Below are 461,373 nucleotides of genomic sequence, written 5' to 3' on the forward strand. Positions count from 1 at the left end.
GGCTCGTTGATCTCAGCCTGTCCTTCCGTGAAAAATTGATCAGTGCCAGAAGCAGGTCCACGAAATCCATTGTATCCAGAGCCATGGAATATATCCGCAGCAACTATTCGGATGAGGAACTTTCACTGGACAATATCTGTGAGGTTCTGGGCGTGTCAAATTCCTATTTTTCTACGATTTTTAAAAAAGAGACCGGCAATTCCTTTATCGGCTGTCTGACGGATTACCGGATGGACCGGGCGTCACGCCTGCTGATCGAGACAAATGAGAAAAGTTATATCATAGCGAAGAGTGTGGGGTACACAGATCCCAACTATTTTAGTTATGTATTTAAGAGGCGGTTTGGAGTGTCACCTTCAAAGTACAGAACGGAGCATACAGAAAGTGAAAAATAAGTTTTTCGGACGTTTGAAAAGCGTGAAGCCCAGGGGCATACAGTCAACGATCATGTTTGCCATCTCCGTTATATCTATTTCCATCATGCTGATCCTGGGGATCGTGATGTACATCAGGTTTTCCGTTTTATCCCGGCAGGAGATCATACAAAGCACGCAGAAACTGATGGAACAGGCAGGAGAGAATCTGGAAGATTACCTGGGCAGTATGCGGCAGATTTCAGACGCGGTCTATTATAACGTTATAAAAGAAAATGATCTGTCCAATCAGGATATGGATATCCAGAGAGGGATGAATCTTTTGTATGAGGCGAACAGAGACAGCCTGCGCAGCATTGCCATTTACAATAATTACGGCAGCCTGATGGCAGCGGAACCCCTTGCGTCCCAGAAAGAGGACCCGGATGTGACCAGGCAGGACTGGTTCAAACGTGCTATGGGGGAAATGGAAAATATGCATTTTTCCACACCCCATATCCAGAACCTGTTTGATGACGGCACCTTCCGGTATTACTGGGTGATTTCTCTGAGCCGCGTGGTTGAGCTGACCAATAAGGGGGATTCCCAGTTAGGCGTCCTGCTTGTGGATATGGATTATTCCAATATCTCCCGGATGATGAAACAGATCAATACCCTGAACAACGGACAATATTATTATCTGTGCGACAGCAACGGGGAAATTATCTATCACATGCGGCAGATACAGATCAGCGATGGAATCGGCAGTGAGAACAGTAAAACAGCCGCAAAATACAAGGACGGTGTCTACGACGAGACCTTTGAGGGGGAACACCGCAAGGTGATCGTCAACACCATAAGCTACACCGGATGGAAGCTGGTCGGAGTGATCCCTTATTCCACATTTACACACGGAATGGTCAATATCCGGTATTTTATCATGGTGCTCATGCTCTTGATGGCAATGATGCTTGTGATCATCAACCGCGTTGTGTCTGTCAGGATTTCCAGCCCTATTTTGAAACTGAATAACTCGGTCATGGAATATGAGGCGGGGGAAAAGCCGGAGATTTATACGGGAGGCTCCCTGGAAATCCGGCATCTGGGGGATTCCATACAGCGGTCCTATGAGCAGATTGACACCCTTATGCGTAAAATTGTGCTGGAACAGAATGAAAGAAGAAAAAGTGAGCTGGATGCTCTGCAGAGCCAGATCAATCCCCACTTTTTATACAATGCCCTGGAATCGATTACGTGGATGGTGGAGGGGGAGCGGAACGATGATGCTGTATTTATGATCTCACAGCTTGCAAGGCTCTTTCGGATCAGCCTTTCCAAGGGCCGCACGGTGATCAGTGTAAAAGATGAACTGCAGCATGCCCAGAGCTATATGAATATTCAGAAGGTCCGGTATAAAAACGCGTTTTCCGTTACATTTGACGTGGATCCTTCCATATATTCCTATTGTACGGTGAAGCTGATCCTACAGCCGATTCTGGAAAATGCCATTGCCTATGGCGTCAGCAGCATGGATGACTGCGGAGAGATCAGGGTGACCGGAACCATGAGAGGGGAAAATATTGTTTTCTCGGTGGCAGACAACGGAATCGGAATGTCAGAGGAAGAGGTGAGCCTTATCCTTACGGACAGCAAACGGGTACATAAACACGGGTCCGGTGTTGGCCTTGTGAATGTGAACAACCGCATTCAGATTCTCTTTGGAAAAGAATACGGCCTTACCGTTGAAAGTGAACCGGATGAGGGGACCACCGTCTCCATCTGTATGCCGGCGGTTCCTTATACGGAGGAAAACAGCAGGATTCTGGAGAAGGGCTATATCTTCAGCCGGGAAGAAATGATTGACAGGAAAACACAGGGTAAATAGAGATGAAAAACAGCAAAAGATTGTTTATTCTGATAGAAGCGGTTCTGGCCGCAATGGTGATTGTACTGGCCTTTGTCATGCTTCAGGAGAAAAACGGCAGGGATCTTGACAAGGTCTCCGTGATCATCCAAAATTCTGATGACAACCAGTGGTCCGCATTCAAATACGGGCTCAGAATGGCAGCGGAGGACCGGAAAATAGAAATGTTTGTCGTCAGCACGGGGGGCACACTGACTGCAGAGGAGGAAAAGAGCCTGATCGAACGCGAGATTGAGAACGGGGCAGATGCAGTTATAGTACAGCCCGCTCCGGATGCTGACACGGAAAACATGTTAAGAGATGTGGAAAAGAAAGTTCCTGTCATGCTGGCAGGGTGTACAGCGTCAAAGGAAAAAGAGGACTCCGCCCTGCCGGTCACAGAGCCGGACCACTATGCCATGGGCACGGCCCTGGCGGAGGAACTGCTGAAAGATTACAGCGGAAATATAGAAGGTAAGACAGTGGGAATCCTCTCAGAGACCGCTGATTCGGAAGCGGCAGCCAACCGGGAGAAAGGATTTCTCGATGGATTGAAAGACACAGGCGCTGTGATAAGCTGGTCTGTATATGATTCCTTTTCGGAGACAGACGAAAATGCGCTGGAGTTCCGTTCGAGGGTGGATTTTGTCATTGCGCTGGACGACAACAGTCTGAGGACAGCCGGTAAATATTCTGCAGCCAAGAATCTGCACGGAGCTCTGGTGTATGGAATCGGCAATTCCACGGAGGCGGTCTATTATCTGGACACAGGCTTTGCGGAATGCCTGGTGGTGCCCGATGAATTTAATGTGGGATATCAAAGTCTTACCGAGACGGCAGAAAGTCTGGATGATTATTTTCACACAATGCAGAACAGAACTGTTTCCTATACGGTGATCCGCAGGGATACACTGTTTTCAAAAGAGAATCAGGAAGTTCTTTTTACAATGAGCCAGTAGAGTACGCTTTAAGCGGCCGGAAGAAATCAGGGGTATAGTATGAGAGGAAAAAACATATTGGCAGCAGGATTGATCTTCTGCATGAGTACACAGCTCTTATGTGCCTGCCAAAAGCAGCAGCCGGCTGTGTCTGACAAGGTTCACGCGGGGGTGATCTGCTATAATCAGAGTGATACCTTCCTGGATGAGCTGATCACTTGTTTTAAAGAAAAGCTCAGTGACTATGGAAGTGAGGAGTTTAAGACCACTGTGACACTTAGGGACGCCGCCGGTTCACAGAGGACCCAGAATGACCAGGTGAAGGAACTGATTGACGCGGGCTGTAATGTCCTCTGTGTAAACCTGGTGGATCGGGCGGACCCATCGGAGATCATTGACCTTGCCAGGGATAATAATGTGCCTATCATATTTTTTAACAGGGAACCCGTTGCTGAGGATCTGATGCAGTGGGACGGTCTTTATTATGTGGGCGCAGAGGCAAAGCAGTCCGGAGTCATGCAGGGGGAACTGGCAGTAGACGTAATACAGGCAGACAGCCGCATAGACCGCAACAAGGACGGCAGGATCCAGTATGTAGTGCTGGAAGGAGAACCCGGCCATCAGGATGCCATCATCCGCACGGAAAACGCGGTGGATACCTTGAAAAACAACGGCATTGAACTGGAGAAACTGAGCTATGGAATCGCGAACTGGAATCGTGCCCAGGCACAGAACAGGATGTTATTGCTGATCAGTCAGTACCAGAATAAGATAGAGCTTGTTTTAGCCAACAATGACGATATGGCGCTGGGCGCCATTGATGCCTACAAGAAGTTGAATTATTCAGAATCTGCCCTTCCGGTATTTTTGGGGATCGACGGCACGGATGTGGGACTCCAGGCAGTCCTGGACGGGGAAATGTCCGGAACGGTATATAACGATAAAGAAGGACAGGCAGAGGCTATGGCAGAGCTGGCAGTTGCCCTTGTGTCAGGTAAGGGGATGGAAGATATTAAGTTCGAGAAGGATAAGTATATCTATCTGCCTTATTCTAAGGTTACGATGGATAACGTGGAGGATTATCTGCCGGAACCCGCAAATTACAGATAAACGTAGGCTGCGGTCTTTCTGCATGGAGATACGCACAGGAAGGAAGTGAACAGGCGAACTCTGACCGGGGAATGCATTTGGCATTCTCCGGTTTTTATTAAATTAAAAAAATACAAATCTGTCATCAAATGCAAAACTTTACAAAAATCATGTCAAACTTGTCATTCACTCATCTGTAATCGATTCCCTTTTTTCGATAGAATAAATACATACAAACAACAGCCGTCCGGCTCATCAAAAGCTTCTTAACGGCTGAATTTCCGTATCAGTTCAAGATATTTGAACGACTACAAATTTATAGAAAACAGGGAGGATTACATATGTTACAGGTAAATCATTTATACAAGAGCTACAAGACAGGGAACACCACTTACGAGGTGTTAAAGGACGTTTCATTTTCCATAGAGGAAGGCGAATTCGTGGCAGTTATGGGGCCGTCCGGTTCCGGGAAAACAACCCTTTTAAACTGCATTTCCTGCTTCATCCCTCACGACAAAGGAGAAATCCTGCTGGACGGGGTCAATATTTCCAATATGAAAGAGGAGCAGATCGCCAAGATAAGAAACGAAAAGCTGGGATTTGTTTTTCAGGATTTTATGCTTCTGGACGGGCTGAATGTTTTTGAAAATGTATGTGTCCCGAAAGTCATCCATCAGGAACCGTACAGGCAGATGGAGACAAAAGCGGAGAAGCTTCTGAAAATGTTTGAGATCTCCGATATCGCCGGCAAATTTCCGGCAGAGATATCCGGCGGCCAGAAGCAGCGTGCCGCAGTGGCAAGAGCGCTGATGAACAATCCACTTCTGATCCTTGCGGATGAGCCTACCGGCAATCTGGACAGCCGTTCCAGCGAAGCCGTGATCGGAGCTTTTCTGGAGGCGCAGAAGGAATTGAATGCAACCACATTTATGGTGACACATGACAGTTTCTCTGCCAGTTACTGTGACCGGGTGATCGTGATGAAGGACGGAACCGTTTATACAGAATTGACCAATAATGGAAATCACAGGGAATTCATGGAAGAGCTTTTAGATGTTTTGAGAAAAATGAACGGTGGTGAATAGAATGAAGCTGAGCGGATTATTTGCAAAATTACGGAAAAACAACAAAAAGGAATATATGCAGTTCCAGTTCTGCATGTCCCTGTCCATTCTTTTGATCACATCGTATCTTGTTATGTATGGGAGTGACCTGGTGCAGAAAACACTGCCGAATGGGGGTGACTCCAGAAAAATAGCGGATATGATCTTCTTCCTTGCAGCAGCAGGCTGCATTATGTTCAGTATCTACGCGGCAAGTCTGTTTTTGAGATATAAGAGCAGAGAGACAGGGATTTTCCTTGCACTTGGTGCCGGAAAAAGTAAACTTGGCAGGGCTTTATTTACAGAGATCGGCAAGATGATGGTCAGATGCTCCGTTGTGGGAATTCTGCTTGGCATTGGTCTTGCAAGTGTTATCGGTGTTATTTTTGAGCATATTGCAAGCAGCGGGAATGATAACCATTTTTCCCTCTCATTTTTGGGAATTGCAGGAGGAATTGTCTACTGCATGCTCCTGATTATCTGTGTGGCTGTGATGTGTGTGCGTTTTATGAAGAGAAGCAACGTTATGGATATCATCAATGAGCAGCGCAAACAGGAGCCGCTGCGAAAGGGCATCACATTATCTTACCTGATATCCGGTATCGTGATGATTCTTGTGGGGGTTTTTATAGGATATTTTGTGCCTATCCTCTCCGTTAACATCAGCGGACACTGGATGGGGGCCTGGACCAATTTGTTTTATATTCTGGCCGCTGTTGGGCTTTACCGGATTTTAGTCTACTCCATCGCCTCACACAGGAAAGGAAAGAATGCGCAGAAATATTATGATAACATGATATCCTACGGCATGTTAAAATTCCAGGGAGGTTCCATTGTCAGAAATATGCTGGTGATCGCATTACTGCTTATGGGAGTACAGTTTGGCGTCTTTTATCTGCCGCTTCAGGGGGGCGACAATTACGGAGAATATGAAGACGATATCTCTTACCGCTATCCCATGGATGCAGATGAACTGTCAGAGGAAGAAGTATTTGCCATGGCTGATAAGTATCAGGTATCTGTGCAGGATTACCGGGAGGAGGAATTTATTCAGGTTCTGGGGGACGGTGTAAACCGTGAGGACATGGATGAAAATAATAATATGATTGAGGAATACAACGAAAAATATTTTTATTACGAATGCATCAGCGCAGCGCAGTTTGAAGCCATGACAGGAAAAGAGACCGAGATCGCAGAGGGGCATTACAGGGTAATCCAGTCAAAATCGGGCTATGAAAATATTTTTAACAGATTTGACGATACAACCAGGCTTTATCTGCAGAATGAAGAAGATTTCATTTCTATGGAATATGACGGACTGGAGATATACCGCTCTCTTGTGATAGGAGCAGGGTATGGTGAGGATTCCAGGTATATCCTGAATGATGCGGACTATGAAAAGCTGAAGGCAGATATCAGCCAAGACAAGATTATCCGCCAGGTACTGTTTCAGGTGGAAGACAGCAAAGAGACCTACGCATTCAGCAAAGATCTCTATGAACAGTTCTGCAGCAGGGCCCCCGAAAGCATGAATCATATTGGGGCATACAATGCATATCAGGCAAAAGTGCAGGGAGAGGAATATGGATACGATCTTCCGGGTATTTATGACGGCAAAAGGCCTGCTTTAGAGGCAGACTGGCTCTACAAGCCCTCCATTGTGCCGATGGAAAAGGAAAACAGTATTATGAGACGTGCCATCTTTTTACTGCTGTTTGTATACATCGCTGTGATATGCCTGGCTGCTGAAAGTATTATCTTATACACAAGAAGCCAGAACGTAGCCATGAAAAACAGCCAGATATTCAAAGATCTGGAAAAGCTGGGTGGAAATAAGAAATACCTGCGCAGGCTTCTGAAAAGCCAGTTGGCAAAAACCTTTGTACTGCCTACGATCATGGGATGTCTTCTGATGTTTTTATATGAGCTGCTCCTTCTGTGGCAGAATGACGGCATTCTTACAACGGGTGAAATAAAAGTTGCCGGATTGATGCTGGCGGTCATTGCCCTGATAGGACTCTATCAGTTTGCTTTGTACAAGATTTCCATGAAGAACGCAGCAGGTGTTCTGGAGATTTAAAAGTACGGTTCACGTTTTGCTGTACCGCGAGGTGTTTTCGGGCCAAAAGTGGTTATGCCATTGCACAAGCGTATCCTATCCCCTATAATATAAGAAAGACGGAGACGAAGAGGGGGAAGGATATGCTGAAAATAGCAGTCTGTGACGATGAGGCATCCGCAGTTGCCCTGTCGGAGAAATATACCAGGCAGTGCCTGAAGACCTGCGGGGCCGTGGCAGAGATAACGACCTATACAAGCAGCAGGAATCTGCTGTATGACATTTCCGAGGATGGATTTCATTATGATCTGATCCTTCTGGATATCGAGATGCCGGATACGGACGGCATGGAACTGGCGGCAGAAATAAAGCCTTTTCTGCCGGATGTGAAGATCATTTTCATCACTTCCCATCTGGAATATGCCATTGATGCATATGAACTCGCCATATTCCGCTATGTTCCGAAAAATGATATGGAAAAACGCCTGACAGCAGCCATCACGGACGCTGTCAGGCTGCTTTTGCTTGAAGAGGGAGATTCCTATACCATAAAAAACGGCAGTTCTCTGGAAAAGGTAATGTATCGTGACATTTATTACATTATGAAAGATGGAAAAAATTCTGTGTTTCACACTTCCAGGGGAATCTCAAAAGTCCGGAAAAGTCTGCAGCAGGTATATGAGGAACTGCAGGCAGAAGAATTTATTTTCACGGACAGGGGTTGTATCGCAAATATCATCCACATTATGCAGCTACAGAAGCAGTCACTGGTTTTAAAAAACGGGGAGGAGCTGCCTGTCAGCCGTTCCCATATGCAGGGGGTAAAAGAACAGATCACAGCGTATTGGGGGGCACATATATGATGGGATGGATGGTGTTGGTTTCCGGCTTTTTTACAGACAGTATCTGCATTTTGCTGTACTTCTTTCTCATCCGTACCTGGGACGGCGGCAGGAAAGAAAAAAGCCATACAGCGGTATTGGGGACAGCGTTTTTCCTGGCAGCCTTGTCAGGTCTTCTTTTTATACTGAAAGTGCCGGAATTTCCGATATTGACTGTGCAGGTTATTCTGGCGGCATCTGCCGGAGCATGGATTTATGGAATCAGGAGAAAAAGGGCTCTGTTTCTGGCTGTAGAATATGCAATGGCACTCAGCCTGTGGAAGTTTATCCTATGCGGAGCTATTGGTGTTATACTGCGCATGGATACCCTGCCGGGCAGAGGGACAGGGGGAAATCTGGCTGCGGACTGGATCGTTTGTGTGCTCACAGGTGTGTTATCCTTTTTTCTTTATAAAAAAAGGGAGGAGGAGAAGTCTGTCCGGCAGATACTGTCCAGGACCGCAGTTGCGGGACTGATACTGACAGTGACGCTCACGGAGCAGAATATTCTTCCCATAGGAGAAGAGGAAATGCTGGCTCCTCTTATATTTGCCATGGTCCTTCTCATGGGAATGCTGGTGTATTATACGCAGAGGCAGTACGAGAGGGAAAAGGAGCTGGCAGAATTAAAATCTACCCAGAAGGAGCTTTTAGAGAGGGATTACAGGCGGCTCAATGAAATCTATGCGGGTAATGCAAGGCTTTTTCATGATTTTCACAACCATATGACAATTCTGGGACAGCTTCTCAGGGAGGGAAAAACAGAGGAGGCATCCGCTTATCTGGAGGACATACAGGGGCCTGTCAAGAGGATTGCCAAAACAGTATGGACCGGGGATGAAACCATGGATTACCTGATCAACAGCAAATTGATGGCGGCAAAGGAAAAGCAGATCCATATGGAGATCAATATAGAATTTCCTAGACAGACGGGCATACGCAGCGCTGATTTGTGTGCGGTTCTCGGGAATCTTCTGGACAATGCACTGGAAGCGGCAGGGCAGGCAGAGGATGACAGCAGACGCAGCATTTGGCTGACCATACGGCGCATCAATCATATGCTGGTCATAAAGGTTCAAAATACCTGTGAAAAACAGCCTGTGCGGGAAAATGGGGAATGGATGACCACAAAAGAGGACAAATCCCTTCATGGATGGGGATTGAAGAGCGCTGCCGCCGCAGTGGAAAAATATAACGGCACCCTGCTGAACCGTTGGGAGAACTCTGTGTTTACAGCTACGGCGGTCATGTATTACCGGGAACAGGAGGAAATGTAAAGTTTCCATTTGCGGACAAAATGCCTCCATTTACGCCCAAATCCGTACAGCGGATTCCTCTGTGCTATGATAAGACCATAGAAAAAAGCAAAGAGGAGGAATCAAATATGCGTCATTATTACTTTCGTTTATTCTTTGGAATCATCTGGCTGTTGGCAGCATTGGTAAGCTTTCTCTCGGCAAATATCTGGTTTGGTATCCTGTATATAGTGTTGGGAGCTTGTTTTCTTCTTTCGGCATATCATTTGGGAAAGGACAGGGAGGACAAATGAAAGCAGAATTTTCCGTAAAAGGCCTTACCGCCTGGTATGTGAAAGAGAAGCCGGTTCTGCAGAATCTGACCTTTCAGTTACAGGAACATGAGGCAGTGGGGATGATCGGGTTGAACGGTGCGGGTAAGACCACCTTGCTCAATTGTCTCTGCGGCCTTCATGACCGGTTTCAGGCAGAACACATCCAATGGGAGGGCGAAGATATCTCTTTGAGAAATCCTGCATTTATGTCACGCAGATATGCTGTTTTTGACGGGGAGGCGCCTTTCGGATATTTTACATTTCGGGAATATCTGGCCTATGTATTCGGCACATACAAGAGGCAGGTTCCTGATATAGAAACGCTGGTGCAGGGGTTTTCCTTTGAGAAATATGAAGATGTACTGATAAAAGAGCTGTCTACCGGTAATAAAAAGAAAGTGTATCTCATCACAGCATTTGCGCTGCGCCCGGAGCTTCTCTTCCTGGATGAACCGGTTAACGGGCTGGATTTTCAGAGTACGGAATTTTTGTATACGCAGATCAAAGAATATAAGGAGCACGGGACGGTTTTCTTTTCTTCCCACGTGCTGGAAAGTGTGTCTCTTACAGCGGACAGGATTCTGCTTCTGAAGAACGGAAGCATGGAGGAGCTTAAGGACAGGGAATGGAAAGAAAACGGGGATATAAGAGAGGTGCTTCGTCATGTATGAGACTTTTGCAGTGTTCTTAAAAAAGCTGCTGGGTAAGCGCTGGGAACGCGCTGGCAGGTCTTTTTTATACTGTGGGATCGGAGTTACCGCCACTTATGCCGTCTGGGGCAGCATAGTCATCAGGGAAGAGATTTTTTATCTGATCCTGCTGGTGTTCTCGGCTGGTGTTATGTGGAAAGCCCTGTCTTCAGAGGAGAATCGTGTGGATCTGCGCGGTGTTCTGATGCTTCCGGTTCCCGGCAGTAAGGCAGTGCGGGCCTTTGCTGCGGCCCTTGCCGTCTATACCGTGGTGACGAAAACAGCGTTTCTGCTGACCGTTCTTCTGGCAGTGTCCGGCTTTGAGCCGTGGAAACTTGTAAACGGCCTTATCTGCGCGTTTCAGGTCTGCTTCTGTACGGCGGCGGGATACTGGCTGCTTTGTAAAAAAAGATTTCCGGCAGCAGCAGTGCTGGCAGCGGGAGAAGGATTCCTTGTTTTGGGAGCGGGAAAATACAGCCGGATGTTTCTGGTGCTTGCCTCTATGGGCGTACTGGCGGTGCTGCTTGGAAGAGCTGACCCCTGCTTACTCTGCCGGTCCCGTACAGGAGCTGCAAAACGGGTGGGAAGCCTGACAGGAGACGGAAAAAAGGGAAATGTACTACGGTACCTGTTCCGGTATATGGCCTCACACGGCAATTATATGGTGAACACGCTGGCTCTGTGCGGACTTGGCCTGATGTTCTCCTTTTTTATTCCTAAAATGGGCGGCATAAGCATGATGCCCATGGGATTTGCCCTGTTGTCCCTGAACACGCCGGTGTCGATTCTGTTGTCCTCAGACCGCAGGCTCTGCCGGGGGATTCGCATGCTGCCCGGACAGATTGGGCGGTTTGCTGTTCCTTATGGCATATTTATAGCATGTAATTTACTGGTGCCGGAATCTGTATTTTTCCTTTCCTGTGCAGTACAGTTCCCGGAAGTGGGGATGGGAGAGGCCTTTACCGCTCTGCTTTTTATCCTGCACAGCGCCCTGCTTCTCACAGCGCTGGAGTGGAAATTTCCACTGACAAAATGGAAAATTGAAAGTGACCTGTACCATCATCCCAGGAAATACTGCGTGCCCGTGATCATGCTCCTGTGTGCAGTCCTGGTCAGCACATGGCCTGTGATGAGTTATGTGATGCTTGGTCTTCTTGCCGGGGAGGCGGGCTGGCTGGCAGTGAAAGTGAGAGGTGAGAGAATATGAAGGAGACACATAAATGTCCGAAGTGTGCATCACACAACATTGTACGCATACCGGATAACTTCCGGTATGCCAGCGGAAATAATATCTATACCACAACAATGACACTCTTGGGAAAAATACCGGTGATCCGCTACGTCTGCTGCGACTGCGGATACGTGGAGAACTGGGTAGAACAGCCATGGGAGCTGGAGAAATTAAGAAAAACCTTCGGTGGGAAATGAGAGGAAGAGTTACTGTTCACTGCGTGCCCGGCAGCACGCTTCGCGATGCACAGATATGGAGCATTTTGCTCCATATCGCGCCGGCTGCCTCGGGATTTTCATGCCTTCGGCCTGAAAACACCTCGCGGGACAGTGGCATGTGAACAATAACGGGAGGAGCTTCTGTCCGGTCCTTTTCCTATCTTTGCCCTTGCATATCGCTGTTAAAAGAGATATAATAAGACAAAAGTGCGTGCACGAGTACATTTTGGGCAGGAGGATTATTATGCCAGTAACATTACAGCAGATAGCGGAAGCGGCCGGGGTGTCCAGAGGGACGGTGGACCGGGCGCTGAAGGACAGAGGAAGAGTCCGGCCGGAAGTGGCGGAGAAGATAAAGAATATAGCAAAGGAAATGGGGTATCAGCCCAGTCTTGCGGGCAGGGCCCTTGTTATGGCAAAGCGGAATCTGAAAATCGGGATCATCATGCAGTCAGCCCAGACCCCTTTCATGGTACAGGTCTATGAGGGGATGAAAGCTGCCAAACAAGAGGTGGAAAGTCTGGGCGGTACTGTGGAGATCTTTCGTGTGGACGGCGTGGATGCAGGCCGTGTCATGGAAATCATGCAGGAAATGAAGGAGCAGGAGTATTCGGGCATTGCCCTGTCTCCGTCCGAAGATACCATGCTCAAGAAGATGATCAATCAGTTTTCCGAGGAGTATGGCATTCCTATTATCACCTTTAACTCGGATATTGAGGATACGAAAAGGATATGCTTTGTGGGGCAGAATACCATCCAGAGCGGAAGGACTGCCGCCGGGTTAATGGGAGAGATCACAGGCGGCAAAGGGGAGGTGGCTGTGATCTCCGGCCATATTTCCAACCCTGCGCTGAACAACAGGATCAGGGGCTTTCAGTCCGAGATATTGGAGAGCTTTCCTGGCATCCAGCTTGTGGGAACAAAATATTCCTATGATGACGAGTGGGTGGCAGCCAAAATCGTGGAGGAGCTGCTGGAGCAGTACCCGGATCTGAAGGGAATCTACGTGACAGGAACCGCAGTAAAGGGCGTCTGCGAAGCATTGGTAAAACAGGAAAAGGAACGGGAGATCAAAGTAATAGGCAACGATTTTCTGGATGAGAATAAAAAATGGGTAGAACGGGGAGCCATCAATTTTCTCATCGGCCAGGATTCCTATATGCAGGGATATGAACCGGTGATGATGCTGTTCCACTTACTTTTTGATGATGAAAAACCGGAATCTGTTTACCGGTATGCAGAGATTGTGATAAAAAACAGATATAATTTGTAGCAGTATGACCGCTTTTCAGGCGGTCATACTGTGGTTAACACAGAAAAATGACATATCCGCCGGAAAAAAGTATCTGAGGCACTTCAGCCGATTATTCCAAATGAAAAGAAAAAATATACGTGCACGCATCTTACATTACTAATATATACTCAAGATTTAATCATTATAATCCATAAATAATATAAAAATTACCATAAATATAGCTTGGAAAAGAATAAATAATAATGCTCCATTACTAAGCTAAAGTAAAAATAAACAAAATTCCAGTCTGTCATCCAGGATAAAACTGGAAATAATAAACAACATGCACAAAAACATTGTTTGTTTTTTATCAATTAGCAAAAGTTAATAAAAATAGACTGTGAATCTTGTACAAAAAAACCATAGCATTCACGTGAACGCTATGGCATGATTGCATCATCAAGAAAGAACAAAAACAAAAAAACAAATAACTGGGAAACAATGAAAAAGAGAAATGGAGGATATGTATTATGTTAAGAGTAGGAGTTATCGGATGCGGCGGAATGGGTAAGGATCACATCAAAAGACTGACAAACAAGATTCAGGGAGCTGAGGTAGTCGCAGTATCAGACGTATTTGAGGAGAGTGCAAAACAGGCGGCAGCCATCTGCGGAGCAAAGGTATACACAGATGCAAACGAACTGATCAACGACCCTGATGTGGACGCAGTGTTCATTGTATCTCCGGGATTTGCACATGTAGAATCTCTTCTGGCAGCCATCAAGGCAGGAAAGAGAATTTTCTGTGAGAAACCGCTCTGCACAACTGCTGAGGACTGCCTGAAGGTAGTTGAGGCTGAGGTGGAATCAGGAAAACATCTGATTCAGCTTGGATTTATGAGAAGATACGACAAAGGCTATATGCAGGTGAAGGAAGCCCTCACATCCGGTGAATACGGCGAGCCCCTGATTCTTCACTGCACACACAGAAATCCGGAAGTCGGAACCAACTACACAACTCCAATGGCTGTTCATGATACAGCAATCCATGAGATTGACGTGCTTCACTGGTTAGTGGATGATGAGTATGAATCCGCACAGGTTATTATGCCGAAAGTGACAAAATATTCTCACTCTGAATTAAAAGACCCGCAGATCATGCTGCTCCGCACTAAAAAGGGTGTATGCATCGACGTTGAAGTATTTGTAAACTGCAAATTCGGATATGACATTAACTGTGAAGTAGTTTGTGAAGACGGCGCGATCAAGATGCCTTCACCGATTTACCCAAGCATCCGCAAAAATGCAGCCGTTGCCACAACCATCGACACAGACTGCTTCGTAAGATTCAAAGACGCTTATGATACAGAGGTTCAGGACTGGGTTGATGCTGCAGCTGAGGGCGTGATCAACGGACCGACCGCATGGGACGGATACCTGGCAGCTATCACAGCAGACGCACTTGTGAAAGCACAGGAGACAGGCGCAGTAGAACAGATCAACGCTGCAGTTGAGAAACCGGAGTTTTATAAATAAGCCGAAGTACGGCAATAAACCAAAATACAATAGAAATGAAGCCGGATGCACCAGACAAAGCATCCGGCACAAATAAGACAAAAACCGAAAGGATGGTATATATTATGAAACTTGGATTTAATGAGGCAACAGCACTGGAATGTAAAGGACAGTCCCTTCTGGCTGATATGGAAATGTGTGAAAAATACGGATTTGATTATATTGAGATTCGTTTTGACTGCGTAAAAGATTATCTGCAGGAGCATACCCTGGAGGAATTGGCTGACTGGTTCAAAAACCATCATCTGAAACCATGGGCATACAACACCCTGATCTATTTCAACCAGAGAGACGAAGCAGGTAAAAAAGAAATCGACGATGAAGTGGATTTCATCCTGAAAGTTTCCAAAGCGATTGGTATGAAAATGCTGATCACAGTTCCGAATTTTGACGTAAAAGACAAAAGTGTCAGTGAAATCAAGGAAGAAGCTGTGGAAAGACTCCGCTATTTATCAGACAAAGTAGGCGCTGATATGAAAATATCCCTGGAGTTCTGCGGTGCACCAAACTGTTCCATCAATCAGTTCGGCACAGCATATGATGTGGTAAAAGCAGTAGACCGTGACAATGTAGGTATCACAGTTGACACCTTCCATTTCCATGAAATGTGCTCTAAACTGGAAGATTTAAAAGCAGCAGACGGCAAGAAAATCTTTGCTTACCACTTAAATGACTGCGAAGACCTGCCCCTTGGCTCCTGCGGCGATGACAAACGTCTGTGGCCGGAAGAAGGTGTGGTAGACCATGCAGGAATCGCTGCAGCTTTAAAAGAGATCGGATTCGACGGCGTGTGCACGATCGAAGAGTTCCGTCCGGAATATTACGCTATGTCCCATGAGGAGAACGTGAAAAAAGCTGCTGAAGTGACCAAGGCATTTGTAGAAAAATATTTCTAAACGATATATGTGCCCTTTGCAGGGCATAAGGAGATGGGATAAGCAAAAATGACAGGCTGTGCAAACTCCAAACGCTGAATGTGAAGACAGAAAAGCGCAGGGCTTGTCACAGAATGAGAGGAAGGAGCAGGGCGGATGGGTAAGCTCCGCCCTGTAAAAGGTGATAGTATGGCAAAGGGAGGAATTCCCGAACTGCTGAATTTTAAGCAGAAGGGTAAAGATATGAATGAATTCATCAAAGTCCCAATGTCGGAAAAGCTGGCGTACTGTTTTGGTGACCCGGCGCTGACTTTGATGTATACGATGACAACAACACTGCTGATATATTTCTACACGAACGTGGTAGGCATATCTGCAGGCGCAGTGGGTATGATCATGCTGCTCTCCAGGGTATTTGACGGATTTTCCGATGTGCTCATGGGAACTATTATTGACAGGACCCATTCCAAATACGGAAAGGCCAGAATCTGGATTCTCCGACTGGCGATCCCGTATGCATTGGCAGCCATTTTGCTGTTTACCATGCCTCCCATGGGGGATATGGGGAAGATTATTTATGCATTTGTAACTTATAACATTATGAACACAGTGGTATATACCGCAATCAGCCAGCCTTTCCATGCACTTGGTTCACTTATGAGCCGTGACAGGAGAGAGAGGGACGTGATCTGCAACATCCGTATGGTGCTTTCTATTACGGCAAGTATGATCATCACAGCATTTACCCTGCCTCTGATCAATAAAGTGGCAAAACTGATTGACAACCAGCAGATGGCCTGGATTCTTGTGACTGCGGCATATGCCATTGTATCCGTATTCGTTTTGATCAATACATACTGCACCTGTACGGAACGTGTGCAGGCATCCGGCGGCAAAAAGGAAAAAGAAAACACTCCGTTCTGGACTGCTTTCAAAGTTACGGTTACCAACAGATATTTCCTTATCGCCCTTGGCCTGATGGTGTTCTATACTGCTTATCAGATCATCATCGGTACAGATCTGACCTATTATTGTCAGTACGTGTTAAATGATGTGGATCTGGTTATGCCGCTTTCCGCAGCAGAGAAGATTTCCACTATCATCGGTATCGCAATGCTTCCGAAACTGCTTCCGAAATACGGCAAGAGAAACCTGATCTGTGCCGGATGTATCCTGGGTATTGCAGGACAGCTTCTCTTCCTGCTGAACATCACAAGTGTTCCGTTAGGTGTCGCAACCTGTATTATGAGAGGATTTGGTATCGCACCGTTCTACGGCGTACAGTATTCCCTGCCAAGTGATGCCATTGAGTATGGCCACTGGAAGACAGGTGTCCGCGTAGAAGGCCTTATGTTCTCCTCCATGAGTATGGGACAGAAAGCAGGTTCAGGCTTTACATCCGCTATCATGGGCGCAATTCTTTCCATGGCAGCATTTGACGGACTGAAAGCAACAGCAGCGGAGCAGACAGCATCTGCGATCTCCGCCATCAAGACCTTTTATCTGTATGTGCCCATCGCCATCTGGGTGATCATGTTTATCATAGCAGCATGTTATAAGCTGGACAAAATGTATGATAAGATGATGCGCGAGCTGATTTCCAGAGAAGGAAAGAACGAGCTGGAAGAGATTCCGGTGGCAGCGCACTCTGAGAATAAGATCAATGTGGCCATTGGCCGTGTCTATGGCAGCAGCGGAAGAAAGATTGCGGAGGAAATCGCAAAAGAACTGAACTGCCGTGTCTATGACCGTCAGATCATCTGTCTGCTGGCAGAGAAGATGGGAATGGAAACTTCCAATCTGGAGGAAGTGCAGAAATATCTGGATAATTATAACTATGGGGACAAAGAGCCCACATTCTCTCCGTATGCCTACCCACAGGCAGGTGTAGCGGATGATATGAACGCTGTCAAAATGTTTGAAGAACAGAGCCGGATCATCAAAGGCCTTGCCAGAAGCGCGCCCGGCGTATTCCTGGGAAGATGTGCAAACTTTATCCTTGGCGGACAGGAACACACCTATTCCTTCTTCATCTATGCAGATGATGAATACAGGGAAAAAGAAGGCAGGGAATATTACGGCGGCATTTCTCTGGAAGAACTGAAGGAGAAGGATGAGATGCGGAACAGCTATTATGAGAAATTCACCGGCATGCGGCGTGATGACCCGAAACATTACGATATGGTTGTCAATGTATCAAAGACCGGTGTACAGGGCACAGTTTCCATGATTCTTGATTACATTAGGAACAAAGAAGAGAGCAGTAAGGGAGGAAATTGATAATGTTGGATAAAAGCAAAGTAAGACTGGGTATCGCTCCCATTGCATGGACCAATGATGACATGCCTGATCTGGGCAAAGAAAATACATTTGAGCAGTGCGTCAGTGAGATGGCTCTGGCCGGATTTACAGGCTCCGAGGTGGGCGGTAAATATCCCGCAGATACAGAGGTACTGAAAAGAGCCCTTAATTTAAGAGGAATCCAAATCTGCAACCAGTGGTTCTCCTCCTTCCTCATTTCCAGACCATATGAGGAGACAGAGAAGGAATTCATCAAAGCCACGGATTTTCTGAAGGAAATGGGCGCAAAAGTGATCGGCGTATCCGAGCAGAGCTACAGCATCCAGGGAAAGATGGAGCAGCCTGTCTGGGAAGGCAAATATGTCATGGATGACCGGGAGTGGAAATTGCTTGCGGAAGGCCTGAATAAGCTGGGAAAAATAGCGAAGGACAAGGGCATGACACTTACTTTCCATCATCACATGGGAACTGTTGTGCAGACAGAGGAGGAGATTGACCGTTTCATGGAAATGGTTGACCCTGAGCTGGTATTCCTTCTTTTTGACAGCGGACATCTGTCCTTTGCAGGCATTGATCCAGAAAATGTGCTGAAGAAATATGTAAACAGAGTAAGACATGTACATCTGAAAGACATCCGCAGAGAGATGGTGGAAAAATCCAGAAACGAGAGATGGAGCTTCTTAAAAGGTGTCCGTGAAGGCGTGTTCACCGTACCCGGAGACGGAGATGTGGACTTTGCACCGATCTTCAAAATTCTTGAGGAGGCCGGATACGAAGGCTGGGTTGTTGTGGAAGCTGAGCAGGACCCCGCAAAGGCCAATCCTCTGGAATATGCAAAGAAGGCAAGAGCTTATATTGCGGAAAAAACAGGTTTATGATCAAAACAGTCTGCACCTCCCGGTATTCTTACCGGGAGGTATCAGAGAATAAAGATTAGGAGGAAATCAATATGAAGATCGCATTTGACGTGGACGTACTGGCAAAACAGATGGACATCAACCGTATGGTCCATCAGGTTGCAGATTGGGGATATAAATATATTGAACAGTCACCCCATCCGAGAATCAATCCGTTTTACAAACATCCGCTTTTTTCCAAAGAGTGCGAACAGGAATACAGGCAGGCTCTGAAGGAGACAGGCGTGGAGATCTCATCTTTCATCGTTGTATACCGCTGGTCAGGCCCCACGGAAGAGCAGAGACAGTTCGCGGTTGCCAACTGGAAACGTATGATTGAGATTGCAGTGGACATGGGTGTCCAGGTTATCAACACAGAGCTGTCCGGTGACCCGAACCAGCAGGAAATCTGCAATGGCATGTGGTTCAGATCCATGGAGGAACTGCTTCCTATTATAGAGAAGGAAGGCATCCGTGTGGAAATCCAGTCCCATCCCTATGATTTCTGCGAGCTGAACAATGAGACCTGTGACCTGGTAAAATCCTTCCGTTCCAAAAATCTGGGATATGTATATTCTTCCCCTCACGGCTTCTTCTATGACGAGGGCAAAGGGGATGTGCGTTCCATGCTGAGATATGCGGGAGATGAACTGACCCATGTACTGTTTGCAGATACCTTTAATCAGACACTGGACTGCCGTTACATCGCCAATCCGCCGTGGCTGAACGGCCGGGGAAAAGCAGATGTGACCATTCATCAGCACCTGGCAATGGGGGAAGGAGATGTGGATTTTGACGGCATCTTTGAAACTCTGCGTGATATGGATTTTGCAAATAAACAACTGAAAGAAAATGCCCCGAAAGTGGGCGGTGACAATATCGCCTGCGTCTCCATGTTCGGTTTTCCTGAGAAAATGGATAAACAGGCACCGGAGGCAAGAGAGAGGATCGAGAGAGAACTTCTGGGAAAATAATATATAATTAACGACTGACAGCAAACCGGCTTTTTCATATGGCAGTATACCATGTGGAAGGGCCGGTTTTTCATTGGGCAGTGCCGGTAAAATGGTTCTATATGCTGTCCTTCAAAATGTGAAAATAATGTGAATTCTAAAGCGTGTGCTTGACAATATGATGTATAAGTGTTATATTACAACTAGAACAAAGGAAAAGAAAATTTATTGATATTGTTCACATGTCATTGTCCCGCGAGGTGCTTTCAGGCCGAAGGCATGAAAATCCCGAGGCAGCCGGCGCGATATGGAGCAGAATGCTCCATATCTGTGCATCGCCAAGCGTGTTGCTGGGCACGCAGTGAACAGTAACAATTTATTTCCTGGTTCATAACAACAGGGATTCTCTGAAGAAGTAAAAAAATAATTTGTCATAGAAAGAAAGGAGAAATGACTTATGTTGATGCCCAGTATTTTTGGAGAAAATTTATTTGATGACTGGATGGATTTCCCGTTCGGAAGGGGCCTTTTTGGAAAGAACAATTCTCTTTTTGAAAATGGCGGCAATTATGGCATGAGCACAGATGTGCGGGAAACAGAAAATGGCTATGAGGTGGACATGGAACTTCCCGGATTCAGGAAAGAGGATATAAATGCCCAGTTAAAGAATGGTTACCTGACCATCCGGGCCGCGAGAACTTCAGACAAGGAAGAGAAAGATGAAAATGGCAGATATATCCGTCGTGAGCGGTATTCAGGAAGCATGAGCAGAAGCTTCTATGTGGGTGAGGATGTGACAGAGCAGGATATTCATGCAAAATTCGAGGATGGAATTTTGAAACTGGCTATTCCGAAAAAGGATGCCAAAGCTGTGGAACAGCAGGAATATATTGCTATTGAAGGCTGAAACTATTTGAATCCGCTGCGCCGAAAAGTGCGCAGCGGATTTTATGTTCCGTCCTGACAGTTATACGTTCCATCTGGAATCATGCGTGTCTTCGGAGAAATCTACGTTCCTATGGCTTTGTCGGGTGATAATATGATAGACAGAGTTTCGCATCATATTTTTTTGATTTTGTGGAATTTAATGATAGAAATATTCAGACAGGCGGATGGTTCGCATCCGCCTTGTATGATTTGAAAATAACAGAGCCCTAAAGGGCAGAAAATTGCTTGGAGAGACGGTGAGTATAAGATTATAATCCGTATTCCCGATACAGAGATTCCAGCAGATGTACGTCAGAAGCAGCTTTTACGATCTGATCGTTCTTTCCATCATCTGCCAGAAGGAGAATTAACCGGCTGTAACGGCTCTGTTCTTTGCTCTTTCCTTCAGCAAGGCCCTCAGCAAGGCCTTTGGCAAGGCTTTCAGCAGCAGCTTCTTTCTCGGCACTTTTGATCAGCTCATCTAACAACATATACTTTACCCCCATTTCCCGATTCTTTTTCAATTCTTTGATCTTATTATGGATTTTATGAACAGTTTCACTTTGAGTCTTCGCTGCACATTGATCTGTGCTGTTCTCTACATACTCCAGAAATGCAGCCAATTCTTCTGAGATATCTTCAGGATTGTTCCCTTTTGTGCTGAAAAAGATTTTCTGTGTCTCGTCTCCAAGTGCCATATCTGTTTCCAGACAGCGGTTTTCAAAGGTATACCTGTACAGACCCTTGCCAAAAGGGTCAAACGTGCAGATGAAAATAATGTAATTGGGCTTCAGATCGTTGTAAGTTTCCCCGGGTTTCAGGGAGGTTACATCCAATTCACTCTGATAGTATCTTGACCTTTTCGGTAAATTGTTCTCATTTTTATTCTGCATTTCCAGGTTATACCCCACCTTTATCTTGTCGCTGGCATAGATATCCAGCCGGACGCTTTTGAAATCAGAGGTGAGCAGAATACTGTGTTCCGCATGTACGGTTATATTGTTAATCGGATATCCTAAAAACAATTCTAATATCAGCCGGCATGTCTCCGGATCTTCCAGTGCAGCAGAAAACAAAAATGCATCCTGTAAATTTAACTGTTCAAATTTCTTCCTTGCCATATGGTATCCTCCCGGAAAATATGACACGAAAGCAATCTGTCTGTGTGTATATTATAACGGATATAAAGCAAATTTACAATTACTTAAAGCGTTAAAATTATATAATTTTGCAAAATATAAATATATAAAATATAAAATTAAAATAAAAATAACGGTTCAGCAGGTCTGCGCCTTTTCTGTTCGGCCCATCCGTTCCCGATATTTTTAAAATGATTTGTTTTTTTCTGTCTTTCAATCGTTATATACTATAGATACCATACAGCAGAAAGGAAAATCCCATGTCCGAAAAGAAAATTCTGAAGAACATCCGAAGCGGCCGGCAGGATTCCTTGGAAATCCTCATAAAAGAATATTACCGGGATATCTATGCGTACTGTTACTGCCGCGTGGAGGACAGACAGACGGCTCAGGACTTGACCCAGGATGTCTTTCTGCGGTTTCTGCAGAATCTGGACAGCTATGAGCATACCGGGAAGCTGAAAAATTATCTCTATGTGACAGCCGGCAATCTGATAAAAGACCATTATAAAAAAAGAAAGGAAGTCCTTTTGGAGGAGGAAGATATGCAGCAGACTGCAGGCGGTTTTTCTTCCGGAACTGAGAATATCAGTGACAGGCTTACGCTGCAGGAAATCATCCGCGGACTTCCGGAACCGGAGAAAGAGCTGATACTTCTTCGCTATTATCAGAATCTGCGGCTGTCTGAGATCGCCGGGATTGTCTCTATGCCTGTATCCACAGTCCGTTACAGGCTGAAGCTGGCAGAAAAATATATTAAAACCAGGTGGGAGGAGTGATGACGTGAAGGACAGAAAACTGAGTAAGAAAATCAGGGAGATACCCATACCGGACTATGAGGAGGATGCCTTTTTGCGGACGCTCTCGGCTGCCAAAGAAGCAGACCTTCACCCGGAGAGGAAGCGCGTGACAAAAGCGGAATTTTTTGCAGGACAGGTTCACTTTATCAGTAAAAGAGTCTGGGCACTGAAACTGCTTCTCACAGGGCTTCTGCTTCTGGGAATCCTGGAGACAGAACTGCGGTTTGACAGCAGTGCCTGGCCGCTCATATCCGTGACAGCCCCCATATTATGTCTGGTAAATGTCAATGAACTGTGCCATATCTGCAGGCCCGGCATGCGGGAAATCCTGCAGACAGCCAGATATTCTTTGAGGGAACAGCTCCTGGTGCGCCTGCTGCTCTTCGGCGGTCTGGACGGGGCAGTGTGCCTGGCAGGCGCCTTTCTCGCAAGCGGTGTAACAGCGGGACTTTTTTGGCAGGCCATTTTATATTTTGCGGCGCCTTTCAGTGTTATGTGCGCAGGATGCATGGCAGTGCTGGGACGGTGCAGGGATGAAAATGCGCTTTGGTACTGCACGGCATGGGGAGGCTTCCTGGTTGTTGTAATAAATATGCTGCGGTCAACTTCCATTCCGGTCTATGAGACAGACCGGGTTTTTGCCTGGGGTATCACAGCAGCTCTGGGTATGGCGGTCACAATACGGGAAATCAACAGGCTTTTGAAATATATGGGAGGAAATTATCATGAAATTAACTATGGAACGGCTGACAAAACAATTTAAAAATAAAATCGCAGTGGACAGGGTGAATATGGAGCTGGAGGAAGGCATATACGGCTTTCTGGGAGCCAACGGTGCGGGTAAGACAACACTTATGCAGATGCTGTGCGGCATTGTGACACCTACATCCGGGGAAGTCAGGCTGGATGGGCGCAATAATATAGAGATGGGGGAGGACTACCGGGATTTACTGGGGTACCTTCCCCAGGAATTTGGTTATTCCCCCAGTTTTACGGCCCGGGATTTTATGCTCTATATTGCAGCAGTGAAGGGACTTTTGCCGTCCTATGCAAAGAAAAGGACAAAAGAACTTCTGGAGCTGACCCATCTTTCCGGGGATGCAGACAGGAAAATCCGTACATTTTCCGGCGGTATGAAGCAGAGACTTGGTGTTGCGCAGGCCCTTCTCAATGATCCCAGGATACTGATTCTGGATGAGCCCACCGCGGGACTGGACCCTAAGGAAAGGGCATATTTCAGGAATATGATCTCCGGTCTTTCAAAGGACCGGATCGTTATTCTGTCTACGCATATCGTTTCGGACGTGGAATATATAGCGGATAAGATCCTGATTATGAAAAAAGGCAGATTTATCATGAACGGTACCGTGACGGAACTGACGGAGACCATCAGCGGAGAGGTATGGGAGTGCGAGACCACGGAGAGGGAACTGGAAAATCTGGACCGCAGTATCTGTGTGGTAAATTCTCATCACCAGGGGAAACAGATCCGCCTGCGCGCTGTCAGTCCGACAAAGCCAATGGAAGCAGCAGTGAGGGCAGAACCGAATCTGGAGGATCTGTACCTGAGTGTATTTTACGATGAGGTGGATGAGAGGAGGAGATGGTAGATGAAGCGTCTGGTGAGATATGAATGGAAAAAAATATGGGGAAGCAGACTGAACCAGCTTACCGTACTGGGCTGCTGCCTGTTCCTGCTGTTTTGCGTCTATTCTGTTATTGTGCAGACCTATGCAGTAGATGAAAAGGGAAACAGTGTTTCCGGAATGGAGGCAGTGAAGACAATGAAAGAGCTGCCCACTGTGCAGGTTACCCAGGAAAATGTGGAGCAGTTTATGCAGAAGTATCTGGACTGCACGGAGGATCCCCAGACGAATTCCCGTAAGGAGGAGACCGATTTTCTAAATGAGGAGGTGTACGGGACACTTTACAGAAGAAACCGGGATTTTTTTTCTCTTCTGATGACAAATTATCAGGGCAGCAGCAGAGAATTGAACATGAAAGAAGTATTTCAGAGGAACATGGGAAAAGACTTCTACAAGAGCCGGAGTGAGCAGCTTGCCATAGAACTGGATGGCTTTGTAAAGACGGGCATGATAAAGGAAAACCAGAAAGATTACTGGCTGGAAAAGGATGCGGAGGTCAAAGATTTAAAGCTAGGTAACTTTCAATTCTGGAAAAGCATGATAAATTCCGCCGGCTGGATCATACTGATCATGCCGCTTATCTGTGTTGGAATCGCCCCGCTTTTTGCAGGGGAATACCAGACCGGCGCAGATTCCCTGCTGCTTACCATGCGCTATGGGAAGAGCAGGCTGGTAAGGGCAAAAATACTCTCCGCAGTTCTCTATGCAACGGCAGTATACTGGGGAATCGTACTGGCTTATGCAGGCATTTACCTGATGATATTCGGCCCTCAGGGAGGAAACTTGCCCATACAGGCGTATGACACTGCAAATCCAATCAGCTATTCCCTGACCATGTGGCAGGCTGTACTGCTGGTTGTGCTGCTGGGCTATGGGGCCGTGCTGTGCATGACTGCTGTTACTCTGCTGCTCTCTGCTGTTTTTAAGAACAGCTATGGTGTCATTATCACTGATTTTCTGCTGGTCCTGATACCAAGCTTTCTCTATGAAAGCGCAGGGGGATACCTCTGGAAGCATGTTCTGGCACTGCTGCCGTCTAAAATAACAGAATTTCGTTTTACAGATTATCTGGCATATAACGTACCCGGAAGGGTGATCGGTCTGCCGGCCATGCTGTTTGTGGTGGATGTGCTCTGTATTGCAGGATTTATCCTTGCATCGGGATATGCCTTTAAGCATCATCAGGTGAATAAATAGAAAAACCCCGGATTTTTTATGTGTATTTATAGAAAATTTAAAATTACATTCTATCCTGAATATAAGAAAAAGCCTGAAAACAAACAGATATCTGCAGGCGATTTTTCAATAGAAAGGATGGAAGCACATGAAAGAATATATTTTGAGAACAGAGAATCTGAGTAAATCATTCAAGGGGCACAAGGCGGTGAACAAAGTTTCCCTTGCCATAGAGGAGGGATGCATCTACGGCCTTCTCGGTCCAAACGGCGCAGGAAAATCCACGATGCTGAAAATGATCACAGGAATGCTGAGACCAACAGGAGGAAAAATTTATTTTGGAGATCATGAGTGGTGCAGAAAAGATTTAAACCAGATCGGCGCATTGATCGAAAATCCTCCTATTTATGAAAATCTCACAGCAGAGGAAAACCTGAGGGTACATACTCTGCAGCTGGGACTTCCGGACGAGAGGATCCGTCAGGTCCTGGATACGGTGGATTTGAAAAATACGGGAAAAAAGAAAGCCGGACAGTTTTCTTATGGAATGAAACAGCGTCTGGGGATTGCCGCAGCGCTCCTTGGAAAGCCCAGGCTTCTGATCCTGGATGAACCCACCAACGGACTGGACCCCATCGGAATCCAGGAACTCAGAAACCTGATCCGGTGGTTCCCCGAGCAGGGGATAACGGTGATCCTCTCCAGCCATATCCTGAGTGAAGTGCAGCAGACTGCAGACCGCATCGGTATCATAGCAGGCGGCGTGCTGGGATATGAGGGGGATGTCGCCCGGGAAGAAGATCTGGAAGAGCTGTTTATGGATGTGGTGAGAAGGAACGGGAGGGATTAAGATGAAGCGGATGATTCAGGCAGAATTACTGAAAATGCGGCACTCCACAATGGGAAAAATGACCTGGCTGGTGCCGGTGGCTGCGGTAGTGCTGGGATACCTCATAAGCCAGGTGGGGCTTTATGCGCAGCAGTTTACTTATAACATATGGTATGGGACATTTTATCCTTGTCTGGTGCCTCTTATATGTGCCATGAACATGCGCTGTGAAATCAGGCTCCACTACCAGACCATGCTGGCCTCCCCGGTATTCGGTGCCGGGCAGTGGGCAGCGAAATGTGCGGCAGTGGCCCTGCGGCTGCTGTTTTCCCAGGTGATTTTCTGGGCACTGATGAGCTTGCTGGGAATAGTTTTTATTTCCTCTGTTCCGGCTGTCGCAGGCGGAGCGGGGATGCTGGTTGTGTGGGCGGTAAGTTTATGGCAGATTCCCCTTTATCTGATGTTGTCCGCTAAGCTGGGGATGATTCCCACTGTCATGCTGGGGCTTCTGGCTGCTTTTTTCAGCTTTTCCGTGGTGGAAAAAGGTTCCTTCTTCCTTTTTCCCTTCTCCATTGCAGACCGGCTGATGTGCCCGATACTGCAAATCCGTCCGAACGGGCTTCTGTTGGAACAGGGGGACACTCTTTTGAGTGCGTCTGTGTTCATTCCGGGGATGGGTATGGTAATCATTTTGCTGGCAGCAGCCGCATTTGGGAGCATAAAATGGTGGATGAGACGGGAGGCAGTGTGAAATGACAGAATTTTACAGGTTTATAAAAAGTAAGGGATACAGAATGCGGCACTCGCTCTTTTTCCCTGTCCATATTCTGATTCCGTTGGCGGGAATCTTTTTATATCTGGCATATATGGGGCTTCGGCAGGCAGGCGTGTGGGAGCATTTGACAACGTATGTGACACTTCTGGCAATGGCCTACCCTGCTATAGCCGGAATCGTAACGGCAATGCTCACGGACCGGGAGGCAAAAGCGGGAAAAATGCAGAACCTGCTGGCAGTACCCGGCCGCACAAAAGCCCTGGCGGCGGAACTGATGCTTTTATATCTGCCGGGTCTTCTTGCTGTGGGGATTGCGATGTTTGGTTTTGGAGCTGCACTTGTTTTAAAAGGGGAAAAAGGAGTGGGGTTAGGAGTTCTTTTCCTTTTGGTTTTGGTACTCTGGGCATCCAATCTGCCGGTCTATGTCATGCATCTGTTCTTAGGCCTTCGGTTTGGTGAAGGGGTGACGATTGGTGTAGGCGTAGCAGAATCTGTCATCTCCGCAGTGATGCTCACCGGCCTTGGAGACGGTATCTGGTATGTGTGGTGGCCTTCTTACGGAATGCGGTTTTCCACCCTGCTGATTGCCCTGAGACAAGGGGCTGACCGGAGATTATGGGGCCAGATGCGCCTTGGGGGAATTTGCTATCTGACGGTATCTGTGTTATTCTTGGTCATATCATTTGTCTGGTTTCAGAGATTTGAAGGACGCAGGGAGGAGGCGTAAATATGGCATCCATTTTGGCTGTGGATGATGATATTCTGCTGCTTCAATTGATTCGGAAGATACTGGAGAGGGACGGACACCGTGTTACGGCTGTGAACGACCCTCTTGAGGTCAGAAAGCTTTCATTATCAGATTATTCTTTAATACTTCTGGACGTTATGATGCCCGGCATAGACGGCTTTTCGCTGTGCAGGGAAATCCGGGATCTGGCAGACTGCCCTATTGTTTTTCTGACTGCCAAAAGCGGGGAGGCGGATGTTCTTCTGGGGCTGGGCCTGGGCGGGGATGACTATCTGAAAAAACCTTTCGGGGCAGAGGAGATCCGCGCCAGGGTGAACGCGCACCTGAGAAGAGAGCAGAGAGAAAAAAAGAATGCTGTGGAAGTGTCCGGGTTCCGTTTTTATCTGGGAGCGAAACAGATGGAAAAGGATGGGCAGGTGCTGCCCCTTACAAAAGGGGAATATGCGATCTGCGAATACCTGGCACTGCATCACGGACAGACCTTGTCGAAGGAACAGATATATGAGGGTGTGTTTGGATACGACGCGGAGGGCGACAGCTCAGTGATCGCCATGCATGTGAAAAATATCAGGCAGAAGGCAGAAGATTTCGGAAAGATACCCATACAGACCGTATGGGGGATTGGATACACATGGAAAGAGAAAGAAGTTTAAAAGGGCTTTTTATCAAATATCTCATAAGCTGGCTGGCAGGCTCTGTTCTTCTGGCTGTCATTGGGTTTGTAATGATGTCACTGGCTATGCAGAGAGGTCTTATTTACCCGGCAAATCATGGGGATACGGAGTATGAGCAGGAGAAGGAAAATCTGAAAAACGCGGAGAAGATCCGGGCAGAGGATATTCCGCCGCTTATGGCGTATGCCCTTTTTACGGAAAATGGACAGTGGAAAGAGGGGACCATACCACAAAAAGATGCTGAGAAAGCCTGGGAGGTAAGTCACAGGGGATACACAGGATTGGGCCGTGATTTTTATCGTGTGGTAGAGCGTGACGGCGAAGTCCTGGTGCTGCGCTATACTATGAAGGCCCAGTTTACGAATCCGAAACTGCGGAAATATCTGCCCGCAGCGGAGGAGATGATATATGGGATCATATTATTGGAAATTCTGGCGTATCTGATGTTCATGGCAGTGCGTTTCGGAAAAATGCTAGAGAATAAGATGAACGGAATCCAATACGCTATAGAAAAAATAGAGCAGGAAGATCTGGAATTTCAGGTACCAGACTGCGGAGTCCGGGAGATCGACCGTATTGGAGAGGCTCTGGACCGAATGAAAGATGCCCTGAAAAAGTCACTGAAAAGCCAGTGGAAAATGGAGAAGGCAAGACAGGAGCGGATATCAGCCCTTGCCCATGACTTGAAAACCCCCATCACGATCGTGAGAGGATATAACGAACTGCTTCTGGAGGGGAATCTCCAGGGGGATGACCGCACCTGTGTGGAGGCCATTGAGGTCAGCGTCCGCCAGATGCAGGATTATGTGGAGCAGCTTTTGGATATGACCAGGGGCGGAGATATGGAGATGCCCGTAAAAACGGCCGTCCGGGCCGATACCTTCCTGGAAGATATCAGGAAAAAGGCACAGGGTCTGACATCAGAAAAACAGGCAGTTCTTATATGGGAGGCGGCAGTGCCGGAGGGAACCATTCGGGCAGACAGGCAGCGGCTTGAACGGGCACTGTTGAATATTCTCGCTAACAGCGCTGAATATGCCGGATGCGGAGGCAGGGTTTTCCTGCGCGCAGAGGTCTGTGAGGAGACGCTGCGTATTACAGTGGAGGACAGCGGGCCGGGTTTTACAAAAGAAGCGCTGCAGAAAGGGAAAGAAGAATTCTATACCGGCAGCAGCGCCAGAAGCGGGGGAAAGCATTCGGGGCTGGGGCTGTTCATTGCAGACAGAATTATAGGAGAGCATGGGGGAAGACTGGAGCTGGGAAATTCGGAAGCCCTTGGGGGAGGGCGTGTGTGTGTTTGGCTGCCGCTTTGACGATTGAATGATCGTAAAGGCGGCAGTCTTTTTCTATGGAAATAAAGGATGGTCTGCCGGTCAGCTTGGGATGGATAAGTGAAAATATTAATATCCCGCAGTATAAACTTAGTTTTTAAAATAGAATAAAAATTTTGTAAAAGTGACCAACTTTTCTCTTCCCATACGTTATTATTATTAAGAGTGATCATTCTGAAGCAAAAACAGAAGGGAGGACATGGGGTGGAAAACAAAAGAGAAAAGCAGTCAGACGCTGAACTTCTGGAATACATATTTATGAAATACAGAAACGGCATGTATGCCGTGGCCTTCTCTATCCTGCACGACCAATACCAGGCGGAGGACGCTGTGGGGGATGCCTGTGAAAAGTTCATACCATATTTGGGAAAATGCAGGGAAATGGAGGAACGGAAGATAAAGACCCTGCTGACAAGGTTTGTAAAAAATGCAGCCATAGACATATACAGGAAGAACAGACGGGAACAGGGCAATATATCTGTGGAGGAGCAGGAGTGGCTGACAGATGCGTACAGGCCCATAGAATCCTATATGAAAAGCCTGCAGTACAGGGAGCTGATACGGGAGATCAGGAAAATCCTGCCCGCACAGTATTGGGAAGTGGTGTGTATGAGGTATTTTGAAGGAATGCCCGTTCATGAAATAGCGCTGCGCCTGAATCTGAGTGAGGAAAACGTCTATTCCAGGCTGCGCCGCGCGAAGGAAAAGGTGAGAAAGGCATTGGGAGGTGAAATGGATGAAGGATGACCGGAAGAAAAAAACAGACCGGGATGACAGCGTGGAATCCGTATTATATCTGCTGGGACAGGCATGGGAGATGGAGCATATGGAAGAAAACAGTGGGGAGCACAAATTTTCCGATACATTTGAAACACGACAGAGGGAATTGCTGGACAGAGTAAACAAAGGAAACTACACAGCAGGAAAGAACGGGAGGAGAAAACATATGGGTAAGAAAAAGCTGATCCTATTAGCTGCGGCAGTCGTAATGCTGGCAGGACTGGCTCTCACAGCCAGCGCATCTGATTTTTTCGGACTGAAAAGTATTCTGGTGGATGATGAGATACATCCTGTGGCGGAAAAAGAATATGTCTATGAAAATGCAGAGGGCGAAGAACAGACAGGCAAAGAAAAAGAAGCTGTAAATATGGCAGCCCATGCCCTTGCCGGGAGCAATGAATATAAAGCAGCGCAGGAGTGGAGCAGCTATTTCCTGGAAAACATGAATTCAGAAGAAGAATTACAGGCCATAGCGGAGGTCAGCAAAAACGGACTGCCGCAGGAACTGGAAAAATACAGTGCATACAATGCACTCAGTCAAAGAACAGCCGATAAGATTGATGAGATAACCGGAAAATATAATCTGAAGCTGTTAAGCGAGCCGGAGACGATAGAAGGATATGACGAGATTATAAGTAAAGTTGGCATCAATGATTTTTTGCTGGATAAGGAACATTTCATCTGGGATTATGCAAGAACATTTCCGGAAGGAAACTTTAACGGAGACATTATAGTAAAATTGGAAGAGGACCAGCCAGACTATCGGTATGTAGGGGGCATGTCTGTAAACAGAAACGGAGTATTTGGAGATCTTGTTCTGAATATGGGGGAATTGTCCGATTATGAGGAATGGGAGTATACCAACAGCAATGGGGATGATGTGGAGCTTATGATCAACAATATAACAAAACACAGTTATATTTTTTATAACGGAACACAAAATTTTGTGCTGGTCAATATGTCGGATGTCCGGGAGGAAAATGTTGATATGGACACAGAAGGAAATTATATCAACACCCTTACAAACGAACCCGCCGAAGGACCTGTATCCTTGTCAAAAGAACAGCTTCAAAGTCTGGCGGATATGATCAATTTTTCAGTATTCTAGTCTAACATATCAGGCAGTTTCAAGAGCCCTTCCGGTCATACCCGGGAGGGCTTAATTTCCGCTTATCCGGTAAAAAATAGACAGGTACACTTTCGTATGGTATAGTGTTATTATATGATCTTACACGGAAATCCGATTTACTTAATGGAGGGAATATGAAAAAGAAATATCTGTTGATCAGTGCAGCGGTCTGTCTGCTGGGACCGGTACTTTTAAAAGTAAATCCATACTTTCCCCACGTACCGGAATATATGATGGTTCTTCTGACAGGACTCATGCTCGGGGCAGCGGTATTGTTTTTCCTGAAAAGCGGCGGCGGGATACTTTCAAAAATTTTAGTGACAGTTTACACTGTGCTGTTTGCCGTCGTTACGATTCAGGGTGTGTACTGCAATCCGTACTGGAACACTTATATGAACACAGAGATGGAATACGTGGATATCCTGGGACAGACACTCAGTTACAGGGAAGCCGAAAAAGATATAGACTATCTTATGCATTATCTGAAAAAAGACCATCCCATGTTCATAGACGGGGTCCCGGAAGATGTGCAGCAGGCCTGTGAAAAGGCAGTGCAGGAACTGAAAGATGAGGAAACGATCACGGGAATCATGCTGTACCGGAAAGTACAGAATATCGTTTCCGTATTGGGTGACGCGCATACTTCAGGCGGCGTAACACAGAAAATGAGGCACTACCTGAAGGATATGCATCAAAAAGAGAAAGATGGATATCAGATAACTGCGGTAAACGGCATTGGGCTGAAGGAATTATTCAGAGAAAAAGAAGACTTGTACTGTTATGAAACAGAAAGCAGGGCATTAAGCCGTATGGCCACAGACCTTATCACGTTGGAAGGTCTGGAATTTCTGGATATAGATCCGGACCAAGTGCGTTATACCTTCCGGAATGATACAGGCGAAGAGAAGGAAGCGGTATACGGAACGGCAGATTTTATTCCATACGAGGAATACGAGGCGGCTGATGTTTCAGATCAGGGCGCAGATGAAAAACCTTTTGTCTCCTATCGTATTGATGTCCCCGGAAGTCTTGCCATCCTCACCTTAAATGAATGTAAGAACAGCGAGGAATACAGAACATGCCTTCAGGAAATGTTTACGGAGGTAAAAGCTGAAAATATCCGAAATGTGGCGGTGGACTTAAGGGAAAACGGCGGCGGAAATTCCATGGTGGCAAATGAGTTCATCCGCTATCTCGATGTTGACACATATAAGACTGGAACGCATAGCTGGAGACGGGGGCCGTTTACCGTCGGCGGAGGAGACGGTGTCTGCCAAAATGACATACATAGCGACCTGGTATTTGACGGAGAGGTATTTGTACTTACATCTGCGGATACGTTCAGCTCTGCCATGCTGTTTTCAGAATTTATAAAAGACAATCATCTGGGCAGGATCATAGGCCAGCCGCCCGGAAATGCTCCCTCCGGTTATGGGGAGATCGCCATTTTCCAGCTGCCGAATTCAAAACTCTATGTCCAGATCTCAACAAAGAAGTTCATGAGAGCGGATGAGAAGACAGAAGATAAACTGGTGACCCCGGATATTCTGTGCGATGCTGACAAGGCATTGGAAACTCTCTATGGGGAAATAGGAGTTCCTTTCGGATGATGACACACAGTTGTCATGTTTCCTGTTGTAGAATACAGGTATCTTAACAGCAGAAAGGAAAAGAAAGATGATAGAGTCAAGATGCGGATTACTGTGTAAGGAATGCAGGTTTTATTTGAAACAGGAGTGCAGCGGATGCACTGCCATCGAAAATCCGTTTTGGGGTGCCTGTCCCGTCAAGGGATGTGCAGAGGGGAAAAAACTGGAGCACTGCGGCGCATGCGGGGAATTTTCCTGCGAACTGCTGAAGAGTTTTTCCTATGCAGAGGAGGAAGGAGACAACGGGCAGCGTATCGAACAGTGCAGAATATGGAGTAAAACATGAAAAATATAAGGAGTTATGAAGATTTTACGGAGGTTCTGCTGGAAGCCGGTTTTTCTATGGGCGGCGGCAGTTCAGAGGGGATTTATTCCATCATAAACTGGGAGTGGGACAAGGAACCGCCCTATGAGACGCCGGTCAGATGGCACACAGGAGACCGGGAGACAGATCCATGGGAGTGGCGCATGCGGGTCCTGGATGAGAGAGATGACATAGCCTATGCAAAGTGTTTTTTCAAAAAAAGCGGATATATCACGAGACAATGGTATCCCTGTTTTTTCGCCTGCCGCAGAGGAGGCATGGATTTTATGGATATGTATCTGGAGGGCAGGATCAGCAATGAGGCAAAACGCATTTATTCCTGCATAGAAGAACAAGGTGTGATGCCGCTGCATGAACTGAAGAAGTCAGCCGGGTTTGGAAAAGAAGACAAATCACGGTTTGACCGGGCGCTGGTGGAGCTTCAGATGAATTTCTTCCTGACGATCTGTGGGAAAAGACATAAGCTCAGCGCGGAAGGAAAGCCTTACGGCTGGGATTCCACTGCTTTTTGCAGAACGGAGGACTTCTGGGACAGCGAGGTCTTAAAACTGGCGACATCCGTTGATGTTAAAGAAGCGGAGGAGAGAATCAGGGAACAGGTTCTGAAACTGAACCCTCTTGCTGTGGATAAAAACATACATAAATTTATTTACGGCAGGGCAGGGAGAGTGCGCTAAGAAAGAGGCGAAAGGAGATATATAAAAGGACGGGCAGGCATATCCGCATATGCTGCCCGCCTTTTATTTTCCCCGGTCATTGACGTCAGGGTGATAATTATATAGCATTTTCCCCATAGCAGTGATAAAATGAAACTATATTAAAATTACGAATATTGGGAAAGAATCATTGAGGATTGGTAATGCTGGAAGATTGTAAATATAGAGAACTCCTGGAGGAGAACAGAAAGTTAAGGGAAAGTGTCATCCATCTCAGAGAATATGACCCGGTCACAAATCTGTACAACAGGGAAGCTTTCTGTGCGTCAGCCGAAAGGACTATACGGCAGACTCCTCAGACACGTTTTGAGATCATCTGTATAGACATTGAGCGGTTTAAACTGATAAATGAATTATACGGCAGAGAGCAGGGCGACCTGCTTTTAAAGTACGTGGCAGAACAGTTAAAATGCCTGGTCCGTGAGGAAACACATATTGCGGGGAATCTGAGGGATGATGTCTTTGCACTCTGTATTCCCGCATACGAGGAAGAGGTCACGGTGGAGCGGATACTTCGGATCTTCAGCGATAAGCCCCTGAACTCCCAGGCGGTTCCCGCGGTTGGCGTCTATCGGATGGACGCAGAGGAGCCGGCAGCGGGGAGTATGTGCGACAGGGCCCTGATGGCTTTGAATTCTATCAAAGGAAATGACCACCATGTGGCTGTGTACCGGGAGGGAATGCGGGAAAATCTGCTGAGAGAGCAGGAGATCACAAACAGCATGGCAGCCGGGATACAAAACAAGGAATTTAAAATCTATATGCAGCCAAAATGCAATATGGAGACCGGAAAAGTGGTGGGAGCAGAAGTTCTGGTGCGCTGGCAGCACCCGGAAAAAGGTCTGCTGCGGCCAGGTGAGTTTGTACCATTGTTTGAGAAAAACCATTTCATAGAAAAGCTGGACCTGTATGTCTGGGAGGAGACAGCAGCCTGGGTCCGCCGGTGGCTTGACCGGGGCAGAGCGTGTGTGCCGGTATCGGTCAATCTGTCGCGCATGGACATTTTTAATATGGATGTGTGTTCCGTGCTGACAGACTTGATGGAGCGGTATCAGATTCCCACAGGTTTGATCGAACTGGAAATCACGGAGAGCGTATACGCAGGTCAGCCGGAGCGGATCATAAAGGAGACGGAGCGGCTGAAAAAAAGCGGATTCACGATTTTAATGGACGATTTCGGAAATGGCTATTCTTCCCTGAATATGCTGAGCAGCACCAATATCGACATTTTGAAAATGGACATGCGTTTTATGGAAGGGGAGGGGCTGAAAAGTCTGGGAATCCTGGATGCCATCTTACATATGAGCAAGTGGCTGAATCTTCCGGTGATCGCCGAGGGCGTCAACAGGGAACAGCATGTGAAAACACTGCGCAGTGTGGGCTGTGTCTACGGACAGGGCTTTTACTATTACCGTCCCATGAACACGGAAGAATTTGAACATCTGCTTCTGACACCGGGCAAAGTGGATTTTGCCGACGGAGGCAGAAAGAAGGTGGGAAGCGGTCATTTTCTGGATTTGACTGACTTGTTCCACAAGGACACCCTGACAGACCGGCTTCTTGGCAATATCACAGGTGCTGTGGCTCAGTACAGCTATGACGGGACCAGGCTCTGCGTCCTGAGGGCCAACGGGGAGTATTACCGGCTGATGGATGAATACTGGATGAATAAGAGCGGCCATGTGGATGTGATGCGGGACATTCTGCCTGAGGACAGGGAGAAAATGACAGATGCGCTTTCCAGGGCAAAAGAGAGCAAAGAGAAGGAAGGCGCTGAGGTATTTGTGAGAAAGAGAAGAGGAAATACGGTTCTATGGCTCCGAATCCGCTTTTTCTGCCTGACTTCCCAATACGGAAACGATATCTTTTATGCGGCTCTCTCCGATGAGACAGTCCGTATGAACAGCATTGAGAGCCTCCGCATCAGTGAGGAACGTTTCCGTCTGGCTATGGAGGCCACCAACACGGTGATCTTTGAACTGGATACGGAGACGCGGACTGCATATTATTCGGAATATGCGCAGAAAGCCTTCGGCCTGGACGCCACGGTTGCCAATGCCCCGGAGGGATTTATTGAACAGGGCACCGTGTGTGAGGGATATGAGGAGACTTTTCGCGAAATATACCGCGCCATTTACCGGGGGGAGGACAAGGCATCCTGTGTAGTCAGGGCAAAAATGGGGGATGGAAGTACGGTACTCAACCGCATTACACTCACTGCGATCAGGGATAAGGAAGGCAGTACGGTGAAGGCGGTGGGTATGGTGGAAAACGTATCCTGCAGTGAGGTGGAAGATGAAGAAAAATAATACGGCACCCGGCTCTTTTAAGAGAATATACAGGGTAGATTTACAGGTTTTCCTTATGACTGCCATCATTGTGGTCATCTCATGCGGGCTTACCTTTGGAGTGAGCTACCGTCTCTCCTATAACGGCATGATACGGGCACTCAGTGTCAGGGCCAACAGTATCTATGAGTATGCGGACGGCAGACTGGATGTAGAGACATTTAAGAGGCTGAACAGCAGGGCTGACGGTACGTCTTATCTTTATCAGGAAGCCAAAAAGACGCTGGAAAATGTGAGAACAGCTACAGGTGTCAGATATCTCTATACAGCAAAGGAAAAAGAGGACGGTACCTTTATCTATCTGGTGGACGGGCTGCCGGTCACGAATCAAGATTTCCGCTGCATAGGGGATATGATTGAAAAAGAATGTATTCCGGATATGAAAAAGGCCATGGCGGGTCAGGTTGTACTTCCAAAAGATATTAACCATACAAGATGGGGAAATGTCTTCATCGCCTATTTTCCCATGCATGAAAAAGATGAAGTAGTAGGTGTGCTGGGAATAGAATTCGATGCCTCCGGACAGTATCATACCTTCAGTAATATGAAACTGGCGGCACCTGCCATCATCTGCATTTTCTGCATCATCGCGGCCATTATCGCTGTGGTTCTGTTCCGCAGAATTTCCAATCCTGCCTATAAGGACATGGCCAATACGGACCTGCTCACAGGCCTGAAAAACAGAAATGCCTTTGAGGTGGATATGCATAACCTGGAGACCATGAAGGTAAAAAGCGGTTTTGCCTTTGTCTCTGTGGATCTGGATGGATTAAAACATATAAATGATACCTTTGGCCATACAGCAGGGGATACATATATCCAGGCAGGCTGCAGGATACTCAAATCCTGTCTTCCGAAACAGGCCACGCTGTACCGGACAGGAGGAGATGAATTTACAGTCATTCTCCACCAAGTCCCCCGTGACCGCATTTTGGAAATAATAGAAAAATCCTGCAGGAGAAGACGCGTGGACGGCCTGCCCGCGGACGCAGAGATTCAGATGTCTGCAGGATATGCCTGTTATGACGATAAGACAGATACCTCCCTGGAAGACACTTATAAAAGGGCGGACGCGCAGATGTATGTACAGAAAAAGGAAAAGCACGGGGAGACGGAGCGGCAGATATGACAAAGATATTGATCGTGGAGGATGACCGGGAACTGCAGGAGGGGCTGGTATTTGCCCTGGAAGGAGAAGGGTACAGCACCAGGGCTGTCTCAGGAAAAGAGGAGGCAGTGCGCGCCGCGGCTTTGGACAATTATTCTCTTATGATTTTAGACTGTAATCTTCCTGACGGCACAGGGTATGAGGTGTGCAGGGAAGTGAGAAAATTTTCCGGCATGTCCATTCTTATGCTGACAGCCCGGGATACCGAACTGGATGAGGTGAAAGCCCTGCAGATGGGAGCGGATGATTATATGTCAAAGCCCTTTTCCCTGGCAGTTTTGAAAGCCAGAATGGGGAATCTGCTGAGAAGGGGAAAAGTGCAGGATATTTTGTGTTCCAATGGGATAACCCTTGACAGGATATCCTGCAGGGCATACCGGCAGGATAAGGAGATCCCATGCAGCTCAGTAGAATTCCGACTGCTGCAGTATTTTATGGAAAACAGGGGACAGGTTTTGTCAAAAGAACAGATTCTGGAGCGGCTGTGGGATAATCAGGGAAAATTCGTGGATGACAATACAGTGTCCGTGAATATCCGCAGACTCCGCATGAAAATTGAGGAGGACCCTTCCAGCCCTCGTTTGATCAGGACAGTGCACGGTCTGGGATATATTTGGAGGGAGGACTAATGACGGGAATACTAGCGGTATTTTGTGCGGTTATGGGAGGCCTTGCAGTCCTTTACAGAAAAAAGTACAAAAATCTGTATCAGACCATAGATACCATGCTGGAGGAGGTGCTGAGTGAAAGAAAAATCACACAGTCTGCCCTCCGGGAAGGGGAAAAGTCTGCGCTGGCAGGCAAGATGCTGCGGCTGCAGGAAAAACTGGATTTGGAAATCAGCCATGCCCAAATGGAGAAGGAGCAGGTGAAAAGTCTGATTTCCAATATGTCCCACCAATTGAAAACACCCCTTGCCAATGTGGTTATGTACGAAGAAATCCTGGAAGCAGGGGTTGAGGAGGCAGAAACACAAAGAGAATTTCAAAGGCGGCTGAAGGAGCAGACAAGGAAACTGGACTGGATTCTTCAGTCCCTTTTTAAAATGGTGAAGCTGGAACAGGGAGTGCTCTCTTTTGAGGCGGAGAATCTGGGCATCAAGGATACTATCCGAAATGCGGTCTCCGGCGTATACGAGAAGGCTGAGAAAAAGGGGATGGAGATTTGTACGGAATCCTTTGAGGACAGATACCTCTATCACAACCGCCCCTGGACAGCGGAGGCCATTGAGAATATCCTGGAAAATGCAGTGAAATATTCGCCTGAGAACAGTAAGATAAGAATTACCCTGGAAGGATTTGAAATGTATACAAGGATAGGGATACAGGACCAGGGGATGGGAATACCGAAAAAGGAGCAGAGCAGGATCTTCCACCGTTTTTACAGGGGTAAGAATGCGGAAAACTTTGAAGGATCCGGTATTGGGCTGTATCTGACACGCCTGATCCTGGAGATGGAGAAGGGATATATCACTGTGGAATCAGCGCCGGGAAAGGGAAGCACGTTTTTCCTTTACTTACAGAACTGTAAGAACTGAATGTCTTTTTGTAGCATTTCCGTAAGAGGCGGGAGTTATGATAATGCCAATAAGACATAACAGGGAGGACAGGGACAATGAAGATATTGGAACTAAAGCATGTATCCAAAGTTTACGGCGCAGGGGAAAATGCAGTGGAGGCACTGAGAGATGTGAGCCTGACAGTGGAAGCGGGAGAGTTTACTGCCCTTGTGGGAACTTCAGGGTCGGGGAAAACCACGCTTCTGAACATGATAGGAGGCCTTGATGTTCCTACAGAAGGGGAGGTCATTATCAGAAACCACAACATTGCCAGTCTGAAACGCAGAGAGCTGACTATTTTCAGACGGCGCAATCTGGGATTTGTTTTCCAGAACTACAGCCTGATGCCCGTACTTAATGTATATGACAATGTGGCGCTTCCGGTGAGCTTTGATAAGGGGAAGCATATAGATCATGACTATATCAAAAGACTGCTTCAGGATCTGGGGCTGTGGGATAAGCGGAGAAAATACCCGGAAGAACTCTCCGGGGGCCAGCAGCAGAGAACAGCAATAGCAAGGGCGCTGGCAAACAAACCGGCTGTGATTCTGGCGGATGAACCCACAGGCAACCTGGATTCCAGAACAACAGCAGACGTCATGGGAGTCCTGCGGGAGAGCAGCCGGAAATATAACCAGACCATATTGTTGGTCACGCACAACGAAATTCTGGCCCAGTCCTGCCAGCGCCTCATACATATGGAGGACGGACAGATTGTGGGGGAAGAATTTGAGGAAACGCCGGCAGGGAGATGGGATGGTGAGACCGTATGAGGAATATTATCAGGCTGTCCCTGCATTATATCCGTCATTATAAAAAGCAGGCTGTGACTATTTTATTCAGCATCATACTGTCCATGGCGCTTGTTACTGGCATCAGCTCTTTATTGTACAGCAAAGAGCAGAGCAGCCTGGAAAAGGCCGGGGAACAGTATGGGAGCTGGCATTTCCTTCTGCCCATGACCCCGGAAGCAGAACCGCTTGTCAAAAATCCCCGCGGCAGGGGATATGAGGTGGAGAAAAGCGGCATGGCAGTGGTCAAAGATATGATATCTGACCCTTATGCCATCCGATTTGTTTATGCGGACACAGGGTATCTGGAACTCCGAAATCGGACCGTGGAGGAGGGGAATTATCCGGAATCTTCTGATGAGATTGCCATGAGCCGGTATGCGCTCAATAATATAAGGGCAGAAGTGCATATAGGGGAATCAATCCATTTGGGAGGAAGAGAATATACACTGAGCGGCATTTTAACAGAGCAGTGGGCATCAGAACAGGATGGAAACGCCATAGAGGCTTTCGTGTGCAGAGATTTTCCGTCTGAATCACCAGAGGAATATTTGTATTTGGAATTTGATGAAAACAGGGATGTGGTCTCACAGATGAAAGCATGTATGAAAGCGTATCATCTGAAAGAGGCACAGATTAAAAACAACAGTGAGGTGGTCCGATATCTGACGAATGGTGATATCAGGGTGATACCACACATTATCAGAACAGGTCTTCTGCTCCCGGAAGGGAAATTCACTTATATTCTGGCGAATTTATATCAGGAGTTTCATTTGGAGATTCACGGGACTATCTTCCTTCTGGGTATATTCAGTATTTTCATTATCTACAGTATTTTTAATGTGTCTGTGACAAAGCGGATCTCCCAGTACGGCATATTAAGGACACTGGGAATTGGAGACGGGGGTATTGCAGGCCTTGTGGTCACAGAGCTTTGGAGTTTATTTTTCATTGGGTATCCTCTGGGATGTCTGCTGGGAAATGGAGCGGCGTGGTTTCTATACGGAAAATACGGGCGGCTGTTCACAGAAGCGGATGCCGCTGTGGGCGGCTTTGTGATCCACTGGAAGGCTATTGCGGATATTGCGGTTTATGTGCTGGTTTTGATGGTGTTTTCTGCTTTTTTGATACTACGGCGGATCAGGAAACTGACCATTATCCAGATGATGAAAAAAGAGAGCAGGAAAAGAAAAAAGCGTTCTGTGATATACAGTCTGCACACATCCGGCCTTACAGGAGTTCTGACTAAGAAATTTATGTTTTCCAGAAAAGGGGCGTTTGCCGGGATACTGGTCTCGCTTTCCCTTGGAGGAATCATCTTCCTTGGGACAACATATGTTGTGCGGAATACGAAAATAAACAATGAGCTGACTATGAAATCAGATGACGGCCTGGCATCGGATTATCGGATTTATGAGGAATCGTCCAGACTTGATGATGTGATTCCTGAATCTGCGGCCGCTTTAATAAAAGAAATAGGCGGGCTGTCAAATGTCTTTCCGGTCAGCTACATGCTGGGGGAAATTCCGCTTGAGGAAGACCGGCTTAAATGGAAAACTATTTATGCGGAACTGGACTATGAAGATGAGAGTCACAGACCTGACCCTGTTGTCATAGAGCGTTATAACGGGGAGGCAGTGCAGGAGGCAGACGGCAGTTACAAAATAAAAACCAATGTTTACGGCTATGACGATGGGATGCTCTCAGGGCTGAACGAGTACATATTGGACGGCGTCATTTCGCCAAAAGAGATGAAAGAGAAAAATACCGTGGCTGTGCAGATGCTCATGGACGGACAGGGAAACTACAATGGGATGGATCTCCATGTGGGCGGCACAGTCCGGGTGAAGGTGCCTGTCTCCCAGGATGTTCCGGATGAAGTGCTGAGATTTCAGGAGGGCGGGGAATGGTATCAGGAGAAAGAATTTACGATTTCTGCGCTGGTCAGCCGTTCCATGGGAAAAAACCAATATTTCATCGGAGACAGTGATGGGGCAAATCTGGGGATCATCATGAGTAATGAGCAGATGCAGCAAAATTTTGGAGTACAGGGTTATACCAGTATCAGTGCGGATAAGAAAGAAGGGGCAGACGGGGAAGCGGTGAAAAAAGAGATTCTCCGATGTACATCCGGCATACCCAGATGTCTTCTGCAGGATTATACCACGGCAATTGACAGACAGAATCGATTCCTGGAGCAGAAAATGGTTTTCTTTTACGGCATTGCAGTCATACTTCTGCTTATCAGCCTGTTTCACATCATGAACAGTATCAGCTATCTGGTTATATCACGAAGACGTGAATTTGGAATCCTGAGAGCCATGGGGATAACGGACAGCGGATTTATGAAAATGATGGTCAGGGAAGGGGTTCGCTACGGCATCTATGCCAATCTTTTTATGCTTCTTATGTATGTGGCTGTGAGAAAAATACTGCTGTATTTTATGGTCCATATCAATCTGTTTCTCAGTCCTCACGAAGAGGTTCCGTTTTCTGTTCTGGCAGTTGTCCTGGCAGTCAATTTACTGGTGAGCCTGACAGCAGTGATCCTGCCGGCGAGAACCATCGTGCTTGGAAATGTGATTGAGGAAATCGGAGAACAGTAAAAACCTATCAACCGTGAGGGAGGAACGGGAGCTGCTGCAAAGACAGAGAAATAATCTGTCGGAGCAGCAGCTCCGTTCTTATTTTGACGGTTTTGACCATAATATGCGTAGGTATCTATTGCATGCTTATACAAAGGATGGTACAATTTAATCAGTACCCAATATGAACAGGGATATTTTAGAATCAGCCTTCTGATTGCAGAAAATCGAATCATGCCATGCAGAATGGAAGGCACGTGACGGGATTGGTTAAGACAGCGGTAAAATTATCGCTGCAGGAGGGGATTATGTCAGCAAATATACGTAATATGAAACTAAAGTCCAGGATGTCGTTGTCCTATGTGATGATAATAGGAATCTGTATGATCGCCAGTATCGCCGCGTTATTTATGCTGAATAAAATCGGTGACAACCTGTCCTCCTTTTATACGAACAATTATACGGTCACAGTCAATGTGTGGCGTGCTAAAAGGGAAATGCAGGCCGCGCGCGCAGATATTCTGCACGCCATATTAGAACCGGATGCCGATGAGACGAGGGAGTCCTTGGAAGAGGCGAAGGACAGCCTTGCAAATATGCGCGCAGCGTTCCCTGTGATACGTGAATCCTTTAAGGGAGATATTGCATTGGTTGACCAGGTGGATTCCCTTTTGCAGCGGGCAATTGTATACCGGGACCAGGTGTTTGAGCTGATAGAGGCCGGGAAACAGGATGATGCCTATCAGGTCATGAAATCTGATTATATCCCGCTTTTGGACCAGATGGCAGATGCCCTGCAGAAAATAGCAGATACCGCGGGACAGAACGCGCAGCTTATGGTGGAAGAAGGAAAAGAGGCACAGAAATCTGCGGCGCTTGTTATTCTTGCAATTATGGCATTGAGTATTGTGTCTGCAATATGGTTAGGTGTTTATATTTCTAACGGTATCCGCAGACCGGTAAATGAGATTCAGGATGCAGCGCAGAAGCTGGCAAAGGGCGAGCTGGACAATGCGTCGGTAGCCTATACATCGAAAGATGAATTGGGTAAGATGTCAGACAGCATTCGCGATCTGATCGACTATCAGAAGACGATCATTGAAGACATCAGCCGTATACTAGGTTCCATGGCAGAGGGAGACTTCAGGGTCAAATCAGGTGTAAAAGAATATTACCGGGGCCAGTATTACCGTGTCCTGACATCCATGAGAGGACTTCGCGACAAACTCAGCAGCATCCTTCTGCAGATCAGCCAGTCAGCACAACTGGTTGCGGACGGCAGTGAACAGATCTCTTCAAGGGCCCAGGCACTTGCATTGGGAGCGTCAGAGCAGGCAAGTTCGGTGGAAGAACTGGCAACGGCTGTAAATAACATATCGAAACATGTAAAAGCTACAGAGGAAAACGCAGTGGATGCACGTGCGCAGACGAATCAGGCCGGCACACGGGTCACCATGAGCAACCGGCAGATGCAGGAAATGATCGAGGCAATGAAGGGAATCAGCGAAAAGTCCAATCAGATCGGTGAGATCATAAAGACCATAGAGGATATTGCGTTTCAGACGAATATCTTGGCTTTGAATGCTTCTGTAGAAGCTGCAAGAGCAGGGGAAGCCGGAGTGGGATTTGGTGTGGTCGCAAAAGAGATACGCAGTCTGGCTGACAGAACATCTGTATCCTCTAAAAATACGTCTGCATTGATTCAGGAAACGATGGAGGCTGTTGAAAAAGGGGATAAAGCTGCCCACGCAACGGCAGATTCCCTGTCCGATGTAGCAGAAATGACAAAGCAGGTGGTCATGGCCGTGGATAAGATAGCCTCCGCGTCCGAATATCAAAGTGATTCCATCTCACAGATCACAGCCGAGGTGGACCAGATATCTGATGTGGTCCAGAACAATTCCGCAACATCAGAGGAACTGGCGGCCGCCAGTGAAGAATTATCCACGCAGGCGCAGGTACTGGAAAGTCTCATCAGCCAGTTTCAATTACACGAATAGGCACTGCAGACAGGTAAATATTATTTGGGATCATGAGAATCCGGGATTTCTTTTTCATGGATTTTGTGATATTCTATGTACATAGAATATACGGCGGAGGAATTTTATGAGTATCATATTGAAAAAGGAACTGGATCCAATCTATGAAACCCTTGCTTTGCTCAGCGTTGAGAATCCTGATAAATGGAGGGAAGAAGTCATCCGGGAACTTGGAAGCTGTGGGCTGGGGGGAGAGATTTTTTATCAGAAGCATTTCACGGTCATTGAAAAATATATCAGGACTTTTCTGAAATATAAAGTGAAGACACCGCAGGAAGAATTTTTTTACAAAGACAAATCCAATGACATGTTTTTCTGGATCACTGCGCTTGCTGTGGAAAACCGTGAATATGTGGATCACCCCGAAACGGCTAATCCTGTAAAGCTGCGCAGAAAAATGGCGTATTATCTTGTGGACACAGAGAAAAACCAGGAAATAAAAACAGAGGACGACCTGCCTGACATTTCAGAGGACGAGGCGCTTCTGGACTTTATGGATACTCTGAGCATCAAGAGCGAAGAGATGTGGTATGTGCTGAGCTGGCTGAGAAAACCTGTCTATCGGCTGCAGCAGCTCAGTGATATGCTGAAATGCAACCTTCCGGCTTTTGAAAAAGCCAGGGAATCCGTTAAAAAACCTCTGGAAAAGCTTATGCAGAAAAAAGTTGACCCGGAAGAGAACGGATATTCAAAAATCGCGGAATCCTGCGGAAAAGACCATCTTGTCTATATGTCTCTGGGGATACCACTGGCACAGATTATTATGGAAGGACGCGGTTATCAGGGAGTCCTCCTGGGATATCTGAACGCAGGAAAGCGCTCCGGAAATGACGCCAGGGAGATTGTCATCCGCCAGGCAAAGTCACTCAGCGATAAGAGCAAGCTGGATATCCTGTGTGACCTGAAGAAGTCAAAAAAATTCAACCTGGAGCTGGCTGAGAGCCTTGGCCTGTCTCCGTCAACGGTTTCACACCATATGAATTCCCTGCTGATATGTGATTTTGTCACAGTGGAAAAGCGGGATGGGAAAGTATATTATTGCTTACAGGAGGAGTCCATACGGGAATTCTTAAAAAATGTGGAGGAGATGCTTTTATAGTATCTCCTCCACTTTTTCTATTCCTTCCCGGGAACCATGTTACAGGCCGGTCTGCATTTCATAAAAGGCGTGTGTCTGCAGGCTGCCGGCGTCATGGATGCCGGTTAAGGACGGGAAAAGATAACAGGGGAGGAGTAAGACGTTTTATTTTCTGTATTTGATAAAAGTGAAATGTATTTGACAAATATAAAATTGTATGATATTTTATGTGTATGAAATATATTTCAAATACATGAAATGATATTACTGTAAGATGTAATATCCGAAAGGAACCATATGAAACTGTATAAAACGAAGGACCGTCTGCTCCTGGGCGGAACTATTTTGTTTGGAGGACTGTCCTCGCTGCTGGTGGCGTTTGCCTCTATTTTGATGCAGCAGGTAATAGACGTGGCTGTTGCCGGGGATGTGAAGGGATTTTACAGGGTACTGGCTGTGATGCTGGTTTACCTGGCGGCATTAGGGGGCATCAGTCTGCTGGAAGCTATCATGGGGAAAATTCTTATCAGGAATGTTACCAGGCATCTGCGGGACAGGATTTTTAAAGGTGTGATGAAGCAGAAACCGGTGCGGTTTTCATCAAGAAATACGGCTGATTACCTGTCTGCCCTTGTGAATGATGTAAAGCTGGTAGAGGAAAACTATCTGCTTCCGATGCTGCTCTGTTTCCAGATGATCGTGCTTTTTCTGGCTACGCTGGGAATCCTGTTTTATCTGAGTCCGCTGGTGACTGTTATTCTGCTGGGATTTCTGGTACTTTTGTTTGCAGTGCCTGCGCTTATGGGGAGAAAGCTCCAGGAGCGGCAGGATGCCTATTCAGAGCAGCTTTCTGTGTTCACAGCGGCAGCAAAGGATTTTCTTAACGGTTATGAAGTGATACGGGGATATTCTGCTTTTCGTTGTATTTTTGGCAGATACCTGAAGGTGAATAAAGAAACCGCAGAGAAAAAGTTTGCGTCAGACAGACTGATGGCAGTAAACGAGAGTTTTTCAGATATCCTCTCTTCTCTTATCACAATTGTGATCGTATTTGTGGCGGCCTGGCAGATGATGCGGGGAACAGTGACGATGGGGACACTTCTGGCTTTGATACAGCTAAGCGGAACCTTTGTCATACCGGTGGTAATGATTCTGCAGAATTTCCCTAAAATTCAGGGGATTCGGCCGGTCATGGAACATTTGGGGGAATGGATGGAGTATGAGGAAGAAGAGGCCGGGGAGACGATTGACAGACTGGAAAATTCCGGTATACCGGGGCAGAAGCGTGGAATATGCTGTTCGGATCTTACATTTGCCTATACGGAAAAGCAGCCTGTGCTGGAGCATGAAAACATGCTGTTTGAGGCAGGTAAGAAATATGCTGTCACAGGCCGGAGCGGATGTGGGAAATCCACGCTGATCAAACTCCTAACCGGATATTCCGGAGATTTTGAAGGGCAGATATACATAGACGGAATTTCTGTCAAAGAGATGACGCAGCAGGAGATTAACAGACGTATAGCAGTCATCCATCAGAATGTATTTCTGTTTGACACGGATATCAAGGATAATATCTGTCTGGGAGAGGATTACACGGAGGAGGAGATACAGGCAGCGCTGAAAGAAAGCGGAATATGGGATTATCTCTCAGGCCTGGAAAACGGGATTTATACAAAAGTAGGGGAAGACGGCCACCTTCTGTCCGGCGGCCAGAGACAGCGGATCGCAGTGGCCCGGGCACTGATCAGAAAAACACCGGTTCTCATATTGGATGAAGGAACATCTGCGATTGATCGGGAAACCGCGTTTGAAATCGAAAAAAATCTGCTGGAAAAAAAGAATCTTACGGTTATCACCATAACGCACCATATGGATGAACGTCTGGCCGGTCAGTACGATGCCGTTGTAAGACTGGGGGCTGCATAGGCGGAAGAAAAATGGCGTATGCAGGTATCTTGATTGTTAAAGCAAACTGCTGTATTCTGTATTTGAGCTATTATCCCTGCGGCCGGTCCGGAGTGTGTTGGGCAAGAGGCAGCAGGACAAAGGAAGAAACGGAGAGAAGTGCATGAAGATAAACAGAATCGCCTGCATCCATACAGATTTCCCTACAAAATTCGGCATTCCCCGCCAGAGCGGCCTGGTGAAAGAGCTTGCCGGAACCATTATATTTGAGCCAAAGTACAGAAATCCCGACGCATTCCGGGGATTGGAGGAATTTTCTCATATCTGGCTTATTTGGGAGTTTTCCGAATCAGCCAGGGATACCTGGTCGCCTATGGTGCGTCCGCCGAGACTGGGAGGCAATACGAGAAAAGGCGTGTTTGCCACGCGCTCCCCCTTCCGCCCGAACCCCATAGGCCTGTCTTGTGTCCGTCTGGAAGAGATTGAAATACATCCGGAATATGGTCCCGTACTCCATGTGACAGGGGCGGATTTAATGGACAAGACCCCCATTCTGGATATCAAGCCGTATATTCCCCACGCTGACAGCCACCCGGAAGCGCAAGGCGGATTTGCCTCCAGGCACAAGGAGGACAGGCTGGAGGTGGAGTTTCCGGAGGAGCTGGAGGAAAAGGTGCCGGAAAGCAAGAGAACAGCCCTGAGAGGCGTTCTGGCAAATGACCCGAGACCTGCATATCAAAATGACCCAAAGCGCGTCTACGGATTCGGGTTTGCGGGTCTGGAGGTCCGATTTACCGTCAGGGACGGGTGTCTCACTGTCTGTGAGGTGGTGCCGGAGATATGACACTTCTGGGCATTGACAAGGTTCTGCATCTGTACGAATATGAAGATCTGCCACAGGAGCTTGTATATCAAAAAAACGATGATGAGCTGTCCAGCGGCACTCTTATTCCCGCACCGGTCATCTATGGGCAGCGGCAGATCGCTCTTCCCATTCCCAATCTGATTCAGGGAAAGCTGTGGGCAGACAGGCCGGGGGAACGTTTGAGCGTGGGAATCGGAAAATACGGTACAAAGAAAGACGGCGGCATATACATGTGTGTACTTTTGGATATGTATGACCAGAAGCCGGTCGCCTGTTCCTACGGTGTGTATTACGGTCCGCAGCTTGTACAGAAGGCCCTGGAAATCTATTTTTTCCTTCTGGAGCAGGAAGGACTCGGAAGGCGTAAAAGGAATCCCATTCTCCACAGCAGCCGTAATCCTGTATTCAGAAACAGGACTTACTGCGGCATACTGGGCCGTTTCCCGGTCAGGCCGTCCATGACATCGCCGGGAGAGAGAGGCGGTATTGCCAATATCAGCACTTATTTTTCATGTCTGAAACGGAGGCTGGGTGGCTGCATTTTTGAGGACTGGCAGGATGCGGTAGACTGGCTGGAGAATGACAGGGAGAGACATTCCCAGCCTTTTTGAACATCTGCCGCGCCTGCATATTTATAAAATACGGATTTTATATTTTTCCAGCCAGTAATTCACCTGCAGCATGTAGGCCAGCATCTGCGGGCCTGCCATGAGCTGGCCATAGAAAGGTTTTCCGTAGTCTGAGGGACTTTCCAGAAAAGCATGAACCTTTTTCGTGTCCAGAATCTGCCGGACGGGGGCATTGGGGTCAGCCAGAACTTCTTTTAAGCGGTCACCCAGGAGCTTTTCGTAAGCCGGGTCATAGGTTTTTGGATACGGGCTCTTTTTTCGCCAGAGAATCTCTCTGGGGAGATGACCTTCCCCGGCGTGGCGGAGCAGGCCTTTGACGATACCGTCCGGGCATTTCATGCTCCAGGGGACATTGAAGACATATTCCACGATCCGATGGTCTGCAAACGGAACCCTGGCTTCCAGGCCGGAGTACATGCTGGTGCGGTCCATACGGTCCAGAAGAGTCACCATGAACCACCGCAGGTTCAGATAGGAGATTTCCCGGCGGCGTTTTTCATGGGCATCCTCACCGGGCAGAACAGGGGTTTCCCGGATGGTCTTTTCATAGGCTGCATGGGCGTATTCCTCCATGCCGAGAGAATCGGCAAAGTCATCGGAAAGCAGGATTTTTCTTGGCTCCATGCTCGTGGACCAGGGGAAATGATCACCTTCAAACGCTTCCTTTTTATGGAACCACGGATATCCTCCGAAAATCTCATCCGCGCATTCCCCTGTAAGGGTCACTTTGTTGTGCTCTACTACCTGGGAACAGAAATAGAGCATGGAGGATTCCACATCCGCCATACAGGGCAGATCTCTGGCATCTACAGCCTTGAACAGACAATCCACCTGCGCCTTATTGTCACATTCCAGAAAACGGTGGTTTGTACCTGCATACTCTGCCATTTTTTCCACCCAGGGGCGGTCCTGGCTGGGCTGGAAGGCGTTGGATTTGAAGTATTTATTGTTGTCTTTGAAATCAAAGGAAAAGGTATTCAGGACTTTCCCCTGTTTTTTCAGTTCCCTGGCGCAGATGGATGTGACCAGGCTGCTGTCCACTCCGCCGGAGAGGAAGGTACTTATGGGAATATCGGAGAGCATCTGCTTTTTCACGGCATCCTCCACAAGCCAGGCTGTCTTTTCCACTGTCTTTTCAAAAGAATCCGTATGGGGGCGGCTTTCCAGTTTCCAGTACGCATGTTCAGAGACGCCGTCTTTGCCCAGGGTCAGGCAGTGCCCGGGAAGAATCTCCTGAATCCCTTTGAAGACGCCCTTTCCATAGCTTTTGGCAGGCCCCAGAGCGAATACCTCGCACAGTCCGTCCCGGTCCAGTTCGGGTGTTACGCCCGGATAAGCGAACAGCCCTTTGAGCTCTGAGGAGAATACAAGTGTTGTGTCAGCCCAGGTATAGAAGAGGGGTTTGACTCCCAGACGGTCCCGGATAAGGCGAAGTTGTTTTTTACCGGAATCCCAGAGGGCTATGGCAAAAATTCCGTTTAGTTTCTTGATATATTCCTCCCCGTGCAGCATAAAACCATGGAGGATCACTTCTGTATCGCTGGTGGTCTGAAAGACAACACCTTCCTTTTCCAGCTCTTTTTTCAGTTCAGGCATGTTATAGATCTCACCATTGTAGACAATGGCGTATGTCCCGGAGGCGTTTTTTTGTACCATGGGCTGATGGCCTGTGACAAGGTCGATGATCTCCAGTCTTACGTGGGACAGGCCGCAGCCGCTGTCCAGGTAAGTTCCCTGGTCATCAGGCCCCCGGCGTTTCTGCGTTTGGTTCATTTTGTCCAGAATGTGATTCCATTTCCCTTTCTCCTCAGAAAAATTTCTTTTCGGATTACAAAATCCTGCAATTCCACACATGATAATTCCCCTTTCTGCTATTGGCCCGGCAGGACATTTACCCCACGGCCGGTTACTATTCACAGCCGTGCAGAAAAAGCCCCGCCGGATAAATGATCAGGCTGCGATTTGCGGCAGCAGCGGTTATTTACTGTATAACCGGCTGATATTGTTTTCCGTTTAAAGCTGCCTCAATAGAAGGTATGAGAAGTTCTGTGCGGGCAATCATGGAGTTGGGCTTTTTTTCCGGGTTATCCTGGCCAAAGGGAACAAAATAGATATTCTTGGCATTCAAAAGCAAGCCGATATTTTTCATATTCATTCCCAGCGCGTCATTGGTGGAGATGGATATGAGCAGCGGTTTATCGTTTCTGAGATGTGCCTTGGCTGCCATGAGGGCAGGTGTATCTGTGATGCCGTTGGCAAGTTTGGCTATGGTATTGCCTGTGCAGGGCAGGATAACAAGAATATCCAGCAGGCTCTTAGGACCGATCGGCTCTGCCTGGGGGATGGTGAGCATGGGCTCTTTGCCTGTGATACTGCGGGCTTTTGCCACAAAGTCCTCCGCATTGCCGAAACGGCTGTCAATACTTTTGGCGGCATCGGAAAATATGGTCTGTATTTCGGCGCCTTCGTCCGCCAGCTTCTGTAATTCATCAAACACTTTTTTATATGTGCAGAAGGAGCCGGTAAAGGCCACTCCCACTTTCCTTCCTTTTAACGACATAATTCTTCTCCTTTTATTTATGACGACATATCATTAAATTCCTTTAATATACGAAAAACAGCTTCCGCTATGGCATGGGCGGAGGAACGAGGGGCATATCTCCCCGGAAGTCCCGGGCAGAGATATGCGGATATCCCCAGGTCCCTGGCCGCGGCAAAATCCACGCCGCCGGGAGCAGAAGCGATATCAATAATAAGAGCCTGTTTTCGGAGGCTCTTTAAAAGTGACCTGTCTAGAATCGGCGCGGGAATCGTGTTGAAGATAAAATCAAAACTGTCCGCGTGTTCTTTCAGTGCTTCCGGGGCGATGACCTTTCCTGTCAGGGTTTCGGCTTCTGCCCGTATACCGGGTCTTCTGGCACATACAGTTACATGACAGAACATGCCTGTAAGATACGAGACCAGGGTTTTTCCGCAGGTTCCGTATCCCAATACGAGACAGCGGCTCCCGTGTAGATTGCGGCTGCTTTTCTGAATGGCTTCCGCAATGGCACCCTCAGCGGTTGCGATACTGTTTTTTACTGTGAGAATCTCATCCTTCATCAGATCAGAGACAAAGATTCCTTTTGAAAAAACTTTTTCCTGAAAGTCTCTGGGTATGCATCCTGCAAAAAAGGACTGGCCCTCCCGGAGCATATCCGGCAGAAGGGACAGGGGAATCTCTTTGCTTTTATTTATGGGAATCGGCGCAAGGACAGTCTCCGCGTTAGAAACTGCTTCCGAAAGAGAGGAGGCAGCATAACAGGAAGAGTCCGGAATATCTGCGCAGAGTGCATATTTACAAACCCTGCAGCCGCATTCCAGGAGATACTCTGCCAGGTAGACCTGGCGCATATCTCCCCCGATCACTGCAAAATCAAATTTTAAGTGACTCATTGCCTGGCTCCTGAATGTCTGAACTCTTATTTACTATATGTAAGAGGAAAAAAAGATGTGCCCCGGTATGGGGGGCGGACAGAGGGGAACGCCGTTTATGACGGATTCCGTTCCCCTCTGGCGGAAGTGTGGAACAGCTTTTTATAAGCTCTGGAAAAGGAAGAATAGTTTTTAAATCCGCACTGGTAACAGGCATCTGTGACGGACATACCGTTTTGGATCAGTGCCCTGGCCCGCAGCAGACGTTTGGTAGAGATATAGCTGGCTACACTGTATCCTGTCTCCTGTTTGAACAGGTGCATGAGATAATAACGGCTCATATAGAACCTGGACGCCAGCAGGTCGATGGAAATGTCCTCAGCCAGATGTTCTCCGATATAATCCAGCACAGGAAGGATTTTGGAATTACAGCGGCTGTTTTCTATATACGTGCCTGTGTAGGCATCCATGGAGAAGCGGTTTAAAAGGATCAGAAATTCCAGAAAAAGGGCCTTCTGGTACAGGGCGGCTGCAAAGGCATCCCCGCCGAAGGATTTCTCCAGCTCCTGCAGAACCTGATACAGCCGGCTCTGGCTGAACAGCTCTACGCGCAGTACATTGGAGCGGCTGGTCTGGGCCTGCACAAAGCACCGGTTCAGGGAATCTGCCCCGTCCCGGCAGGCATCCATAAATGCAGGCGAGATATAGAGGATCATGCGCTCATAGACAGATTTGCTGTTGATGACCGGTTTGTGGATCTCACCGGCATTTACAAGGACAATGTCATAGGGCTTCAGGTCAAAAGACTTACCTTCAATATGATATGTGACATCACCGCGTATGAAAATCAGTATTTTATAAAAGTCATGATAGTGGTAGGAAAAGCTGTGTTCCTCCTCATCGGTAATGTGAAAAAGGCGGAAATCGTCTTTCAGATAACCGGTTTTGCTGTAAGAATCCAATTTGGGTCCCTCCTGTGGGCTGATTTTTTTGGTTCAGCATATTTTGCAATGTTTTTAACACGATGCTTATATTATAACATAAAAGTGTCTGATAAACTAGATACAGACTCTAAGACTGATGCTTAAAATTGTTTTGAGCCGCAGAGGTATCTGGGACGGCACTGTGGGCTGTGACATAAAATAGGGTATGGCGCGTCAGATTCTGCAGACGCATCGCAGCAGGAAAGGAAAGAGAGCAGTGAAATTTGAAAAATATCATGGAATAGGAAATGATTATCTGGTATATGACTGTCAGAAAAATACGGAGGAGCTGGATGCTGATAAAATCCGTAAAATCTGTGACAGGAATTTCGGGGTTGGTTCAGACGGTATTCTGGCAGGCCCTTATATAGAAGATGGAGAATTTGCCGTCCGTGTGTTCAATCCGGACGGCAGTGAGGCAAAAAGAGCAGGAAACGGTATCCGTATCTTTGCAAAATATCTGAAGGATGCCGGATATACTTTGAGTGAACGGCTGACGATCCGGACAAAAGGCGGGAAAGTGCAGGTGCGTTTTCTCAATGCGGACGGCACGCGGATTCAGGCGGATATGGGAAAGCTGTCCTTTTCCAGCAAAGACGCGGGACTTGCGGGGGAGGCCAGGGAAGCGCTCAGAGAGAAGATGGTATTCGGGCAGAAGGAATATGACTGTTCCTGTGCATCCATGGGCAATACCCACTGTGTGATCCCCATGGCGGAGATATCCAGGGAGAAGGTCTGCACAATAGGTGCTTTTTCTGAGCGCTCTGCATACTTTGGTGACCGGGTGAATACACAGATCATGAAGGTTTTGGATAAAAATAACATTCAGATAGAGATATTTGAACGGGGTGTGGGATATACGCTGGCTTCCGGCACCAGCAGCTGCGCAGCGGCAGGGGTGGCCTACAAGCTGGGGATGATCGATTCGGATGTGATGGTACACATGCCCGGCGGCAAGCTCTGGATCCAGATCGATGAGGACTGGCATGTGATGATGACCGGCAGTGTACAGAGTGTGTGCCGGGTTGAAATGACCGAGGATTTCCTTCGGTTTGAGCCGTAGGTCCTCAGGTTGAGTAAAAACCCGTTAATGCGTCCAAACGGTGCTTTTCACTGCGCGGTACCTGCGTTAAAATGAATCTGTGTAAAGAGGAACGGATTCATTGGCAGCAAAGGGAGAGGAAGATGCAGATGGATGAGAGGACCTTCCGTGTGACTGTGAGTTCACAGCAATATCATACCTGGCAGGGAGTTCTGGAATATGAGAATCGGACATATTCTTTTCTCAGCGAGCTGGACCTGGTAAGGATGATGGATGATTTTTTGAGAGACAACAAAGAAAAAACAGATACTGAGGAATAAAAAGAGCAGAAAGGCTTCCGCGCAGCATACAGGCTGAGCGGGAGCCTTTCTGTCTGTTCTGCTGCCGCTGCCTGTAAAACTGCCGGTTTTTCCGCTTTGTTGGGCAGTTTTTTGGGGCTGAGTTTACAACAAACCTGGCATTTGATACAAAAACAATGAGGCAAAGTTGCTAAAAATGATTGAAAATGCAAAAAAACGAATCGATTATGAGTAAAATAACCGGATATATGATGGTATAATTGATGAAAACCAAGGGGCAAAAGCCGAGGTGATTAGGCCGATTGACAACAGGGATTGGAGAAAAATCCTGGACAAGGGGGAATTTCTTATAAGAAAAGTCTGAGAGAGTCCGTGATAACGGAAGTTGTACGTTTTTTTTCAACAGGTTCTTAAAAATTTGACGAAGCCTAAGGGGCTATGATAAGCTAAAGTATAAAGTTATGAGTTTATTATGGAAACGAGGGCTTACAGATGAAGAAGAGAGAAAAAGAATATGTGGAATTCCGATATTATGAGATTCCGCAGCGTGTGCCTCTGATCGCACTCATGGGCGAACGCTGGGTAACAAGGTATGGAAGTGATCCTATGCATTTCCATAACTATATGGAGATAGGCTACTGCTGTTATGGCGAGGGTGTTATGCACCTGGGAAAAGAGGACGTCAGGTACGGGGAAGGCACTGTCACAGTGATACCCAAGAATTTTCCCCACCACACAACGGGAAGGGACGACGTCTTTGACAGCTGGGAATACCTTTTTATAGATACGGAGCGCTTCTTAAAGAATGTATATGCAGATAAACCTGTGTATGCCAACACGGTGCTTGAACGGCTTCACAGCCGCATGTTTCTGACCAGCAGGGAAGAAGCACCGGAAATCGATGCGCTTGTACGTGTCATTCTGAATGAGATGCGGAACAAAGAGGAGTTTTATCTGGAGAGCGTGCAGGGATGCCTGCTCACACTGCTCCTCAAAATAGCCAGAATGAATCCGGCAGACAGCGTGCCGGAGGCTAAGGTCATAGATGACGGAAGCCTGAACAGTATTCTGGCAGTTCTGAATTACATAGAAAAGCATTATCAGGAAGAGATCAAGGTAGGACAGCTGGCACAGATATGCCATATGAGCGAGACACATTTCAGGAGAGTGTTTACGGAATACATGAATACCTCTCCGGCAGAATATGTGAATCTTGTGCGGATCGAAAGGGCCTGTGAATTTCTGGCCAAGTCAGATGAACGTCTGGAAGACATTGCCGTTAAGGTTGGTTTCCAGGCATCCGCCACATTCATCCGTAACTTCAAGAAGATTGTGGGAACTGCTCCACACCAGTGGAGAAGTGCGGCAAGGGGAAAAGAAGACAACCCCTCCAACTATAATGTATCGGTTTTAAAGGGCTGGTAAGGCCCCGAATGCGGGTAAATATCAGAAAAAAATAGGGAATGTACAAATTAGACAAATAAATTATTGACATATGCGGCGAAGTGATGTAATATACATATATGCTGGACCGTGAAAAAACGGAAATGTGGTCATATTACACAAACAATTTGTCGAATAATAGGACCGTATGTACATTCATGTGTTTGATGCTAATAATTAAAGGGAGGCATTTATTATGAGAAAAAAAATTGTTGCAGCTATGCTGGCTTCTATGATGGTTGTTTCACTTGCAGCCTGCGGAGGCGGAGATGACGGAAGCGGAAGTACCGGCGGAGATACCAAAAAGGAAGAGACTACCGGAACAGACGAGAAAAAAGATGACGCGGCAGATGACGCCGTAGCAGCTACAGATGATGAGAATACCCTGACCGTATGGTGCTGGGACCCGAACTTCAACATCTATGCAATCAATAAAGCAGCTGAGATTTACGCAAAAGATCATGAAGGATTTAACGTTAAAGTTACTGAGATCCAGTCAGATGATATCGAGACAAAACTGACAACTGCTATGTCAGCAGGTGATTTAAGTACATTACCTGACATCTTCCTGATGCAGGACAACTCCTTCCAGAAATATGCTACAAACTACCCGGATATCTTCGTTGACTTAACGGACAAGGGTATTGACTATACACAGTTCTCCGAAGCTAAAGTAGCTTACTCTACATTAGACGGCAAGAATTACGGTGTTCCGTTTGACAACGGTGCTGCTATCAGCTGCTACAGAACAGATATGCTGGAGCAGGCAGGATATACTGTAGATGACTTTACAGATATCACATGGGATGACTTTATGGAAAAAGCTAAAGTTGTCAAAGAAAAAACAGGACAGCCTCTGCTGACACAGCAGGCAGGTTCTACTGATATTATCATGATGATGATCCAGTCTGTAGGAGCTTCCTGCTTCACAGAAGACGGAAAAGCAAACATCGTTGATAATGAAGCTGTTAAGAAAGCTGTTGAGATTTATTCTCAGATGGTAAAAGACGGCACATTACTTGAAGTAACTGACTGGGATCAGTATGTTGCATCCATCAACAACGGTACCGTTGCAGGCGTTATCAACGGATGCTGGATCATGGCTACTGTTACAGCACAGGAAGATCAGTCCGGTAAATGGGCAGTTACAAACATGCCTAAGATGGAAGGCGTTGGCGAAGCAAGCAACTACTCCAACAACGGTGGTTCTTCATGGGCAGTTACATCTAACTGTAAGAAACCGGACGTTGCTGTAGATTTCCTGAAATCCACATTCGGCGGAAGCACAGAACTGTATGATGATCTGATCGCTAAGGGCGCTCTGGCAACATGGGCACCGGCTGGTGATTCTGATGTTTACAATCAGGAAGTTCCGTTCTTCTCAAATGACAAAGTATATGCTAAGATCGTAGATTTTGCTACAAAGACACCTTCTAACGTTACAGGACCGTTCTACTATGACGCTCGTGATGCTATCGGTGTTGCACTTTCCCAGATCACACAGCAGGGTATTGACATCGGAACCGCACTTCAGGAAGCTCAGGATACTGTAGACTTCACAATGGGCGGCTGATAAATAACAGACCCCTGAATTGATTCTTTATTTCTAAGAAATGAAAGGTCTGCTGCTGCTCATCAAAAGCAGCGGCAGACCTTTTTGAATCGGGTACAGAGGCGGAAAGCGCACTGTATCTGTTCACAATTAAAAATGAAAAGGAGGGTGCATATTTATGAGTGGTCCTAATAAAAAAGGGATGTCTCTGGAAAAGAAACATAATGTGACAGGCTGGGTCTTCCTGATTCCGGCAACAGCCCTGATCTGCTGGATGAGTTTTTATCCCATGATCAAAGCGTTCATTATGTCAATGCAGACAGGTATTGGTATTAATTTAACCTTCGGAGGTGCTGCGAACTATCTCCGTATTCTGAAAGACCCTACATTCAAACAGTGTTTGTTCAACACATTCTTCTACCTGATCATTCAGGTACCGGTCATGCTGGTATTGGCGCTGGCACTGGCTTCTATGCTGAACAACAAGCATCTGCGGTTCAAAGGACTGTTCCGTACAGCGATTTTCCTTCCCTGTGCAACATCCCTTGTATCCTATGCTATGATTTTCCGTTCCATGTTTGCAAATGATGGTTTCATCAACACAGTCTTAAGAGGCTTTGGCATGAACCCTATTATGTGGTTTGCAAATGCATGGACCGCAAGAGCAGTTATCATTATCGCCCTGATCTGGAGATGGACAGGATACAACATGGTATTCTATCTGTCAGGCCTGCAGAATATTGAATATTCCGTTTACGAGGCTGCCAAGATTGACGGTGCTTCACCGGTACAGTCTTTCTTCAAAATCACAGTACCGCTTTTGAAACCAACGATTCTTCTGACAACTATCATGTCCACAAATGGTACACTGCAGTTGTTCGATGAGTCCCTGAACCTGACAAACGGCGGACCGGGTAAATCAACAATGACTCTGTCCCACTACATATACAATACGTCCTTTGTACAGAGCCCGAATTTCGGCTATGCGGCTGCAATGTCCATCATTGTACTGATCATGGTTGCGATTCTGGCAGTTATTCAGATGAAAGTAGGTGATGAACGATGAATAAAGGCCAAAAAATATTCCAGTATGTATTCCTGACGATCGTTTCCCTGTTATCTGTATTTCCGCTGTACTACATGTTCTGCGGAGCAACAAATAAAAGTACAGACGTAGTTGCCGGCAAGCTGATTCCCGGAGGTTATGTTGCAGAAAACTTCAAAGCCCTTCTGGCAAATCAGGATCTGGCAAGAGCTATGTGGAACTCCTTCAGAAATGCTGTTATCCTTACAGCTCTGGCTCTGCTGGTATGTTCCATCGCAGGCTACGGCTTTGAGATTTACCATGACAAAGGCAAGGATGTGGTTATGACACTCCTTCTGACAGCTATGATGATTCCTTTCGCAGCGATCATGATTCCTTTGTTCAAGATGTTCTCCACTTTGAAAATGGTTAACAGCATGGCAGCCTTCATGCTGCCCACCATATCGACACCGTTTTTGATCATGTTGTTCAGGCAGAGCGCGCGTTCGTTCCCACATGATATCATCGAGGCAGCACGTCTTGATGGTTTGAGTGAGACAGGAATTTTCTTCCGCATGTTCTTCCCGACCATGCGCTCCACTTATGCGGCAGCCATGACCATCACTTTCATGAACGCATGGAACAACTATCTGTGGCCAAAGGTAATCTTACAGACAGACAGCTCCATCACCATGCCTATGCTGGTAGCCAACCTGTTAGGTGGTTATACGGTTGATTATGGTATGCTGATGCTCGGTGTACTTATCTGTACCTTGCCTACCGCAATTGTATTCTTCTGTCTGCAGAAGAGCTTTGCCGAAGGTATCACAGGTGCTGTTAAATAAAAAAGAGACAGTATTCGGTCTTGTGCCGGGCTGTTGAAAATAAGTAATTTACAGGCGGATATTTTGTTTTCATGAGATATCCGCCTTATTTTTTAATCATACGGCAGATAAAAAATAAAGGATTGTCCGCCGGATAACCAACAGGAGGTAAAAAATGAAAGCATTTCAGTACGAGAAAGTAAAAGACCCTGCCTGGTTCCAGGAAAACAGGGCAGCGGCCCATTCGGACCACAGATATTATGGTTCCATGGAAGAGATGGAGCAGAAGCAGGAGAATTTCAGGTACAGCCTGAATGGTCTGTGGAAATTCCACTATGCAAATAATTACCACAGCACAATTCCGGGGTTTGAGTCCATGGATTACTGCTGCAGGTCCTGGGATGACATCCATGTGCCGGCCCACATCCAGATGGAGGGATATGACCGTCCTCAGTATGTCAATGTGCAGTACCCCTGGGAGGGCTGGGAAGAGCTGGAGCCAGGTCAGATCCCTACACGGTTTAATCCTGTGGCAAGTTACGTGAAATATTTTGAAGTACCTGAGAACATGAAAGGAAAGCGTGTGTTTATTTCCTTCCAGGGTGCCGAGAGCGGCATTGCAGTTTGGCTGAACGGCAGTTATGTGGGATACAGTGAGGACACATTTACACCGTCCGAGTTTGAACTGACACCATACCTGCAGGAGGGAGAGAATAAACTGGCAGCCCAGGTCTTCAAATTCACAAGCAGCAGCTGGTGTGAGGACCAGGATTTCTTCCGCTTTTCAGGTATTTACAGAGACGTCTATCTCTATGCGGTGCCTGAGGTACATGTGGAGGACATGAGGATCCGTACTCTGCTGGATGACACCTTTACAAAGGCAGATCTGGAGATCGTGCTCAAGGCCACAGCAAAGGGCAACGTAAAGATTGCTCTGTCAAAGGATGGAAATGTGCTGATGACAGAGGAAAGTGCTCTGGGCAGTGACACAAGGCTGGTAATGAAAGTGGATAACCCCGCGCTTTGGAGTGCGGAGTCACCGGTGCTTTATGACCTGCTTTTCCAGGTGTTTGACAATGCAGGTACTCTGACGGAAGTGATTCCTTACAGGGTAGGCTTCCGCAGATTCGAGATGAAAGACAATATTATGATGCTGAACGGCAGAAGAATCGTGTTCAAGGGCGTGAACCGTCATGAATTCAGCTCTGTAAGCGGCCGTCATGTGTCGAGAGAAGAGCTGGTGAAAGATATTGTCACCATGAAGAGAAACAACATCAATGCCATCCGTACCTGCCATTATCCGGACGGTTCAGATATCTATGATCTGTGTGATGAGTACGGGCTCTATATGATCGCAGAGAACAATCTGGAATCACACGGCTCCTGGGATTCCCAGGCGGAGAAGAAGGAACCGGATCTGAACAAGGTAGTGCCTTGTGACCATCCGGAATGGCTGGGCATGATGCTGGACCGCGTAAATTCCATGTATCAGAGGGACAAAAACCATACGGCTATCCTGATCTGGTCCTGCGGAAATGAATCCTTCGGCGGCAAAGACATCTATGAGATGTCAGAGTTCTACCGCAAAGAGGACCCTACAAGGCTGGTGCACTATGAGGGGGTATTCTGGGACCGCAGATATAACGGATCCAGTGATATGGAAAGCCAGATGTATCCTTCTGTGGAGAGCATCAAGGCATTTCTGGAGAAAGGCAGGAGCAAACCGTTTATCTGTTGTGAATACACGCATGCCATGGGAAATTCCTGTGGTGCCATGCACAAATACACAGATCTGACAGATACAGAGCCATTGTATCAGGGCGGATTTATCTGGGATTATATTGATCAGTCCATTTATAAAAAAGACCGTTACGGAAAAGAATTTCTTGCATACGGCGGAGATTTTGATGACCGCCCCTGCGATTACAATTTCAGCGGCAACGGTATTGCATACGGCGGAGACCGCATGCCATCCCCGAAGATGCAGGAAGTAAAGTTCAATTACCAGAACATTACGGCTGTTGTGGAGAAGGATAAGGTGCGGGTGGTCAATAAAAATCTGTTTGTAAATACAGACAGCTTTGACTGTGTTGTTCTGGTGGAAAAGGACGGACATCTGCTGAGAGAGGCAGGTCTGGAAACACATGTGGCACCTCTTTCTGAGGAAGTCTACGAGCTGCCGGTCAGTGTCCAGACTCTGCCGGGAGAGTATGCCGTCACGGTATCCTTCCGTCTGAGAGAGGATACGCTCTGGGCCAAGAGAGGGCATGAGGTTGCCTTCGGACAGGGTGTGTATGAGGTTCCGGCACCTGCTGCGCTGCACAGGGGAAAGATGGAGATCGTAAAGAGCATGCACAATATCGGCATTCACGGAGATGGATTCCGTATTCTCTTTTCCTATCTGAACGGCGGCCTCGTGTCCTATGTGTACGGCGGTGTGGAGATGATCAAGGCAATACCGAAACCGAACTTCTGGAGGGCACCTACAGACAATGACTGCGGCAATCTGATGCCCATGCGCTACGGGCAGTGGAAGCTGGCCAGCATGTATCTGAACCACAAAGACCCCCAGGGCGGATACCGCATTCCGAAGCTGGAAGTCCTGGAAGACAGTGCTGTGATCACATACACATATTATATGCCGTCCATTCCTTCCGCAGAGTGCAGCCTTGCTTACAGGGTATACGGTGATGGGACCGTGGAGACCACATTGTCTTATGACCCGGTAAAGGAACTGGGCGATATGCCGGAGTTCGGCGTGATGTTCAAGTTCGACGCGGATTATGACAATGTGGCATGGTACGGCATGGGGCCGGAGGAGACCTATGTGGACCGCTGCCTCGGTGCAAAGCTGGGAATCTACAAAAATAAAGTGGCTGACAACATGGCAGAGTACCTGGTTCCGCAGGAATGCGGCAATAAGGTGGGCGTACGCTGGGCCAGCGTCACAGACAGAAAGGGCAGGGGAATGCTCTTTACAGGAGATAAGATGGAATTCTCCGCACTTCCCTATACGCCGCATGAGATTGAAAACGCTATGCATCCCTTTGAGCTTCCGGAAGTACACTACACGGTTGTCAGGGTATCTGCAAAACAGATGGGTGTTGCGGGAGATGACAGCTGGGGTTCCAAAACCCATCCGGAATATCTTCTGAACACGGACGGCAGAATGGAATTTACATTCAGCTTTAAAGGGGTATAAGAATACAGAATAGTTTAAGAACAGGGCCGGCCTGCCACAGACCGGCCCATTGGAGGACAGATATGGGCAAAGACGTAAATTTCGGTAAAATGATTCACGGCGGGGACTACAATCCGGAACAGTGGCTGGATTCCCCGGATATCCTGGAAAAAGACATCGAGTATTTTAAGAAAGCAAAAATCAATGAAGTTTCCCTGGGGATTTTCTCCTGGGCAGTTCTGGAACCCCGTGAAGGGGAGTACCATTTCGGCTGGATGGAAGATATCATAAACCGTCTCTGGGAAAACGGTATCTCCACAATCCTGGCTACTCCTTCCGGTGCCCGCCCAAAATGGATGGCAGACAAATATCCCGAGGTCCTGCGGGTGGACGCGGACAGGCACAGAAACCTGTTTGGCGGCAGACATAACCACTGCTATACCTCCCCTGTATACAGAGATAAAGTACGCCGGATGAATATGGCTTTGTCCGAAAAATTCGGAAAGCATCCCGGTGTCATTGGCTGGCATCTGTCCAACGAGTACGGCGGAGAATGCCACTGTCCCCTCTGCCAGGAAGCGTTCCGCAGTTGGCTGAAGGAAAAATACGGGACTATTGAGGCGCTGAACAAAGCCTGGGCGACAACCTTCTGGAGCCATATATACAATGATTTTTCACAGGTGGAAAGCCCGTCCCCGAGAGGGGAATCCGGACTTCACGGGTTAAACCTGGACTGGAAACGTTTTGTTACGGACCGGACCGTGGATTTTGTACGCCACGAGGCACAGGCTGTGAAAGACGGCGGCTCAGACCTTCCGGTCATGATCAATATGATGTATAACTACGAAGGCCTGAATTACCACAAATTCAAGGATGTGGTGGATATCGTCACATGGGACAATTACCCCACATGGCATAAGGGGCCGGAATCCCACACTGCCATGGATACGGGAATGCAGCATGATATTATGAGGAGCATTCTGAAAAAGCCGTTCCTCCTCATGGAATCATGTCCTTCAGCCACTAACTGGCAGAGTGTGAGCAAGCTGAAAAAGCCGGGGATGCTGCGGGCAGCGTCTCTGCAGGCAGTGGCACACGGCTCAGACAGCGTGCAGTATTTCCAGCTCCGCCAGAGCCGTGGTTCCAGCGAGAAATTCCACGGCGCTGTCATTGACCACTACGGCGGGGATGACACCAGAGTGTTCGGTGAAGTCACAGAAGTGGGAGAAGCGCTGGAAGCTCTTGGCGAAATGGCGGGCAGCCGTACTATAGCCCGGGCGGCAGTCATCTATGACTGGGAAAACCGCTGGGCCATGGAGGACGCGGCAGGTCCGAGAAATAAAAACCTGTATTATAAAGAGGCAGTGGAGAAATCCTACTATGCATTCCGTAAGCTCGGGCTGGATGTGGATGTCATTGACATGGAACAGGATCTGGAAGGTTATAAGATAGCGGCGGCTCCCATGCTTTATATGTTCCGGGCCGGGTTTGAGGAGAAGGCAAGGAAGTTTGTGGAAGCAGGCGGTAAGCTGATCCTTACATACTGGTCAGGGATTGTGGATGACACGGACCTCTGTTTCCTGGGCGGAACACCTCACGGACTTATGGACGTGTGCGGTCTGCGCAGTACGGAGATTGACGGACTCTATGACGGAGAGACCAACAGCGGTGTTCCGGTGGAAGGAAATACCCTGTGCATGACAAAGAGCTACACCTGTGAGCACCTCTGTGACCTGGTGAAAACAGACGGCGCGGAGGTTCTTATGACCTTTGGCAGTGATTTTTACGCGGGAATGCCGGCACTTACCTGCAATGCTTACGGTGAGGGGAAAGCTTACTATGTGTGTGCGGATTTTGAGCAGGGCTTCTATGATGAATTATACAGGAAGCTGGTAAAAGAATGCGGTATCAAACGCTACATTCATCATATTCCCGCCGGAATCGAAGTGACATCCAGGGAGACAGAGGATGCGCTCTACCTGATCGTACAGAACTTCAACCGGGAAAGCACAGAGGTGCGCCTGCCCAAAGGGCCGTTTTCAGTCTGGTATGGGGAATATGACGGTACGGTGAAGGGCTTTGACATGGTGGTTCTCAAAAAAAGAAAATAGACAGGAACCGTATGAGCTGAGATACTGAATAACAGTTAAGAGGATATAAATGCAGACAAAGAAGTCTTACGGACTCTTTGCCTGCATTTTTCATGGAGAAAAGGGGATGGACAGATTTTTGCAGGGGCTGCATCCGACAGTGGTTGTTAAGGAATTTCCAGGTATACATTGACTTTTCTTTCTGAGGGGGTATAATTTTTAAGGTATATTGACAACGTTGAAAAGACAGAAGGAGGAGCTATGAAGTATTTGAGACAATTCTGTATTATTTTACTTTTTTCATTTCTGGGAGAAGGGCTTCATATTATCCTGCCGCTTCCCGTGCCTGCCAGTGTCTATGGTCTTGTTCTGATGCTGGCCGCGCTTCAGACAGGGATTCTGAAGACGCGTCAGGTGAGGGAAACGGCGGGTTTTTTGATTGAGATCATGCCTGTGATGTTCATACCCGCTGCCGCGGGGCTGCTGAATTCATGGGGCGTGCTGAAACCTGTCTTCGTTCCGGTTGCAGTTATAACTGCGGTCACCACGGTTTTCGTCATGGCAGTGACAGGACTTGTGACCCAGGGGATTATACGGAAGGGGAAAAAGAAAAATGAAAGCATTTCTGAGTGATTCTGTTTTCTGGGGAGCTGTTTTAAGCCTGCTTGGGTATGAAGCGGGGCTGCTTCTCAAGAGAAAATTTAAAATGGCAGTCTTTAACCCACTGCTTATAGGTGTTATCTGTGTGATGGGTGTGCTGGCAGTGGGGCATATTGATTATGACAGTTATTATGAAGGCGGCAGGTATATCAGCTACCTTCTGACACCGGCAACGGTATGCCTTGCAGTGCCTTTGTATGAACAGATGGGGCTGTTGAAGAAAAATCTGAAGGCTGTGGCAGCAGGGCTGATTTCCGGCGTGCTTGCCAGCCTTGTCAGTGTATTTCTTCTGGCAAAGCTTTTCGGCCTGAACCATGCCCAGTATGTGACGCTGCTTCCAAAGTCCATTACAACAGCGATCGGTATGGGAGTGTCTGAGGAATTGGGCGGAATTGTCACAATTACCGTGGCAGTTATCATTATTACCGGGATATTGGGCAACATGATAGGAGAAGTGATATTTAAGATTTTCCGTATTCAGGAGCCTGTGGCAAAAGGACTGTCCCTGGGGGCCGCGTCCCATGCCATCGGAACGGCAAAAGCTATGGAGCTTGGTCCGGTGGAGGGCGCCATGAGCAGTCTGGCAATCGCGGTAGCAGGTCTGTTGACTGTGATCGGTGCCTCAGTGTTTGCAGGGTTTATGTAGCGGAAGGGAGCGGTTGAGATGGAAAAAGGAATCATTACCATAGGAAGACAGTACGGAAGCCAGGGGAGGGCAGTGGGGAAGATGCTTGCGCAGCGCCTGGGCTGTGCCTTTTATGACAAAGAAGAGCTTGCCAGGATCGCCAGGGGAAGAGATTATGAGGAAGTAAGGGAATTTTATGAGGAACAGCCTGTAGACAGCCTTTTGTATGCCATTGCCATGAACAATGAGGAGGGAGAAGTGGGAAGGATACCCTTTGCCCGTATCCGGGAATTGTGCGGCAATGGTCCCTGTGTACTCATTGGCCGGTGCGGAAATGAGATCTTCCGGGAAAAACAGGATGCCGTAAGTATTTTTATACACGGGGATATGGAAAAGAGGGTTCAATATGTGACGGAGACAGAGGGGATTTCCGCACACGGTGCCAAAAAGAAAATAGACAGGGTGGATGAGGAGCGGGCATCTTTCCACAGGTATTATACCCACAGAGAATGGGGAAGGGCGGATGCCTATGAGCTGTGTCTTGACAGCAGTGTTCTGGGGGCGGATAAGTGTGCAGAGGTGATATTTGATTATCTTAAGATCAGGGGGCTGTTTTAAGGCCTTTGGGGTTGATATTTCCGTCCATTATGATTATCATTATAAGCAGTAAGGTGCTTCAGAAGTTTAAGGATTTCCGGGTTGTGCAGGATGCGTTTTACGGCCTGCGCCCGGCGGAGGATTTGTATGGCATTTTTTGAAAAACCATTGACCAGGAAAGAGATTTTTTCCATTCCGAACATCATGGGGTATTTCCGGATTCTTTTGATCCCGGTCTATGTCCTTTTGTATTATCATGCGGAGTCGGTGAGGGAGTATTATATTGCCGCTGTGCTGGTGGGGATTTCCGGGATCACGGATATGCTGGACGGCAAAGTGGCGAGGCATTTTCATATGATCACAGAGCTGGGGAAAGCCCTGGACCCGGTGGCGGATAAGCTGACTTTGGGTGCTATGATCCTATGTCTGGCTTTCCGGTATGAAAATATGCGCTGGCTGGTGGGGCTGTTTATATTGAAAGAGGGCTTCATGGGAATCATGGGGCTTTTGCTGTCACATTACCGGGGCAGAAAGCTGGATGGGGCAAAATGGTATGGGAAGGTCTGTACTGCGTTTTCTTATGTGGTGATGTTTGTGCTGTTTTTCTTCCTGCGGCTGCCCTTATCCCTGGTAAATGCCCTGATTGTGTGCTGCGGCGTGCTCATGGCTGTGACCTGGGTGCTGTATGTGCCGGTGTTTGTGAAGATGTGGAAAGAAAAAGGACAGGCTTATTGAAAATATTTAAACTTTTTGATAAAATATTTATATGTAAATTTTATATGCAAAAAGTCTGGATAAAGGGATAGGTCGGAATATGAAAGTAAGTATAAAAGATATCAGTGAGCGCACAGGATTCTCGCCTGCTACGGTTTCCAATGCACTGAACCACAAAAAAGGGGTCAATGCAGATACGGCAGCCGAGATTTTCCGTGTGGCGAAAGAGATGGGTTATATCAGTGAATCGCGTATCGGGAAAATCAAATTCGTTATCTTCAAGAGAAATGGTTTGATCATAGACGATACGCCTTTTTTTTCACTTCTGATTGACGGAATCGAGAAAGAGTGCCGGGCATCGGGGATGGAGATGGTGCTGTGCCGCCTGAATTATGAGGACGAGGACTACGAGGAACAGGTGAACTGGCTGATACATGACAATTCTTCCGCGGTGATCATGCTGGGAACAGAGCTGATGGAGGAGGATGTGGCTCTCTATAAGAATGCGTCCTGCCCCTTTCTCATGCTGGACTACTGGAGCTGGGACATGAGCTTTAACGGCGTTCTGATCAACAACGCGGATTCTGCCCGTATGGCAACAGAATATCTGCTGCGAAAGGGGCATAGAAGGATTGGTTATCTGAGAGGGGAATTCAGGATCAAAGCATTCCGCTCCAGAGCCGTCGGGTATGCGACTGCCCTCAATAAAGCGGGGCTGGTTCCGGAGAAGAGATATACTGTTACGCTGTCCACCACTATCAATGGCGCTTATGAGGATATGAAGGCATATCTGAAGACCGGGCCTGAGCTTCCCACAGCCTATTTCGCGGATAATGATATGGTGGCTCTGGGGGCGATCCGGGCGCTGCAGGAAAAGGGGTATCAGGTGCCGGAAGATATCTCTGTGGTGGGATTTGATGATCTGCCGTTCTGTGAGATCGCCAATCCTCCGCTTACGACTCTGCGGGTTCCGAAGCAGGAGATGGGGCGTGTGGCGGTCAGAAGGATTCTGGAAGTGATAAACGGTACCGATAAGATCAAGACCAAGACCCAGGTATGCACAATCTTTGTGGAGCGCGACAGTGTCAGGGATCTGAAGGACAGAAACGGCGGTGACGGCGATGAAGGTTAAATCAAAAGAGGTGGCAGAGGCCCTGGGTGTGTCCACCGCCACGGTATCCCTTGCCATCAACGGCAAACCGGGGGTAAATGAGGAGACAAGGAAGCGGATACTGGAATATATCAGCGGCCAGCAGGGAAAAGATGTGACGAAAGGAACCTTTGTGAAACTGATCATCTTTGAAAATTCTCCCCGTGTACTGTCAGGGGGGATGGGGTCGTTCTTCAGGATCACCTATGTGGAGAGCGTGGAGCGCCTTCAGAGGGACAAGCTGGAGGTCAGGCTTGTGTATGCTTACGGCTATGAGGAACTGAAGGAGGCGCTGCTGAAAAGCAATACGGACGGGACCAGGGGCATACTGCTGCGGGCGGATGAATTCGGTGAGAAGGATTATGAACTGATCTCCCTGTGCAGGGTTCCCCTTGTCATGAGTGACTGCGGATCCGGGGAGGCCGGCTGGAATATGGTGAACTTTAACAACCGTCAGGCTGTCTTTCAGGGGATGGAATATCTGAAAGCCCATGGCTGCAGAAGGATCGTATATTTTCAGAACGCGGAGGCCATCTATAATTTCAGGGCAAGAAGAGAGGCTTTTTTGGAGTATCTCAACAGAAATCCTGAGATTTCAGGCAGCTTTTGGGAGACAGGGAACGAGAGGGAGGAGATAGAGCGGAGGGCAGAGGAATACTTTACCCGCTGTGATGTGCTGCCGGACGCGGTGTTTCTGGAAAACTTTCTGGTTTCCGTGGGGACGGCCCAGTCCCTTATGAAGCTGGGCATATCCGTGCCGGATCAGATATCTCTTCTGGGAATTGACGCCATTCCCGACACGGTACTGCTGCCCTATAAACTGACCCACTTTGAAGTACCTCATAAAAAGAGGAGTGTACTTATGGCAGAGCTCCTTTTGGAACTTATGAACCGCCCGGATGACGGCTTTGGGCGGATGGTGCTGGTGAATGAAAAAATGGCGGAGGGCAACAGTGTAAAGGGGTAGGCGGGAAGGCAGAAGTATCTTGATTTTCGGTTTGTTTTTGAAACAGCAGATTGTGACCTTCTCAGTGATCCAGATTTCATCATTCCGGATTTCCAGGGAATATCCGTCTGTCACGTCTTTGGGAAACCGGCTCATAACAGCATCAAAATCCGGAGCCGGTTCCCAGATCCAGGATTTTCATTTCGGCATTCCGTCAACGCCTGCGACCAGACTGTGGATTACCGTATCCTTAATGCATTTTACGCTGAATCCCCTGTTTGATACAGGAATGATACTGGATTATATTTTATCATTTTTGATAAAAAACTAAAGTCATTTTGTCATTTACCTTTTCGGTTTTCCCAGTGCTTTTGAATCCCATTTTTTCATACAAATAGCAATTTCCTTTTTCCGATAAAATTGTATCTAATTCCCAATTATCATTGCCGTGTATGCGTTCCGCTTCGATAATTGCCGCCTGCGCAATTCCCATATTTCTATATTTTTTCAAAATAAATATAGGCGAGATACGTTTCGCACTTCCTTTTTCCTTTTTGTCCACGACACGTAATGCCCCGACGATATTTTTATCAACTTCTATTATGTAATAATAGGTAAAGCATTGCCGGAGGCGAGATAAAATTTTTTCAAGTGGTTCAGTTGCAGGACTGGTATCAGTGTCCTGATATTTTTCGTATAAGTCAGAAAACGCTTCAATCTGCATTTTCCAAATAAGTTCTGCGTCTTCGCAAGTTGCCCTTTTTAAAATAAGTTCCATAAATATTACCCCACTAAAGTCTAATTTGCCTCATTATACAATATCCCAGGTCAGAAGTATAGCAGTGCAGTTTTCTTTTTTGTTAAGGTTCGGTATGAAAATAAAATAATTTTAGTTTTATATAAAATATATCCTGAATTTATTTGCATAAAAATTTATATAAAACTTTATCTAAACACTAAAATGCAGGTGAGGATATAGATTTAAATAACAACTTTATGTGCAATATATATAAAAAAAGAATGTAAATATTATGAAAATGAGCAAAAAGCAAAAACACACTTGAAAAATATATAAACAAATGCTAAAATAAATTTAAATCAAGAGCAAGAAAATTTAAATAAACGACGTCGATATTTAAATGAAAGCAAAAACGATTTAAACAATGTGTTTAAAATTTCAGGGAGGATTCAAAATGAAAATTAAAAAAGTAATGGCATTGACAATGGCATCAGCAATGGTGATCTCTATGGCACTTTCAGGATGCGGAAGCGACGGCGGTTCCGAGACAAAAGAAAGCAGTACCCAAGGGGAAGGCGCCAAGAGCGGAGCTACGGAAGTTACCTTCTGGACACTGAACACAAGGCAGAATGCAGTGGATCCCATTGTGGAGGAGTTCAACAAACAAAATGAAGATGTCCATGTAACCGTTTCCTATTATGATACAGACGGAATCAAGGATGCCTGCAAAGTTGCCGCTTCTTCTAAAACCCTTCCGAATATGTGGTTCAACTGGGGCGGAAGCCTGGGAGGCTTCTATGCAGAGAACGGCCTTACATATGACCTGACAGATTATGCAAAAGAAAACAAATGGGATGAGAAATTTACACAGACATCCATGGACCTTTGTACATTGGATGGAAAACTTTCCGGATATCCTACAAGCTACAATGTTCTGGGTGTTTATTACAGAAAAGATATCTTTGAGGAGAACGGCATAGCAGTACCCACTACTTTCGAGGAGTTTGAGGCAGCCTGTGCAAAATTAAAGGAAAACGGCATCACTCCCATATCCACAGCGGGTCTCAACGGCTGGCACACCATGCGTTTTGTGGAACTGCTCATTGAACACTATGCAGGTTCTGAACTCCATGACAAGATGAACACATTTGATGAGAGCTATGACAACGACGCAGTGGTACAGGCTCTTGCAAAATACCAGGAGTTCTGTGAGAAAGGCTATTTCCCGGACGGATTCCTGACCCAGGACCCAAATGACACCCTGATCGGTATGGCAAACGGACAGTGCGCAATGGATATCCAGGGACAGTGGCAGGATGGCAAGATCATTCAGGAAGGTCTTGATATGGACCAGTACGGTGTCTTTGCATTCCCAAGCGGTGAGACAAACAGAATGTCAGCATTTGCTGAGATGACACAGTTCAATGTGGACAATACAGAGGAAGAGCTGGATGCCTGCATGCGTTTTACAGATTACTATTATAATGAAGAAAACACAGTAAAATATGCGGAGTATTACAACCTTCCGCTGCCGGTAGTAGGCGCAGAAATGCCGGAAGGACAGCCGAACGTACCTGTACTGTTAGAGACATCTGAGAAAAACGGCATCTTCACCATCACAGACCAGGCATTCCCCACAGAGGTTGCGGATGTACTGTTCAATGCGCAGGATGCCATTGCCAATGGTCAGATGACACCGGAAGACGGAGCGAAGAGCATTCAGGAGGCAATTGAGGCTTACAATAACAAATAACAGAGAAAAGACATGTAATATAAGAACGCGGAGGGGTGAAGGCCACTCCTCCGTTTTTTGAAAACCACTGCACTGACCAAACAGATTGGAGTGAAACCATGAAAAAAAAGAAAAATTATACCAGGACGGACAAAGCCGCGTATTTCTTCCTGCTCCCGGCGGCGGTCATCTATTTATCCGTGATCGTGGCACCTGTGTGCTACTCCTTCTTTATCAGCCTGTTCAAATGGAACGGTATCGGCGAGAAACAGTTTGTTGGCTTATCTAATTACATAAATCTTTTTAAAGGCGATAAAATCTTTCATACGGCAATTATCAACAACCTGATCTGGATTGTTTTGACTATATTTGTGACCATGACCATTGCACTGCTCTTTGCAGTGATACTGAGCAAGCAGTTTAGAGGACGTACCTTCTTCAGAGGCTTTTTCTATTTCCCATGTGTCATCGCACCCATTGCGGTGGCTATTATCTGGAGATGGATCTACAACCCCAACATTGGATTTATCAATGAATTTTTCAAAGCACTGGGGATCAATTTTACCCAGGGATGGATATCGGACCCTAATGTCAGTCTCTATGCCGTATTCGCGGCAGCTCTGTGGCAGGCGATCGGACAGCCCATGATCCTGTTTCTGGCAGGTCTGCAGGCTATCTCACCGGATGTTCTGGAGGCGGCTACCATTGACGGTGCCAACGGAATTGAGCAGTTTTTCCTGATCAAAGTACCGCTCCTTAAGGATACCTTTGTCATTGTTATCGCAACACTGATCGTTGCAGCCATGAAGGTTTACGATGTGGTGCAGGGGCTTACCGGCGGCGGTCCAAACAATGCCACCCAGATGCTTTCCACCTATATGTATTCACAGGTGTTCCAGTACAACAACGTGGGATACGGAACAGCAGTTGCCTGTATTATGGTACTTATGATGATGATCGTTATCATTCCTTATGTATCCTTTACAGCAAAAGAAGATTAGCGGGGAGGGATTATCGTGGAAGGAAAAACAAAGAAAATCACAAAAAAAGCAGTATTATATCTTGTTCTGATCATCCTAGCGCTTATCTGGGTGGTACCCATGTTCACACTGGTGGCAACTGCGATCAAGAGTAAATCTGATTTCTACAGCGGCGCGGGATTGTTCAGTATGCCGGCACACGTTGCCTGGGACAACTTTGTCAATGCCATTACAAAAGGCCGGCTGTTCACTTATATGAAAAACGACCTGATTGTATCCTGTTTAAAAGTGCCTCTGGGAATTTTCATTGAGGCACTGGCAGCTTTTGCCCTGACCAGACTGGAAATCAGGCATAAAACGGGAACTTTTATCTTCTTTCTCATTGGAATGATGCTTCCCATGCAGACAGCCCTGGTACCGATCAATGTGATCTACAGCAAACTGGGCCTGCTGAACTCTTATTTTGGACTGTTCTATGTATATGTGGGTTTCGGTATCTCCTTTGGTATTCTGATCCTGCGGGGCTTTTTCAACGGTGTCCCCAGGGAGCTTGACGAGGCGGCATACATTGACGGATGCAACAAATGGCAGTTGTTTTATAAAATTATCTTCCCGGTGGCAAAGCCTGCTGTGGCAACACTGATCATCACAGACTTTTTGTCCACATGGAATGAGTATCTGCTGGCAAGCGTTATTATCAATGATAATATGAAGAAAACCGTTCCGGTAGGTATCATGACCTTCGTGGGCGAGCATGGAACAGATTACGGCTATCTGTGCGCGGGTGTGCTGATCTCCGTTATTCCGGTGCTGATCGTGTATCTGATTTTCCAGAGACATTTCGTGGAAGGTATGGCCGGTGCTGTAAAAGCCTGACCGTTTAAAGAAAAAGACTTGGAGGTAGAGTATGGAGACAATGAAATATAAAAAGCAGGTGGAGAAATGGGATGTCTTTGAGGTGGAGTTCCAGGGTCCTGCAACGGGAAATCCATTCACGGACTATGAAGTGACAGGAACCTTTGAGAGCAAAAATGAGTGCACAGAAGCCGACGGCTTTTACGACGGGGAAGGCATCTATAAATTGCGGTTTATGCCCTCTTTTGAGGAGGAATATACCTTCAGGATCCACGCGGGATTCTTAGACTCTGACCTGGAGGGAAGTTTTACAGCGACAGCTCCCGGACAGGACAATCACGGTCCTGTGAGAGTGGCGAATACATACCATTTTGCGTACGAGGACGGCACACCCTATTACTCTGTGGGAACGACCTGCTATGTGTGGGACCTGCAGTCCGACGAACTGATTGAGAAGACACTTAAAACATTAAAGGCGAGCGCTTTTAATAAGATACGTTTCTGCGTTTTCCCGAAACATTATGACTATAACCTGGGGGAACCGCGCTCCTATCCTTACCAGGGAACACCTATGGATTCCAGTGTGCTCACAAAGGAGAACTTCCAGGAATACACAGGAAGAAGTGAGGGGAATAATTGGGATTTTACCAGATTCAACACGGAACATTTCAGACATTTTGAGAAATGCATTGAGGCTCTCAGAGACTTAGGTATTGAGGCGGATTTGATTGTCATGCATCCTTATGACCGCTGGGGATTTTCCTGTATGAAGCCTGAGGAGGATGACCTTTACTGGAAGTATGTGATCGCCCGGTTCGCAGCCTACAGAAATATCTGGTGGTCTCTGGCAAATGAATTTGACCTGTTTGAGGAAAAAAATGTGGAAGACTGGGAGCGTTACGCAAAAATCATCTGTGAAAAAGACCCATACAAACATCTGCGCTCCATCCACAACTGCAGGAATTTCTACGACCATAACCGCCCATGGATCACGCACTGCAGCATCCAGAGGCAGGATTTGTACAAATCTTCAGAGCTGGTGAATGAATGGCGGGAGAAGTACAAAAAACCTGTTGTACTGGATGAGATCGCCTATGAGGGAAATATCCAGCACGGCTGGGGCAATATAAGCGGAGAGGAGATGCTGCGCAGATTCTGGGAGGCCGCTGTGCGGGGCGGGTATCCGGGACACGGAGAGACATATATGCATCCCCAGGATATCCTCTGGTGGTCGCACGGCGGGGAGCTTCACGGGGAGAGCCACAAGCGTTTCGGATTTCTTCTGGATATCATGAAGGAGACGCCGGGCATTGGACTTATGCCCTATGAAAAATGCGGCTGGGATGAAGTGTGTGCCGTACCTGAGGAGAGTACATCCCAGATCAAGGCTGTAAAAGAGTATTATCTGTTTTATTACAGCTTCATGCGCCCATCCTTCCGGGATTTTTACTTTGACGATGAGACTGCGTTTGAAGTCCGCGTGCTGGATACCTGGAATATGACTGTGGAGAACAGGGGCATCCATAAAGGGAAATTCAGAGTTGAGCTGCCGGGAAAACAGTACATGGCAGTGCAGATAAAAAAAGCATAAGATTGCGTTGGAGGTGAGACGGTGAAAGTAAATATAAGGACCATATCAGAATATACAGGATTTTCTCCGGCTACCGTATCCAATGCTTTGAACCATAAAAAAGGTGTGAATAAGGACACCGCGTCAGAAATTCTCCGTGCAGCCAAGGAACTGGGCTATATCGGGGAGATGGGGATCACGAAGATCAAGCTTGTCATCTATAAGGACAAGGGCCTGATCGTGGATGACAATCCCTTCTTTTCCCTGGTAGTGGACGGATTTGAAAAGGAATGCAGGGAGGCCGGCTATGAGATGGCGCTCTGTTATCTGGACCGGCAGACAGAGGATTATAAAAGACAGGTGGAAAACCTGTGCCTGGACCGGGCTTCCGCCATTGTGCTTCTGGGCACAGAGCTTACAGACGAGGAGGCAGCGGTGTTCAGGGGCATGAAGGTACCTTTTCTGGTGCTGGATTACTGGAATCACGATATGTCGTTTGACGGGGTGTTTATCAACAACGCGGACGCGGCCAGAATGGCCGGGGAGTATCTGATCCAGAAAGGCCATACCAGAATCGGATATCTGCGGGGCAGTTACCGGATCAAGGCGTTCGGCTCCAGGGCTTCCGGATTTCAGATCGCTCTCAATAAGCACAATCTGAGGCTGGAGAACAGGTACACGGTGACCATCGGCGTTACTATGGAGGCCGCCCACCAGGACATGCTGCGGTATCTGGAAGGAAAACCGGAGCTGCCCACCGCCTTTTTTGCGGATAATGACAATCTGGCTCTGGGAGCCATGAAAGCACTGCAGGAATCCGGCTACCGGGTGCCGCAGGATGTGTCGATCATCGGATTTGATGACCTCCCCTTCTGTGAGATCGCAGTGCCCAGGCTGACAAGCCTCAGGGTGCCCAAGCAGGAGATGGGAAGGCTGGCAGTGCGCCGCATTGTGGAAATGATGCAGGAGAGGAGCACAGCCAAGACAAAGATTCAGATCTGTACGGAATTTATTGAGCGGGACAGTGTCCTTGAACTTAAAAATTAGAAAGCAGGGTGTGTGAGTTTGAATAAGATAAAATTAGGGTTCGCCCCAACACGAAGGAGCATTTTCAGTGCTCCGGATGCTATTAAATATGCGGATTTGACAAGGGAAAGACTGGGTGAACTGGACGTTTCCTTTGTGGATATTAAGGATATCAATGAGGAAGGACTTCTGTACAACGAGGCAGACAGAATAAAGATCGCGGAAAAATTCAAGGCGGAGAAGGTGGACGGCCTCTTCTTCCCCCACGGCAATTTCGGCACAGAGTATGAAGTCGCAAGGCTGGCCAAGGAACTGAATGTTCCGGTGCTTTTATGGGGACCCAGGGATGAGCGCCCGGATGAGAACGGCGTCCGTCTCCGTGACAGCCAGTGCGGGCTTTTTGCCACAGGCAAGGTTCTGAGAAGGTTTCAGGTACCGTTTACCTACATGACAAACTGCAGGCTTACAGACCCGGAGTTTGAGCGGGGAATCCGGGATTTCCTGGCTGTGTGCAATGTGGTGAAGGTGTTCAGAAATACAAGAATCCTGCAGATCGGGCCGCGCCCGTTTGACTTCTGGAGTACCATGTGTAACGAGGGAGAACTGCTGGAAAGATTCAATATCCAGCTTTCACCCATACCGATTCCGGAACTGACAAAAGAGATGAAAAAGGTAAAGGAAGAGGGCACCGAGGTGGCAAAGATCATGGCATACTGCCATGACAATATGTGTGTCAAAATCAGGGAAAACGAGCTGGAAAACGTGGCTGCTCTGAAAGCTGCCATGAAGAATCTGGCAGAAAAATACGGCTGTAATGCCATTGCCATCCAGTGCTGGAATGCCCTTCAGGGAGAGATTGGAATTATGCCCTGCGCGGCCAATTCCCTGCTGAATGAGGAGGGAATCCCGGTCGTCTGTGAGACGGATATACACGGCGCCGTTACAGCACTTCTTATGGAAGCAGCAGGCATGGATGAGGCCAGGACCTTCTTTGCAGACTGGACGGTGCGTCATCCTGACAATGAAAACGGTGAGCTTTTGCAGCACTGCGGCCCCTGGCCTGTCTCTGTGGCAAAGGAAAAGCCGTCCATCGGTTATCCCCTGGCCTTTGACCATCCCGGAGCTGTGGAGGCTGAGGCAAAACACGGGGATATGACCCTGTGCCGTTTTGACGGAGACAACGGGGAATACTCCCTGCTTCTGGGGCACGCGAAAGGTGTGGAAGGACCGTATACCAAGGGAACCTATGTCTGGGTCGAGGTGGAGAATCTTAAGCGCCTGGAGGCAAAGCTGGTGGAAGGGCCATACATCCATCACTGTGTGGGTATCCACAAGGATGTGGTGCCCGTGCTCTACGAGGCCTGCAAGTATATAGGTGTAAAACCGGATCTGTATGATCCGGTCGAGGAACAGGTTAAGGCATATTTGAGAGGTGAATGGGATGGATGATCTGAAAGCGAAAGTGTTTGATCTGCGCAGGGATACGGTTGATATTATTGTTGCCGGAAAGGGAGGCCATATCGGCGGTGATATGAGTGTTATGGAAATCCTGGCCGCTCTGTATTTCCGTGTTATGAATGTTTCTCCGAAACGGGCAGATGACCCGGACAGAGACCGGTTTGTCCTCAGCAAGGGACATTCCATGGAGGCTTATTATGCGGTGCTGTGCGCAAAGGGATTCCTTGATCTGGAAGAGGTAAAAGAAAAGTTTTCAAAGTTCGGTTCCTCTTACATCGGACATCCAAACAATAAACTGCCGGGAATCGAGATGAATTCCGGATCCCTCGGACACGGCCTTCCCGTATGCGTGGGAATGGCTTTGGCAGGAAAGATGAACAAAAAGGAATACCGGGTATATACGGTTATGGGAGACGGTGAGCTGGCAGAAGGTTCTGTCTGGGAGGGAGCCATGGCTGCCAACCAGTATCATTTGGATAACCTCTGTGCAGTGGTGGACAGAAACAGGCTGCAGATTTCCGGCTGTACGGAAGATGTGATGGGACATGATGATCTGGCAGAGAGATTTTCCTCCTTCGGATGGCATGTGATCAGTGTGCGGGGAAACGATTTGGATGAACTTCTGCAGGCATTTTCAGAGGCGTCACAGACGAAGGGAAAACCAAGTGTCATCATAGCAAATACCACAAAAGGGTATGGTTCCCCTGTTATGGAAAATAAGGCAAACTGGCATCACAAGGTGCCCACACAGGAGGAATATAATCAGATTATCAGTGATTTCGCCGCAGGGAAGGAGGCTGCTCTTCATGAATAAGATAGCAAATAAGCAGGTGATCTGCCAGGTACTGATGGAGAAAGCAAAGACAGATAAAGACGTTGTGGTGCTGTGCAGTGACTCCCGCGGTTCCGCATCCATGACACCTTTTGCAGAGAATTACCCGGAACAGTTTGTGGAGGTGGGCATTGCGGAACAGAATCTGGTGAGTATTTCCGCGGGCCTTGCAAAATGTGGTAAGAAAGCCTACGCAGTATCCCCTGCCTGCTTTTTATCTACCAGAAGCTACGAGCAGGCAAAGGTGGATGTGGCCTATTCCAATACCAATGTGAAGCTGATTGGCATCAGCGGCGGCATCAGCTACGGTGCCCTGGGCATGAGCCACCACTCTGCCCAGGATATCGCTGCCATGTCAGCGGTTCCGAACATGAGGGTTTACATACCAAGTGATAAAAATCAGACGAAGTGCCTGACAGAAGCGCTGCTCGGAGATGAAAAACCTGCCTATATCCGTGTGGGGAGAAACGCGGTGGAGGATGTCTATGAAGAAGGAAATTGTCCTTTTGAAATGGATAAAGCCACTGTGGTGAAAGAGGGAAATGACGTGGCGATCGTAGCGTGCGGAGAGATGGTAAAGCCTTCTCTTGACGCAGCGAAGCTGCTGGAAAAGGAAGGCATCAGTGCAGCAGTCTTGGATATGTACTGTGTAAAGCCTTTTGACAAAGAGACTCTGCTCCGGATGGTATCCGGTGTGAAGGCTGTGATCACAGCGGAGGAGCACGCTCCCTTCGGCGGACTTGGCAGTATGGTAAGCCAGGCAGTGGGAAGCGAATGCCCGAAAAAGGTTGTGAACCTGTCCCTGCCGGATGCGCCGGTCATCACAGGAACCTCAAAGGAGGTATTTGATTACTACGGATTAAACGCAGAAGGAATCGCGGCAAAAGCCAGGGAGTTAGTCTGATATGGAGAGATACATACTGGGAATTGACCAGAGCACGCAGGGGACAAAAGCACTGCTTTTTGACAGACAGGGAGCCCTGATTGCCCGTGCGGACCTTTCCCACAGGCAGATCATAGACAACAACGGTTGGGTGGAGCATGACCCGGAGGAGATTTACAGGAACACCATTCAGACGGTTAAGAATGTGGTGGAAAAGGCCGGTATCGATAAGAACCTGATAGCAGGCGCGGGCATCAGCAACCAGAGGGAGACTGCCCTTGCCTGGAAAAAGGACGGCAGACCGGTATATAACGCCGTGGTATGGCAGTGTGCCAGGGGAGAGGAGATCTGCAGCAGGATCACAGACAGTGCCGGTATGATAAGAGAACGGACAGGGCTTAAGCTCTCTCCCTACTTTTCAGCGGCAAAGATTGCCTGGATACTGGAAAATGTGGAGGGCGCCCGGGAAAGAGCCGAAAAAGGTGATCTGTGTTATGGAACCATGGACAGTTTCCTGGTATACCGGCTCACAGGCGGCAGATCCTTTCTTACGGATTATTCCAACGCATCCAGAACCCAGCTCTTCAATATCAAGACACTTGCCTGGGATGAGGAAATCTGCAGGGTCTTTAAAATCCCGGCGGAAAATTTGCCCCGGGTTTCGGACTCCAATGGTTACTATGGGGAGACGGATTTTGAAGGATTTCTGGATAAACCGGTTTCCATACACGGAGTGCTGGGAGATTCCCACGGCGCTCTCTTCGGGCAGGGATGCCTGGAGGAGGGAATGGTGAAAGCCACTTACGGCACCGGCTCCTCTGTGATGATGAATGTGGGAAAAACACCGGTGTTTGGCAGCCACGGTTTAGTCTCTTCCCTGGCCTGGGGGATGGACGGGCAGGTAAATTATGTGCTGGAAGGCAATATCAATTATACGGGTGCAGTGATAAGCTGGATGCAGAGGGACCTTCAGATGGTTGCGTCCGCAGCGGAGACAGAGCGGCTTGCAAGGGAGGCGGCGCCGGAGGACAGGACATATTTTGTACCCGCATTTACCGGCCTTGGTGCCCCCTACTGGGACAGTTCAGCCACCGGGATTCTCTGTGGGATCACCAGGACCACAGGAAAAGCGGAAATGGTGCGCGCAGGACTTGACTGCATTGCGTACCAGATCACGGACATTTTAAAAGCCATGGAGGAGGATGCCGGGATACCGATCCGGGAACTGCGGGTAGACGGCGGTCCCACAAAAAACGCCTATCTCATGCAGTTCCAAAGCGATATGGCCGGCATACCGGTACAGGTGCCAGAAGCTGAGGAACTGTCCGGGATCGGGGCCGCGTATGCTGCAGGTATTGGCCTTGGCATCTACAAAAAGGAAGAACTTTTTGCGAAAATGAAGAGGACTTCTTTTGAACCGCAGATGGAAAAAAGCCTTGTGGATAAGAAATATTCCGGGTGGAAAAAGGCTGTGGAAATGGTACTCGGAAAGTGAATTGTGAAGAGGAAAGACAAGGCGTACTTCGTTTAAGCGAATGTCGTTAGGAAACTGACAAAACAAACAAATAACGGCAGACAGCTAAATGGGCAAAGGGACACCGTTTCATAACCGTGTCCCTTTGCCCATTTAGCTGTCTGCCGTCCGGAAGAAACCATTGCCTGCTGTCTGGTATTTTTCCGGAACCCGAATATTAGCTACGTTATGAAACCTATATATCTCTGCCATATGCTTCTTCATACAAACCAAATTATAACGGTAACAATCTGCTATACCATCTGCAAAAGTGACAGCATTACCTTCCCTTAACTGCTGAAAGGCCAGAATGACTTTCTTATTGAGATGTGTGAGTGTATGTTTCTTGGACGGATAATAGGCGAAATGGTGCCCCCATTCAAGAAGATGATTGGTTTCAGATAATATAACATATAGAGGTTCTAACGTGGTATGTTTCATTATGAATTCTAAAATATCCGTTAAATAAATAGAGCCGGGAGAAGTAAATCTGTTTGCTAACTCGTCCAGTTCTGCTTTAGTAAAATGCGGAGCTGCAGCTAATGATGCCGGGTGAATAATCAATACCATAAGTTGTAAGGCATGAAGGTAACGTAATGCCTTTTCAACATACCCGGAATTAAGAGCCAGCTGATGAAGTTTAGTATCATCCGGTTCTATAACTATAGTGCCTTTACCATTTAACGTTTTTACGAAACCTCTCTGTTCCAGTTCTGCCAATGCCCTTCTGACTGTCGATAAAGAGACATCATACTGGCCAGCCAGCTGCTTTTCATATGGAAGATACATTCCGACAGAGTATTCTCCAAGGCCGATTTTCAGATTTATGTCATCAACAATTTTTGAGTAATAATAATCCTGACCACGCATGGGATTCCACGAAAACTTCAAACCCGTTTGCACAGGACATTCTGGCGTTGTATCTAATAGGTAATTTAACGTTTTTTCAATAGAATCCGTAAGTTCTTGATACATATGGGATAACCGGTTGTACTTTGTGAGCGGATCATTGCCCTTTAGTGTATCTATAATAACACTGGTTACAGATGCAGTCCTCTGTAAAAAGTACTGAGAGAAATAAGGACAATTTTCTGCAAAAAATGCAAGTTTATTATAAAGGCCAAATGTAGAATAGAGTTCGCTGAATAGGGAATTACCACCTATTTTTAGTATATCATATACTAATTTGGAAGGAGCATCCCATCCACCTGAGGAATATCCCAAACGTAATACTTTCATAGCCTGTTTATAGTGGGGCATTATCTCCACATCACACCCTTGCAAAGAAAAAACCATAAGTGAAGGCAGTATTAGAGCAAAAGTCTGATATACCTGTAAGATACCTTCCCTTTGTTTTAAAATCTCGAAAACAGTATTTGATGAATTACAAGTATCTTTTTTTGAAACAACAATTGGTGCAAGTCGAGGCTGAATATCAACCAGTCCTTCTGCCCGTAATGCGTCAAAGACACGGTTGATCGTATATCTGCTTACATGAAATTGCTCGCAGTACATCCTTGAGGACGGCAGGGAATTTCCGGGCGGTATTTGGCCCTCTAAAATACACTGCCTGATTTCATTATAAACAAATGTAAATTTTGTTTCTTGTGGTTTCATAACTTGCCTCCTATCTATCTGGATTATACCATGACAAACCAATTTTGTCAGTATCAAAAGGCATAAACCTATTTGTACACCTGACCAAAATGGGTGTTGCTAATAGGTAAGCAAAATAGTTATAATAAAAACGTATTATTATTAAGAAAGAGATTTGGAACCATGGAAAAGCAAAAAATCTTAATTGCAGACGATTCAGAAATGAATCGCGCGCTTTTGGCAGAGATCCTGAAAGAGCAATATGATGTAGCTGAGGCTGAAAATGGTGCAGAAGCAATTTCTCTTCTTTCAAAGCAAAGAGCAGATTTTTCCCTTCTGCTGCTGGATATTATGATGCCGGAAATGGATGGCCTTGAAGTGTTAGCCTGCATCAACAAATATCACTGGAACGACACCCTGGCTGTTATTATGATTTCTGCTGACGATTCCCCTGCAAATATAAAGCGGGCTTATGATTTGGGGGCTTTTGACTATATCAGCCGTCCTTTTGATCTGACCATAGTCCAGCGCCGAATTTCTAATACGATGTTTCTCTATGCGCGGCAGCAGCGTCTTGAGAAAATTATCGCAGAACAGTTACAGGAACAGGAAAAAAATAATGAGTTGATGATCTCAATCCTGTCTCACATTGTGGAATTCCGCAATGGAGAGAGCGGATTACATATATTGCGTGTAAATACTATTACAAAATATTTGCTGAAGCAGTTGGTTCAGCGTACAGATCAATACTTTTTGTCCAAAGCAGATATTTCATTAATAAGCACTGCTTCGGCGCTGCATGATATTGGAAAGATATCAATTCCGGATACAATATTGAACAAACCAGGACGTCTTACGGCAGAGGAGTTTGAAATAATAAAAACTCACGCAATGGTCGGCGCTGATATGCTGTCAGACCTGCCCATTGAACAACAGGAAGCCCCGCTTGTCAAAGTAGCCTCTGAGATTTGCCGATGGCACCACGAAAGGTATGATGGCAATGGTTATCCGGATGGATTAAAGGGAGAAGAAATACCAATAGCTGCCCAGGTTGTTGCTCTGGCTGATGTATACGATGCTTTGACCAGTGAGCGCTGCTATAAGAAAGCTTATTCACATGAAGAATCTTTGAAAATGATTTTGGAAGGACAATGTGGTGCATTTAATCCTGCCCTTTTACTGTGTCTGGAAGAAATTGCTGATCTGCTTGAAAGTGAGTTCAGTTTTTTTGACAAGAATAAGGACAGCACGGCATCATCTGAAAGAGAGGAATAGCATCAATGGGAAACAGTAAAAAGAGGAATTCTGCAACGCGTTTTCTGATATGCAGTTTCATTGGTCTTTTGATCTTTAGTATTATTATTTTCAGTCTGCTTGGAATCTATATGAGCCGGAAAAGTAAAAAGACTGTTTATGAAATTGGAAATATTTACATGTCCGGAATGAATGAACAAATGTCCAGGCACTTTGAAACTGTGATTAAATTGCGTTTTGATCAGGTCAGCGGCGTTGTTTCTGTTGTCTCAACAGATAACAAAGATAGGAAGAATTTATATGAGGAACTCATTTACAGGGCGCAGGTCAGGGGGTTTGACTATTTGGCGCTTTGTTCTGCGGAGGGGGATTTTCAGACACTTTATGGACAATCCATACAGCCACTTAATCCGGAACCTTTTACAGAAGCATTGTTAAAGGGGGAGCAGCGAGTCGCTGTAGGTGTTGATTCTGCCGGAAATGAAGTGGTATTGTTTGGCGTTGACGCTGCTTATCCGATGCACAATGGCCATAAGAGCACTGGTCTGATTGCTGCCATTCCTCTGGAATATATTACCGATTTTCTTTCCTTGGAGGATGACGGGCAGCTGATGTATTATCATATTATCAGGCCGGACGGCAGTTTTGTAATACAGAACCCCAACACGGAGTTGTGGTATTTCTTTGAACAGCTGCAAAAGCAGCTTGATGCTGCACCCAATGAGTTATCTGTAGAAAATGCAATTAAAGAATTTGGTGCTGCACTAAAAAATCATGAAGAATATGCTACAACATTTGAAGTAAATGGTGAAGAACGACAAATATACGGTATATCGTTACCCTATTCTGAGTGGTATTTAGTATCGGTAATGCCTTATAGTATACTGGATGATGCCATAAACAATCTGAGCGGCCAGCGTATGTTCATGACATTATTGTCCTGTGCCTCTGTTTTGATTATTTTAACGTTGATTTTTCTTCGGTATTTCTCCATAACCCGTTCTCAGGTGCATGAATTAGAGAAAGCACGGCAGGCGGCTCTTGAAGCGAACAGAGCTAAAAGCGAATTTTTGGCAAATATGAGCCATGATATCCGTACACCCATGAATGCAATCGTAGGCATGACCACGATTGCCACAGCTCACATAGATGACCGGAAACAGGTACAGAACTGCCTCAGAAAAATTACATTATCGAGTAAACATCTGTTAGGGCTGATCAATGATGTTTTGGATATGTCTAAAATTGAAAGCGGAAAATTAACTTTAACAACAGAACAAATTTCATTAAAAGAAGTTGTTGAAGGAATTGTTAACATTATGCAGCCGCAGGTTAAGACTAAAAATCAAACCTTTGACATACATGTTGAGAATATTCTAACAGAGAATGTGTGGTGCGATGGTGTCCGTTTGAATCAGATTTTGTTAAATCTCTTATCAAATGCAACAAAGTATACTCCGGAAGGCGGTTCAATACAATTATCCCTTTCTGAAGAAAAATCTCCGAAAGCAGAAAACTATATCCGAATTCATATCAAGGTCAGGGATAACGGAATCGGTATGTCGCCGGATTTTCTCAAAAAAATATATGAATCCTATAGCCGTGCAGATGAAACCAGAATACATAAAACGGAAGGGGCCGGTTTGGGAATGGCCATAACGAAGTACATTGTGGATGCAATGAAGGGAACCATTGATATAAAAAGTGAACCGGATCAAGGTACCGAATTTCATCTCACGTTTGATTTTGAAAAAGCGGATGCAGTAGAAATGGATATGGATATGGATATGGCTCTTCCCCCCTGGAATATGCTGGTGGTTGATGATGATGAATTATTATGTAAGACAGTTATGGACACACTGGAAGACATGGGAATAAAAGCTGAATGGACATTAAGCGGAGAAAAAGCAGTAGAGCTGGTAATCCAACACCACCGAAGAAGAGACGATTATCAAATCATTCTATTAGATTGGAAACTACCCGGTATAAATGGGGTTCAGGCTGCAAAAGAAATCCGGCGTAATCTGGGAGATGAAGTACCGATCCTGCTGATTTCTGCATACGACTGGAGTGAATTTGAGGCTGAGGCCCGTGAAGCAGGTATTAGTGGTTTTATTTCAAAACCACTATTTAAATCTACGCTGTATCATGCTTTACGTCAGTATATGGAAATGGAAACAGAACATGGCTCAAAATGGGACCAAAATACGGATCTGTCCGGATGCCGTATCCTGCTTGCCGAGGATAATGAGCTTAACTGGGAGGTTGCAAGTGAATTATTGTCTGACTTGGGTGCAGAACTGGATTGGGCAGAAGATGGTCAGATATGTCTGGACAAGTTTCAAAAATCACCGGCGGGGTATTACGATGCCATTCTTATGGATATAAGGATGCCGCATATGACAGGGTATGAGGCTGCTAAGGCAATTCGCCGAATAAGTCACCCGGATGCCTTATCTATCCCAATCATTGCTATGAGTGCAGATGCCTTTTCTGATGACATACAGCATTGTATGGAGTCCGGTATGAATGCCCATATAGCAAAGCCTATCGATATTATAGAATTGACCCGTTTATTAAAGAGATATTTAATATAAAGAATTGGAATGGCAGCACAAATGGATTACGAATATTGGACTGAGACTGCAGAGGAAGGAGAGCAGGAAAATTATTCGGCGGGGAGGGAACAATATAGTCACTGAATAGTTAATAATATTTTGTTTGCCAAATGATGCAATATCCTCTATACTGAATAATATATCTTGTTAATTTTTCCGGGCAGATATGTATCGGAGAAACCGTCTTTTACATATGAAGGAAAGCGAGGAGGAACTATGCAGGCGCATGACGAACAGGAAGACAGCCGGGAGCTCGAAGAAGAAAAAAGGCTGGAGACTATAATACCTGCAATGCTGGAGACTTGCAGACAGTTAAAAGCAGCCAGAGAGCTGGTCAAAGAAAGCCTTATAGAGGAGTTTCATGTGAAGGAAGAATTCGCGGATGTGATTTTGAAGGATTACCGTGTATCAGAAGAGGAGAGCACGGAGAAATGAATACATGTAAAAAACCAATGCTGGAAAAGGCCTGGGTGGTCTGCGGGCTTGCCGTTCTGTGCAATGCACTCTGGGGAAGCGCGTTTCCAAGTATAAAAATCGGATACAAACTGTTTGAGATACCGGGGGACAGCCCGGCGTCGCAGATTTTATTTGCCGGTATGCGTTTTGCCCTGGCGGGGCTGCTGGCTATGGTATTCGGCAGCATTCTTCAGAGAAAGGTGCTGGTGCCAAAGAGAAGGTCATGGGGTAAGATCGTGAAGCTCTCCATGTTTCAGACAATCCTGCAGTATGTGTTTTTCTATCTGGGGCTGGCCCATACCACGGGGGTGAAAGGCTCTATTATAACGGCATCCAATACATTTTTAAGCATACTGGTTGCCAGCCTGATCTTTCACCAGGAGAAACTGACAGGGAAGAAGATTGCGGCCTGTATCGTGGGATTTGCCGGAGTCGTGCTGGTGAATCTAAACGGCAGCGGCATGGGGGCAGGGCTTAAAATAAACGGCGAAGGATTCCTGCTGGTATCTGTCACTGCCTATGCCTTTGCGTCCAGTCTGCTGAAAATATATTCACGGGATGAGGACCCTGTGGTTTTAAGCGGATATCAGTTTATGATCGGCGGTCTGGTCATGATGGTATGCGGTTTTGGCCTTGGAGGGCGCATTCATACGGTTTCCATGCAGGGAGTGGTTATGCTGGTGTATCTGGCACTGATCTCTTCTGTGGCATTTTCCGTGTGGGGGATTTTGCTGAAGCACCATCCGGTGTCCAGAATCGCTATTTTCGGATTTACCAATCCCGTGTTTGGGGTTATCCTCTCCTCGGTCTTTCTGCACGAGCAGAATCAGGCGGAAGGGTGGAAGATCGTCACGGCGCTGCTGCTGGTATGCGCAGGTATTTTCCTGCTGAATTACCAGAAGGCGGAGAAGCTGGAAGTAAAAGCATCGGCCAATTGACCGGGAGATACAGGCACATCTGTATGCAGCAGGATTTGCTGTGTACAGATGTGCCTGTTGTAACTGCTGAGGAATCAGGTCATGTCCCGGGATTCTTTTCGGTACTGGCGGGCGCTTTTATTGTAATATTTCCGGAATGCTGCGGAGAAATGTTCCACGGAGGAATAGCCCAGTTCTTCCGCGATGGAGGAAATGCTGCGGTCTGAATAGGTGAGCAGGATAGAGGCAGCCGACATGCGGGCGTCTCCTTTTTTCTGCAGAAATGTTTTGCCGTAGATGTCCTGCATAAGCCGTTCTGTCTGCCGGCATCCAAGTCCCAGCCGTTCGGCAAGCTGTTCCAGTGTGAGAACCGGATAGTCGTACAGAAAGGATTCCTCTATGATAAAATCCTGGGCTTCCGCCGGTGTTGCGGGCTTAAAGTGGTGGAGGGCTTTTTTTCCGCCCTGGTAGTTGCGTATCATCTGTACGATCAACTGCCGCAGCAGTGTTTCCACGTAGACGGTATACCCGGTTTTCTGCTCCTTTAATTCACGGAAAAGCAGCTCCAGTGTGTTTTTTATCTGACAGTTATCCTGGCCGATCCAGAAGGTTTTCTCTGTAAACAGGCGGTCCAGGTCATCTGTTTTTTTCTCTCCGGATGAAGTGCGGCGCAGCCTCAGGTAAATACAGTAATCCACCATGGGATCTCCCTGTACGGAAATCTGGGCATGGGCCACGTGGGGGCCGGCCATGTACAGGGTGTTGGGGGTGATCTCGTATGTCTTTTCCCCTACTGTTATGTATCCGCGGCCGGATGCCACATAGTGGATCTCATAGCTGTTGTCCCCGTGGCTGTGGCTGGGAATGATGCGGTGCAGGTGCTCGTAAGCGATGTTAAGCGTGCGGAACCGGGTGCTGCCTATGGTGAAGTTGATATCCAGATTATTGTATTGGATAAACATATTTTTCTCTCCTGTATGAAAGCTTCTGACAATTTAGCTGACGGAATCGTTACAGGTCCTCTATAAAATGGACGGGATACTGTTCCCAGTATTTTTTATAAACACGGTCATTTTGTCCGTCAAAATTAAGCTGATACATGCGGAAGGTAACAGGGATATTTTTTGGCTGCCACTGTTCCTCGTAGGAATACTGATATATCATTCCCAGTTTTTTCATGACCTCCCCGCTCCTGGGATTTTTTATGTCATGGGTTGCGGTGATGAAAGGCATGCCGGAATTCCTCAGTTCTTCCACTACCGCCCGGCCGGCTTCTGTTATGATGCCCTTATGCCAGAAGTCTTTTCGCAGGCCATAGCCGAAATCATGGCTTTCGCTGCTGCTTACCTGGACATAACCGATGGGAATGTGATCAGTCTTTAAGCAGACTGCATACCGGTACCCAAAGGGTTCCTGATATGTGTCCAGGTACTGCTTCTGTATATAGGCATTGGCCTCCTCCATGGTTTTCAGCGGGAACATGGGAAGAAAGGTATTTACCTCCTCATCACTTAGGATTTGATAAAGTGCCCGGGCATCATCCTGGGTGAATCTTCGGAGAATCAGCCGCTGAGTTTCAATTGTGGGAGTATTCATCCAAATGTCCTCCTTTAATAACTGTTACGCAATTATATCACGCATGGAGGAAAAATGATATAGATATTGAATATATCAGAAATTCAGATTATTATATATAATAAAAAAACTACTGAGACAGGCAAAGGAGGATTATGAGAACGAAACATAGAAAGGCAGACCTGGTATTACGGTTTTTCCAGGGCTCCAAAAAGTATTTTCTGGTGGCAGTGCTGGCCTCGCTGGTCACGACCGGATTAAATTCCCTGACACCACAGATTTTCCGGTTTACCGTGGACTCTGTGCTGGGCGGGGATAAATATAAATATTTGTCCAAGCATCTGTGGATCATGGCGCTGATGCTGGTGGGAGTGGCACTTTTCTCCGGAGCGGCACTTTTTTTGAGCCGTGCGTATACCGCGAAGGCGGGAGAAAATTTTGCGAAGAACATGAGAGACGCGCTGTTTTCCCATGTACAGAGACTTCCGATGGAATGGCATGACAGACACCAGACAGGAGATATCATACAGCGCTGCACCTCAGATGTGGAGGTGATCCGTAACTTTGTGGTAACACAGCTTTTGGAAGTGTTCCGTACGGTTTTCCTGGTGACAGTTTCCTTTGGGATGATGTTTTCCATGAATGTGAAGCTGTCCCTGGTAGTTCTGTGCTTTGTGCCTGTGGTTGCACTGTACTCCACCATTTTTTACCGCCTGATCGCCGGCCGTTTTACAACAGCAGACGAGGCGGAAGGGGAGCTCTCCACAGTGGTGCAGGAGAATGCCACGGGAGTCCGGGTGGTAAGGGCTTTCGGAAGAGAAAAGTTCGAGATGGAACGCTTTTATGAGAAGAATAATGCATTTGCAGATCTGTGGATCAAGCTGGGAACACTGTCCGGGCTTTACTGGGGAATCGGTGACCTGATCACCGGCCTGCAGGTGGTTGCCGTGATCGTGCTGGGGGCTGCGGAGGCTGTGCATGGCAATATCTCCGTAGGTGAATTTATTGCATTCGCTTCCTACAATACGACACTTGTCTGGCCTATCCGCGGGCTGGGCCGTATCCTCTCTGATATGAGCAAGGCAGGGGTTTCCTTTGAGCGTGTGGACTATATCATACGGGCAGAGGAAGAGGAGTATCAGGATAGAAAAGCCTATGAAAACCAGCATGAAGACCAGAGATTTGATATTGTATTTTCCCACGTAAATTATGGTTACAAGGATGGAAAAGAAGTGCTGTCGGATGTGACATTCTCTGTTCCACAGGGCAGTACACTGGGTATCCTGGGTGGAACCGGAAGCGGAAAATCCACGATCATGCAGTTGTTAAACCGGCTGTATGAGCTGGAGGAAGGGCAGGGAAATATCACTCTGGGCGGTAAAAATATCAGGGAAATCCCCTTGGAATGGATAAGAAAGAATGTGGGAATGGTACTTCAGGAGCCGTTCCTTTATTCCAGGACGATCAAAGAAAATATAGCGGCTTCTGTGCCGGAGGCCTCCTTTGAGGAGATCAGGCAGGCAGCCAGGATTGCCTGTATTGATGACGCCATTATGAATTTTCCGGACGGATACGATACGCTGGTCGGTGAGCGGGGCGTAACCCTGTCTGGAGGCCAGCGGCAGAGGATCGCTATAGCCAGAATGCTCCTGCAGAAGGCGCCTGTCATGATATTTGATGACTCTCTTTCCGCAGTTGACTCCCAGACAGACTCCAGGATCAGGAAGGCGCTTCTGGATAACAGGAGAGATGCCACGGTGATCCTCATCTCCCACAGGGTGACGACATTGATGAGCGCTGACAGGATCATGGTGCTTAATCAGGGAAAAATTGAGGAGATGGGAACGCATCAGGAGCTGATCGGACAGCAGGGGATTTACAGAAAGATTTATGACATTCAGATGAGCCAGGATGACAGAATGCAGATGGAGGTGTAAAATGGCGGCATACGAAGAACAGGATTATAACAAACCCTTCAGCTTTAAAACATGGGCTAAAATGCTGCCCTTTTTTAAGCCTTATACGAAATTTTTTGCCATTACCATTGGCCTGAACCTGATTCTTGCAGGGATAGATGTGCTGGTTCCTCTGTTTCAAAGTTATGCGATTGACCATTTTATCGCGCTGAACACGTTAAAGGGACTGCATATCTTTGCTTTGGTCTATACAGCCATGATCGTGACCCAGACGGTATCCGTGTATATCTCTGTCCACGCGGCCACCACCATTGAGATGAATGTGGGGAAGGACTTGAAAAAGGCGCAGTTTGAGCATCTGCAGACATTGTCCTTTTCCTATTATAATACAACTCCGGTGGGATATATCCATGCCAGGGTCATGAGTGATACCCTGAAGATTGCGGGCATGATCGCCTGGGGACTGGTGGATATGTTCTGGGCGTTTATCTATGTGATCAGTGTGTTTGTGATCATGTTTATGCTCAACTGGAAACTGGCGCTGATCATTATGCTGATCGTGCCCTGCATTGCGGTTCTGACTGTTTATTTCCAGAATAAGATCCTTCACTGGAACAGGCGGGTGCGGAAGGTCAATTCCCAGATCACCAGCGCGTACAACGAAGGGATCACAGGGGTAAGGACTTCCAAAAGTATGGTGATCGAGGAGGATAACCAGAAAAATTTCCGCAGCATTACCAGGAATATGCACCAGGCGGCGACCAAATCTGCCATGTTAAACGCGGTGTATATTCCTACCATATTATTCTTCAGTTCTGTTGCCGCGGCTATTGTGCTGGCAAGAGGAGGATATATGGTGCAGAGCCAGGTGATGCAGCTTGGAACCCTTTCCGTATTTATATCCTATGCGGTGGTTATTTTTGAGCCTATCCAGCAGCTCGCCCGTCTTCTGGCAGATCTGATATCCTGTCAGGCCAGTATTGAGCGTGTGATGGATCTGTTAGAACAGCAGCCCAACGTGACGGATACGCCTGAGGTAGAGGAAAAATACGGGGATATGTTCCACGCAAAGAAAGAGAACTGGGAGAGAATAGAAGGGGATATTGTCTTTGAAGATGTATCTTTCCGGTATCCGGACGGAAAAGAATATGTGCTGGAACATTTTAATCTGCATGTGCCTGCAGGCATGAATGTAGCGATCGTGGGGGAAACAGGGGCAGGAAAATCCACGCTGGTAAATCTGCTTGGCAGGTTTTTTGAACCCACAAAAGGGCGTATCCTCATTGACGGGAAGGATTACCGGGAGCGGTCTCAGCTCTGGCTCCACAGCCAGATCGGCTATGTGCTGCAGAACCCCCATCTGTTTTCCGGCACGCTCTACGACAATATCCGGTACGGGCGCCTGGAGGCCACAGACGAGGAGGTCAGGGAGGCAGCCAGGAAGGTTTCGGCTGATATTGTGGCAGGAAAACTGGAAAAAGGATACGAGAGCGATGTGGGGGAGAGCGGAGGCAGACTGTCCACAGGCGAGAAACAGCTTATATCGTTTGCCCGGGCAATCCTGGCAAACCCAAGTATATTTGTACTGGATGAGGCCACATCCTCCATTGACACTCAGACGGAACAGTTGATACAGGAGGCCACAGACCAGCTTCTGAAGGGCCACACTTCCTTTGTCATTGCCCACAGGCTTTCCACCATCCGCCAGGCGGATCTGATCCTGGTGGTGAAGGACGGTAAGATCATTGAGGAGGGCAGCCACAGAGAACTGCTGAGGCAGAAAGGGTATTATTATGACCTGTACTCCAGGCAGTTTGAGGAGGAATCAGCCATGCAGATTTTGGCTGGGGAAAAAGGAATTTGATAGAAATCCCGCCGGCTTGTATAGTAAAAGCCGGCGGGTATTTTATTTCCGCAGATGAGTCTTTTATGCTTATTTGCTGAACAGAACCGTCTGGTTACGGCCGTTTTGTTTTGCCTGATACAGCGCTCGGTCTGCCTCGGAGATGGCAGTTTCCAAAAGGCCCGGTTCCCATGATTCGTGAAAAGAGACGCCCACACTTACTGTAACGGAAGTTCCGGCTTTGATGGGACCGGGAATTTGAACAGAGGCGACCGATTTACGAATCTGTTCTGTTATTTCCATTATAACGTCAGAGGAAAGCCCGGTTATCACAAGAACAAACTCTTCACCACCGTATCTGACAGCATGGAAATTATCATCTTCTGCGCAGGAGGATAAGACAGAGGCAACTGCCTGCAGGCACAAATCTCCCTGCTGATGGCCGTAACGGTCATTATACTGTTTAAAAAAGTCAATGTCCAGCAGTAAAACAGCCAGGGAGCCCATGTGGATACCATATTTCTCCAGGGGTGATCTCACGGATTCCTCCAGATAGCGCCGGTTGCCGAGGCCGGTCAGAGTGTCCGTCATGGACAGCAGGTCCAGTTTTTCATTGGCAGCTTCCAACTGCCGGTTTTTCTGGTCAATGATGATCTTGTCATAAATGCCGGTCAAACGTGCGTGGTACATACGATAAGCATAGACAATGGATAACACACAGATAAAAATGCTGTTTACCAATGTGCTGAATACATTTTCCTGCCCGTAAGGAGTCCCGAGCACCAGGCAGTTGGTCAGGATGCATGTGAAAATAAGCAGGATGCTTAAAATAAAAGGCGGCACTATAAGAAAAGCAGCCATCATAGGAAGAAAGGAGCAATATACAATAATGCTCACATCCCCCAGTGCATCCAGATAGGAAATGCATCCAATCCACAGAGAAAGCAGTACGCCGAAAGATATACAGAGTCTGGAATGCAGCCGCCAGTTATCTTTGGCGCGTCTGTGGAGAGACAGAAGCACAAGCAGTCCTGCACACAGTACCGTATAGGCTATGACATAGCGAAGCCTGCGAAAGCTGTAAAAAATACTGCCGGGACGAAAAGTAAAGACTAGAATCATAAAGATCTGCGTAATCAGCATGACCCAGGCAATTACCCGCTCGGATTTATAATTTAGAGAAACCATTCCCAGTTCCAACTGGTCCCGGTATTTTTCTTCATAAGGAAAGTAAATGAGAGAATGTAACTTGTCTTTTAACATATTTAATCCTTTATGCAGACGTATGATGATGGATACTTCCATATTATATAATAAATTGTAATGAAAAGCAAAATAAAAAAATATCTGCAGCCGGCATATATGCCTGTCCTGCCATTATGAAAGTCATTGCCAACAGAGATTGAGGTGATGACTTTTTTTGGTGGATTTCAATTATATTATAATATGGAGGAGTTTCGCAGCCGTATACTTTTTATTTCACCGCAAAAGTGATTTGTTAACAATGAGTGGTAAAAAGTGGTCTGAATCCGTAAATCACAGCCACGGAAGACTCAGAAGGTCAAGGAGGTCAAAATGCCCAGAAAAGGTGAAAACATCAGGAAAAGAAAAGACGGCCGTTGGGAAGCGCGTTATATGAAAGGGCGTGATATAGACGGTAAAATCAGGTATGGATATCTGTATGGCAAGTCGTATAAAGAGGTTAAAGATAAGAAAATAAAAATCATATCAGAGTTCCCGCCCTTTTTTTCATACGGCGGCCAGCCATCCGCACTGCCGGAAGATGACAGAATCCGTACAGTCAGTATACATTGGAAGAACCATATCCGTTATACCGTAAAAGAAAGCACGTATTCCAATTACGGAGAAATACTGAATAATCATATACTGCCTGTATTAGGGGATATGCAGATCAGGAAATTTACAAACCGCACCCTGTTAAATTTTGTCCAGCAGGAACTGGAAAGAGGGATGTCCTATGGAAGTATACATGTGATTATGGGAGTGCTGAAAAATATACTGCGTTATGGGCAGGAACAGGGGTGCCTTCCTGCCGAGCTCCTGAAATTTCCCCGGATTCCCGCCGGTGGTAAAGAAATACGAATCATGAGTAAAGAGGATTTCAGGAAACTGGATGCCTGCCTGAGTGAAGGTACGGATCCGTTTACTTTCGGTATCCTTTTATGTATGTATACAGGCATACGTGTGGGTGAGCTCTGTGGGCTGAAATGGGAGGACATAGACTTTGAAGACTGCAAAATATACATCCGCCGGACAGTTACACGTGTAAAGAATCTGGATATGACCATAGAAGAGGGAAAAAGGGAGTGTCCGCGGACACGGCTTAACATCGGCACGCCGAAAACTTCAACCTCCATACGGGAGATCCCTCTTCCCGACCGCCTGCAGTCTATGGGAAAAGCGTTGAAGAAGAACGGAAGTTTCTTTCTTCTGACAGGAACGGAGAACTGTGCGGAGCCGCGCACAGTGCAGCGAAGATATGCAGCTCTTTTGAAAAAATGTCAGATACCACACATAAAAATACATTCCCTTCGCCATCAGTTCTCCTGCCGCTGGATAGAACAGGGCTTTGATACGAAATCCCTGTCAGAGATTTTGGGACATACTTCCGTAAAGACAACGCTGGATCTTTATGTTCATATACAGGCTGATATAAAGAGGGAATATATGAACCGGCTTACAACACCCTGAGATAAAAGAATAATGGTTGATTGTCAGGAGCATTTTTCGACAAAATTCTGCAAGATAAAACATCTGCATGACAAAATAAAGGATTCTGACTTTACAGATTACATGCTAAAATACATAAAAATACAACAAGGGAAAGGAGAAAAGTATGTACAAACAACAAGATAAATCTGCAGATGTCATATATTATAATGGTAAAATCTACACCATGGATCAGAATATGACAATTGTTCAGTCATTTGCTGTAAAGGGACAATATCTCATAGATACCGGAACCTTTGATGAAATGAAGCAGTATGGAAATTCTGATACAAAATATGTGAATCTGGACAGAGCCTGTGTGATACCGGGACTGATAGAGGGGCATACCCATCTGCTGAAATTCGGTGAAGTATCTATGCAGATTGATTGTTTTTGGAAGCAAAAAGAAGAAATTTTTCAGCAGCTCCGCGAAAAAGCAGATACGCTGTGTCCGGGGGAATGGATTCAAAGTGATTTCGGTTGGAACAACGAGGTATGGGAGGACAAAAGTTATCCCACAAAGGAAGAGCTTGACGCAGTGGTACCGGACAATCCGGTATCGCTGGGAAGATGTGACGGACATATGCTCTGGCTGAACTCAAAAGCTTTGGAACTGGCAGGAATCACAAAGGATACACCAAATCCCCAGGGCGGGGAAATCCTGAAAAGAGAGGATGGGGAACTGTTGGGATGTGTCAGCGATAACGCATGTAAATTGGTAGTTGATAAAATCCCGCCGCTCACAGAGAAGCAAATGGAGGAGGCACTGCTCTGTGCCCAGAATGAGTCCTTTAAGCTGGGATTTACTTCGGTTATGGCCATGAATGTGATATCCAGCCATATCCGCTGTATGAAAAAGCTTTTTGAAGAGGACAGGCTGCAGCTGCGGATCAGCGGAGCTCTGGGGGCACTGCCGGGTGAAGCGGATGATCTGTCGTGGAAGAGTTATTACAAGACAGGCCCGGAGATTGGACTGTATGAGAAACATCTTTCAATCCGTGCGGTGAAATATTTTGCAGACGGTTCTTTTGGGTCACAGAGTGCTGCATTGTATGAAGATTACACGGACAGGCCCGGATACAGGGGAAAATTAAATCATTCAGATGAAGAGTTATATGCCCTGGTCAAGGAAGCATACAGCCATGGGTTCCAGGTCATCACTCATGCCATTGGGGACAGAGCAAACAGGCAGGTCATAGATACTTATGAGAAAGTGCTGGGTGAAAATTCCGGTGCGGACCACAGATTCAGGATTGAACATTTCCAGTTGGTGACAGAGGAGGATGTGGACCGAATCAGAAAACTGGGTATTCTTCCGGGGATGCAGGCTATCCATGCCCCGAGAAGCGCTCCCATGGCAGAACGCCGTATCGGAAAAGAGAGGGCAGCACGTTCATATGCCAGCGGAATGCCATGGAAAAAAGGAGTGAAGGTCATAGGCGGATCTGACTCGCCGTCCTCCCCGGCCAATCCTTTCTGGGGAATTTATGCAGCGGTGACAAGGAAAGACCAGGATGGAAATCCGGAGGGCGGATGGTTTCCCGAAAACTGTATCTCCAGGGAGGCAGCCCTTAGGACTTATACCGACTGGGCCGCTTTTGGACAGTTCGAGGAGAATATAAAAGGCACCATTGAAAAAGGAAAGCTGGCTGACTTTGTAATATTGGACAGGGATATTATGGAGTGTCCTGTGGATGAAATAAAGGACATTTGTGTTTTAAAAACAGTTTTGGGTGGTAAATGTGTTTATGAACACATTTAAATAACAGTTTATATGGAAAACGGAGGAGGAAAAAATGGTAACAGGACCTTTATTGATTGTTATATTTATCGTCTCACTGGCATTTTTGCTGGTGACCATCATTAAGTTTAAATTGAATGCATTCGTATCATTGATCATCACATCATTTCTTACCGCTTTGCTTGTCAGAATGCCTTTTGGAGATATTACGTCCGCAGTGGCAGATGGATTTTCCGGAACCATAGGCGGTATAGGAATTGTAACCGGTATGGGTGTCATGCTGGGAATGCTGCTTTTTGAATCAGGGGGAATCAATGCCATTGCAGACAAAATGATTCATCTGTTCGGGGAAAAGAACTCTCCGGCGGGACTTGGAATCGCTGCATATTTTGCGGGGATACCTGTATTTGGGGATGTGGTCACGGTTTTGTTTTCCACTATGGTCAGAGCTTTGTCCAGGAAGACAAATATCAGCCGTCTGTCATTTGTCTCCTGCTATGCGGTTGCAGCTTCCATAACCGCGGCGTGTGTAATTCCCACAGCTGGGCCTCTTGCAGTCTGTGAAAATATGGAGTTGAATATCGGGGTCTTCTTTGTGTATTCCACTCTGGCTGGCCTTGTTGGATTTTTGACCGGTGGTATTTTATGGGGAAAATATCTGGACCGTAAGGAAAAGAAAAGCGGATATGTGAGGGTTCTGGATGAATTTGAACTGGAAGAACAAAAAACTATGGAAAAAGAAGAGAGCAGCGATAAGAAAATCTCTTTCGGAGCAGCGATGCTGATACTTCTGATACCAATTCTGATGATCGTGATTGGCAGCTTTGCATCGGTACTTCTCCCGGAAAACAATGGGGCAGTTCCGTATCTGGCCTTTATCGGAAATAAGAATCTGGCTATGGCAGTGGGCGTATTATGTGCCATGTTGATCGCAAAACCTTATATCAAAGGAAGTATGAGTGAGATCATGGGGCGCGGCCTGGATCAGGTGGGTATGATTCTGCTGATTACAGGTGCAGGCGGAGCGTTCGGTAAGGTAATTCAGCTGACCGGTATCGGAGATTATATGGCTCAGGTATTTGGAAATCTCCACATTCCTGTGCTTATACTGGGATTTGCGCTGGCACAGATCATCCGCTTGGCTCAGGGGTCGACCACAGTGGCCATCACAACTACTTCGGCAATCCTTTATTCAACAGTTATTGCAGCAGGTACTTCGCCTATACTGGCAGCAGTTGCCATCTGTGCAGGGGGAGTGGGTCTGTCTCTTCCGAATGATTCCGGGTTCTGGTCAATCAGCAAATTCAACAGAATCAGTATACCGGAGACCTTCCGCTGCTGGACCGTGGGCGGATTTTTGGGCGGACTTGGTATACTGGGAGCGGTACTTATATTGTCTTTATTCCAGAATGTACTTCCCGGATTGCTTTAAAAAAGAAGCCAGATTCAGAGGAAACTGCTGTATCTGCAGAAACAGCAGAAAAAGAAATGAAAATCACAACATAGATAATCGCCTCCCCGGCCTTTTCCGTGTAGACTAAAGGCAAACGATACGGGGAGGTGATAAAATGGACAAAGCAGGAAAACAGCAGATATGGGGGAGCCTGGGGCTTTTGACCGCCACATTGCTGTGGGGATTTTCTTTTGTGGTGGTAAAGGATTCCACGGAATCCATTCCCGTTCTCTATCTGCTGGCGCTGCGCTATTTGATCGCCTCTGTGGGGATGGCAGTTTTTTTACTTTGCAGGAGATCTTTACCGGCGGGGATACCTTTACCTGTTATAAAACAGGGTATGGTATTGGGAGTCCTGTTGTTTGTCAGCCAGTTTTTTCAGACATTGGGATGCAAGTATACGACAGCAGGCAAAAATGCATTCATCACAACCGTATACGTGATTCTTGTACCATTTTTATATTGGTGGATAGAAAAAAGGCGCCCGGACAGAAAATGTGTTGCCGCTGCTTTCATAGCAATTTTGGGCATTGGCCTTTTATCCATACGAGGGGATCTGACGGTTCAAACCGGAGACTTTCTGACCGTCATATGTGGCGCAGGTCTTGCTTTGCATATTATATTTGTAGATAAATATACAAGGAAAACCGACCCTGTGGTACTGACGGCCCTGCAGTTTTTCTTTGCAAACCTCATTTCCTGGCTCTGCATCCTAGCAGGGCAGATACCGTTTCCGATGCAGGTATTTGAACCGGGGATGGCCGGGAAAATGTTGTATCTGGGAATCTTCAGTACTATGGCAGGGTTTCTTTTGCAGATTGTATGCCAGAAACGGATAAATCCGAATGTGGCATCCGTTCTTCTGACGACAGAAGCAGTGTTCGGAATGCTGTTTTCCGTATTACTTCTGCATGAGAGGTTTACGGCGCGTATGTTTGCAGGGTGCGTATGTATGCTTGCGGCTGTGCTCATTTCGGAATTAAAAGCACAATAATGGATTGAATATTTATTTTAAAGGTGTCTGCCGGAATTTCCGGCAGGCATCTTTTTACGTGATGGATAACCGAGCCGCAGTTCGATTCGTTCCTTCGGTATTTCTGCTCCTTCTTGCAGGCAAAACAACAATGACAGGATAAGAAATGTAGTGAACAAGAATAATAATCGTTTTACAGCGCATTTTCCGGTATTCTGATATCAAGAAAAAAACAACACAACCAAAAAAGGAGAATGCACTATGTTAAACAAATTAAGAGAAAAGCTTAACGAAGGAAAAGCAACCGTCAACACCAGAATCTGGAGCACATGGCCCACGATCGTGGAGGCTGCAGCCTCAACCGGAAACTTTGATTACTTTGAATTCCTGGCAGAGTATGCACCGTTCTCTTTCAATGATCTTGAGAATTTTGTCAGGACATGTGAACTGTACAACACAGGCTCCATGATCAAAGTGGATTTCCAGAACCGGTTCTATGTGGCACAGAAAGCGGCGGCCTGTGGTTTCCAGGCAATCCTGTTCACAGACCACGAGACACCGGAGCAGGTGAAAGAGACCATTGAAAAATTACTGCCGAAGACACCGGAGGACAACGGCAAATTCGGTTATCCCAATGCAAGATGGATCAACTACCATCCGGAATTAAAACAGATGGACTATGCGGCCATGAACCGCAGCCTTGTAAAAGCTTTTATGATCGAAAAGAAAGAGGCAATGGACAACATTGAAGAGATCTGCTCCATTCCCGGTGTGGATATGGTTCAGTTCGGACCTTCCGATTACTGCATGAGCAGAGGATGGAACTGTGCGGACCACAAAGAGGAGGTGCAGGCAGAGCACGAGAGAATGATCAGGACCGCTTTAAAACACGGAGTGCAGCCAAGAGTGGAGATCGCCACCCTTGAAGACGCAGAATATTACAGAAATATGGGAGTAAAACATTTCTGCATCCTGGATCAGATGGACATCCTCATGGCAGCCTGGACCGGTACCTGTAAGGATGTAAAAGATATGGCAGACGCCATCAAATAAGCAGTCTTAGGAAGGGAGAGATACAGATGAAGATTGTAGTATTAGACGGCTACACATTGAATCCCGGAGATCTGGACTGGAAAGGGATGGAAGCTTTTGGGCAGGTCACAGTCTATGACAGGACATCCCTGACGGATGTACAGGAGATCATTGACAGAATCGGTGATGCAGAGGTGGTCTACACAAATAAAACCCCGCTTCCGAGAGAGGTATTCGATGCATGCAGCAGCATCAGATTCGTAGGTGTACTGGCTACCGGGTACAACGTGGTGGATGTTGCCGCTGCAAAAGAAAAGGGAATCCCCGTTTCCAATATTCCAACATACGGCACTGCGGCTGTGGGACAGTTTGCCATTGCCATGCTGCTGGAAATCTGTCATCATGTGGCGCACCACAGTGACGCAGTCCACGAGGGGCGCTGGGAGAACAATGCGGACTGGTGTTTCTGGGATTATCCCCTGATCGAGCTTGCAGGCAAAACCATGGGAGTGATTGGTTTTGGCCGTATAGGGCAGGCCACAGGGCGCATTGCGAAAGCTCTTGGTATGCAGGTGATCGCCAATGATGAATATCCCAACAAATCCGGGGAAGAGATCGCAGAGTACGTCACAGTGGAAGAACTGTATGCACGTGCGGACGTGATCGCCCTGCACTGCCCGCTCTTTCCAAGTACAGAGGGAATGATCAACAGAGAAAGTATTGCAAAGATGAAAGACGGTGTAATTATCTTAAATAATTCCAGAGGACCGTTAATTGTGGAACAGGACCTGGCGGATGCTCTGAATACAGGAAAGGTTTATGCCGCAGGCCTGGATGTGGTGTCCACAGAACCCATAAAAGGCAATAACCCGCTGCTGAAGGCAAAGAACTGTATCATAACCCCGCACATTTCCTGGGCCCCGAAAGAGAGCAGAAGCAGGCTTATGAATATTGCCGTGGACAATTTGAAAGCCTTTACAGACGGCAGCCCTGTAAACGTAGTGAACCCATAACTTTAGAATCCATGAATGTGAAAAAGGAGAAATAAAAATGTCAATGTTAGATAAGATCATCATCATGCTGACCCATAATGATAAAACCGTGCCAAACGCAATTGAAATTTTTGAGGAAAACAAAGATCTTCCCATCCAGTATTGGGGATTCAAGGACGTTGGAATGGAACCTGAAAAAATGAAAGTGCTCTGCACAAAGATGAGAGAAGCCGGCAAGACTTCTTTTCTGGAAGTGGTGTCATACAGTGAAGAAGAATGTATGAGAGGTGCAAAACTGGCAGTGGAATGCGGCTTTGACTATCTCTTAGGCACTTTATACTATGACAGTGTAGCTGAGTATGTAAAAAAACAGGGATTAAAATACTGCCCGTTTGCAGGAAAGGTATCAAAGAGCCCCAGCATTTTGGAGGGAACTGTGGAGGAGATGCTTGCGCAGGAGGCAGCATTTGCGGAAAAGGGTGTATTCGGAACAGACCTGTTAGGATACCGCTATGTGGACGGAGATCCCACAGAACTCTCCGCAGAGTATATCCGCAAAGCAAAAACACCCGTCGTCCTGGCCGGAAGTATCGGCTCAGAGGAGAGGATGGAACTTGTAAAGGAGATGAATCCCTGGTGTTTTACCATGGGAAGCGCACTGTTTACAAAGAATTTTGTAAAGGAAGGGTCATTCAGGGATAATCTGGTGTATGTTGTTGGATTTTTAAAATATTTAGGAATAGAGGACGCTGTCGCTTAATGGCAAAGCAGGCGTAAGAACAAACGGTTCGCGGTAAATGACTGCGGACCGTTTAGTTTATAAAGAAATAAGCAGTTCCATAGTCTGTACTGCATTTTCTTTCCTCCATTACAGTGAAAAAAATTTCTGGCTCGTTCCGGTACGCGCCGGATCAACAGCAGGATTAGGATAAAGTGATGAAAACAGATGAAAAATCAAAAAGATAGTATACAGAATGACAAGAAAAGAAACCCCGTGTGCAAGATATATTATAGGATTTGACACATGTTTCCTGTATTCTATTATTACATTGAAGTGCTTGAAACAGTGACAGGGAAGGAGTGGATAAAATGCCCGGGGGATGAAAAAAACATGCAGATGAATCAGAAGATATATGGTAACTGTTTCTAACCGTCCAGACAGGTCTGCGCAATTCCTGCGCTGACCGTATGAGAAGACAGCGGTATCAGGCATCGGACTATCGCAAAGCGGTTTTCGGCAGTTGGAAAGGTTCTGTAAGCCGGTATTCGGAAGAGGACGGGACCATTACAAATAAAAAAGAAAGAAGGAAATCAGATTATGAAGATGAGAAAAGTAATAGTATTTGCAGCAGTAACAGCATTGGCGGCAGGCATGATGTCCGGCTGCGGCGGCAGCGGCCAAAACAAGACAAGCGGAAGTGAAGTGAAAGCAGCGGGAGCGGAACAACAGAGCGGAAAAAAGATAACGCTTAAATTCGCGCACTCTATTCCCAGTGACAGCGTCATATCCAAGGACATCGAGACATTTGCAGAGAAAGTGAATGAGCGGTGTGACGGAAGACTGGAGATTCAGGTCTTTGCGGATTCTGTTATGGGTGATGACGACGCGGTCATTGAACAGATTGGAAGAGGAAGCTACATGATGAATTATGTGGACCCTGCCCTGCTGAAGGATTACTGTCCGGATTATGCCATCATGTTTGCCCCTTACCTGTATGATGACGTGTCTGAAATTAAGGAACTGGCATTTTCGGAATTCGGTGAAGATCTGGCACAGAAGTGTGCAGATGCAGGCATCACAGTCCTTGACAACATGAGCGGTTACTACGGAACCCGACAGACCATTGCAACGCATTCGGTTGCTGACCTGAGTGAGATGAAGGGTGTGAAATTCCGTGTGCCGAGTACCCCGCTTCAGATCGAGATGGTAAAGGCCATGGGCGCAAGCCCTACAACCGTTGCTTTTTCAGAGGTTTACACAGCCCTGCAGCAGGGAGTCTGTGATGCCATGGAAAATCCGCTTTCCCTGATCTACGCTGCGAAATTCCAGGAGGTTGCCAAACACGTGACCATGACATCTCATATTATAGCACCGGATGGAATCATCATATCCACAGATGTGTACAAGAGCCTGGATGAGGATCTGCAGACGATTCTGAAAGAGGAAGCCGTCAGCTTTGCCGAGTACACCACAGAGCACGTGCTTGCGGACGAAGAGGCGATCAAGGAAAAAATGGAGGCAGAGGGCGTAGAATTCCACGAAGCTGACACAGAAGCCTTTAAGGAAGCCTGCCAGGTTGTATATACGAAATTCCCGGAATGGTCGGAAGGTTTGTATGACAGAGCGAAAAAAGCGTTAGGCCATGAATAGACAGACGGCCTGTCCTGAAAAGGGGGTTAGGAGAAAAAATGCTGAAAAAAATATGTGTAAATATAGAAGAGATTATTGCTGGTATCGCTCTCTGTATCATGTCTGTGGCAACAGTTTTTAATGTATTCTGCAGACTGGTCCTGAGCAAGAGCTATCCCTGGGCAGAGGAAATATCGTATTTCTGCTTTGCCTGGCTGATCTTTGTGGGAGCCAGTGCAGTGTACAAACGGTATCAGCACAGTTCCATTGATATCCTGGTAAGGGTTTTTCCTGAAAAATTAAAAGTGGTGGTAACTATGTTTTCCATGATAGTGCAGATTGTGTGTATCGGAGCAGCGGCATATTTAAGCCTGGTATATTCCGTAAATGCGTGGACAAGAAAGACACCGATCATGAATATCCCTTATACTTTTGAAGCTCTGGCCATGACGGTAGGCTTTGGCCTGATGTTCATCCATGCTATTTTCTTCTGCATCAATGTGGTGAGATACCAGGATTATTTCCACACAAGACCTATATATCAGGGAATCTTTACTGTGGAAACCGTGGAGGATATGGTTCTTGAGGAGAGGGAACAGACAGAAGAAAGGGGTGAAGAAAGATGAATCTATGGCCGATTTTACTGGTTTTTGTACTGTTTTTCCTGAATATACCGGTTGCATTTTCCATGATCATTTCAGCGCTTGTGTATTTTGTATTTATGTGTGAGGGAGTGCCCATGGATGTCATGACCCAGTCACTGCTGTCCACATCGGAATCCTTTACCATGCTGGCAGTACCGTTCTTCATCACAGCCGGATGTATCATGGGATACGGAGGAATCTCCAGCAGTCTGATGGATTTCTGTGAAGTGCTGACAGGGCATTTTACAGGCGGTCTGGGGCATACGAATGTGCTGCTCAGCACATTCATGGGCGGAATCTCAGGTTCCTCCTGCGCGGATTGTGCCTTTGAGAGCAAGATGCTGGTGCCGGAAATGGAGAAGAGAGGATATACAAAAGGTTATGCGGCGGCGATCACAGCGGCATCCTCCTGTATCACACCCATCATACCGCCGGGAATCTGCCTGATCATCTATGCGACGGCGGCAAGTGTATCTATCGGGGACATGTTCCTCGCAGGTTACATACCGGGAATATTGATCGCCATTTCCCTTATGATCACCAATTATATCGTATCGAAAAAAAGAGGGTTTATTGCATCCAGGAGCCACAGGCCAACCTGGAAGGAAATATGGCCTCAGCTTAAAAAATCCGTCTGGGCACTGATTCTGCCCTTTGGAATCATTATGGGTCTGAGGATGGGGATTTTCACACCCACGGAATGCGGTGCGGTGACCATTGTCTACTCCATCATCATCGGTAAATTCGTATATAAAGAGCTGAAGAGAGAACATATCAAACATATTATTGTTGACTCCGTGTCAAGCACAGCTAACGTTCTGCTGATCTTATCGGCAGCAGGCCTGTTCTCACAGTATATGGTCTGGGAGCAGATTCCGCAGAACATGGCTTCCGCGCTTCTGAACCTGACAAGCAACAAATATGTATTCATCATGCTGGTCCTTTTGTTCCTCTTTATCCTGGGCATGTTCCTGGATGCAGCGGCTGCCCTGATCATACTGCCGCCTCTTCTAGTCCCTGCCGCCATAGCGCTGGGAATCAGCCCTATCCATCTCGGTATCGTTATGTGCCTCATGGATACCATCGGCGGCATTACACCGCCTTTCGGGGTAATGCTCTTTACCTGCATGTCGGTTACGAAAGTGAAGCTGGTTGACTACATAAAAGAAGGATGGCCTTTGATCGTGACGGTATTTCTGATCTGTATTCTGGTTGCGCTGGTGCCGGGGATCAGTACATTCCTTCTTTGATGGAATCCTGTAATAGGTCCAATCATATGCAGGACAGGATTCAGCCAAAATGACAAGATAAGAAATGATAAATGCAAGATTGCTCATCGACTCTGCAGGCGATTGCAGGTATGATGAAAACAGTGATCAAACAGCAGAAAGGAAGTAAAATCTATGAAAAAAATACTGATTTCAGAATGGGTTCCGGAAGAATGCCTTGCCCCATATAAAGAAGACTATGATTTCACCTGTCCGTCCAGAGAAAAACACGCGTTTTCTTATGATGAGGTATACGAAATGATCGAGGATTATGATGCTTATTTCATACTGGACAACGAGGGTGACAAAAAGGTGATCGACAGGGCAAAGAACCTGAAAGTCATCGCCAATTTCGGCGTGGGCTACAACAACATAGACTGGAAATATGCCACAGAGGTGGGGCTGCCTGTTGTAAATACTCCCACAACAGTGACGGAGGCCACAGCGGAACATGCAGTGGCTCTACTGATCGCCACCATGCGCGGTGTGGCAAGATATGACAGGGAGGTGCGCCGCGGTGTGTGGAACTCACCGAATTTCTCAGATATCGACTGTGAAGTCTACGGCAGAACGCTGGGAATCATGGGCTTCGGGCGTATCGGAAAGATGGTCTGCAAAAAAGCCCAGGGACTTGGGATGAAAGTCATCTACTTTGACAAATACAGAGCTTCACAGGAAGTGGAAAAAGAATATAACGTAACGTACATGAGCTTCGATGATGTGGTAAAGAACAGTGACTGCATTACCCTGCATATGCCGTATATTCCGGAGAACCATCATATCTTCAATGCGGAAGTATTCCGGGCCATGAAGGACAGCGCCTATCTTATCAACGCCGCGAGAGGCCCTATTGTTGATGAAAAAGCACTGGCAAAGGCATTGAAGGACGGCACGATCAAGGGCGCGGGCCTGGATGTGTTCGAGGATGAGCCGAATGTGGAACCGGAGCTTCTGGAGCTTGACAACGTGACACTGACCCCGCATATCGCCAGTTGTACCCTGAAGGCACGCATGGGCATGTGCCGGGAGGCACTGGGCGGAATCATCGGAGTGCTGGAGGGGAAGAAACCCTATAATGTGGTGAACCCGGAAGTTTTGAAATAGAGGAGGTGGGATAATGAAATTGCTGCTTGGTCTGGACATTGGAACCACTGCAATGAAGATCGCCCTGTTTGACAGGACAGGTGCACTGCTGGCTGTCTCCACCCAGGAATACGATTTACTGACTCCTGCCCCTAATTATGTGGAGGAAAAACCGGAAGTATATTGGGATGCCTTCTGCACAGGTCTGAAGGATATAAAAAGCCGTTACACCATAGCAAAGGACGCGCAGATTTCCCTTGCCATGTCCGCCCAGGGGGAGACCATCTTCTTTCTGGACAAGGACGGCAGGCCCCTAAGAAATGCCATTGTATGGATGGACAACCGCGCAGTCAGGGAGGCAGAGATGCTTAAGGAGGCCTTCGGAAATGCCAAGTGCTATCAGAAAACAGGCCAGGTCAGTTTTGAGGCCTGCTGGCCCGCATCGAAAATCCTCTGGGTACGTGAGCATGAGCCGGAAGTTTTTCAGAACACAGACAAGTTTCTCCTGATCGAGGATTACTTTATCTACAGGCTGACAGGAAAATATGCCACAGAGCCATCTCTTGTCTGCTCCTCCACCTACTGGGATATTATTGAAAGAAGTTACTGGCAGGAGATGCTGGATTTTCTGGGAATCAAGGAATCACAGCTTGCCCCTGTCAGGGAATCCGGGGAGATAGTGGGAAAAATCCTGCCCGAGGTAGCAGCAGAGCTGGGCCTCGGAACGGATCTTACGGTCTGCACCGGCGCGCTTGACCAGGCGGCAGGCGCCATCGGTGCAGGAAATATCAGGGAGGGCATGTTCTCCGAGACTGTGGGTGCGGCACTTGCCGTATGTGTTCCGGTCAACAAACCCGTATTTGATCCTGCATGTAAAATGCCCCTGTTCTGTTTCCCTGTAAACGGAATGTATATGATCCACACATTCACTAACGGAGGCATGACCCTGCGCTGGTTCCGGGATAAATTCTGTGAGGTGGAAATGCTGGCTGAGAAAAGAGGAGGTCAGGATGCCTACGATATGATCAGTAAGCAGGTGGAAAAGATACCGGCCGGTTCTGACGGCCTGGTCATGCTTCCTCATCTGTCGGGGTCCCTGGCCCCGGATGTAAATTCCAAGGCGAAAGGTGTCTGGTTCGGGTTTACCCTCCAGCATACCATGCCGCATTTTATGAGATCTATTATGGAATCTTTGGGCTATATCTTGCGGCGGAATATAGAAGCACTGAACGACATGGGAATCCGGGTAAAAGAGATTCGTTCCCTGGGCGGCGGTTCCAAGAGCCGGGTATGGTGTCAGATCAAGGCAGATATCAATCAGGTGACACTGGAGACCGTCAAATCCGTGGAGGCCGCATCTCTGGGAGCCGCCATACTGGCAGGGACTGCCACGGGCATCTTTGAGAGTGTGGAAAGCGCAGTGGACAGTATGGTGGAAGTCAAAGAACGCATCACACCCTCTGCCCACAACCGGGAGGCCTATGAGAAAGGGTACGCTATGTACCGCAAACTCTTCTCTGACCTGACCGAATGCTTTGAAAAAATGTAATACGAATATGTAAGATAAGGATGCAAACTTATGAGCGAAAAAAATATCCGGTCTGCCATGAACACCATGACGCACGGCGTATATGTCATTGGTACCCATGCAGACGGAAAATATAATCTGATGACAGCAGCCTGGCTGTCCCAGGTATCGGGAAGGCCGCCCATGCTGATGGCGGCAGTCTCAAAGAGCCACTACACCGCAGAGCTTCTGAAGGACAGCAGTAGATTTTCCGTGAGCGTTCTGACAAAGGATCAGAGAGAGACTGCCCTGAAATGCGGCAGTGTCAGCGGAAGAAAAAAGGACAAGCTGGCGGAAGTGGATGTGGAATTTACAGAGGAGGGGCTGCCCTTTATCAAAGGTGCTGCCGCCTGCATCATATGTGAGGTGACGAGTGTGACGGAAAGCTCTGACCACTGTATTTTTATTGCGGAAGCGGTCAGTGGACAGGTATTTTCCGGAGAGGCACTTTTATACAGAGAAAAGGATTTCTTTTAGGAGGGGGAAAGATATGAAAGTTATGAGAGAGAAAGAGGCGCGGATTTCCCTGGACGGACCGGAAGTCTGCAGAGAATATCTGGAAACAGGTAAGATCACATTTGGTTCCTCCACCCTTCTGCCCGGACAGACCGGGGGCATCGATCCCGGCCATCCGTTGTCCCATGAAGTGTTTTTTGTGAGCCGTGGACATGTGATTATGAGAAATCCCCATACGGGAGGACACTATGAGCTTTTTGAGGGGGATATCATCCTGGTAGAGGAGGGGGAACCCCACGAACTGACAAATATAGGAATGGAGCCGGCAGTCATTACATGGAGCTGTGCTCCCAGCCATTTCAAATAGGAGGAATTAGAGATGAACCAGCCAAAAGTAGGAGTTGTAGGCGTCACCTGCAGATTTGAGAGCGGGGGACAAAGAGCAGAGGAATTGATAAACGGAGTGAAAAACGCACTGAGCAGCCAGGGGTTAGAAGTGGTATGCGCAGATAAGGTGGCATGGGATGCGGCGGATGCGGTGGACGTATGCAGACAGTTTAAAAAAGAGGATTTGGATGCGCTGGTTATTGTGGAAGTGACATGGATCATGGACTCCATGCAGTATATCTTCATGAACGAGCTGCAGATTCCCACAATTTTCTGGGCAGTGCCTTACACAGAGACATTTTCTATCGGATGTGTACAGCATTTCGGTTCCATCCTGAAAGGTCAGGGCATCGAATACGAGTACGTTTACGGACTGCCGGAAGATGAGGCACCTGCAGGCAGAGTAAAAGCAGCGGCCCAGGCATCCCAGGTCATCAGGGCGGTAAAGGGAATGCGCCTTGCCCTTGTGGGCCCCCGTCAGACATGGCGTGTGGCAGGTCCCCAGGATATGTCCGCAGAGGAGTGGGAATTTTCTAAAAAATTTGGTGTGACCCTGATCCATATTGAAATGAGCGAGATTACGGAAGGGGCAGATAAGATCAGCGATGAGGAAGCTGAAAAGACACTTAACTGCCTGTCAAAGCGCACCGGAAAGGTGCTGGCGGATAAGGAGACCATGCTGTATATGGCAAAGGTATATCTCTCTACAAAAAAAGTCATTGAGCGGTATTCCCTGGACGCCATGGCAGCGGAGTGTTATCCCATGTACAGCGGACTGATGAACCTGACATCCTCCTGGCTGGCAGACGAGGGGATGATCGTGGACACAGAGGGAGATATCGGCCACACCATGGTGATGTATATGCTGAATCTGGCGGCAAAGGGCGGCGCCTGTGCCCTCGGCGAGGTGGGCAGCATGGATGATGTGAACGATATCCTGGCCCTGGCTCATGAGGGGAGCACAGCCCATTCCCTGGCAGAGAGCATCGACAAGGTACAGATTTCACCAAGCGGCGAGAAAGGCACATTCGTGGGCGTGCCGCTGAAGGGCATGGAAAGTGTGACCGTTTCCAGCATTGTGGGAAACAGGGGACAGTATAAGCTTCTGGTGGAAAAGGCCGATGTGGAGGCAGCCACCCATGAGGAATGGGTAGAGGGGGGAGAGAAACTCCTTGTTAAACTCCACGTGTCCGGAAAAGCCAGCCAGGTGGTAAATACACTGATGGAAAAGGGAATGGACCATCATCTTCTGGTGAAAGAAGGGGATTATACAGATGTGATGAGCCTGGTGTGTAAGTTTATGGGGATTGAGAAGGTTACGTTTTGCTAACTGATCAATCAGGTCTGATCAATTATTTCTGGTCGGAACGGTTGGGTCAAAAAACTGCCGTTCCGGCTCTTTTGATTAAAAAAGATGGGGTAAACTTTCTATAAATTTTTAAAAAATATTATTGCAATGGAGTGGTGTATCTGCTATACTGTTTCACATATTCTGATATGGATTTTTCTATTTTTCAATTTCATTAAATCGGCAATTTCTGCCGGAATTCACAATGTAGTAACAACTGAATAAGAAAAAGCGCGGGAGCGGCAAGTTGTGGAACGGATATCTTTCTGTTATAATGTATACAGGTTCCTGAGGCTTTCGCTGCTTTGGAAAGACGAGGCAATATGAACAGAAACAGAAACAGAAGGAGAAGCATAAGCAGGGCACTCAGAAAAAAACAAGTAAACAGAAATTACAAGGATAGCCTGTTCCGCATGATCTTCGGGAACAGAAAGGCTGCACTGAAGCTTTATAATGCCATCAATCATTCCAATTATCAAAATCCGGAGGATTTGGAGATCACTACGATCGAAGGGGCCATTTATATGGGCGTAAAGAATGACCTGTCCTTTTTGATCGACAGTGTGATGAATCTGTATGAAGCCCAATCTACCAGAAATCCCAATATGCCTCTGCGGGGATTGATCTATTTCGCAAGAGTATATCAGGGATATGTGGAAAAGAGAGAGCTTGATCTGTATTCCGGCAGCCGTATCAAAATCCCATTGCCGCGGTATATTGTATTTTATAATGGATCGGAGGAAGAACCGGACCGCCGGGAGTACCGTCTGAGTGACGCATTTGAGAAGAAGCAGGACAGTTATTGCCTGGAATGTGTGGCCACGGTTCTGAATATTAATGCAGGACATAACAGACAGTTGATGGAAGACTGCAGCTTGCTGTGGCAGTATGCTTCTTTTGTATCCAAGGTGCGGCGGTATCTGGAGATGTACCCCGAAGATTTGGAGGGTGCAGTGGACAGGGCGGTGGAAGAATGTATTGCGGAAGGTATTCTTGCGGATTTTCTGAAGAAAGAGCGTGGAGAGGTGAAAGACGTGATACTGACAGAGTATAATGCGGAACGCCATATTAAAAATGAGAAGAAGCTCAGTTATGAGGAAGGGGTCGAAAAAGGAATAGAAAAAGGTCTGGAACGGGGGATAAGGGCATTTATAACTGAAAAGGAGGAGGAAGAAGCAGGGAAAACAATTATTATAGAAAAATTGCAGAAGCATTTTATGCTGGACAGAGAGAAAGCAGAATATTATTATGAGAAATTTTCTAAAAAGATGTAAAAGAGTGCTTTAAAGCAGACAGTGTAATTCGTTTTGTGTTTTAACAAAAAGAGGGCTCCTTTTTGGTGAGGATTAAGATATGACAATTCTTATCAAAAAGGAGTATTTTTTATGCCGGAAAAGGTCCGAATTCAGGGCCGTCACAATCAGAACGGATAGGTAAATCTTAAAAAGCAATATAAGACATATACCGGGCAAGATATTAAATTGAATAAGAACAAGGCCAATCGTATAATCGATTTATAATATAAAAGAAATAAAAAGCAAAAAAATAAATGGAGGAAAGCAATATGAAGAGTTATAAAGTATCAGCAGCAGAGCTTAAGAATTTTACAAAAACCGTGTTTGAAAAAACAGGTTTGCAGGAAAGTGACGCGCAGGCTATAGCGGAATTGCTGGTCCATGCAGATGTGCGCGGCGTGAGCAGCCATGGAGTTATCCGCATGAAGCCTTATATCGAAAAGATAAACGGCGGCGGAGCTTCCCTAAAAAGTACATATCCTGTGGTGCAGGAGACAGCCAATACAGCAGTTATTGACGCGGAAGGCGGTCTCGGTGCAGTTGCAGGGGAAAAGGCGGTGAAGATTGCCAGGGAAAAGGCGAAGAACAGCCTGATCTCTATTGTGTCCGTAAAGAACAGCAACCATTTCGGCATGGCAGGCCACTGGGCTATGAAGCTGGCCGGGGAGGACTGTATCGGTTTTGCCTGCTCCAACACGGACCCCTCCATGGCACCTCCCGGAGTGACGATTCCGTTTATCGGCAATAATCCGTTCTCTTTTGCCTTTGCAGCAGGTGAAAAATACCCGGAAGTCTGTGTGGACATGGCGACCAGCGCGGCGGCATTTGGAAAAGCCAAGGCTTATGCCCTGGCAGGAAAACCGATTCCGGAGGGATGGCTTCTTGACAAGCAGGGCAACCCCACCACAGAATTGTCCGAATACGGAATGCTGGTTCCCATGGCAGAGCACAAGGGGTTCGGTGTGGCCTTTATTGTGGAATTGTTTGCCACACTGCTCTCAGGCGGTGTATTGTCACCTAATGTAAATGACCAGGATCTTCCGGCCACACCGGAGCTGTCCAGCCAGAGCTTTGGCTGTATCAATATTCGGGCTTTCAGGGAGCTTTCACAGTTCCATAAGGATGCTCAGGAGTACATTGAGGATATCAAGGCCCTTCCTGTAAAAGAGGGCGTGGGCAGCGCAAAATATCCCGGGGAGATTGAATACACCAACAAACAGAGGAGTCTGGAACATGGAATCATTCTCCCGGAGGCTTTGGCAGAGCAGCTTGCTGAGACAGGCAGGTCACTTGGAATCCAGATGGCTGAGATGGCATTTCTCACAGCGGAAGAAGCATAATTCTGGATTCGCAGAGGGAATATCTCTGCGAGGAATAAATAGAAAATGGAGAAAAGTTTATGAAAAGCCTGTATGTGTCCGATCTGGATGGGACGTTGTTCAATAAAAAGAAAAGGATCTCCGATAGATCAGCGGATATCATCAACCGCTGCATAGAAAAGGGAATGCTGTTTTCAGTGGCTACAGCGCGTATGCCTTACGGCTGTGATTACCGGTTGAAGGACCTGCATATGAATGTACCGGGAATTGTGACAAACGGGGTATTTTTATATGATTTTCAGTCCGAAGAAATCATTTCCGCGGAAGCTGTTCCTGTAAGTGCAGCGCAGAAAGTGATACGTGCGTTCAAAGACTGCGGGATGTCCTGCTTTTTGTACACGTATGACAGCCGGGGAATCAGCATTTATTATGATGGAAAGAGGATGGAGGAGCAGACCCAGTATTACAGTGACAGGGCGCTTCAGAAATGTGCAGAGGTCACCTTTACAAAGAAAGCAGAGGAAATGGTCCAGAAGGGAGATCCTGTATATCTGACCTGTACCGGGACGGAAGAAGAGCTGAAACCGGTGTGCAGGAAACTGGATGAGATAGAGGAGATCAAGTATTCCTTTTATCTGAATATCTATAACGGGATGTACTGCCTGGAGGTGTTCAGTGCACATGCAAGCAAGAAAAACGCTCTTAAGAAGCTGATGAAAATCACCGGGAGCGAGGAGCTGGTGGTGTTCGGGGATAACTTCAATGATCTGTCCATGATAGAGATTGCGGATAGGAGCTATGCGCCCATGAATGCGCTGCCTGAAATAAAGAAAGCGGTGGACCGGGTGCTGCCTGACTGTGATCATGACGGTGTAGCGGCGTTTCTGGCTGAGGAGTGGGGACTTAACGTCTAGTTGCTTGGCTATCAGAAAAAAAATTGGAGAGGGACTGGCAGCAGTTCCTCTCAATTATTATTAGCCTGTGTATGTTGTTCTTTGTATTCCGCAGGATTCATCCCCATGTATCTCTTGAATGTCTTATAGAAATAACTGTAGTTATTGAACCCCACCTTCTCTGCGGCCTTGTTGATGGTCATATCTCCGGTGAGATAGTGGGCTGCCTGGGCTATGCGTTTTTCCACAATATAATTGGTGAGCGTATAATTCGTCACCTTCTTAAAAATCCTGCAGATGTAATATTCACTGTAACTCACTTCCTGGGCCAGTACACCCAGAGACAGATCCTCACTCAAATGGTTGTTGATATAGTCCACCAGTTTGGCTATCATGGACACATGCCGGGAATCCGTATTATCAAAATGGATGCCGTCATAGCAGTCGCTGAACAGGTAGGAGGCCAGCTGATGGATCAGCGCCTTTTCAAAGATATCCTTGCCATGGGCAGGCTTCTGGTCCCGGTATTGTTCCAGAATCCGCAGATATTTGTCAAAGCATTTTCCTTCCACATGGAAAATTGGATAATTCCTGCTGTACTTGCTGAAGATATCCAGAAGGTTTGACTGGGCAGTATTGAAAGACAGGAGCAGATTGGGGTCAATGCTGATGCTGAAACGCTCGTAATAAGTATTCTTGTTATAGATCAGGGTGTGCGGATCAAACATGTTGATGAGGGCAATATCCCCCCGCCTGATCAGATATTCTTTGCCGTTGATTTTGAAAATACCTGCATTCCCCAGATAGACAACAATTTCATAAAAGTCATGATAATGCAGGTTGGAACGCATCTCATTTTTGGGTGTCCGAAACAGACAGTCATAGTCTCCCTTGTAAATGGAAGAGCGGGATAAGAATTTGGCTTCCATGGGTTTTCCTCCTTTATATTTTAAGTTTACTGCCGGATATTCCTAAAGTCAATGAAATGACAAGATAAGAAATGTTCTCGGCAAGATTATAAATAGAATATCAAACGGAACTGAACTACTATAGGGTTAAGCAAAAAAAGAAAGGACGGATCAATGATGAAATCGTTTTGTGTCAGCCTGAAAAGTATCAGGGATATCACAGAGCTTGTGAATATAGCTTCGGATTGTGAGGGGCATATTGAACTGATTCAAGGAGGGCACAGGATAAATGCAAAATCCATACTTGGCATTTTCAGCTTGAATCTGCAGGAACCAGTAGAGATCAACATGGAAAAGGAAAATGAAGAAATAGAGTGCAGGCTGAGAGAAAGGAGAATACAGTTATGACATTGGAAGAACAGAAGGAACGGATGATCACAGGAAAGCTGTATAATGATTTGACGGAGGAGCTGGTGAACGCAAGAAAAGAAACCGTCCGCCTTACAGACCGGTACAACCGCACTTATGGGGAAGAGCCGCAGGTGCGGGAGCAGGTTCTGAAACAGATATTAGGTTCTATGGGGGAGAATGTATTTTTTGAACCATCCTTCCGCTGTGAATTTGGATTTAACATCCATATCGGAAATGATTTTTATGCGAATTTTGACTGTGTCATGCTGGATGGAGGCGGAATAGAGATTGGTGACCATGTACTGTTTGGGCCGCGGGTGGGTATCTATACGACAAGACATGCGTTTGATGCAAAAGAAAGAGCAGCAGGGGCGTGTTTTGCCAGACCTGTGAAGATTGGAAACAATGTCTGGATCGGGGCAGGGGTACATATCGACTGTGGTGTTGCGATCGGGGACAATTCCATCATCGGGGCAGGGAGTGTCATCACCAGGGATATTCCCGCGAATGTGGTGGCTGCGGGAGTCCCCTGCAGGGTGATACGGCAAATATCCGGGGAGGAAAAGACGGATTATTTTGATATATTGAGAACGGAATACCGCGATACCAAAAGTGATATAGATTGAGAAAAAGTTTTGCATATTATAGTATAACAGAATACGAAAAAATTAGAGATGCAGTTTAACTGTACTCTGGACCGGTCGTGTAGAAGATTTGGTGCAGGGGGCAGATAAACTGTATTTTTTGTAAATTCTGCAATGGTTTGATCAGTGCTTCCGTGATCAATGCCATTCCTGACACAATATCCGATGATTTTTTTTACGGCGATGAAGATCATTGTTATCCATACACTGTTTCACACTGCGCCTCCTTGCCATACTGTTAGAGGAATTAAGATTTTTTCAGAATCACATCAGAATCTGTTAAGATTTAGGATTTACAATAAATACCGTAAAGAGAAACAAAAACATCAGGCAGGAAAATGAGGTAGAGAGAATGCAGGAAGCAATGATTAAAATATGCGGCGTCCGAAAGGTTTACAGAATAGGGACGGAAAAAGTCATTGCTCTGGACCGGATAGACGCAGATATCCAAAAGGGTGAGATATGCTGTATCTTCGGCACATCCGGTTCAGGCAAGAGTACACTTTTGAACCAGCTTGCAGGCATGGAAAAACCCACAGAGGGAAAAATTGTGATCGACAGCGTGGATATTACAAAACTGCGGGAGGAAAAGATGGCAGCCTTCAGGCAGAAACACATCGGATTTATTTTCCAGTCCTACAATCTGCTGCCATATATGACTGCTCTGGAAAATACAGCGCTGCCTCTCATGTTCCAGGGGTATGGGAAAAAGGAGAGAGAAGCCAGGGCCGCCCGGCTTTTAAAAATGGTGGGCCTTGGGGAGCGCCTCAGCCACTATCCCTCACAGATGTCCGGCGGACAGCAGCAGCGCGTGGGAATTGCAAGGGCTTTTGCCGCAAACCCGGATGTGATCTTTGCGGATGAGCCAACCGGGAACCTGGACACCAAGACAACGGCGCAGATTATGGAAATGGTCCTGGCATTTGCCAGGGAGAACCGGCAGACCATTGTACTCGTAACCCATGACCCTGAGATGGCATCCTATGCGGACCGGATACTGACTCTGATAGATGGAAATATAGTAAAGGATGAGAGAAAGGATAAAAAATGAAGGCAAAATTAATTAGAAAAAGGTTATTTGCAGGAATCATCTGCCTGGGCCTTACCGGCAATCTGTTTTTATACAATGTTTCGGCAGCAGAGGCCGGACAGGACAGCAGCACGGCAAAAAGCGCATTGGAAAATCAGTCCGGCAGCAGTGGAAAGGAGGAGAACGGACAGGAGCAGATATCTGCAGCAGGTGTCCGGAATACAGCCTCTCAGGATGAAAACCGGGAACCGCCTGCTCCGGATGACTCCGACCAGCCGGATAAGCCCAGTCAAGCAGACAAACCGGGCCAATCGGACAATTCCGGTCAGCCGGAGAACTCAGGTCAATCGGACAATCCCGGTCAGCCGGATAAAGACCAGCAGGGGCAGGAGCCGGCAGCAGTATCCATTTCCAGAGAAGAGATGAGCAAAGGCTTGGAATCCGGGCAGGAGTTTCAGGTCAGCCTTATTCTGAAAAATACATCCCCCAACACAGATCTTAAGAATGTAAAACTGCAGATCGAGACACCCGAGGGCTTAGCAATGGCAGCGGAACAGAAGACCGGCACCATCAAGGTGGGCAGTCTGGCTGCAGATGAAACGAAAAAGGTTGCTGTAAAGTTATCCGCCGGAAAACTTTCTGGAGATGTCCCCACACTGGTAATGAAGGCGGAAGTCTCCTATGAGTACCAGGCAGAGGGCCAGACGCGGACTGGAAGTGACCGGGAAGATATACTTCTCCCTGTTGCAGCAGACAATGGGAAAAACTTCGTAGATAATTCCGGTGAGACTAACAGTGCCGAGGCGTCAAACAGCGGGGGAGACAGCCAGGATAACAGCGGCGGGGGAGACAGCGGTTACGAGGGCGGCGACGCAGGCACCGGTGACGGAGCAGGAGGCGGTGCGTCAGAGAGCGGAAAGAAGAAGCTGGACCCCATGACCCCCAATATTATTGTCAGCCAGTACGAATATGACAGAAACATCACCGCCGGCCAGGAATTTGAGCTGAAAATGGTCCTCTACAACACAAGCAAACAAAATACAATAGAAAACATAGTCATGTCCGCAGAAGCAGGAGAGGCACTTTCCATAGAAGATTCCTCCAATACCACATACATAGAGCGAATGAAACCACAGGAGTCCGTCACAAAGGTGGTCAGATTGAAAGCACTTCCCCAGGAACAGGCGGATAAAGCCAAGCTGGAGCTGAATTTCAAGTATGAGTACCTGAAACAGGAGGAGAGGACCCAGGTGACCTCCACGGAAAAACTGTCTGTCCGCTATGCCCAGCCGGACCGTTTCAGCCTCGGAGATATCCAGAAGGAAAAGGAGATCAGCGCAAATGAGGAGACTGCCATCTCCATCCCCTATGTAAACAAAGGGAAAACCACAGTCAGCAACGTGGAGGCCAGGCTGAAGACAGAGATGGCCAGCGAAGAAACTTATAAATTTCTGGGAAATGTGGAGGCCGGCACCAGCGGGACCATTGATTTTTTCGTGACACCGCCAAAAGAAGGAAAGCATAAGGCAAAAATTCTGGTGACCTATGAGGACGTATCCGGCAATGAGAAGACAGTGGAAAAGGAGGTGGAACTGACAGCCGCCCAGGGAAATCCGGATGAGTTCTCAGAAGGGTCCATGGACGGAGTGATGCCGGGCAGTGAGGAGATGGAAAGCGGCAGTGCGGGAACATCGGCTGTGAAAGCAGTGATACCGGCTGCGGGTGTACTTTCCCTTGCAGGTGTGTATATATGGCGCCGCAGACGCAGGAAAAAATCACTGTCAGAAGAAGAGGAGAATTTATAATGTCATTTTTTGATATCATGCAGATGTGTATCCGGAATCTGTACCGCAGAAAAGGCAGGACTGCCCTCACCGTCTCCGGCGTGATCATTGGCTGCTGTGCCATTGTGATCATGGTGTCCCTTGGAATCGGCATGAAACAGGCACAGGACCAGATGCTGGCGCAGATGGGAAATCTGACCAGGATCACGGTCACTCCGTCTCCTGCAAAGGATGCCCACAAAACCCTGCTGGATAAAAAGGCTGTAAAGCAGATGGGGCAGCTTCCCGATGTGACCTCAGCCATCGTAAAAAATACGCTTGATCTGGGAGAACTGCAGCTCACTGCCGGCGAGAAGAACAGATTCCAGAACGCTTCCGCCACCATCATAGGAATCCCGGAAAAGGATCTGGAAAAGATGGGCTATACCCTGACAGACGGCAAATATCCGAAGAACAGGGCATTTGAAGTCCTGGCAGGACAGCACTTTGCCTATCAGTTTACAGACAGCAGACGCCCGGAAGGAAAAAATGTGGTGGATTACTGGGACAATGAGGATGCGAAGCCTTTTTTCAAGGCAATGGGAACCGAACTTTCTGTGGCGGAAAAAAAGCAGAAAAAAACCTCCGAGCCGGGAGAAAACCAGACAGCCTCTTCCGTCGCGGAGTGGAAGGAAATCCAGAAGCTTAAAATCGTAGGACAGCTGAAAGAAAATTACGATGCAGGGGAGGAGACAGGTTCCGGACTCATCATGCGCCTGAGCGATATGGAAAAACTTCAGAAACAGATCCAGAAGATAAGCGGTCAGAAAAAGGCAAAGGAGTACTCCCAGGTTGTAGTCAATGTTAAGGATATCAAAAGCGTGGAACAGGTGGAAAATATGGTCCGGCAGATGGGATTTCAGACGTATTCCATGGAATCCATCCGAAAACCTATGGAGAAGGACGCCAGACAGAAGCAGATGATGCTGGGAGGCCTGGGGGCCATATCCCTTCTTGTGGCGGCCATAGGAATCGCCAACACCATGATCATGTCCATTACGGAGAGAACCAGGGAAATCGGGATCATGAAAGCTGTGGGCTGTTTTCTTGGGGATATCAGGAAAGAGTTCCTGCTGGAAGCAGCAGCCATTGGTTTTTTGGGCGGAAGCATTGGTATCCTGCTCAGCTATCTGGTGTCCTGGCTGATGAACCATATATCCTCCCTGGCCCCGGGCGGAGGGGATATGGATATGATGGCAGCGGGCGGCATGGACATGATGGGCGGCGGAAGTACCGTCATGTCGGTGATACCGCTGTGGCTTGCGGGCTTTGCCCTTCTGTTCTCTGTTTTCATGGGCGTGGCAGCAGGCTATTACCCGGCGAACAAAGCTGTGAAAATTTCGGCACTGGAGGCCATGAAATCATAAAACCAGCGGGTATACTTATCATTTCGGCCGTACTGTGGTATAGTTTGAATTATAAAGAACTGTTGTTGATAAGATAGGACGGAGGTACCATGAATAAGGCAAATATATTGATCATTGAGGATGACGCGGATATCCGTGAGGGTATCAGAATCCTGCTGGAAAGTGAAAATTATACGGTACAGGAGGCGGAGAACGGACATGCGGGACTGAAGCTTTTGACTCCTGATACGGACCTGGTGATTCTGGATGTGATGATGCCCGGTATATCAGGACTTAAGACGTGTGAAGAGATAAGGAAAATTTCCTATGTGCCCATTATGTTTCTTACGGCAAAGGCCCAGGAATCTGACAAGCTCATAGGGCTTATGGCAGGCGGTGATGATTATCTTGGGAAGCCCTTTTCCTACTCCGAACTGCTTGGCAGGGTGAAAGCACTGCTGAGGCGTTACCGAATATACAGCGGAAAGGCAGAGACAGAGAAGGAGGAGGAGTACCTTACCGTCAGTGATATCCGGATCAGTAAAAAATTCAATGATGTGCAGGTGGGCGAAAGACAGGTGGATCTGTCAGACCTGGAATACAAAATACTGCTGCTGATGATGGAACATCCCGCAAAGGTATTTTCTGCCCAGAATCTGTATGAGAGCATATGGAAGGAGCCGTATTTCTATTCCTCCAACAGTACGGTCATGGTCCATATCAGGAAACTGAGAGTTAAGATAGAAGAAAATCCACAGGAACCGCAGCATATAAAAACCGTGTGGGGGAAGGGGTATACCTTTGTGTAAAAGACGATACAGTTTAAAAATGAAAGCCACCCTGGTGATGCTGGCAGCCATGGGGATTTCCGTTATCTTTTATTATGCTGTAAATTATTTCATAGGCAGTGCCCTGGATTCTTATTTTGCCTCCTCCTCCTATATTGAGCGGCAGACAGATAAGACCGCGGAGGAATTTCAGGATTATGTAACAAAGAACCAGATTTCTTCTTCGGACACAGAGGCGCTGAATGCGTGGGGGAGTGACAATCCGCTGATATATTATGTGATCTTAAAGGGCGGAAAGGTCATTTATCCATCGGAATATAAAGAGGATGAAATGATGATTCCGGATGATGCCGCTGAGGATAGCAGTCCCCCCGCAGCAGAGGAGGAGAGTTACTATGAGAGTGATTCCCAGTTATATGATATACAGTTTGCAGACGGGGCAGGAAGACTGTATGTGGTGGGCTTTTTCGATTATGAGATTTACGCGGCGGCCAATTATATAGAGCTCGGTGTGTCGGTGCTGCTGTTTCTCTTTATCTTCTTATTTTTCCTGCAGAGAAAGATCCGATATGTCCATCAGCTTGAGGAAGAGGTGAAAATTTTAGAGGGCGGCGGAATGGATAAGCAGATCACCGTAAAGGGTGGGGACGAGCTGTCAGAGCTGGCCTTCGGCCTGGAGCAGATGCGGCTCAGCCTGAATGAAAATATCAGGGAAAAAGAGGAGATCATGGAGGTGAACAACCGCCTGGTCACAGGTATGGCCCATGACCTGCGCACACCGCTCACCGCCCTCCTTCTGTACACAGAACTGCTGTCCCAGGGAAAATACAAAGATGAGAAGGAGATGGAGCAGTATCTGAAAAAGACAGCACACAAGGCAAATCAGATAAAACAGATGTCAGATGACCTGTTTGAACGGTTCTACATTACAAAAAATGAAGACATTATGCTGGAGGTACCGGAAAAGCTGTGCTATATTTTTGAGAACAGACTCTCTGACCTTGTTATGTTTCTGCACAGCCAGGGATTCCGGGTGGATTGCGATACTGACTGGCCGGAAGTAAAACTTTCTGTCCTGCCTGAATACATGGACAGAATCCTGGATAATATTGCGTCCAATCTGCTCAAATACGCGGATAAGACAGAGCCTGTCACCATTGTGTTTTCCATGCAGGACCAGCCGGAAAAACAGATCACAATGATCATAAGAAATAAAATTGATCAAAACCCTGAGGATGTCAGCAGCACATGTGTGGGAGTTGCCAATATAGAGCAGATGATGCACAAAATGAAAGGAACCTGCAAGGTGGAAAATGACGGGCAGTTCTATGAAATAAGTCTGGTATTTCCCGCATATGAATAGTTGCCGGCAGCCTTTAGGATGGCAAAAGAAATCCGGAAAGACTGAATGTGGGCATACGACAGAAAAAGAAAAAATGCTGAGCGGAGAATTCTATGACACACGCGACCAACAACTGCGTGCCATGAGCAGCCGGGCAGGGGAAAAGCGGTTTGATTGCGCATGTTGCCGGGATATGTTATATTCTAGGGAGAGACAGCCGTGGAAGAAATCATTATTTAGAAAAGGAGCTTACTATGGATTTTGAAACTTTACAGTTAAAGCGTGAAAGCTGCAGGGTTTACAGTGATAAACCCGTCTCTCGTGAAACCCTGACACATCTGGTGGATGTGGCCCGCCTGTCGCCCAGCGGGTGCAATGCCCAGCCGTGGCATTTTATTGTTGTGGATGAGCCGGAGGCACATGACAAACTGGCAGAGGCATTTGATGACAACGGCCTGACCGGGTGTCCCTGGGGAGACCGTGTGCCGGCTTACATCATGATCGTGGAGGAGGAAGCACACCTTATGCCGGGGGTGGGAGAACGCTACGGTTCCCAGCATTTTGCGCAGATGGATATCGGCATGGCGGCCATGGCGCTGTGTTATGAGGCTGCATCCATGGGACTGGGAACGTGTATGATCGGTACGATGAACCAGGAAAAACTGCATCAGTATTTTGGGATACCCGCCGGGCGGGTGATACGGCTGATCATAACTGTGGGCTATCCTGCCAAAGAAGGGGAACCGCGGCGGAAGAAACGCAAGAGCCTGGATGAGATTTTAAGTTATAATCACTGGTAATGGCAAAGTGCCTTTTGTCGGAAATGGAAAGTAACTGCTGTCAGACATAGACACGATTTTCCCGGCAGGGGTAAAGCACTGGCACGGCGCTGCGAAGGACTGCTGGTTTGCCCATCTGGCAGTGGAAGTACCGGGAGTGGAAATCACAAATGAATGATGCGAGCCGGTGTATGACGTTGGGTATGGGAATCTGTAGGAGAATGTGCCCAGTCGAAAATGGAATTGTGATTTTTTCCGTTATCGGATATAATTGAAAAAAAGATTTCGGAGGAATCATATGGAACCTAAGGTAATATTGGTAGATTATCTGGATAATCCTTTGGGTGAGATGAAGAAAGGGGCAGCACATGCATCCCCGCATCTGCACCGCGCTTTTTCTGTGTTTTTGTACCATGACGGAAAAATACTTCTGCAGAAAAGAGCAGAGAATAAGTATCACTGCGGCGGTCTGTGGACAAACACCTGCTGTTCCCACCCGAGGCCCGGAGAAATAACACTGGATGCTGCCCGCAGAAGATTAGACGAAGAGATGAAGATCCATGTCAAAAGATTAGAAGAGATATATTCTTTTGTGTACTATTATAAGTTTGACAATGGTATCTGTGAGTTTGAATTTGACCATGTGATCATGGGGGAATATTACGGAAGCTATAAACTGGATCCGAAAGAAGCAGAAGCAGCAGTGTGGATGGAAAAAACAGAGTTACTGGAGGATATGCAGGCAAACCCACAGAAATATACACCGTGGTTTTTGACCTGTGCCGTGGAAGTTTTGAAGAGAATATGATTTGGAGAGTGCTGTCGCCGGCACTCTCTTTTTTTTAATTCGGTTCTTTGGAGACGGGAGAGAGTCCATGCTCCATAAAATACTGGTACAGCATATCTGCCTGGTGGGGGATAGTTACGTTTTTCAGCCGTACGATCCCGATCGTCGTGCACATTGCTTCATAAAACGGAATACAGATAAGATTCGGAAAGATTCTCCGGTTCATCATGATCTTGGGCAGTATTGTAATGCCGATACCCTCGTCCACCATATTGAGCAGATGCAGATGTCTGGATGTCATATTTGTGATGTTAGGAGAAAAGTCTGCTTTTGCAAACTGATCCATACACAACTGATAAATATCTGATTCACATCCAAGGATAACAAAAGGATAATCATGGAGTTTCCTCAGGGAAAGCGGCCCTTTTCCCAGGGTCTCAGCATGCTTTTTGGAACAGACAAGTGTGAATCGGTCCTCATGGATGGGGGCAAAGTCAAATTGGTCTGTGTTCAGGTAGTTGAGCCTCAGTATGGAGAGGTTTATTTTTTTGGCTAGAAGCAGGTGTAAGAGCTCCTGCTGGCTTGCTTCTGTAATATTGATTTGGATATTATGCATATTTTCCTGAAAAACGGCCAATTGCTTGGCAATGTGGTAGTCCTGCAGCAGAGGGAGGGTACCGAAGTAAATATTCTCGGTCACAATGTCTTTGGACAGACCGGACAAGTGCGCCACCATGTCTGAATAAGTATTCACAAAGATTCTGGCATAAGTCAAAAACATCTCACCTCCCGGGGTCAGAGAGACCTTATTGTTGGAACGAAGAAATAAAGGCAGGCCAAGTTCTGTTTCCAGGGACTTGATTTGTTTAGAGAGAGAGGATTGGGAAATATACATTTCATCGGCAGCAGCGGAGAATCCTCCGAATTCGCATATAGCCAGAAAAAATTTAACCTGTAAAATTGTCATGATTACCCTCCCGTACTGGCAGACAGCTTTTCAATATTAGAATACCACACTTTTAACAATATATAAAACTAGTTGGTATTACCATAATTCACTAAGTATAACATAGCAAAATTCGGGAAAATTGCAATTCTGATTTGGAATGACCAGGTTCCTAAAGTGAATTGTGCACAAAAAAACAGAGTGATACAATAAGCGCGTAGTAAAGGATGTGTAAAACCAACGTCGACATTGGCATCATTTTAACAAGTGCATGAAACAGGTAAAGGAGGAACTGAAGTGGCTAAAGTGTATAAAGATTTAAGAAGCTTTTTGGCAACCCTGGAGAAGGAAGGACAGTTGGTCCGCATAAAAGATGAAGTTATGCCTGAACCGGATATTGCATCTGCAGGACGCGCAGCTGCAAATATCAAAAACGGACCGGCAGTATTGTTTGAGAAAGTCAAAGGATATAAAGGAAGGGTTGTCACGAATGTACATGGTTCGTGGGCTAATCACGCGTTAATGATGGGTCTGCCCAAGGATACGCCTACCAAGGAACAGTTTTTTGAGCTGGACCGCAGATGGGACAAATATCCGGTACAGCCAAATATACTTAAAAGGGAGGAAGCGCCCTGCAAGGAGAATGTGATTGATAAAAATATTAACCTTTTTGATGTCCTTCCTCTTTATAGGATCAATGACCAGGATGCGGGCTTTTTCATCTCTAAAGGGGCTGTGGTTACAGCAGACCCGGAAGAACCCGGCAATTTTGATAAGATGAATATGGGCATATACCGGATTCAGGTTAAAGACAAAGACCGTATCGGAATCCAGGCTCTGGCTTTCCACGATATCGCTGTTCAGTTGGAAAAGGCTGAGAGAAAGAATGAGAAGCTTCCGATTGCCATCACGATCGGCAACAGCCCACTCGTTTCGTTTATGGCCTCCACACCGATCGGATACAAACAGAATGAATATGAGTTTGTGGGCGCTCTCCAGGATGGAGTCCCGACAGATATCGTAAAATCAGATCTGTATGAGCACCTTTATGTGCCAGCAGGCTCAGAGGTAGTTCTGGAAGGGTATATTGAGCCGAGAGTACGTGAGCCGGAAGGCCCGTTTGGTGAATTCCCGGGTTCCTATTCAGGATGCAGGAACCAGTGCGTAGCCAAAATTGAAAGAATCACACACAGAACAAATCCTATTTTTGAAAATCTGTATCTGGGTATTCCGTGGACGGAGATTGATTACCTGATGGCACTGAACACATCAGTTCCGCTGTTTAAACAGGTGAAAGAGAGTATCCCGGAGCTGGTTGCCCTGAACGCCATGTACTCACATGGCATGGGTGTCATTATTTCCACTAAATGCCGTTATGGCGGATATGGCAAGGGCGTTGCATTCCGCCTGCTGTCCACACCTCATGGCATGCCGTATTCAAAAATCATAATCGTGGTGGATGAATTTGTGGATCCGTTTAATCTGGAACAGGTAATGTGGGCGCTGACCACCAGGGTAAAACCGGATAAGGATGTGGCAATCATACCGAACTGTCCTGGTATGCCGCTGGATCCGTCTTCTGTTCCGGCCGGTATGCATACAAAGATGATCATAGATGCCACCACGCCGGTTGCTCCGGAGCCGAATCCGAGAGAGGTAGAACTTCTTGATCCGCCGGTTAAGACAGAGGAATATTCCAAGATTATCCGCGAATTATTTAAAAATTAAGGTAGAAATAAGGAGGTAATAAGATGATTTGTCCGCGTTGTGATAGTAATAAAGTAAGAAAAATGGTTGATTCTCCGGTGGGAAAGGTATGGGAGGTTTATCTCTGTGAGGAATGCTTTTATTCCTGGCGTTCTACAGAAACGATCAATATCCACGAAAAATTTAAGCTGGATAAAGAAAAAATACCGACCATGCAGGTAATTCCGCCCGTTCCGCCTCTGGACAAATAGTCCGAAGGAAAATCGTCAGTCTTCATATGTGCCGGACGTAACTGTTATAGTCCGGCACATTTTTTCTGGTCACAGGGCATTATGTGGCCGTTTATAAAGAAGAGGGTAAAAGAATGAAAACAAAAAAAATTGGTTTTATCGCGGGTATACTGGTAGCTCTGATCATCCATTTCCTGCCGCTGCAGGGTATCGAGTCTGCAGGACAGACATGTCTGGCACTGACCCTTATGACAGTTGTCTGGTGGGCAACCCAGGTCGCACAGTCCGGTTATGTGGGCGGCATCTATCTGATACTTTTGATCGTACTCGGCGTGGCAGAGCCGGAGCTTGTTTTTAAATCCTGGACAGGTTCTACCATGTATCTGATCATCGGAGCATACCTGATCGCTTCCGCAGTCAAAGATTCCGGTTTGGGGGAGCGCATTGCGTATGCTTTTATCATTAAATTTGTACGTTCCTACAGAGGGATTCTCATATCTATTTTTGTGCTGACCTTTATTATGAGTATTCTGATTCCCCATCCATGGCCGAGGGCTTTTCTGATCATGTCTGTAATGGCAGTTGTGGTGAAGAGTGCCAAGATGCCAAAAGAGGATGCCGTTAAAGTGGGGTTTACCGTATTTGCGGCATCTGTGCCGGTTTCCCTTATTTTTCTCACCGGTGACAGTATTATCAATCCCCTGGCAGTTGCCAACTCAGGTGTGGACTTAGACTGGCTGGGCTGGTTTAAAGTTATGGGGCTGCCGGCGATCGTAGCTTCTGTTTTGACACTGCTTCTCATCCTTGTTCTGTTTAAGCCATCCAAAGAGCTGGAAATCAATCTGGACGAGGTGAAAGAAAAACAAAATTCTTTAGGTCCTTTATCCACCCTGGAAAAGAGAACTGCTGTCTGGCTGGTAATCGCCATTGTACTGTGGGCGACGGATTCCATTCACGGTATCAATATCGGCTGGGTAACCTTGGGTGTTGCCATGTTCATGAGTATGCCGGTCATTGGCGAAGTCCTGACCGCAAAATCCTGGGGTGAAGTACCTGTGCATGTGCTGATCTTCCTGACATCAGCCATGACGATCGGGACTGTGGGAGGCGCCACAGGGATGAACGAATGGCTGGCAAAGACAATTCTGCCATCCACAATACCAAATAATCCACTGGTGTTGGCAGCGTTTATCGCGCTGATTGCTATGATCATACATATGTTTATGGGTTCTGTTATCGCGGTTATGGGCGTAGCCATCCCGGCACTCATGGCGTTTACCTCTCCTATGGGAATTAACCCGCTGGTAACGACCTTGATCGTGTATACGGCGGTGGCGATACATTATATCCTTCCGTTCCATCATTTGAATATGCTGGTAGGACAGGGGGAAGAGAACGGTATGTATACCCAGAAAGAGACGATCCGTCTTGGCATTCCGCTGACGGTAGTGGTATTCATTGTGACTGTCCTGGTGGAGATCCCGTGGTGGAAACTTCTCGGCATGTTATAATTCAATCATTCATAAAAGGTGGTAAAAACATGAGGATAATCGTAGGAGTGACCGGTGCTTCCGGAGTAGAGATGAGTTATTATCTGGTAAAGGCTCTGAAGAATATAGAAGGATGCCAGGTGCATCTTATTTTAACAGAAGGTGCAAAGAAGACCTGGAAACTGGAGAGTGATATCCCTCTGATCGACCTGGTTCTGCTTGCGGATGTTGTCCATGAGGATGAAAATCTGGCAGCAGTGATTTCCAGCGGATCTTATGTGACAGAGGGCATGATCGTCATGCCGTGCAGTATGAAGACGCTGGCCGGAATTACGGCGGGATACGCGGAGAATCTTCTGGTGAGAGCTGCGGATGTGTGTCTGAAAGAAGGCAGGAAAGTGGTATTGGTACCGCGCGAAATGCCGCTTGGAAAAGTACATCTGAGAAATATGAAAGAGGCAGCAGAATTGGGATGTGTGATCATTCCGCCGGTTCTTACCTTCTATAACGGGCCAAAGAATATTGAGGAACAGATAAACCATATTGTTGGCAAAATACTGATGCAGTTTGGGATTACGCATGAGAAGTTTGTGCCGTGGACAGGAGCAGAGGAATGAATTTGGAAGAATATCATATAACAAAGGCAAGCGGCAGCAAATACCAGATTGAGCTGCTGGCCGTTTTCTGTGGTCCTGATCTCAGTGTCACCATCTGCGGAGGAACAGGATACCATGTGGGTGCCATCGCCCTGGGGTGTGCCAGACCGATAAAAGAGGGAAGAGAGAGGTCAGCTACGGTCAGTGTTATCTGTGCGTATGAGCATAAAGATGATGAGGCGGCCAGGCAGTCTGCAAAATATCTGGCAACAACCCTGAAATGCAGGGTGTCTGTGGCAGCCGGCATACACGTGGACAATGCATCAGAAGATGAACTGGATCTATTAATGAAAAACAGTGAAGACGCATGCCGCGAACTGGTCAGGGCCGTTATGGATATCAGCGTGTGATGATAACTGCAAAAATACCAAAGAATAAATAATACAGGATACACTCCTCCCCGGATGACAGATGATCCAGAAACTGCCATCCGGGGAGGGGTGTTTTATTGTATGCCATACAATTTTTCTGTATTCGCCATTGGGGAGTACGGAAGGCCGGACCCCCACATCTCAATACACCTGAAGTTCGTTTATATATTTATCAATATTCTTCAGCTTCTCCTCATTGGAGTAACCGATCTTTTTGTTGATATCAGCACAAAGCGTTTCCATAAGAAATTCCACGCCCACGTATGAATTGAAGAAGGTACTGCTGTTTAAGCCGACGGTGAAGACAATATCCGCGTATTGTGCCAGCAGCGCGCTCCGCTTGTCTGTGATGACTACGATACCGGCGCCTGCGTCCTCGGCCATCTGTACTGCCATCTTATCCAGCTTGGAATATCTGGGAAAGCTGTAGACGATCACACAGTCTTCCTTTCCGATATCACTTAAATGGTCAATGACATTGGCATTGGAATCATTGGTAGGGTACACATCCGGCAGCATATGTTTTAAAAGGAAATAAGTATAGGCGCCCACACCGGAGTTGGCCCTGGAAGCTATGACAAATTTTTTCCGGCTTTTGATGATCAGGTCAGCGGCCTTGTCAAAGGTTTCCCTGGAGTTATTTTTCAGAACAGAGGAAATATTAGCCTCTGTGTTCACCAGAAATTCTTCCATAAAGTTGGCTTCGCCCCGCTCCATACTCATTTTCAGACGTTCGTACGGAACGGTAATATTGCTGGACATGCTGTAGACATTGTCCTTATAGCTGTTCCGCAGATTCCGCTGAAAGTCCATGAAGCCGGTAAATCCCAGTGCTCTGGAGAAGCGGATCACAGAGGATTCGCTGACGCTTAACTTCATGGCGATATCCGTGGAGGTCATAAAAAAAGCCTCCTCCACATTGTCTATGATAAATTCTGCAATGACCTTTCCGGTCTTGGTAAGTTTGGTACTTTTGAGTAATTCCTTTATTTCATTCATGCAATTCCCCCAATAATATCCCTTTATCCAGGGATTTTTCGCAAATGATCATATTTTTCCGAAATTTTAAAGCTTCCTATGTATATGTTAAAATTGTAACATATATCTTAAAATTTTGAATGGACAATTTAACCAAAAAACCAGTCTCTTTTTCTGTAAATCTGTCTTATTGCACAAATGCTTGATGTGTGATAAAGTAAAACCATCAAAGAAATGAAGAAAAAAAGTCTTTTAAAATATAAAATGAAAAATAATATTCATAACTCTATCAGCAGGACGATGACTGGTTTCATATATTACATCATAGTATTTCATAAGTGTATCTCATTGGAATTTCATAACCGGAGGGTTTTGAAATAAATAAACCACCCACGTGGATCCGCGGCCTGGGTGCTTCCAAATTAAGCGGAACAAAAATATCAGGAGGATATAATTATGAGAGTAGGATGCGTGAAGGAAATCAAAAACAATGAGTATCGTGTAGGTTTAACACCGGACAATGTTGTCTCTTATGTCAATGCCGGCCATGAAGTTTATATTGAAAAAGACGCAGGCATCGGCTCAGGATTTACCACAGACGAGTATGTAAAAGCAGGAGCTGTGATTCTTGATTCTGCGAAAGAAGTCTGGGACAGATCTGAGATGATGGTGAAGGTAAAAGAACCGCTGAAAGAAGAGTACCAGTATTTCCACGAGGGACTGATTCTTTACACATACCTGCATCTCGCTGCTGACCGTCCTCTTACAGATGCGCTGCTGGCATCAAAGGTAAAGGGCGTTGCTTATGAGACTCTGATCGAGAGAAATGGCAGTCTGCCGCTGCTGGCACCTATGAGCCAGATCGCAGGACGCCTCAGTATCCAGGAAGGAGCAAAATATCTGGAGAAACCGTTCGGAGGTTCCGGTGTTCTGCTCTCCGGTGTACCGGGTACACCAAAAGCCAATGTTGTCATTCTGGGAGGCGGCAATGTTGGTACCAATGCCTGCAAGATCGCTGTGGGAATGGGCGCGAACGTGACGATCACGGATATCAGTCTGAACCGTCTTGCATATCTGGATGATATCTTCGGTTCCAGAATCCAGACCCTGTACAGCACAGATGCTGCCATAGCCAATGCAGTGGCAAACGCGGATCTGGTCATCGGCTCAGTCTTGATTCCGGGTAAGGCAGCCCCCAAGATCATGAAGAGAGAGTATCTGAAAAATATGAGACCCGGAAGTGTGATCGTGGATGTGGCAGTGGACCAGGGCGGATGCTGTGAGACAACAAAAGTGACCTATCACGATGACCCGACCTTCGTTGTAGATGGTGTTGTGCACTATTGTGTGGGAAATATGCCGGGTGCGGTACCCAGAACATCCACCATCGCCCTTACAAACGCTACCCTGAAATATGGTCTTGAGATTGCCGGAAAAGGTCTTGAGACAGCATGCAAAGAAAATAATGTTGTGTATTCTGCTATTAATACGTATAATGGATTCAGTACATGTAAAAATGTATCGTTAAGTTTCAATATGGAAAATACAGATGTTACAACCTTGTTCTGATACTATCACTTATATGTAACTGTTCAGTACCTTCACAGTTACGAGCAAAAATCCATGTAAAATCGCCTTTGGCGATGGGATTTTTGCCTGGCTGCTGAACTTTTTCTTACGGTCAGCGCAGTAAATGCGCAGACCTGCTGAATAGTTACACTTATACTACATAAAGTATTTTACAGCGCGGCAATAGGTTAAAGACAGATGTCGGTTTCGTACCTTTGCCGCGCTCTTTTTCTCATTGGATTCGATTGGAGGTAGATCTATGGATAGTATTTTGCATTTGCTGGAAAAAGTACAGGCAGTCGTTTGGGGACCGCCTACTATGGTTTTATTGATCGGGACAGGTTTATATTTTACGCTGAGACTGAAATGTCTGCAGGTTGTACATCTTCCGAGAGCACTGCGGTATATTTTTGAAAAAGAGGAGGGCGAAGGAGATGTCTCCGCGTTTGGATCCCTCTGCACGGCCCTGGCGGCCACCATTGGAACCGGCAGTATTGTGGGTGTTGCCACAGCACTGCGGGTGGGCGGCCCGGGCGCACTTTTCTGGATGTGGGTTTCTGCCTTTGTGGGTATGGCTACAAAATACGCGGAAGGCCTTCTGGCAGTAAAATACCGCACGGTGGACGAGAACGGTCAGATCGCCGGAGGTCCCATGTACTATATCCAGAACGGCATGGGAAAAAAGTGGATCTGGCTTGCAAAGCTCTTTGCCTTTTTCGGTATCATCACAGCACTGCTGGGCTGCGGGACTTTTCCGCAGGTAAACGCGATCACAGAGTCAGCAAGTGAGGCGTTCCATCTTCCTGTGGCCATCATTGGCATTGTGGTTACCATAGCGGTGGCAGCAGTTGTCCTGGGAGGACTGAAATCCATCTCCAAGGTGGCGGAACTGGTTGTCCCGGTCATGGCGGCAGCTTATGTGATCGGTTCCTTTGCAGTGCTTTTTGTCAATGCATCAGCCATTCCGAAAGCATTTGCCCTTATCTTTGAATCGGCATTTACGCCTCATGCCATGCTGGGCGGCGCCGGCGGAACCATTATGATCTCTGTGATGACTGCCATGCGCACGGGATTTGCCAGGGGTATTTACACAAATGAAGCAGGCCTTGGAAGTTCACCCATCGTTGTGGCTGCAGCAAAGACAAAATCCTGTGTGCGCCAGGGGCTTATTTCCATGACAAGCGTATTTTTCACCACGATCATCATCTGTACCATGACAGGTATTGTGGTGATCACCTCAGGCCTTCTGGAAACCACAGAGCTGGACGGCGGTCTGCTTTCAAATGCGGCCTTCAATGCCAGCCTTCCCGGGGATATCGGCATGTACATGGTGACCATCGGCCTTATTTTCTTCTCCTTTACCACCATTATCGGCTGGTGTTATTATGGGGAGCGCTGTCTGGTATATCTGTTCAACAGCGTAAAATACATACTGCCTTATAAGATGGTTTATATTGCCTGCATAGCAGTGGCTCCGTTTTTATCCCTGAAACCTATCTGGCTTCTGGCGGATATTACCAATGCCTGCATGGCATTTCCGAATCTCATCGGACTTCTGGGACTGAGTTCTGTGGTGATCGCGGAGACGAAAGCTTTTTTCCAGAAAGAAAAAGAGAAAGATAAAGAGAAGGAACGTGGGATTGCCCCCACATAATCGGATTATACCGCACCTGCGTATTTGGGTGCGGTATAATTTTGCCGTTAAGCCGGCGGAGCGGTTAATGTTTTCTTTTGGCAGGAACCCCTACAACGGTGGTTCCGTCCGGCACGTCGCGGATCACCACAGCACCGGCCCCCACAATGGATTCCCTGCCAACGGTTATGTGATCCAGAATGGTGCTTCCGATACCGATGAAGGAACGTCTGCCTATTTTCGCGTGGCCTCCCATGGAGACCTGAGGGCAGATATTGACATAGTCTTCAGCCAGACAGTCGTGTTCGATCACTGCGTGGGTGTTTACAATGCAGCCGATTCCCACATAGGCATTGATATTGACGACGGCACCTGCCAGTATGGTGCAGCCATTGGCCACATGGGCAAGGGGGCTGATGACAGCCGTGGGGTGTATCAGGGTTGCCAGGGGAACCCCTGCAGCCAGCACCTGTGCAATTTTCTTTTCCCGCAGGTAATTGCTGCCGCTTGCCACAATGACCTCGTCATAACCATGTATCAGTTCGCTGACCTTTTCCTTTGCCTCCTCATAAATTGTGTGACCGGGAATCTGGCGGTGTCCTTTCTCTTTGATATCGAGAAAGTCAATCCTGCTGTATCTCTTCATTGCCAGAGCACAGTCCAGGGCTACCGTCCCCTGATCTCCGGCTCCCCATATTAAAAGGCGCTTCGTATTTTTTGTAAATCCAGATGTTTCCATCTCCCTACCTCCTCATTCCCTCATTTCTATCTTATGCCTGTACCAGAAAACGTTTACAGTCTGTCTGCGGATGACTCGCGGGCAGTACGGTAAGCAGCCTGTTCTGTTCAAGAATAATTCTTATTTATATGATACACTTAAAACAACAGGGAAGCAAGTGGAAGAATAGTCAGACAATCATATGGAATTGTGATAAAAATATAACAAAGGGAGGCATCAGAAGCGCGGAAGAAAAGCAGAGTATGCCGCTACTTATGGCTGGCTGAGGTATTTGCTTTTTTCTTTATGACGCCGGCGGAGAAGGATGCAGACATTTTATAGAATGCTTTCCGCGGCATGAATCTTCCCATAAACCTTATAAGCTTTGCCCCGGCATCCGGAATGGATACCACCTTTCCCTTTCTGAAATCCTTCATGGCATCCGCCACAATATCATCCGGCTGGCGGAAACCAAACAATCCCTTTTTGTTCTTATCCATATGCATCCCCGCGTTCTCGTGAAAATGAGAGTCAATAAAACCGGGGCAGACAGCCTGCACATGAACCCCTGTTCCAACCAGCTCTGTGTGCAGCCCCTCTGTGAAATTCAAAATGTACAGCTTTGTGGAGGAGTAGAGGACATTGTGAGGCATCACGGCAAAAGCGCCGTCGGAGGAAATATTGATGATAATACCGTCATGGCGCTGCAGCATACCTTTCAGGACGCAGTGTGTCAGTTGTGTGACACACAAAATCTGCAGGTACAGCATTTTTTCGATATCCTCTTGGGGTGTATCGGCAAAGAACGGTTTTAAACCGAAACCGGCATTGTTTACAAGAACATGGATGTCCCTGTCTCTGATAAAGGAGAGCAGTTGGCTGATGCCGTTTGGGTCTGACAATTCCACGATCAGCACCTCAGCTTTTATGTGGTACCGCTTTTGCAGTGTTTCCGCGTTTTTTTGTATGATTTCCCTGCGGCGGCCGGTGAGGATCAGATCATATCCGGCGGAGGCAAAGTATTTTGCATAGCTGAGTCCCAGTCCGCTTGTGGCACCTGTGATAAGCGCTGTATTTTTCATATTAACCATCCTTTCAGTGAACAAAGTTCACTCAAATCCTGTAATAAAATCCCTCTTAAGAGGGACTTATCACTTTGTCAGTTTGCTCATGTATTCTTTGATTCTTGCCGCTTTTTCTTCCGGGGTAAGGCTTTCGTCGTTTATGATCGGAATCTGTCCGTATAGGATAAACTGGGAGAAAGATTTTGTGTCGGAGACGGAGATTGTTCCGTTTGCGTTCAGGCTGTCAAAAAACTCTGCGGCAAAGGGCAGCATATAGTCACAGATAGAGTAACTGAGCAGTGTGTGGAAGGTCCGGTTCTCCTCCTTGTGGAAAAAGGCATCGTATTTTTCTCTGCTGCCGGAAGTCAAAAAAAGAGCGGCGGCCCGGTCAAAAGCGGAGGACATATCCCCGCTGTGTTCTTTCAGGGCACGTACAATGGGAGCGCAGTAATCAGAGACGTACTGTCTGACTGCCTGTTCAAATAATACCTGTTTGGATTCAAAATAGCGGTAGCAGAGACCGGGAACAACACCCACCGCTGATGCGATATCCCGCATGGTGGTCTGCTCATATCCCTTTTCCGCAAATACACGCATGGCAGTGTCCATGATTTCCTGCCTGCGCTCCTCCGGGGGTTTGGAAACCCTGATCTTATCTTTTGCCATATGATCATCTCACTTTCTGAAAACAGTATAGCACGATGAGTGAATAAATGTCAATGAACAATAGTCAATAATACCGGATTAAAGGGATTCCGCCGGAATTTCTGCATTAACCGTTTCGGCAGCAGGCATAAATTTTGACAGGATCACACCGGAAAGTATCAGACCTGCGCCCAGATAATCTGTCCAGTCCAATATCTCATGTAGAATAAGAAAGGAAAGAACCGCGGAAAATACTGGCTCCAGGGAAAAAATCAGTCCGATTCTCTCAGCCGTGGTATATTTCTGGGCCACAGACTGCGCGAGAAAACCATAAGCACTGCACATCAGTCCAAGACAGAGTATGGCTGCCCACTGTGCGGGGGAAGCCGGGAGGGACGGCGTTTCAAACAACATCATACAGACGGAGGCACACGCGGCAATAACACCAAACTGGATGGTGCTGAGAAGGAAGGTGTCTGCAGTTTTAGAGGTTTTTTCAAGCAGAAGGATATAAACAGCATAAAAAAACGCACCTGCCAGGCTGTAGATGGCCCCGCCATTCAGGGAAAGCCCATTTTTGGCGGTCAGAAGATACAGGCCGGCTCCGGCAAGAAGAATACTGGACAGTACCAGCCTGCGGGGGAGTTTTCTCCATATGATACTCTCCAGAATGGGAATAAAAATAACGGTAGTGCTGGCTAAAAACCCTGCGGTGGATGCAGTGGTACGGCTGACACCATAAACCATCCCGGAAAATGTGAGAAACAAAAGAATTCCCATCAGAATCCCTTTTCCTATATCGGAAGGCTTGGCTGAGCGGTACTTTTTGGAAAAAACCAGTGTCATAAAAAGAAACGCGATTCCGAAACGCAGTGCGATCAGGTTAAAAGGGGCAATGCTTCCAAGCCCTATTTTCATCAGCAGATAAGAGGACCCCCAGACGAAAGAGACGCTGACCATCAGCATTTCAGCCTTTTTGCTGTTCATAAGTCATCCCGCCTTTCCTGCACATACAATTCAGCGACGGAGTATAGGGCGGCTTCTCCAGCAATGAAAACCCTGTCCCCGGAAAAACGGCAGTATAAAATACCGCTTCTTTCAGAAGCCTGCAGGGCGCGGAAATCCTGCCTTTTCAGCTTTTCTGTCCACATAGGGATGACATGGCAGTGACCGGAGCCGCAGACCAGATCACGTACGAGCCATGCTTCGGCCGGCATAAATCCCACGGCCGCTGCCATCTCCTCTGTGACCGGTATTCGGTGCAGGGGATAGGAGGGCATGTCCAGTTCATATCGTCCGTCCTTTTTTCTGACGGTAAGTTCTCCGCTTTTGGTCAGAAAGGATATCCAGCGCAGTTCATACGCATCCCCTTTTGTGACCGTAAATGCCGTTTCAGACAGATTGTTTTCCCTGGCAATATTCTGCATCAGCTCATCCGGTATCCACTGTTCCGGAAGACAGACAGCGGCAGGGTTTCCTTTGAATACAGTATCAGTAAAAGCGTCTGCAATGTAACATTTCATTTTCTTCCATCTCCTTGTCTTTGGTTTTATATTAGTATATACTGGTTTTTAAAATAAGGAAAATAAATAGATATTATATAAATATGCAGAAAGGTTATTTGAAAATGCAGCGTTATATTGCACTACAAAAAATAGTTGAACTTGGAAGTTTTACAAAGGCGGCCAACCTGCTGGGATACACACAGCCTGCCATGAGCCAGATGATCTCATCCCTGGAAAAGGAGCTGTCCATTAAACTTCTGTATCGCTCCCGCTATGGCGTCCATCTGACGCTGGAGGGGGAGAAGCTGTATCCGTTCATCCAGAGAACCGTGGCTCAGTATCAGTCCATGCTGGAGATGGTAAAGGAAATAAGGGGGCTGGAATCCGGGGTGATCAAGATCGGTACTTTTTCCAGTGTATCAGCACACTGGCTGCCAAAGCTGATCAAAAAGTTTCAGATACAGTACCCCAATGTACAATTCGTACTTCATCAGGGGGACTATACTACGATACCGGAGTGGGTGCGGATTGGGGAGGTGGATTTCGGATTTGTGAACCCGGACGCGGTCAAGGGGATCAGGACCAGGCTCATAAAGGAGGATAAACTGATGGCTGTGCTCCCCACCGGCCATCCCCTCTGTGAACAGGAGTATGTCACCATGCAGGATCTGGCAAAGGAACCGTTTCTTCTTCTGGAAGAAGGGGCTTTCAGCGAGACTCTGACTGCGTTTCATGCCGAACAGATAGAACCGGACATAAAACTCCGTGTCCATGATGACTACTCCATTTTATCCATGATTGAGGAGGGCCTGGGGGTCAGCATCATACCGGAGCTGATCCTGTGCAAATCCAGCCACCAGGTGGCAGTGCGGCCCATACAGCCGGTTGTGAAGAGAAAAATCGGGATTATCACACAGGATAAAAACACGATTCCCATTGCAAGCAATGTGTTCATTAAGTTCTTACTGGAAAATGTGGATATCCTGCCTTAGAGCGTGTTCGTTTTGGCAGCGGGGACGGCTGTTCATATGAACAGCCGCACCATACAATTAAATAAAAAGCAAAAGACGAAGCCTAAAACCGTGGGAATGAGAAATGCCAAAAACGTCCATTTCAAACTGTGTGTTTCCTTTTTGATGGTGAGAAGTGTGGTGGCGCAGGGCCAGTGCATGAGTGTGAACAAAAGCATGGAAACAGCAGTAAAACAGGTCCAGCCGTTTTGTACAAGCAAAGTGTGCAGGGTTGCAAGACTGCCGGAATCGGTCAGTGTCCCCTGTGCCGTGTAAGCCATGATCATGATGGGTACCACGATCTCATTGGCCGGCAGTCCAAGGATGAAAGCCAGCAGAATGATACCGTCCAGTCCCATAAGCCGTCCCACAGGTTCCAGGAATCCGGCAAAATGCAGCAGCAGGGAAGTATCCCCCACAGTTACATTTGCCAGTATCCAGATAATGAGTCCTGCAGGGGCCGCCGCGATCAGTGCCCGCCAGAGTACGTGAAGGGTGCGGTCCATAACAGAGCGCACCAGCACACGGAAGAACTGGGGCCGCCGGTAAGGCGGAAGTTCCAGCGTAAAAGAGGAGGGAACCCCCTTTAGTACTGTCTTAGACAAAAGCCAGGATGAGAAAAACGTCATGAAAATACCCAGCAGTATGGTGGCCGCCAGTAAAAGCGCAAGGGACAGGGAAGTAAAAAGCCCGGTGCCGGCGGCAAAGAACATGGTGAGAACAGCTAAAATAGTGGGAAATCTTCCGTTGCAGGGAACCAGGCTGTTGGTCAGTATGGCGATCAGGCGCTCCCTGGGGGAGTCTATGATACGGCATCCGGTGACACCCGCTGCGTTGCATCCAAAGCCCATGCACATGGTTGGTCAAGATCAGGATTTTTTGATATCTGCGGAGCATAACTTTTTTCTGTATGCGGTAGAATAAGTAAAAACAGAGAAAGGAAGCAGGAAAATGAAAAGAAATACACAGAAAATTCTGGGAGAATATGAAGAACATTTGCTGTATCAGGAACGCAGCCAGAAGACTGTTGAGAAATACATCCGTGATCTGCGCGCCTTTTTTACGTTTCTGGATGGGAAGAAAATGGACAAAGAAGCAGTTCTGAGATGGAAGGAAAAGCTGAGAGAAACTCATGCGCCTGTCAGTATTAATTCTATGCTGGCCGCTGTGAACAGCTATCTGGAATTTGCAGGTATGCCGCAGATGAAGGTAAAGCCGCTGAAAGTACAGAGGGAGATCTTTTCCAGACCGGAAAAAGAACTGACCCGTGAGGAGTATGTGCGTCTTGTAAAAGCAGCAGATCAGAAGGGAAACAGAAGGCTCTCCCTTTTGCTGCAGGCTATCTGTGCGACGGGGATTCGTGTATCGGAGCTTCAGTACATTACGAAAGAAGCCCTGAGTACGGGACAGGCATTCGTAGCGTGTAAAGGAAAAAGCCGTACCGTTTTTCTGCACCGGGATTTATGCCGCGCGCTTCGGAGTTACTGCAAAGAGACCGGTATTGAGAGCGGTCCCGTTTTCCGCACAAAAAGCGGCAGACCTCTGGACAGGAACAATATATGGAGAGATATGAAATCTCTGTGCCAAAGTGCCGGGGTGGAGCCGAAAAAGGTGTTTCCCCATAATCTGCGCCATCTGTTTGCAAAGGCTTATTATATGCTGGAGAAGGATTTGGTAAAACTGGCGGATTTATTAGGGCACGCAAATATTTCCACGACACGTATCTATACAATGGAAAGCGGAAGAGAACATTTAAGACAGCTTGAAATGATGAAGCTTGTTATCACTACATGAATTGACTGCATAATGGTGATTATGCCATCATGCACCTGGAATCCTCAATGAAAGTTACATAGTGATATTCTAACATACCTGGTTAAGAAAAACAAATATTTGATCCGCCGGCTTATTTTCTGCCGGTTTTAGACGCCTGATGTATAAGAGAACATGGAAAAAAGACCGGAGCCGTTATTTTCCGCACACCGGTCTGCTTTTCATGTGTTTCTAAAACAATATGGCTGCATTTCTCAATGATAGAAAGAACATTACAGTTTTTGGGCATATGATATAGAATGCTTTGAACTGTAATTTTACGGCATAATCACCATTATGTACTCAACCCATAAATGAACAGATCACATAGGATAACCGACAGTACATAGGAGGATTGAGAAATGAGAGGCGGAGATTTTTTTATTCATGTGGAGACCATCAGAGAGAATACGCCGAAAGGATGGATCATGAACCCCAATTATAGTGAAATACTCAGGTTTCATGATTTTGGGGACATGCTGCTGAAAATAAACACAGTTTTATCCTATCTGGAAAACAGCCGGGCAGGAGCTGCCGAACTGCCGGAGTTTCATTCCCTGCAGGATTCCGGATTTGGGAAAAAGGCAGCGTGCTTTTATCTTCTGCAGATATTCTGCACACAGCATAACAGCTGGCAGGGGCAGCTCAGGGGTGCGGACGGAAGGCAGAGGTATTTTAGAAGTGCGCTGGAAGCTCTGTGCATGATGGAGGAGGGAATCCGGGAGACAGCCAAGAGTTCTGAAAAGACGAATTAGTCATGGCAGTATCGCAAACTTGTAATGGAAAATCAAACAGGATAGCTTACAATGGAAATATCAGCAGAAGCGGAATAGGCAGCAGCTATGCATAGTTTGAAAGGAGATTGACAATGCGGTTTACAGACGGATTATGGGAGTCGAGAAACGGATATAAGCTTCACAGGGCCCATTCCCTGTGGGAGTGGAGGGCAGAGAAGGATCAGGTGCATTTCATGGTGCCCTGTACGGAGATACGGTCACTCAGGGATACGATAGTCGGACCGGTCCTTCATTTTACCATCACTGCCCCGAAAGCGGACATACTGGCTGTCAAGGTCTATCATTTTACAGGCAAAAAGGAGTGCGGGCCATACTTTGACCTGGATGTTTCCAATCGGGAGATGGAAGTATGCGAGAAGGAGCAGGAGATCACTGTAACTAACGGCAGAATGAAAGCAGTGGTAAGGAAAACTGGAGATTTTGGGATCGCTTTTTATTTCGACGGACGTTTCCTTACAAGATGCGGGGAAAAGGGAACGGCTTATGTCACAGACGCGGAATATGAGGCAGATAAGCTGTGTGACTATAATGGAAGAAACGGCAGAAGCAGCCAAAACGAAAACTATATTCGGGAAATGCTGAGTCTGGATGTGGGAGAATATATCTACGGCCTGGGAGAGCGCTTTACTTCCTGTATCAGGAACGGGCAGTCTGTTGACTGCTGGAACCGTGACGGGGGTTCCAACGGAAATCAGGCTTATAAGAATATTCCCTTTTATCTGTCCAGCAAAAGCTACGGTGTATTTGTAAATACCCCTGCCAGAGTGGGCTTTGAGGTGGCCAATGTGAGTGTGCGCCACGTGGAGATCGCAGTGCAGGAGGAGGAACTGGAGTATATGGTGATCGGGGGCAGCGAACCGAAAGAGGTTCTGTCAAATTACACGGCCCTCACGGGAAGGACACCGATTCCCCCTGCCTGGACCTACGGCCTGTGGCTCTCCACAAGCTGGATGCCGGATTCAGACGCGCAGATCACACTGGATACCATTGACAAGATGAAAGAATATGACATTCCACTGTCCGTGTTTCATTTTGACGCGCGCTGGATGGATGATTTTAAATGCTGTGATTTTGTCTGGTCAAAACGGTTCGGGGATGCCAAAAAGCTGCTGGATGCCATCCATGAAAGAGGCGTGAAGGTCTGTGTGTGGATCAACCCATATATAAGCCAGGAGTCTTATCTGTTCCGGGAGGGTAAAGACAAGGGTTACTTTTTGAAGACAAAGGATGGGGATGTGTGGCAGTCCGATAACTGGATGTCAGGGATCGCAATTGTGGATTTTACAAATCCTGAAGCGGTACGCTGGTATCAAAGCAAACTGGGAGCCCTGCTGGATATGGGAGTGGATGCACTGAAGACGGATTTCGGAGAGCGGATTCCAACGAATGTGGTCTATTTTGACGGTTCAGATCCTGCGAAAATGCATAATTATTATCCCTATCTCTATAATCAGGCGGTTTATGAGCTGATTCAGGAGAAGAAGGGGGAGGGATGCGTATTTTCCAGATCTGCTACGGCCGGAACCCAGAAATTCCCCTTTAACTGGGGCGGGGATAATGAAGCTTCCTATATTTCCATGGCGGAAAGTCTGAGGGGCGGTCTGTCACTCTGCCAGTCAGGGTACGGGTATTGGGCCCACGATATCAGCGGATTCTGCAGGACAGCAACACCGGACCTGTATAAACGATGGGTGCAGTTCGGAATGCTGTCCACGCACAGCAGGCTTCACGGGGAGCAGAGCTACCGGGCACCCTGGTATTTTGACGAGGAGTCCTGCAGGGTACTGAAGGCGTTTACGAACCTGAAATGCAGGCTGATGCCTTATCTGTACAGCGGAAGTGTGCAGGTATTGGAGGAGGGAGTTCCCCTGATGAGGGCCATGATGCTGGAGTTCCCACAGTGTCCCACTTCTCTGCATCTGGAGCGCCAGTATATGCTTGGAAGTGACCTTTTGGCTGCCCCTATTTTCAATGAAGAGGGCCAGGCGGAGTTTTTCCTGCCGGGAAATGGGTGCTGGACCAATTATCTGGACGGCGAAATCCTGGAGGGCGGCAAGTGGTACAGACGGAATTATGATTATTTCCATATGCCGCTGTTTGTCCGTCCGGGAACCATTCTCCCGGTGGGCGCAGAGGAGGATACTCCGGTCTATGATTACGCGGATGGGGTGACGTTTCAATTGTATGAAATACCCGAAGCGTTTGAAAAGGACTGCAGGGTCTATAATACCTCAGGGGAGCCGGTCCTTAAGCTGAATGTGAAACGCATGGGAGAAAATATAACATTGGAGCTGCAGGGGCAGGCAGAACATGTCTTTGTACAGCTCATGCATGTCAATGACATCAGATGTGACGGGGAAGTACGGAGAGAGAAATGTGAAAATGGTATCCGCTTCGAGATGCGGGAAGGTATCCTGGAATTTGCATTGCAATCATAACCGCAATCGTTTATAATGAAAACAGTTATATAAGCTCATAATATGGTTGAGCGTTTCTACCAACTGCCGTAAATAGTTGATTATAATTCTTTGGATTATAGTCATCTGTTTACGGCTTTTTTATTCATGCAGCAGAAAGTCCGCCGGGCGTACTTTTGGTGCTTTATTTCAGGAGGTATTTATGGAAAGAAAAAAACGAATTTTAAAGGATTACAAACGGGAAAGCCACTTTGATTATTTCAACAGTTTATCTTACCCGTACGTGGGAGTAACAGTCAATGTTGAGATAACAGATTTATTAAAAAAGGTTAAGGCAGAGAAACTGCCCTTTTTTCTCACGTTCTGCTACTGCGTGTCAAAGGCGGCAAACGGTGTCCCTGAATTCAGGCAGCGTATTGTAAATAACAGTATTGTAGAATATGAATCCTGCAGAACGTCACACACAGTGGCATTGGAGGATGGAACATACTGCTACTGTACTCTGGAAAGCAGTATGCCGTTTCCTGATTATCTGGACTACGCTGTACGGGCGCAGGAAGCGGCAAAAAGCGAGAGGAGTATTGAGGAGGACAGGGAGGAGAGCAATGACAAAATATTTATCTCAACGCTTCCCTGGCTGACCTACACCTCGTTTATTCAGCCTGTCCCCATTCCTGCGGACAGCAATCCGAGGATCACCTGGGGAAAGTATTACAAACAGGAGGAAAAAGTCCTGATGCCAGTATCCGTGCTGTGTAACCATGCTCTGGTTGACGGAAAACATATGGCTGATTTTTATGAGGCTCTTGACAGGGAAATCTGCGCAGTCTGCGGGCCGGTATCACTTCTCTGAGCTGTTTCTGGCCTCTGGGTCTGTTTCCGGTTTCTGAGTCTATTTTCGGAAAGTCAGTACCAGGTTGCAGGATTCCAGAGGGATATAGTGCTTGGAAGCTACCAGGGTGAGGCCGGAGTCATCGTACAGATTTTCCTGTATCATCAGAAATGTATTTTTTTCGGACAGCCTGTATTTCTGGGCCGTGAAGTTGCCTGTGTCTGATCCTCTCAGATTCAGAGTGGAGGAGACAGCATGGCTGTATACATCCTTGTTCAGAAATTGTGTCAGGCTGTCCGTGTCTGTAAAGTCAATATTGAACCTGGTAACTGTCTCGATAGGGATAAAGCTGAGGGAGTAGGCAAATGTGCTTCCCGGCTGGTCTTTATACCACCGGTCAATAATGGCGACTACAGGGGTTTTCCTGCCGATGATATTGCTGATAAAATCCGTGGGAGGTTCCAGGCGGTATTCTGTCTCCGTCTCTGTTATGGTCTGGCCGCATTGGAACACAGGATTGCATAGATTGGTGAAGTCTTTTACAGGCGCCTTCTTTGTTTCCTGTACAAAATTACCCTTTCCCTGTACGTTGTGGATCAGTCCGTCTTCTCTGAGCAGAGCCAGTGCCTGGCGGAGTGTCATACGGCTCACCCCCATCTTTTTAGACAGGTCCGGCTCGCTGGGGAGCTGTGATCCCCTGGGATATTCTCCGCTCAGAATCTGGGCATAGAGCTGATCATAGACCTTTACATGCTTCAATTTTCTTGATTTTTCTTCGGACATTCCTGTTTTGGGAACCTTGTTGTCTAGTGGTTCATTCATATCATTCTCCTCCGTCGGCAATATGGTAATATCAAAATAAGATATGACAATTATACAACTTTACATTATATTAGTCAATTTGAAAACATGTACTGATTATTCAGTCAGATCTGGGTATACTGCTATGTGCTCTGCATCCTGCACTGGCTCTACACTAGGTCTGTAAAGAGTAACATGTCTAATATTTGACGGATAAATGTAAGCACCTTAACAGATGAAGTTGTAATATATGCACAAAATTAGCGGATAAATATTGTATATATTATGCATAGTAATTTGATTGACAGAAAATTATACAAGTGGTAATATACATGTATAGAAAAAATATACAGGTACAAACAAGGAGGAAATACATATGAATTACGCAGAAGAGGGTGTGCAGTATCATCTGAATATAAGGAAAGGGGATGTGGGAAGATATGTGCTTCTTCCGGGAGACCCTAAGAGATGCAGTAAGATCGCGGCATACTTTGACAACCCTGTACTGGTGGCAGACAGCAGAGAATATGTGACATATACGGGATATCTGGACGGAGAAAAAGTCAGCGTCACATCAACGGGAATCGGCGGGCCGTCAGCGTCCATCGCCATGGAAGAACTTGTAAAGAGCGGGGCAGATACCTTCATCCGTGTGGGCACATGCGGCGGTATGGATGTAAATGTAAAGGGCGGAGACATTGTGGTTGCCACAGGCGCCATCCGCATGGAAGGTACCAGCAAAGAATATGCCCCCATTGAATACCCGGCGGTCGCTGATTTCGGCGTGGCCAACGCGCTGGTAAAAGCAGCCCAAAACTGCGGATATGAGTATCACGCAGGAGTTGTGGAGTGCAAGGATGCATTTTACGGACAGCATGAGCCGGAGACAAAGCCGGTCAGCTACGAATTGATGAACAAATGGGAGGCATGGCTGAGACTTGGCTGCAAGGCTTCAGAGATGGAGTCGGCCGCACTGTTTGTGGTTGCCAACTACCTGAGAGTGCGCTGCGGTTCCAATTTCCTGGTAGTAGCCAATCAGGAACGTGAGAAACAGGGGCTTTCCAATCCGGTGGTCCATGATACGGATGCTGCTATCAAGGTGGCTGTGGAAGCGCTGAGAATATTGATCCGGGAAGATAAATAACGCAGAAGGCTGGAATCCCACACAAGAGAGGGGAGAGGCTGAAACACGGCGGAGGAGGTTTTTAAGTGGAGCAGTATGTAATTGAAATGGAACATATCACCAAGGAATTCGGCAGTTTCAAGGCAAATGACGACATTACGCTGAAACTGAAAAAAGGTGAGATTCACGCGCTGCTGGGCGAAAACGGTGCAGGAAAGTCCACCCTGATGAGTGTACTGTTCGGGCTGTACCAGCCGGAGCAGGGAACGATCAGGATGAACGGAAAGCCTGTGACAATCAATAACCCGAACGATGCCAATGCGCTGGGAATCGGAATGGTACATCAGCATTTTAAACTGGTACATAATTTTACGGTGCTGGAGAGCATCGTGCTCGGACATGAATCGGTAAAACACCGTTTTCTGAAAATGGATGAGGCCAGAAAAAAGGTGGTGGAGCTGAGCGAACGCTATAAGTTTAAAATTGACCCTGACGCTTTGATCAGCGATATCACGGTGGGAATGCAGCAGAGAGTGGAAATCTTAAAAATGCTCTACTGCGATAATGATGTCCTCATCTTTGACGAACCCACCGCTGTGCTGACACCCCAGGAGATCGATGAGCTTATGAAAGTCATGAAACAGTTGGTATCCGAAGGAAAATCCATTCTGTTCATCACACACAAGCTGGCTGAGATAAAGGCGGTGGCAGACCGCTGTACCGTACTTAGAAAAGGACGCTGTATCGGAACCATTGATGTGGCAGGTGCCAGCAAGGAGGAGATGTCCGAAATGATGGTAGGCCGCAAAGTGGACTTTGTCGTGGAGAAGAAAGAAATGAAGCCTCTGGGAACAGCGCTCTCGGTTCGTGATATGACGATCCGCTCCAAACGTACAGGCAAAAATGTGGTGGACCATGTATCCTTTGAGGTGAAGAAGGGAGAGATCGTCTGCATTGCAGGAATTGACGGCAATGGCCAGTCAGAGCTTGTCTACGGGATCACCGGGCTTATGGGGATCGACGAGGGTCAGGTGTTTCTGAATGGTAAGGATATCACAAAAGAAAGTATCCGCAGAAAATGTCTGGACGGTGTGGCCCATATTCCTGAGGACAGGCACAAGCATGGAATGGTTCTGGATTACACACTGAAGGAGAATCTGATCCTCCAGAATTATTACACCCCGCAGTTTGATAAGCATGGATTTTTAAGATTTGATGAAATCGACAAATATGCGGAGAAGCTCATAGAGCGTTATGATATCAGAAGTGCCCACGGCGCGGAGTCCATTGCCAGAGGCATGTCAGGCGGCAATCAGCAGAAGGCAGTGATCGCCAGGGAGCTGGACAGAAACCCGGAGATCGTGATCGCGGTCCAGCCGGTCCGCGGCCTTGATGTGGGGGCCATAGAATATATACACAGACAGATCATAGCACAGAGAGATGCCGGGAAAGCAGTTCTTTTAGTATCCTTTGAGCTGGATGAGGTCATGAATGTCAGTGACAGGATACTTGTCATGTATGAAGGGAAGATTGTTGCGGATGTGAAGCCGGAAGATGTGACGATCCAGGAACTGGGGCTTTATATGGCCGGAACAGGAAAGGGGGATGCAGCATGTTAAAACAAAAGAATAAGAAGGGAAATGAGGGAGTGGAAAGTTTTCTCTCCTCCGTGCTGGCGGTGGCAGCGGGGCTGCTGTTCGGACTGTTTATCCTTCTGATCACCAACTCCAATGAAATGTTTTCCGGTTTCCTCACGATTTTACAGGGCGGATTTGTGGACGGCATGAGCGGGATATCCCAGACTCTTTATCTGGCAACCCCCATTGTGATGACAGGACTTTCTGTTGGGTTTGCCTGGAAGACAGGGCTGTTTAACATAGGCGCATCCGGGCAGTTTACCGTGGGAGCCTATGTGGCGGTTCTCATTGGCGTGAAGTGCACCGGACTTCCGGGCAGTATCCACTGGCTGATCGCAATCTTAGGCGCAGCCGCGGCCGGTGCGTTGTGGGGCCTGGTGCCGGGATTTTTAAAGGCTGTGGCAAATGTAAATGAAGTGATCTCCTCTATCATGATGAATTATATCGGCCTTTATCTGACAAACCTGCTGATCACAAAGACGGTCTACGACCAGACTGGCAACCAGAGTGTTTCGGTTGCGAAGACCGCTTATCTGCCAAAGGCAGGTCTGGACAAGCTTTTTCCGGAGGCCAATCTGAATATCGGAATCCTCATCGCAGTCCTGTTCGTGGTGGGAATGTACATATTGATCAATAAGACGGCGTTCGGGTATGAGCTGAAAGCCTGCGGCAAGAACCCGGATGCCAGCCGTTATGCAGGCATCAATGCCAGAAAGAATATCATACTGTCCATGGTTATTGCGGGCGCACTTTCAGGTGTTGGCGGAGCACTTTTATACCTGTCTGATTTCGGAAAGCATATGCAGGTGCTGGATGTGATCGCGTCTCAGGGATTTTCAGGAATATCCGTTGCACTTTTGGGATTGTCCAATCCTTTCGGCATTCTGTTAGCCAGCCTCTTTATTGCACATATCACCATAGGCGGCTATAATCTTCAGCTTTTGAGCTTTACCCCTGAACTGATAGATATCATCATTTCCGCTATTATATACTTTGGGGCATTTTCCCTGCTGTTTAAGACATTTATCCGCAGATGGACGAAGAAATCGAAAAGGGAGGAGACAGCATCATGAACATTATCTATTTTTTGATACAGCAGACCATGTTTTTTTCCATTCCCCTTTTGATCGTGGCATTGGGCGGAATGTTCTCTGAGCGAAGCGGCGTGATCAATATCGCTCTGGAAGGTATTATGGTTATGGGTGCGTTTATCAGCATTGGGTTTATCAATGTATTTCAGGACCGTTTGAGCGGGCAGGGGCTGTTTCTGCTGGCATTTTTAGTGGCTGCGGTAGCAGGCGCTTTATTCTCTCTGCTCCATGCGTTTGCCTCCGTCAATCTGAAAGCAGACCAGACGATCAGCGGTACGGCACTGAATATGTTTGCACCGGCCTTTGCTCTTTTTATGGCGAGAATGGTACAGGGAAAATCCCAGGTTCCTTTTACGGATACCTTCCATATTGAAAAGGTGCCGGTTCTGGGAGATATTCCGGTTATTGGGCCTATGTTCTTCCAGAACTGCTATCTATCCACTTACATTGGAATACTGATCTTTATTGCAGCCTCCGTTCTGATCAGCAGGACCAGGTTCGGTCTTCGGCTGCGTGCCTGCGGCGAGCATCCCCAGGCAGCGGACTCTGTGGGAATCAATGTGTATAAGATCAGATATGCGGGGGTTTTGATCTCCGGTGTCCTTGCAGGTGTGGGCGGACTGATCTTCGTGATACCGACTTCCACCAATTTTAATGCAAGCGTGGCAGGATACGGTTTCCTGGCACTGGCAGTGCTGATTTTTGGTCAGTGGAGGACTAAGGGGATTCTGGGTGCGGCGTTTTTCTTCGGTATTTTGAAGACACTTGCCAGCGCGTACTCAGGGATTCCGGTCATCAAGGACCTGCCCATACCCAATGAGATCTATAAAATGCTGCCGTATGTGGTCACACTGATCGTACTTGCCTTTTCTTCCGGCAAATCAAAAGCTCCGAAGGCGGAAGGCATTCCATATGACAAAGGAAGCAGATAGGAGGGTATAAGAGAATGATGAAAAAAGTGATAAGTCTGTTTCTGGCGGCAGCGCTTTGTGCATCCCTGACAGGATGCGGGCTGGGCGCAAAGCAGGCGGCAAAGGTCAGCAGCGGAAAAGGCGCGGAGCTGGCCCTGAGTACAGACGTGGGAAGCATTGATGACCGTTCTTTCAACCAGGGATCATGGGAAGGACTTGCAAAATATTCGGAGGAATTCGGCATTACCCATAAGTATTATCAGCCCACTGAGAAATCAGATGAGGCATTTACCACCTCCATCAATCTGGCGGCAAAAGGCGGCGCCAAGGTGGTGGTGTGTCCGGGGTATCTGTATGAGATTCCCATCCACACCATGCAGCAGAAGCACCCGGAGGTGAAGTTCATAATTTTGGACGGGACGCCTCATTCCGCAGATTCTGCAGAACCGGATATCGGGGAGAATACAGCGTCCATCTATTTTGCGGAGGAGCAGGCGGGTTTTCTGGCAGGTTATGCGGCGGTCTATGAAGGCTGCACAAAACTGGGATTTATGGGCGGGATTGCAGTTCCGGCGGTTATCCGTTATGGCTATGGATTTATTCAGGGCGCGGACTACGCGGCAAAAGAAAAAGGCATGGCTCCGGGCAGTATTGATATGAAGTACACCTATGTGGGAAATTTTGAGGCATCCCCGGAGAACATGGCTAAAGCGGCATCCTGGTACAATGAGGGTACAGAGGTGATCTTCTCCTGCGGCGGCCCTGTGGGCAACTCCGTCATGAAAGCAGCGGAAAACGCAGGGAAAAAGGTGATTGGCGTGGACGTGGACCAGAGCGCAGAGTCGGAGACTGTCATGACCTCTGCCATGAAAAATCTGAGCAAAGCAGTCTATGACTATCTGACGGATTTTTATAACGGGGAATTTAAAGGCGGAGAGAGCATTACGCTGGATGCCTCAGAGGATGGCGTGCAGCTTCCTATGGAAACTTCCAGATTTACGGTATTTACACAGGAGCAGTATGACGCCATATACGAAAAGATAGCGGATAATGAGATCACCATTTTAAAGGATGAGGGAATCGCCGACGCGTCAGAAATAGAAGCTGAATATGTGAATGTGAAACTGATTTAAGAGCAGAATAAAGGAGACAGATTATGGAGAAATTCAAACGTATCTTTGTGGTTGTGCTGGATTCCCTGGGTGTAGGGGCTATGCTGGATGCGGTGCAGTTCGGAGACGCAGGTGCCAATACCCTGGGCCATATAGCGGATTACAGATACAGGAAAGGGCAGCCTCTTCGGATTCCCATCCTGGAGAAAATGGGGATAGGGAATATCCTTCCCCTTAACGGGGTTGACAGTACGCCGTCTCCTCTTGCCTATTATTCGGCCATGAGAGAGGCCGGCAGCGGAAAGGATACCATGACCGGACACTGGGAGATGATGGGGCTTCGCACTACCAAACCCTTCCAGACTTTTACAGAGCATGGTTTTCCGGAAGAACTGATTCGTGAGCTGGAAAAGCGCACCGGAAGAAAAATCATCGGAAATAAAAGCGCCAGCGGCACGGAGATCCTGGAGGAGCTGGGGGAGGAAGAAGTGAATGAGGGTCACCTCATTGTCTATACCTCCGCGGATTCCGTCCTGCAGATCTGCGGAAATGAGGAGACCATGGGTCTTGAGAACCTGTACCACTACTGCGAGATCGCCAGGGAGCTGACCATGCGGGAGGAATGGATGGTGGGCAGAGTGATCGCCCGCCCCTATGTAGGCAGAAAAAAAGGAGAGTTCAAACGCACGGCAAATCGTCACGATTATGCGGTGAAGCCTTTTCAGAAAACGGTTCTGGATGCGCTGAAAGAGGCATCCTGTGATGTGATCTCTATCGGGAAGATCAAGGATATCTTCGACGGAGAGGGGATTACCCGGGCATACAAATCAAAAAGCTCCCTTCACGGGATGGAACAGACCATAGAGGCGGCGGGGAAAGAATTTCACGGACTCTGCTTTGTGAATCTGGTGGATTTTGACGCCCTGTGGGGACACAGAAGGGACGCGGAGGGATATGCCCGTGAGCTGGAACAGTTTGACGAAAAGCTGAGCGTACTGCTTGGCAGTCTGGAAAAAGAAGACCTGCTGATCCTGACAGCGGACCACGGCAATGACCCCACATATACCGGGACGGACCACACACGGGAGAAGGTTCCGTTTCTGGCGTATTCACCTGCATTTCAGTGCGGGGGAGAGCTGGAGGAGAGCAGTGACTTTGCAAGGATCGGGGCCACCATAGCAGATAATTTTCATGTAGCAATGCCGGATGGTACTATAGGGATTTCCTGTCTGGACAAACTGACAGTATCGGAATAGAATAGAAGAATATCATGACAGTGAAAAATTATGAGGAGGATATCAGAATGGAACAGAAAGAAATATTAAGTAAAGTTGACCATACACTGCTGGCGCAGACAGCTACCTGGGAGGAAATAAAGGTTATATGCGATGACGCGGTGGCTTATCAGACGGCATCTGTCTGCATACCGCCGTCTTATGTGAAACAGGCAGCAGAGTACCTGGGAGACAAAATGCCGGTATGCACAGTTATCGGCTTTCCCAATGGGTACAATACCACTGCAGTGAAAGTTTTTGAGACTGCGGACGCTGTGAAGAACGGAGCAGAGGAAATTGACATGGTCATTAACCTGGGATGGGTGAAAGAGGGCCGATATGATCTGGTTAAGGAAGAGATCCAGGCGGTTAAGAAAGCCTGCGGCGGAAAACTTCTGAAGGTCATCATTGAGACATGCCTGCTCACAGAGGAGGAGAAGATCCGCATGTGCAGAACAGTCACAGAGTCAGACGCGGAGTACATCAAGACTTCCACGGGCTTTTCCACCCATGGGGCAACAATTGACGATGTGAAGCTTATGAGAGAACACACGGGAAGCGACAAGAAAGTAAAAGCAGCAGGAGGAATCTCCTCCTTTGCCGACGGGGAAACGTTTGTAAAACTGGGGGCGGACCGCCTTGGCACCAGCCGTCTGGTAAAGGCTGCAAAGGCACAGCAGTGACAACGGGAAATAGACTGAAACGGGGTGAGATTATGATTCCAGTAAAAGAACTGATCAAACAGGCGGTTAAGGCAATGGAGAACGCATACACGCCGTATTCCAATTTTAAAGTGGGGGCAGCACTCCATACACCGGAGGGGAAAATATATAAGGGCTGCAATATTGAAAATGCATCTTATACCCCCACCAACTGCGCGGAGAGAACGGCATTTTTCAAAGCGGTCAGCGAAGGCGAGCGCGAGTTTGATGCCATCTGTATTGTGGGCGGGAAAAATGGTGTCCTTACAGAGTACGCGGCTCCCTGCGGTGTATGCCGGCAGGTGATGATGGAATTCTGTGATCCGGAGAGTTTCCAGATAATCCTGGCCACAGATACGGAACATTATGATATCTATACATTAAAGGAGCTGCTGCCTTTGGGATTCGGACCGGCGAATCTGGCGTGACAAAGCAGGATTCGATCAGTGTGGTGTGGCAGCATATCTTGTCAGTGACAACTGTCTGAAGGCTTCTGTTGAATAAGAGCTGATTTTTTATGAAAGGGGTTGTGTATTATCGGTTAGCCGGTAGTACGCAGCCCCTTTTAGAATCTTTCGGGAAGAAATCCTGTTTTTGAGGTTCAGCAGATATCATACCGTACAAGCAGAGCATCATAAATTATCTATGAAGAACCTATGCATAGTTTTCTATGTAAAATGTGAGAAGGGATAGGATATGGATGAGAAAACCACAGGTATTGTTGCGGAAGTAAGATTTTCCGACGGACCCGCACTGAAGGAGCTGTTGCTGGAAATACTGACTGAGAAAATAGGAGCTGCCGACAGTTGATACCTGCCGCCGGAAGATTTGCTCTGAAGGGGGAATAGCTTGAGAAATCATATGCTGCCTGAAAACAGAAAGTATTTTGCGGCTCTCTATATGCGCCTTTCAAAAGATGATGAAGGAAAGGGCGAGAGTGCCAGTATCACTACGCAGAGAAAAATGCTCAGGGCTTACGCAGCCGAGAATCATTATCCTGTCTATGATGAGTATGTGGATGACGGCATTTCGGGCACCACCTTTGAACGCCCCGATTTCCGGCGTATGATACGGGATATAGAAAGCGGCAGGGTCAATATGGTGATCACCAAGGATTTGTCGCGTCTGGGGCGCGATTATATTCAGACAGGACAGTATACAGAAATTTATTTTCCGACGAAAAAGGTGCGGTATATTGCCATCAATGACGGATACGATTCCGACAGCCCCTGTACGGATATCGCTCCGTTTAAAAACATTATCAATGAGATGTACGCCAGGGACATCAGCAAAAAAATACGTTCATCCTTTACCACTCACATGCAGGAGGGGGCTTTTGTAGGTGCATTCGCTCCTTACGGCTATATGCGGGACCCTGCGGACAAACATCATTTGGTCATAGACAGGGAAGCGGCAAAGATTGTAAGGGAAATATTTCTTAAGGCTTCGGAGGGTATCCTGCCTATTGACATTGCGCGGGAACTGAACCGGCGGATGGTGCCTACCCCTCTGGAATACCGCCGGAACCAGAGGGTGGCAGAAGAGACGGAAGAGTTTGAAAAGCGGAGAGGATGGACATCATCGACCATCACGAAAATGCTGCGCAATGTGGTATATCTGGGGCATATGGCTCAGGGAAAAACTACAAAAATATCTTTTAAAAGCCGGACTTCCGTTAAAAATCCAAAAGAAGACTGGTACGTAGTAAAACACACACATGAGCCGTTGGTCAGCCGGGAGGTATTTTCCATGGCGGGACGCAGAAGCAGACAGCGCACCTGCGCCGGGAAAGGGGAGTTTACGAATATATTTTCCGGGATTGCCAAATGCGCAGACTGCGGCAGGAATATGTCCATTGTGGGAACAAGAAAAAGAGACGCCTCCGGGAATCTCGCCTGCGGTGCATATAAACTCTATGGGACAAAAGGGTGTACCAATCATTTTATGGATTATGATACGCTCTGCCGTATCGTATTAACCGCTATCCAAAAGTCTGTCCGGATATCCGAACAGGAGGAGCGTGAAATTCTGGAGCATGCCCGGAAGTACCTGGAAAAACAAAATATCCAGACAGACAGGATACAAGAGCTTTCCGCCCTAAAAAAGCGCCTGCATGAGCTGGACAGACTGATCGAAAAACTCTATGAGGACCATGTGGAGGGACTGCTCAGTGAGGAGCGGATGAAGAAACTGCTGAGGAGATATGAGAGCGAGAACCGTGAGGTTTCTTTTAAGATGGAGGTTTTGAGGAGAGATACAGGCACAGAAAAAAAGGAAGATGCCATGGAACAGCTGAGAAAGATGCTGCACGGCTTTACGGAGCCGGAGGAATTATCCAGGGAGCTGCTTTTTCATTTTATCGACCATATTGAGATCGGGCAGGGAAGTTTCCGGGAAACGGAACAGGGGCGTATAAAGGAACAGACTGTGAGGATTTATTTCAGGTTTGGCAGGGACATATCCTGATATCAACCATCCACATGGTGAGCGCCTGCTTACCGCAGGCACAGCACTTCTGGAAACAGTGGTCCAGATTAAAGGCTACACGGGGAAGATACCCATAGTCCTCAAGCAGAGTAAAAAGCGGGAAGAAAATAGCCATGGGAGGGAGCATCACGCTTACCACCCAGGCTGCGACCCGATATACTCCGTAGATCAAAACCTGACAGAGGATTTCAGGAACTCCCAGCATGAGAAGGCCGTGGTAAAAACGCGGTTCCAGCCAGAACAGCCCTTGATTCAGCAGGTCAGAGGGGACATTTGCCCCCACAATGGTGATCCAGAAAATGCAGAGCAGGAACAGGAGCATAATGGGAAACCCCGTGCATCTGCTGGTGAAAATCCGGTCCAGTTTCCTGTCCCTTCTGGCATAATCCGGATTTTCCAAAGTGACACAGGCCCTGCAGATCGCCGCGGCCTGCTGGACATAGGTGCCGCAGTATTCCGCGGAAGCGCAGCACATCTCCGCGTTTCCGCGGTAAATGTCGGGAACCGGGGAAACGGCCTCTGTGTTGGAAAGGGCATCTTCAATCCCCCCGAATATGCGTTCCAGGCCTTTCCGGCTCCTGGCCGTTATGCCGATAACAGGAATCTTCAGTTCTTTTTGGAGCCGCAGAAAGTCTATGCGGATATGCTTTTTTCTGGCCTCGTCCATGAGATTTACACACAGGAGCACATGGGGGGTGACAGCACAAATCTGGAGAACCAGATTGAGATTTCTTTCCAGACAGGTGGCATCGCAGACAGCCACCACCACATCAGGATGGCTCTGCAGGATATAATCACGGGAAATCTCCTCCTCGCTGGAGCGGCAGGAGAGGGAATAACAGCCCGGCAAATCTACAAAACGGTATTCGCGTCCCCGATAGATCCTGTTTCCTGCGGCGCATTCCACTGTCTTACCGCACCAGTTCCCTGTATGCTGATGCATACCGGTCAGCGCGTTGAATACAGTGCTTTTGCCTACGTTGGGATTGCCGATCAATGCTATATTACGGAGGGGAACCTCCTTTTTCTTTTCTTTCTTCAGAACTATTCACCTCTTAATTCATAGGGCAGAAGAATATCAAAGCACACTTCTGTCCCGGATTTTTTTAACAAGAATCAGAGAAGCCTCTTCTTTTCTGAGAGCCAGGACAGCGCCCCGGATGAGAAAAGCTTTGGGGCTTCCAAAGGCACTCACTCCAACACAGGTAACTTTCGTGTTTTCAATCAGACCTAAATCCATAAGGCGTTTGATGGTCTGCTGCTGCGCCGGACTGACATTGTCCGTCAGAATGGATTTGACAATCCCTGTCTCATCCGGAGACAGGGTAAAAAGCGGAGTAAGGGACATTTTTTCCTCCATTACCGACCGGAAAATCCCGGACGGGAGAATCTATTGTATAGTATGCAGAGGGGAGAAAGAAGTTCAAAAGGGAGGAGAATCTTTGCCGGTGCTGTCTGCTGCCTGGGACTGTTTCCTGTAGTTCATGGGAGTCATCCCGGTGATCTCCCTGAAAATCTTGGAAAAATAAGCAAAATTACCATAGCCAACCTGAAGCGCCACCCGGTTGATGGGCATACGGCTTTCCGCCAGAAGGCTGCACGCAGCCGTTATACGTTTTTTCGTTACATACTGCATAAGGGACAGGCCCGTTTCTTTTTTGAACAGCCGGGACAGATGATCAGGGCTGACAAACACAATATCAGACAGATCATTTCTCTGGATATCCTCTGCATAGTGGGTATCTAAAAAGTTCTGTATGATTTCCACAGCGCTTTTGGAATTGTCAGTGATAGTGGCATAACAGAGGGCGCGGTCAATCAGGTAACTGCAGTAAGCGTACATATGGTCAATGCTCCGGACTGCGTTTTGATAGAGGCGGTCACTTTCGGCATCACCGAAAAGCCGGTGGGCCTGGATCTCTTTCTGTTTTAAAAAGCTGTACACCATCTGGGCAAAATCCTGACGGATTTCCTGCATATTTTCCGGTGTGAGAAGCGAGGCTTTGGACTGCAGAAAGGTATACAGGCTTTTTTTCAGGGCTTCCTTGTCCGCGGACTGCAGCAGAGTCTCCCAGAGCCTGATCTCGGACTGGGTGCAGGTGGTGCCGCGGGGGAGAGTTTGATCTTTGTACAAAATTCTGCCTCTCCGGTTCATGGTGCTGTCCAGCAGCTTTTCAAGTTCCGACACTTCCCGGTAAATATCTCTATAGGACACGGCATTGCCCATACTGATACTGAGTTCCATATGCATGAATTTTCCCGCGGTATCCTGCAGAACATCCAGACGCTCTTCCAGGGGGGAGAGGTCTGTCTCCGGTCCGCTTACGATGCTGACCACAGCCAGCCAGCGGCCGGGAGTCAGGGAAATGACGCACCGGGGTAGCAGGTGCTCCTGTTCCAATATTTCATAACCTACATTTTTGACAGCATACTCCCACATGGGGTCATCAATCTGGCTTCGTCTGTCATCCTGAAAGGCTTCGATCAGAACAGGAATGAAAAGCTGGGTTTCCCCGTATCCCAGTTTCCGGGGCAGGGAATAGACCTCAGCCAGAAAACCACGGGCAGTTTTGTTCCAGAAATATTCCGCCGTATTTTTTTCCTCATCCAGCCAATACTGGCTGTATTTCTTTGCCGTGTTCATCTGGCGGGACAGCTTTAACCTCTGTACAGCTTTTTCCACCGCGCTTTGCAGCGGTTCCGCGGAGACGGGCTTCAGCAGATATTCCACCACATTTAAGTCTATGGCACGCCGGGCATACTCAAAACGGGCATAGCTTGTCAGAAGAATACAGGGGATGCCGCTTTCCGAGTTCTGCAGTGTCTCCATGAAATCAAGCCCGCTGCTTCCGGGCATTTCAATGTCGCATATAATGACGTGCACAGGAACCTGGGCGATCATTTTCTGGGCTGAGGCAGTGTTTTCGGCGGTATAAACTTTCTGGAACCCAAGCGCGTTCCAGTCCAGGATTTCCTTTAGATCCTGGAGCATCAGGACATCATCATCAACCAGCAGTAAATTCATTTTGCTCCTCCTTACAGGGGAGGTGCAGTTCTGTCACTGCGCCTCCCAGCGGACTGTTGTATAATTTCATCACAGCATTTTCATGGTAAAACAACTTAAGACGTTTGGAAGCATTGGCGATTCCGATATGGGAGCCGCCGCTTCTTGCCAGGTCCTTTCCCTGAGCCCATACATCCAGACATGTTTGGGGATATCCGGGACCGTTGTCCGTGATAAAGATGGTCAGCATTTCCTTCTGCCCGGATGTTTCCGTGCATTCGATCAAAGCGGAGATGCTCAGTTCCATTTTGGTATCCGCCGTGATTCCGTGCTTGACGGAATTCTCCACAAAAGTCTGGAGAAGAAGAGGCGGTACTGCCTGCAGCAAGGCCTCCTCCTCAGCGAAAATCTCGTATTGGAAATGGTCCGGGTAGCGGATCTCCATAATGGACAGATAGTCACGCAGATGATTCAGTTCCTGTCCAAGCTCCACACAGGAAACATCACTCTGGAAAATGTACCGCAGATAACTGGCTGTGATCTCGCTTAGCCGGGCTACGTCCTGACAGTTTCCGTGGCTGGCCATGGAATGGATCAGATTCAGGCTGTTCAGGAAAAAATGCGGTTTGATCTGCATCTGCATGTAGTCCATCTGTATTTTCTGCCGTTCCAGCTCCTGCTCATAGGCACGGATACGCAGACGGTTGATTTCTTTTGTGAGGTTGTTGAACTGCCTGCTGGCTGCGGACAATTCCTCCAGTTCCGAACTCATCTCTATGAGTACCGGCTTATCCGGATCATAGGATTTCAGCCTTTCCGTAAACAGGCGGAGAGGGCGCAGTATCTTTTTCTGGGTGTAGGACATGGCCAGTATGACAGCGCTTAACAGGATAACGATGATCACCAGAACCCCGGTCTGGAACAGCACAGCCTTCTCGAACTGCCCATAATCCTTGATGAACAGCTTCAATTGAAAACCGGTGTCCGATACAGAGGAATCCACCACCAGCCACCGCTGGCCTTTATGCCAGAAAGGTCCGCGGCCTGCAAGGGCTTTATCCGGTGAGAGCCCTTCACGGGAAAGATTCCCGGCACCGGCGGCAAGTTTTCCGTTTTCTGTGAAGAGTACAGGGAAGCTGACACTTTTGGGATAGATGCCCACCAGAGGTTTGATGAGGGCCTCCGCCGGAATACAGCTTCCGTTCCACACATCCTGGTACTGATAAAGACGGATGGCATAATAGGTATCCCCCACCGGAAGCAGGGTCCACTGGTCCGACACGCTGCTGGGGTGATAGCCGGAGTCGAGAAGTTGGATCACGGCGTCCTGCAGCCCTTCTCTCTGGGGATAGGCAATGTAGCGGGAGTGTACGGCAGTTAAAAATTCCCTGCTTTTGGGAAAATAATAGAAAAGTGAGTAGTCATTTCCGGAATTTCCCGATATATAAATAAGGCTGTCGATCAGCGTCTGCCGCGCCTGTATCCTGGTAAGGGAATCTTCGCTTTGAGCCTGCGAAAGGGCTGTGCCCTGCCCCTGGGTCACCAGAGTCTGTTTTAAATGCTGGTTCAATATGAAAAAATTATTCTCCACCTGTTCCATACGGTTCTGGACCATAACACTGGCGTTCTGGGCCGTTTGTTTTCGTACCATATGGATGGCCCACACACTGACACTGAGTTCCAGAGCTGTGGCAGCCACCACCATACAGAGCAGAAGTTTGTGCCGTCCGAAGGCGGAATGTGTTTTTTTCCTGTGTTCCTTTTTCATATCTGTCCTTTCCCGGATTTTAGTCTGTGATTTTATCAGGATTTATAGTAATGTTTAATTATACACGTTTGAAAATGCAAATTCAATTACGAAAACGATGGGGAAGTATAAGAAAAACGACGTATTTCGGGGCTTTGCAAAGGAGCACGTTTTTGTGATAACAGGATGTCGGTATTGTGATTGAAAGTGGTTTGGGCCGGAAGTAAAATGAAACCACAAAACAGGCAGAGACCTGGAAATACGAAAAGGAGAATGAAGATGAAAACGAAATGGATTGCAGGACTCATGACTTCCGTGCTGGCAGTTTCCATGCTGGCCGGATGCGGCAGCTCTGCGGATACGGGAGAGAAAAGCAAAACAGAATCCGCCGGCAGCAAACAGGATGGCGGGGAGGAGCCTTACACAGTGACTATGATGTTCATCGGAAACACACAGGACGATGAACAGAAGGTGGAGGAGGCTATCAATAAGCTGACCATGAAGGACCTGAACATGAAGCTGGATATTATGCTGGTTCCCTGGGCCAATGCCAATGAGCAGCAGCGCCTTATGCTGTCAGGAGGGGAAAAGCTGGACCTGATGGTAGGACAGGCGTATCAGGCAGCCAATTTTGTCTCCACCCAGGCCGTCTACGACTTAAGTGAGATGATAGACAAATACGGCACCAATATTAAGGAAAATATGGGTGACAACGCAAAAGTGGCAAATATCAACGGATTCGTGTACGGCATTCCAAATGTCTGTGACTGGTACCGCCAGGCGTCCATTATGGTGAGAAAAGACTGGCTGGAGGAGGCCGGTTTTCAGGAAGCGGATATTAAGAGTGTGGATGACCTGGAAGGGGTATATGAGGTGGTTGCCAAGAATCATCCGGAGGCAGCCATGCTGGCTATGAGCAAGGGACAGAAATTCGACTCCGACTGGTATCAGTGTGACCCGCTGGGAGACGGGTACGGGGTACTGCTCAACTACGGCGAAAAACCGGTGGTGGAAAACTGGTATGCAAGTGATGCATATAAAGCGTTCCTGGACCGTCAGTACCGCTGGGCACAGAAGGGATGGATCGGAAAGGACGCTGCCACCACCACAGATTCCATTGAGGTGCAGATGAGCAATGGCAAGGCCTTCAGTCTGGTTTCCACCTATCAGCCGGCAATAGCCAATGAGGCCTCTGTTGCCTATAAGACAGAGATGGCGGTGATTCCGCTGTACGATGCCTTTACCACCAGCAGCTTTACGGCAGGTTTTTACTGGGCAGTGGCACGCAACTCCGAGCAGCCGGAAAAAGCGTTCCAAATGCTGGATTATATCTATGGAAATCCGGAAGCGGCAAACCTTCTGAACTGGGGTATCGAGGGAGAACACTACAAGCTCACAGAGGACAGACATGTCACCTTCCCGGATGGAATGGACAAATCCAGTGATCCCTACAACGCTTATTTCGGATTTATGCTTCCGAACCAGTACATTTCCGATGTATGGGAAGGACTTCCTCTGGATGTGGGAGAGCAGGTCATGAAACTGAATGAGGAGGCAAGAAAATCCTGTGCTTATGGGTTTACCTACGACGGCACCGCCCTTGCCAATGAACTTGCTGCCCTGGACAATGTAAAAGGCCAGTATATTGATGCTCTGAACACAGGTTCCGTGAATCCGGACGAGGTACTTCCGCAGTTTTTGGCTGACCTGAAAGCAGCCGGTCTTGATAAGGTCATGGAATCCAAACAGCAGCAGCTTGATGACTGGCTGGCTAAACAGTAATCGTATCAGAAAACATATCACAGGCGCCGCTTGGTAATGGCGGTGCCTCTTTTTTACCACAGGAGGAGTTTTTTATGTCAAATACTGCTGTTTACGGACGTCCGGCGGGGCAGAGCCGTTTCAGAAAATGGAAACGCTGGGTACCTCTTTATCTGATGATGCTGCCGGGACTTTTGTATCTGTTTATTAACAATTACATACCCATGGCGGGCCTGGTGGCTGCATTTAAGAATGTGAATTTCGCGGACGGAATCTGGCACAGTGACTGGGCAGATCCGCTGCTTAAAAATTTTGAATATCTGTTTGTGACAAAGGATGCCTGGGTCATCACCAGGAACACCATATTGTACAATCTGGCATTTATCATCATCAACACAGCAGCCGGAATATTGATCGCGATCCTTATCTGTGATATTGCCTCGCGCAGGTTAAAGCGCCTGTATCAAAGTTCTATTTTGCTGCCATTTTTAATGTCCTATGTGATCGTTTCTTACATTGTGTTTGCCATTTTGTCCAATGAGAACGGTCTTCTGAACAAAAGTCTGCTGCCAGCGCTGGGCATGGAACCTGTGCAGTGGTATGCTTCGGCTAAGTATTGGCCGTTCATTCTGGTCCTGGTGAATTTCTGGAAGGGCATGGGATATAACTGTCTGATCTATATTGCGTCTATTAACGGTATAGACCCGTCCCTCTATGAGGCAGCCAAACTGGACGGTGCCGGACGCTGGCAGCAGATCAGAAATGTTACGCTCCCGGGGATCAAGAGCAGTGTCATCACCCTGACCATGCTGAATATCGGGCGTATCTTCTATTCGGATTTCAGCCTGTTTTATCAGGTGCCCCAGAATTCGGGCCTGATATATTCCACGACCAATACACTGGATACCTATGTTTACCGTGCTTTGCTGAATTCGGGAAATATTCCTATGGCTGCTGCCGCCGGATTTTACCAGTCGCTGATCGGCTTTGTGGTTGTACTGGCTGCCAATCTGTTCGTGCGGAAGATCAGCAAAGAAGACGCGCTGTTTTAAAGGAGGAGTGAAAGGATGCATATCAGCAGACATGACAGGGTTTATCAGACCCTTGCAAATATATTTCTCATTATTCTTGTAGTTGTTATCATTTTACCGTTTCTCCTGTTATTTATATCATCCATAACAGAGGAAGGCACACTGGTCAGGGACGGATACACCCTGTTTCCGAAGGAATTAAGCCTGGCAGCATACAAATATATCTTTGTCAACAGCAATAAAATTTTCAGGGCTTATGCCATTACCATCGGCGTTACCATAGTGGGAACCGCACTGCATTTGATCTTGTCTTCCATGCTGGCATATCCCCTGTCCCTGAAAAAACTGCCGGGGAGAAACTTTTTTTCCTTCTTTGTCTTTTTTACCATGTTGTTTAACGGCGGTCTGGTGCCCACTTACATGATGTATTCAGGTACCTTTCATATAAAAAATACTATTTTCGCCATGATCGTTCCGGGATTCTTGATGAGTGCCGTAAATGTACTGCTGATCCGGACATATTTTTCCAACAATATCCCCGAGGCTCTCTATGAAGCCGCGGAGGTGGATGGGGCAGGTCATTTTACGGTGTTTACAAAAATCGTGCTCCCTCTGGGAAAACCGATCCTGGTGACTGTGGGGCTGTTCGCAGGCCTTGGATACTGGAATGACTGGACAAATGGTCTTTACTATATATCAGACCCGGATCTGTGGGGCATCCAGAATCTGTTAAACAAAATGATCAGTGATATCCAATTTCTGCAGAGCGGCAATTCCACAGTCACAACAGCCATGTCCATGGGGCCTCTGCCAAGTACCAGCGTCAGAATGGCCATTGCTTTTATTGCCATGGTGCCGATCCTCATCCTATATCCGTTCCTGCAGAAATATTTTGCCAAGGGAATCGCTATGGGCGCTGTGAAGGGTTAGAAAAAATACCATTATATTGAACTTACGAATAAAGGAGAAAAACAGATGGAGAAACCATGTCTTATTCCAAAGCCTCAGGTTTACCTGCAGAGGGCCGGATATTTTGTAAAAAAGGCGGCAGTGTCTAAGGAGCGTATGCCCAGTGGACTGGAAGCGCCGCTGGCTGTGATCTGGCCGGAAGTAACAGGTACTGAGGATACGATACAGTTTACGGAAAAAAAGGAACTGCAGAAAGAGCAGTATGTCCTGGAAATCACGGAGGAGGGGATTGAGATATCCTGGGGTTCCCCAGCAGGGGCATTTTATGCTGTGATGACGCTGCACCAGCTTGTACTTTTTTCTGAAGGGAAAATAGCCTGCTGCCGTATAGAAGACTTCCCCGGCCTCAGGGACAGGGCCGTGATGATAGACATTTCCCGGGGGAAAGTACCGAAAGTGGAGAGTCTGAAAGCAATGATCGACCTGCTGGCCGGTCTTAAGATAAACCAGTTTCAGCTCTATGTGGAGGGCTTTTCTTTTGCTTATCCATCCTTTTCGGAGGTGTGGGAAAAGAGGGCAAAGGATTACCTGACACCGGCAGAGATCAGGGAACTGGATGCCTACTGCGCAGAGCGGTTTATAGAACTGGTTCCCAATCAGAACTGCCTGGGGCATATGAATGCCTGGCTGGAGACAGAGGCCTTCGGACATCTGGCGGAAAATCCGGGTGGGCTTCAGATAAAGGGAACCACGCTTCCCCCTGCAACAATGGACCCCACAAACCCGGAATCTCTGAAGCTGATCGAACAGATGCTGGATGATCTGCTGCCATGTTTTCATTCCCGAATGTTTCATGCGGATTTGGATGAGACCTTTGACCTGGGGTATGGAAAAAATAAAGACAAAGCCGAAAAAGAGGGTGTTGTAAGCATTTATCTGGACTATGTAAAAAAGCTCAGTGAAAAGGTTAAGGCCCGTGGCCATAACATGATGATGTGGGGAGATGTCCTGAGCAAAGAGGAGGATGCCGCAGCGCAGCTTCCGAAAGACATAATCGTTCTCGACTGGGGATATGAGAAGGAACACCCGGTACGCAGACGGGCGGAAAGGCTGCAGAGGGCAGGCGTTGAATTTTATCTCTGCCCGGGTACAAACAGCTGGTGCAGTTTTACGGGAATCACGGATAACATGATGCAATGTACGGAGAACGCGGTGTCTGCTGCCTATGATTTTCATGCCAGAGGGCTGATGGTCACAGACTGGGGTGATTTCGGGCATCTCCAGTATTCCCTGTTTTCCCTGCCGGGCATTCTGTATGGAGCTGCAGGGGCCTGGAACAGAGAACTTGTGACGGAGGAGGAATTGGCAGAGGCTCTTAACCGGTATGTGTTCAGGGATGAGACGGGCATTTTCGGGCGGCTGTGTCTGGAGGCCGGAAGATACAGCCGAAAAGAAGAGTTTTTATTCCCATGCAGAACGCTGGCGTTTATGACACTGCAGACTGGATGTGTGAGCAGAGACCGATTTGAAGCGTCTATTAAAAATATGGTGGATTCCATGCGCTTTTTCGTGGAACCGTGTGTATATCTTCCCTGTGAGGAGGCATATGCAGGGCGCAGCGGGATGGAGGAAGAGGCAATTCTGGAGTATCTGGATGAGCTGGCTGTACAGGCTCGGAAAGCAGACCCTGCCTGTCCGGATGGTACTCTTCTGAAAGAGGAGATGATAAACGGGCTTGCCATGGTGCGGGCTGCCACCAGAACCAGAGCGCTGTGTTACGGGCTGGAGGACGGCAGCGGACTGGAAAAAGAGATTGAGGACCTCTGCGAAAGACACAGGAATCTGTGGCAGAGGCGGAATAAGATAAAGGGACAGGAGGACAGTCTGCTGGGATTTACCACACTTCTGGAACAGCTCAGGGAGAGAAAACAGGAAGAAGAGGAGTAGCGGGAAAATGAAACAGGAAGAATTAAAAAAACTGCTGGACACCATGTCACTGCAGGAGAAGATCGATCAGATGCTTCAGCTTACCGGAGACTTTTATCAGGACGCAGACAGCGTTCTCACAGGTCCGGCAGTACAGCTTGGGGTGACCGGGGAGGATGTCCATATGGCAGGCTCCATACTGGGAACCTGCAGGGCGGAAAAACTGATCAAAATACAGAAGCGCTATATGGAGAATCATCCGCACCACATTCCGCTGCTCTTTATGATGGACATTATACACGGCATGAAGACCATATTTCCCATTCCGCTGGGACAGGGAGCTTCCTTTGAACCGGAGCTTTCCAAAAGATGTGTGGCAGCAGCGGCGAAGGAGGCGGCTGTATCAGGCCTTCATGTGACCTTTGCACCTATGGTGGATCTGGTCCGGGATGCCAGATGGGGGCGTGTTATGGAGTCCACAGGGGAGGATACCTGGCTGAACAGTCTTTTTGCAAGAGCCATGGTGGAAGGCTTTCAGGGGGATGACTTAAAGGAGCCTTATAAAGTAGCTGCCTGTGTTAAACATTTTGCGGCCTACGGGGCACCTCAGGCGGGGAGGGAATATCACACGGTGGAGCTGTCTGAAAACACGCTCCGGGAGTATTATCTTCCCGCTTACCAGGCCGGAATTGATGCCAAAGCTGCCATGGTCATGACCTCTTTCAACACAGTGAACGGCATTCCGGCCAGCACCAACAGATGGCTCATGCGTGATATCCTGAGGGAGGAGATGGGATTTGACGGCGTGCTGATCTCAGACTTTTCCGCCATTTTGGAAACCATTGCCCACGGCTGTTCCGAAGACAGCCGGGAGGCAGCGGTAAAGGCTCTTGAGGCCGGGGTGGACATTGATATGATGACAAATGTATACACTGCCAATCTGAGGAAGCTCACTGAGGAGGGTGTTGTACAGGAAGCCTGGATCGACCAATGCGTCATGCGGATCTTGGAACTGAAAAATAAACTGGGGTTATTTGAAAATCCATACAAAGACGCTGATACAGAGAAGGAAAAAGAAATTTTCCTGTGTCCGGAACACAGGGCACTGGCAAGAGAAGCGGCTGTGAAATCTTTTGTCCTTTTGGAAAATGACGGCGTTCTGCCTCTGGATATGGGCAGAAGAACGGCATTTATCGGTCCCTATACGGACAGTAAACAGATAAAGAGCAGCTGGTCTTTTACAGGAGATGACAAGGACTGCGTAAGTATCAAAGAGGCAGCGGGGAAGGTCTTTGATGGCAGCCATACGGTATATTTAAAAGGCGCTCCTGTACTTGGGTCTGACAGTAAAGAGAGTGAAGCCAGGCTGACCGGATTTACGGGGGATGAATGCGGGATCATGACGCGTGAGGAAGAGGAAAAGATGCGAAAAGAGGCTGTGGAGGCGGCAAAAGAGGCAGATCTTGTCATTATGCCACTGGGAGAGCATTATCTGCAGAGCGGTGAGGCAGCCAGCCGTGCCCAGATCACAGTGCCGGAGGTGCAGATGGAGCTTTTCAGGGCAGTACACAGGGTGAATAAAAATATTGTGGTGGTGCTGTTCTGCGGCCGCCCCCTGGATATAAGGGAAATCAGCCAAAAGGCCAGAGCCGTGCTGGTGGTGTGGCGCCCCGGGACGGAGGGAGGCAGCGCTGTAGTGGACGTGCTGACGGGAAAAGAAAATCCCTCCGGCAGACTGCCCATGAGTTTTCCATACTGTGTGGGCCAGGTTCCTGTCCACTACAATGAGTTTTCCACAGGAAGACCGGACCAGATAGGAATACAGGAGCGTTTCCGCTCCAAATACCTTGATATTCCAAACGAACCACTCTATCCTTTCGGCTATGGTCTTGGCTATACACGGTTTTCTCTGTCTCAGGTAAAGCTTGATAAAGCAGAGATGAGAGAAGGGGATACCATCCATGCCGGAGTAATGCTTAAAAATATCGGAGAACGGAAGGGAACAGAGACTGTACAGTTCTACATCCGGGATATGGCGGCCAGCGTGGTCCGGCCTGTAAAAGAGCTGAAAGGGTTTGAAAAAGTTACCCTGGAACCGGGAGAGGAGCGGGAAATTATCTTTGCGGTAGAAGAGCCTATGCTCAGGTTTCATACGGAACAGAATGGATTTGCCAGCGAAGCGGGGGAATTTCTGGTATTTGCGGGAACGGACAGCAGGACAGAGAACCGGGCTGGGTTCAGGCTTGTAAAATAGAAAATTACAATGTATGAAAAGAGCTGCGCTTAGATATCTGCGCAGCTTTTTTCTATTAACTTGTTACCGGCTGGCAGAAAGCAGCATAAGGAGGGAGGAATTTTGAAGTACCTTCTGCGGCTCAGGGAGCAGGGTGTAGTCTGTCATCCGGGAATAGGATGCGTCTGTTCAGCGGATTTTAAGTAATGAAAATGCTGTAACAATGCAGCATTACGTGCTGCTAAAAGCTGCTAAATGAATAATCCAGGTTAAATTAAGGGTATGCCATGTCCCATATATGGTTTAGGGTTATTGAGGCATAAAAAAACATGCTCTGTTATTTTTTTTACCGCAGCATCGTAAATTTCATTGCCAAATTGAGCTGTAGCATGCAAAGGATTTCGTGTGCTCATGATTCCATACTGTAATTCATTTGCTGCAGCTTTTAGATTTACTGTCTCAGGATGAGAGGCTAAGAGATGAGAAGTTTCCCATCCCCCTGCATGGTCACCTGGAGAAGTATATTCGTCTTTAAGTAAAAGATAATCTGCGGCAGCCAACCCTGCTATACGCTTCCATTCTTTATCGTAAGCCCATTGATTGTATAAGATAATTGCACTGCGTGCAGACTCTATTAATGGATAATGACCAATAACAAAGACTACCAGATCAAAACCATAAGACGCAGCTTCTGATATAATATGAATCAAATGATGCTGATAATGTTCAATCTGTGCGATTCCACTGTAGGGAAAGCGGTCTGCATCAAATTGGTTTTTGTTTAATGACAGTCTTTCACAAATACCAGCCTGATATTTGGGGTCTGTTTCAAGTAAAGAATTTACCCTGCTCTCTCCATAATAAACAGTTGGAAAAACAACACCACCTTGATCAGCACACCTCAAAGCTAATTCTTCGGCCTGCAGTCCGTCAGCGCCTATTGGATTATGTAAGCCATGCCATTCTAAGGTACCAAGCGGAATATATGCCACCGGACATTTATCTCTTTGCTCTATGATTTGCTCAGGCCTGAGCATATGAAATCTTTTTTCCATAAATTATCTCCTTTATTATTTATGTAGATCATCCTTTGATGCCACCCGCGATCATACCCTCCATAAACAATTTTTGGCAGGCAAAAAAGATGATCATAACAGGTATGACAGATAAAACTGCTCCGGCAAACAACAGGTTATAATTATTTCCATATGGTGACAGATAGGTTTGAAGTCCTACTGTCAAAGTGAAATTTTCGTTTTTGGACATTACAATAAGGGGCCAGAGAAAGTCGTTCCATGCATTTGTGGCCTGCAAAATAGTCATGGAGGCAAAGGCAGGTTTCATTAATGGGACCATTACTGTTAAAAATATTCTTATTTCTCCGCACCCGTCAATCCGTGCTGCATCCATAAATTCCGGAGACAGTGATTGGGCATATTGCATAAAAAAATAAATTGTAAATGCTGAGACTGCAAAAGGAAGGACAACTCCTAAATGTGTATTTAACAGGTTAAAGCTTTTTATTTCGTTGTATAACGGGATCATAAGTGTCTCTACGGGAATCATCATCGTACTGAGGATAAGAACTACTAATAATTGTTTTCCCTTAAATTTGTACATGGAAACACCATATCCCACCATGGAGGAAAAACCGATAGAGAGCACTGTGAATAAAATAGTTATGATACCACTATTTTTAAACCAACTGAAAAACATGCCATTGTTATCAGTAAAGAGTAATTTGTAGTTGCCTATGTCCAGCATATCTGATGTTATTTTTAGAGCAATACCGTTTTTAAAAACAAGGCTCATATCATTCACACAAGAAGTAATGATCAAATATATAAAAGGAATCAGAGATATGGCAGCTATGATACAGAGCATAAAAGTTACAAATATCTGATATAACTGTTTTTTCTTTTTATCTATCATCTCTTTTCCTCCTTCCTGCCTATACCCAAGGTTTTAATATAAATAAAGTTTAATACCATCAGGCAGATAAACAAAACTACAGACATTGCGGAAGCATAACCCATATCAAAATGTCCAAAGGCAGTCCTGTATATATAAAGTACAATAGTCAATCCGATGTCCCCGGGAGTTTTGCTGTTTGGCCATAAAACATAACTCTCTCCAAACATTCTTAATCCACCGTATGTAAGTATGGTTATTACAAAAATGAGAATGGGTTTTACACCGGGCAGTGTGACGTGGCGAAAACGCTGCCAGGCAGAGGCACCATCCACGTGGGCGGCATCATATAATTCAGGTGATATCGTTTGCAAAGCGGATAAAAAATATAAAACATTGGTTCCCAGATATCGCCAGGTGGAAGTAAATACAAGAGCAACAATACCGGTTATTTTAGTATCATATAGCCATTCTTTGGGGCTCATTCCGATAAACTGCATAAGTGTATTCAACGGGGTGTCAGAATTGCTTGCAAAAAACAGACGAAAAAAAATGCCTGCCACTATAATGGATGTCAATGCCGGGATATAGATTGCGGAACGGAAGATATTTTTAAGAGGAGTAAATTTATGATTTAAAAGTACGGCCAATAATAAAGCCAGTACAATATTTACGATAATGATACCAACCGTAAACCCCAGGCTATTAAAAATGGCAGCACTAATATGAGTATCAGAGGCAAGCCTTTTGTAGTTATCCAACCCGGAAAAATTATATGTATTAATACCCTCCAGTTTGAAAAAACTTGTATATATCATATTGATCATGGGATACAGCATAAAAACTAAAAAAGAGCAAATGAATGGTGCACAAAAAATATAAGGTGCGGTTTTCTGAGTTATTATTTTTTTTCGTTTCATATAAATAACCCTCCCGGTCAAAAAGATTGGGCTGCCGCAGGACAATTTCGGCAGCCCATGATTATTAGTTACTGAGCATTTTTTATCTCATCCGCAGCACTGTTTAATGCTTCCTCAGGAGTTGCACTTTTCTCACCTAATACTCTAAACAGGATGTCACTGGAAATAAGTGAGTTGGCCAGAGAATATTTAGGAGATGCAGTGATATTGGATGTATGGAATTTATCTTTCATGCTGATGACAACGTCAAAGATATCTTTGCCAAAATAGTCAGTATATTTATTGGTCTCTTTCATTACATCAGTATCCCAAATATCCCATCTGAGAGGATCAAATCCAAGAACATTCCATATTTTCGCGGCACCTTCTTTACTTATTTTAGCTTCAGCCAAAAAGCGTTTTGCCAAATCTGGTACTTTGCACTGTGTTGTGATACTTGTCGCGGTTCCGCCAAAAACCGGATATTGGCTGTTTTCATCCCATACAGGCGGTGCTGCCACTTGGATTTTTCCTTTTAATTCCGGCATATAGTCTGTGAAGCGTCCCATATACCACAGGCATTCCAGCATAGATGCGGCTCCTTCCTGGGCCATGAAACCATAATATTCTTCAGTATGGAAACCACCGCCAGGAGTAGTTACAGCGGTACCATCTTCAAGCATACTCAGCATAAAATCAAGTACCTCTGCATTCTCTTTACTATTTATAATACAGGTACCGTCTTTGTCAAAATAATCTCCACCTTTTTCGCCAGTCATGATATAGTAACTCCAGGAGTCATTTACTTCAAAGGTTATAATTGGCTTTCCAGTAGCAGCAAGGACTTTTTTTCCTGCCTCGTGCAGGTCATCCCATGTAATAATATCTTCAGCTTTTACTCCTGCCTGATCCAAAATCTCCGTATTATAGAACATGATAGGGGCACCTACATGATACTCAATACCGTAATAATTTCCGTCATAATTATAAATATCCAATACTGGTTCAAGAAAATTTTCCTTTTCAGGTTCAATAATATCGTTCAGTGGTACAAAAACTTCGGAATCACCCTGAACAAAATCACTGAATCTTGCAACATTAACATCAACCAGATCGGGAGCTCCATCTCCGGACTGCAAAGTGATCAGCAGTTTACTGTGCATATCTTCAGTTGGATAAGTTTCAGTCTGTAATTCAACTAATTCATCCGGATGATTTTGGTTCCATGTTTTTACCGCATCCTGCATAAATTCCGTATGCTGTTCCACATAAGTCCAAAATGTAAGTGTAGTTACATTATCGGTGGAATCCTTGGTATCCTTAGTCTGCTTATCATCCTTATTTTGTTCGCTTTCTGTTGATGAGGCATCTTTGGATTCTGAACCGCAGCCAGATAGTGCAGAAAAGGCTAATGTGCCGCAAAGCAACAAAGAAATAACCTGCTTTTTCATAAATCTTCTCCTTCTTGTGTGTTTTCTTGAATTTAATGACGTCATTAATCTTTTTGATAGATATATCATACACAAGCAGCTATTGATTTACCATTAACAAATTTATCCTCTATTCTCATTATTTTGTTCAACTATTTTAATATATTCAGAAGGTGTATACCCATAGGTTTCTTTGAATAGTAAATAAAAATAGTTGTAGTTATGTATGCCGACGTCCAGGGCGATTTCCTGAAGTGATGTATTACCTTGCAGGATTTTTTCCTTGGCATGTTCCATCCGTATCTGGTTTATAAAGTTTATAATATTTACACCCTGGGTTTTTTTAAATATGCGGCTCAGATAAGAGGGGCTGACCGCAAATTTTTCTGCAATACTTTGCAGGCTGATTTTATGCTGATAGTTTTCTATTATATAATCAGATATTTTTTTACATAAGGAGCTCTGTTTTAATACCTGGCGTTTTTCCTTTGCCAGACGTTGGAGGGAAAACAGGGTTTCTATAAGGGAATTTTCCATATCCTCAAGTGTGTTAAATTTATCAAATACATCATAAGGATTCGTTTCTGCGAAAACTAATGCATTGTCAAGTTGATATTCGTTCACTTTTTTAATGATATAACTAATGAACTCAACATAAAATACCTGCAATTGATGCTTCATTATTCCTGAGCTTTTGATGTCGGTAAATAGTCTGGAAATATAGTCATTGATATCGTTCTGACCCAGAAAAATTAATTCTGTCAATTGCTGTTTTTGTTTTGGGCTGAAACGTAATATATTCTTCTCAGTGATTGATGTATTTTGAGAAAGAAAATTTTTATTTCCTTTAAAATATTCCTGAAGCAATAAGTTCTTTATATAGTCACTTTTTGGTTTGATCATTTTGTGACCGGAAAGAAAATCTGATATTACAAAGGATAAGTCCAGATTGCAAAACCTTTTAAGTACAGTGCGTATTTGTTTTGCAAGGTCAACAACTTCATCTGTAGAATTGCCCTTTGCCTGAAATACCAAAAGAATAATACCTTTATCTAAGGATACCAGAAAGAAGTTGTGATAATATTTTATGGTTTCATCTATTAACATTCGTATAGTCGTGTCGTCTATTGATACTTTTGAGGAATCTTCAAAATAAAGGTCAATACCACATATAGCAAGAATTAATTCGCCTTTCACCCAGCCAAGGGCAGTTTTTTGAATCAGTTTTTCTAAGTAATCTGTATCTGGCATTTCTTTACTGACAAGTTCGTAGATTAAGTGCTCACGTTCTTTCGAGATGGAAAATCCATCTTTGTCCTTATTTTCTGTATTTATTTGCCATATGGTTTTTTTGATAATATCATTGATACTATTTTCGGTTATCTGGTATTTTAATAGATAATCAACTGCACCGTTTTTCAGACTGCTGCGTACGTATTCAAAATCATCGTATGCGCTTAATACTATGATTTTTGTCTCTTTAAATCCATTGCTTATATAATTGATCAAGTCTATGCCGTTAGATCTTGGCATACTGATATCAGTGAGTATAATATCAGGTTTATACGTATTGAAAGCATCTATTGCCTGTTTGCCATCAGATGCTTCGGCAACCATTTCACAATTTAATGTTTCCCATTGTATCATTTTCTTTAATTGTACTAATACTATGGGGTCATCATCTACTAACATAATTTTATACATGGTGTTCCTCCCTGGATTCGGATATAGGATTTTTTGTGATAACAGGCAGATTAATTAAGATAGTTGTATAACTTCCTTTTTCACTTAAAACTTTTAAACCATATTGGTCACCCATCATAAGTTTTATCCTGTTGTTTACATTGCTGACACCTAATCCGCTGAATCTTGAATTCTTTTCCACAGTATTATTTTTGGAGTCCAGCGCTAATTCTTCTATTCTCATGCCAACACCGTTGTCTGTTATAGAGAATATCAGTTGGTCATTTTTGCATTTGCCTGCTATAGTGATGAGCCCTCTTCTGCAAGAAGGTTCAATACCGTGGATAATGGCATTTTCTACGATTGGCTGGAGGATAAAGCGCGGCATTTGAAAATCCAAAATCTGTGGGGATATTTGGAATTCCACATCAAATTTTCCCATTAAACGATAGTCCTGGATAATTATATAGTTTTTGATCAAAGAGATTTCTTCTTGTACTGTGTGGAGACTGTCGTCATTTTTCATGCTGTCTCTGAGCAATTCAATAATTGCGTTTATAATAGTTTCTATGGATGTTTCCTTTTTTAACTTGGCTATAAAAGAGACAGTGTTCAAAGTGTTTGCTAAAAAATGAGGGTTGATCTGAGCTTGTAAAGCCTGGATTTCCAACTTCCTCTTTTGACGCTCATTCATTTTTATATTATCCAACAATTGAGTTATTTCTTCGGCCATTTTGTTAAATTGCCTTGTTAGGATCGTAAGTTCATCATTTCCATCCTCCACTAATTTTAATGAAAAGTCTCCTTTTTCAAATGATTTAATTCCTGTTATCATTTTGTTGATTGGCGAGATTATGGTAATGGAGAATGCTAAGGTAAAAATGATACCAAATATGATTCCTATAAACCCTACCAAAAGAAAATTTTTCAATATAATCTTTAGATCAGATTGAAGATAGGTGAGTGGAATAAGTGCGGCCATTTTCCATTCCGCTTGCTCTATAGGAAAATTATATATCATTGTATTTAATTCGGAGAAGTGGTAATTATTACCAGTAATGTTGTGGGAATCCTGAATTTCTTTAAGTACATTATTATTTGGATATATTTCTCCGACGGGAGTATTAAGATCGGCAGATGAAATAACAATGTCATTATTGTCTATGATGAATACCTGCATGTTCATGGTACTGGAAATTTTTTCGTATATATTTCGGATTTTATCTTCTTCTATAGCCATTATCATATATCCGATAATCTTACCGTCAGATTTCTTTTTGATGGCTTTACCTAAAAGTATATAATTTCTATCATTATTTACACCGGAAGCAATTCTTTTTTCGTAATTATGATTAATGGCTTTCCAGACACATGCACCGTTGTACGAGTGGCATATGTCTAAAAATTCATTAAAATAATCAGATTTTAAATTTACAGTGAACGTGTTATTTCCATAGACATTGAGTTTTGCTCCTGTTAATGTGTAAAGTGTTATTTCGGATACAATATTGTCAAAGACATATTTTTTGCTCATTTTATCGGTAACGGCTATTTTTACTTTGTTTTTCATTCGCTCATTATAATCATTGTAATTGATAAGTACATCTTGGATTTCTTCAAGATAACTTATTTCTATGCTGTCATTTCTTACTTTTTCTATTTTTTCATTTATACTTGTACTTATTTGTGTTAATGCTTCACTGATTGAAAGATTGACTTTATCCTGAATAATCTCACTGCTTTTATTATAGAGCAGAATCCCATATAGTGTTATGGGGAGCAAAGTTACAAAAATAAACATAACAAATAGCCTTTTAAAAATATTAACAGTTCGTAATTTTAAGATGTAAAACTTGAAAAAATTTTTCCAGTGTTTCATTGGTCTATTAGCTCTCCCCTCAGTGCTTTCTCTACAGGTATTAAGTTGCTGACATAAGGACGTTTGCCAGAAAGAACGTCATCATAAAACGCCTGCTTCCAGTCAATATATTCAACATGGTCTTTCAATTCTTCAATGGAAGCTAAAAGAGCGTTCCGTTTTTTAGTAAACATTTCTTTCCTTTGATGAATCGTAGACTCGCCCTGCATACATAAATCCAGATATTCTTTCATTTCCTGAATGTTCATATCACATTTTTTCAGACAAATCAGGTCTTTGCTCCATTTCAAATCTCGTTTATCAAAAATCCTGCGGTTGTTTTTATCTCGTTTTACATTAGGAACTAATCCTTTATTACAGTAATATTTTAAGGTCTGATAAGTCATATTGGCTTCTTTACAGACCTGCATCATAGTATACATTTTCCAATCCCCCGTTTCATACATAAATAAAAATAGAAATTTACAAAAATCTCTTGACCGATAGTTATAATCGGTTGATACAATCATAGTGTACAGCAATGGGTAACAAAAAACAATGGTGCAATTTTATGAAAGTGTGTGGTCTGCCTGCAAAGTCAAAAGAATTAAAATCAAAAGTGGAGATTGCATAAGGAAAAAGGAGGACATAATAGTGAATGTGAAATCATCTATGTAGGAAACAAAGGGATTCGGGGATGTACAGCCTGCCGGGCATGTGCCGAGAAGGGTAAATGTGTGTTTGATGATTGTGTCAACGAGATTGCGCCTAAGTTTGAGGCCTGTGATGGACTTATTATTGGCAGTCCGGTATATTATGCGTCCGCCAATGGCACGCTGGTGTCATCTCTGGACCGGTTATTCTTCAGCACGCCCTTTGATAAGACAATGAAAGTGGGAGTAAGTGTTGTGGCGGCCAGAAGGGTTGCAGGGAATGCGGACACTGGCAAATAATATGTCATTTCTTATAGAATCCATTGCACTTGGGAAAGAGCGGCTGGGGATGCCGGAAAAGGAAGCTATGCAGCATACAAACTTTATCCGTTAAAAAGGATTATTATCTGAACCGGATGTTTATAGAAATACGGTTTATGATATGACTGAACCCGATTGACAATCGGCTTTAGCAGTGTGATATAGGCGGGAATTTGGCTGCGGGCAATCCATACAATATGATACGTGTACTATAATTAAGGGAGTTGTGCTTATATGATAGTAATATCTGTGCAGCTCTTTTTCTGCGCCGATGGAGTATTTGACCGCTGATATTATTTATTGCCAGGATAGCGATTTCCGTCGTCAAAAGGCGGCAGGTTGTTTCATAGGAACGCCCCGCAAACCTACATGAAATCAGCCGACACCCCGGGATTTGTCAATTTTTTTACCTTTAATATTCCTGATCCCAATAATAACAAAAGGGATGCCAAACACTATTCAAATTAATAGCTCATTTCGTTTCATTACTTCATGCTGTTGCTCATAACTCTGATTGTTCGCTCGGGCACCATTTTACCCTTTGCAGGACGGTTTTTTATATAGCAGAATTTTTGGTGAATGAAATAATGTAGATTTTATAATGTTAACTTAAATTAAAATATAAGTTGACAATTTGGGGCTGATTGATTATACTTCTTTATGTAAAGAAAAGCACAGCCACAAAACAAGCGGTAAAACCGTAAAAAATGTTTGAGAAAAGCTTTTCTATAAAATCAGGAAAGATTTATGCCGTCGAACAACAGGCGGAAAAGTCGAAATAAGTTTTGCAACCTCGGAGGAAAAGTATATGGAAACAGCAATGCCCAGTAAAAACAAGAAAATGAGTACCAGACAGATGACGATCATTGCACTGATGACAGCGGTAACCTGCATTTTAGGCCCCCTGGCCATACCGCTGCCGTTCAGCCCGGTGCCGATCAGCTTTACCAATCTGGCCATCTATTTCAGCATTTTTGTGCTTGGCACTTATTCAGCAACCGTCAGCTATCTGGTGTACCTGCTCATTGGAATGGTAGGACTTCCGGTGTTTTCCGGATTTGCCGGAGGATTTGGCAAAATGGCAGGCCCGACGGGCGGATACCTGGTGGGATTTATTTTCATGGCGCTGATTGCCGGATTTTTTGTGGACAGATTTCAGGGAAAAAGAGTGCTGCAGGCAGCAGGAATGGTTCTGGGAACCGTGGTGGCTTACCTGTTCGGGACTGCATGGCTCTGCGTTCAGGCCAATCTGTCCTTTGGCGCGGGCCTGGCAGCCGGGGTGATTCCCTATGTGCCCGGTGATCTGATCAAGATTGCGGCTGCGCTGGCTGTGGGACCGGTACTTCGGAAGGCTGTGAGAAGAGCAGCGTAAAATAACAGATACAGAGAAAAGACAGTGTGATGCGGACACTGTCTTTTTTTTGCAGTTCGGAAAGGAATCCGTGGCTCCCTATATAACAAAAAGATCCGGGCGCTGCCGTCCCTTCCCGGGGAAAGGTGCATGATGCGCAGGATAATCTTAAATAACTGTAAAAAACACTTAAAATATATAAGGGGAATATTCTGAAAATGAGTTATAATAAACAATAATATTATGGGCGGAGGGAGAAAATGTATAAGGTATTGATAGTCGAGGACATGGATCTGACAAGAGAAGATTTGATCAGTCTGATTGATTGGGAACGATACGGTTTTGAACTGCTTCCCGACGCAAGGAACGGAAAGATAGGATTGGAATACGCAAAACGGTATCGCCCGGATATTGTTATCACAGATATCAAAATGCCGGTCATGACAGGCCTTGACCTGGTGGCGCAGATGAAGAAGGAAAATATAGAGGCGGAGGTTATACTGCTTACAGCCTATGAAGAATTTGAGCTTGCGAAGCGGGCGCTCCAGATGGGCGTCAGAACCTTCATACTGAAATACGAAATTGATGAAGAGGTACTGCTGCGTGAACTGAACGGCTGTATTGAGGCACTGAAAACAAAAGAAAATGTACATAAGGTCAGAATGAAACAATATCTGGAGGCGATTCTGGCAGGTGAAAATGAGATATGTAAAAGTGATGAGACCATACTGGAATGGATAGGAAAAAGTGTTCTGATTTTGCTGGAGCAGATTGGAAAACCCCTGATGCATCCGGATGAAGAGGGCATACGGGAGCTGATCGAAACAGAGATTCCCGGCTCCAAGATCAGGGTGATGAAGAATTCAGGAGGAGGCATCCTGATCTTTTACCGGGTCCGTTCCTGCATTTCCAAAATGCATCTGGACAGTGAAATCAGGGAGTTTATCACAAAGGTACAGGGTCTTTTTTCTTCACAGATGGGGCTTTCCATGACAGCATCCATAGGCGGCATGATAAGAAAAAATAAGGATATCCTGCCGGCGAAGGAGGAAGCGGAAAGGATTATGAAAGGCCGCGTTTTTCACAGGGGCGTCTGCATTCTGGACAGGGCAGCAAAGGATGAAAAGGAGGAATTTTCGGCTGAGATAAAGGATGCGCTGAGGTGTGTCGAAGAAAATATAGAAAAAGATTCCTACGAAAATATGCCAGGCTTTTTGGAAAATGTCCTGTGCCGCAGTGTGGTAAAGACAGAAAATCTATACATATGGCGCAAAGTATCCGAGAAGCTGCTCTATTTTCTGATGCACCGGTGCGCAGCTCTGGAACAGCCGGAAATAGAAGAGCGTCTGGATAGATTTAAAAGGGACTTTCAGAAGATGGATATCTACAGCTTTATGAAGGAGTATGAGGGTATCATGGAAATGCTGGAAAGCAGTTCAGACAGCAGATATTCCGGAAAAGTCCGCTATATCAAAGCGTTCATGGAACAGAATTACAGCCGTGACATCAGCCTGAATGACGTGGCAGGGGATCTGGGCATGAATGCCATATATCTGTCCCAGCTTTTTAAGAAAGAGACGGGTTCCACATTTTCCGCCTATCTGACAAAGGTGAGAATGAATCAGGCAATACGGCTGCTGAGAACAGGAGAATATAAGATATATGAGGTCAGTGAAATGGTGGGCTACCAGACCGTCCAGTATTTCAGCAAGGTATTTAAAAAGGAAACCGGTAAAAATCCCAAGGATTATTAGGGGGAATCTATTGTACAAAGGGGAAGATCATATGCTTTATCAAAAGAAATCAAAAATATATAAAAGACTGCTGCTCATGGTATTGAGCGCTATCATGATATGCGTTGTTCTCTGCAGCGGTGCCGTATATCTGTATCTGAAGCCGCTGATAGAAAACTCCCTGGTTGAGAAGAACAGGACCATGATCTTAAAGATGGCAGAACAGGTCTCAAACTCACTGGAAGAGATCAGCATGTATGCAAGAAATATTACCTTTGACGAGACTGTGCAGGCGTCTTTTTACCAAAAGTCACAGCGCCGGGAGGGCAGTTACGGATACTATTCGGTCATTCAGACACTGGAGAAAAAGCTGAAGGAATACCAGCTTCTCAGGGACAATATCATTCTGGATATTTTTGCCGTAGACAGTGACGGCGTTGTGATGGAGACCATAAACCAGTACGAACAGCTTATGTCTGAGGCTCCCTATGAACAGATGCAGCGGGATGATATAAGCGGGGAATTTCTGGTGCCGCATATGGTGAATTATTACAGATCTTACGGCGAAAAGAATACCATTGCCTATGTAAACGACATTTTTGATAAGACAAAGATCGGGGTGAAAAGAGGAAAGCTGTTTATTCTGGCAGATACGGAAAGGATCATTTCTCCCCTTGTTTTTGATGAAAATGAGATAGGGATGGAGCTTCACAACCAAAGCGGCAGAGTGATCTACAGCAATGTGGATTCCGGCATGGAGGGAGTCCTTTCGGAGAAGGATTACTATAAAGACAGCATAGGCAGCCATGGGTGGTATATCTGTTATCAGGTGGCAAAAGGGGATATCTCCGGTACTATGCGGCAGATGAATAATATTGTGATCATTATCATAGTGATCTGTCTTCTTGTGATGCTTAGCCTGGTGGCAGGTCTGGTACAGAGGATCATTACGCCTCTTGATACTCTTGTGCGGGGAATGCAGAGTGTGGCCGGCGGAAGCCGTGAAGAGCGCATTGAGATCCACACAGGGGACGAATGTGAGCAGGCGGCCAATGTCTTCAATTCTATGGTCAAAAGCATTAACGACCACACGGAAAAACTCCTTCTGAGTGAAAAAAAGCAATATGATTCTCAGCTTAAAATGCTGTCTTATCAGTTAAATCCACATTTTATCTATAACACCTTAAATGCGGTTATCTGCCTTGCCAGAAAACAGGATTACCAGGAGATCATCCGCCTGACCAGAGCTTTTATTCTGCTTCTTCGCTCCCTTCTGCGCACGGATCTGCAGGCAATGGCAGCGGTTTCGGAGGAGAAGGAGTATATCTGCCGCTATGTTGAGGTTCTGCAGATCTGCTATAAAAATATTCCGGATATTCAATGGGAGATTGACGAATCACTGCTGCAGGAACAGATTCCGCGGATGATTCTCTATCCTCTGGTGGAAAACAGCGTGTTCCACGGCATCATCCCGAGCAATACGGCGTCACTGCTTAAAATTGTGATAACCGGTAAAGATAACTGGATAAAAGTGACCGTGGAGGATGATGGGGTAGGATGTACGGCAGAGGAGAGGGAACGCATCAGACAGCGCCTGGAAGAGGAGCGTACCGGGGGACATATCGGCATGTTTAATGTGAACGGCAGGCTGAAGCTGATCTATAAGGAGGTTCATCCTCTGAAAATGGAGAGGCGACCCGGCGGAGGAACCGTTATCTCCTTTGCTTTCAAAAAATCGAGAGACTAAAGCGTGTTTGGAAATTCATTCTGACATTCCAATTTTCAAACACACTCCAGAGCCTGTTTGAAAGGCAGTTATATAAAATTTATAAAAAACATATAAAAAATGACAAAAAATAGATGATAAGCGGGGGAAATGCCGAAGACGACAAAAAAACAGGTGAAAAAAGTATGAAAAATCCAAGAATCCCCATATTTTTATGTGACAAATATACAGCTATACTGAAGATGTAAAAAAGATGCGTGAAAAATAAAGGAGGAAAAGGAAATGAAGAAAAAGATTATCACGATTTTCATGGCGTCCATGCTGGCAGTCACATCACTTGCAGGCTGTGCATCTTCAGAAAGTGAAAAAGGCGGGGAGGACAAAGCAAAAGAGGAAGGCAAAAGTGAAGAAGGGGACCGGGAGATTACCATCTGGTGCTGGGACACAAGCGACAATGGGAAAAATATGAACGCCGGATTTACAGAGGCCACCGGAATCAAGGTCAATATGGTTGCTGTGGAGAGTAAGGACATGACACAGAAGCTGCAGACCACACTGGCCAGCGGCGGGGAAATGCCGGATGTGGCGTGGCTGGAAGCCACTTACAGAGGCAAACTGTTGTCCCTGGATATCTGGGAAGACATAACAAAAGACCCTTATAATTTTGACACCAGCCAGGTCCTGGATTATCTGCTTCCCCTGGAAACTGCTGAGAGCGGACAGTATGTTGGTCCGGAGTGTCCGTCTGTGGCCGGCATGGCATACAAACGGGAACTGGCAAAGGAGTATCTGGGAACCGATGACCCTGCAGAACTGGAAACCATGCTCTCCGACTGGGATTCCTTTATCGAAAAAGGAAAAGAAGTGAAGGAAAAATCAGGAGGCAAAGTATTCATGCTTTCCAGCATCGGTGCAGCGGGACAGATGCTTATGGGACAGTCCACAGAGCCTTTTGTAGACGGGGATAAGATCAATCTGGAAACATCCATGAAACCGATCTTTGAAAAACTCATCGAGATGAAGCAGGCCGGAATCGTGGATGTACTGGATTTCAGTTCCGCGGAGGAAGGGGCTTCCTATGCGGGCGACAGTGACATTTTCTATCCCTGCGCCAACTGGTCCGTTGAATTTACCATCAAACCCAATGACAAAGACGGTAAGGGGCGCTGGGGCTTCATGCTTCCTCCGGGAGGTCCGTTCCCGTGGGGCGGAACCGTTATGGGTGTGCCAAAAGCTGCAAAGAATAAGGAGGCAGCGGCAGAGTATGTGAAATTCATGTTTGGCTCCGAGAAGGGCGCGACTCTTCAGAGAGACTGCAAGGGTAATTTCTCTCCTTTCAAACCGGTATACGAACAGGATGATTTCTACAGCAGAGAGGATGAATACTTTGCCGGTCAGGATGTGCTCCAGGCAATTGCACAGGAAGTAATGCCAAACATCAAGGGAGTAAGGGAACCCAGCAAGTACGACCAGGATATTAATGACGCCTATAACCTTGCCCTGAAAACTATCAATGCCTCCGTGGACGGAAGTATAACAGCAGACGAACTGATCGCGTCCATGACAGACGAACTGCTCACAAAGCAGCCGGATTTGGAAAAGTAATACGACAGATTAGGACAGACGAGGGAAAGGGCCTGAAAAGCAGGTCCTTTTCTCATAAAGGGGGAAAAATACATGACGAAAAAAAGTGCACCGTATGCCATGATCCTGCCGTATTTTCTGCTTTATATTGCCTTTGGCCTTTTTCCTATTCTGTTTTCACTTGGTGTCAGTTTTACAAGCTGGGACGGAATCGGAGAAATGACCTTTGTGGGTCTGAAGAATTATGTGCGGGTGTTTACACAGGATAAATATTTTTACAAGTCGCTTTGGAATACGCTGATCCTGCTGGGAATCAGCACGCCAATCCAGATCACGCTGGGACTTCTGACGGCAACCTTTCTAAAAGATTTTTTCAAGAAGACACAAAACGGGCTGCAGCTTATTAATTTTCTGCCATACATAACCACGCCTGTTGCAGTGGGTATTATCTTTCAGTTGATGTTTGACTGGAAAAGCGGAGTGGTCAACGCATTTTTAAACCTGTTCGGCGCAGAGTCTGTTTACTGGCTGGGACATGCATGGACAGCTCGGGCAGTGGTGATCTTTATGCTGATCTGGAAGAATTACGGATATAAGATGATCATGTTTCTGTCAGGACTCTCCACCATTCCGGATGAATTATACGAGGCAGCTAAGATTGACGGTGCCTCCTGGTGGGCCAGATTTACGAAGATTACCATACCGCTTTTGAAGCCTATATTTGTGTTCGTGATCATCACCAGTGTGATCAACGGATTCAAGCTGTTTGACGAGCCGCAGCTTCTGTTTAACTCCGCAGGACAGCCCACAGGAGGGCCGGATCGTTCCGTGATGACAGTTGTGATGAAATTCTATGACAGCTCCTTTAAGAACTTTGAATTCGGATACGGTTCTGCTCTGGCATATTGTCTGTTTTTGGTGATCGCGGCTGCGTCACTTGTGCTTTTCCGTGTTGTCAATGGAAAGAAAAAGGAGGATTGAGAGTATGAAAAAAACAGTCTGGATAGGGAAAATACCATTATATCTGTTTATGCTGGTCCTGTCAGTCTGTGCCCTGCTTCCTTTCTATATGATGATCGTCATGGGCACACACTACAGCGAGGATTTATATACAGGTGTCAAATTATTCTTCGGAAAATATTTCGTGGAGAATTTTCATGCAGTCATGCGTCAGAACTTTCTGCTCTATTATGCAAACAGCCTGATCGTGGCATGCTGCAATACCATCGGCGGTCTGCTGGTCAGCGCTCTGGCCGGCTATGCATTTGCAAAATATGATTTCAGGGGCAAGAAGCCGCTTTTTGCCATGATCGTGGCAACCCTGGCGATTCCCCAGCAGCTCGGCCTTGTGGGCTTTGTTATGGAGATGAGATGGATTGGGATGAACAACACCCTGTTTCCGCTGATCGTATCCGGTATGGCCAATGCCTTCGGTGTATTCTGGATGCGCCAGTTTATAGAAAGTTCAGTGCCGGATGAGATCATCGAGAGCGGCAGGGTGGACGGATGCAGGGAATTCGGCATCTTTTTCCGGCTGATCATGCCTATTATCCGGCCGGCCCTTATCACGATCTTCCTTCTGTTCTTCTTATGGTCCTGGAACAACTACATGACACCTCTTGTTATGATCAGTGATCAGAAATATTATACCATTCCTCTGTCCATTGCCCTTATCAGCAGTGAGTACAGAACCGATTATGCAGCCAGGATCCTGGCACTGTCCATGGGCACCATTCCTATTCTGATCCTGTTTTCCTTCGGGTCAAAATATCTGATACGCGGACTGGTGGCAGGCAGCGTAAAGGGGTGATGAAATTTATGAAAAGAGAAAGAATACTGGCAGAAAACTGGTATCTGGAGGAACAGGGAAGCGCGGAACAAATGGAGATTCCCGCCATGCCCATGCAGGTTCATGATATTTTATACCATCATGGAAGGATAGGGGATTCCTACCGGTGGGGAAAGACAACAGACTGCAGATGGGTCAACGATAAGACATGGATATACCGGACGGAATTTGAACTTTTATCCTGGGGGGCTGACCGCGGAGAATACCTTTTATTTCTGGAAGGGCTGGATACTTTTGCCGAGATCAGGGTAAACGGGGAATCGGCGGGAAGACATAATGACTGCTATCTGCCGTGCAGACTGGATATCTCTTCTCTTGTACAGCCGGGAAAAAATACACTGGAAATTATCTTCAGTCCAGTGAAGGAAGCCCTGAAAAAGGCGGAGGAAAAATACAGCAGTGTCTTGGCAGAGAAAATGGTGGATTCCTGCCGGTTTCTTAGAAAAACCTTTCATGACTTTACAACCTATTTGGGAAATGATCCGGATTTTTATAAGGTGGGGGTGTTTGGAAAGGTCATTCTGTTTGAAATACCGGACAGACTGCAGATAGATGGGATGGATGTGGAATATTCTCTGAATGAAACCCTTGATACTGCAAAAGTACAGATCCATCCCATGCTGTCCGGGGAAAAGAAGGCCGGCTCGGATGAACGTATGCAGGTGAAGATCCTGTATGGCAGGGAGATGATATGGGAGCAGGAAAAGAGTGCCGGATGCTGTTTTGAAGCTGTGCTGGAAAATGTGCATCTGTGGTGGCCCGCAGGTTACGGCAGGCAGAATCTGTATCAGGTTCGGGCGGAACTCATAAGAGACGGGCAGGTCCTGGATACGTGTCAAAAATCCATTGGCTTCAGGAAGGTCACGGTACAGGGAATGCTGGATTTCCGGATCAACGACAGAACGGTGAAGTTATGGGGCGCTAATCTGACACCGGATCAGGGATACACGCTCTGTGAGGATACAGACAGGATCAGACGGCTTTTAACGCTTGCAAAGGATGCCCATGTAAATACACTCCGCATCTGGGGGGAAGGGGTGCCTTTTGGGGAATTTCTCTACGACTTTGCAGATGAGAACGGCATTCTTTTGTGGCAGGAATTTTTCTGCGGACACACCCAGTACCCGGATGTGGATGAGGTGAAGGAAAAGATACTGCAGGAAGCAGAATATATGATAAGGAGCAGAAAGCATCATCCCTCCATTCTGCTCTGGTGCGGAGGGAATGAGTGCTATCTGAGCCGGGATTTCGCCGCACCGTCAAGGCCTTACCTGGCGGCAGATTTCTTTGAATATGATTTGAAAAGGCTGTGCCTCAGGCTGGACCCGGACCGGTATTATCATGTAAATTCACCGTTTTTTGGAAGCTATTCTAATGAACCGGGGAAGGGAGATACGCACAGTTATACCAATTCCTGGTATGTGCCGGGAAGTGACTATCCTCTCTTTGCCAGTGAAAATCTGAGGGTTTCCTTTCCTGGTGTGAAGACACTGAAACGGTATCTGAAGACGGATACGCTTCCAAAGCCGGAAAGGCAGAGACACGGCAGCCTGCCGTGGCCAGAAGCCTATGAGAAGATCACGTCAGCGGAGTCCTGGAAGAAGATTCCCGCCATTGAGGAATTCTATGACCCGGAATGCGCGGAGGAAATGGTTTATCAGTATGGGGCAGCAGCAGGACAGTACATCAAAGATACGGCAGAGCGGTACAGAAGAGGAAAAAAGGCGGACAATGCGGCAGGGGAAAGAAACTGCAGAGGGCATTTTATATGGAAATGGAATACCACGTTTCCACACATTTACAGCTCCATGCTGGATTTTTATCTGGAACAGAAAATGCCGTATTATTATTTGAAACGGGCATATGAACCGCTCTGTGTACAGGTGGAGGTATCGGATCATCTGTATGTATGGCTTGTCAATGATACGGGCATGCCGGTGGAGGGGCGTATTCGGGCGGAACTTTTTGATCTGCAGGGGAACTGTTTTGTGAAGAGAGAGGAATTTCCGGTGAAATGTGATGCAGGGGAAAGTGTCCTGGCAGGGAGGCTTAATTCCTTTGGCCAGTTCACACGGGACAAGATCATCAGAGCTGTTTTCTGTGACCATAAGGGGCAGACAGCAGCGGAAAATCACGCATTTGCAGATATAGAAAGACATCTTGTTTTTCCGCAGTCCGGGATAGAAATGTGGAAAGAAAAAGATGAAATCTGCCTCAGAGCCAGGCAGTTTGCTCGTTGTGTGGAACTTTGCGGAGAGGAAGACGGAGACGCTTATTGGTGGGATTTCCGGGATAATTATTTTGACCTTTTCCCAGGTGAGATCAAGAGAGTGGGATATGGGAACAGACACAGAAGCGGAACGATCAAAGCCAGAGCGGTATATGATAAAGCAGTTGCAGAACTGAATATCTGAATTTAGGATCAGATGCTGAAATTTTGGCCGGATACTGAAATAAGCATGGGTACCGGCAGATAGAAACAGGGAACAGTGAGGAGGAAAATAGTATGAAATACAGAAGATTCGGAAAAACAGAACTTAAGGTATCAGAAATCGGATTCGGAGCATGGGCGATCGGAGGCTCCGGCTGGGGAGAGGGATGCGATGACGCTCTTTCCATGGAGGCTCTCGCCTGTGCATGGGAGGAAGGTGTGAATTTATACGACACCTGTGATTCCTATGGGAATGGGCACAGTGAGGAACTGATAGGCAGATTTTTGACGGGAAAACGTGACAAAGCAGTGATCGTGACAAAAGGGGGCACCAACTTCCGCGTACCGGAAAGGAGTAAAAATTTCACCAGAGAATACCTGAAAATGAGCCTTGACGAGAGCCCGAAAAGACTGCAGACAGACTATGTGGATGTCTATCTTCTCCATGTGCCGGATGCGGGATGGCAGGACAGGGAGCAGGTGCTGGATACCATGAAAGAGCTGAAACGTTCCGGAAAGGCCAGGTTCTGCGGACTTGCCATGTGGGGAGCAGCGGATACGCTCCATGCCTTTGAGGCAGATAAAGATGGCGTCATTGAGGCCCTCGAATGTCCCTTTAATATTCTCAATAAATCCAATCTGGAAGTAGTAAGAATCGCCGAAGAAAGGGATATTCCCGTCCTCACCAGTCAGCCTCTGGCAAGCGGCATTCTCACCGGAAAATACCCGGCAGATACAAAATTCTCACAGGGAGATAACCGAGCGGGTTTCTGGACAGAAAAACGCTTTGCCGCAGTGGAAAAAGATATGGAGATCATCCGCTCCTGTGTTAAAGAACCGGTACAAAACATGGCACAGCTTGCCCTTGCCTACAACCTGAATTATCCCGGGATCACCTGTGTCATACCCGGCGCCAAAAACGCGTCCCAGGTCAGAAAAAATGTGTCTGCCAGCGGAATCGTTCTTGACGGCAGTGTTATGGAAAAACTAAAAGGAACAGAAGGATTTGTATTCTGACCGGATACGGAGTGTTCTATGAAAACAAATGTAGAGCTGAAAGACGGATGGAGTCTGAAAAAAGCTGGGGAAGATAGGGAGTGGTTACCCGTGAGAAATATGCCTGCCCAGGTACAGGATATTTTATATGACCATGGTCTTTTGTCGGAAGAATTCAGGCTGGGATGGTGTGAAAAAGCACTTTTTATCGGGGAATCAGACTGGATATACCGATGCTGTTTTGCCGGTGAGAAAGGCAGAAAATGCAGGCTGTTTTTCGGGGGACTGGACACCGTGGCGGACATCTGGCTGAATGGCAGAAAATTGGGCAGAAGTGAGGATTTTTATCTCCCCGCAGAGTTTGAAGTCTCAGATCTTCTGGAAGAGAACAATACCCTTTATCTGCATTTTATAAGTCCCATCTCTTATATGGGAGAACAGGAATGGAAGGAAAAGTGGAACGGATCTGTTCTGCGCTGCAAAACAGTCAGAAAACCGATACATGATTTTCCGCCGGAAAAAATGGAAAAGGGAAGCAGCTACCAGGGGGCAGTGCCCTATTTCACACCCGTAGGCGTATATGCACCGGTATCTCTTGTATATTATGAGGAAGAAGAGATCAAGGAGGATTTCATACAGGCCAGAGTGGAGGAGGATGGGCGTGGTGTGCTCTCCATAGAAATGAGGGGCACCGGGAGACCGGATCATCTGACGGTACACTGGAACTTCCCTTCGGAGGACGGAAACGGAACACCGGGCAGGGGCCAAATGCAGAGTTTCAGGCCTGAGGTCAACGGGTACGGCTGGAGCATCCGGGAAGAGATAGAGGTGGAGGACCCGCCTCTGTGGTGGCCGAGGGGATTCGGGAGACAGAACCTGGCGGATATATGTATAGAACTGTGGAAGAACGGGAAGGTCTGTGACCGCCTTTTGAAAAGGGCCGGGTTTCGCAGCGTGGAGATGGATGTGCCTTTTGCATACCGGATCAATGGGAAAAAGGTGAGGCTGTTTGGCGGAAGTCTGGACCCTCTGCAGGGTTACACGCATTGTTATCAGCCGGAGCGGGAACAGCGTCTCTTTGAGATGGTGGAGAATGCCAATATGAACACGCTTCGCATCTGGGGCGAAGGCATTCCACTGCCGGATGCATTTTATGAGGAATGTGACAGACGCGGCATCCTTGTCTGGCAGGAGTTTTTTCTCGGACATGGAGCCTATCCCGACAGTCAGAAGATTAGGGAACTCTGCAAAAAAGAAGCGGAGTTCCTTGTAAGGAGGCTCAGACATCATCCCTCCCTGCTTCTGTGGTGCGGGGGAAATGAAACCTTAATGGGAGCGGAATTTCAGGGATGCTGTCCCTATGGAAAAGAGATTTTCCTGGAAGATTTCCCGGAGATCGCACAGCGCCTTGACAAAGACAGATATTATCATCCCAATTCACCCTATGGCGGAGAGTGGGCCAATGATCCCAGGGCAGGCGATCTGCATACCTATGATTGTGTGTGGGAATATCCTTATAAATCCTATCCGAATTTTATCAGCGAGCATATCAGAACCGCGCCTCCAGTGAAACACAGTCTGGAAAAAATGATCCATGGGGACATTTGGCCGAAGGGATTTACAGGACAGGTTTTGGACGGCAGCAGCAATAGTATGCCGGATACCTGGCTGGAGCGGAGCCATATTTCAGCCCAGGGGCAGCGAAAAACGGGTGACTATTGGGAATTTTACGATGCAGAGAATGCGGAGGATCTTCTATACCGCTTTGGTGCGGCTTACGGAAAGGAAATCAGGCGGTACGGCGAGCAGGTGAGAATCGGCAGCAGAGAACCTGAGGTGTATTCCGGCCGTTCCAAGGGATATTTTGCCTGCAAACTGGTGGACACGTGGCCGAAGGTCTACTGTGCGGCCATAGACTTTTTTCAGGAGGGATATATTCCTTATTACTCGCTAAAGCGTGTGTTTTCACCGGTTCTTTTGTGCTTCCAGAAGGAGGAAAGCATCCGTCTGTGGTGCGTCAATGATTCCGGGGAAGAGGCAGCAGGATCAGTACGATATGGGCTTTTTCATATTGTGAGCGGGCAGATACAGAAGGTAAAGGAGAAGAAAATCTCTGTGCCGCAGGGGGATGCAGTGCTTCTTGATGATTTGGCTGACTTTCGGTTTTTCTCGAAGGACTGTGCTCTGTTCGCGGTTCTCTGTGATGAAAAGGGAAACGAGGTTTCGGTATGTATTGATTATGTGGATATAGAAAGACATCTGAAATTTCCAAATGCCGGTTTGAAACTGGAAATGCGCGGAGATGAACTGGTGATCACTGCGGACAGATTTGCGCGCTGTGTGCAGATAACCGGGGAGCAGGACGGCGATCCATTCGGCTGGCTGTTTTCAGACAATTATTTCGATATGCTGCCGGGGCAGAGGAAGACGGTAAAGATACTGGGAAATAAAGAATATGGAACCATTTGTGTGAAGGCGCAGTATGGGGGCTGTGAAAAGATAAGATATAACAGAGAGGATAAAACGGATGGAACGAATTTTACTGCAGAAAGGCTGGAAACTGCTGGGACCGGACAACAGGGAACTGGACATAGAAAAAATGCCGTGCCAGGTCCATGATATTTTGTTGGACCATCAGCAGATTCCAAATCCCAATATTACCGGGATCAACGAGAACCGGTGGATTGGAGAGGCGGAATGGTGTTACAGAACCGAGTTTGAGGTAGAGGATGATTCAGGAGAATGGAATCTCTGTTTTCAGGGACTTGATACATTTGTGGAGATCTATCTGAACGGCGAACTGGCAGGGGAAAATAAAAGTGCATATATGCCTCTGGTGCTGCATGGCATTGCCGGCATGCAGAAAAGAAATCTGCTTGAATTGAAAGTGAAGCCGCCGCGGCAGGAGCTTCAAAAGATAACCCTTCCAAAGAAATACAAAGACAGGGTACCGGAGTTTTGTAAAGCCAGGGTATTCCGCTCCGGATACCATGAATTTTCGGGACCGAAACCGGATCTGATCCGGATGGGAGTCTACGGAAATATTTATTTGGAGAGAGTGGGCTATGACGGCATACAGGAAGCGGTTATGGATGTCAGCGTAAACGCAGGTCTGGATGAGGGAAAGGTTAGGATTGACTTTACTTATTTCCACCCGGAGGCTGAAAGGGTGCTGGAGTACAGGATAACAGATATGCAGGGAAGCGTCATCTGTGAGGGAACAGAGACAGAACATACAGCTTATCTGGAAATCCCTGTATCGAATCCCAGATTATGGCAGCCCAGGTCCCACGGAGCGGCGGAGCTTTATGATGTGGAGGTGTCAGAAAAAAGAGGAGATACAGTCCTGGATGTCTATAAAAGGCAGTTCGGCTTCCGAAGAATGGAAAGGAAGGGGGATATGGATTTTTCCGTAAACGGCAGACCCCTGAAACTGTGGGGGGCAAATCTTGCGCATGCAGATACTCTTACCGGCTGTTACGGCAGAGTGAAGGAAAAGCTGTATGGACTGCTGGATCTGGCTGAAATGGGGAATTTTAACTGTCTTCGCATCTGGGGAGAGAGTGAAATCCTGGATGATGATTTTTATAGTGCGTGCGACAGAAGAGGGATATTGCTGTGGCAGGATTTTTATCTGGGATTTCATATGTACAGTGAGGAAGAGGAGATGCTTTCCATGTGCAGACAGGAGGCAGAGACTCTGGTGAAGAGACTGAAGCATCATCCCTCCATTCTGCTCTGGTGCGGAGGAAATGAGATGTATTGGTCCCGGGATATGCAGTATAAGGGAGAATACTGTTTCGGTGAAAAAATATTCTGTGAAGTGTTTCCAAATGTCTGCCGGAAATTGGACCTCGGAAGATATTATCACAGAACCTCTCCCTTTGGAGGTGATTTCTCCAATGACCCGAAGGGCGGAGATACGCATGGATACACCCATCTGTGGTTTGTTCCGGGAAGAGACTATCCTGTATTCTTAAGTGAAAACTGCAGAGTATCGGCGCCTGAACTGAAGACCATGAAAAAGATGATGAAGCCTGAGGAGCTGTGGCCAGCAGGATATCAGAATGTAAGTACTAAAAGAAAACCGCTGGCCTGGCCGGACACCTGGAACCTTCATAATACAAATGACGGAGCAGTCAAATTAGGGCCTGTGGAACATTACTATGACGCGGAAAATGCAGAGGAGCTTATTTACCGGATCGGCATGGCTCACAGTGAGTATATCAGAAGAGAAGTGGAGCGGTTCCGAAGAGGTAGATCGGAAGCGGATGCAGATAAGACACGCAAGACAAAAGGACATCTTCTGTGGAAATTTAATAACAACAGCAATATCATTTCGTATGGGGTCGTGGACTATTTCAATGAGCCTATGCGGGCCTACTATGCGCTGAAAAGAGCGTATGAGCCGTTTCAGATTTCTTTTTCCATAGGAAATCATATTACTTTGTGGGCCGTCAACGATACGCCTGAGAAAAAGGAAGGAATCGTGAGAGCACAGCTTTTCAGTCCCGGAAAGAATCAGGTGGAGGATGAACTGGAAATACCGTTTTCCTGCTGTCCGGATGAATCCGTTTTAATCGGTGATCTGGATGCTTTCGGACAGTTTAAAAAGGATTGTGTTCTTGCGGCATTTGCGGAAGATGATAGGGGCAATGTCATGGCGGAATCCATGGATCTTGTGGAGATGGAAAGACGGATCACCTTCCCGGGAAGCGGAAAATTATCCTGTATCTCAGAGGCGGGGATACTTGTACTGAAAACGGATACCTTTGCAAGATGCGTGGAACTGCGGGGAGGAGAGGACGGAGAAGAATTCGGCTGGATTTTTGAGGATAATTACTTTGACCTGCTTCCCGGAGTGGAGAAGAGGATTGCGGTCTATGGAAAACATGAGAGAGGGGCAGTACAGATCAAGCCATATTATTGGAAGAAAGGGATTACCGTACAGTATTTAAAGAAGTGACATGAGAGGCATAAAGCTGATGTTCGTTTCCGGAGGAGATGGGCATCAGCTTTTTGATGTGCACTTTTGGCAGGAGGATGCCCGCAGGCGACTGTGCTCCGGCGCGTAAGTCCGGCTTAGAACGTGGTTGAAAATAAGGATTTATGTGGAAAACCAGGATTATAAATATATTTTGATATATAAATAATATCTTATCTCTGATATAATAAAAAACAGATAACAAGAGGTATTGGTAAATTTTGAAGGCCCCTCTGTAGCAGACTGTGCTGATTCAAATGTCAGTATCCGGGGCGCATAAATGTTTCAGTGTGATATCTGTGTCCGGACACCGGAAAAATTTACCTCAAAACAAAAAAGCGGAGGAAGAGTATGGCACATTCAAAGAGTCAAAATGCCTGTCTTGTATGCGGCAAAGAGTTAATTTATCATGAAGAAAGCGTGGAAATGGAGTGCATATACTGCCATAAAAAATTTATGAGCAATGCGGCCTGTGCGGACGGCCACTATGTATGTGATACCTGCCATTCTAAAAAAGGGATTGAAGCCGTAAAAGAGATCTGTCTGCATAGTAAATCAAAGAATCCGTATGAAATTGCGGTTCAGATGATGGAAACCCCATTTATCCATATGCATGGTCCGGAAAATCATGTGCTGGTGGGAGCTGCTCTGCTGGCAGCTTATAAAAATGCAGGCGGTGACATCGAATTGGATACGGTAATAGAAGAGATGAAAAAACGCGGCAGTCAGGTGCCGGGAGGTACATGCGGCTTTTGGGGATGCTGCGGTGCAGCAGTCAGCACCGGAATCTTTGTCAGTCTCGTCACAGGTGCCACACCTTTAAGCGGAAAAAGCTGGGGTCTTTCCAATCAGATGACATCCAGGGCGCTGGCACAAATCGGAGCCATTGACGGCCCCAGATGCTGCAAGAGGAATGCTTTCCTTGCCATGAAAGAGGCCGTGCGGTTTGCAGAGGAGCATTTACCAAACGCAGAAGGCAAAACGATTCAGATGGAACTGCCGGATGAGATCATATGCACGTTTACAAGTAAAAACCATCAGTGTATCGGGAAAAGATGCCCGTTTAATGCGGTAAACCATAAAAAGAAAACAGAATGATTACGGCTGCAGCCAGATAAAGGGGCTTTCATCGGGTACAGTGGATAGATTCCAAAATGAGGTGAAACATATGATTATATACACAGCAAGACACGGACAGACAGAATGGAATGCTCTCCATAAAGTCTGCGGCAGAACAGATGTGGATTTAACCCCGGAAGGATATAAGCAGGCTGAAGCATTGGCCGAAAATGTATCCGGGTGCCGCATCCATATGATCTATTCCTCACCCCTGCGCCGCGCGGCGGAAACCAGCAGAATAATTTCAGAGCGAATGGGAATCCCCTATTTCACAGACAACAGACTGATGGAACAGGACTATGGCATTTATGAGGGCGTGGATAGAAAAAATGAGGATTTTCTGAGGAATAAGAAAAATTTTGCGTTCCGTTATCCCAGCGGGGAATCCATGATGCAGACTGCCGTTCGTGTGTATGGGCTGTTGGATGAGATCAGAGAAAAAGAGGCAGGTAAAAATGTTTTACTGGTCAGCCATGGCGGAGTCTGCCGGGTCATCAGATCTTATTTTGTGGATATGACAAACGAGGAGTATTTCAATTATACGCAGAAAAACGGAGCTCTGGAGGTATACGAATACAGATGAAAGACAGTTTGAACAGGGTATTGGGCATGCATGTCAAAGTGATCATAGACAGGCCTCTGGGCAGCTATCATCCGGAACACAAAGACCTGTATTATCCCATTAATTATGGATATATCGAAGGAATCCTGGCTGCTGACCAGGAGGAACAGGACGTCTATTTTATGGGCATCCATGAACCTGTCGAATGCGCGGAGGGTGTTATCATCGCTGTGATCCACCGGAAAAACGATGTGGAGGATAAGTGGGTGGCAGCTCCTGAGAATATGAAATTCAGCATTGATGAGATAGAAAAGGCAGTGCATTTTCAGGAACAATACTTTGATCATGAGATTCTGATGCAGGATACGCATGAATAAAAGGGTATCAAACACAAACAACGAAAGAAGGGATAAGATGGGAGAACTATCAAAGCTTCTGAATATCGGCCCGGTGGTAGAAGAACAACTCAATCAGGTCGGAATCACTACTTATGACCAGTTAAAAGAAATAGGAAGCAGGCAGGCATGGTTAAAGATCAAAGCCATCGATGATTCTGCCTGCATCCACCGTCTGTATGGCCTGGAAGGGGCAGTACAGGGAGTGAAAAAGAGCCAGCTTTCACCGGAAGTAAAAGCCGAATTGAAAGAATTCTATCATCACTGTAAATAACCGATAAACAAATCCTGCCGCCCGTAAAATCCACATGCCGGTTCAGGAAAGAAATACAGCCGCACAGTATACGGAAGAATCATACTGTGCGGCTGTTTTATGTCCTTATGCTTTAGAGGGTGCATGAGACAATTGTTTACTTACTTAAGCCGTTAATCATTTCAGAAAGTTCCTGATCATCGCAGCTAAAAGGAAGGGTGAGTGTATTTCCCGGTTCCTGATAGAGAGAGACAGTTTCCAGTGCGTGGGGATTACCTGCCCAGGCACGCCTTGCGACACCACACATGACATCATAGTTCACTGCACGGCAGATGATCTCATCCACCTCAGGAGAACCGTCCAGGAGCAGGCCGTAGCCGCAGCTCTGAGAATTGCCGATGCCGGTTCCGCCGCCGTTGTGCATGGTCATCATGGTCATTCCCATGGCAGCGTCACCGCCGTAGACAAGTGCGGACATGTCTGCGGTTATGTTGCTGCCGTCATGGATGTTGGAGGTTTCTCTTGAGGGTGCATCCACACCTCCGGTATCCATGTGATCCCGGCCCATCATGATAGGCCCGGTTTTGCCTTCCCGTACCAGACGGTTGAAGGCAAGCGCGATCTTTTTCCTTGTCTCGCCGTCCTGATAAAGGATTCGGGCCTGAGTACCGATGACCAGATTGTTTTCACCTGCGTGTTTGATCCACAGATAGTTGTCATAGTCCTGGAACCGGCGGTCTTTGTCAATACAGTCCATTGCGGTCTGGTCTGTAAGTGCAAGATCTTCCGGTTTTCCGCTTAATACAACCCAGCGGAAGGGTCCGTAACCATAATCGAAGAGGGTCGGCCCCATGAATTCTTCCACAAAGGATTTGTAGATGAATCCATCCAGATCATTTACTCCGTTCCGGCACACTTCCCTGATTCCGATGTCATACATTGTAGTAGTCAGACTGTTTCCGTAGTCGAAGAAATAGGTACCTCTGGAACGCAGGATTTCGATCAGTTCGTGATGCCGGAACAGTGTTTTCTTTACTTTTTCTTCAAATAAAGGTTTGTTTTCGGCAAGCATTTTTGTCCGCTCTTCAAAGGTAAGACCCTGTGGACAGTACCCGCCGTCAAATGCCACATGGCAGGATGTCTGGTCTGTGAGCAGGTCGATTTTCTGGTCTGTTTCCACCGCGTATTCCAGCAGATCTACGATATTTCCATGGAAGGCAATGGAGACCGGTTCCTTTTTTTCCTGATATTCTTTTGCAAGTGCAAAGGCTTCTTCGGGGGTACGTGCCATGGATTTTATCCATCCCAGGCGCATACGCAGCTCTATTTTAGAGACGTCCACCTCTGCGATGATGCCCACGCCCTGGCAAAGCTCAATGGCTTTACCCTGCGCCCCGCTCATGCCTCCAAGGCCTGCTGAAACCAGCAGGTTTCCGCGGAGGACTTCCTCATTGCTTTTGTGAAGGATCTGCCTGGCTGCTGCCAGGAAGGTAGAATACGTACCGTGCACAATTCCCTGGGAGCCGATATAAAACCAGCCTCCGGCGGTAAACTGACCATAATTGGTGACTCCAAGGGCAGCGCAGCGATTCCACTGTTCCAGATTATTATATTTACCTACCATGAGACCATTGGCAAGAATGACCCTGGGGCAGGAGCGGGCTGATTTGAAAAGTCCTACGGGATGACCGGAGCTGACTACAAGAGTCTGTTCTTCTGTGATTTGTTCCAGGTATTTTTTTATGAGCCTGTACTGCATCCAGTTCTGGCATACCTGTCCGGTTTCTCCGTATGTGACCAGTTCGTAGGGATAAAGTGCCACATCAAAATTCAGGTTATTGTCGATCATGACCTGAATGGCCTTTCCGGCCAGGCATTTCCCTTTGTATTCGTCCACGGGTTTTCCGTAGATAGCTCCGTGGGGACGGAAACGGTAGCCGTAGATCCGGCCGTGTTCCATAAGTTCCTGGTAAAATTCAGGAATGATCTCCCGGTGGTATTCGGGGGGAATATAACGCAGAGCGTTTTTGAGGGCAAGCTTTACGTCTGCCTCACTCAGTGCAACCTCCCGCTTCGGTGCCCGGCGTACTGCCGGGTCGAAGGTACCGGGGGAGGGGAGAGGCCCCTCCCATGCATATAAAATAGTGTCCATATTGTATATCCTTCCCTGCCTTTACAGACTGCGTGCCAGCTCGTAGGCATCCCAGACTGCATACATAATATTGCGTACTCTCCGTGCGTCACCCAGCAGATAAATCTCATTTTCTTCCAGGCTTAACTGCTCGTAAAGTGAATTGTTGGAGGTATATCCGATGGCACAGACAAATGTGTCAGCGTCTAATTTGTGCTCTTCACCGTCTTTTGTGTAGGTCACCGTGTTTCCTTCGATGCATTTGACGCCTGCGCCTGCAATCTGCTGTACATGGTGGAAGTGCAGCAGATCCTTCAGCATGATCTTATTCATATGGGGAACCGGTGCCCCTGCAGATAAAATCTCAGGCAGGGCTTCCAGTATCGTCACCTGTTTCCCGTTTTCAGCCAGGTCAAGGGCCAGTTCGCATCCTACAAGACCGCCGCCGATGATGACGGTATGGCTGCCCGGTTTGATCTCGCCGGAGAAGATGCGCTCTGCAGGGTACATATCGTGATTTCCCGGCAGACGGAGGGTCCGCGGCGTGGAACCGGTGGCAACGATCACGGCGTCATGGGGATAGGATTTCAGGGTTTCTGCCGTAACAGCAGTATTGTAATGAATCTCCACACCCATTTCCTCCAGGGTTCTCTGATACCAGTCAATCAGCTTTAAGTCATCGTGCTTGAATGAAGGTGCACCTGCCAGATGAAGGGAGCCGCCCGGCCGGTTGCTTTTTTCCAGGATGACAGGGGAATGTCCTCTGAGTTTCAGTACTCTTGCTGCCTCCATACCTGCCACGCCGGCGCCGATGATGAGAATCTTTTTCTGTACACATGCGGGCTTCAGATCATAGTATGTCTCTCTTCCGCAGGAAGGGTTCACTGCGCAGGAAACAGGTTTGGCGGTGATAAGCCGGTTCATACAGCCCTCATGGCATCCGAGACAGGGGCGGACAAACTCGAATCTGCCGCTTCGGATTTTATTTACCGTGTCAGGGTCAGCCAGAAGACTTCTGCCCAGGGCGATCAGGTCGGTTTTGCCATCCCGCAGGGCTTCGGAAGCCAGGTCCGGATTTTCCATGCGTCCGGCAATGAGGATGGGGACATCCATTTCTTTTTTCAGAATTTCGCCGAAGGGAAGGTTCATTCCCTTTTCAAAATACATAGGCGGATGGGACCAGTACCAGGAATCATAGGCTCCGGCATCCACATCCAGTGCATCGTAGCCTGCTTTGACCAGAATCTTGGCAGCTTCGATACCTTCCGGGATATCACGGCCGAGTTCTTCAAATTCTTCGCCGGGAAGGCCACCCTGGCGCACGCCTTTTATGTAGGATTTTAAACAGTAGCGAAGGATGACCGGGAATTTCTCACCGCATTTTTTCTTGATATTCTGCACTACTTCACAGGCAAACCGGAGACGGTTCTCCAGGCATCCGCCGTATTCATCCGTCCGTTTGTTAAAGAACGGAATGGCAAACTGATCCAGAAGATATCCCTCATGGACGGCATGGATTTCAATACCGTCAAAGCCTGCCTGCTGGCAGATTTTTGCCGTATCGCCGCATCGTTCTACGATGGTATGGATCTCATCCACGGTCAGTTCCCTGCACATAAGGTTCTCATCCCAGTAACTGCTGATCGGGGAGGGGGCGATGGGGGGCTGTCCGCAGAGCAGGTGAGGTTTCAGCACACGGCCGAAGCCGGCAGTGAGCTGAGTGAAAATTTTGGAGCCGTAAGCGTGGACACGCTCACACATTTCCGCTGTGTTCATGATAAATGTGGAAGGGTTGTCCGTGGGGCACGGCATGGTTCCGTCCACTGCTTTTTCAATATCGTTTTCCGCGTAAATGGTACCTGTGATGATGAGGCCCACACCGCCTTTGGCCCTTGCCACATAGTATTCAATTCCGCGTTCGTTAAATGTATTCTCAGCGGTTACCATACCGCCGGTGCCCATGGCTGCCATCACATATCTGTTTTTCAGGGTACAGCCTGCCAATTGGTAAGGCTCAAATAAGATTTTATGGTTTTCTTTCATGATTTTCACACTCCGAATATAGATTTACCGGTTTGTCACACCAGTATTTTTGCCATCAGCGCTACCATTGGAATCAGAATGATGGTGCGGATGAAGAAAATTTTAACAAGGTCTCCGAAGCCTACGGGAATATCAGATTCCAGCATGGCGTTGGCACTCTCCGTAAAGAATATGATCTGTGATGTGGACAGCACAACAACGAAAAACGCACTGGCCGCAGCCACAGCTTTGCCTTTGATCAGGGTTGCCGGTATGGACAACGCAAAGATTCCCACAATGGAGGAAGCAGCAATCTGCTGTGCATCCGGAAGTCCTAAGAGACTTAAGATCGGTGCCATGGGAATGGCAATCCATTTGGCAATAGGTGTATAGTTAAAAATCAGAAGGCAGATAACGGAAAGGGATACAATAAAAGCATTTACCTTGATACCAAACATAAAAGAAGATTTCAGCTGTTCTAAAAATACAGTGAATTTTGTTCCCGATGCTTTTTCCAGGGCATCCTGGTACGCGGTGGGAAATGTCTGGCCACTGTAGTGTTCCGGTTTTCTCTGGGCCTCTGTCTGTACGGTTCCGTCAATATAGGTATCCGGTTTTCTGGACAGCGGAGGAATACGGATCATAATTGCCGCCAGTACAAATACACAGATAAAAGCCGCCAGTACAACCTCGCTGTAGAGATTTTCTATTCCTGCAATGGATGACAGGAAGGCAAAACCGCCCAGACTGGCAATACTGAAGTTGGTGGTGATGGAGCTGGCTTCTCTGGCTGTATATACTTTCTTCTGATACAGGTCATTGGTGATCATAACGCCTGCCGCGGGAGCTGCCACAAAGGAAGAAATAGCATCCACAGCCGATTTGCCGGGTACCTTATAGACACGGCGCATGATCGGCTCGAGCAGTTTTCCCAGAAATTCCAGAAAACCGAATTCTGTGATAAAGGCAACCAGGGTTCCGGCTACCATGATGGCAAAGAACGAATCAGCGGCAATGCTCAGAGAGGTCTCTCCGATCTCCGGGTCTATAATGGGAGCAGGCCCAATCTGGAAGATAGCCATGACACTGAAAATAGCTGCAGTGACATAGGTAAAGTAGGAGAAAAGATTATCTTTCTGATAAGTGCTTTTCAGGATGCCGGGTACATTTTTTCCGTATTTTACATAGATGCTGGCTGCCAGTACAACAAGGCAGGAAATCATAACAAAAATATACTGGACTTTTGGACCAAGTGCAGTCTGAATGATGTCCATGATATGTACCATGGGCACTTTTTTGTTGCCATTGTAAGGAATGGTAACAAAGAAAAGAAAAACACCGATAATACTGCAGATAAAGAAACGTACTTTAATGCTTGAGCTGTATTCTTTTTTATTTTCCATATTTAACTCCTATATTCTTTAAAAGACGATGGGGCCGCAGGCGTTTTCCACTGCCTGGAGCAGGCTGTCATCAGCAAGCAGTTCTTCACAGGTATTGATTTCAGGGTAGAGCTCACGGTCTTTGTCATAGAATGGGATTCTGCTGCGGACCATGTCATAGGCTGCTTTTGTTCCTTTTCCAAGCGCACCCTTTTTACCGGCATCTGACTGGCTTCTTAAATCAATTGCCTGGCAGGCACAGAGAATTTCCATAGCCAGTACACGACGTACATTTTCGGCAATATCCCGGGCTGTTCTTGCGGAGATGGTGCCCATGGATACATGGTCTTCCTGGTTGGCGGAAGAAGGAATGCTGTCCACGCAGGCCGGATGAGCCAGTATTTTATTCTCAGATACCAGGGCAGCAGCACAATACTGCACGATCATATAACCGGAATTCAGTCCGCCGCCCTCTACCAGGAATGCGGGAAGTCCGTAGTTGAGGGCCGGATTTACAAGACGCTCAATACGGCGTTCTGCCACATCTGCAAGTTCAGCGACAGCGATACCGAGGAAATCAAAGGTGAGAGCCATGGGCTGTCCGTGGAAGTTTCCGCCGGAAATGACCTCCTGGGTCTCCGGGAAGATGATCGGGTTGTCTGTTACCGAGTTCATTTCCACTTCTATCTGGTCAATAATGTAATTCAGGGCATTTTTAGATGCACCGTGAATCTGGGGCAGACAGCGCAGGGTGTATGGGTCCTGTACGCGAAGCTCGCCCTGCTCTGTCGTCATCTGACTGCCTTCCAGCAGTTCATTTAAAATGCGGGCGGTGTCGATCTGGCCTTTGTGCGGGCGGGTGAGATGGACCTGTGGTTTCAGTGCTGTTGTGATACCGTTCAGTGCTTCAAAGGAGAGGGCTGCCGCGATATCTCCGTATTTGATCAGGCGGATGGCATCATATACTGTGAGGGCTCCCACAGCGGTCATGACCTGTGTTCCGTTGATCAGCGCAATGCCTTCTTTTTCATGAAGGTTGATGACCGGGATTCCTGCTTTTTCCATGGCCTCTCTGCCCGGATAAATGTGTCCCTCATATTCAGCAAGCCCCATGCCCATCATGGGAAGCACCATGTGGGAGAGCGGAGCCAGATCGCCGCTGGCACCCAGAGAGCCTTTCTGCGGAATGACGGGGTGCAGATGTTTGTTCAGCATGGCAACCAGGGTTTCCACTGTCTCGAGACGTGCACCGGAGAAGCCTTTTGCCAGATTGTTCAGACGGAGCAGAATGATGCCGCGGACTACTTCTGCCGGGAATGCCTCTCCGGCTCCCACTGCATGGGTCATGATCACGTTTTTCTGAAGCTGTACACAGTCCTCTTTGGAAATGACAACATCGCTGAATTTGCCGAATCCTGTGGTAACACCATAAACGACTTCTTCGCGTTCTACAAAATCATCAATGATTTTTCTGGATGCACGGATGCGTTCCACTGCCTCCTTGTCCAGTTCCACGAAAGCGTCAAAACGGCAGACTGCCACCAATTCGTCCAGCGTCAGTGTTTCCCCTGTTATTACTACTGTTTGCATAAAAAATCCTCCTCTTTTTTATATGTGGTTTTTCTATAAACTTCACACGCTTTTCTTTTATTATAGACAACAGATGTCAGTTTATCGTCACTTTCTGACTTGACATGTCATGCAAATTAAAGTTTTAACAGGAAAAAGTGAAAAAGGAGGAGATGTTCAGGATGACGATTCAATGAATTCTTTACGGAATGCGAAAATTCAGATATAATGTAAGGCAGATATTTCAGATATGTTCCAGTGACATAAACTATATATCAGCAAAGGGGAAAACAGGAAAAATGAAAATTACGGTTCATTTTCTGGGAAAACCGGAGATCATCAGGGACGGGGTCCGGGTGGTGATCCCGCAGAAAAAGATTCAGGCATTGCTATTATATCTTCTTTTTAATGAGAGCTGTTCCAGGGATGAGCTGGCAGCCCTGTTCTGGGAGGAGCAAAGTGAGGAGGGAGCCAGGCGAAATCTGCGGAACAGCCTGTATAAGCTGCGGACACTGTTGGGGGATGGTGTTCTTGTGACCATGGGGAAAGAGTATATCAAGCTGGACCCGGAGATAGAGATTGTCAGGGATACCGATGTATTTCTCATGGACAATGGTGAAAAATATCTGCTGCAGATGGAGAACTGCTGCTTTTTAGATAAGTTTCATCTGAAAAATTGTGTCGGGTTTGAAAAGTGGGTGAGCAGTATTCAGAATGTGTATGAGAAGCTGTTTGTGGACCGTTTTCTTCCTGCCATGAAAAAATGCATGGAGAGAGAGGATTACACTGCGGCGGAGGGATATGCAAGGAAAATACTGCTCCTGGACCCTTATCAGGAGAGGGCCTGCTGTGCGCTGATGCAGATTTATGCGGCGCGCAGGGATTATAACAAGGCGGTACTGGTCTATACCGGGTTTGCGGAGAATCTGAAGAAGGATGTGGGAGTGGAGCCGGAGCCACGTACAAAGGACCAGTATGAAAAAATCCTGCTCATGCGCAAACGGCGCAGGGAGGAAGGGGACGGCTCTCTCTACGGCGGCCATCTGCAGGCTGTGGCAGAGCTCTCCAAGGAGTATCTCAGATACAGCCGCAGGGAGGAGGCGGATATCTGCATTCTCTGCGGAAGTGTTGGCATGGGGAAATCCATGGTCTTAAAAACGTTTATTGAGAGTATGGAGAACGCAAGGGTGATCTCCGTGGAGTTCCAGGTTTCAGACCAGCAGGTCAGATATCTGGCTTTGGAGAAAGTGATGGAGCAGATCTGTGACAGATGCCGTATTGCTCTTCCCCAGGAGAATATGGAATTCTTCGGGGGAAACAGTGATATCTGTTACAGGAACCGGATGGAGATCATGATGAAGGCGGTCAGGAGAAAGGACGGCAATTATATTCTGCTGCTGAGGAACATGGAATCCGTGGATGAACAGAGTCTCAATCTGCTTATCTCCTGTTTTTTTGAGCGTTACAGAAGAGACTTCTTTATATTAATGGAATACTGCCCGAATTTTCAGGCACAGCCGCAGCTTCTGGCACGCCTGGAATCTGTGTCACGGGTGAGGGTGGTGAGACTCCGCCATCTGACGGAGGAGGAAAGCAGAGCATATCTGGTGGATGCCCTGGGAGAAAAGTTTCCGGAAAAACTCTCCTCCCACAGCATCTATGAATATACAGGCGGAAACCTGAGGTTTCTGAAGGATGTGGCGGAAAATATCCGTGTAGGGGCAGAAGAGAATTTTCAGTTTCTGCCGGAGACGGAGAGGACACTGGAGAGGCTGTTTTCCGGATTCAGGCAGGAGGAATACGAGTATCTGGAGTATTTGTCTGTGATGGAGCACGGTACCGATGTACAGCAGCTTAGCAGTATGCTGGAAGAAAACTCCGTGAAGGTGATGAAGATCCTGGATTTTCTCATGCGAAGAAGGCTCCTTTCCGAGACCGGCGCGGGAAAGCACAGGATGCTGAAAATACGGGAAAAAATGGTGCGGGACATGATATATGAACGCACCTCCCAGTTTAAGCGGCTGGAACTTCACAAGCTGGCGATCCGGTATTATGAAAAGATATACCAGAAGAACAGAGGGGTATATTTTTATCTGTCCGAACTGCGGTATCATTACAGTTTTACAGACTGCGAGTATGAGAAGCTGTATTATGATATTATGAATCTGCAGTATGTGCTGGACTATTACGATGAATTTTTCCCTACGGTGGTCAATGATGAAGATACGAGAAAGAGTTTAAGGCTGGACAGGGAACGCATTTATCAGGATATGGACGAGTATACCCAGCGCCTGGAAGCCATGGAGGATGAGGTGGATTTCAGGGATTATGAGGAGCTGCATATGGTCCTTGATTTCCTGGCAGGGCGTTCGCTCACACGTGACGGCAAGCGTAAGCAGGGGATCGTGTATATCCAGGAGATGATAAGGCGCGCCAGGGAGCTGGAACGGACGGATATGCTTCTCAAGGGATACGTGGAATTGATCTGCTTTGGCCTGAAGGAGGGCAGTGTCAAGTGGATGGAAAAGTATCTGAAGGAGGCAAAATCCACAGAGAACCTGAAGGCTTATGCCAGGGAGAGAGGGGTACTGCTGAGGCTGGAGGGATACTGCAATATCCTGAAAGAAGAGTATGACAAGGCAGAAAATCTGCTGCTCTCCTCCATCCAGTTATTTGAAAGCCCGAAGATGAAACGGGCCAATTATTTTAATGTGGCAGGCGCCTATGACTATCTGGCGCTGATCTACAGGCGGCGCGGGGAGTATGAGAAGGCCGGTAAGATCATGGAGAAAGCCATCTGTCTCTGCCAGGAAAAACGCGTGACAAAGAGCCTGGATCTGTTTTATGAGGATTACGGATATATTTTATATCTGCAGGGGAACTATGGGGAGGCAGAGCGGTATTTTCAGAAGAGCGCCAGAATCTACGATGAGTTCGGTACCTATTGGCTTCGTTCGGTGGGGGAATGCTGCATGTCCGTCATCGCCCTGTCCAGAAAAGAGGAGGACAAGGCGCTGGAACATTTCCGTATGGCTGAAATCTTTTCACAGAAAGATATGACAGCGGAGGAACTGAAAATGCTGGAGGATACCAGGGCAAGGCTGAAGGCGGCAAGAGTTTTGAGGTGAGACAGTAACGGTTCGGTGGTCTGAATGGTTACTCGTGATTTATTGGGCAATGGTATACCGGGTATTTTTGCCTCTGCCCTGTTGGGATAAAAGTTTGTACTGCAGCATTCGTTTGATAAGACGGTTGGAGGTGGCCTGGCTGACAGTCAGCAGGTCCTCCACATCCCGACGGGTGACAGCACCCTGCGTTTTTGCCAGGCTTAAGACCTGTTCCATCATTTTGGATTCCGGAGTCTGTTCTGTACTTATCCTCGAATCTGCATTGAGATTGGGGAGTATGATTTTAAATGCATTACTGCTTGTCTTGATCTGTGGTGTCTTCCCTGTTCCCCAGTAGGCACTCATGATTTTTTGTATACCGGTACCGTAGGCTTCAATAAGTTGGAGACGGTAGAATATGTTGGCCAGTTTCGGGTTGCGGCATACAGAGAGGCCAAGCATAATATCATCCAGAGAAATTCCGTCCGGCAGGCCGCCGATGGAGACAAATTCCAGCCGGTCGGGATATATGCTGATTAGAGTGGCCGCACTGTAAGAGTATTCGCGGTGGACTAAGGCGTTGAGTAGTGCTTCACGTACAGCAGATTCCGGATAATCGCGGTTGTCAATACGTCTCAGTTTGTCAAATTCCGCATGGGTTTGATTTCTCAGGTCAATATAATCATACACATCAGTGAGCTGCTTGAGCAGGGAGCCGGAAAACTCTCGGCGGTCTTTAAAAACGCTCTGGTCATCTGTTTCAAAAACAGCAGCCTTGATCGTATGGGTGCACTGGTCTGAGAGAAGCTGGCCAAGATTAGTATAGAGATTATCGTGATTCAGGATACCAAGTGTTTTTTTCTGTGTGGTTTCAAAAGCAATCTCTCTTTGAGAAAATTCTGAAGCCGCGGCATAGAAAGTCAGCTCCTGTTCCAGAGAACGTATGGATTCAAAACTGTCTCCATCGGTGTCTTTTATCATACGACGAATCGCAGTGTCTGTTGCCGGTACAGAGGAGGTGCCCTGCCTTACATAGACGCCCTCCGGGCGCAGTCCTTTTTTGGACAGGTAATAAGGACGTTCTGTACCACGTTGTATATGGATCGCTGTTATATTTTTGCCATCATAATTTAGTGTTTCATAATGAAGAAACATGGTAATATCAGGTTTAATGCTGTCACGCACCATATTTGCAATCTGCTGTATTGTCTCATCGGGATTGTGAATTCCAGTGATATTACCGCTGTCATCCACTCCTATATATAAAATACCGCCGTTGCTGTTTGCAAAGGCAATGATTTCTTTTTTTATATCGTCCACAACAATTCGTTTCAGTTCTGTTGTTTCATTTTCCTGAAATATCATAAAAATACCCTCCTTTTCTTATTTTACGTTTTACGCTGTTGTTCGGATTTCTGTTTTCTTTGTAACGCATGTACGTGGATTGCATTACATTCTAACATCCGGCTGTCTTCTAAACTGCGATATTCTAATTACATTCTACTCATTCTTGTCATACTTGTCAAGGTAATGAGAATAATAAATATTTGCGGAAAGAATGTTTTTTTAAGATTAATGCAATAGGGAAAAATGTTCTTTTACTAATAACCGGAAAATGATTCGTAAGTTTGCAAATGCTGATTTTTATATGGTATAATAAAACAGACTGTGCTATAATCAAAACAGAATTCCTCTGCCTGTGCGGAGGTTATATATAAATCAAAACAGAAAACCGGCACAACTTTTATTTAAGGATAATTTTATGTTCGATGCAGTTATGGTGCATGAGGAAATCTGCCGTGATTTTCTGGAATTAGCTGTAGGCTTTCCAATCGAGAAGGTGGAGATCAGCAAAGAGAAAAGCATGATCTACCATCCGGAATACCGGGGCATACGGCTTGACATTATCGCCCGGGATGAAAACAGGACCCACTATAATGTGGAAATGCAGGTGGCAAAAAAATCCCATCTGGGAAAAAGAGCCCGATATTATCACAGCCAAATGGATATGGAACTGCTGCTGACCGGAGAAGACTACAGGGAACTTCCTGCGGCCTATGTGATTTTTATCTGCGATTTTGATCCATTCGGGCAGAAAAAGTACCGCTATACTTTCCAAAACATCTGCACGGAGACAGGCTTATCCATTGCAGACGGAAGCACTACTATTTTTTTGAGCACATGCGGAAACAATACGGCAGAGGTGCCTGAAAAACTTGTTAAATTTCTTGAATTTGTCAGAGCCGGCGAGGCAGACAGTACCCGGGACTACCAGGACAGCTTTATCAGAAAGATCCAGAAGTCCATGGAGGATATCAGAAGCAGCCGGGAAATGGAGGAGAAGTTTATGCTGCTGGAAGAGTTATTGAAGGATGAACGTGCAGAAGGCAGAGTGGAGGGCAGAGCAGAAGGCAAAGCGCTGGGCAAAGCGGAATCTATCCTGCTTTTGCTGCAGGATTCAGGTATGATACCGGATGAACTCAGAAGCAAAATCCTGGAGGAACAGGATACGGATATCCTTTCAAAATATCTGAAGCTGGCGGCACGCGCGGAGTCAGTTGCAGAGTTTATAAAAGAAATGGATAAAATCTAAACGGCGTTTCAAAATTATCATATAAGGATGCTGCGGCCATTTGCCTGCAGCATCCCTGTCTTACAATTCTATGCCATATCCGGCATATGACAAACCCTATCATCAATTATATTTGTAACCATCCGGCCGTCAGAAGCATTCGCGGCATTTGCCTATGAAAAAACGCTTTGCCACGGGGCAGATATCTGCTTCCGTTATTCTTATGTACGGTCAGTGCACAAAATGCGCAGGACCCGACCGGACAGTTACGTATATTTTTATATGACGGGCAGAGGAATTCTGATAGCCAGTTTCCCCGAATTATGATAGTATAAAACTACACGATTGCCCCACAGCAGAATGCCGGGCATGATCGGTTGTGCCAGAAAATAGTATAAGAAAACAGTACAGGCATCACATAAGAAAAGGAGAATGCATATGATGAAAAATTACGTTACAGGACTGCAGCATATTGGAATTCCCACAAATGATATAAAGAAAAGTCTTGAGTTTTATGAAAAACTGGGATTTGAAAATATTTATCAGGTAAAAAACGGGGCAGAGACTGTGGCCTTCCTGAGATATGAAAATTTAACACTGGAAATATATGAAAATGGTGCTGCGTCGGAGCGTGACGGCAGTGTGGATCATTTTGCGCTTGACACAAAACATGTGGAAGAGCTGTATGAGAAAATGAAACAGGAGGGATATACCATGCTGACCCCGGGAATCAACAGTCTTCCTTTTTGGGAAAAAGGAATCAAATTTTTTATCATTGAAGGGCCGAACAGAGAAAGAATCGAGTTCTGTGAGATTCTGTAGGAGGAGATGGGTATGAAAAGAGCAGTATTTGGTATTGTGGGCGCCGGATGGAGGGCTGAATTTTTCCTGAGGGCGGCAAAAGAGCTTCCGGAATTTTTTCATGTGAGCATTGTGGTGGAGCGGAATCCGGAAAAAGCAAAACGGCTGGAGCGTCAATGGGGCGTTAAGGTTCTGCCTGACCTGGATGCGCTTGCCAAGTGCAGGGAAGAGGTGGAATTTGTGGTCATGTGCCTCTCCCCGGATGTGATGCCGGCGATGCTTAATAAGGCTTCTGATCTGGGCTTTTATGTGCTCAGCGAGACATTTGCGCTGAACTGCGCAGATGCCATTGAGGAGTATTATCACGGGATCAAGGACCCATCCAGAGTGCAGTTCGCAGAGCAGTATTGGCTGCGGCCCGCCCATATGGCGAGGATGGCTGTCATTGAGTCGGGAAGGATCGGCCGTGTGACACAGGCACAGATTTCCGTGGGCCATGGATATCACGGTGTCAGCCTGCTCAGAAAATATCTGGATGTGGGATTTGAAAACTGTGAGATTCGGGCATGGGAATTTGCCAATCCCATTGTGGAAGGCCCGGGACGCGCCGGATATCCCGAGAAAGAGCAGATCATACAGGACAGACGGCAGTTTGCAGTGCTTGATTTTGGCGGCAAATGGGGTGTATTTGATTTTACGGAAGAACAGTATTTTTCGAAAATCCGGGGCAGCAGAGTGCTGATCCGAGGTGACAGAGGGGAAATAGAAAACAATACCATCCGCTGTCTGAAAGATTACAAAACACCGGTGGAATACAATATGACAAGAAGCGGTTCCGGTATAGACGAGGGCCTTGGCGCCCCGGTCATAGAGGGAATCCAGGCAGCCGGAGAATGGCTGTACCTTAATCCATTCGGAAGGCCGAGACTCAGTGACGAGGAAATTGCCGTAGCAGATACTGTCTGGAAAATGCATCAGTATGTATGCGGTGGTGAGAGCTTCTATTCCCTGGAGGAAGCCTGTCAGGACCAGTATCTTGACTGTATGATAAAAAGCGCAGTCAAGTCAGGGGAGAGCGTAAAGACCCGGAGCCATAGCTGGACAAAATAAGGAAAAGACAGGTTCAGCAGCCGGGAGAACGGAACAGTTCCCCATTTTGTATATAAAAGGAGCAGCAGCAATGGAAAAGAAAGAACAGCAGCACAAGCGCCGTGTCCGCTATAAAGGCACCCATCCAAGAAATTATAAAGAAAAATATAAAGAACTGCAGCCGGAGAAATACGCGGATACCATCCAAAAGGTCATTGAAAAAGGCAGTACACCTGCCGGAATGCACATTTCCATTATGGTAAAGGAAATCCTGGATTTTCTGCAGATACAGCCGGGGCAGACAGGTCTGGATGCAACCCTCGGGTACGGCGGACACACGTCGGAAATGCTGAAATGCCTGCAGGCAGAAGGCCATATTTATGCCCTGGATGTGGACCCCATTGAGATGGAAAAGACGAGAGAGCGGCTGCAGAAAAAAGGATACGGCCCTGAGATACTTACCATCATACAGAAAAATTTCGCTGATATTGACCAGGTGGCAGAACAGGCCGGAAAGTTTGATTTTGTTCTGGCGGACCTGGGCGTATCCTCCATGCAGATAGACAATCCTGACAGAGGATTTTCCTACAAAACGGACGGACCTCTGGATCTGAGGCTGAATCCCCAAAAGGGTGTCTCCGCTGCGCAGCGCCTTAAGGAAGTGACCCAGGAAGAACTGGAGGGAATGCTGGTAGAAAATTCAGACGAGCCTTTTGCAGAGGAGATCGCCAGGGCTGTTATGCAGGAATTAAAAAAAGGAAATGAGGTGTCCACCACCACACAGCTTCGCAGAATCATCGAGAAAGCACTCTGCCGTGTACCGGAAAAGGAGCGGGAGGAGGCTGTGAAAAAATCCTGCCAGAGAACCTTCCAGGCACTCAGGATTGATGTGAACAGCGAGTTTGAGGTGCTGGAAGCCTTTCTGGAGAAGCTGCCCGATGTTCTGGCAGAGGGCGGCCGCGCGGCTATTCTGACCTTTCATTCAGGGGAGGACAGGCTTGTGAAAAAATCCTTCAAGCAGCTTTGCAAAGCAGGTGTATACAGGGAAGTATCCACAGAAGTGATCCGGCCGTCCGCAGAGGAATGCAGAAGAAATCCACGTGCAAGGTCTACAAAAATGCGCTGGGCCGTCAAAGCATAACAAGAAGCTTAAAGACCATGGCATGGAGATTCATAAGTAATTATGGCCTCCATGCCGTTTTTTGTAACATGGCTGTCACAACTCTTTTTTATCCTTTAACAGGATGGATGAAGTAAACGATTTGATTCCATACTGAGAAAGGGAGTATAAAAGAATTATGAAAATATTAAAGAAACTGATTTTCGCCGTTTGTCTGTTATTTCTTCTGACCGCAGGCTGTATCTTCTATGCATTTCGGATCGAACCGTTCCGGATCAGCGTCAATACCTTTGCCATGGGGGCAGAAGAAAGCAGTGCAGAACCTGTAAAGATCGTTCAGATCTCAGATATTCATATAAAGGAGGACTTCACATACAAAAATCTGGAGAAAATAGTGGAGAGATGCAATCGCCTGTCACCGGATTTTGTTGTCTTTACAGGAGATTTATATGATAATTATGCAAAATACAGCGATGACAGCCGCATTATCTCCGAATTGAAAAAGCTGCATGCGGAATATGGAAAGATTGCCATATGGGGAAACAGGGACTACGGTGGCGGCGCGGTGCGAAAATATCAGGAGATCATGGAACTTTCGGGGTTTACATTACTTAAAAATGAGAGTATGTTCATTACAACGAAGAACGGGAAAAAAATACAGTTTACAGGTCTGGATGATTCTCTTCTGGGGCAGCCGTCCATGCCGGATATGACCGGAACGGACGCGGCGGATTTTAAGATCCTCCTGACCCATGAGCCGGACAGCGTCCTGACGTTTCCGGACAGCGGTCATCCACTGATCTTAAGCGGGCACAGCCATGGAGGGCAGGTCAGGATTCCGTTTCTTCCCTTTGTAAACGAAAGGGCCGTGGCAGCGACCTCCCTCTCCTCCAAATACAGCGGAGGGATGTACCGGGTGGGAGAGGAGGGGAAACAGAAGCTGTATGTAAATACCGGACTTGGGACTACCCATATTTCCGCCCGCTTTGGTGTGGTTCCGGAGATCACAGTGTTTGAAATTTATATCTGAATATTGGGGAGAGAGAACACATGAAGGTTTTGATCGCAGAAGATGATGAAAATATGAGCCGTATTTTAAAGCTGTATCTGGAGAGAGAGGGGTACACCGTGCAGACTGTTTTTAACGGGGAGGACGCGCTTGATTATTTTGAAACGGATGGGGCGGACCTGATGATCTTAGACTGGATGATGCCCGGAAGAGACGGACTTTCTGTGTGCAGGGAGATCCGCCGTATGAAAATTCCGGTGAAGATCATCATGCTCACCGCAAAGTCAGCAGCGGCCAGTGAATTGCAGGGCCTTGTCACAGGGGCAGACGATTATATCAGGAAACCTTTTGATATGGAAATCCTGCTGGTGCGCATAAAAAAACTGTGCAATATGGAATCCATCCTGCGCTGCGGAGCGGTTTCCCTGAATCCCCAGACTCATGAGGTGCGGATGGACCAAAAGAAGGTGGATCTGACGAAAAAGGAATACGATCTGCTTCATTATTTTCTCGTGAATAAGAACATGATCCTGTCCAGGGAACAGATTTTGGACAGCGTCTGGGGGATGGATTACGCAGGGGATGTGCGGACCGTGGATACGCATATCCGGCGTCTGAGAAAAAAGATCGGTGATTCCTGCATCAAAACCAGTTTTGGTTCAGGCTATAGGATGGAGGAAGCTTATGAATAAGCTATCACAAAAATTCATGGCAGGCATTCTTGTCATACTGTCTGTTTCCACCTGTGCATCAGCCCTGTTAAACGCCGGTTTTGTGGATAAATATTATCTGCACCAGAAAAAAAAGAGTCTCTCTGAGATTTGCGGCAGGCTCATGGAAGCAGTGGATGACGGCGTACCCTATGAAGAGGCGATCCGGGAAATTGAGGCGGAAAATAAAGTGATAGCCGTATCCGCAGACAGCCGCAGCTCGGACAATGACATGATCAATTATGAAATAAGAGATGCTTTTCAGGTAAAAGGTGTTGGGTTTCAGAAGTTCTGGCTGTGGGAAGAAGATTACAAAGAGGTGATGCGCGGGAAGAACAGAATCCGCCTCTACAGCCAGGAAAAATTAAATTACAGTCTGCTTGTGGAATACGCTGCCGGGGACTCCAGACTGTTTTCAGTTGCCATGATCCTTCCTGATATAAAAGATGCGGTCCGGATCATGAACGCATGTACGGTATCCATCAGTTTCCTTACCATTTTACTGTCTCTTCTGTTTATTTTTATTCTGGTGAGAAGGGTGACCGCGCCGCTGAAACAATTCGATGCCTTTGCTGCCTCCATGGGAAGAAACGAATTTCATCCGCTGGAGATCCATACGAATGATGAACTGGAGAGGGCAGCCGCCAATCTCAATGCCATGGGAAACCAGATCACGGCCTACCAGAAATCCCTGCAGAATAAAAAGGAACAGATGGAACAGCTTCTGGACAATGTCGCCCACGATCTGAAAACGCCGGTTTCCCTGATCAGGCTCTATGCAGACGGGATAAAAGACGGTCTGGATGACGGCACCTTTCTGGACACGATCATGCAGCAGAGCAGTCAGATGGACCGGATGATAAACAGGCTGCTGTTTTTGACCCGCATTGAGAAAAAAGAGCCATCCCTTGAACCATATGATCTCAGTGACATGCTGCAGGATATCCTGGAATCCTGCACGCCGCTTTCGAAAGAGCAGAATCTGGAATTTGTCCCGGATATCCAAGCGCAGACTGTGGTGACAACAAACGGAGAGTGGATGGAATCTGTTTTTTCCAACCTGATTACAAACGCCGTAAAATACGCTTCCGGTCATAAGATATGGATCACCCTGCAGAAAAACGCCGAACAGGTGGTTTTCATCATAAAAAATGAGTGCCGGAAGGAACACCTGAATCTGGAGAAAATATGGGATCCATACTATGTGGGAGAGCAGTCACGCAATAAACATCTTTCCGGGACAGGACTGGGCCTTACGATGGTGAAGAAAATGGTTCAGAAGCTAAACTGCGAGATAACCTGTACCTTAGAAGACGAAATGCTCTCTTTTATCCTGAAGATACCCCTGGATTGATCCAAAGAGACATCGGATCTTCCGGAACGATAAAACCCGTACCAAAAGACTGCCGTAATGCAGCCTTATGATACGGGCTTTTTATGCTTATTCTGTAATCTCTCCGCCGGTCTCAAAGAGGCGGTCTTTGAAATAATATTTCTTATCCTCATCCGTGATCTCTTTGATGACCCTGGCCGGATTTCCCACGGCCACGCTGTTGTCCGGGATATCCTTTGTGACAACACTGCCGGAGCCGATCACCACATTGTTTCCAATATGCACGCCCGGATTGATCACCACATTGCCGCCTACCCATACATTGTCACCGATGGATATTCCGATACCATATTCCCAGCCGGAATTTCTGGTTTCCGGGTGCAGGGGATGGCCGGCAGTGTAGATGGAGACATTGGGGGCAAACATAACATTTTTTCCGATGGTCACTTTAGCGACATCTAAAATCACACAGTTGGCATTGGCGAAGAAGTTTTCACCCACTTCTGTGTTGCTGCCGTAATCAAAATAGATGGGCTGTTCCATCCAGACATTCTCTCCGGTCTTTCCCAGCAGTTCCTTTAAGATGGCAACTCTTTTTTCTCCCTGGGAAGGGCGGCACTGGTTAAAGTCATAGCAAAGCTCTTTTGCTTTTGCACGCTCTTCGGTAAGCACGGTATCTGCCGGGTAGTAGAGCATTTCTTTCAGCATGCGTTCTTTTTGCGTCATAATCTGTTACCTTTCATAAATTCTTGTGATTTTCCGTATCCGGTTCTGTAAATCCTGCGAAAATTCACCGGGCAGGAGCCGCCACTTCCAGTTTTCACCCAGAGTGGACGGGGTGTTCATGCGGCAGTCATTGCCAAGGCCCAGGTAATCCTGCATGGGGATGATGCACAGGCGTGCGCAGCTTCCCATGACCCGGCAGATGACCTCCCAGTACAGACTTCTGTCTGCAGTAGTGTAGTCGTGCAGGTAATCACGCAGCATTTCCTTTTCCTTCGCTGAAATATCCTGGTACCAACCATTTAATGTGGCATTGTCATGGGTGCCTGTATAGACCACGGAATTCTCAGGATAATTGTGGGGCAGGTAGTCACTGGCACATCCCGTATCCCTGGTGTCAAAGGCAAATTCAAACACTTTCATGCCGGGAAATCCGCTTTCCCAGACCATATGGCGCACAGAATCGGTCACATATCCCAGATCTTCGGCAATGACATCTCTCCAGCCAAGGACTTCCTTCATTTTGTTGAAAATCTCCATGCCGGGGCCTTTTTCCCAGTGCCCGTTCCAGGCGGTGGTGTCTCCGTAGGGAATGGAAAAATATTCGTCAAATCCCCGGAAATGGTCGATTCTCACCACGTCATAGAGCCGGAAGGTGTAGGAGAGACGTTCCATCCACCAGGCAAATCCGGTGTTTCTATGGTAATCCCAGCGGTAAAGAGGATTGCCCCAGAGCTGGCCGTCTGCGGCGAATCCATCGGGCGGACAGCCGGCTACAGCCACGGGCACATTATCTTCGTCAAGCTGGAACAGCTCCGGATGTGCCCAGGTATCAGCACTATCGTAGGCAACATAGATGGGGATATCCCCGATGATCCGGATGCCCTTTTGGTTTGCATAGGATTTCAGCTTCTGCCACTGGCAGGTGAACTGAAACTGCATATATTTGTAAAATTCGATATCAAAATACAGTTTTTCCCTGTAGTAGTCCAGGGCATATCCATAGCGTTTTCTGATATCCTCCGGCCATTGGTCCCAGCATTCATCCCCGAAGAAATTCTTCACTGCCATGAAGAGCGCATAGTCCTCAAGCCACCAGGAATTATCGGAACAAAAAGTCAGAAAATCCTGATTCTGTGATACATTGCTCCGCTCGTATGCTGTGCGGAGCAGTTTAAAACGCGCTTTGTATATCTTTCCGTAGTCCACAGACCTGGGATCGCTGCCGAAGTCAGCATCGTCGCATTCTTCCTGCGAGAGTACACCCTCGCTGATCAGAACCTCCAGGTCAATAAAGTAAGGATTGCCTGCATAGGTGGAGAATGACTGGTAAGGTGAATCTCCGTAGCTTGTGGGACCCAGAGGCAGAATCTGCCAGTATTTCTGCCCGGCAGATGCGAGCTGGTCCGCAAATGTATAGGCTTCTTTTGAAAAACAGCCGATTCCGTAGCCTGACGGAAGGCTGGATATGGGAAGTAAAATTCCGCTTTCTCTCATAGGTAAAACCCCCTGATCGTATTCAGAGCCGGCGGATGTACCGCTTGGGCTTATGGGGTTATTTTATCATAGATGCAGCGGAAATGGAAACCTATTTGTAACGAATCAGCAGGTCTGCCCGTAACTGTGAGGGTACCCAACCGTTACATTTATTTCTCCAGTTCCAGCACCAATACCTGGTAGCCGTGTAAGGTTATGGAATGATCTGTAAGGTTCATATCAGGATAGTTGTTGATCAGGACCTTTTTGCAGGCAGCAGGCAGTTCTATGGTCTGCTCCTCCTTCTGGTAATTGCCGATCACAAGCAGGTCCTTGTCACCTCTGCGGAAATAGGACATAAGGTTGTGGCGCTCCTCGAGATAGGGAACCAGCTCCCCGTACACTACGGTTTCCTGATATTCCGGATCTTTTCTCAGGGCGATCAGTGCCTTATAGAAAGCGTACACGGAATTTTCATCATGGATCTGGGATTCCACATTGATCTCTGTGTAGTTGGGATTGAGGATAAGCCATGGTTTACCTGTAGTGAAGCCGGCGTTCTCCCGGCTGTTCCACTGCATGGGAGATCTGGCGTTGTCACGGTTGTAGGTTGCCATGATCTTCAGCGCCTCTTCCTCAGAATATCCGGCCTCCCGTGCTACGTGGTACTGGTCAAGAGCGCTGATATCGTCAACCTCCTCCAGTGGGATCACACCCAGGTTTTCCATGCCGATCTCCTGTCCCTGATAGATGAAAGGAAGGCCTTTCAGCATGAAATACAGGGCAGCCAGCATTTTTTTGCTGGTATCGCAGCAGTCACCTTCCGGAATATAGTAGCTGACACCCCGGGGCTCGTCATGGTTTTCAATGATGTTGGATAAAAATCCGATGTCACCTACGCGCTTTTGGGAGTGGAAGCAGCATTTCTTGTAGTCATCCGGTGTGATGCGTTTACAGTCATACCATCCCTTTTCACTCTTGCCGAAAGAGGTTTCGGCAAAGTCAAACATGGAGGAGAAGTAGCCGTTGTCTCCGATGAAATCAGGAATCTCCTCTTCTTTTTCATTGAACACTTCACCTACCGTAAACGCGTCGTGGGGCTTGAAGGTGCGGTCACGCATTTCGCCCAGAAATTCACCAACCCCTGTGGCATCCTCCAGCATATTGTCAATGAGGCTCAATCCGTCTTCGCGGTCAACCGGGTAATCTTTGTAAGGAAGCTTTTTCTTGATATTGATGATCGCGTCAATGCGGAACCCGCCAAGGCCCTTGTCCAGCCACCAGTTGATGTTTTTGTAAACCTCTTCCCTGACGGCTTCGTTTTCCCAGTTCAGGTCCGGCTGTTTTTTGTGGAACACGTGCATGTACTGCTTGTCCGGGCGTCCGGGAAGGGGTTCCCACACAGAGCCGCCGAAGTAGCTTCTCCAGTTGCAGGGCAGTTCGCCTTCTTTTCTGTCCTCTATGTAGAAGAAGTTGCCGTATTCCCCGTCCGGGTCCGCGCAGGCCTTTTGGAACCATTCATGTTCATCGGAACAGTGGTTTACCACCAGGTCCATGAGAATGTACATACCGCGTTTTTCTGCCTCTTTCAGCAGGTGGTCCATATCCTCCATGGTGCCGAAGGAGGGGTCGATTTTATAGTAATCCGAGATATCATAACCCTGGTCTGCAAAAGGAGATGCATAGATGGGGGAAATCCAGATGATGTCCACACCCAAATCCTTTAAATAGTCCAGCTTGCTGATGATGCCCGGCAGATCACCGATGCCGTCTCCGTTGGAATCATAAAAACTTTTTGGATAAATCTGATATGCCACTTTGCCGTGCCACCATTTTCTTTGCATGTTCAATATACCTCCGTATGATCGATCTGATTTTTGGCAGCTTTCTTCTGCCGCCTGACGAGGATTATTATACTGACATTTGACACGGTTTGTCTTACGAATATTTGATTAAAAACTACGAAATTATGACTTTTCGCTGCGGAAAGTTTTTCTGTACTGCAGAGGTGTGGAGCCGGTCTTCTTACGGAACTCCCGAAGAAAATTCCCAAGATTGTTGAAACCGCAGTCCAGGCAGATGTCCATGACCGGCAGTTCCGTGTCCTGGAGCAGGGTGATGGCACGGCCGATGCGGTATTCATTGATATAGGTGACAGGCGTCCTGCCGATGGCCTTTTTAAAAAAGCGGCAGAAATACTGTTCGTTCATGCCTGCCTGCCGGGCCAGGTCGTGGATATAGAATTTTTCCTGATAATGTTCATGGATGTAAGCCAGGGAATTTTTGATGATTTCCACTCTGTAATCATCGGTTTTCTCCTGTGTGGTCAGCAGTCCCTCACCTGCCAGAATACCCAGTATTTTCAGGAGGCCGGCCCGGATAAAGAGCTGGGAGGGCAGGTCTTCCGTCACCGTCTGCCCTTCCTTTGAGAGGTAGGAACCACTCTGGTAAAATACATTTACAATATCCAGATATTCTTTTTTGACTGCAGAAAAGGCGGGGTCCTTAGGACTCAGACACAGGGGGAAATAGAGTTTTTTCTTTAACAGGGGCTGGAGGATACGGCTCTGGGCGATATCATAATTGTCAAAACTTAAAATGCGAGGGTGAAAGAGCACGGCAGATTCCAGGCAGGCGGACTTTGGATGGATGGAATGCAGATCCCCGGCGTTGATGAAATAAAAACACTCCTCCTGTATGTGATAAGTCTCCATATTGACATCCAGTTGGAAGTCTCCTTTCATAAAATACAGGATTTCCACCTCGTCATGCCAGTGATGTTTTACTCCTTCCCAGTCTGTGACCTCGAAGATTTCATAGAGGCCGCAGGGGAAAGAGGCTGTGCCGTGGTCTTTCTGCTCCTTCAGATCCATATCAGAGTTGTCCGGTAATTTCATATGCTCCCCGCCTTTCCAGGGGCGTGTTTGTAACCATTTTAACGATTTGCGCCCCGTACTAAATCATTCTGATAAAAAGCATAGCACAGAATATTGGGAGCAACAAGGAAAATATGTGGGTATATGGCTGAACCGGACGTCATGGGGGCATGGGTATCTCTCACGCAGACACCCGCAACGCTCAGTCAAGCTAACCGTTAACTGCAACTAAGAGCACTCGGGAGAGCCCTCGTGTCTAAGTTTCCGTAAACGGTGGATCTTGCCATCGCTAAAAGCGCGGGAATGTCTGCATGAGAGATACCCATGCCCCCATGACTGTGCGTTGGAAGCGAGAATTTTAAAATATTATGTTTTTGAAATCTTCCGTTATCCAATATACAGTCACCCGGGCCCTGGCATCTCTTACGCAAACATTTGCCCGCGTATTTAGGGAGGACGAGATCCACCGTTTACGGAAACTTAGGCGCGAGGGCTTTCCCGAGCGTCTTAGTTGCAGTTAACGGTTAGCTCGGCCGAGCGTTGCGGGTGTTTGCGTAAGAGATGCCAGGGGCCGGGTGACGTCCGGTTAGGAAAAAACTTAAATATCCTCTTGACTCTGACGGAGCGTCATAGTGTAATCTGTAAATCAGGAAAGACAGGAGGAAGAAATATATGAGGACTGTAAAACAGGTTTCTGAAATGACAGGTATCAGCGTGCGTGCGCTTCATTATTATGATCAGATCGGTCTGTTAAGACCCACGGTATGTAATGAGGCGGGATACAGGTTTTATGACGATAAAGCCCTGGAGATTCTGCGGCAGATTCTATTCTTTCGGGAGTTTGATATGCCCCTGAAAGAAATAAAGGCCATTCTGGACAGTCCTGATTATGACCGGGAGCAGGTTTTGAGAAGCCAGAAAAGACTTCTGGAACTGAAAATGAAGCGCCTGGAACGCCTGATTTCCAACATGAATGACATTTTGAAAGGAGAAGACAAGATGGATTTTGATGTGTTCAGCAAAGCGGAAATTGAAGAGTTATATAAACATATGACAGACAAAATGAATGAGAGCCAGAGACAGGCAGTCCGGGAGAAATTCGGCAGTATGGAGGCTTTCAAAGCGCATTATATAGAAAATGCATCCAGTGAAAATGTACAGGAAAACTTCAAAAAAGTGGTGGAGTGGTACGGCGATAAGCAGGCTGCACTGGATGCCTCAAAAAATCCTGCCGGTGCTGAGGTCGTGCAGGCATACCAGAACCGGCTTAATGATATCTGCAGCAGACTGGCAGCAAAAAGAGAGATGCCGCAGGATTCTTTTGAGGTCAAATCCCTTATCGGCGAGTATGAATTTGTTTCAAAACAGCTTTACCAGATATCCGACGCAGAGAAAATAATGCTGGAGCTGGCAGATCTTTACCGGGAAAATCAGGCAGCAAAAGAGGCATTTGACGGACAGTACGGGGAAGGTATGGCACAGTATTTTGCAGGGGCCATATGGGAATATTTTAAGTGATTGGAAGACAGCAGGCTGTCGGACGGAGTCCATTCCGTCCGGCAGGCCTGTTTTTTTAGGTCAAAATCAGCCTAATATGTGTCAAAAACGTCATATTGTCTTTTACTCCGCGCGAAGGTAAAATGAAGAAAGAATAAATCACGCGGATAGGAGAAACAAAGTGGAAAATAAATATGTGATCAACTGGGAAAAATACGCCTCCCTTGCCCGTCAGGCAGCAGCAGAGGGAGCGGTACTGCTTAAAAATGACGATCAGGCCCTGCCCTTAAAAAAGGAGACGATTTCCGTATTCGGCAGGATCCAGTTCCATTATTATAAGAGCGGAACCGGTTCAGGAGGCCTTGTAAATGCAAAATATGTAGTGGGTATAACCGATGCCCTGCTGGAGGAAGAAAATTTGTCCGTCAATGAGGAACTGGCAGAGGTTTACCGTTCCTGGATCGCAGAGCATCCTTTTGACCAGGGAAGCGGCTGGGCGCAGGAGCCCTGGTGCCAGGAGGAAATGCCTCTGGAAGAAAAACTGGTGGAGGAGGCAGCAGCCAAATCCGACGCGGCAGTCATTGTGATCGGCCGTACTGCTGGGGAGGACAGGGACGCTTCGGCAGAGAAGGGAAGCTATCTTCTGACGGATTTGGAAGAGGATATGCTTTCTAAGGTGTGCCGTGCCTTTGAGAGAGTCATTGTTGTCCTGAATGTGGGAAATATCATTGACATGAAGTGGGTGGATAAATACAGACCATCCGCTGTTCTTTACACCTGGCAGGGAGGCCAGGAAGGCGGCCACAGTGTTGCAGATGTGCTGACAGGACGGGTAAATCCCTGCGGAAAACTGGCTGATACCATCGCACATGATATCTCTGACTACCCCTCCACAGAGAATTTCGGTGGAGATACCTTTGATCTCTACACAGAGGATATCTATGTGGGGTACCGTTATTTTGAGACGTTTGCCAGGGACAAAGTGCTGTATCCCTTTGGATTTGGTCTGTCTTATACCGGCTTTGGAATCACGTGCAGCCCCGCAGAACACCGGGATGGGGAGACAATAGTCCGTGTAAAGGTCACCAACACAGGCGCCCTTCCGGGAAAAGAAGTGGTGCAGGTATATGTAAATCCTCCCCAGGGAAAATTAGGGAAACCCCTTAGAAATCTGGCTGCGTTTGCCAAGACAAAATGCCTTGTTCCGGGAGAAGAACAGGAACTTACCTTAAAGTTTTCGGATTATGATATCGCCTCCTATGACGACAGCGGCGTGACAGGACACAAGTCCTGTTATGTTCTGGAGAAGGGCAGTTATGAAGTCTATGCAGGTACAGATGTGCGAAGCGCCGAAGCTGCCGGAAGCTTTGAGATTCCGGAGACAGAGGTGATTTCTGCCTGTACGGAAGCTGCCGGCCCGGTCAGGAAATTTGAGAGAATGCGCGTCGGAAAAGGCGGTGTTTTGGCGTGGGAAGAGGTGCCTGTGCGCACTCATAAAATGCAGGAACGTGTGCAGACGGAAACGCTTCCGGACATTACTTACACAGGGGATAAAGGATACACACTGGGAGAAGTTTTTGACGGGGAACTGTCCCTGGACGAATTTCTGGCACAGCTTTCAGAGGAGGATCTGTGCTGCATCGTCAGAGGGGAAGGCATGTGTTCTCCAAAGGTAACGCCCGGAACTGCAGCGGCTTTCGGCGGTGTCACGGAATCCCTGCAGAGGTACGGCATTCCCTGCGGCTGCTGTGCGGACGGCCCTTCCGGTATCCGTATGGACTGCGGAACACCTGCATTTTCCATGCCGAACGGTACTTGTCTGGCCTGCACATTTGACACGGAGCTGTCGGAAGCCTTATACGAAATGGAAGGTGCTGAGCTCAGGAAAAACCGCATTGATACGCTTCTCGGCCCCGGAATCAATATCCACAGAAATCCCTTAAATGGGCGTAACTTTGAATATTTCTCAGAGGACCCGTATCTGACCGGTATGATGGCATCCGCCCAGTTAAAGGGTATGGCACGCTATGGTGTAACAGGAACCGTGAAACATTTTGCGGCCAATAACCAGGAATACCACAGAAGACTTCTGGACTCCGTCATGTCAGAGCGGGCACTGAGGGAAATCTATCTCCGGGGCTTTGAGATCGCAGTAAAAGAGGGAAAAGCCTATTCCATCATGACCACCTACGGCGCAATAAACGGTCTGTGGACAGCCAGCAATTACGACCTTCTGACCACCATCCTGAGGAAAGAATGGAATTTTGACGGTATGGTCATGACTGACTGGTGGGCTGACTTAAACGACGAGGGAGGCCCTGCCTCCACGGATAATCTGGCCGCTATGGTACGGAGTCAGAATGATGTCTATATGGTGACACAGGATTCGCTCACAAATAAAGATAACCTGATGAAGAGCCTGAAAGAGGGAACTCTGAAACGCGGCGCTCTTCTGCGGAGTGCGGGAAATATCTGCCGCATGCTCATGAAATCTCCGGTGATGGAACGGTCCCTCGGCAGAATGTCCGAGGAGGAAAAAAAGGCCGGTGAAGTTATGGCCGGAGAGGACAAGGTGGATTTTGATATTACCTATCACAAGGTGGACGGAAAGCTGGTTCTGGACGGTACAGAGATAGATACGTCAAAAGGAAAAAGCGTGGTGTACGGGATTTTACTGGATACTTTCGGATCTTATACCGTGCGCCTGAAAGTAAAGGCAGACGGCAGTGAGCTGGCGCAGATTCCTGTCTCCGTATTTGCAAACGGGCACCTGGAGGGGACGATTACCATCAACGGAACGAATGGGGAGTGGATAGAGATAGAAAAAACCATTGGTCCGTTGTTCGGCCCTCATAACTATATAAGGCTGTATTTTGCACAGGGAGGAATGAAGATCCAGACCGTGACAGTGGAACTGCAGGAAGAGATGAGCAGAGGCTTTTGATAGGAAAAGGATGACACCGCATGCAGGCTGTTCCCACGTTTGGGGCGCGTGATACAGGCGGAAATATAGAACGCGGTATGATATATACGGCATGACGTTCAGAAGAGTGTAGAACCTTTGGAAGAGAGAAGGTTCTGCACTCTTTTTTTGCGGTACACAACCCGTAAGTTGGACACAAAAAAAGCCGGGAGACATTTCTCCTGGCCTTTTTTCAGAGTAGCGGGAGTAGGATTTGAACCTACGACCTTCGGGTTATGAGCCCGACGAGCTTCCAGACTGCTCCATCCCGCGTTATATATTTAAGTATATTCAGTATAGTTCCTTTTTATACTAATGTCAAGAAAATAAATCGAAGGCAAAAAGCCTTACTTCCCATGTCCTTTGGACGACGTTTCCCGGGGTGTCCAAAAGCTCTGCCGCCACTTTTCAAAAAAACCATTCAGTTTCCCCCGCAACTATGGTACAATAAAACAAAAACCAACCAACACACCAACAGCAGAAAGGCAGGAGAACAGATGGCGGGAAAATGTATCCTATGCGGTGGAAAATTAAGAAACGGAATCTGCACAGAATGTGGTATGGACAACAATAAATCGGATGCCGCATACCGTTCCCAGGTGAATCGCAGCCAGTGCGAGGATGCCCCCCTAACGCATGTGCACGGGGAGGAGAGCACAGAACTTTACAGGAAGCCGGCTCTGAACCATCCCCGTCAGCAGCAGTACAGCCCTTCGGGCCAGGGCGGGAACGCAGCGAAAAAAAATCAGGGAGCCGGAAAAGCTCCGGGAAAATATACTTTGAACGGCGGAAACACCAAAAACACAGTGGATTTCAACCGTTTACGTGATATATCAAAAAGACCGGGAAGTTCCGGCATGTATTCGCCGGGCAGAGGAGGGGGCAGCAACAAAGCGGGGATCACTGTGGTTGTGGTGGCAGTCCTGGCAGGCATGATCCTGGTGTCCATTGGCTATGCCAACAAGTCAGAGACCACTGTGACAACAGAAAAGATCATTAACGAACCGGATTACCAGGAACCGTTTGATTACCAGCAGCCCTACGATTATCCGGAATACACCTTTGATCCCTACCAGTACACTACAAAAGAACTGGCGCCGGAAGGGGAGAACTGGGACACAGAACTGTCTGCGGGGGCGTATATGGTGGGATATGACATCCCGGAGGGCCGGTACGTTGCAGAGGGCGGCGAAGGCATGCGTCTGGAAGTGGCTGATATGGACAGTAATGTGTGGTTCAGCGAATATTTCGGTGAGGATGAGAACCAGGTACAGCAGTTAGATGACGTGAGACTGTTTACCGGTGCCATTGTCATGGTAAACGGCGGCGGAAATATACATATCACATCCGAAAACGCACAGACAGAAGCCGTTGTGACACCTTCCGCAAACCCACTGACAGAGGAGATCACACTGACGGACACCATGGTGGCAGGGGAAGATTTCCCGGAAGGGACCTACGATATTGTCATAGCTGCGGATGATTTTGGAATCGTGACCTATGAACTTCCAAAGGAACAGGGGCAGGAGTATGGACTGAACTTCAGTTTTCTGATGGATTCCAGTCCAAGCGGAGAGTATCCGGATTATACAAGAGAATATAAAAATGCGGTACTGCCCAAAGGCACCACAGTGACAGCGGATGAGCTGACCATAAAACTGGTCCCCAGCTCCAGGATCATTTCTGAGGACTACAATGCGTTTTACGATAACTACAGTTGATAGGAGACACCCATGAGCAGGAAGAATAAAAAGAAGACAACATTCGGAGGCATACTGCGGAATATCATTCTCATTGCAGCTATCTGTGTATTCCTTTTTTCCGCGTACCAGCTTGTTAATATTTATCTGGAGTACAAAAAAGGAACCGATGAATACGACAAGATAAGGGAATATGTAAAAGAACCCGAAGCCGGGAAAGAGGACAAAAAGGACGAACCCAAAGCCAAGGAGGAGGAGGAGAAGAAGGAGGAGCTGATAGGCCCCCAGATCGACTTTGCCGGCCTCAAAGAGATCAATCCTGACATTGTGGGATGGATCCAGATGGAAGCCCTTGATGTGAGCTATCCTATCGTGAAGGGGACGGACAATGACCATTACCTCCATTATACTTTTGAGGGACAGCAGAATGCCGCAGGCGCCATTTTTATGGAACACACCAACAACAGCAATTTTGAAGACTGCAACACCATCATTTACGGGCATAATATGAAAAACGGTTCCATGTTCGGCACCTTCAGGACACTTCACGAGCCGGAAAACCTGACCAGTCCGTATCTGTGGATCTGTCTGCCGGATAAGAGCTACCGCTACGAGATATTTACGGTGCACACAACATCCGCCACGGGCGATACCTACACGCTTTTCAGCGCCCCGGATGACCAGTTCGCGCAGTATCTGAAGAAAATGCGGGATGCCTCAGAATTTGAGGTGGGCACTGAGCCCACCAAGGACGATAAGATCGTAACACTCTCAACCTGCACCGGAAATGATGCAACCAGATTTGTGATACAGGCCAGACGCCTGCCGGAGGTATATAAATAATGGAAGGGACGAAGAAGCTTCAGCAGATTATTTCAGAGAGCAGCAATATTGTATTTTTCGGAGGGGCCGGGGTCTCCACAGAGAGCGGTATCCCTGATTTCAGAAGTGTGGACGGCCTTTATCACCAGCAGTGGGAGTATCCGCCGGAGACCATTTTAAGCCATACCTTTTTCATGAGGAAACCGGAAGAATTTTATCGTTTTTATAAAGCCAAAATGCTCTGTGATACGGCGAAGCCAAATGCCGCGCACTTAAAACTGGCAGAGCTTGAAAAAGCAGGAAAGTTAAAAGCTGTCATTACCCAGAATATTGACAATCTTCATCAGATGGCCGGCAGCAGAAACGTGCTGGAGCTGCACGGAAGTGTATACCGCAACTACTGCATGAAATGCTGCACATCCTACGATTTTGCCTATATGAAGGCAGCAAAAGGCGTGCCGAAATGTGAAAAATGCGGCGGCATCATCAAGCCGGATGTGGTTCTCTATGAGGAGAGCCTGGACAACGGGACGATCACCAGAGCCGTGCAGGCCATCGCCGAGGCAGAGGTCCTGATCATCGGGGGAACTTCCCTGGCTGTCTATCCGGCAGCGTCCCTGATCGATTATTTCACCGGGAAGCACCTGGTAGTCATCAACCGGGATGCCACGCCCAGGGACCGGATGGCAGACCTTGTGATCAATGCGCCCATCGGGCAGGTATTCTCACAGATCCACGTGGAATAAAACAGAAAAGGCAGACAGAAAGGAAACCGGACATGGGTTACAGTTATGAAGTTGGAGATATTGTAAAACTGAAGAAACAGCACCCCTGCGGCAGCCAGGAATGGGAAATCCTCCGGGTAGGTGCTGATTTTCGACTGAAATGCACAGGATGTGGTCACCAGATCATGCTGGCGAGGAGAATTGTGGAGAAAAATACCAAAGATTTGAAAAAAAAGGCTTGAATATCCAGGAATGATGTGTTAAAATAAATCCTTGTGATATATTATTTATCCTTGTTCTCTGCATATCAGAGGGCCAGAAGACCATAAGGAGGTAAAAACAGCATGAACAAATATGAATTAGCATTAGTCGTTAATGCGAAGATCGAAGATGAAGCTCGTGCAGCAGTTGTGGAAAAAGCGAAAGGCTACATTACCCGTTACAACGGAGTTATTTCCGAAGTAGAAGAGTGGGGCAAAAAAAGATTAGCTTACGAAATCCAGAAAATGCGCGAAGGATATTACTACTTCATCCAGTTTGAAGCTGATGCAGCTTGCCCTGCAGAAGTAGAACGCCACATTCGCATCATGGACAATGTATTAAGATATTTAGTTGTTAGAAAAGACGCTTAATTCTTTCTGATGGCACAAAACGCGGATCCATTTAGAATTATGAAAGTAGATTTCTGATTCCCGATACTATGTGCAAGGTAAGAAATGATGAGGTAGAGATATGAACAAAGTAATTTTAATGGGTCGTTTAACCAGAGATCCTGAGGTGAGATACTCCGCAGGAGAAAACTCTATGGCAATTGCCAGATATACAATAGCCGTTGACCGCCGTTTCAAGAGAGACGGAGAAGCTACCGCAGACTTTATCGGATGTGTGGCTTTTGGAAGACAGGCTGAATTTGCAGAAAAATACTTCCGTCAGGGTATCAAGATCGCCATCAGCGGCAGGATCCAGACAGGCAGCTATGTGAACAAAGACGGCGTAAAAGTCTACACCACAGATGTTGTGGTTGAGGACCAGGAGTTCGCCGAGAGCAAAGCAGTCAGCGACAGCCATGTGGGACAGGCTGGCGGACAGGGAATGCAGGGCATGGGAATGCCTTCACCGACACCTGGTGCAGCATCCTCTGCAGACGGATTCATGAACATTCCGGACGGAATTGACGAAGAGTTACCGTTCAACTGATAAAGGACGGAATTTGATTAGGAGGTAAAAAATCATGGCTTACGAAAAAGGTAACAGACCGGATTCTCCGATGAAGAGAAGAGGCGGACGCAGAAGAAAAAAAGTTTGCGTGTTCTGTGGAAAAGAAAATAACGAAATCAACTACAAAGATGCAAATAAATTAAAAAGATATGTCTCTGAGAGAGGAAAAATCCTTCCGAGAAGAATCACAGGAAACTGTGCAAAACATCAGAGAGCTTTAACTGTAGAGATTAAGAGAGCAAGACATCTGGCAATTATGCCTTATGTTCAGGACTAATCTGCATACAGAAGCATTGTAGATAGGGCGCCGCTGCGTTGTGCAGCGGCGCTTTTTATATTTCTGAAGAAGTCCGGCAGACGCGGAAAGCACTCTTTTGGTTTCATCACACCAAAAAACGTGTTATAATGGGCACATCGGATGCGTTCGGTTATACAAAGGAAAGTGAGGCAGGTACATGAATTACAAAATTTTAATTGCTGAGGACGAACAGGACATTGCGGAGCTTTTAAAACTATATTTTGAAAATGAAGGCTACTGCGTCTTTTGGGCCGGCAATGGAGTGGAGGCGCTGAAGATTCTGGAGAGGGAGGATATCAGTCTGGCAGTGCTTGATATTATGATGCCCCGGATGGACGGATATGAGCTCACCCGGCGTATCCGGGAAACCAGCAATATCCCCATTCTGATTCTCTCCGCCAGGGATAAGAGCAATGATAAGATCCTTGGCCTGAATCTGGGAGCTGACGATTACATGGCGAAGCCTTTTGACCCGCTTGAGATTGTGGCAAGGGTGAATTCCAACCTCCGCCGTTTTTACCAGTTAAATACAGAGAAACCGAAACGGGAGGAATCCTATATTCTGAAGGTGGGGGATCTGAGCCTGGATACACAGACGCTTGTCCTGAAGAAAAAGGGCGAGGAGGTTCTGCTCACACCAATGGAGTACAAGATTCTGGCCCTGCTTATGAAAAAGCCGGGCACTATCTATACAAAGGTGCAGATTTACGAGAGCACCAGCGGGGAGTATTTTGAGAGTGATGACAACACGATCATGGTCCATATTTCCAATCTCAGGGATAAAATAGAAGATAACCCGAAAAATCCACGCTACATAAAAACCATAAGAGGAGTGGGTTACAAGATTGAAGACAGATAAGAGAAAAACAGGAAGCTTTCTGGCTCTTCTTATACAGAATTATGTGGGATTTACGCTGACCATACTCTGCATTCTGGCATTGATTTCCACTGTCATCAACAAAGGTTTTGAAAGGCGGCTGGACCTGCCCAGCACCAGTGTCCTGGAAGAAAATGAGGGGCTTTTAGAGGCAGGCAGTTATGATAAATTTCCTTATAAAAAGGTGCTTGGCAAAAGAGGAGACTTTGCAGTTCTGGATGAGGACTGTAAGGTGGTGTATAAGAGCAGTGACGAGATGGAGACGTCCTTCACTGCTGCGGAGCTGTACTGTATACCGGAAATGACACTCTGGGAGTTTACGGAGACGACAACCTTTACGAATCAGGAGGGAAAGAAACAGATCCTGGTGAAACGGTACGGGCAAATTCCCAGTCAGGATGGCGAAATGTATGAGGAGACAGAGAGTTTCATGATCCTGGATGAAAATTATAAGGTGCTGACCAATACCATGGACTTTCCTGCAAAGCGTCTCGGGGAGAGGGAACTGCAGTATATGACAGATTCGGTCTCAAAAAAATACGGATACCAGAAACATGTGTTTACCGGGGAGGACGGCAGAAAGTACACGGCAGTCTTCAAATATAAGAAGATAGATGACCCCAGTTACCGCCAAATTGTCTCTGCCCTGGAACGGCTCTGGCTGCTGACAATCCCGCTGTATATTATCGTTGTGGCCGTTTTTGTGCTCAAACTGAACCGGAAGGTAAAGGTGCCGCTTACTTCTCTGAGCCGCACCATCACCCAGTACCAGCAGGGGGAGAAGCCCAGCAATGAGTACAGAGGGCCAAATGAGTTCGTGGAGATAGGTGATGATTTTGTCAGACTTGCCAACCGGCTCAACGAGAGTGAGGAGAGGCGTCTGAAGGCAGACAGGGATAAGCAGAAGATGCTGGCTGACATTTCCCATGATTTAAAGACTCCTATCACGGTGATCCAGGGATATGCCAGGGCTATCTGTGACGGTATGATACCTGAGGAGCGGCGGGAACAGTATCTCAGGACCATTTATCTGAAATCCTCAGCTCTCAATGAACTGATCAACACCTTTTATGAGTACAGCAAACTGGAGCATCCTGATTTCAGCCCTACACTGAAAAGGGAAAATATCTGTGAGTTTGCCAGGGAATATTTGGCAGCCAAATACAATGAGATTGCCCTGGCCGGATTCGACCTGGAGGTGGACATTCCGGAGGAGCCTCTCTTTTGTGACATTGACGCACAGCAGTTCAGGCGCGTGTTTGAAAATATCATTGCCAATGCGCTGCGGCACAATCAGGAGGGAACCATACTGCGCTTTAAGATCGCGGCTGAGGGAAACAGCATCAAGATCACCATTTCGGACAACGGAAAGGGAATCCCTCCGGAGATCGCGGATGTTATCTTTGAACCCTTCACTGTGGGGGATGAGTCCCGCAACAGCAAGCAGGGAACCGGTCTGGGGCTTGCCATTGCCAAAAAGATCGTGAAATCCCATAAGGGATATATCAGCCTTTCCAAAAAACCGGAAAAGGGAATGTCCACAGAGTTTATCATATGGATGAAAATGGGAGAAACGCTGTCTGAGACATGACGGCGTTTTTCTGCTTTTGATCCCGGCATAAAGGTTCGTCATTTTGCACGAAAATGGGAACTGCAATTTAAAGTTGTGCATCACCGTATTTGATGGTATAATATTAAAGTACATTTTCATCCGGCAACGCATAATGAAGACTGGACAAAGTAGAGAAATTGGCAGGTAAGAGGATATGAATGGGAAAATTAAGATTAAAGGTCAGTTGAAGCTGTACATGCAGTGGCCGGTAATTCTGGCAGTCCTTCTGATTCTCATGGATATTTGTGTGTTCCGCATCAACAGGCGTGCTGGTGCTATTGCCAGCGGATTTTTGGCTGTTTATTTGCTGATAGTTATTTTCTTATACCATCACAGCCGTGCCATCATCATGAATGAGCTGATTTCTTTTGCGACCCAGTACGGGCAGGTGCAGAGAAGCCTGCTGAAGGAATTTATCGTTCCTTACGCGCTGCTGGACAGCAAGGGAAAGCTGATGTGGATGAATGATGCATTTTCCGCCTTGTGTGAAAAACCGCGGAAATATAGAAAATCAATAACCACCCTGTTTCCGGAGATCACTGTGGACACGCTGCCGAAGGAGGATGCTTCTGAGGTTGTATTCCAGTTCAGTGAGAGGGATTATCGTGCGTCCATGCGCAGGATTTCCATCCAGAAGCTTTTGGAGGATTCAGGTCTGGTGGAGGCAGAGGAAGAGAATTTCCTCACAGCGCTGTATCTCTTTGACGAGACAGAGATTAACCGCTACATCCGCAGGACAGAGGACGAGAAGCTGGTTACAGGGCTTTTGTATCTGGACAATTACGACGAGGCACTCAACAGTGTGGAGGAAGTGCGCCGTTCACTTTTGGTTGCTTTGATAGAAAGAAAGCTGAACAAGTATTTCAGCGAGGTAGACTGTCTTGTGAAGAAGCTGGAAAAAGACAAGTTTATACTTGTGATGCGCCAGCGCTCTCTGGAGGAACTGAAGAAGAAACGTTTCAATATTCTGGAAGACGTAAAAACCGTCAACATCGGAAACGACATGGCAGTGACCATCAGTATCGGTATCGGTATCAATGCGCCCAGCTATGCCCAGAATTATGAGTACTCCAGAATCGCCATTGACCTTGCCCTTGGCCGCGGCGGTGACCAGGTGGTGATCAAGGACAAAGAGAGCATGACATATTTTGGCGGGAAATCCCAGCAGATGGGCAAGAATACCCGTGTGAAGGCACGTGTGAAGGCACATGCCCTGAAAGAATTTATGGTTGCCAAGGATAAAGTGGTGGTCATGGGACATAAGATTTCCGATGTGGACTCTATCGGTGCCGGTATCGGTATCTACAGGGCAGCAAAATCCCTGAATAAGAAGGCCCATATTGTTGTAAATAATCCAACCATGTCTGTGCGCCCTATCATTGAGAATTTTATGAACAATCCGGATTATGATGAGCATATGTTTGTGGACAGCGCGGAGGCAAAGGATATTGTGGACAACAATACCGTTGTGGTCGTGGTGGATACCAATAAGCCAAGCTACACGGAGTGTGAGGAGCTTCTTTCTAAGACAAAGACCATTGTGGTGCTGGATCATCACCGCCAGGGTGCGGAAGTGATCTCCAATGCAGTGCTCTCTTATATAGAGCCTTTTGCTTCCTCAGCTTGTGAGATGGTGGCAGAGATCCTGCAGTATTTCTCTGATGATATCAGGATTTACAATATAGAGGCTGATGCCCTTTACTCCGGCATCATCATTGACACTAACAATTTTACAGCCAAGACGGGTGTGAGAACATTTGAAGCTGCTGCTTTTCTGCGCCGGTGTGGTGCGGATGTAACCCGCGTGCGTAAAATGTTCCGGGACGATGTGGCGTCCTACCGGGCGAAAGCTGAGGCAATCCGTCATGTGGAGACTTATCGGAATTATTTCGCCATTGCAGTCTGCCCCAGTGAGGGTCTGGACAGCCCTACCATTGTGGCGTCTCAGGCAGCCAATGAGCTTCTGAATATCAGCAGTGTGCGGGCATCCTTTGTGCTCACAGACTATAATCACACCATTTATTTCAGCGCCCGGGCCATTGATGAGGTGAATGTGCAGCTTATCATGGAACGTCTGGGAGGAGGCGGCCACATCAATATGGCGGGAGCACAGCTCAAGGATGAGACGATGGAAATCGCTGTCATCAAACTGAAAGAGACCATTGACCAGATGATCAAGGAAGGAGATATAGAGATATGAAAGTAATTTTAATGGAAGACGTAAAATCCCTGGGTAAAAAGGGTGACATTGTAAATGTAAGCGACGGATATGCCAGAAACATGCTGTTTCCAAAGAAACTTGGCCTGGAGGCTACATCCAAAAACATCAATGATTTAAAGCTCCAGAAAGCTCACGAGGATAAGGTAGCACAGGAGCTGCTTGATGCAGCCCAGGCTTTCAAGGCAGAGCTGGAGACAAAAGAAGTGACCGTATCCATCAAGGTGGGAGAAAACGGCCGTACATTTGGTTCTGTCTCCTCAAAAGAGCTGGCTGAAGCAGCAAAAGACCAGCTGGGATATGATATTGACAAAAAGAAAATGCAGCTTTCCTCCCCGATCAAAGAACTGGGGACCACAAAGGTGCCGATTCGTCTGCATCCGAAAGTGACAGCAGAGCTGAAAGTCATTGTGAAGGAAGCATAACGCTTCCGGGGGAAAGGAGCCATAGCTGTCATGGAAGAAGCACTCATAAAGAGAATCCTGCCCCACAGCATTGAGGCGGAGCAGTCGGTTATCGGTTCCATGATCATGAACAAAGATGCCATCGTGACCGCATCGGAGATTATTACAGGTGATGATTTTTATCAGCAGCAGTATGGCATTGTCTTTGAAGCCATGGTGGGGCTTTACAATGAGAACAAGCCTGTGGATCTGGTGACACTGCAGAACAGGCTGAAAGAGCTGGATGTGCCGCCTGAGATCTCCAGCATGGAGTTTGTGGGAGAGCTGGTGGCAGCAGTGCCTACCTCTGTCAATGTAAAGTATTACGCGGAGATCGTGTCTGAAAAGGCAATGCTGCGCAAACTGATCAAGACCACAGAGGAGATTGCCAACACCTGTTATCTTGGCAATGAGCGGACGCAGGATATTCTTGAGATTACGGAAAAGAAGATTTTTGACCTGGTACAGAGAAAAAGCAGTGATGAATTTGTACCGATAAAGGATGTGGTCCTGAATGCCATTGAGAAGATTGAGAAGGCATCCAGGACAAAAGGAAGTGTTACCGGTATCCCCACAGGCTTTATAGACCTGGATTACAAGATGTCCGGTTTCCAGCCGTCTGACCTGATTCTGGTAGCTGCAAGGCCGTCCATGGGTAAAACGGCATTCGTACTGAATATTGCCCAGTATATGGCGTTTAAGAGTGGTGTCACCACAGCGATCTTCAGTCTGGAGATGTCAAAGGAGCAGCTGGTAAACCGTCTGCTGTCTTTGGAGTCAAAGGTGGATTCCCAGAGTATCCGTACAGGTAATCTGGAGGATGAGGACTGGGCAAAGCTGATCGAGGGCGCCAATATCATCGGGTCATCCAATATGATCATTGACGATACGCCGGGTATCTCCATTTCAGAACTGCGGTCAAAGTGCAGGAAGTATAAGCTGGAGCAGAATCTGGGCGTTATCTTTATTGACTACCTGCAGCTTATGTCAGGAAGCGGCAGAAGCGAATCGCGCCAGCAGGAGATTTCCGATATTTCCAGGTCTCTGAAAGCACTGGCAAGGGAACTGAGCGTGCCGGTAGTGGCGCTGTCCCAGTTGAGCCGTGCCGTGGAACAGAGGCCGGATCACAGGCCCATGCTTTCTGACCTGCGAGAGTCAGGGGCAATTGAGCAGGATGCCGATGTTGTTATGTTTATTTACAGAGATGATTATTATAATAAGGACTCTGAGAATAAGAATATTGCGGAGATTATTATTGCGAAACAGAGGAATGGTCCGATCGGGACGGTGAATCTGGTTTGGCTGCCTAATTATACGAAGTTTGTGAATATGAAAAAATAAAAAAAGAGGTTCTGCGGCGGGGGTGCTGTGGGGCCTTTTTTGTTGGGAGCGCACCCCCAATCCGCCTCTGCCCCTCCCGGCACGCTTCTCATTTCCCTGGTGTTCACACGGCCGCAGGGGAGTGGAGGAGGAAAGTGTGACGTTTGGAAGAGAGTCGCAGATGTGGAAGGGATAGGGAAAAGAGTGGGCAGGGGGTTGACAGTGAGGAAGAGGAGTGATATATTTGTCTTATTAAGAGATAAATATATCACTTTTGGAGGATGAGAGTATGAAGAGGGATTGGAAAGGGATTGGGTTGATTGGGGTTATTTTGGCGGAGTTTTTAGCGGTGGGGTTTGATGTGATCTTTAATGGGAGCAGGATCGTGAAACCGATAGATATGGAGACTTATGTGTTCAGGGGGACGGATTTGCCTTTGATAGCGGCTACGGCGGGGCTTGTCTGTTATGTGTTTTATCTGGTGATCCGGGCAGTAGTAGTGAACTTCAGGAAGGGAGAAACGGCGGCTAAGGGAGTGACCAGGAAGCTGAATCCTAAGTTTGGGTGGTTTGGATTTTTTGGATTTGTGGGATTTATGGGGATTCCGGTTTATATGGTGCAGGGGCAGGTCTGGCCGTTTTTCTTTTTTGTATTTTTCGGGTTTTTTGGATTTTTCTATGAGGCGAAGATGAGCTGTACTTTGATGGATGAAAGATTTAAGGAGGAACAGGCAAGGGCACAGCTGGTCTCTTACAGAACAGGCTTTGGGCTTCTGTGGGTGGTGGCCTGGTTTATGGGAATTACAGGAGGACATATAGATATACGTTATGTGGCTCTTATCTTTACCGTTGCCTCGTCCCTGATCATTGCGCTGGTACTTTTTTTAAACAGCTATCTTCTGTACAAATATGATACGGAGGAAGCAGAGTGATATGGGGGTAGATGGATTTACATGCAACCTGAAAAAATACCGCCAGCTAAAAGATATGACCCAGGAACAACTGGCCAATGCTGTAGGCGTCCGCCGCGAAACCATTATGCGCCTGGAAAAAGCCCAGTATAATCCTTCACTGAAACTGGCAATTGATATTTCAAGGGTTGTGGAGGCTCCCATAGAAGAAATCTTTATTTTTGATGAGTAGACAAAAATGCAGCCATCACTTTCCGAATGGCTGCATTTTTATTACGCTTTCTGTCGGTTCCGAATCTCCCTCTCTGCGAGGAAGAGCGAAAGTGGATACATCCTGTCCTGGTGCCGAATGGAAGGCCGGGAGATGAATCGGAAGAACTATTCCCTTTTCGGCGTGTGCCCGGTGAGACAGTCTGGCACGTATCCCCATGAGCACGCTCGAAATGTAAAAAAGTTTTCCAGGTCATGGAACATCCGCTGCTATTCAAAAATATCATGAAAGGCAATTTCCTGCGCTTTCCTGAACACCCTAAAAAGCCTGTCTTATCAATTGATTTTTTCTAAATGGTTTTCACTTATATAAACCAAGAAGATCATTTACAAATATTTCATCATTGGTAAATTGAATTTTATTATTGTTTAAAAATCCATCCAATGATTGGATCGTTTTTTCAACAACAGAAATTTTCCATCTTTTGCTTAAATCTTTTTTAAAACTAATATAAATTTCATTTTTTAACGGTTCATATACGATTGAACTCAGAGTATTATCCTGACTGGTTTTGCTTAAAATTTCAAAGGCTTCATCTATTCCAAAGCTGTCCATATGATCGGAAATATATTCATAAGCACAAATATATCTGTCAGCACCTATACCACATACTTTATCATAATTTACATCCTCAAAATTTCCATTCGGAAAATTAGTCATAATAATAAAATCATTATGAATGGGACTTATTATATTTCTATCCTTTCCCTCTTCCAGAATAAATGCACCACCGGTTTTATCGGCAATCATAGTATGCAGTCCTAAATCCGGAAATAATGGATTCCTGGGATACGAGATCACTCTTTTATCAGGAAGTTCAAAAAATTCAGAGGATTTTCCTGTTTTCCTTAAGGCCTCGTCAAAAATCTCAAAAGCAAACCAATCGTTTTCGTCACAACTTGCTCTAAAACCCGGACCATATTCTACTGCCTGAGTACAGACAAAAAGCCCCTCACTATTAAAACCGGCGATATCCCTGTATCTGTTATCTAATAAAGCTGAAAAGTAAAATAAGTTCTTATCATTATAACTTTTGACTTTCAATCTTAAGTCAATATCATCAGTGTCGAAATTCATACCATAAATAGCTTTTTCCTGATGATATACTGCAAAACTTGTACACATTTTGAAGCCTCCTTTTAATATAATCTGTTTAGAGTATTGAAAGAATCATCTGGATATTTTATCATTGGCTTCACCACTTTTTTACACTTCTGTTCATATGATACCACAGACATCCTGACGGTTCAATCCACAACATTTTTGTCTGTATAACCCCTGTCCCCTATATTATCAAAAATATAAAGTAAAGAACTCTTTACATTTTGGCGGAATATGTTATAATACAAATGTAAAGAACTTTTGACATTTAAAGGAGGTATAGATCATGAAAAAAATGGATGAGATGGACAGGAATATCAGGCTGCGTTCTGAAGAATTAGGGTTTAAAGCTGCGGTTTTTGTTCTGGCAGTCTGGGTATTGATTGAATGCTGGCGTAATTTTTCCGGTGATGGCATATCGAATCCGATTCCCATGCTGGTGCTGGCAGCAGTTTTATGTGTTCAGGGATTTTCAGAGATGCAGATGAAAAGAAAAATGATTTCCGGTGATGAAGAGTACAGAGAACCAAACAAACTTTTATGGAGCATAATCTCAGCCATTGCCATAATAGCCATTATAATAACCATTGGTTTCTATCTATTATAATTCCGCAGAAAAGCAGGAGTCCAAATGAAAAACAACATCAAACAACTCAGAAAACAAGCCGGCCTCCGCCAGGAAGACATGGCCAATCAACTGGGTGTCACCCGCCAGACCATCATAGCCATAGAAAACGACAAATACAACCCCACCCTGGAACTGGCCATGAAAATAGCTCGTCTTCTAAACAAAAATGTAGAGGATATCTTCTTTCTGGATTAAAGATATCCTCTGTAAAAACAATCATATCCTCTTCCCCAACATCTCCGGATTAGAAGCATGCCCCAATGCCTCATGCCTGCTGATCCTTCCCTCCTTCACCAGCTTCTGCAGACTCGCATCCATAGAAACCATATCCCCCCAGCCGAAGAATAAATAATCCCATCAATCTGATGCACCTTATTTTCCCGAATCATATTCTTAATAGCCGGCGTAGTCTTCATGATCTCAAAGGCAGGAGTCAGCCCCTCATTTACATCAGGCACAAGCTGCTGCGACACCACAGCCCGCAGCACAGAAGACAACTGCACAGCAATCTGCCTTTGCTGGTTCGGCGGAAAGACATCAATAATGCGGTCTATGGTATTAGCCGCACCCAGCGTATGCAGAGTAGACAACACCAGATGTCCCGTCTCAGCCGCTGTCATAGCTACTGCCATCGTCTCATAATCCCTCATCTCGCCCAGGAGGATCACATCAGGACTCTGCCGAAGAGAAGCCCTGAGCGCCATAATATAACTCTCCGTATCCGTATTGATCTCACGCTGGCTCACAATACTCTTCTTATGGCTGTGCAGAAACTCCAGAGGGTCCTCCAGTGTGATAATATGCTTTTCCTGCGTTCTGTTAATGGCGTCTATGATACAGGCCAGCGTAGTGGATTTCCCGCTTCCCGCCGGACCTGTCACAAGTACAAGGCCCTTATTTGTATTTCCGAGTTCAATGATAGAATCAGGAATCCCCAGATCCGATGGATTGGGGAGCTGGAAAGTGATGACACGGATGACAGCGGCCATGGACCCCCTTTGCTTGTAAGTGCTCACCCGATAACGGGAAAGCCCTCTGACGGCAAAGGAAAAGTCATCATCCCCTGTCTCCAGAAAACGGTTGATATCCCGGTTGTCTGCAAGCTGGTAAATTTCACGTATCATGGATTCTGACTGGGCAGGCATGATCTTGTCCGTATCCATGGTGACCAGTGAGCCGTTCTTTTTGTAGGAGAGCGGCAGACCTGCAACGATAAAGAGGTCTGACGCACCGGTATTGGTGGTTTCTGTTAAAAATGTAAGTGCATCCATTGCGGTTTCCTTTCTGTATCGGTTCAGCTTGTCTGAACGGTTGCTTCTTTCCTGCGTTATGTGTCGCTTCCGTAGACGGGCAGCGTCTCCTCGGGCTGCCATGTCTCAGTATTTATAAGCTTCCAGCTTTTGATCTGATAATAACTGTCCCCTGTCTTTAAGTCTTTGGGGAGAAGAAGGGCCACATGCAGTGCCTGCTTTTCTCCTGCGGGGACCTGATATTCCATGACCCGCTCTGAAGAAAAGAGGATTCCCTCTGTGTTTTCCAGCGCGGATTTTACGTGCTGCAGATATTCCTCTGTATTTCCATAGAGCGTATACTGCTCCTCCAGACACTGGTCAATGGTCAGGAGAATGTCATTTGCCTTGTTTTCCGCTTCGTAGTAATCCCTGGTGTGCTCCGCGTTTTTCTGGCTCAGACGGTAATCAGAGCGGGCGCTGACCAGAGAGAGTACGGCAAAGGTTATCATGCAGAGCAGGACAAAGATCAGCAGGATTGAGGATGTGCCGACACCCAGTATGGGTTTTCTGCTTTTTTCCAATTGGCGGACTCCTTTCTATTCAGACAACCCTGCTTTGCGGGCTATCGGGACTTTTGTGGTGAGCCGGTAGAGGCTGCCACCCTCAGAATCAGTAAAATCTATCTGGGCGGTCCTGCAGCTGCCGGAAACGGTCTGTTCTATATTGAGATAGTATACAGCCTCCTTTTGGGAGCAGGATTCCCCGTCTCTGTCATAGCAGAAGAAAATGATTCCATCCTTTTTAAGTGCCTCAGGAAGAAGTTCTTTCACTGCCTCGTAGGAGCCGTCCGTGTGGGCCAGTACCTCAGCGGCACTGGAGGCATAGCCGGAGCCAAGAGTCAGTTCTCTTGCCGACTGGCTCATAAAATGCGCTTTTACAAAGACCTGGATACACACAGCGCTGGCCAGGGAAAAGAATAATATTGCAAGTATCAGTTCGATCAAAAACAGACTGGACCGTGTATTTTGCCGTTCTCTCACTGGAATCTCCTTTCTGACAGATTACTCACTTTGTACGTGGATCAGCAGGGACAGAGAATGTTTTTTGCTGTCCGCGGCTGTAAAACGGAAGAAGCCCCGGGATGTCTCCTGGATCGTAAAATCCGTAACCTCCAGTATGGACTCCCCCTGGGATTTCTTTGGTGTATTTTCTTTTTGGGTAAAAAGTTCTTTTATATATCCCTCATCTTCATAAATATAGGTGGCGTATTCTTTATCCTCTATGGTCTCTAAAAGGATCAGGGCATCCCTGTCCTCTATTTTTCCCATGGAAACGCTGCCGGACACATCGTGCTGGCGTATTTTTTCCGCCATGTAGGAGAGGGAAGTGCGGGTCGTATAGTTGGCATCCATATCTTCCGCCGTGGACTTATACACATGGGCGCCTATGAGCACCACAGCCAGGGCCGAAGCGGTGAAGACGCAAAGAAGGCCAAGGGTGAACAGGACATCTATAAAATGGTTCTGATGCTGTCTGGGATTCATGGCGTCACCTCCCCGCCCTTTAGTGGTATGACATCAACATCCGGCATCAGATTGGAGCCTACCACTTCGTAGGTGACCAGATATTTGTCGTGGTCATAGGTTATGCCGTAATGGTCCTCCAGATAGGCAAGACTTGCCGGATAGCTGCCCTCCACGGCATAACAGTGTACGGCACTTTTGATGACAGCCTGCTTCAGGCTCCGTTCCTCCTCCTTCTGTGTGGCAGAGGACACAGAGGACATGCCGTAAAACAGAAAGCACATAAGGCACAGGAACACAAGCGCGGGCAGAAGCAGTCTGTGAAGGGGACGGCGCTTTTCAATTTGAAATCGGTTCATATGACAGCCCCCTTTATCCGATGCTGGACATGATTCCCATGAGCGGCAGCATGACAGACAAAAGGATCATGCCCACCACCACTGACAGGACTGCGACCAGGGTTGGTTCCAGTTTTGATACAATACCGGTGATCCGTTCATTTACTTCCTCATCGTACTGTACTGCGATCTGCCGCATCACATCATCCATGGCGCCGGTGCGGAACCCGATATTGATCATGTGCGCATAAAGCCCGGAGAAAATATTTGCCTGTGAGAGTGCTTCGGAGAAGCCTGTGCCCTCAGCGATAAGGTCCCGGGCGGTTTTTATCTTTTCCTGCATGACAGGATGGTCGGTCAGACGTGATACCATCTCAAGACTCTGGTCTGTGTCCAGACCGCTGCTCAGGGCCAGGGACATGCCGCTTGCAAAGCGAGCAGCAGCTATTTTCTCCGAAAGACCTTTCGTCAGGAAAAAACGTCCGGCAAGATTTTTCAGGGATTCCCGCCCTTTCTCTGTGCAGGAAAAGTAAAAAAACAGGACAATGATAAAAACAGCAATCACAATAAACACCAGGGCATACCGGTTCAGGACCTGTCCGAAACCCATCACGCTTCTGGAAATACCGGTGAGACCTGTTCCGAGCTGTTCAAACACCTGTTCAAATATAGGCATGACCTTTGTGATCAGTACCAGCACCACAGCCAGCATCATGACGATCATGACCAGAGGGTAAGTGACAGCGCTTTTGATATTTTTGGATATGGCATCCTCCCGCTCATAATGCGCTGCCAGAGCTGACATGACATCATCGAGGCGGCCTGCCTGCTCCCCAATCTCCACCATATCGCACAGATATTTGGGGAAAACACCGGCTTCCTCCAGAGAGGTCCAGAGGCAGCCTGTCTGCTCGATCTGTTCCAGGACTGTTTTGAGAATCTGCTGCCCTTCCTCCTGGGGGGCATCCTCCAGCATAATGGAAAGCCCCTCCGTGGAGGAGATGCCGGAGCGGAGAATGAGAGCCATCTGGCTGCAGAAGGTTGAGAGTTCCTTGTTGGATAAAACTTTCATGCTGCTCCTTTCTAACGGGTATACCGTACGGTATAATTGCTTCCGTCACCAATGTATTTTAAAATCTTTTTGCTGTTTTTATTGCTGGAGGCAAAGGTGGGATCCATGCGTTTCCAGCTTTTGCCGTCAAATTCAATGATATTGTCGATCCACCCAACATCCTTGATATACACGCTGATCCACGCGTGGTATACCTTTCCGGAATATCCGATCTCCAGCTTCGCGGGGATATCCTGGGAGCGGAGCATGGCAGCCATCAGGGAGGCATAGTCAAAGCAGATGCCTTTGCAGGAAGTAAGCGTCTCGTCCAGATCCGGCAGATATCCGGTGGGGACGGTTTTGGCCTTCTCCTCATCATAGGATATGGTTTCTGTCACATAGTAATAAATGTCAGCCACAGCATCCAGATCTGAGGTGGCTGTCTTTACCTGTTCCTGCGCTGTCTTCACCGCCTTGCTTTCAGGGGTAAAATCCACATACTGGTTCGGGTACAGATAGGGAATAAAGTCGCTCTCCAGCTTTACATCAATGGTTTCACTGTAGAGCGTTGCGTATTTGTCGCCGGTTATATTTTCATATGTGCTTATGGTGTATGAGCCGTCCCCGGATGTAAGGGGCATGGTCACATAGGGACCGGAGGTTATGAAATACTTGTAATTTATGCCGTCAGGCCCGTCAATCTGTATATTGGCCTTATCCGCATCACCTGTATACTGAGCCATAATATAGCCCTGGTCTGTGTGGGAGACGTCGACGATCAGGGGCTCTGCTCCCAGTACGGCGGTTCCTGAGGCCTCGGGCATATGGACATTTGGCGTATTGGGACGTACCGTTTCTTTTTTCTCTGCTTGGGAAGTGCTGGATTTTTTTGTGGAGCCGGACGATGCGCTGGCGGAAGAACAGGAGGCCAGAATCAGTACGGGACACAGAACAGCTAAAATACCGCATAGCAGATGGAATATACGGTTGTGAGTCATACTGGACCCTCCTCGTGTTTGCTGCTTCTTACGTTCTGAATAATTGTTTTTATCATATCATTTTTTGCCTCATAAAGCAATAAGAGGGAAAACTTATAGAATTTGATATTGTAATATGTCAGTAAATTCGATAAAATAGAAATAGTTATGCATACCGGGAACCTTTTAGCCTATTGCTGAAAGGAGATATGCTGTAATGAATAAAAAGTTATGGATCGGACTGCTTCTGCTGTCCGTGCTGTCTGTTTCATCCTGCCAGAGACAGGAGGAAACCCTTTTGCTGTCGGAAGATAAGACAAAGCAGGAGGAAAGTGTACAGGAACCTGAAAAAAAGGAAGATTCGGGGAAAGAACCGGATGTCCCGGAGGAGGACGCCGCCCCGCAGCAGATCTGCGTCTTCCTGTGCGGTGCCGTAAACCAGCCGGGTGTGTATTATCTGAAGGAAGGGGCGCGGCTCTATGAAGGGATTGCGGCTGCGGGAGGATTTTCAGAGGATGCGGATGAGGACTGGTGGAATCAGGCGGCTGTTCTGCCTGACGGAAGCCGGATCCAGATCTATACCAGGGAAGAGACAGAGGTTTTTCGGGAAGCCGGACAGAACCCGGGAAGTGCCGGGGAGGATACGGCTTTGGCATCAGGAAACGGTGCGGAGCCAAAAGCGGATGAAGCAGCAGGGGAACCGGGCCGGGTAAATATCAACACAGCATCCCAGGAGGAACTGCAGACAGTTCCCGGCATTGGGGAGGTAAAGGCAAAAGCAATCCTTTCCTACCGGGAAGAACACGGGGAGTTTTCATCTGCGGAGGATATAAAGCAGGTGCCCGGCATCAAAGGCAAGACATACGAAAAAATAAAAAACTATATTTCTTACTGAGATATAGTCCTGTATAACGGGTAAACTTAAGGATGAGGAGATAATTAAATGAGTAAAAGAGTTTTGGTTGTTGATGATGAGAAATTGATCGTAAAGGGAATCCGTTTCAGCCTGGAGCAGGATAATATGGAAGTGGACTGCGCGTACGATGGGGAGGAAGCGCTGGAGAAGGCCAGGGAGAACAGCTATGATATGATCCTTCTGGATATTATGCTTCCAAAAATGACGGGACTGGAGGTCTGCCAGCAGATCCGTGAATTTTCCCAGGTACCCATCATTATGCTGACTGCAAAAGGTGAGGATATGGACAAGATTCTGGGGCTTGAATACGGTGCGGATGACTATATCACCAAGCCGTTTAATATTTTAGAGGTAAAGGCCCGCATCAAGGCAATTATGCGCCGGACCAAGAAGGATGATAAGCAGGCGGAGCGTTCCGGCTCCATCACAGTGGGAGATCTGCGTCTGGACTGCGAGAGCCGCAGAGTCTTTATAAATGATAAGGAAGTCAACCTGACAGCAAAAGAGTTTGACGTCCTGGAACTTCTGGTTAAGAACCCCAACAAGGTTTACAGCAGGGAGAATCTGCTGAATCTGGTATGGGGATATGAATATCCGGGAGATGTGCGTACCGTTGACGTACATATCCGGCGTCTGCGAGAGAAGATCGAGGAGACTCCCAGCGAGCCAAAGTATGTACATACCAAATGGGGTGTGGGATACTATTTTCAGGTATAAGGAAAAAGGGAGTCAGTGAAGTTGTTTGGAAAAAAAATAAAACATACATTTTTTAAGAGTCTGCGGTTTCGGATTCTGCTGATCCTCATAGTCATCGGCATTGTCCCCAGTATTATCGTGGAAAATTTCATTGTGAACAGTTACGAGAACCGGGCTGTGGATATCCGGACAGTCAATGTGAAGAATCAGTGTGATATTCTGGGCAACCAGCTTATGAAGGAGGATTATCTGAATCATCCGGAATCTGATGTGATCAATAACGAGCTTTCCATGCTCTCTGCCATTTACAACGGAAGAATCCTGATCATCAATGAGGACTTCCGGGTCATTAAGGATACGTTTGACATTGATGTGGGAAGATATGTGCTCTCTGAAGAGGTGATCCGGTGCTTTGAGGGGGAGAAAAATACGCCCCATTACGATAAGAAGAACTCCTATATAGAGCTGACAAGCCCTCTGACCATTCCGGGTAAGAAAAAGGTGAAGGGTGTCATGCTAATCAGCATTTCCACCAGCGAGATCGCGGACAGTATTGACATGCTGGAACAGAGGGGAAATCTTCTTCTCATTGCCATCTGTCTGCTTGTGGTGGTGCTGGGATATTTCCTGGCCGGTATATTGGTGAAGCCGTTTTCCAGGGTCACCAAGTCCATTGAGGATCTGACGGACGGGTATCTGGATGAGGAGATATCGGTGCCGGATTACACAGAGACGGAGCTTATCACCAACGCCTTTAATAAGATGCTGAGCCGAATGAAGGTTCTGGATGAATCCAGGCAGGAGTTTGTATCCAATGTGTCCCATGAGCTGAAGACCCCTATGACATCCATGAAGGTTCTGGCAGATTCCCTGGTGGGTCAGGAGAATGTGCCGGTCGAGCTGTATCAGGAGTTTATGCAGGACATTGCTGTGGAGATCGACAGGGAGAATAAGATCATCACAGATCTTCTCTCTCTTGTAAAGATGGATAAAAAGGCATCCGACTTGAATATTGCGGAAATCAATATCAATCAGCTTCTGGAGAACATCCTGAAGCGGCTAAAGCCAATCGCCGAGGCAAAGCAGGTGGAACTGATCCTGGAGAGCTACCGGCCTGTGGTGGCGGAGGTGGATGAGGTGAAATTAAGTCTTGCCCTGTCCAATCTGGTGGAGAACGGCATAAAATACAATTCGGAGGACGGATGGGTGCGTGTCACGCTGAATGCGGACCACAAGTATTTTTATGTGTCAGTGGCGGATTCCGGCATTGGTATTCCGGAGGAGAGTATTGACAGGATCTTTGAGAGATTTTACCGGGTGGACAAATCCCACTCCAGAGAGATCGGCGGTACCGGCCTTGGCCTTGCCATCACCAGAAATGCCATTGTCATGCACAGAGGCGCCATAAAAGTAAAAAGTGAAGAGCATAAAGGAACCACCTTCTCTGTGAGAATTCCTTTGACCTATATCGCGTAAAAGGAGGTGGCAGCGTTGAAGAAAATAGGACTTATGGGGATTCTTCTGCTGGCAGTGTGCGCTCTTGCAGGCTGCGGGGAGCAGGAAGGACAGGAAAATACAGAGAAAGCAGAATACAGTATGTATTATCTCTCACCCACGGAGGAATCGCTGGTGGAGGATGATTATGTACCGGAAGAGCGGGTGACTGCCAGTATGGTCAGCGAGATGGCAAAAAAACTGACAGAGCCTGTGGACAGTGATGATTATATGAAACTGCTTCCCGATGATGTGAAGATTCTGGAATATGAATTTGACGGGCGCGGTGTTGTGCTGAATTTTAACGATGCCTATGCAAAGATGAAAAATACAAGAGAGATTCTTGTCCGCGCGGGAATCGTGAAATCCTTTACCCAGATTCCGGGGGTCATCAATGTGACCTTTCTGATGGGTGGGGAGCCGCTTACGGATTCAAACGGCAATGTCTACGGCACGATGGACAAGGAAACCTTTGTGGAAAATGAGGGGGAGAACCCCAATTCCTATGTCTATGCAGATGTCAATCTGTATTTTGCCAACGAGGCCGGTGACAAGCTGGTGAAAGTGACAAACGGAGGCGGGTATTACAGCATTAATGTCCCGCTGGAGAAAAAAATCGTGGAGCTGCTCATAAAGGGGCCGCCCGGTGATTCGGATGCCAAGCCCACAATTTCCAAGGAGACCAAGATTTTAGGGGTGTCCATTGTGGAAGGTGTCTGTTATGTGAATCTGGACAAGACCTTTATGAACCAGAGTATGAATGTACAGCAGGAACTGCCTGTGTATTCCATTGTCAATTCCCTGATGGACGCCTGTAAAATCCACGGCGTGCAGATATCTGTGGAGGGAGAGACAAAGGTGACTTTCCGGGAGAGCATGAGCCTGGATAAGCTTTATAAGGCAGATTACAGTTTAGTGGAGGACGCGTCAGATGAGTAAACGGCCGCTTTGTGCCTTTGCCCTGCTTTTTATGGCGGTTATCTGGTGCCTGAGCCTGGCGGGAGTTCCCTTTTTCGGGAATGCTCCCCCGGTTCTGCCGGAGGGCTGCAGTCCGGACGGAGCAGTGCTGGAGGGCAGGGTTTATGAGACAAAAAACAATTCTTTTTATACCATTCTATATCTCAGACAAGTAAAAATTCTAAGTGATTCCAACCAATATTCCATGGAACAGGTAAAAGTAAATATAAAAAATGAACTGGCAAAAAGTACAGTGATGCCGGGTATGAAAGTGCGCCTTACCGGGGACCTGCAGCAGATTCCCCTGCCATCCAACCCGGGACAGTTCAATGAACGAAGCTACTATTACGCAAGAAAAGTCAAATGGTATCTGGAGGGCAGAAGTCTTGAGGCTGTTGGGGGGGATGCCCGGTCTTTCGACGCGCTGCGCTGTGAGGCAAAGGCTTTTCTGAAAGAGAAGATACTGCAGCTTGCGCCCGGACGCACCGGGGGGATTTTCTGCGCTATGATGCTGGGGGAAAAGCAGGAGATCGGCCGGGAGAACCAGATGCTGCTGAGGCTGGACGGAGTTCTTCACATTGCTGCCATCAGCGGAACACACCTTTCTTTTCTGGGATGGGGGCTGTACCGGATACTGCGGAAACTGCGTCTGCCGGTTCCCGGGGCGGGAGGAATCTCTGTTTTTCTCATGATACAGTACGGAATCTTCACAGGCAGCAGCGCTTCTGCCATGCGGGCAGTGATCATGTTTTCCCTGGCAGTTGGGGCAATGGCAGTGGGCAGGACATACGATCTGCTTTCCGCCCTGTCCCTCTCGGCAGTCCTGCTTCTTCTGGAAAGTCCCGGTTATCTGTATGACAGTGGATTTTTGCTGTCATTTGGAGCAATTCTGGGTTTGGCTGTGGTCTATCCGGCTTTTGTGGAAAAGAAAGAAGAAAGCAGGCTGGTTCTGGGACTTAAATCAGGTCTTGCCCTGCAGCTTGCCACCATTCCCATACAGATGTATTTTTTCTATGAACTGCCTGTTTTCGGGATTCTGGTTAACCTGCTGGTGCTGCCCACTGTGGGAATCGTGCTGGCGTCAGGCCTCTTTGGCTGTCTGTCCGGCCTGGCAGTTCCTCTTTTGGGGAGAATGCTGATGCTTCCCGGTGCCTTTCTTCTGGAAGTTTATCTTAAGATTGGTGAGTGGCTGCAGGGAATCCCCTTTGCGTCGGTGATCACGGGAAGGCCGCATATGTGGAAAATCATTGTGTATTATATTTTACTGGCTGTGTGGGTTCGGTATTGCCGGGGAAAGGAGCGGGGGGAAAAGTATAGAAGGCTGCGGTATCTTCCCGTGCTCCTGGGATGTTTCCTGCTGTTTGTAAATATTCCGGATGAAAAACTGCGCATCACATTTCTGGATGTGGGGCAGGGAGACTGTTCTGTCGTCAGGTTTGAAGGAAAGACATATGTAATAGACGGCGGCAGCAGCAGTGTATCCGGTGTGGGAAATTACAGGATTCTGCCGTTTTTAAAGTGTATGGGAATCAGAAAGGTGGATGGGATCTTTCTGTCGCATATGGATGATGATCATATAAACGGAATCGCGGAGCTGCTTGAAGCTGTCAAAAACCGGGAGACCTCTCTGCGGATAGATAAGATTTTTTTATCAGAGTGCGGGGAGAAACAGGAGAAGCTGGCGGAAATGAAGCAGACGGGAGAAAAAGCAGGCTGCCGTATTTTTTATCTGTACAGCGGGGACAGGATCAGAAAGGGAGAGATGGAACTGCGCTGTCTCTATCCCTACATAGATACAAAAGGGGAGAGCAACGAGAACTCCCAGGTTCTCAGATTGACCTGCGGGAAGTTCGGTGCGCTTTTCACCGGTGATACGGAAGGAAGCGGGGAGACGGCTGTCACCGGGATTCTGGAACAGGAACAGACAGCGTGCCAGCTTTTAAAGGTGGCGCACCACGGCTCCAAAAACTCCACATCCATCCGTTTTCTGGAGGCTGTGAAGCCTGTGGCAGGCATTATCTCCTGCGGGGAGGGCAACCGCTACGGGCATCCGCACAGAGAGCTGATGGAACGGCTGGAGGAGGAAAAGGTGGAGGTGTTTCAGACAAAGGATTGGGGCGCAGTATTTGTTGTGACGGACGGAAAAAGAACAGAAGTGTCTTTTCAGCATAAAAAATCCATGGTAAACTAGAATGTGATTGAAAATGCCGTCGGCAAGCTGTGCGTCATAATTTGTGGGGAATTTAACTTTGATGAGGGAGATGCAGCTTGTCGGAATAAAAAGGAGCATCTAAATGAAAAGTTTACAGGAAGACATAAAAAACCAGGATTTCAAGAAGGTCTATCTCTTCTGCGGAGAGGAGGCCTATCTGAAACAGCAGTATAAACATAGAATGAAGGCAGCGCTGCTGCCGGAAGACGACAGCATGAATTTTTCCATGTTCGAGGGAAAGAAGACAGAGCCGAAGAGTGTGATCGATCTGGCGGAGACCATGCCTTTTTTTGCTGACCGAAGAGTGATCATGCTGGAGGATACAGGATTTTTTAAAAACCAATGCACAGATTTGCCGGAGTATATGGCGGAACTGCCGGATTACCTCTGCATGATCTTTGTGGAGGATGAAGTGGACAAGCGGAGCCGGATGTTCAAGGCTGTGAAGAAATACGGCAGAATCGTGGAGTTTGCAAAGCAGGATTCCCAGACCCTGATGCGCTGGGTCTTAGGCATGATGAAACGGGAAGGAAAGAAGATAACCCAGGGGGATATAGAACTGTTTCTGACAAAGACGGGAACAGATATGGGAAACATAGAAAAAGAGCTGGAAAAGCTTCTCTGCTATACCATGGGCAGGGACGTCATTACAGCCGGGGATATTGAGGCGGTATGCACCACCCAGATCACAAACCATATTTTCGACATGATCAAGGCTGTGACGGAGAAGAAGCAGAAGCGGGCACTGGATCTGTACTATGACCTGCTCTCCTTAAAAGAGCCGCCCATGAGGATCCTCTTTCTCCTTGCCCGGCAGTTTAACCTGATCATGCAGGTGAAAGAGCTTTCCCGGGAGGGATATGACCAGCCTGCCATTGCCAAGAGGACCGGGCTTCAGCCTTTTGTGGTCAGAAATTATGCAGGGTATGCCCACAGGTACAGCACAGAGGAGCTGCGCGCCGCTGTGGAGGAATGTGTGCAGACGGAGGCAAAGGTAAAGACAGGATATATGAATGATGTGATGAGTGTGGAACTTCTGCTGGTGAAATTCAGCAGCAGCTAAGCATCCTGAACCGCTGCCGGCATCCGGCCATGAAAAGACGCTGCCATGGTCCGGATGCCGGTATTTTGCGGGATAAAAAAATCCCGGCTGATGACGGGCAGCCGGGATTTTAAATATTCTGTCTATATGATTAGAGTGCGTTTACAGCTTTGGATAATCTGGAAACTTTTCTTGCTGCATTGTTTTTGTGATAAACACCTTTGGATGCAGCTTTGTCGATAGTAGAGATAGCGTTCTGCAGAGCTGCTGCTGCTGCCTCTTTATCTTTTGCTGTAACTGCTGCTTCTACCTTTTTGATAGAAGTTTTCACTGCTGATTTGATAGATTTATTTCTGTCAGCTTTTGTTTTGTTTACTAAAATTCTTTTCTTTGCGGATTTAATATTTGCCAAACCGTACACCTCCAAAATTGTTTTCAATATTATTTTTTATTCGTGACAATAGGAAGACGCAGAACGCACTTTCTATCGTTTGTTATGGTTTTGTACCGGTTAGACACGGACACGCCGGTACCACATGCTTTTTTATTCTAGTTGATTTAATTGTAAATGTCAATACATAAAATCCCCCAAAATGCAAAAAATAGGAACAAATACCCCCGGAAAGGAAGGTTGGATATGGCTTTAGGAAGAATACGCACGGACCTGGCACTGGAAACAAAAGAGAAATTCGAGGAGGACAATGTGGAAATCCGAGGTGTGATCATCGAGGAGGACTACAATGAGGAGAAAGATATCCGCACCACAACCGTAAAAATTGAGACAGAGAACGGGGCAAAAGCCATGGGACGTCCTCAGGGTGTTTATATAACGCTGGAGGCTCCGAATATGTCTGTGCCGGATGAGGATTATCACAGGGAGATCTCAAAAGAGCTGGCAAAACATATCAGAAAGCTGGTTCCTATGGAAAAAGAGCTGACCGCCCTGGTGGTGGGCCTTGGAAACCGGGAGGTGACACCGGACGCTCTGGGGCCTGATGTGGTCTCCAATCTGCGCATTACCCGTCACGTGATACAGGAGTACGGAGTGCAGAGCATGGGCAGGGAATATGCCAACAGTATCAGCGGCCTGGTACCCGGTGTTATGGCCCAGACAGGCATGGAAACTCTGGAGATCATCAAGGGTGTGGTGGATGAGACGAAGCCGGATGTGGTGTTCGCCGTGGATGCCCTGGCAGCCCGCAGCACAAAACGCCTGAATCGGACGATTCAGATCACGGATACAGGCATCAATCCCGGCTCCGGTGTGGGAAACCACAGAAACGGGCTGAGTGAGGAAACTCTGGGCGTAAAGGTGATCGGCATCGGCGTGCCGACTGTGGTGGATGCAGCCACCATCGTGCAGGATTCCATGGCTCACCTGCTGGATACCCTGGAAGAGTCTGAGAAAAAAGAATTTCTGGAAGAAATGATCGCACCATCCCTCCACAGCATGTTTGTAACTCCAAAAGATGTGGATGAGACCGTGAAACGCCTGTCCTACACCATTTCCGAGGGACTGAACATGGCATTTGAGCAGGCATAAGGAAAAAGACACGTCCCTGTTTTTTCTCCGCAGACGCATAATTCATGTAAGTTGTCTCATATATAGATATGAGGTGATAGGGTGAAGAAGATGGATGATGGAAAGCTTCTGCGGATTGTGTTGTGGCTGCTCTTATGTGCTGTTGGAGCATATATTCTCATAAAAGGAATGTCTTTAGATAAAAAAACGCTGGTGAACATGTGCAGGGATGCCCAGGAGAAAGCCATAGAGGCATACCTGCCGGGAATCCTGGAGACGGAAGGGGTCAAGACCCAGACGCCTGTGGAGTGGCTCTGCAGCAAAGTGGAGGAACAGCTTCCGTTTCTGGGGACCATCCAGGCAAAGGAGATGGAAGAGACAGAGAAGGACCGGGAGACAGACAAGAAGATCATGGAGGAAAATTCCGATTTTCTTGAGGCAAAACTTCTGGAAGAAAACCAGGAGGCAGGCCCTGTGGGGTCCGGTGAGGAAAACACAGGGGGCGTGGATGCCCAGAGTGAAAACCAACAAAGCGCGGAAAATACGGAAGCTCTGCAGGATGCAGCCAAAGAGAATGCACAGACAGCAGACGCGGGTGATGGCGGGCAGGCAGAGGCTTCTGCAGCCAATGCCATAGTAAATCCCATTTCCCTTGATATGTTCCAGGATTTTGACTATGTGATCAGCAATTTTTATACCATTGACAAGACCACCAGCATCAACAGCGACCAGTTAAACGCCCCGGCCCTTGTGTCGGAGGATCTGAAAATGACAACAGGAAATGATCAGCCGCAGATACTGGTGTATCACAGCCATTCCCAGGAAGAATTCATTGATTCCAACCCGGGAGACCCCAGTACCAGCATTGTGGGGGTGGGAGAATATCTGGTTCGTCTTTTAAGAGATACATACGGCTATAATGTGCTCCATGTGACAGATACCTTTGACATTGTGGACGGAAAACTGGACAGAAATAAAGCCTACAACTACGCCCAGGATAAAATCAGCCAGGTGCTGGAGGAAAATCCCAGTGTGGAAGTGGTCATTGACCTGCACAGAGATGGTGTGCCGGACGACAAACACCTGGTTACGGACGTGAACGGGAAACCAACGGCCAAAATTATGTTTTTCAACGGATTGAGCCGCACCAACCAGAACGGGGATATTGAATATCTGCCGAATCCCTACATTCAGGATAATCTGGCATTCTCCCTGCAGCTTGCGCTTCAGGCAAAGCAGTATTACCCGGATTGGCTGCGCACCATCTATCTGAGAGGCTACCGCTATAATCTCCATCTGCGGCCAAAAGCCCTTCTTGTGGAATGCGGTGCACAGACCAATACCGTGGAGGAAGAAATGAATGCCATGGAACCTTTGGCGGACGTGCTGAATAAAGTCTTAAAAGGGGAATGAACGGCGAAGAAATGCTTGATTCCCCCTAAACCTTCGTGCTATACTAACATGGGCTTGTTGTGAAATGCAGGAAGCCCATTTAAAGTGTAAGAATAAGAAAGTAACCATATTCGTATTTTGAGAAGAGATAGAGAAAAACAATAGGAGGAATCAAGCAGTGGCAGGAGTTGACCAGAGTAAAATCCGTAATTTTTGTATCATCGCACATATAGACCATGGAAAATCCACCCTGGCGGACCGGATTATTGAAAAGACAGGACTTTTGACAGAGAGAGAAATGCAGTCCCAGGTTCTGGATAACATGGATCTGGAGAGGGAGAGGGGCATAACCATCAAGTCCCAGGCAGTCCGCATTGTCTACCAGGCAAAAGACGGAGAGGAATATATTTTCAATCTGATCGACACGCCGGGCCACGTGGACTTCAACTATGAGGTGTCCAGAAGTCTGGCCGCCTGTGACGGCGCCATTCTGGTGGTGGATGCCGCCCAGGGCATTGAAGCCCAGACTCTTGCAAATGTCTATCTGGCGCTGGATCATGACCTGGATGTATTTCCGGTCATCAATAAAATAGATCTTCCCAGTGCGGAACCGGACAGAGTGAAAAATGAGATTGAGGATGTCATCGGTATAGAAGCCCAGGATGCGCCTCTGATCTCCGCCAAAATGGGACTGAACATTGAGGAAGTTCTGGAGAAGATCGTGGAGAAAATACCGGCACCCGCCGGAGATGCCCAGGCACCTCTGCAGGCTCTTATTTTCGATTCTGTTTACGATTCCTACAAGGGTGTCATTGTGTTCTGCAGGATCAAAGAAGGAAGCGTAAAAAAAGGTACGAAAATCCGTATGATGGCAACCGGCGCTGTGGAGGAAGTAGTGGAAGTGGGATACTTCGGAGCGGGACAGTTTCTTCCCTGTGACGAACTGTCTGCCGGCATGGTAGGTTATATCACTGCCAGTATTAAGAATGTAAAAGATACCCGCGTGGGTGATACCATAACAGACGACGAAAACCCCTGTGCAGAGCCTCTTCCGGGTTACAAGAAAGTAAACCCCATGGTGTACTGCGGTGTATATCCCGCGGACGGCTCCAAGTACCAGGATTTGAGGGATGCCCTGGACAAGCTTCAGTTAAATGATGCCTCCCTGCAGTTTGAGCCGGAGACCTCTGTAGCGCTGGGCTTTGGTTTCCGCTGCGGTTTTCTGGGACTGCTCCATCTGGAGATCATCCAGGAGCGTCTGGAAAGGGAATATAACCTGGACCTGGTAACAACTGCCCCGGGCGTTGTTTACAAAGTGCACAAGACCAACGGTGAGATGATGGATCTGACCAACCCATCCAATCTGCCTGACCCCTCTGAGATCGAATACATGGAAGAACCTATGGTAAAGGCAGAAATCATGGTGACTACAGATTTCATCGGCCCTATTATGGATCTCTGCCAGGAGCGCCGCGGGCAGTATCAGGGCATGGAATATATGGAAACCACTCGTGCTCTTTTGAAATACCATCTGCCTCTCAATGAAATTATTTATGATTTCTTTGATGCCCTGAAATCACGTTCCAGAGGATATGCGTCCTTTGACTATGAGATGCTGGGATATGAACGCAGTGACCTTGTCAAGCTGGATATTCTGGTGAACAAGGAGGAAGTGGATGCCCTCTCCTTTATCGTGTTTGAAGGCTCTGCCTATGAGCGCGGCAGGAAGATGTGCGAGAAGCTGAAGGAGGAGATTCCCAGACAGCTTTTTGAAATCCCCATTCAGGCAGCCATCGGCAGCAAGATCATTGCCCGTGAGACCGTGAAGGCCATGAGAAAAGACGTGCTGGCGAAATGTTACGGCGGCGATATTTCCCGAAAGAGAAAGCTTCTGGAGAAGCAGAAGGAAGGAAAGAAACGTATGCGCCAGGTAGGAAATGTAGAGATTCCGCAGAAGGCATTTATGAGCGTTCTGAAGCTGGACGATAAATAGGATTTTGTAACGATTCAGCTAGCTGAATCGTTACGGGTATTCGCCCATTAAAAATCGCTTCGCGATGGGGCGAATATCTGCCGCCACTACTCTTTTGCACGGTCAGCGCAGTAAATGCGCAGACCTGACTGAACAGTTACAGAATTTTCAGAAATACAGGAGAAGACAAGATGAAAAAAGATTTGGGGCTGTATCTTCACATCCCTTTCTGTATACAAAAATGCGGATACTGTGATTTTTTATCCGCATCGGGAACCGGGGAGGAGAAAGAAGCGTATGTACAGGCTTTGGAAAAAGAAATCCGAAGCTACGGGGATTTTGCAAAAGGTTACAGGGTTTCCACGGTTTTTGTGGGAGGAGGCACCCCTTCCTGTCTGGAAGCGCCTCAGACAGAGCGGATTTTTCAGGCAGTAAGGGACACCTTTGATATAGAAAGAATGCCGGAGATCTCCATGGAGATGAATCCGGGCACTGTGACCCCAGAGAAACTGCAGACCTATAAAAACTGTGGTATCAACCGCCTGAGTATGGGGCTGCAGTCTGTCAGGGACAGTAATCTGAAGCTGCTGGGCAGGATTCATACCTACGAGGCGTTTCTGGAGAGCTATCATCTGGCAAGAGAAGCAGGGTTTCAGAACATCAATGTGGATTTGATCTCCTCCCTGCCGGGACAGACAGAAGCGTCCTGGAGAGAGGAGCTGGAAACAACCGCAGAGCTTTCCCCGGAACATATTTCCGTATACCAGCTCATTTTGGAAGAGGGTACACCCTTTTATGAGAAGTATGCCGGACATCCGGAGCTTCTTCCCGATGAGGAGACAAGCAGGGCTATCTACGAAGTGACCGCAGAGGTGCTTGCAGCGTACGGATTCCGCCAGTATGAGATATCCAATTATGCGAAAGAGGGCAGGGAGTGCCGCCATAATCTGAAATACTGGGAGCGCGGTGATTATCTGGGCCTTGGCCTGGGCGCTGCCTCCATGGTCAGGAACATCCGCATGAGCAATACCGGGGATATGAAAACATATCTGGAAAAATGCGGGGAACCGAAAACCATGCGCACAGACGTACAGTTTTTGGAGGAGCCTCAGCAGATGGAGGAATTCATGTTTTTAGGGCTTCGCAAGACAAGGGGAATCTCAAAAAAAGAATTTCGCCGGGTCTTTGGCCGGGATATTGAACTGGTATATGAAAAAGCGCTGGAAAAGCTTCTGTCAAACGGAATGCTGCTGGAAAAAAAGGACAGGCTGTATCTCTCAAAAGAAGGGGTACTTTTAAGCAATGCTGTCCTATCGGAGTTTCTCTTTGACTGATAAGTCAGGCGCGGGAGTTTGTGAACACAGGTTATAGAAATTTAATAAAGTTTTACAGTTTATCTCTGGAAAATTAATATAGAATGTGTCAGAATAAAGAAAGGAAATATATGTTGAAACGGCAGGTAATAACGGCCGTTTTGTATGACAGTGTGGGAGGGTATAATGAATATTTTATTTTTTCTCACTCCGAAGAGTGATGTGGCCTATATCTATGACACCTTCAGTTTAAGGCAGGTCTTGGAAAAGATGGAATATCACCGGTATTCATGTATTCCGATTATCGGGGAGAATGGAAAATATGTGGGGACGATTACAGAAGGAGACTTACTCTGGGGGCTGAAAAGCCGCGGCGACCTGAATTTAAAGGCTGCGGAGGAAATTCCGATCACTGCGTTCAAGCGGCGGGCAAATTATACGCCGGTGCGTGTGGACTCGGATATGGAAGATCTGCTGGACAAGGCTATGCGGCAGAATTTTGTACCGGTTATTGATGACCAGAAGAATTTTATAGGTATTGTGACGAGACGGGATATTATGCAGTATATCTGTTCTGAGCATCAGAATAAAAATAAGAAGGAGTGCAGAACCTATATTCAGCATGCGTCTGTGTGATGTAAATGTAAAAAGGCTTGCCGCGGGTAGCGGGGGCCTTTTTTGTAACTTTTTTTGTTTGGGGGAATTAAGGCGGACGGAAGGGTATGGGAGCGGGCCGGGGGAGGAGAATACCTGTGAACGAAGCGTTCCGCTGCCACGGAGCTAACCTGCTCCCATTTACTAAATTCATCGGCAAGGGCCTCTTCATTAAGTAACTGGGGCAGGTGGATCTCCGCGGCGCTCCACTAAGACATCGTTCACAGGTATTCTCCTCCCCCGGCCCGCTCCCATACCCTTCCTGGCGTTCGCTGAGCCACAGTTTTTTTTTTGCCGGATGTAACCGTTACACTTCGGCTTTGTATTTTTCCCTTCCGGTAGGGAAAAACAGGGATGTCGGAGGAGCCCCGCAGACTCCTCCGACATCCCGTCTACTCTGCCATTACAATAAATCTGTCTGAACATATGTTTGCAAATGTATAATGCATATGATATAATGGCAGGTAGCATAAAAACAAACATACATTCCCTGAAATTGGCAGCTTTCGGTCTCACGTGCAGTGGGTATGACGCTGTGTTGGGGGATGAGAATCTGATAGAAACTGTTGCGCTGATCACGAATAAGGAGATAAAAATGGCAGTAAGAAAACATGACAACCAATTTATCAAAATACGCGGAGCAAATGAGAATAATCTGAAGAATCTGGATGTGGATATTCCACGAAATGAGCTGGTGGTGCTTACCGGGCTGAGTGGTTCCGGGAAGAGTTCTCTTGCATTTGATACGATATATGCGGAAGGACAGAGGAGATATATGGAATCCCTGTCTTCCTATGCCAGACAGTTCCTGGGACAGATGGAAAAACCGGATGTGGAGAGTATTGAGGGACTTTCTCCGGCTATTTCTATTGACCAGAAATCCACCAACAGGAACCCCCGTTCCACGGTTGGCACCGTTACGGAGATATATGACTATTTCAGGCTGCTCTATGCCAGAATCGGTATCCCGCACTGTCCGAAATGCGGAAAAGAGATCAAAAAGCAGACGGTTGACCAGATGGTTGACCATATCATGGGTCTGCCGGAGCGGACCAAGCTTCAACTTCTGGCACCTGTGGTGAGAGGAAGGAAGGGGACTCACGCCAAGCTTCTGGAGCAGGCAAAGCGGAGCGGTTATGTGCGCGTGCAGATTGACGGCAATCTCTATGAACTCAGTGAGGAGATCAAGCTGGATAAGAATATTAAGCACAATATTGAGATCGTTGTGGACCGCCTTGTGGTGAAAGAAGGGATTGAAAAGCGGCTCACGGATTCTATTGAGAATGTGCTGAATCTGGCTGACGGCCTTCTCATTGTGGATACTATGGATGGAAACCAGATAAATTTCAGCCAGAGCTTTTCCTGCCCTGACTGCGGTATCAGTATTGATGAGATTGAGCCGAGAATTTTTTCCTTTAATAATCCCTTTGGTGCCTGCCCTGCCTGTTTCGGTCTGGGTTATAAGATGGAATTCGATGTGGATCTGATGATACCGGATCAGAGTCTGAGTATTGCCCAGGGCGCTATTGTGGTGCTGGGCTGGCAGTCCTGCACAGATAAAGGCAGCTTTACAAGGGCGATTCTGGATGCCCTTGCGGAGGAATATCACTTTGATCTGAATACGCCTTTTGAGGAATATCCGGATAAGATAAAGGACGTGATCATAAACGGGACCCACGGAAAAGAGATAAAGGTCCACTATAAAGGGCAGCGGGGAGAAGGTATTTATGATGTGGCCTTTGAGGGACTTGTGAAAAACGTGGAGCGCCGCTACAGGGAGACCGGTTCGGAGTCCAGCAAGCAGGAGTACGAATCCTTTATGCGTATTACCCCCTGCCCGACCTGTAAAGGCCAGCGTCTGAAAAAAGAAGCTCTGGCAGTGACAGTCGGGGATAAAAATATACATGAGGTTACATCCATGTCCATCCGCGCGCTGCAGGTATTTTTGAACGAACTGCAGCTCACCTCCACCCAGCAGATGATTGGTGAGCAGGTTTTAAAAGAGATTCGTGCCAGAGTGGGATTTTTGATGAATGTAGGGCTGGAATATCTGACTCTGTCCCGTGCAACAGGCACTTTGTCGGGTGGTGAAGCACAGAGGATACGTCTGGCAACTCAGATCGGTTCCGGCCTTGTGGGGGTTGCCTATATTCTGGATGAGCCAAGTATCGGTCTGCATCAGAGGGATAACGATAAACTCCTTGCCACTTTGAAGCACCTGAGGGATCTGGGAAACACTCTGATCGTGGTAGAGCATGATGAAGATACCATGCGGGAGGCAGACTGCATTGTGGATATCGGTCCCGGCGCAGGAGAGCACGGAGGCCAGCTCGTGGCGATCGGTACAGCGGAAGATCTGATGAAAAATAAAAACTCCATTACGGGCCAGTATTTAAGCGGGGCTATGAAGATTCCGGTACCTGAGGAGAGAAGAAAACCCAACGGCTTTCTGACCATACGGGGCGCTTCTGAAAACAACCTGAAAAATATAGACGTAAAAATTCCTTTAGGTGTCATGACCTGCGTGACCGGTGTTTCCGGTTCCGGCAAAAGTTCTCTGATCAACGAAATCCTATATAAGAGCCTGGCAAGGAAACTGAACCGGGCCAGAGTCATTCCGGGAAAACATAAATGCATTGAAGGGGTGGAGCAGCTTGACAAAGTTATTGATATTGACCAGTCACCCATTGGAAGAACGCCGCGTTCCAATCCCGCAACCTACACCGGTGTATTTGACCAGATCCGCGACCTTTTTGCAACTACTGCGGACGCAAAAGCCAGAGGTTATAAAAAGGGAAGATTCAGCTTTAATGTAAAAGGCGGCAGGTGTGAGGCCTGCAGCGGTGACGGTATTCTGAAAATTGAGATGCATTTCCTTCCCGATGTGTATGTTCCCTGTGAAGTCTGCCAGGGAAAACGTTACAACAGAGAGACTCTGGAAGTGAAATATAAAGGGAAGAGCATTTACGATGTGCTGAACATGACGGTGGAGGAGGCACTCACATTCTTTGAACACCTTCCGTCTATCAAGAGGAAAATCCAGACGCTTTACGATGTGGGGCTTTCCTATATCCGTCTGGGCCAGCCTTCCACGGAACTGTCCGGAGGTGAGGCGCAGAGGATCAAGCTGGCAACAGAACTGAGCAAGAGAAGTACAGGAAAGACCATCTATATTCTGGATGAGCCTACCACAGGTCTGCATTTTGCGGATGTGCACAAGCTTATTGAGATCCTCCGGCGTTTGGCAGAGGGCGGGAATACAGTGGTTGTCATCGAGCACAACCTGGATGTGATAAAAACTGCGGATTATATCATAGATATCGGCCCGGAAGGCGGCGATAAAGGGGGAACCGTGATAGCTTCCGGTACACCGGAGGAGGTGGCGGCGAATCCTGTCTCCTACACAGGTCGTTACGTGTCAAAATATTTGAATTGATTGCCCCTTTTCATTTCGGGACAAGTTGGGTATAATGAAGAATATCGGTGGGCCCGGGACAGACATCCCGGGCAGAACACTGATATCCAAATATAGAAAGGGGTATTCTATGGCAGCGACAGATATTGGAATCGACCTGGGAACGGCCAGTATACTGGTTTACGCAAAAGGAAAAGGCATTGTACTGAAAGAACCATCCGTAGTTGCATACGATAAAGATAATAATAAAATAAGAGCAGTAGGAGAAGAGGCAAGGCAGATGATCGGCAGAACACCCGGCAACATTGTGGCGGTGCGCCCCCTGCGCCAGGGTGTTATCTCTGACTATGAGGTGACAGAGAAAATGCTCAAATACTTTATCTCCAAAGCCATGGGCAAGAAAGCTTTCCGAAAACCCCGCATCAGCATCTGCGTACCCAGCGGTGTGACAGAGGTGGAGAAGAAAGCTGTGGAGGAAGCCACGTACCAGGCAGGCGCCAGAGAAGTGAACATCATCGAGGAGCCGATTGCTGCGGCCATCGGGGCAGGTATTGATATCACAAGGCCCTTTGGCAACATGATCGTGGATATCGGCGGCGGTACCACAGATGTGGCGGTGATCTCCCTTGGCGGGACAGTAGTATCCACTTCCATTAAAGTGGCAGGCGATAATTTCGATGAGGCTATCATGCGTTATGTAAGGAAGAAGCACAATCTGATGATCGGCGAGCGCTCCGCAGAGGATGCGAAGATCCAGATAGGAACCGTTTATCCCCATCCGCAGCCGAAGACTATGGATGTGAAGGGACGTGATACGATCACGGGGCTTCCCAAAAGCATAACCCTCACCTCCGAGGAGATCAGAGAGGCTTTAAAGGACGCAACGGTACAAATTATGGAGACCATACATGGAATTCTGGAAAAAACTCCTCCGGAACTGGCAGCAGATGTGGCTGACAGGGGTATTGTCCTCACCGGCGGCGGTGCACTTTTGGGTGGGCTGGAGACACTGATCGAGGAAGAGACAGGCATCAACACCGTGGTGGCAGAAGAGCCTGCTATGGCTGTAGCCATCGGCACAGGCCAGTACATGGAGCTTATGAGCAAGATAAACGGGAAATAAAACAAATGAGGTAAGTTATGGAAGAAACCATAGAAGGATATGTGGACCATATTATCTTCCGGAATGAGGATAACGGGTACACAGTTATGGTTGTGATTGCTGAGGAGGAAGAGCTGACCTGTGTGGGCAGTTTTCAGTATCTAAGTGAAGGAGAAACCATCAAAGCCTATGGACATTACACAGAACACCCGTCCTACGGCAGGCAGTTCTCCGTCACCTCCTATGAGACCGTTGTGCCCCAGGATTCCATGGCCATGGAACGATACCTGGGTTCCGGCGCCATCAAAGGGATCGGAGCGGCTCTTGCCGCCAGGATCGTCAGGCGTTTCAAGGACGACACTCTGCGTATCGTGGAGGAGGAGCCGGAGCGGCTGGCAGAGATCAAGGGCATCAGTGAGAAGAAGGCCCGGGAGATCGCTGCTCAGGTGTCTGAGAAGGCTGATATGCGGAAAGCCATGATGTTTCTTCAGCAATACGGCATTTCCCTTTCACTGGGAGCTAAGATATTCAATCAGTATGGACACGAAATGTACGGCATACTAAGGGAGAATCCCTATAAGATGGCTGAGGATATTGACGGAGTGGGATTTAAGATGGCAGATGAGATCGCTGCCAGGATCGGCATCCATACAGACTCCGATTACCGTATCCGAAGCGGTCTTCTATACATATTACTGCAGGCAACTGCAGAGGGGCATGTGTTCCTTCCACAGCGCATTCTGCTGGAACGGGCATCTGCCCTTTTGGGCGTTGCAGCCGCTTATATGGAAAAACATATTATGGATCTGGCTATAGACAGAAAGATTGTAGTAAAAGAGGTTGCGCTCAGGGAAGGGGCACAGACGGAACCGGTCATCTATGCCAGCCAGTATTACCAGCTGGAGCTACATGTGGCACAGATGTTAAAAGAACTGGCCTTAGAGGATACCGTGGATGAGGAGAGGATGGAAGCACAGCTTGTTCGCCTTGAGAAAAGCGGAAATGTAGAGCTGGATGAGAAGCAGCGCCAGGCAGTCATAGAGGCTGTGAAAAACGGCCTGCTGGTTATCACCGGTGGCCCCGGTACAGGAAAGACCACCACCATCAATGCGATCATCCGTTACTATGAGCTGGAAGGCGTGGACATCTGTCTTGCCGCTCCCACGGGAAGAGCCGCAAAGCGTATGACAGAGACCACAGGCTATGAGGCCAGAACTATCCACCGGCTTTTAGAACTCAGCGGAATGCCGGATGACTCCTCTGCCAGCATCCACTTTGAGCGCAATGCCCAGAATCCGTTGGAGGCGGATGTTGTTATTATTGACGAGATGTCCATGGTGGACATTTTTCTTATGCACGCACTGCTCTCGGCCATTACGCCGGGCACCCGGCTGATTCTGGTCGGGGATGTGAACCAGCTTCCAAGTGTAGGGCCCGGAAGTGTACTCAAAGATATCATCCGTTCTGAAAAATTCCCGGTTGTGGAACTGGTCAAGATTTTCCGGCAGGCTTCCCAGAGTGATATCGTGGTGAATGCCCATAAGATCAACCGGGGTGTCCCTGTTGTTCTGGATAATAAAAGCATGGACTTTTTCTTCCTGAAGCGGTATGACGCCAATGTGATCATCAGTGTTGTCATCACCCTGATACAGAAGAAACTGCCAAAGTTTGTAGATGCAACGCCTTATGATATCCAGGTTTTGACTCCTATGCGGAAAGGGCTTCTGGGTGTAGAGCGTCTGAACAGCATTCTACAGCAGTATCTGAATCCCCCTTCTCCTGACAAGAAGGAGAGGGAGCACGGCAGCGGCTTGTTCCGCGAGGGTGATAAGGTCATGCAGATCAAGAACAACTACCAGACCGAATGGGAGGTCCGCGGCAAATACGGCATTCCGGTGGAAAAAGGCGTGGGTGTTTTTAACGGGGATACAGGAATCCTGCGAGAGATCAACACCTTTGCGGAGACCCTCACCGTGGAATTTGATGAGGGACGCTTTGTGGAGTATGCGTTCAAGCAGTTGGATGAGCTGGAGCTTGCCTATGCCATTACCATCCACAAATCACAGGGAAGTGAATACCCTGCGGTGGTGATTCCTCTTTTGGGAGGCCCCAGGATGCTGATGAACAGAAATCTTCTCTATACAGCCGTGACAAGGGCGAGAAAGTGTGTGACATTGGTAGGAGATGAAAATACTTTTTGGGAAATGGAAAAAAACCAGATGGAACAAAGCCGTTATACCACTCTGGATCTGCGGATAAAGGAAAGCTGTTAGCATCCTTTGCCCTTGATATGGTCTATCCCAGGCGCTGCCCTGTCTGCCATGACATTGCAGTTCCAAGGGGAAGGACCATATGCCGGGAATGCGTGGATAAACTGGTGCCCATCCATGGGCCGCGCTGTTTTAAGTGTTCCAAGCCCCTGGCGGACAGTGAGTCAGAGTTCTGTTATGACTGCGCATCGAAAAAACATTCTTATGACCGGGGAATCAGTATCTTTTCCTACGGTTCAGTCCTTTCAAAATCCCTGTATCAGTTAAAATACCATCAAAGGCAGGAGTACGGCCGTTTTTACGGCAGATATGCCGCGGCAATTGCAGGGGAACAGATCCGCCTCTGGGGAGTGGAAGTGCTGATCCCTGTTCCGCTTCATCCGAAAAGAATGGAGAAAAGAGGGTACAACCAGGCAGAGATCATAGCCGCGGAGATAGGAAAAGCACTGCAGATTCCGGTAGATACAAAAACTGTGATCAGAAAAATCAATACAAAACCCCAGAAAGAGCTGAACGACAAGGAGCGGAGAAATAATCTTCGCAGCGCCTTTGCCGTGACAAAACCCAGACTTCCCTGGAAAAAAATATTGATCGTAGATGATATCTACACCACAGGGAGTACTGTGGACGGTGTAAGCCTTGCCCTGAAAGCAGCCGGTGCGGAACAGGTATATTTTTTAACCGCAGCCATAGGGACAGGTTTCTGCTGATAAGGCTTGATTCGCCTACTTTATTTATGCTATAATGCAAGTTGTATACATAGAATGGCATGTCCGGTACATCCCGGTATTGCGCTGTTTCATGTGTCATAAGACGGTACGTCCATACAGTCCGTGGTTTTGTGAAAGAATCAAAACAGACTGTGCGGTGTCCATAGAGTGCCGTATTTGTGGGATGCCATTTAGGAAATGCAGTAAGTGGCACATTTGTTGTGCCATAAATTGCAGACAGCCTTTTGGGGCATAATTATAGTAAACTGTGAGTACATATAAAAGCATTGTTTTCACAGGAAGTAGAGGAAGCTTATGTTAAATGAACAGAAAATCAAGAAAATGAGGAAATTAGCTGCTTACGAATCCGGTAAGGGCAGAGAAGATCTGTCAATCAGCAATTACTACAGAAGCGATTATATAGGCCTTGCAATGATCAAGAACTTTTTTATCACGACCATCGCCTATGTGCTGCTGCTGGCTGTCTACTTTGGGTATAAGAGCGAATATATGATGGATAATCTGCATAAGATCGACCTGTTTTCTCTGGGAATCAAAATTATCATTATCTATATCGCACTGCTTGTGGCCTACACCATTCTGACTTATATCTACTGCTCCGTCAAATACAGAAGCGCTCAGAAAGGCGTGGAGGAGTATTACAGAGAGCTGGGACAGCTGAAAAAAATATATGACAGAGAAGAAAAGAGAGCCGGGAGACTGACCGGAAGGAGGAAAGGCGCATGACAGCGTTACTGATATTGAAACAGAAAATCAAGGAATTTTACGGGGAGCATGACACCTGGATTCTTCCGATCCTGAAGTTTATATTGGCATTCGGTCTTTTCAAGGGGATCAACACCACACTGGGATTCATGGGCAAACTGGATAATATTTTTGTTGTCCTGATTCTGGCCCTTTTATGTTCCGTTATGCCCGTCAATACCATGACGATCCTGGGCTGTGTCCTGATCATCGGCCACTGCTATGCAGTGGGAATCGAGGTCGCAGGTTTTGCTCTGCTTCTTATGATCCTGCTGATGATATTATTCCTGCGGTTTACATCTAAAGATAACGTGGCTCTTGTGCTGACTCCGGTGTCCTTTGCCTTTCATATTCCGGCAGCCGTACCCATCGGCTGCGGTCTTCTCCGCGGACCTGCAAGTGCGGTGCCCGCAGGCTGCGGCGTTATTCTGTATTACTTTATGCGTCTTGTAAAAGACAAGGCAGGGGTACTGCAAGGAAAAGAGACAGAGGCTGTCCAGAAGCTTCAGATCTTACTGGACGGACTGGTGAAGAATCAGGAAATGTGGCTGGCGATCATAGCGTTTGCAACAGCCACCCTGCTGGTGTACCTGATCCGCCGTTCCTCCTTTGACTATTCCTGGAGGATCGCAGTGGTTACCGGTGCGGTAGTGTACATTGTTCTGATGTTGTTCGGAAGCATGTTCATGAGCATCAGCATGGAGATGGGCAGCGTTATCATTGCCGGTGTGGTTTCCGCATTGATCGGCCTTGTCATTGAATTTTTTGTACTGGGAGTGGATTACTCAAGAAGTGAAGTGACCCAGTTTGAGGATGACGAATATGTCTATTATGTAAAAGCAGTACCGAAATCTCTTGTGTCACAGACAAAGAAGAGTGTGAAGAAATTTTCATCTAATAAGAAGTCAGATGACAGTGATCTGGACGATTTAGATGAAGAAACACCGGAACAGGATGCAGCGCCTGTAGAGCATGTTTCAGAGGAGGATTTTGACTTTGAGAAACAGCTGGAAGAATCGCTGAAAGACTTATAAAGATAATCCCATAAGGGAATTATACATAATTAAGGGGGTGGAGATATGGGGAATATGGTAGCCAGCATAAAAGAATATCTGACCGGTTTAACTCTTCCGCATATGTCATGGATTGACATTATTGAAATTCTTCTGATAGCAGTATTGGTTTATCAGTTTATGTTGTGGGTGAGAAATACACGGGCTTATTCCCTGTTGAAAGGAATTTTAATTGTCCTGGCATTTATCTTCATCGCTTATCTCTTGAAGATGAATACGATTTTGTGGTTGGTGTATAATGCCGGCGGATATGCGATCACGGCAGTGCTGGTTATTTTTCAGCCGGAGCTTAGAAAAGCTTTGGAAGAACTGGGACATAAGAAAATAGTAAGTACAATTCTTCCCTTTGACAGTGGTAAAAAAGATGAGAGCGGCAGATTCAGTGACCGTACATTAAATGAAATTGTCCGTGCCAGCTATGAAATGGGAGAAGTTAAGACAGGGGCATTGATTGTCATCGAGGAAGAGACGATACTAAACGAATATGCAAGAACAGGTATCTATCTTGACTCATTAGTGACAAGTCAGCTGCTGATTAATATTTTTGAGCATAACACACCCCTTCATGATGGGGCTGTGATCATCCGAGGGGACCGTGTTGTTGCAGCAACCTGCTATCTGCCGCTGTCGGATAATATGGAGCTGAATAAAAATCTTGGAACAAGACACCGGGCAGGAGTAGGAATCAGTGAAGTAAGTGATTCTCTGACAATTATTGTTTCCGAGGAGACCGGCAGGGTTTCTGTAGCCCAGAATGGTGCCCTGAGGGTTGGAGTAACCAGGGATGAACTGAAAGAAATATTGATAAAGGAGCAGAACGCCAACGCAGAAAAACAAAAGCGTAAGATATGGAAGGGATGGGTGAAGAATGAAGAAAAGTCTGATGAATAAATTTACCTTAAAAATCCTTTCCCTGCTGATTGCCATGTTGATATGGCTGCTGGTGGTTAATGTTCAGGATCCTATAACAACAGAAATTTTTACAGATATTCCGGTGACTTTTGTTAATGAGTCATACATTGAGAAAAGCGGTAAACTAGCCCTTATGGTGGAGGGAAAGGATACGGTAAATGTCCGTGTAAGGGGCGAAAACAGTATTATCAGGAATATGAGCAAAGATAACATCACTGCAGTTGCAGATCTGACTCAGATTATTGATATGACGACACAGCCGATCATGGTGCCTGTTACCGTAACATGTCCAGGCATAAAAGATAAAAACGTAGAGGTAACACCAAGAAATATTCCTATAACTATAGAAGAGAGAGAGAGCATAGACTGTATCATCAATACAGAGCTTGTAGGAGAATCAAAACCGGATAAGAATTATGAAGTGGGTAAGACTACGGCTGAGCCGGAGAAAATTACTATCACAGGTCCGAAATCCGTTGTTAAGAATATTGACAATGTTACTGCAAAAGTTAATGTAGATGGAATGACCGAGAGCGGTGAAAGGAATGCGGAGCTGGTGATTTATGATAAGAATCACGATGAGCTTACGGATAAGCAGATGGCTTCCCTGAAATTTGATATACCAAGTACAACGGTAAAGGTTAATGTTGAATTGTGGAGAACGCTCCAGGGAGTCACAATTGATGCGTTAAATTCTTATGTAGGAGAGCCGCTGAATGGATATCAGGTTGGAAAAATTACGTCTACTCCTGAGAAAATCAATATTATCGGTTCAGATGAAGCACTCCAGAAGTTTACGGTAAATGGCAACAAACTGACCATTCCCGCATCGGAGGACAGAGATATTACAGGTAAATCAGCCGACTGTGAATTTTCCGTTGATTTAGCCGAGCTTCTTCCAAAAGATATTAAACTGGCATCCGGTGTAAATGATACGGCACTCATAAAGGTAAGTATCCTTCCTCTTAACAGCAAGGAATACAACATCTCCACAACAGATATTAAGATTGAAAATAATCCTGGAAATATGAATGTTGTTCTCGACAAAGTGGAGGTTCTGGTCCGTGTTGAAGGACTTACGGAAGAACTGGATAAACTGGAGAAAAGCCAAATACACCTGAGCATCGATCTCAAAGGTTATACAGAAGCAGGCGAATACGAAGTACCGGTTAAGATTGAAGTGCCTGACGGTTATCAGGTGGTCGATGAAGTCAAAGTCAAAGCAACCTTGACAAATACCAATACAGATGCTGTAGCACAAAAGCCGGCATCGTAAAACAGAAATAGGGGAGTGATGAATAATGGTAAGCCAGAAAGTCAAAGTCAATAATTTAATAGGGCTGCACCTGAGACCAGCAGGCCGCCTCTGCAGTGAGGCTATGCAGTTCAAATCACTGATCACCTTCAGTTACAGCAATGTTACAGCAAATGCGAAAAGTGTCCTCAGCGTTCTTGGCGCCTGTGTGAAAGGCGGAGATGAGATTGAATTGGTATGCGAAGGGGAAGACGAAGAAGAGGCATTAAAACATCTGGTATATATTCTGGAGGAAGGTTTGCAGGAATAAGCATTTATCCCGGGGATGGGACAGTCAAGGCTGTCTCATCCCTCGATTTTTGCCTGACCGAATCGTTACATATATTTTACTTTAAGGAGAAAGCAATCATGCATAATAACATCAAAGAAGGTCTGAAAGACGGTATTCCCATAGCACTGGGTTATTTTTCTGTCAGCTTTACATTTGGAATGCTGGCAGTGAACAGCGGTATGGCACCTCTTCACGCGGTGCTGATTTCCCTCTTTAATCTCACATCAGCAGGACAGTTTGCAGGTCTGAATGTCATTTTATCGGGTGCCTCCCTGTTGGAAATGGCATTGACACAGCTTGTTATCAACATGAGATATGCGCTCATGTCGCTTTCCCTGTCCCAGAAGTTCGACAGCTGCGTAAAGACGCGCCACAGGCTTTTGATCGCGTATGGAAATACAGATGAGATATTCGCGGTGGCAAGTTCAAAAAGGGGAAGTGTGGGTCAGTATTACATGTACGGCCTGATTCTCCTGCCGGTTCTCGGCTGGGTAGGGGGAACGCTGACCGGAGCCATAGCGAGCACGGTTATGCCCGCCTTTGTACGCAGCGCTTTGGGTGTGGCGCTGTATGGAATGTTTATAGCAATTGTAGTCCCACCGGCAAAAAAAGAATCCACAGTGCGGACCGTGGTATTTATTGCGCTGGCCCTGAGCAGTATGTTTTATTATCTCCCGGTGCTCAAACAGGTTTCCGGCGGATTTATGATCATTATCTGTACACTGCTGGCAGCGGGGATCGGAGCTGTTCTATTTCCTATTAAGGAGGGTGAGGAAGCATGATTTATGCGTATATTTTTGTTATGGCAGGCGTGACTTATTTGATCCGTATGCTGCCTTTGACACTGATTCAGAAGAAAATTTCAAATGTATACATACGCTCATTTCTATATTACGTGCCATATGCCTGTCTGACAGCCATGACATTTCCGGCTATCTTATACGCGACGGCATCGCCGATATCCGCTTTTGCGGGCCTGGCAGCAGCCATATTTTTTGCCATGAAGGAGAAAAGTCTGGTGATGGTGGCATGTTTTTCCTGTATCGGTGTTTTTATCACAGAACGTATTTTAGAGTTAATATGAGCAGAGTTCATGAGACTGTAAAAGAAATTTAATATTACATTTCTCCGGTTTGGTTGTAATAACCTGTAAAAAATGGTAAAATGGTGATATCTCTAGAGGGAGAGTATACCTGTTTGATACATATTGTATCCGGGAGATAAATAAGAGCGTAAAGCTGGAAAGTAGAGGGAATAGTATGAAGAAGCGCAGGATGAAGCTGTTGGCACTGATGCTTACAGCAGCGGTTACATTCACTTCTGTTCTTCCTGTAGGAGCAACTGCTACCAACGGAAGCGAAGCACCGCAGCAGGTTACGGAGCTTACAGATCCGCTGGATGAAGGGGGCGGAGTAACAGACAATGGCCAGGGAAATACAGATGTTTCCGGCGATGTCCAGAATGGCATTGACCAGACCGGAGATGAGCAGCCTGGTGACCTGCCGGCTGAACCGAATCACGATGCAGAAACAGCCCAGGATGACCATTGGACTCTGGAACAAGCTGAGAATAAGATGATATTCCGGTATTATGAGTCAGTAGATGGGTTTGCAGGATATCAGAAGAAATGGGAATTGGATAAGCAGAGCGGTATCTGGACGTATTTTGAAGTTCAGGAAGACGGGACGGAAGCGGCTGCTACTCCTAAACCATATGACGAATTTGATGTAAATGGAACACACGTTGGCCTTTATGAGACCGTAGGATACTTAGACGAGGATCTGGGTGCAGTAACATTGGTTTACGCTTTTGCATCAACAGAGGAGGGTCTAAAAGGCTATGGCGGATATTGGTATCAGAATGAGAACGGTTGTTTCACATATTATACAACAGAAGCAGATGCAGAGGGAGATCCGGATGCTAAAATGGCGGAAGGACTTCAGGTACCTGGAAGTTTCCTGGAAGGCCTGAACACGATCAAAGATGAAGATGGTGAATATACCTTTTGGCTGGATGCAGAAGGCAGACCGCTGACAAATGCATGGAAGATAGTTGTGGGAGATGACGGAAACAAAACATTCTGTTATTTCGGTGAAGACGGAAAGATGCTGACAGAGGGCATGCCCACAGGACTTCAGACTATTGAAGGTTCTAACTATTGGATCGGAGAAGACGGTAAGCCTGAGACTGCTGTATGGAAAAAGCTGGATGGCAAGTATTATTATTTTGATGTGAATGGTGTGCAGACACAGGATAAAACAGGCCTTCAGAAAATAGACGGCAGTAATTACTGGGTGAATAAGGATGGAAGTTATGCCAAATCCAAATGGATAATCAGCGGCGGTAAATATTACTATTTTGGAGCAAATGGAAAACAGACATCTAAAACCGGATTACAGACAATCAATGGCAAGAAATACTACGTGAACAAAAACGGCACAGTTAAGAAAAATACTTCTGTAATTGTAAAAGGTGTGCGGTATTTCTTTGGCAAAGACGGTAAATGTACCAAATCCTACAAAGTACATACTGTGGGTTGGAAATCAAATGGAAAAGGCTGGTGGTATCAGAAAGAAGATGGTACCTGGCCAACAAACTGCTGGTATCAAATAGATGGTAAAAAATATTATTTTGACGGCAGCGGATATATGCAGACCGGATGGTTGAAATTAGGAAATAAGTGGTATTATCTATCAGGAAATGGTGCAATGGTAACCGGATGGATTAACCTGGGGGGAACCTGGTATTATCTTACACCAGATTCTGGTGTTATGAAGACAGGTTGGTATAAGGTAGGCAATAACACATATTTCAGTAATGGCAGCGGAGCCATGATGACAGGCTGGCTGAATCAGGGAGGAACCTGGTACTATTTAAATGGCAGCGGGGCTATGCAGACTGGCTGGGCTGTGGTAGGCGGTGCATGGTACTATTTCACACCTGGAAACGGTGCGATGAAGACCGGCTGGTACAAGATTGGAAATACCTGGTATTTCAGTAATGCAAGCGGAGCTATGCAGACTGGTTGGTTGAACTTAGGTGGAACCTGGTATTATCTCACCGGAAGCGGAGCGATGGCTCAGGGCTGGGCTAATGTAGGAGGAACCTGGTATTACCTTACTCCGGGTAGCGGAGCAATGGCAAAGGGCTGGCTGAACCTGGGAGGAACCTGGTATTATCTGAACGGAAGCGGAGCTATGGTAACAGGCTGGCTGAATCAGGGAGGAACCTGGTATTATCTGAATGGAAGCGGAGCTATGATTCAGGGCTGGGCAGTGATAGGCGGTTCCTGGTATTATTTCACACCGGGTCACGGTGATATGCGGACCGGTTGGTATCAGGATAATGGCAAATGGTATTATTCTTACGGCAATGGCATTATGGCTATGAATACCTGGATTGACACATATTATTATGTGGGCGGAAGCGGAGCCATGCTGACAAACACTACGATTGGCGGGTATTATGTAGGTAAAGATGGACGATGGGTGCCGGGTTATGGTACGGTAAATGTCAATACTGCTGGCCAGTGGGAGCAGAAGGGCGGAGCTTATTATTTCCGAAAAAGTAATGGAGCATATGCGAAAGGTGAATACATTGCCTGGGATGGTAACTGGTATTATCTGAACGGCAGTGGTATCATGGTTACAGGATGGCAGTATATAAAGGGATATAAATTATATTTTGGTACAGGCGGACAGCTTCATCAGGATGTCAGTAATATGGTAGGCGGCCCTTACCAGATCAGAGTAAACCGTACGAGCTGCCAGATTACTGTTTTTGCAAAAGATGGAGGCAATGGGTGGATTATTCCGGTCAAATCAATAACCTGTTCTGTGGGTAATCCGATTACTCTTACACCGGCAGGAACATTTTACATCGGAGATCAGGACAGATGGCATATACTTATGGGACCGTCATGGGGACAGTGGACCTCACATGTAGTAAACGGTATCTTTATCCATTCTGTTGCAGGTACTTCCACCAGCCAGTATAATCTCTCTTCATGGGATTATAATTTGCTGGGACAGCCGGCATCTCATGGCTGTATTCGTGTTTGCGTAAGGGATGCAAAATGGATTTATGATAACTGCGGCAGAGGAACTGCGGTAATTATCGGAGATGGATATTACGAGCCATTTGATAAACCGGCAACACAAAAACTTCCTGCGGGAGTAAATTTGAAAGATCCAACAGATATTTGGTAAAAAATTAAAAGTGCCGTCAGGTGATACACATAGAGTGTATTAACCTGACGGCACTTTTTTATAATGGAAGATTATAATTCGGGATATTTGGGAATTTGATTCTCATAAAGGATCTCTTCACCATCTTTTGTGGTGATAGAAATGTGTTTGTATATATACCTTGTCATTCGATCTATTTCTTTTCTGGTTCCGTCGGATATATAGTAACGGACTGCATAAGGATTTACACCATGTGGGATTATCCGTTCACCTGGTTTGTAAAAAAGCCAGGCGTCTTTTACGCCCTTCATATTTGATAGCTGGGATGCAGCCTCCTGATTGTCAACCATCAGACCATTTTTTCCGTGAAAATATAGAACAGCACTGTTTTTTTCAAAAAAAGGTGTATGTTTTTTTAATGTGTTCCTCAGTGAAGTATCGTCATATAAATAATCCAACAGCAAATTTTCCACCTTGAGTCCACAGCAGTAATCTACAAGCTCATGCTCATAGCCGAAAAATCTTCCAGCAACTTCGCAAACGGATACGGGTTCACCGGGTGACCAAAAAAACTGCATAGATAGTACACCGCTGGTTTGCCCGGTATAATTTGCAACTTTTTGCAAAATATCTTTTGCTTCGTCATATACATTATGAATCAGACGGGATGGATAAACATTACGGGTGCTGATTGGTATGTCATTTGTACAAACCGGTGTTTTTTCCCGATCTGCAATACTGATCACATGTATCTCTCCGTCCAGAACCCAGCTCATCATGTTGAATTCATAACCCTCATTATATTCTTCTACCAAGATCTCTTTAATCTCTGAAGTTGCACAGATGAAATCATAATACTTCCTGATTTCTTCCACAGAATAAAGGACCAGGATACCCCGGGATCCATATTTATCTATGGGCTTTACTACTACAGGAAATTCCATATCATCTAGTAAAGAATCTGAAAAATCACTGGATAGCCGGACATATTTAGCAGTTGGGATTGAAAGCTGGCGGAACATCTGTTTCATGATATCTTTGTTTCGATAATAATCCAGTTTTTCTGGAGAAAAATAGCATTTCAGTCCGGCCTTGTTTGCAATTTTCACCATGCATTCAAATAAATAGTCTGAGAAGGATGTGATAATTCCGTCAACTCGCTCCAGCTGACAGATAGAAACAATCCGGTCCGTATCGCCCACATCGATGTCATAGGCTTTATCAGCATATTTTTTGCCCTCACTGTCTGGATAACCATCGCATACTATTGTATAAATTCCACGGGATTTTGCCAATTGAATGAGTTGGACAAATTCTCTTAATGAACCCAAAATTAACAGTCTCTGCTTCATCATATGTCCTTCTGACCTTTCATCAATCGTTTTAAAACAATTAGGATCCGCTCCATTTCTTCCGTACCATAACGCTGGTCACAGGGAAGAGGAAGTATATTTGCTGCATAGTCGTAGTCCAAACTTTTTTCTGGCATTTCCTGTATGACATTCGACCAGTAAGTCGGAACAAAAATTTTTTCTTCAGCCAGTCTTTTTCGCATACGGATACCGTCCCGACAGTAAAGAGGGTAAACAAAGGGGCCTGTTTGCGGAATAAGAGTCAGTTGGTTTTCAGAATCCAGAACCTCACTGAGAGTCGCATAATTTGCATTACGAATATTACATACCCGCTGGTAGTCAATACCTTTTAATAGATTTTGTGTTAATCGTGACATCCTTTTGACGGGCTCACTGCATAAATTATGTGCAGTATTCAGCATTGATGAATAATACTCAGAGGCTGAGTGTTCATACCGGCCGAGAATATGCTGCATACGTTCGGCAGAGCTGTCTTCAGGAAGTATATCTATAGTAGAATGTTTCTGTTGCCCAAGGGACAAATAGGCACCGTCCGGCAATCCGAAAAATTTTCTGCAGGAATATAAGACAGGAATCGTACCCAGTGGTTCTTGAAAAAAAGCATGGGTATTATCTAATAATATATTGCCATAAATATTCTGAAGTTCCAACAAGCGTTCTTGAGAAAATTGTCCATAATAGTTTACAAGATACAAATATTCACCGGTGTCCATTTTTTTTAGAGGCAGTGCAGGTGAAAAATCCTTTTGAATATGATACCAAGCCAATTCTATTTTAGAATTTTTACATACAGAGGTTACGGAATCGCAGAGAAGAAGAGGTAGCCACAGTTTCCTAATGTGTAACTGCTCCAGAGCGAAAACAAGTGCATTTCGGCCGAGATTAAGTTTGATAAGGTCAGGATAATATTCTTCTCCAGACATTTCTTCTAATTCCAGATAACCGCCAATTTCTTTCATGATCTATTTTCCTCGAATCTAACAATATTACAAATCTTTTTTGCGTATTACATAATTAGGCATTTTCTTAGCTTCATTTAATATGTTCATTAAATATTGACCGATAATACCTATGGCTAATAGTATAATGCCGTTATAGGCTAGTATGAGCAGGACAAGAGTTGTCCAGCCCTCTACAGATACACCATAGATAAAATAGCGTACCAGATAAAACAAACCCAGCAATATACTTATGATAAAACTGAAAATCCCCAAATCTCTCACTAAAATTAAAGGAAATGCAGAATTTGATGTAATATCATATATCAAGTCCCTTGCCAGATGACGGAACGTATAATTACTGCGTCCCACTTTACGTGAATCGTGCTGAACAGGGATATTGATAATACGGTTGCTGCTTTGTACCAAAAGATTACCAATCTGCGGCAGATGGGTATTCGTGTTCAGGATGGCTTCTACAATAAATCTCCGCATAAGCCGGAAACTTGTGATTTCAAGGTTGGGATCTTTATTGAGCATCTTGGATGTTGCATAGATTGAAATTTTAGTACCCAACTTCCGGATGAAATTGTGCTTTCTGTTTTCGTATTTAGCGATTATTACATCCACATCGTCACGTTCGTTTATAGCAGCAGCCATTTTGGGGATTTCTTCCGGGCGATGCTGAAGATCATCATCCATAGTGATGATAAAATCGCCCTTTGCAAAAGAAAATCCGCAGAGAAGAGCGGGATGCTGACCAAAATTTTTTGCCATTTGAATAATTTTAACCCGGGAATCCGCTTTATGAAGTTTTTCCATTACTTCATACGAGTTGTCCCGGGAACTGTCATCTACTAGTATCAATTCAAAGTTTTCTTTCATTGTATGGTCAAACACATCACGGATTCGAGTATATAATTCTTCTAATGTCTTTTCTGAATTATATACAGGAACAACGATTGAATATAAACTCATAATTATTTACCTCCAGGACTGCTTTTCTTCTATTTTATAAAATGACAGCAGCCACCTGGCCTATTATAACATTTTACGACAGGGGTTTCAATAGACTTGTTCCGGAAGAAGAAGGGTGTTATAATAAAAAAAGCTGTGCAATATTAGAGATGTGTACAGAAAGTATGTTAAGAAAGAAGGGGTGTAAATGGCTGTTTCTAAAAACAGCAGGATAAAAGATTATATTTTTCTGCATATCAGTATTATGATATTCTCCTTTACTCCTGTGTTTACAAAAATGGCATCTATAGAGTTTAATAAAAATGGCATCTGGGGAATAAAATTGTATTTTTTCTTTTTCCTTATGCTTTTGGATTGTTTCATTTATGCGTTGGCATGGCAGAAAAATATTCAAAAATTTGAATTAAGTGTTGCATATGCGAACAAAAGTGTCTATCTGATTTGGTCACAAATATGGGCAGTTTTAATTTTTGGTGAAGTACTGTCAATTAAAAATGTGATTGGACTGTTAGTAGTATTAATTGGAGTATTGGTGGTGCAAAAATATGAATAAATATATGTTGATACTTTTTGGCGGTACTTTTTTTACTGCATTTTCACAACTTTTATTAAAACAGAGTGCAAATAGAAAATATAGCCATCCAATCTATGAATACCTGAATTGGAGAGTCATTACTGCATATGGAATCTTTGGGGGTGTCCTTCTTCTGAATACATATGCGTTTACTGGAGTTGATATGAAATATGGCTCTGTGATTGATACATTCAGTTATGTATTTGTTATGCTTCTATCCTATTTTATATTGAAAGAAAAGTTCAGCAAAGGGAAATTGATTGGAAATCTGATCATTATAACAGGTATTTTTATCTATACTTTAGGATAAAAGATGCGGCCGGTTTCATGTAGAGACCGGGCCGCATCTTTTTTCAAGACAGGATTTTAATTTATCGTGATTGATGAAAATATTTGAAAATAGTATCCACAATATATTCTTTATCTTCTAATGTAAGATGGTAGTACATGGGGAGTCTGACCAGTCGCTCACTTTCTTTAGTAGTGTATTTGTCCTCTCCGGCGAAGCGGCCATATTTGATACCTGCCGGAGCAGTGTGAAGAGGAACATAATGGAAAACACTTAGAATCCCGTTTTCTTTCAGATAGGTGATGAATTTAGTCCTTTCTTCCAGATCGGAAAGCTTTATGTAATACATATGGGCATTATGTTCACATTCAGCAGGTACATAAGGCAGTTCCAGATAACCCATATCAGCCAAAGGTCTCAATGCATTGTCGTAAAATTCATAGCTATCCATGCGGTCTTTTTGAATTTCATCTGCTATCTCCAACTGAGCCCACAGATAAGCCGCATTCATATCACTGGGAAGATAGGATGACCCATAATCCTGCCAGGTATACTTATCTATCTGACCGCGGAAGAATTTGCTGCGGTCAGTACCTTTTTCTCTTAAGATTTCCGCTTTTTCCTGATAGGCAGTATCCTGGAATAAGAGTGCGCCGCCCTCGCCCATGCTTAGATTTTTTGTCTCGTGAAAACTGAGACATCCAAAATCCCCAATGGTACCAAGACTTTTTCCTTTATAATAGGAAGAAAAACCTTGAGCAGCGTCTTCAACAACCTTCAGTTTGTGCCTTTGAGCAATGTCCATAATGGTATCCATCTCGCAGGAGACACCTGCATAATGGACAGGAACGATGACTTTCGTTCTGGAGGTGACAGCGTCCTCTATCAATGTTTCATCAATATTCATGGTATCCGGACGGATATCTACAAATACAAGGGATGCGCCTCTTTGTACAAAGGCATCAGCAGTGGATACGAAGGTGTAAGAAGGAAGAATGACCTCATCTCCCGCGGTGACTTCTGATAATACGGCAGCCATTTCTAAGGCATGTGTGCATGAAGTTGTGAGAAAGACCTGATTTACGCTGAACTTGTCTTTCATCCAGTTGCTGCAACGCTTTGTAAAGTCACCGTCACCGCATATTTTACGGTTCATGACAGCTTCTTTTATATAATCCATTTCTTTTCCAACATAAGGCGGAACATTAAAATCAATCATGAAAAACTCCTTTAACTTATCAATACAAACGCCAATTTCTTAAAAAACATAATTATTGTAGCACAAAGTAAAAAAAAAGGAAACATTAAACTGGTATTCCATTGATTTCTTTAGAGTATTATTGTATAATATTTAATACTTACTTAATAAATTTAATAAGTTTGAAAGAAACACAAACAGAAAAGGGGTAAAGAATGAAAAAAGCAGGGAAAAGACTCCTGTCATATCTGTTGGTTCTGGCCATGCTGATGAGTTTGTATACACCAGTATATGGCGCAGATGCATCAGTTTCAGCAGGAGCAGGTACACAGGCAGTTGACGAGAAACAGCAGACAGGCCAGAAGGAGCCAGCCGCAGAGGAAGGAATAGGAGATGAAGGGAAAGAACCGGCTTCAGAGGGAGAAGATCCGCAGAATGTAAATAATGAAGCGGAGAGTCAGGACGAAAAAAATGAAGTCCAGGACGATGAGAATTCTCCAAATGCAAATGATGTGCAGACGGATTCAGAAGTAGATGTAATAACAGAAGGGGAGAAAGCAGAGACAGAAACACCTTCTTTGATTTGTAATTATATCTTTACGCAGGAAGATGACGCTCATCAGTCTGTTATCGTAGAAGTGGGAGATCAATCTTCTACCATATTGGAAAGTGCTCAGATTACCTATCAGGATGGTGATGGGGAATTACATACAGCAGATGCAGAGGAATTGGCAGAAAATATTGCAGCGTTCTTACTGGAGCTGCCGCAGCAGGGGCAGGAAAGAAAGTTTGTGTCCATGAAGGCTGTTGCCGGGGGACAGGAATATAATATTTCTCTGAGCCAGGAAGAAGAAGAGATGGCTCAGATAGAGATGGGAGCGGAAGAAGTTACCCAGACTATAACGGAGAGTCAAAATGAAGAGGCTGGTCTTGATGCTCAGACAGCAGAGCAGGTAGAGAAGGGTGTTATCTCAGCAGATGAAAGCGGTATTTCTTCAGATGATATCAAAGAGGCAATAACTGAGAATAATCAGTTGGGACAGGCAGCTTCCAATGAAATAGCAGCATTTTCTTTGGGCGATGATACAGATATGCCGGCTACGGTTTCTGTAGAACCTAAAAAGAAGGATCACTACATTGTCGTGCTGGATCCCGGTCATGGCACTGTTGACAAGGATGGTTATGACCCGGGAGCTGATCATAAATTCAGTGACGGTACGAAATTTGTTGAAGCAGACTTGACTATGAAAATCGCCAATTACGTGAAAAAAGAGCTGGGAAAGTACTCTAATATCACAGTATATATGACACATGATACGGTAGGAGCATCAAAGGCCATTAATATGACATTAAATGAGAGAGTGGACTTTGCTGCAAATAAACATGCAGATCTCTTAGTAAGTCTTCATCTGAATGCTTTTGATTATGAGACAGCTCATGGCGCAGAGGTTTTGGTACCACGCACTGGACGGTACAATACGGAAGTTGCGGAAAATGCTCATAAGGTGGCTAATAACATATTGAAACGTCTGGTTTCTCTGGGACTCTATGATAGAGGCCTAAAGGAAAAGGACTCCGGTGATGGAGGCGTTTATCCTGACGGCAGTAAAGCAGATTATTATGCGATAATAAGAGGCGGACAGAATGCAGGAATACCAGCGATTATAGTAGAACATGCCTTTTTATCAGGGGCAGCGGATAAGAAATATCTCAACAACGAAGCTTCATTGAAAAACCTGGCAAAGGCGGATGCATACGGAATCGCCCAGTATTTCGGTATTGAAACAGGCGGTGAGACATACGAGCCGGTACCAGAGTCAAAAGGTGAATGGCGAAAGGTAGGAGGCAAATATTATTACTATGTAGGCGGTAAGAAACAGACCGGCTGGCAGAAGATAGACAATGTCTGGTATTATTTAAATGGAAGCGGAGTGATGCAGACCGGCTGGCTGAATCTTGGAGGAACCTGGTATTATCTGAATGGCAGCGGCCATATGTTGACCGGCTGGCAAAAGATCAATGGCAGTTACTATTATCTGAATGCCTCCGGATCTATGCAGACCGGCTGGCAGAAAATTGATGGAAAACGGTATTATTTACAGAGCAATGGTGCCATGCTGGAAGGCGGCTGGCATAAGATTGGCAGTGCATGGTATTATATGTCAGGAAATGGAGCCGCAGCAGAGGGATGGATTTCTGTAGGTGGTTCCTGGTATTACATGAAACCGGGCAGCGGCAAAATGTGCACCGGATGGTATAAAGTAGGAAAGAAATGGTACTACAGCAACGGGAGCGGAGTGATGCAGACCGGCTGGCTGAATCTTGGAGGAACCTGGTATTATCTTCTGGGAAACGGAGCCAGAGCAGAAGGATGGAATGCTATAGGCGGTGCTTGGTATTACCTGAATCCTTCGGATGGGAAAATGCGGACCGGCTGGTATAAAGTAGGAAAGAAATGGTACTACAGCAACGGAAGCGGAGCTATGCAGACCGGCTGGCTGAATCTTGGAGGAACCTGGTACTTTTTATCCGGGAACGGGGCCATGGCAGAAGGCTGGATAGTAGTCGGAAGTCATTGGTATTATATGAATCCGTCAAATGGCAGCATGTGTACCGGATGGTTTAAAGTAAATAAGAAGTGGTACTACTGTGATGGAAGCGGAGCAATGCGTACCGGCTGGCTGAATCTGGGAGGAACCTGGTATTACCTTCTGGGCAACGGAGCTATGGCGGAGGGCTGGAACTATCTTGGAAATGGCTGGTATTACCTGAATCCGGGTAATGGAGCTATGAGAGTAGGCTGGTTTAAGGCAAACGGAAGATGGTATTACTGCAATGGAAGTGGAGTGATGCAGTCAGGCTGGCTGAATCTGGGAGGAACATGGTATTATCTGACTGGCAGCGGAGCTATGGCAGAAGGTTTTACTACAGTCGGAGGGGCTAAATATTACTTAGCACCAGGGAATGGAGCGATGCTGACCGGCTGGTATAAGGTAAACAATAAATGGTATTACAGCAATGGCAGCGGTGCAGTGCAGACTGGCTGGCTGAACCTGGGAGGAACCTGGTACTACTGTGATAAAAACGGAGTGATGAAAACCGGCTGGATAACAGTGGGTGGTAAAGAATATTATCTGAATGGCTCCGGTGCCTGGATTCCAGACGCAAAAAAAAACGATAATACATCCAGCAGTAACTCTGGCAATTCAAGCACAAATACAAAAAATTTATATAAAATAGCAGGCGACAGCAGTGTGACTGTGGATCAGATGGTAAAGTATTTCAAGCAGTCTAAATGTACATATCCATCAAAAGATCTTTCCAAAGGAGGCGCCAAAGATATAAAAACTTTTGCCAAAATTGTATTGGAGGAGGCAAATGCAGAAGGCATAAAAGCTGAGGTGGTTTTTTGCCAGGCTATGAAAGAAACCGGCTGGTTACAGTTTGGCGGAGATGTTTCTATCAAACAGTTTAACTTTGCCGGCCTTGGTGCAACGGGCGGAGGTGTGAAAGGAAACTCCTTTAAAGATGTACGCACAGGGATTCGTGCACAGGTTCAGCATTTAAAAGCGTATGCGTCTACTGCAAAATTGAAAAATAAATGTGTAGATGTCCGTTTTGAATATGTAGAACGAAATTCAGCGCCTTATGTGGAATGGCTGGGAATACCAGATAATCCGAATGGAGGCGGTTGGGCAGCATCCGAAAACTATGGAAAAGATTTAGTGAAAATGATTAAAAATCTTAAAAAGCTTTAAAAAAACAGATGCATGATAGGATGAATTCTATCATGCATCTGTTTTTTGTTTATCTTCTTTGTCCTGTCCATGCACCGCTGGCATTTACAAAATAGCCGTCAGGCGTCCAGGTGTTAGCATACATCATATTGTTTTTGGGATTCAGGTAATACCAAGCACCATTGATGTAATTCCAGCCGGATACGGCAGCTCCACTGCTGTTGAAATAATACCACTTTCCGTTTAACTGCAGCCATCCGGTGTGCATGGCGCCTGATCCATCCAGATAGTATCTCTGTCCATTTATTGACTGCAGGCCAGTGACCATAACACCGGCATTGTTGAGATAATACCAGGCTCCATTGATATAATTCCAACCGGTGACAGCAGCGCCGTTTATATTGAAATAGTACCATTTGTTGTTTAACTGCAGCCATCCGGTTCGCATAGCTCCTGAACCGTCTAAATAATATTTGCCTCCATTTATATTTTGAAGGCCGGTAACCATGACGCGGTTATTGTTGAGATAATACCAGCTGCCATTAATATAATTCCAACCAACAGCAGCCGTACCATTGCCATGGAAATAATACCATTTGCCATTTAATGAAACCCAGCCGGTAAGCATAGCACCGGAGGCACTGAGATAATACGTTTGGCCATTTATAGTTCTCAGACCAGTGAGCATAAAGCCATTTCTGTCCAGATAATACCAGGTACCACCCAGTTCAATCCAACCGGTGAGCATAGCACCGGAACCATTTAAGTAATACCATGTGTTCCCAAGATGCAGCCAGCCAGTTGCCATAGCACCGGAACCGGTTAAGTAATAATATGTTCCTCCTGAATTGATCCATCCAGTGATCATCTGGCCGGAACCGTTTGAGTAATACCACGTTGTTCCAACCTGATACCATCCGGTAGCGGCAGCACCGTTTCCTTTAAAATAATACCATCTGTTTTTCAGCTTGTACCACCCGGTGAGCATGGCACCGGAAGAATTAAAATAATACTTTTGACCGCCGATAGTCTGAAGTCCTGTTAGCATAGCGCCGGAACTATTTAAATAGTACCAGGTACCGTTTATTTCCCACCAACCTGTTTTCATTGCACCATCGGTACCGAGATAGTACCACTTTCCGCCGTCCTTCAGCCATCCGGTTGCCATATAGCCGGAAGAGTTAAAGTAATACCAGCTTCCATGAATACTCAGCCAGGCATTTTGGGGATAACTTCCATCCGCAAAACGATACCAGTATCCGGAAGAATCCTGCATCCAATTGGAATCTGTAAAGTCAGGGCGCCATTTGCCGGAAGCATCATAGTATTGTCCGTTTACATACTGGTCAGCAGCCATAGCACCTGAAGAAGAGAAGTAATAGTAGTCCTGACCAATTCTCTGGCGGCCTGTGATCATCTGGCCGGAAGAATTCATATAATACCATTTTCCCTTGTCTTTTTGCCAGCCGGTAGTCATCACACCGGTAGAATCCATATAGTAATAATGATTATCTACCACTACCCAGCCTATGGCCATTACACCGCTGGGCTTTAGATAATAATATTGCCCTGCAGAATTTTTTATCCATTTTCCGGAAGAGGCATTACGTGAATTTTCAAAGTAATACCAGTCTTTGTCAGCAGACTGGGCCCAGCCGGTATATACAGATGGAAAACCATTGCGGTAATGGATTCTGACATTTGGTGATGGAAAGTCTGTCACTGCAACAACGGATTTGTTTTTAGGTATGTTATTGCTGAGTTTTTTATCCAGATTGATTACAAATGCTCTGGTAAAAGAAGAATAACATGCCGTTGGATATAATTCCATGCCTGATTTGGACATTTCAAGCAGAGTATCCAGTGTTCCTATTTCACTTCCGATTGAATTATTAGTGACATAATCAAATTTTCCGGTCATAACAGCAATTTTCGGTGACAAAGTTTTTAAATACGTATAGGTATTGGAACCGTATGAACCGTGGTGTCCGAGTTTTAAAAGGTCCACATGGCCGAGTGTTTTAGCTAAGCGTGTTTCTGTTCCCTTAAAATTGTTGATATCAGCAGCCAGGAAAGCAGTTTTTCCGGTAGAGACAGCCGTTACTTTTACACCAAGGCTAAAATAGTTGGCGTCCTGCTTTGGACGGGAAACACCGTAATTCATGATTTCCAGTTTCATTCCGTTTTTTCCGCCCAGATAAAATACCGGTGTGGATTCTGCACCAATCTCATCTTCGTAGATTCCGCTTTGAGCAGGTGCAGCTCCTGCGTAGGCTTTGATGTTCATAGGGTCATCAGGATGATTGGGATCTACCTGGTCTGTGGCAGGAATATCGTTTGTCGTCATATTATCCGATTCAATATTCTCAGGTTCTTCAAGTGATTCATCGTCCGTACCGCTGTTTTCCTGGATGGCTTCGATTTCAGGATCATCCGCAAGGTCTTCTGCTGTTTGGCTGTCTTCTTCTGCAGTGGGAGCTGACAGCGCATTTACAGAGTTAGCTTCACCTATAAAGTCATATGGGGTAGCTCCTTCTATCGGAGAAAAAGAATAACCATCTGCCGTGAGTACAACGGAAAGATTAAATTCTTTTTTTGCATTATCATATTTCTGCAGGTTTTTGAATTCATATGTCCAAAGATTATCGCTGATTTTTGTTACGGAACCAGCTGTTGAGCTGGAATCCGATGATATAGTTACCGGTTTTGGCACATCAGTATCTTTATCATTGGAAGTGTAGCTGACAGTTATAGAGAAAGAATCTGGTTCTTTTACCTGAACAGCCATGTTGGTTTCACTTTTTCCTGCAGATGTATCGATGGCATTGTCTGCAGGCGCAGATGCATCTGGTTGCTCAGAGTCCGGAAGTGTATCCTGTTTTATATCAGCTGAGGTATCAGAATCAGGTAAGTCTTCTCCACTCTGATTGGAGGTATCCTGGTTCAAATCTGCAGTTTCCGGCTGGGCCTGGTCAGAATTTTCCTGAGGAGAAGCTTCCTGTGTTTCATCATTTTCTGCTTCATTGGAAGTTTTGTCCTGTGTTTCCGGATCATCTGCCGGCGGTTCATTTTCCGATGGTTCATTTTCTGATGGTTCACCAGGTGTTTCCTGGGAGTGTTGGGATGTATCTTCATCCTGGACAGAAGGATCGGTGTCCTGATCGGGGGCCTCTTCTGTTGTACTATCTGCATCAGTGTTTTCTTCAGGTTCTGTTTCCGTAATCTGAGGGAAAAGGATTGTGCCGCGCAGAGTGACTGTTTCCGGATAAAGAGGCGCATCTTTTCTAAATGCCTGAATTAAAGTAGCCCCTGTATCTTTTGCAGCCTTAACCATATGGTCATACACATAAAGGTTATCCCATAGACGGGAACTGTCTGTAATGTCACTGTCAGAGTATTTCTCAATATATACTCTTTTAGGATGAAATTCATAGATCACCTCATCGGCAGAGCCGATATGGTCACTGTGAGGGTGTGTGCCTATGTAAAATTCAAAATTGTTTTTTGTGACACCTACGGAATGCATATAAGAAAGAACCTCTCCCTCAAAGCCCTTTCTTTTCACAGTTCCCTCACGGAACGGATACCTGGAATCCCTGCCGTTTGGATAATCACTGTCCTCACCGGAATCTACCATGCCAAACTTACCATTGCACTCAAGCAATATGGCATCAGTGTTATCCTGCAGTGTCAAAAAGTGGATTTTGCACCCGTTTGCTGCTGCCTGAACCGTTTCTGCCCTTTGCGGAAAGGATAGATTTACGCAGAAAATCATTACACAAACAATCAGGTAACATATAAGTTTTTTCTTTTTCCTATGCATGAAACTATTATAACCCCCTGTCGTTTTTTATTTAATACCATTATAACAAATATAATCTGAAATACAAGTTTTCAATATTAAGAAGAAAAATAAGTTGTGAATATAGGATGGACAAATAAATTATAACAGGATATAATAAAAAAATTAGGGAGAAAGGAAGAAATTCAGCATTGTACAGAGAATACGACGAAAAAATATTGACACGAATAAAAAATACTGAAAAGGATATCCTGATTTATTTCCAGGATATATGTGAAAAATATAATCTGAAATATTTTGCAGCGTTTGGAACTTTGCTCGGGACAATACGTCATGGTGGTTTCATACCCTGGGATGATGATATAGATGTTGCGATGCCGAGAAAGGATTATAACCGCTTTCTGGAAATCATGCAGAGGGAGGAGAACAGTAGATTTTCCCTGCAGATTCCGGAGACTGACAGTAAATATCATCTGACTTTTGCAAAATTGAGAATGAAAAACACAAAATTTTTGGAAGAGCGCCTGGTAGAAGCAGATGCTCAGGAAGGTTTTTACATAGATATTTTTCCATATGACAATATTCCGGATGATGAAAAGCAGGCGAAAGCCCATATGAAAAAATGTGCCTTGTGGATTCGGCTTTTTAGTGTGAGCAGAATAAAGGAGCCACAGATTGGGAGCCGCGGCCGTATTGATATCTTTGTCAGGATTATCTGGTATGTTTTATATTATTTTTTAAAATTAATACCGTCTGCGGATAAACGTATTTGGAAAAAGTGTAATAAATATTTCACTATGTATGAGAACTGTGATACGAACAGGTCAACTCTTCTGGTGAGTGAGCCGGAAAAATGGGTAATATACAAAAAAGAAATGGAGCAACTGGAAAAACGGCAGTTTGAGGATATCCAGGTCGCGGTGCCGAAAGACTATGACGCTGTTTTAAAGAGAAATTATAATAATTATATGGAACTTCCGCCCCAAGAGGAGAGGGTGAACCATGTACCGGTTGAGGTTCAGTTTCCGGGGGAAGAAACCATTATACTTAAAAAGTGAGGAGTAAGGGATGCAGCCTGCTATAACGATAATCGTACCTGTTTATAATACGGAAAAATATCTCAGAGAATGTTTGGAATCCCTGGTACACCAATCCTTTCAAAATATAGAGATTCTGCTGATAAATGATGGGAGTACAGATAAATCACAGAATATAATTGATGAATATAGTGAAAAATATACCTTTGTAACAGGAATAACAAAAGAAAATGGAGGAAGTTCCTCTGCAAGAAATTTGGGACTGCAGCATGCAAAAGGTGAATTTGTTATTTTTATAGACAGTGATGATTATGTGGATGAACGTTACGCTGAAACATTGTATCGTACTGCTGTCCGTCAGTGTTCTGATATGGTAATCTGTGATTTTGTGAGAGTAACGGATGATGGAAAAGTGACAAGGGATTATAAGCTTGATCTGGGTAAGGAAAAAATCCGCATCTTGACGTTTCTTTCGTGTAATCGAATCATACGCAGAAGTTTATTTGAAAATTTTGATATCCGCTACTGTGAGGGGATTACATGTGAAGATATACCGGTTATATTGCAGTTGGAAGCTGTGGCCCGGAATGTAAAGATACTTCCCTACGCAGGATACTACTATCGGATGAATCCGGAATCCGCAACGTCAGGATTTAAAAAAAGAGGTATCAGGAAAGAAAAAATACCATTTGATGCCTTAGATCAATGTATACAATTCTGCCTGAAAAATGGGAAGAATTTTACAAAACCTCAATTGGAATTTTATATCTGCAGAATCGTTACCAGCTTAATATTTGAAGTGGCAAAAGGCGGGGAACGTGATGTGATCATTTATATGTGCAGGCGGCTTAGAAAAATGTTTGAATGTTATTTTCCGGATTATTATAAAAATCAATACATCAAGCTGACGGCCGTGCCCCATATACCTTTCTCTCAAAGAGCAGGAACCTGGCTATGTATCCATCTTATGAGAAGAAAATGTTTGGAGCCATTTGCATGCTTATACGCAGGGATCAGCAAATAGACGAGAGAATGGTGAATCATGGAAAATAAAAAACTATCTGTTCAAAAAAGTATATTGTGGAATTCAGTAGGAAGCCTTATCTATCTGGCAACACAATGGCTGATTACTATATTGGTTGTCAGACTGGCCGGAGTCGATGCGGCCGGAAATTTAGCGCTTGCCATGTCTGTGGGAAATCTCATGTACAGCATTGCGCTGTTTGGTATGAGAAATTTTCAAGTGTCTGATATTGTAGAAGAGTACAGAAATGGCGTTTATATAGCAAGCAGATTGATTACCTGTTTTGTCTCTGTGATAATAGGGACTGTTTATGTACTTTGTATGTCCTATACAGCGGAGCAGAGATGGTGTATTGGTATATATTGCGTCTTTAAGGCATCCGAGGCTCTTTATGATGTCTATGCCGGTATCAGCCAGAAAGTATGGAGAATGGATTATATTGGTAAATCCTGGGTGATAAAGGGAATCTGCACCTTTGTGGCATTCTGTGGGGTGCTTTATCTTACAAAAAATATAGTATTCGCCATATTGGCTATGACAATTGTATCTTTTGTTGTTATTCTGATATATGATATACCGAAAAACAGAGAGATAGCTGAAATCAGTATTTTGTGGAAGGGGAAAGAAATCGCATCTCTTCTGTATAAATGCATTCCTCTTCTGGTTTATTCTATGCTGACAACAGCAATCGCTACGATACCCAGGCTCATACTTGAAAAAATCTGTGGCAGCTATGCGCTTGGCATATATGGCTCGGTGGCTGCGCCAACTATGATCGTTCAAATGGGGGCATCGTATATCTATTCGCCGTTTATTACACTGTTTGCAGAAAGATATCACCATAAAGATAAAAGAGGCTTCTGGATAGCTTTCAGAAACTGCTTTTTAGCCATTGCGGTTCTCTCTGTCTGTGCTATGATTGGAGGAAAGCTGCTTGGACACTGGGGATTAATGCTGCTTTACGGGAAAGAAGTGGCAGTACATGAAGCGCTGCTTCTTCCTTTGATAGCTGCGACCATTTTAACAGCGATACTATGGCTGTTTTGTGGTATACTGACAGCGGTCAGGGAGTTTAAGGGACTGATCGTAGGAAATGTGGCTGCGGTATTATTCAGTGCTGTCTGCAGTTTTGTTTTGATCCCTAAGATGGAGATGCAGGGGGCTACAATAGCGCTGATCATAGCGCTGGGTATTTCCTGCTGTATTTTATTCGGATGTTTGTGCAGAAGCTGGAGAGAGAAATAAACAGATGGGAGAAGATATGAAAGAAGAACATATTTTTGCTATATGTGCTTATAAAGAGAGTGCATATTTAGAAGCGTGTATTCAATCATTAAAGAGGCAGACCAGAAAAAGCAAAATTATTCTGGCTACATCCACACCGAACACATACATAGAGAATCTGTGCAGTAAATATCAAATTCCTATGTATGTAAATAAGGGAGAAAAGGGTATCACACAGGACTGGAATTTTGCATACCAGTGTGCTGACAGCCGTTATGTCACTATAGCGCATCAGGATGATGTGTATCTGCCGGATTATTGGGAAAAGGTTTATAATCATATAAAAAGGGCAAAAAAACCATTGATTGCCTTCGGTGATTACGGAGAACTTAGAAATAAAACCGTTGTCACAGATAACAAACTGTTAAAAGTAAAAAGAACCATGCTGCTTCCGCTGCGTATTCGGAAATTTTGGTCCTCAAAATTTATAAGAAGGCGTATTTTGTCATTTGGATGTGCAATATGCTGCCCTTCTGTTACATTTGACAAAAAGAATCTGCCTCAGCCGGTGTTCCGTCCAGGATTCAGGAGTGCAGAGGACTGGGAGGCCTGGGAACGGCTGTCCAGAAGAAAAGGCAGTTTTGTCTATGTACATGATGTTATTATGTATCATAGAATTCATGAGGAATCGGAAACAAGTATCATTTTGAAAGACAATGCCAGGAAAAAAGAAGACTATACCATGTTCAGAAAATTCTGGCCGGCACCGATTGCCAAAATGCTGGTAAAATTATATAGCAGCAGCGAAAAATCAAACGAATTATAACTGAGGGAATAAACTTATGAAGAAGCTTATTATTATACCGGCATATAACGAAGGGGAAAATCTGAAAAACACCATTAAAAATATACAGACGTATGCGCCCAGCTTTGATTATGTAATTGTAAATGACTGCTCAAAAGATAATACAAGGGAGTTATGTAAGACAGAAAAATTCCATGTGATCAATCTTCCGGTTAATTTGGGGATAGGCGGTGCTGTCCAGACCGGATATCAATATGCAATGGAAAATGATTATGATCTTGCCGTTCAGGTGGATGGTGACGGACAGCACGATGCCAGATTCCTTAATACTATGGCAGATTATTTGCTGGAAAATAAAGTGAACATGGTGATTGGATCCAGATTTATCGAAAAAAAAGGATTTCAGTCATCCGGGATCCGCAGACTGGGCATTCGTTTTTTTACGGGATTGATTCGATGCCTCACCGGAAAAAAAATCACAGACCCTACATCCGGGCTTCGGATGGCGGATAGTGAGATCATTAAAATGTTTGCACAGAACTATCCCAAGGACTACCCTGAACCGGAAACGGTGGTATCTGTAATAAGAAAAGGTAAACGGGTGGAGGAACTGCCGGTTGAAATGCATGAAAGGCAGGGAGGCGTATCCTCTATATCCCCTAAAAAATCTATTTATTATATGATAAAAGTGAGTTTGGCAATTATTATCGAATGTCTGAGATAAGGGGGAGGATCATGAACATTAAGACACAGATTGTGGTAGCAGTGATTGTAATATTAGCGTTCTTTTATCTGGGAGCAATGGTCAGGAAGAATAAGATAGAAATAAAATATGCATTACCCTGGGGTTTTATGGGATGTGTGATTTTAATTCTGGATTTCTTTCCGGGGATTATTGAAGAGATGGCAAAAATCAGCGGAGTTGGAGTTCCTATAAATTTTATATTTTTTCTGGGTTTTTGTTTCCTGCTGGCACTTACGTTTACTCTGAGCGTTTTGGTATCTGATTTGTCTCAAAAAACAAAAACATTAACACAAAAAATAGGTATTTTGGAAGAAAAGCTGGAGAGCAAGGAGAAAACAGAGAAGCATGATTAAGATAACTGCAAAGAATGAAAAAAAATCTTTTATTATATACGGTCTGTTGTTAATGATAATGTGCCTGTCTCTCTTATGTTTTTATTTTTTTATGGTCAGGCCAGCAAGTTTTGAGGAAGTTTCCTATCAGCCGAACTATCCTCAGGAGGCGTCTGCAAAGGAGATGAAGCTTCAAAAGGGTCAGACATGGGTACAGACTATAAAAGGAAGCAGAAACGAAATCACAAGCTTTGATATTATGTTTGGTGCTGGCAAAAGTGCGAATGTGAGTGTTGATTTCCATGAAAAAAAATCAGGGCAGCTTTTGGGCAGTTGGAAATTGGAAGTGCCGGAGGCTGAGGAATCACATTATCAGCATTTTGCTTTTGAAACTCCTGTTGATAATGCTATGGGGAAAGAGTATGAGATAAAGATACAGACAGAGGAGACATCGGAACCGACGGTCAGTCTGCCATATACAGAAAAAGATTTTTATGGAAATGGCAGTTTAACAGCGGGGGGTGAAAAACTGGATGGAGATTTATTCTTTCTTTTAAATGCGACAAGTGGATTTATGCGCAAATTATTTATGGGGTTTGTCGCATGGGTGATTCTTGGAGGTGCTGTGCTTGCATTTTTAGTCATTCGCAGAAAGTGCAGAACAGAGAATTTATTTTTGGTTTTGGGTCTTACATGGGGAATGTTTTTCGTGATATTCTTTCCGCCAAACACAGCTCCGGATGAAAATGCCCATATAGCAACTGCCTATTCAAATGCTGACAGAATCATGGGCAGAGAAGCAGAAGACGAGCAGGGAAAAGTATCTGTCAGAGCGTCTGATTTAAATATACCTGTGATGACGGATGTCTCCAGAAAGACATTTAACATGGTTTATGAAAAATGGCAGGAGCCTGTGAATGATCAGGCTGTGTCCTATATCAGGGGAAGGCTGGGAACCCCTATAGTTGCACATCTTCCACAGACAATCGGCGTTGTTTTGGGATGGCTGACAGGGCAGGGGGCAGTGCAGACTCTGTATCTGGGGAAATTTATGGGACTTTTGTTCTATATTTTCTGTGTTTATTGGGCTATCAGATTTATACCATGGGGAAAAATGAGTTTGATGTTGATCGCGCTGTTTCCAATGTCTCTGGAATTAGCCGGGTCTTTCTCTTACGACTGCCTTGTTAACGCGCTGTGTTTCCTGTTTATTGGTTATACCATGCGTCTGATTTATAAAAAAGAAATAGTAACATGGAAAGATATACTCTTTCTTGCGGCAATTGCGGGTATCATGGCACCATGCAAAATAGCTTATATATTTGTATGTGGTATTTGTTTCCTGATACCCAAGAAAAAGTTCAGAAAAAAACAGTATTTTATCGGATGCGGAATGATCATGGCGTCCGGAGTGGTGTTTCTCATTATTGAAAGAATGAGTTTTCTATATAACAGCCTCGTTGCAACCGGTGAATCCGCAGGTGCTGTAGAGGGTGCTGTAGGATTTTCTCTCCATGATATCATAAGCCAGCCCATCAACAGTCTCAAGATGGTATTTAATACTTATTTTGAGCAGGGAGAATATTATCTGGGTACTATTGTGGGACAATCCCTTGGGTGGTTTCAGGTTAATATATCCTGGGTTGTGATTGCCGGCCTGCTGCTTCTTTTGTTTATGACCACTTTCTCCAGTGCGCAGGAAAGCGAATGTATGACTGCAAAAGAAAGAATTGTGGTGATAATGCTAAGCCTCATCATGATAGGTGGTACGGTAATGGGGATGTGGCTGAATTTTACACCTGATTTCTGTACTTATATCGCAGGGGTGCAGGGACGTTATTTCCTTCCGTTTTTACCTCTGCTGGTTCTTGCGGTTAAAAATAAAACAATTTATATCAGAAAAAAAATGGATTATGGTCTGGCGGCTGCAGTGTTTGCCCTGGAATTTATGGCTGCACTTGACGTCTGGAGATATATTATCAAATAGGAGTATAGATGGAAATGTATGATTATGTGATAGCAGGCAGCGGTCTTTTTGCAGGGACGTTTGCCTATCTGGCAGGGCAGAAGGGAAAAAAATGTCTTGTGGTGGAGAAAAGAGACACAATGGGAGGAAATCTGTACTGCCAGGACATAGAAGGGATACATGTCCATAAATATGGCGCGCATATATTCCATACCAGCAATAAGAAAGTATGGGAGTTTGTAAATTCACTGACGGAGTTTAACCGGTATACCAATTCTCCCATTGCAAATTACAAAGGTGAAATATACAATCTGCCCTTTAATATGAATACATTCAATAAACTTTGGGGTGTGCAGACACCAAAAGAAGCAGAGCGTATCATAGAATCACAGAGAGCTGCCATGAAAGGGGAACCTGCAAATCTGGAGGAACAGGCTGTTCGGCTTGTGGGAACAGATATCTATCAAAAATTGATCAAAGGGTATACAGAGAAGCAGTGGGGAAGGGACTGCCGGGAACTTCCCACGTTCATTATCAAGAGGATTCCGGTGAGGTACACCTATGATAACAATTATTTTAATGATGCATATCAGGGAATCCCAAAAGGAGGATATAATCCTCTGATAGACCGCTTGTTTGCAGGATGTGATGTTGAACTGGAAACGGATTTTAACCAGTATAGAGAAAGGTATGAAAAACTGGGAAAAAAAGTTTTATATACCGGAACACTGGATTCCTATTATGGTTATCAATATGGCAAACTGGAATACAGAAGTCTTCGGTTTGAGAGTGAGACATTGAATATTGAAAACTATCAGGGTGTTGCTGTCATGAATTTTACTGACAGGGAAACTCCTTATACAAGAATCATAGAACATAAACACTTTGAATATGGAACGCAGGAGAAAACGGTCATCACAAAAGAATATCCTCAGTCCTGGGAGGAGGGAAGAGAGCCGTATTATCCGGTTAACGATCACACAAATCAGACATTGTTTGAAAAATACCGGATACTTGCTGCGCAGGAGCACAACGTCTTGTTCGGAGGGCGCCTTGCGGAATATAAGTATTATGATATGGACAAGGTAATAGAGGCTGCGTTTGACCTGGCTGACAGGGAATTGGCATAAAAGATTGAAATTCTGACAGGAAAATGCTATAGTATATAAGATTCAAGCACGGAAAATCAGGAGGCAGACGGCAGTATCCAGTGGGTACTGCTGGTTTGCGTATAAGGAGAAATGTTTAAGATATGGAGAAAAAACGGAAATGGAGATACCTGAAAACATTTGCCGCGGCAATGATGCTGTGTACCTGTTTGATAGCAGAACCGGCAGCAGCAGTTAATAACGGGACGGTATATCCCATAACGAGCAATGAAATGGCCGGCTGGCCCCAAGGACCTGAAGTGGCATGTGAGACGGCGGTCTTAATGGAAGCAGACAGTGGAATCGTCCTTTATAATAAGGGAATGGATGAACTTCGTTATCCGGCAAGCATTACAAAGATCATGACAGCGCTTCTTGCCATTGAGAATTGTTCTCTGGATACCCAGGTGACATTTTCAGAGACTGCGGTTGCGGCAGAACAGGTCGCAGGCAGCAGTACAATCAATATGCAGGTGGGAGAAGTGATAACGATCAGAGACTGCCTGTTTGGGCTGATGATCCAGTCAGCCAATGAGGTGGCGATCCAGCTGGCTGAGACCGTGTCGGGCTCTGAAGCCGCCTTTGCAGAATTAATGAATCAGAAAGCAGCAGAGATTGGCTGTAAGAATACACATTTTGTCAATGCCAGCGGGCTTCCGGATGAAAATCATTATACAACAGCGTATGATATGGCGCTTATTTTTCGGGAAGCTTTGAAAAATGATACCTTCAAAGAGATAATTGGTATGCAGACCTATTATATACCTGCAACTAATCTGACAGCCACAGAGCGCAGACTCCATACGCATCATCCGCTTTTGGCAGAGGAGAGTGCAGAGCATTATGAAGGGTGTATCGGTGGAAAATCAGGCAGTACAGAAGCCGCAGGCAAGACTCTGGTAACAGGAGCTGAACAAAATGGAGTGACATATCTGGCTGTTGTCATGAAAGGTGCTGATATGGCACCGAATTGTGCAGATACCACAAATCTTTTTAATTATGGATTTCAAAACTTTGAGAAAAAGGAATTAAACGGTGGTTCTCTTCTGCTTCCAAAGGGGATCACCATGGAGCAGCTGGAAACATCGGAGGAAAAACAGGAAAATGGTAATACCCTGGTCAAATACAGCTATTCGGGGCAGTATTTGGGCAGTGAAATAAAAGAACCTCCAAAAGAGGAAAAAATTAAATCAGAAGAGAAGCAGGAAGATAAGACATCTGATAATACGGCTGCTGCAAAAGACAAAGAAGACACGAACTCAAAAGACGGCACAGAGAATATTTCGTTGACAAGCATTCTTCTTATTATAATGGCCGCTTTAATTATTGTTTTGATCGTACTTCTTGGGGTTCTTGTGCGGCATGACAGAAAGAGAAAGAAGAAAAGGCGCAGAAAGAAAAAATAGTGTACCACAAATGTATAAAATATAATTTAAATGAAAAGAGGACAAAACAATGGGTAAAATTACTGTAGAAACATGTGAGATTGAAGGTTTGAAAATCATCACTCCGGCCGTATTCGGGGATGAGAGAGGCTATTTTATGGAAACATATAATTATAATGATTATAAGGCTGCAGGCATTGATATGGAATTTGTACAGGACAATCAGTCAAGTTCAAGAAAAGGTGTTTTAAGAGGCCTGCATTTTCAAATCAATTTTCCACAGGATAAGCTGGTAAGAGTAGTGAGCGGAGAAGTATTTGATGTGGCCGTAGACCTGCGGCCAGGTTCAAAAACATTTGGAAAATGGCATGGTGTTCTTCTATCAGCTGAAAATAAAAAACAGTTTTTTATACCAAAGAACTTTGCGCATGGATTTGTAGTATTATCAGATTCGGCTGAATTTGCTTATAAATGCACTGATTTTTATCATCCGAATGATGAGGGCGGACTCAAATGGAATGATCCGGAGATAGGTGTTGCATGGCCGCTGCCGGAAGGAATGACAGAGGAGGACCTGATTATCTCTGAGAAAGACCATAAGTGGGGCGGCATTAAAGAGTACACAAAAAACAGGTAAACAGGAGCAGAATATGAAAGAAAAAATATTTGGATTGCCATTGGAACTATATCATAACAGAGGTTTGATTTTGACCCTGGCTAAGAATGATTTCAAAACAAAATACGCAGGTTCTTATCTGGGTATTGTCTGGGCATTTATCCAGCCGATCGTTACGATTATGGTGTACTGGTTTGTGTTTACAGTCGGGCTGAAGGCAGGAGATATGGCTGAATATCCCTTTGTACTTTATCTGATATCCGGTATTGTTCCATGGTTCTTTTTTCAGGATGCCCTGAATGCAGGAACAAACGGTCTGATTGAGTATAACTATTTGGTCAAAAAAGTGGTATTCAAAATCAGCATACTTCCTATGGTAAAAGTGATTTCAGCTTTGTTTGTGCATGTGTTTTTTGTTGCGTTTGCTTTGGTTGTATGTGCGGCAAATGGTTATCCGCCAACCATACATACAATCCAGATCATTTACTATACAGGATGTACTTTTGTATTTTCACTGGCGCTTGTGTATATAACCAGTGCGGTTGTGATCTTTTTCAGGGACCTGACTCAGATTATCAGTATATTTCTGCAGGTGGGTATCTGGCTGACACCAATTATGTGGGATTTAGGCCGTATGGCTGATCATCCGCTGTTTGTAAAAGCGTTTAAGCTGAATCCAATGTATTACATCGTTTCCGGGTACCGCGATTCCATTCTGGGACGGGTATGGCTGACCGATCATCTGAAATGGGGATTATATTTCTGGTGTGTGACAATTGTACTGTTCGTTCTGGGAACTGTAATATTTAAGCGCTTAAAGCCGCATTTTGCAGATGTGTTATAAGAGAGGATAAAATATGTCAGAAATTGCAATTGCAGTAGATCATGTTAGTAAAATGTATAAATTATATGATAAGCCGATGGACCGCCTTAAAGAGTCTCTGGGCTTATCAAGGCAGAAAAAATATAAAGAGCATTTTGCCCTTGATGATGTATCATTTCAGGTACATCAGGGAGAAACTGTGGGTATCATTGGAACAAACGGCTCAGGAAAGTCCACAATTCTGAAAATTATCACCGGTGTACTGAATCCCACGGCAGGCGAAGTGCGTGTAAACGGACGAATCTCAGCACTGCTGGAGTTGGGAGCTGGATTTAACGGTGAGTATTCCGGTATAGAGAATGTTTATCTGAACGGAACCATGATCGGTTTTTCCAGGGAAGAAATAGATGCGAAGATGGATGATATTTTAAGTTTTGCAGACATTGGAGAGTTCGTCCATCAGCCTGTAAAGACTTATTCAAGCGGTATGTTTGTGCGTCTGGCGTTCGCTGTTGCCATTAACATTGAACCGGAGATTCTGATTGTGGATGAGGCACTTTCTGTAGGTGATGTGTTTTTCCAGGCCAAGTGCTACAGGAAATTTGAAGAATTTAAAGAAATGGGGAAGACTATTTTATTTGTCAGCCATGACTTAAGCAGTATCGGAAAATACTGTGACAGAGTAGTGCTGTTGAATCAGGGACATAAGCTGGCTGAAGGCGGCGCAAAAGATATGGTGAATCTATATCGTAAAGTGCTGGTCAATCAACTGGATGATGATGAGGCGGAAAATCCGGGAGAAAATATGGAAAGTGCACCGGAGGAGGATAGCCTTCAAAAGGAAAAACTGAATCTGAATCCTGAAGTCCTGGAGTATGGGAGTAAGCTGGCAGAAATCGTGGATTTTGGTATCTATGACCATACGGGACTGATCACGAATGCCATAGACAAAGGGCAGCAGTTTTCGGTTAAAATGAAAGTTAAGTTTAATGATGATATCAGTGAACCTATTTTTGCATTTACCATTAAAGACCTGAAAGGGACAGAAATCACAGGTACAAATACCATGTATGAAAATTCTCCGGTCACACCCAAAAAAGCCGGAGATATCCAGGAGATAACATTTACCCAGATGATGAGCCTGGAGGCCGGTGAGTATATGCTGTGTCTGGGATGTACGGGATACAGAAACGGTGATTTTACTGTTTTCCACAGGCTTTATGATGTCTGCAACCTGACGGTCATTACAGATAAGAAAGCTGTCGGCTACTTTGATATGTTTTCTAAAGTTACGCTGAAATAAGCAGTTTGCGAAGGAGTTTTGTATGGCAGAGTTGAATTACGATTATGACACGCAGAATGGACAGTATTCAGATGGTGATATAGAGGAGCGTATGCTCGAAATGGCCAGACAGGGGATCACCTATGAGGAACTGCCCAAAGAGCAGGTTGAATTTCCCATGGTTTATCATTTTGCGGGTATCAGGGAAAATATTTTAAACTGGTATCCTTTTACAAAGCAGGATTCTGTTCTGGAGATAGGGGCAGGATGCGGTGCTCTGACGGGAATGCTGTGTGAAAAAGCAGGAAAAGTGACTGCGGTTGAGTTGTCAGGGAGACGTGCAGCCATTAATTATGAGCGTCACAAAGATTATGATAACCTGACGATTATGGTTGGAAATTTAAATGATATGGTGCTGGAAAAGGACTTTGACTATATTGTCCTTAACGGGGTTTTGGAGTACGCAGCCAGTTTTACGGATGGTGAAACGCCATATGAATCTTTTCTCAATAAAATGGCATCATTTTTGAAACATGACGGAAAACTGCTGGTAGCTATCGAGAACCGTCTGGGACTGAAATATTTTGCCGGGGCGCCTGAAGACCATACAGATATGTATTTTCTTGGGCTTAACCGCTATGCAGGAAATAATTCTGTACGTACATTTTCCAAGTCAGAGCTTACCAGGCTGTTTGAGAAGAGCGGCCTTTGTCATATGAAATATTATTATCCTTATCCGGATTACAAATTCCCAACAGAAATATTTACAGATGAGACTTTAAAAGTAATCGGTTACGGGAAACAATATCCTGTATTTACAGAAAACAGATTCAGTTTGTTTAATGAGACGGATGTGGCACATAGCCTCCTTAGAGAAGAAGTGATGGACAATTTTGTTAACTCCTTCTTGGTGGAAGCCTCCAGAGAGGATGTCATTAGAGATACAGAGATACTATATGCAAAAATCAACAGTGAGAGAAAAGAAGAGTTCCGGGTAATGACATTGATCCTGAAAAGGGAACAGGAGATCTTCGTTAAAAAGCAGGCCATGAATGCAAGGGCAAAAGAATTTTTGCATCAGATGGAGCGTTATGGACAGGCAGAACTGCCGGGCAGCTTTAAAAATCTGAAGTCTGTATACAAAGATGGTGCCGTGTCATATGAATTTCTTACAGGTAAAACTTATTACAATGTAATAAAAGATTACTTAAAAGAAGGAGACAGTAAAAGTATTGAAAAGCTCTTTCAGAACCTATATGAAACATATTTTACAGACAGTCTGATGGTTGAAGATTATCACACGGAAGAATTCGTCGCTATGTTTGGTGAAACAAAAGGAAGAGTTCCGCTTCGGTGTATTTCTCCTGCAAATATTGATTTGATCTGTCAGAATATTTTCCTTGAAGGGGAAGAGAAAACCATTATTGATTATGAGTGGATTGCTGACTTCCCTGTGCCGGTTGATTTCATTATGTGGCGTCTTCTGAATGAAATATATACAAAAATGCCCTCCTTAGATGCGGTCTGCCCGCGGCACAAGATAATAAAGAAATTGGGGATAACCCTGTCTGACCAGGAGGTGTATCTGCAGTGGGCACTGCATTTTGCTTATACTTATGTAGGATGTGATCAGCTGTCAAAATATGAAAAGCCTCCTGTTCCCATTTCTCTGGAACAGATTGCAGAGCAGGAAAAACTTAAAAAGTATCTGGACAGTAAAATCTATTATGACCTGGGAAGCGGTTTAAATGAAAATCAGGTGGTGGCTGCAAAGGTTCGTTTAGAGCGCAATTGCTTTAAAGCAGTCTATGATCTGCGGGGGATTTCCGGTATAAAAGGTCTGCGCTGGGATCCTGAAAATGGGTATTTTTGTAAGTGCAGGATAGATAAGGTGGATTGTAACTGTCGTGCGGTTTTAGTGCCAAACGGACTGCATCTGCAGGATAAAGACAGTACCGTATTTATAACAGAGGACCCTAATTACATTATCAGTACCCTGGAGCCGGACAAAGTGGAATATCTGGTGATCGAGGGAAAATTCTGGTACATGGACGATCAGTACAAGACAGAACTCCTGAGAGAGATGGCGTGTGAAAAATTACAGCCTTCACAGCCGGCTCCTGTACAGACCGAAACAAATGTGGAGCCGCCGGCAGTCACAATGAAAAGCAGAGCAAAAAAAGTGCTCCGTCCGGTTGTGCGTAAGCTTAGAAGAGAAGGTGATCCGGATAAGCCGCGTATATTGATCTGTCCGGGCAGCGTGGATCAGATTTCATATGAAAATAAGCTGCTCACTGTCATAGGGTGGGTATTTGATCCGGCCCATGAAATGGGAAAGCCGAGGATTGCTTTTTATCATGGTAAGAACAAGGTCAGTGAAACCGGTTATCAGGTGATCTATAGAAAAGATGTTGCGGAAAATATGGGAAATCAGGAGGCGGAAAGCAGCGGATTTTCAGTAACTGCAAGTGTCTATTCCCCGTTTGACCTGGATGTTTACTTTGAATTTGATACCATTGACGGAACTGGAGGCAGGTTACTGGGAACGATTCCGGGAGACAGGACACTGCCTGCAGATGCTGATATTCAAGTGTTTTCGGCAGAAGATGAGACAAGTATCGGTGATATCCGGTATTTTAAGAAGTGTTATGTGGATAAGCCGCTTCAGTTTCCGGAGGATTATCTTACACATGAGATAGATATTGTTGTTCCGGTCTATAACGGTCTTTCGTATTTTGATGCGCTCTTTGCAGGTGTAGAGAAAACCAGGATGAAGTACAGACTGATTATCATAGATGACTGCAGTCCGGATGAAAAAGTAAAGGAATACCTGGAGACATATGCAAAAGACCGACCGGAAGTGATTCTGCTTAGAAATGAACAGAATCTGGGATTCTTAAAAACAGTGAACAGAGGACTTAAACTGATACAAAATCACGCGGTGCTCCTGAATACAGATGTGGAGGTGCCTGAAAACTGGCTGGAACGTCTTATGTATCCCATTATATGCGGAACAAAAGTGGCTACAACCACACCGTTTACCACTTGCGGTACGCTCTGTAGTTTTCCTGAGTTCTGCAAGGACAATGCCATTTTTGAGGGTATGAAGCTATGGCAGATTGATGATGTATTCAGAAATATGAAACCGCAGTATCCATCTATGCCTACTGGAATCGGTTTTTGTATGGGCTTGAACCGTGAAGCACTTTCTGAAGTTGGGTATTTGGATGAAGAAAACTTTGGCAAGGGGTACGGGGAAGAAAATGACTGGTGTCAGCGGGCTTTGCAGGCTGGTTATCGGAACGTGCATGTGGATAATCTTTATGTATATCATAAGCACGGGGGCAGCTTCCTGTCAGAAGAAAAAATGATGCTTCTGGAGAAGCATTCTAAAAAATTACTGGAAAAGCATCCGGATTATAATAAAGATGTGGCAGAATACTGCAGAATTGATCCGGCAAGAATGGTAAGGCTTTATGCCATCATGCAGCTTCTGAACCAGAAGACAGAGGTAAAAACAATTGTGGCCTTTGATCATAATCTGGGCGGAGGTGCAACGGAATATCTCAATAAAAAAGTGAAAGAGGAGCTGCTGAAAGGCCGTCGTTTTATTGTTATACGGTATGATATATATACGAATAAATACCTGTTCTTATATCAGTACAAAGACTATAGGATTAAGTTCTTCTCAGAGAACCTGCAGCTTTTGCTGGATATGGTAAGGCGTGTTGATGAGATTTGGATCAACGAACTGGTGACATATCCGAAACTCTATGATTTTATGGAAAGAATAGTTGGCTGGAAAGAAGAGCACTGTGCTGTTCTGCGTATGCTGCTTCACGATTTCTTCTGTATCTGTCCTGCGGTCAACCTGATGGATAAAAATGGGGCGTACTGTAAAGCTGCGTCAGATGAGATTTGTAACCAATGTATACCGGATAACAGAAGCAATGCCTGTCTGGAATATGAAAGCGGGAGTGTCTGGCGTTGTAAGTGGAAAGAGTTTTTAAGGCACTGTGATGAGATATTTGCATTTTCTGATGATTCCGCAGACCTTTTAAACAGAGCTTACCCGGAAATATATAAAATCAGGGTCATTCCTCACGAACCCCATTATCTTCCGCCGATCAGTAAGAAATATAAGACAACCCCCACATTGAATATTGGCCTGCTCGGTGTTCTGTGTTATAAAAAGGGCTTGGATGTAGTGAAGGAAATGGTACGTGAGATAGAAAGGAAAAATCTCAACATACGTATCCATCTGATCGGAGTCAGTGATGAAGAGATTGACAGTCCGGTATTTTCGTATACAGGAAGATATACAAGGGAAATGCTTCCGAAACTTACCTTGGAAGAAGATATAGATATCTTTTTTATACCGTCAATCTGGCCGGAAACCTTTTCATATACAACCTCAGAAATCATGTCTATGAAGATGCCTATAGCAGTCTTCAACATTGGTGCACCGGTGGAGAGAGTGGCGCGTTATGACAGAGGAATTGTACTTGACAAGACAGATGCACCATCCGTTTTGGCGGAGATTTCAAAATTCGCGGAGGAAGTCTGCCATATTGATGAAATGCCGGTGCAGGAAGAAAAGATACTGTTTTTGGGAGAGGAGATTTCTTTTGCATCCAGATATCGTGTAGAGCATCTGAGGGAACAGCTCTTATGTCAGGGATATGCTTCCAGGTTTATCCAGATGGATGAGGCAAAAGAGTGCAGGCTTAAGGATTATAAAGCAGTGGTATTTTACCGCTGCAGTAATGAGGAGGGAGTCCGGAAGATAGTCCGTAAGGCAGAAGAACTGGGAATTCCGGCTTATTACGATATTGATGATTTGATATTTGATTATGATAGAATTGCTTCTCTGCATTTTCTGGAAGGTGAGGAATACAAAGATTTCAGGAGTACAACTCGTAAGATCCACGCCTGTATGGAGCAGTGCAGTGGCTATATCACTTCCACAGTAACCTTGGCAAGGCAGATTTCAGCTGAGTTTCCGCATAAACCTGTGGTGATCAACAGAAATACTGCAAGCATGGAGATGCAGATCCTTTCTCACGATGCAATAAAGACGAAAGTACCTGAAAAGGAAAAAACCTATATTGGATATTTCAGTGGTTCCAAGACTCATGACAGGGATTTCGCTGTTATCGAGGATGCTCTGATAGAAATGATGGAAAAATATCCACAGGTTATGTTAAAACTGGTGGGAGTTCTCTCAGAGGATAAGATGAAACGTTTCCAGGACCGCATTGAAAAGATGGGATTTATGGAGTGGCAGAAGCTTCCGGAGGCTCTTGCAGGAGTTGATATCAATTTGATGCCTCTTGAAAATACAGTGTTCCACAGCTGTAAATCAGAAAACAAATGGATGGAAGCAGCACTTGTGAAGGTGCCAAGTGTTATGAGCCGAAATGATGAGTTGGAGCCGCTGATCCAAAACGGTGTGGAGGGATATCTCTGCAGCACCAAAGAAGAGTGGGCAGAAGCTTTGGAAGCACTGATCACAGACAGTGAACTGCGACATAAAATAGGAAAAGCAGCGAATAAAAAAGTACTTGATCAGTATGTAACACAGAAGACAGGGCAGGAGGCTGTGAAGTTCCTGATGAAATAACAGAAAGGATTTAGCATGTCCAGAGAAATATATGAAGTGAAAAGAGAGCGGTTTCATCTCACTGACAGAAATTTGTATCTTCTGGAGGGTACCTGGCCAAAAGGTTATGAGGCAGAAGCTGTTCTGGATGGAAAAAAAATATCGGTTGAGGCAAGGCCGCAGGAATATGTCAGTGCAATGGACCGGTTTCAGGACATGCAGCTGACAAGCGGCATGCGTATTCAAATACAGGTCACGCTGCCTTCTCATCTGGAGCAATACAAAAAACTGGTTATCTATGCAGTGGACGGCAAAAGCAGGCAGAAATGGTTTTCTGTCTCTGTCGTACAGCTTCAGAGAAAGCAGGGAAAGCCACAGTATTATCTAGAAGAAACTGCAGTGGACAGAAAAGCTGGTACCTGCAGGCTGAGAGGGTGGGCTGTCTATAAAAAGCCACTCAGTATTTATTTAGAGGATGAGAATAAAAAACGGCTGGCTGTTCAGGTGCAGAGAACAAAAAGGCCTGATGTTCAGGCTCAGCACAGGGAAGCCAGGCTTCAGGAGGATACCGGTTTTTATGTGGAATTTCCTTGCGGAAATAATCCATATATTTATCTTGTATTTGACGGGAAAAATGCGAAAACCATAAGAAAAATACATTTAAAATCCTCAAAGCTTATGGAAGAAAAACTCATACGGTACTATCACAAAGGGACACGATATTTAAAAATGCATGGTGCGGGCGCGCTGCTGCAGAAAGTAGTCAGAAAGGCGACCAATCAGGAACCAGGACCGATTCCATATGAGAAATGGCTTCCCAAGCATGTACCTACGCCGGGACAGCTGGAAAACCAGAGAAGAACGCAGTTTCCGTATTCACCTCTGATCAGTGTTGTGGTACCATTGTACAAGACTCCTGAGAGATACCTGAAGCAGATGATTGGTTCCCTGCAGAATCAGACTTATGAAAATTGGGAATTGTGTCTGTCAGATGGCAGCGGCGGTGAATCTCCAATAAAGACGCTGCTTGAATCATATCAAAGGGAAGATCACCGCATTAAGGTGTGTTTTCATGATAAGCCTATGCAGATTTCAGAGAATACAAATGCTGCAATTGGATTGGCAGAAGGTGAACTGATAGCTTTTGTGGATCATGACGATGTGCTTACGCCGGATGCGCTTTTTGAATGTGTAAAAGCACTGAATGAACAGCAGGAGATTTCCGTTTTATATTCAGATGAAGATAAGATGACCATGGATGGCAATAAATTCTTCCAGCCTCATTTTAAGCCTGATTTTAATATCGATCTGCTGTGCACCGTGAATTATATCTGCCATCTGTTTGTCGTCAGAAGAGAGATCATAGAACAGGTGGGGATGCTGAGAAAAGAATATGACGGAGCGCAGGATTATGATTTCATATTCCGTTGTGTGGAATACGCAGGCAGAAAGCACATTTATCATATTCCCAGAGTATTGTATCACTGGCGCTGCCATGAAGATTCAACAGCAGAAAACCCGGAGAGTAAGAAATACGCCTTTGAAGCAGGAAAGAAAGCTATACTGGCACATTATGACAGAATCGGTGTGAAGGCCAGCGTGGAGAACGGGGAATACCTGGGGCTTTACAGGACACATTATATCAGGGACTATGATCCGCTGATTTCTATTATCATACCGAACAAAGATCATACGGATGATTTGGAACGCTGCATCAGGGCCATTGAGGAAAAAAGCAGTTACAGAAATTATGAATATGTGATAGTAGAGAACAACAGCACAGAAAAGACCACATTTGCCTATTATCGGAAACTGGAACAGGAAAATCCAAAAGCCCATGTAGTTTACTGGGAAGGAAAGTTTAATTATTCTGCAATCAACAATTTTGGTATTTCCCATGCTAAAGGAGAATATCTGCTCCTTCTCAATAATGATACAGAAATCATCAATGCAGACTGTCTGGAAGAACTGCTGGGGTATTGTATGCGCAGTGATGTTGGTGCAGTTGGCGCCAGATTATACTATGAGGACGAGACAATTCAGCATGCAGGTGTAGTTATCGGATTTGGAGGGATAGCAGGCCATTGTTTCGTACAGCAGAAGAGAGGAGAATCCGGTTATTGCCACAGGATCATCTGCGCACAGGATTACAGTGCTGTTACCGCAGCGTGTATGATGGTGAAAAGAAAAGCGTATGATATGGCAGGCGGACTGAGCGAGGAACTGGAAGTGGCTTTCAATGATATTGATTTCTGTCTGAAGCTTCAGAAGGCAGGATTTCTGGTTGTGTATAATCCTTATGCGGAGCTGTATCATTATGAGTCAAAGTCAAGAGGATTGGATGATACACCTGAAAAGGTGGCCAGGTTTGCCAGAGAAATTGAGACATTTGAAAAAAGATGGCCGGAGATACTGAAAGATGGAGATCCGTATTACAATCCGAACCTGACTTTGGACAGCCAGGATTTTTCACTGAGGCGTAATGGATGAAAATGTTAAGGAGACCCATGATAAGAAAGAAGTTACCTGAGATTCTGTTTTTGGGGGCAGTATTTATATTTTTGCTCTGCTGGGCAGTGATACAGCCTCTGAATGCATCCCCAGATGAAGGAATGCGCTATCAGATCGTGGAATATATCATGAAACATGGCAGCCTGCCTCACGGTGGAGACCCTGAGATCAGGAATGAATTTTGGGGCATTTCCTATGCTTTCAATCCTATACTTCCATATATAATGGGAGCAATACTGGGGAAAGCAGCATCTTTGTTATCAGCAGCAGAGATGGCACCTGTAATTGCGGCAAGGCTCGTAAATGTGTTTTTCGGTACTGCTACTGCATTTTTGACACTTAAAATAGGAAAGCGGATGTTTAAAAAAGAAGCTGCAGTATTTTTTACCGTTCTTGTCTGCTTTTTACCGGGGGCTGTGTTTATTCACTCTTATATCAATACAGATTCCATTGCGGTATTTTCTGCGGCATGGATCGTTTGGTGCTGGATAAAGGCCATGGATAAAGGCTGGAATGTGAAAGTCTGTATAGAATTAGGAGCAGCATTGTCAGTCTGTGCATTGTCTTATTATAATGCCTATGGCTTTATTCTGTGCAGCGTGTTCTTTTTCTGCGGCAGCATTCTGTTATGTGAAGGGAAGCGTTGGAACTATAAGAAAATGCTGTCTCTCGGGATACTGATCACAGTGGTCATTATACTTCTGGCAGGCTGGTGGTTTATTCGAAACGGCATTCTCTATCACGGAGATATTTTGGGGATGAATACATCTTCGGAATATGCAGAGCTGTATGCCAGGGAGGATTTGAAGCCCTCTAACCGCATGACGCCGCAAAAGATGGGAATGGGTATTACAGATATGTTTTTTTGGATTCCCGGAGAATGGAAATGCAATTGGCTGACAACAGTTGCGGTCAGTTTTGTCGGAACATTTGGTTTTATGGATATATTTATGCCCAGAATCTGGTCAGCAGTCTATTGCCTGGTATATGCGGTTGGAATTTTGGGAATGTTGCTCTGTATCAGACAGCAGTTTTTTGTAAGCGGTAAGGAAAAAGAAGTAAGACGCAGAAGGGATAAATCAGGAACCACTCTGTTTATAACCATCAGAAAAGAGCGCAGATGGGATACAAAGAATCTATTTCACATTTGTATGCTCATCGCCATGGTGATTCCCTTTATTCTTTTGGTAAAATATGCATATTCCAGTGAATTCCAGGCCCAGGGGCGTTATCTTATGCCAATGTTGATACCTTTTATGTATTTTATCACGCTGGGATATGAAAACATAATGGACAGGTTTGTGAAAAAAGAAATATACAGAAAATGGACTTATATTATACTGAGTGTTTTATATATCATTTCCGCTGTCGCTGTATATTATTTTGTATTTAAACCTAATTACAGTTAAAAAAGAAGCCGTACGCATATCATTCCGCGTACGGCTTCTTCTTAATCCTCATCCTTTTCAGGCTTTTCCTGACGGTACAGCTGACGTACAACAAACTGAGGCGATTTATTCTGACTGATAAAAATCCTTCCGATATATTCCCCCATCAACCCCAGCATGAGCATATTCAGACCGCTGACAATGAGCAGGGCACACATGAGAGAAGTCCAGCCGATGATCGGTTCCGGACAGATAAACTGGCGGATTACCATAATGATAGTGAGCAAAAAACCAAGGAATGCAAAGAACCCTCCGAAAAAGCTTGCGATCCTCAAGGGTTTTACAGAAAAAGAGGTAAAACCATTCAGCCACAGCATGATCAGTTTTCCGAGGGTGAAAGTAGTTGTACCAACTTCACGTTTTTTATGATCAATAAAAACATTGGTAATGTGATCTGTTGTGCGCAGGATAAGTCCCCATATATAAGGGAAGGCACTGTCATAACGCAGCATTTCATCTTTTACAAAGGAATTCATGATAAAATAACTGCATAAGGTAAGGTCCTTTGGCTTTTTCAGAAGCATGGTAGCCATCTTATCATTCAGGCGGCTTCCCCAGTTTTTAAAGGCACTGTGCTGCTTTACATGATATTTTCCAAACACAGCATCATATCCTTCTTCTATTTTCGCGATCAGTTTATGAGCCTCTATCGGAGGATTCTGGCAGTCATCATCCAGGGAAATGATATAGTCTCCTGTGGCATAAGTGTATCCGGCCATCAGAGCAGCATCCTGACCGAAATTCTTGGCCAGATTCACGGCAATGACCTGCGGGAATTTATCTGCCAGACCTTTGATCACGGAGAAGGTATTGTCCTTGGAGCCGTCATTTACCAATATGATCTCAAATTGATAATCCTCTTTTGGAAATGCTTTGAAAATATCATCTACAACAAGAGAAATTGTTTTTTCGGAATAATAGCAGGGAATAACAAAAGAGAGTTTTTTATCCAGTTTCAAAATATGACCTCCTTGTATTTCTAGTTACTGTTCACTCCGTGAACAGTAACCGTTTAAACTCAATCTTCTTTAGTATAGCACATTCGAGGTTCCCTTTAAACAGAAAATGTGGTAGAATGTACGGGTATATAAGTAAAAGGACGGGTAAATCTGCCCAAAAGAATGGAATTTGCAGAGGTAAAAGTTATGTCTAAAGGAAAACTGGAGTGGGGAAGAATTTTGAAAAAGCTTTCTCCGTATACCATACAGAAGGGGTACCGCTATTTAAAACATTATGGACCGAAGGAATTTTGGATTCGTCTGCACGAAAGATTTGAACCGGAAGAGGTTCCGTATGGTCCCTGGTATGAAGCTTACCGTCCCACAGAAGCAGATTTAGATAAACAGCGGAAACGGGTATGGAAATATTCTCCTAAGATCAGCATTGTGGTACCGGCATACAAAACACCTGAAAAATTTCTGCGGGAAATGATGGATTCTCTGAGAGAGCAGACCTACAGCAACTGGGAACTGTGTATAGCCAATGCCAGTCCGGAAGATGCCTCCATGGAATTTACGCTGAAAGAATATTCCTCTTTTGACAGCAGAATTGTGTGGAAGAAACTGGACAAGAATCTTGGAATCGCAGAGAATACTAATGCGGCCCTCGCCATGGCCACAGGTGATTACATTGGACTTCTGGACCATGATGATCTGCTTGCCCCTAATGCTCTGTATGAAATCGCGTCAGCTTTGGAAAAAGATCGGGACATTGATGTGATCTACACGGATGAAGATAAGGTGAGGGCAGATCTGTCGGAACATTTTCAGCCTCATCTGAAGCCGGATTTTAATCCGGATCTGCTTCGGGCGAATAATTATATCTGTCACCTGTTTGTGGTAAGACGCGGAATCATGGAACGGACAGGCGGTTTCCGCAGTGAATTTGATGGTGCCCAGGATTATGATTTTATATTCCGATGTGTTGAGAGCGCTGAAAAAATATATCATATACCGGAAATTTTGTATCATTGGCGGACTCATCAGGCTTCCACAGCGGATAATCCGGCCAGCAAAATGTATGCCTATGAAGCGGGAAAGCGGGCAATCGAAGGCAATTTAAAGCGCAGTGGTCTTAACGGAAAGGTCAGCCATACAAAAGACTATGGTTTTTATCGAGTGGAGTATCAGGTGAAGGAGTCTCCTCTGGTTTCCATTATCATCCCTAATAAAGATGAGAAGGAAGCTTTGAAAAAGTGTATAGACTCCATTTTTGAGAAATCAACATATGAAAATTTTGAAATCCTTATTGTGGAAAATAATAGTGAGACAGAGGAGATTTTTTCATATTATCGTGAACTGAGCAGACAGGACAGAATACGTCTTCTAAAATGGAAGAAGCCATTTAATTACTCTGCGATCAATAATTATGCGGCATCAAAAGCAAAAGGAGAATATCTTCTGTTTTTAAATAATGATATGGAAGTGATTTCTCCTAATTGGATGGAAGAGATGCTCGGACACTGCCAAAGGCCGGATACAGGGATTGTGGGAGCAAAATTGTATTATCCGGATGGAACCATCCAGCATGCAGGTACAATCATCGGTATCGGTGGAATCGCCGGACATATGTTCGTCAACATGCCGGGAGAGCGTACCGGTTATCTGCATAAGGCTTCCCTGCAGCAGGATTTAAGTGCGGTCACGGCTGCCTGTATGATGGTAAAACGCGAAGTATTTTTTGAAGTCAATGGATTTGAGGAAAAACTGACAGTTGCATTTAATGACGTGGATTTTTGCCTTCGTGTACGCCGGAATGGATATCTGGTTGTTTATGATCCTTATGCAGAGCTGTATCATTATGAATCAAAGAGCCGTGGGACAGAGGACAGCAAAGAGAAGGTGCGCAGATTTCAGAGTGAAATTGAGTTCATGCGCTGCCGGTGGGAAACACTTTTAAAAGAAGGGGATCCTTACTATAATAAAAATCTTTCTCTTACAAAATGGAACTATTCCCTGCGACCAAAAGAATAAAAATCTCAGGACACAGTCTTATTCTAAGACTGTGTCGGAAAGGTTTCCGAAAAACATGTATGAAGTATCTGTAATTATTCCTAATTTTAATGGAAAAAAATATTTAAAAGACTGTTTGGACGCATTGCTCATGCAGGATTTTCCTTCATTTGAAATTGTAGTGGTGGATAATGGGTCAGAAGACGGCAGTATTCCATATCTCAGCCGGAATTATCCGCAGGTCAGACAGATCGCTCTAAGAGAGAATACAGGTTTCTGTGGGGCAGTCAATGTGGGAATACACAGTTCACAGGCAAAATATATACTGCTTTTGAATAATGATACTATCGTCCAGGAGGGATTTATTCAGGCTTTAGTTCAGGACATTAAAAAAAGTCCTGATATTTTTTCGTGTCAGGCAAAAATGCTGCAGATGCATGATCACAGCAGGATAGATGATGCCGGAAATTATTATTGTGCCCTTGGATGGGCTTTTGCCGACGGTAAAGGTAAGCCGGAGGAAAATTATAATAAGCGAAAGAAGATATTTGCCTCCTGTGCGGGAGCTGCTATCTATAGAAAAAGTATTTTAAACGAAATCGGATACTTTGATGAGGAGCATTTTGCCTATCTGGAAGACCTGGACATTGGGTACAGGGCCAGGCTTCATGGATATGAAAACTGGTTTTGTCCCACAGCACGCGTATACCATGTGGGAAGCGGCACCAGCGGCTCCAGGTATAATCTTTTTAAAGTCAGATATTCTTCCAGGAACAATGTGTACATGATATATAAAAACATGCCGCTTTGGCAGATCGTGCTGAATTTGCCGCTGTTTGCAGTGGGATTTGGAGTGAAGGCAGTTTTTTTTGCTGTTAAGGGGTTTGGAAGAGAGTATATTGCGGGGATAAAAAATGGGTTTGAGATTTCCGGGAAGAACAGAAATAAGAAAGTAAGATTTAATACTATAGAAATATCAGAATTTCTATTTATGGAAGTTGAATTGTTGTATAATATAATACGGAGATTAAAGGGATAGAGATAGCAAATAAATTGGAAAGAGGTTTTTCTTGTCGCATAATCAAAATAGTGATATACTTTACAAGAATATTATAATCGTATTACAAAAGTATTTGCCAAATAGTAATTTGGCAGCATCTGTTAACGGGAGATAAATTTTATGAAGGTTCAAGAAAAGTTTAAACGTTTAGTCAGATTGCTTTTTTCAGCAGTACTAATAACCGTGGTTTCAGGAATTTATGGTTATACTTGGATTAATTATTTTAACAAAATAATACGTCTGCCTTTTTTTCGAAGAGGAAATTGGATGATGATTTTTTTGTATATTGTCATTCTGTTTTTTATGATGAAGATGTATGGAGGTTTTACTGTTGGATTGCAGGAGAAGGGGAAATTAATATTTTCTCAGCTCTTATCGGTTATTTTTACAAATACATTTACGTATTTTCAAATATCGGTACTTGCAAAGAGATTTTTCAATCCATTTTCTATAATCGGAATGACAATTTTACAAGTAGTGATAATAATAATGTGGAGTCTTATTTATCAAAGGATATATATACATATATTTCCTCCAAGAAATATGCTTTTAATTTCAGGAAGACGTTCGGATTATTATTTGATGGAAAAAATGAATTCCCGTATGGACAAATTTAAAATTGAGAAATCTACTAGCTATAAGAATGGAATAGAAAACATAGTTTCAGAAATTGATAAATATGATGGAATTATTATAGGTGACATGCCAGCACATGAAAGAAATCTTATATTAAAATATTGTTTTGATAAGGACATAAGAACTTATAGTATTCCTAAAATATCAGATGTACTGCTTCGGAGTTCAGAACAACTTACACTTTTTGATACACCATTACTTTTATCAAAAAACGATGGATTATTAATTGAACAGTTGATTATAAAAAGATTAGTAGATATTATATTATCATGTATTGCAGTAATTGTAACGTTACCTTTATTTCTGATTATAGCTGTTTGTATTAAGTTGGACGATTGGGGGCCGGTGTTTTATAAACAGCGGCGTTTGACATATTGCGGTAAAGTTTTTGAGATTTATAAATTTCGAACAATGATTCAAAATGCAGAAAAGAAAAGTGGTCCACGTCTTGCAGGAAAAGAAGATGATAGAATTCTAAGAGTTGGTAAGGTTTTAAGAAGAACCAGATTGGATGAATTACCTCAGATTTATAATATTTTGAAAGGGGATATGTCTTTTGTCGGTCCAAGACCAGAACGGCCGGAACTTGCACAAAAAATTGAAAAAGATTTACCTGAATTCCGTTATAGGTTGAAAGTAAAGGCAGGACTGACAGGTTATGCCCAGATATATGGTAAGTATAATACTACTTCATATGACAAATTGAAACTTGATCTCACTTATATTAGGAATTATTCTATTTGGTTGGATTTTAAGCTGATGATATTAACTCCTAAAATAATGTTGATGAAGGAGAGTACGGAAGGCGTCGATAGTAAGGAAAATTTATGTGATAAAAATGTATAGATAGAAGATAGGGGTTTATTTAAATGCAGTTTTCTGTTTTGTTATCTGTTTATAAAAAAGAAAAGCCAGAATATTTAAAGATGTCTTTGAATAGTATTAGATTTCAGACTTTGGCGCCGGATGAGGTAATCCTTATAGAAGATGGGCCGCTTACGAAAGAATTGTATTTGGTAATAGAAGAGTATCTGAAGATTTTGCCAAATATGAGAGTTTATAAGTTTGACGAAAACCAAGGACTTGGTTTGGCTTTGAGGAAAGGCATGGAATTAAGCAAGTATGAATTAGTGGCGCGTATGGATACAGATGATATTGCTGAACCAGAACGTTTTAAGATTCAGAAGGATTTTATGGAGAAAAATCCGCATATTTCTGTTTGTGGTGGGTTAATGCGGGAGTTTGATGATAGAGGTATTATCTCACAGGTAAAAAATATGCCAGAGACGCAAAAGGAAATATGGGAATATGCTAAGTACAGAAATCCCATAAATCATATGACTGTCATGTTTAGAAAAGCTGATGTGCTGAAGGCTGGTAATTACAGGGATTTTTCTTTTCTGGAAGATTATGATTTATGGTGTAGAATGCTCGCGAAAGACTATAAATTTTATAATGTACAAAAGGTTCTGGTTAAAGCTCGCGTATCTGATGAGATGTATAATAGACGTGGGGGGATTGTATATTGTCGGAGATATTTGAGGTTAAGACAGATGCAGAAAGAAATAGGATTGCTGGGATTTGGGGAGTATGTAAAAGCATGCGGAGTTACAATTTTGATTACTTTAGTTCCTAATATGATACGTAAATTGGTATATATAAAAATGTTGAGAAAAAGAAATGGATAATAAATTAAAGAAATATCAAGATCATCTCATGGAAATGTTAATTGAATTTCAGTGTTTTTGTGATGAACATAATATTAAATTTTTTTTGGTGGGTGGAAGCGCTTTAGGTGCTTTTCGTCATCAGGGATTTATTCCGTGGGATGATGACATCGATGTAGCTATGTTTCGTGATGATTTTGAAAAAATGGAAGCATTCATGAGTGGCAATAATAATAAATTAAAGGGGTTAGATTACTCACCGGTAGAAGATAAAATAATACCAGAAGCGCCTATTGGGCATCTTTATGATTTCAATATCACAGAGGTGTATACTCATGCTCCTAAGATAGACATACATCCTATTGATGGAGTACCAAATAATCAAGTGCAGCGCATGATACAAAAATATTTAGCCCTTATTTATTATTTGGGTATTTATCATTTACCTGTAAAAAATAAGGGGAGGTTTGCACGTGAGATTTCCAAAATTTTATTAAAAATAATACCGGATAAAGTATGGAAAGTGATAATCAGGCTTTGTAAAAAATATATTATCAGATGGAGTATTGAAAAAAGTTCTAATATATGCAGTTTATTTGGGGTAGCAGGTTATTCAAAAGAAATTATGCCAAAGGAGTGGCTTGTACCATTGCAAAAAGTAAAATTTGGATGTTCTGAGTTTTGGGCACCAGCTATGCAGAGCGAATATTTAACACAGTTATATGGTAAATGGAAAGAACTACCGGATATCCAACAGAGGAAACCGCAGCATGATTCTTATTTATATTGTAAACTTTAAAATGTGTGAATTTATGCTGGAGTGTGATAGATGAAAAAGAAAAGATTACTGATTAAATTGAAAAAATTAGTGAAAATATTTGTTCTGTATACAATTGAGAACGATTATAAGATTTATAGGATTAGAAATACCAAAATTAATATTAGATTCTCTTTGCAAAAAAGGTATCAGAGTAAATGGGGATATATACCTATACAAAAAAATAAGATTATTTTTGATAATTATATGGGAATGGGATATGGATGTAATTGTAAGTACGTTGCAGAGCGATTATTAAGAACGCCTGGAACGTATGATTTAGTATGGGTTGTAAAGGACGTTGCGAATAATAAACATCTTTTTCCGAAAAACATAAGATTAGTAGAGTATATGTCAGAAGAGGCATTTAAAGAATATGCATCTGCGGGTATTTGGATATGCAATTATCATTTAATTGCATATTTAAATAAAGGTCTTCAAAAGAAAAAGGGACAAGTATATATTCAATTATGGCATGGATCATTTGGCATTAAAAAAATTGAAGGTGATTGTAGGAATTTGGTGATAGACAAAAATTGGGAGTATCTTGCAAAAAAAAATGCAGATGTAACTGATTATTGGATTTCAAATAGTGATTTCGAAACAAAAATTTATAAACAGGCATTTTGGAATGTTAAGAATATTTTGGAATACGGACATCCAAGAAATGATCTCTTTTTTATGAAAAATGATGGAGTAAGAGAAAAAGTTAAAAAAAAGTTGGGAATTTCAGAAGAAAGTAAGATTTTATTATATGTGCCTACATTTCGTGATAATGGTCTATACGGAGCGGAGTATTTGGATTCAGAAAAAGTAGTAAGAAAAATTGAAGAACGTTTTGGGGGTAATTGGGAATTTGTTGTTAGATATCATCCAAAATCTGAACTTTGTCTGGAAAAAATAAAAATAGGTATAAACGCAACAAATTATCCTGATATACAAGAACTTTTATTAGCATCTGATGCTGTTATTACAGATTATTCTAGCTGTATATTTGATTTTATTTTAACTGGAAGACCTGGTTTTATTTTTGCAACAGATAATGATATATATAATGAAGTAAGGGGGTTGTATTATCCGTTAAAAAACACTCCTTTTTTGATAGCTGAAAATAATGAACAGCTTTGTAAAAATATAGATGATTTTGATGAAAATGTATATGAAAAAAAGGTAAAGCAATTTCTTTCTGATAAGGGATCTGTAGAAGACGGACATGCCGCAGAAAGAGTGGAGAGATTGATAAAACAATTAGCGAGGAATGAAGAAAATGAAGAAATATCTAAGGACTTTTTGGAATCGTAGATTCTTATTATCAGAATTAGTAAAGAAGGGCGTAAAATTAAAATATAGAAGGTCTTATTTAGGCGTTTGCTGGTCATTGCTGGAACCTTTGCTTACAACATGCGTTCTTACTATTGTATTTGGTACATTATTTGGAAATAAAAGCAGGGATTTTCCGATGTATATATTATGTGGAAGATTATTATATACATTTTTTTCGCAAGCTACAAAGACTGCAGCGAGATCAATACGTGCAAATTCTAAAATGATTTGTAAAGTATATGTACCAAAGTATCTGTATCCTCTCTCCTGTATATTATTTAACTATATAATTTTTTTGATATCTTTATTAGTACTTGGCGTTTTAGGGATTTATTGTGGAGTCAAGCCAACCTGGCATGTAGTGCAGATAATATTTCCGTTAATACTACTTCCGATTCTTACATATGGTGTAGGAATGATTTTAGCAACAATTACTGTGTTTTTTAGAGATATGGAATATTTGTGGGAAGTTATTTTAATGTTAATAATGTATACATGTGCTATTTTTTACTATCCTGAAAAAATAATGAACAGTGGTTTTTCCTGGATACTAAAGCTGAATCCTTTATATTGTATAATCCAAAATTTTAGAGATGCCATTTTAGGACAGCAGATGAATATCCATTTGCTGGTTTATGCGGCTATTGTTAGCGTAATTGCATTAGTTATAGGAAATATAGCTTTTTATAAAAAGCAGGATCAATTTATATTACATGTGTAGGTGAAAAAATGAAAAAAGAAATTTTAGTTGTTGATAATGTCAGTATGCAGTTTAATTTAAGTAAAGAAAAGGTGGATCATTTAAAAGAGTATTTTATAAAGTTGATAAGAAGAGAGCTTAGAAAAGATAGCTTTTGGGCATTGCAAAATGTTAGCTTTAGTGTGTCTAAAGGAGATCGAATTGGTATATTAGGACTTAACGGAGCTGGAAAGAGTACTTTACTTAAAATTATTGCTGGTGTTTTTAAACCGACAGAAGGAACTGTAAAGGTTAAGGGTAAGATCGTACCGTTATTAGAATTGGGAGCGGGATTTGAGCCTCAATATACGGGGAGAGAAAATATATATCTGTATGGTGCTGTGTTAGGATATAGCAAAAAATTTATCGATCAAAAATATGAAGAGATTGTTGAATTTTCTGGACTTCAAAAGTTTATAGATGTGCCTTTAAAAAATTATTCATCAGGTATGAAGAGTAAACTTGGATTTTCAATAGCAACTATTATGGATCCGGAAATTTTGATTTTAGACGAAGTACTTTCTGTTGGGGATGCAAAGTTTAGAAAAAAGAGTGAAGGAAAAATAATGAGTATGATGGATGGAGAAACAGCAGTTTTATTTGTTTCACACTCATTAGATCAGGTTAAAAGGATATGTAATAAAGCGATGATTTTAGAGCAAGGACATTTAGTTGCTATGGGAGATATTGAAGAAATTGCACAACAATATCAGGATATGATAGACAAATAGAAGAAGGTAATGAAGGAATAGAAAAATGTTATACAGAATTGATGAAGCGTTGTTAGTTATTAAATTAGTAGATATTCAATGGGAAAGAATTTTTGTTCATTTTAATATAGAAATTGAATTTAAAGATAATACAATTGATTGGAAAAGTCTGGAGTTTTATGCAGTAAATGGGATTGGTGCTGCAAAAGCTAGGTTAAAATTAAGTTTTATAAAAGAAAATCAGTATTGTTTAAGCCTTAACATTACAAATAATGGTGAAAAGCGTTGTTTACCAATTGGGACCTACAGAATTTTGGCTTGCGTAGGAGATGAAGTATTAGCTGAATGTGCAGCTGATTTTAATTATCCCATTAATATGGAAGAAAAATCAAGAAATTTTGAATATGCAAACGGACATAAGGTATATACGATTAAATTTTATATAGAAGATGATGAAGAAGAATTGCCTTTCAGAATGCATATCCTGCAGGCATCAGAAAGCAGAGAAGGATTTCCATCAAATAAAGAGTATCGTATATATCGTGGACCATATAAATGTATCAAAAGATATTTTGGAAGTAGCAGGGTCTTTTTGCGCAATTTATATAAGTTTTTTTCAGTGATTAATAAAAGAAAAAGAACGAAAACCATCCTATTTATGACTGAACAAAATGATTCAATTAAATCAAATTTAAAGGCAGTAGTTGAAAGAATGCAACAGCGCGGAATGGATAAAGAATATTGTATATTGATTTCTGCTAGAGCAGCGGCTGCTGAACCACAGTCATATAGAAGCTGGATAAAATTAATTTACAAATTAGCTAAGAGTGGGATGATTTTTTTAGATGATCATGCTCCAGTGTTAGATTGGTTGAAATTAGATAATGACGTAAAAGTAATTCAATTATGGCATGCGGGTGCTGGATTCAAATCTTCAGGATATAGTAGATGGGGACATAAAGGATGTCCAAGCCCACAGAGTTGTCACAGGCAGTATACTTATGGAATAGCAGGATCAAAAAGTATTGCGCCTTTTTTTTCTGAGGTTTGGGGAATTAATGATGAGCTTGTTTTACCTACAGGAATGCCTAGAATGGATCAATATTTGGACAATGATTATCGTAAGAAGGTAACGGAAGATTTGTATAAGAGATACCCTATATGTAATGGAAAAAGAGTGGTATTATTTGCGCCGACATATAGAGGGAAAAATAAAAAAGAAGCATATTATCCGTATGAATTAATAGATTTTGAAAAGTTTTACGAGTTGTGTGGAAAAGAATATGTGGTATTATTTAAGATGCATCCGTGGGTTAGCGAGCCTGTTCCTATACCGGAAAAGTTTAGTGATAAATTTATTGATGTTAATTTATATCCGAATATTAATGATTTATTTTATATTACTGATATATTGATAACGGATTATTCATCTAATATATTTGAGTATTCATTAATGAAAAAACCCATGTTGTTTTTTGCATACGACAAGATACAGTATTCTTTTTCAAGGGGATTTCATCGGCCTTATGAGGAGTCGGCACCTGGTAAAGTATGTTACAACTTTACAGAGCTTATGGAAGCATTTAGGACAAAAGATTTTGAATATGAAAAAGTAGAGGAATACGTTATACAGCATTTTGATTTTATTGACAGTCATGCATCAGATAGAGTAATTGATTGGATCGTTTTAGGTAAAATGCCAGAAAAGATAGAACAAGAGATTAATATAGTAGAAAAACAGATAGAGAGAATGAAGGAGCTGGATTTTTTACAGCCATTGTTGGATAATGATTTGCAAGAAAGGAAAAATACGATATGAATATAGCTATTATTTTTGCTGGTGGTAGTGGAGTGAGAATGGGCGCTGGAATACCAAAGCAGTTTTTAGAGGTAAATGGAAAACCTATTATTATTCACACATTGCAGCTTTTCCAATATCACAAAAAGATAGATAAAATTTATATATCCGTTTTGGAAGATTACATTCCTTATATGGATGGACTTGTAAAAGAATATCATCTAACAAAAGTCGCAGGTATAATGCATGGAGGAGAAACTGCACAGGACTCTATATATATATCGTTAAAAAAAGCCTCGCAAGAAAATCCAGAAGATTCAATTGTGCTTTTGCATGATGGTGTACGTCCATTTGTTGCTTATGATGTTATTTCTAATAATATTAAAAGTGTTAAAGAATATGGTAATGCTATAACGTGTACATCATGTTATGAGACCATTTTGTTAAGTAAATATGGAGAAAGGGTAGATAAAGTTCCTTATAGAAAGGAGACTTATGCTGCACAGGCACCTCAGAGTTTTTATCTAAAGGATATTTTATATGCTCATGAACAAGTTAGAAATTCACCAAATGGATATGAAAATATGGTCGATGCTTGCACAATTATAAAGAGCCAGAATATGGAAGCGCATATGGTAATGGGGAATAGAGGAAATATTAAAGTGACAACGCCAGAAGATGTATATATGTTTCGGGCATTGCTTCAATATAAAGAAAATGAACAGGCTTTTGGTTTGGGCTTAACAGATTATATTGATGCGCGTATGAAAAATATGGTAGAGAATGGAGAAGATTAGAAGTATGTGTACAGAAAGTATTAAGAATCCAATATTGTATACAGATTTGTGTGATGCTGCAAGCAGTGATTTTTTTAATGAAATAGATGATGAAAATACAGTACTTGTCACTGGAGCAACAGGTATGATAGGTTCACAAATTGTAAAATCCATAGTATTGTATAATAGTATTCATAATAAAAATATAAAAATTATTGCATTGGCAAGAAATAAAAAGAAGGCAGAGAATGTATTTAGAGGATTTCTGGAAAATAGAAAAGTAGATTTATTTATCTGTGATATAAATGAAAAAATAAAAATTCCTGAGCATGTTGACTATATTATTCATGGGGCAAGTGCAACAAGTTCAAAATATTTTGTTTCTAATCCTGTTGAAACGATTCTTACGGCGTTACGTGGAACAAAGAATATTCTGGAAATTGCAAGAGAAAAGAGCATAAAAAAAATGGTGTATTTGTCTTCCTTAGAAGTGTATGGTTCACCTGATGAAAAAGTAAATTATATTACTGAGAAAGATTATGGATATCTGGATCCAATGCAGGTTCGTAGTAGTTACTCTGAAGGAAAGAGAATGGCAGAGTGTCTATGTGCAGCTTATGCAAAAGAATATAATGTGCCTGTTTCAGTGGCAAGGCTATCACAAACTTTTGGGGCGGGTGTTTCATATGATGATGGCAGAGTGTTTGCAGAATTTGCGAGATGTGTAATAGAAAAGAGAGATATAGTTTTGCATACATCAGGAAGAACGATTAGAAGTTATTGTTATACAAAAGATGCAATAACAGCTATAATATGTTTACTGACAAGAGGTAAAACTGGGGAAGCCTATAATGTTACAAATATGGATACTGTTATTTCTATAAAAGAAATGGCTGAGTTGGTTTCTGAGCTTTCATCTGATAATGATGTTAAAGTCGTATACGATATACCAGAAAATGTTGCAGAGTTGGGTTATAATCCTGAAATGGTAATACGTTTGGATAATACAAAGCTGAAATTGTTAGGCTGGAAGCCTACTGTGAATTTAAAAGATATGTATACCAGACTAATAAAGAGTATGCAATTCGATAAAAAATAAATATGGGTAAGGTAAATATAAATGGAAAAGTGCGGTGAAGGATATCATTGGGGGTTGCTGAGTAAATATAGAACTAAGCTGATGGGAATCGCCATTATATGGATTGTTCTGTATCACGGGAATGAAATTGGAATGATATTACCAAAGCCTTTAGAGATTATTAATTTTGTCTTAGAGAAAGGAAGAGGAGGCGTAGAAATATTTCTTTTTCTTTCAGGTTTAGGGCTTTACTATTCATATAATAAGAATCCTGATATGAAAAGGTTCTATAAAAGAAGAATGGTCAGAGTGATTTTTCCATATCTTTTAATTTCGCTTCCTTTTTGGATTGGACAAGATTTGTTTATCCATAGAAATTTTTCAGCATTTCTTAAAAATATAACATTAATATCTTTCTGGACTGAGGGATATACAAGACTATGGTATTTTGGGCTTCTGATACCTCTTTATTTAATATTTCCATTCTTATATAAGTGTATTTTTGATGGTAGTGGACAGGGAAAATCAGAGGTGACAAGAGTTTGGATAATGATAGGATTAGTTATAATATTTAATATTAGTATTAAACTGATCTTTCCTGATTATTATAGTAAAGTAGAAATAGCATTGACAAGGATACCTATATTTATTATTGGAGTTTTATGCGGCTATTTTGCTAAAGCCAATAAAAGAGTGACTTATGGGGAGATAACAGCACTTTTTATAGGATATAGTTATAGAATGTTTACATATGAGTATCATATTGGAGGGATGACAGTCAGATACTGGTATTGTACATTGACGCTAGTGATATGCCTTATATGTATTTTCTGCTTTGAATATTTCGAAAAAAATCATAAACGTCATGGGTCTAGAGACTTTAATATTCTCCAAATAGCTGGAAAATATTCTTTGGAATTATATATTGTCCATATTTGGATTAGAACATTTTTTAGAAAATATAATTTTGATTATAATTTAAATGGGATACAGTTAAACAGATATGGATTGTTAAATTACTGTTTGATTATTATTATTAGTTGCATCGTAACGTTTATTTTTGTTCAAATACAAAGTATTATTAAAAGAAGATCAGTAAAATGAATCCATGTTAGGAGCATTAAACTGATCTAAAAATTATATTATGAGTTATAAAATTCAGGGTAGTGACGGCCCTGAATTTTATTTTATACAGGAGTTCTATAAATTACATATCCATCAGTTATACCTATATTTTCAAAAGAATTTTCCTGTAAAAAATCACAAATAGGTGAAGTATCATATAAAATGATGTAATTAGTTTTGGTTTTTTCTATTGCATTTATAAATTTATTTTTTTGGGAAATATCATTGTAATAAACCACTTCCATGATAGCATCTTGCACTTGATAGCTAGGAGTATTTTCGTCGAAAACAAAGTTTGGATTTCCTAATCTATAAAGGAGAGTATTCCGATCAATGGTAAGTAGTAAAGATGGATCATACTGTCTAATTAACATATGAATAGTTGTATCAGGTGCAACTATTTTAGGATTTTCGTCTTCGGAATCTCGGTGTATGATATTACATATTTCTAAAAGGCTGTCAGGAACCTTGAAAAGATTATCAGGCATGGATATATCTGTAAAGATGTTTTTCACAGGACTTCCTGTTAATATTATTAGTATCGTTAATACAAATGATAAGGCATACGTACCAAATTTTGTTTTACTATAATCTATAATATTTACACAACAATATCCAAGCAGAATACTTACAGGAAGTAACCAGAAGAATCTATAATAAACTTCATCAGAACCAAGTTTGCTGAAAATATATTTAACAAAAATAGGATTATAAATAGTCAAAAACAGAAACGCGGTATAAATCAAAAATAGATTTGTACTGTGTTTTTTTCGACAGAAAAACCATAAAATACAGGCAGCAAAAAAACCGAAAAAACAGATATTGCCCCAGTAATTATTTAAACAGACCTTGACAAAACTAAGGCCGAGCTCATCTATATTTACATCACCCATGTTCTAAACTCCTTAATTTGTGTAATGATTAAAATGCTAAATCGAAAATGAAAGTATACCTTTCGTATAAAGCAGATAAATAAATCCTGTCATCAAATTTGGAAGAGTATATAAGATATACCACCCAAGACTTCGGTATTGCTTTTTTATAAATATGACAGTTAGAAAACCTGCGCTGACTGCCAGTGGTACGATCAGCATGGAAGAAGAGCTGAAAGTTACACTGCTCAGTGTGATAAAGAAAAGCAGGAATTTATAAAACAAAGGACTTTTTCCTCTGTATATCTGCAGACAGCACAGGATAATTCCTGTAATGATCGTATTGGCAAGGACAGCCTTTCCTTCATAGGTTCTTAAAAGCAAAAAATTTGCAGAAGTATAAATTGTGTTGCTGTAAAGGTTGATAAGGAAAATCCAGAACACAAAAAGTGCTGATTTTTTGCGATTATTTTCGGTCAGTATCATACCTACCTGGTAGTAAAGAATATTAGTGACAAGGATTATTATCTGAGGCATTATGACTTTGGCCTGTTTTAGTGCGTGCAGATTGAAAAACTTGGATATGACCGCATTATAATCAGGAAAACAGGAAAACAGGTAACGGACATTAAAGCGTGACAGTTCCGCTCCGGTATAAGGATTGAATAAACCGAGGCTGTTTTTATAAACGTCAGTTGCTGCTTTTCCAACATAATAACTGGCATCCGCACTGTTGTCCATATGAGTGAAAACAATCAGCATCTGAATCAGTATACTTGCAAATAATATAAGTAGCGTCCATGTGCTTTCTCGGAAAAATTTGGGAGAGCACATGATTGCGCTTTTCCAATCCCTGCGGCAGAAGTATATGGCCAGTAAAACAATAATGCAGGAGAAAGCCATCCAGATAACTGCTAAAAAAGTCAATGGAAGACGTAATAGTGTACAGGGAAGAGCAAAAAGTTCAAACAGGGCAAAGTTAATAAAAAATCCACAGGATAAAGAAAAGAAAATGGAGTTGTGTGTCTGTTTGAAAAAATGCACAAAAAGAGAACCAAAACATAAAAAGACTAATATTTGAAATAGAAAAATCAAACCAATTATTATAATATTCAAGATACAGTACCTCATTAAAGTTTTGTTTTATTTTATCATAATAATTGATATTTGAAAACGGATAATATTAAAATACTTTTCAATCGCTTGTACCTGTCAACCCCCAGTGGTATAATTAATATTAATATTTAATAGTTATGTAAGAGGATTCTAAACGAAGGGAGGATAATAAAAATTATGCATTAAATGCATTTTGAGGGGAGAGAAAGGAGAAAAGAAAGATGAGGAAAAGATTTCAAAGAGTTATGGCCTGGATGTTGACCGTCCTGATGATATTGACTTACATACCAACGGATGTATGGGCCAGCGGTCAGAATGTACAGGAAAATGAAGTACAGCAGGAGGAGACAGATTTATCAGCATTAAGCAATGAGAGTAAGGAAAAATCCGATGAATCGGAGGATAGTGATCAGGAGAAGAGAAACGATGTGTTGTCAGAAGATGCAGAAGGGAATGCGGAAACTGGCAGCATAGATGATAACCGTGTGACAACGCTGGAAAATGAACAGGTAACAGTGGAGTCTCTGGAGATCATATCCATGCCATACAGAACCAGTTATTACTGTGGATTCGAGGAGATTGAACCATATGTCTCTATATATGGTATTGAACTTCTGGCATCTTATAGTAATGGACATACAGAAACTATAACTGCTGATTATACAGAGAGTCCTCAGGACAGTTATGGAAACATACTGTATTTGGAGAAAGACAGCAGATGGCTGGAAACGCCGGGAGAATATGAGATAATACTGCATCTGGGCGATGCCGAGGTAAAAGTTCCCATAAAGACGCAGGACGTGTTTGAAACGGTACCTGTATTAGATGAAGAGGATACAGTACTGAAGTTTGAAAAAGATACTTCCGGAAACTGGTGTACATGGGCAGTAATAAAGCCTTCGGAAACAGGTACATATGCATTGAAGCGGAATTTTGATAATACGCGTCTGGAAATGTATAAGTCTGATGGTACATATGTGGGAGAGTATTGGGGGGCAGTATCCAGGTGGAAATTAGAGGCCGGTGAATCCTATGTCTGTTTCTGCAGAGACTATGATTATTCTGAGGACAATTTTTACAAGGCTTCTTTACAAAAGACAGCTGGGGTTGAAAAGGTTGAGATTATCCATCAGCCATATAGTACCTCTTATGTTCAGGAGCTGGACCGCCAGTTTTATTTCTCGTCAGAAGGAATTGGATTGAGAGTCACATATGATAATGGTGATACCACGTTCCTGGGCTATGATGAGGATGGAAATTACATAGATGAGGACAAGTATGGAAATTATTATTGGCAGAACGAGTCAGATTGGGATGAAATCATCTCTAAGCCGGGAATTTATGATGTGTATGTAGGCGTTGATGAGGTGGAGGCGGATGAGCCTGTTAAAATCCAGGTACTGCCTCTTGAGAATATTCCTCAGATAACAGAAGCAAATTATTTTTCCATAGGTATGTCAAAGGAGAAAAGAGAGTGGAAAAAAGTAATTCCAAGCAAGAGTGGGCAATATAATATAAGCGTTTCAGAGTGGACCTATATCTATATATTGGATGAAAATTTTGAACAGATAGATGCTGACTATGCTATGGATATGTCGGCACCTATGGATGCCGGTAAAACATATTATGTTTGTTTTCAAAGCGATAATTTAAGAGAATATGCCGGAATCGTACAATCAGTACCACAGGTAACAGCACTTACCATGCTCCAGGAGCCAGTCAAGAAGAAATACATTAAAAATTTAGATTATAATTATTATCTGAATGACCTGGAATTGGAACTGACCTATGAAGATGGAAGTACCTATACCATGTCATGGGATGAAATTGGAGAGAATGGAGACTGGAAAGACTCATACGGTAATTATCTCAGAGTAAAGATTCTTAAGGATGGCAGTGAGGGTGAGTGGACAAGCGAAGCAGGTACCTATGAAATGGTATTGTCCGTTCAGGAACAAAGTGTAAGCCTGGAAATAGTGGTAGAAGAGATCAGCAGTGAAAATGTCCCTGTTTTGACAGATACTGATCAGGAGTTTTTCTATGAAGCGGCAGGAAATACTTATGTGCAATTTGTACCGGAAGAAGACGGCGTTTACGGACTGAGATTTCAGAACCCTGTGAACTGCCGTAAATATAATCAGGAAACGGGTGGTTACGAGTATTACGATGGCGAACAGATTAATCTGGCATTAAGCGGGGGAACAGCCTGCTATCTGGAAATAAGCAAAATGTATGAGGAGGATGTAAGCTTTATCGCCAGCGTGGAAAGAATTCCTGATCTGGAAAGCGTTACTATTGTTTCTGAACCGGTAGAAACCTCATATATATTGGGATTGACGGACGGAGAAATAATTTTAGATGGAATGAAGCTGCAGCTTAACTACAGGGACGGAGAAACTACATATATAAATTACAAAAAGGATGAGAATAATCAGGATAAATATGGAACACAGGTAATATATCAGGGATTAAAAGATGTCAATGGTGAGGTGACAAAGCCGGGTATTTATAAAGCAGAAATACAGATAGGTACTATTGTAAAAGAGGTACAGATTACTATAAAATCTCTTTCTGAAATAGATCCCATCAACCTGGAAGCGGGAAACACCATAGAAGGAAAAATGGGGATTGGATTTCAGTATTTCAGTTTTACTGCACCAGAAACGAAAGACTATTATATAAAAATGGATGAGGCAAGGTATGTGTTCTGGAAGGAGAAAGATGCCGGAGCATTGAATTCCATGTGGGCAGATAACGGTTTGCTGGAGTTTAAAGGCGGCAAAACTTATATATTGGCAGTTGAATTTCGGAAAGAGAGCAATTATAAAATAACGATTGGTAAAATTCCGGAAATCAAAGCTTTACAGTTAAAAAAACCTCCATGTACTGAGTATTATTACGGTTTACAGAAAAGTCTGGAAGATTATGAACTCAGATATGAAGTGATTTATGAAAATGGTGAGAAAGAGATCCTTTCCAGATATGATACAACGAAATATGGTATGAATCTATCTGAAGAAAGTCCATTTGATCAGTGGAATCTAAAAGATGAAAAGGGTAATCTCCCGGTGGGAGATTACCAGACGGTATACAGACTGGGGAAGGCCAGTATGAATGTGACAATTTCGATACTTTCCCTGGAGGGTCTTGACTACTTGAAAGAAGGGGAATATCTGTTCCTGAAAGGGGATCAGGTATTACGGTTTGTACCGAAAGAAACAGGAGACTACCGTCTGATGTTCCGGGAGGCCGGCAATATAACAGTATATGATTCGGAATATGAATACTATTGCGGCGATTCTTACGGCAGTGATGTACTTATAGAATCAATGGATAAGGATAAGACGTATTATTTTGTGATACAATACAGCCACAATTCAGGCACTGACCAAGCGATAATGATTGAAAAAGAAAAGACAGTGGTCGGCTTTCAGGCAGATACCTCAAACATGCAGACTGTATATCGCCAGTATCTGGATAATGTTAATTTTGATGAGCTTTATTTAAAAGCTATATATGATGATGGTACCAGGGAGAAGCTTTATGATTATAGTTCAGGTGTTTCCATAGATTTTCAGACTGTAGGGTTACCTTTGGAAAAAGTGGGTACTTACCCTGTGAAAATTTCTTATAAAGGAGCAGAAACTACATTTAATATTGAATGTGTTCCAGCGGATACAGGGGAATTGCCTCTGCTGGAGGAAGATGAAACCAATGTAATACCATTCTTAATGGATGAAGCCAGAAAGACTGTCCGATTTATTCCGTCTCAGACATCTCAATATGTGTTTTCTGTAAAAAATGCATATCATGATGAGAGCATACAGATATGGGATGATTCCGGAGAATGTATTATAGAGAAAAATGATTGGCTCGATCATGGTGTAGCGGTTGATCTGGTGGAGGGAAAAGAATATCTCATTAGTTTGACAGCGGACTATAAATGCAGTTTGGAATTAAAGGTTTCCAGTGTATCCGATAAGATTGTAAATATGCAATTTGATAAATCCTCCATAAAAGATTATTATTTGTATGATGACTGGGGACCAGGGAGCGATGAATATGCGATTGCGGTTGATGTTGAATATGAAAGCGGAGAAAAAGAAATACTGAAAAGCGGTCAAAAAGGAAAATACGGAGCGGCCATGACCATATCAGTCAGACAAAATGGCAGGGAAGATAATAAAGTTACAGCTTCGTATCTTGACCACAGTATAAGCGGAACACTGAATCTGTGTACTATAGAAAACGCACCACTTGATATAGTCAAGTTGGGAAAAAACACCTTAGATGTAAACCGCCAAGTGATCTATTACAAATTTACGCCTGAGGAAGACGGAATTTATAAATATTGCGTGAATTATGATATGATTTCACAGACCTCCCGTTTTACGAGTGCGGATGGTACCATCCAGACAGAATTAAAAAAGGGAACCACATATTATCTGAGTCATTATATTGCTCCTGAAACCAAGCGTGTAGAAATTACTGTTGAGAAGGTAAAGGAAGTCAGCAAGATAGAAATTAAGAAAAAACCTGACAAGACAGTTTATGCGGCAGATTGGGATTATGATGTGGAAAATAAGGGCCTGGTAATTCATGCTTCTTATTCGGACGGTACAGACAGAGATATAGCACTGGAGGACCTTGCCTTTGAAGGATTTTCAGTTGATTACCCGGATATAGACGGTTTACTGTATAATACAGGACCTGGAGACTATAAAGGGGTAGTGAGCTGGAGAGACGTATCGGCATCTTTTGACATAAAAGTTTTGCCTTCAAAAGACATTTCACAGGAAGTTAAGGAAAATGAGATACAAACTTCTGAAGGCAGAGGACGTAAGCTGTATAAATTTATGCCTCAAAAGGATGGCGTCTATTGGTATGTTTCTGATGTATATACTGCCGTAAAAGATGAATCCGGACACGAAGCTGACATAGTTTATACACAGCAGATGGGATTTCAGAAGCTTATGCGGCTGGAAAAAGGAAAGTGGTATTTCTTTAATGTAGACTTCACGATGGCGAACCAAAAGTTTTACATCTTTCCACAGAAATCAGTTGCGGATATACAGGTGAAAAACAATACAGTTACAGTAATGGAAGGTTCCAGTTTATATAGCCTGGAAGAGGATGCAGTAATCATCTATGAAGATGGTTCAAAGGATACTTTAAATTATGGTGAGGTATTGGAAACTGGTGGTTCTCTTGAGTTGATTTCCCTGAAGGGAACGAGAGTTATAGGAAAACAGCCAATCGTGCTGAAGTTTTTAGATAAAATGATAAACTGTACACTTAATGTGATTCCTGAAGAAGAATATGAAATGAAAGAATTTAAAATAGGGGAATCACAGAGCTTGGAACAGAGCTGGGTTTACTTCAAATTCAGGACATCTGATAAGCCTTATTACAGGTTTTTTACAGACTCAGAAGAAAGTGTGAGACTACAGTTTTATTCCAAAGGCTATATCAACACTAGTCATTTGATGCCGGTTTATGCGAGCAAGGATGTACCTGCAATTGTTAAGCTGGAACCAAACACAACCTATCGATTGAGTGTCAATGGAAAGGCTGGTAATTCTTTAAACGCGGTCGGAGTATCAGGGCTTGAAAAAATTGAAGTACTCAATAAGGGACAGGAAGAATTATTCCAGGGCGAATATATCAACCAGGATACAATTGAGGCCTATTACTATGGTTCAAAGCTTAAAATAACAGATACAGATGGAAATTCCTGGACAGAAGTTTATAATCCTTATATGAATAGGAGTATAATTCAGGTAGGATTAGAACAGCAGGCCGGAATAGAAAAGTCAGGAAAATGTAAGACGTGGATTGATTACTGCGGTAAAAAAATCACACAAACACTTCCAATTACAGCTATTTCCAAGTCGAAAAATCTGATAGATTTGGGAGATGGGGCTAAAAGTCAATTTAAACGAAATGCATCAAGGTGGAAACAGGTATATAAAATAACTCCAAGTATGGATGGAGCCTACAAAATCAATATGAACACATTGGAGCCTGTCTGGAATGTGGAGATTAAGTTAGTAGATGAAGAAGGGCAGAAACTGATTGACACCCAGAATAATATAGGAAAAGCGTTTGCTATGGAAGAATCACTGACAAAGGGAAAAAGTTATTATTTAATTATTACGTCATACCCATTGCTTACCGGTGAACAGACAGCATCCGTGGAATTCCTTCCGAAAACAATTCTGGTACCGGTTAAAGAGGTTAAGTTAAATGCTGCTCAGCTGAATTTTGCAAAACTAAATGAAACAAAACAGCTGACAGCATCTGTGACACCGGAAAATGCAACGAATAAAACCGTCATCTGGACAACAAGCAATGAAAAAGTTGCGCAGGTGTCCAACGGAAAAGTGACATCTAAGGGGCCCGGAACCTGCACAATTACAGCGAGTGCAGGAGGTATATCAGCAATCTGCAAAGTGAGTGTGAAATCTCCTGCAGAAAAAATAACTTTAAACAAAACTTCTGCGACAGTTTATACTGGGAAAACGTATACTCTGGTACCTGATTTGACGCCGTCCAACAGTACAGATTCTGTAACATGGACTTCATCAAATACAAAAGTGGCAAAAGTATCATCTAAAGGCGTTGTGACCGGAGTAGCAAAGGGAACTGCCACAATCACTGCAAAGACAACCAGTGGAAAAACGGCTGCCTGTAAAGTGACAGTGAAAATAGCAGCAACAAAGGTGACACTGTCCAAGACGTCAGTGACTGTGAACAAAGGAAAAACATATACACTGAAAGCCACTATGTCACCGTCAGGTGCAAATGACAGTCTGCAGTGGAGCAGTTCAAACAGTAAAGTGGCAAAAGTTTCCACTTCCGGTGTTGTGACCGGAGTTGCCAGAGGTTCAGCAACGATAACTGTAAAGACAGGAAGTGGAAAAACAGCTTCCTGTAAAGTGACAGTAAAAGTACCTTCCACAAAAGTGTCTTTAAGTAAAACTTCGGTTTCTTTAAATAAGGGAAAAACATATACCCTGAAAGGCACTATGTCACCAAGTGACAGTACAGACAGTCTGAAATGGAGCAGTTCAAATACAAAAGTGGCGAAAGTATCCTCTTCGGGTGTGGTGACCGGAGTGGAAAAGGGAAGCGCTGTGATTACAGTGAAGACTATCAGCGGAAAAACAGCTACCTGCAAAGTGACAGTAAAAATTCCATCTACCAAAGTAACTATGAGTAAGACTTCCATTTCCGTTAATGTTGGAAAAACCTATACTTTAAAAGGAACCATGTCACCAAGCAATACAACGGATACTTTGAAGTGGAGCAGTTCTGATACTAAGATTGCAAAAGTATCTTCAACAGGTGTAGTCACAGCCGTGGCAAAAGGAAGTGCTACGATCACGGTAAAGACCACCAGCGGAAAGACAGCTACCTGTAAAGTTACGGTAAAAGTACCGTCCACCAAAGTGACCATGAGCAAAACTTCCGTGTCGATCAATGTGGGAAAAACCTATACCCTGAAAGGGACTATGTCACCCAGTAATACAACGGATACTTTGAAGTGGAGCAGTTCCAATACCAAGATAGCCAAGGTATCCTCAACAGGTGTAGTCACAGCCGTGGCAAAAGGAAGTGCTACGATCACGGTAAAGACCACCAGCGGAAAGACAGCTACTTGTAAAGTTACGGTAAAAGTACCGTCCACTAAAGTGACCATGAGCAAGACTTCCGTGTCGATCAATGTGGGAAAAACCTATACCCTGAAAGGGACTATGTCACCCAGTAATACAACGGATACATTGAAATGGAGCAGTTCCAATACCAAGATAGCCAAGGTATCCTCAACAGGTGTAGTCACAGCTGTGGCAAAAGGAAGTGCTACGATCACGGTAAAGACTACCAGCGGAAAGACAGCTACCTGTAAAGTTACGGTAAAAGTACCGTCCACTAAAGTGACCATGAGCAAAACTTCCGTGTCGATCAATGTGGGAAAAACCTATACCCTGAAAGGGACTATGTCACCCAGTAATACAACGGATACATTGAAATGGAGCAGTTCCAATACCAAGATAGCCAAGGTATCCTCAACAGGTGTAGTTACAGCTGTGGTAAAAGGAAGTGCTACGATCACGGTAAAGACTACCAGCGGAAAGACAGCCACCTGTAAAGTTACGGTAAAAGTACCGTCCACTAAAGTAACCATGAGTAAGACTTCCATTTCAATCAATAAAGGAAAGACTTATACGTTAAAAGGAACCATGTCGCCCAGTAATACTACAGATACCCTGAAATGGAGCAGTTCTAATACAAAGGTAGCCAAAGTTTCCTCAACAGGCGTGGTAACTGCAGTGGAAAAGGGAACAGCGACTATTACAGTGAAGACTACCAGCGGAAAAACCGCCACATGTAAAGTGACAGTGAAAATTCCATCCACAAAAGTAGCTCTCAGCAAAACATCAATCAGTGTTTATAAAGGAAAGACATATACACTGAAAGGAACTTTGACTCCGGGAAATTCTACGGATACCCTGAAATGGAGCAGTTCCAATACAAAAGTGGCAACTGTATCGGGCAGCGGAGTGGTAAAAGGTATCAGTGCAGGAACAGCTTCGATTACAGTGAAAACCAGCAGCGGAAAAACAGCAACCTGCAAAGTGACTGTAAAAGAAATAAAGGCTGCCTCTATTCAGTTTGACAGTGGAGAGATGAATTTGACTTCCGGCCAATCGATAAAGGCTGGTATTACTGTTCTCCCGGCCAATACAACGGATAGTATTACCTGGAGCAGTTCCGATGACAGTATAGTGCGTGTATCGTCGGATGGTGTTATAACCGCAGTAAAAGAGGGAGAAGCGAGTGTTGAAGCGAAAACTTCCAGTGGAAAGAAATGTAGTTGTAAAATTACAGTATCTGCTTCGACAGATAATACAGAAGAAACAGCACAATGAAATAGTTTAACGATTTGAGGAATCAGGCTGCAGAGAACTGTTCTGCAGCCTGATTCCTTTTCGCAATAGTTGTCTAAAGATTCCTTAATAATTATATTGCAATCACTTGGCAGAGTATGTTATCTTGTATAAAGAAGGTTTGGCAATGGTGAGCAGCCGAAAAAATATATATGTAAATGTTGGAGCGCAGTATGGACACAAAAGATGAAGCAAAAGAAGAATTAAAACAGGATTCCCCGGAGAATGAAAAAATAAAGTTTACTGTACATAAGAAAATAATAAGGATCATAGTAATTGCAATAGGATTTCTGGCCGCTTTTATTTCCCTGCTGATAGCTACCAGTATATCCTGGATGTTCAGGACATGGACAGGTCTTACGATGAATGAGCTGATGTTTCATATACAATCGCCTATACAGGGAACAGATCATGGCATCATTATCAGCTACATATTATCATGTATTCTTGTATCTATAGGCATCACTATGCTGATAGGCATTATATATAAATTTGTGAAGAAAAAAAGGGGGCTGATACTTTTAGCATCTGCGGTTGTATCCGTCATAGCTGCCGGTACTTCTATAAATCACATGTGGAGCAGATTGGATATTAAGGCCTATGCCAGCAATAAAAATACATATTCCACATTTATTGATGATAACTATATAGATCCAAAATCAGTCAATATTACTTTTCCGGAACAGAAGAGAAATTTAGTATATATCTATTTGGAATCTATGGAAAATACTTATGCAGACGAAAACCATGGCGGCGCATTTGAGAAAAATGTTATTCCGGAACTGACGGAACTTTCAAATAAGAATGAGAATTTTTCCGGTGATCATAAAACATTAAACGGCGGTATTTCCCTAAATGGCACGGGATGGACGGTTGCAGCCATGTTTGCGCAGAGTTCGGGACTTCCCCTTTTGATTCCTATTGAAGGTAATTCCATGAATGAGCAGGATTCATTTCTGCCAGGTCTGACTACAATTGGAGATATTTTAAAGGATGCGGGATATACGCAGAGCCTGGTTTTGGGATCGGATGCAAATTTTGGCGGCAGAAAGTTGTTTTATACACAGCATGGAATGTATGATATTTATGATTATTACTACAGCAAAGACAATGGTCAGATACCGGAGGATTATCATGTTTTCTGGGGATACGAAGACAGTAAATTGTTTGATTTCGCAAAGCAGCACCTGTTGGAAGCCGGCGCTTCCGATGAACCTTTTAATATGACTATTTTAACAGTAGATACCCACTTTGAAGATGGCTATTTGTGTGAAGATTGTCAGGATACTTTTGGGGATAATCAATATGCAAATGTTATGGCATGTTCCAGTAAACGTGTGACTGATTTTGTGAATTGGATACAGGAGCAGGATTTTTATGAAAATACAACAATAGTTATTTCCGGAGATCATCCCACTATGGACAGTGACTTTTGTGAAGATGTGGATAATAGTTATGACAGAAAAGTCTACACTACCTACATAAATTCTGCTGCAGATACGAAGAATGATACTTACAGACAATATTCTACTTTTGATAATTTCCCGACTACACTGGCAAGTCTGGGCGTGGAGATAGAGGGCAACCGATTAGGTCTGGGAACCAATCTATTTTCATCAGAGGCAACCTTGATGGAAAAATACGATAAAAACACAATAGACATTGAGCTGGACAAAAAGTCAAAATTAATGGAAAAGCTTACGAAAGATATTGTAGTACCGGAGCCGGAAGAAGAGCTGACGGCCGAAGCAGAAGAGGATTCATCTGAAGAGACGGAAATCATACCTGCAGAGATAGAAGTGACACCATACGATTTCAGAACCGGAAAATATGAAGTCATGGTGAAAAATCTGCCGGCAGACACAGATGTTCAGGCGCTGCGCTGCGCGGTATGGGCGGAAGAAGACCAAAGTGACTTAAAATGGTATGAAGCGGAATTACAGGCAGACGGTTCTTATATTACGAAAGTATGGGCAGCGGATTTTGCTTACAAGGTATCAGAGTATAATATTCATATCTATACATTAGATACAGAAGGGGAACCGCATCTGCTTGCAGAAGCAGCAGGAGAGATAACGAGATAATAAAATCCCAGGTGCAAACAGCCACCTGGGATAAATTTTAATATTTAAATAAAAAAGGATGCAGGAGATGGGACTTGAACCCACACGATATTGCTACCACAGGCACCTGAAGCCTGCGCGTCTGCCAATTCCGCCACTCCTGCATCTTCTATTCAGTTGGTGTTCTCTCGAACACAAGTGATATAATACACGATTCAAACAAGAAAGTCAATACCTTTTTTAAGAAAAAATAAAAAATCTGCCGGCAACCGCAGTCACCGCCAGAAAGTATTGTCAAAAACAAAAAAGGATGCAGGAGATGGGACTTGAACCCACACGATATTGCTACCACAGGCACCTGAAGCCTGCGCGTCTGCCAATTCCGCCACTCCTGCATCTTCTATTAAGTTCGTGCTCTCTCAAGCACAAGACATATATTACACGATTTTACAGGAAATGTCAACACTAATTTTCAAAGTTTTTAAAAAAATTAACGCAATTCTATTTCCCGACATATTCCGAAGGTTTTTCCGCGTTTTCCGGCCTTGTTCTTTCCTTATAAAATGACAAAAACACCCCAGAATAAAATCAGTATATATTCCCATCATAATAAGGAAATGCCAAATACATAAACCGCATTTCTGCTCCGAAATTCCTGTTTATTATTATCCGGTTTTCGGGCTGTCGAATTTTTTAAAATACAACCGCGAAAAAACAAGAAAAAAAGGTTGAAAAACACCAGATGTTGTGATACACTTTTTACAATTTGGGGAAAATTTGGGGAACCATTAACAGTACGCTATAGAAAGGAAGACAGGTGAAAGCATGAAAGCATTTTTAATACTGGAAGACGGCACCGTCTTTACCGGGACCAGCATAGGGTCGAAGAAAGAAATTATCAGCGAAATCGTCTTTAATACCTCGATGACAGGTTATCTTGAAGTTCTTACAGATCCTTCTTACGCCGGACAGGCAGTCTGCATGACATATCCTTTGATTGGTAATTATGGCATTTGCCATGAGGACCAGGAATCTTTAAGACCGTGGCCGGATGGCTACATTGTCAGGGAATTATCCCGTATTCCAAGCAACTTCCGCTGTGAAGACACCATACAGAATTTTCTGAAGAGATATGATATCCCCGGGATCGCAGGGATTGATACAAGGGCCCTTACCAAGATCTTGAGGGAAAAAGGAACCATGAACGGCATGATCACTACCAATGCAGACTATAAACTGGAGGAGGTTCTTCCAAAATTAAAAGCTTATACCACCGGCAGGGTCGTGGAGCGTGTGACATGTGAGGAGAAGAAAGTGCTGAAGGGCAGCGGACCTAAGGTGGCTCTTATGGACTTTGGGGCAAAAGATAATATTGCCCGTTCCCTGAACAAGCGCGGATGCCAGGTTACCATATATCCGGCATTTACAAAAGCAGAGGAGATTCTGGGAGATGATCCTGACGGCATTATGCTCTCCAACGGTCCTGGTGATCCGAAAGAGTGTACGTCTATAATAGAAGAAATCAAAAAGCTTTATGATTCCCAGGTACCGGTTTTCGCGATCTGTCTCGGACATCAGCTCATGGCACTTGCAACGGGCGCGGATACCAGGAAGATGAAATACGGCCACAGAGGCGGAAATCACCCCGTAAAGGACCTGGAAACCGGAAGGGTATATATTTCATCACAGAACCATGGATATATGGTAGATACGGACACTCTGGACCCTCAGGTGGCTGTACCGGCATTTGAAAATGTCAATGACAAAACAAACGAGGGTTTAAAATATATAGGAAAGAATATTTTTACCGTACAGTTCCATCCGGAGGCTTGTCCGGGACCACAGGATTCCGGATACCTGTTTGACAGATTTATGAAAATGATGGAGGTGAGCGAATAATGCCGAAGATTCAGGATATTAAAAAAGTGCTTGTGATCGGTTCAGGCCCGATCATCATCGGTCAGGCAGCAGAGTTTGACTATGCGGGAACGCAGGCCTGCCGCTCCCTGAAGGAAGAGGGAATTGAGGTCGTTCTCCTGAACTCCAATCCCGCTACCATTATGACAGATAAGGATATCGCGGATAAGGTATATATTGAGCCTCTGACCGTGGAAGTGGTAGAGCAGCTTATCATCAAGGAAAAACCGGACAGCGTACTGCCCACTCTGGGTGGACAGGCCGGACTGAATCTGGCTATGGAGCTGGAAGAGAGAGGCTTTTTAAAAGAACAGAATGTGCGTCTGATCGGTACCACCTCTGAGACGATCAAGAAGGCGGAGGACCGTCAGGAATTTAAGGATACCATGGAGAAGATCGGTGAGCCGGTGGCAGCTTCCCTGGTTGTAAAAACCGTGAAGGATGGTATTGATTTTACAAATAAGATCGGCTACCCGGTCGTTCTGCGCCCTGCCTATACTCTGGGCGGCAGCGGCGGCGGTATTGCCTATGATGAGGCGCAGCTTGTGGAAATCCTGGAAAACGGCCTTCGTCTCTCCCGTGTGGGTGAGGTGCTGGTGGAGCGCTGTATCGCAGGATGGAAAGAGATTGAGTATGAGGTTATGCGCGATGGTGCGGGCAACTGCATTACCGTATGTAATATGGAAAATATTGACCCGGTCGGCGTGCATACAGGTGACAGTATCGTTGTGGCACCTTCCCAGACGCTGGGCGACAAGGAATACCAGATGCTGCGTACCTCTGCTTTAAATATCATCACAGAGCTGGGAATCACCGGCGGCTGTAACGTGCAGTACGCTCTGAATCCTGACAGCTTTGAATACTGCGTCATTGAGGTAAATCCCCGTGTATCACGTTCCTCTGCACTGGCTTCCAAGGCTACCGGATATCCCATTGCCAAGGTTGCGGCCAAGATCGCCCTGGGCTATACACTGGATGAGATCCCGAACGCCATCACAGGCAAGACTTATGCCAGCTTTGAGCCTATGCTGGACTACTGTGTTGTGAAGATCCCGCGTCTGCCCTTTGATAAATTCATCAGCGCAAAGAGAACCCTGACGACACAGATGAAGGCAACCGGTGAGGTTATGAGTATCTGCAATAACTTTGAGGGTGCTCTTATGAAGGCCATTCGGTCTCTGGAACAGCATGTGGACAGCCTTATGTCTTATGACTTTACCGGGCTTACCGAGGAGGAACTGACAGAAGAGCTGAAGATCGTGGACGATATGAGAATCTGGAGGATCGCTGAGGCTGTCCGCAGAGGGATTTCCTATGAAACGATCCATGCAGTCACGAAGATTGATCTGTGGTTCATTGACAAGCTGGCAATCCTTGTGGAGATGGAACAGGCGCTGGCTTCAAAGGAACTTACGGAAGAATTGCTCCGTGAGGCAAAGCGGATTGAATTCCCGGACAATGTGATCGCGCGCCTGACCGGTAAAAGGGAAGAGGACATCAGAGAGCTGCGCCGGGAGTGGGGCATCACTGCCGCTTATAAAATGGTAGATACCTGCGCGGCTGAGTTTGCAGCTGCCACACCGTATTATTATTCTGTTTACGGTGGGGAAAATGAGGCGGATGGGAAGTCCGATAAGAAAAAAGTTCTCGTTCTGGGTTCCGGTCCTATCCGTATCGGCCAGGGAATTGAGTTTGACTTCTGTTCCGTGCACTGTACCTGGGCATTCAAAAAAGAGGGCTATGAGACGATCATTATCAACAACAATCCGGAGACTGTAAGTACGGACTTTGACATTGCAGATAAGCTGTATTTTGAACCGCTGACTCCGGAGGATGTGGAGAATGTGGTAAATATAGAAAAACCGGACGGCGCTGTCGTGCAGTTTGGCGGACAGACGGCTATCAAGCTCACAGAAGCCCTGATGAAGATGGGTGTGAAAATTCTGGGAACATCTGCGGAGGATGTGGATGCTGCGGAGGACCGGGAACTTTTCGATAAGATTCTGGAGGAATGTCATATTCCGAGACCTCAGGGGCATACAGTATATACGGCAGACGAGGCGATCCGTGTGGCAAATACACTGGGATATCCTGTGCTTGTCCGTCCTTCCTATGTGCTTGGCGGACAGGGCATGCAGATTGCCATAAACGATGAGGACGTGGACCAGTATATCGGCATCATCAACAGAATTGCCCAGGAACATCCGATCCTGGTAGATAAATATCTGCAGGGCAAGGAGATCGAGGTGGATGCCATCTGTGACGGTGAGGACATTCTGATCCCCGGTATTATGGAACATATTGAGCGTGCGGGTATTCACTCCGGCGACAGTATTTCCGTATATCCCGCGCGTACCATCAGCGATACAGCAAAGAAAACCATTGAAGAGTATACCAGGAGACTGGCAAAATCCCTGCATGTTATCGGTATGATCAATATACAGTTTATCGTGTGCGGCGAGGATGTGTATGTGATCGAGGTAAATCCCCGTTCCAGCCGTACGGTACCGTATATCAGCAAGGTGACTGGCATTCCTATCGTACCGTTGGCAGCCAAGATGATCCTGGGATATAAGTTAAGAGAACTGGGATATGAGCCGGGCCTGCAGCCTGAGGCAAAGCATATTGCCATCAAGATGCCGGTGTTCTCCTTTGAAAAAATCCGTGGGGCTGACATCAGCCTGGGACCGGAGATGAAATCCACAGGTGAGTGCCTGGGCATTGCAGAGTCTTTCAATGAGGCACTCTACAAGGCATTTTTAGGGGCAGGCATCAATCTGCCGAAGTACAAAAATATGATCATTACCGTGAGGGATGAGGATAAGCAGGATATCGTACCGATCGCCCGGCGTTTTGAGGCACTGGGATACCGCATTTATGCAACCAGAAGCACTGCCAGAGTCTTGAATGAGAACGGTGTGAAGGCTGTCCGCACAAATAAGATTGAGCAGGCATCCCCTAATCTGATGGACCTGATTCTCGGACATAAGATCGATCTGGTGATCGATACACCGTCTCAGGGCGTGGAAAAGGCAAAGGATGGGTTTATTATCCGCCGGAATGCCATTGAGACAGGTGTCAATGTGCTGACTGCCTTAGATACGGCTGAGGCGCTTGTGACCAGTCTGGAGAATACAGATATCCAGAAGCTGGAGCTGATCGATATCGCAGCAATATAATACTGTGACATAATGAGAGACAACCGCCGTATGAAATTTTGCGGCGGTTTCTTGAGTATTTTGTCAGGTCTGCGCATGACTGTGCAGTTTCTTACATAAGGGAGGGTGTAATGGATTTTATTGAATTACTGAAGGTTATTTTTCTTGGAATTGTGGAGGGCATCACGGAATGGCTTCCCATCAGCAGCACAGGCCACCTGATACTGGTGGAGGAATTTGTAAAGCTGGATGTGAGTAAACAATTCTGGGAAATGTTCATGGTGGTGATCCAGCTTGGCGCCATCATGGCAGTGGTGGTGCTGTATTTTAAAGATCTCTGGCCATTCCACAACAGAAGACCAAAACATCATAATGTGACAAAGATAGAGAAAGCAGCCGGTTTTATCTGCCGTTTTGTCCAGATTGATAAAATGATCATGTGGTTTAAGATTGTTGTGTCCTGTCTGCCCGCTATCATCGTGGCGCTTCCTTTTAATGATTTTATTGAGGAGAAGTTCAATAATTATTTTGTGGTGGCTGTCATGCTGATCGTGTATGGTGTGCTGTTTATTCTCATTGAGGACTACAACAAGAAAAGAGAGCCGGCGGTAAACTCCATTGCTGAGATATCCTGGAAGATGGCCCTTCTCATCGGTGTATTCCAGCTTCTGGCCGTGATCCCGGGGACTTCCCGTTCGGGAGCTACCATTATTGGCGGAATCCTACTGGGGGCTTCCAGAACCGTGGCGGCGGAGTATACATTTTTCCTGGCAATACCCACCATGTTTGGCGCAAGTCTCTTGAAGCTGGTCAAATTCGGCCTGCATTTTACCGGGGCGGAGCTCATGATACTGGTTGTGGGAATGGTGGTTTCCTTTGTGGTTTCCATTCTGGCTATTAAATTTCTTATGGGATATATCAAGAAGCACGATTTCAAGGTGTTCGGCTGGTACCGGATCGTACTGGGCGTTATTGTGCTCCTCTATTTTACGATTGCCGGTTAAGGGGCAGTCTGAAGACGTGTTAAAAGGGCATTGCAGCTGCAATGCCCTTTTGTTGTCTGTAAAATAGGGGTAAGCTATTTTACAGACAATAGAGAAATGGGAAACAATATGTCAGTAATCCCTGCCTATATTTCTGGCTGTCATATAGGCAGTAGATGTAGCTGCCGTGATATTCTGCGGGGTAACACAGTCCCCCAGCATGTAAAATTCAGGTGCGCAGCAGGCAAGAGCTGTGGTCTCCTCCCTCAGCGGCTTCTGACCGGCGGCATAGACAACCTGGTCTGCCTCGTAAAAGCTGTCGCCCTCCGGTGTCCGGCAGGCAACCCCTTCGTCTGTGATCTGTACAGCCTGGGTGTGAAAGAAAATCTTAAGGCCGCGCTTTTTGATTTCTGTATGCAGCCCGAGCATGTGGAGAAAATTGCCTCCGTCGCTCATGTGGTCTGTCATCTCCAGGATCGTGACCTGTTTTCCATAGCGTATGAGATGCAGTCCAAGTTCAATTCCTACCAGGCCGGCTCCCAAAATGACCACTTTGGGACCCAGCTTGTCTGCCAGAGGATAAGCCTCCTGGGCAGACAACACGTTGTTACTGTCTATACCTGGTACCTGCGGCCGGGCTGCTTTTGCACCCAGGGCTGCGATGATGACGTCTGCGTTTAAGTCCTCCGCATATTCTGGCGTCACTTTCGTCTGCAGGCGAAGTTCTATATTTTTATCTTCCTCAACACATTTCGCCTGCTGGTTTAAATAGTAATCCAGGTTTTTCTTAAAGGCGACGTTTTCTTCACAGCGAAGTACACCGCCCAGCCGCTCATTTTTTTCACAGAGAATGACTTTATGTCCCATTTTGGAACAGGTAAGGGCTGCCTGCATGCCGCCCACGCCTCCGCCCACTACCAGAACTTTTTTCTTTACCTGCGCACAGACAGGCGCATGGCGCAGTTCCAGTTCACGGCCGGATTCCGGGTTGATGGCACAGTAGGGTTCCCCGTTGGTCAGTTCGCTGGAAAAGCAGGAGAGACAGCGCATGCATTTTCTTGCCTTGTCCTCATGCCCGGTACGGATTTTATTGGGGAAATCCGGGTCCGCCAGCAATTCTCTGCCCAGTTCCACAATATCGGCTTTTCCCGAAGCAAGGATGTCTTCCATAAGCTCAGGGTCTGAGAGCGCGCCGATGGTGGCTACCGGAGTGTTTACGTGTTTTTTGATCTCTGCGGCCAGATGCACATTGCATCCATCCTCCAGAAACATACTGGGATGGGTGACAGCGAAGACTTCCTCCACCTCATGATTGCCGGCGGAGACATGGATCAGATTCGCATGTCCGTCAAGCTGTCTGGCAATGGCAATGCCGTTTTCTATGTCATAGCCTCCATCATAGCATTCAGAGCCGCTTATGCGGACTTCCACGGGGAAACCGGCCCCGCAGGCTTTGTGAATACCGTCTACGATGGAGAGCAGCAGTCTGCTTCTGTTTTCAATGTCCGGTCCGCCCCATTTGTCCGTTCTGGTGTTGGTGATGGGGGACAGGAACTGGTGCAGCATCCATCCGTGTCCGGCATGTACCAGAACCATGCCGAAGCCGCATTTCTTTGCGAGAAGAGCAGCGTCTATGTATTTTTGGATGGTGCGTTCAATGATTTCCTCTGTCATAGGGCGGATCTTTCTGCCCGCACATTCACACTCCACCGGGCCGTAGGCTATGCCTTTGGCCTCCGCACCGAAAAAGGACAGGTCACGGTTGGCGAACATGCCGGTATGCTGCAGTTCCAAAGTGGCTACGGCGCCGTACTGGCTGATGCCGTAGGCAATCCTGGAGATGCCCCGGTCTATATTGGGAGTGTCGAGAGCAATGTGTGTTGCCCCGCCTCGTCCAAGCTCCCCGTCTACAATTCCCTCGAAGGTGGCAACGCTGGCAGCGCCTCCCATAGCTTTTCTGCCATAGTAGGCTGCAGCGCCGTCGTTTAAATAGCCATCGCCATTCAGATTCTGGTAACCGGTCGGGGAGGCGAAGATTCGGTTACGGAAAAGAACGTTGCCGAGCTGAATGGGGGCAAACAGATGAGGGTATTTAAAATCTGATTTTTTCATTAAGGATATACTCCTTTCACATGGCTCCCGCCAGCGCGAAGCCTGGGAGGCTGGCAGGAGAGAGTTAGGATGCTCTGTCTTAATAGTATCCCGGAATCCGTAAAGTGTAAATCCATGAATCTGATTGCTTTTTTTGTCGGATGGTGTACAATGTGTATGATGGGTTGAAAAAAGGAGAAGTATATATGAGACTGAACAGTATTATGATATATTACCAGTTGTCCAAACGGTTTAAAATAAATCATGCACAATATTCACAACAATATTCTGTGGGACGCCCTGTCTTTTATGAGCCTTCTGTCTATACGGAGGGGAGGGCTGTCATTGTGGACGCGGAGAATGCTCTACATTGTGTCAGGCATTTGACAGGCTGCGTCCTTCTCTTGGCAGGTTATCCTAACGGGAGCTTTGACTGTGGGGGGAACGACGCAGTCTTTCTGGATGCAGGGATATCGGAGCGGACTTTGTTCAATGCGCTGACAGAGATATTTGATACCTTTGATACCTGGGACGAAAAGCTCAGCAGGATAGTAGGCGGAAATGTGGGATATCAGGAGATCCTGGACAGCTGCCGGAGTGTGCTTCCGGAACCGGCTGCACTTATGGACGGGGATTTTAAATATATCGCATACACAAGCGATGAGGGTATGCGCCGCAAATTCGTGGATGATATGAACCAGCTTCCCCTGGATGATGTCAATGATCTGACCAGCATGCCGGGGTTCAAGGAACTGGAGGAGAGAAAAGAGGCTTTTGTCTATACGGCAGGCGAAGTGGTGATCTATAAAAATATATATCATGAGGGTGCTTATGTGGGCCGCCTGTCCCTTCTGATCGAGGAGGGCCAGAGTGAGGAAAAGACAGAATATGAGAAGGCGGTTTTTAACCACCTTGCCGGTTATGTGGAACAGCTCTATGACCAGTGCGGAGGGTTTGAGCTTGGGTCTCCGCGACTGGCTGACCTGCATCACATGATGAAAAAATGTCTGGAGACAGACGGGGCGGACGAGGGCGAGCTTCTGCGCCTTTTGTGGGCTAACAAAAATCTGCCGGGAGACGTTTACTATATGCTCACCATCCGTGAGAATATCCTTCAAAGAGGAAAGGCATATAATATGAGGTATCTCTGTTCACAGATGGAACGGATGTGGCCCGGGGCATACTGTGTGACGCATAACGGGGACATTGCCATGCTGTTTAACCGGAATATGTTTTCAAAATCCACGGATCTGGAATTTCACAAGGAAATGGTGTATTTTCTCAGGGAGAGTGTGCTGGCAGCCGGCTGCAGCCGGGAGTTCACGGATATTTCCTGCATGCGCAGCGCTTACCGGCAGGCAGAGTTTGCCATGGAGATGGGCCTTAGAAAAAATTTTACCTATTGTTATCACAAATTTGATGATTATGCCCTGGATTTTCTGTTAAAATACGGTGTGGGAAATTTTCTACCGGAACAGCTCTGCAGCAGGGAGCTGCTGTCCTTGTACCGGTATGACAGGGAAAATGAAACTTCCTATTATAAAACACTTTTAACTTATGCGCGTCTGCAGTATAATGCAGTGGCATCCGCCAAGGCGCTGTACATACACAGAAGCTCCTTTATAAACAGGATGGAGCGGATACGGGAACTGATACATCTGAACCTGGAGGATCCGGAGGAGAGGCTGTATCTGCTGTTATCCTTCCGGATCATGGAGGAATACGGTTCCAAAAGCGGGGAAAAATGAGAAGAAGAGGAAATAGAGATGGAGTGCATTTATGGAGAGCAGAGATAAACAGATCCTGGATTTGGCTATGGAGGCCGGCAAGACCCTGCTGGATGCCGGGGCGGAAATCTTCCGGGCGGAGGAGACCATACAGAGAATCGCCAAAGCCTATGGAATAGAAAAATGCAGTGCCTTTGTGATGAGCACCGGGATATTTCTGACTGCGGAGAGCAAAGGGGAGGACATTTATGCCCAGGTCAGGCATATTCCCATCAATTCTGCCAGACTTAACCGGGTGGCAGCCGTGAACCAGCTCTCCAGGGAAATCGTGGAGGGCAGATATACCGTGGAGGAGGCCTGGGAGCGTCTGGAAGCCATTAAGCAGATGCCGGGTAAAAAGAATATTACAAGGATTCTGGCATCAGGCGTAGGCTCTGCCAGCTTCTGCTATGTGCTGGGCGGCGGCATCTGGGATGCAGCGGCAGCCTTTTTGTCAGGTTTTTTACTGTACGTGCTTCTGGTTGCGCTGGAAAAAAGAGAGAAGAAGACATCAAAAATCGTACTGAACTTACTGGGAGGATTCTGGGCTTCCTTTCTGGCTGTGGTCTTTTACCGTCTGGGAATCGGAGAAAATTACGGGAGCATCCTTGTGGGTTCCATCATGCCCCTGGTACCGGGTGTCTCTTTTGTGAACTCCATCCGGGATTTTGCGGACGGTGATTATATCGGAGGCGGTGTCCGGATGCTGGATACCCTGCTGGTGGCTCTGGGCATTGCTCTTGGGGTGGGCCTTATGTACATGCTCTATTACAAAGTGACAGGAGGGGTACTTTTATGATCATGATACAAGGTGCTGCGCAGTTCGTGGCTGCGTTTTTGGGTACTGTGGCTTTTTCCGTGCTGTTTTCCGTCCCGAAGGAACATTATCCCCTGTGCGGGACCATAGGCGGATTGGGATGGCTGATCTGCTGGATCTGCACCAATCCCTTCCATATGAGTGCCGTGACGGGAAGCTTTATCGCCACAGTCTTTATTGTGACAGCTTCACGCATCGGAAGCACTGTGAGAAAATGCCCGGTCACACTGTTTCTCATTGCCGGCATATTTCCACTTGTACCGGGAATCGGCATCTACAGAACGGTCTACTATACATTGATGCAGGAGAGTGCCCAGAGCCTGTACTACGGGAGACAGACCATCGGAATCGCTTTGGCCATGGTGCTTGGAATCGTGTTTGTATTTGAGATACCTCAGAAAACCATCAACCGGGTCAACCGGATATTCAAGGGAAAAAACAGGAGGAAAAACTGATTATTTCCAGTTTCATTTAAAATTTCTTTAGAGTTTTTCGTTTTATTTTAGAAAATCGTCATAGTTTCATCACATTTTTTCCCTATAATAGGTCTTGGATAGTTGATAAACCACTCACTATCTCCCCCCTCAAGTTGAAAAGGCCCGATACGCGAGTATCGGGTTTTTTCTTTTCCACGGTTGCTTTTTTTCGGCGCCCTGTTATAATAATATCATCACACCAGTTTGAAAAGGGGTACTTTAATATGACAAAAAAAAGAGTAGTAGTGGCATTGGGACACAGAGCATTAGGTACCACATTGCCAGAACAGAAAAATGCAACGAAAAGAACAGCAAAAATAATCGCCGATCTGGTGGAAGCTGGAGCAGAGGTGATCATCACCCACAGCAACGCTCCCCAGGTGGGGATGATCCATACAGCAATGAACGAATTCGGAAAGGTACATCCTGACTACACCGCAGTGCCCATGTCTGTCTGCGCGGCAATGAGCCAGGGCTACATCGGCTATGACGTACAGAACGCCATCCGTGCAGAGCTTTTAAGACGCGGCATCTACAAACCGGTGAGCACAGTCCTCACCCAGGTCACAGTAGACCCCTACGATGACGCCTTCCACGAACCGGTAAAAGTGATCGGAAGGACCCTGACCGAAGAGGAAGCGGAAGCGGAGGAGAAAAAAGGAAACTACGTGACAAAGACCAGCAGCGGCTACCGCAGAATCGTAGCAGCACCGAAGCCTCAGGACATTGTGGAAATTGATGCCATCCGGGCCCTGGCGGATGCGGGCCAGATCGTCATTGCCTGCGGCGGCGGCGGAATCCCCGTTCTGGAACAGGGTGAAGAGCTTCACGGAGCCAGTGCGGTCATCGAAAAAGACCTGATCAGCGGCAAGCTTGCAGAGATGCTGGACGCAGATGAGCTCCTCATCCTCACAAGCGTAGAGAAAGTGTCCTTAAACTACAAATCCGACACCGAGCAGTACCTGGACCACATCACCACCGCCCAGGCCAGACAATACATGTCAGAGGACCAGTTCGAGCCCTCCACCATGCTCCCCAAAATAGAAGCTTCCGTAAACTTCGTCGAAAAGAAAAAAGGCCGCCGTGCAGTCATCACCTCCATAGAAAAAGCCAAGCCCGCCTACCTGGGCAAAACCGGCACCATCATAGAGTAAGCGTAACTATTCAGCCAGCTGAATCGTTACGGGTATTCGCCCATTAAAAATCGCTTCGCGATGGGGCGAATACCTGCCGCCACTACTCTTTTGCACGGTCAGCGCAGTAAATGCGCAGACCTGACTGAACAGTTACGAATAAGCAACGATGTGGTGAACCAAATACCAAAGCTATGACCGAGTCCTCATAATACCCATACTATAATACAAAAGAACTAAAGCCCAATCCCTGAACCGCCCCTCCCCTCATCCCGTCCCCCAGCCACAAGACTTTACTTCCCCCACCCACCCATTTTCCACAAAACCCTTGCCTCCACAACAACCCCTATGTTATTCTATATTCCAAAGGGCACCCCGTACACCTCACCATTCCCGGCAGCAGCATACCTGCTTCCGGCTTCCATGAAAAGGGCAGACGATTCATCTGTCTGAATCATTACGGATATCAGCCCGTCTAAAATCGCTTTGCGATGGGGCAAATACCTGCTGCGGCTGCTCTTATATACAATCAGCGCAGTAAATTACGCAGATTTGATTGAACAATTATGAAAGGGGACAGATTGAGAATGAGACTGACTGAACTTTTACAAAACCTTGAATATATATGTGTACAGGGAAGCCTGGACACAGAAGTGAGGAGTGTAGTCTTTGATTCCAGAAAAGCGGATAAAGACTCTCTTTTTATTTGTATCAAAGGCGCCGTGTCCGACGGACACAAATACGCGGAGGACGTTGCTGCAAAGGGCGCCTCTGTTCTGGTCGTACAGGACCATGTGGCTGTACCGGAGCACGTGACTGTGATAAAAGTGCCGGACAGCCGGTATGCCATGGCCTGCATCTCTGCGGCATGGTTCGGGCACCCGGCCGAGAAGCTTAAAGTCATCGGCATCACAGGAACAAAGGGAAAGACCACAACCACCTACCTTGTAAAATCCATTCTGGAAAATGCAGGCCACAAAGTGGGTCTGATCGGCACGATTGAAGCCATTATCGGTGACAAAGTCATCCCGGCAGCCAATACGACTCCGGAATCCTATGTGGTACAGCAATATTTTGCAGAGATGGTGGAGGCCGGATGCGACAGCGTGGTCATGGAAGTTTCCTCCCAGGGCCTGATGCTCCACAGAACCGCGGGCTTTCTGTTTGACCTGGGAATCTTCACCAATATTGAACCGGACCACATCGGCCCGAATGAGCACAAAGACTTTGAAGATTATATGCACTGCAAGGGCATGCTGTTCAAACAGTGCAGAGTCGGCATTGTGAATGCGGATGATGAACATCTGGAAAAGGTACTGGAGGGCCATACCTGCAGTCTGGAAACCTTTGGATTCAGTGAGAAGGCTGACCTGCGGGCAAAAGACCTGCACCTGGTCACAGGAAAGGGCACGCTGGGCATTGCCTATCAGGCAGAAGGACTCATGAATTTTCCGGTGGAGATTGACCTTCCCGGCAAATTCAGCGTGTACAATTCCCTGACGGCCATTGCCATCTGCCGTCATTTCGGAGTCAGTGTGGAAAATATCCAGAAAGCCCTGAAAGCGGCTAAGGTAAAGGGAAGGATTGAGATGGTCAAAGTCTCCGATGACTTTACCCTTATGATTGATTATGCCCATAATGCTATGAGTCTGGAGAGCCTGCTGACCACCCTGCGGGAGTATGAGCCTGCGCGCCTCGTATGTCTGTTCGGATGCGGCGGAAACCGTTCCAAGCTCCGTCGTTATGAAATGGGGGAAGTATCCGGCCGTCTGGCTGACCTGACCATCATAACCTCAGATAACCCAAGGGATGAGGAGCCGCAGGCCATTATAGATGACATTAAGATCGGGATCAGCAAAACAGCGGGCCATTATGTGGAGATCGCAGACAGAAAAGAAGCCATTGCCTATGCGATCCGTCACGGACAGCCGGGTGATATCATTGTGCTTGCAGGCAAAGGCCATGAGGATTACCAGGAAATCAAAGGAAAGAAATATCCCATGGATGAGAGGGATTTGATCAGGGATATTCTGGCAGAGCAGGCCTGAAGGGGCCGGCCGGAATACGGAGTGGATATATGAGCAGATTATATGCAGATATCATAGTGGATATCTCCCAGGAAAAGCTGGATCGGACGTTTCAGTATGAGATTCCGGAACATCTGCAGGACGACATTCAGATAGGAACCAAGGTAAGAGTCCCTTTCGGAAACGGCGGCAGGGAGATTACCGGCTATGTCATAGACATAACCGGACAGCCCAAGGTGGAGGCTTCCAGGATGAAACAGATCCTGGGGCCTGAGAGCCAGGGGATTCCCATTGAATCCCGGCTCATATCCCTGGCATCATGGATCGCCAAAAACTATGGCTCCACCATGAACCAGGCCCTTAAAACGGTGCTTCCGGTTAAGGAGAAAAAGAAAAAACAGGAGAAGAAATTTCTGGTACTGAAGGCTTCCCCCGGGGAGGCACGACTGTTTTTGGAGGCGTGTGAAAAAAAGCATTTTAAAGCAAAAGCACGTCTCATGACAGGTCTTCTCGAACAGTCTCCTATGCCCTATGAACAGGCGGTGAGTGTGTGGAAGGCCTCCCCTTCTGTGATCCGCGGCCTGGAAGAAAAGGGCATGATTTCCGTGGAGAGTGAGCGGATCTGGAGAAATCCGGTGCATACAGAACAGCAGGATATCATCAAAAAAGAGTTGAACGCCTGCCAGAGAGAAGCGGTGGATCAGATTCTGGATGAGTGGAAATCAGAGACACCGCGTCCCACACTGCTCTACGGTGTCACAGGCAGCGGCAAGACGGAAGTCTATATGGAACTGATCGAGGAGGTCCTTGCAAAAGGACAGCAGGTCATTGTCCTTATCCCGGAGATTGCCCTTACCTATCAGACGGTGGAACGTTTCAGCCGTAGATTCGGTTCGGGTGTCTCTTTTATGCATTCCCGCCTGTCAGCCGGAGAGCGTTTTGACCAGTTTGAGCTGGCCAGAAAGGGGGAGATTTCTGTTGTGGTGGGGCCGCGCTCGGCCCTGTTTACCCCATTTCCGAACCTGGGGCTGATTGTCATTGACGAAGAGCATGAGTCTTCCTATAAAAGTGAGAAGACACCCTGCTACCATGCCAGGGAAGTGGCAGTCCAAAGAGGACAGGTGGAAAATGCCAGGATCGTCATGGGTTCCGCCACCCCTTCTCTGGAGAGCTATGAGAAAGGTATGAACGGTTCCTACCAGCTTCTGACCCTGGACAGCAGGTATGAAAACCGGGCGCTGCCAAAAGTGTACACTGTGGATCTGAAGGAGGAGCTGAAGGCAGGGAACCGTTCCATCTTCAGCACACTTCTCCAGGAAAAGATCAGGGAGAGGCTGGAGAAAAAGGAACAGGTGATCCTGTTTTTGAACCGCAGGGGATACAACGGTTTTGTAAGCTGCCGTTCCTGCGGGCACGTGATGAAATGCCCTCACTGTGATGTCTCACTGACTTCCCACAGAAACGGAAAATTGATCTGCCATTACTGCGGCTACACCATCCCGGATGTGCAGAAATGTCCCTCCTGCGGTTCTCCTTTTATCGGAGGCTTCAAGGCGGGGACTCAGCAAATCGAGGAGATGGTACACCGTCTGTTCCCACAGGCCCGGGTGCTCAGAATGGATGCGGATACCACGAGAAAGAAGGACGACCATGAGAAGATACTGGCCGCTTTTGCCAGAAAAGAGGCAGATGTGCTGGTGGGTACCCAGATGATCATAAAGGGCCACGATTTTCCGGATGTGACTCTTGTGGGGGTTCTTGCAGCGGATCTTTCCCTAAATGGGGAGGACTTCCGGGCAGGAGAGAGAACTTTCCAGATCCTGACCCAGGCTGTGGGCCGTGCGGGAAGAGGAAGAAAGCCCGGAGAAGCAGTGATACAGACATACCAGCCGGAGCACTACAGTATCCGGGCGTCAGCCGGACAGGACTATCCCGGATTTTACAGAGAGGAGATCTCCTACCGGATGCTCATGGGCTATCCCCCCGCAAGAGCCATGGCGGCTGTGCGGGGCGCCTGCGCAGATGAAAATCTTTTGTATCAGGGGCTTTCTTATTGTAAAAAATATATAGAGAAGATATATCCCGGAGAGGATCTGATCCTCATCGGACCGGCGCCTGAGAGCGTGTCAAAGGTCCAGGATATGTATAAGATGGTGCTCTATATGAGACACCGAAACCGCAGGACTCTGGTACAGATCAAGGACTGTCTGGAACGGTATATTGCGGTAAATAAGGGATTTGACAAAATGTTTATCCAGTTTGATTTTAATATATGATCAGTCAGAATGAAAAGGAGAAAAAAGAGATATGGCACTGAGAAATATCAGAACACAGGGAGACAGTATACTGACAAAGAAATGCAGAAAAGTGGAGGCTATGACACCAAAGCTGAAAGAACTCATTGAAGATATGTTTGAGACTATGTATGACGCCTATGGAGTGGGCCTGGCAGCTCCCCAGGTGGGCGTGCTGAAACAGATCGTGGTGATCGACACCACAGGGGAGGACCCTCACGTGCTGATCAATCCCGAGATTATTGAGACATCCGGCACCCAGACCGGGGACGAGGGCTGTCTGAGCCTTCCGGGAATGTCAGGTACTGTGACTCGCCCCAATTACGTGAAGGTGAGAGCGCTCAATGAGGATATGGAAGAATATGAACTGGAGGGAACGGAGCTGCTGGCAAGGGCCATCTGCCATGAGACAGACCATCTCCAGGGAAAAATGTATACAGAACTGGTGGAGGGCGAGCTTCGCAGGAACAGCTATGAGGAGGATGAAGAATGAGAGTAGTCTTTATGGGTACCCCGGATTTTGCCGTGGGTACGCTGGAAACCTTGATTGCAGCCGGTCATGAGGTAGCAGCCGTGGTAACACAGCCGGATAAGCCCAAGGGCAGAGGAAAAAGCCTGATGCCCACTCCGGTGAAGGAGGTAGCCCTTGCCCATCAGATTCCTGTATTTCAGCCGAAAAAGGTACGGGACCCGGAGTTTGTGGAAACCCTCAGGACGATCGCACCGGATGTGATCGTGGTGGCTGCTTTCGGGCAGATCATCTCAAAGGAAATTCTGGATATGCCCAGATATGGCTGCATCAATGTGCATGCCTCTCTTTTACCCGCTTACCGGGGGGCAGCGCCTATTCAGTGGGCTGTCATCAATGGGGACAAAGAATCAGGCGTCACGATCATGCGTATGAGTGAAGGCCTGGACACCGGTGATATGATAGATAAAGTGGTAGTCCCTCTGGAGGAAAAGGAGACCGGCGGCAGTCTGTTTGACAAGTTAAGCAAAGCAGGTGCCGCACTCTGTACAGAGGTGCTGGTAAAACTGGAAAATGGCACTGCCGTCTTTGAAAAGCAGCCGGAACAAAGTACCACGGCTTATGCTTCCATGATTGACAAGAAGATGGGAAAGATCAACTGGGAGCGCCCGGCAAAAGAGATTGAGCAGCTCATCCGCGGATTGAATCCATGGCCCAGCGCATACACATCCGTGAACGGTAAAAACCTGAAGCTGTGGACCGCTTCTGTAGTCCACGAGGCAGGCAATGGCGTTCCGGGAGAAATTCTGGAGGCCGGGAAAGAGGGGCTGCTGGTAAAAACAGGAGATGGGCTTCTGCTCATTCAGGAGCTGCAGCTGGAAGGAAAGAAAAGAATGGATACCGCAGCTTTTCTGCGGGGATATACAGTAGATAAAGGATGTATCCTTGGGGAGTAAAGAGGAAAACAAATGACAGGCAGAGTGAATATAAGGGAGTTAATCTTAGGAATACTATTAGAAATAAACAAAGAGGGGCAGTACAGTCACATTGCCATACGCGGCACGCTGGATAAATACCAGTATCTGGAGAAGACAGAACGGGCATTCATCACCAGAGTATGTGAGGGAACCCAGGAGAACCAGATACGGATTGATTATATCATCAATTACTTCTCAAAAGTGAAGGTGGAGAAGATGAAACCTCTGATCCGGGAGCTTCTGCGAAGCAGTGTATACCAGCTTATTTATATGGACAACGTTCCGGACAGCGCGGTATGCAACGAGGCGGTTAAGCTGGCAAGAAAAAAGGGATTTTACAATCTGACAGGATTTGTGAACGGGGTTCTCAGGGGAATTGCCAGAGATTACAAAAAAATCCCCTTTCCGGGCAGGGAGAATAAGGTGGAGTACCTTTCCGTGACCTACTCCATGCCTGTGTGGCTGGTCGTTCGTTTTATGGACCAGTTCGGGTTTGAGAATACGGAGAAAATGCTTCAGGCCTCCATGGAAGAACGCCCAGTGACCGTCCGTATAAAAGAATATCTCACGGACCGGGAGCAGGTGATACAGAGCCTTAAAAAAGAGGGCGTGAAGGTGGAGAAAGCGCCCTATGCAGACAATGCCTATTATTTGAGCGGTTATGATTATCTGCCTGCGCTGACTGCCTTCCGCATGGGAAATATCCAGGTGCAGGATGTAAGCTCCATGCTGGCCGGTGAGGCAGCCAATCCGCAGAAAGGCAGCTTTGTCATTGACCTTTGTGCAGCTCCTGGAGGAAAGTCCCTCTGCGTGGCAGATAAAATGCGGGGAACCGGTATGGTGGATTCCAGGGATGTAAGTGAGAAGAAAGCGGACCTGATCCGTGAAAACGTGGAGCGTATGGGCATGGCTAACATCAGTGTCTCAGTACACGACGCTACCGTGTTTGACCATGAGTCTGTGGAAAAAGCTGACCTTGTCCTGGCAGATGTTCCGTGTTCAGGTCTGGGTGTTATGGGAAAAAAGACGGACATCAAGTACAAGATCACGCCGGGAAAGCAGGAGGAGCTTGTGGAGCTTCAGCGGAAGATTCTGGAACAGGCAGCCTGCTATGTAAAACCCGGCGGTATACTTCTGTACAGCACCTGCACAGTATGCAGGGAGGAGAATCTGGAAAATGTGCTCTGGTTTACCAGGGAGTACCCGTATAAACTGGAGAGTATCGATGATTTTCTCTGCGAGGAATTGAGAAGCGAAACTACAAAACAAGGATATTTACAGCTTCTGCCGGGAGTCCATAAGTGTGACGGATTCTTTTTGGCAAGGCTTAGAAGGATAGAATAGAATGGAACCAACAGATATAAAGTCTCAGTCCCTGGAAGAATTGAAAAAGACTGTGGAAGCTCTGGGAGAAAAACCATTCCGGGCAAAACAGCTCTATGAGTGGATGCATGTAAAACTGGCCAAGAGCTTTGAGGAGATGACAAACCTTTCCATGACGTTCCGCGGGAAATTAAAGGAGTCCTGTATTCTCACCACGCTTACGGCTCTGGATGTGCAGACATCTAAGATAGACGGCACACAGAAATACCTTTTTGCCCTCCATGACGGCAATGTGGTGGAAAGTGTGCTCATGCGGTATAAGCATGGGAACAGTGTATGTATCTCCTCACAGGTGGGGTGTAAGATGGGCTGCAGATTCTGTGCCTCCACCATAGGCGGATGGACCAGGAACCTGACGCCTGCAGAGATGCTGGAGCAGGTATACCGGATTCAGGAAACCAGCGGCGAGCGGGTATCCAATGTGGTGGTCATGGGTACCGGTGAACCTCTTGACAATTATGATACCCTGCTTCGCTTTATACATATGATAAGCGATGAAAACGGTCTTCATATCAGTCAGAGAAACATTACAGTCTCCACCTGCGGGCTCGTACCCAAGATGGAGGCGCTGGCAGATGAAAAGCTGCAGATCACACTGGCTTTATCGCTCCACGCGTCCAGCCAGGAGAAGCGGGAAGCTCTTATGCCCATCGCTAAAAAATATACCATCACACAGGTGCTGAACGCCTGCAGGAATTACTATGAAAAGACCGGGCGGCGCATCACATTTGAATACGCTTTGGTGGGCGGCGAGAACGATTCCCAGGAGGATGCAAGGCGCCTGGCACAGCTGCTCAAAGGCCTGAACTGTCATGTGAATCTCATACCTGTGAACCCCATAAAAGAGCGCAGTTACGTCCGTTCTGATAAAAAAGTTATCGGGAATTTTCAAAATAAACTTGAAAAATACCAAATTAATGTTACTATTAGAAGAGAAATGGGCCGGGATATCGATGGGGCCTGTGGACAATTAAGAAAAAGTTATATCGATAAGAAAGAGGATTCGTAGGATGAAGTCATATTCTATCACGGATGTGGGACAGAAGCGGACAGTGAATCAGGATTTCGTATTCACGTCTGAGACCCCTGTGGGCAATCTGCCAAACCTCTTCGTAGTTGCGGACGGCATGGGCGGACACAAGGCAGGAGATTTCGCTTCCAGTTATGCGGTAGAGGTTCTGCTCTCTACCATCCGGGAAGATGAGAACAGCAATCCGGTGAAGATCATACGGGCTGCTATTGAGAATGCCAACACCCAGCTTCTTAGAGAAGCATCGGACAATGAGACTATGAGCGGTATGGGTACCACCATGGTGCTGGTGACCATTGTAGGACATTATGCATATGTGGCCAACGTGGGAGACAGCAGGCTGTATCTGGTTGATGAAAATAAGATATCGCAGATTACCAAAGACCATTCCCTTGTGGAGGAGATGGTCCGCATGGGAGAGATATCCAGGGATGATGCAAGAAATCACCCGGATAAAAATATTATTACCAGGGCACTTGGAGCAGGAAGAGATGTGGATGTGGATTTCTTTGACATTCGTCTTACTCCGGGTGATATTTTGCTGCTGTGCTCAGACGGCCTTTCCAATATGGTGCCGGACGAGGATATCAGGCAGGTGATACGGACCAGCGAAACGCTGGAGGAGACTGGCCGCAGGCTTGTTTCCATGGCAAACGACAACGGAGGCAGAGATAATATAGCAGTAGTTCTGGTAGAACCAGAAACAAAAGAGGTGGAAGTATGTTAAATGTGGGAGTTATCGTAGGAGAGCGGTATGAGATTGCCGGCAGAGTAGGCTCCGGCGGTATGGCCGATGTCTACAAGGCAAAGGATCATAAATTAAACCGTTTTGTGGCCATGAAAGTTCTGAAGCCGGAGTTCAGCGCTGACACGAACTTCATTAAAAAGTTTCAGAGGGAGGCGCAGGCCGCTGCAGGTCTCGCCCATCCCAATATTGTAAATGTATTTGACGTAGGAGAGGACCAGGGAATTAACTACATTGTTATGGAACTGGTGGAAGGCATTACATTAAAAGAATACATCTCCAAAAAAGGAAAACTGACTGTAAAAGAGGCAACCAGCATCGCTATTCAGGTGGCAATGGGACTGGAAGCTGCTCACAACAGAAATATCGTGCACCGGGATATCAAGCCCCAGAACATCATTATTTCTACAGACGGCAAGGTAAAGGTCACAGACTTTGGTATTGCCAGGGCAGCGTCCTCCAATACCATCAGCACCAACGCCATGGGTTCTGTACATTACAGTTCACCGGAGCAGGTGCGCGGCGGCTACAGTGATTACAAGAGTGACATCTATTCCCTGGGCATCACCATGTATGAGATGGTGACAGGCAAGGTTCCCTTTGACGGGGATACCACAGTGGCAATCGCCATCAAACATCTGCAGGATGAGATGCTTCCTCCGTCTGAGTTTGTGCCGGAGCTTCCCCACAGCCTGGAGGAGATCATTCTGAAATGTACACAGAAAAGCCCGGACAGACGTTACAGCACCCTTGCGGAGCTGATCAACGACCTGAAGCATTCCCTGATCGATCCCAACGGAAGCTTTGTCAATCTGGCACCTCTGAGCAATCACGCACAGACTGTGGTCATTTCACCGGATGAGATGAAAGAGATCAAGAATGCGGCCTATGCGCCGTCCGGTTCCAATTCCAGCCGCTACAATGACGAGGATGAGGATGATGACGACGACTACGGTTATGATGACGACGATGATGACGATGATGAGGATGATGATAACGGCAAAGGAATCAGCACAAAGCTGGAGAAGGCCATGACCATCGGCGGACTGATCGTGGGAGCTATTATCATCTGTATTCTGGTTTACTTCATTGTGTTCGCATCGGGCGGGCTGAAGTTTAACAATAAAGATAAAGACAATGATAAAAAAGTTGAAAATACAGGCGGCACAGATAAAGAAAGCACCGAAAAAGTGGAGGTTCCTGACCTGACCGGCAGCACCCCGGATGAGGCGCGGACAGCCCTCAATAACCTGAAGCTTGGTTACAAAAAAGGCGGCGAGGAGCCGTCCGATACTGTGGAAGCAGGTAAGATCGTCCGCCAGGAGACAGAGGCTGGATCAAAAGTGGATCCTCATACAGAAATCGTATGCTATATCAGCACAGGAACCCAGGAGGTGGAAATCCCTGACCTGGAAAATGAGACCCAGACCTCCGCAGAGGCAACGTTAAAGGAACTGGGACTGCTGACACAGATCAGCAAGGCAAACAGCAGTTCTGTGAGCATTGGAAATGTCATATCCACAGATCCCGCTGCAGGAACATCTGTAAAGACAGGCACCACAGTCACCCTGACCATCAGTACCGGTGAAGGGGATACGGCTGCAAGGGTACCGGATGTGCGCGGATGGGCAGAGGAAGATGCTAAAAGTGCAATCTCAGAGGCAGGTCTCGTGCCTGTAGTACAGACCGGTTCTGACCAGACTGTGGACGTAGGTGAAGTATATGACCAGAGTATTGCTGCGGGAACAAGAGTGGACTCAGGTACAACAGTCACCATATATGTGAGAAGCCAAGATGCCGCCGGTGAAACACCTGCAGATGAAGGTGGAACCTGGAAAGCAGAAGGCCAGGCGCTTGGACAGCCGGCAAGCTACCAAGGCGGTAAAGTCAAAATAGAGCTGGTCCAGACAGATGACCAGGGGAATACCTACTCTGACCAGTCCATGGAAGTGGAAAATCCGGAGTTCCCGCTGTCTATCAGCGACCTGACGGGACGTCCGGGAATCGCAACCGGCACGGTAGGCCTCTATGAGTGGATTGGTGACAGCTATCAGATCATCGACCAGTACGATGTAACATTCCAGAAGGTAGATTAATGCAGGGAAAGATTATTAAAGGAATTTCCGGATTCTACTACGTAAAAGTAGCAGAATCCGGAATTTATGAATGTAAGGCAAAAGGAATATTCCGAAAAGAAAAAATAAAACCCCTTGTGGGTGACAATGTGGAGATTGAGGTCCTGAATGAAGAGGAAAAGCTGGGAAATGTGGTGGATATCCTTCCCAGAAAGAATGAGTTGATCCGCCCGGCAGTTGCCAATGTGGATCAGGCGCTGGTGATATTTGCCGCCAGGGAGCCGAAACCCAATTTCTCTTTGCTGGACCGCTTTTTGGTTATTATGGAACGTCAGGAGATTCCCGTGGTCATCTGTTTTAACAAGCAGGACCTGGCTGACGCTGAGGAAGCAGGCAGGATGCAGGAAATCTATACTTCCTGTGGTTATCAGGTTCTGCTCACAAGTGCCGCCCAGGGGGAAGGCACGGAGGCGCTCAGAAATATCCTGAGAGGAAAGACCACGACCGTGGCGGGTCCTTCCGGAGTGGGGAAATCCTCTCTCACCAATCTTCTGCAGCAGGAAGTGGTGATGGAGACAGGAGAGATCAGTAAAAAGCTGGGAAGAGGACGCCATACTACAAGACATTCCCAGATCATTGAGGTGGAGCCTGACACGTACCTTCTGGATACGCCGGGATTTACTTCTTTTTATGTGGAAGATATGGATAAGGAAGAGCTGCGCCATTATTTCCGGGAATTTATAAAATACGAGGGAACCTGCCGGTTCCAGGGCTGCACCCATACCCATGAACCCGGATGCAGCGTAAAAGCAGCACTTGAGGCGGGAGAAATCCCGAAAGAACGATATGAAAGTTATCTGGAGCTTTACCGGGAGCTTGCAGACAAGAGGAGGTATTGAGATGAGATATGAACTATCACCGTCCATTCTGGCAGCGGATTTTGCGTGTCTGGGGGAACAGATAAGCAGGGTGGAGCAGGCCGGGGTAAAATGGCTGCACATTGATGTGATGGACGGCAGCTTTGTGCCCAGTATTTCCCTGGGAATGCCTGTCATCACATCCATCAGAAAAAAGAGCAGTATGTTCTTTGATGTCCATCTGATGGTGCAGGACCCGGAGCGTTATATTGAGGACTTCAAAAAGGCAGGTGCAGATATGCTCACTGTACATGCCGAGGCATGTACTCATCTGGACAGGACGCTTAACTGTATCCGGGAGGCTGGTATGAAGGCAGGTGTTGCCCTGAATCCTGCAACACCCCTTGTGATGGTGGAGCAGGTGCTGGAGCTGGTGGACATGGTCCTTCTTATGACTGTGAATCCTGGGTTTGGCGGACAGAAATACATTCCCTACTCCGGTGACAAGATCAGAAGACTGAGGAGAATGCTGGATGAGAGAGGTCTGGATACGGATATTGAAGTGGACGGAGGCATTTCCGCCAACACCATTGACCGGGTCCTGGAGGCAGGCGCCAATATTCTGGTAGCCGGCTCAGCCGTGTTCGGCGGGGATATTGAGGCAAATATCAAGGTTCTGACCAATCATATAGAAGAATTCAGGAACAGGCAGTAATAAACACGTTCTGAGAGAGGGACAGGAAATATGGACACAATACTTTTGTGCGGCGGGCATATGGATGATGCGTTTGTACTCGGCTGCATAGAGAACATCGGCCCGGACTGCATCATCGGCATTGACAGAGGGCTGGAATTCTGTTACAGGAACCGGATCGTTCCCCAGTATATCCTGGGCGATTTTGACAGTATCAGTCCGGAGGTGATCAACTGGTACAGAAGCCGGAAGGAAATCCCCATCCGGGAATACAAACCGGAGAAGGATGCCACAGATACCCGTATGGGAATGGAACTGGCAATGGAGCTTGGCAGTGATCGGATTTTCCTGTTTGGAGCTACCGGCGGCCGCCTGGACCATTATATGGGGAATCTGCAGTCTCTGATCGTTCCGGCAAAGGAAGAAAAAGAAGCCTGGATCCTGGATGAGCAGAATGCCATCACCGTGCTTTTCGGCAGCAGAATGATCAAAAAAGAGTGTGCTTTCGGCAAATATATCTCTTTTTTTTCCATGGGAGATGAAGTGCGCGGAATCACTCTTTCCGGGTTTAAATACCCCCTGAAAGAGTATGATATGACAAATTTCGACGGAATCGGTGTGAGCAATGAGCTGGCCGAAGATACAGCATTAGTGGAATTTCGACAGGGATTTCTGCTGATGGTCATGTCAAAAGACAGGTAGAAAGAACGAAAAAAGTCGATATTTTTTTAATAGATGTCGAATAACAAGGCGGGTCAAAGGCTTGATTCGCCTTTTTAGGTGTGTTAGAATGAGGTCATGTGAAGGAATACAGAAGAAAAGAGGACATAAAAATGAAGTTAGGAATTGTCGGTTTACCGAATGTAGGGAAGAGTACCCTTTTTAACTCTCTGACAAAAGCTGGGGCGGAATCAGCAAACTATCCGTTCTGTACTATAGATCCCAATGTGGGCATTGTGGCTGTGCCGGACGAGCGATTGAAACTCTTAGGGGATTTTTATCATTCCAAAAAAGTGACGCCGGCGGTGATTGAATTTGTGGATATCGCAGGACTTGTGAAGGGGGCTTCCAAAGGTGAGGGCCTTGGAAACCAGTTCCTTGCCAATATCCGGGAGGTGGATGCCATTGTACACGTTGTAAGATGCTTTGAAGATGAAAATGTAGTACATGTTGACGGAAGTATTGACCCGCTGCGCGACATTGAAACCATTAATCTGGAACTGATATTCTCGGATCTGGAGATCTTGGAGAGAAGGACTGCTAAAACAACAAAGTCTGCCCGTATGGATAAAGAGGCAGCAAAAGAGCTGGAACTCTTAAAGAGACTGAAAGCTCACCTGGAGGACGGAAAACCGGCCTCCACATTTGAACCCGATAACGAGGATGAGGAAGGGTTTATGAAAGAGTATAACCTCCTCACCGGAAAACCGGTTATCTATGCGGCCAATGTATCCGAAGATGACCTGGCAGACGATGCGGTCTCCAATCCTCATGTACAAAAGGTAAGGGAATATGCAGAAGAAACAGGAAGTGAAGTATTCGCCCTGTGCGCTCAGATAGAGCAGGAAATCGCGGAGCTGGATGATGATGAGAAGAAGGAATTCCTGGAGGATCTGGGAATAGAGAAGTCAGGGTTGGAGAAACTGATAGTAGCCAGCTACAGGCTGCTTGGACTTCTTAGCTTCCTCACATCCGGTGAAGATGAGACGAGAGCATGGACCATAAAAGTAGGAACAAAAGCGCCGCAGGCGGCAGGAAAAATACACACGGATTTCGAACGAGGCTTTATCAAAGCTGAGGTTGTGAATTACAGGGATCTGCTTGACTGTGGTTCCTATGCGGGAGCCAGGGAAAAAGGACTGGTCCGCATGGAAGGAAAAGACTACGTTGTGCAGGACGGCGATGTGATTTTATTCCGCTTTAACGTTTAAAGGAGGCTTACTTATATGGATATGTCCATTCGCTTTCCGCACCTGGGGATCACGCTTCCCCATGTGGGAAAAACAATAACGGTCTTTGGCTTTGATATTGCCTATTACGGAATGGTTATCGCGCTGGCTATGATCGTTGGGATCTCCATTGCCATGAAAGAGGCGAAGCGCACAGGACAAAATCCGGACACTTATCTGGATATGCTAATGATTACCATGGTAACTTCTGTAATAGGGGCGAGAGCTTATTATGTCATCTTTAGCTGGGAAGACTATAAAGACGACCTGTTACAGATTTTCAATACCAGAAACGGCGGACTGGCAATTTACGGGGGGATCATAGTCGGTGCTGTTACGGTCTACGTCTTTGGCAGATTAAAGAAGATGAACTTTCCTCAGGTGGCGGACACGGTATGTATGGGGCTTGTTGCCGGCCAGATCATCGGACGGTGGGGCAACTTTTTCAACAGGGAGGCTTTCGGAGGTTACACGGACAGCTTTCTTGCCATGCAGCTGCCGGTCTCCGCGGTGCGGAAGGGTGAGATCACATCTGCTATGTGGGACCATCTGGTAACGATAGGCGGTGTGGAATACATCCAGGTCCATCCCACATTCCTCTATGAGGGAGTGTGGAACCTGGGAGTCCTGCTGTTCCTGTTCTGGTTCCGGAAAAAGAAAAAATTCCAGGGAGAACTGTTTTTATGCTACCTGGCAGGTTACGGAGCCGGAAGGCTTTGGATAGAAGGACTTCGTACGGATCAGCTTTTGATTCCGGGGATAGGAATTCCGGTATCACAGGTGTTATCCGCCGTTCTCGTGGTATGTTCCCTTATGCTTATCGTACACAACAGGAGGAAGAGGCAAAAAGAACAAGGAGTGTAGCGATGAGAGATAAAGAGTTAGAAATACGAATAGAAGACGCACGGCAGAGACTGGACAGAGCAATCACAGAAAAACGAGGCATGCAGACCATTATGGGACTCAGCCTGGTATTGGACCGTTTGATAGAAGAACATATTTGTATAGACCAGAAAAACGCAGAACTTGTGGGTTGATCCCACCACCTCTGCCATATATTGGAAACTCTTGAAAAGAATCGGCAAAATGGCGTAAAATCCTTGATTTTACGCCATTTTTCGATTCTTTTAATATTTCTAAAGAATATATGTTCCCCTTGCTTTTTTCCCGGTTGTGTTATAGAATGGGCATGTAAGTGGTAGAAAGTGGTGAAAAGTGGTGGCAAATGGGGAGCTAGTGGCAGAAGCGCCCGTTGTCCCATGGAGGGTGCGAAGGGGAGACTCGCATCTTCACGAAAGAAGGTGACATTCATATGTTCATGGGAGAGTATAGTCATACGATCGACGCAAAAGGAAGGCTGATCATTCCGGCTAAGTTCCGCGATGAATTAGGCGAGGATTTTGTGCTGACAAAAGGTCTGGACGGTTGTCTGTCTATCTACCCAAACAATGAATGGAAGGATTTCGAAGAAAAGCTGAAAGCTTTACCGCTTAATGATAAAAATGCAAGGGCCTTCGTACGTTTTTTTGTTTCCAGTGCAACACAGTGTGAACTGGACAAGCAGGGGAGAATTCTCGTACCGGTAACGCTGCGGGAGTTTGCTGGTCTGTCGAAGGACGTAGTGCTCACAGGAAACCTCACCAGGATTGAAATCTGGAGCAAAGAAAAATGGATGGAGAACAGCAATTGTGAAGATATGGATGCCATCGCAGAAGGGATGCAGGCAATGGGTATCTTAATATAATTGCAGGAAGGTCGAGGAAACTATGGAATTTAAACACAAATCCGTATTGTTAGAAGAGACGATCCGGAATCTGAAGGTAAAACCGGATGGGATTTATGTTGACGGAACGTTAGGAGGCGGCGGCCACGCCTATGAGGTGTGCCGGCAATTATCTGCCAAGGGGAGCTTGATAGGTATAGATCAAGACGAAGCTGCAATCGAGGCTGCGGGTGAACGGTTACAGGAATTTGGAGACAGAGTTACGATTATCCGCAGCAACTATTGCAACATGAAAAAAGAACTGCAGAAAATAGGGATTTCGTCTGTGGACGGGATCGTGCTGGATTTGGGTGTTTCGTCCTACCAGCTCGACAACGCTGAGCGTGGGTTTACCTACAGGGAGGACGTGCCCTTAGATATGCGTATGGACCGAAGAGGAAGCCGTACCGCAAGAGATATTGTAAATACTTATACTGAAAACGAACTGTATCGTGTACTCCGGGACTATGGGGAAGAAAAATTCGCTAAGAAGATCGCCAGAAATATCTGTACGGCCAGGAGTGAGAAGCCTATAGAGACCACCGGAGAACTGATTGAACTTATAAAACAGTCCATTCCCATGAAAATGAGAGCAGTGGGTGGACATCCTGCGAAAAAAACATTTCAGGCAATTCGTATCGAGCTGAATCAGGAGTTGGAAGTCTTGAGAAATTCCCTGGATGATATGATTGAACTATTAAATGACGGCGGACGTATCTGCATTATCACGTTCCATTCTTTAGAAGACCGCATTGTGAAGACTATATTCAGAAGGAATGAGAACCCATGCACATGTCCGCCGGATTTTCCGGTCTGTGTTTGTGGAAAGACGTCGATGGGGAGAGTCATAACCAGGAAACCAATACTTCCGGATGAGGAGGAGATTGCTGTAAATAAGCGTTCCAAGAGCGCAAAGCTGCGTGTCTTTGAACGGACCAGAAATGAATAGGCGGAGAAATCTGAATCGGGGTTGATTTCATGAAAAAAGTATCCGGGAGTGAGGGATATGACAGCAGAAAAGTAAATAGAGGCACCGGGTATTATGTGGATGGGAACACGGTCCGCCGTGTTGAGGAAGTACCCCAGCGTAAAAAAAAGCAGGTAAGTACAGCCGCACAGAAGAACAGAGCCAGAAACATGCAGATGAGCAAAGGGTATGTTATGTTTTTGGCAGTGATGTGTGTGGCTGTCTTGTTTGCATGCGTACATTTTCTGAAACTGAAATCCGAACTGACAGAGCAGAAGAGCCAGCTTACCGCAGAAGAACTCAAATACAGCCAGTTAAAGGCTGAAAACGACGCGTACTACAGTGAGACCATTTCCAGTGTGGACCTGGATGCCATCAGAAAAAAAGCCATTGAAGAGCTGGGAATGAAATTTCCCACGGAGGATCAGATCAAGTATTATACACCGGGCGGCAGCAGCTATGTGAGACAGTATCAGGATGTGCCCGAAAAGTGACGGTACATAGGACAAAGCAGGTGATAGATTGAATAAACAGGAATCAAAGAAAAGAAAAATGACAGGCACCATGAAGAAAAAGCTGGCGGGATTGTTTGTGTTGATTCTGCTGGCTTTCGTATTTCTGGTTATCGGGATTACCATTATCAATGCCAAGAGTGGTGACAAATACACCAAACAGGTGCTGGCCCAGTCCCAGCAGCAGTACGACAGCACCACCATCCCCTACAAACGGGGAGATATTCTGGACAGAAGCGGAAATATCCTGGCTACCAGCATAAAGGTCTACAATGTGATCCTGGACTGCCAGGTGGTGAACTCCAATGAGAATTACAAAGAGCCCACAAAAAAAGCACTGTCCGAGTATCTGGGGATTGATGAGGATACGGTGGAAGATCTGCTCACCAGCGCGGAGACAAAAGAGAGCCCTTACCAGATCTTAAAGAAGCAGATCTCCATGGATGAAAAGAAGAATTTTGAAAAGATGACAGAAATTCCGGCGGATAAGAAGGAGGCAGAGGCACTCTCCGAGGAGGAAACAGTCCGCAGGAATAACACACAGGGCGTGTGGTTTGAGGAGGATTACAAGAGAACCTATCCCCTCAATGAGCTGGCCTGTGATGTGATAGGTTTTACTTATTCCGGGAACACCGCGGACTGGGGACTGGAGGGCTACTACAACAGCACCCTGAATGGCACAGACGGCAGAAAGATCGGTTATTTCAACGATGACGCTTCCCTGGAACAGAACATCATTGACCCGGTCAACGGAAACAGTCTGGTCACTACCCTGGATGTGAATATCCAGAGTGTGGTGGACAAATATATTGAGGCTTTTATGGAGAACCTGAAGGACGGCCCCAATACCGATTACCGCGGTGCCAAGAATATAGGTGTGATCGTGGCAAATCCCCAGAACGGGGAAATCCTGGCTATGGGCAGCAACGATCCCTATGACCTGAATGAACCAAGAGATCTCACCTCCCGGTATTCCGACAGTGAGCTCAAAGCCATGAATGATGAACAGACAAAAGAAGCCCTCTACAAAATGTGGAGGAATTACTGCATAACAGATGCCTACGAGCCGGGATCTGTGGTAAAGCCCATCACCGTGGCATCCGCTCTGGAGTCCGGCAGCATCACAGAGGAGGACACCTTTGTATGTGACGGCGGGGAACAGGTGGCAGACCGGTATATCAACTGCGCGGTCTATCCGGATTCCCATGGAACGGAGACCGTGGGGGAGGCCATCCAGAATTCCTGCAATGATGCCCTCATGGCCATCGGCCGGAAAATGGGGAAGGAGACTTTGCTTTCCTACCAGGATAAGTTTAATTTCGGGACAAGGACAGGGATTGACCTTCCGGGCGAGGGGACAGGAATCCTGTTCAGCCTGGACAACATGTTTGACACAGAACTTGCAACCACCACCTTTGGACAGGGATTTACCTGTACCATGATCCAGGAGGTTGCGGCGATCAGTGCCTGCATCAACGGCGGCACTTATTATCAGCCCCATCTGGTGAAAGAGATCAAGGACCAGGACAACAATACCATAAAGAGTATCAGCGGAAATGTCTTAAAGGAAGTGATTTCCCAGGAGGTCTCCGCGGATATCAGAAAATATATGGGAATGAGTGTGGAGAGCGGTACCAGCCAGACAGCAAAGATACCGGGTTACTCCATGGGAGGCAAGACCGGAACTGCTGAGAAGGTGCCCAGGGGGAATCATAAATACCTGGTATCCTTTGTGGGATTTGCCCCTCTTGATAATCCTGAGGTTGTGATCTATGTTGTGGTGGATGAGCCGAATGTGGAGGAACAGGCAAGCAGCACATATGCCCAGTATATTGCACAGGCGATCCTCTCAGAAATCTTTCCGTATCTGAACATATATCCGGACCAGGAGACAGACCAGAAGCTTCAGCTCTGGGATGAATTCACGGGAACCACAAGGATGGATGAGAGCGTCAACGGGGAGGACGGCAACGGCCCCTCCGGTGTAGTCATTGACGGCACGGAGAATCCGGATATGCCGGAACCGCCCCAGGATGATTCGGAAGAAGAAGGGATTGACAGCAACAATGCGGAGAGCGACGGCATTACCAATGAGGATGCCGGGTTCGACGAGGATGATATGGAAGAATAAGCGGGAATGCTGTACAGATGAGAAATCTGTGCAGCATTCCCTTCTTTTTTCCACAGGGCTTTGCATATATTTATAAGGATAAGCTGCAGGGGAACCGGGAATGAAGAAAAACAGAACATACCACAAGAAGAAAACCGTGATCGTATTTGCCGCCTGTGTGCTGATGCTTGCAGGGCTTATGGGCCGTATGGTCTATCTCATGGTGATAAAGTCTGACTACTATGCAAAGAAGGCGGAACAGCTCCACGAGAGAGAACGTGACATTAAGGCAGCCAGGGGCAGGATCATCGACGCAAAAGGGGAGATACTGGCCGACAACAAGGCAGTCTGTACCATATCTGTGATCCACAGCCAGGTAAAGGAACCGGATAAGATCATTGCCATGCTCCAAAAAGAGCTGGGGCTTTCCGAGGAGACTGCCAGAAAAAGAGTGGAGAAAGTTTCTTCCATTGAAAAGGTAAAGACCAATGTGGAGAAGGAGGTGGGAGACAGAATCCGGGAATACGGTCTTGCAGGGGTCAAGGTGGATGAGGATTTCAAGCGCTATTATCCATGCAATGAACTGGCCTCCAAGGTACTTGGGTTTACCGGTGGAGACAACCAGGGTATCATCGGGCTGGAGGTGTGGTATGATGATATCTTAAAAGGCATAGACGGCAAGATCCTCACTACCACGGACGCCAGGGGTGTGGAGATCGACGAGCTTGGGGAGAGTCGTGTGGAGCCGGTGGCGGGATATGACCTGCACATCAGTCTGGATAAAAACATTCAGATGTACGCTCAGCAGGCCGCGGAGAAGGTGATGGAGGAAAAGCAGGCGGATGCCGTCTCCATCCTGTTCATAAATCCCCAAAACGGGGAGATTTACGCGGACGTGAACGTACCGGAATTCAATCTGAATGAACCCTTTACCCTGAACACAGACGCAGATACTTCCGGTATGACGGATAAGGAGAAACAGGATGCCTGCAACCGGATGTGGAGAAATCTGACCATCAACGATACTTATGAGCCCGGTTCCACATTTAAGATCATCACCATGGCGGCAGGGCTTTCCGAGGGAGTGGTCAGCATGAATGACACCTTCTCCTGTCCGGGATTTAAAATCGTGGAGGACCGTAGGATCCATTGTCATAAAAGGACAGGACATGGCGCGGAAAACTTTGTACAGGGAGCGATGAATTCCTGCAACCCGGTGTTTATCGAGGTGGGGCTGCGGCTTGGCGTGGACAATTACTATAAATATTTCAAGCAATTCGGACTCCTCAAAAAAACCGGGATTGACTTACCCGGGGAGGCTGCAACCATCATGCATAAAAAATCAAACATCGGGCAGGTGGAGCTTGCAACTATTTCCTTCGGTCAGTCCTTCCAGATCACCCCCATCCAGCTCGCCACAACAGTAAGCTCCATCATCAACGGCGGCAGCCGGATCACGCCCCACTTTGGAGTGAAGGTGACAGATGAGGACGGAAATCTGGTGGAGACCCTTCAGTACCCTGTGGAGAAAGGGGTGGTGACAGAAGAGGTGTCCGGGGAAGTGCGCTACATCCTGGAAAAGGTAGTCTCTGAGGGGTCCGGCAAAAACGCGGCGATCGAGGGCAGGACCATAGGAGGCAAGACAGCCACGTCCCAGACACTGCCGAGAAGTGCCAACCGGTATATCTCCTCATTCCTGGGATTTACACCGGCTGAGACGCCACAGATACTGGGAATCTGCCTGATCCATGATCCTCAGGGGGTCTATTACGGAGGCACCATAGCAGCTCCTGTCATCCGGGATATCTATGAGAATATCCTCCCTTACATGGGGATTGAAGGTTGATAATTGATTATAAAAGCTTTATACTATAACCAGTATTGCCGACACAGGCATATGGCGGCAGCCCTGTCTTTTGCCGGGCTGCCGGGCATGATACAAAAATACATAAAAATGAGGTGTGTTATGACAGAGTATAAGATGGTGCTGCCTGTACTGGCAGCATTCATAGTCAGTGTGGTTCTGGGACCTATTATCATTCCCTATTTACGAAAGCTGAAAATGGGACAGACTGAGCGGGAAAACGGTGTGCAGTCTCATCTGAAAAAAGCGGGGACGCCTACCATGGGAGGGATTATTTTTCTGCTCTCCACAGTGGTCACATCCCTGTTTTATGTGAAGGATTACCCTAAAATCATCCCTGTACTGTTTTTGACGCTGGGATTCGGACTGATCGGCTTTTGGGATGACTATTTGAAAGTAGTCCTTAGGCGGTCGGACGGGCTTCTGGCCTGGCAGAAGATGCTGTGCCAGCTTGTGGTGACGGGGATCTTTGCCTTTTATCTGATGAAATTCACGGATGTATCCATGACGATCAAGGTGCCTTTTGCGGCAGGCTATGAGATAAATCCGGGATTTCTTACGGTTCCGCTTTTGTTTTTTGTGGTCATCGGTACAGTGAACGGTGTGAATTTTACGGACGGTCTGGATGGACTGGCCTCCTCGGTCACAATCATGGTTGCCACCTTCTTTTCCGTGGTTGCCATTGGCACAAAGAGCGGCATTGAACCCATCACCTGTGCGGTAGTGGGTGCGCTCATGGGATTTCTGCTGTTCAATGTCTATCCCGCCAAGATTTTTATGGGAGATACCGGTTCCCTGGCACTGGGCGGATTTGTGGCGGGCACGGCGTATATGCTGCAGATGCCCTTATTCCTGCTGATCGTGGGACTGATCTATGTGGTGGAAGTGCTCTCTGTCATGATGCAGGTGACGTACTTCAAGATATCCCACGGCAAAAGAATTTTCAAGATGGCGCCTATCCACCATCACTTTGAATTGTGCGGCTGGTCCGAGACAAGGGTCGTTGCCGTATTCTCCATTATTACAGCCATCCTGTGCCTGATCGCACTGCTGGCATTATAAGAAAGGAAAAAGAGAAATGGACAGAACAGAGTTAAAAGGAAAACGTGTGCTTGTATTTGGTTCGGGAATCAGCGGCATCGGCGCGGTGCGCCTGCTGGAGGCAGTACAGGCTGATGTGATATTATATGACGGAAATGAAAAGCTGGACAAAGAGGAGATTAAAAAACGCCTGCCGGAACATTCATTGTGTGATATTGTTCTGGGAGATATGCCCCAAGACCTGCCGTCAACCCTTGACCTGGCAGTGATGAGTCCGGGGGTGCCTCTTGACATTCCACCTGTGGAGGCCCTTAAGCGCGCGGGCATTCCGGTATGGGGCGAGGTGGAGCTGGCTTACCGCATGGGAGCGGGCACGGTTCTTGCCATAACAGGCACCAACGGAAAGACCACGACCACGGCACTTCTGGGAGAGATCATGCGGGCGTATGCCAAATCCGTCTTTGTGGTAGGCAACATCGGAAATGCCTATACAGGCGCAGCTCTCTCCATGACAGAAGAGAGTTATACCGTAGCGGAGATCAGCAGCTTTCAGCTTGAGACCACCATATCATTTCGCCCCAAGGTATCTGCTGTCCTGAACATTACAGAGGACCATTTAAACCGCCATCACACCATGCAGGAGTATATCCGGGTGAAGGAGATGATCGCGGGAAACCAGACAAAAGAGGATTTCTGTGTTCTCAACTATGAGGATGAGGAGCTTCGCCGGTTTGCAGAGGTATGTCCGGCTAAGACTCTCTTCTTCTCAAGCTTACATAAGCTGGATCATGGAATCTTCCTGGACGGCGGGCAGATCATCCTGCGCACCGGGACGGAGGAGATTTTGGTGGCAGAGACCAGTGGGCTTAAGCTGCTGGGACGCCATAACCATGAAAATGTCATGGCGGCTGTTGCTATGGCTTACTGTGCAGGTGTTCCCATGGAAACCATCCGGCAGGTGATACAAAGCTTTACAGCAGTGCCCCACAGGATTGAGTTTGTGGATGAGATTGACGGTGTGGCCTATTATAATGATTCCAAGGGAACCAACCCGGATGCGGCCATCAAGGGTATTCAGGCCATGAACCGGCCTACCCTGCTGATCGGCGGCGGTTACGACAAGGAGTCCTCCTATGAGGAGTGGATCCGGGCATTTGACGGCAAGGTGCGGTACCTGGTCCTCATTGGGCAGACAAAAGAGAAGATTGAAAAAGCTGCCCACAGCTGCGGCTTTATGAGTACCATTCTGGCGGAGGATCTGGAGGAAGCCGTTAAAATCTGTGCGGAGAAGGCAAATCCCGGAGACGCGGTCCTTCTCTCGCCGGCCTGCGCAAGCTGGGGCCAGTTTGACAACTATGAGCAGAGGGGCGATAAGTTCAAAGAATACGTGAGAAATCGTAAGGAATAATATAAACCGTCAGACAATATAATGCAGTATGAGCAAAAAGGAAAGGGAAATGCGTGTGGAGAAGAGATACCTGAAAAAGCATCCCGTGGCGGGTGCGGCAGCAAGTGCTGCGGATGATAAGGTAAACGGGCAGAAAAGACGCATGGATGGAACGCTTTTGATTCTCGTACTGCTGCTGGTGGTCTGCGGTCTGATTTTTCTATATAGCACGAGTGCATATAATGGCAGGGTGAAGTTTCATGACCCTGCCTATTATTTTAAAAAGCAGCTTTTTGCAACCTCCCTGGGAATGATGGGCATGTATCTGGTATCCTGTATGGACTATCATATCCTTACCAGGATGGCGCCATTTCTCTATGTGGTATCCATGGGTCTGTCCCTGGCAGTGCTTCTGTTCGGAGATGAATATAACGGCTCCAAACGCTGGCTGTCTATTGGACCTTTGTCGTTCCAGCCCTCGGAGTTTGCCAAGGTGGCAGTCATCCTGCTGCTCACCTATGTGATAACAAATTCCGAAAAGCGGCAGGACAGTCTTCTGCATATGGCGGGAACCATGGCCCTGCTCCTCCCTATAGTGGGGCTTGTGGGGACCAACAACTTAAGCACTGCCATAATCATTCTGGGCATTGGCGTAATTCTGATTTTTGTATCCAATCCCAAATACCTTCCGTTTGTGGGAATCGGAGGGGTGGGGGTGCTTTTTATCGGCATTTTCCTGAGTATGGCCAGCTACCGCCTGGAGCGTATCGCCATCTGGAGAAACCCCGAAAAATATGAAAAGGGTTTTCAGACCATCCAGGGTCTGTACGCCATTGGAAGCGGCGGCATTTTCGGAAAGGGTCTGGGGAGCAGCCTGCAGAAGCTGGGATTTGTCCCTGAGGCGCAGAATGACATGATATTTTCCATTATCTGTGAAGAGACAGGTCTTATCGGTGCCTGCCTGCTGATCCTGGTCTTCGCCCTGCTGATCTGGAGGCTCATGGTGATCGCCACACATGCCAGAGATCTGTGCGGTGCCCTGATCGCTGCGGGGATCATGGGGCATATGGCAATCCAGGTGATCCTCAACATAGCGGTTGTAACTAACACCATACCTAACACGGGAATTACCCTTCCCTTTGTCAGCTACGGCGGAACCTCTGTACTGTTTCTGATGGGAGAGATGGGTCTGGCGCTGTCTGTGAGCCGGACGCGTTCGCCCTGAACCTTTTTCGCCTCTCTGCATACAATAGTGTATAGCCAGGAGGCGGGAGGAAAGGTAAGACTTGAATGAAATTAGGATAGAAGGCGGAAATCCGCTCACAGGCGAAGTAAGGATACAAGGTTCTAAAAATGCGGCGCTGCCAATGATGGCTGCCGCTCTTTTGCATAAAGGGAAAAGTGTACTGCATCACTGCCCGAAGATCGCAGATGTCTTTGTTATGGAAGAAATCCTGCGGGAACTGGGCATGCAGATCCGGCATGAGGGAGATACCCTGACGCTGGACCCTGCCCATGTGGAGAAAACAGAGATTGACTGCTGCGAGGGCCAGAAAATGCGTTCCTCTGTCATTCTGTTGGGAAGTCTGCTGGGCAGATTCAAAAACGCGTCCGTGCCTCATCCGGGAGGCTGTGTCATAGGGGAACGCCCCATTGACCTGCATTTGTACGCTCTGGAGCGGCTGGGTGCCGTATTCGAGGAGAAAGAGGGTGTCCTCACTGCCAGGACAGATGGGCTTGTGGGCAGCACCATTCATTTTCCAAAGGTAAGTGTGGGAGCTACCCAGAACGCAGTGCTGGCCTCTGTGCTTGCAAGAGGAACCACACACCTGGAGGGATGTGCCAGGGAACCGGAAGTGGTATGGCTGTGCCGTTTTTTAAATGCCTGCGGTGCCAGGATCGAGGGAACAGGCAGTGATACCCTGACCATTACAGGAGTGGAGGAACTGCATGGGACAGAGTTCACTGTGCCTGCGGACAGGATCGTGGCAGGTACTTATGTGTGCGCCTGCGCGGCTACCAGAGGAGAGATTATCCTGGACGGCGCGCCGTTGGAGGAAATGGAAGCCCTCATGAGAGTGTACGAGAAAATGGGTGGACAATATGAAGCAATCGGTGGTAAACTGTCTTTGTGCAGCAAATGGGTGCAGGTTCCGTTAAGAAGGCAGTGTACGGAGGTATATCCGGGATTTCCCACGGATCTGCAGTCGCCGCTCATGGCGGTGCTGTGTACCATACCGGGAGAAAGCTGCCTGGTGGAAACGATTTTTGAGGACAGATTTAAGACAGCATCACAGCTTCTGCGCATGGGAGCCTATGTCCGGGTGGACGGCAGAAAAGCTGTTATCCGCGGCGGGACGCTTCGGGGCGCGGCTGTGGAGGCACAGGAACTGAGAGGCGGAGCAGCCCTTGTCATTGCAGGGCTGGCGGCGCAGGGGGAGACCCGTGTGAGAAACAGGCAGTACATTGAGCGGGGATATGAGGATATCTGCCGTGATCTGTCACAGCTCGGCGCCGTAATTGAGAGAGATTAAAGGGGAACATGTATGGACAGGAAAAAACACAGGATATTCTGGGGCTGCCTGGCAGCGGCCGTGTTAATAGCCATTGCGGTATTCTTTACCTGCTTTCAGATTACCAGTGTTAAAGTAGAAGGAAATCAGAATTATACGGAAGATGAAATCAAAAAAATGGTGCTGTCAGGCCCGCTTTCGGGCAATTCAGTGCTGGTGCGGTTTCTCAATCCTGATGAAAGAACAAAAGATGAGGAATTTATCAATAAAGTCTGGCTGGAGAGGACAGGCCGTCACAGTCTTGTGATCCATGTCAGGGAAAAAGAACTGATCGGCTATGTGAAATTTCTGGACGGCAACTTATACTTTGACAGAAACGGTATCGTGCAGGTGAGTACCACAGAGGAACTGGAGAATATACCGAATGTGGAGGGCCTTACGCTTGACAAGGTAGGGGTAGGCGAGAAAATTCCCGGGCTTGAAAAAGGCAGTCTGAGCCTGATCTTAAGCGTCACCAAGATGATGGAGAAGGGGGACAGGAAGCCGGACAGGCTGGTACTGGATGAAAAAGGACAGCTTGTGCTCTATTACGGCAAGGTGGAAGCCCGCATGGGCTCTGACAAAAATATGGACGAAAAAATGAGCAGACTTATGGGAATCATACCTCAGCTTGAGGGAATGGAAGGTGTCCTTCATCTGGAAAATGTGGACGAGACTTCAAAAAACGTGGTCTTTGACAAGGTTCTGAGTGAGGCGGAGCAAAAGGCGCTGGAGGACAAGGAGAACAAAAGCGGCCATGGCACAGATGAATCGGATACCGGTGATGAGGATTCTGACGGTTCCGATGATGAGTCCGGCTATGAGGATTCGGATGAGGGCAGTTATGAGGAGTATGACACCGGATATGAGGACTCAGGAGACGGGGATATGGATTATAACGAGGAAGATTCCGGCTACGGGGACGGTTCCGGGTATGAAGACTATGGTTCAGATGATGGTTCCGGGGAAGAATGACAGAGGAATTTTGTTTTTTATGGGACACAAATCGGGAAATTTTGATAATTTTTTTAAATTTTTTGTGAAAAAATAAATTTACCAGTTGATTAATTTTCCAAAAGACTATATTATATATCTATATGCATCATAAAGGTACTTAGAATTAAAGTACCTGGGTTTTCGGGTATTTATCATAAATACCCATGAGAACATGAAAAGAAACAGAGACAGATAAACCTGATTACAGAAAATCATACACGTCAGTGTATCCGAATGCGGATAAGATGCAGATATCTGTGTTCATGAAGAAGCAGCGAAGTGGATACAACAACCCGCTTTACAACATACGAGGGAAGCTAAAGGAGGAAGTACTTTGTTAGAGATAATGACAAACGAAGCTGAATCATCTGCAAAAATTATAGTGATTGGTGTAGGTGGAGCTGGTAATAACGCAGTCAACAGAATGGTGGAAGAGGCTATCGGCGGAGTGGAATTCGTCGGAGTCAATACAGATAAACAGGCCCTGACCTTATGCAAGGCACCGACTGTAGTGCAGATCGGTGAGAAGCTGACAAAAGGTCTTGGTGCAGGCGCTAAGCCGGAGATCGGCGAGAAAGCGGCTGAGGAGAGCATCGAAGAGATCAAACAGGTACTGCAGGGCGCAGATATGGTATTCGTTACCTGCGGTATGGGTGGCGGAACCGGAACAGGTGCCGCACCGATCGTGGCAGGCCTGGCAAAAGAAATGGGTATCCTGACCGTCGGCGTTGTCACAAAACCTTTCCGTTTTGAAGCTAAGACCCGTATGACAAACGCACTGACAGGTATTGAAAAATTAAAAGAGAATGTGGACACACTGATCGTTATCCCAAATGACCGTCTGCTGGAGATCGTAGACCGCCGGACAACCATGCCGGAAGCGCTCAGAAAAGCAGATGAGGTTCTGCAGCAGGCCGTACAGGGCATCACTGACCTGATCAACCTGCCGGCACTGATCAACCTCGACTTTGCGGATGTTCAGACCGTCATGATCGACAAGGGTATTGCACATATCGGTATCGGTGAAGGAAAAGGCGACGACAAGGCTATGGAAGCTGTACAGCAGGCCGTATCCAGTCCGCTTCTGGAGACCACTATCGAGGGCGCTTCCCATGTTATCATCAATGTATCCGGAGATATCTCTCTTATGGATGCCAACGATGCAGCCAGCTATGTACAGGATCTTACCGGAGAAGATACCAATATTATCTTCGGTGCCCTGTATGATGATAAAGAAGCTGATTATGTCAGAATCACTGTGATCGCTACAGGACTTGATGATGAGACAGCAAGGAAACCAAGCGTGAGCAGAGATAAGAAAGCAGCGAGACAGGAAGAACCGGTACAGCAGCAGACACCGGTACAGCCGCAGCAGCAGGCACCGGCGTACAGCCAGCCTCAGCAGCAGCCGGCATTCAAGATGCCGTCCTTCCAGCCGCAGCAGGGCTTCGGAAGTACACAGCAGGGTACATTCACAAGCAATGTGCCGAAAAAGGATATCCAGATTCCGGATTTCCTGAAAAACAGAAGATAAGCGTTAAAATTACACAGGATAAAAGGGCAGTCCGGGAATTATTGCGGACTGCCTTTCGTGTATCAAAAGAGCTGTATTTCTGCATCGGGAGAGCAGATACAGGGTACTGTTCACCGCAGATGGTGCTTTCGGGCATGGCGTGGACCGTAACGATACAGTAGAGGAGAACAGTTATGGATAATAATGGACTGACCCATTTTGACGGGGAAGGAAATGCGATCATGGTGGATGTGTCCGGCAAGGATGTGACAAGCCGTACAGCCACAGCAAAGGGCAGCATTCATGTAAACCGTGAAGTCATGGACGCGGTGGTGAACCACACAGCAAAAAAAGGTGACGTGCTGGGTGTGGCCCGTGTGGCCGGCATCATGGCAGTGAAACAGACGTCATCCCTGATTCCCATGTGCCACACACTGCTGATCAGCAAATGCAGTGTGGACTTTGAGACAGACCAGGAAAACCTGACCATTACAGCCATCTGCACAGCAAAAGTGGAAGGAAGGACCGGTGTGGAGATGGAAGCTCTCACAGGAGCCAGTGTGGCGCTTCTCACCATCTATGATATGTGCAAGGCCATTGACAAAGGCATGGTCCTGTCTGGGATTCATCTGGTGGAGAAAAAGGGCGGCAAAAGCGGGGATTTTTATTTCAAATGACAAATATTCCATATAAACATGCTTTTTATTGCAATCAAAAGGATTGGGGGAATTTTTATGAGAAGAGCAGCAGTGATAACATCGAGTGACAGCGGATATGCAGGAGAGAGAGAGGATATGAGTGCGCCTGTCATCTGTGAGATTCTGGAGAAAGCCGGCTATCAGATTACATACAAGATACTGCTCCCTGATGAGAGGGGCATGCTGAGCCGTGAGATGGCAAGGCTGGCAGATGAGAACATCGCAGATCTGATCCTCACCACAGGCGGAACGGGCTTCTCGCCCAGAGACTGCATGCCGGAGGCTACCATGGACATCTGTGAAAGACAGGTACCGGGTATTCCTGAGGCTATGCGGGCATACAGCATGCAGATCACGAAACGGGCCATGCTGAGCCGTCAGGCAGCAGGCATCAGAAAACAGGCACTGATCATCAATCTTCCGGGGAGCCCGAAGGCGGTGAGAGAATGCCTGGAGTATATTCTGCCGGAACTAGAACACGGCCTGGATATCCTGCAGGGAACCGCACACAATTGCGCCAGAACGTGACCATAGAGGACAGGCATCTGCAAGACGGGCAGAACAAAACGGTATAATAAGCTTGAAAATAGACAGGGATGTGATACGGAGACCAGGATCAGCCGTAGAACGTCCCTTTTTAAATTTAAAATTATTTCATACGTGCACCCAAATACCCTTCGGATTCGTCTAATGTATGTAAAAGACAATGAACCGGTTCAAAATATACAGCCAGTGTACCACTCCCCAAAAGGGAAATGCTTAGGCAGGACGCTGACAGAGAGGAGAACAGCATGTGGCTTGTAAAAAAGGCCCAGAGAGGGGACGCCGATGCTTTTGTGGAGCTGATTGAGCAGAACAAACAGGCAATGTACAAAGTAGCCAGAAGCTATCTGAGCTGTGAGGCAGATATTGCCGACGCCATGTCAGAGGCAGTGCTTTCTGCCTATGAGCATTTGGCAGAGCTTAAGTCCGCCGCGTATTTCAAAACCTGGCTTACCAGAATCCTGATCAACTGCTGCAAAGACATCCTGCGGCAGCAGGGCAGATGCACCGTAGTGGAACAGGTGCCTGAAGAAGGAGCGGTGGAAGAGATGCAGAGCAACAGTGGATTCACAGATCTGATACAGGAGCTTCCGAAGGATTTCCGGATGATTTTTGTCCTGTACTATGGGGAGGGTTTCTGTACCAGAGAGATAGCAGAACTTCTCGACATCAGTGAAAATACAGTAAAAAGCCGTCTGAGAAGAGGACGGATGAAGTTAAGTGATATCTTACAGCATCAATAAAGGAGGCACACTATGAATTATACAGAAAATGAAATGAAACAGATCCTGGAACAGGAAGTAGAGATACCGAAAAAAGTGGATGAACGCCTGCAGGACACTTACAGCCGGATCCGCAGCCAGAACAAGACAAGAACCAACTATGCCAAAAAGTCCTGGCGCATGATCACGGCAGCAGCGGCAGCCGTAGTCCTCACCCTCACCGTAACCGGCGGCACAGCAGCGGCAGCTTACCTTTCCGAGCACACGGATTTCTTCCAGGGCATGTTCGGAAACACCACAAAATCTTCCCAGGAACACACCCAGATCCTTGCGGACCCGGATAAAGAGGACGGCATGATGGCTGACCTCCCAGGCAAAGAATACGTTCCGGTAGATGAGGAAAAAGCTGACGCCCTCATAGGCGGCAATATAACCGAGGTGAACATCACCAAAGAGATTGGTGATCACACCCTTACCATAGAGAACATTGTCACAGACGGCAACGGCATGCTCATGTCTATGACCCTGGAAAGACAGGGAGGAGTCACTGCACTGTACGCGGATGACGAGACAAACCGCACAAAAGGTGCCTATTTCTCCCAGGAATCCAACTTCTCCTTCTGTTTTGAAGATCAGGAAGGAAACCCTGCCGGTGAATTCATGTATGTAGACACAGAAAAGAGCACACCTGATAAATACTATATTTATGATTACATGATATGGGGCAGTGCAGAAAACACCTCAAACCAGCCCAGACTGCACATTTACACCTATCCCGTTACCTTCGGCGAGCTTCAGGAGATGAACGAGACAGACCCGGAAAAGAGAAATCAGATAGAAGTGACAGAAGATTACGTGGACCTTCCCCAGTGCGAAACCGTCTCCATGCAGTCCCTGTCCCGGGATGATACCTGGATATGTTCCTATTCCCCCATCTCCATGAACATCAACATGTCCGCTCAGGCCCCCGAAGAAGAGGCCCAGGACCCGTACTGCATCAAATACATTGAACTCAAATACAAAGACGGCACCAGCTACGTCATCTACGATCAGGACGAACTCGACAACACAGGCTACATCTGCGGCGTAGACACCGAATTCCGCCTGACCTACAACCGCATCGTAAACCCGGAAGACATCACCCAGATCCTCATCAACGACAACGTTTACGATGTAAACGAATAACCAACAACAATTCAAACTAACCAACAGTTTTATTAAAAATGAGCTGTCCCCTATTTCCGGGAGACAGCTCATCTTAAATTATATAACCTTCCGCCTGCAATATCATTAACAATGCTCTGTGGGTGTAAATTTCAACAGAATAATAAGAAAAATAACCGCTGCCACTGTCAGGGGAAAGAAAGGGCCGGAGGCCGGGATGCCTCTTTCGTCAGGCGAGGTTAAGCGGAGTGAGTCGAAGATCCACCTGCCCCAGACACTTGGTGAGGAAGTCATTGCTGACGAACCTAGTGACTGGGAGCAGGTTAGCTGAGACGCACGGAGCCTCGAGCAGGACGAAAGAGGCATCCCGGCCTCCGGCCCTTTCTTTCCCCGTCCGCTAAGCCACCTATTTCCCCAGCCGTTCTCTGACTACTTCCATCGGCATCTCCCGCCCCGTCCATATCCGAAAGGCCTCCGCCCCCTGATACAACAACATGGCATACCCATTAAACCCCTTACATCCCATCTCCTTCGCCATCCGCAGCAGCTTTGTCTCCCATGGATTATAAACAATATCCCCCACAGCCAGCCCCTCATGCAGAAAATCCTTTCCCGGCAGAATACAACCATCTTCATCCGGTGCCATCCCCACAGAAGTGGCATTCACAACCAGCACACTATCCTCAAGACTCCTTTTCAGCCCATCCTTATCCTCATTATCACAGAGACAAATCACACATCCGGTTTCCTTTTCCAGCCGCCCGATCAAGTCTTTCATCCGAGGCAGAAACCTGCTCGTCATTCTGGCATACACATCAATTTTCCCTGCCCCGTCAAGCGCCGCCTGTGTACAGATAGCCGTGGCGGCGCCTCCGATACCCATAAGTGTTATATTCTTTCCTCTTACATCGATTTCCTGCTCCCTCACAGCCCGCATAAATCCGATTCCGTCCGTATTATGCCCGACCAGTTTCCCATCCCTGTTCTCCACAGTATTCACAGCTCCGATCAGACCTGCAGCGGGGGACAAGTCATCCAGATAGTCCAATATCTTATTTTTATTGGGCATAGTCAGATTAAATCCCTTTACACCCAGTGCGCGCAGTCCTTTTACGGCGTCTTTTAAAGTTCCTTCATTTACATCGAAACAAAGATAAACGAAATCAAGCCCCAGAGCCTGAAAGCCTGTATTATGCATCATAGGTGAAATACTGTGTTTCACCGGGCTTCCAAGCAGTCCGGTAAGCTGTGTTTGTCCCGTAATTGGTATCATGATTTTTCATCCTTTCTGAAACCTGGCGGCCATCTTTCTGTTACATGAATCTTAACAGTCTTCTGCCTGTCACATGAATCCATGCAGTCCGCCGCCTTTTTTCGCAGGCCGCCACCCGTAACGATTCAATAAAACCGAACCATAACCTGCACCTGCATTAATTTAAAGTGTAAAAGGAAACTTTCGTGGTGTCAAGAGAAAAAGTGTGTTATAATAGCGGCAGTAATTTATCAGTTACTGTTCACACACCACTGTCCCGCCGGGTGTTTTCAGACCAAAAGCATGAAAATCCCGAGGCAGCCAGCGTGATATGGAGCAGAATGCTTCATATCCGTGCATCACGAAGCGTGTTGCTGGGCACGCAGTGAACAGTAACATTTACCAGGAGGAAAAAGGAACATGAAAACCGTAGAGATAAAAGGCATAAAGATCGGGGAGGGAATTCCGAAAATATGTATTCCCCTCACAGGAAAAACAAGAGAAGAAATCATAAAAGAAGTAGAAACAGTGAAAAACATGGAACCGGATTTCGTCGAATGGCGCGCAGATTGTTATGAGGAGGGAAAGAACGGCGAAAATAGTTTGGAAATGTTGAAAACCATTCACTGCGTTTTAGACAAGATTCCCCTTCTTTTTACCTTCAGAACCGACAAAGAAGGAGGCAGTCAGTCCATTACCTGTGAGGATTATGTAAATCTTCTGGAAAATGCCGCCAAAACCGGCTTTGTGGACCTGATTGACGTGGAAGCTTTTTTTGATACGGACAGGACAGAATCTCTGATGAAAAGATTGAAAGAATGCGGCGTTTATGTGGCTGCTTCCAACCATCATTTTGACAGGACACCTTCTATAGAAGAGATGGTAAAACGGATGGAGACCATGGACCATTTCGGGGCAGATATTCTGAAACTGGCTGTTATGCCAAAAAGTGACGAGGACCTCATGTCTCTTTTGACAGCAACCGTCATGATGAAGCGCAGAACAGAGAAACCGGTCATCACTATGTCCATGGGAAAAACAGGAGTTTTGAGCCGTCTTTGCGGAGAGGCGTCAGGCTCAGCCGTCACATTTGCGGCGGGCATCAAGGCCTCTGCACCGGGCCAGATCCCGGCGGAAAGGATGCGCAGAACCCTGCAGCTTCTCCATGAAAGCTTTACATAAAGAGGATAACATAACAAGAAAAAACGGGACCAAAACTGTCGAAAAGATTTTTGATTCGTCCAAGCGGTTTTGACAAAATAAACACCCCCTATCACCTATAATGAACATTACTTATTCCAGATAAGTATGCAGCAGAAAACGCACTTAGCGGATTTTCTGCTGACATGAATGAGTCATACAAGGTTTAGGGGGTGTTTTGTGTACTACGAATTTTACATTGACGTTTTTTTCGTAGTCAATCTGGTAATGGATTTTTTGCTGCTGCGTCTGGTGAACCGAGTGCTGAAGGGGACTGCCACTCCTCTTCGTTCTCTGGCAGGTGCAGTGCTGGGAGCTGCCGGTATCTGTGTGATCACACTGCTGCCTTTATCGTCCCCCTACATAAGGGTATTGCTTTCACACGGCGTTCTGGGCATCCTCATGGTGTGGGTGGGCTGCTGCTGCAGGTCATGGAGAAAACTGTTTACAGGGATTTTACTGCTGTACGGTTTTTCCTTTCTCACAGGAGGCATACTTACGGCTCTGCCGGGTGGCACAAAGGAAGGCTTACTTACGTTTTGTTTCATCACCACAGCCACTTACTGGATTCTCATCTTAGGAATGCGACTCTTGGAATACTTAAAAGGAAAAAGCTCCGCCATTTGCGAAGTTATCATTCGCGTGGGCGGCAAATCAGTGAAAGTCAAAGGACTGTATGATACTGGCAACAGGCTGCGTGACACACTCACCAGAAAACCGGTGAGCGTTGTGGAATACGGGAGGTTTGAGGAGCTTCTTGGCGAGGACCAAAAGGCTTCTTTTGAGAGACTTCTAAGCGGAACCGGGAGTACGGAGGACATCTGTGCCCAATCGGTGCTTAAGTTTCATCCTCATTATATTTCCTATCGCAGCGTGGGGCAGGATAATGGACTAATGCTTGCCGTCACTGTAGATGAACTATATGTATCAGCAGGAGAAGAAGGCAGTGTGGTAAAACATGCAGTTTTAGGGCTTGCAGGGAACCAGCTTTCCACTGCCGGAAACTTTCAGATAATCGTCAATCCGTGCATTGTGAACGCAGAATAGAATGGTATTCTGCATTTCCGGGCACACAGCAGAGCAAAAGTCAGGATTTGCTTTGACAGTTTTAGGGAGGAGCATAAATGAATATGGAAGCAGCAGCAGAGAGAAAAGTACAGATGCCTGTTTTTTCGGGGTTTTCCAATATTATATTCAGAAGAGGGGAAGAAATTCATTATATCGGAGGAGCAGAGGTCCTTCCGGCGCCTTTGGACGCAGAAGCAGAGGCGGAAATGATAGGAAAATTACAGACAGAGGACAATGCAGATGCAAAATCACGTCTGATCGAACATAACCTGCGCCTGGTCGTTTACATTGCCAAGAAATTTGACAACACCGGAGTGGGGGTGGAGGATTTGATCTCCATTGGAACCATTGGCCTGATCAAAGCCATCAATACATTCAACCCTACAAAGAAGATCAAGCTGGCAACCTACGCATCCAGATGTATTGAAAATGAGATTCTTATGTATCTCAGGCGCAACAGCAAGACTAAGATGGAGGTTTCCATTGACGAGCCGCTGAACGTGGACTGGGATGGAAATGAACTGCTTTTATCCGATATTCTGGGGACGGATGAGGATGTGATCTATAGGGGAATCGAAAGTGAAGTGGAGCGGTCCCTTCTGGGGAAGGCGATCGGCAAGCTGACCAAAAGGGAACAGACCATTGTGCGGCTGCGGTTCGGCATCAATATGCCGGATGGCAGGGAAAAGACACAGAAGGAAGTCGCTGACCTTCTTGGAATCTCCCAGTCCTACATATCCAGGCTGGAAAAGCGGATCATGAAGAGACTGAAAAAAGAGATTGTAAGATACGAATAACACATTACCGGGTTGACTGGGGAACCTCATTAAGGCTATACTTACTAGTGACAACACGAAGAGTTGATAATGAGGTGATGAGGATGCAGAAGGCTCTGCCAATCGGAAATGACCAGTTTCGTATAGTAAGAGAAAAAGATTATTATTATATTGACAAAACACTTCTTATAAAAGAATTTTTAGAGCTGAGGGATACGGCTTCCCTGATCACAAGACCGAGAAGATTCGGGAAAACACTAAATATGACCATGCTCCGGGAATTTTTTGATATCACAAGAGACAGCAGAGAGATTTTTAAGGGGCTTGCCATTATGGATACAAAATACGCATCCCTTATAAATACGAAACCTGTCATTTATTTTTCCTTTAAAGACTGTAGCGGTAAGACACAGGATGAGCTGAAGGTGCGTCTCTCGAAGGAAATCCTAAAAGAATATCAGAGGTATGCAGTCATTTTTGAAAGCGGCAGCCAGGATAAAAGAGATGTGTACGTAAGGATATTCTACAACAATCTTGAAAAACTAATTTCATGTTCCATGTCATTTGCAGAGTTGTCTGCCTATGTGGAAGAACTTATCAGGGTGGTACATGATCATTATGGAGCTGCTCCGATTTTGCTGATCGATGAATATGACCAGCCGGTTTTATCCAGCTATGAAAATGGATACAGAAAGGAACTGGGAGATTTCTTTTCCAGCTTTTACGGGTCTGCCCTGAAGGGAAATGAGTACATGGACCAGGCGCTGCTTACAGGAATCCAGAGAGTGGCAAAAGAGAGTATATTTTCCAAACTGAATAATATCAGCATCTATACAGTGATAGATGAATGTTATTCTGACAAATTCGGCATCACAAAAAGAGAGGCAGAAAAACTGCTCTGTGATTTTGGCATGGAACTGTCTGCAGTGGTGAAAGAAAAGTATGATGGATATCGGTTTGGGAGATATGACATTTATAATCCGTGGTCCCTGTTATGCTATATCAGGAAGGGCAGGGCTGAGAATTTCTGGGTGAATACCTCCACCAATTATCTGGTAAAAGAGGCTGTGAAAAAGGCAGATGAACGGTTTCGCAGGGAATTTGATGAGCTGATCGAAAAGAAAACCGTACGGGTTGGAATTAATTTGGAGACTTCATTTATAGAACTGCAGGATAATTACAGTCTGTGGGGCCTGTTGGTAAACGCAGGATATGTGACCGTGGAGGATGTGGAGGACGAAAGTTTTATGAAAGTCCGCATTCCGAATGAGGAGGTGTGCGCTGAGTTTCGTAAAATCCTGGCGGAGCAGGCGAATATTTCCGATATGGACCTGCAGGGAATGTTCCGCTGCCTGCTGGAAAAAGATATGGAGGGATTCCTGAAAATTTATCGGGATATTGTCATATCCTGTACCAGCTATTTTGATGCCAGGGAGAATGCCTATCATATGCTGTTTCTGGGAATGTGTATCAGTGTAAGAGGAATCTACGAGGTGAGCAGTAATCTGGAACAGGGGCATGGACGCAGTGATATTACGCTGAAGGCTCTGGAACCGGGACGTCCGCATATCATTTTGGAATTTAAGCAGGGAAGTGATGTGGAGACACTGAAAAAATCTGCATTGAAACAAATACTAAAAAAGCAGTATTACAGCGGTCTGACAGGAGAAGTCCTGTGTGTAGGCATTGCACATGACAAAAAGCAGTGTGCGCTTACGTGGGAATCTATAACTGTCACGGGCAGCGGGCAGGCCGTGAGGGAAAATATTTAGGGGATAAATTTTAAAATATAAAACAGCCGTCTGGTAACACGGGGAGACATATCCAATGGGATCTGCAGCTTCCGGTTATGGGACGGCTGTTTTATTTGCGTTCATTTTTAATGCGTTTTTCTGCAATCATATATACTGCTGTTCATCAAAATCATATATTTAACGATTCTGCTGAATTACATATTCTGCTGTATCTCCTGTTTTTCTTTCAAAATGATCTCTGCGAGCTGGGCAATCCGTTCATCGGACATTCTGGCAGCAGGGGCGGAGATGGAAAAGGCGTAGCGGGCATGTCCTTTATAATCAGGGAGACTCACCGCGATACAGCGCACGCCAAGCTCATTTTCCTCATCGTCCAGAGCATAGCCTTTTTTTCTTACTTCCTCTATTTTTTCCTGAAAACGGGAATACTCCGTAATTGTATGAGGGGTCAGGCGCTCAATACTGCTTGCATCCCAGAAACGGCGTATCTGTTCCTCGTCCATATCAGCAGCCATGGCTTTTCCAACACCGGAGCAGTAAAGGGGAATTCGGTTGCCTACCTTGGATACCATGCGGACAGAATTCTGGTAGGATTCTTCTTTATAGATATATACAGCTTCCGCGCCGTCAAGCTGGACAAAATGCACGGTTTCCCCTGTCTTTTCGGAGAGCTTTTTCAGATGAGGGCGCACAACCTCCAAAATGTCCATACGGCTTAACAGACGGTTGGAGAGGCTTAATAATTTCAGGGACAAGTCATATTTCTGTGTGTCCGTATCCTGTTTTACATATCCCATATAGATAAGGGAGCAGAGCAGACGGTGCACTGTGCTTTTGTTGAGCGCAAGCTGCCGGCTTAAGTCTGCCAGCGCAATGGGGCCGTCAGATGCCAGGGTTTCCAGGACGAGAAACAGCCTGTCAGCCACCTGGATGGGATTCTTTTCTTCCATAATATATTCCTGCCTTTGGTTATTTTTCACGAATAGGCTTTGGCGTTATTGTAACACTTTCCCATTCAGGAAACAACCGGAATTTTTTTTCATTTTACTCTTGACAATCTGAGCGAGAAGAGTATAATTCAAGATAAAGATACCACAATACGAAACGGAGTTTCATAATGTGGAATAAACAAACACGAATAGGCAAACACAGCAAGGCCCATAAAACGAAAAATCAATCAATCATTCATTTCAAGGAGGAAGTTATGAACGCAATCTTAGAACAGCTTTCAAAATTCGGTGTTGTACCGGTAGTCGTATTAAACGAGGTCAAAGATGCAGAGCCGCTGGCAAAAGCATTATGTGAGGGAGGACTTCCCTGTGCGGAGGTAACATTCCGTACCGCAGCAGCCGAGGAATCTATCCGCACCATGACAGAGAAATTCCCGGAGATGCTGGTAGGTGCCGGTACAGTCCTGACCACAGAGCAGGTGGACCGCGCAGTTGCAGCAGGCGCCAAATTCATTGTAAGCCCGGGATTTGATCCGGAGATCGTGGACTACTGCCTGAATAAAGATATTCTGGTTCTGCCCGGATGCGTAACTCCTTCTGAAGTGGCACAGGGCGTGAAACGCGGCCTGAAAGTTCTGAAATTCTTCCCGGCTGAGCAGTACGGCGGAGTATCCACGATCAAAGCTATGGCAGCAGCCTATGTGGGAATCAAATTCATGCCTACTGGCGGCATCAATCCTAAGAATGTAAAAGATTACCTGACCTGCGACAAAATCTTCGCATGCGGCGGAAGCTGGATGGTAAAAGGTGATCTGATTGCAGCAGGAGAGTTTGACAAGATTAAATCCCTGACCGAGGAAGCCGTTGCCCTGGTAAAGGAAGTAAGATAAATACAGGAGATATGTAACTGTCCATTACCCTTACAGTTACGGAAATATATTATTTCAAAGGAGAATTAAAAAAATGGCAAAAAGAGTGATCACATTTGGTGAAATCATGTTAAGACTGGCTCCGGAAGGATACTATCGTTTTGTACAGGCAGATACTTTCGGCGCAACATACGGCGGAGGAGAGGCTAACGTAGCTGTTTCCCTTGCTAACTACGGATTCGACGCAGCATTTGTTACAAAGCTGCCAAAACATGAAATCGGACAGGCTGCTATCAATTCTTTAAGAAAATATGGTGTAGATACAACGGAAATCGCACGCGGCGGCGACCGTGTGGGAATTTATTTCCTTGAAAAAGGTGCATCCCAGAGACCCTCTAAGGTTATTTATGACCGTGCTGGCTCCTCTATCGCTACAGCAAAATCCTCTGACTTCGATTGGAAGCACATTTTCGACGGCGCTGACTGGTTCCATTTTACAGGAATCACACCGGCCTTAAATGATGAAGTAGCAGCCATCTGTCTGGAAGCCTGCAAAGCAGCCAAAGATGCAGGCCTGACCATCTCCTGTGACTTAAACTACAGAAATAAACTGTGGTCCAAGGAAAAAGCAGGACAGGTTATGGGTGAGATCTGCAAATATGTGGATGTCTGCATCGCAAACGAAGAGGATGCAGCCGATGTATTCGGCATCAAAGCAGCCAACACAGATGTTACTACAGGTACTGTAAACCACGAGGGATACAAAGATGTTGCAAAACAGCTTGCTGACCGTTTTGGATTCTCAAAGGTTGCCATTACACTGAGAGAGTCCCTGTCTGCAAATGACAATAACTGGTCCGCTATGTTATATGACGGAAATGATTACTTCTTCAGCAAAAAATACAAAATGCACATCGTTGACCGTGTAGGCGGCGGTGACAGCTTTGGCGGCGGATTGATCTGTGCATGCTTAAACGGCTATGACGCACAGGCCACCATCGAGTTCGCAGTGGCAGCTTCCTGCCTGAAGCACTCGATCGAAGGTGACTTCAACATGGTTTCTATGGATGAGGTTTCCAAACTTGCAGGCGGAGACGGTTCAGGACGTGTGCAGAGATAAGGACAGAATAAATAGTTATAAATGATAGCCCTTTTGCCATGGGTGAACATTTAAATAAAAATGGGATGTTGTGAAAACAGCATCCCATTGTTTATAACAGCAGATCATTTGGAAAGTATTCTCTGCTGAAACAGATTGGATGGGACAGCAGATTTATGGTTAGTGATAGATTAAGAGAATCAAGGAGGGTTTTAAGATGAAAAAAGATTTTGATTTGCTTTCATTAGGAGAGATTTTACTGAGGCTGTCACCGCCGGATAATGAGAGAATCGTGCGCGGTGAGACATTTCAGAAGCAGGTGGGCGGCGCTGAGTTAAATGTGGTGTCAGGTGCGTCTCTTCTGGGCCTCAGGACAGGAATCATATCCAAGCTGCCGGATAATGCTCTGGGTGTTTATGCCAAGAACAGGGTTCGTTTCTGCGGAGTCAGTGATGACTATCTGGTGTATGACGAGGAGCCGGATGCAAGGCTGGGTATCTATTATTATGAAAACGGAGCATATCCCAGGAAACCAAGTGTGGTTTATGACAGGCGGCATGCGTCTTTCTGTAAGATTGGGGTGGAAGAGCTGCCGCAGGAGATGTTTGCAAGCACCAGGTGTTTCCATACCAGCGGGATCACACTGGCGTTGTCGGAGAATACCAGGAATACGGCAGTGGAGATGATCAGGAAGTTTAAGGAGAATGGGGCGATTATTTCTTTTGATGTGAATTTTAGGGGAAATCTCTGGACCGGGGCGGAGGCGAAAGAATGTATTGAGAAGATTCTGCCCTATGTGGATGTTTTCTTCTGTTCTGAGGATACGGCAAGGCTGACATTTTTGAAAGATGGGGATGTGAAGTCTATGATGAAGAGTTTTACGGAGGAATATCCGATTTCTATTGTGGCTTCTACACAGAGGATTGTGCATAGTCCTAAGGTGCATACGTTTGGGTCTGTGATCTATAATGCCAAGGAAGACAGGTACTATGAGGAGGAGCCATATCGGGATATTGAGGTTGTGGACAGGATTGGGAGCGGGGATGCTTATATTTCCGGGGCGCTTTATGGGCTGCTGGCACATGAGTTTGACTGTCAGAAGGCGCTTCAGTATGGGAATGCGACCAGTTCTGTGAAGAATACGATTCCGGGGGATCTGCCTTCTTGTGATTTGAAGGAGATTGATCGGATTATTCGGAATCATATGGGGATGGGGGCGCAGGTGGAAATGGAACGATGATGTAGGGACGTATAAAAGGAGACACAAAACGAAAGATGGTCGAAGGGGGACGCCCAAAGGGGAAGACCGGCAGGGGCAGCAGGCCCGCAGGGGGTTCTCCGGCTGATGCCTTCGTCGGCTAGTCTTGCTAAGAAAAAAATGAAGCCCCGGACAAGGCACCGGGCAGAACCGCAGTCCAGCCTTTATGGCTGAACTGCTCAACTGCCCTGAAATTTCGGATAGTAACCGAAATTTCTCCTTGTCCGGGGCTTCATTTTTTCCTAAGCAAGTCTACGCCTCCTACGGAACACCAGCCGGAGAACCCCCTGCGGGCCTGCTGCCCCTGCCGGTCTTCCCCTTTGGCCTGAGAGCGTCGTTCGGGAGGAAAAGAGAGAACGTCGCTTGGAAGAAAAAGAGAGAACATCGTTCGGAAGGAAAAGAGAGAGCGTTATTCGGGAGAAAAAGGTGGAAATTGGACGGGGTGGGGGGCATAGGATAGGTAATAAGGGTGAATTTTGGTGGGATTATGCGGGTTTGTGATTTGAGGCAGAAGGAAGTTATTAATATCTGTACTTGTAAGAGTCTGGGGTGTCCTCTGGATGTGGAGTTTGATCCTAAGACGGGGTGTCTGACGGCGATCATTGTGCCGGTGCCGGGGAAGCTTTGCGGGTTGTTTGGGCCGGCAAGTGAGTATGTGATTCCCTGGCAGTGTATCAGGCAGATTGGGGAGGATATCATTCTGGTGGAGATCAAGGAGGATAAGTTTCTAAAGAAAGAATAAGAATTTACGCGGAGGTGGTTCCTTGACACGCTTTTTCTGTTGAAGTATGATAGAGGGCAGTAATAAGGAGGGGAACCAATGAAGGGATTTTTGGTGAAGTATAAGAGAGCGTTTCTGTTCTCACTGGTGTTTTCTCTTGTTTGTTTTGGGTTTATGCTGACGCATTTTACCATAACGATCGATGAGGAAACTTGGATTCTGGCAAATCAGCCGTCGCTTTTGTGGCTTTTGCAGGGGAGATTTTCAGTCTGGCTGTTTGATCTGGTTTTTACAAGGGAAGGGAATTTTGCTCCGTTTCTCTGGGATTTCCTTTCGGTGGTGTGCTGGCATTTTTCAGGGGTTGTATTTGCCTATGCGCTGCTGGGTAAGGAAAAGGTCAAAGAGTGGCAGATGTTTTTCTTTACGGCCTATTATGCGTCACTGCCGTTTGTGGTGGGAGAGATTCTTTCTTTTTCCATGTTCAATCTGCAGGTGTGTACAGCAATGGTGGCTGTGGCTTTTGGGTTTGTGTACAGTATCCGGTTTGTGGAGGGCAGGGGGAAAAAGGATGCAGGTCTTGCATTTTTGCTGCTGCTGTACAGTTTTGCTATTTATCAGGCATTGATCTGTGTGTATGTGACAGGGGTGGTGGCTTATTGTCTTCTAAAATTTGTGAAGAGGGAAGAGAAGGGGCTGCTGCGGTTTATTGTGACCTGTGCGGTGCTCTGCGCTGCGGCTGCTGCGGTATATTATGGGATTGATATGATCATCTGGCATTTTTCAGGGACTGCCGGGTATCTGGAGGAGAATTATATCGGCTGGTTCAGTGAGAACTGGAAGGCAATGTTCGCGGCTTCCGTTCTCAATGTGGGCAGGGTCTCTTTTTCCATTCCCTATGAGGGAGAATATATTTACGGCGGAGAGGTGATCCGCTGTGTGACAGTGCTCTTTGTAATCTATGCTGTCTGGCTGTTTTTTAGGCGCAGAGGGGCAAAGGATAAGCTTGGGGTATTTTTCTATACGGCTGCTCTTTGTATTGCACCCTTTGTTATGTATCTGCTTTTGGCAACCTACAAGACCCATGGCAGGATGCTTCTGGCAATTCCCCTGGCGGGTGCTGTGCAGATTTATCTTATATTCAGTGCGATCAGGAGAAATGTGGTAAAGAAGGCCATGATCGTGCTTGTGTCTTATCTGCTGTTTCTGAACGCGAGGAATATGAATATGATCTATTATTATGGAAGTATTGCCTATCAGAGGGATGTGACCACAGCGTCCCAGCTCATGTATGACATCCAGAGAGCTGGCATGGACTACCATGCAAAGCCCATAGCTTTTGTGGGGATGGTACAGCCGGACGAGCTGCCTGTTCAGAAGTCGGATACACTGGGCGGCTCCATTTTCGCCTGGGATGAGGGAAATGTATCCAGAATGAAGGATTTTCTCCGAACACAGGGGTACGCAGTGACAGCGGCATCTGCAGAGATGATCGGAAGAGCCGCAGCGGAGGCGGAATCCATGACCTCATGGCCGCAGGAGGGCAGTATCCGGGAAGTGGATGATATGATCATTGTAAAATTCTCACAGCCCACGGAAAAATGGTACAATGTAAATAATGTAGTGACAGAATAATGCGGATGACCGCAGTGTGAAGAACAAACGCACTGCGGTCATTTTTTTCGGAAATGAATAAAAAACAAATTGTATTGAAGTGCATACAAGTGATACTCTATAGGTAAGAACTTTATGAGGAAAAGGAGCATTCAGGATGACAAAACTGGTGATTAACCCAAAGGTAAAGAAGAGTAAAATACATAAGGAGATTTACGGACATTTCTCTGAACATCTGGGAAGATGTATCTATGAGGGGCTGTATGTGGGAGAGGATTCCCCGATTCCAAATGTGAACGGTATGCGGACGGATGTAGTGGAAGCCCTGAAGGAAATGAAGATTCCGGTGCTGCGCTGGCCGGGGGGATGTTTTGCGGATGAGTATCACTGGAAGGACGGAATCGGGCCGAAAGAGAGCAGGAAGAAAATTATCAATACCCACTGGGGTGGTGTTGTGGAGGACAACAGCTTTGGAACCCATGAGTTTTTTGAACTGTGCCGCCAGCTTGGCTGTGAGGCCTATGTAAACGGAAATGTGGGGAGCGGAACTGTGCAGGAAATGTCAGAGTGGGTGGAGTATATGACCTTTGACGGTGTTTCTCCCATGGCAGACCTGAGAAAAGAAAACGGACATGAGGAGTCCTGGGACGTGGCGTTCTTCGGTGTGGGAAATGAAAACTGGGGCTGCGGCGGAAATATGACGCCGGAGTATTACGGCAATGAATACCGCCGTTATCAGACCTATGTGAGAGATTATAAGGCGGATAAAAAGATATACAAAATTGCCTGCGGAGCAAATGTGGATGATTATGAGTGGACAGAGGGTGTGATGCATACCTGTTTCCGCCACAGCCAGCCTTTCCAGCACGGATTTATGGATGGCCTTTCCCTGCATTATTACACGCACCCGGAGGGATGGGACATTAAGGGAAGTGCCACGGATTTTGATGATAAGGTCTGGTACAAAACTCTGAGCAAAACACTTTATATGGAAGAGCTGATCAACCGTCACGGTGCCATTATGGACAAGTATGACCCGGAGAAGAAGATCGGAATGATCGTGGATGAGTGGGGGACCTGGTTTACCGTGGAGCCCGGCACAAATCCGGGATTTCTTTACCAGCAGAACACCATGAGGGATGCACTGGTGGCAGGCATCAATCTGAATATTTTCAACAAACACAGTGACCGTGTCCATATGGCAAATCTGGCCCAGCTTGTGAATGTTCTCCAGTCTGTGATCCTGACAGAAGGGGAGAAGATGCTGCTGACACCGACCTACCATGTATTTCACATGTATAAATACCATCAGGATGCGGATCTTCTGGAAAGCCGTATCGACACAAAGACCATAGGAGCGGAGGCGGAGTATCAGGTGCCGAACCTGACAGAGTCCGTATCAGTGGATGCGGAGGGAGTGATGCATATAACAATCACAAACCTTTCCCTGGATGAGGATTACGATGTGGATGCACTGATCCTGGAAAAACCTGTGACAGAGGTTAGAGGAGAGATCCTGGCGGAAGAGATGCATGCCATGAATACTTTTGAGGAGCCGGAAACTGTTAAGGTGAAAGAGTTTAGAGATGTGAAGATCACGGACAAAGGAATTGCGTTTACCATACCTGCGTGCAGCGTGCTGCATCTGGCAGTAAAATAAGAGAAAAACAGGGCGTTTTCCATGGGGAAAGCGCCCTGTCTGCGTCATCCCAGGAAGGCAAAATAGAGGATGACGATCATGCCGAGTATGATACGGTAGACACCGAATATTTTAAAGTCATGTTTTCTGATGTAACCCAGAAGCATGCGGATGGCAAAAATGGATACGACAAAGGAGACAAAGGTTCCGATTAGCAGGAGAATCCATTCTTCCCCGGAAAACATGCCTGTTTTCAGGAAATATTTCAGCAGCTTCAGACCGCTGGCGCCGGCCATGACCGGTATGGCAAGAAAGAAGGAAAATTCACTGGCTACATAACGGGAGCAGCCCAGAATGACAGCGCCCAGGATGGTTGCGCCGCTTCTGGAAGTTCCGGGAATTGCCGCCAGCACCTGGAAACAGCCGATGAAAAAGGCTGCCTGATAGGTAAGTGCCTCCAGAGAATCCATTGTCGGCTGTTTTTTTCTGCTCTCAATGACAAGAAAGGCAATACCGTACAGGATCAGGGTTGCAGCGATTATGTATACACTGGACAGATAGTCCTCCAGAACCGTATCAAGGGGCAGTCCCGCAATCACGATGGGAATACATCCCACAGCCACCTTTTTCCACAGTGTGTAGGTCTCCTGTTTTTCAGCGGCGCTTTTCTTTGGAGAAAGGGGGTTCAGCTTGTGGAAAAACAGGACCAGAACAGCCAGTATGGAGCCGAACTGGATCACTACTTTGAAGACTTCAAAAAATTCCGGTGTGGAGGTCATGGGCCAGATATTGTCAAACAAGATCAAATGCCCCGTGCTGCTGATGGGCAACCATTCTGTGATACCCTGTATGATACCGAGAATGACCGCCTTTAAGATTTCAATAAAATCCATGAATACTTTTCCTTTCTGTGATGCCCGTCGTGAGTCGTGAGATTACTGGTTGTTTGGTGTTTCGATGCGGCGGATTTCCTTTGTGCGGATTTCCTTGCAGAGAGCATCAATGAAATCATCCAGGGATTTCTGGCCTTCATCACCAAGGAAACGGCTTCTGACTGCCACTTTTCCTTCTGCTTCTTCCTTTTCTCCCACAACGATCATGTAAGGAACTTTTGCGAGCCTTGCCTCACGGATCTTGTAGCCAATCTTTTCGGAACGCTCGTCTATGGTGCAGAGGATACCGTTTTTCTTTAACTCGCTTTCTACTCTGACCGCGTAATCCTGGTATTTTTCAGAGATGGGAAGGATACGGACCTGTTCAGGGCAGAGCCAGGTGGGGAACATGCCGGCATATTTTTCAATGAGCCATGCCAGAGTCCTCTCATAGCAGCCGATGGAGGTTCTGTGGATAATGTACGGGCGGACTTTTTCTCCGTTCTGGTCAATATAGTACATGTCAAACTGTTCAGCCAGCAGTGCATCCCACTGTATGGTGATCATGGTATCCTCTTTGCCGTATACATTTTTGGCGTTGATATCTACCTTGGGGCCGTAGAAGGCGGCTTCTCCCACATCCTCCACAAAAGGAACATCCAGTTCCACTAAAATGCTGCGGATATGCTGTTCCGTCTGTTCCCATACCTCGGCATCGCCGATATACTTTTCTGTATTTTCCGGGTCCCATTTGGATAAATGATAAGTCACATCATCCTGAAGTCCCAGTGTGGTCAGACATTTCTTGGCAAGAGCCAGACAGCCTTTGAATTCTTCCACCATCTGATCCGGACGGACGATCAGGTGGCCTTCCGAAATGGTGAATTGGCGGACACGTGTCAGGCCGTGCATTTCCCCGGAATCCTCATTTCGGAACAGTGTAGAGGTTTCGCTGTAGCGAAGAGGCAGGTCGCGGTAGGAGCGCTGTCTGGATTTATATACATAATACTGGAAGGGGCAGGTCATGGGACGCAGAGCAAACACTTCTTTGTCCGTCTCCTCATCTCCCAGAACAAACATGCCGTCCTTGTAGTGGTCCCAGTGACCGGATATCTTGTATAAGTCACTTTTGGCCATGAGGGGTGTCTTGGTACGGATATAGCCCCAATTGTTGTCCTCCTCATCCTCGATCCATCTCTGGAGTGTCTGGATGATCTTAGCGCCTTTTGGCATCAGCAGGGGAAGGCCCTGTCCGATCACATCAACGGTGGTGAATAATTCCATTTCACGTCCAAGCTTGTTGTGGTCACGTTTTTTGATCTCTTCCAAGTGCTGGAGATATTCGTTCAGCTCATCCTTTGTGGAAAAGGCGCTGCCGTATATTCTCTGCAGCATGGGTTTGCTGGAATCCCCTCTCCAGTAAGCACCTGAGGAGGAAGTCAGTTTAAACGCTTTGATGCCTTTTGTGTTCATAAGATGAGGTCCTGCGCACAGATCAACGAAATCTCCTTGTGAGTAGAAGGAAATCTCAGCATCTGCGGGAAGGTCTGTGATCAGTTCCACTTTGTAGGGTTCTTCTTTTTCTGTCATGAGGCGGATGGCCTCCTCTCTTGGGAGAGTGAAGCGTTCAAGTTTGTTTCCTTTCTTGATGATCCGTTTCATCTCTTTTTCCAGTTGGTCAAGGTCCTCTCTGGAAAATGGTTCTGCCTCAAAGTCATAGTAGAAGCCGGTGTCGATTGCCGGCCCGATTGCCAGTTTGGCATTGGGAAACAGATGTCTGACAGCTTCAGCCAGTACATGAGAGCAGGTATGGCGGACAACACGAAGTCCTTCCGAATCTCTGGCTGTGAGAATGTTCAGGCTGCAGTCCTTGTGGATGACAGTTCTTAAATCCACGATCTGACCGTCCACCTGGCCTGCGCAGGCAGCCCGTGCCAGTCCTTCGCTTATGTCAAAGGCAATGTCAATGACTGATTTGGACTCCGTATATTCTTTTACGGAGCCGTCTTTTAATGTGATCTTCATTCTTTTTTCCTCCATGAGTAATTGATTAAAATAAAAAAACCCTGAACAATCCTAAGACTGTTCAGGGACGATAAACAAGATACCGCGGTTCCACCCTTTTTGCAAATACCACTCATTCAGACGATAACGGTGTCGGCCGGACTTTATTAAAGCCGCTCCAGGGTGGTCTTCAAATGTTTCCCCATAGAATGCTCACACCGTATGCATTCCTCTCTGCATGGATAGACATTTTACTCTTCCTGTCTACGCGTTGGTTCATATGGCAGAATGCAGCGGCAGACCTGTTGAAAGGCTGCGGATACATTCTGAATTGGTGTTTAGCATATCATCTATGGGCGTGAATGTCAAGTCAGGAGCGTGAGGATTTTCAGGGACGGAGATAGTTTTTCATGTTTTTCAGCGCGTGCTTTTCCAGACGGCTGACCTGAGCCTGGGAGATGCCGATTTCCCGGGCAACCTCCATCTGGGTTTTTCCTTCGTAGAAACGCATTTCGATAATGTGTTTTTCCCTGTCATCCAGGCGTTTCATGGCCTCCTTCAGGGACAGATCCTCAATCCAGTTTTCCTCTCTGTTCTTTTTATCACTGATCTGATCCATAACATACAGGGTATCCCCGCCCTCTGTGTATACAGGTTCGTAGAGGCTGACCGGGCTTTGGATGGCATCCAGGGCATAGACAATGTCTTCTTTTTCAATGCCAATCTCCTCGGCAATCTCATTGATGGTAGGCTCTTTGAGATTTTTCTTGACGTAATTTTCTTTGGCATAGATGGCTTTGTACGCTGTATCCCGGAGAGAACGGCTGACCCGGATAGAGTTGTTGTCGCGCAGATACCTGCGGATCTCACCGATGATCATGGGAACCGCATAAGTAGAAAATTTCACGTTCAGTGTCGTGTCGAAATTGTCAATGGCCTTCATCAGCCCAATGCAGCCAATCTGGAAGAGATCATCTACATTTTCGTTGCTGGCGGAGAAGCGTTTGATGATACTGAGCACCAGCCTCAAATTTCCCTTGATATATAATTCTCTGGCTTCCGTATCTCCCTTTTTGATCCGCTCGAACAGAATGTCTTTCTCTTCATTGGTAAGTACAGGGAGTTTGGAAGTGTTCACACCGCATATTTCAACTTTATTAAGTGCCATTGCAAGAATCCTCCTGGAAATTTTAATGTCTAGTAAAATGATTCTCACCTGGTGCGGACAATATACGACAACCTGGAAAATTTAATAAAGTTTTAGCCCTTGACAATTCAGAAAAACAGATATAAAAACCCCTTGTTTTCAACAAAATTGTTTGGAAAACAAGGGGTTTGGGTTATGGTTAAAGCTGTTCAAACCGGGGAATGGTAATCACTTCCCCGCCTTTCATGGCGGATTCATGTGCACAGATTCCGGTGCCGGTCCAGTAGGCGCCCATGATATCATCGATGGCGGGTTTTCGGTCTTCCAGGATGGAACGGACGAATTCATGTACCAGGTGGGGGTGAGAACCACCGTGTCCGCCGCCTTGCTTAAAAGAGAGGTGTGTATTTTCATTGTTGTAAACCGTATTGGTGGTGAAGGATGCAATCTCATCAGGTAGAAGGTGAGCATAATCAGGTATCCTGACCCGTTCCTCCAGAATTTCTCCGCCTCTGCTGGATTCTTCTTTTTCTTCATTCAGGATATCCACTTTCTGCAGTGCTCCTGTTCTGGTGTAGATGACAGGATCTTCCTCTGCAAGCTGCTGCCACTCAAAGCTTTTATTCTCCCCATATACACGGAAACACTCAGAATAACTTCTGGCAACTCCGTATAAAAAGCGCTCCATCTCAATTGTGATATCACTGTCCTGAAGGGTGATAAAGGCTGCTTCAAAAGCGTAAGGGCATCCATACGGTTCTTCCAGTTCGCGGCGGACTTTACCTGAACCTCTGGCGTATACTTTTTCCGGCAGATGTCCCGCAAGCATCAGACACGGTGCAACCGCATGGGTGGGATGCATAAGGGGAGGAAAACCTTTCCAGTAATCAGGCCAGCCTTCCATATCCTGATAGTGGGCGCATGTCATGTACTGCAGACGACCAAGTTCCCCTTTCTCATACAGTTCTTTCAGATAGAGAAATTCCCTCTGGAAGATGGTGGTTTCCATGAACATATAATTCTTGCCTGCGGCCTTTCTTGCGGCAATAACCTGTTTTAATTCCTCCAGGCTCATGCCCATGGGGATTGTGCAGCCGCAGTGTTTTCCTGCATTCAGCACCCGTACAGAAAACGGTGCGTGTGTGGAAGGCGGCGTCACCAGATGGACGGCATCGATCTCGGGTATATCCAGTACATCCTGCAAGTCAGTGAAGCACTGGCTTTGGGGGATGCTGTACCGTTCTCTGGCAAGGTCCAGAAGTTTTTGATTTTTGTCTACAACATAGACCTTATCCACATCGGGATGCCTGCAGTAGATGGCAACGAATTCCAGTCCAAAGCTCAGCCCAACCAGGGCTACATTTAATTTTTTCATATTCAAAGTCCTCCTTTTCTTCTGTACATAAGATTTTAGTCCAGATACACGTATCAGGGAATGAAGATAACTTTTGAATCAGAGCGAAATAATCGAAAAAACAGACAGGTTTTTTTGCGGATCAGTACATATTTTATTTTTAAGCCGTAAAAAACTTAAAAATACAACAGGTGGAAAAAAGATAAGGAATTTGAAAATTTTTTAAGAAGGAACGGTAAAAAGTCAAATAATATATTTATTCTAAAAATAACAGGGATATGTTTTAATGTGTTTATAGCAATTCCGAAACAGCCGGCGTTTTGAAAATGCAAAGAAGGGTACAGTAAACCGTTAAAAAATTGTAAGGAAAAGAAGGTATGAAGGTATGAAAAGAAAAAAAGTGACAGCCGTACTGATGGCGGCAGCAATGATATTAGGGACCACAGCGTGCGGTAGTTCCGACAGTGGTCAGGAGAACAAGAAAGAAGAAAGCACCGAGAATGAAAAAAAGGAAGACAGCCGGGAGAACAGTGATAAGGGAGATTCTGCAGAGATTACACTTCTTATGACAAATGACTGGGTTGATGAATCCACGGACCTTGGCGGGGAGTTTACAAAGACTATCAGGTATTATGAGGAGGAACATCCCGGTACAAAAATCACGCTGCAGGGAGCTTCCCAGCAGGATATTAAGGAATCTTTTCAGACAGCGGCCCTGGCAGGCGGCGGTGCAGATATTGTGATTATGGATAATTCAGGACATGCCATTGATTTGGCGGCAATGGGTCTTCTATATCCTTTGAGTGAACTGGCCACGCCGGAGGATCTGGTTTCCCAGTATCAGGAAGGGCCGCTGAATTCCGGTAAGTTCCAGGGAGAATATTACTCGGTTCCCTGGTACATGGACTGCTGCGGTCTGTACTATAACAAGGAACGTCTGGATGAACTGGGACTCTCAGTTCCCACAAACTGGGAAGAGCTTTCCGATGCCCTTGAAAAAGTGAAGGAGGCCGGATACGGCGGAATCATCACCTATCAGAGTGCATATGCGTTTTATTCCTTCTTCTATCAGAATGAATGCCCGGTCATTGATACCAGCGGTGAGACACCATCTGTGGTGATCGATAATGAACAGGGGAAAGAAGCCTGGGACTATATCTGCAGCATGATTGAAAACGGAGGGCTGGTAGAATCATTTAAAGAGGCCACAACATGGGATAAGGTTTATGAAAGCTTTGCCAATGGAGAGGCCACCTTCCTTCTGGGCGGGGACTGGTGTGCAAACGGTGTTGACGGCATCAATCCTGATCTGGATTATGGGATCACCACCATGGTGGAAGGAAAGACACAGGCAACCGTACTGGGAGGCTGGACCTGGAATATCAACGCTAACAGTAAGAACCCGGAATTGGCATATGATCTGATCCAGTACATCAATTCCGAAAAAGGAGATCCGATTCTGGCAGTCCAGGGAAAGATTTCCGCACGTAAGGATTTTGATTATGCAAAAGCGCTGGAGGGAAAAGAACGCCTGAAGGTATTTACAGATGAGTTCCCATATACCTGTGCCCGTCCGGCTGTTATCAATGAAAAGGCCATCGACGAACTGATCACCAATGCAATCCTGGAGGTGGATTACGGAAAGGCAACAGCAGAGGAAGCGCTTAAGTCCCTGACGCAGAAATTAAACGAGAACATTGCATCTAACTATAAGTAGACAAGAAAGCGGGTTATCGTCTCTCCGGCGCAGCCGGGGAGAGCTGCCCGTCCTGAGGTGGGATTATGGGAAGAAAACAAAAAAGGGCGGGACTGGAACTGAAGAAAAACTGGCCTGGGTATCTGCTTCTGGCACCGGCAGTTGCGGCAGTCCTGACCCTCTCAATCTATCCGCTGTTCCGCGGTATTTATCTTAGTTTTGTCAATTACAATCTGGTTCGTCCAAAGGACAGTATCTTCAATACCTTTGCAGGACTGGAAAATTATAAGAATATATTTGCCAACAAGATTTTTCTGCAGTCTATCGGAAATACAGTAAAATGGACACTGGTGAATCTTGTGATACAGCTTGTGGCAGCCATGCTGCTGGCGCTGGCACTGAATATGAAACTGAAAGGAAGGTCTGTATACCGCACTTTGATTCTGGTGCCCTGGGCTGTTCCGCACGCGATCGCGGCAATGACATTTACCTTTTTATATAATGCAAATGTGGGAATCATCAACATACTTGCCGTAAAGTTAGGAGCTATCACGGAATCCATCTCCTGGCTTGGAAATATCGGCTCTGCCTTCTGGTGTGTGGTTCTTGTGGCAATCTGGAAGGGGATTCCGTTTCAGATGATATTTATTCTGGCTGCGCTGCAGGGCATTCCCGGTGATGTATATGAGAGCGCTGAAATTGACGGGGCCAGCCGTTTCCAATGCTTTTGGAGAATCACGCTGCCTATCATCAAGGAACCGCTGGCAATAGCCACAATCCTGAATCTTATAGGTATTGTGTCCTGCTTTAACACCATCTGGCTGATGACCGGCGGCGGCCCCCTGTACAGTACGGAGATACTTTACACCTTTGCCTACCGTGAGGCCTTCATCAACCATAACTTCGGTACAGCAGCGGCGGCGTCTGTGATCTTATTTATTTTCATGGCAGTATTTTCCGGGATATATCTGCGCATGGTAAGTGAGAAAGAGTAGAGGAGGGGCAAATGCTGAATAAAAAACAGAAAAAGAATATCAGAATGGCAGGTGCTTATATCTTTACAGTTCTGATGGTATTTATTGCTGTGGCGCCGTTTGTGTACGTTGTGCTGACAGCGCTGAAAACACAGGAGCAGATATATGATCCAAAGCAGATTATTCCTACATATGTGACATTTGAAAATTTCCGCCATGTGATTTTTGAATCAAATTTTGTCAGATATTTTATGAACAGTATATTTATTACGGCAGTGACAACGGTTATTTGTATGGTATTGTCTGTCATGGCTGCATATGGGCTGACAAGGTACCGCATTTTGGGCGCCGGGAAAATCAAGATGGCAGTACTGATGACGAGAATGTTTCCGGGAATCCTGCTGTGTATACCGTATTATATTATCATGAAACATTTTCAGCTCATTGACAGTTATGTGGGGCTGATACTGATGTACTGTTCCTTTACTCTTCCTTTTGCCATCTGGAATACCTGTGCATTTTTTTCCACGATTCCGTGGGAACTGGAGGAGTCAGCCATGATCGACGGATGCAGCAGATTACGTTCCTTTTTCTCCGTTATCTTTTACGTGGCAAAACCGGGACTGTTTGTGACAGCGCTTTTCTGTTTCATGTCATCCTGGGATGAATATATGTATGCATCCATTTTCATCAATACAACACTAAAAAAGACCATTCAGGTGGGAATGCAGGATTTTATCGGACAATACTCTGTGGACTGGGGATTATTGATGTCAGCAGTGGTTATCAGCCTTGTTCCCATATTGCTGTTCTTCGCATTAGTGCAGAAGAACCTTGTGGAAGGACTGTCTGCCGGAGCTGTGAAGGGGTAGCTTTAAGGGTTGGCGCACAAAATGTGCGGCAGCCCTGTTTTGCTGAGTAGGAATTGCGGAGAACGCCATATAGCTCAGACAAGCTTCGCGATGGGCCGGACTGGAAAGTAATGGGAACACAAGGCGAAAAGTTGACAAAAAGATTTAAGATATTAGAATGAAGGATAAAAGAGGGCGGATACCGTATGGAGAGGGAAAGAAGCAGACATTTCAGTCTGAAAAACAAAAGTATCAGGACACAGCTCATTGTGTACATGGGGTGTTTTGTGGTCCTGCCGTTGTGTCTGGCACTTATGTTTCTGAACATTTATTTACAGAGGGTTACAACAGAAAATATGACCAGTTATGATTCAACACTTCTGTCTCAGATCAAAGCAAACGGAGATCAGATGATTGAAGTGACCAACTACTCTACCAGTATGATGATGACCAGCAAAAGTGTATTGGAGAATCTGCGCACGATGGCTCGTTCCGGGGACAGTTATGATCTGTATCGGGCTAAGACGGAGCTGTCAGCAAGGCTGTCCGAGATGGAAAGCTCAGTTCTGAATGCAGTGGGGGGCAAAATTGCCATTTTGACAAACTCCGGATATCTGATCGGTGCACACAATCTGAGCCGTACTTCCGTAGATTATGAAGGACAGGACTGGTATCAGCAGATTGTATCCAATGGACGAAAAACCACTTTCTGCACAGAACTGCAGGATTTTTTTGCAGAGATGACCACATATCCTATACGGGAATACCGCTATCTCTACATCGGCAGAAGTGTGTTGGATTATTCCGGCGAGAAGCTGGGGGTTCTTCTCATTCAGCTCTCCGGTACAAAAATATGGGGGAAATTCACGCAGGCCATGGTGCCCCTGGACGAGGGGACTTTTTATATTTTTGACGGCAGCAGGGAAATGCAGATGGAATATAATGGGGAAAAAGATGGGCTGGTGCAGTTACTCATAAAAGAGGAACCTGTGTGGAGGAAAGAAGCTGATACCATTATCCAGGGAGTTTTGAAAAATGGTTATAAGTACATGGCAGTTTCTATGGAGCACGGCGGGAATACTTTGGTGTACGCCGTTCCGGGCAGGGTCTATCTGGAGGGAAATCTTAGGATTTCCAGAAATATTCTCGGAATGGTTCTGCTTTTAATTGCCGCCACCATAATCACCATGATTTATTTTTCCAGGAAACTGTCAAGGCCACTTACGAATCTGGTGGAGAATCTGGAAAACTCTGAGAACGGAATCCTGAAGATTCAGGAGCCGGAACAGTCATTTCTGGAAATACATAAATTTATTGCAAGCTACAACAGGGCGGGACTGAGGATAGAAGAACTGATTGAAAAGGTGAAGACAGAAAGCCATCTGAAAGAGAAGGCTCATTATGAGATGTTGATGTCGCAGATCTCTCCGCATTTTATATTCAACACCGTGAATTCTATCCGAATCATGGCCAGGGAGGAGCAGGATGTGAGGACCTCCCGTGCATTGGAATCCCTGGGGGAGATCCTGCACGGTGTCTATGACAACAGAAACGGCATGACAACAGTGGGACAGGAGACAGCGCTTTTAGAGGCCTATGTGGATATTATGAAATTCAGATTCGGAAATTCTTTTCAGTATTATAATGTGATCCCCACGGATTTATATTTCTATGAGATCCCTGCATTTACCATGCAGCCTATTGTGGAAAATGCTATTCTGCACGGCGTAAAAGATGTGACGGCGGGGCAGATCATTGTCTCAGCAGTGGAATATGAGCATGATTTTCTGATTTCCATATTTAACAACGGAAATTCTGCAGATAAGGATATGGTGGAGGAGATGCTGAAAAGTCCGCACAGGAATCAAAGGACATTTACCGGTATGGGGCTTTACAATGTGAACTCCCGTTTAAAAATGCTGTACGGGGACAATTATGGGCTGATATTCAATGAACAGGTAAAAGCGGGATTTGAAATATGGATTCGGATTCCAAAGAAAACGGAATTTCAGGCACATTCACGGGCAGAAAGGAAAGGGTATGAAGAATAAGGTATTGATCATAGAAGATGAGATATTGGCCAGAGTCGGCCTGCATCAGCTCCTTGATTGGGAGGCTCTTGGATTTATTCTGCTGGAGGATGCAAAGGATGGACAGGAAGCAATCCAATCCATAGAAAATAATCATCCGGACATTCTGCTTCTTGACCTGAATATACCGAAAGTGAACGGACTGCAGATTCTGGAATATTTAAATAAAAATAATCTGGACTGTAAAGTTATTGTTATAAGCTGTAATGAAGAATTTGAGATGGTAAAAGAGGCTATGAAGCTGGGGGCATATGATTATCTGCGGAAACTGAATCTCTCTTCCCAGGAGCTGAAGGAAATTCTTTTGAAATGCAGGGCAGAAAAGCAGCCGTTTTTCCGTGTCCGGGAAATACGGTATGAGGAGATTATCAGCCACACAGGAAAAGACATCTTTCAGGATGTGGGGACTTACCGGACGCTTCTGTGTATTCTGCCCCATAAAGAAAAACAGGATGGGATATTTTCTGTTACCGAGCAGTGCAGAGCGTGGTTTCAGAAGCGCGGGCAGGAATATCTGCAGATTCACAAAGGGGCGCAGTGCTGTTATTTTGTGTTTGACAGCCGGTTTCCGGGAGAATTTTATGAGGAGCTTTACCAGATATTGATGCAGCGCTGTCTGATAAAGTTATATTTGGGAATCTATGAGGGTGTCATGAAGGAAGAGACGGACATTAACCGGGCCATTGCCCTTGCAGAGCAGATTCAGATGATGAGCTATTATGATGAAGAGCAGAGAATACATTATTTTACAGAAAAAATACCGGCGAAAGAACATAGTCCAAATAGAATGACGCATATGCAGGCAGAGCTGAAGAAGGCGGTAAGTGAATTGGACAGGGAGGAGATAAAAAAGACTATAACACATATTTTCACGGCTGTATATGAAGAACGGTATATAAATATGAATGTGCTGCGGCGTATTTTTATGGATATGCTTGGGGTATTCTCTATGACTGCCCAGGGATTAAACGGGGCTATTGAGGAAATTGAAGTGCGCGGTGATAATTGTCATTATCAGTCACTGATGATGAGCAGCAGTTTGTCAGAAATAGAAAAATGGTTTTTGAAATTTACAGATGCTTTTTATGAGCGGTTTTTGATTGATTATAAATGCAGCCGTTCTGAGATTCTCTGCAGTGTTTTTCGTTATATTGATACGCATCTGCGGACACAGATACATCAGTCAGAAGCAGCCAGAGAAATCGGTGTTTCCAGTGCCTATCTGAGTACAGTATTTAAAAAGGAGATGGGGCAGAATTTTATTGAATATGTGAATATGAGGAAGGTGGAGCTGGCAAAGGAAATGTTGGAGAAGGGTTATCTCGTATATGAAATTTCTGACGTATTGGGATTTGAGAACTGTACATATTTTTCAAAAGTGTTCAAAAAATATACGGAAATGTCGCCGGATACGTTCAGGAAAGAGAGAGGAAATAAAAAGTTGTAAATGACAATATATAGATTGCAAATGCAAAATGAATATGATATCATAAAAATTGAGGAACAACCGTGTGAAAGGGTGGCTTGACCTTCATTCTATAGAGAATGGAGGTGGTGCACATGAAGAACAAATTCAGTTTTAATGATCTGATGCAGTTCGGAATTTTTCTGATCGCACTACTGACTTTCATTTACTTGATGAGTCATTAGTTTACATAGAAAAACCACCCTTAAACTTTGACGAGCGGGGGTGGATTTTCTACTTTTGCATAGGTCAAACCACTTTGGACGGTTGTTCCTTTTCTATTTACAATATATCATATTAGCAGGTGAAATTCAATAGGTTTTGAAAATCTAATTCATGAATAAAACGATTAAATAATTTGTTTATATCAAGATATAGATTGCAAATATAAATATAGGTATACAAAACAGACCACAGACAAGCATAAATAATAAGCAGTCATGTCCTGTCAATGAATGCATGGATCAATACAGGAAGTTTGCAGTAAACAGTATTGCTAGGGGTAAAAATACAAGAATGTATTATAAGATTTGTGTAAAGTGTCTTAGAACGGCGGGTGGGTCAAATATGCAAAATCGCAAAAGGGAATATAGAACTATGATTTAAGATTAAAAACGGAAAACCCGTTGATAAATTTAAAATGAGGTGATATACTACAATTATCTGAAAAAATATAAACACCAAAATCGTGTATAAATTTGGAGGTAATTATGAAGCTTCTTCGTATTACAGCGGAAGGATTACCGCTTTTTAAGGAAAAATTGGATTTGAGCTTTTATGCACAGCAGAGAGTTGTAGAAGAACATAAGAACATTTTGTGTCCATTATTTTCAAATATTTATTTGAATTCTGCAAATGGATTCATTGGTATTAATGCCTCAGGAAAGACTTCTGTACTGAAGGTGATTTTGCTTGTATTGGAAATGATCAATAATGAACCAATCAACCACATTGAGACCAGAGATATTTTGGGGGATGCACAAGAAGTTAAATTGAATTCGTATTTCTTTTCGAGAAAGACTAAAGAGATTTGTCGATTGGAAACGATTATTACGTCTCGTAAGAGCAAGTCGGAAGGGGCAAGTTACAGTATTGTTTCAGAGTCTTTATGGACAAAGAATGTAGATGAGGTAACTACCCGTAAAGCAATGTTAGATTTTGATGGAAGAGAGCCGGCAATAATCAGAAGTGGTCAGGAGGCATTTTTATCTGATGATGTAAGTATAATGATTGCCAAAAATAAAAAGACAAAGGAACATGTGCGTATTGTCAATCTCTTGAAATATACGAATGTGAATGTGCTTCCGTTCTCGGAAGATATACCTGCAGAGGTTATCACGTTCCTAGATCCAACAATTGAGAGCCTGCATTTTGATGAAAAGGACCAAAAGCCCTTAATCCATCTGAAATTTAAGGGAAAAGAAGAAATCCTGTTTCATAACCCTGTAGAATTGAACAACTACCTTTCCTCTGGTACTGTAAAAGGAATGATAACTTTTACCTTGGCTCAGGAAGTACTGCAAAACGGTGGATATATTGTTGTAGATGAAATTGAGAATCATTTTAACAAAGAAATTGTTACAACGCTGATGCGTTTCTTTATGGATAGCAAGCTGAATAAGAATGGTGGTACACTTGTTTTTTCTACACATTATCCGGAACTACTGGATGAATATGATCGCAATGACAGCATATTTATTACCAGAAATCGCAATGGTATTACGGTAGAGAATTTATCTAATATACTGAAACGAAATGATATCAAGAAGAGTGATGCATACCAGAGCGGTTTCCTTGAAGGTACAACTCCAACATATGAGGCTTATATGCAGCTAAAGAAAAGTATAGCAGCAGCCCTTATATAGGAGGTGCCTATGGAATTAGCAGAATATAAGGCGTGTATCTGTGAGGGTTCAGCTGAAAATGCAATCATGGATATACTCTTGGATCATGAACTTTTAATCTTTTCCAGAGAAGAGATGATTGAAGAGGAAGTGATCCGTTGCAGAGAAGGCAAGAAGTTTGAGGAAAAGTACTTGAGAAAAGGATTTATGAATAAGATTTCTGTTATAAGGATTCTTGACTCAAGGCGTGAAAACTTTAAGCTTAGTAAGGCATATGCCAATAAGGTGGATGTCATAAATGTGATTACGGCTCCGGAAATTGAAATGCTAATCATTTTTAATGAGGATAAGTACAAGGAATTTAAGAAATCCGGGAAGAAACCAAGTGGTTTTTGTAAAGAAGATTTGAAGATGGCAGAGGTAAAGTCCTATGATTTTGTGAAGGATTACTTCAGCAATCCGACAGTTCTTGTGGCAGCTATAAAAAAGTATCATGAATTGTCGAAAGTTCAAAAGGGTGAATATACTTTATTGGACTTGTTGCGATAGTAATAATCAAAATGTTGAAAGGCGCTTGCAGAGGTGCAGGCGCTTTTCTTATGCTAAAAATCAGGAAGGAGGGATCCCGATGGCAGTAAGCATCAAAGAGCCGGTTCCGGCAAAGGGAATGCCCGATTGCCCGGAATGGATTTTAAAGGAGTTACAGATTGTTTCCGAACATCCCCCTATGCTATAATCTATTTGTAAGACATTATACAGTAAGACTAAGGTAACTGACAACGATGTTTGTAATAAACAGGCAGGGGGGAAAAAATATGGAAAAAAATTGTATATCTAAAATAAAAAACGAACCAAAGATCAAGAATAAACTCATCCAGGCTGTCAGAGGACAGCTTGAACAGCGTGCGGCGTGGCTGTATCTTCTTTGTGATGAAGCCGGAAAAAGAGGGCTTGACTGGGAAGATTTCGGAAGCGCGGCAATCCGCCGCTGTGGCCTGGGGCAGGGGGCGGAGTTAGTAAAACAAGGAGGGACCAATAGTCTGAGAGGTCTCAGAAAACAGTTATTTACAAAACCTGCCCAGTGGGTATTTGAAATGAAGATCAGAAAAAGCACTGACAAAGAGCTGGCCATTGATTTTCATTACTGTCCGTTAGTAAAAGCCTGGCAGAAAGCCGGCTGTACAGACGAAGAAATATCGAAACTCTGTGACATAGCCATGTGCGGCGACCACGGCATTGGAGAGGCTTACGGCGGCCGTCTGAAACTTCTGAGATCCATAGCCAAAGGTGATGATGTATGCCGTTTATATTATCATAAAAAGTAATACCTGTGACGGTTCACAGTCCTGCCTTGGGGCAGCAAGGTGAACCGCAGTCATGCCGCACCGTATCAAACATAAGGAGAATACATGAATATTGTCAATTTTACACGTGAACATATTGCAAACGCAAAGAAACTTGCCCTGTCATGCTACCAAGAGGAGCAGAACAGGGTACCGGATCTTCCGGGTGCCAAGGAACTAACCGACTTAACATATTTTGCTGACAACGGCCTGGGAGCAGCAGCATACGAAGGCAATACGATGACAGGCTTTCTGTGCTGTACAGAACCGTTTGACCATGCGTTTGGATCAACAGATGCCAAAGGGATATTCTCTCCTATGGGCACTCATGCAGCAGTGAGGCAGAACAGAGCAGACATATACGCTGCCATGTACCGGTTTGCCGCACGGAAATGGGTCAGAGCCGGTGCGGTCAGCCACGGCATCTGCTTATATGCTCACGATGAAACGGCGCAGCAGCAGTTTTTTCGCTATGGTTTTGGCATGCGGTGTATCGATGCTGTCCGAACCATGGAGCCGATAACCTGTATCCGAAATGAAAACTATGAAATCGAGGAGCTTACCCCGGAAACAATTTCTCTGGCGTATCCGCTGGAACTTATGCTGATGCGTCACTATTACAGCAGCCCGTTTTTCATGAACCGTGCCGCAGCGGCACAGGAAGACTTCTGCAGCACATTTACAGCAGAAGAAGAACGATGTTTTATATCCAGGTATAAAGGTCAGCCATGCGCATACCTGAAAATTTCCCAGTCCGGTGAAACCTGTATTACCGAAATTCCGGAGTATCTGCACATAACAGCAGCATACTGCCTTTCGGAACACCGGGGCAAAGGCGTATTTCAGAACCTTCTTAATTATGCGGTTGATTTATTAAAAAAAGAAGGCTATGCGTATCTGGGTGTAGACTATGAGAGTCTTAACCCGACCGCATATGCCTTCTGGCAGAAATATTTTTCAGCGTATACCCACGGTCTTGTCCGTCGTATTGATGAACATATTCTGCAGGTATCAGAGCGTATCTAAGCTCTTTATGTAGTAATCGGACTGAAAAGCGCAGATCCGGGGTTATCCAAGATATCCTTTCAGCAGTAAAAAGGTATTTTTCATTCCCTCCACGTGGCTTCTCTCATATCCATGGGAAGCGTACACGCCTGCGCCGATCAGTCCATGCCGCACGTCATATCCCGCGGTCAGCGCCACATCCGCATCTGACCCGTAATGGGGATACACATCCACCGCATAAGCAAGTCCCATATCCCGGGCGGTCTTCACTAAAGATGTAACCAGGTCATAGTGATAAGGCCCCCTGCTGTCCTTGGCACAGATGGATACCTGCCGTTCCGTACAGCTAAGGCTGTTGCCGACACATCCCATATCTACGGAGATCACATCCTTTACCCCATCCGGGACAGAAGCGGCCCCGCCGTGGCCAACTTCCTCAAAGACGGTCATGTGCTGATAGACCCTGTTTTTCAGGGAGACATTTTCATCTTTTACATATTTTGCGTAGCCCAGCAAAATGGCAGCGCTGAGTTTGTCATCCAGAAAACGGCTCTTGATATATCCTGATTTTGTTATCACAGTCCTGGGTTCAAAACATACATAATCCCCTGTAGAAATACCAAGCGCAGCCACGGACTCTTTATCGGTGACCGGTTCGTCCAGCACAATTTCCACAGTATCGAATGATCTTCCGGTCTTGTCATATTCCCCGTTTACATGAATGGAAGCATTGACAAGCTGACAGGTGCCCTCATAAATGCCGTCAAAGCGTGTGACGATCCGGCAGTTTTCCGCTTCCGCGTTATTAGCATTCATACCGCCGATGGGTGTAATCTTCAGCCGTCCGTTTTCCTTGATCTCAGAGACCATGGCCCCAAGCGTGTCCACATGTGCCTCCAGGAGAACACCGTGTTTTACGTCGCCGCTTTCCAGATCCACCAGCACACCGCCCTTGACGGTTTTCTGCGGATGGTATCCCAGCCGTTCATACTCTGCCATCAGGTAATTGGCAGCCTTTTGGGTGTATCCGGAGGGACTGTCAATTGCCAGCAGATTTTTCATTTGCTCCAGAATATAATCCAGATATTTGTCCATAATGATATCCCTTTTCTTTTTTTGTCACATTTCCATCCTTTTTATGTTTTATCCGCCGGGCCATATATACAAATGGTGTATCAAGCAGACTGGTAAATACAAAAATCACATAACTGGATACACAGATGCGCAGAAGCACCGGAAACTGATACATGCCCCAAAACGCGCCAAAAGTATACAGAACAGTATTTAAAAGCTGTGACACCAATGTGGAACCATTGTTGCGGAGCCATAAAAATCCCTCTGCGTTTCCAAAACGTTTTGTTGTAAATGCCCACCATTTATGGTAAGCCCAGACATCAAATTTCTGAGAGACCGCATAGACCAGCAGACTTGCAAACAGCAGGCGCGGCGTATTGGAAAATATGGTATGGAACGCAGGACTTGCCCAGTCACTGGCAGAGGGGGTGTATAAAAGCCACATCTGGGAGATCAATATAAAACAGCAGGAAGTACAGATTCCCAGATTGACCGCCTTCTGGGCCTGCTTCTTGCCGCCAATCTCACTGATGATGTCCGTTACAAGAAAAGACGAGGCAAAGAGCACGTTTCCAAGCGTCTGCTCCATGCCGAAAGCACGCACCATGAGCAAGACCTCAATATTGGCTGTGATAGTACAAAAAACAGTCCATCCATACAGACCGGAAATATCAAAAAAGTAATACGCCAGCAGTACAAAACTATAAATCAGTACCAGGGATAAAATCAATAAAATCTCATTGCTCATACTTGTCACCTACCCCGAATTCCGTATTTTCCATTAAGATATCCACCCGGTCATTTCCTATATAAACAGGATAGAGATTTTCGGCAAAAAGCCGGATCACATCCCGGTCCGGTTTCATTTTCGTGGAATTTTCTACCATAATATTGATACAGACCCTCTCAAACAAAGACAGGCCGGTCTCAATATCTTTTTTCATGGAATTGAGCGTCTGACCTGTCAGCCCGAACAAAAGACACACCTCATCCGCATACTTTGCAATCTCCTGTGGTGATTCGGCAGTAATGCCCTTTTTGAGCACTTTTTCGCGAAAATCAAAATCAAAGGTTTCCACTCCCATTTTAATCTTCAGGCGGATACCCTTCTCAGCAAAAAAGTCCCGTGCCTTTGGAATCTCATCCTTGTGCATCCAGTGACACTCAAAATGCAGTTCATGGATTTCTTTTTCCTCGCAGACACTGCGTATCCGTTCCAGAGTCTTTTTATCCAGGTCACAAAAACTTCCCGAATTGATCACTTCCAGTTTCTTAAAACATCCTGTGACTTTTGCAAGCTCCCTTTCGTTTAAAAGGAAATTGGCCTTCTCATCCCTGGAAAAATCCAGATGATAGTCACAGAAGGAGCAGCGGCGCCATTTGCACCCGTTTCCCCGAAGGAGTAAAATCTCCCTGGGATTTTTTTCCCGTATCACACTGTAACGGTTACTTGGTTCTTGAATACTCATTTTTTCCTCCTTAGTTTTATTTATAGACAGGATGGTTACGAACTGTCTTTGGCAGTTCAGCTTATCTGAACTGTTGCCATTCTAGCAGAAAACATACAAAAATACAAGTGAAAATCATTGACGTAAGACGTCCATATGTACTATACTTACCCATAGGTAACTTTACATAACATAAGTTCAAGGAGGACCTTTACATGAAATGTCCATTTTGCAATCAAGACAACACCCGCGTCATAGATTCCAGACCGGTTCCAGATAATAATTCCATCCGAAGGAGAAGACAGTGTGACGAGTGCGGCAAGCGCTTTACCACTTACGAGAAAATAGAGACGATCCCACTGGTTGTTATCAAAAAAGACCAGAGCCGCGAACAATACGACCGCACCAAGATCCAGGACGGCATCATGCGTGCCTGCTACAAACGCCCCATCTCCGTAGAGCAGATTGAAAAAATCATAGATGAGATCGAAACCGAGATCTTCAACAAAGAAGACCGCGAAATCCCCAGCACCGAAATCGGCGAAATCGTCATGGACAAACTAAAAGACCTTGACGCCGTAACCTACGTCCGCTTCGCCTCCGTCTATCGTGAGTTCAAAGACGTAAACACCTTCATGGACGAATTGAAAAAAATCCTGAATTGATAGGTTTCGTGGAGCGGCGGGCAGATCCAGCCTTGGCCATGTCTCCAAAATAATACTTGCAATCCCCCCACCATTCCGCTACAATAACCATGACAATTAAATAATGAGGGAACTTTAAATGTTTAAAGGAGAAACCATGAAAAGAGCAAGATTAATACCAACACTTCTCTTTGCACTTACCCTGACTATTGTACTCGGCGGCTGCCAAGACAAAAAGGAAAGCGGTAAAGAGTCCAAAAACAACGAAAGTTCCACAGAAACAAAAGCGGAACCAACCATGGGAGGTTCCATTGTAGTAGGAATTCCTCAGGATATTGAGGATAGTCTTGACCCACACAAATCGGTAGCGGCAGGAACAAAAGAAGTCCTATTCAACATTTATGAAGGCTTAGTAAAGCCTGATGAAAAAGGCAATTACATCGATGCAGTAGCCCAGTCGCACACCATTTCAGAGGACGGCAAGACTTACACCTTTACACTTCGTGAGGGCGTAAAATTCCACAATGGAGCGGACGTTACCGTAGACGATGTGAAATATTCGATCGAGCGATGCGCCGGTATCACGGAAGGAACAGAACCGTTGATAGCGGCGTTTTCTAATGTGGAAAACGTCGAAACTCCCGATGACAAAACCATTGTCATTAATTTAAAAGAAGCTGACACAGAATTTCTGGCCTACCTCATTGTGGCTGTCATTCCAAAAGATGCCCAGGATCTGGCAACCAACCCTGTGGGCACAGGTCCCTTTATGTATGCATCCCGGTCTCCCCAGGAGAATATTAAGATCAAAAAATTCGCAGACTACTGGGATACGGAAAACCAGGCATATCTGGATGAGGTCACCTTCAAGGTGGTAAGTGACAGCAATGCTATTGTGACCGGATTAAAGGGCGGCTCTCTGGATATGGTAGCACGCATTGATTCCAACCAGTCTGCCCAGCTTAAAGGTGAGGATTTTACCATCTATGAAGGCGGTATGAATCTGGTGCAGGCATTATACCTGAACAATGGAGAGGCACCCTTTGACAACGTAAAAGTACGTCAGGCACTCTGCTATGCAGTGAACCGCCAGGATGTGCTTGATATGATTGCGGACGGAAAGGGAACCATAATCGGCAGCAGCATGTTCCCTGCATTTGACAAATACTACATGCCGGAGCTGGCAGACAAATATCCGCAGGATGCAGGTAAAGCCAAAGCCCTGCTTGCGGAAGCCGGATACCCGGACGGATTTGACATGACGATCACAGTACCATCCAACTATCAGCAGCATGTGGACACTGCCCAGATACTGGTGGAGCAGTTAAAACAGATTGGTGTCAATGCCAAGATCCAGCTTGTGGAATGGGACAGCTGGCTCAGCGATGTTTACGGCGACAGGAAATTCCAGTCTACAGTAGTCGGTGTGGACGCAGCTTATTTAAGCGGCCGTGCTCTGCTGGAGCGTTTTACCTCTGATTCTTCTAAAAATTTCATTAACTTTCATAATGAAGAGTATGATAAACTCTATCAGCAGGTAAAGAAAAGCACAGACGATAAAGAACAGACAGAACTCTACAAGAAGATGGAAACCATTCTTGCAGATGACGCGGCAAATGTCTACATTCAGGATATGGCTTCAGAGGTTGCTCTCAGAAAGTCATACAGTGGTTTTGAATTCTATCCGCTGTACGTTCTGGATCTGGCAAAAATCTACAAAGTAAAATAAAGCCCGGCCGGATGTACCGGGGAAACATACACGGAAAAGGAGAAAGACAGAATGAAATATATTGTGAAAAAAACAGGAACTCTCATTATAACATTGTTAATTGTCTCTTTTCTGTCCTTTATGGCTTTTTCCGTGATCCCCGGTGATGCGGCAAAATCAAAACTGGGAACAGAGGCCACAAAGGAACAGGTAGAGGCACTGCAGCATGAGATGGGCCTGGATAAACCGGTTCTGGTCCGCTACGGCCTGTGGCTGAAAGATTTTGTAACAGGAGATATGGGTGAGTCCTACAGTTATTCCATGCCGGTGCAGGAGATGATCGCGGATAAAATACCTGTCAATCTTACCATGGTACTCATGGGATTTTTTATCATCCTGCTGTTTTCCATACCTCTCGGCATTTTTACTGCCAGCCATGAGGGCGGGATGCTTGACCGTTTTCTCATGACCTGTAATCAGGTGGTCATGTCGGTTCCCGGTTTTTTTCTGGGTATTTTGATCACATATGTATTCGGACTGGTGCTTAAATGGTTCACACCTGGAGCCTATGTCTCCCCATCCGAAAATTTTGGCGGATTTTTAGCCTACCTCATAGCGCCCAGCATAGCCATCGCTCTTCCAAAAAGCGCAATGGCGGTGAAAATGCTGCGCAGTTCCGTGATCACCCAGCTTCACATGGATTATGTGCGCACTGCTTTCAGCCGCGGAAACAGGACAGGGCGTGTCCTCGGCAGGCATGTGCTGAAAAATGCACTGATTCCGGTGCTCACGTTCTGGGCTATGACCATTGCGGATATTATGGCAAACAGCATTATTCTGGAGCAGGTGTTTACCATTCCCGGCATGGGCAGCCTGCTGATCACCTCCATTTCCAACAGGGATTATCCTGTCGTCCAGGGAATCATTGTGCTGATTGCAGCAATGGTGGTGCTCATCAATTTTACGGTTGACATTTTATACGGAAAAATAGACCCGCGGATACGCATGGATGCTTAGACAGGAGGAGAGAAGATGAGAAAAGACAGAAAAAACAAGTCGGGCAATCTGATCATCGGTGCCTCTCTGGCAGGATTCATGCTGTTATTTCTGCTGATTGGCCTTTTGTACACGCCTTATGATCCTGACGCCATGAGCGGCGGCGCTAAATTCGCGGCACCTTCCCTGGCGCACTTATTTGGATGCGATCAGTTTGGGCGTGATATTTTAAGCCGTGTCATGAAAGGAACAGGCACCACCTTTTTTGTGGGCGCGGCGACCGTTATGATCGGGGGCGGAATCGGCCTTTTGGTGGGGGCGTTTACCGGATATTTTGGTGGATGGCTGGATGAGATCCTTATGCGTTTTAATGATGCGGTTGTCTCTTTTCCAAGTATTTTGCTGGCCCTGGTATTCATCAGTATCTTAGGACCTGGAAAATACAATGTGATCCTGGCCCTTGGTGTTGTGTTCATTCCCAGCTTTGCCAGGATGACGAGAAGTGAATTTATATCCCAGAGGGAAATGGATTATGTGAAAAGTGCAAGGCTTATGGGAGCTTCTCATCTGCGGATCATGTTTATACACATCCTTCCCAATACCCTGCCAACTGTTCTGGCCACGGCTGCCATTGGATTTAACAACGCGGTGCTGGCTGAGGCGGGTATGAGTTATCTGGGAATCGGTGTGCAGCCTCCGGATGCCAGTCTTGGAAGAATGCTGTCTGAGTCCCAGGCATATCTGGCGACAGCGCCCTGGTGCGCTCTTTTTCCCGGGGTGGCGGTTATCCTCCTGGCACTGGGATTTTCCCTGTTAAGTGACGGGCTGCAGAAGAAAGGCGGGAAGTAATATGGCATTACTGGAAATAAAAAATCTGGCAATTGAATTTCATGATACCGTACCGCCCACAAAAATTGTGGAGAACATTTCTTTTTCCATGGAGGAAGGGGAAATACTGGGAATCGTAGGGGAATCCGGTTCAGGCAAAACGCAGACGGCCCTTTCTGTCATGGGTCTTTTGGGCGAACATGCCAAAATGCCCAGAGGAGAGATTTTGTTTCAGGGCAGAGATATTCTGAAGATGCAAAAAGAAGAGTTGTGGAAAATACGGGGCAGAGAGATCGGCATTATCTTCCAGGAACCCATGACATCCCTGAATCCGGTCATGACAATCGGAGAGCAGGTGGAGGAAGCCATGCGGATTCACAGCCATTTCAGTGCCCGGGAACGAAAAGAAAAGGCACTTCAGATGATGAAAAACGTGGAGCTTCCCAATCCGGAGCTTCTGTATGACAAATATCCCCATCAGCTCTCAGGCGGCATGCGTCAGCGTGTCATGATCGCGGCAGCTCTTGTGATGGGGCCCAAGCTTCTGATTGCGGATGAGCCCACCACAGCACTGGATGTGACCATACAGGCCCAGATCTTAAAGCTCCTTCAGAAAATCAACAGGGAACAGGGAACCGCAATTCTCTTTATCTCCCATGACCTGGGTGTTATCCGTCATCTATGCAGCCGTGTTATTGTCATGAACCGGGGAAAAGCTGTGGAACAGGGAAGTGTGCAGGAGATATTTGAGCATCCTTCCATGGAATATACAAAAAAACTCCTGGCAGCCATACCAACCAGAAGAACTTCTCTCAGAAGGCGGTCAGCAGCAAAACAGGAAAGGGGCGGGGCATAATGGAACCTGTACTGGAAGTAAAACACGTAAGTGCATCTTACCGTGAAGGCAAAAAAGAACAGCAGGTGCTGAAGGACATTGATTTTACGGTCCATAAAAACGAGATCCTGGGTCTGGTCGGAGAGAGCGGATGCGGAAAAACCACACTCTCCAAAGCAATCCTGGGATTTGTAAAAGTGCAGGATGGTGAGATCATACATCACACCCGGAATCCCCAGATGATCTTCCAGGACCCCTATTCCTCCCTCAACCCTTCAAAACGTGTGGCATGGATCCTGGAGGAGCCGCTGCGCATGCAGAAAATACCAAAAGAGGAGCGGCGCAGGAAAGTCCTTGCCATGGCAGAAAAGACAGGGCTTTCCAAAGAACACCTGAAACGCCGTCCCCGGGAATTATCCGGCGGCCAGCGGCAGAGAGTGAGTATCGCGGTTTCTCTTCTCCAGGGATCACAGTTCATCATTGCGGATGAGCCGGTGTCAGCCCTGGATGTTACCATTCAGCGGCAGATCATGGAACTGATCATAAAACTACAGGAAGAGATGAAGTTTTCCGTTCTTTTCATCTCTCATGATCTGAATGTGATCTATCAGATGTGTGACAGGGTTATGGTGATGAGAGATGGCAAGATTGTGGAAGAAGGGAATGTGGAGGAGGTATTTGCCAGTCCGAAGGCTGATTATACAAAGGAGCTGATGGCGGCAACATTGGATGTGGAGGTATAACGGCATTTGGCGGACGCCGGGTCTGGTCATAAGCTTCCCTGTACGGACGGGAGCAGAGAACTTCCGAGCTAACACGCAACCCGCACTAAGTTCATCGCCTTAGGGCTCTTCACTAAGTGCTTGCTAGCGTGTGGATCTCGTAAGATTCTCTAAGCGCTCCTAAACGCCCGTACAGGGAAGCTTATGACCAGGCCCGCCTGTTTTTCAATATGGGAATATACCTCCAGAATAACTGTGCCACGAAATAGATTATAAACTGCATGAAAAAGAAATTTCCTGTATTTACCTATAAGTTCAATAGAAATATCAGGGCTATATGTAATAATAAAGAGGTTTTGACAAGAATCATAATAATTTACCCATAATTTTTGTCTTAAGTAAAAAAATCATATGCAATATCTGGAATTACATTTTAAAAGTCTCTTATATTTACCTATAATTTCTTAAATGATAAACTCATTTATTTGTAGCAGCTTAAATTCGCCATTAAAATGATTCCGAATTTACATACCATATCATATCGAAATACCAAACTTATATGAAGTCATAAAAAAGAATGAGCATTATTCTGTCCTGTTATCAGGAATTTATCCGGCAGGATCTCCAATGCAGTTCGCAACATTTTTCGTGTTCCAATTATTTCCCACTTATCAACTGTTCCACATACAAAGTCAGCCGAACCTGGCCGCAGGCTTCCCCGCACGGGCGTTTAGGAGCGTCCAGAGAAGCTTACAAGATCCATGCGTTAGCAAGCACTTAGTGAAGAGCCCTAAGGCGATGAACTTAGTGCGGCTTACGCATTAGCTTGTAAGTTCTCTGCTCCCGTCCGTGCGGGGAAGCCTGCGGCCAGGTTCGGCGTCCGGGTATATATCCCTTCTAACCGGCAGTCAACACAGCACTATTTACCATATAAAAAGCATCATGCCGCTTGCGTTTTCCACGGCGAAGTGATAAAATTTTCAACAATAACATCTGCAGTGCAATATAACATAAATCACGATCCCACAGGAATAGAATGGGAAAAGCGGAGAGGAGAATAACATGAGAACTTTTGATAAATCTTCAAAATTAGACAACGTCTGCTATGATGTCCGGGGACCGGTGCTGGATGAGGCCAACCGGATGCAGGAGAGCGGCATTGATGTGCTGAAATTAAACATAGGAAATCCGGCACCCTTTGGTTTCAAAGCACCGGAGGAAGTGATACTGGATATGATCTACACACTCCGGGACTCTCAGGGATATTCAGATTCCCATGGGATATTTGCTGCCAGAAAAGCGATCATGCAGTACTGTCAGATCAAGAACATAAAAGACGTGGCCCTGGAAGACATCTATACAGGGAATGGTGTCAGCGAGCTTATCAACATGGTGACTCAGGGGCTTATTGATGACGGGGATGAGATTCTGGTACCTTCCCCGGATTACCCGCTGTGGACCGGCTGTGTGACGCTGGCAGGAGGAAAGGCTGTGCATTATATCTGTGATGAACAGGCAGACTGGTATCCGGATATTGAGGATATGCGCAGCAAGATTACGGATAAGACAAAAGCCATTGTGATCATCAATCCAAACAATCCGACGGGAGCTGTCTATCCCAAGGAAGTGCTGGAGGAGATCGCTGCGCTGGCAAGAGAGCATGATCTGATGATTTTCTCTGATGAAATCTATGACCGCCTGACCATGGACGGGGTGGTGCATCATTCCATCGCTGCCCTGGCACCGGACGTGTTCTGTGTTACCATGAACGGCCTTTCAAAATCCCACATGGTGGCCGGATTCCGCTGCGGCTGGATGGTCTTAAGCGGGCCGAAAGAGAGGGCAAAGGGATATATCGAAGGGCTGAATATGCTGTCCAACATGCGTCTCTGCTCCAATGTTCCGGCACAGTCCATTGTACAGACAGCCCTGGGCGGTTTTCAGAGTGTACAGGAATACCTGCAGCCGGGAGGGCGCATCTATGAGCAGAGGGAATATATTTACAAGGCAGTCAATGATATTCCCGGTCTGTCGGCTGTGAAGCCAAAAGCGGCTTTCTATATTTTTCCGAAAATAGATACAAAGCGTTTTCATATTTTGGATGATGAGAAGTTTGTCCTGGACTTTTTGAAAGAGAAGAAGGTGCTTCTGACTCATGGAAAAGGATTTAACTGGGGAGAGCCGGATCATTTCCGTATTGTGTATCTGCCGAATCTGGAACAACTGAAAAGTGCAGCCAATAAACTGGCTGATTTCCTGGACGGTTATCATCAGAAACTCTGAAAGAGGCAGATAGAATGAAACAGAGACAAAAGGGAATTCTCTGCATTCTCATGGCAGCCTTCTGTTTTGCGCTGATGAACACCTTTGTGCGTCTGTCAGGGGACCTGCCGTCTGTGCAGAAGAGTTTTTTCAGGAATCTGGTGGCAGCAGCCTTTGCAGGTTCCATACTGATAAAAAATAAAGCCTGGTATTCAGGAAAAAAAGGAAATATGAAATATCTGCTGTGCCGTGCGGTTTTCGGCACAGCAGGTATTTTATGTAATTTTTACGCGGTGGATCATCTGGTGCTGGCAGATGCCTCCATGCTCAATAAGATGTCCCCGTTTTTTGCCATAATCTTCAGTCTGTTCCTGCTGAAAGAAAAACCGAATAAACTGCAGGTGGGAGCTGTGATCCTGGCCTTTGCGGGAAGTCTTATGATCGTTAAGCCTACGGGGACGGGAATGAGCTTTCTGCCTGCCCTTATTGGACTTGCAGGGGGAATGGCGGCAGGGTTGGCTTATACTATGGTGCGCGTGCTGGGAGGCAGGGGAGAGAAAGGGCCGTTTATTGTGTTTTTCTTTTCCTGTTTTTCCTGTCTGGTGACGCTTCCGTATCTGCTTTTCTTCTACCATCCCATGAGCCATATGCAGCTTTTGTATCTGCTTCTGGCGGGAGCAGCGGCGGCAGGGGGGCAGTTTTCCATTACAGCCGCTTATTGTTTTGCGCCTGCCAAGGAGATTTCGGTTTATGATTATTCTCAGGTTATTTTTTCGGCAGTTCTGGGCTTTATCCTGTTTTCACAGGTGCCGGACGTGCTCAGTATCCTGGGATATTTGATCATCTGTGCCATGGCAGTCTGGATGTATCTGTATAATACGGGAAAGCTGGGAAACGCAGGGGCTATGGGCCGTTCCCGGTGAAAGGAAGTGTAGGAAAGAATGCAATGGATAAAAAAACTGCATGAGGCACATAATGAGGAGCATGATTTTTCCCGGGGCAGTATCCCCGGGAATATTTTAAGACTTTCTCTGCCGCTTATGGTGGGGCAGTTCATCAACGTGCTCTATAGTATTGTAGACCGAATGTACATAGGACGAATCCCGGGGGCGGATTCCTCGGCGCTGACCGGTGTGGGGGTTTCCTTTCCGATCATTACGGTTGTCATGGCATTTGCCTTTCTGATCGGAACCGGCGGGCCGCCGCTCTGCTCCATTGCGAGAGGAAAACAGGAGGATGACAAAGCGGAAGTGATCATGGGCAACGCGTTTGCCCTGGTGGTCATTGCCGGTATCCTTATTATTATTCTGGGGCTTGCGGTAAAACGGCCTCTTCTATATGCGCTGGGCGCAAGTGAGGCTACTTTCCCATATGCGGACGATTACATCAGTATATATCTGCTGGGCAGTGTATTTGTCATGATCAGTATGGGGATGAATGGATTTATCAACTGTCAGGGATTTGCCAGGATCGGTATGCTGACCGTGCTGATCGGCGCTGTGATCAATATTGTGCTGGACCCTGTGTTCATTTTTTTATTCCACATGGGCGTGCGCGGGGCGGCAATCGCCACGGTCATCTCCCAGGCGGTGTCAGCTCTGTGGATCGTTCGTTTCCTGACCGGACCAAGGACACTTCTTCGTCTCAGGGCAGGATGTATGAGACTGAAATTGTCCTATGTAAAGGACATTCTGGCTCTTGGGCTGTCCGGCTTTATCATGCAGGCTACCAACTGTATGGTGCAGATTGTCTGCAATGTCACCCTGCAGAATTTTGGCGGGGATATCTATGTTGGAGTTATGACCATTATCAATTCCGTGAGGGAGGTCTTAAGCGTCCCGGTCAATGGATTTACCCAGGGGGCCCAGCCCGTAATAGGCTTTAATTACGGCGCGGGAAAATACAGCCGGGTGAAGCAGGGAATCAAATTCATGTCCGTGATCTGTATCGGCTATACCACGGTGGTCTGGATCCTCACCATGCTGGTGCCCGGCGCCTTTATTGCTATTTTCAATGGAAGCGGGGAGCTGATGGAGGCAGGTGTCCATGCCATGAGGATTTATTTCTTTGGATTCTGCTTCATGTCCCTGCAGTTTTCCGGTCAGACTGTCTTTACCGGGCTTGGAAAGGCAAAGCAGGCAATCTTCTTTTCCCTGCTCAGGAAGGCAGTGATCGTGGTGCCCCTCACCCTCATTCTGCCCCACGTGGCAGACCTTGGGGTGAACGGTGTATTTTTAGCGGAACCCATCTCTAATTTTATCGGCGGTACTGCCTGTTTTGTTACTATGCTGTGTATTATGTGGCCTGCGCTTTCCAGAGAAAAAGCATGACGAAGAAAAGAGTGGCATTTACAAAAGTGCATCGTGCGATTGACGAAAAAGTCATCCGCACGGTGCCTTTTTTCGGCTTTTTTTAATTCTCCGGTGTAACAAAAAGATTAGCCGGCTAATAAAATAAGATAAAGAAATTATAAAAAAAGGATAAAATATAAAGCTTTATATTGAAAAATGATAAATGTTGGGATAAACTAAGTTAGTCGACTAACTAATGAGAAGGGAGGCGGAAGAAATGATGTGTGGTAATGAAGACAGCCTGCAGAGTCTGTTTATAAAAACAACCCATATGTATTTTGGCAGGGCCTATGAGGCGCTGCGGGAGATGGATGTGCATCCCAGGCAGGTGCCGATGCTTCATCTGCTGGGAAAAAAAGAAGGATTGAGCCAGCGGCAGATTTCGGAGGAGATGAAGATAAAACCTCCGACTGTGGCAGTCTCCATTAAAAGGATGGAGAAGTCAGGGCTTATTATCCGCAGGGCGGATGAGAAGGACCAGCGCATGAGCCGCATTTATCTCAGCCCCAAGGGACGTGAACTCAATGAAAATGTTCAGAAAATGGTGGAAGACAGCGAAAATGCCATTTTCCGCGGCTTTTCAGAGAGCGAGATTTGTCTTATGAAACGGTTTTTCAAGCAGATGATCGAGAATCTGGAACAAACCAAATAAACTAAAAGGAGTGACACCATGATAAAAATGTTTCATTACATGAAAGAGCGCTGGTACTATATTGTGCTGATCATTGCTCTTTTATTCCTTCAGGCGAATTGTGACCTGGCTCTGCCGGATTACACATCTAAGATCGTCAACATAGGTATCCAGCAGAAGGGAATTGAGGACGGCGTTCCGGAAAAAATCCGGGAGGAGTCCATGGATAAACTCTTTCTGTTCATGGAAGAGAAAGATGTGGAGACAGTCAAAGATGCCTATACCTTAAAAGGTGATATTTACGAATTAAAAGAAATTGACGCAGATAAGAGAGAAAAGCTGAACAGCATTTTCGGTATGCCCATGATGGCTGTGGAAGGTCTGGAAGAGGGCGGGGACCAGGTAAAGCAGATCAGGGAAAAAATGCAGCTTCCCGAGGATGCGGACCTGTTCCAGGTATTTTCGCAGATGCCGAAAGAACAGCTTCTGAAAATGATGGATGCCATGACCTCAGGTATGAAAGATATGCCGGATTCCATTGTGACACAGGCGGCTGTACAGTATGTAGAACTGGAGTACGAAGGCCAGGGAATCGATGTGGACCAGATGCAGATCCGCTACATTCTGATGTCAGGCCTTAAAATGCTGGGGCTGGCGCTTGTCATAATGATAGCTGCCATTTCCGTTACATTTTTGTCAGCCAGGGTGGCGGCAATACTGGGACGGAATTTGAGAAACGGTGTGTACCGCAAGGTCATATCCTTTTCCGGTGAGGAGCTGAATCATTTCTCCACAGCTTCTCTGATCACCAGAAGTACAAACGATATACAGCAGGTGCAGCAGGTGTTTGCTATGATATTCAGGATCGTACTCTATGCGCCGATCTTGGGCATCGGCGGTGTGTTAAAGGTACTGCAGACAGACGCATCCATGACCTGGATCCTCGGTGTGGCAGTAGCGGCGATCATGGTTCTGGTGGGGCTGCTCTTTAAGATCGCTATGCCAAAGTTTACAAAACTGCAGTATCTGATCGATGAGCTGAACCTGGTTTCCAGGGAAATCCTGACAGGTATTCCGGTTATCCGGGCCTTCAGCCGTGAGAAACACGAGGAGGAGCGTTTTGAAAAGGCCAATGACAGGCTTACGAAGACAAACCTGTTTGTCAATCGCTGTATGACATTTATGATGCCTGCCATGATGCTTATTATGAACGGTATCACCATTCTCATTGTCTATAACGGAGCCCATGCGGTGGACAACGGAACCATGCAGGTGGGAAATATGATGGCGTTTATGCAGTATGCCATGCAGATCATCATGTCATTCCTGATGATCACCATGATGTCCATTATGCTGCCAAGGGCAAGCGTTGCGGCAAAACGTATCAATGAGGTGATGGACACCAAGGTTTCCATCCTGGACGGCGATGCAGGAGCACTGCCGGACAAAGGGGCAAAAGGTGAGGTGCGTTTCGAGCATGTGGGATTCTCATATCCGGGTGCTGATGAGGAGACGCTTACTGATATTGATTTTTCAGCCCATAAGGGGGAAACAGTGGCATTTATCGGAAGTACAGGAAGCGGCAAGAGTACGCTGGTGAACCTCATACCGCGATTCTTTGACGTGACATCAGGCCGGATTCTGGTGGATGGCGTGGATGTGCGTGATATGAAACTCACAGAGCTGCGTGACCGCATCGGTTATGTGCCGCAGAAGGGTGTGCTCTTCTCAGGTACCATTGATTCCAACATCCGCTACGGAAAAGAGGATGCTTCGGAAGCAGAGGTTCAGCGTGCAGCAGAAGTGGCTCAGGCTTGGGATTTCATACAGGAAAAAGAGGAGAAGATGGAATCAGAGATCGCCCAGGGCGGTACCAATGTATCCGGCGGACAGAAACAGCGTCTCTCCATTGCCAGGGCCATTGCCAAACGGCCGGAGATTTACATTTTTGACGACAGTTTTTCTGCCCTTGACTATAAGACAGATGTGGTGCTTCGACGCGCACTGAAGAAAGAGACAAAAGATGCCACGACTCTCATCGTTGCACAGCGTATCAGTACCATTTTACATGCAGACCGGATCCTCGTTCTGGATGAGGGACGCGTGGTCGGTCAGGGAACCCATAAAGAGCTTTTGAAATCCTGTGAGGTATATCGTCAGATTGCCATGTCACAGCTGTCGGAGGAGGAATTGGCTAATGAGTAATACTGCGAGAAGACCGAGAGGGCCGATGGGTGGTCACGGAAAAGGAATGCCGGGCGAGAAGGCAAAAGATTTTAAAGGCGCCATGAAACGCCTGGTGAAATACATGGAGCGGTATAAGTTCCGCCTGATGCTGATGATCCTGTTTGCTGTGGGCGGTACGGTATTTAATATTGTGGGGCCGAAGATTTTAGGAAAGGCTACCACGGAACTGTTTAACGGACTGGTGTCCAAGATAAACGGCGGCAGCGGAATTAATTTCGATAAAATTGTCCAGATCCTTTTGGGATGTCTCTGCCTGTACCTGGTAAGTGCCCTGTTGTCCTTTATCCAGGGATTTATTATGACGGGAATCTCAAATGATGTAACTTATAACCTGAGAAAAGATATTTCCGAGAAGATCAACAGAATTCCCATGAAATATTTTGAGAGCAGGACCCACGGAGAGATCCTTTCCAGGATCACCAACGATGTGGATACCCTGCAGATGGGTATCAACCAGAGCGTGACCCAGCTCATCACGTCCTGCACCACCTTGGTCGGTGTGCTGGTGATGATGCTGAGCATCAATGTGTGGATGACGCTGGCAGCCCTGCTGATCCTGCCTGTTTCCATGGCGATCATCAGCAAGGTCATGAAACATTCACAGAAATATTTCCAGGCGCAGCAGAAGTACCTGGGTGAAGTAAACGGGCAGGTGGAGGAGATCTACAGCGGACATAACGTTGTGAAAGCCTTCAACAAAGAGGAATCCGTGATCAATGAATTTGAGAAGACCAATGAGAAGCTGTACAGCTCTGCATGGCGCTCCCAGTTTTTCTCCGGCATGATGATGCCTATCATGCAGTTTGTGGGAAATCTGGGATATGTGATGGTTGCCCTTTTGGGCGGATTCATGGTTATTAAGAACAGGATTGAAGTGGGCGATGTGCAGGCATTTTTCCAGTACATCAGAAACTTTACCCAGCCCATCCAGCAGATTGCCCAGGTGACGAATATGCTGCAGTCTTCAGCCGCCGCATCCGAGAGGGTCTTTGAATTTCTGGATGTCCCGGAGGAAGAGCAGATTGTGGAAAACCCTGCAGATGTAAGCCATATTGACGGCAATGTGGAAATCTGCCACACTTCCTTTGGATATGATCCGAACAAAATCATTATCCATGATTTCTCCGCATCTGTAAAAGCGGGGCAGAAGGTGGCAATCGTCGGCCCGACAGGTGCCGGCAAGACGACCATGATCAAACTGCTGATGCGGTTCTACGACGTCAATTCCGGTGAGATCCTGATCGACGGCCATAATATCAAAGACTTTAACAGAAGTGAACTGCGGGAACTGTTCGGCATGGTGCTGCAGGATACCTGGCTGTTCCACGGAACGATCATGGAAAATATCCGTTACGGCAGGCTGGACGCCACGGATGAGGAGGTTATCGCTGCGGCGAAAGCGGCGCATGCCCACCACTTCATCATGTCACAGCCCGGCGGCTACCAGATGGTGCTGAATGAGGAGACAAACAACATTTCCCAGGGACAGAAGCAGCTTCTGACCATAGCAAGGGCAATTCTGGCGGACAACCGGATACTGATCCTGGATGAGGCTACATCCTCTGTGGATACCAGGACAGAGGAGCGTATACAGAAGGCTATGGATAACCTGATGAAGGGCAGAACCAGCTTTGTGATCGCGCACCGGCTTTCTACCATACGTGACGCGGATTTGATCCTTGTGATGAAAGACGGAGATATCATTGAGCAGGGAACCCATGAATCGCTGCTGGCAGCAGACGGATTTTATGCGAATCTGTACAACAGCCAGTTTGAGAGAGCTGAGGCAATGTAAAACGCTGATTTTTATGAGCGGTCCCGGCGGTGGGAGGACTCCTGGCAGGAACGGAAAGAGCCGTTCCCTGCCAGGGGTTCTTTTATTTTCGGGCTGCGCTTGCAATTTAAACCGTTACACTTTAAATTGATAAAATAATCTGATATAAAATGATTGACAAAGCAGCCGCCGGGTAGTATTATTGGGAATAACAAAGTGAGATAGAGGTTTTATTATGACAGCAGAAATGAACGTTTGGACAAAAGCATATTATTTTGGCTTTCTGGGTTATTTTTATAACGCAGGTTCATTTTGCTACGGTAAAACATCTGTTTCATAAAGTCTTTTAAAATATTGAAAGATAGTGGAATCAGACCGGTGTTTGCGCGTAGCAGACATCGGTTTTTTGTGTTCATTGGGAAATGATTTTCCGGAACAGGAGTCAGATATCTGAAGAGAAGAAATGGAGGAAATGCATTATGATCATTGTACTGAAAAAGGGCGCGGACGAGAGAAAGGTGGAGGAGCTGAAGAAAAACCTCCTTGACAGAGGACTGAAGCTTCACATGTCCGAAGGGCTGGATACCACACTGATCGGCCTGATCGGTGATACCACAGAACTGCAGGAGGACCAGTTTCAGGCGCTGGAAGTGGTGGAGTCGGTAAAAAGAATTAAGGAGCCGTACAAGAAAGCCAACAGAAGCATGCACCCGGATGACACGGTGATCGATGTGTGCGGAAGAAAGATTGGCAGCGGGAATTTCCAGGTCATTGCAGGGCCGTGTTCTGTGGAAACCAGGGAGCAGATGATCGAGGTGGCCGAGGATGTAAAAAAATCAGGTGCAGGACTCTTAAGAGGCGGCGCATTTAAGCCCAGAACCTCCCCCTACTCTTTCCAGGGACTGGGAGACGAGGGATTGAGGCTGCTTTTAGAAGCCAAGAAACAGACCGGACTTCCCATTGTCACGGAGATCATGCGTCTGGGCCATCTGGAATTATTTGAGGATGTGGATGTGATCCAGGTCGGCACCAGAAATATGCAGAACTTTGAGCTTCTGAAAGAGCTCGGAAAGTTGAAAAAGCCCATTCTCCTCAAACGCGGCATGGCGAATACCCTGGATGAACTGCTCATGAGCGCAGAATATATTATGGCAGGAGGCAATGAGAATGTGATTCTCTGTGAGAGAGGTATCCGCACATTCGAGACTTCCATGAGGAATACCCTGGATATTTCCGCGATTCCCATGCTGAAGAAAAAGACGCATCTGCCGGTCATCATAGACCCAAGCCATGCGGCGGGAATCCGTTTCATGGTAGAGCCCCTTACCATGGCAGCGATTGCGGCGGGAGCCGACGGCGTCATGATCGAAGTACACAATAATCCGGAAAAAGCGCTGTGTGACGGTATGCAGTCTTTGACACCAGCCATGTTTGACGATATAATGCAGAAAGTGAAGAAGACAACAGAATTTTTTGGAAAGGTAATGTAATTTCATGAAATCATTAGTTTTAGCAGAAAAACCGTCCGTCGCCCGGGATATTGCCAGGGTGCTGAAATGCGGAAAAAAGTTAAACGGCACTATGGAGGGTGACAAATACATTGTGACCTGGGCCCTGGGCCACCTGGTCACTTTAGACGACCCGGAAGGCTATGACAAAAAGTACAGGGAGTGGAAAATGGAGCATCTCCCCATGATTCCAAAGAAAATGGAGCTTGTGGTGATCAAACAGACAGCCAAACAGTACAATGCAGTGAAAACACAGCTTTACAGAAACGACGTGGGAGAGATCATCATTGCCACCGATGCGGGGCGTGAGGGCGAGCTGGTTGCCAGATGGATCCTGGAAAAAGCAAACTGCCGAAAACCCATCAAACGTCTGTGGATATCCTCTGTCACAGACAAGGCGATCCGTGACGGCTTTGCCCATTTAAGAGACGGCAGGGACTACAATAATCTGTACGCAGCAGCAGTTTCCCGTGCGGAGGCTGACTGGCTGGTGGGAATCAATGCCACAAGAGCCCTGACCTGCAAATACAATGCCCAGCTTTCCTGCGGACGTGTCCAGACGCCGACCCTTGCCATGATAGCAAAACGCGAGGAGGAGATCAGAAACTTCAAACCCGTGGATTACTACGGCATGACTGTACTTGCCGGAGGCGTTCATTTTACCTGGCAGGACAAAAAGAGCGGTTCCTGCCGTTCCTTCCAGCAGGAGAAGATGGAAACCCTGTTAAAACAGGTCAAGGCAGGCTCCCTTACCATAGAATCCGTAGACAAGACTGCAAAAAAGACCTTTGCGCCGGGCCTTTACGATCTGACTGAGCTTCAGAGAGATGCAAATAAAAAATTCGGCCTCTCCGCAAAAGAGACTCTGAACATTATGCAGCGCCTGTATGAGAACCACAAAGTCCTCACGTATCCGAGAACAGATTCCCGCTACATCGGAAGCGACGTGGTCGGAACCCTGAAAGAAAGGCTGAAAGCCTGTGCAGTAGGTCCCTACCGCAAACTTGCGGGCAGCCTCTCCATGAAACCCATAAAAGCCAGCAAATCCTTTGTGGATGACAAAAAGGTAAGCGACCATCATGCCATCATCCCCACAGAACAATTTGTCCAGTTAGATCACATGACAAACGAGGAGCGCAAAATCTATGACCTGGTGGTGCGCCGTTTTCTAAGTGTACTCATGCCGCCTTTTGAATACGAGCAGACAACCGTGAAAGCCCAGGCCGCAGGGGAGTGTTTTCTCGCAAAAGGCAAAATAGTAAAAAGTCCGGGCTGGAAAGAAGCCTATGAAAGCGGCTGGTCCGATGAGGATGACGAGGAGGAATACACGGGAAGCCAGGAACCGTCCCTGAAAGACCAAACTCTCCCAACCGTGAAAAAAGGTGACACCTTCCCAGCATCCAAAGCGGAGCTGACCACAGGAAAAACAAAACCCCCGGCTCATTTCAACGAGGCAACCCTGCTCTCCGCCATGGAAAATCCCATTAAGTTCATGGAAAGCCATGACGCCAAAGCAGCCAAAACACTGGGCGAGACAGGCGGCCTTGGAACCGTTGCCACCCGTGCGGATATCATTGATAAACTTTTCAACACCTTCCTGATGGAAAAACGAGGCAAAGACATATACATCACCTCCAAAGCAAAACAGCTTCTGGAGCTGGTACCTGAGGACCTGAAAAAACCGGAGCTGACAGCAGACTGGGAGATGAAACTTTCCAGGATCGCAGACGGCAGGCTGAAAAAAGACGCCTTCCTCTCCGACATCAAAGACTATACCCAGGACATCATCCGGGAGATCAAGACAGGAGACGGCACCTTCCGCCATGATAACCTGACCAACACCAAATGTCCTGTCTGCGGCAAACGCATGCTCTCCGTAAACGGCAAAAACAGCAGACTCCTGGTCTGCCAGGACCGTGAATGCGGCCACCGTGAAACCATTTCCCGTACCACCAATGCCCGCTGCCCCAAATGCCACAAACGCATGGAGCTCTATGTAAAAGGCAAGGAGGAGACCTTTATCTGCCCCTGCGGCTACAAAGAAAAACTCTCCTCCTTCCAATCACGCCGTGAAAAAGAAGGCGCCGGCGTCTCCAAAAAAGATGTCCAGAAATACCTCACCAAGCAAAAAAAAGAAGCCTCCGAACCCCTAAACAACGCCTTCGCCGATGCCTTCGCCAAACTAAAACTATAATCATACAACCGGCGGTATCCCCTGCCTGCAAACAAGCAGCCGGGATACCGCCAGTTTCATATAGTTACTCATTTATATTCCCACTTTTCCACAGCTCCCGCCAACAGCAGCCTTCACCAATATCCGCCCTCGCAGTCAGATACACCCCTACTCCTGCACATGCTCCAACCCCTGACTAAGTATAGTCTCCACATGCGCATCCGCCAAAGAATAATAAACCGTCTTCCCCTCCCTCCGGAATTTTACCAGCTTAATCTGCTTCAACACCCGAAGCTGATGCGAAATCGCACTCTGCGTCATATTCAGCACCGAAGCAATATCACAGACACACAATTCCCCGGCCGACAAAGCATACAAAATCCGAATCCTGGTAGGATCCCCGAAAACCTTGAACAGATCCGCCAGCCCATACAATGTAGTCTCGTCCGGTATTACTTTTTTTTGTATATGATCATGCTTATGCACGCAATCACACACATCTACAGTTTCATCCATTTTCATAAGCGAACCATTCCTTTCATTCCTTTAGTTTAAAGGAAAAAATCCTTTTCTGCAAGTATACAATGCAAAAACATAGTTATGCCGGAACAGTTACTGTCTGATAAATTTATAGAATGTTTAGAAAAATTTTTCTTGTTACGGACCTTTTCTTATGGTAAAATATCGTTATGCTAAAGCGATGAAGATAAAAGAACAAGGGGGAATCTAAAATGGGATTTAATATGAAAGTAACACCTGAAATCGAAGCCCTTACAAAGATTTGCGAGGATCACAGCAAGATGGATGTGTCCCTCTATGCGAAGTATGATGTAAAGCGAGGCCTGCGTGATATCAACGGAAAAGGCGTTCTTGCCGGACTGACACAGATATCCAATATAGTCTCCAGCAAAGAAGAGGATGGAAAATCAGTTCCCTGCGAAGGTGAGCTGTACTACAGAGGAATCAACATTGAAGAATTGACTAAAGGATTTCTCCAGGAGAAACGCTTTGGATTTGAAGAAGCTACATACCTGCTGTTATTCGGAACACTGCCGACACAGCAGCAGTTAGATGATTTCTGCAAGATACTGGGCGACCAGAGATGTCTGCCACGGAATTTTGTCCGTGATGTTATCATGAAAGCTCCCAGCAGGGACATGATGAATACCCTTTCAAGGAGTGTTCTAACCTTATATTCCTACGATACGAACCCGGAGGACATATCACTTCCCAATGTACTCCGTCAATGCATCAATCTTATCAGTATTTTCCCGATGCTGTCCGTTTACGGATATCAGGCGCACCGCCATTATAACCAGAACAAGAGTTTATATATACATCATCCGAAAAAGGAACTGTCCACAGCAGAGAACATTCTTTTAATGCTGCGTCCGGATAAGAAGTATACGCCGTTTGAAGCAACCATTCTGGATTTGGCCCTGGTGCTGCATATGGAGCACGGCGGCGGTAATAACTCTACCTTTACCACGCATGTGGTTTCCTCCTCGGGAACAGATACCTATTCTGCCATTGCGGCGGCTCTCGGTTCCTTAAAAGGTCCGAAACACGGCGGAGCCAACATTAAAGTTGTACGCATGTTTGACGATATGAAGAAGCATGTAAAGGACTGGAAGGACGAGGAAGAGGTTTCCGAATACCTCAGAAAACTGCTCCATAAAGAAGCCTTTGACAAGAGAGGTCTGATTTATGGAATGGGTCATGCGGTATATTCCATATCAGATCCGCGTGCCCAGATTTTCAAGAAGTTTGTAAAACAGCTTGCAGAAGAAAAGGGAAGACAAAAAGATTACCAGCTTTACGAGATGGTAGAGCGTCTGGCACCTCAGATCATCGGACAGGAGCGTCATATCTACAAAGGTGTCAGTGCCAATGTGGACTTCTACAGCGGATTTGTTTACAGCATGCTGGAGCTTCCGCTTGAATTATATACACCGATGTTTGCCATTGCCAGGATCGTGGGATGGAGTGCGCACCGCATGGAAGAGCTGATCAACACAGACAAGATCATTCGTCCGGCCTATAAAAATGTACTGGAGACACAGCAGTATACAGTCCTGACAGAAAGATAACTGAAAAGTGACAGTTCAGACAGGTCTGCAGATTTACTGCGCTGCCTGCCTCAGGATTTTATATCTTCGGTTTAAAAACACCTGGCGGGACAGAGAAGCGCGAACAACGGCACAGTCGGGCAAAACGAACTTGAAATAATACAAAAAGAATTGACAAACACCCGGGAAAACTGTTACCATCACGGTATACTATATGCGGCACATTTGCTGTGCCTTCAGGTACGGGGTGCCATCTATGGCATGCCACAGTATCTAAAAAGTATGCCGTGAAGAATACAAGAATTTTTGGATGCGCGGCAGGGTATAATAAGCCATGCCGCGTTTTATTTTGCTTACAGATGGGAGAGAATCGACAATGTTTCGCACTTTTTTTCCGGATGAATATCTGGATTCCACATATGTCATAGACTTTGAAAAATTATATGCGCAGGGATACAGGGGTCTGATCTTCGACATTGACAATACCCTGGTGCCTCACGGGGAGCCTGCAGATGAACGGGCAAAGGCGCTTTTTGTACGGCTTAAAGAGATTGGATTTCAGTGCTGCCTGCTGTCAAATAACCAGTATGAAAGAGTTTCTTCTTTTAACAGGGATGTACAGGTACATTTTATTGAGAATGCGCATAAGCCATCCCGGAAGAATTACAGAAGGGCTATGGAGCTGATGGGAACAGATCTGCAGACCACGGTGTTTATCGGTGACCAGCTTTTTACGGATGTGTACGGTGCAAAGAGAACAGGGATGCACAATATTCTTGTGAAACCGATTCATCCCAAAGAGGAGATTCAGATAGTTTTAAAGCGGAAATTGGAAAAAATCGTCCTTTATTTTTACAGGAAAGACCAAAGAAAGCGAAAAAACAGTTGAAAAATCGGATGAGGTATTATACAATGGAGTACAGTGGAAAAAGAGATGCTTTTCCAATGGAAGAATTTAAGGAGGAATATTCATTATGATATCAGCAGGAGATTTTAAAAATGGTCTCACTCTGGAAATTGATGGCAATGTAGTGCAGATTATGGAATTCCAGCACGTAAAACCTGGAAAGGGTGCTGCTTTCGTAAGAACAAAATTAAAAAATGTTATCAACGGCGGAGTTGTAGAGAAGACATTCAGACCTACTGAGAAATTCCCGCAGGCACGTATTGACCGTGTGGACATGCAGTATTTATACAATGATGGTGATTTATATTACTTTATGAACAATGAGACATATGACCAGATTGCCATTGACAATCAGACTGTAGGCGATGCTCTGAAGTTCGTAAAAGAGAACGAGACGGTAAAGGTATGTTCCTACAACGGAAATGTTTTCGCTATCGAAGCTCCGTTATTTGTAGAACTGGATATCACCGATACAGAACCTGGATTCAAAGGAGATACTGCTCAGGGAGCTACCAAACCGGCTACTGTTGAGACTGGCGCAGTTGTGTATGTTCCTTTATTTGTAGACCAGGGTGATAAGATCAAGATTGATACAAGAACGGGAGAATACCTGTCCAGAGTATAATGCTTCTGGTAAAAGAAAAGCCTGGAAACCTGGATTTCCGGGCTTTTATCATGTCTGAAATTATTCTGTCAAACTGTTTTGAAATTCATACAGCCGGCAGTCCTCTCCCTGTACCAGATAGTCATCCAAATGATTCTCCTGCAGAAAGGAGAGCTTCTGCTCGTACTGCTTCATCTGCTGCTTTTGTCTGCGCTGCTGCCTGCGCAGACGGCGGAGGAAACTCCGGTGGAAGTCGTTAAGCGGAAATAACCAGTCATCCAGCTCCCGGTCTGCTTTTAACGTGCATCTCTGCTCCCAGGTGTTATATTCCTGTACCGCTTTGTTGGAGGCCGCATAGGAAAGCCCGAACCGCAGGTGGATGTCCTCTGCATTTTTGCAGCCATAATGGCGGATCGCAACCCTGGGAGCCAGTATATTACCGGAAAAACAGTCTGCAATTTCCTCGTTTTCCGGATCTTCACCGGTGTGTTCAAAGACACAGTGTGCCAGTTCGTGCATGAGAGAGAAACGTATACGGCCCAAAACCGCTTTTTCATTGTAAGCGATGATGCGGTTTCTCTGGTCACAGAAAGCATCGTTGGAGGCAGTGACGCAGAGTGTGTAGATCTCAGGATTTAATTCTTTCAATCTTGAATATGTAATCGTCCTGAATTCATAATGCCTCAGGATATCAAGGCAGGGAATGGGGAAATCTTTAATGCCGCACTCCCTGTAGACTTTCAGAATCATATCTGCTATAAAAATATACTCCAAAATAAATCGCTCCGAAATTACTCATCTATTTCGGACAACAGTTGTATCAGGCGAAGTTTCTGTTCTTTTGACATTTTTTTTCCGTTTCTGGCTATGAGAAGCTCCACGTCGTCGTATGTGGGGACGGGTTTCTCCGGCTCTCTGCTCACATCATCAAAATCATCCAGGGTAAGTCCAAGAACCCGGGCGATGGCTTTCAGGGTTTCCAGTTTAGGATCTCTGGTCACGCCGCTTAATATTTTGTCAAGCGTTCCTTTCGGAACACCGGATTTCTCAGAAAGCTCTGCAGTAGTCATTCCCAGCCTCTTTTTGTATTCTTCGATTTTTTCAAGACCCATTTCAGTATCCTCCTGTTACTGAAAGTTTACAGCCGCCAGCGGAAAAAATCAACAAAAATCAACTTGAGAATAGATAATAAATACTACTTGACGGAAAAAAATGGAAGAAAAATAATTGACTATAGTAATTAACGGTGATATTATATAAAAGTAATAACCGTTAACGGAAATAAATGCCAAATACAAACGTATGTTCGATAAAATGAGTATACTTTATTATCTCAGCAATGTCAATAAGGATTGGAGGAAGAATATAAAAATACTGCATAAACCGTTACATATTACAGGCTATAGTTCCGGGAGATGTTTTCTAAAGATGGATGCTGCGCGATGCGAAGCAAGATACCCGCCAGCAGGCATCAAAAAGCTATTTATTGTTTTGGTACTCTAAAGGACAGAACTGTGCATCGCGAAGCGCGTTACTGGTAACAAAGTGGACAAAAGCCATAAGCTTTATAAAAGGAGGGTCGGATACACGGTCCGGCAGTATGGGTAAAACAGGAAAAGATTTTTGAAACTACACAGATACGGCAAAGAATTTGAGAAGGAATAGGAGAGATGACGGTTTTGGAATATTTAAAAAATATTGGTGTGGATAAGCAGCAAATGGGCATTAAGATCCATGACCTGCCAAACTACATAGAACACCCTGTATGGGACAGCAGAACGGAACAGTGGCTGATCATCAAATCTGTTGTATACGAGCGCGATACCGCGAAAGTTTACGCCACAGACGGAAGCTGCCGTGAAGTACCGGTAGGGATGGAGGATACCTGGCTTTGGAGGACAGAGGGGCAGTGACTGCCCCTGTCTCCGGGGTTAAAAGAATGAGAGATTCAAAAAAGAAATATTATCGTAAAATGTACTTGAAATATCCCTTGCATTCCTGTATAATAATATTTACATTTTTACAATGTATAACAGTCAAATATCTATCAGCATTCTTGCACATTCGTGCAGTGTTTTCCAATTACAGCAAAAAGAATATTTACGGACTGTCAATGGAAACCATATGTCCATTTGCAGCCCTTAAATATAGGACAGTATTTTTACTGTCTGAGATCCTATACGGCAAAATTCCGGTAGGCAGTAAAAAAAGAAAGAGAGGTTCACAGATGGACTACAACACATTTACACAGGAGATACTCAGCAGCCTGAAAAAAGAAGCGGGGGAACAGAGGGTCACACTTCACAGGATTGAGAAAAACAACGGGAAGATTCTGGATGCTGTCACGATTATGGAGAGCGGTGCCCATATTGCGCCTACCATATATCTGGCTGATTTCTATGATTTCTTCAGACATGGAATGTCTCTGGAGGAAGTGACGCTTAAGATCCTGGAGCTCAACGCAGAAAGGCAGGTGGAGGAGGAAGAGTTTCAAAATGCCGGGTTTGAAGATTACAAAAGAGCCAGAAGCCATATCTGCTACAAACTGATCAATTTTGAGATGAACCGAAAACTTTTGAACAATGTCCCTTATATTCCGTATCTTGACCTGGCTGTGGTGTTTTATTACCGGTTGGATGAGGAGATTTTAAACGGAGCAAATTTTCTGGTACATAACTGTCATCTGGAAACCTGGGGGGTCAAGCTGAAGGAAATATATGAGGATGCACATAAAAATACCAGCCGCAGACTGCCCTTTACGTTTCAGGGGATGGAGGAGCTGATCCGGGAGATGTCCGGGGAGGATGATTTTCTGTCCCTTGGTTTTCAGAAGCGGGAGCCGATGTATATCCTTACCAATGAAGAAAAGTATTTCGGCGCCGCGGTGCTTTTGTATCCCCATGTACTTTCCCATATCAGCAGACTTCTGCACTGCAATTACTTTGTGCTGCCCAGCAGCATTCATGAATGTATTCTTGTGCCCGATTCCGGGCAGTTTTCCAAAAAGGAGCTGGAGACTATGGTCAGAGAGGTCAATGAGACCCAGGTGGTGGACGAGGAGGTTCTGTCCCATAATGTATACTATTATGACAGGAAAAAGGATGCACTAATCCTGTAAAAGTGGGGGATAGCCGCCGAAATCTGCCGGTTTTCGGCGGCGCATGCCCAAATTTCTGCGTAAGGCTTTACAATTTCAAAAATATGTGGTAATATACTAAGGATGTCATTTCTAGGAAGACATATGCACTCGTAGCTCAGGGGATAGAGCAGTGGTTTCCGGTACCACGTGTCGGGGGTTCGAATCCCTCCGGGTGTGTTTGGTGCTTTGGGGAAAAGCATTGGAATAAGGGAATGAAGGGTAACAGTCTTGAAGGAGGACAAGGATGTTAGACAATTTCAGAGAATGGCTTTCAGACAATCTGAGGTATATTCTTCTGGGTCTGGCTATTTTGGTCGTTCTGGTGGTTCTGTTTTTCGGCATTAGAGCCCTGACGGGCGGTTCTTCAAAAGAAGAAAAGAAGCCGGACGCACAGACAGAGCAGCAGAAAGGGTCTGACGATACCAAGAAGTCGAAAGATTCTGATGCTGATGCAAAAGCACAGGACGAGAAAAAAGAGGATGAAAACTCTTTGGAGAAAAATGCATACCCTGAAGTAAATTCTTTGATTGATGCATTTTATACAGCCTGGGGAGAGAAAAATGTTGACCGTATGAAAGAACTTGCGGACAGCTTTGATGCCACAGACGAAGCAAAAGTATTAAATGCCACTTATATTGAAAGTTACAGCAATATCAATGTATATACGAAAAAAGGTCTCACAGATGACAGCTATGTAGTATTTGTTTCCTATGACCTGAAGTTTACCGATGTAAATACACCGGCTCCGGGGCTGGCACAGCTTTATGTGGTAAAAAAGGATGACAAATACATGATCCATAATGACAAGAATGATACGGAGGTCAATGAATACATTGACAAGACCAATCAGGATGAGGATGTCAAGAAGCTGATCAGTGAGGTGGAGACCAACCTGAACAAGGCGATGGAGTCAGATGCTGATTTGAAAGCTTTTGAAGAACAGCTTGGACAGGAAACCAGTATGGCTTCTATGGCGGACAACGGCTCTGAACTGACAACTCAGGATGTCTGTAATATGCGTTCCGAGGCAGGAACAGACGGAGATATTCTCCAGGAACTGCAGGCCGGAACAAAAGTGACCAAGGTTGACAATGCAGACGGTAATTGGATCAAAGTAGAATACAATGGACAGACCGGATACATTTTCGGAGATTTGTTACAGTAAAATAAAACTGGTGTACAGTGAAATTCATCACTGTACACCAGTTTTTTCAGTTTATCTGATAGCGCCGTATGCAATGCCGTCTCCAAGGGATATTCCTTTGGCGGCTGCCAGTTCACTGACAGTTACCATCTGGAAGCCTTTGGCTTTCAGCGCCGGTACGATCATATCCACCGCGTCTGCCGTAGGGCCGTGAATATCATGCATAAGAATCACATCTCCGTCCTTGGCGGCCATGACTGCGTCATAAGTGCTCTGTGCATTTCGAGTTTCCCAGTCCAGCGTATCTACAGACCAAAGAATCATAGGAAGCCCTACATTGGCCTTAGTAGTAGAGTTATAAGCGCCGTAAGGCGGGCGTACTAAGGTAGCTCCGTGTCCTACGATCGCTGCAATTTTGCTGTTGGTGGATTCCACCTCATTCTGTACGCCGGAGGCATCCAGGGAATCCAGGCTTGTGTGGTCATAAGTGTGGTTGGCCAGTTCGCATCCCATACTGTCCATTTTTCTGACTGCGTCCGGATAACTGGGGACATTTTGGCCGAGCATGAAGAACGTTGCTTTTGCTCCGTTTGCCTGCAGTGTGTCCAGAATCCGATCTGTGTATTTTCCGGGACCGTCGTCAAAAGTCAGGGCAACCATAGGGCCGGAACCCGCAGCGGCAGTCTTTGCCGCTGCTTTGCTGTCCCAGACACCATTGTCTTTCAGGAAATAAGCCTTGCCGTCAACCGTGATCCATCCGGTAGCCATACTGCCGTCTTTGTTCAGATAGTACCAGTCTTTTCCAATCTGGAGCCATCCGGTCTTGGCAGTACCGTCACTCTTCAGGTAGTACCATTTTCCGTCATCTTTGATCCAGCCTTTTCCTGCCAGAGTACCGTCATCTTTCAGATAATACCTCTTGCCGTCCACAGTTACCCATCCGGTCTGAGGCTTGCCGTCATCACCCAGGTAATACTTTTTGCCGTCTTTTTCTTCCCAGGAGTTGGTGACCATTTTGCCCTCGCTGTCCAGTAAGAAATTCGTGCCGTCAGAGGTGATCCAGCCAATCATCATGGCGCCGTCCTCATCACGGAAGTAATACCAGGAATCCTCGATTTCCTTCCACCCGGTACTTATGGTTCCGCTGCTGTCCAGATAATAGCGGTTGCCGTCACGCTCCACCCATCCGGAGGCCATGGAACCGTCATCCTGCAGATAATAGCTCTTACCATCCACGTCTATCCATCCGGTAGCCATGGTTCCGTCATCCTTCAGATAGTACCACTTTTCGTCATTTTTGACCCAGCCCGTTGTGGGAACTCCGCTTTCATCCAGATAATACCAGGATTCACCTTCCGGCTGTACCCAGCCGGATGCGGGAGTGCCGTTTTCCTTCAGGTAATACCGCTTACCCTTGTCGGTAACCCATCCGGTTTTTACATACCCTTCATCATCGAAATAGTAGCGGGTTCCGCCCACTTCACGCCAGGTGTTCTTGATAACAACACCGTCGTGGTAGACGAATTTCCTGCCGGAGTCATTATAGACCCAGTGGTCTTCCTTCATGGCTTCCTTCTTGTTGCTGTAGGTATCCATGCTGGTCTTGACCGCAGAAAAAATATACTTAGGCACAAAAATCAGCACGGCACCCAGAATACAGGTCAGCAGAAGGATGCCCGCGGTTTTCTTTTTGTTTTTCATTACATTAACCCCTTTGTAATTGATATGTCCGGTCATATCTGACCGGGCACATTCATAAGTACACGTTATCATTATACTATCGCAGTGGAAGGATTGGCAAGGCGCAAACCGAAAAAATGTCGAAATAACTGCTTAAGATATCTTAAAGGCATGGGAAAGCGAGCGCTTTACTTGCGGGCAGAACTTGTGATATACTCTTTATCATAATACGTAAAGGAGCGCACAAAACATGCGTTTAAATAAATATCTGAGTGACGCCGGCGTCTGTTCCAGGCGGGAAGCGGACCGTCTTGTGCAGGACGGTAAAGTTACGGTGGACGGGAAAACGGCTGTTCTCGGCATGCAGATCGAGGAGGGACAGGAGATTTGGGTGAACGGAAAAGAGGTTCGCCGTGAAGAAAAAAAGGTCCTTCTTCTCTTTCACAAGCCAAGAGGAATTGAATGTACAGCCAATCCAAAAATAAAAAATAATGTAATCTCTTATATAGATTACCCAATTCGGATATATTATATAGGCAGGCTTGATAAAGATTCAGAAGGACTTCTGCTTCTGACGAACCAGGGTGAACTGGTCAATAAAATGATGCGGGCCGGCAATTGTCATGAGAAAGAGTATCTGGTGACTGTGGATAAGCCTGTGACAGATGATTTCATCAGAAAAATGTCATGCGGTGTCCCGATTTTGGGAACGGTGACGAGAAAATGCCATGTGGAAAAGACAGGTGAAAAGTCATTCTGCATTATACTGACCCAGGGTCTGAACCGTCAGATCCGGCGGATGTGTGAATATCTGGGATATAGAGTAAAACGTCTGAAACGGGTTCGCGTCATGAACCTGGAGCTGGGCAGCCTGCCGGCAGGACAGTACCGGGAGGCTACAAAAAAGGAACTGGAGGAGCTGAAAAGTCTCATCCGGGATTCTTCGGAGACAACTGTCATAAGGAAAAATGAACGGAGGAAAAGGTAACATGGACAAGACAGCGAGGATGAAAGAACTGATTCCTCTTCTAAATGAGGCGGCTAAGGCATATTACCAGGAGGACAGGGAGATTATGAGTAATTTCGATTACGATAAGCTCTATGATGAACTGGTTTTGCTGGAGCGTGAGACGGGGATCACTCTGACAGGAAGCCCAACGGCCATGGTGGGATATGAAGCATTGGACGAACTGCAGAAGGAAGCCCATGAAAGTCCCATGCTCTCCCTGGACAAGACAAAGGATGTGGAAACCCTGCGGGAGTTTATCGGGGACCAGAAGACTCTGCTCTCCTGGAAACTGGACGGACTTACCATTGTACTTACTTACCGGGACGGCAGTCTTTCAAAGGCAGTTACCAGGGGAAACGGTGTGGTGGGTGAAGTTATCACCAACAACGCCAGGGTTTTCAAGAACATTCCCCTTCAAATCGCCCACAAAGGTGAGCTGATCCTTCGCGGGGAGGCCATTATCACCTATTCTGACTTTGAAAAGATCAACGAACAGATCGAGGATGTGGATGCCCGTTACAAAAATCCCAGGAACCTTTGCAGCGGTTCCGTGCGCCAGCTCAACAACGAGATCACAGCAAAACGGAATGTGCAGTTTTACGCATTCTCCCTGGTCCGGGCAGAGGGCGTGGATTTTGAGAACTCCAGGCAGAAACAATTTGAATGGCTGGCAGGCCAGGGATTTGATGTGGTGGAATACAGGATGGTGACAGCGGATACCCTGGATGATGCCATTGCCTATTTTTCAGACAAGATCACCCGCAATGATTTTCCCTCAGACGGTCTGGTAGCCCTCTATGACGATATCGCTTACGGTGATTCTCTGGGCAGCACTGCAAAATTTCCCAGGAATGCATTTGCCTTCAAATGGAAGGATGAGATCCGGGAGACTACTTTGAAAGAAATAGAGTGGAGCCCGTCAAGGACCGGACTGATCAATCCTGTGGCAGTCTTTGAGCCGGTGGAACTGGAAGGAACTACCGTGAGCAGAGCCAGTGTGCATAATATCAGTATCTTAAAAGAGCTGGAGCTGGGAATCGGAGATAAGATCCAGGTTTATAAAGCCAATATGATCATTCCCCAGATTGCGGAGAATCTCACAAGGAGCGGAGATCTGGAGATTCCCCATGTCTGTCCCGTCTGCGGGCAGGAAGCCAGGGTGGTCAAAACCAATGATGTGGAATCCCTGTACTGCATGAACACAGAATGTCAGGCAAAGAGAATAAAATCTTTCACCCTGTTTGTCAGCAGGGATGCCATGAATATAGACGGCCTGTCAGAGGCAACCCTGGAAAAATTCATATTAAAAGGGTTTATCAAGGACTTCGGCGATATTTTTGAGATCGAGAAGTACAGAGATGAGATTGTTTCCATGGAAGGGTTTGGACAGAAATCCTATGACAATCTGATCGCCAGCATAGAAAAGGCGTCCCACACCACCCTTCCGAGACTCCTATACAGCCTGGGAATCTCTAATGTGGGGATTGCCAATGCGAAGATGATCTGCAAAGAGTTCCGCTATGACCTGGGGAAGATCATACATGCCACACCGGAGGAAATCAGCAACATTGAGGGAATCGGACCGGTGATCGCGGGAACCTTTACGGAATATTTTGCGGATGAGGACAATATGAAAAGGCTGGAGCACCTGCTGTCCCACCTGACCTTTGAGGAGGTAAAGACAGAGAGCACCCAGAGCCTGGAGGGAAAACAGTTTGTTATCACCGGAAGCGTGGAGCATTTTGCAAACAGATCGCAGTTAAAAGAATATATAGAGGAAAGAGGCGGAAAGGTTACGGGAAGTGTAACTTCCAAGACCGATTACCTGATCAACAATGATACCACATCCTCCTCCTCTAAGAATAAGAAGGCCAAGGATTTGGGGATCCCCATTTTATCAGAGGAGGATTTCCTGAAGCTTTCAGGGGAAGGATGACAGAAAGAAGGTAGGAAATGCAGTCCGAAGAGATGAAGAAGAAAGGGCTGAAGGGCGTTAAGACTATTATTTTCGGCAGGACCCTGATTGTGGTCTTTGCCTTCCTGGTCCAGTTTGCCCTGATCATCGCCAGTTTTATCTGGCTGAGGGATTACAGCTTTTATATTTATGCCGGATTTGTAGTTTTGGGAGTTCTGGTACTGCTGCATCTGTTCAACAGCAGAGGAAATCCGGATTTTAAGCTGGTCTGGATGATTCCGGTAACGGTGGTACCCGTATTCGGAGCGCTGTTTTATCTCTATATCAACAGCCAGCCGGGAACCAGGATGATCTACCAGAGACTTCAGTATCTGGGAAAATTCACAAAACAGTATGTGACCCAGAAGGAAAAAGTGAAAAAAGATCTGGAACAGAAAAGCCCCCAGATGGGGCATCTGGCCTCTTATCTAATGGAGTACGGCACCTGTCCGGTCTATGAGCATACCCTTGTGACTTATTTTCCGCTGGGTGATGAGCAGTTTCCGGCCATGTTAAAGGAATTGGAGAAGGCCGAGAAATTTATCTTTATGGAATATTTCATCCTGGAAGAGGGGTATATGTGGAATACGGTGCTGGAACTTTTGAAAAAGAAGGTCAGAGAAGGCGTAGAAGTCAGGGTCATGTATGACGGAATGTGTGTGCTGGCGCTGCTCCCCTCCTTTTATCCGAAAATCTTGGAGAAAGAGGGAATCCAGTGCAAAATGTTTGCCCCCATCAAACCGTTTTTCTCACCCCATTACAATAACAGGGACCACAGAAAGATACTTGTGATTGACGGCAGGGTGGCGTTTACCGGAGGAACGAACCTGGCAGATGAGTATATTAATAAGAAGGAACGTTTTGGCCACTGGAAGGACACGGCAGTCATGCTGAAGGGCGAGGCAGTGGAACGCTTTACCTTCATGTTTCTGGAAATGTGGGGTGTGTCAGAGCGTGGAGATCTGGAATATGAGCCATACCGGACGCCAAAGGATATGCAGATGCCAAATGACGGATATGTGATTCCCTATGATGTGATGCCTTATGGATATGAGCGCACAGGGAAACAGGTATATCTGGATATATTAAATACCGCACAGCGTTATGTACATATTATGACGCCGTATTTGATTCTGGACCATGAGATGATCATGGCACTGACTTATGCGGCAAAGCGCGGTGTGGAGATCTGCATCATCATGCCGCATATTCCGGATAAAAAGACTGCCTTTGCCCTTGCGAAGACGTACTACAATGAATTGCTGGAGGCAGGTGTGGAAATCTATGAGTATACACCCGGATTTGTCCATGCGAAAGTATTTACCTCAGATGATGAAAAGGCCATTGTAGGTACTGTGAATATGGATTACAGGAGTTTTTACCATCATTTTGAAGATGGGGTACTCTTTTACCGGAATTCCCAGATTTCCCATGTGGAGCGGGATTTCCAGGCTACGAAAAAAAAATGTGTGAAAATATCAGTGGCAGATTACAAGCGGCTCAGCATTTTTAACAGAATAATGGGTAAAGTGCTCCGTATATTTGCGCCGCTGATGTAAAAATAAAGCAGCGGTTTGGTCTGCCAAATAGCTGCAAAAACAGTAACTGTTCAGTCAGGTCTGCGCATTTACTGCGCTGACCGTGCAAAAGAGTAGTGGCGGCAGGTATTCGCCCCATCGCGAAGCGATTTTTAATGGGCGAATACCCGTAACTATTTAGCTGGCTGAATAGTTACCAAAAACAATACATAAGGAAAGAAGGAATAGTACATGCCGATTAAAATACAAAGTGACCTGCCTGTTAAGGAAATACTGGAAAAAGAAAATATATTTGTCATGGATGAGGGGCGTGCGGTCCATCAGGATATCCGGCCGATCCGTATCCTGATCCTGAATCTTATGCCGCTCAAAGAAGAGACAGAGCTGCAGCTTCTGCGCTCACTGTCCAATACTCCTCTGCAGGTGGATGTATCTTTCATGATGGTTGCGACCCACGAGTCAAAAAATACGGCGACCAGCCATTTGAACAAATTCTATGAGACCTTTGACCAGGTAAAAGCCCATAAGTATGACGGAATGATCATTACAGGCGCACCGGTGGAGCAGATGGAATTTGAGGAAGTGGATTACTGGGAAGAGTTAAAGGAGATCATGGAGTGGACAAAGACAAATGTGACCTCCACCATTTACCTGTGCTGGGCTGCCCAGGCGGGGCTTTACTATCACTATGGCCTGAAGAAGAAAATGATGGACCACAAGGTGTTCGGCCTCTTCCGCCACAGGGTAAAAAACCGCAGGGTGCCCCTTGTGCGCGGATTCGACGATGAATTTTTAGCGCCCCATTCCCGTCATACAGAGGTAGCAGCAGAGGACATCCATGCCTGTGATGCGCTGACGATCCTGGCGGAATCAGAGGAAGCCGGAGTATTTTTATGCATGGCTATGGACGGCCGCCAGATCTTTGTCATGGGACATCCGGAGTATGATCGTGTGACTTTGGACGGAGAGTATAAGAGAGATAAAGGGAAAGGGCTGGATATAAAGCTTCCCGAGAATTACTATCCTGAGGATGATCCGGATAATAAGCCGCTTCTGCTGTGGAGGGCACATGCGAATAATCTGTATACGAACTGGCTCAATTATTACGTTTATCAGGCTACTCCTTATGATTTGGATGGGACACCGTTCTAAGGCGCATTTTAAGCGGTATTCGGAGGAATAAGAAGTCTCATAAAGTATCGTAAAATATCGCCGATTATCGTATAGAATGGAGTGGATTTGGAGTAAATACAGTACTCGTGTGGAGTAAATAATTTAAAATTCAGGCGGTATGACGAAGCTATCTTTATCGAAATATTTGTATGTTTAAGCCCCGGCATATGCTGGGGCTTGTACTATTGTTTGATATTTGTAATTCTGTTTCATAAAATGAATCGTCCGGCATCTCTGTGTTGAGGTGCTTTTTTGTATGTTTGAATACAAAGAGCATGCGAAAAAGATAATTAAAAAATGGTAAACAGAGTCTATATTTACATAAATAATCACAGATACAGATTGGCTTGCCAGGATAATACAAAAAAATATCCCTGCGGGATGCCACATCAGAAAGAAGTGGAGCCATATAATAAATTCACCCATTGACAAGCGGGGATTTTAAGCTCTTAATAGAGTTCTGATTGAGCTTTACATATGTAGATGAAATATTGTACCTTGAGAAAGGTTATATAGCTAGTCGCTTATAATATGATAAAAAGTATAAATTGGACATGATTTTTATTTGGCTTTATAATAAATAATGTAAAAGTCGGAATGAATTTTATTGTCAGTGTACAGGGAATTACGAGGGTAAACGTAGTTCCCTGTATTATTTACAAGTTACATTATTAGTTCTGAAAAATGTTGTTTAGTATATTGTCTTATTTTATATAGGTGCGATAAGGACAGTTTTTCTAGGAAAATAGATGGAGAATGAAATATGGGTTACATATCTATTTATTTTGTATTACAGGGGATAGAATTATCAGTGAAAAAGGGAATAATGTTGTCAGATGCAGTCCGTATGGCCGGATTTCATTTTGATTTTCCATGCGGAGGACATGGGAGCTGCAGGAAATGTGAGCTGGTTATCGCTGATGGTGAAACAAAAAAGACAGTATTGGCCTGCCAATTTCGTGTAGTATGTTCTTTAAAAGTGTGGGTATCGGAGTACAGGGATGCACAGCTTTTAACAGCGGCAGAACAGGGTGAAAACCATTGGAGACCGTATTGCAGGGGAATTCGGATAGATGTGCCAGGGGGATTTTCAAATCAATATTGTTCTGATACGCAGGAAATGGCACGATTGGCTGAGATAAAGGCAGAATTAAAAAAAGGCAGCCTTATCTTTGATAAAGATGCTGCAGCGGAATTAGAACTGCTGATAGAGCAGGGATATAGGAATGTGACACTTGTCCGATTCCATGATCGAATCATTTCTGTCTGTGAACAAGATCAGAAAATGGCATTGGCTGCTTTTGACATTGGGACAACATCGTTGGCGGGATATCTTCTGGACAGTGATGATGGGCATGTTCTTGCGGTGGCAAGCAGGTTTAATCCGCAGAGGTCATACGGAGCGGATGTGATCAGCCGTGCTGTTCATGAAGTGGAGACACATGATGGAGAACTTGGAAGACTTGTTCATAGAGCAGTGAATGAAATGATTGGAGAATTGACGGCACAGGCGGGCTTAAAACGTGCACAGGTTTGGCAGATCATGCTGACGGGAAATGTTTGTATGCATCATCTGTTTTTGGGTATATCACCACGTGCGCTTTTGCACGTTCCGTATCACGCAGCAATTACTGATGCTTACGAAGGTGAAGCCCGCGTATATGATCTGGATGCGTCTCCGGCAGCGAGGATACAGTTTTTGCCGAATCTGGCAGGGTTTGTGGGAGCCGACACGGTGGGATGTCTGCTGGCGACAAATTTTACCCGGGAAGAGAAAAAAACTTTGATGATTGATATTGGAACCAATGGTGAACTGGTCATGGGAACCAAGGTGAAAGCATACACTTGTTCCACAGCAGCAGGTCCGGCTTTAGAAGGTGCAAAAATATCCTGTGGAATGTGTGGTGTTCCGGGAGCTATCCAGCATCTTAATATAGAAGATGGTGAACTGAAGATTTCCGTGATAGGAAATGGGAGATCGTTAGGAATTTGCGGTTCTGGTCTGATCGATGCGATTGCGATTCTATATAAGGAGGGCATGATCGAGCCTCGTGGCAGAATTCAGAAAAAGGATAAGTTAAAAACAGAGTTTTCAAAAAAGAATGCATGGAGGGTCAGGCGTGAAAATGGAAAGAGCAGTATTTTATTGACAGATAAAGTGTCTCTCACGCAACAGGATATCAGGGAAGTGCAGCTGGCAAAAAGTGCCATTGCGGCGGGGATTCAGATTTTGTGCCGTAGGCTCGGATGGAAACCAAAGGATTTGGAGCAAATTCTGATTGCCGGTGCATTCGGTAATTATATGAATCCGGAGAGTGCATGTGATATCGGGCTTTTACCAGAAGAATGCCGTGGTAGGATACGCGGAATCGGTAATGCCGCCGGTGAAGGGGCTAAGCTGGCAATGTCGGATGAAGAGTATTGGATGCAGGCAATGCAGATTCAGAAGCATGTCGAATTTGTGGAGTTGGCCTCAGAAAAGGATTTTCAGGAAAGGTTTGTGAGAAACCTGGATTTTGGATAAGAATGACAGCTCTCCTTTTGGGGAGCTGTTTTTGGTGAAGAATACCTTGTATAGAAATATCTTATGTTCTTATTTGGTTTGTATTATAAGGCGTTCCAAACTATGTGAAAAACTTATAAATTCTGGAAGATAAAATTGTGAAATTAGCTGAAAAAATCGACAACCATAAATGATTCTTATTACAATATTTATAAAGTAAAATTTATTGTTCTAAGATACTTTGTTATAATTCAACCATACAGAAACTAAATAAAGTTATGAGTAAGGAGAAAAGCATCATGATTCTTATTGGGGAAAAGATCAACGGAGCAATTCCGAGTGTAGGAAATGCCATTGCGAACAGAGATGAAGCATGGATTATTGACCTGGTACAGCGTCAGGAAGCAGCTGGGGCTGACTATCTGGATGTCTGTGCAGGAACCACGCCAGAATTGGAGTATGATACGCTTTGCTGGCTGATTGATGTGGTACAAAGTGTTGCGAATAAACCAATCTGTATAGACAGTCCGGATCCGCACATGCTGCTGAGGGTATTTCCGAAGCTGACTAAGCCGGGACTGGTCAATTCCATTTCTATGGAGGGAGAAAAATGCGATGTGCTTCTTCCGCTTTTGAAAGAAAATCCGGAATGGGGAGTGGTTGCTCTTTGCTGTGACCCGAAGGGGATTGCAGAGAAAGCAGAGGACAAGTTTGCACTTGCGGTCCAACTGGTAGAGAAAGCAGCAGCTTATGGTATCACACCAGATAGAATTCATATAGATCCATTGGTACTTGCGCTTTCCGCAGTAGATAATTCAGCACTTGAATTTTGCAAAGCCATCAGAATGATCAAAGAAAAATATCCTAGTATCAATGTAACTGCCGCACTGTCCAATATTTCTTATGGAATGCCGGCACGTAAAGTTGTCAACATCAGTTTCCTGGTCATGGCCATAGAGTCCGGTCTGGATTCTATGATCGCGGATCCGCTGAATAGAGATTCGATGGGAGTGATGTATGCCACAGAGGCACTGATGCAGAAAGATAAGTATTGCAGAAAGTATAATAAAGCCTACCGAAAAGGGATTTTTGGAGTGAAGAAGACAAAATAAAGATTTTTAGTAACAGAGTATCAAGAACAGATAAAAAGGAGGATGTAATATGGTAAGCATGGAAGCACTCGCTGAGGCTATGGGGGAACTGGAGGAAGATACAGTAGTAGAGCTTTTAGAGCAGGTAATGGAAGAGGGGGGTAAACAGGCACAGGAGGCTATGGACGCATGTCAGAAAGGCATGGATATCGTCGGAAGCTATTTTGAAGAGGGCGAATATTTTGTGAGTGACCTGATTTTTGCCGGGGATCTGATGAGCCAAGCTGTAGGTATTTTGAAAGATGCTCTGATTTCTGGTGACGGTAAAGAAGGTCCTCAGACCTCGCTGATTCTGTGTACAGTACAGAATGACCTTCATGACATTGGAAAGAATATTGTTCGTTCTATGTTGGAAGCAGGTGGTTTTCATGTCATCGATCTCGGCATTGATGTAGCTCCCGGAACGATTGTAGATAAGGTTAAAGAGACGGATGTAAAAATCGTATTGTTAAGCGGTGTATTGACTTTAGCAATCAATTCTATGAAAGCAACAGTAGAAGCCTTAAAGGAGGCGGGATTAAGAGATTACTGCCATGTTCTGATCGGCGGTGCACCAGTAAGTGCGGAATATTGTGAGGTTGTCGGCGCAGATGCCTGGGCGCATAATCCGCAGACAACGGTACAATACTGCAAAGAGTGGGCAGCCGTGTCATAATAAGATATCAGCGGCTTCTGATCAGTTTAGATTATGAAAGCCGTCAGAATACAGGAGGGTAAGCAATGAATTTAAGTCAGGAGTACCATGACAATCTTCAGCGTGTCCGTGACTGTACGAATTTTAAACATGTAGATAGAATTATTCATTTGAGTAACTTTTATACATGGAAGATTCTTGATTCGGACAGACATGTAAAATTGAGCGAGGCAATGACCAGTTATGAGACACTGGAACTGATTCAGAGAGAATTTCAGGAGAAATACAAATTCGATGTTCATATGGATCTGAATACGCGCAACCTGATCCTTCCATCTCAGGCGATGGGGACTGGCAGCCATATCATGATTGATGATGTAAATGAGTCTATAAACTTTTATGATCATGTACTTATGGGGCAGGATGAATATCCGGACTATAAGAATCACCGTGCCGAAATGAATTGGAAGATGTTCAATCGTAAATACCCTAATTTGGATAAGAGACATTTTCTGGATGCATTTATCAAACAGCAGGAAGCGAGTGCGTTTTCAGGTTACATGGGGCGTATGATGGTAGAAGATTATGCCTGTCTTGGGGTATATGATACTGATGTTGCAGGCGGATCTGTGCAGGTACCGTTTGAGAGATTTCCAAAATATTATCGTGGTATAAAGGAAATTTCGTTTGACATGCGAAGAAAAAAGTCTGACATGCTGGATTGTTTGGATTATATTCAGGAGAATGAAATTATCCCGGGATTGAAGAAGACGCTTGCCGAGATGGAGGGAAAGGAACAGTTATACATGGCGGATTTTATGATCGCTATGCTGGCTCATGGAACGATTAGTCAGAAGCAGTGGGACATCTTCTATTGGCCATATTTAAAGGAATATTTGGATCTGATCGTGGCGGCGGGCAAGACGGTTGTTATCTATTTGGAGAACAGTATCATGCGTTTTGCAGAGTATTTTCAGGATTACCCTAAGGGCCATATTATCATGATTCTGGAACTAGATGATTTAGTAGAACTGCGTAAAAAACTGCCGAATATCTGTTTTGCAGGTGGTATGACTGCAGCTTTGTTAGGAAACGGAACACCGGAACAGTGCGTTGATCGTGTGAAATATCTTGCAAATGAGCTTGGTGATGGTTTTATCTTAAGTCAGGATAAGATGATGGCATTCCGAAATGACTGTCGTCGTGAAAATCTGGAAGCTGTCTGTGAATATGTAAATAATTTCCGTTGGTGATGAACACATCGGACAAGGAGGTATATCATGGGTTTATTTGATTATGGTACACTCACCCAGGAGCGTCAGGCGGAGGCTGCAAAGATTCCGGAAGAGGTACTTGCTGAGACTATAAATCTAAATATTCCGGAAGGTGTAGAAGAGTTGGCTGCTCTGCTCACTTTTATTCCGGAAGAGAAGAGGGCTGCTGCTATTCAAGGTTTTATTGGCTCTATGCTGGTGACCTGAAAATTGTTACGGGAAAAAGGGGAATGAGCGTAAATACTGATAAGAAAAAGGAGAAACTTTATGGAACTAGGTGTTTGGGGAATTATCAAAGAGTATCCGTCCTTGATTGGACTGATTCCAATGGTTCTTTACATTATTTTGGCTTTCAAAAAGGGAATTGATCCGGTTATCCCACTTTTGATTTCTATTGTGATTGGCTGGCTTTTGACCGGAAATGGCGCAACTGTATTTGGTCAGGAGGTGGGAACTTCTCTTTCCAGTGTTTTGGGTCAGGTAGGATTCCTATCCATGGAAGGTGCGGGTTTGGGTATTGTATTAAAGGAGGCAGGTGTCAGTGCAACGCTATGTAAGCTGATTGCCAATAAGCTGGGGGTCAAGACGCAGAAACAGGCACTGATCACGCTTATGGTTTGTCAGTTTATCCTGGCTACCTGCGTTGGGTCTGGTGTATCTGCGGCCGCTATTGTTATGCCGGTGCTGCTTCCGATGCTGGCTTTGACTGGTGTTACACCGGTTGCTGCAACAGTTGCTTTTATCCTTAGCGGACTTGCAGGCATGCTGTTAGCTCCGTTTGCTGCTCCGAATATTATGGCAATGAGCCTGACTGGGTTAAGTTATCCACAGTATTTGTTGTGGGGAGCAGGTCCGTATCTTATTGTTATGCTGATCACTGCGGTGATTTTAAGTTTTTGGATTGACAAGAAAGCAAAGAAGGATCCAAATGGAGAAAAATATGAGTTGAGTGATGCAGAAAAGGATATGACTGCTAAACCGACTCAGAAAGAAAAAATCACTACGATAGCTTTTATTGTAACCTTTGCACTTTGTATTGCTTACGCAATTGCATTCCGTCAGGGCATGGCATTTGTTATCTTTGTTCTTCCGTTTTTGGCAGTTGTTGTGGCAGTGTTTTCAAGAATGGGTGTTAACAAAGCCTGTGATGCTTTTTATACCGGCTGTAAGAACACGATATCGGTATTTATTATCTGCGTACTGTATCAACTTCTGGTTGATGTGGTAAACGTAGCAGGCGGTTTTGAAGCACTGAGTAATCTGTTTGTTGGTCTGGTTGGCAGCAGCCCGTCGAAATCAACGGTTATGTTAATGGGGACCTTTGTAGGTGCATTTGGTGTTAACGGCGGCGCGGCTGCCCAGATGCAGATTATCCATGAGCTGTTCCTTCCAATGATTCAGCAAAATGGCTTGGGTATGGGATTGTGGTCTATTGTTCTGGTTGCAGGATCTTATGTGACTTCTATTATCTACCCTAACGCAACAGTCCTCGCTCCCATGGGTATTGCACGAAGTAAAGATTTCAAAAATATGATGATTTGTATGTGGATATCCAGTGCGATTATCATGGCATTCTGTGTACTGTATTGTTTTATTATGCCGATGATTTTTTAATATGTGATAAATGAATAGTATTTCCCCTTTTTGTTGTGCATAAAAATGGCGGCTGGAGGATATTCCGGCCGCTATTTCCGATTGGTCTATAAAAATTAATGAATAGAAAACATTTCGCCTGAAAATTGCTGGTGATGTTTTCGCTGAGATTGAATTTCCTGGATGATGTAATCAAATAGCTCTTTATGTTCCAGATTATATTTCTTTTCTGTCAGCCAGGAAATAGCAGTTCGGCGAATCATGGTATCGTCAGAGAATGGAATAGCTACGTATCCGTTTCCATAGGTTTTTTCAAAAAAACTTTCAGGAATCAGATTGGCAAAGTGGTCCGTGTAGGCACATTCCTTTATTGCAGCATAGTAATCAGGATAGTCAAGTTCATGTGCATAGACTGGGGTAAAATGATATTCCTGAAACATTTGGTCATTATGAAGGCGTGTTGGCTGATAACGGTTTAATCCGGTTAATTCAATATTCTTGAGATCTGCAATGGAGATGCTTTTACGGGAAGCAAACGGATGACCAGAGGAAACCACTAAGATATACTGTTCTGAAAACAGGATTTGGTTTGTGACTTGATCATCAATGATTGGAGGGCAAGTTACTGCAAAGTCAATCATGCCATTTTTTAGAATAGCCAAAACCTGTTCTTCATCACCAAATAGTTTCTTTATGCCAACAGATTGAAAGGAATCAAAATTTCCGGTTATGGAGAGTGCAGAAAAAAATAATGTGCTGACAGAAAAACCGATGGTAATAAAGCTGTTTCCTTCATTTTGACGAAATTCTGCAGCCGCCTGGGTGAGGCGGTCATGTGCGTCTTTTAGTTCTTTAAAGTAATGATACAGATGTTCTCCGGCAGGCGAAATGATCAGCTTTTTTCCTTCACGGTAAAAAAGCTGTACATCCAGTTCACTTTCCAGACGGCCAAGTGCAAGGCTTAAGGCCGGCTGGGAAATATATAATTCCTCGGCTGCTTTGCTAAGATTCATATGTTTAACGATTGTAAGATATTGTTTGACTTGCTGGTAATTCATAGATACATCCCACCCCTCTGACGTTTTAAGTTACCAATAAGTCTATCATTTTTATAAATAAAATACAAGAAACAGATATTATTTTGTAACAGTTCAGACAAGCTGAACTGTTACGCATCCAGCCATTAAGAATCCCTTTGCGATGGGCTGGATGCCTGTCTTCGGTACGTTTTCATACGGTCAGCGCAGTAAATGCGCAGACCTGTCTGAACTGTTACATTATTTTACAAGATTGTATGACTGGAGGAGAATTGTGCGTAGAAAGATATATCCCTGGATCATATGTCTGATGAGTACGCTTCTGATTTCCTGCTGCATGGGAATCACGAATGGGACGTTTTCCGTGTTCCAGCCCTATCTGGTAGAAAGCGGTCTGACGAATACGCAGGCATCCATGATTCTTACCGTAAGGAACATATTTGGCTGTCTTGCGATTGCGTTTAGTTCTCAGTATTACGAACATATGGGACTGCGCAGGGGTATGACATGGAATGTCTGTATTGGAATGATCGCTTTTGTCATCTACAGTGCCGCAAGAATATATCCGGTATTCATGATTGGGGCGGCAATGTCCGGAATCTGTTATGGATGGGGCGGTATCCTGCCTGCTTCTATGCTCATCCGGCGTTGGTTTAAAAAGAACCGCACACTGGCTTTAGGAATCAGCGGCAGCGGCAGCGGTGTGGCAATGCTGATTTTACCAGTGCTCCTGACATCTGTTATCGAAAATAAAGATATGTATGCAGCTTTTAGATTAGATGCCCTTCTGATGGCCATAACTGCAGTTCTGCTTTATCTGACGATCAGAGAGTCTCCGGAGGAGGCAGGACTTATGCCCTGGGGTTATGAGGAAGAAAATGAGAAAAGGAAAGTTGTAAATGAAGGAGCCGGACTTACCTCCGGAGAATATGCAATGCTGCTTGTGTCCATGCTTTTCATGGGAATCAGTACCCAGCCGGAAGTCAATCATATATCGGTATATTTTCATGAACTGTCATTCGATCCTATGCTTGCCCCCAGGACAATATCCGTGATTGGATTTTTCCTGATCATCGGAAAGTGCGTGTATGGATATCTGGTTGATATCTTCCAGGCTTTTTATGTGAATCTGGTGTATTTTCTGGGAATTATTGCCGGACTGTTTTTTCTTGTTCTTTGCAAAAGTGGCAATACGGTGTTTGCATATATGGCGAGCGTGACACTGGGGTACGGGACGTCTCTTGCAACGGTGGGGATGATGTCCATTGCCGGAGATTTGGAAACTCCCGAAAAATACATGCGGACCGGAAAATATTTTCAATTGATATATCTTGGAGCAGTTCTGGTGTTCAGTGCGGTTCCCGGAATTGTAGCGGATGCAGCAGGAAGCTATCTGCCAGTATATATCTTGGCCCCGTGTCTGATGATCATAGGTATGATATTGGTGCAGACAGTATATATCCGGCATGGAAAAGGATTTATTCATAAGTAAAGGTTATTACATACTTAATTTTATAAAATTTACAAAACGCAGGAATTTGGTAAAATTTATATTAGATAGAAAAAACATTGATGATAAAAAAGGAGCGGAATGATTTATGGTTGAGTCGAACAAAGGCAAGCTGCTCGAACTTATTGAGAAGAAAAAAAAATGGATAAAAGGCGGCGGGGACGAAAAAATCAAAAGGCAGCATGACCGTGGAAAACTGACTGCGCGGGAGAGGCTGGGCCTGCTTTTCGACGAGGGGTCCTTTGTAGAGTATAATATGTTTGCCGGGCCGGATTGTAATCTGCATGGTTTGGATAAGGAATATGCACCGGGTGACGGTGTGGTGGTTGGGTACGGAAAGGTAAATGGACGTCTCACCTATGCAGTATCCCAGGATTTCACCGTACTCGGCGGCACTATGGGACAAAATCACTGCAAGAAAATTAATCATGCCAGTGAGGAAGCGGCCAGGAACGGCTGTCCTTGTGTTTATTTCTGGGACAGTGGTGGGGGACGTATTCAGGAGGCTCATTTCCGCGATGTGATCAAGTGTACCATGCTGGCAGCGAAAAACTCCGGATATATTCCCACTGTGTCAGTTATTATGGGAGCCTGTGCAGGTGGTTCTGCTTATGCCCCGATTTTGAATGACTATATGATCTGCGTAGATAAAACCAGTAAATTTTTTCTCTGTGGACCGGATGTGATCAAGGCAGTTACCGGTGAAACAGTCAATGATGAGGAACTGGCCGGAGCCTGGACAGAGAATATGATTTCCGGAAATGCACAGCAGTGGGCAGCCAATGATGAGGAAGCTGTCTGGCATGTGAAGAAATATCTGAGCTATATGCCGCAAAACTGTAATGAGAAGACGACCATTTACCCTTACAAGGATGATATTGAACGCCGTATCATGGAGTTGGACACTATCATTCCGGATGATTCTAAAAAGCCATACAGCTGTCATAAAGTGATTGAACTTCTGGCCGACGAGAACAGTATTTATGAGTATCAGCCTTACTGGGCACGGAATATTGTCTGTTGTTTTGCGCGCGTGATGGGAGAGACGGTTGGTTTTATTGCTAACAACACAGAGGTGAAGGCAGGATGCTTTGACATGGATGCGTCCGATAAATTTGCCCGTTTTGTGGATATTTTGGATTGCTACAACATCCCGATGATCACTCTTACGGATACACCCGGTTTTCTACCTGGAAAAAATCAGGAACATGGAGGCATCATCAGACATGGTGCAAAAACTTTGGAGGCCTGTTACCGTGCTACGATTCCGAAAATTCAGGTGGTCCTCAGGAAAAACGTTGGCGGTGCCTGTCTGCCTATGGGATATAACCTATTCAATTTAGATGTAAACCTTTATTGGCCGACTTTCGACTATGGTATCATGAATCCAGAATCTGCATGCAGGATCATTATGAAAAACAAGATGAAGGCGGACCCGCAACATGCGGATGAAATTTTGGCGGAAGCCGTCCATGAATTTACAGAGGCCAGGACACCGTATTCTATGTGTGCACACATGTGGGCGGATGATATTATTGAACCGAATGAGACCAGAATGCGTTTGATCAAGGCGCTGGAATTTTTGAGAAATAAGAACCCGGAACTCATACCAATTCCGGAAAGAAAGAAGAAACATTCCGTCTCTCCGAGATAGGGAGACTGGAGGAAAGGGGAGTGAAAAGATGGGAATTCGTCCATTAGAAGGTTACAGAGTATTTGATTTCACAGTGGCAAAGTCCGGGCCGTATTGTACAGCTATTTTGGCGGATTTTGGTGCGGAGGTAATACATATTGAGAATCCGGCACGTCCGGATCCGGTACGTGCAATGAAGCCAGGCTATGATGGGACATCCACAGAATATTTAAATATTCACCGTGGGAAAAAGTCTGTTCAAATAAATGCAAAGACGGAGGCAGGGCGTGAACTGGCCTATAAGCTGCTCAAAAAGTGTGATGTGTTTGTGGAGAATGGTAAGCCTGGATCAGCGGAAAAGATGGGGCTTGGATATAAAACGGTAAAGGCGGTGAAGCCAGATATTGTCTATGCGTCAATCTCGGGCTTTGGGCAGGATGGACCTTATCGGGATCGTGCCGCATTTGACACTGTAGTCCAGGCTATGAGCGGATTTATGAGTCTGACCGGACCGCTGGGTGGTCCATTTACCAAGGCGGGGCCATCTATGTCAGATATGATCACCGGAATTATGACGGCTCTCGGTGTAGCTATGGGATTACTCCGAAGAGAGAAGACAGGGGAGGGAACTTACCTGGATGCATCCATGTTTGATATATATACTTCCTTGATGGAAGCTGCAATTGCAGATTATGTCAATGCCGGAGTTATCAGG

General features: G+C 46.0%; 378 protein-coding genes, 4 tRNA genes, 5 pseudogenes, 1 riboswitch and 1 other annotated feature (2 of these 389 running past the window's edge). Of the genes and pseudogenes, 312 read left to right on the forward strand and 75 right to left on the reverse strand.

What is annotated here, in order from left to right; translation table 11 throughout:
* The 19 genes from LC508_RS25510 to LC508_RS25600 form a co-directional block, all read left to right on the forward strand.
* A protein-coding gene (locus LC508_RS25510; protein WP_033143824.1) for a response regulator crosses the window boundary here: on the forward strand, positions 1–395 show its 3' portion. The gene continues 1,216 nt to the left of window position 1, outside the view; the window shows 395 of its 1,611 coding nt (coding positions 1,217–1,611); its start codon lies off the left edge, out of view; it ends in the stop codon at positions 393–395.
* Positions 385–2,238: a cache domain-containing sensor histidine kinase gene (locus tag LC508_RS25515; protein ID WP_103731735.1), complete on the forward strand. Its 1,854-nt coding sequence runs from the start codon at positions 385–387 to the stop codon at positions 2,236–2,238. The genes LC508_RS25510 and LC508_RS25515 overlap by 11 nt, the downstream gene beginning before the upstream one ends.
* Before the next feature lie 2 nt (positions 2,239–2,240).
* Positions 2,241–3,215: a substrate-binding domain-containing protein gene (locus tag LC508_RS25520; RefSeq protein ID WP_054350888.1), complete on the forward strand. Its 975-nt coding sequence runs from the start codon at positions 2,241–2,243 to the stop codon at positions 3,213–3,215.
* 39 nt (positions 3,216–3,254) lie between these two features.
* Positions 3,255–4,304 (forward strand): galactose ABC transporter substrate-binding protein, encoded by a 1,050-nt coding sequence (locus LC508_RS25525; RefSeq protein ID WP_054350889.1) that lies wholly within the window; start codon positions 3,255–3,257, stop codon positions 4,302–4,304.
* Between the two features lie 320 nt (positions 4,305–4,624).
* Complete coding sequence (locus LC508_RS25530) at positions 4,625–5,368, forward strand: ABC transporter ATP-binding protein (protein ID WP_054350890.1); 744 nt, start codon at positions 4,625–4,627, stop codon at positions 5,366–5,368.
* A 1-nt stretch (position 5,369) separates the two neighbouring features.
* Entirely contained in the window at positions 5,370–7,466 is a 2,097-nt protein-coding gene (locus LC508_RS25535; RefSeq protein WP_103731736.1) for an FtsX-like permease family protein, read from the forward strand.
* A gap of 122 nt (positions 7,467–7,588) precedes the next feature.
* The gene (locus tag LC508_RS25540; protein ID WP_103731737.1) at positions 7,589–8,308 is read left to right on the forward strand and encodes a LytR/AlgR family response regulator transcription factor; all 720 of its coding nucleotides are present in this window, start codon (positions 7,589–7,591) and stop codon (positions 8,306–8,308) included.
* Positions 8,305–9,603, forward strand: a complete 1,299-nt coding sequence (locus LC508_RS25545) for a sensor histidine kinase (RefSeq protein ID WP_103731738.1) — start codon at positions 8,305–8,307, stop codon at positions 9,601–9,603. The genes LC508_RS25540 and LC508_RS25545 overlap by 4 nt, the downstream gene beginning before the upstream one ends.
* Positions 9,604–9,710: 107 nt before the next feature.
* Positions 9,711–9,875, forward strand: a complete 165-nt coding sequence (locus LC508_RS25550; RefSeq protein ID WP_186971053.1) for a hypothetical protein — start codon at positions 9,711–9,713, stop codon at positions 9,873–9,875.
* Positions 9,872–10,567: an ATP-binding cassette domain-containing protein gene (locus tag LC508_RS25555; protein WP_054350895.1), complete on the forward strand. Its 696-nt coding sequence runs from the start codon at positions 9,872–9,874 to the stop codon at positions 10,565–10,567. Before LC508_RS25550 ends, LC508_RS25555 begins: the two co-directional genes overlap by 4 nt.
* Positions 10,560–11,792, forward strand: a complete 1,233-nt coding sequence (locus tag LC508_RS25560) for a hypothetical protein (RefSeq protein WP_103731739.1) — start codon at positions 10,560–10,562, stop codon at positions 11,790–11,792. Before LC508_RS25555 ends, LC508_RS25560 begins: the two co-directional genes overlap by 8 nt.
* Complete coding sequence (locus LC508_RS25565) at positions 11,789–12,013, forward strand: hypothetical protein (protein ID WP_033143804.1); 225 nt, start codon at positions 11,789–11,791, stop codon at positions 12,011–12,013. The genes LC508_RS25560 and LC508_RS25565 overlap by 4 nt, the downstream gene beginning before the upstream one ends.
* A gap of 265 nt (positions 12,014–12,278) precedes the next feature.
* Positions 12,279–13,307 carry a LacI family DNA-binding transcriptional regulator gene (locus tag LC508_RS25570; protein ID WP_054350900.1) on the forward strand — a complete coding sequence of 343 codons (1,029 nt, stop codon included), beginning with the start codon at positions 12,279–12,281 and terminating at the stop codon, positions 13,305–13,307.
* Positions 13,308–13,798: 491 nt separating this feature from the next.
* Positions 13,799–14,803, forward strand: coding sequence for a Gfo/Idh/MocA family protein (locus tag LC508_RS25575; RefSeq protein ID WP_033143802.1), 1,005 nt, complete (start codon positions 13,799–13,801; stop codon positions 14,801–14,803).
* A 104-nt stretch (positions 14,804–14,907) separates the two neighbouring features.
* Complete coding sequence (locus tag LC508_RS25580) at positions 14,908–15,738, forward strand: sugar phosphate isomerase/epimerase family protein (protein WP_054351059.1); 831 nt, start codon at positions 14,908–14,910, stop codon at positions 15,736–15,738.
* A gap of 135 nt (positions 15,739–15,873) precedes the next feature.
* Complete coding sequence (locus tag LC508_RS25585) at positions 15,874–17,997, forward strand: cytidylate kinase family protein (protein WP_225305263.1); 2,124 nt, start codon at positions 15,874–15,876, stop codon at positions 17,995–17,997.
* A gap of 2 nt (positions 17,998–17,999) precedes the next feature.
* Positions 18,000–18,896, forward strand: coding sequence for a myo-inosose-2 dehydratase (iolE, locus tag LC508_RS25590; RefSeq protein ID WP_054350901.1), 897 nt, complete (start codon positions 18,000–18,002; stop codon positions 18,894–18,896).
* 71 nt (positions 18,897–18,967) lie between these two features.
* The gene (locus LC508_RS25595; protein ID WP_033143800.1) at positions 18,968–19,888 is read left to right on the forward strand and encodes a sugar phosphate isomerase/epimerase family protein; all 921 of its coding nucleotides are present in this window, start codon (positions 18,968–18,970) and stop codon (positions 19,886–19,888) included.
* A 436-nt stretch (positions 19,889–20,324) separates the two neighbouring features.
* On the forward strand, positions 20,325–20,774 hold the full coding sequence (locus LC508_RS25600; RefSeq protein ID WP_054350902.1) for an Hsp20/alpha crystallin family protein: 450 nt from the start codon (positions 20,325–20,327) through the stop codon (positions 20,772–20,774).
* A gap of 289 nt (positions 20,775–21,063) precedes the next feature.
* Here the strand turns inward: LC508_RS25600 and LC508_RS25605 are convergent, their stop codons facing one another.
* A complete protein-coding gene (locus tag LC508_RS25605; RefSeq protein ID WP_103733224.1) occupies positions 21,064–21,915 on the reverse strand; it encodes an Rpn family recombination-promoting nuclease/putative transposase in 852 nt (283 codons plus the stop codon).
* 278 nt (positions 21,916–22,193) lie between these two features.
* Between LC508_RS25605 and LC508_RS25610 the strand changes: the two genes are divergently transcribed.
* The 25 genes from LC508_RS25610 (at position 22,194) to LC508_RS25730 (ending at position 49,459) form a co-directional block, all read left to right on the forward strand.
* The gene (locus LC508_RS25610; RefSeq protein WP_033143606.1) at positions 22,194–22,712 is read left to right on the forward strand and encodes an RNA polymerase sigma factor; all 519 of its coding nucleotides are present in this window, start codon (positions 22,194–22,196) and stop codon (positions 22,710–22,712) included.
* A 4-nt stretch (positions 22,713–22,716) separates the two neighbouring features.
* A complete protein-coding gene (locus LC508_RS25615) occupies positions 22,717–23,496 on the forward strand; it encodes a hypothetical protein (RefSeq protein WP_103733052.1) in 780 nt (259 codons plus the stop codon).
* Complete coding sequence (locus LC508_RS25620; RefSeq protein WP_103733051.1) at positions 23,459–24,343, forward strand: ABC transporter ATP-binding protein; 885 nt, start codon at positions 23,459–23,461, stop codon at positions 24,341–24,343. The genes LC508_RS25615 and LC508_RS25620 overlap by 38 nt, the downstream gene beginning before the upstream one ends.
* Positions 24,344–25,576 (forward strand): ABC transporter permease, encoded by a 1,233-nt coding sequence (locus LC508_RS25625; protein WP_103733050.1) that lies wholly within the window; start codon positions 24,344–24,346, stop codon positions 25,574–25,576.
* 127 nt (positions 25,577–25,703) lie between these two features.
* Positions 25,704–26,405, forward strand: a complete 702-nt coding sequence (locus tag LC508_RS25630; RefSeq protein WP_033143602.1) for a lantibiotic protection ABC transporter ATP-binding protein — start codon at positions 25,704–25,706, stop codon at positions 26,403–26,405.
* A gap of 1 nt (position 26,406) precedes the next feature.
* Positions 26,407–27,135, forward strand: coding sequence for a lantibiotic immunity ABC transporter MutE/EpiE family permease subunit (locus LC508_RS25635; RefSeq protein WP_033143601.1), 729 nt, complete (start codon positions 26,407–26,409; stop codon positions 27,133–27,135).
* Between the two features lies 1 nt (position 27,136).
* The gene (locus LC508_RS25640; protein ID WP_103731039.1) at positions 27,137–27,886 is read left to right on the forward strand and encodes a lantibiotic immunity ABC transporter MutG family permease subunit; all 750 of its coding nucleotides are present in this window, start codon (positions 27,137–27,139) and stop codon (positions 27,884–27,886) included.
* A gap of 2 nt (positions 27,887–27,888) precedes the next feature.
* Positions 27,889–28,560, forward strand: coding sequence for a response regulator transcription factor (locus LC508_RS25645; protein WP_103731038.1), 672 nt, complete (start codon positions 27,889–27,891; stop codon positions 28,558–28,560).
* Entirely contained in the window at positions 28,539–29,894 is a 1,356-nt protein-coding gene (locus LC508_RS25650) for a sensor histidine kinase (protein WP_158587237.1), read from the forward strand. The genes LC508_RS25645 and LC508_RS25650 overlap by 22 nt, the downstream gene beginning before the upstream one ends.
* Before the next feature lie 222 nt (positions 29,895–30,116).
* Entirely contained in the window at positions 30,117–30,659 is a 543-nt protein-coding gene (locus LC508_RS25655) for an RNA polymerase sigma factor (protein WP_033143597.1), read from the forward strand.
* Complete coding sequence (locus LC508_RS25660) at positions 30,649–31,800, forward strand: hypothetical protein (RefSeq protein ID WP_054350914.1); 1,152 nt, start codon at positions 30,649–30,651, stop codon at positions 31,798–31,800. Before LC508_RS25655 ends, LC508_RS25660 begins: the two co-directional genes overlap by 11 nt.
* A gap of 155 nt (positions 31,801–31,955) precedes the next feature.
* Positions 31,956–33,431 carry a S41 family peptidase gene (locus LC508_RS25665; RefSeq protein ID WP_103731036.1) on the forward strand — a complete coding sequence of 492 codons (1,476 nt, stop codon included), beginning with the start codon at positions 31,956–31,958 and terminating at the stop codon, positions 33,429–33,431.
* 67 nt (positions 33,432–33,498) lie between these two features.
* Positions 33,499–33,756, forward strand: coding sequence for a DUF3795 domain-containing protein (locus LC508_RS25670; protein ID WP_103731035.1), 258 nt, complete (start codon positions 33,499–33,501; stop codon positions 33,754–33,756).
* Positions 33,753–34,472: an AlkZ-related protein gene (locus tag LC508_RS25675; protein WP_054350916.1), complete on the forward strand. Its 720-nt coding sequence runs from the start codon at positions 33,753–33,755 to the stop codon at positions 34,470–34,472. The genes LC508_RS25670 and LC508_RS25675 overlap by 4 nt, the downstream gene beginning before the upstream one ends.
* Before the next feature lie 182 nt (positions 34,473–34,654).
* The gene (locus LC508_RS25680; protein ID WP_103731034.1) at positions 34,655–36,820 is read left to right on the forward strand and encodes an EAL domain-containing protein; all 2,166 of its coding nucleotides are present in this window, start codon (positions 34,655–34,657) and stop codon (positions 36,818–36,820) included.
* Entirely contained in the window at positions 36,807–37,988 is a 1,182-nt protein-coding gene (locus LC508_RS25685) for a GGDEF domain-containing protein (RefSeq protein ID WP_103731033.1), read from the forward strand. Before LC508_RS25680 ends, LC508_RS25685 begins: the two co-directional genes overlap by 14 nt.
* Entirely contained in the window at positions 37,985–38,656 is a 672-nt protein-coding gene (locus tag LC508_RS25690) for a response regulator transcription factor (protein WP_103731032.1), read from the forward strand. The genes LC508_RS25685 and LC508_RS25690 overlap by 4 nt, the downstream gene beginning before the upstream one ends.
* The gene (locus LC508_RS25695) at positions 38,656–39,564 is read left to right on the forward strand and encodes a sensor histidine kinase (RefSeq protein ID WP_103731031.1); all 909 of its coding nucleotides are present in this window, start codon (positions 38,656–38,658) and stop codon (positions 39,562–39,564) included. The genes LC508_RS25690 and LC508_RS25695 overlap by 1 nt, the downstream gene beginning before the upstream one ends.
* A 77-nt stretch (positions 39,565–39,641) precedes the next feature.
* Complete coding sequence (locus LC508_RS25700) at positions 39,642–40,358, forward strand: ABC transporter ATP-binding protein (RefSeq protein ID WP_054350920.1); 717 nt, start codon at positions 39,642–39,644, stop codon at positions 40,356–40,358.
* Positions 40,355–42,982: an FtsX-like permease family protein gene (locus tag LC508_RS25705; protein ID WP_103731030.1), complete on the forward strand. Its 2,628-nt coding sequence runs from the start codon at positions 40,355–40,357 to the stop codon at positions 42,980–42,982. The genes LC508_RS25700 and LC508_RS25705 overlap by 4 nt, the downstream gene beginning before the upstream one ends.
* A 287-nt stretch (positions 42,983–43,269) precedes the next feature.
* Positions 43,270–44,961, forward strand: a complete 1,692-nt coding sequence (locus LC508_RS25710; RefSeq protein WP_103731029.1) for a methyl-accepting chemotaxis protein — start codon at positions 43,270–43,272, stop codon at positions 44,959–44,961.
* 106 nt (positions 44,962–45,067) lie between these two features.
* The gene (locus LC508_RS25715; protein ID WP_054350925.1) at positions 45,068–46,099 is read left to right on the forward strand and encodes an ArsR/SmtB family transcription factor; all 1,032 of its coding nucleotides are present in this window, start codon (positions 45,068–45,070) and stop codon (positions 46,097–46,099) included.
* A gap of 276 nt (positions 46,100–46,375) precedes the next feature.
* Positions 46,376–48,004 (forward strand): ABC transporter ATP-binding protein, encoded by a 1,629-nt coding sequence (locus LC508_RS25720; RefSeq protein ID WP_103731028.1) that lies wholly within the window; start codon positions 46,376–46,378, stop codon positions 48,002–48,004.
* Positions 48,005–48,146: 142 nt separating this feature from the next.
* Entirely contained in the window at positions 48,147–48,827 is a 681-nt protein-coding gene (gene tsaA, locus LC508_RS25725) for a tRNA (N6-threonylcarbamoyladenosine(37)-N6)-methyltransferase TrmO (RefSeq protein ID WP_054350926.1), read from the forward strand.
* On the forward strand, positions 48,824–49,459 hold the full coding sequence (locus LC508_RS25730; RefSeq protein ID WP_103731027.1) for a hypothetical protein: 636 nt from the start codon (positions 48,824–48,826) through the stop codon (positions 49,457–49,459). The genes tsaA and LC508_RS25730 overlap by 4 nt, the downstream gene beginning before the upstream one ends.
* 21 nt (positions 49,460–49,480) lie before the next feature.
* On the opposite strand, the gene asnB is transcribed toward LC508_RS25730, so the two are convergent.
* From asnB to LC508_RS25750, 4 genes are all read right to left on the reverse strand, one after another.
* On the reverse strand, positions 49,481–51,331 hold the full coding sequence (gene asnB / locus LC508_RS25735; protein WP_103731026.1) for an asparagine synthase (glutamine-hydrolyzing): 1,851 nt from the start codon (positions 51,329–51,331) through the stop codon (positions 49,481–49,483).
* A 127-nt stretch (positions 51,332–51,458) separates the two neighbouring features.
* Entirely contained in the window at positions 51,459–52,037 is a 579-nt protein-coding gene (locus LC508_RS25740; protein WP_033143586.1) for a dipicolinate synthase subunit B, read from the reverse strand.
* A gap of 17 nt (positions 52,038–52,054) precedes the next feature.
* A complete protein-coding gene (locus LC508_RS25745) occupies positions 52,055–52,912 on the reverse strand; it encodes a dipicolinate synthase subunit DpsA (RefSeq protein WP_103731025.1) in 858 nt (285 codons plus the stop codon).
* 95 nt (positions 52,913–53,007) lie between these two features.
* Positions 53,008–53,853 carry an AraC family transcriptional regulator gene (locus LC508_RS25750; RefSeq protein ID WP_033143584.1) on the reverse strand — a complete coding sequence of 282 codons (846 nt, stop codon included), beginning with the start codon at positions 53,851–53,853 and terminating at the stop codon, positions 53,008–53,010.
* 238 nt (positions 53,854–54,091) lie between these two features.
* On the opposite strand from LC508_RS25750, the gene dapF reads away from it, so the two are divergent.
* The 15 genes from dapF (at position 54,092) to LC508_RS25825 (ending at position 70,352) form a co-directional block, all read left to right on the forward strand.
* On the forward strand, positions 54,092–54,937 hold the full coding sequence (gene dapF / locus LC508_RS25755) for a diaminopimelate epimerase (protein WP_033143613.1): 846 nt from the start codon (positions 54,092–54,094) through the stop codon (positions 54,935–54,937).
* A 122-nt stretch (positions 54,938–55,059) separates the two neighbouring features.
* Positions 55,060–55,236: a hypothetical protein gene (locus tag LC508_RS25760; protein WP_156120902.1), complete on the forward strand. Its 177-nt coding sequence runs from the start codon at positions 55,060–55,062 to the stop codon at positions 55,234–55,236.
* A gap of 471 nt (positions 55,237–55,707) precedes the next feature.
* Positions 55,708–56,640: a helix-turn-helix domain-containing protein gene (locus LC508_RS25765; protein WP_103731024.1), complete on the forward strand. Its 933-nt coding sequence runs from the start codon at positions 55,708–55,710 to the stop codon at positions 56,638–56,640.
* A gap of 214 nt (positions 56,641–56,854) precedes the next feature.
* The gene (locus LC508_RS25770) at positions 56,855–58,231 is read left to right on the forward strand and encodes an ABC transporter substrate-binding protein (RefSeq protein ID WP_033143582.1); all 1,377 of its coding nucleotides are present in this window, start codon (positions 56,855–56,857) and stop codon (positions 58,229–58,231) included.
* Between the two features lie 157 nt (positions 58,232–58,388).
* Positions 58,389–59,276: a carbohydrate ABC transporter permease gene (locus LC508_RS25775; RefSeq protein WP_103731023.1), complete on the forward strand. Its 888-nt coding sequence runs from the start codon at positions 58,389–58,391 to the stop codon at positions 59,274–59,276.
* Positions 59,273–60,079: a carbohydrate ABC transporter permease gene (locus LC508_RS25780; protein ID WP_033143580.1), complete on the forward strand. Its 807-nt coding sequence runs from the start codon at positions 59,273–59,275 to the stop codon at positions 60,077–60,079. The genes LC508_RS25775 and LC508_RS25780 overlap by 4 nt, the downstream gene beginning before the upstream one ends.
* Before the next feature lie 154 nt (positions 60,080–60,233).
* Positions 60,234–63,260: a glycoside hydrolase family 2 TIM barrel-domain containing protein gene (locus LC508_RS25785; RefSeq protein WP_103731022.1), complete on the forward strand. Its 3,027-nt coding sequence runs from the start codon at positions 60,234–60,236 to the stop codon at positions 63,258–63,260.
* A gap of 62 nt (positions 63,261–63,322) precedes the next feature.
* Positions 63,323–65,350 carry a beta-galactosidase gene (locus LC508_RS25790; protein WP_033143578.1) on the forward strand — a complete coding sequence of 676 codons (2,028 nt, stop codon included), beginning with the start codon at positions 63,323–63,325 and terminating at the stop codon, positions 65,348–65,350.
* A gap of 240 nt (positions 65,351–65,590) precedes the next feature.
* Positions 65,591–65,962 carry a CidA/LrgA family protein gene (locus LC508_RS25795; protein ID WP_033143577.1) on the forward strand — a complete coding sequence of 124 codons (372 nt, stop codon included), beginning with the start codon at positions 65,591–65,593 and terminating at the stop codon, positions 65,960–65,962.
* The gene (locus LC508_RS25800; RefSeq protein WP_033143576.1) at positions 65,943–66,635 is read left to right on the forward strand and encodes an LrgB family protein; all 693 of its coding nucleotides are present in this window, start codon (positions 65,943–65,945) and stop codon (positions 66,633–66,635) included. The genes LC508_RS25795 and LC508_RS25800 overlap by 20 nt, the downstream gene beginning before the upstream one ends.
* Before the next feature lie 18 nt (positions 66,636–66,653).
* A complete protein-coding gene (locus LC508_RS25805) occupies positions 66,654–67,232 on the forward strand; it encodes a cytidylate kinase-like family protein (RefSeq protein WP_103733139.1) in 579 nt (192 codons plus the stop codon).
* Between the two features lie 126 nt (positions 67,233–67,358).
* Positions 67,359–67,946, forward strand: a complete 588-nt coding sequence (locus LC508_RS25810; RefSeq protein WP_054350935.1) for a CDP-alcohol phosphatidyltransferase family protein — start codon at positions 67,359–67,361, stop codon at positions 67,944–67,946.
* A 79-nt stretch (positions 67,947–68,025) separates the two neighbouring features.
* Complete coding sequence (locus LC508_RS25815) at positions 68,026–69,057, forward strand: LacI family DNA-binding transcriptional regulator (protein WP_033143573.1); 1,032 nt, start codon at positions 68,026–68,028, stop codon at positions 69,055–69,057.
* Positions 69,047–70,042, forward strand: a complete 996-nt coding sequence (locus LC508_RS25820; RefSeq protein WP_033143572.1) for a LacI family DNA-binding transcriptional regulator — start codon at positions 69,047–69,049, stop codon at positions 70,040–70,042. The genes LC508_RS25815 and LC508_RS25820 overlap by 11 nt, the downstream gene beginning before the upstream one ends.
* A gap of 19 nt (positions 70,043–70,061) precedes the next feature.
* The gene (locus LC508_RS25825; protein WP_103733146.1) at positions 70,062–70,352 is read left to right on the forward strand and encodes a hypothetical protein; all 291 of its coding nucleotides are present in this window, start codon (positions 70,062–70,064) and stop codon (positions 70,350–70,352) included.
* On the opposite strand, the gene LC508_RS25830 is transcribed toward LC508_RS25825, so the two are convergent.
* Positions 70,332–70,799, reverse strand: coding sequence for a GNAT family N-acetyltransferase (locus LC508_RS25830; protein ID WP_118593825.1), 468 nt, complete (start codon positions 70,797–70,799; stop codon positions 70,332–70,334). The genes LC508_RS25825 and LC508_RS25830 overlap by 21 nt on opposite strands.
* Before the next feature lie 415 nt (positions 70,800–71,214).
* Between LC508_RS25830 and LC508_RS25835 the strand changes: the two genes are divergently transcribed.
* The 9 genes from LC508_RS25835 to LC508_RS25875 all read left to right on the forward strand — a co-directional run bounded on the left by LC508_RS25835 (position 71,215) and on the right by LC508_RS25875 (position 81,591).
* Positions 71,215–72,513: an ABC transporter substrate-binding protein gene (locus tag LC508_RS25835; protein ID WP_081960537.1), complete on the forward strand. Its 1,299-nt coding sequence runs from the start codon at positions 71,215–71,217 to the stop codon at positions 72,511–72,513.
* Between the two features lie 98 nt (positions 72,514–72,611).
* Positions 72,612–73,493 (forward strand): carbohydrate ABC transporter permease, encoded by an 882-nt coding sequence (locus tag LC508_RS25840; RefSeq protein WP_052099703.1) that lies wholly within the window; start codon positions 72,612–72,614, stop codon positions 73,491–73,493.
* A gap of 15 nt (positions 73,494–73,508) precedes the next feature.
* Entirely contained in the window at positions 73,509–74,348 is an 840-nt protein-coding gene (locus tag LC508_RS25845; protein WP_052099702.1) for a carbohydrate ABC transporter permease, read from the forward strand.
* Positions 74,349–74,379: 31 nt separating this feature from the next.
* Positions 74,380–75,918: a DUF5605 domain-containing protein gene (locus LC508_RS25850; protein ID WP_103732186.1), complete on the forward strand. Its 1,539-nt coding sequence runs from the start codon at positions 74,380–74,382 to the stop codon at positions 75,916–75,918.
* A 21-nt stretch (positions 75,919–75,939) separates the two neighbouring features.
* Positions 75,940–76,944 (forward strand): LacI family DNA-binding transcriptional regulator, encoded by a 1,005-nt coding sequence (locus LC508_RS25855; protein ID WP_033143569.1) that lies wholly within the window; start codon positions 75,940–75,942, stop codon positions 76,942–76,944.
* Between the two features lie 18 nt (positions 76,945–76,962).
* Positions 76,963–78,372 carry an L-fucose/L-arabinose isomerase family protein gene (locus LC508_RS25860; protein WP_103732187.1) on the forward strand — a complete coding sequence of 470 codons (1,410 nt, stop codon included), beginning with the start codon at positions 76,963–76,965 and terminating at the stop codon, positions 78,370–78,372.
* Positions 78,365–79,195 (forward strand): transketolase, encoded by an 831-nt coding sequence (locus tag LC508_RS25865; protein WP_033143567.1) that lies wholly within the window; start codon positions 78,365–78,367, stop codon positions 79,193–79,195. The genes LC508_RS25860 and LC508_RS25865 overlap by 8 nt, the downstream gene beginning before the upstream one ends.
* Entirely contained in the window at positions 79,188–80,117 is a 930-nt protein-coding gene (locus LC508_RS25870) for a transketolase family protein (RefSeq protein ID WP_033143566.1), read from the forward strand. The genes LC508_RS25865 and LC508_RS25870 overlap by 8 nt, the downstream gene beginning before the upstream one ends.
* Position 80,118: 1 nt before the next feature.
* Positions 80,119–81,591: an FGGY-family carbohydrate kinase gene (locus LC508_RS25875; RefSeq protein ID WP_033143565.1), complete on the forward strand. Its 1,473-nt coding sequence runs from the start codon at positions 80,119–80,121 to the stop codon at positions 81,589–81,591.
* A 132-nt stretch (positions 81,592–81,723) separates the two neighbouring features.
* Here the strand turns inward: LC508_RS25875 and LC508_RS25880 are convergent, their stop codons facing one another.
* Positions 81,724–83,226 carry a GntR family transcriptional regulator gene (locus tag LC508_RS25880; protein ID WP_118593824.1) on the reverse strand — a complete coding sequence of 501 codons (1,503 nt, stop codon included), beginning with the start codon at positions 83,224–83,226 and terminating at the stop codon, positions 81,724–81,726.
* Between the two features lie 162 nt (positions 83,227–83,388).
* Here LC508_RS25880 and LC508_RS25885 point away from each other — a divergent pair.
* The 4 genes and pseudogenes from LC508_RS25885 to LC508_RS25900 form a co-directional block, all read left to right on the forward strand.
* Positions 83,389–84,423, forward strand: a pseudogene (locus tag LC508_RS25885) (HD-GYP domain-containing protein); the annotation flags it as partial.
* Between the two features lie 62 nt (positions 84,424–84,485).
* A complete protein-coding gene (locus LC508_RS25890; RefSeq protein WP_118593823.1) occupies positions 84,486–87,056 on the forward strand; it encodes a hybrid sensor histidine kinase/response regulator in 2,571 nt (856 codons plus the stop codon).
* A 237-nt stretch (positions 87,057–87,293) separates the two neighbouring features.
* Positions 87,294–87,512, forward strand: coding sequence for a hypothetical protein (locus tag LC508_RS25895; RefSeq protein WP_033143563.1), 219 nt, complete (start codon positions 87,294–87,296; stop codon positions 87,510–87,512).
* A complete protein-coding gene (locus LC508_RS25900) occupies positions 87,509–88,471 on the forward strand; it encodes a DMT family transporter (protein WP_103732064.1) in 963 nt (320 codons plus the stop codon). Before LC508_RS25895 ends, LC508_RS25900 begins: the two co-directional genes overlap by 4 nt.
* A gap of 74 nt (positions 88,472–88,545) precedes the next feature.
* Here the strand turns inward: LC508_RS25900 and LC508_RS25905 are convergent, their stop codons facing one another.
* Both LC508_RS25905 and LC508_RS25910 read right to left on the reverse strand, forming a co-directional pair.
* Positions 88,546–89,412 (reverse strand): AraC family transcriptional regulator, encoded by an 867-nt coding sequence (locus tag LC508_RS25905; RefSeq protein WP_033143561.1) that lies wholly within the window; start codon positions 89,410–89,412, stop codon positions 88,546–88,548.
* A 49-nt stretch (positions 89,413–89,461) separates the two neighbouring features.
* Positions 89,462–90,046: a GNAT family N-acetyltransferase gene (locus tag LC508_RS25910; protein ID WP_033143560.1), complete on the reverse strand. Its 585-nt coding sequence runs from the start codon at positions 90,044–90,046 to the stop codon at positions 89,462–89,464.
* 134 nt (positions 90,047–90,180) lie between these two features.
* Here LC508_RS25910 and LC508_RS25915 point away from each other — a divergent pair, with 134 nt between their 5' ends.
* Together LC508_RS25915 and LC508_RS25920 are read left to right on the forward strand one after the other, a co-directional pair.
* Positions 90,181–91,962, forward strand: a complete 1,782-nt coding sequence (locus LC508_RS25915) for an ABC transporter ATP-binding protein (RefSeq protein WP_103732065.1) — start codon at positions 90,181–90,183, stop codon at positions 91,960–91,962.
* A gap of 1 nt (position 91,963) precedes the next feature.
* Positions 91,964–93,805: an ABC transporter ATP-binding protein gene (locus LC508_RS25920; protein ID WP_033143558.1), complete on the forward strand. Its 1,842-nt coding sequence runs from the start codon at positions 91,964–91,966 to the stop codon at positions 93,803–93,805.
* 69 nt (positions 93,806–93,874) lie between these two features.
* Here the strand turns inward: LC508_RS25920 and LC508_RS25925 are convergent, their stop codons facing one another.
* The gene (locus LC508_RS25925) at positions 93,875–95,047 is read right to left on the reverse strand and encodes a GGDEF domain-containing protein (RefSeq protein WP_158587236.1); all 1,173 of its coding nucleotides are present in this window, start codon (positions 95,045–95,047) and stop codon (positions 93,875–93,877) included.
* A 312-nt stretch (positions 95,048–95,359) separates the two neighbouring features.
* Here LC508_RS25925 and LC508_RS25930 point away from each other — a divergent pair, with 312 nt between their 5' ends.
* The 18 genes from LC508_RS25930 to LC508_RS26015 all read left to right on the forward strand — a co-directional run bounded on the left by LC508_RS25930 (position 95,360) and on the right by LC508_RS26015 (position 115,336).
* Positions 95,360–96,496, forward strand: coding sequence for a tyrosine-type recombinase/integrase (locus LC508_RS25930; protein ID WP_103732067.1), 1,137 nt, complete (start codon positions 95,360–95,362; stop codon positions 96,494–96,496).
* A 145-nt stretch (positions 96,497–96,641) separates the two neighbouring features.
* Entirely contained in the window at positions 96,642–98,276 is a 1,635-nt protein-coding gene (locus LC508_RS25935) for an amidohydrolase (protein WP_118593822.1), read from the forward strand.
* A 34-nt stretch (positions 98,277–98,310) separates the two neighbouring features.
* Positions 98,311–99,687: a GntP family permease gene (locus LC508_RS25940; protein WP_033143618.1), complete on the forward strand. Its 1,377-nt coding sequence runs from the start codon at positions 98,311–98,313 to the stop codon at positions 99,685–99,687.
* Positions 99,688–99,823: 136 nt separating this feature from the next.
* On the forward strand, positions 99,824–100,702 hold the full coding sequence (locus tag LC508_RS25945; RefSeq protein ID WP_103731940.1) for a DMT family transporter: 879 nt from the start codon (positions 99,824–99,826) through the stop codon (positions 100,700–100,702).
* A 240-nt stretch (positions 100,703–100,942) separates the two neighbouring features.
* Positions 100,943–101,734 (forward strand): HpcH/HpaI aldolase family protein, encoded by a 792-nt coding sequence (locus tag LC508_RS25950; RefSeq protein WP_033143620.1) that lies wholly within the window; start codon positions 100,943–100,945, stop codon positions 101,732–101,734.
* 26 nt (positions 101,735–101,760) lie between these two features.
* Positions 101,761–102,726: a D-2-hydroxyacid dehydrogenase gene (locus LC508_RS25955; protein WP_033143621.1), complete on the forward strand. Its 966-nt coding sequence runs from the start codon at positions 101,761–101,763 to the stop codon at positions 102,724–102,726.
* Between the two features lie 37 nt (positions 102,727–102,763).
* The gene (locus LC508_RS25960) at positions 102,764–103,465 is read left to right on the forward strand and encodes a hypothetical protein (protein WP_052099707.1); all 702 of its coding nucleotides are present in this window, start codon (positions 102,764–102,766) and stop codon (positions 103,463–103,465) included.
* Between the two features lie 558 nt (positions 103,466–104,023).
* Positions 104,024–105,076, forward strand: a complete 1,053-nt coding sequence (locus LC508_RS25965) for a DctP family TRAP transporter solute-binding subunit (protein WP_033143622.1) — start codon at positions 104,024–104,026, stop codon at positions 105,074–105,076.
* A gap of 38 nt (positions 105,077–105,114) precedes the next feature.
* Entirely contained in the window at positions 105,115–105,681 is a 567-nt protein-coding gene (locus LC508_RS25970) for a TRAP transporter small permease (protein ID WP_033143623.1), read from the forward strand.
* Complete coding sequence (locus LC508_RS25975) at positions 105,678–106,949, forward strand: TRAP transporter large permease (RefSeq protein WP_033143624.1); 1,272 nt, start codon at positions 105,678–105,680, stop codon at positions 106,947–106,949. Before LC508_RS25970 ends, LC508_RS25975 begins: the two co-directional genes overlap by 4 nt.
* 153 nt (positions 106,950–107,102) lie before the next feature.
* Complete coding sequence (locus LC508_RS25980; RefSeq protein WP_033143625.1) at positions 107,103–108,071, forward strand: NAD(P)-dependent oxidoreductase; 969 nt, start codon at positions 107,103–107,105, stop codon at positions 108,069–108,071.
* 13 nt (positions 108,072–108,084) lie between these two features.
* Positions 108,085–109,599, forward strand: coding sequence for a xylulokinase (locus tag LC508_RS25985; protein WP_033143626.1), 1,515 nt, complete (start codon positions 108,085–108,087; stop codon positions 109,597–109,599).
* A 30-nt stretch (positions 109,600–109,629) separates the two neighbouring features.
* On the forward strand, positions 109,630–110,094 hold the full coding sequence (locus LC508_RS25990) for a flavin reductase family protein (RefSeq protein WP_103731939.1): 465 nt from the start codon (positions 109,630–109,632) through the stop codon (positions 110,092–110,094).
* A 13-nt stretch (positions 110,095–110,107) separates the two neighbouring features.
* Positions 110,108–110,440: a cupin domain-containing protein gene (locus tag LC508_RS25995; protein ID WP_033143628.1), complete on the forward strand. Its 333-nt coding sequence runs from the start codon at positions 110,108–110,110 to the stop codon at positions 110,438–110,440.
* Positions 110,441–110,452: 12 nt separating this feature from the next.
* Complete coding sequence (locus LC508_RS26000) at positions 110,453–111,790, forward strand: hypothetical protein (protein WP_103731938.1); 1,338 nt, start codon at positions 110,453–110,455, stop codon at positions 111,788–111,790.
* A gap of 341 nt (positions 111,791–112,131) precedes the next feature.
* Positions 112,132–113,082, forward strand: coding sequence for a hypothetical protein (locus LC508_RS26005; protein WP_054350959.1), 951 nt, complete (start codon positions 112,132–112,134; stop codon positions 113,080–113,082).
* A 290-nt stretch (positions 113,083–113,372) separates the two neighbouring features.
* A complete protein-coding gene (locus LC508_RS26010; protein WP_158587235.1) occupies positions 113,373–114,443 on the forward strand; it encodes an Ldh family oxidoreductase in 1,071 nt (356 codons plus the stop codon).
* A gap of 59 nt (positions 114,444–114,502) precedes the next feature.
* On the forward strand, positions 114,503–115,336 hold the full coding sequence (locus LC508_RS26015; protein WP_054350962.1) for an HAD-IIB family hydrolase: 834 nt from the start codon (positions 114,503–114,505) through the stop codon (positions 115,334–115,336).
* A gap of 50 nt (positions 115,337–115,386) precedes the next feature.
* Here LC508_RS26015 and LC508_RS26020 read toward each other — a convergent pair whose 3' ends face one another.
* Entirely contained in the window at positions 115,387–116,244 is an 858-nt protein-coding gene (locus LC508_RS26020) for an AraC family transcriptional regulator (protein ID WP_225305264.1), read from the reverse strand.
* A 153-nt stretch (positions 116,245–116,397) separates the two neighbouring features.
* Between LC508_RS26020 and LC508_RS26025 the strand changes: the two genes are divergently transcribed.
* The 9 genes from LC508_RS26025 to idi all read left to right on the forward strand — a co-directional run bounded on the left by LC508_RS26025 (position 116,398) and on the right by idi (position 125,194).
* On the forward strand, positions 116,398–116,631 hold the full coding sequence (locus LC508_RS26025; protein ID WP_054350965.1) for an HPr family phosphocarrier protein: 234 nt from the start codon (positions 116,398–116,400) through the stop codon (positions 116,629–116,631).
* Positions 116,628–117,260 (forward strand): sugar O-acetyltransferase, encoded by a 633-nt coding sequence (locus LC508_RS26030; RefSeq protein ID WP_081960555.1) that lies wholly within the window; start codon positions 116,628–116,630, stop codon positions 117,258–117,260. The genes LC508_RS26025 and LC508_RS26030 overlap by 4 nt, the downstream gene beginning before the upstream one ends.
* Positions 117,261–117,630: 370 nt before the next feature.
* Positions 117,631–118,329 carry an ABC transporter ATP-binding protein gene (locus LC508_RS26035; protein WP_103732784.1) on the forward strand — a complete coding sequence of 233 codons (699 nt, stop codon included), beginning with the start codon at positions 117,631–117,633 and terminating at the stop codon, positions 118,327–118,329.
* Positions 118,326–120,113 carry a COG1361 family protein gene (locus LC508_RS26040; RefSeq protein WP_118593821.1) on the forward strand — a complete coding sequence of 596 codons (1,788 nt, stop codon included), beginning with the start codon at positions 118,326–118,328 and terminating at the stop codon, positions 120,111–120,113. The genes LC508_RS26035 and LC508_RS26040 overlap by 4 nt, the downstream gene beginning before the upstream one ends.
* Entirely contained in the window at positions 120,113–121,498 is a 1,386-nt protein-coding gene (locus LC508_RS26045; protein ID WP_033143781.1) for an ABC transporter permease, read from the forward strand. The genes LC508_RS26040 and LC508_RS26045 overlap by 1 nt, the downstream gene beginning before the upstream one ends.
* Before the next feature lie 89 nt (positions 121,499–121,587).
* Positions 121,588–122,286, forward strand: coding sequence for a response regulator transcription factor (locus tag LC508_RS26050; protein ID WP_033143782.1), 699 nt, complete (start codon positions 121,588–121,590; stop codon positions 122,284–122,286).
* Positions 122,279–123,628 carry a HAMP domain-containing sensor histidine kinase gene (locus LC508_RS26055; RefSeq protein WP_146051706.1) on the forward strand — a complete coding sequence of 450 codons (1,350 nt, stop codon included), beginning with the start codon at positions 122,279–122,281 and terminating at the stop codon, positions 123,626–123,628. Before LC508_RS26050 ends, LC508_RS26055 begins: the two co-directional genes overlap by 8 nt.
* Before the next feature lie 233 nt (positions 123,629–123,861).
* On the forward strand, positions 123,862–124,407 hold the full coding sequence (locus LC508_RS26060) for a nitroreductase family protein (RefSeq protein ID WP_054351060.1): 546 nt from the start codon (positions 123,862–123,864) through the stop codon (positions 124,405–124,407).
* 277 nt (positions 124,408–124,684) lie between these two features.
* Positions 124,685–125,194 carry an isopentenyl-diphosphate Delta-isomerase gene (gene idi, locus LC508_RS26065; protein ID WP_033143785.1) on the forward strand — a complete coding sequence of 170 codons (510 nt, stop codon included), beginning with the start codon at positions 124,685–124,687 and terminating at the stop codon, positions 125,192–125,194.
* Positions 125,195–125,228: 34 nt separating this feature from the next.
* On the opposite strand, the gene LC508_RS26070 is transcribed toward idi, so the two are convergent.
* Positions 125,229–126,140: a LysR family transcriptional regulator gene (locus LC508_RS26070; RefSeq protein ID WP_052099727.1), complete on the reverse strand. Its 912-nt coding sequence runs from the start codon at positions 126,138–126,140 to the stop codon at positions 125,229–125,231.
* 276 nt (positions 126,141–126,416) lie between these two features.
* Between LC508_RS26070 and LC508_RS26075 the strand changes: the two genes are divergently transcribed.
* The 5 genes from LC508_RS26075 to lpdD all read left to right on the forward strand — a co-directional run bounded on the left by LC508_RS26075 (position 126,417) and on the right by lpdD (position 130,552).
* The gene (locus LC508_RS26075; RefSeq protein WP_081960556.1) at positions 126,417–127,847 is read left to right on the forward strand and encodes a non-oxidative hydroxyarylic acid decarboxylases subunit C; all 1,431 of its coding nucleotides are present in this window, start codon (positions 126,417–126,419) and stop codon (positions 127,845–127,847) included.
* Positions 127,848–127,870: 23 nt separating this feature from the next.
* Positions 127,871–128,077, forward strand: a complete 207-nt coding sequence (locus LC508_RS26080) for a non-oxidative hydroxyarylic acid decarboxylases subunit D (protein ID WP_054350977.1) — start codon at positions 127,871–127,873, stop codon at positions 128,075–128,077.
* A gap of 113 nt (positions 128,078–128,190) precedes the next feature.
* Entirely contained in the window at positions 128,191–129,567 is a 1,377-nt protein-coding gene (locus LC508_RS26085) for an SLC13 family permease (protein ID WP_103732069.1), read from the forward strand.
* Between the two features lie 29 nt (positions 129,568–129,596).
* Positions 129,597–130,163, forward strand: coding sequence for a UbiX family flavin prenyltransferase (locus LC508_RS26090; protein WP_033143788.1), 567 nt, complete (start codon positions 129,597–129,599; stop codon positions 130,161–130,163).
* On the forward strand, positions 130,160–130,552 hold the full coding sequence (gene lpdD, locus LC508_RS26095; RefSeq protein ID WP_054350978.1) for a prenylated flavin chaperone LpdD: 393 nt from the start codon (positions 130,160–130,162) through the stop codon (positions 130,550–130,552). The genes LC508_RS26090 and lpdD overlap by 4 nt, the downstream gene beginning before the upstream one ends.
* Before the next feature lie 162 nt (positions 130,553–130,714).
* Here the strand turns inward: lpdD and LC508_RS26100 are convergent, their stop codons facing one another.
* Positions 130,715–131,572, reverse strand: a complete 858-nt coding sequence (locus LC508_RS26100) for a MurR/RpiR family transcriptional regulator (RefSeq protein ID WP_225305265.1) — start codon at positions 131,570–131,572, stop codon at positions 130,715–130,717.
* A gap of 435 nt (positions 131,573–132,007) precedes the next feature.
* Between LC508_RS26100 and ald the strand changes: the two genes are divergently transcribed.
* Together ald and LC508_RS26110 are read left to right on the forward strand one after the other, a co-directional pair.
* Positions 132,008–133,120 carry an alanine dehydrogenase gene (ald, locus tag LC508_RS26105; protein ID WP_103733259.1) on the forward strand — a complete coding sequence of 371 codons (1,113 nt, stop codon included), beginning with the start codon at positions 132,008–132,010 and terminating at the stop codon, positions 133,118–133,120.
* A gap of 259 nt (positions 133,121–133,379) precedes the next feature.
* Positions 133,380–134,774, forward strand: a complete 1,395-nt coding sequence (locus LC508_RS26110; protein ID WP_054350979.1) for an alanine/glycine:cation symporter family protein — start codon at positions 133,380–133,382, stop codon at positions 134,772–134,774.
* A gap of 64 nt (positions 134,775–134,838) precedes the next feature.
* On the opposite strand, the gene LC508_RS26115 is transcribed toward LC508_RS26110, so the two are convergent.
* The 5 genes from LC508_RS26115 to LC508_RS26135 form a co-directional block, all read right to left on the reverse strand.
* Positions 134,839–135,492, reverse strand: coding sequence for an acetyltransferase (locus LC508_RS26115; protein ID WP_103733027.1), 654 nt, complete (start codon positions 135,490–135,492; stop codon positions 134,839–134,841).
* A 248-nt stretch (positions 135,493–135,740) separates the two neighbouring features.
* Positions 135,741–136,553 (reverse strand): SDR family NAD(P)-dependent oxidoreductase, encoded by an 813-nt coding sequence (locus LC508_RS26120; protein ID WP_103733026.1) that lies wholly within the window; start codon positions 136,551–136,553, stop codon positions 135,741–135,743.
* A gap of 69 nt (positions 136,554–136,622) precedes the next feature.
* Positions 136,623–137,201 (reverse strand): TetR/AcrR family transcriptional regulator, encoded by a 579-nt coding sequence (locus LC508_RS26125; protein ID WP_103733025.1) that lies wholly within the window; start codon positions 137,199–137,201, stop codon positions 136,623–136,625.
* Between the two features lie 78 nt (positions 137,202–137,279).
* Complete coding sequence (locus LC508_RS26130; RefSeq protein ID WP_033144067.1) at positions 137,280–138,167, reverse strand: DMT family transporter; 888 nt, start codon at positions 138,165–138,167, stop codon at positions 137,280–137,282.
* Entirely contained in the window at positions 138,164–138,703 is a 540-nt protein-coding gene (locus LC508_RS26135; protein WP_054350984.1) for a PhzF family phenazine biosynthesis protein, read from the reverse strand. Before LC508_RS26135 ends, LC508_RS26130 begins: the two co-directional genes overlap by 4 nt.
* 104 nt (positions 138,704–138,807) lie before the next feature.
* Between LC508_RS26135 and LC508_RS26140 the strand changes: the two genes are divergently transcribed.
* The gene (locus LC508_RS26140) at positions 138,808–139,677 is read left to right on the forward strand and encodes a LysR family transcriptional regulator (protein WP_103731594.1); all 870 of its coding nucleotides are present in this window, start codon (positions 138,808–138,810) and stop codon (positions 139,675–139,677) included.
* Between the two features lie 32 nt (positions 139,678–139,709).
* On the opposite strand, the pseudogene LC508_RS26145 reads toward LC508_RS26140, so the two are convergent.
* Positions 139,710–140,555, reverse strand: a pseudogene (locus LC508_RS26145) (nucleoside recognition domain-containing protein); the annotation flags it as partial.
* A gap of 91 nt (positions 140,556–140,646) precedes the next feature.
* Between LC508_RS26145 and LC508_RS26150 the strand changes: the two are divergent.
* The 4 genes from LC508_RS26150 to LC508_RS26165 all read left to right on the forward strand — a co-directional run bounded on the left by LC508_RS26150 (position 140,647) and on the right by LC508_RS26165 (position 145,574).
* Positions 140,647–141,489, forward strand: coding sequence for a tyrosine-type recombinase/integrase (locus LC508_RS26150; protein WP_103731587.1), 843 nt, complete (start codon positions 140,647–140,649; stop codon positions 141,487–141,489).
* Between the two features lie 380 nt (positions 141,490–141,869).
* The gene (locus LC508_RS26155; RefSeq protein ID WP_103731586.1) at positions 141,870–142,262 is read left to right on the forward strand and encodes a hypothetical protein; all 393 of its coding nucleotides are present in this window, start codon (positions 141,870–141,872) and stop codon (positions 142,260–142,262) included.
* A gap of 113 nt (positions 142,263–142,375) precedes the next feature.
* On the forward strand, positions 142,376–144,742 hold the full coding sequence (gene yicI, locus LC508_RS26160; protein WP_103731585.1) for an alpha-xylosidase: 2,367 nt from the start codon (positions 142,376–142,378) through the stop codon (positions 144,740–144,742).
* A 5-nt stretch (positions 144,743–144,747) separates the two neighbouring features.
* A riboswitch (purine riboswitch) is annotated at positions 144,748–144,845 on the forward strand.
* 78 nt (positions 144,846–144,923) lie between these two features.
* The gene (locus LC508_RS26165; RefSeq protein ID WP_033140263.1) at positions 144,924–145,574 is read left to right on the forward strand and encodes a CatA-like O-acetyltransferase; all 651 of its coding nucleotides are present in this window, start codon (positions 144,924–144,926) and stop codon (positions 145,572–145,574) included.
* A 39-nt stretch (positions 145,575–145,613) separates the two neighbouring features.
* Here the strand turns inward: LC508_RS26165 and LC508_RS26170 are convergent, their stop codons facing one another.
* A complete protein-coding gene (locus LC508_RS26170) occupies positions 145,614–146,375 on the reverse strand; it encodes a GntR family transcriptional regulator (protein ID WP_225305266.1) in 762 nt (253 codons plus the stop codon).
* A 355-nt stretch (positions 146,376–146,730) separates the two neighbouring features.
* Between LC508_RS26170 and udp the strand changes: the two genes are divergently transcribed.
* From udp to LC508_RS26215, 9 genes are all read left to right on the forward strand, one after another.
* Positions 146,731–147,498, forward strand: coding sequence for a uridine phosphorylase (gene udp / locus LC508_RS26175; protein WP_103731584.1), 768 nt, complete (start codon positions 146,731–146,733; stop codon positions 147,496–147,498).
* An 86-nt stretch (positions 147,499–147,584) separates the two neighbouring features.
* Positions 147,585–149,096 carry an ABC transporter ATP-binding protein gene (locus tag LC508_RS26180; protein ID WP_103731592.1) on the forward strand — a complete coding sequence of 504 codons (1,512 nt, stop codon included), beginning with the start codon at positions 147,585–147,587 and terminating at the stop codon, positions 149,094–149,096.
* Positions 149,090–150,187: an ABC transporter permease gene (locus LC508_RS26185; RefSeq protein ID WP_103731583.1), complete on the forward strand. Its 1,098-nt coding sequence runs from the start codon at positions 149,090–149,092 to the stop codon at positions 150,185–150,187. Before LC508_RS26180 ends, LC508_RS26185 begins: the two co-directional genes overlap by 7 nt.
* Positions 150,184–151,137 carry an ABC transporter permease gene (locus tag LC508_RS26190; protein WP_054350992.1) on the forward strand — a complete coding sequence of 318 codons (954 nt, stop codon included), beginning with the start codon at positions 150,184–150,186 and terminating at the stop codon, positions 151,135–151,137. The genes LC508_RS26185 and LC508_RS26190 overlap by 4 nt, the downstream gene beginning before the upstream one ends.
* A 14-nt stretch (positions 151,138–151,151) precedes the next feature.
* The gene (locus LC508_RS26195) at positions 151,152–152,249 is read left to right on the forward strand and encodes a BMP family ABC transporter substrate-binding protein (protein ID WP_033140259.1); all 1,098 of its coding nucleotides are present in this window, start codon (positions 151,152–151,154) and stop codon (positions 152,247–152,249) included.
* A gap of 23 nt (positions 152,250–152,272) precedes the next feature.
* Positions 152,273–153,484, forward strand: coding sequence for a phosphopentomutase (locus tag LC508_RS26200; RefSeq protein WP_103731582.1), 1,212 nt, complete (start codon positions 152,273–152,275; stop codon positions 153,482–153,484).
* Between the two features lie 47 nt (positions 153,485–153,531).
* A complete protein-coding gene (deoC, locus tag LC508_RS26205; RefSeq protein ID WP_103731591.1) occupies positions 153,532–154,185 on the forward strand; it encodes a deoxyribose-phosphate aldolase in 654 nt (217 codons plus the stop codon).
* Positions 154,186–154,217: 32 nt separating this feature from the next.
* Positions 154,218–154,631: a cytidine deaminase gene (cdd, locus tag LC508_RS26210; protein WP_033140257.1), complete on the forward strand. Its 414-nt coding sequence runs from the start codon at positions 154,218–154,220 to the stop codon at positions 154,629–154,631.
* A 433-nt stretch (positions 154,632–155,064) separates the two neighbouring features.
* Positions 155,065–156,669, forward strand: a complete 1,605-nt coding sequence (locus tag LC508_RS26215; protein ID WP_103731590.1) for a recombinase family protein — start codon at positions 155,065–155,067, stop codon at positions 156,667–156,669.
* Between the two features lie 7 nt (positions 156,670–156,676).
* Here LC508_RS26215 and LC508_RS26220 read toward each other — a convergent pair.
* The 4 genes and pseudogenes from LC508_RS26220 to LC508_RS26235 all read right to left on the reverse strand — a co-directional run.
* A pseudogene (locus LC508_RS26220) lies at positions 156,677–157,693 on the reverse strand (FeoB small GTPase domain-containing protein); the annotation flags it as partial.
* 75 nt (positions 157,694–157,768) lie between these two features.
* Positions 157,769–158,038, reverse strand: a complete 270-nt coding sequence (locus LC508_RS26225; protein ID WP_054350993.1) for a FeoA family protein — start codon at positions 158,036–158,038, stop codon at positions 157,769–157,771.
* A gap of 75 nt (positions 158,039–158,113) precedes the next feature.
* The gene (locus LC508_RS26230; RefSeq protein WP_103732694.1) at positions 158,114–159,715 is read right to left on the reverse strand and encodes a response regulator transcription factor; all 1,602 of its coding nucleotides are present in this window, start codon (positions 159,713–159,715) and stop codon (positions 158,114–158,116) included.
* Positions 159,696–161,462, reverse strand: coding sequence for a sensor histidine kinase (locus LC508_RS26235; RefSeq protein ID WP_103732695.1), 1,767 nt, complete (start codon positions 161,460–161,462; stop codon positions 159,696–159,698). The genes LC508_RS26230 and LC508_RS26235 overlap by 20 nt, the downstream gene beginning before the upstream one ends.
* Positions 161,463–161,720: 258 nt before the next feature.
* On the opposite strand from LC508_RS26235, the gene LC508_RS26240 reads away from it, so the two are divergent.
* From LC508_RS26240 to bglX, 5 genes are all read left to right on the forward strand, one after another.
* Positions 161,721–163,223 (forward strand): ABC transporter substrate-binding protein, encoded by a 1,503-nt coding sequence (locus LC508_RS26240; RefSeq protein WP_033140253.1) that lies wholly within the window; start codon positions 161,721–161,723, stop codon positions 163,221–163,223.
* A 74-nt stretch (positions 163,224–163,297) separates the two neighbouring features.
* Positions 163,298–164,254, forward strand: coding sequence for an ABC transporter permease (locus tag LC508_RS26245; protein WP_033140252.1), 957 nt, complete (start codon positions 163,298–163,300; stop codon positions 164,252–164,254).
* A 15-nt stretch (positions 164,255–164,269) separates the two neighbouring features.
* Positions 164,270–165,163: a carbohydrate ABC transporter permease gene (locus LC508_RS26250; protein WP_118593820.1), complete on the forward strand. Its 894-nt coding sequence runs from the start codon at positions 164,270–164,272 to the stop codon at positions 165,161–165,163.
* 45 nt (positions 165,164–165,208) lie between these two features.
* On the forward strand, positions 165,209–167,089 hold the full coding sequence (locus LC508_RS26255; RefSeq protein WP_103732710.1) for a beta-N-acetylhexosaminidase: 1,881 nt from the start codon (positions 165,209–165,211) through the stop codon (positions 167,087–167,089).
* Positions 167,090–167,096: 7 nt separating this feature from the next.
* Complete coding sequence (bglX, locus tag LC508_RS26260; protein WP_103732711.1) at positions 167,097–169,322, forward strand: beta-glucosidase BglX; 2,226 nt, start codon at positions 167,097–167,099, stop codon at positions 169,320–169,322.
* Positions 169,323–169,570: 248 nt separating this feature from the next.
* On the opposite strand, the gene LC508_RS26265 is transcribed toward bglX, so the two are convergent.
* The 7 genes from LC508_RS26265 to LC508_RS26295 form a co-directional block, all read right to left on the reverse strand.
* The gene (locus LC508_RS26265) at positions 169,571–170,356 is read right to left on the reverse strand and encodes a creatininase family protein (RefSeq protein WP_103732712.1); all 786 of its coding nucleotides are present in this window, start codon (positions 170,354–170,356) and stop codon (positions 169,571–169,573) included.
* A 28-nt stretch (positions 170,357–170,384) separates the two neighbouring features.
* Positions 170,385–171,233, reverse strand: coding sequence for a carbohydrate ABC transporter permease (locus LC508_RS26270; protein ID WP_033140248.1), 849 nt, complete (start codon positions 171,231–171,233; stop codon positions 170,385–170,387).
* Positions 171,230–172,132, reverse strand: coding sequence for a carbohydrate ABC transporter permease (locus LC508_RS26275; protein ID WP_054351007.1), 903 nt, complete (start codon positions 172,130–172,132; stop codon positions 171,230–171,232). The genes LC508_RS26270 and LC508_RS26275 overlap by 4 nt, the downstream gene beginning before the upstream one ends.
* Positions 172,133–172,200: 68 nt before the next feature.
* Positions 172,201–173,562, reverse strand: coding sequence for an ABC transporter substrate-binding protein (locus LC508_RS26280; RefSeq protein WP_103732990.1), 1,362 nt, complete (start codon positions 173,560–173,562; stop codon positions 172,201–172,203).
* Positions 173,563–173,664: 102 nt separating this feature from the next.
* Positions 173,665–175,245: a response regulator transcription factor gene (locus tag LC508_RS26285; RefSeq protein ID WP_103732989.1), complete on the reverse strand. Its 1,581-nt coding sequence runs from the start codon at positions 175,243–175,245 to the stop codon at positions 173,665–173,667.
* Positions 175,238–177,103 (reverse strand): sensor histidine kinase, encoded by a 1,866-nt coding sequence (locus tag LC508_RS26290; RefSeq protein WP_118593819.1) that lies wholly within the window; start codon positions 177,101–177,103, stop codon positions 175,238–175,240. Before LC508_RS26290 ends, LC508_RS26285 begins: the two co-directional genes overlap by 8 nt.
* Complete coding sequence (locus LC508_RS26295; protein WP_054351063.1) at positions 177,100–177,525, reverse strand: MerR family transcriptional regulator; 426 nt, start codon at positions 177,523–177,525, stop codon at positions 177,100–177,102. Before LC508_RS26295 ends, LC508_RS26290 begins: the two co-directional genes overlap by 4 nt.
* A gap of 213 nt (positions 177,526–177,738) precedes the next feature.
* Between LC508_RS26295 and LC508_RS26300 the strand changes: the two are divergent.
* The 15 genes and pseudogenes from LC508_RS26300 to LC508_RS26370 all read left to right on the forward strand — a co-directional run.
* Positions 177,739–178,129: pseudogene (locus tag LC508_RS26300) on the forward strand (flavodoxin family protein); the annotation flags it as partial.
* Between the two features lie 735 nt (positions 178,130–178,864).
* Positions 178,865–179,428, forward strand: a complete 564-nt coding sequence (locus LC508_RS26305) for a biotin transporter BioY (protein WP_225305268.1) — start codon at positions 178,865–178,867, stop codon at positions 179,426–179,428.
* 239 nt (positions 179,429–179,667) lie between these two features.
* The gene (locus LC508_RS26310) at positions 179,668–181,161 is read left to right on the forward strand and encodes a response regulator transcription factor (protein WP_054351016.1); all 1,494 of its coding nucleotides are present in this window, start codon (positions 179,668–179,670) and stop codon (positions 181,159–181,161) included.
* Between the two features lie 31 nt (positions 181,162–181,192).
* Positions 181,193–182,887 (forward strand): sensor histidine kinase, encoded by a 1,695-nt coding sequence (locus tag LC508_RS26315; protein WP_158587234.1) that lies wholly within the window; start codon positions 181,193–181,195, stop codon positions 182,885–182,887.
* A 261-nt stretch (positions 182,888–183,148) separates the two neighbouring features.
* Positions 183,149–184,471 carry an ABC transporter substrate-binding protein gene (locus LC508_RS26320; RefSeq protein WP_054351020.1) on the forward strand — a complete coding sequence of 441 codons (1,323 nt, stop codon included), beginning with the start codon at positions 183,149–183,151 and terminating at the stop codon, positions 184,469–184,471.
* A 72-nt stretch (positions 184,472–184,543) separates the two neighbouring features.
* Positions 184,544–185,431, forward strand: a complete 888-nt coding sequence (locus LC508_RS26325; protein ID WP_054351021.1) for a carbohydrate ABC transporter permease — start codon at positions 184,544–184,546, stop codon at positions 185,429–185,431.
* Positions 185,432–185,435: 4 nt separating this feature from the next.
* Entirely contained in the window at positions 185,436–186,260 is an 825-nt protein-coding gene (locus LC508_RS26330) for a carbohydrate ABC transporter permease (RefSeq protein WP_103732817.1), read from the forward strand.
* An 8-nt stretch (positions 186,261–186,268) separates the two neighbouring features.
* Positions 186,269–188,713: a glycoside hydrolase family 2 protein gene (locus LC508_RS26335; RefSeq protein WP_118593828.1), complete on the forward strand. Its 2,445-nt coding sequence runs from the start codon at positions 186,269–186,271 to the stop codon at positions 188,711–188,713.
* Positions 188,714–188,805: 92 nt separating this feature from the next.
* Positions 188,806–189,747, forward strand: a complete 942-nt coding sequence (locus tag LC508_RS26340) for an aldo/keto reductase (RefSeq protein WP_103732786.1) — start codon at positions 188,806–188,808, stop codon at positions 189,745–189,747.
* Positions 189,748–189,765: 18 nt separating this feature from the next.
* The gene (locus tag LC508_RS26345) at positions 189,766–192,345 is read left to right on the forward strand and encodes a beta-mannosidase (RefSeq protein WP_118593818.1); all 2,580 of its coding nucleotides are present in this window, start codon (positions 189,766–189,768) and stop codon (positions 192,343–192,345) included.
* Positions 192,254–194,692, forward strand: coding sequence for a beta-mannosidase (locus LC508_RS26350; protein WP_118593817.1), 2,439 nt, complete (start codon positions 192,254–192,256; stop codon positions 194,690–194,692). Before LC508_RS26345 ends, LC508_RS26350 begins: the two co-directional genes overlap by 92 nt.
* Positions 194,693–195,061: 369 nt before the next feature.
* Positions 195,062–195,808: a DUF5714 domain-containing protein gene (locus LC508_RS26355; RefSeq protein ID WP_054351064.1), complete on the forward strand. Its 747-nt coding sequence runs from the start codon at positions 195,062–195,064 to the stop codon at positions 195,806–195,808.
* 70 nt (positions 195,809–195,878) lie between these two features.
* Complete coding sequence (locus LC508_RS26360; RefSeq protein ID WP_054351033.1) at positions 195,879–196,412, forward strand: histidine phosphatase family protein; 534 nt, start codon at positions 195,879–195,881, stop codon at positions 196,410–196,412.
* The gene (locus LC508_RS26365) at positions 196,409–196,768 is read left to right on the forward strand and encodes an inorganic pyrophosphatase (RefSeq protein ID WP_197064089.1); all 360 of its coding nucleotides are present in this window, start codon (positions 196,409–196,411) and stop codon (positions 196,766–196,768) included. Before LC508_RS26360 ends, LC508_RS26365 begins: the two co-directional genes overlap by 4 nt.
* 37 nt (positions 196,769–196,805) lie before the next feature.
* Positions 196,806–197,060: a TfoX/Sxy family protein gene (locus LC508_RS26370; protein WP_033140272.1), complete on the forward strand. Its 255-nt coding sequence runs from the start codon at positions 196,806–196,808 to the stop codon at positions 197,058–197,060.
* Positions 197,061–197,196: 136 nt separating this feature from the next.
* On the opposite strand, the gene LC508_RS26375 is transcribed toward LC508_RS26370, so the two are convergent.
* The 4 genes from LC508_RS26375 to hutH are packed head-to-tail and all read right to left on the reverse strand — an operon-like array spanning position 197,197 to position 204,164.
* Entirely contained in the window at positions 197,197–199,191 is a 1,995-nt protein-coding gene (locus LC508_RS26375; RefSeq protein ID WP_033140241.1) for a urocanate hydratase, read from the reverse strand.
* Between the two features lie 21 nt (positions 199,192–199,212).
* Entirely contained in the window at positions 199,213–201,213 is a 2,001-nt protein-coding gene (locus LC508_RS26380; RefSeq protein ID WP_103731700.1) for an oxidoreductase, read from the reverse strand.
* A 35-nt stretch (positions 201,214–201,248) separates the two neighbouring features.
* The gene (locus LC508_RS26385) at positions 201,249–202,595 is read right to left on the reverse strand and encodes a YjiH family protein (RefSeq protein WP_033140239.1); all 1,347 of its coding nucleotides are present in this window, start codon (positions 202,593–202,595) and stop codon (positions 201,249–201,251) included.
* A gap of 18 nt (positions 202,596–202,613) precedes the next feature.
* Entirely contained in the window at positions 202,614–204,164 is a 1,551-nt protein-coding gene (hutH, locus tag LC508_RS26390) for a histidine ammonia-lyase (RefSeq protein ID WP_033140238.1), read from the reverse strand.
* 278 nt (positions 204,165–204,442) lie between these two features.
* Here hutH and LC508_RS26395 point away from each other — a divergent pair, with 278 nt between their 5' ends.
* Positions 204,443–207,271, forward strand: coding sequence for a tetratricopeptide repeat protein (locus LC508_RS26395; RefSeq protein ID WP_033140271.1), 2,829 nt, complete (start codon positions 204,443–204,445; stop codon positions 207,269–207,271).
* A 39-nt stretch (positions 207,272–207,310) separates the two neighbouring features.
* On the opposite strand, the gene LC508_RS26400 is transcribed toward LC508_RS26395, so the two are convergent.
* Complete coding sequence (locus LC508_RS26400) at positions 207,311–208,615, reverse strand: RNA-binding domain-containing protein (RefSeq protein ID WP_033140237.1); 1,305 nt, start codon at positions 208,613–208,615, stop codon at positions 207,311–207,313.
* Between the two features lie 397 nt (positions 208,616–209,012).
* Between LC508_RS26400 and LC508_RS26405 the strand changes: the two genes are divergently transcribed.
* The 7 genes from LC508_RS26405 to LC508_RS26435 all read left to right on the forward strand — a co-directional run bounded on the left by LC508_RS26405 (position 209,013) and on the right by LC508_RS26435 (position 215,905).
* Positions 209,013–209,843: an Rpn family recombination-promoting nuclease/putative transposase gene (locus LC508_RS26405; RefSeq protein WP_103731698.1), complete on the forward strand. Its 831-nt coding sequence runs from the start codon at positions 209,013–209,015 to the stop codon at positions 209,841–209,843.
* A 417-nt stretch (positions 209,844–210,260) separates the two neighbouring features.
* Positions 210,261–210,644, forward strand: a complete 384-nt coding sequence (locus tag LC508_RS26410) for a VOC family protein (RefSeq protein ID WP_033140236.1) — start codon at positions 210,261–210,263, stop codon at positions 210,642–210,644.
* Positions 210,645–210,656: 12 nt separating this feature from the next.
* Positions 210,657–211,733 (forward strand): Gfo/Idh/MocA family protein, encoded by a 1,077-nt coding sequence (locus LC508_RS26415; protein WP_158587233.1) that lies wholly within the window; start codon positions 210,657–210,659, stop codon positions 211,731–211,733.
* Between the two features lie 70 nt (positions 211,734–211,803).
* Positions 211,804–212,853 (forward strand): 16S rRNA (cytosine(1402)-N(4))-methyltransferase RsmH, encoded by a 1,050-nt coding sequence (rsmH, locus tag LC508_RS26420; RefSeq protein ID WP_033140234.1) that lies wholly within the window; start codon positions 211,804–211,806, stop codon positions 212,851–212,853.
* A gap of 157 nt (positions 212,854–213,010) precedes the next feature.
* On the forward strand, positions 213,011–213,862 hold the full coding sequence (locus LC508_RS26425) for a metallophosphoesterase (RefSeq protein ID WP_103733065.1): 852 nt from the start codon (positions 213,011–213,013) through the stop codon (positions 213,860–213,862).
* Between the two features lie 20 nt (positions 213,863–213,882).
* A complete protein-coding gene (locus LC508_RS26430; RefSeq protein WP_103733064.1) occupies positions 213,883–214,533 on the forward strand; it encodes a response regulator transcription factor in 651 nt (216 codons plus the stop codon).
* Positions 214,526–215,905 (forward strand): sensor histidine kinase, encoded by a 1,380-nt coding sequence (locus tag LC508_RS26435; protein ID WP_118593816.1) that lies wholly within the window; start codon positions 214,526–214,528, stop codon positions 215,903–215,905. Before LC508_RS26430 ends, LC508_RS26435 begins: the two co-directional genes overlap by 8 nt.
* 87 nt (positions 215,906–215,992) lie before the next feature.
* Here the strand turns inward: LC508_RS26435 and LC508_RS26440 are convergent, their stop codons facing one another.
* The 4 genes from LC508_RS26440 to LC508_RS26455 all read right to left on the reverse strand — a co-directional run bounded on the left by LC508_RS26440 (position 215,993) and on the right by LC508_RS26455 (position 220,980).
* A complete protein-coding gene (locus tag LC508_RS26440; protein ID WP_033140230.1) occupies positions 215,993–216,610 on the reverse strand; it encodes a sugar O-acetyltransferase in 618 nt (205 codons plus the stop codon).
* A gap of 6 nt (positions 216,611–216,616) precedes the next feature.
* Positions 216,617–218,104 carry a 4-alpha-glucanotransferase gene (malQ, locus tag LC508_RS26445; protein WP_033140229.1) on the reverse strand — a complete coding sequence of 496 codons (1,488 nt, stop codon included), beginning with the start codon at positions 218,102–218,104 and terminating at the stop codon, positions 216,617–216,619.
* Between the two features lie 149 nt (positions 218,105–218,253).
* Entirely contained in the window at positions 218,254–219,927 is a 1,674-nt protein-coding gene (locus LC508_RS26450) for an alpha-glucosidase (RefSeq protein WP_103732787.1), read from the reverse strand.
* Between the two features lie 123 nt (positions 219,928–220,050).
* Positions 220,051–220,980 carry a helix-turn-helix domain-containing protein gene (locus LC508_RS26455; RefSeq protein WP_054351045.1) on the reverse strand — a complete coding sequence of 310 codons (930 nt, stop codon included), beginning with the start codon at positions 220,978–220,980 and terminating at the stop codon, positions 220,051–220,053.
* 651 nt (positions 220,981–221,631) lie between these two features.
* On the opposite strand from LC508_RS26455, the gene LC508_RS26460 reads away from it, so the two are divergent.
* Complete coding sequence (locus LC508_RS26460) at positions 221,632–222,477, forward strand: MerR family transcriptional regulator (protein ID WP_054351046.1); 846 nt, start codon at positions 221,632–221,634, stop codon at positions 222,475–222,477.
* A gap of 160 nt (positions 222,478–222,637) precedes the next feature.
* Entirely contained in the window at positions 222,638–225,400 is a 2,763-nt protein-coding gene (locus LC508_RS26465; RefSeq protein ID WP_103732799.1) for a glycoside hydrolase family 3 protein, read from the forward strand.
* A 217-nt stretch (positions 225,401–225,617) separates the two neighbouring features.
* Here the strand turns inward: LC508_RS26465 and LC508_RS26470 are convergent.
* Positions 225,618–225,691: transfer RNA gene (locus tag LC508_RS26470), tRNA-Met, on the reverse strand.
* Between the two features lie 224 nt (positions 225,692–225,915).
* On the opposite strand from LC508_RS26470, the gene LC508_RS26475 reads away from it, so the two are divergent.
* From LC508_RS26475 to LC508_RS26540, 14 genes are all read left to right on the forward strand, one after another.
* Positions 225,916–227,139: a hypothetical protein gene (locus LC508_RS26475; protein ID WP_103732798.1), complete on the forward strand. Its 1,224-nt coding sequence runs from the start codon at positions 225,916–225,918 to the stop codon at positions 227,137–227,139.
* Positions 227,140–227,151: 12 nt separating this feature from the next.
* Positions 227,152–227,961, forward strand: a complete 810-nt coding sequence (gene srtB / locus LC508_RS26480; protein ID WP_033140223.1) for a class B sortase — start codon at positions 227,152–227,154, stop codon at positions 227,959–227,961.
* The gene (locus LC508_RS26485) at positions 227,961–228,686 is read left to right on the forward strand and encodes an NAD-dependent protein deacylase (RefSeq protein ID WP_033140222.1); all 726 of its coding nucleotides are present in this window, start codon (positions 227,961–227,963) and stop codon (positions 228,684–228,686) included. The genes srtB and LC508_RS26485 overlap by 1 nt, the downstream gene beginning before the upstream one ends.
* A gap of 32 nt (positions 228,687–228,718) precedes the next feature.
* On the forward strand, positions 228,719–228,907 hold the full coding sequence (locus LC508_RS26490) for a DUF951 domain-containing protein (protein WP_033140221.1): 189 nt from the start codon (positions 228,719–228,721) through the stop codon (positions 228,905–228,907).
* Between the two features lie 102 nt (positions 228,908–229,009).
* On the forward strand, positions 229,010–229,297 hold the full coding sequence (gene rpsF, locus LC508_RS26495; RefSeq protein WP_033140220.1) for a 30S ribosomal protein S6: 288 nt from the start codon (positions 229,010–229,012) through the stop codon (positions 229,295–229,297).
* 100 nt (positions 229,298–229,397) lie between these two features.
* Complete coding sequence (locus LC508_RS26500; RefSeq protein WP_033140219.1) at positions 229,398–229,862, forward strand: single-stranded DNA-binding protein; 465 nt, start codon at positions 229,398–229,400, stop codon at positions 229,860–229,862.
* Between the two features lie 34 nt (positions 229,863–229,896).
* Positions 229,897–230,160 carry a 30S ribosomal protein S18 gene (rpsR, locus tag LC508_RS26505; RefSeq protein ID WP_033140218.1) on the forward strand — a complete coding sequence of 88 codons (264 nt, stop codon included), beginning with the start codon at positions 229,897–229,899 and terminating at the stop codon, positions 230,158–230,160.
* A 178-nt stretch (positions 230,161–230,338) separates the two neighbouring features.
* Positions 230,339–231,040 (forward strand): response regulator transcription factor, encoded by a 702-nt coding sequence (locus tag LC508_RS26510; protein ID WP_103731753.1) that lies wholly within the window; start codon positions 230,339–230,341, stop codon positions 231,038–231,040.
* Entirely contained in the window at positions 231,027–232,649 is a 1,623-nt protein-coding gene (locus LC508_RS26515) for a sensor histidine kinase (RefSeq protein ID WP_103731754.1), read from the forward strand. Before LC508_RS26510 ends, LC508_RS26515 begins: the two co-directional genes overlap by 14 nt.
* Before the next feature lie 175 nt (positions 232,650–232,824).
* Entirely contained in the window at positions 232,825–234,870 is a 2,046-nt protein-coding gene (locus LC508_RS26520; RefSeq protein ID WP_033140215.1) for a DHH family phosphoesterase, read from the forward strand.
* Positions 234,867–235,313, forward strand: a complete 447-nt coding sequence (gene rplI, locus LC508_RS26525) for a 50S ribosomal protein L9 (protein ID WP_033140214.1) — start codon at positions 234,867–234,869, stop codon at positions 235,311–235,313. The genes LC508_RS26520 and rplI overlap by 4 nt, the downstream gene beginning before the upstream one ends.
* A gap of 30 nt (positions 235,314–235,343) precedes the next feature.
* Positions 235,344–236,672 (forward strand): replicative DNA helicase, encoded by a 1,329-nt coding sequence (dnaB, locus tag LC508_RS26530; RefSeq protein WP_033140213.1) that lies wholly within the window; start codon positions 235,344–235,346, stop codon positions 236,670–236,672.
* Between the two features lie 268 nt (positions 236,673–236,940).
* The gene (locus LC508_RS26535; protein ID WP_033140212.1) at positions 236,941–237,582 is read left to right on the forward strand and encodes a DUF3796 domain-containing protein; all 642 of its coding nucleotides are present in this window, start codon (positions 236,941–236,943) and stop codon (positions 237,580–237,582) included.
* A 1-nt stretch (position 237,583) separates the two neighbouring features.
* A complete protein-coding gene (locus LC508_RS26540) occupies positions 237,584–237,793 on the forward strand; it encodes a helix-turn-helix transcriptional regulator (RefSeq protein WP_103731755.1) in 210 nt (69 codons plus the stop codon).
* 339 nt (positions 237,794–238,132) lie between these two features.
* On the opposite strand, the gene LC508_RS26545 is transcribed toward LC508_RS26540, so the two are convergent.
* Positions 238,133–238,957, reverse strand: a complete 825-nt coding sequence (locus LC508_RS26545; RefSeq protein WP_054352231.1) for a C45 family peptidase — start codon at positions 238,955–238,957, stop codon at positions 238,133–238,135.
* A gap of 262 nt (positions 238,958–239,219) precedes the next feature.
* Between LC508_RS26545 and LC508_RS26550 the strand changes: the two genes are divergently transcribed.
* Positions 239,220–239,540: a hypothetical protein gene (locus tag LC508_RS26550; protein ID WP_033140209.1), complete on the forward strand. Its 321-nt coding sequence runs from the start codon at positions 239,220–239,222 to the stop codon at positions 239,538–239,540.
* Positions 239,541–239,564: 24 nt separating this feature from the next.
* Positions 239,565–239,756: a helix-turn-helix transcriptional regulator gene (locus LC508_RS26555; protein ID WP_018598522.1), complete on the forward strand. Its 192-nt coding sequence runs from the start codon at positions 239,565–239,567 to the stop codon at positions 239,754–239,756.
* Between the two features lie 21 nt (positions 239,757–239,777).
* Here the strand turns inward: LC508_RS26555 and LC508_RS26560 are convergent.
* The 7 genes and pseudogenes from LC508_RS26560 to LC508_RS26590 form a co-directional block, all read right to left on the reverse strand.
* Positions 239,778–240,832 (reverse strand): annotated as a pseudogene (locus LC508_RS26560) (type IV pilus twitching motility protein PilT).
* Positions 240,833–240,888: 56 nt separating this feature from the next.
* Positions 240,889–241,374: a hypothetical protein gene (locus LC508_RS26565; RefSeq protein WP_054352233.1), complete on the reverse strand. Its 486-nt coding sequence runs from the start codon at positions 241,372–241,374 to the stop codon at positions 240,889–240,891.
* Between the two features lie 15 nt (positions 241,375–241,389).
* A complete protein-coding gene (locus LC508_RS26570; RefSeq protein ID WP_103731757.1) occupies positions 241,390–241,833 on the reverse strand; it encodes a hypothetical protein in 444 nt (147 codons plus the stop codon).
* Positions 241,834–241,854: 21 nt separating this feature from the next.
* Positions 241,855–242,337, reverse strand: a complete 483-nt coding sequence (locus LC508_RS26575) for a DUF4860 domain-containing protein (protein WP_103731758.1) — start codon at positions 242,335–242,337, stop codon at positions 241,855–241,857.
* Positions 242,334–242,675, reverse strand: coding sequence for a hypothetical protein (locus tag LC508_RS26580; RefSeq protein WP_052099169.1), 342 nt, complete (start codon positions 242,673–242,675; stop codon positions 242,334–242,336). The genes LC508_RS26575 and LC508_RS26580 overlap by 4 nt, the downstream gene beginning before the upstream one ends.
* Before the next feature lie 13 nt (positions 242,676–242,688).
* Complete coding sequence (locus tag LC508_RS26585) at positions 242,689–243,726, reverse strand: type II secretion system F family protein (RefSeq protein WP_103731759.1); 1,038 nt, start codon at positions 243,724–243,726, stop codon at positions 242,689–242,691.
* Between the two features lie 11 nt (positions 243,727–243,737).
* Positions 243,738–244,703 carry a transglutaminase-like domain-containing protein gene (locus LC508_RS26590; RefSeq protein ID WP_033140204.1) on the reverse strand — a complete coding sequence of 322 codons (966 nt, stop codon included), beginning with the start codon at positions 244,701–244,703 and terminating at the stop codon, positions 243,738–243,740.
* Between the two features lie 196 nt (positions 244,704–244,899).
* On the opposite strand from LC508_RS26590, the gene LC508_RS26595 reads away from it, so the two are divergent.
* The 6 genes from LC508_RS26595 to holA all read left to right on the forward strand — a co-directional run bounded on the left by LC508_RS26595 (position 244,900) and on the right by holA (position 252,020).
* Positions 244,900–245,577, forward strand: a complete 678-nt coding sequence (locus LC508_RS26595; protein WP_054352237.1) for a ComEA family DNA-binding protein — start codon at positions 244,900–244,902, stop codon at positions 245,575–245,577.
* A 48-nt stretch (positions 245,578–245,625) separates the two neighbouring features.
* Positions 245,626–246,315: a response regulator transcription factor gene (locus tag LC508_RS26600; protein ID WP_033140202.1), complete on the forward strand. Its 690-nt coding sequence runs from the start codon at positions 245,626–245,628 to the stop codon at positions 246,313–246,315.
* A gap of 21 nt (positions 246,316–246,336) precedes the next feature.
* Positions 246,337–247,770, forward strand: coding sequence for a sensor histidine kinase (locus tag LC508_RS26605; RefSeq protein WP_054352300.1), 1,434 nt, complete (start codon positions 246,337–246,339; stop codon positions 247,768–247,770).
* Between the two features lie 6 nt (positions 247,771–247,776).
* A complete protein-coding gene (locus LC508_RS26610; protein WP_225305269.1) occupies positions 247,777–248,727 on the forward strand; it encodes a GerMN domain-containing protein in 951 nt (316 codons plus the stop codon).
* Entirely contained in the window at positions 248,720–250,936 is a 2,217-nt protein-coding gene (locus LC508_RS26615) for a DNA internalization-related competence protein ComEC/Rec2 (RefSeq protein ID WP_103732530.1), read from the forward strand. Before LC508_RS26610 ends, LC508_RS26615 begins: the two co-directional genes overlap by 8 nt.
* Before the next feature lie 103 nt (positions 250,937–251,039).
* Positions 251,040–252,020, forward strand: coding sequence for a DNA polymerase III subunit delta (holA, locus tag LC508_RS26620; RefSeq protein WP_103732531.1), 981 nt, complete (start codon positions 251,040–251,042; stop codon positions 252,018–252,020).
* Between the two features lie 130 nt (positions 252,021–252,150).
* On the opposite strand, the gene rpsT is transcribed toward holA, so the two are convergent.
* Entirely contained in the window at positions 252,151–252,411 is a 261-nt protein-coding gene (gene rpsT, locus LC508_RS26625; protein WP_018598507.1) for a 30S ribosomal protein S20, read from the reverse strand.
* Positions 252,412–252,636: 225 nt separating this feature from the next.
* On the opposite strand from rpsT, the gene gpr reads away from it, so the two are divergent.
* The 17 genes from gpr to LC508_RS26710 all read left to right on the forward strand — a co-directional run bounded on the left by gpr (position 252,637) and on the right by LC508_RS26710 (position 274,893).
* Positions 252,637–253,542 (forward strand): GPR endopeptidase, encoded by a 906-nt coding sequence (gene gpr / locus LC508_RS26630; protein ID WP_033140199.1) that lies wholly within the window; start codon positions 252,637–252,639, stop codon positions 253,540–253,542.
* A 90-nt stretch (positions 253,543–253,632) separates the two neighbouring features.
* Complete coding sequence (locus LC508_RS26635; protein WP_207727925.1) at positions 253,633–254,934, forward strand: stage II sporulation protein P; 1,302 nt, start codon at positions 253,633–253,635, stop codon at positions 254,932–254,934.
* Between the two features lie 157 nt (positions 254,935–255,091).
* Positions 255,092–256,906, forward strand: a complete 1,815-nt coding sequence (gene lepA / locus LC508_RS26640; RefSeq protein WP_033140197.1) for a translation elongation factor 4 — start codon at positions 255,092–255,094, stop codon at positions 256,904–256,906.
* Between the two features lie 170 nt (positions 256,907–257,076).
* Positions 257,077–258,219: a radical SAM family heme chaperone HemW gene (gene hemW, locus LC508_RS26645; protein WP_103733258.1), complete on the forward strand. Its 1,143-nt coding sequence runs from the start codon at positions 257,077–257,079 to the stop codon at positions 258,217–258,219.
* 165 nt (positions 258,220–258,384) lie between these two features.
* A complete protein-coding gene (locus tag LC508_RS26650) occupies positions 258,385–258,834 on the forward strand; it encodes a CBS domain-containing protein (RefSeq protein ID WP_033143032.1) in 450 nt (149 codons plus the stop codon).
* Positions 258,835–259,447: 613 nt separating this feature from the next.
* Positions 259,448–262,288 (forward strand): excinuclease ABC subunit UvrA, encoded by a 2,841-nt coding sequence (uvrA, locus tag LC508_RS26655; RefSeq protein WP_033143076.1) that lies wholly within the window; start codon positions 259,448–259,450, stop codon positions 262,286–262,288.
* A 109-nt stretch (positions 262,289–262,397) separates the two neighbouring features.
* Positions 262,398–263,390 (forward strand): rod shape-determining protein, encoded by a 993-nt coding sequence (gene mreB, locus LC508_RS26660; protein ID WP_018598499.1) that lies wholly within the window; start codon positions 262,398–262,400, stop codon positions 263,388–263,390.
* Between the two features lie 17 nt (positions 263,391–263,407).
* Positions 263,408–265,642: an SF1B family DNA helicase RecD2 gene (gene recD2, locus LC508_RS26665; protein WP_033143035.1), complete on the forward strand. Its 2,235-nt coding sequence runs from the start codon at positions 263,408–263,410 to the stop codon at positions 265,640–265,642.
* Entirely contained in the window at positions 265,567–266,349 is a 783-nt protein-coding gene (locus LC508_RS26670; protein ID WP_225305270.1) for a ComF family protein, read from the forward strand. Before recD2 ends, LC508_RS26670 begins: the two co-directional genes overlap by 76 nt.
* A gap of 315 nt (positions 266,350–266,664) precedes the next feature.
* Complete coding sequence (locus LC508_RS26675) at positions 266,665–267,096, forward strand: hypothetical protein (RefSeq protein WP_033143036.1); 432 nt, start codon at positions 266,665–266,667, stop codon at positions 267,094–267,096.
* Positions 267,093–268,148 (forward strand): hypothetical protein, encoded by a 1,056-nt coding sequence (locus LC508_RS26680; protein ID WP_103731545.1) that lies wholly within the window; start codon positions 267,093–267,095, stop codon positions 268,146–268,148. The genes LC508_RS26675 and LC508_RS26680 overlap by 4 nt, the downstream gene beginning before the upstream one ends.
* Before the next feature lie 54 nt (positions 268,149–268,202).
* Positions 268,203–269,078: a diadenylate cyclase CdaA gene (cdaA, locus tag LC508_RS26685; protein ID WP_033143078.1), complete on the forward strand. Its 876-nt coding sequence runs from the start codon at positions 268,203–268,205 to the stop codon at positions 269,076–269,078.
* Complete coding sequence (locus tag LC508_RS26690; protein WP_052099654.1) at positions 269,056–270,375, forward strand: CdaR family protein; 1,320 nt, start codon at positions 269,056–269,058, stop codon at positions 270,373–270,375. Before cdaA ends, LC508_RS26690 begins: the two co-directional genes overlap by 23 nt.
* Positions 270,376–270,400: 25 nt before the next feature.
* On the forward strand, positions 270,401–270,664 hold the full coding sequence (locus tag LC508_RS26695) for an HPr family phosphocarrier protein (protein ID WP_033143038.1): 264 nt from the start codon (positions 270,401–270,403) through the stop codon (positions 270,662–270,664).
* A gap of 98 nt (positions 270,665–270,762) precedes the next feature.
* Positions 270,763–271,467 (forward strand): AzlC family ABC transporter permease, encoded by a 705-nt coding sequence (locus LC508_RS26700; protein WP_033143039.1) that lies wholly within the window; start codon positions 270,763–270,765, stop codon positions 271,465–271,467.
* On the forward strand, positions 271,464–271,769 hold the full coding sequence (locus LC508_RS26705; RefSeq protein WP_033143040.1) for an AzlD domain-containing protein: 306 nt from the start codon (positions 271,464–271,466) through the stop codon (positions 271,767–271,769). The genes LC508_RS26700 and LC508_RS26705 overlap by 4 nt, the downstream gene beginning before the upstream one ends.
* Positions 271,770–271,944: 175 nt before the next feature.
* Positions 271,945–274,893 (forward strand): L,D-transpeptidase family protein, encoded by a 2,949-nt coding sequence (locus tag LC508_RS26710; RefSeq protein ID WP_054352245.1) that lies wholly within the window; start codon positions 271,945–271,947, stop codon positions 274,891–274,893.
* 71 nt (positions 274,894–274,964) lie between these two features.
* On the opposite strand, the gene LC508_RS26715 is transcribed toward LC508_RS26710, so the two are convergent.
* From LC508_RS26715 to LC508_RS26725, 3 genes are read right to left on the reverse strand one after another with little or no spacing between them, the layout of a single operon-like run.
* On the reverse strand, positions 274,965–276,227 hold the full coding sequence (locus LC508_RS26715; protein ID WP_225305271.1) for an ATP-grasp domain-containing protein: 1,263 nt from the start codon (positions 276,225–276,227) through the stop codon (positions 274,965–274,967).
* Entirely contained in the window at positions 276,224–277,204 is a 981-nt protein-coding gene (locus tag LC508_RS26720) for a hypothetical protein (RefSeq protein WP_033143042.1), read from the reverse strand. The genes LC508_RS26715 and LC508_RS26720 overlap by 4 nt, the downstream gene beginning before the upstream one ends.
* A gap of 27 nt (positions 277,205–277,231) precedes the next feature.
* Positions 277,232–278,161, reverse strand: a complete 930-nt coding sequence (locus LC508_RS26725; RefSeq protein ID WP_033143043.1) for a glycosyltransferase — start codon at positions 278,159–278,161, stop codon at positions 277,232–277,234.
* A gap of 187 nt (positions 278,162–278,348) precedes the next feature.
* On the opposite strand from LC508_RS26725, the gene LC508_RS26730 reads away from it, so the two are divergent.
* Together LC508_RS26730 and LC508_RS26735 are read left to right on the forward strand one after the other, a co-directional pair.
* Positions 278,349–278,714: a transporter gene (locus LC508_RS26730; protein WP_033143044.1), complete on the forward strand. Its 366-nt coding sequence runs from the start codon at positions 278,349–278,351 to the stop codon at positions 278,712–278,714.
* Complete coding sequence (locus tag LC508_RS26735) at positions 278,707–279,045, forward strand: EamA family transporter (RefSeq protein ID WP_033143045.1); 339 nt, start codon at positions 278,707–278,709, stop codon at positions 279,043–279,045. The genes LC508_RS26730 and LC508_RS26735 overlap by 8 nt, the downstream gene beginning before the upstream one ends.
* 61 nt (positions 279,046–279,106) lie before the next feature.
* On the opposite strand, the gene rffA is transcribed toward LC508_RS26735, so the two are convergent.
* Positions 279,107–280,243, reverse strand: coding sequence for a dTDP-4-amino-4,6-dideoxygalactose transaminase (gene rffA, locus LC508_RS26740; protein ID WP_033143046.1), 1,137 nt, complete (start codon positions 280,241–280,243; stop codon positions 279,107–279,109).
* Between the two features lie 194 nt (positions 280,244–280,437).
* Between rffA and LC508_RS26745 the strand changes: the two genes are divergently transcribed.
* Positions 280,438–283,980, forward strand: coding sequence for an N-acetylmuramoyl-L-alanine amidase (locus tag LC508_RS26745; protein WP_118593815.1), 3,543 nt, complete (start codon positions 280,438–280,440; stop codon positions 283,978–283,980).
* A 49-nt stretch (positions 283,981–284,029) separates the two neighbouring features.
* Here the strand turns inward: LC508_RS26745 and LC508_RS26750 are convergent, their stop codons facing one another.
* Positions 284,030–287,653, reverse strand: a complete 3,624-nt coding sequence (locus tag LC508_RS26750) for a hypothetical protein (protein WP_158587232.1) — start codon at positions 287,651–287,653, stop codon at positions 284,030–284,032.
* 299 nt (positions 287,654–287,952) lie between these two features.
* Here LC508_RS26750 and LC508_RS26755 point away from each other — a divergent pair, with 299 nt between their 5' ends.
* The 15 genes from LC508_RS26755 (at position 287,953) to LC508_RS26825 (ending at position 309,670) form a co-directional block, all read left to right on the forward strand.
* Entirely contained in the window at positions 287,953–288,819 is an 867-nt protein-coding gene (locus LC508_RS26755; protein ID WP_158587231.1) for a LicD family protein, read from the forward strand.
* Positions 288,820–288,829: 10 nt separating this feature from the next.
* Positions 288,830–289,822, forward strand: a complete 993-nt coding sequence (locus LC508_RS26760) for a glycosyltransferase family 2 protein (protein WP_054352256.1) — start codon at positions 288,830–288,832, stop codon at positions 289,820–289,822.
* 18 nt (positions 289,823–289,840) lie between these two features.
* The gene (locus tag LC508_RS26765) at positions 289,841–291,067 is read left to right on the forward strand and encodes a lipopolysaccharide biosynthesis protein (protein WP_054352257.1); all 1,227 of its coding nucleotides are present in this window, start codon (positions 289,841–289,843) and stop codon (positions 291,065–291,067) included.
* Between the two features lie 16 nt (positions 291,068–291,083).
* Positions 291,084–291,872, forward strand: coding sequence for a glycosyltransferase family 2 protein (locus LC508_RS26770; RefSeq protein WP_033143085.1), 789 nt, complete (start codon positions 291,084–291,086; stop codon positions 291,870–291,872).
* Positions 291,873–291,888: 16 nt separating this feature from the next.
* Positions 291,889–292,575 (forward strand): glycosyltransferase family 2 protein, encoded by a 687-nt coding sequence (locus LC508_RS26775; protein WP_033143049.1) that lies wholly within the window; start codon positions 291,889–291,891, stop codon positions 292,573–292,575.
* Between the two features lie 11 nt (positions 292,576–292,586).
* On the forward strand, positions 292,587–292,949 hold the full coding sequence (locus LC508_RS26780) for a DUF2304 domain-containing protein (RefSeq protein ID WP_033143050.1): 363 nt from the start codon (positions 292,587–292,589) through the stop codon (positions 292,947–292,949).
* 163 nt (positions 292,950–293,112) lie between these two features.
* Positions 293,113–294,915: a DUF2142 domain-containing protein gene (locus LC508_RS26785; protein ID WP_158587230.1), complete on the forward strand. Its 1,803-nt coding sequence runs from the start codon at positions 293,113–293,115 to the stop codon at positions 294,913–294,915.
* A gap of 8 nt (positions 294,916–294,923) precedes the next feature.
* The gene (glf, locus tag LC508_RS26790; protein WP_054352260.1) at positions 294,924–296,024 is read left to right on the forward strand and encodes a UDP-galactopyranose mutase; all 1,101 of its coding nucleotides are present in this window, start codon (positions 294,924–294,926) and stop codon (positions 296,022–296,024) included.
* A 122-nt stretch (positions 296,025–296,146) separates the two neighbouring features.
* On the forward strand, positions 296,147–297,448 hold the full coding sequence (locus LC508_RS26795) for a D-alanyl-D-alanine carboxypeptidase family protein (protein ID WP_103731946.1): 1,302 nt from the start codon (positions 296,147–296,149) through the stop codon (positions 297,446–297,448).
* Between the two features lie 49 nt (positions 297,449–297,497).
* Positions 297,498–298,064, forward strand: a complete 567-nt coding sequence (gene rfbC / locus LC508_RS26800; protein WP_033143053.1) for a dTDP-4-dehydrorhamnose 3,5-epimerase — start codon at positions 297,498–297,500, stop codon at positions 298,062–298,064.
* Between the two features lie 13 nt (positions 298,065–298,077).
* Positions 298,078–298,887 (forward strand): ABC transporter permease, encoded by an 810-nt coding sequence (locus LC508_RS26805; protein WP_033143054.1) that lies wholly within the window; start codon positions 298,078–298,080, stop codon positions 298,885–298,887.
* A gap of 13 nt (positions 298,888–298,900) precedes the next feature.
* Positions 298,901–300,169 (forward strand): ABC transporter ATP-binding protein, encoded by a 1,269-nt coding sequence (locus LC508_RS26810; RefSeq protein ID WP_033143055.1) that lies wholly within the window; start codon positions 298,901–298,903, stop codon positions 300,167–300,169.
* A 22-nt stretch (positions 300,170–300,191) separates the two neighbouring features.
* Positions 300,192–305,771: a glycosyltransferase gene (locus tag LC508_RS26815; RefSeq protein ID WP_103731947.1), complete on the forward strand. Its 5,580-nt coding sequence runs from the start codon at positions 300,192–300,194 to the stop codon at positions 305,769–305,771.
* A 15-nt stretch (positions 305,772–305,786) separates the two neighbouring features.
* A complete protein-coding gene (locus LC508_RS26820; RefSeq protein WP_118593813.1) occupies positions 305,787–308,240 on the forward strand; it encodes a glycosyltransferase family 2 protein in 2,454 nt (817 codons plus the stop codon).
* A gap of 17 nt (positions 308,241–308,257) precedes the next feature.
* Positions 308,258–309,670: an ArnT family glycosyltransferase gene (locus LC508_RS26825; RefSeq protein WP_054352265.1), complete on the forward strand. Its 1,413-nt coding sequence runs from the start codon at positions 308,258–308,260 to the stop codon at positions 309,668–309,670.
* A gap of 41 nt (positions 309,671–309,711) precedes the next feature.
* Here the strand turns inward: LC508_RS26825 and LC508_RS26830 are convergent, their stop codons facing one another.
* The gene (locus LC508_RS26830; protein WP_033143059.1) at positions 309,712–310,668 is read right to left on the reverse strand and encodes a glycosyltransferase family 2 protein; all 957 of its coding nucleotides are present in this window, start codon (positions 310,666–310,668) and stop codon (positions 309,712–309,714) included.
* Between the two features lie 186 nt (positions 310,669–310,854).
* On the opposite strand from LC508_RS26830, the gene LC508_RS26835 reads away from it, so the two are divergent.
* The 12 genes from LC508_RS26835 to LC508_RS26890 all read left to right on the forward strand — a co-directional run bounded on the left by LC508_RS26835 (position 310,855) and on the right by LC508_RS26890 (position 324,368).
* The gene (locus LC508_RS26835; RefSeq protein ID WP_181014523.1) at positions 310,855–312,681 is read left to right on the forward strand and encodes a glycosyltransferase family 2 protein; all 1,827 of its coding nucleotides are present in this window, start codon (positions 310,855–310,857) and stop codon (positions 312,679–312,681) included.
* Positions 312,682–312,736: 55 nt separating this feature from the next.
* Positions 312,737–313,699 carry a glycosyltransferase family 2 protein gene (locus LC508_RS26840; RefSeq protein ID WP_118593812.1) on the forward strand — a complete coding sequence of 321 codons (963 nt, stop codon included), beginning with the start codon at positions 312,737–312,739 and terminating at the stop codon, positions 313,697–313,699.
* A gap of 141 nt (positions 313,700–313,840) precedes the next feature.
* The gene (locus LC508_RS26845; RefSeq protein ID WP_033143062.1) at positions 313,841–315,202 is read left to right on the forward strand and encodes a sugar transferase; all 1,362 of its coding nucleotides are present in this window, start codon (positions 313,841–313,843) and stop codon (positions 315,200–315,202) included.
* A gap of 23 nt (positions 315,203–315,225) precedes the next feature.
* Positions 315,226–316,044 carry a glycosyltransferase gene (locus tag LC508_RS26850; protein WP_033143063.1) on the forward strand — a complete coding sequence of 273 codons (819 nt, stop codon included), beginning with the start codon at positions 315,226–315,228 and terminating at the stop codon, positions 316,042–316,044.
* Positions 316,037–316,822, forward strand: a complete 786-nt coding sequence (locus tag LC508_RS26855) for a LicD family protein (protein ID WP_033143064.1) — start codon at positions 316,037–316,039, stop codon at positions 316,820–316,822. The genes LC508_RS26850 and LC508_RS26855 overlap by 8 nt, the downstream gene beginning before the upstream one ends.
* Before the next feature lie 30 nt (positions 316,823–316,852).
* Complete coding sequence (locus LC508_RS26860) at positions 316,853–318,142, forward strand: CDP-glycerol glycerophosphotransferase family protein (protein ID WP_103733126.1); 1,290 nt, start codon at positions 316,853–316,855, stop codon at positions 318,140–318,142.
* A complete protein-coding gene (locus LC508_RS26865) occupies positions 318,108–318,884 on the forward strand; it encodes an ABC transporter permease (RefSeq protein ID WP_225305272.1) in 777 nt (258 codons plus the stop codon). Before LC508_RS26860 ends, LC508_RS26865 begins: the two co-directional genes overlap by 35 nt.
* 8 nt (positions 318,885–318,892) lie before the next feature.
* Positions 318,893–319,633 (forward strand): ABC transporter ATP-binding protein, encoded by a 741-nt coding sequence (locus tag LC508_RS26870; protein WP_033143067.1) that lies wholly within the window; start codon positions 318,893–318,895, stop codon positions 319,631–319,633.
* A gap of 25 nt (positions 319,634–319,658) precedes the next feature.
* Complete coding sequence (locus LC508_RS26875; RefSeq protein WP_033143068.1) at positions 319,659–321,431, forward strand: CDP-glycerol glycerophosphotransferase family protein; 1,773 nt, start codon at positions 319,659–319,661, stop codon at positions 321,429–321,431.
* Positions 321,428–322,207 carry an IspD/TarI family cytidylyltransferase gene (locus LC508_RS26880; RefSeq protein ID WP_033143069.1) on the forward strand — a complete coding sequence of 260 codons (780 nt, stop codon included), beginning with the start codon at positions 321,428–321,430 and terminating at the stop codon, positions 322,205–322,207. Before LC508_RS26875 ends, LC508_RS26880 begins: the two co-directional genes overlap by 4 nt.
* A gap of 4 nt (positions 322,208–322,211) precedes the next feature.
* Positions 322,212–323,285, forward strand: a complete 1,074-nt coding sequence (locus tag LC508_RS26885; protein ID WP_033143070.1) for an NAD-dependent epimerase/dehydratase family protein — start codon at positions 322,212–322,214, stop codon at positions 323,283–323,285.
* A gap of 21 nt (positions 323,286–323,306) precedes the next feature.
* Positions 323,307–324,368, forward strand: coding sequence for an acyltransferase family protein (locus LC508_RS26890; protein ID WP_033143071.1), 1,062 nt, complete (start codon positions 323,307–323,309; stop codon positions 324,366–324,368).
* Between the two features lie 83 nt (positions 324,369–324,451).
* On the opposite strand, the gene LC508_RS26895 is transcribed toward LC508_RS26890, so the two are convergent.
* Positions 324,452–325,282, reverse strand: coding sequence for a hypothetical protein (locus tag LC508_RS26895; protein WP_033143072.1), 831 nt, complete (start codon positions 325,280–325,282; stop codon positions 324,452–324,454).
* Between the two features lie 36 nt (positions 325,283–325,318).
* Positions 325,319–326,392 carry a DUF6077 domain-containing protein gene (locus tag LC508_RS28825; protein ID WP_225305273.1) on the reverse strand — a complete coding sequence of 358 codons (1,074 nt, stop codon included), beginning with the start codon at positions 326,390–326,392 and terminating at the stop codon, positions 325,319–325,321.
* Between the two features lie 206 nt (positions 326,393–326,598).
* Between LC508_RS28825 and LC508_RS26905 the strand changes: the two genes are divergently transcribed.
* Positions 326,599–335,310 (forward strand): Ig-like domain-containing protein, encoded by an 8,712-nt coding sequence (locus tag LC508_RS26905; protein ID WP_118593811.1) that lies wholly within the window; start codon positions 326,599–326,601, stop codon positions 335,308–335,310.
* Positions 335,311–335,501: 191 nt separating this feature from the next.
* The gene (locus LC508_RS26910) at positions 335,502–337,412 is read left to right on the forward strand and encodes a GBS Bsp-like repeat-containing protein (RefSeq protein WP_118593810.1); all 1,911 of its coding nucleotides are present in this window, start codon (positions 335,502–335,504) and stop codon (positions 337,410–337,412) included.
* Positions 337,413–337,471: 59 nt separating this feature from the next.
* Here the strand turns inward: LC508_RS26910 and LC508_RS26915 are convergent.
* Positions 337,472–337,555 (reverse strand) — tRNA-Leu (locus tag LC508_RS26915).
* A gap of 147 nt (positions 337,556–337,702) precedes the next feature.
* Positions 337,703–337,786: transfer RNA gene (locus tag LC508_RS26920), tRNA-Leu, on the reverse strand.
* Positions 337,787–338,216: 430 nt separating this feature from the next.
* Here LC508_RS26920 and LC508_RS26925 point away from each other — a divergent pair.
* The 3 genes from LC508_RS26925 to LC508_RS26935 all read left to right on the forward strand — a co-directional run bounded on the left by LC508_RS26925 (position 338,217) and on the right by LC508_RS26935 (position 343,470).
* A complete protein-coding gene (locus tag LC508_RS26925) occupies positions 338,217–339,290 on the forward strand; it encodes a carbamoyl phosphate synthase small subunit (RefSeq protein ID WP_033143132.1) in 1,074 nt (357 codons plus the stop codon).
* Positions 339,290–342,487 (forward strand): carbamoyl-phosphate synthase large subunit, encoded by a 3,198-nt coding sequence (carB, locus tag LC508_RS26930; protein ID WP_033143131.1) that lies wholly within the window; start codon positions 339,290–339,292, stop codon positions 342,485–342,487. Before LC508_RS26925 ends, carB begins: the two co-directional genes overlap by 1 nt.
* Before the next feature lie 110 nt (positions 342,488–342,597).
* Entirely contained in the window at positions 342,598–343,470 is an 873-nt protein-coding gene (locus LC508_RS26935) for an undecaprenyl-diphosphate phosphatase (RefSeq protein WP_054352278.1), read from the forward strand.
* 111 nt (positions 343,471–343,581) lie between these two features.
* On the opposite strand, the gene LC508_RS26940 is transcribed toward LC508_RS26935, so the two are convergent.
* Positions 343,582–345,561, reverse strand: coding sequence for an oxidoreductase (locus LC508_RS26940; protein WP_103732097.1), 1,980 nt, complete (start codon positions 345,559–345,561; stop codon positions 343,582–343,584).
* Between the two features lie 185 nt (positions 345,562–345,746).
* Here LC508_RS26940 and LC508_RS26945 point away from each other — a divergent pair, with 185 nt between their 5' ends.
* The 33 genes from LC508_RS26945 (at position 345,747) to LC508_RS27105 (ending at position 382,084) form a co-directional block, all read left to right on the forward strand.
* Positions 345,747–347,288, forward strand: coding sequence for a helix-turn-helix domain-containing protein (locus LC508_RS26945; RefSeq protein WP_158587229.1), 1,542 nt, complete (start codon positions 345,747–345,749; stop codon positions 347,286–347,288).
* A 31-nt stretch (positions 347,289–347,319) separates the two neighbouring features.
* Positions 347,320–348,105, forward strand: a complete 786-nt coding sequence (locus LC508_RS26950) for a threonine/serine exporter family protein (RefSeq protein WP_033143127.1) — start codon at positions 347,320–347,322, stop codon at positions 348,103–348,105.
* Positions 348,102–348,578, forward strand: coding sequence for a threonine/serine exporter family protein (locus tag LC508_RS26955; RefSeq protein ID WP_103732099.1), 477 nt, complete (start codon positions 348,102–348,104; stop codon positions 348,576–348,578). Before LC508_RS26950 ends, LC508_RS26955 begins: the two co-directional genes overlap by 4 nt.
* Before the next feature lie 245 nt (positions 348,579–348,823).
* On the forward strand, positions 348,824–349,753 hold the full coding sequence (gene arcC, locus LC508_RS26960) for a carbamate kinase (protein WP_033143126.1): 930 nt from the start codon (positions 348,824–348,826) through the stop codon (positions 349,751–349,753).
* Between the two features lie 566 nt (positions 349,754–350,319).
* The gene (locus tag LC508_RS26965) at positions 350,320–351,780 is read left to right on the forward strand and encodes a UDP-N-acetylmuramoyl-L-alanyl-D-glutamate--2,6-diaminopimelate ligase (protein WP_033139076.1); all 1,461 of its coding nucleotides are present in this window, start codon (positions 350,320–350,322) and stop codon (positions 351,778–351,780) included.
* 29 nt (positions 351,781–351,809) lie between these two features.
* Positions 351,810–354,035, forward strand: coding sequence for a replication restart helicase PriA (priA, locus tag LC508_RS26970; RefSeq protein WP_103731673.1), 2,226 nt, complete (start codon positions 351,810–351,812; stop codon positions 354,033–354,035).
* Positions 354,036–354,066: 31 nt separating this feature from the next.
* Positions 354,067–354,546, forward strand: coding sequence for a peptide deformylase (def, locus tag LC508_RS26975; RefSeq protein ID WP_033139074.1), 480 nt, complete (start codon positions 354,067–354,069; stop codon positions 354,544–354,546).
* Positions 354,543–355,478: a methionyl-tRNA formyltransferase gene (gene fmt, locus LC508_RS26980; RefSeq protein WP_103731674.1), complete on the forward strand. Its 936-nt coding sequence runs from the start codon at positions 354,543–354,545 to the stop codon at positions 355,476–355,478. Before def ends, fmt begins: the two co-directional genes overlap by 4 nt.
* Positions 355,479–355,490: 12 nt before the next feature.
* Complete coding sequence (gene rsmB / locus LC508_RS26985) at positions 355,491–356,843, forward strand: 16S rRNA (cytosine(967)-C(5))-methyltransferase RsmB (protein ID WP_033139072.1); 1,353 nt, start codon at positions 355,491–355,493, stop codon at positions 356,841–356,843.
* Between the two features lies 1 nt (position 356,844).
* Positions 356,845–357,891 carry a 23S rRNA (adenine(2503)-C(2))-methyltransferase RlmN gene (gene rlmN, locus LC508_RS26990; RefSeq protein WP_103731675.1) on the forward strand — a complete coding sequence of 349 codons (1,047 nt, stop codon included), beginning with the start codon at positions 356,845–356,847 and terminating at the stop codon, positions 357,889–357,891.
* 1 nt (position 357,892) lies between these two features.
* Entirely contained in the window at positions 357,893–358,639 is a 747-nt protein-coding gene (locus tag LC508_RS26995) for a Stp1/IreP family PP2C-type Ser/Thr phosphatase (protein ID WP_033139070.1), read from the forward strand.
* Positions 358,633–360,753 (forward strand): Stk1 family PASTA domain-containing Ser/Thr kinase, encoded by a 2,121-nt coding sequence (pknB, locus tag LC508_RS27000; RefSeq protein ID WP_054352283.1) that lies wholly within the window; start codon positions 358,633–358,635, stop codon positions 360,751–360,753. Before LC508_RS26995 ends, pknB begins: the two co-directional genes overlap by 7 nt.
* Positions 360,753–361,631 (forward strand): ribosome small subunit-dependent GTPase A, encoded by an 879-nt coding sequence (rsgA, locus tag LC508_RS27005; protein ID WP_033139068.1) that lies wholly within the window; start codon positions 360,753–360,755, stop codon positions 361,629–361,631. The genes pknB and rsgA overlap by 1 nt, the downstream gene beginning before the upstream one ends.
* A 1-nt stretch (position 361,632) precedes the next feature.
* Positions 361,633–362,304, forward strand: a complete 672-nt coding sequence (rpe, locus tag LC508_RS27010; protein WP_103731676.1) for a ribulose-phosphate 3-epimerase — start codon at positions 361,633–361,635, stop codon at positions 362,302–362,304.
* Positions 362,305–362,334: 30 nt separating this feature from the next.
* Positions 362,335–362,985 carry a thiamine diphosphokinase gene (locus LC508_RS27015; protein WP_033139066.1) on the forward strand — a complete coding sequence of 217 codons (651 nt, stop codon included), beginning with the start codon at positions 362,335–362,337 and terminating at the stop codon, positions 362,983–362,985.
* A gap of 131 nt (positions 362,986–363,116) precedes the next feature.
* Positions 363,117–364,214 (forward strand): redox-regulated ATPase YchF, encoded by a 1,098-nt coding sequence (ychF, locus tag LC508_RS27020; RefSeq protein WP_033139082.1) that lies wholly within the window; start codon positions 363,117–363,119, stop codon positions 364,212–364,214.
* A 15-nt stretch (positions 364,215–364,229) separates the two neighbouring features.
* Positions 364,230–365,096 (forward strand): prolipoprotein diacylglyceryl transferase, encoded by an 867-nt coding sequence (lgt, locus tag LC508_RS27025; protein ID WP_033139065.1) that lies wholly within the window; start codon positions 364,230–364,232, stop codon positions 365,094–365,096.
* Between the two features lie 2 nt (positions 365,097–365,098).
* Positions 365,099–365,269, forward strand: a complete 171-nt coding sequence (locus LC508_RS27030) for a Spo0E family sporulation regulatory protein-aspartic acid phosphatase (RefSeq protein WP_118593809.1) — start codon at positions 365,099–365,101, stop codon at positions 365,267–365,269.
* Positions 365,270–365,544: 275 nt separating this feature from the next.
* Positions 365,545–365,976 (forward strand): division/cell wall cluster transcriptional repressor MraZ, encoded by a 432-nt coding sequence (mraZ, locus tag LC508_RS27035; RefSeq protein WP_033139064.1) that lies wholly within the window; start codon positions 365,545–365,547, stop codon positions 365,974–365,976.
* A 22-nt stretch (positions 365,977–365,998) separates the two neighbouring features.
* Positions 365,999–366,943: a 16S rRNA (cytosine(1402)-N(4))-methyltransferase RsmH gene (gene rsmH / locus LC508_RS27040; RefSeq protein WP_033139063.1), complete on the forward strand. Its 945-nt coding sequence runs from the start codon at positions 365,999–366,001 to the stop codon at positions 366,941–366,943.
* Between the two features lie 29 nt (positions 366,944–366,972).
* A complete protein-coding gene (locus LC508_RS27045; RefSeq protein WP_033139062.1) occupies positions 366,973–367,455 on the forward strand; it encodes a septum formation initiator family protein in 483 nt (160 codons plus the stop codon).
* Between the two features lie 28 nt (positions 367,456–367,483).
* Entirely contained in the window at positions 367,484–369,604 is a 2,121-nt protein-coding gene (locus LC508_RS27050; protein WP_033139061.1) for a peptidoglycan D,D-transpeptidase FtsI family protein, read from the forward strand.
* Between the two features lie 100 nt (positions 369,605–369,704).
* Positions 369,705–371,429 carry a peptidoglycan D,D-transpeptidase FtsI family protein gene (locus tag LC508_RS27055; protein WP_033139060.1) on the forward strand — a complete coding sequence of 575 codons (1,725 nt, stop codon included), beginning with the start codon at positions 369,705–369,707 and terminating at the stop codon, positions 371,427–371,429.
* A gap of 120 nt (positions 371,430–371,549) precedes the next feature.
* The gene (gene mraY, locus LC508_RS27060) at positions 371,550–372,509 is read left to right on the forward strand and encodes a phospho-N-acetylmuramoyl-pentapeptide-transferase (protein ID WP_033139081.1); all 960 of its coding nucleotides are present in this window, start codon (positions 371,550–371,552) and stop codon (positions 372,507–372,509) included.
* Between the two features lie 16 nt (positions 372,510–372,525).
* The gene (gene murD / locus LC508_RS27065) at positions 372,526–373,896 is read left to right on the forward strand and encodes a UDP-N-acetylmuramoyl-L-alanine--D-glutamate ligase (RefSeq protein WP_103732707.1); all 1,371 of its coding nucleotides are present in this window, start codon (positions 372,526–372,528) and stop codon (positions 373,894–373,896) included.
* A gap of 142 nt (positions 373,897–374,038) precedes the next feature.
* The gene (locus LC508_RS27070; protein WP_052098752.1) at positions 374,039–375,100 is read left to right on the forward strand and encodes an FtsW/RodA/SpoVE family cell cycle protein; all 1,062 of its coding nucleotides are present in this window, start codon (positions 374,039–374,041) and stop codon (positions 375,098–375,100) included.
* A gap of 61 nt (positions 375,101–375,161) precedes the next feature.
* Complete coding sequence (murA, locus tag LC508_RS27075; protein ID WP_033139058.1) at positions 375,162–376,409, forward strand: UDP-N-acetylglucosamine 1-carboxyvinyltransferase; 1,248 nt, start codon at positions 375,162–375,164, stop codon at positions 376,407–376,409.
* Positions 376,410–376,421: 12 nt separating this feature from the next.
* Positions 376,422–377,402, forward strand: a complete 981-nt coding sequence (locus LC508_RS27080; RefSeq protein ID WP_054352284.1) for a cell division protein FtsQ/DivIB — start codon at positions 376,422–376,424, stop codon at positions 377,400–377,402.
* Between the two features lie 367 nt (positions 377,403–377,769).
* Entirely contained in the window at positions 377,770–378,957 is a 1,188-nt protein-coding gene (gene ftsZ / locus LC508_RS27085; protein WP_033139078.1) for a cell division protein FtsZ, read from the forward strand.
* Positions 378,958–379,130: 173 nt separating this feature from the next.
* Entirely contained in the window at positions 379,131–379,613 is a 483-nt protein-coding gene (gene moaC, locus LC508_RS27090) for a cyclic pyranopterin monophosphate synthase MoaC (RefSeq protein ID WP_033139057.1), read from the forward strand.
* Positions 379,614–379,670: 57 nt separating this feature from the next.
* Positions 379,671–380,162: a MogA/MoaB family molybdenum cofactor biosynthesis protein gene (locus LC508_RS27095; RefSeq protein WP_033139056.1), complete on the forward strand. Its 492-nt coding sequence runs from the start codon at positions 379,671–379,673 to the stop codon at positions 380,160–380,162.
* Positions 380,163–380,425: 263 nt separating this feature from the next.
* Complete coding sequence (locus tag LC508_RS27100; protein ID WP_033139055.1) at positions 380,426–380,920, forward strand: RNA polymerase sigma factor; 495 nt, start codon at positions 380,426–380,428, stop codon at positions 380,918–380,920.
* A 12-nt stretch (positions 380,921–380,932) separates the two neighbouring features.
* Positions 380,933–382,084 (forward strand): DUF4179 domain-containing protein, encoded by a 1,152-nt coding sequence (locus LC508_RS27105; RefSeq protein WP_103733216.1) that lies wholly within the window; start codon positions 380,933–380,935, stop codon positions 382,082–382,084.
* Between the two features lie 385 nt (positions 382,085–382,469).
* Here the strand turns inward: LC508_RS27105 and LC508_RS27110 are convergent, their stop codons facing one another.
* Complete coding sequence (locus LC508_RS27110) at positions 382,470–383,336, reverse strand: shikimate dehydrogenase (RefSeq protein WP_033139053.1); 867 nt, start codon at positions 383,334–383,336, stop codon at positions 382,470–382,472.
* 399 nt (positions 383,337–383,735) lie between these two features.
* On the opposite strand from LC508_RS27110, the gene aroD reads away from it, so the two are divergent.
* The 4 genes from aroD to LC508_RS27130 all read left to right on the forward strand — a co-directional run bounded on the left by aroD (position 383,736) and on the right by LC508_RS27130 (position 388,131).
* Positions 383,736–384,497 carry a type I 3-dehydroquinate dehydratase gene (gene aroD, locus LC508_RS27115; RefSeq protein ID WP_033139052.1) on the forward strand — a complete coding sequence of 254 codons (762 nt, stop codon included), beginning with the start codon at positions 383,736–383,738 and terminating at the stop codon, positions 384,495–384,497.
* Between the two features lie 198 nt (positions 384,498–384,695).
* On the forward strand, positions 384,696–385,562 hold the full coding sequence (locus LC508_RS27120; RefSeq protein WP_052098747.1) for a sigma-E processing peptidase SpoIIGA: 867 nt from the start codon (positions 384,696–384,698) through the stop codon (positions 385,560–385,562).
* A gap of 113 nt (positions 385,563–385,675) precedes the next feature.
* Positions 385,676–386,380, forward strand: a complete 705-nt coding sequence (gene sigE, locus LC508_RS27125; protein ID WP_225305410.1) for an RNA polymerase sporulation sigma factor SigE — start codon at positions 385,676–385,678, stop codon at positions 386,378–386,380.
* 83 nt (positions 386,381–386,463) lie between these two features.
* Positions 386,464–388,131 (forward strand): AAA family ATPase, encoded by a 1,668-nt coding sequence (locus tag LC508_RS27130; protein ID WP_052098743.1) that lies wholly within the window; start codon positions 386,464–386,466, stop codon positions 388,129–388,131.
* A 176-nt stretch (positions 388,132–388,307) separates the two neighbouring features.
* On the opposite strand, the gene LC508_RS27135 is transcribed toward LC508_RS27130, so the two are convergent.
* Positions 388,308–389,063 (reverse strand): IclR family transcriptional regulator, encoded by a 756-nt coding sequence (locus LC508_RS27135; RefSeq protein WP_033139049.1) that lies wholly within the window; start codon positions 389,061–389,063, stop codon positions 388,308–388,310.
* 254 nt (positions 389,064–389,317) lie between these two features.
* On the opposite strand from LC508_RS27135, the gene eda reads away from it, so the two are divergent.
* From eda to LC508_RS27165, 6 genes are all read left to right on the forward strand, one after another.
* On the forward strand, positions 389,318–389,953 hold the full coding sequence (eda, locus tag LC508_RS27140; protein WP_103732364.1) for a bifunctional 4-hydroxy-2-oxoglutarate aldolase/2-dehydro-3-deoxy-phosphogluconate aldolase: 636 nt from the start codon (positions 389,318–389,320) through the stop codon (positions 389,951–389,953).
* A 73-nt stretch (positions 389,954–390,026) separates the two neighbouring features.
* On the forward strand, positions 390,027–391,052 hold the full coding sequence (locus LC508_RS27145; RefSeq protein WP_033139047.1) for a sugar kinase: 1,026 nt from the start codon (positions 390,027–390,029) through the stop codon (positions 391,050–391,052).
* Between the two features lie 196 nt (positions 391,053–391,248).
* Positions 391,249–392,271 carry a sugar kinase gene (locus LC508_RS27150; RefSeq protein ID WP_103732363.1) on the forward strand — a complete coding sequence of 341 codons (1,023 nt, stop codon included), beginning with the start codon at positions 391,249–391,251 and terminating at the stop codon, positions 392,269–392,271.
* Positions 392,272–392,776: 505 nt separating this feature from the next.
* Positions 392,777–393,031, forward strand: a complete 255-nt coding sequence (locus LC508_RS27155; RefSeq protein ID WP_054352292.1) for a YlmC/YmxH family sporulation protein — start codon at positions 392,777–392,779, stop codon at positions 393,029–393,031.
* Between the two features lie 78 nt (positions 393,032–393,109).
* On the forward strand, positions 393,110–394,642 hold the full coding sequence (locus tag LC508_RS27160; protein ID WP_054352293.1) for a glucosyltransferase domain-containing protein: 1,533 nt from the start codon (positions 393,110–393,112) through the stop codon (positions 394,640–394,642).
* Between the two features lie 136 nt (positions 394,643–394,778).
* A complete protein-coding gene (locus tag LC508_RS27165; protein WP_103731711.1) occupies positions 394,779–396,281 on the forward strand; it encodes an alpha-N-arabinofuranosidase in 1,503 nt (500 codons plus the stop codon).
* Positions 396,282–396,325: 44 nt separating this feature from the next.
* Here the strand turns inward: LC508_RS27165 and LC508_RS27170 are convergent, their stop codons facing one another.
* The 4 genes from LC508_RS27170 to LC508_RS27185 all read right to left on the reverse strand — a co-directional run bounded on the left by LC508_RS27170 (position 396,326) and on the right by LC508_RS27185 (position 401,658).
* A complete protein-coding gene (locus tag LC508_RS27170; RefSeq protein WP_103731712.1) occupies positions 396,326–397,153 on the reverse strand; it encodes an undecaprenyl-diphosphate phosphatase in 828 nt (275 codons plus the stop codon).
* Positions 397,154–397,195: 42 nt separating this feature from the next.
* Positions 397,196–399,157, reverse strand: coding sequence for a threonine--tRNA ligase (gene thrS, locus LC508_RS27175; RefSeq protein WP_103731713.1), 1,962 nt, complete (start codon positions 399,155–399,157; stop codon positions 397,196–397,198).
* A gap of 60 nt (positions 399,158–399,217) precedes the next feature.
* Positions 399,218–399,412 (reverse strand) — a binding site (T-box leader).
* Positions 399,413–399,524: 112 nt separating this feature from the next.
* Positions 399,525–400,304 (reverse strand): RNA polymerase sporulation sigma factor SigG, encoded by a 780-nt coding sequence (gene sigG / locus LC508_RS27180; RefSeq protein ID WP_033142663.1) that lies wholly within the window; start codon positions 400,302–400,304, stop codon positions 399,525–399,527.
* A 178-nt stretch (positions 400,305–400,482) separates the two neighbouring features.
* Positions 400,483–401,658 carry a Gfo/Idh/MocA family protein gene (locus LC508_RS27185; RefSeq protein WP_054352294.1) on the reverse strand — a complete coding sequence of 392 codons (1,176 nt, stop codon included), beginning with the start codon at positions 401,656–401,658 and terminating at the stop codon, positions 400,483–400,485.
* 364 nt (positions 401,659–402,022) lie between these two features.
* Here LC508_RS27185 and LC508_RS27190 point away from each other — a divergent pair, with 364 nt between their 5' ends.
* The 9 genes from LC508_RS27190 to LC508_RS27230 all read left to right on the forward strand — a co-directional run bounded on the left by LC508_RS27190 (position 402,023) and on the right by LC508_RS27230 (position 412,926).
* Entirely contained in the window at positions 402,023–403,354 is a 1,332-nt protein-coding gene (locus LC508_RS27190) for a sugar ABC transporter substrate-binding protein (protein WP_103731714.1), read from the forward strand.
* A 65-nt stretch (positions 403,355–403,419) separates the two neighbouring features.
* Positions 403,420–404,328, forward strand: coding sequence for a carbohydrate ABC transporter permease (locus LC508_RS27195; protein WP_103731715.1), 909 nt, complete (start codon positions 403,420–403,422; stop codon positions 404,326–404,328).
* Between the two features lie 11 nt (positions 404,329–404,339).
* On the forward strand, positions 404,340–405,179 hold the full coding sequence (locus LC508_RS27200) for a carbohydrate ABC transporter permease (RefSeq protein ID WP_103731716.1): 840 nt from the start codon (positions 404,340–404,342) through the stop codon (positions 405,177–405,179).
* Positions 405,180–405,364: 185 nt separating this feature from the next.
* Positions 405,365–407,209 (forward strand): cache domain-containing sensor histidine kinase, encoded by a 1,845-nt coding sequence (locus LC508_RS27205; protein ID WP_103731717.1) that lies wholly within the window; start codon positions 405,365–405,367, stop codon positions 407,207–407,209.
* The gene (locus LC508_RS27210) at positions 407,199–408,695 is read left to right on the forward strand and encodes a response regulator transcription factor (RefSeq protein WP_103731718.1); all 1,497 of its coding nucleotides are present in this window, start codon (positions 407,199–407,201) and stop codon (positions 408,693–408,695) included. Before LC508_RS27205 ends, LC508_RS27210 begins: the two co-directional genes overlap by 11 nt.
* Before the next feature lie 728 nt (positions 408,696–409,423).
* Positions 409,424–410,578 (forward strand): AAA family ATPase, encoded by a 1,155-nt coding sequence (locus LC508_RS27215; RefSeq protein ID WP_118593807.1) that lies wholly within the window; start codon positions 409,424–409,426, stop codon positions 410,576–410,578.
* Positions 410,579–410,587: 9 nt separating this feature from the next.
* Positions 410,588–411,106, forward strand: a complete 519-nt coding sequence (locus LC508_RS27220) for a hypothetical protein (protein ID WP_054352296.1) — start codon at positions 410,588–410,590, stop codon at positions 411,104–411,106.
* A gap of 266 nt (positions 411,107–411,372) precedes the next feature.
* On the forward strand, positions 411,373–411,882 hold the full coding sequence (locus tag LC508_RS27225) for an L-2-amino-thiazoline-4-carboxylic acid hydrolase (RefSeq protein WP_181014527.1): 510 nt from the start codon (positions 411,373–411,375) through the stop codon (positions 411,880–411,882).
* 84 nt (positions 411,883–411,966) lie between these two features.
* On the forward strand, positions 411,967–412,926 hold the full coding sequence (locus LC508_RS27230; RefSeq protein ID WP_103732789.1) for a GNAT family N-acetyltransferase: 960 nt from the start codon (positions 411,967–411,969) through the stop codon (positions 412,924–412,926).
* A gap of 42 nt (positions 412,927–412,968) precedes the next feature.
* Here the strand turns inward: LC508_RS27230 and LC508_RS27235 are convergent, their stop codons facing one another.
* The 3 genes from LC508_RS27235 to LC508_RS27245 are packed head-to-tail and all read right to left on the reverse strand — an operon-like array spanning position 412,969 to position 415,448.
* The gene (locus LC508_RS27235) at positions 412,969–414,000 is read right to left on the reverse strand and encodes a M42 family metallopeptidase (RefSeq protein ID WP_103732790.1); all 1,032 of its coding nucleotides are present in this window, start codon (positions 413,998–414,000) and stop codon (positions 412,969–412,971) included.
* Positions 413,945–414,727 carry a queuosine precursor transporter gene (locus LC508_RS27240; RefSeq protein ID WP_225305274.1) on the reverse strand — a complete coding sequence of 261 codons (783 nt, stop codon included), beginning with the start codon at positions 414,725–414,727 and terminating at the stop codon, positions 413,945–413,947. Before LC508_RS27240 ends, LC508_RS27235 begins: the two co-directional genes overlap by 56 nt.
* A complete protein-coding gene (locus LC508_RS27245; protein ID WP_054352298.1) occupies positions 414,717–415,448 on the reverse strand; it encodes a radical SAM protein in 732 nt (243 codons plus the stop codon). The genes LC508_RS27240 and LC508_RS27245 overlap by 11 nt, the downstream gene beginning before the upstream one ends.
* A 194-nt stretch (positions 415,449–415,642) precedes the next feature.
* Between LC508_RS27245 and nrdR the strand changes: the two genes are divergently transcribed.
* The 14 genes from nrdR (at position 415,643) to LC508_RS27315 (ending at position 434,127) form a co-directional block, all read left to right on the forward strand.
* Positions 415,643–416,092: a transcriptional regulator NrdR gene (gene nrdR, locus LC508_RS27250; RefSeq protein ID WP_033142657.1), complete on the forward strand. Its 450-nt coding sequence runs from the start codon at positions 415,643–415,645 to the stop codon at positions 416,090–416,092.
* 136 nt (positions 416,093–416,228) lie between these two features.
* Positions 416,229–417,800 (forward strand): ABC transporter substrate-binding protein, encoded by a 1,572-nt coding sequence (locus LC508_RS27255; protein ID WP_225305275.1) that lies wholly within the window; start codon positions 416,229–416,231, stop codon positions 417,798–417,800.
* A gap of 51 nt (positions 417,801–417,851) precedes the next feature.
* The gene (locus LC508_RS27260; RefSeq protein ID WP_103732815.1) at positions 417,852–418,796 is read left to right on the forward strand and encodes an ABC transporter permease; all 945 of its coding nucleotides are present in this window, start codon (positions 417,852–417,854) and stop codon (positions 418,794–418,796) included.
* Between the two features lie 15 nt (positions 418,797–418,811).
* Complete coding sequence (locus LC508_RS27265; RefSeq protein WP_103732814.1) at positions 418,812–419,624, forward strand: ABC transporter permease; 813 nt, start codon at positions 418,812–418,814, stop codon at positions 419,622–419,624.
* Position 419,625: 1 nt separating this feature from the next.
* Positions 419,626–420,459: an ABC transporter ATP-binding protein gene (locus LC508_RS27270; protein WP_054352299.1), complete on the forward strand. Its 834-nt coding sequence runs from the start codon at positions 419,626–419,628 to the stop codon at positions 420,457–420,459.
* A complete protein-coding gene (locus LC508_RS27275) occupies positions 420,459–421,181 on the forward strand; it encodes an ABC transporter ATP-binding protein (protein ID WP_207727923.1) in 723 nt (240 codons plus the stop codon). The genes LC508_RS27270 and LC508_RS27275 overlap by 1 nt, the downstream gene beginning before the upstream one ends.
* 1,041 nt (positions 421,182–422,222) lie before the next feature.
* Entirely contained in the window at positions 422,223–423,443 is a 1,221-nt protein-coding gene (locus LC508_RS27280) for an aminotransferase class I/II-fold pyridoxal phosphate-dependent enzyme (protein ID WP_033142653.1), read from the forward strand.
* 14 nt (positions 423,444–423,457) lie between these two features.
* The gene (locus LC508_RS27285; protein WP_103733034.1) at positions 423,458–424,345 is read left to right on the forward strand and encodes a DMT family transporter; all 888 of its coding nucleotides are present in this window, start codon (positions 423,458–423,460) and stop codon (positions 424,343–424,345) included.
* Positions 424,346–424,363: 18 nt separating this feature from the next.
* A complete protein-coding gene (locus LC508_RS27290; protein WP_103733035.1) occupies positions 424,364–425,752 on the forward strand; it encodes an MATE family efflux transporter in 1,389 nt (462 codons plus the stop codon).
* A 238-nt stretch (positions 425,753–425,990) separates the two neighbouring features.
* Positions 425,991–426,425, forward strand: coding sequence for a MarR family winged helix-turn-helix transcriptional regulator (locus LC508_RS27295; protein ID WP_033142651.1), 435 nt, complete (start codon positions 425,991–425,993; stop codon positions 426,423–426,425).
* An 18-nt stretch (positions 426,426–426,443) separates the two neighbouring features.
* Complete coding sequence (locus tag LC508_RS27300; protein WP_033142650.1) at positions 426,444–428,609, forward strand: ABC transporter ATP-binding protein; 2,166 nt, start codon at positions 426,444–426,446, stop codon at positions 428,607–428,609.
* Entirely contained in the window at positions 428,602–430,446 is a 1,845-nt protein-coding gene (locus tag LC508_RS27305; RefSeq protein ID WP_052099620.1) for an ABC transporter ATP-binding protein, read from the forward strand. The genes LC508_RS27300 and LC508_RS27305 overlap by 8 nt, the downstream gene beginning before the upstream one ends.
* Positions 430,447–430,904: 458 nt before the next feature.
* A complete protein-coding gene (gene aroF, locus LC508_RS27310; RefSeq protein WP_033142649.1) occupies positions 430,905–431,915 on the forward strand; it encodes a 3-deoxy-7-phosphoheptulonate synthase in 1,011 nt (336 codons plus the stop codon).
* Between the two features lie 4 nt (positions 431,916–431,919).
* Positions 431,920–434,127 (forward strand): DNA topoisomerase III, encoded by a 2,208-nt coding sequence (locus LC508_RS27315; protein WP_103732167.1) that lies wholly within the window; start codon positions 431,920–431,922, stop codon positions 434,125–434,127.
* Between the two features lie 147 nt (positions 434,128–434,274).
* On the opposite strand, the gene LC508_RS27320 is transcribed toward LC508_RS27315, so the two are convergent.
* The gene (locus tag LC508_RS27320) at positions 434,275–434,628 is read right to left on the reverse strand and encodes an ArsR/SmtB family transcription factor (RefSeq protein WP_033142647.1); all 354 of its coding nucleotides are present in this window, start codon (positions 434,626–434,628) and stop codon (positions 434,275–434,277) included.
* Positions 434,629–434,837: 209 nt separating this feature from the next.
* Here LC508_RS27320 and LC508_RS27325 point away from each other — a divergent pair, with 209 nt between their 5' ends.
* From LC508_RS27325 to efp, 3 genes are all read left to right on the forward strand, one after another.
* A complete protein-coding gene (locus LC508_RS27325; protein WP_033142646.1) occupies positions 434,838–436,196 on the forward strand; it encodes a citrate/2-methylcitrate synthase in 1,359 nt (452 codons plus the stop codon).
* A 355-nt stretch (positions 436,197–436,551) separates the two neighbouring features.
* Positions 436,552–437,064, forward strand: a complete 513-nt coding sequence (locus tag LC508_RS27330; RefSeq protein ID WP_033142645.1) for a YqeG family HAD IIIA-type phosphatase — start codon at positions 436,552–436,554, stop codon at positions 437,062–437,064.
* 85 nt (positions 437,065–437,149) lie between these two features.
* Positions 437,150–437,707: an elongation factor P gene (efp, locus tag LC508_RS27335; protein ID WP_033142644.1), complete on the forward strand. Its 558-nt coding sequence runs from the start codon at positions 437,150–437,152 to the stop codon at positions 437,705–437,707.
* Positions 437,708–437,767: 60 nt separating this feature from the next.
* Here efp and LC508_RS27340 read toward each other — a convergent pair whose 3' ends face one another.
* The gene (locus LC508_RS27340; protein WP_054353485.1) at positions 437,768–438,460 is read right to left on the reverse strand and encodes an ImmA/IrrE family metallo-endopeptidase; all 693 of its coding nucleotides are present in this window, start codon (positions 438,458–438,460) and stop codon (positions 437,768–437,770) included.
* Between the two features lie 17 nt (positions 438,461–438,477).
* Complete coding sequence (locus LC508_RS27345) at positions 438,478–438,798, reverse strand: helix-turn-helix domain-containing protein (RefSeq protein ID WP_033142643.1); 321 nt, start codon at positions 438,796–438,798, stop codon at positions 438,478–438,480.
* 567 nt (positions 438,799–439,365) lie between these two features.
* Here LC508_RS27345 and LC508_RS27350 point away from each other — a divergent pair.
* From LC508_RS27350 to LC508_RS27365, 4 genes are all read left to right on the forward strand, one after another.
* Positions 439,366–439,599, forward strand: coding sequence for a hypothetical protein (locus LC508_RS27350; RefSeq protein WP_146051714.1), 234 nt, complete (start codon positions 439,366–439,368; stop codon positions 439,597–439,599).
* 314 nt (positions 439,600–439,913) lie between these two features.
* The gene (locus tag LC508_RS27355; RefSeq protein ID WP_033142640.1) at positions 439,914–440,804 is read left to right on the forward strand and encodes a DUF5688 family protein; all 891 of its coding nucleotides are present in this window, start codon (positions 439,914–439,916) and stop codon (positions 440,802–440,804) included.
* Between the two features lie 125 nt (positions 440,805–440,929).
* Positions 440,930–441,002 (forward strand) — tRNA-Arg (locus LC508_RS27360).
* A 67-nt stretch (positions 441,003–441,069) separates the two neighbouring features.
* The gene (locus tag LC508_RS27365) at positions 441,070–441,990 is read left to right on the forward strand and encodes an SH3 domain-containing protein (RefSeq protein ID WP_033142639.1); all 921 of its coding nucleotides are present in this window, start codon (positions 441,070–441,072) and stop codon (positions 441,988–441,990) included.
* Positions 441,991–442,041: 51 nt separating this feature from the next.
* On the opposite strand, the gene LC508_RS27370 is transcribed toward LC508_RS27365, so the two are convergent.
* On the reverse strand, positions 442,042–443,670 hold the full coding sequence (locus tag LC508_RS27370; RefSeq protein WP_052099618.1) for a polysaccharide deacetylase family protein: 1,629 nt from the start codon (positions 443,668–443,670) through the stop codon (positions 442,042–442,044).
* Positions 443,671–443,899: 229 nt separating this feature from the next.
* Between LC508_RS27370 and LC508_RS27375 the strand changes: the two genes are divergently transcribed.
* The 10 genes from LC508_RS27375 to LC508_RS27420 all read left to right on the forward strand — a co-directional run bounded on the left by LC508_RS27375 (position 443,900) and on the right by LC508_RS27420 (position 456,499).
* Positions 443,900–444,637, forward strand: a complete 738-nt coding sequence (locus tag LC508_RS27375) for a pseudouridine synthase (protein ID WP_103732190.1) — start codon at positions 443,900–443,902, stop codon at positions 444,635–444,637.
* Between the two features lies 1 nt (position 444,638).
* The gene (ligA, locus tag LC508_RS27380; protein WP_103732191.1) at positions 444,639–446,594 is read left to right on the forward strand and encodes an NAD-dependent DNA ligase LigA; all 1,956 of its coding nucleotides are present in this window, start codon (positions 444,639–444,641) and stop codon (positions 446,592–446,594) included.
* 17 nt (positions 446,595–446,611) lie between these two features.
* Positions 446,612–448,171 carry a cardiolipin synthase gene (cls, locus tag LC508_RS27385; RefSeq protein WP_330425165.1) on the forward strand — a complete coding sequence of 520 codons (1,560 nt, stop codon included), beginning with the start codon at positions 446,612–446,614 and terminating at the stop codon, positions 448,169–448,171.
* A 210-nt stretch (positions 448,172–448,381) separates the two neighbouring features.
* A complete protein-coding gene (gene metA, locus LC508_RS27390) occupies positions 448,382–449,302 on the forward strand; it encodes a homoserine O-acetyltransferase MetA (RefSeq protein WP_054353482.1) in 921 nt (306 codons plus the stop codon).
* A 784-nt stretch (positions 449,303–450,086) separates the two neighbouring features.
* A complete protein-coding gene (locus LC508_RS27395) occupies positions 450,087–451,847 on the forward strand; it encodes an ASKHA domain-containing protein (protein WP_118593806.1) in 1,761 nt (586 codons plus the stop codon).
* Between the two features lie 278 nt (positions 451,848–452,125).
* Positions 452,126–452,938: a methyltetrahydrofolate cobalamin methyltransferase gene (locus tag LC508_RS27400; RefSeq protein WP_103732223.1), complete on the forward strand. Its 813-nt coding sequence runs from the start codon at positions 452,126–452,128 to the stop codon at positions 452,936–452,938.
* A gap of 49 nt (positions 452,939–452,987) precedes the next feature.
* Positions 452,988–453,632, forward strand: coding sequence for a cobalamin B12-binding domain-containing protein (locus LC508_RS27405; RefSeq protein WP_103732222.1), 645 nt, complete (start codon positions 452,988–452,990; stop codon positions 453,630–453,632).
* A gap of 65 nt (positions 453,633–453,697) precedes the next feature.
* Positions 453,698–454,864, forward strand: a complete 1,167-nt coding sequence (locus tag LC508_RS27410) for a uroporphyrinogen decarboxylase/cobalamine-independent methonine synthase family protein (protein WP_103732221.1) — start codon at positions 453,698–453,700, stop codon at positions 454,862–454,864.
* Positions 454,865–454,891: 27 nt separating this feature from the next.
* Entirely contained in the window at positions 454,892–455,092 is a 201-nt protein-coding gene (locus LC508_RS27415) for a hypothetical protein (protein WP_054353476.1), read from the forward strand.
* Positions 455,093–455,152: 60 nt separating this feature from the next.
* Entirely contained in the window at positions 455,153–456,499 is a 1,347-nt protein-coding gene (locus LC508_RS27420; protein ID WP_103732220.1) for a TRAP transporter large permease subunit, read from the forward strand.
* A 95-nt stretch (positions 456,500–456,594) separates the two neighbouring features.
* On the opposite strand, the gene LC508_RS27425 is transcribed toward LC508_RS27420, so the two are convergent.
* Positions 456,595–457,536, reverse strand: coding sequence for a LysR family transcriptional regulator (locus LC508_RS27425; protein WP_103732219.1), 942 nt, complete (start codon positions 457,534–457,536; stop codon positions 456,595–456,597).
* A gap of 253 nt (positions 457,537–457,789) precedes the next feature.
* Between LC508_RS27425 and LC508_RS27430 the strand changes: the two genes are divergently transcribed.
* The 3 genes from LC508_RS27430 to LC508_RS27440 all read left to right on the forward strand — a co-directional run.
* Positions 457,790–459,007 carry an MFS transporter gene (locus tag LC508_RS27430; RefSeq protein ID WP_158587228.1) on the forward strand — a complete coding sequence of 406 codons (1,218 nt, stop codon included), beginning with the start codon at positions 457,790–457,792 and terminating at the stop codon, positions 459,005–459,007.
* Positions 459,008–459,113: 106 nt separating this feature from the next.
* A complete protein-coding gene (locus LC508_RS27435; RefSeq protein WP_118593805.1) occupies positions 459,114–460,679 on the forward strand; it encodes an acyl-CoA carboxylase subunit beta in 1,566 nt (521 codons plus the stop codon).
* A 28-nt stretch (positions 460,680–460,707) separates the two neighbouring features.
* On the forward strand, positions 460,708–461,373 hold the 5' portion of the coding sequence (locus tag LC508_RS27440) for a CaiB/BaiF CoA transferase family protein (RefSeq protein WP_103732337.1). Its footprint extends 540 nt past the window's final position; only the first 666 of its 1,206 coding nucleotides appear in the window; it begins with the start codon at positions 460,708–460,710; its stop codon lies beyond the right edge, outside the window.

Source organism: Blautia parvula (assembly GCF_020215665.1).
In the GTDB taxonomy this organism is placed as follows: domain Bacteria; phylum Bacillota; class Clostridia; order Lachnospirales; family Lachnospiraceae; genus Blautia; species Blautia celeris.

Excerpts from the sequence above, each read along its gene's own strand:
- LC508_RS25520 (WP_054350888.1), top strand. The coding sequence starts at position 2,241 with ATGAAAAACAGCAAAAGATTGTTTATTCTGATAGAAGCGGTTCTGGCC.
- LC508_RS25525 (WP_054350889.1), top strand. The coding sequence starts at position 3,255 with ATGAGAGGAAAAAACATATTGGCAGCAGGATTGATCTTCTGCATGAGT.
- LC508_RS25530 (WP_054350890.1), top strand. The coding sequence starts at position 4,625 with ATGTTACAGGTAAATCATTTATACAAGAGCTACAAGACAGGGAACACC.
- LC508_RS25535 (WP_103731736.1), top strand. The coding sequence starts at position 5,370 with ATGAAGCTGAGCGGATTATTTGCAAAATTACGGAAAAACAACAAAAAG.
- LC508_RS25540 (WP_103731737.1), top strand. The coding sequence starts at position 7,589 with ATGCTGAAAATAGCAGTCTGTGACGATGAGGCATCCGCAGTTGCCCTG.
- LC508_RS25545 (WP_103731738.1), top strand. The coding sequence starts at position 8,305 with ATGATGGGATGGATGGTGTTGGTTTCCGGCTTTTTTACAGACAGTATC.
- LC508_RS25550 (WP_186971053.1), top strand. The coding sequence starts at position 9,711 with ATGCGTCATTATTACTTTCGTTTATTCTTTGGAATCATCTGGCTGTTG.
- LC508_RS25555 (WP_054350895.1), top strand. The coding sequence starts at position 9,872 with ATGAAAGCAGAATTTTCCGTAAAAGGCCTTACCGCCTGGTATGTGAAA.
- LC508_RS25560 (WP_103731739.1), top strand. The coding sequence starts at position 10,560 with ATGTATGAGACTTTTGCAGTGTTCTTAAAAAAGCTGCTGGGTAAGCGC.
- LC508_RS25565 (WP_033143804.1), top strand. The coding sequence starts at position 11,789 with ATGAAGGAGACACATAAATGTCCGAAGTGTGCATCACACAACATTGTA.
- LC508_RS25570 (WP_054350900.1), top strand. The coding sequence starts at position 12,279 with ATGCCAGTAACATTACAGCAGATAGCGGAAGCGGCCGGGGTGTCCAGA.
- LC508_RS25575 (WP_033143802.1), top strand. The coding sequence starts at position 13,799 with ATGTTAAGAGTAGGAGTTATCGGATGCGGCGGAATGGGTAAGGATCAC.
- LC508_RS25580 (WP_054351059.1), top strand. The coding sequence starts at position 14,908 with ATGAAACTTGGATTTAATGAGGCAACAGCACTGGAATGTAAAGGACAG.
- LC508_RS25585 (WP_225305263.1), top strand. The coding sequence starts at position 15,874 with ATGGGTAAGCTCCGCCCTGTAAAAGGTGATAGTATGGCAAAGGGAGGA.
- iolE (WP_054350901.1), top strand. The coding sequence starts at position 18,000 with ATGTTGGATAAAAGCAAAGTAAGACTGGGTATCGCTCCCATTGCATGG.
- LC508_RS25595 (WP_033143800.1), top strand. The coding sequence starts at position 18,968 with ATGAAGATCGCATTTGACGTGGACGTACTGGCAAAACAGATGGACATC.
- LC508_RS25600 (WP_054350902.1), top strand. The coding sequence starts at position 20,325 with ATGTTGATGCCCAGTATTTTTGGAGAAAATTTATTTGATGACTGGATG.
- LC508_RS25605 (WP_103733224.1), bottom strand. The coding sequence starts at position 21,915 with ATGGCAAGGAAGAAATTTGAACAGTTAAATTTACAGGATGCATTTTTG.
- LC508_RS25610 (WP_033143606.1), top strand. The coding sequence starts at position 22,194 with ATGTCCGAAAAGAAAATTCTGAAGAACATCCGAAGCGGCCGGCAGGAT.
- LC508_RS25620 (WP_103733051.1), top strand. The coding sequence starts at position 23,459 with ATGAAATTAACTATGGAACGGCTGACAAAACAATTTAAAAATAAAATC.
- LC508_RS25625 (WP_103733050.1), top strand. The coding sequence starts at position 24,344 with ATGAAGCGTCTGGTGAGATATGAATGGAAAAAAATATGGGGAAGCAGA.
- LC508_RS25630 (WP_033143602.1), top strand. The coding sequence starts at position 25,704 with ATGAAAGAATATATTTTGAGAACAGAGAATCTGAGTAAATCATTCAAG.
- LC508_RS25635 (WP_033143601.1), top strand. The coding sequence starts at position 26,407 with ATGAAGCGGATGATTCAGGCAGAATTACTGAAAATGCGGCACTCCACA.
- LC508_RS25640 (WP_103731039.1), top strand. The coding sequence starts at position 27,137 with ATGACAGAATTTTACAGGTTTATAAAAAGTAAGGGATACAGAATGCGG.
- LC508_RS25645 (WP_103731038.1), top strand. The coding sequence starts at position 27,889 with ATGGCATCCATTTTGGCTGTGGATGATGATATTCTGCTGCTTCAATTG.
- LC508_RS25650 (WP_158587237.1), top strand. The coding sequence starts at position 28,539 with ATGGAAAGAGAAAGAAGTTTAAAAGGGCTTTTTATCAAATATCTCATA.
- LC508_RS25660 (WP_054350914.1), top strand. The coding sequence starts at position 30,649 with ATGAAGGATGACCGGAAGAAAAAAACAGACCGGGATGACAGCGTGGAA.
- LC508_RS25665 (WP_103731036.1), top strand. The coding sequence starts at position 31,956 with ATGAAAAAGAAATATCTGTTGATCAGTGCAGCGGTCTGTCTGCTGGGA.
- LC508_RS25670 (WP_103731035.1), top strand. The coding sequence starts at position 33,499 with ATGATAGAGTCAAGATGCGGATTACTGTGTAAGGAATGCAGGTTTTAT.
- LC508_RS25675 (WP_054350916.1), top strand. The coding sequence starts at position 33,753 with ATGAAAAATATAAGGAGTTATGAAGATTTTACGGAGGTTCTGCTGGAA.
- LC508_RS25680 (WP_103731034.1), top strand. The coding sequence starts at position 34,655 with ATGCTGGAAGATTGTAAATATAGAGAACTCCTGGAGGAGAACAGAAAG.
- LC508_RS25685 (WP_103731033.1), top strand. The coding sequence starts at position 36,807 with ATGAAGAAAAATAATACGGCACCCGGCTCTTTTAAGAGAATATACAGG.
- LC508_RS25690 (WP_103731032.1), top strand. The coding sequence starts at position 37,985 with ATGACAAAGATATTGATCGTGGAGGATGACCGGGAACTGCAGGAGGGG.
- LC508_RS25695 (WP_103731031.1), top strand. The coding sequence starts at position 38,656 with ATGACGGGAATACTAGCGGTATTTTGTGCGGTTATGGGAGGCCTTGCA.
- LC508_RS25700 (WP_054350920.1), top strand. The coding sequence starts at position 39,642 with ATGAAGATATTGGAACTAAAGCATGTATCCAAAGTTTACGGCGCAGGG.
- LC508_RS25705 (WP_103731030.1), top strand. The coding sequence starts at position 40,355 with ATGAGGAATATTATCAGGCTGTCCCTGCATTATATCCGTCATTATAAA.
- LC508_RS25710 (WP_103731029.1), top strand. The coding sequence starts at position 43,270 with ATGTCAGCAAATATACGTAATATGAAACTAAAGTCCAGGATGTCGTTG.
- LC508_RS25715 (WP_054350925.1), top strand. The coding sequence starts at position 45,068 with ATGAGTATCATATTGAAAAAGGAACTGGATCCAATCTATGAAACCCTT.
- LC508_RS25720 (WP_103731028.1), top strand. The coding sequence starts at position 46,376 with ATGAAACTGTATAAAACGAAGGACCGTCTGCTCCTGGGCGGAACTATT.
- tsaA (WP_054350926.1), top strand. The coding sequence starts at position 48,147 with ATGAAGATAAACAGAATCGCCTGCATCCATACAGATTTCCCTACAAAA.
- LC508_RS25730 (WP_103731027.1), top strand. The coding sequence starts at position 48,824 with ATGACACTTCTGGGCATTGACAAGGTTCTGCATCTGTACGAATATGAA.
- asnB (WP_103731026.1), bottom strand. The coding sequence starts at position 51,331 with ATGTGTGGAATTGCAGGATTTTGTAATCCGAAAAGAAATTTTTCTGAG.
- LC508_RS25740 (WP_033143586.1), bottom strand. The coding sequence starts at position 52,037 with ATGTCGTTAAAAGGAAGGAAAGTGGGAGTGGCCTTTACCGGCTCCTTC.
- LC508_RS25745 (WP_103731025.1), bottom strand. The coding sequence starts at position 52,912 with ATGAGTCACTTAAAATTTGATTTTGCAGTGATCGGGGGAGATATGCGC.
- LC508_RS25760 (WP_156120902.1), top strand. The coding sequence starts at position 55,060 with ATGCAGATGGATGAGAGGACCTTCCGTGTGACTGTGAGTTCACAGCAA.
- LC508_RS25765 (WP_103731024.1), top strand. The coding sequence starts at position 55,708 with ATGAAGAAGAGAGAAAAAGAATATGTGGAATTCCGATATTATGAGATT.
- LC508_RS25770 (WP_033143582.1), top strand. The coding sequence starts at position 56,855 with ATGAGAAAAAAAATTGTTGCAGCTATGCTGGCTTCTATGATGGTTGTT.
- LC508_RS25775 (WP_103731023.1), top strand. The coding sequence starts at position 58,389 with ATGAGTGGTCCTAATAAAAAAGGGATGTCTCTGGAAAAGAAACATAAT.
- LC508_RS25780 (WP_033143580.1), top strand. The coding sequence starts at position 59,273 with ATGAATAAAGGCCAAAAAATATTCCAGTATGTATTCCTGACGATCGTT.
- LC508_RS25785 (WP_103731022.1), top strand. The coding sequence starts at position 60,234 with ATGAAAGCATTTCAGTACGAGAAAGTAAAAGACCCTGCCTGGTTCCAG.
- LC508_RS25790 (WP_033143578.1), top strand. The coding sequence starts at position 63,323 with ATGGGCAAAGACGTAAATTTCGGTAAAATGATTCACGGCGGGGACTAC.
- LC508_RS25795 (WP_033143577.1), top strand. The coding sequence starts at position 65,591 with ATGAAGTATTTGAGACAATTCTGTATTATTTTACTTTTTTCATTTCTG.
- LC508_RS25800 (WP_033143576.1), top strand. The coding sequence starts at position 65,943 with ATGAAAGCATTTCTGAGTGATTCTGTTTTCTGGGGAGCTGTTTTAAGC.
- LC508_RS25805 (WP_103733139.1), top strand. The coding sequence starts at position 66,654 with ATGGAAAAAGGAATCATTACCATAGGAAGACAGTACGGAAGCCAGGGG.
- LC508_RS25810 (WP_054350935.1), top strand. The coding sequence starts at position 67,359 with ATGGCATTTTTTGAAAAACCATTGACCAGGAAAGAGATTTTTTCCATT.
- LC508_RS25815 (WP_033143573.1), top strand. The coding sequence starts at position 68,026 with ATGAAAGTAAGTATAAAAGATATCAGTGAGCGCACAGGATTCTCGCCT.
- LC508_RS25820 (WP_033143572.1), top strand. The coding sequence starts at position 69,047 with ATGAAGGTTAAATCAAAAGAGGTGGCAGAGGCCCTGGGTGTGTCCACC.
- LC508_RS25830 (WP_118593825.1), bottom strand. The coding sequence starts at position 70,799 with ATGGAACTTATTTTAAAAAGGGCAACTTGCGAAGACGCAGAACTTATT.
- LC508_RS25835 (WP_081960537.1), top strand. The coding sequence starts at position 71,215 with ATGAAAATTAAAAAAGTAATGGCATTGACAATGGCATCAGCAATGGTG.
- LC508_RS25840 (WP_052099703.1), top strand. The coding sequence starts at position 72,612 with ATGAAAAAAAAGAAAAATTATACCAGGACGGACAAAGCCGCGTATTTC.
- LC508_RS25850 (WP_103732186.1), top strand. The coding sequence starts at position 74,380 with ATGGAGACAATGAAATATAAAAAGCAGGTGGAGAAATGGGATGTCTTT.
- LC508_RS25865 (WP_033143567.1), top strand. The coding sequence starts at position 78,365 with ATGGATGATCTGAAAGCGAAAGTGTTTGATCTGCGCAGGGATACGGTT.
- LC508_RS25870 (WP_033143566.1), top strand. The coding sequence starts at position 79,188 with ATGAATAAGATAGCAAATAAGCAGGTGATCTGCCAGGTACTGATGGAG.
- LC508_RS25875 (WP_033143565.1), top strand. The coding sequence starts at position 80,119 with ATGGAGAGATACATACTGGGAATTGACCAGAGCACGCAGGGGACAAAA.
- LC508_RS25880 (WP_118593824.1), bottom strand. The coding sequence starts at position 83,226 with ATGAAACCACAAGAAACAAAATTTACATTTGTTTATAATGAAATCAGG.
- LC508_RS25890 (WP_118593823.1), top strand. The coding sequence starts at position 84,486 with ATGGGAAACAGTAAAAAGAGGAATTCTGCAACGCGTTTTCTGATATGC.
- LC508_RS25895 (WP_033143563.1), top strand. The coding sequence starts at position 87,294 with ATGCAGGCGCATGACGAACAGGAAGACAGCCGGGAGCTCGAAGAAGAA.
- LC508_RS25900 (WP_103732064.1), top strand. The coding sequence starts at position 87,509 with ATGAATACATGTAAAAAACCAATGCTGGAAAAGGCCTGGGTGGTCTGC.
- LC508_RS25905 (WP_033143561.1), bottom strand. The coding sequence starts at position 89,412 with ATGTTTATCCAATACAATAATCTGGATATCAACTTCACCATAGGCAGC.
- LC508_RS25910 (WP_033143560.1), bottom strand. The coding sequence starts at position 90,046 with ATGAATACTCCCACAATTGAAACTCAGCGGCTGATTCTCCGAAGATTC.
- LC508_RS25915 (WP_103732065.1), top strand. The coding sequence starts at position 90,181 with ATGAGAACGAAACATAGAAAGGCAGACCTGGTATTACGGTTTTTCCAG.
- LC508_RS25920 (WP_033143558.1), top strand. The coding sequence starts at position 91,964 with ATGGCGGCATACGAAGAACAGGATTATAACAAACCCTTCAGCTTTAAA.
- LC508_RS25925 (WP_158587236.1), bottom strand. The coding sequence starts at position 95,047 with ATGTTAAAAGACAAGTTACATTCTCTCATTTACTTTCCTTATGAAGAA.
- LC508_RS25930 (WP_103732067.1), top strand. The coding sequence starts at position 95,360 with ATGCCCAGAAAAGGTGAAAACATCAGGAAAAGAAAAGACGGCCGTTGG.
- LC508_RS25935 (WP_118593822.1), top strand. The coding sequence starts at position 96,642 with ATGTACAAACAACAAGATAAATCTGCAGATGTCATATATTATAATGGT.
- LC508_RS25940 (WP_033143618.1), top strand. The coding sequence starts at position 98,311 with ATGGTAACAGGACCTTTATTGATTGTTATATTTATCGTCTCACTGGCA.
- LC508_RS25945 (WP_103731940.1), top strand. The coding sequence starts at position 99,824 with ATGGACAAAGCAGGAAAACAGCAGATATGGGGGAGCCTGGGGCTTTTG.
- LC508_RS25950 (WP_033143620.1), top strand. The coding sequence starts at position 100,943 with ATGTTAAACAAATTAAGAGAAAAGCTTAACGAAGGAAAAGCAACCGTC.
- LC508_RS25955 (WP_033143621.1), top strand. The coding sequence starts at position 101,761 with ATGAAGATTGTAGTATTAGACGGCTACACATTGAATCCCGGAGATCTG.
- LC508_RS25960 (WP_052099707.1), top strand. The coding sequence starts at position 102,764 with ATGTCAATGTTAGATAAGATCATCATCATGCTGACCCATAATGATAAA.
- LC508_RS25965 (WP_033143622.1), top strand. The coding sequence starts at position 104,024 with ATGAAGATGAGAAAAGTAATAGTATTTGCAGCAGTAACAGCATTGGCG.
- LC508_RS25970 (WP_033143623.1), top strand. The coding sequence starts at position 105,115 with ATGCTGAAAAAAATATGTGTAAATATAGAAGAGATTATTGCTGGTATC.
- LC508_RS25975 (WP_033143624.1), top strand. The coding sequence starts at position 105,678 with ATGAATCTATGGCCGATTTTACTGGTTTTTGTACTGTTTTTCCTGAAT.
- LC508_RS25980 (WP_033143625.1), top strand. The coding sequence starts at position 107,103 with ATGAAAAAAATACTGATTTCAGAATGGGTTCCGGAAGAATGCCTTGCC.
- LC508_RS25985 (WP_033143626.1), top strand. The coding sequence starts at position 108,085 with ATGAAATTGCTGCTTGGTCTGGACATTGGAACCACTGCAATGAAGATC.
- LC508_RS25990 (WP_103731939.1), top strand. The coding sequence starts at position 109,630 with ATGAGCGAAAAAAATATCCGGTCTGCCATGAACACCATGACGCACGGC.
- LC508_RS25995 (WP_033143628.1), top strand. The coding sequence starts at position 110,108 with ATGAAAGTTATGAGAGAGAAAGAGGCGCGGATTTCCCTGGACGGACCG.
- LC508_RS26000 (WP_103731938.1), top strand. The coding sequence starts at position 110,453 with ATGAACCAGCCAAAAGTAGGAGTTGTAGGCGTCACCTGCAGATTTGAG.
- LC508_RS26005 (WP_054350959.1), top strand. The coding sequence starts at position 112,132 with ATGAACAGAAACAGAAACAGAAGGAGAAGCATAAGCAGGGCACTCAGA.
- LC508_RS26010 (WP_158587235.1), top strand. The coding sequence starts at position 113,373 with ATGAAGAGTTATAAAGTATCAGCAGCAGAGCTTAAGAATTTTACAAAA.
- LC508_RS26015 (WP_054350962.1), top strand. The coding sequence starts at position 114,503 with ATGAAAAGCCTGTATGTGTCCGATCTGGATGGGACGTTGTTCAATAAA.
- LC508_RS26020 (WP_225305264.1), bottom strand. The coding sequence starts at position 116,244 with ATGGAAGCCAAATTCTTATCCCGCTCTTCCATTTACAAGGGAGACTAT.
- LC508_RS26025 (WP_054350965.1), top strand. The coding sequence starts at position 116,398 with ATGATGAAATCGTTTTGTGTCAGCCTGAAAAGTATCAGGGATATCACA.
- LC508_RS26030 (WP_081960555.1), top strand. The coding sequence starts at position 116,628 with ATGACATTGGAAGAACAGAAGGAACGGATGATCACAGGAAAGCTGTAT.
- LC508_RS26035 (WP_103732784.1), top strand. The coding sequence starts at position 117,631 with ATGCAGGAAGCAATGATTAAAATATGCGGCGTCCGAAAGGTTTACAGA.
- LC508_RS26040 (WP_118593821.1), top strand. The coding sequence starts at position 118,326 with ATGAAGGCAAAATTAATTAGAAAAAGGTTATTTGCAGGAATCATCTGC.
- LC508_RS26045 (WP_033143781.1), top strand. The coding sequence starts at position 120,113 with ATGTCATTTTTTGATATCATGCAGATGTGTATCCGGAATCTGTACCGC.
- LC508_RS26050 (WP_033143782.1), top strand. The coding sequence starts at position 121,588 with ATGAATAAGGCAAATATATTGATCATTGAGGATGACGCGGATATCCGT.
- LC508_RS26060 (WP_054351060.1), top strand. The coding sequence starts at position 123,862 with ATGGATTTTGAAACTTTACAGTTAAAGCGTGAAAGCTGCAGGGTTTAC.
- idi (WP_033143785.1), top strand. The coding sequence starts at position 124,685 with ATGGAACCTAAGGTAATATTGGTAGATTATCTGGATAATCCTTTGGGT.
- LC508_RS26070 (WP_052099727.1), bottom strand. The coding sequence starts at position 126,140 with ATGACAATTTTACAGGTTAAATTTTTTCTGGCTATATGCGAATTCGGA.
- LC508_RS26080 (WP_054350977.1), top strand. The coding sequence starts at position 127,871 with ATGATTTGTCCGCGTTGTGATAGTAATAAAGTAAGAAAAATGGTTGAT.
- LC508_RS26085 (WP_103732069.1), top strand. The coding sequence starts at position 128,191 with ATGAAAACAAAAAAAATTGGTTTTATCGCGGGTATACTGGTAGCTCTG.
- LC508_RS26090 (WP_033143788.1), top strand. The coding sequence starts at position 129,597 with ATGAGGATAATCGTAGGAGTGACCGGTGCTTCCGGAGTAGAGATGAGT.
- lpdD (WP_054350978.1), top strand. The coding sequence starts at position 130,160 with ATGAATTTGGAAGAATATCATATAACAAAGGCAAGCGGCAGCAAATAC.
- LC508_RS26100 (WP_225305265.1), bottom strand. The coding sequence starts at position 131,572 with ATGAATGAAATAAAGGAATTACTCAAAAGTACCAAACTTACCAAGACC.
- ald (WP_103733259.1), top strand. The coding sequence starts at position 132,008 with ATGAGAGTAGGATGCGTGAAGGAAATCAAAAACAATGAGTATCGTGTA.
- LC508_RS26110 (WP_054350979.1), top strand. The coding sequence starts at position 133,380 with ATGGATAGTATTTTGCATTTGCTGGAAAAAGTACAGGCAGTCGTTTGG.
- LC508_RS26115 (WP_103733027.1), bottom strand. The coding sequence starts at position 135,492 with ATGGAAACATCTGGATTTACAAAAAATACGAAGCGCCTTTTAATATGG.
- LC508_RS26120 (WP_103733026.1), bottom strand. The coding sequence starts at position 136,553 with ATGAAAAATACAGCGCTTATCACAGGTGCCACAAGCGGACTGGGACTC.
- LC508_RS26125 (WP_103733025.1), bottom strand. The coding sequence starts at position 137,201 with ATGGCAAAAGATAAGATCAGGGTTTCCAAACCCCCGGAGGAGCGCAGG.
- LC508_RS26130 (WP_033144067.1), bottom strand. The coding sequence starts at position 138,167 with ATGAACAGCAAAAAGGCTGAAATGCTGATGGTCAGCGTCTCTTTCGTC.
- LC508_RS26135 (WP_054350984.1), bottom strand. The coding sequence starts at position 138,703 with ATGAAATGTTACATTGCAGACGCTTTTACTGATACTGTATTCAAAGGA.
- LC508_RS26140 (WP_103731594.1), top strand. The coding sequence starts at position 138,808 with ATGCAGCGTTATATTGCACTACAAAAAATAGTTGAACTTGGAAGTTTT.
- LC508_RS26150 (WP_103731587.1), top strand. The coding sequence starts at position 140,647 with ATGAAAAGAAATACACAGAAAATTCTGGGAGAATATGAAGAACATTTG.
- LC508_RS26155 (WP_103731586.1), top strand. The coding sequence starts at position 141,870 with ATGAGAGGCGGAGATTTTTTTATTCATGTGGAGACCATCAGAGAGAAT.
- yicI (WP_103731585.1), top strand. The coding sequence starts at position 142,376 with ATGCGGTTTACAGACGGATTATGGGAGTCGAGAAACGGATATAAGCTT.
- LC508_RS26165 (WP_033140263.1), top strand. The coding sequence starts at position 144,924 with ATGGAAAGAAAAAAACGAATTTTAAAGGATTACAAACGGGAAAGCCAC.
- LC508_RS26170 (WP_225305266.1), bottom strand. The coding sequence starts at position 146,375 with ATGAATGAACCACTAGACAACAAGGTTCCCAAAACAGGAATGTCCGAA.
- udp (WP_103731584.1), top strand. The coding sequence starts at position 146,731 with ATGAATTACGCAGAAGAGGGTGTGCAGTATCATCTGAATATAAGGAAA.
- LC508_RS26180 (WP_103731592.1), top strand. The coding sequence starts at position 147,585 with ATGGAACATATCACCAAGGAATTCGGCAGTTTCAAGGCAAATGACGAC.
- LC508_RS26185 (WP_103731583.1), top strand. The coding sequence starts at position 149,090 with ATGTTAAAACAAAAGAATAAGAAGGGAAATGAGGGAGTGGAAAGTTTT.
- LC508_RS26190 (WP_054350992.1), top strand. The coding sequence starts at position 150,184 with ATGAACATTATCTATTTTTTGATACAGCAGACCATGTTTTTTTCCATT.
- LC508_RS26195 (WP_033140259.1), top strand. The coding sequence starts at position 151,152 with ATGATGAAAAAAGTGATAAGTCTGTTTCTGGCGGCAGCGCTTTGTGCA.
- LC508_RS26200 (WP_103731582.1), top strand. The coding sequence starts at position 152,273 with ATGGAGAAATTCAAACGTATCTTTGTGGTTGTGCTGGATTCCCTGGGT.
- deoC (WP_103731591.1), top strand. The coding sequence starts at position 153,532 with ATGGAACAGAAAGAAATATTAAGTAAAGTTGACCATACACTGCTGGCG.
- cdd (WP_033140257.1), top strand. The coding sequence starts at position 154,218 with ATGATTCCAGTAAAAGAACTGATCAAACAGGCGGTTAAGGCAATGGAG.
- LC508_RS26215 (WP_103731590.1), top strand. The coding sequence starts at position 155,065 with ATGCTGCCTGAAAACAGAAAGTATTTTGCGGCTCTCTATATGCGCCTT.
- LC508_RS26225 (WP_054350993.1), bottom strand. The coding sequence starts at position 158,038 with ATGTCCCTTACTCCGCTTTTTACCCTGTCTCCGGATGAGACAGGGATT.
- LC508_RS26230 (WP_103732694.1), bottom strand. The coding sequence starts at position 159,715 with ATGAATTTACTGCTGGTTGATGATGATGTCCTGATGCTCCAGGATCTA.
- LC508_RS26235 (WP_103732695.1), bottom strand. The coding sequence starts at position 161,462 with ATGAAAAAGGAACACAGGAAAAAAACACATTCCGCCTTCGGACGGCAC.
- LC508_RS26240 (WP_033140253.1), top strand. The coding sequence starts at position 161,721 with ATGAAAACGAAATGGATTGCAGGACTCATGACTTCCGTGCTGGCAGTT.
- LC508_RS26245 (WP_033140252.1), top strand. The coding sequence starts at position 163,298 with ATGTCAAATACTGCTGTTTACGGACGTCCGGCGGGGCAGAGCCGTTTC.
- LC508_RS26250 (WP_118593820.1), top strand. The coding sequence starts at position 164,270 with ATGCATATCAGCAGACATGACAGGGTTTATCAGACCCTTGCAAATATA.
- LC508_RS26255 (WP_103732710.1), top strand. The coding sequence starts at position 165,209 with ATGGAGAAACCATGTCTTATTCCAAAGCCTCAGGTTTACCTGCAGAGG.
- bglX (WP_103732711.1), top strand. The coding sequence starts at position 167,097 with ATGAAACAGGAAGAATTAAAAAAACTGCTGGACACCATGTCACTGCAG.
- LC508_RS26265 (WP_103732712.1), bottom strand. The coding sequence starts at position 170,356 with ATGGAAAAAAGATTTCATATGCTCAGGCCTGAGCAAATCATAGAGCAA.
- LC508_RS26270 (WP_033140248.1), bottom strand. The coding sequence starts at position 171,233 with ATGATAGATAAAAAGAAAAAACAGTTATATCAGATATTTGTAACTTTT.
- LC508_RS26275 (WP_054351007.1), bottom strand. The coding sequence starts at position 172,132 with ATGAAACGAAAAAAAATAATAACTCAGAAAACCGCACCTTATATTTTT.
- LC508_RS26280 (WP_103732990.1), bottom strand. The coding sequence starts at position 173,562 with ATGAAAAAGCAGGTTATTTCTTTGTTGCTTTGCGGCACATTAGCCTTT.
- LC508_RS26285 (WP_103732989.1), bottom strand. The coding sequence starts at position 175,245 with ATGTATAAAATTATGTTAGTAGATGATGACCCCATAGTATTAGTACAA.
- LC508_RS26290 (WP_118593819.1), bottom strand. The coding sequence starts at position 177,103 with ATGAAACACTGGAAAAATTTTTTCAAGTTTTACATCTTAAAATTACGA.
- LC508_RS26295 (WP_054351063.1), bottom strand. The coding sequence starts at position 177,525 with ATGTATACTATGATGCAGGTCTGTAAAGAAGCCAATATGACTTATCAG.
- LC508_RS26305 (WP_225305268.1), top strand. The coding sequence starts at position 178,865 with ATGGAAACAGCAATGCCCAGTAAAAACAAGAAAATGAGTACCAGACAG.
- LC508_RS26310 (WP_054351016.1), top strand. The coding sequence starts at position 179,668 with ATGTATAAGGTATTGATAGTCGAGGACATGGATCTGACAAGAGAAGAT.
- LC508_RS26315 (WP_158587234.1), top strand. The coding sequence starts at position 181,193 with ATGCTTTATCAAAAGAAATCAAAAATATATAAAAGACTGCTGCTCATG.
- LC508_RS26320 (WP_054351020.1), top strand. The coding sequence starts at position 183,149 with ATGAAGAAAAAGATTATCACGATTTTCATGGCGTCCATGCTGGCAGTC.
- LC508_RS26325 (WP_054351021.1), top strand. The coding sequence starts at position 184,544 with ATGACGAAAAAAAGTGCACCGTATGCCATGATCCTGCCGTATTTTCTG.
- LC508_RS26330 (WP_103732817.1), top strand. The coding sequence starts at position 185,436 with ATGAAAAAAACAGTCTGGATAGGGAAAATACCATTATATCTGTTTATG.
- LC508_RS26335 (WP_118593828.1), top strand. The coding sequence starts at position 186,269 with ATGAAAAGAGAAAGAATACTGGCAGAAAACTGGTATCTGGAGGAACAG.
- LC508_RS26340 (WP_103732786.1), top strand. The coding sequence starts at position 188,806 with ATGAAATACAGAAGATTCGGAAAAACAGAACTTAAGGTATCAGAAATC.
- LC508_RS26345 (WP_118593818.1), top strand. The coding sequence starts at position 189,766 with ATGAAAACAAATGTAGAGCTGAAAGACGGATGGAGTCTGAAAAAAGCT.
- LC508_RS26350 (WP_118593817.1), top strand. The coding sequence starts at position 192,254 with ATGGAACGAATTTTACTGCAGAAAGGCTGGAAACTGCTGGGACCGGAC.
- LC508_RS26355 (WP_054351064.1), top strand. The coding sequence starts at position 195,062 with ATGGCACATTCAAAGAGTCAAAATGCCTGTCTTGTATGCGGCAAAGAG.
- LC508_RS26360 (WP_054351033.1), top strand. The coding sequence starts at position 195,879 with ATGATTATATACACAGCAAGACACGGACAGACAGAATGGAATGCTCTC.
- LC508_RS26365 (WP_197064089.1), top strand. The coding sequence starts at position 196,409 with ATGAAAGACAGTTTGAACAGGGTATTGGGCATGCATGTCAAAGTGATC.
- LC508_RS26370 (WP_033140272.1), top strand. The coding sequence starts at position 196,806 with ATGGGAGAACTATCAAAGCTTCTGAATATCGGCCCGGTGGTAGAAGAA.
- LC508_RS26375 (WP_033140241.1), bottom strand. The coding sequence starts at position 199,191 with ATGGACACTATTTTATATGCATGGGAGGGGCCTCTCCCCTCCCCCGGT.
- LC508_RS26380 (WP_103731700.1), bottom strand. The coding sequence starts at position 201,213 with ATGAAAGAAAACCATAAAATCTTATTTGAGCCTTACCAATTGGCAGGC.
- LC508_RS26385 (WP_033140239.1), bottom strand. The coding sequence starts at position 202,595 with ATGGAAAATAAAAAAGAATACAGCTCAAGCATTAAAGTACGTTTCTTT.
- hutH (WP_033140238.1), bottom strand. The coding sequence starts at position 204,164 with ATGCAAACAGTAGTAATAACAGGGGAAACACTGACGCTGGACGAATTG.
- LC508_RS26395 (WP_033140271.1), top strand. The coding sequence starts at position 204,443 with ATGAAAATTACGGTTCATTTTCTGGGAAAACCGGAGATCATCAGGGAC.
- LC508_RS26400 (WP_033140237.1), bottom strand. The coding sequence starts at position 208,615 with ATGATATTTCAGGAAAATGAAACAACAGAACTGAAACGAATTGTTGTG.
- LC508_RS26405 (WP_103731698.1), top strand. The coding sequence starts at position 209,013 with ATGTTCGATGCAGTTATGGTGCATGAGGAAATCTGCCGTGATTTTCTG.
- LC508_RS26410 (WP_033140236.1), top strand. The coding sequence starts at position 210,261 with ATGATGAAAAATTACGTTACAGGACTGCAGCATATTGGAATTCCCACA.
- LC508_RS26415 (WP_158587233.1), top strand. The coding sequence starts at position 210,657 with ATGAAAAGAGCAGTATTTGGTATTGTGGGCGCCGGATGGAGGGCTGAA.
- rsmH (WP_033140234.1), top strand. The coding sequence starts at position 211,804 with ATGGAAAAGAAAGAACAGCAGCACAAGCGCCGTGTCCGCTATAAAGGC.
- LC508_RS26425 (WP_103733065.1), top strand. The coding sequence starts at position 213,011 with ATGAAAATATTAAAGAAACTGATTTTCGCCGTTTGTCTGTTATTTCTT.
- LC508_RS26430 (WP_103733064.1), top strand. The coding sequence starts at position 213,883 with ATGAAGGTTTTGATCGCAGAAGATGATGAAAATATGAGCCGTATTTTA.
- LC508_RS26435 (WP_118593816.1), top strand. The coding sequence starts at position 214,526 with ATGAATAAGCTATCACAAAAATTCATGGCAGGCATTCTTGTCATACTG.
- LC508_RS26440 (WP_033140230.1), bottom strand. The coding sequence starts at position 216,610 with ATGACGCAAAAAGAACGCATGCTGAAAGAAATGCTCTACTACCCGGCA.
- malQ (WP_033140229.1), bottom strand. The coding sequence starts at position 218,104 with ATGAGAGAAAGCGGAATTTTACTTCCCATATCCAGCCTTCCGTCAGGC.
- LC508_RS26450 (WP_103732787.1), bottom strand. The coding sequence starts at position 219,927 with ATGCAAAGAAAATGGTGGCACGGCAAAGTGGCATATCAGATTTATCCA.
- LC508_RS26455 (WP_054351045.1), bottom strand. The coding sequence starts at position 220,980 with ATGAAATTACCGGACAACTCTGATATGGATCTGAAGGAGCAGAAAGAC.
- LC508_RS26460 (WP_054351046.1), top strand. The coding sequence starts at position 221,632 with ATGAGGACTGTAAAACAGGTTTCTGAAATGACAGGTATCAGCGTGCGT.
- LC508_RS26475 (WP_103732798.1), top strand. The coding sequence starts at position 225,916 with ATGGCGGGAAAATGTATCCTATGCGGTGGAAAATTAAGAAACGGAATC.
- srtB (WP_033140223.1), top strand. The coding sequence starts at position 227,152 with ATGAGCAGGAAGAATAAAAAGAAGACAACATTCGGAGGCATACTGCGG.
- LC508_RS26485 (WP_033140222.1), top strand. The coding sequence starts at position 227,961 with ATGGAAGGGACGAAGAAGCTTCAGCAGATTATTTCAGAGAGCAGCAAT.
- LC508_RS26490 (WP_033140221.1), top strand. The coding sequence starts at position 228,719 with ATGGGTTACAGTTATGAAGTTGGAGATATTGTAAAACTGAAGAAACAG.
- rpsF (WP_033140220.1), top strand. The coding sequence starts at position 229,010 with ATGAACAAATATGAATTAGCATTAGTCGTTAATGCGAAGATCGAAGAT.
- LC508_RS26500 (WP_033140219.1), top strand. The coding sequence starts at position 229,398 with ATGAACAAAGTAATTTTAATGGGTCGTTTAACCAGAGATCCTGAGGTG.
- rpsR (WP_033140218.1), top strand. The coding sequence starts at position 229,897 with ATGGCTTACGAAAAAGGTAACAGACCGGATTCTCCGATGAAGAGAAGA.
- LC508_RS26510 (WP_103731753.1), top strand. The coding sequence starts at position 230,339 with ATGAATTACAAAATTTTAATTGCTGAGGACGAACAGGACATTGCGGAG.
- LC508_RS26520 (WP_033140215.1), top strand. The coding sequence starts at position 232,825 with ATGAATGGGAAAATTAAGATTAAAGGTCAGTTGAAGCTGTACATGCAG.
- rplI (WP_033140214.1), top strand. The coding sequence starts at position 234,867 with ATGAAAGTAATTTTAATGGAAGACGTAAAATCCCTGGGTAAAAAGGGT.
- dnaB (WP_033140213.1), top strand. The coding sequence starts at position 235,344 with ATGGAAGAAGCACTCATAAAGAGAATCCTGCCCCACAGCATTGAGGCG.
- LC508_RS26535 (WP_033140212.1), top strand. The coding sequence starts at position 236,941 with ATGAAGAGGGATTGGAAAGGGATTGGGTTGATTGGGGTTATTTTGGCG.
- LC508_RS26540 (WP_103731755.1), top strand. The coding sequence starts at position 237,584 with ATGGGGGTAGATGGATTTACATGCAACCTGAAAAAATACCGCCAGCTA.
- LC508_RS26545 (WP_054352231.1), bottom strand. The coding sequence starts at position 238,957 with ATGTGTACAAGTTTTGCAGTATATCATCAGGAAAAAGCTATTTATGGT.
- LC508_RS26550 (WP_033140209.1), top strand. The coding sequence starts at position 239,220 with ATGAAAAAAATGGATGAGATGGACAGGAATATCAGGCTGCGTTCTGAA.
- LC508_RS26555 (WP_018598522.1), top strand. The coding sequence starts at position 239,565 with ATGAAAAACAACATCAAACAACTCAGAAAACAAGCCGGCCTCCGCCAG.
- LC508_RS26575 (WP_103731758.1), bottom strand. The coding sequence starts at position 242,337 with ATGAATCCCAGACAGCATCAGAACCATTTTATAGATGTCCTGTTCACC.
- LC508_RS26580 (WP_052099169.1), bottom strand. The coding sequence starts at position 242,675 with ATGAACCGATTTCAAATTGAAAAGCGCCGTCCCCTTCACAGACTGCTT.
- LC508_RS26585 (WP_103731759.1), bottom strand. The coding sequence starts at position 243,726 with ATGAAAGTTTTATCCAACAAGGAACTCTCAACCTTCTGCAGCCAGATG.
- LC508_RS26590 (WP_033140204.1), bottom strand. The coding sequence starts at position 244,703 with ATGACTCACAACCGTATATTCCATCTGCTATGCGGTATTTTAGCTGTT.
- LC508_RS26595 (WP_054352237.1), top strand. The coding sequence starts at position 244,900 with ATGAATAAAAAGTTATGGATCGGACTGCTTCTGCTGTCCGTGCTGTCT.
- LC508_RS26600 (WP_033140202.1), top strand. The coding sequence starts at position 245,626 with ATGAGTAAAAGAGTTTTGGTTGTTGATGATGAGAAATTGATCGTAAAG.
- LC508_RS26615 (WP_103732530.1), top strand. The coding sequence starts at position 248,720 with ATGAGTAAACGGCCGCTTTGTGCCTTTGCCCTGCTTTTTATGGCGGTT.
- holA (WP_103732531.1), top strand. The coding sequence starts at position 251,040 with ATGAAAAGTTTACAGGAAGACATAAAAAACCAGGATTTCAAGAAGGTC.
- gpr (WP_033140199.1), top strand. The coding sequence starts at position 252,637 with ATGGCTTTAGGAAGAATACGCACGGACCTGGCACTGGAAACAAAAGAG.
- LC508_RS26635 (WP_207727925.1), top strand. The coding sequence starts at position 253,633 with ATGGATGATGGAAAGCTTCTGCGGATTGTGTTGTGGCTGCTCTTATGT.
- hemW (WP_103733258.1), top strand. The coding sequence starts at position 257,077 with ATGAAAAAAGATTTGGGGCTGTATCTTCACATCCCTTTCTGTATACAA.
- LC508_RS26650 (WP_033143032.1), top strand. The coding sequence starts at position 258,385 with ATGAATATTTTATTTTTTCTCACTCCGAAGAGTGATGTGGCCTATATC.
- uvrA (WP_033143076.1), top strand. The coding sequence starts at position 259,448 with ATGGCAGTAAGAAAACATGACAACCAATTTATCAAAATACGCGGAGCA.
- mreB (WP_018598499.1), top strand. The coding sequence starts at position 262,398 with ATGGCAGCGACAGATATTGGAATCGACCTGGGAACGGCCAGTATACTG.
- recD2 (WP_033143035.1), top strand. The coding sequence starts at position 263,408 with ATGGAAGAAACCATAGAAGGATATGTGGACCATATTATCTTCCGGAAT.
- LC508_RS26675 (WP_033143036.1), top strand. The coding sequence starts at position 266,665 with ATGTTAAATGAACAGAAAATCAAGAAAATGAGGAAATTAGCTGCTTAC.
- LC508_RS26680 (WP_103731545.1), top strand. The coding sequence starts at position 267,093 with ATGACAGCGTTACTGATATTGAAACAGAAAATCAAGGAATTTTACGGG.
- cdaA (WP_033143078.1), top strand. The coding sequence starts at position 268,203 with ATGGTAGCCAGCATAAAAGAATATCTGACCGGTTTAACTCTTCCGCAT.
- LC508_RS26690 (WP_052099654.1), top strand. The coding sequence starts at position 269,056 with ATGAAGAAAAGTCTGATGAATAAATTTACCTTAAAAATCCTTTCCCTG.
- LC508_RS26695 (WP_033143038.1), top strand. The coding sequence starts at position 270,401 with ATGGTAAGCCAGAAAGTCAAAGTCAATAATTTAATAGGGCTGCACCTG.
- LC508_RS26700 (WP_033143039.1), top strand. The coding sequence starts at position 270,763 with ATGCATAATAACATCAAAGAAGGTCTGAAAGACGGTATTCCCATAGCA.
- LC508_RS26705 (WP_033143040.1), top strand. The coding sequence starts at position 271,464 with ATGATTTATGCGTATATTTTTGTTATGGCAGGCGTGACTTATTTGATC.
- LC508_RS26710 (WP_054352245.1), top strand. The coding sequence starts at position 271,945 with ATGAAGAAGCGCAGGATGAAGCTGTTGGCACTGATGCTTACAGCAGCG.
- LC508_RS26715 (WP_225305271.1), bottom strand. The coding sequence starts at position 276,227 with ATGATGAAGCAGAGACTGTTAATTTTGGGTTCATTAAGAGAATTTGTC.
- LC508_RS26720 (WP_033143042.1), bottom strand. The coding sequence starts at position 277,204 with ATGAAAGAAATTGGCGGTTATCTGGAATTAGAAGAAATGTCTGGAGAA.
- LC508_RS26725 (WP_033143043.1), bottom strand. The coding sequence starts at position 278,161 with ATGAGTTTATATTCAATCGTTGTTCCTGTATATAATTCAGAAAAGACA.
- LC508_RS26730 (WP_033143044.1), top strand. The coding sequence starts at position 278,349 with ATGGCTGTTTCTAAAAACAGCAGGATAAAAGATTATATTTTTCTGCAT.
- LC508_RS26735 (WP_033143045.1), top strand. The coding sequence starts at position 278,707 with ATGAATAAATATATGTTGATACTTTTTGGCGGTACTTTTTTTACTGCA.
- rffA (WP_033143046.1), bottom strand. The coding sequence starts at position 280,243 with ATGATTGATTTTAATGTTCCGCCTTATGTTGGAAAAGAAATGGATTAT.
- LC508_RS26745 (WP_118593815.1), top strand. The coding sequence starts at position 280,438 with ATGAAAAAAGCAGGGAAAAGACTCCTGTCATATCTGTTGGTTCTGGCC.
- LC508_RS26760 (WP_054352256.1), top strand. The coding sequence starts at position 288,830 with ATGCAGCCTGCTATAACGATAATCGTACCTGTTTATAATACGGAAAAA.
- LC508_RS26765 (WP_054352257.1), top strand. The coding sequence starts at position 289,841 with ATGGAAAATAAAAAACTATCTGTTCAAAAAAGTATATTGTGGAATTCA.
- LC508_RS26770 (WP_033143085.1), top strand. The coding sequence starts at position 291,084 with ATGAAAGAAGAACATATTTTTGCTATATGTGCTTATAAAGAGAGTGCA.
- LC508_RS26775 (WP_033143049.1), top strand. The coding sequence starts at position 291,889 with ATGAAGAAGCTTATTATTATACCGGCATATAACGAAGGGGAAAATCTG.
- LC508_RS26780 (WP_033143050.1), top strand. The coding sequence starts at position 292,587 with ATGAACATTAAGACACAGATTGTGGTAGCAGTGATTGTAATATTAGCG.
- LC508_RS26785 (WP_158587230.1), top strand. The coding sequence starts at position 293,113 with ATGAAGCTTCAAAAGGGTCAGACATGGGTACAGACTATAAAAGGAAGC.
- glf (WP_054352260.1), top strand. The coding sequence starts at position 294,924 with ATGGAAATGTATGATTATGTGATAGCAGGCAGCGGTCTTTTTGCAGGG.
- LC508_RS26795 (WP_103731946.1), top strand. The coding sequence starts at position 296,147 with ATGGAGAAAAAACGGAAATGGAGATACCTGAAAACATTTGCCGCGGCA.
- rfbC (WP_033143053.1), top strand. The coding sequence starts at position 297,498 with ATGGGTAAAATTACTGTAGAAACATGTGAGATTGAAGGTTTGAAAATC.
- LC508_RS26805 (WP_033143054.1), top strand. The coding sequence starts at position 298,078 with ATGAAAGAAAAAATATTTGGATTGCCATTGGAACTATATCATAACAGA.
- LC508_RS26810 (WP_033143055.1), top strand. The coding sequence starts at position 298,901 with ATGTCAGAAATTGCAATTGCAGTAGATCATGTTAGTAAAATGTATAAA.
- LC508_RS26815 (WP_103731947.1), top strand. The coding sequence starts at position 300,192 with ATGGCAGAGTTGAATTACGATTATGACACGCAGAATGGACAGTATTCA.
- LC508_RS26820 (WP_118593813.1), top strand. The coding sequence starts at position 305,787 with ATGTCCAGAGAAATATATGAAGTGAAAAGAGAGCGGTTTCATCTCACT.
- LC508_RS26825 (WP_054352265.1), top strand. The coding sequence starts at position 308,258 with ATGATAAGAAAGAAGTTACCTGAGATTCTGTTTTTGGGGGCAGTATTT.
- LC508_RS26835 (WP_181014523.1), top strand. The coding sequence starts at position 310,855 with ATGTCTAAAGGAAAACTGGAGTGGGGAAGAATTTTGAAAAAGCTTTCT.
- LC508_RS26840 (WP_118593812.1), top strand. The coding sequence starts at position 312,737 with ATGTATGAAGTATCTGTAATTATTCCTAATTTTAATGGAAAAAAATAT.
- LC508_RS26845 (WP_033143062.1), top strand. The coding sequence starts at position 313,841 with ATGAAGGTTCAAGAAAAGTTTAAACGTTTAGTCAGATTGCTTTTTTCA.
- LC508_RS26850 (WP_033143063.1), top strand. The coding sequence starts at position 315,226 with ATGCAGTTTTCTGTTTTGTTATCTGTTTATAAAAAAGAAAAGCCAGAA.
- LC508_RS26855 (WP_033143064.1), top strand. The coding sequence starts at position 316,037 with ATGGATAATAAATTAAAGAAATATCAAGATCATCTCATGGAAATGTTA.
- LC508_RS26860 (WP_103733126.1), top strand. The coding sequence starts at position 316,853 with ATGAAAAAGAAAAGATTACTGATTAAATTGAAAAAATTAGTGAAAATA.
- LC508_RS26865 (WP_225305272.1), top strand. The coding sequence starts at position 318,108 with ATGAAGAAATATCTAAGGACTTTTTGGAATCGTAGATTCTTATTATCA.
- LC508_RS26870 (WP_033143067.1), top strand. The coding sequence starts at position 318,893 with ATGAAAAAAGAAATTTTAGTTGTTGATAATGTCAGTATGCAGTTTAAT.
- LC508_RS26875 (WP_033143068.1), top strand. The coding sequence starts at position 319,659 with ATGTTATACAGAATTGATGAAGCGTTGTTAGTTATTAAATTAGTAGAT.
- LC508_RS26880 (WP_033143069.1), top strand. The coding sequence starts at position 321,428 with ATGAATATAGCTATTATTTTTGCTGGTGGTAGTGGAGTGAGAATGGGC.
- LC508_RS26885 (WP_033143070.1), top strand. The coding sequence starts at position 322,212 with ATGTGTACAGAAAGTATTAAGAATCCAATATTGTATACAGATTTGTGT.
- LC508_RS26890 (WP_033143071.1), top strand. The coding sequence starts at position 323,307 with ATGGAAAAGTGCGGTGAAGGATATCATTGGGGGTTGCTGAGTAAATAT.
- LC508_RS26895 (WP_033143072.1), bottom strand. The coding sequence starts at position 325,282 with ATGGGTGATGTAAATATAGATGAGCTCGGCCTTAGTTTTGTCAAGGTC.
- LC508_RS28825 (WP_225305273.1), bottom strand. The coding sequence starts at position 326,392 with ATGAGGTACTGTATCTTGAATATTATAATAATTGGTTTGATTTTTCTA.
- LC508_RS26905 (WP_118593811.1), top strand. The coding sequence starts at position 326,599 with ATGAGGAAAAGATTTCAAAGAGTTATGGCCTGGATGTTGACCGTCCTG.
- LC508_RS26910 (WP_118593810.1), top strand. The coding sequence starts at position 335,502 with ATGGACACAAAAGATGAAGCAAAAGAAGAATTAAAACAGGATTCCCCG.
- LC508_RS26925 (WP_033143132.1), top strand. The coding sequence starts at position 338,217 with ATGAAAGCATTTTTAATACTGGAAGACGGCACCGTCTTTACCGGGACC.
- carB (WP_033143131.1), top strand. The coding sequence starts at position 339,290 with ATGCCGAAGATTCAGGATATTAAAAAAGTGCTTGTGATCGGTTCAGGC.
- LC508_RS26935 (WP_054352278.1), top strand. The coding sequence starts at position 342,598 with ATGGATTTTATTGAATTACTGAAGGTTATTTTTCTTGGAATTGTGGAG.
- LC508_RS26940 (WP_103732097.1), bottom strand. The coding sequence starts at position 345,561 with ATGAAAAAATCAGATTTTAAATACCCTCATCTGTTTGCCCCCATTCAG.
- LC508_RS26945 (WP_158587229.1), top strand. The coding sequence starts at position 345,747 with ATGAGACTGAACAGTATTATGATATATTACCAGTTGTCCAAACGGTTT.
- LC508_RS26950 (WP_033143127.1), top strand. The coding sequence starts at position 347,320 with ATGGAGAGCAGAGATAAACAGATCCTGGATTTGGCTATGGAGGCCGGC.
- LC508_RS26955 (WP_103732099.1), top strand. The coding sequence starts at position 348,102 with ATGATCATGATACAAGGTGCTGCGCAGTTCGTGGCTGCGTTTTTGGGT.
- arcC (WP_033143126.1), top strand. The coding sequence starts at position 348,824 with ATGACAAAAAAAAGAGTAGTAGTGGCATTGGGACACAGAGCATTAGGT.
- LC508_RS26965 (WP_033139076.1), top strand. The coding sequence starts at position 350,320 with ATGAGACTGACTGAACTTTTACAAAACCTTGAATATATATGTGTACAG.
- priA (WP_103731673.1), top strand. The coding sequence starts at position 351,810 with ATGAGCAGATTATATGCAGATATCATAGTGGATATCTCCCAGGAAAAG.
- def (WP_033139074.1), top strand. The coding sequence starts at position 354,067 with ATGGCACTGAGAAATATCAGAACACAGGGAGACAGTATACTGACAAAG.
- fmt (WP_103731674.1), top strand. The coding sequence starts at position 354,543 with ATGAGAGTAGTCTTTATGGGTACCCCGGATTTTGCCGTGGGTACGCTG.
- rsmB (WP_033139072.1), top strand. The coding sequence starts at position 355,491 with ATGACAGGCAGAGTGAATATAAGGGAGTTAATCTTAGGAATACTATTA.
- rlmN (WP_103731675.1), top strand. The coding sequence starts at position 356,845 with ATGGAACCAACAGATATAAAGTCTCAGTCCCTGGAAGAATTGAAAAAG.
- LC508_RS26995 (WP_033139070.1), top strand. The coding sequence starts at position 357,893 with ATGAAGTCATATTCTATCACGGATGTGGGACAGAAGCGGACAGTGAAT.
- pknB (WP_054352283.1), top strand. The coding sequence starts at position 358,633 with ATGTTAAATGTGGGAGTTATCGTAGGAGAGCGGTATGAGATTGCCGGC.
- rsgA (WP_033139068.1), top strand. The coding sequence starts at position 360,753 with ATGCAGGGAAAGATTATTAAAGGAATTTCCGGATTCTACTACGTAAAA.
- rpe (WP_103731676.1), top strand. The coding sequence starts at position 361,633 with ATGAGATATGAACTATCACCGTCCATTCTGGCAGCGGATTTTGCGTGT.
- LC508_RS27015 (WP_033139066.1), top strand. The coding sequence starts at position 362,335 with ATGGACACAATACTTTTGTGCGGCGGGCATATGGATGATGCGTTTGTA.
- ychF (WP_033139082.1), top strand. The coding sequence starts at position 363,117 with ATGAAGTTAGGAATTGTCGGTTTACCGAATGTAGGGAAGAGTACCCTT.
- lgt (WP_033139065.1), top strand. The coding sequence starts at position 364,230 with ATGGATATGTCCATTCGCTTTCCGCACCTGGGGATCACGCTTCCCCAT.
- LC508_RS27030 (WP_118593809.1), top strand. The coding sequence starts at position 365,099 with ATGAGAGATAAAGAGTTAGAAATACGAATAGAAGACGCACGGCAGAGA.
- mraZ (WP_033139064.1), top strand. The coding sequence starts at position 365,545 with ATGTTCATGGGAGAGTATAGTCATACGATCGACGCAAAAGGAAGGCTG.
- rsmH (WP_033139063.1), top strand. The coding sequence starts at position 365,999 with ATGGAATTTAAACACAAATCCGTATTGTTAGAAGAGACGATCCGGAAT.
- LC508_RS27045 (WP_033139062.1), top strand. The coding sequence starts at position 366,973 with ATGAAAAAAGTATCCGGGAGTGAGGGATATGACAGCAGAAAAGTAAAT.
- LC508_RS27055 (WP_033139060.1), top strand. The coding sequence starts at position 369,705 with ATGAAGAAAAACAGAACATACCACAAGAAGAAAACCGTGATCGTATTT.
- mraY (WP_033139081.1), top strand. The coding sequence starts at position 371,550 with ATGACAGAGTATAAGATGGTGCTGCCTGTACTGGCAGCATTCATAGTC.
- murD (WP_103732707.1), top strand. The coding sequence starts at position 372,526 with ATGGACAGAACAGAGTTAAAAGGAAAACGTGTGCTTGTATTTGGTTCG.
- LC508_RS27070 (WP_052098752.1), top strand. The coding sequence starts at position 374,039 with ATGGATGGAACGCTTTTGATTCTCGTACTGCTGCTGGTGGTCTGCGGT.
- LC508_RS27080 (WP_054352284.1), top strand. The coding sequence starts at position 376,422 with ATGGACAGGAAAAAACACAGGATATTCTGGGGCTGCCTGGCAGCGGCC.
- ftsZ (WP_033139078.1), top strand. The coding sequence starts at position 377,770 with ATGACAAACGAAGCTGAATCATCTGCAAAAATTATAGTGATTGGTGTA.
- moaC (WP_033139057.1), top strand. The coding sequence starts at position 379,131 with ATGGATAATAATGGACTGACCCATTTTGACGGGGAAGGAAATGCGATC.
- LC508_RS27095 (WP_033139056.1), top strand. The coding sequence starts at position 379,671 with ATGAGAAGAGCAGCAGTGATAACATCGAGTGACAGCGGATATGCAGGA.
- LC508_RS27100 (WP_033139055.1), top strand. The coding sequence starts at position 380,426 with ATGTGGCTTGTAAAAAAGGCCCAGAGAGGGGACGCCGATGCTTTTGTG.
- LC508_RS27105 (WP_103733216.1), top strand. The coding sequence starts at position 380,933 with ATGAATTATACAGAAAATGAAATGAAACAGATCCTGGAACAGGAAGTA.
- LC508_RS27110 (WP_033139053.1), bottom strand. The coding sequence starts at position 383,336 with ATGATACCAATTACGGGACAAACACAGCTTACCGGACTGCTTGGAAGC.
- aroD (WP_033139052.1), top strand. The coding sequence starts at position 383,736 with ATGAAAACCGTAGAGATAAAAGGCATAAAGATCGGGGAGGGAATTCCG.
- sigE (WP_225305410.1), top strand. The coding sequence starts at position 385,676 with ATGCCTGTTTTTTCGGGGTTTTCCAATATTATATTCAGAAGAGGGGAA.
- LC508_RS27130 (WP_052098743.1), top strand. The coding sequence starts at position 386,464 with ATGCAGAAGGCTCTGCCAATCGGAAATGACCAGTTTCGTATAGTAAGA.
- LC508_RS27135 (WP_033139049.1), bottom strand. The coding sequence starts at position 389,063 with ATGGAAGAAAAGAATCCCATCCAGGTGGCTGACAGGCTGTTTCTCGTC.
- eda (WP_103732364.1), top strand. The coding sequence starts at position 389,318 with ATGAACGCAATCTTAGAACAGCTTTCAAAATTCGGTGTTGTACCGGTA.
- LC508_RS27145 (WP_033139047.1), top strand. The coding sequence starts at position 390,027 with ATGGCAAAAAGAGTGATCACATTTGGTGAAATCATGTTAAGACTGGCT.
- LC508_RS27150 (WP_103732363.1), top strand. The coding sequence starts at position 391,249 with ATGAAAAAAGATTTTGATTTGCTTTCATTAGGAGAGATTTTACTGAGG.
- LC508_RS27155 (WP_054352292.1), top strand. The coding sequence starts at position 392,777 with ATGCGGGTTTGTGATTTGAGGCAGAAGGAAGTTATTAATATCTGTACT.
- LC508_RS27160 (WP_054352293.1), top strand. The coding sequence starts at position 393,110 with ATGAAGGGATTTTTGGTGAAGTATAAGAGAGCGTTTCTGTTCTCACTG.
- LC508_RS27165 (WP_103731711.1), top strand. The coding sequence starts at position 394,779 with ATGACAAAACTGGTGATTAACCCAAAGGTAAAGAAGAGTAAAATACAT.
- LC508_RS27170 (WP_103731712.1), bottom strand. The coding sequence starts at position 397,153 with ATGGATTTTATTGAAATCTTAAAGGCGGTCATTCTCGGTATCATACAG.
- thrS (WP_103731713.1), bottom strand. The coding sequence starts at position 399,157 with ATGAAGATCACATTAAAAGACGGCTCCGTAAAAGAATATACGGAGTCC.
- sigG (WP_033142663.1), bottom strand. The coding sequence starts at position 400,304 with ATGGCACTTAATAAAGTTGAAATATGCGGTGTGAACACTTCCAAACTC.
- LC508_RS27185 (WP_054352294.1), bottom strand. The coding sequence starts at position 401,658 with ATGAAAAAATTAAATGTAGCCCTGGTTGGGCTGAGCTTTGGACTGGAA.
- LC508_RS27190 (WP_103731714.1), top strand. The coding sequence starts at position 402,023 with ATGAAAAGAAAAAAAGTGACAGCCGTACTGATGGCGGCAGCAATGATA.
- LC508_RS27195 (WP_103731715.1), top strand. The coding sequence starts at position 403,420 with ATGGGAAGAAAACAAAAAAGGGCGGGACTGGAACTGAAGAAAAACTGG.
- LC508_RS27200 (WP_103731716.1), top strand. The coding sequence starts at position 404,340 with ATGCTGAATAAAAAACAGAAAAAGAATATCAGAATGGCAGGTGCTTAT.
- LC508_RS27205 (WP_103731717.1), top strand. The coding sequence starts at position 405,365 with ATGGAGAGGGAAAGAAGCAGACATTTCAGTCTGAAAAACAAAAGTATC.
- LC508_RS27210 (WP_103731718.1), top strand. The coding sequence starts at position 407,199 with ATGAAGAATAAGGTATTGATCATAGAAGATGAGATATTGGCCAGAGTC.
- LC508_RS27215 (WP_118593807.1), top strand. The coding sequence starts at position 409,424 with ATGAAGCTTCTTCGTATTACAGCGGAAGGATTACCGCTTTTTAAGGAA.
- LC508_RS27220 (WP_054352296.1), top strand. The coding sequence starts at position 410,588 with ATGGAATTAGCAGAATATAAGGCGTGTATCTGTGAGGGTTCAGCTGAA.
- LC508_RS27225 (WP_181014527.1), top strand. The coding sequence starts at position 411,373 with ATGGAAAAAAATTGTATATCTAAAATAAAAAACGAACCAAAGATCAAG.
- LC508_RS27230 (WP_103732789.1), top strand. The coding sequence starts at position 411,967 with ATGAATATTGTCAATTTTACACGTGAACATATTGCAAACGCAAAGAAA.
- LC508_RS27235 (WP_103732790.1), bottom strand. The coding sequence starts at position 414,000 with ATGGACAAATATCTGGATTATATTCTGGAGCAAATGAAAAATCTGCTG.
- LC508_RS27240 (WP_225305274.1), bottom strand. The coding sequence starts at position 414,727 with ATGAGCAATGAGATTTTATTGATTTTATCCCTGGTACTGATTTATAGT.
- LC508_RS27245 (WP_054352298.1), bottom strand. The coding sequence starts at position 415,448 with ATGAGTATTCAAGAACCAAGTAACCGTTACAGTGTGATACGGGAAAAA.
- nrdR (WP_033142657.1), top strand. The coding sequence starts at position 415,643 with ATGAAATGTCCATTTTGCAATCAAGACAACACCCGCGTCATAGATTCC.
- LC508_RS27255 (WP_225305275.1), top strand. The coding sequence starts at position 416,229 with ATGAAAAGAGCAAGATTAATACCAACACTTCTCTTTGCACTTACCCTG.
- LC508_RS27260 (WP_103732815.1), top strand. The coding sequence starts at position 417,852 with ATGAAATATATTGTGAAAAAAACAGGAACTCTCATTATAACATTGTTA.
- LC508_RS27265 (WP_103732814.1), top strand. The coding sequence starts at position 418,812 with ATGAGAAAAGACAGAAAAAACAAGTCGGGCAATCTGATCATCGGTGCC.
- LC508_RS27270 (WP_054352299.1), top strand. The coding sequence starts at position 419,626 with ATGGCATTACTGGAAATAAAAAATCTGGCAATTGAATTTCATGATACC.
- LC508_RS27275 (WP_207727923.1), top strand. The coding sequence starts at position 420,459 with ATGGAACCTGTACTGGAAGTAAAACACGTAAGTGCATCTTACCGTGAA.
- LC508_RS27280 (WP_033142653.1), top strand. The coding sequence starts at position 422,223 with ATGAGAACTTTTGATAAATCTTCAAAATTAGACAACGTCTGCTATGAT.
- LC508_RS27285 (WP_103733034.1), top strand. The coding sequence starts at position 423,458 with ATGAAACAGAGACAAAAGGGAATTCTCTGCATTCTCATGGCAGCCTTC.
- LC508_RS27290 (WP_103733035.1), top strand. The coding sequence starts at position 424,364 with ATGCAATGGATAAAAAAACTGCATGAGGCACATAATGAGGAGCATGAT.
- LC508_RS27295 (WP_033142651.1), top strand. The coding sequence starts at position 425,991 with ATGATGTGTGGTAATGAAGACAGCCTGCAGAGTCTGTTTATAAAAACA.
- LC508_RS27300 (WP_033142650.1), top strand. The coding sequence starts at position 426,444 with ATGATAAAAATGTTTCATTACATGAAAGAGCGCTGGTACTATATTGTG.
- LC508_RS27305 (WP_052099620.1), top strand. The coding sequence starts at position 428,602 with ATGAGTAATACTGCGAGAAGACCGAGAGGGCCGATGGGTGGTCACGGA.
- aroF (WP_033142649.1), top strand. The coding sequence starts at position 430,905 with ATGATCATTGTACTGAAAAAGGGCGCGGACGAGAGAAAGGTGGAGGAG.
- LC508_RS27315 (WP_103732167.1), top strand. The coding sequence starts at position 431,920 with ATGAAATCATTAGTTTTAGCAGAAAAACCGTCCGTCGCCCGGGATATT.
- LC508_RS27320 (WP_033142647.1), bottom strand. The coding sequence starts at position 434,628 with ATGAAAATGGATGAAACTGTAGATGTGTGTGATTGCGTGCATAAGCAT.
- LC508_RS27325 (WP_033142646.1), top strand. The coding sequence starts at position 434,838 with ATGGGATTTAATATGAAAGTAACACCTGAAATCGAAGCCCTTACAAAG.
- LC508_RS27330 (WP_033142645.1), top strand. The coding sequence starts at position 436,552 with ATGTTTCGCACTTTTTTTCCGGATGAATATCTGGATTCCACATATGTC.
- efp (WP_033142644.1), top strand. The coding sequence starts at position 437,150 with ATGATATCAGCAGGAGATTTTAAAAATGGTCTCACTCTGGAAATTGAT.
- LC508_RS27345 (WP_033142643.1), bottom strand. The coding sequence starts at position 438,798 with ATGGGTCTTGAAAAAATCGAAGAATACAAAAAGAGGCTGGGAATGACT.
- LC508_RS27355 (WP_033142640.1), top strand. The coding sequence starts at position 439,914 with ATGGACTACAACACATTTACACAGGAGATACTCAGCAGCCTGAAAAAA.
- LC508_RS27365 (WP_033142639.1), top strand. The coding sequence starts at position 441,070 with ATGTTAGACAATTTCAGAGAATGGCTTTCAGACAATCTGAGGTATATT.
- LC508_RS27370 (WP_052099618.1), bottom strand. The coding sequence starts at position 443,670 with ATGAAAAACAAAAAGAAAACCGCGGGCATCCTTCTGCTGACCTGTATT.
- LC508_RS27375 (WP_103732190.1), top strand. The coding sequence starts at position 443,900 with ATGCGTTTAAATAAATATCTGAGTGACGCCGGCGTCTGTTCCAGGCGG.
- ligA (WP_103732191.1), top strand. The coding sequence starts at position 444,639 with ATGGACAAGACAGCGAGGATGAAAGAACTGATTCCTCTTCTAAATGAG.
- cls (WP_330425165.1), top strand. The coding sequence starts at position 446,612 with ATGCAGTCCGAAGAGATGAAGAAGAAAGGGCTGAAGGGCGTTAAGACT.
- metA (WP_054353482.1), top strand. The coding sequence starts at position 448,382 with ATGCCGATTAAAATACAAAGTGACCTGCCTGTTAAGGAAATACTGGAA.
- LC508_RS27395 (WP_118593806.1), top strand. The coding sequence starts at position 450,087 with ATGGGTTACATATCTATTTATTTTGTATTACAGGGGATAGAATTATCA.
- LC508_RS27400 (WP_103732223.1), top strand. The coding sequence starts at position 452,126 with ATGATTCTTATTGGGGAAAAGATCAACGGAGCAATTCCGAGTGTAGGA.
- LC508_RS27405 (WP_103732222.1), top strand. The coding sequence starts at position 452,988 with ATGGTAAGCATGGAAGCACTCGCTGAGGCTATGGGGGAACTGGAGGAA.
- LC508_RS27410 (WP_103732221.1), top strand. The coding sequence starts at position 453,698 with ATGAATTTAAGTCAGGAGTACCATGACAATCTTCAGCGTGTCCGTGAC.
- LC508_RS27415 (WP_054353476.1), top strand. The coding sequence starts at position 454,892 with ATGGGTTTATTTGATTATGGTACACTCACCCAGGAGCGTCAGGCGGAG.
- LC508_RS27420 (WP_103732220.1), top strand. The coding sequence starts at position 455,153 with ATGGAACTAGGTGTTTGGGGAATTATCAAAGAGTATCCGTCCTTGATT.
- LC508_RS27425 (WP_103732219.1), bottom strand. The coding sequence starts at position 457,536 with ATGAATTACCAGCAAGTCAAACAATATCTTACAATCGTTAAACATATG.
- LC508_RS27435 (WP_118593805.1), top strand. The coding sequence starts at position 459,114 with ATGGTTGAGTCGAACAAAGGCAAGCTGCTCGAACTTATTGAGAAGAAA.